The 461,373-nt window shown below is 47.2% G+C and carries 316 protein-coding genes, 12 tRNA genes, 3 rRNA genes and 5 pseudogenes (1 of these 336 cut by a window edge); 113 read left to right on the forward strand and 223 right to left on the reverse strand.

What is annotated here, in order from left to right:
- Positions 1-36: 36 nt before the first annotated feature.
- Positions 37-1,827, reverse strand: coding sequence for a signal peptide peptidase SppA (sppA, locus tag L6475_RS11520; RefSeq protein ID WP_237820188.1), 1,791 nt, complete (start codon positions 1,825-1,827; stop codon positions 37-39).
- A 155-nt stretch (positions 1,828-1,982) separates the two neighbouring features.
- Between sppA and L6475_RS11525 the strand changes: the two genes are divergently transcribed.
- Positions 1,983-3,332: a glycoside hydrolase family 28 protein gene (locus L6475_RS11525; RefSeq protein WP_237824147.1), complete on the forward strand. Its 1,350-nt coding sequence runs from the start codon at positions 1,983-1,985 to the stop codon at positions 3,330-3,332.
- A 19-nt stretch (positions 3,333-3,351) separates the two neighbouring features.
- The gene (locus tag L6475_RS11530; protein ID WP_237820190.1) at positions 3,352-6,420 is read left to right on the forward strand and encodes a DUF4982 domain-containing protein; all 3,069 of its coding nucleotides are present in this window, start codon (positions 3,352-3,354) and stop codon (positions 6,418-6,420) included.
- A 77-nt stretch (positions 6,421-6,497) separates the two neighbouring features.
- On the opposite strand, the gene L6475_RS11535 is transcribed toward L6475_RS11530, so the two are convergent.
- The 6 genes from L6475_RS11535 to L6475_RS11560 all read right to left on the reverse strand — a co-directional run bounded on the left by L6475_RS11535 (position 6,498) and on the right by L6475_RS11560 (position 11,481).
- A complete protein-coding gene (locus L6475_RS11535; RefSeq protein WP_237820192.1) occupies positions 6,498-8,648 on the reverse strand; it encodes a Tex family protein in 2,151 nt (716 codons plus the stop codon).
- Positions 8,649-8,675: 27 nt separating this feature from the next.
- Positions 8,676-9,161, reverse strand: a complete 486-nt coding sequence (locus tag L6475_RS11540; RefSeq protein WP_237820194.1) for an Lrp/AsnC family transcriptional regulator — start codon at positions 9,159-9,161, stop codon at positions 8,676-8,678.
- A 101-nt stretch (positions 9,162-9,262) separates the two neighbouring features.
- Positions 9,263-9,721 carry a biopolymer transporter ExbD gene (locus tag L6475_RS11545; RefSeq protein WP_237820196.1) on the reverse strand — a complete coding sequence of 153 codons (459 nt, stop codon included), beginning with the start codon at positions 9,719-9,721 and terminating at the stop codon, positions 9,263-9,265.
- 3 nt (positions 9,722-9,724) lie between these two features.
- Positions 9,725-10,288 carry a biopolymer transporter ExbD gene (locus L6475_RS11550; RefSeq protein ID WP_237820198.1) on the reverse strand — a complete coding sequence of 188 codons (564 nt, stop codon included), beginning with the start codon at positions 10,286-10,288 and terminating at the stop codon, positions 9,725-9,727.
- Positions 10,289-10,312: 24 nt separating this feature from the next.
- Positions 10,313-10,687, reverse strand: a complete 375-nt coding sequence (locus L6475_RS11555) for a hypothetical protein (protein WP_237820200.1) — start codon at positions 10,685-10,687, stop codon at positions 10,313-10,315.
- Positions 10,684-11,481, reverse strand: coding sequence for a MotA/TolQ/ExbB proton channel family protein (locus tag L6475_RS11560; RefSeq protein WP_237820201.1), 798 nt, complete (start codon positions 11,479-11,481; stop codon positions 10,684-10,686). Before L6475_RS11560 ends, L6475_RS11555 begins: the two co-directional genes overlap by 4 nt.
- A gap of 183 nt (positions 11,482-11,664) precedes the next feature.
- Between L6475_RS11560 and L6475_RS11565 the strand changes: the two genes are divergently transcribed.
- Positions 11,665-13,161, forward strand: coding sequence for a flotillin family protein (locus tag L6475_RS11565; protein WP_237820203.1), 1,497 nt, complete (start codon positions 11,665-11,667; stop codon positions 13,159-13,161).
- Between the two features lie 190 nt (positions 13,162-13,351).
- Here L6475_RS11565 and L6475_RS11570 read toward each other — a convergent pair whose 3' ends face one another.
- The 8 genes from L6475_RS11570 to axeA1 all read right to left on the reverse strand — a co-directional run bounded on the left by L6475_RS11570 (position 13,352) and on the right by axeA1 (position 21,130).
- On the reverse strand, positions 13,352-13,924 hold the full coding sequence (locus tag L6475_RS11570; protein ID WP_237820205.1) for a four helix bundle suffix domain-containing protein: 573 nt from the start codon (positions 13,922-13,924) through the stop codon (positions 13,352-13,354).
- A 513-nt stretch (positions 13,925-14,437) separates the two neighbouring features.
- On the reverse strand, positions 14,438-14,962 hold the full coding sequence (locus tag L6475_RS11575; protein WP_237820206.1) for an endonuclease Q family protein: 525 nt from the start codon (positions 14,960-14,962) through the stop codon (positions 14,438-14,440).
- Positions 14,963-15,025: 63 nt separating this feature from the next.
- Complete coding sequence (locus L6475_RS11580; protein WP_237820207.1) at positions 15,026-15,817, reverse strand: hypothetical protein; 792 nt, start codon at positions 15,815-15,817, stop codon at positions 15,026-15,028.
- Positions 15,818-15,868: 51 nt separating this feature from the next.
- Entirely contained in the window at positions 15,869-16,858 is a 990-nt protein-coding gene (locus L6475_RS11585; protein ID WP_237820208.1) for an Ig-like domain-containing protein, read from the reverse strand.
- A gap of 279 nt (positions 16,859-17,137) precedes the next feature.
- Positions 17,138-17,446, reverse strand: a complete 309-nt coding sequence (locus L6475_RS11590) for a helix-turn-helix transcriptional regulator (protein WP_237820209.1) — start codon at positions 17,444-17,446, stop codon at positions 17,138-17,140.
- On the reverse strand, positions 17,430-17,765 hold the full coding sequence (locus L6475_RS11595; protein ID WP_237820210.1) for a type II toxin-antitoxin system RelE/ParE family toxin: 336 nt from the start codon (positions 17,763-17,765) through the stop codon (positions 17,430-17,432). Before L6475_RS11595 ends, L6475_RS11590 begins: the two co-directional genes overlap by 17 nt.
- 785 nt (positions 17,766-18,550) lie before the next feature.
- Positions 18,551-19,621, reverse strand: a complete 1,071-nt coding sequence (locus L6475_RS11600; protein WP_237820211.1) for an AI-2E family transporter — start codon at positions 19,619-19,621, stop codon at positions 18,551-18,553.
- Positions 19,622-19,645: 24 nt separating this feature from the next.
- A complete protein-coding gene (axeA1, locus tag L6475_RS11605; RefSeq protein ID WP_237820212.1) occupies positions 19,646-21,130 on the reverse strand; it encodes an acetylxylan esterase AxeA1 in 1,485 nt (494 codons plus the stop codon).
- A 115-nt stretch (positions 21,131-21,245) separates the two neighbouring features.
- Between axeA1 and L6475_RS11610 the strand changes: the two genes are divergently transcribed.
- Entirely contained in the window at positions 21,246-22,649 is a 1,404-nt protein-coding gene (locus L6475_RS11610) for an MATE family efflux transporter (protein ID WP_237820213.1), read from the forward strand.
- Between the two features lie 617 nt (positions 22,650-23,266).
- Here L6475_RS11610 and rsmA read toward each other — a convergent pair.
- Both rsmA and L6475_RS11620 read right to left on the reverse strand, forming a co-directional pair.
- Positions 23,267-24,076 carry a 16S rRNA (adenine(1518)-N(6)/adenine(1519)-N(6))-dimethyltransferase RsmA gene (gene rsmA, locus L6475_RS11615; protein WP_237820214.1) on the reverse strand — a complete coding sequence of 270 codons (810 nt, stop codon included), beginning with the start codon at positions 24,074-24,076 and terminating at the stop codon, positions 23,267-23,269.
- A gap of 91 nt (positions 24,077-24,167) precedes the next feature.
- Positions 24,168-24,238: transfer RNA gene (locus L6475_RS11620), tRNA-Gln, on the reverse strand.
- A 210-nt stretch (positions 24,239-24,448) separates the two neighbouring features.
- Here L6475_RS11620 and rsfS point away from each other — a divergent pair.
- From rsfS to L6475_RS11635, 3 genes are read left to right on the forward strand one after another with little or no spacing between them, the layout of a single operon-like run.
- The gene (gene rsfS, locus L6475_RS11625; protein WP_237820215.1) at positions 24,449-24,808 is read left to right on the forward strand and encodes a ribosome silencing factor; all 360 of its coding nucleotides are present in this window, start codon (positions 24,449-24,451) and stop codon (positions 24,806-24,808) included.
- A 19-nt stretch (positions 24,809-24,827) separates the two neighbouring features.
- Positions 24,828-26,930 carry an ATP-dependent zinc metalloprotease FtsH gene (gene ftsH, locus L6475_RS11630; protein WP_237820218.1) on the forward strand — a complete coding sequence of 701 codons (2,103 nt, stop codon included), beginning with the start codon at positions 24,828-24,830 and terminating at the stop codon, positions 26,928-26,930.
- Positions 26,927-27,775 (forward strand): phosphatidate cytidylyltransferase, encoded by an 849-nt coding sequence (locus tag L6475_RS11635; protein ID WP_237820220.1) that lies wholly within the window; start codon positions 26,927-26,929, stop codon positions 27,773-27,775. Before ftsH ends, L6475_RS11635 begins: the two co-directional genes overlap by 4 nt.
- 164 nt (positions 27,776-27,939) lie before the next feature.
- Here L6475_RS11635 and L6475_RS11640 read toward each other — a convergent pair whose 3' ends face one another.
- The 9 genes from L6475_RS11640 to L6475_RS11680 form a co-directional block, all read right to left on the reverse strand.
- Entirely contained in the window at positions 27,940-28,857 is a 918-nt protein-coding gene (locus L6475_RS11640; RefSeq protein ID WP_237820222.1) for a hypothetical protein, read from the reverse strand.
- Between the two features lie 223 nt (positions 28,858-29,080).
- Complete coding sequence (lpxB, locus tag L6475_RS11645; RefSeq protein WP_237820224.1) at positions 29,081-30,235, reverse strand: lipid-A-disaccharide synthase; 1,155 nt, start codon at positions 30,233-30,235, stop codon at positions 29,081-29,083.
- A complete protein-coding gene (gene surE / locus L6475_RS11650) occupies positions 30,232-31,047 on the reverse strand; it encodes a 5'/3'-nucleotidase SurE (protein ID WP_237820226.1) in 816 nt (271 codons plus the stop codon). Before surE ends, lpxB begins: the two co-directional genes overlap by 4 nt.
- Before the next feature lie 111 nt (positions 31,048-31,158).
- Complete coding sequence (asnA, locus tag L6475_RS11655; protein WP_237820228.1) at positions 31,159-32,196, reverse strand: aspartate--ammonia ligase; 1,038 nt, start codon at positions 32,194-32,196, stop codon at positions 31,159-31,161.
- A 142-nt stretch (positions 32,197-32,338) separates the two neighbouring features.
- On the reverse strand, positions 32,339-33,181 hold the full coding sequence (locus L6475_RS11660; RefSeq protein ID WP_370641607.1) for a family 16 glycosylhydrolase: 843 nt from the start codon (positions 33,179-33,181) through the stop codon (positions 32,339-32,341).
- 2 nt (positions 33,182-33,183) lie between these two features.
- Positions 33,184-33,735 (reverse strand): DUF4625 domain-containing protein, encoded by a 552-nt coding sequence (locus L6475_RS11665; protein ID WP_237820230.1) that lies wholly within the window; start codon positions 33,733-33,735, stop codon positions 33,184-33,186.
- A gap of 34 nt (positions 33,736-33,769) precedes the next feature.
- Positions 33,770-35,977 carry a TonB-dependent receptor gene (locus tag L6475_RS11670; protein ID WP_237820232.1) on the reverse strand — a complete coding sequence of 736 codons (2,208 nt, stop codon included), beginning with the start codon at positions 35,975-35,977 and terminating at the stop codon, positions 33,770-33,772.
- 34 nt (positions 35,978-36,011) lie between these two features.
- Positions 36,012-36,365 carry a hypothetical protein gene (locus L6475_RS11675; RefSeq protein ID WP_237820234.1) on the reverse strand — a complete coding sequence of 118 codons (354 nt, stop codon included), beginning with the start codon at positions 36,363-36,365 and terminating at the stop codon, positions 36,012-36,014.
- A 128-nt stretch (positions 36,366-36,493) separates the two neighbouring features.
- A complete protein-coding gene (locus tag L6475_RS11680) occupies positions 36,494-38,980 on the reverse strand; it encodes a prolyl oligopeptidase family serine peptidase (protein WP_237820236.1) in 2,487 nt (828 codons plus the stop codon).
- A 429-nt stretch (positions 38,981-39,409) separates the two neighbouring features.
- Between L6475_RS11680 and nrdD the strand changes: the two genes are divergently transcribed.
- Together nrdD and nrdG are read left to right on the forward strand one after the other, a co-directional pair.
- On the forward strand, positions 39,410-41,509 hold the full coding sequence (gene nrdD, locus L6475_RS11685) for an anaerobic ribonucleoside-triphosphate reductase (RefSeq protein ID WP_237820238.1): 2,100 nt from the start codon (positions 39,410-39,412) through the stop codon (positions 41,507-41,509).
- Positions 41,510-41,655: 146 nt separating this feature from the next.
- Positions 41,656-42,135 carry an anaerobic ribonucleoside-triphosphate reductase activating protein gene (gene nrdG, locus L6475_RS11690; protein WP_237820241.1) on the forward strand — a complete coding sequence of 160 codons (480 nt, stop codon included), beginning with the start codon at positions 41,656-41,658 and terminating at the stop codon, positions 42,133-42,135.
- Between the two features lie 36 nt (positions 42,136-42,171).
- Here nrdG and L6475_RS11695 read toward each other — a convergent pair whose 3' ends face one another.
- Positions 42,172-43,425, reverse strand: coding sequence for an ATP-binding protein (locus L6475_RS11695; RefSeq protein ID WP_237820243.1), 1,254 nt, complete (start codon positions 43,423-43,425; stop codon positions 42,172-42,174).
- Positions 43,426-43,601: 176 nt separating this feature from the next.
- Here L6475_RS11695 and L6475_RS11700 point away from each other — a divergent pair, with 176 nt between their 5' ends.
- The 7 genes from L6475_RS11700 to L6475_RS11730 all read left to right on the forward strand — a co-directional run bounded on the left by L6475_RS11700 (position 43,602) and on the right by L6475_RS11730 (position 54,300).
- Positions 43,602-45,137 (forward strand): THUMP domain-containing protein, encoded by a 1,536-nt coding sequence (locus L6475_RS11700; RefSeq protein ID WP_237820245.1) that lies wholly within the window; start codon positions 43,602-43,604, stop codon positions 45,135-45,137.
- Entirely contained in the window at positions 45,124-47,325 is a 2,202-nt protein-coding gene (locus tag L6475_RS11705; RefSeq protein WP_370641608.1) for a DPP IV N-terminal domain-containing protein, read from the forward strand. The genes L6475_RS11700 and L6475_RS11705 overlap by 14 nt, the downstream gene beginning before the upstream one ends.
- A 78-nt stretch (positions 47,326-47,403) precedes the next feature.
- The gene (gene purD / locus L6475_RS11710) at positions 47,404-48,675 is read left to right on the forward strand and encodes a phosphoribosylamine--glycine ligase (RefSeq protein ID WP_237820249.1); all 1,272 of its coding nucleotides are present in this window, start codon (positions 47,404-47,406) and stop codon (positions 48,673-48,675) included.
- Between the two features lie 24 nt (positions 48,676-48,699).
- Positions 48,700-49,623 (forward strand): hypothetical protein, encoded by a 924-nt coding sequence (locus L6475_RS11715; RefSeq protein WP_237820251.1) that lies wholly within the window; start codon positions 48,700-48,702, stop codon positions 49,621-49,623.
- A gap of 3 nt (positions 49,624-49,626) precedes the next feature.
- Positions 49,627-50,079 (forward strand): YqaA family protein, encoded by a 453-nt coding sequence (locus L6475_RS11720; protein ID WP_237820253.1) that lies wholly within the window; start codon positions 49,627-49,629, stop codon positions 50,077-50,079.
- A 208-nt stretch (positions 50,080-50,287) separates the two neighbouring features.
- Positions 50,288-53,674, forward strand: a complete 3,387-nt coding sequence (locus L6475_RS11725; protein WP_237820255.1) for a DUF2723 domain-containing protein — start codon at positions 50,288-50,290, stop codon at positions 53,672-53,674.
- Positions 53,675-53,685: 11 nt separating this feature from the next.
- A complete protein-coding gene (locus tag L6475_RS11730) occupies positions 53,686-54,300 on the forward strand; it encodes a polysaccharide deacetylase family protein (protein ID WP_237820258.1) in 615 nt (204 codons plus the stop codon).
- A 128-nt stretch (positions 54,301-54,428) separates the two neighbouring features.
- Here the strand turns inward: L6475_RS11730 and L6475_RS11735 are convergent, their stop codons facing one another.
- The 15 genes from L6475_RS11735 to L6475_RS11805 form a co-directional block, all read right to left on the reverse strand.
- On the reverse strand, positions 54,429-55,742 hold the full coding sequence (locus L6475_RS11735) for a phenylacetate--CoA ligase family protein (RefSeq protein WP_237820260.1): 1,314 nt from the start codon (positions 55,740-55,742) through the stop codon (positions 54,429-54,431).
- A 46-nt stretch (positions 55,743-55,788) separates the two neighbouring features.
- Entirely contained in the window at positions 55,789-56,583 is a 795-nt protein-coding gene (gene nagB / locus L6475_RS11740; protein WP_237820262.1) for a glucosamine-6-phosphate deaminase, read from the reverse strand.
- A 33-nt stretch (positions 56,584-56,616) separates the two neighbouring features.
- Complete coding sequence (locus tag L6475_RS11745) at positions 56,617-58,197, reverse strand: M6 family metalloprotease domain-containing protein (protein WP_237820264.1); 1,581 nt, start codon at positions 58,195-58,197, stop codon at positions 56,617-56,619.
- Entirely contained in the window at positions 58,185-59,834 is a 1,650-nt protein-coding gene (locus L6475_RS11750; protein WP_237820266.1) for a fumarate hydratase, read from the reverse strand. Before L6475_RS11750 ends, L6475_RS11745 begins: the two co-directional genes overlap by 13 nt.
- 432 nt (positions 59,835-60,266) lie before the next feature.
- Positions 60,267-60,659, reverse strand: coding sequence for a hypothetical protein (locus L6475_RS11755; protein WP_237820269.1), 393 nt, complete (start codon positions 60,657-60,659; stop codon positions 60,267-60,269).
- Between the two features lie 26 nt (positions 60,660-60,685).
- On the reverse strand, positions 60,686-60,790 hold the full coding sequence (locus tag L6475_RS11760; RefSeq protein WP_237820271.1) for an HNH endonuclease: 105 nt from the start codon (positions 60,788-60,790) through the stop codon (positions 60,686-60,688).
- A 102-nt stretch (positions 60,791-60,892) separates the two neighbouring features.
- A complete protein-coding gene (locus L6475_RS11765; RefSeq protein ID WP_237820273.1) occupies positions 60,893-62,029 on the reverse strand; it encodes a DUF262 domain-containing protein in 1,137 nt (378 codons plus the stop codon).
- The gene (locus L6475_RS11770) at positions 62,026-63,102 is read right to left on the reverse strand and encodes an adenine-specific methyltransferase EcoRI family protein (protein WP_237820275.1); all 1,077 of its coding nucleotides are present in this window, start codon (positions 63,100-63,102) and stop codon (positions 62,026-62,028) included. Before L6475_RS11770 ends, L6475_RS11765 begins: the two co-directional genes overlap by 4 nt.
- A 952-nt stretch (positions 63,103-64,054) precedes the next feature.
- Complete coding sequence (locus tag L6475_RS11775) at positions 64,055-66,982, reverse strand: pitrilysin family protein (protein ID WP_237820277.1); 2,928 nt, start codon at positions 66,980-66,982, stop codon at positions 64,055-64,057.
- A gap of 29 nt (positions 66,983-67,011) precedes the next feature.
- A complete protein-coding gene (locus tag L6475_RS11780; RefSeq protein ID WP_237824151.1) occupies positions 67,012-68,865 on the reverse strand; it encodes a DUF4954 family protein in 1,854 nt (617 codons plus the stop codon).
- Positions 68,866-68,870: 5 nt separating this feature from the next.
- On the reverse strand, positions 68,871-70,319 hold the full coding sequence (locus L6475_RS11785) for a hypothetical protein (protein WP_237820279.1): 1,449 nt from the start codon (positions 70,317-70,319) through the stop codon (positions 68,871-68,873).
- Between the two features lie 22 nt (positions 70,320-70,341).
- A complete protein-coding gene (gene hflX / locus L6475_RS11790; RefSeq protein WP_237820281.1) occupies positions 70,342-71,649 on the reverse strand; it encodes a GTPase HflX in 1,308 nt (435 codons plus the stop codon).
- A gap of 76 nt (positions 71,650-71,725) precedes the next feature.
- Positions 71,726-74,668, reverse strand: a complete 2,943-nt coding sequence (locus tag L6475_RS11795; RefSeq protein WP_237820283.1) for a putative LPS assembly protein LptD — start codon at positions 74,666-74,668, stop codon at positions 71,726-71,728.
- Between the two features lie 115 nt (positions 74,669-74,783).
- Positions 74,784-75,281 (reverse strand): HD domain-containing protein, encoded by a 498-nt coding sequence (locus tag L6475_RS11800; RefSeq protein WP_237820285.1) that lies wholly within the window; start codon positions 75,279-75,281, stop codon positions 74,784-74,786.
- Positions 75,282-75,385: 104 nt separating this feature from the next.
- The gene (locus tag L6475_RS11805) at positions 75,386-77,164 is read right to left on the reverse strand and encodes an oxaloacetate decarboxylase (RefSeq protein WP_237820287.1); all 1,779 of its coding nucleotides are present in this window, start codon (positions 77,162-77,164) and stop codon (positions 75,386-75,388) included.
- A 155-nt stretch (positions 77,165-77,319) separates the two neighbouring features.
- On the opposite strand from L6475_RS11805, the gene L6475_RS11810 reads away from it, so the two are divergent.
- Positions 77,320-78,072 carry a lipocalin family protein gene (locus tag L6475_RS11810; RefSeq protein ID WP_237820289.1) on the forward strand — a complete coding sequence of 251 codons (753 nt, stop codon included), beginning with the start codon at positions 77,320-77,322 and terminating at the stop codon, positions 78,070-78,072.
- A gap of 172 nt (positions 78,073-78,244) precedes the next feature.
- On the opposite strand, the gene queF is transcribed toward L6475_RS11810, so the two are convergent.
- Positions 78,245-78,712: a preQ(1) synthase gene (queF, locus tag L6475_RS11815; protein ID WP_237820291.1), complete on the reverse strand. Its 468-nt coding sequence runs from the start codon at positions 78,710-78,712 to the stop codon at positions 78,245-78,247.
- Between the two features lie 201 nt (positions 78,713-78,913).
- Here queF and gdhA point away from each other — a divergent pair, with 201 nt between their 5' ends.
- A complete protein-coding gene (gdhA, locus tag L6475_RS11820; protein ID WP_237820293.1) occupies positions 78,914-80,254 on the forward strand; it encodes an NADP-specific glutamate dehydrogenase in 1,341 nt (446 codons plus the stop codon).
- Positions 80,255-80,267: 13 nt separating this feature from the next.
- Positions 80,268-80,840: a septal ring lytic transglycosylase RlpA family protein gene (locus L6475_RS11825; RefSeq protein ID WP_237820295.1), complete on the forward strand. Its 573-nt coding sequence runs from the start codon at positions 80,268-80,270 to the stop codon at positions 80,838-80,840.
- Between the two features lie 3 nt (positions 80,841-80,843).
- On the opposite strand, the gene L6475_RS11830 is transcribed toward L6475_RS11825, so the two are convergent.
- Complete coding sequence (locus tag L6475_RS11830) at positions 80,844-81,620, reverse strand: hypothetical protein (protein ID WP_237820297.1); 777 nt, start codon at positions 81,618-81,620, stop codon at positions 80,844-80,846.
- Between the two features lie 188 nt (positions 81,621-81,808).
- Here L6475_RS11830 and L6475_RS11835 point away from each other — a divergent pair, with 188 nt between their 5' ends.
- Complete coding sequence (locus tag L6475_RS11835; protein ID WP_237820299.1) at positions 81,809-84,871, forward strand: PEP/pyruvate-binding domain-containing protein; 3,063 nt, start codon at positions 81,809-81,811, stop codon at positions 84,869-84,871.
- Positions 84,872-84,991: 120 nt separating this feature from the next.
- Here L6475_RS11835 and L6475_RS11840 read toward each other — a convergent pair whose 3' ends face one another.
- Positions 84,992-86,773, reverse strand: coding sequence for a helix-turn-helix domain-containing protein (locus L6475_RS11840; RefSeq protein ID WP_237820301.1), 1,782 nt, complete (start codon positions 86,771-86,773; stop codon positions 84,992-84,994).
- 57 nt (positions 86,774-86,830) lie between these two features.
- Here L6475_RS11840 and L6475_RS11845 point away from each other — a divergent pair, with 57 nt between their 5' ends.
- Positions 86,831-90,061, forward strand: coding sequence for a choice-of-anchor J domain-containing protein (locus L6475_RS11845; RefSeq protein ID WP_237820303.1), 3,231 nt, complete (start codon positions 86,831-86,833; stop codon positions 90,059-90,061).
- Between the two features lie 30 nt (positions 90,062-90,091).
- Positions 90,092-91,864: a hypothetical protein gene (locus L6475_RS11850; RefSeq protein ID WP_237820305.1), complete on the forward strand. Its 1,773-nt coding sequence runs from the start codon at positions 90,092-90,094 to the stop codon at positions 91,862-91,864.
- Here L6475_RS11850 and L6475_RS11855 read toward each other — a convergent pair.
- The gene (locus L6475_RS11855) at positions 91,858-92,832 is read right to left on the reverse strand and encodes an alpha/beta hydrolase (protein ID WP_237820307.1); all 975 of its coding nucleotides are present in this window, start codon (positions 92,830-92,832) and stop codon (positions 91,858-91,860) included. The genes L6475_RS11850 and L6475_RS11855 overlap by 7 nt on opposite strands.
- A 176-nt stretch (positions 92,833-93,008) precedes the next feature.
- Between L6475_RS11855 and L6475_RS11860 the strand changes: the two genes are divergently transcribed.
- The 5 genes from L6475_RS11860 to L6475_RS11880 all read left to right on the forward strand — a co-directional run bounded on the left by L6475_RS11860 (position 93,009) and on the right by L6475_RS11880 (position 99,348).
- Entirely contained in the window at positions 93,009-93,863 is an 855-nt protein-coding gene (locus tag L6475_RS11860; protein WP_237820309.1) for an OmpA family protein, read from the forward strand.
- 124 nt (positions 93,864-93,987) lie between these two features.
- Positions 93,988-95,028, forward strand: coding sequence for a glycoside hydrolase family 43 protein (locus L6475_RS11865; protein ID WP_237820311.1), 1,041 nt, complete (start codon positions 93,988-93,990; stop codon positions 95,026-95,028).
- 2 nt (positions 95,029-95,030) lie between these two features.
- On the forward strand, positions 95,031-96,893 hold the full coding sequence (locus L6475_RS11870; protein WP_237820313.1) for a DUF6057 family protein: 1,863 nt from the start codon (positions 95,031-95,033) through the stop codon (positions 96,891-96,893).
- Between the two features lie 24 nt (positions 96,894-96,917).
- Complete coding sequence (locus L6475_RS11875; protein ID WP_237820315.1) at positions 96,918-98,426, forward strand: hypothetical protein; 1,509 nt, start codon at positions 96,918-96,920, stop codon at positions 98,424-98,426.
- Positions 98,427-98,451: 25 nt separating this feature from the next.
- Positions 98,452-99,348, forward strand: coding sequence for an ATPase (locus L6475_RS11880; protein WP_237820318.1), 897 nt, complete (start codon positions 98,452-98,454; stop codon positions 99,346-99,348).
- A gap of 200 nt (positions 99,349-99,548) precedes the next feature.
- On the opposite strand, the gene L6475_RS11885 is transcribed toward L6475_RS11880, so the two are convergent.
- The 3 genes from L6475_RS11885 to L6475_RS11895 form a co-directional block, all read right to left on the reverse strand.
- Positions 99,549-100,841 (reverse strand): transposase, encoded by a 1,293-nt coding sequence (locus L6475_RS11885; protein ID WP_237818676.1) that lies wholly within the window; start codon positions 100,839-100,841, stop codon positions 99,549-99,551.
- A gap of 441 nt (positions 100,842-101,282) precedes the next feature.
- Positions 101,283-102,998: a hypothetical protein gene (locus tag L6475_RS11890; protein WP_237820320.1), complete on the reverse strand. Its 1,716-nt coding sequence runs from the start codon at positions 102,996-102,998 to the stop codon at positions 101,283-101,285.
- A 23-nt stretch (positions 102,999-103,021) separates the two neighbouring features.
- The gene (locus tag L6475_RS11895) at positions 103,022-104,683 is read right to left on the reverse strand and encodes a nucleoside kinase (protein WP_237820322.1); all 1,662 of its coding nucleotides are present in this window, start codon (positions 104,681-104,683) and stop codon (positions 103,022-103,024) included.
- Between the two features lie 149 nt (positions 104,684-104,832).
- Between L6475_RS11895 and L6475_RS11900 the strand changes: the two genes are divergently transcribed.
- The gene (locus tag L6475_RS11900) at positions 104,833-106,581 is read left to right on the forward strand and encodes a Na/Pi cotransporter family protein (protein WP_237820324.1); all 1,749 of its coding nucleotides are present in this window, start codon (positions 104,833-104,835) and stop codon (positions 106,579-106,581) included.
- A gap of 185 nt (positions 106,582-106,766) precedes the next feature.
- On the opposite strand, the gene rpoC is transcribed toward L6475_RS11900, so the two are convergent.
- The 18 genes from rpoC to L6475_RS11990 form a co-directional block, all read right to left on the reverse strand.
- Positions 106,767-111,095 carry a DNA-directed RNA polymerase subunit beta' gene (gene rpoC / locus L6475_RS11905; RefSeq protein ID WP_237820326.1) on the reverse strand — a complete coding sequence of 1,443 codons (4,329 nt, stop codon included), beginning with the start codon at positions 111,093-111,095 and terminating at the stop codon, positions 106,767-106,769.
- Positions 111,096-111,131: 36 nt separating this feature from the next.
- Entirely contained in the window at positions 111,132-114,944 is a 3,813-nt protein-coding gene (gene rpoB, locus L6475_RS11910) for a DNA-directed RNA polymerase subunit beta (protein WP_237820328.1), read from the reverse strand.
- A 144-nt stretch (positions 114,945-115,088) separates the two neighbouring features.
- Positions 115,089-115,469 (reverse strand): 50S ribosomal protein L7/L12, encoded by a 381-nt coding sequence (gene rplL, locus L6475_RS11915; RefSeq protein WP_237820330.1) that lies wholly within the window; start codon positions 115,467-115,469, stop codon positions 115,089-115,091.
- Positions 115,470-115,519: 50 nt separating this feature from the next.
- Entirely contained in the window at positions 115,520-116,035 is a 516-nt protein-coding gene (gene rplJ / locus L6475_RS11920) for a 50S ribosomal protein L10 (protein WP_237820332.1), read from the reverse strand.
- Between the two features lie 20 nt (positions 116,036-116,055).
- Positions 116,056-116,748, reverse strand: coding sequence for a 50S ribosomal protein L1 (rplA, locus tag L6475_RS11925; RefSeq protein WP_237820334.1), 693 nt, complete (start codon positions 116,746-116,748; stop codon positions 116,056-116,058).
- Between the two features lie 24 nt (positions 116,749-116,772).
- Positions 116,773-117,213 carry a 50S ribosomal protein L11 gene (gene rplK / locus L6475_RS11930; protein ID WP_237820336.1) on the reverse strand — a complete coding sequence of 147 codons (441 nt, stop codon included), beginning with the start codon at positions 117,211-117,213 and terminating at the stop codon, positions 116,773-116,775.
- Positions 117,214-117,308: 95 nt separating this feature from the next.
- Complete coding sequence (gene nusG / locus L6475_RS11935) at positions 117,309-117,854, reverse strand: transcription termination/antitermination protein NusG (protein WP_237820338.1); 546 nt, start codon at positions 117,852-117,854, stop codon at positions 117,309-117,311.
- A gap of 22 nt (positions 117,855-117,876) precedes the next feature.
- Positions 117,877-118,071 carry a preprotein translocase subunit SecE gene (secE, locus tag L6475_RS11940; protein WP_237820340.1) on the reverse strand — a complete coding sequence of 65 codons (195 nt, stop codon included), beginning with the start codon at positions 118,069-118,071 and terminating at the stop codon, positions 117,877-117,879.
- Positions 118,072-118,088: 17 nt separating this feature from the next.
- Positions 118,089-118,161: transfer RNA gene (locus tag L6475_RS11945), tRNA-Trp, on the reverse strand.
- 89 nt (positions 118,162-118,250) lie between these two features.
- Positions 118,251-119,435 carry an elongation factor Tu gene (gene tuf, locus L6475_RS11950; RefSeq protein ID WP_237820342.1) on the reverse strand — a complete coding sequence of 395 codons (1,185 nt, stop codon included), beginning with the start codon at positions 119,433-119,435 and terminating at the stop codon, positions 118,251-118,253.
- A 61-nt stretch (positions 119,436-119,496) separates the two neighbouring features.
- Positions 119,497-119,568: transfer RNA gene (locus tag L6475_RS11955), tRNA-Thr, on the reverse strand.
- 10 nt (positions 119,569-119,578) lie between these two features.
- Positions 119,579-119,651: transfer RNA gene (locus L6475_RS11960), tRNA-Gly, on the reverse strand.
- Positions 119,652-119,673: 22 nt separating this feature from the next.
- Positions 119,674-119,756 (reverse strand) — tRNA-Tyr (locus tag L6475_RS11965).
- A 61-nt stretch (positions 119,757-119,817) separates the two neighbouring features.
- Positions 119,818-119,891: transfer RNA gene (locus tag L6475_RS11970), tRNA-Thr, on the reverse strand.
- 101 nt (positions 119,892-119,992) lie between these two features.
- Positions 119,993-120,295, reverse strand: coding sequence for a ribosome hibernation-promoting factor, HPF/YfiA family (gene hpf, locus L6475_RS11975; protein WP_237820344.1), 303 nt, complete (start codon positions 120,293-120,295; stop codon positions 119,993-119,995).
- Positions 120,296-120,320: 25 nt separating this feature from the next.
- On the reverse strand, positions 120,321-121,214 hold the full coding sequence (locus tag L6475_RS11980) for a tyrosine-type recombinase/integrase (protein ID WP_237820346.1): 894 nt from the start codon (positions 121,212-121,214) through the stop codon (positions 120,321-120,323).
- A gap of 72 nt (positions 121,215-121,286) precedes the next feature.
- Positions 121,287-121,478: a 30S ribosomal protein S21 gene (gene rpsU / locus L6475_RS11985; RefSeq protein WP_092067229.1), complete on the reverse strand. Its 192-nt coding sequence runs from the start codon at positions 121,476-121,478 to the stop codon at positions 121,287-121,289.
- Positions 121,479-121,649: 171 nt separating this feature from the next.
- Entirely contained in the window at positions 121,650-122,738 is a 1,089-nt protein-coding gene (locus L6475_RS11990) for a metallophosphoesterase (RefSeq protein WP_237820348.1), read from the reverse strand.
- Positions 122,739-122,909: 171 nt separating this feature from the next.
- Here L6475_RS11990 and L6475_RS11995 point away from each other — a divergent pair, with 171 nt between their 5' ends.
- Together L6475_RS11995 and L6475_RS12000 are read left to right on the forward strand one after the other, a co-directional pair.
- Positions 122,910-125,039: a GH92 family glycosyl hydrolase gene (locus L6475_RS11995; RefSeq protein WP_237820350.1), complete on the forward strand. Its 2,130-nt coding sequence runs from the start codon at positions 122,910-122,912 to the stop codon at positions 125,037-125,039.
- 629 nt (positions 125,040-125,668) lie between these two features.
- Positions 125,669-127,969, forward strand: coding sequence for an RICIN domain-containing protein (locus tag L6475_RS12000; protein ID WP_237820352.1), 2,301 nt, complete (start codon positions 125,669-125,671; stop codon positions 127,967-127,969).
- A 113-nt stretch (positions 127,970-128,082) separates the two neighbouring features.
- On the opposite strand, the gene L6475_RS12005 is transcribed toward L6475_RS12000, so the two are convergent.
- The 3 genes from L6475_RS12005 to L6475_RS12015 all read right to left on the reverse strand — a co-directional run bounded on the left by L6475_RS12005 (position 128,083) and on the right by L6475_RS12015 (position 135,418).
- Positions 128,083-129,747, reverse strand: coding sequence for a transporter (locus L6475_RS12005; protein ID WP_237820354.1), 1,665 nt, complete (start codon positions 129,745-129,747; stop codon positions 128,083-128,085).
- A 204-nt stretch (positions 129,748-129,951) separates the two neighbouring features.
- Positions 129,952-133,290, reverse strand: a complete 3,339-nt coding sequence (locus L6475_RS12010; RefSeq protein WP_237820356.1) for a BNR-4 repeat-containing protein — start codon at positions 133,288-133,290, stop codon at positions 129,952-129,954.
- A gap of 67 nt (positions 133,291-133,357) precedes the next feature.
- Positions 133,358-135,418 carry an HD family phosphohydrolase gene (locus tag L6475_RS12015; protein ID WP_237820358.1) on the reverse strand — a complete coding sequence of 687 codons (2,061 nt, stop codon included), beginning with the start codon at positions 135,416-135,418 and terminating at the stop codon, positions 133,358-133,360.
- A 111-nt stretch (positions 135,419-135,529) separates the two neighbouring features.
- Here L6475_RS12015 and gltX point away from each other — a divergent pair, with 111 nt between their 5' ends.
- Positions 135,530-137,047, forward strand: coding sequence for a glutamate--tRNA ligase (gene gltX / locus L6475_RS12020; RefSeq protein WP_237820360.1), 1,518 nt, complete (start codon positions 135,530-135,532; stop codon positions 137,045-137,047).
- 47 nt (positions 137,048-137,094) lie between these two features.
- On the forward strand, positions 137,095-138,360 hold the full coding sequence (locus L6475_RS12025) for a 3-deoxy-D-manno-octulosonic acid transferase (protein ID WP_237820362.1): 1,266 nt from the start codon (positions 137,095-137,097) through the stop codon (positions 138,358-138,360).
- Positions 138,361-138,370: 10 nt separating this feature from the next.
- Here L6475_RS12025 and L6475_RS12030 read toward each other — a convergent pair whose 3' ends face one another.
- The 4 genes from L6475_RS12030 to L6475_RS12045 all read right to left on the reverse strand — a co-directional run bounded on the left by L6475_RS12030 (position 138,371) and on the right by L6475_RS12045 (position 141,429).
- Positions 138,371-138,658 carry a hypothetical protein gene (locus tag L6475_RS12030; RefSeq protein WP_237820364.1) on the reverse strand — a complete coding sequence of 96 codons (288 nt, stop codon included), beginning with the start codon at positions 138,656-138,658 and terminating at the stop codon, positions 138,371-138,373.
- Between the two features lie 17 nt (positions 138,659-138,675).
- Complete coding sequence (locus tag L6475_RS12035; RefSeq protein WP_237820366.1) at positions 138,676-139,743, reverse strand: TIGR04133 family radical SAM/SPASM protein; 1,068 nt, start codon at positions 139,741-139,743, stop codon at positions 138,676-138,678.
- 67 nt (positions 139,744-139,810) lie between these two features.
- Entirely contained in the window at positions 139,811-140,347 is a 537-nt protein-coding gene (locus L6475_RS12040; protein WP_237820368.1) for a gamma carbonic anhydrase family protein, read from the reverse strand.
- A 95-nt stretch (positions 140,348-140,442) separates the two neighbouring features.
- On the reverse strand, positions 140,443-141,429 hold the full coding sequence (locus tag L6475_RS12045; protein WP_237820370.1) for a malate dehydrogenase: 987 nt from the start codon (positions 141,427-141,429) through the stop codon (positions 140,443-140,445).
- A 152-nt stretch (positions 141,430-141,581) separates the two neighbouring features.
- Here L6475_RS12045 and L6475_RS12050 point away from each other — a divergent pair, with 152 nt between their 5' ends.
- Both L6475_RS12050 and L6475_RS12055 read left to right on the forward strand, forming a co-directional pair.
- Positions 141,582-143,393: an aminopeptidase P family protein gene (locus tag L6475_RS12050; protein WP_237820372.1), complete on the forward strand. Its 1,812-nt coding sequence runs from the start codon at positions 141,582-141,584 to the stop codon at positions 143,391-143,393.
- Between the two features lie 99 nt (positions 143,394-143,492).
- Complete coding sequence (locus tag L6475_RS12055) at positions 143,493-144,620, forward strand: glycosyltransferase family 1 protein (protein ID WP_237820374.1); 1,128 nt, start codon at positions 143,493-143,495, stop codon at positions 144,618-144,620.
- A gap of 52 nt (positions 144,621-144,672) precedes the next feature.
- Here L6475_RS12055 and priA read toward each other — a convergent pair whose 3' ends face one another.
- The 8 genes from priA to L6475_RS12095 all read right to left on the reverse strand — a co-directional run bounded on the left by priA (position 144,673) and on the right by L6475_RS12095 (position 154,629).
- Entirely contained in the window at positions 144,673-146,967 is a 2,295-nt protein-coding gene (priA, locus tag L6475_RS12060) for a primosomal protein N' (protein ID WP_237820376.1), read from the reverse strand.
- 6 nt (positions 146,968-146,973) lie between these two features.
- Positions 146,974-147,615, reverse strand: a complete 642-nt coding sequence (locus tag L6475_RS12065; protein WP_237820378.1) for an outer membrane beta-barrel protein — start codon at positions 147,613-147,615, stop codon at positions 146,974-146,976.
- A 96-nt stretch (positions 147,616-147,711) separates the two neighbouring features.
- Entirely contained in the window at positions 147,712-148,341 is a 630-nt protein-coding gene (locus L6475_RS12070) for a porin family protein (RefSeq protein WP_237820380.1), read from the reverse strand.
- Positions 148,342-148,422: 81 nt separating this feature from the next.
- Positions 148,423-149,514 carry a gliding motility protein GldN gene (gene gldN, locus L6475_RS12075; RefSeq protein ID WP_237820382.1) on the reverse strand — a complete coding sequence of 364 codons (1,092 nt, stop codon included), beginning with the start codon at positions 149,512-149,514 and terminating at the stop codon, positions 148,423-148,425.
- Positions 149,515-149,527: 13 nt separating this feature from the next.
- Entirely contained in the window at positions 149,528-151,093 is a 1,566-nt protein-coding gene (gene gldM, locus L6475_RS12080; RefSeq protein ID WP_237820384.1) for a gliding motility protein GldM, read from the reverse strand.
- 113 nt (positions 151,094-151,206) lie between these two features.
- Positions 151,207-152,040, reverse strand: a complete 834-nt coding sequence (gldL, locus tag L6475_RS12085; protein WP_237820385.1) for a gliding motility protein GldL — start codon at positions 152,038-152,040, stop codon at positions 151,207-151,209.
- A gap of 78 nt (positions 152,041-152,118) precedes the next feature.
- A complete protein-coding gene (locus tag L6475_RS12090) occupies positions 152,119-153,606 on the reverse strand; it encodes an SUMF1/EgtB/PvdO family nonheme iron enzyme (protein WP_237820386.1) in 1,488 nt (495 codons plus the stop codon).
- Positions 153,607-153,690: 84 nt separating this feature from the next.
- Complete coding sequence (locus L6475_RS12095) at positions 153,691-154,629, reverse strand: type IX secretion system membrane protein PorP/SprF (RefSeq protein ID WP_237824153.1); 939 nt, start codon at positions 154,627-154,629, stop codon at positions 153,691-153,693.
- A gap of 205 nt (positions 154,630-154,834) precedes the next feature.
- On the opposite strand from L6475_RS12095, the gene L6475_RS12100 reads away from it, so the two are divergent.
- Positions 154,835-155,056, forward strand: coding sequence for a hypothetical protein (locus tag L6475_RS12100; protein ID WP_237820387.1), 222 nt, complete (start codon positions 154,835-154,837; stop codon positions 155,054-155,056).
- A 281-nt stretch (positions 155,057-155,337) separates the two neighbouring features.
- On the opposite strand, the gene L6475_RS12105 is transcribed toward L6475_RS12100, so the two are convergent.
- The 11 genes from L6475_RS12105 to L6475_RS12155 form a co-directional block, all read right to left on the reverse strand.
- The gene (locus L6475_RS12105; RefSeq protein ID WP_237820389.1) at positions 155,338-156,501 is read right to left on the reverse strand and encodes a glycosyltransferase family 4 protein; all 1,164 of its coding nucleotides are present in this window, start codon (positions 156,499-156,501) and stop codon (positions 155,338-155,340) included.
- Between the two features lie 252 nt (positions 156,502-156,753).
- The gene (locus L6475_RS12110) at positions 156,754-157,848 is read right to left on the reverse strand and encodes a glycosyltransferase (protein ID WP_237820391.1); all 1,095 of its coding nucleotides are present in this window, start codon (positions 157,846-157,848) and stop codon (positions 156,754-156,756) included.
- Between the two features lie 6 nt (positions 157,849-157,854).
- Positions 157,855-158,151 (reverse strand): glycoside hydrolase family 99-like domain-containing protein, encoded by a 297-nt coding sequence (locus L6475_RS12115; protein ID WP_370641682.1) that lies wholly within the window; start codon positions 158,149-158,151, stop codon positions 157,855-157,857.
- Positions 158,126-159,034: a glycosyltransferase family 2 protein gene (locus L6475_RS12120; RefSeq protein ID WP_237820393.1), complete on the reverse strand. Its 909-nt coding sequence runs from the start codon at positions 159,032-159,034 to the stop codon at positions 158,126-158,128. Before L6475_RS12120 ends, L6475_RS12115 begins: the two co-directional genes overlap by 26 nt.
- Positions 159,031-159,855, reverse strand: coding sequence for a family 16 glycosylhydrolase (locus L6475_RS12125; protein WP_237820395.1), 825 nt, complete (start codon positions 159,853-159,855; stop codon positions 159,031-159,033). Before L6475_RS12125 ends, L6475_RS12120 begins: the two co-directional genes overlap by 4 nt.
- On the reverse strand, positions 159,852-160,880 hold the full coding sequence (locus L6475_RS12130; protein ID WP_237820397.1) for a glycosyltransferase family 2 protein: 1,029 nt from the start codon (positions 160,878-160,880) through the stop codon (positions 159,852-159,854). The genes L6475_RS12125 and L6475_RS12130 overlap by 4 nt, the downstream gene beginning before the upstream one ends.
- Positions 160,865-161,758: an ATP-grasp fold amidoligase family protein gene (locus L6475_RS12135; RefSeq protein WP_237820399.1), complete on the reverse strand. Its 894-nt coding sequence runs from the start codon at positions 161,756-161,758 to the stop codon at positions 160,865-160,867. The genes L6475_RS12130 and L6475_RS12135 overlap by 16 nt, the downstream gene beginning before the upstream one ends.
- A gap of 10 nt (positions 161,759-161,768) precedes the next feature.
- On the reverse strand, positions 161,769-162,923 hold the full coding sequence (locus tag L6475_RS12140) for a sugar-transfer associated ATP-grasp domain-containing protein (protein WP_237820401.1): 1,155 nt from the start codon (positions 162,921-162,923) through the stop codon (positions 161,769-161,771).
- A gap of 31 nt (positions 162,924-162,954) precedes the next feature.
- Positions 162,955-164,469 (reverse strand): hypothetical protein, encoded by a 1,515-nt coding sequence (locus L6475_RS12145; protein ID WP_237820403.1) that lies wholly within the window; start codon positions 164,467-164,469, stop codon positions 162,955-162,957.
- Positions 164,459-165,640: an O-antigen ligase gene (locus tag L6475_RS12150; RefSeq protein WP_237820405.1), complete on the reverse strand. Its 1,182-nt coding sequence runs from the start codon at positions 165,638-165,640 to the stop codon at positions 164,459-164,461. The genes L6475_RS12145 and L6475_RS12150 overlap by 11 nt, the downstream gene beginning before the upstream one ends.
- A gap of 22 nt (positions 165,641-165,662) precedes the next feature.
- The gene (locus tag L6475_RS12155) at positions 165,663-166,724 is read right to left on the reverse strand and encodes a chain-length determining protein (RefSeq protein WP_237820407.1); all 1,062 of its coding nucleotides are present in this window, start codon (positions 166,722-166,724) and stop codon (positions 165,663-165,665) included.
- 341 nt (positions 166,725-167,065) lie between these two features.
- On the opposite strand from L6475_RS12155, the gene L6475_RS12160 reads away from it, so the two are divergent.
- Both L6475_RS12160 and L6475_RS12165 read left to right on the forward strand, forming a co-directional pair.
- Positions 167,066-167,749: a hypothetical protein gene (locus tag L6475_RS12160; RefSeq protein WP_237820409.1), complete on the forward strand. Its 684-nt coding sequence runs from the start codon at positions 167,066-167,068 to the stop codon at positions 167,747-167,749.
- 7 nt (positions 167,750-167,756) lie between these two features.
- On the forward strand, positions 167,757-168,041 hold the full coding sequence (locus L6475_RS12165; RefSeq protein ID WP_237824158.1) for a transcriptional regulator: 285 nt from the start codon (positions 167,757-167,759) through the stop codon (positions 168,039-168,041).
- Positions 168,042-168,217: 176 nt separating this feature from the next.
- Here L6475_RS12165 and L6475_RS12170 read toward each other — a convergent pair whose 3' ends face one another.
- The 4 genes from L6475_RS12170 to L6475_RS12185 are packed head-to-tail and all read right to left on the reverse strand — an operon-like array spanning position 168,218 to position 192,723.
- The gene (locus L6475_RS12170) at positions 168,218-168,667 is read right to left on the reverse strand and encodes a GatB/YqeY domain-containing protein (protein ID WP_237820411.1); all 450 of its coding nucleotides are present in this window, start codon (positions 168,665-168,667) and stop codon (positions 168,218-168,220) included.
- Between the two features lie 20 nt (positions 168,668-168,687).
- The gene (locus L6475_RS12175) at positions 168,688-168,954 is read right to left on the reverse strand and encodes a helix-turn-helix transcriptional regulator (protein WP_237820413.1); all 267 of its coding nucleotides are present in this window, start codon (positions 168,952-168,954) and stop codon (positions 168,688-168,690) included.
- Positions 168,955-169,001: 47 nt separating this feature from the next.
- Entirely contained in the window at positions 169,002-192,446 is a 23,445-nt protein-coding gene (locus L6475_RS12180; protein ID WP_237820415.1) for a chitobiase/beta-hexosaminidase C-terminal domain-containing protein, read from the reverse strand.
- Between the two features lie 43 nt (positions 192,447-192,489).
- Entirely contained in the window at positions 192,490-192,723 is a 234-nt protein-coding gene (locus L6475_RS12185) for a hypothetical protein (RefSeq protein ID WP_237820417.1), read from the reverse strand.
- Positions 192,724-193,006: 283 nt separating this feature from the next.
- On the opposite strand from L6475_RS12185, the gene L6475_RS12190 reads away from it, so the two are divergent.
- Positions 193,007-193,159, forward strand: a complete 153-nt coding sequence (locus tag L6475_RS12190) for a hypothetical protein (protein ID WP_237820419.1) — start codon at positions 193,007-193,009, stop codon at positions 193,157-193,159.
- 175 nt (positions 193,160-193,334) lie between these two features.
- Here the strand turns inward: L6475_RS12190 and L6475_RS12195 are convergent, their stop codons facing one another.
- From L6475_RS12195 to L6475_RS12260, 15 genes are all read right to left on the reverse strand, one after another.
- Positions 193,335-205,232 (reverse strand): hypothetical protein, encoded by an 11,898-nt coding sequence (locus tag L6475_RS12195; RefSeq protein WP_237820421.1) that lies wholly within the window; start codon positions 205,230-205,232, stop codon positions 193,335-193,337.
- A 63-nt stretch (positions 205,233-205,295) separates the two neighbouring features.
- Positions 205,296-206,351, reverse strand: coding sequence for a hypothetical protein (locus L6475_RS12200; protein ID WP_237820423.1), 1,056 nt, complete (start codon positions 206,349-206,351; stop codon positions 205,296-205,298).
- A 160-nt stretch (positions 206,352-206,511) separates the two neighbouring features.
- Positions 206,512-207,750 carry a fimbrillin family protein gene (locus L6475_RS12205; protein WP_237820425.1) on the reverse strand — a complete coding sequence of 413 codons (1,239 nt, stop codon included), beginning with the start codon at positions 207,748-207,750 and terminating at the stop codon, positions 206,512-206,514.
- Between the two features lie 236 nt (positions 207,751-207,986).
- Positions 207,987-210,188, reverse strand: a complete 2,202-nt coding sequence (locus tag L6475_RS12210) for a hypothetical protein (protein WP_237820427.1) — start codon at positions 210,186-210,188, stop codon at positions 207,987-207,989.
- Positions 210,189-210,385: 197 nt separating this feature from the next.
- Complete coding sequence (locus tag L6475_RS12215; RefSeq protein ID WP_237820429.1) at positions 210,386-211,540, reverse strand: hypothetical protein; 1,155 nt, start codon at positions 211,538-211,540, stop codon at positions 210,386-210,388.
- Positions 211,537-213,105, reverse strand: coding sequence for a DUF3575 domain-containing protein (locus tag L6475_RS12220; RefSeq protein WP_237820432.1), 1,569 nt, complete (start codon positions 213,103-213,105; stop codon positions 211,537-211,539). Before L6475_RS12220 ends, L6475_RS12215 begins: the two co-directional genes overlap by 4 nt.
- A gap of 249 nt (positions 213,106-213,354) precedes the next feature.
- The gene (locus tag L6475_RS14495) at positions 213,355-213,483 is read right to left on the reverse strand and encodes a hypothetical protein (RefSeq protein ID WP_255777542.1); all 129 of its coding nucleotides are present in this window, start codon (positions 213,481-213,483) and stop codon (positions 213,355-213,357) included.
- Between the two features lie 107 nt (positions 213,484-213,590).
- Positions 213,591-213,812: a DUF2795 domain-containing protein gene (locus L6475_RS12225; protein WP_094399307.1), complete on the reverse strand. Its 222-nt coding sequence runs from the start codon at positions 213,810-213,812 to the stop codon at positions 213,591-213,593.
- Positions 213,813-213,894: 82 nt separating this feature from the next.
- Complete coding sequence (locus tag L6475_RS12230; protein WP_237820434.1) at positions 213,895-214,458, reverse strand: cob(I)yrinic acid a,c-diamide adenosyltransferase; 564 nt, start codon at positions 214,456-214,458, stop codon at positions 213,895-213,897.
- 16 nt (positions 214,459-214,474) lie between these two features.
- Complete coding sequence (locus tag L6475_RS12235; RefSeq protein ID WP_237820436.1) at positions 214,475-215,026, reverse strand: hypothetical protein; 552 nt, start codon at positions 215,024-215,026, stop codon at positions 214,475-214,477.
- Positions 215,027-215,158: 132 nt separating this feature from the next.
- Positions 215,159-215,271: ribosomal RNA gene (rrf, locus tag L6475_RS12240) — 5S ribosomal RNA — on the reverse strand.
- A 58-nt stretch (positions 215,272-215,329) separates the two neighbouring features.
- Positions 215,330-218,230: ribosomal RNA gene (locus L6475_RS12245) — 23S ribosomal RNA — on the reverse strand.
- A gap of 231 nt (positions 218,231-218,461) precedes the next feature.
- Positions 218,462-218,535: transfer RNA gene (locus L6475_RS12250), tRNA-Ala, on the reverse strand.
- Between the two features lie 49 nt (positions 218,536-218,584).
- A tRNA-Ile gene (locus L6475_RS12255) sits at positions 218,585-218,658 on the reverse strand.
- Positions 218,659-218,777: 119 nt separating this feature from the next.
- Positions 218,778-220,307, reverse strand: a 16S ribosomal RNA gene (locus tag L6475_RS12260).
- Together the 16S, 23S and 5S rRNA genes with 2 tRNA genes alongside form the textbook arrangement of a ribosomal RNA operon.
- 1,151 nt (positions 220,308-221,458) lie before the next feature.
- On the opposite strand from L6475_RS12260, the gene L6475_RS12265 reads away from it, so the two are divergent.
- From L6475_RS12265 to proB, 14 genes and pseudogenes are all read left to right on the forward strand, one after another.
- Positions 221,459-224,341: a hypothetical protein gene (locus L6475_RS12265; protein ID WP_237820438.1), complete on the forward strand. Its 2,883-nt coding sequence runs from the start codon at positions 221,459-221,461 to the stop codon at positions 224,339-224,341.
- A gap of 266 nt (positions 224,342-224,607) precedes the next feature.
- Complete coding sequence (locus tag L6475_RS12270) at positions 224,608-227,763, forward strand: hypothetical protein (protein WP_237820440.1); 3,156 nt, start codon at positions 224,608-224,610, stop codon at positions 227,761-227,763.
- Positions 227,764-227,972: 209 nt separating this feature from the next.
- Positions 227,973-230,321, forward strand: coding sequence for a C10 family peptidase (locus L6475_RS12275; protein WP_237820442.1), 2,349 nt, complete (start codon positions 227,973-227,975; stop codon positions 230,319-230,321).
- A 209-nt stretch (positions 230,322-230,530) separates the two neighbouring features.
- Positions 230,531-235,396, forward strand: coding sequence for a C10 family peptidase (locus tag L6475_RS12280; protein WP_237820444.1), 4,866 nt, complete (start codon positions 230,531-230,533; stop codon positions 235,394-235,396).
- 199 nt (positions 235,397-235,595) lie between these two features.
- Positions 235,596-236,072 carry an arginine repressor gene (gene argR, locus L6475_RS12285; RefSeq protein WP_237820446.1) on the forward strand — a complete coding sequence of 159 codons (477 nt, stop codon included), beginning with the start codon at positions 235,596-235,598 and terminating at the stop codon, positions 236,070-236,072.
- A 30-nt stretch (positions 236,073-236,102) separates the two neighbouring features.
- Complete coding sequence (locus L6475_RS12290; RefSeq protein WP_237820448.1) at positions 236,103-236,732, forward strand: GNAT family N-acetyltransferase; 630 nt, start codon at positions 236,103-236,105, stop codon at positions 236,730-236,732.
- Between the two features lie 119 nt (positions 236,733-236,851).
- Positions 236,852-238,057: an argininosuccinate synthase gene (locus tag L6475_RS12295; RefSeq protein ID WP_237820450.1), complete on the forward strand. Its 1,206-nt coding sequence runs from the start codon at positions 236,852-236,854 to the stop codon at positions 238,055-238,057.
- A gap of 58 nt (positions 238,058-238,115) precedes the next feature.
- On the forward strand, positions 238,116-238,511 hold the full coding sequence (locus L6475_RS12300; RefSeq protein ID WP_237820452.1) for an endonuclease domain-containing protein: 396 nt from the start codon (positions 238,116-238,118) through the stop codon (positions 238,509-238,511).
- A complete protein-coding gene (gene argC, locus L6475_RS12305) occupies positions 238,498-239,574 on the forward strand; it encodes an N-acetyl-gamma-glutamyl-phosphate reductase (protein ID WP_237820454.1) in 1,077 nt (358 codons plus the stop codon). The genes L6475_RS12300 and argC overlap by 14 nt, the downstream gene beginning before the upstream one ends.
- A gap of 269 nt (positions 239,575-239,843) precedes the next feature.
- On the forward strand, positions 239,844-240,974 hold the full coding sequence (locus tag L6475_RS12310; protein WP_237820456.1) for an aspartate aminotransferase family protein: 1,131 nt from the start codon (positions 239,844-239,846) through the stop codon (positions 240,972-240,974).
- A 13-nt stretch (positions 240,975-240,987) separates the two neighbouring features.
- Entirely contained in the window at positions 240,988-241,764 is a 777-nt protein-coding gene (locus L6475_RS12315) for a pyrroline-5-carboxylate reductase (protein WP_237824159.1), read from the forward strand.
- 76 nt (positions 241,765-241,840) lie between these two features.
- Positions 241,841-242,398, forward strand: coding sequence for a helix-turn-helix domain-containing protein (locus L6475_RS12320; RefSeq protein ID WP_237820458.1), 558 nt, complete (start codon positions 241,841-241,843; stop codon positions 242,396-242,398).
- An 8-nt stretch (positions 242,399-242,406) separates the two neighbouring features.
- Positions 242,407-244,071, forward strand: coding sequence for an AMP-binding protein (locus tag L6475_RS12325; protein ID WP_237820459.1), 1,665 nt, complete (start codon positions 242,407-242,409; stop codon positions 244,069-244,071).
- A pseudogene (gene proB, locus L6475_RS12330) lies at positions 244,068-244,829 on the forward strand (glutamate 5-kinase); the annotation flags it as partial. The gene L6475_RS12325 and the pseudogene proB, both read left to right, overlap by 4 nt.
- Before the next feature lie 123 nt (positions 244,830-244,952).
- Here the strand turns inward: proB and L6475_RS12335 are convergent.
- Positions 244,953-245,852, reverse strand: coding sequence for an AEC family transporter (locus tag L6475_RS12335; protein WP_237820461.1), 900 nt, complete (start codon positions 245,850-245,852; stop codon positions 244,953-244,955).
- Between the two features lie 217 nt (positions 245,853-246,069).
- Here L6475_RS12335 and L6475_RS12340 point away from each other — a divergent pair.
- The 3 genes and pseudogenes from L6475_RS12340 to L6475_RS12350 form a co-directional block, all read left to right on the forward strand.
- A pseudogene (locus L6475_RS12340) lies at positions 246,070-247,317 on the forward strand (glutamate-5-semialdehyde dehydrogenase); the annotation flags it as partial.
- Between the two features lie 62 nt (positions 247,318-247,379).
- On the forward strand, positions 247,380-249,404 hold the full coding sequence (locus L6475_RS12345; protein WP_237820465.1) for a HAMP domain-containing sensor histidine kinase: 2,025 nt from the start codon (positions 247,380-247,382) through the stop codon (positions 249,402-249,404).
- Between the two features lie 8 nt (positions 249,405-249,412).
- Positions 249,413-250,378 carry an acetylornithine carbamoyltransferase gene (locus L6475_RS12350; protein WP_237820467.1) on the forward strand — a complete coding sequence of 322 codons (966 nt, stop codon included), beginning with the start codon at positions 249,413-249,415 and terminating at the stop codon, positions 250,376-250,378.
- Between the two features lie 141 nt (positions 250,379-250,519).
- Here L6475_RS12350 and rplQ read toward each other — a convergent pair whose 3' ends face one another.
- From rplQ to rplC, 29 genes are all read right to left on the reverse strand, one after another.
- On the reverse strand, positions 250,520-251,035 hold the full coding sequence (rplQ, locus tag L6475_RS12355) for a 50S ribosomal protein L17 (protein ID WP_237820469.1): 516 nt from the start codon (positions 251,033-251,035) through the stop codon (positions 250,520-250,522).
- Between the two features lie 73 nt (positions 251,036-251,108).
- A complete protein-coding gene (locus tag L6475_RS12360; RefSeq protein ID WP_237820471.1) occupies positions 251,109-252,101 on the reverse strand; it encodes a DNA-directed RNA polymerase subunit alpha in 993 nt (330 codons plus the stop codon).
- A 12-nt stretch (positions 252,102-252,113) separates the two neighbouring features.
- Positions 252,114-252,722, reverse strand: coding sequence for a 30S ribosomal protein S4 (gene rpsD / locus L6475_RS12365; RefSeq protein WP_237820473.1), 609 nt, complete (start codon positions 252,720-252,722; stop codon positions 252,114-252,116).
- Between the two features lie 73 nt (positions 252,723-252,795).
- Entirely contained in the window at positions 252,796-253,185 is a 390-nt protein-coding gene (gene rpsK / locus L6475_RS12370; protein WP_237820475.1) for a 30S ribosomal protein S11, read from the reverse strand.
- Positions 253,186-253,216: 31 nt separating this feature from the next.
- Complete coding sequence (rpsM, locus tag L6475_RS12375) at positions 253,217-253,597, reverse strand: 30S ribosomal protein S13 (protein ID WP_073207290.1); 381 nt, start codon at positions 253,595-253,597, stop codon at positions 253,217-253,219.
- A 114-nt stretch (positions 253,598-253,711) separates the two neighbouring features.
- Positions 253,712-253,828: a 50S ribosomal protein L36 gene (rpmJ, locus tag L6475_RS12380; protein ID WP_009160995.1), complete on the reverse strand. Its 117-nt coding sequence runs from the start codon at positions 253,826-253,828 to the stop codon at positions 253,712-253,714.
- A 14-nt stretch (positions 253,829-253,842) separates the two neighbouring features.
- Positions 253,843-254,061, reverse strand: coding sequence for a translation initiation factor IF-1 (gene infA, locus L6475_RS12385; RefSeq protein WP_091818946.1), 219 nt, complete (start codon positions 254,059-254,061; stop codon positions 253,843-253,845).
- A 9-nt stretch (positions 254,062-254,070) separates the two neighbouring features.
- The gene (gene map / locus L6475_RS12390; protein ID WP_237820477.1) at positions 254,071-254,871 is read right to left on the reverse strand and encodes a type I methionyl aminopeptidase; all 801 of its coding nucleotides are present in this window, start codon (positions 254,869-254,871) and stop codon (positions 254,071-254,073) included.
- Between the two features lie 3 nt (positions 254,872-254,874).
- Positions 254,875-256,218, reverse strand: a complete 1,344-nt coding sequence (gene secY / locus L6475_RS12395; RefSeq protein ID WP_237820479.1) for a preprotein translocase subunit SecY — start codon at positions 256,216-256,218, stop codon at positions 254,875-254,877.
- A 7-nt stretch (positions 256,219-256,225) separates the two neighbouring features.
- Positions 256,226-256,672 carry a 50S ribosomal protein L15 gene (gene rplO / locus L6475_RS12400; RefSeq protein WP_237820481.1) on the reverse strand — a complete coding sequence of 149 codons (447 nt, stop codon included), beginning with the start codon at positions 256,670-256,672 and terminating at the stop codon, positions 256,226-256,228.
- Positions 256,673-256,704: 32 nt separating this feature from the next.
- Positions 256,705-256,881, reverse strand: a complete 177-nt coding sequence (gene rpmD, locus L6475_RS12405; RefSeq protein WP_237820483.1) for a 50S ribosomal protein L30 — start codon at positions 256,879-256,881, stop codon at positions 256,705-256,707.
- A 16-nt stretch (positions 256,882-256,897) separates the two neighbouring features.
- On the reverse strand, positions 256,898-257,410 hold the full coding sequence (gene rpsE, locus L6475_RS12410; protein WP_237820485.1) for a 30S ribosomal protein S5: 513 nt from the start codon (positions 257,408-257,410) through the stop codon (positions 256,898-256,900).
- A gap of 6 nt (positions 257,411-257,416) precedes the next feature.
- A complete protein-coding gene (gene rplR / locus L6475_RS12415; RefSeq protein ID WP_237820487.1) occupies positions 257,417-257,761 on the reverse strand; it encodes a 50S ribosomal protein L18 in 345 nt (114 codons plus the stop codon).
- Positions 257,762-257,784: 23 nt separating this feature from the next.
- Entirely contained in the window at positions 257,785-258,354 is a 570-nt protein-coding gene (gene rplF, locus L6475_RS12420; RefSeq protein WP_237820489.1) for a 50S ribosomal protein L6, read from the reverse strand.
- 14 nt (positions 258,355-258,368) lie between these two features.
- On the reverse strand, positions 258,369-258,764 hold the full coding sequence (gene rpsH / locus L6475_RS12425; protein WP_237820490.1) for a 30S ribosomal protein S8: 396 nt from the start codon (positions 258,762-258,764) through the stop codon (positions 258,369-258,371).
- Positions 258,765-258,826: 62 nt separating this feature from the next.
- The gene (gene rpsN, locus L6475_RS12430) at positions 258,827-259,144 is read right to left on the reverse strand and encodes a 30S ribosomal protein S14 (protein WP_237820492.1); all 318 of its coding nucleotides are present in this window, start codon (positions 259,142-259,144) and stop codon (positions 258,827-258,829) included.
- A 6-nt stretch (positions 259,145-259,150) separates the two neighbouring features.
- Entirely contained in the window at positions 259,151-259,705 is a 555-nt protein-coding gene (gene rplE, locus L6475_RS12435; RefSeq protein ID WP_237820494.1) for a 50S ribosomal protein L5, read from the reverse strand.
- Positions 259,705-260,022, reverse strand: coding sequence for a 50S ribosomal protein L24 (gene rplX / locus L6475_RS12440; RefSeq protein ID WP_237820496.1), 318 nt, complete (start codon positions 260,020-260,022; stop codon positions 259,705-259,707). Before rplX ends, rplE begins: the two co-directional genes overlap by 1 nt.
- 21 nt (positions 260,023-260,043) lie before the next feature.
- Positions 260,044-260,409 (reverse strand): 50S ribosomal protein L14, encoded by a 366-nt coding sequence (gene rplN / locus L6475_RS12445; RefSeq protein ID WP_027448981.1) that lies wholly within the window; start codon positions 260,407-260,409, stop codon positions 260,044-260,046.
- Between the two features lie 2 nt (positions 260,410-260,411).
- On the reverse strand, positions 260,412-260,678 hold the full coding sequence (gene rpsQ, locus L6475_RS12450; protein ID WP_237820498.1) for a 30S ribosomal protein S17: 267 nt from the start codon (positions 260,676-260,678) through the stop codon (positions 260,412-260,414).
- A 2-nt stretch (positions 260,679-260,680) separates the two neighbouring features.
- A complete protein-coding gene (gene rpmC / locus L6475_RS12455; protein WP_237820500.1) occupies positions 260,681-260,875 on the reverse strand; it encodes a 50S ribosomal protein L29 in 195 nt (64 codons plus the stop codon).
- 7 nt (positions 260,876-260,882) lie between these two features.
- Complete coding sequence (rplP, locus tag L6475_RS12460) at positions 260,883-261,311, reverse strand: 50S ribosomal protein L16 (RefSeq protein WP_237820502.1); 429 nt, start codon at positions 261,309-261,311, stop codon at positions 260,883-260,885.
- Positions 261,312-261,335: 24 nt separating this feature from the next.
- Complete coding sequence (gene rpsC / locus L6475_RS12465; protein ID WP_237820504.1) at positions 261,336-262,058, reverse strand: 30S ribosomal protein S3; 723 nt, start codon at positions 262,056-262,058, stop codon at positions 261,336-261,338.
- A 4-nt stretch (positions 262,059-262,062) separates the two neighbouring features.
- Complete coding sequence (rplV, locus tag L6475_RS12470) at positions 262,063-262,470, reverse strand: 50S ribosomal protein L22 (RefSeq protein ID WP_237820506.1); 408 nt, start codon at positions 262,468-262,470, stop codon at positions 262,063-262,065.
- A gap of 39 nt (positions 262,471-262,509) precedes the next feature.
- Positions 262,510-262,776 (reverse strand): 30S ribosomal protein S19, encoded by a 267-nt coding sequence (gene rpsS / locus L6475_RS12475; protein ID WP_237820508.1) that lies wholly within the window; start codon positions 262,774-262,776, stop codon positions 262,510-262,512.
- Between the two features lie 22 nt (positions 262,777-262,798).
- Positions 262,799-263,626, reverse strand: a complete 828-nt coding sequence (gene rplB, locus L6475_RS12480) for a 50S ribosomal protein L2 (RefSeq protein ID WP_237820510.1) — start codon at positions 263,624-263,626, stop codon at positions 262,799-262,801.
- A 7-nt stretch (positions 263,627-263,633) separates the two neighbouring features.
- Complete coding sequence (rplW, locus tag L6475_RS12485) at positions 263,634-264,077, reverse strand: 50S ribosomal protein L23 (protein ID WP_237820512.1); 444 nt, start codon at positions 264,075-264,077, stop codon at positions 263,634-263,636.
- A gap of 15 nt (positions 264,078-264,092) precedes the next feature.
- Positions 264,093-264,722, reverse strand: coding sequence for a 50S ribosomal protein L4 (rplD, locus tag L6475_RS12490; protein WP_237820514.1), 630 nt, complete (start codon positions 264,720-264,722; stop codon positions 264,093-264,095).
- Positions 264,723-264,725: 3 nt separating this feature from the next.
- Entirely contained in the window at positions 264,726-265,340 is a 615-nt protein-coding gene (gene rplC, locus L6475_RS12495) for a 50S ribosomal protein L3 (protein ID WP_237820516.1), read from the reverse strand.
- 514 nt (positions 265,341-265,854) lie between these two features.
- Between rplC and L6475_RS12500 the strand changes: the two genes are divergently transcribed.
- Positions 265,855-267,366, forward strand: a complete 1,512-nt coding sequence (locus L6475_RS12500; RefSeq protein ID WP_237820518.1) for a cache domain-containing protein — start codon at positions 265,855-265,857, stop codon at positions 267,364-267,366.
- Positions 267,359-269,272 (forward strand): ATP-binding protein, encoded by a 1,914-nt coding sequence (locus L6475_RS12505; RefSeq protein WP_237820520.1) that lies wholly within the window; start codon positions 267,359-267,361, stop codon positions 269,270-269,272. The genes L6475_RS12500 and L6475_RS12505 overlap by 8 nt, the downstream gene beginning before the upstream one ends.
- A gap of 95 nt (positions 269,273-269,367) precedes the next feature.
- On the opposite strand, the gene L6475_RS12510 is transcribed toward L6475_RS12505, so the two are convergent.
- The 6 genes from L6475_RS12510 to L6475_RS12535 form a co-directional block, all read right to left on the reverse strand.
- Positions 269,368-269,544: a hypothetical protein gene (locus L6475_RS12510; RefSeq protein WP_237820523.1), complete on the reverse strand. Its 177-nt coding sequence runs from the start codon at positions 269,542-269,544 to the stop codon at positions 269,368-269,370.
- 24 nt (positions 269,545-269,568) lie between these two features.
- Positions 269,569-270,753 (reverse strand): hypothetical protein, encoded by a 1,185-nt coding sequence (locus L6475_RS12515; RefSeq protein ID WP_237820525.1) that lies wholly within the window; start codon positions 270,751-270,753, stop codon positions 269,569-269,571.
- Positions 270,754-270,769: 16 nt separating this feature from the next.
- Positions 270,770-271,360: a dockerin type I repeat-containing protein gene (locus L6475_RS12520; protein ID WP_237820526.1), complete on the reverse strand. Its 591-nt coding sequence runs from the start codon at positions 271,358-271,360 to the stop codon at positions 270,770-270,772.
- The gene (locus tag L6475_RS12525) at positions 271,357-277,464 is read right to left on the reverse strand and encodes a hypothetical protein (RefSeq protein WP_237820528.1); all 6,108 of its coding nucleotides are present in this window, start codon (positions 277,462-277,464) and stop codon (positions 271,357-271,359) included. Before L6475_RS12525 ends, L6475_RS12520 begins: the two co-directional genes overlap by 4 nt.
- Before the next feature lie 51 nt (positions 277,465-277,515).
- The gene (locus tag L6475_RS12530) at positions 277,516-278,517 is read right to left on the reverse strand and encodes a hypothetical protein (RefSeq protein WP_237820530.1); all 1,002 of its coding nucleotides are present in this window, start codon (positions 278,515-278,517) and stop codon (positions 277,516-277,518) included.
- 392 nt (positions 278,518-278,909) lie between these two features.
- Positions 278,910-279,770, reverse strand: a complete 861-nt coding sequence (locus tag L6475_RS12535; RefSeq protein ID WP_237820532.1) for a hypothetical protein — start codon at positions 279,768-279,770, stop codon at positions 278,910-278,912.
- Positions 279,771-280,129: 359 nt separating this feature from the next.
- On the opposite strand from L6475_RS12535, the gene L6475_RS12540 reads away from it, so the two are divergent.
- Entirely contained in the window at positions 280,130-280,519 is a 390-nt protein-coding gene (locus L6475_RS12540) for a DNA-binding domain-containing protein (protein ID WP_237820534.1), read from the forward strand.
- A 13-nt stretch (positions 280,520-280,532) separates the two neighbouring features.
- On the opposite strand, the gene L6475_RS12545 is transcribed toward L6475_RS12540, so the two are convergent.
- Together L6475_RS12545 and L6475_RS12550 are read right to left on the reverse strand one after the other, a co-directional pair.
- On the reverse strand, positions 280,533-282,161 hold the full coding sequence (locus tag L6475_RS12545) for an alpha-L-fucosidase (protein WP_237820535.1): 1,629 nt from the start codon (positions 282,159-282,161) through the stop codon (positions 280,533-280,535).
- A 76-nt stretch (positions 282,162-282,237) separates the two neighbouring features.
- The gene (locus L6475_RS12550) at positions 282,238-283,119 is read right to left on the reverse strand and encodes an AraC family transcriptional regulator (protein WP_237820537.1); all 882 of its coding nucleotides are present in this window, start codon (positions 283,117-283,119) and stop codon (positions 282,238-282,240) included.
- A 185-nt stretch (positions 283,120-283,304) separates the two neighbouring features.
- Here L6475_RS12550 and L6475_RS12555 point away from each other — a divergent pair, with 185 nt between their 5' ends.
- Positions 283,305-284,789: a cache domain-containing protein gene (locus L6475_RS12555; RefSeq protein ID WP_237820539.1), complete on the forward strand. Its 1,485-nt coding sequence runs from the start codon at positions 283,305-283,307 to the stop codon at positions 284,787-284,789.
- Positions 284,790-284,810: 21 nt separating this feature from the next.
- Entirely contained in the window at positions 284,811-286,721 is a 1,911-nt protein-coding gene (locus L6475_RS12560) for an ATP-binding protein (RefSeq protein ID WP_237820541.1), read from the forward strand.
- A gap of 32 nt (positions 286,722-286,753) precedes the next feature.
- Here the strand turns inward: L6475_RS12560 and L6475_RS12565 are convergent, their stop codons facing one another.
- Positions 286,754-287,656, reverse strand: a complete 903-nt coding sequence (locus L6475_RS12565) for an AraC family transcriptional regulator (protein ID WP_237820543.1) — start codon at positions 287,654-287,656, stop codon at positions 286,754-286,756.
- Positions 287,657-287,762: 106 nt separating this feature from the next.
- On the opposite strand from L6475_RS12565, the gene L6475_RS12570 reads away from it, so the two are divergent.
- From L6475_RS12570 to L6475_RS12585, 4 genes are all read left to right on the forward strand, one after another.
- Positions 287,763-289,112 (forward strand): sugar porter family MFS transporter, encoded by a 1,350-nt coding sequence (locus L6475_RS12570; protein WP_237820545.1) that lies wholly within the window; start codon positions 287,763-287,765, stop codon positions 289,110-289,112.
- Between the two features lie 9 nt (positions 289,113-289,121).
- Positions 289,122-292,331, forward strand: coding sequence for a DUF5107 domain-containing protein (locus L6475_RS12575; protein WP_237820547.1), 3,210 nt, complete (start codon positions 289,122-289,124; stop codon positions 292,329-292,331).
- Between the two features lie 57 nt (positions 292,332-292,388).
- On the forward strand, positions 292,389-295,403 hold the full coding sequence (locus tag L6475_RS12580) for a hypothetical protein (protein WP_237820549.1): 3,015 nt from the start codon (positions 292,389-292,391) through the stop codon (positions 295,401-295,403).
- A 113-nt stretch (positions 295,404-295,516) separates the two neighbouring features.
- Positions 295,517-296,374 (forward strand): esterase family protein, encoded by an 858-nt coding sequence (locus L6475_RS12585; RefSeq protein WP_237820551.1) that lies wholly within the window; start codon positions 295,517-295,519, stop codon positions 296,372-296,374.
- Between the two features lie 61 nt (positions 296,375-296,435).
- Here L6475_RS12585 and L6475_RS12590 read toward each other — a convergent pair whose 3' ends face one another.
- From L6475_RS12590 to rpsJ, 3 genes are all read right to left on the reverse strand, one after another.
- Positions 296,436-297,917 carry a SpoIIE family protein phosphatase gene (locus tag L6475_RS12590; protein WP_237820553.1) on the reverse strand — a complete coding sequence of 494 codons (1,482 nt, stop codon included), beginning with the start codon at positions 297,915-297,917 and terminating at the stop codon, positions 296,436-296,438.
- A 125-nt stretch (positions 297,918-298,042) separates the two neighbouring features.
- Positions 298,043-298,204, reverse strand: a complete 162-nt coding sequence (locus L6475_RS12595; protein WP_237820555.1) for a hypothetical protein — start codon at positions 298,202-298,204, stop codon at positions 298,043-298,045.
- Positions 298,205-298,497: 293 nt separating this feature from the next.
- The gene (gene rpsJ / locus L6475_RS12600) at positions 298,498-298,803 is read right to left on the reverse strand and encodes a 30S ribosomal protein S10 (protein ID WP_027448969.1); all 306 of its coding nucleotides are present in this window, start codon (positions 298,801-298,803) and stop codon (positions 298,498-298,500) included.
- Positions 298,804-299,114: 311 nt separating this feature from the next.
- Between rpsJ and L6475_RS12605 the strand changes: the two genes are divergently transcribed.
- Positions 299,115-299,705, forward strand: a complete 591-nt coding sequence (locus L6475_RS12605; RefSeq protein ID WP_237820556.1) for a hypothetical protein — start codon at positions 299,115-299,117, stop codon at positions 299,703-299,705.
- Positions 299,706-299,851: 146 nt separating this feature from the next.
- Here L6475_RS12605 and fusA read toward each other — a convergent pair whose 3' ends face one another.
- The 4 genes from fusA to L6475_RS12625 form a co-directional block, all read right to left on the reverse strand.
- Positions 299,852-301,978 carry an elongation factor G gene (gene fusA / locus L6475_RS12610; RefSeq protein ID WP_237820574.1) on the reverse strand — a complete coding sequence of 709 codons (2,127 nt, stop codon included), beginning with the start codon at positions 301,976-301,978 and terminating at the stop codon, positions 299,852-299,854.
- A gap of 29 nt (positions 301,979-302,007) precedes the next feature.
- Complete coding sequence (gene rpsG, locus L6475_RS12615; protein WP_237820576.1) at positions 302,008-302,484, reverse strand: 30S ribosomal protein S7; 477 nt, start codon at positions 302,482-302,484, stop codon at positions 302,008-302,010.
- 157 nt (positions 302,485-302,641) lie between these two features.
- Positions 302,642-303,022 carry a 30S ribosomal protein S12 gene (gene rpsL, locus L6475_RS12620; protein WP_013063973.1) on the reverse strand — a complete coding sequence of 127 codons (381 nt, stop codon included), beginning with the start codon at positions 303,020-303,022 and terminating at the stop codon, positions 302,642-302,644.
- Between the two features lie 239 nt (positions 303,023-303,261).
- Complete coding sequence (locus tag L6475_RS12625) at positions 303,262-303,588, reverse strand: DUF3467 domain-containing protein (RefSeq protein ID WP_237820578.1); 327 nt, start codon at positions 303,586-303,588, stop codon at positions 303,262-303,264.
- 347 nt (positions 303,589-303,935) lie between these two features.
- Here L6475_RS12625 and frr point away from each other — a divergent pair, with 347 nt between their 5' ends.
- The 4 genes from frr to L6475_RS12645 all read left to right on the forward strand — a co-directional run bounded on the left by frr (position 303,936) and on the right by L6475_RS12645 (position 308,137).
- A complete protein-coding gene (gene frr, locus L6475_RS12630) occupies positions 303,936-304,496 on the forward strand; it encodes a ribosome recycling factor (RefSeq protein WP_237820580.1) in 561 nt (186 codons plus the stop codon).
- Positions 304,497-304,504: 8 nt separating this feature from the next.
- Positions 304,505-305,461: a ribosome small subunit-dependent GTPase A gene (gene rsgA / locus L6475_RS12635; protein WP_237820583.1), complete on the forward strand. Its 957-nt coding sequence runs from the start codon at positions 304,505-304,507 to the stop codon at positions 305,459-305,461.
- 66 nt (positions 305,462-305,527) lie between these two features.
- On the forward strand, positions 305,528-307,048 hold the full coding sequence (locus L6475_RS12640; RefSeq protein ID WP_237820584.1) for an NAD(P)H-hydrate dehydratase: 1,521 nt from the start codon (positions 305,528-305,530) through the stop codon (positions 307,046-307,048).
- 9 nt (positions 307,049-307,057) lie between these two features.
- A complete protein-coding gene (locus L6475_RS12645; RefSeq protein WP_237820586.1) occupies positions 307,058-308,137 on the forward strand; it encodes a DUF4831 family protein in 1,080 nt (359 codons plus the stop codon).
- Positions 308,138-308,203: 66 nt separating this feature from the next.
- Here the strand turns inward: L6475_RS12645 and L6475_RS12650 are convergent, their stop codons facing one another.
- Positions 308,204-308,947: a porin family protein gene (locus L6475_RS12650; RefSeq protein ID WP_237820588.1), complete on the reverse strand. Its 744-nt coding sequence runs from the start codon at positions 308,945-308,947 to the stop codon at positions 308,204-308,206.
- Positions 308,948-309,110: 163 nt separating this feature from the next.
- Between L6475_RS12650 and L6475_RS12655 the strand changes: the two genes are divergently transcribed.
- The gene (locus L6475_RS12655) at positions 309,111-309,278 is read left to right on the forward strand and encodes a DUF362 domain-containing protein (protein ID WP_237820590.1); all 168 of its coding nucleotides are present in this window, start codon (positions 309,111-309,113) and stop codon (positions 309,276-309,278) included.
- Positions 309,279-309,407: 129 nt separating this feature from the next.
- Here the strand turns inward: L6475_RS12655 and recG are convergent, their stop codons facing one another.
- From recG to L6475_RS12765, 22 genes and pseudogenes are all read right to left on the reverse strand, one after another.
- On the reverse strand, positions 309,408-311,504 hold the full coding sequence (gene recG, locus L6475_RS12660) for an ATP-dependent DNA helicase RecG (protein WP_237820592.1): 2,097 nt from the start codon (positions 311,502-311,504) through the stop codon (positions 309,408-309,410).
- Between the two features lie 25 nt (positions 311,505-311,529).
- Positions 311,530-312,225 (reverse strand): 2-C-methyl-D-erythritol 4-phosphate cytidylyltransferase, encoded by a 696-nt coding sequence (locus L6475_RS12665; protein ID WP_237820594.1) that lies wholly within the window; start codon positions 312,223-312,225, stop codon positions 311,530-311,532.
- A 3-nt stretch (positions 312,226-312,228) separates the two neighbouring features.
- Positions 312,229-312,798 (reverse strand): DJ-1 family glyoxalase III, encoded by a 570-nt coding sequence (locus L6475_RS12670; RefSeq protein WP_237820596.1) that lies wholly within the window; start codon positions 312,796-312,798, stop codon positions 312,229-312,231.
- 101 nt (positions 312,799-312,899) lie between these two features.
- Positions 312,900-314,843 carry a RagB/SusD family nutrient uptake outer membrane protein gene (locus tag L6475_RS12675; RefSeq protein ID WP_237820598.1) on the reverse strand — a complete coding sequence of 648 codons (1,944 nt, stop codon included), beginning with the start codon at positions 314,841-314,843 and terminating at the stop codon, positions 312,900-312,902.
- Positions 314,844-314,866: 23 nt separating this feature from the next.
- On the reverse strand, positions 314,867-318,178 hold the full coding sequence (locus tag L6475_RS12680) for a SusC/RagA family TonB-linked outer membrane protein (protein ID WP_237820600.1): 3,312 nt from the start codon (positions 318,176-318,178) through the stop codon (positions 314,867-314,869).
- Positions 318,179-318,180: 2 nt separating this feature from the next.
- Positions 318,181-319,950: a fasciclin domain-containing protein gene (locus tag L6475_RS12685; protein ID WP_237820602.1), complete on the reverse strand. Its 1,770-nt coding sequence runs from the start codon at positions 319,948-319,950 to the stop codon at positions 318,181-318,183.
- A 37-nt stretch (positions 319,951-319,987) separates the two neighbouring features.
- The gene (locus L6475_RS12690) at positions 319,988-322,183 is read right to left on the reverse strand and encodes a fasciclin domain-containing protein (protein ID WP_237820604.1); all 2,196 of its coding nucleotides are present in this window, start codon (positions 322,181-322,183) and stop codon (positions 319,988-319,990) included.
- An 18-nt stretch (positions 322,184-322,201) separates the two neighbouring features.
- Positions 322,202-323,983, reverse strand: coding sequence for a RagB/SusD family nutrient uptake outer membrane protein (locus L6475_RS12695; protein WP_237820606.1), 1,782 nt, complete (start codon positions 323,981-323,983; stop codon positions 322,202-322,204).
- A gap of 14 nt (positions 323,984-323,997) precedes the next feature.
- A complete protein-coding gene (locus tag L6475_RS12700) occupies positions 323,998-327,507 on the reverse strand; it encodes a SusC/RagA family TonB-linked outer membrane protein (protein ID WP_237820609.1) in 3,510 nt (1,169 codons plus the stop codon).
- 54 nt (positions 327,508-327,561) lie between these two features.
- A complete protein-coding gene (locus L6475_RS12705; RefSeq protein ID WP_237820611.1) occupies positions 327,562-330,561 on the reverse strand; it encodes a hypothetical protein in 3,000 nt (999 codons plus the stop codon).
- An 801-nt stretch (positions 330,562-331,362) separates the two neighbouring features.
- A complete protein-coding gene (locus L6475_RS12710) occupies positions 331,363-334,155 on the reverse strand; it encodes a carbohydrate binding domain-containing protein (protein ID WP_237820613.1) in 2,793 nt (930 codons plus the stop codon).
- A gap of 169 nt (positions 334,156-334,324) precedes the next feature.
- Entirely contained in the window at positions 334,325-339,028 is a 4,704-nt protein-coding gene (locus tag L6475_RS12715; RefSeq protein ID WP_237820615.1) for an autotransporter-associated beta strand repeat-containing protein, read from the reverse strand.
- A gap of 133 nt (positions 339,029-339,161) precedes the next feature.
- A complete protein-coding gene (locus L6475_RS12720) occupies positions 339,162-341,975 on the reverse strand; it encodes a hypothetical protein (protein WP_237820617.1) in 2,814 nt (937 codons plus the stop codon).
- Between the two features lie 95 nt (positions 341,976-342,070).
- The gene (locus L6475_RS12725) at positions 342,071-343,831 is read right to left on the reverse strand and encodes a HAMP domain-containing sensor histidine kinase (protein ID WP_237820619.1); all 1,761 of its coding nucleotides are present in this window, start codon (positions 343,829-343,831) and stop codon (positions 342,071-342,073) included.
- A 113-nt stretch (positions 343,832-343,944) separates the two neighbouring features.
- Positions 343,945-345,351 carry a chromosomal replication initiator protein DnaA gene (gene dnaA, locus L6475_RS12730; protein WP_237820621.1) on the reverse strand — a complete coding sequence of 469 codons (1,407 nt, stop codon included), beginning with the start codon at positions 345,349-345,351 and terminating at the stop codon, positions 343,945-343,947.
- 287 nt (positions 345,352-345,638) lie between these two features.
- Positions 345,639-346,541 (reverse strand): MlaD family protein, encoded by a 903-nt coding sequence (locus tag L6475_RS12735; RefSeq protein ID WP_237820623.1) that lies wholly within the window; start codon positions 346,539-346,541, stop codon positions 345,639-345,641.
- A gap of 14 nt (positions 346,542-346,555) precedes the next feature.
- A complete protein-coding gene (locus tag L6475_RS12740) occupies positions 346,556-347,839 on the reverse strand; it encodes an N-acetylmuramoyl-L-alanine amidase (RefSeq protein ID WP_237820625.1) in 1,284 nt (427 codons plus the stop codon).
- A gap of 38 nt (positions 347,840-347,877) precedes the next feature.
- Positions 347,878-348,276, reverse strand: coding sequence for a dihydroneopterin aldolase (gene folB / locus L6475_RS12745; RefSeq protein ID WP_237820627.1), 399 nt, complete (start codon positions 348,274-348,276; stop codon positions 347,878-347,880).
- Between the two features lie 21 nt (positions 348,277-348,297).
- Positions 348,298-348,753: pseudogene (locus L6475_RS12750) on the reverse strand (ribonucleoside-diphosphate reductase, adenosylcobalamin-dependent); the annotation flags it as partial.
- Positions 348,754-349,089: 336 nt separating this feature from the next.
- Positions 349,090-350,769 (reverse strand): DUF4842 domain-containing protein, encoded by a 1,680-nt coding sequence (locus tag L6475_RS12755; RefSeq protein ID WP_237820629.1) that lies wholly within the window; start codon positions 350,767-350,769, stop codon positions 349,090-349,092.
- 24 nt (positions 350,770-350,793) lie between these two features.
- Complete coding sequence (locus tag L6475_RS12760; RefSeq protein WP_237820631.1) at positions 350,794-351,546, reverse strand: hypothetical protein; 753 nt, start codon at positions 351,544-351,546, stop codon at positions 350,794-350,796.
- A gap of 68 nt (positions 351,547-351,614) precedes the next feature.
- On the reverse strand, positions 351,615-362,696 hold the full coding sequence (locus L6475_RS12765; RefSeq protein WP_237820633.1) for a LamG-like jellyroll fold domain-containing protein: 11,082 nt from the start codon (positions 362,694-362,696) through the stop codon (positions 351,615-351,617).
- A 268-nt stretch (positions 362,697-362,964) separates the two neighbouring features.
- Here L6475_RS12765 and L6475_RS12770 point away from each other — a divergent pair, with 268 nt between their 5' ends.
- Genes L6475_RS12770 through L6475_RS12780 form a run of 3 tightly spaced genes read left to right on the forward strand, consistent with a single transcriptional unit; the run spans position 362,965 to position 366,691 of the window.
- On the forward strand, positions 362,965-363,390 hold the full coding sequence (locus tag L6475_RS12770) for a Fur family transcriptional regulator (RefSeq protein WP_237820635.1): 426 nt from the start codon (positions 362,965-362,967) through the stop codon (positions 363,388-363,390).
- A gap of 39 nt (positions 363,391-363,429) precedes the next feature.
- Entirely contained in the window at positions 363,430-364,152 is a 723-nt protein-coding gene (locus tag L6475_RS12775; RefSeq protein WP_237820637.1) for a nitroreductase family protein, read from the forward strand.
- Positions 364,153-364,204: 52 nt separating this feature from the next.
- Positions 364,205-366,691, forward strand: coding sequence for a glycoside hydrolase family 2 TIM barrel-domain containing protein (locus L6475_RS12780; RefSeq protein ID WP_237820639.1), 2,487 nt, complete (start codon positions 364,205-364,207; stop codon positions 366,689-366,691).
- A 111-nt stretch (positions 366,692-366,802) separates the two neighbouring features.
- Here the strand turns inward: L6475_RS12780 and L6475_RS12785 are convergent, their stop codons facing one another.
- Positions 366,803-368,032: a TonB family protein gene (locus L6475_RS12785; RefSeq protein ID WP_237820641.1), complete on the reverse strand. Its 1,230-nt coding sequence runs from the start codon at positions 368,030-368,032 to the stop codon at positions 366,803-366,805.
- 20 nt (positions 368,033-368,052) lie between these two features.
- Complete coding sequence (locus L6475_RS12790) at positions 368,053-368,412, reverse strand: BlaI/MecI/CopY family transcriptional regulator (RefSeq protein ID WP_237820643.1); 360 nt, start codon at positions 368,410-368,412, stop codon at positions 368,053-368,055.
- Between the two features lie 221 nt (positions 368,413-368,633).
- Between L6475_RS12790 and L6475_RS12795 the strand changes: the two genes are divergently transcribed.
- Positions 368,634-370,310: a formate--tetrahydrofolate ligase gene (locus tag L6475_RS12795; protein ID WP_237820645.1), complete on the forward strand. Its 1,677-nt coding sequence runs from the start codon at positions 368,634-368,636 to the stop codon at positions 370,308-370,310.
- A 125-nt stretch (positions 370,311-370,435) separates the two neighbouring features.
- Here L6475_RS12795 and L6475_RS12800 read toward each other — a convergent pair whose 3' ends face one another.
- The 3 genes from L6475_RS12800 to L6475_RS12810 are packed head-to-tail and all read right to left on the reverse strand — an operon-like array spanning position 370,436 to position 374,305.
- A complete protein-coding gene (locus tag L6475_RS12800; RefSeq protein WP_237820647.1) occupies positions 370,436-371,884 on the reverse strand; it encodes an MFS transporter in 1,449 nt (482 codons plus the stop codon).
- 20 nt (positions 371,885-371,904) lie between these two features.
- Complete coding sequence (gene kduI, locus L6475_RS12805; RefSeq protein WP_237820649.1) at positions 371,905-372,894, reverse strand: 5-dehydro-4-deoxy-D-glucuronate isomerase; 990 nt, start codon at positions 372,892-372,894, stop codon at positions 371,905-371,907.
- 49 nt (positions 372,895-372,943) lie between these two features.
- Positions 372,944-374,305, reverse strand: a complete 1,362-nt coding sequence (locus tag L6475_RS12810) for a PTS galactitol transporter subunit IIC (RefSeq protein ID WP_237820651.1) — start codon at positions 374,303-374,305, stop codon at positions 372,944-372,946.
- A gap of 184 nt (positions 374,306-374,489) precedes the next feature.
- Between L6475_RS12810 and L6475_RS12815 the strand changes: the two genes are divergently transcribed.
- Positions 374,490-374,563: transfer RNA gene (locus L6475_RS12815), tRNA-Val, on the forward strand.
- Between the two features lie 78 nt (positions 374,564-374,641).
- On the opposite strand, the gene L6475_RS12820 is transcribed toward L6475_RS12815, so the two are convergent.
- The 4 genes from L6475_RS12820 to L6475_RS12835 all read right to left on the reverse strand — a co-directional run bounded on the left by L6475_RS12820 (position 374,642) and on the right by L6475_RS12835 (position 379,452).
- Positions 374,642-374,723 (reverse strand) — tRNA-Leu (locus L6475_RS12820).
- 146 nt (positions 374,724-374,869) lie between these two features.
- On the reverse strand, positions 374,870-375,883 hold the full coding sequence (locus L6475_RS12825; protein WP_237820653.1) for a S41 family peptidase: 1,014 nt from the start codon (positions 375,881-375,883) through the stop codon (positions 374,870-374,872).
- The gene (locus L6475_RS12830; RefSeq protein ID WP_237820655.1) at positions 375,880-376,689 is read right to left on the reverse strand and encodes a DUF3316 domain-containing protein; all 810 of its coding nucleotides are present in this window, start codon (positions 376,687-376,689) and stop codon (positions 375,880-375,882) included. Before L6475_RS12830 ends, L6475_RS12825 begins: the two co-directional genes overlap by 4 nt.
- A 30-nt stretch (positions 376,690-376,719) precedes the next feature.
- Positions 376,720-379,452, reverse strand: a complete 2,733-nt coding sequence (locus tag L6475_RS12835) for a DNA gyrase/topoisomerase IV subunit A (RefSeq protein WP_237820657.1) — start codon at positions 379,450-379,452, stop codon at positions 376,720-376,722.
- Between the two features lie 651 nt (positions 379,453-380,103).
- On the opposite strand from L6475_RS12835, the gene L6475_RS12840 reads away from it, so the two are divergent.
- A complete protein-coding gene (locus L6475_RS12840; protein ID WP_237820660.1) occupies positions 380,104-381,180 on the forward strand; it encodes an IS110 family transposase in 1,077 nt (358 codons plus the stop codon).
- A gap of 846 nt (positions 381,181-382,026) precedes the next feature.
- Here the strand turns inward: L6475_RS12840 and L6475_RS12845 are convergent.
- Positions 382,027-382,224, reverse strand: a complete 198-nt coding sequence (locus L6475_RS12845; RefSeq protein WP_237820662.1) for a hypothetical protein — start codon at positions 382,222-382,224, stop codon at positions 382,027-382,029.
- Positions 382,225-382,692: 468 nt separating this feature from the next.
- On the opposite strand from L6475_RS12845, the gene L6475_RS12850 reads away from it, so the two are divergent.
- Complete coding sequence (locus L6475_RS12850; RefSeq protein ID WP_237820664.1) at positions 382,693-382,989, forward strand: nucleotidyltransferase family protein; 297 nt, start codon at positions 382,693-382,695, stop codon at positions 382,987-382,989.
- Entirely contained in the window at positions 382,973-383,473 is a 501-nt protein-coding gene (locus L6475_RS12855; RefSeq protein ID WP_237820666.1) for a DUF86 domain-containing protein, read from the forward strand. The genes L6475_RS12850 and L6475_RS12855 overlap by 17 nt, the downstream gene beginning before the upstream one ends.
- A gap of 215 nt (positions 383,474-383,688) precedes the next feature.
- Here the strand turns inward: L6475_RS12855 and L6475_RS12860 are convergent, their stop codons facing one another.
- The 6 genes from L6475_RS12860 to L6475_RS12885 all read right to left on the reverse strand — a co-directional run bounded on the left by L6475_RS12860 (position 383,689) and on the right by L6475_RS12885 (position 388,116).
- A complete protein-coding gene (locus tag L6475_RS12860) occupies positions 383,689-384,705 on the reverse strand; it encodes a virulence RhuM family protein (protein WP_237820668.1) in 1,017 nt (338 codons plus the stop codon).
- Positions 384,706-384,750: 45 nt separating this feature from the next.
- A complete protein-coding gene (locus L6475_RS12865) occupies positions 384,751-385,038 on the reverse strand; it encodes a DUF1016 N-terminal domain-containing protein (protein WP_237820670.1) in 288 nt (95 codons plus the stop codon).
- A gap of 90 nt (positions 385,039-385,128) precedes the next feature.
- Positions 385,129-385,533, reverse strand: a complete 405-nt coding sequence (locus L6475_RS12870) for a hypothetical protein (RefSeq protein WP_237820672.1) — start codon at positions 385,531-385,533, stop codon at positions 385,129-385,131.
- Positions 385,534-385,742: 209 nt separating this feature from the next.
- Positions 385,743-386,147, reverse strand: a complete 405-nt coding sequence (locus tag L6475_RS12875) for a hypothetical protein (RefSeq protein WP_237820674.1) — start codon at positions 386,145-386,147, stop codon at positions 385,743-385,745.
- A gap of 2 nt (positions 386,148-386,149) precedes the next feature.
- A complete protein-coding gene (locus L6475_RS12880) occupies positions 386,150-387,586 on the reverse strand; it encodes a hypothetical protein (protein WP_237820676.1) in 1,437 nt (478 codons plus the stop codon).
- Positions 387,587-387,588: 2 nt separating this feature from the next.
- Complete coding sequence (locus L6475_RS12885) at positions 387,589-388,116, reverse strand: hypothetical protein (protein WP_237820678.1); 528 nt, start codon at positions 388,114-388,116, stop codon at positions 387,589-387,591.
- Between the two features lie 867 nt (positions 388,117-388,983).
- On the opposite strand from L6475_RS12885, the pseudogene L6475_RS12890 reads away from it, so the two are divergent.
- The 8 genes and pseudogenes from L6475_RS12890 to L6475_RS12925 all read left to right on the forward strand — a co-directional run.
- Positions 388,984-389,157: pseudogene (locus L6475_RS12890) on the forward strand (KilA-N domain-containing protein); the annotation flags it as partial.
- Positions 389,158-389,231: 74 nt separating this feature from the next.
- Positions 389,232-391,115: a clostripain-related cysteine peptidase gene (locus L6475_RS12895; RefSeq protein WP_237820682.1), complete on the forward strand. Its 1,884-nt coding sequence runs from the start codon at positions 389,232-389,234 to the stop codon at positions 391,113-391,115.
- A gap of 569 nt (positions 391,116-391,684) precedes the next feature.
- The gene (locus tag L6475_RS12900) at positions 391,685-392,224 is read left to right on the forward strand and encodes a DUF1599 domain-containing protein (RefSeq protein ID WP_237820684.1); all 540 of its coding nucleotides are present in this window, start codon (positions 391,685-391,687) and stop codon (positions 392,222-392,224) included.
- Positions 392,225-392,231: 7 nt separating this feature from the next.
- A complete protein-coding gene (gene tpiA, locus L6475_RS12905) occupies positions 392,232-394,139 on the forward strand; it encodes a triose-phosphate isomerase (RefSeq protein WP_237824161.1) in 1,908 nt (635 codons plus the stop codon).
- 3 nt (positions 394,140-394,142) lie between these two features.
- Positions 394,143-394,769 carry an SPOR domain-containing protein gene (locus L6475_RS12910; RefSeq protein ID WP_237820686.1) on the forward strand — a complete coding sequence of 209 codons (627 nt, stop codon included), beginning with the start codon at positions 394,143-394,145 and terminating at the stop codon, positions 394,767-394,769.
- Between the two features lie 53 nt (positions 394,770-394,822).
- Positions 394,823-395,413: a GTP cyclohydrolase I FolE gene (folE, locus tag L6475_RS12915; protein ID WP_237824163.1), complete on the forward strand. Its 591-nt coding sequence runs from the start codon at positions 394,823-394,825 to the stop codon at positions 395,411-395,413.
- A 4-nt stretch (positions 395,414-395,417) separates the two neighbouring features.
- On the forward strand, positions 395,418-395,993 hold the full coding sequence (locus tag L6475_RS12920; RefSeq protein WP_237820688.1) for a hypothetical protein: 576 nt from the start codon (positions 395,418-395,420) through the stop codon (positions 395,991-395,993).
- 140 nt (positions 395,994-396,133) lie between these two features.
- Positions 396,134-396,209, forward strand: a tRNA-Pro gene (locus L6475_RS12925).
- A gap of 118 nt (positions 396,210-396,327) precedes the next feature.
- Here L6475_RS12925 and L6475_RS12930 read toward each other — a convergent pair.
- Positions 396,328-396,798, reverse strand: coding sequence for a hypothetical protein (locus L6475_RS12930; protein ID WP_237820690.1), 471 nt, complete (start codon positions 396,796-396,798; stop codon positions 396,328-396,330).
- A 540-nt stretch (positions 396,799-397,338) separates the two neighbouring features.
- Between L6475_RS12930 and L6475_RS12935 the strand changes: the two genes are divergently transcribed.
- Positions 397,339-398,979 carry a response regulator gene (locus tag L6475_RS12935; RefSeq protein WP_237820692.1) on the forward strand — a complete coding sequence of 547 codons (1,641 nt, stop codon included), beginning with the start codon at positions 397,339-397,341 and terminating at the stop codon, positions 398,977-398,979.
- 154 nt (positions 398,980-399,133) lie between these two features.
- Here the strand turns inward: L6475_RS12935 and mutY are convergent, their stop codons facing one another.
- The gene (gene mutY / locus L6475_RS12940) at positions 399,134-400,240 is read right to left on the reverse strand and encodes an A/G-specific adenine glycosylase (protein WP_237820694.1); all 1,107 of its coding nucleotides are present in this window, start codon (positions 400,238-400,240) and stop codon (positions 399,134-399,136) included.
- Positions 400,241-400,339: 99 nt separating this feature from the next.
- Here mutY and porU point away from each other — a divergent pair, with 99 nt between their 5' ends.
- From porU to L6475_RS12960, 4 genes are all read left to right on the forward strand, one after another.
- A complete protein-coding gene (porU, locus tag L6475_RS12945; RefSeq protein ID WP_237820696.1) occupies positions 400,340-403,879 on the forward strand; it encodes a type IX secretion system sortase PorU in 3,540 nt (1,179 codons plus the stop codon).
- 32 nt (positions 403,880-403,911) lie between these two features.
- The gene (porV, locus tag L6475_RS12950; protein ID WP_237820698.1) at positions 403,912-405,084 is read left to right on the forward strand and encodes a type IX secretion system outer membrane channel protein PorV; all 1,173 of its coding nucleotides are present in this window, start codon (positions 403,912-403,914) and stop codon (positions 405,082-405,084) included.
- Positions 405,081-405,560, forward strand: a complete 480-nt coding sequence (ispF, locus tag L6475_RS12955; RefSeq protein WP_237820700.1) for a 2-C-methyl-D-erythritol 2,4-cyclodiphosphate synthase — start codon at positions 405,081-405,083, stop codon at positions 405,558-405,560. Before porV ends, ispF begins: the two co-directional genes overlap by 4 nt.
- Positions 405,561-405,639: 79 nt before the next feature.
- Entirely contained in the window at positions 405,640-405,885 is a 246-nt protein-coding gene (locus L6475_RS12960) for a hypothetical protein (RefSeq protein ID WP_237820702.1), read from the forward strand.
- 33 nt (positions 405,886-405,918) lie between these two features.
- Here L6475_RS12960 and L6475_RS12965 read toward each other — a convergent pair whose 3' ends face one another.
- Together L6475_RS12965 and L6475_RS12970 are read right to left on the reverse strand one after the other, a co-directional pair.
- Entirely contained in the window at positions 405,919-406,233 is a 315-nt protein-coding gene (locus L6475_RS12965) for a type II toxin-antitoxin system RelB/DinJ family antitoxin (protein ID WP_237820704.1), read from the reverse strand.
- Between the two features lie 188 nt (positions 406,234-406,421).
- On the reverse strand, positions 406,422-407,084 hold the full coding sequence (locus L6475_RS12970; protein WP_237820706.1) for a hypothetical protein: 663 nt from the start codon (positions 407,082-407,084) through the stop codon (positions 406,422-406,424).
- A 310-nt stretch (positions 407,085-407,394) separates the two neighbouring features.
- Between L6475_RS12970 and L6475_RS12975 the strand changes: the two are divergent.
- The 4 genes and pseudogenes from L6475_RS12975 to L6475_RS12990 form a co-directional block, all read left to right on the forward strand.
- Positions 407,395-407,475 (forward strand): annotated as a pseudogene (locus L6475_RS12975) (2-C-methyl-D-erythritol 2,4-cyclodiphosphate synthase); the annotation flags it as partial.
- Positions 407,476-407,554: 79 nt separating this feature from the next.
- A complete protein-coding gene (locus tag L6475_RS12980) occupies positions 407,555-407,800 on the forward strand; it encodes a hypothetical protein (protein WP_237820708.1) in 246 nt (81 codons plus the stop codon).
- The gene (locus L6475_RS12985) at positions 407,782-408,081 is read left to right on the forward strand and encodes a hypothetical protein (protein WP_237820710.1); all 300 of its coding nucleotides are present in this window, start codon (positions 407,782-407,784) and stop codon (positions 408,079-408,081) included. Before L6475_RS12980 ends, L6475_RS12985 begins: the two co-directional genes overlap by 19 nt.
- A 69-nt stretch (positions 408,082-408,150) precedes the next feature.
- On the forward strand, positions 408,151-408,291 hold the full coding sequence (locus tag L6475_RS12990; RefSeq protein ID WP_237820712.1) for a hypothetical protein: 141 nt from the start codon (positions 408,151-408,153) through the stop codon (positions 408,289-408,291).
- A 305-nt stretch (positions 408,292-408,596) separates the two neighbouring features.
- Here the strand turns inward: L6475_RS12990 and L6475_RS12995 are convergent, their stop codons facing one another.
- The 4 genes from L6475_RS12995 to L6475_RS13010 form a co-directional block, all read right to left on the reverse strand.
- Entirely contained in the window at positions 408,597-408,998 is a 402-nt protein-coding gene (locus tag L6475_RS12995) for a DUF2442 domain-containing protein (RefSeq protein WP_237820714.1), read from the reverse strand.
- A 100-nt stretch (positions 408,999-409,098) separates the two neighbouring features.
- On the reverse strand, positions 409,099-409,251 hold the full coding sequence (locus tag L6475_RS13000; RefSeq protein WP_237820716.1) for a hypothetical protein: 153 nt from the start codon (positions 409,249-409,251) through the stop codon (positions 409,099-409,101).
- 10 nt (positions 409,252-409,261) lie between these two features.
- Positions 409,262-412,192 (reverse strand): DNA methyltransferase, encoded by a 2,931-nt coding sequence (locus tag L6475_RS13005; RefSeq protein ID WP_237820718.1) that lies wholly within the window; start codon positions 412,190-412,192, stop codon positions 409,262-409,264.
- 6 nt (positions 412,193-412,198) lie between these two features.
- Entirely contained in the window at positions 412,199-415,462 is a 3,264-nt protein-coding gene (locus L6475_RS13010) for a helicase-related protein (protein ID WP_237820720.1), read from the reverse strand.
- 1,218 nt (positions 415,463-416,680) lie between these two features.
- Between L6475_RS13010 and L6475_RS13015 the strand changes: the two genes are divergently transcribed.
- The 3 genes from L6475_RS13015 to argS all read left to right on the forward strand — a co-directional run bounded on the left by L6475_RS13015 (position 416,681) and on the right by argS (position 420,642).
- The gene (locus tag L6475_RS13015) at positions 416,681-417,934 is read left to right on the forward strand and encodes a glycosyltransferase (RefSeq protein ID WP_237820722.1); all 1,254 of its coding nucleotides are present in this window, start codon (positions 416,681-416,683) and stop codon (positions 417,932-417,934) included.
- Positions 417,927-418,706 (forward strand): glycosyltransferase family 2 protein, encoded by a 780-nt coding sequence (locus tag L6475_RS13020; protein ID WP_237820724.1) that lies wholly within the window; start codon positions 417,927-417,929, stop codon positions 418,704-418,706. Before L6475_RS13015 ends, L6475_RS13020 begins: the two co-directional genes overlap by 8 nt.
- A gap of 145 nt (positions 418,707-418,851) precedes the next feature.
- Complete coding sequence (gene argS, locus L6475_RS13025; protein WP_237820725.1) at positions 418,852-420,642, forward strand: arginine--tRNA ligase; 1,791 nt, start codon at positions 418,852-418,854, stop codon at positions 420,640-420,642.
- 108 nt (positions 420,643-420,750) lie between these two features.
- Here the strand turns inward: argS and L6475_RS13030 are convergent, their stop codons facing one another.
- Positions 420,751-424,200 (reverse strand): hypothetical protein, encoded by a 3,450-nt coding sequence (locus L6475_RS13030; RefSeq protein ID WP_237820727.1) that lies wholly within the window; start codon positions 424,198-424,200, stop codon positions 420,751-420,753.
- A 159-nt stretch (positions 424,201-424,359) separates the two neighbouring features.
- Between L6475_RS13030 and L6475_RS13035 the strand changes: the two genes are divergently transcribed.
- A complete protein-coding gene (locus tag L6475_RS13035; RefSeq protein WP_237820729.1) occupies positions 424,360-424,830 on the forward strand; it encodes an RNase H family protein in 471 nt (156 codons plus the stop codon).
- Between the two features lie 40 nt (positions 424,831-424,870).
- Here the strand turns inward: L6475_RS13035 and ribD are convergent, their stop codons facing one another.
- The 5 genes from ribD to L6475_RS13060 form a co-directional block, all read right to left on the reverse strand.
- The gene (gene ribD, locus L6475_RS13040) at positions 424,871-425,833 is read right to left on the reverse strand and encodes a bifunctional diaminohydroxyphosphoribosylaminopyrimidine deaminase/5-amino-6-(5-phosphoribosylamino)uracil reductase RibD (protein ID WP_237820731.1); all 963 of its coding nucleotides are present in this window, start codon (positions 425,831-425,833) and stop codon (positions 424,871-424,873) included.
- 15 nt (positions 425,834-425,848) lie between these two features.
- Complete coding sequence (locus L6475_RS13045) at positions 425,849-428,395, reverse strand: bifunctional UDP-N-acetylmuramoyl-tripeptide:D-alanyl-D-alanine ligase/alanine racemase (protein ID WP_237820733.1); 2,547 nt, start codon at positions 428,393-428,395, stop codon at positions 425,849-425,851.
- A 281-nt stretch (positions 428,396-428,676) separates the two neighbouring features.
- Complete coding sequence (locus tag L6475_RS13050) at positions 428,677-429,513, reverse strand: GSCFA domain-containing protein (protein ID WP_237820735.1); 837 nt, start codon at positions 429,511-429,513, stop codon at positions 428,677-428,679.
- A gap of 16 nt (positions 429,514-429,529) precedes the next feature.
- Positions 429,530-430,114: a phosphoribosylglycinamide formyltransferase gene (purN, locus tag L6475_RS13055; protein WP_237820737.1), complete on the reverse strand. Its 585-nt coding sequence runs from the start codon at positions 430,112-430,114 to the stop codon at positions 429,530-429,532.
- Between the two features lie 7 nt (positions 430,115-430,121).
- Complete coding sequence (locus L6475_RS13060) at positions 430,122-430,886, reverse strand: radical SAM protein (RefSeq protein WP_237820739.1); 765 nt, start codon at positions 430,884-430,886, stop codon at positions 430,122-430,124.
- Between the two features lie 185 nt (positions 430,887-431,071).
- Here L6475_RS13060 and L6475_RS13065 point away from each other — a divergent pair, with 185 nt between their 5' ends.
- From L6475_RS13065 to folK, 6 genes are read left to right on the forward strand one after another with little or no spacing between them, the layout of a single operon-like run.
- A complete protein-coding gene (locus L6475_RS13065) occupies positions 431,072-431,953 on the forward strand; it encodes an ABC transporter permease (protein WP_237820741.1) in 882 nt (293 codons plus the stop codon).
- A 20-nt stretch (positions 431,954-431,973) separates the two neighbouring features.
- Positions 431,974-432,213 carry a DUF3098 domain-containing protein gene (locus L6475_RS13070; RefSeq protein WP_237820743.1) on the forward strand — a complete coding sequence of 80 codons (240 nt, stop codon included), beginning with the start codon at positions 431,974-431,976 and terminating at the stop codon, positions 432,211-432,213.
- The gene (locus L6475_RS13075) at positions 432,213-433,076 is read left to right on the forward strand and encodes an undecaprenyl-diphosphate phosphatase (RefSeq protein WP_237820745.1); all 864 of its coding nucleotides are present in this window, start codon (positions 432,213-432,215) and stop codon (positions 433,074-433,076) included. Before L6475_RS13070 ends, L6475_RS13075 begins: the two co-directional genes overlap by 1 nt.
- Positions 433,077-433,790 (forward strand): tRNA pseudouridine(55) synthase TruB, encoded by a 714-nt coding sequence (gene truB, locus L6475_RS13080; protein WP_237820747.1) that lies wholly within the window; start codon positions 433,077-433,079, stop codon positions 433,788-433,790.
- A gap of 53 nt (positions 433,791-433,843) precedes the next feature.
- The gene (gene queA, locus L6475_RS13085; RefSeq protein ID WP_237820749.1) at positions 433,844-434,986 is read left to right on the forward strand and encodes a tRNA preQ1(34) S-adenosylmethionine ribosyltransferase-isomerase QueA; all 1,143 of its coding nucleotides are present in this window, start codon (positions 433,844-433,846) and stop codon (positions 434,984-434,986) included.
- A 30-nt stretch (positions 434,987-435,016) separates the two neighbouring features.
- On the forward strand, positions 435,017-435,478 hold the full coding sequence (gene folK, locus L6475_RS13090) for a 2-amino-4-hydroxy-6-hydroxymethyldihydropteridine diphosphokinase (RefSeq protein WP_237820751.1): 462 nt from the start codon (positions 435,017-435,019) through the stop codon (positions 435,476-435,478).
- Positions 435,479-435,571: 93 nt separating this feature from the next.
- On the opposite strand, the gene rpsO is transcribed toward folK, so the two are convergent.
- Entirely contained in the window at positions 435,572-435,841 is a 270-nt protein-coding gene (rpsO, locus tag L6475_RS13095; RefSeq protein ID WP_237820753.1) for a 30S ribosomal protein S15, read from the reverse strand.
- Between the two features lie 350 nt (positions 435,842-436,191).
- Here rpsO and L6475_RS13100 point away from each other — a divergent pair, with 350 nt between their 5' ends.
- From L6475_RS13100 to L6475_RS13125, 6 genes are all read left to right on the forward strand, one after another.
- Positions 436,192-438,222: a C10 family peptidase gene (locus L6475_RS13100; protein WP_237820756.1), complete on the forward strand. Its 2,031-nt coding sequence runs from the start codon at positions 436,192-436,194 to the stop codon at positions 438,220-438,222.
- A 231-nt stretch (positions 438,223-438,453) separates the two neighbouring features.
- On the forward strand, positions 438,454-441,678 hold the full coding sequence (locus L6475_RS13105; RefSeq protein WP_237820758.1) for a RagB/SusD family nutrient uptake outer membrane protein: 3,225 nt from the start codon (positions 438,454-438,456) through the stop codon (positions 441,676-441,678).
- A 461-nt stretch (positions 441,679-442,139) separates the two neighbouring features.
- Positions 442,140-442,571, forward strand: a complete 432-nt coding sequence (locus L6475_RS13110; protein ID WP_237820760.1) for a hypothetical protein — start codon at positions 442,140-442,142, stop codon at positions 442,569-442,571.
- 350 nt (positions 442,572-442,921) lie between these two features.
- Positions 442,922-444,724, forward strand: a complete 1,803-nt coding sequence (gene typA, locus L6475_RS13115; protein WP_237820763.1) for a translational GTPase TypA — start codon at positions 442,922-442,924, stop codon at positions 444,722-444,724.
- A gap of 153 nt (positions 444,725-444,877) precedes the next feature.
- Complete coding sequence (locus L6475_RS13120) at positions 444,878-446,818, forward strand: hypothetical protein (RefSeq protein ID WP_237820765.1); 1,941 nt, start codon at positions 444,878-444,880, stop codon at positions 446,816-446,818.
- Positions 446,819-446,842: 24 nt separating this feature from the next.
- On the forward strand, positions 446,843-447,004 hold the full coding sequence (locus tag L6475_RS13125) for a hypothetical protein (protein WP_237820766.1): 162 nt from the start codon (positions 446,843-446,845) through the stop codon (positions 447,002-447,004).
- An 82-nt stretch (positions 447,005-447,086) separates the two neighbouring features.
- On the opposite strand, the gene L6475_RS13130 is transcribed toward L6475_RS13125, so the two are convergent.
- From L6475_RS13130 to recO, 6 genes are all read right to left on the reverse strand, one after another.
- Positions 447,087-447,581 carry an S-ribosylhomocysteine lyase gene (locus L6475_RS13130; protein ID WP_237820767.1) on the reverse strand — a complete coding sequence of 165 codons (495 nt, stop codon included), beginning with the start codon at positions 447,579-447,581 and terminating at the stop codon, positions 447,087-447,089.
- 24 nt (positions 447,582-447,605) lie between these two features.
- Complete coding sequence (mtnN, locus tag L6475_RS13135) at positions 447,606-448,286, reverse strand: 5'-methylthioadenosine/S-adenosylhomocysteine nucleosidase (protein ID WP_237820768.1); 681 nt, start codon at positions 448,284-448,286, stop codon at positions 447,606-447,608.
- Between the two features lie 97 nt (positions 448,287-448,383).
- Complete coding sequence (rpsT, locus tag L6475_RS13140) at positions 448,384-448,638, reverse strand: 30S ribosomal protein S20 (RefSeq protein WP_237820770.1); 255 nt, start codon at positions 448,636-448,638, stop codon at positions 448,384-448,386.
- Positions 448,639-448,816: 178 nt separating this feature from the next.
- Positions 448,817-448,888: transfer RNA gene (locus L6475_RS13145), tRNA-Glu, on the reverse strand.
- Positions 448,889-449,020: 132 nt separating this feature from the next.
- Positions 449,021-451,558: a YfhO family protein gene (locus tag L6475_RS13150; RefSeq protein ID WP_237820772.1), complete on the reverse strand. Its 2,538-nt coding sequence runs from the start codon at positions 451,556-451,558 to the stop codon at positions 449,021-449,023.
- Positions 451,559-451,698: 140 nt separating this feature from the next.
- Positions 451,699-452,436 (reverse strand): DNA repair protein RecO, encoded by a 738-nt coding sequence (recO, locus tag L6475_RS13155; protein WP_237820774.1) that lies wholly within the window; start codon positions 452,434-452,436, stop codon positions 451,699-451,701.
- A gap of 138 nt (positions 452,437-452,574) precedes the next feature.
- On the opposite strand from recO, the gene L6475_RS13160 reads away from it, so the two are divergent.
- The gene (locus L6475_RS13160) at positions 452,575-453,900 is read left to right on the forward strand and encodes a glycoside hydrolase family 76 protein (RefSeq protein WP_237820776.1); all 1,326 of its coding nucleotides are present in this window, start codon (positions 452,575-452,577) and stop codon (positions 453,898-453,900) included.
- Between the two features lie 274 nt (positions 453,901-454,174).
- Here L6475_RS13160 and L6475_RS13165 read toward each other — a convergent pair whose 3' ends face one another.
- The 5 genes from L6475_RS13165 to L6475_RS13185 all read right to left on the reverse strand — a co-directional run bounded on the left by L6475_RS13165 (position 454,175) and on the right by L6475_RS13185 (position 460,735).
- On the reverse strand, positions 454,175-456,193 hold the full coding sequence (locus L6475_RS13165; protein ID WP_237820778.1) for a hypothetical protein: 2,019 nt from the start codon (positions 456,191-456,193) through the stop codon (positions 454,175-454,177).
- Positions 456,194-456,359: 166 nt separating this feature from the next.
- A complete protein-coding gene (locus L6475_RS13170) occupies positions 456,360-458,099 on the reverse strand; it encodes an acyl-CoA dehydrogenase family protein (RefSeq protein WP_237820780.1) in 1,740 nt (579 codons plus the stop codon).
- Between the two features lie 90 nt (positions 458,100-458,189).
- Entirely contained in the window at positions 458,190-458,567 is a 378-nt protein-coding gene (locus tag L6475_RS13175) for an endonuclease domain-containing protein (protein ID WP_237820782.1), read from the reverse strand.
- A gap of 56 nt (positions 458,568-458,623) precedes the next feature.
- Positions 458,624-459,646 (reverse strand): electron transfer flavoprotein subunit alpha/FixB family protein, encoded by a 1,023-nt coding sequence (locus L6475_RS13180; protein ID WP_237820784.1) that lies wholly within the window; start codon positions 459,644-459,646, stop codon positions 458,624-458,626.
- A gap of 216 nt (positions 459,647-459,862) precedes the next feature.
- Entirely contained in the window at positions 459,863-460,735 is an 873-nt protein-coding gene (locus L6475_RS13185) for an electron transfer flavoprotein subunit beta/FixA family protein (protein WP_091901233.1), read from the reverse strand.
- Between the two features lie 316 nt (positions 460,736-461,051).
- Here L6475_RS13185 and L6475_RS13190 point away from each other — a divergent pair, with 316 nt between their 5' ends.
- Positions 461,052-461,373 carry the 5' portion of a GDSL-type esterase/lipase family protein gene (locus tag L6475_RS13190; protein ID WP_237820786.1) on the forward strand. It continues 1,361 nt past the right edge of the window, so the window shows 322 of its 1,683 coding nt (coding positions 1-322); its start codon is at positions 461,052-461,054; the stop codon falls past the right edge of the window.

Here is a 461,373-nt window from a genome sequence, read left to right on the forward strand (position 1 = left end):
ATTATTCTCGCTATATCTTATCAAGAGTAACTATCTTTATTTCATGCTGACACTAAACGGGAAACGTGCCTGCAGACGATTACGGTGCTGGTCCATACGAGCATCAACGAACGGCTCATAAAGATCACCAAGAACGGTACGCAACTCGCTGTCAAGGTAACTACCTTTTTCTTTATCAGCATTCAGGATATTATCTATCCAGCTGCTTTTCTCAGGATATGCAGAAGTATAGTATTCATCAGCTTTGGCCAGTTCAGCGGCTTTCTTCACAGCATCGTCAAGAGATCCAAGCTGGTCAACAAGATGAATAGGCAATGCATCAGTAGCCAACCATACACGTCCCTGAGCTATTTCGTGAACCTGATCACGAGTCATAGAGCGTCCCTTAGCCACAATATCAAGGAATGTTTCATAGCCACGATCCACATAGCTCTGCATAAACTTTATCTCGGTCTCGTTTTCTTTAGAAAGCACTAGCTTGTGCTCGTAGTCACCATATCGGTTGGTGGTCACGCCATCAAAAGTGACGCCCAGTTTATCGCCCACAAGTCCGCTAAAATTGGGAATAAGGCCGAAAATGCCAATAGAGCCGGTAAGTGTTGTAGGCTCAGCTACGATATAGTCAGCGCCAGCACTAATCATATATCCGCCCGATGCGGCCAGGCCACCCATAGAAATCACGACAGGTTTCTTAGTCTTCAGTTGTTGGATAGCGTGCCATATCTGTTCAGAAGCGATTGCGCTGCCACCAGGGGAATTCACACGGATTACCACAGCCTTCACATCTTCGTCCTCAGCCAGTTCATTGATATCCTTTACCGTCTCACTACCCACGATGGCATGTCCAGAGGCAAAACCACTAAGGGGCTGGTCGATAATTTCGCCATAAGCATAGTAAATAGCTATCTCTTCACCCTTGTCTTTCTTCTGAGCTTTCACGTTCAACATATCCGAGAGGGTGAGCTGATTGATATCGTCATCGTCGTCAACGCCCAGCTTTTTCTTCACAACCTCTTTTATTTCGTCAGGATACATCAAACCATCTATCAGGCGTGCTTTTACATAGTCTGTAGCTGAAGCGAAGGCCATAATGCTATCACTGGCCAGTTGGTCCAACTGCTGGGCTGTGGTCTTACGGCTTGCAGCCATATCGGCCAGCATGTGCTGCCAAACGCCCTGAAGGAATGCAATGCGCTGCTCACGGTCGTTCTCGCTCATATCTTTACGGGTGACACTCTCAACGGCACTCTTATATTTTCCCACACGGGTACATTGATACTGCACGCCAATCTTTTCATAAAGTCCGGTCATATAGGCGCTCTTACCGCCAAGTCCTTTAAAGTCTATCATACCGGTCTTGTTCATGAAAATGCTGTCAGCCACCGAAGCCACATAATAACTGTTCTGCATATACTGGTCGGCATAGGCAATAATCCACTTGCCGCTCTTCTTGAAATCAGCAAGGGCATCACGAATCTGCTGGGCTGTAGCAGGAGCATCAAAACTCAGCACACCGCCTTGAATAAAGATTCCCTTAATATTTTCATTTTCCTTAGCCTTACGAATACTTGCAAGAATATCATCCAATCCCATTTCATCCATATCAGCCTGTCCCAATAGGGTCCCGAACGGGTTTGTCTCTTCAGAACGTTCCTGAACAATACCATCCAGTTTCAGCACAAAAACAGAGTTATCTTCTACTTTTGTTACGGCAGAATCACTTGCTATCACTCCTACCAATGAAATCAAGAACATGATACCTGTTACAACCGACAACAAAATAATACCACACATTGTGGCTAAGGTAAACTTTAGAAAATCTTTCATGACCAAATTATTATTTTATGGTTTATAGTTTGCAAAGATAAAGGAAATTTACGATAAAACAAATAATAAATACCGTTTTATTTGATTTTTAGACCATAAGGTCATTTTTTTTTGTAACTTTGCCAGCATAAAACTATTATAACTACAACAAAATGATGAAACAACGTTTACTTTTTGGCATCATGCTGATGATGCTTTGTACGATGGCTATGGGCAAGAAGAAAGTCACTAAGCAACAAGAACTCTGGCCCAATGGCGAGCCCATTTCCGAATGGTTCCTTGACACAGCGAAGGTTGACATTAACTCACTTGGCAAGAAGTATATTCTTACCGATTATGGAGTAAGACAGGGCACTTGCGAAATACAGACAAAGGCCATCCAAGCAGTCATTGACCGTGCAGCCGTTGACGGTGGTGGCGTGATTGTGGTGCCAAAAGGAACTTTCTTCAGTGGTTCATTGTTTTTCAAGCAGGGCACCCATCTTTATATTGAAGAGGGAGGTGTATTGAAAGGCTCTGAACGCGTGCACGATTTCGAGATTCGTGAAACGCGCATCGAAGGTCAGACCTGCCAATATTTCACAGCCTTGATAAATGCCGATGGCGTTGACGGATTTACCATTTCGGGCAAAGGAACCATCGACGGCAACGGAACCAACTACTGGGAGGAGTTTTGGATTCGTCGCAAGTGGAATCCGCAGTGCACGAACAAAGATGCACAGCGCCCTCGACTCACTTATATCTCCAATTCCAAGAACGTTACCATTCAGGATGTACGTCTAATCAACTCTCCTTTCTGGACCAACCATATCTATCGTTGTGATCATGTTCGCTATCTCGATCTCTACATTTATTCTTCTACGGTCGATATCAAAGGTCCTTCAACCGATGCCATCGATATTGATGTCTGCCACGATGTGGTGGTGCGCGGCTGTTACATGAACGTGAATGATGATGCCGTAGTACTGAAAGGCGGCAAGGGAACCTTTGCCGACAAGGCTCCTGAGAATGGTCCATGCTATAACATTTTGGTAGAGAACTGCCACTACGGAACCGTTCACGGATGTATGACACTCGGTTCTGAATCTATCCACGACTGGAACGTTATCATGCGCAACTGTCAGGCCGACAACACCAGCAATGTGCTGTGGCTGAAGATGCGCCCCGATACGCCTCAACATTATGAATATGTGCAAGTAGAGAACTTCACCGGCCATTGCCGCAACTTCCTTTTGGTTCGCCCCTGGACTCAGTTCTATCAGAAACAGGAGCGTGAGGACATGCCACTATCTCAATGCAACAACATTTCATTCAAGAATATCAAGATGGACTGTGGCAACTTCTTCGCTGTCGAAGGCTCAGACAAGTATGTCCTGAAGGATTTCTCGTTCGAGAATATCGACTGCAAGGACAATGCGAAGAAACCTGCTTTCAAGAATAATCCTATTGATGGGATGAAACTGAAGAATGTCGTAATCAATGGAGAGATGAAAACTGAGAATTGAGAATTGTGAGATGAGAAGTATGAAACGTATTTTTTTATTGACGATATCGATGCTGATGATGGCTGTGACGACACAGGCCATACAGCGACAGAAGTTGAATTTCAATGGTGGATGGCTGCTACAGGTAGGAGATATCACTGAGGCTGCACAGCCGGAGTTTGATGATGCGAAGTGGCAACCCGTCACCCTGCCCTATGCTTTCAATGGCAATGAGGCTTTCAAAAAGGACATTGTAGATCTTACCGACACTATCTGCTGGTATCGCAAGCACTTCACCCTTACTTCCGAAGAGGTGGCAGGCAAGGTGTTTGTTGAGTTCGAAGGCGCCCGTCAGGGAGCCGATGTATGGCTGAATGGCCAAAAGGTTGGTTTCTCAGACAATGGCGTGATGGCTTTTGCTTTCGATCTTACTCCTTATATAAAAGAAGGTAAGAATATACTGGCTGTGCGCTGCGACAACTCTTGGCAGTATCGTGACCGCACACTCAACAGCCGCTATCAGTGGAACGACAAGAACTTTAACGCCAACTATGGCGGTCTGCCCAAGAATGTCTATCTGCATCTGACGGGCAAGCTCTATCAGACGCTGCCGCTCTATTCGAATCTTGGTACAACGGGAACATATGTTTATGCCACCGACTTCGACATCCAGGACCATAAGGCAACTGTGCATATAGAGAGTCAGGTAAGAAACGAAGACAGCAAAGCCCGCACCTTCCATCTCTATGCTCGCGTAGTTCGTTCGAAACAGGAAATCACAGACATTATTCCCGGTAAGGCTGTCACACTCCAGCCAGGCGAGACTCGCACAGTCCACATTAAGTCCGAGCTGAATAACCTGAACTTCTGGTCGTGGGGCTATGGCTATCTCTATACTGTAAAAACCTATTTGGTTGAAGACAATTTACAACCACTGGATGCTCAGGCCGACGAGGTTACCACCCGCACCGGCTTCCGAAAGACGGAGTTCAAGGATGGCAAGTTCTACCTGAACGACCGCTGTATGATGGTGCACGGCTACGCCCAGCGCACCTCTAACGAATGGCCAGGCGTAGGCATCAGCGTCCCTGCCTGGCTGAGCGATTACTCTAACGACCTCGTTGTGAAAAGTGGTGGCAACCTGGTTCGCTGGATGCACGTGTGTCCTTGGAAGCAGGACATCGAGTCGTGCGACCGTGTGGGCCTCATTCAGGCTATGCCAGCCGGCGATGCCGAGAAGGACGTGGAAGGAGCACGCTGGCAGCAGCGTACCCAACTGATGCGCGATGCCATCATCTACAATCGCAACAACCCTTCAATCATCTTCTACGAGTGTGGCAACTTCCGCATTTCCAAAGAACACATGGAGGAAATGAAGAAGATTCGCGATCAGTACGACCCTTATGGCGGACGTGCCATCGGTTCTCGTGAGATGCTCGACCGTCCTGAAGCCGAATATGGCGGTGAGATGCTCTATATCAACAAGAGTGCCACCAAGCCCATGTGGGCCATGGAATACTATCGCGACGAGGGCTTGCGCAAATATTGGGATGAATACTCTTATCCTTACCACAAGGAGGGTGACGGTCCCCTCTATCGCGGAGCACCGGCCCTCGACTACAATCACAACATGGATGCCTTGGCTTGTGGAATGGTGGAACGCTGGCACGAATACTGGCTGGAGCGTCCCGGTACAGGAAAACGTGTAAGTAGTGGTGGCGTGAAGATTGTATTCTCCGATACCAACACCCACCATCGTGGTGAGTCAAACTATCGCACCAGTGGCGTAGTCGATGCCATGCGCATTCCGAAGGATGCCTTCTATGCCCATCAGGTGATGTGGGATGGATGGGTATCGCCCGAGAACGACCGCACTTATATCATTGGTCACTGGAACTATCAACCTGGAACAGTCAAGCCCGTCTATGTCGTGTCAACAGGCGACGAGGTGGAGCTCTTCGTCAACGACAAGTCGGTGGGCAAGGGCAAGCGCTCGTTCCAGTGGCTCTTCACTTTCGACAGCGTGCACTATGAGCCAGGCACACTCAAAGCCGTCAGCTACAAACGCGACAACAAAACGATAGTAGCCCGCTCGGGAGCTGAAGGAGTGGTTTCTTCTTCCTATGCCATCGAGACCACCGGCAAGCCCTATCAGCTGAAACTCACCGCCATCGAGAACCCTGAAGGTTTCAAGGCCGATGGTGCCGACATGGCTTTGATTCAGGTAGAAGTTCTCGACCGTCAAGGGCGTCGTTGTCCGTTAGACAACCGTATGATTCATTTCCAGATGTGGGGTGAAGGCCGATGGATTGGTGGTATTGCCACTCGCAACAACCATGAGTATCTGAAAGAGAATGAGAAGAAAGATCCTTCCCTCCTTGATTCAGCCAACAAGAAGAACCTGAGCGACAATTACGTGGGCGCCATGTCGCTCCCTGTAGAATGTGGCGTTAACCGCATTCTGGTGCGCAGTACCACAACCTCTGGTCCTATTGAACTCTCAGCCACTGCCGAAGGTATGCGTCCGGCCTATCTTACCTTGAATACCCGACAGGCTCCCCGTGCCGATGTACTGGCTTCACTTACGCTTAAGCCTGTACTCGACCGAGGCGAAACGCCTTCCACTCCATCTTACCAGGATGTGTTCACCACCGTTGGTATCAAGAGCATAAAGGCTGGCAGCAATATTGGGGAAGCCCAAAACAGCATCGACGACAACGAGCTAACGGAATGGAAGAGCGATGGCGACCCCAAGAATGCCTGGATCACTTACGTTCTTGACCGCAAGGCCGCCATCAGCGAAATCACATTAAAACTTACGGGATGGCGCCAAAAGTGCTATCCGCTTGAAGTCTATGCCGGCAAGAAGAAGGTTTGGGAGGGTATTACTCCCGCCACCTTAGGCTATGTTCACCTTTCTATCGACAAGCCTGTTGCGGCAAATGAGCTCACCATTCGGATGATAGCCCCCGTTCAGGACAGCAAGAAGTTCGGACAGGTAAAAGAACTGGCCGGTGGCGTGGCCAACGAGATGGACCGCATGAAGAGTGTCAAAGGCAAAACCGAACTTAGAATCGTTGAAGCTGATTTATTGGAAACTTGCAAGTAAACCATACAGCACGAATAGTAAAAAACGGGTCAAGAGCATAACACCTCTTGACCCGTTTTTGTTATTTCAGATTATATTTATTTCAGTCCTCTCATCGAGAGTGAGATACGATTACGGCGGCGGTCCACTTCCATCACTCTCACCTTCACATGCTGATGCAGTTTCACCACCTCGTTGGGATCTTTCACAAACTTGTCGGCCATTTGCGAAATATGCACCAGACCGTCCTGATGAACACCGATGTCAACGAAGGCGCCAAACGCAGTGATATTGGTTACGATGCCAGGCAGTTCCATTCCCTCCACAAGGTCATCTACTGTCTCAACACCTTTAGCAAACTCGAACTCCTCTATCTGTTCGCGTGGGTCGCGTCCAGGCTTTTCCAATTCGCCCATAATATCAGTCAGCGTAGGAAGTCCTACCTCACTACTCACATACTTATTGATGTCGATGTGTGTACGCACCTCCTTGTTCTTAATCAGTTCTGCCACATTGCAGTGCTGGTCTTTGGCCATTTGTTCCACCACCCCATAGCTCTCAGGGTGAACAGCGGTATTGTCCAACGGGTTCTTGGCATCAGGAATCCTCAAGAAACCAGCACACTGCAGAAAAGCCGAAGCACCCAGTCGAGGCACCTTTTTCAGTTGTGCCCTTGAGGTGAAAGCGCCGTTCTCCTTTCTGTAGTCAACGATGTTCTTCGCCAAGACAGGACCCAATCCGCTGACATACTGCAACAGATGGCTTGACGCTGTGTTCAGGTTTACGCCCACCGAGTTCACACAACTCTCCACCGTCTGGTCCAGCTGCTTCTTCAGTCTGGTCTGATCCACATCATGCTGATACTGTCCTACGCCGATACTCTTCGGGTCTATTTTTACTAATTCTGCCAGTGGGTCCATCAGTCGGCGACCGATAGAGACGGCTCCTCGAACGGTGACATCCTCATCGGGGAACTCATCGCGTGCCACCTTTGAGGCGCTATAAACGGAAGCACCATCCTCGCTCACTACAAAGACCTTTGGAACATCACTGCCTTCGTACCCCTGCAAAGCTTCCTCCACAAAACTTCTGGTTTCTCTCGAAGCCGTTCCGTTGCCGATGGCGATGGCCTCAATCTGATAGTCCTTCAACATCTGAAGCACATGCACCCTGGCCTGCATACCCCTGTTCACAGGCGGATGTGGGAAGATGGCCTCATGGTACAACAGATTGCCCTGCGCATCAAGACAAACCACCTTACAACCGGTGCGGAATCCGGGGTCAATACCCATCACGCGCTTTTGGCCTAACGGAGCGCCCAACAGCAACTGACGCAGGTTTTCAGCAAACACACGAATGCATTCCTCGTCGGCCTTTTCCTTGCTCAAACCAGCAAATTCTGTTTCTATCGAAGGTTCCAGCAAACGTTTGTAGCCGTCTTCTACAGCCTCGGCCACAAGTTTTCCACAAGGAGTATTCCCATACACATAGTGACGTTTCAACCGTTCTACGCATTCTTCACCATCTACCGTTATCGCTACCCTCAGCACGCCCTCGGCCTCACCACGGCGCATGGCCAGAAGCCGGTGCGACGAGCAACGCTTCAGAGGTTCCTGCCAGTCGAAATAGTCTCTGTATTTGGCAGCCTCATCAGTATCGGCCTTTGCCTTTATCACTTTCGAAACAATCATAGCTTCTCGTCGGAAAGCCGAACGCACCTGCTGGCGACTTCGTTCGTCTTCGCTTACGGTCTCGGCTATGATGTCCTGTGCACCTTTCAGGGCCTGTTCAGCATCTTTCACCTCACCCTTCACAAATTTCTGTGCGGCATGTTCCGGTTCCCGTTCCCGTTGCATCATCAGTATGGTGGCCAGTGGCTCCAGTCCTTGTTCGCGGGCCACCTGTGCCCTTGTGCGGCGTCTTGGTTTGAAGGGCAGATAGAGGTCTTCCAGTTCGGTAGCGTCCCAGCAGTCGTCAATGCGTTTCTTCAGTTCAGGCGTCATTTTCTCCTGCTCAGTAATGGTCTTCACCACCGTTTCCTTGCGTTTCTCTATCTCTTTCAGTTTGTCGTATTGCTCACTGACAGAGGCTATCTGCACTTCGTTCAGTCCGCCGGTGCGCTCTTTGCGGTAACGGGCTATAAACGGTATGGTGCAGCCCTCATCGAGCAGCACCAACGTATTTGTAACAGCATTGCCTTGCAAGCCTAAGTTCTTGGCAATGATGGAGGCAATGATTTTGTTCTCCATAAAAAAGGTCAAAAAGGAAAATGAGTATTACTGATTCGTTTCGTTCAGAACCAGTTCTCCGATAGGCAGCTGACGGTCAAAGGCCGAGTGGAACGAGATGATACTCTCTGAACGGGCCAGTCCCAGAGGCTGCAGCTTGTCGTGAATAATATTCAGCAGATGATGGTTGTTCTGAGCATAAATCTTTATGAACAAATCATAGTCGCCTGTAGTATAGTGGCACTCCACCACCTCAGGAATCTGCTTCAGTTGTTCTACCACCTCGTCGAACGATTCAGGATTTTTCAAGTTCAGGCCTATATAAGCACAAGTTTCATAGCCCACCTTCTCAGGATCTACAATAAACTGTGAGCCTTTCAGTACGCCCATATTCGTAAGTTTCTGAATACGCTGATGAATAGCGGCACCACTCACATTACATACTCTTGCCACTTCCAGGAATGGCATACGGGCATCTTCTCCAATAAATTTCAGTATCTGCTTGTCTAACTGATCAAGCTTTTGATTTGCCATATATACGTATATTTATTCTTTAAAATTTCGTGCAAAGTTAGTAACTATTTGGCACAAAAGCAACGATTTAACAATAAATAAGCCTTTTCAGTAACAATCCTTTACTTTTCCGTGGCCGAATAGTTAATTTTGAGTGCAAACGACTTTTGTAACATTTTTTTAACGTCTGCAATCATTCCCATCGGTACATCCTTGTCGGCCTTGATGCTCACCACCATTCGTGCCCGGTCGTCGTCGCCCATTCGCTGTCGTTCTTTTTCCACATAGGCCTTGATATCGTCGATGGTGGCCAGTTCGTTGTTCAACTGAATGAAGAACTCATCCTGATCGGTCTTGACCTGTTGTTTTCTTCCTATATAAATATAGGTAACGGCCGATTTATGCTCCAATTTTTTCACCTCTGTTCCCTGCGGCACCTGGTAGCGCACTTTCAAATCGACGTCGCGCATGTGGGTGACAAGCATGAAGAAAAAGAGTACTGTAAAAATCAGGTCGGGCAGCGAGGCTGTGTTCAGCCCCGGCACCTCATGTTCTCTTCTATGTATAAATCGACGATTCATTTCTCAAACCTCACTGATTCGCTGTGGATAGACCATCGCAATGGCAGCACACTGGTCGGGCGAGCATTGCGAATAGGGGCGGTGAAACTTCTGCTGTGCCAGTTCGTTACGCAATTGGTTGTATGCACGTGCTATGGCATCCTGCATCTGGAAATAGGCGTTGTAGGTTGCCTCTCTATCCACTTCCAACAACAGTACGTGGCGGTCGCTCACCTCACACCGGCCAAAATAGTTCAACTCGCGTGTGCTCTTCTCGGGCAGTTGCGGGTCGTTGTTCTTATTGGCCACAAACTCGGCAATGCGCTGGGTCAAAGCTTCAGGGGTAATGGCTTCTTCATTGCACAACAGACTATCCCCGGCCGTGAGTGTTATTTTCAGCACATTTCGTTCCTTCACCTTCAGTTCTTGTTCCACCTGTTCGTTCTGCGGAGGAGGCAACTGGCGCGCCAGTCCTTTGTCCGAATCCATTGACGAGGTCACCAAAAAGAAGATGAGCAGCATAAACGATATGTCTGCTGTTGAGGTGGTGTTCAACCCGGGAACTCTTCTTTTGGGACGTGAGAACATAGCGAACAGAAAAAACTTTTTGACTTATTTCATATACTTGCGAACCACACCGGTATAGCCCACTATCAGACAGATAATGGCCACCAGCATCAGCACAGCCGATGTATTAATCAGCATGTCACTCACTCTCAGCCATGTGGTGTTATCGTACAGATGTCCGTTGATGGTCATGGGCGACACATCGGCCAACAGAGCCGTTGCGCCAAGCGTCAGCACCAGCAGCGCAAAAACGCCCCAGGCTATGCCACGCACCGGTACGCCACCGCCCTCATGCTGTCCTTTGCGCATGCGGACAGAGCGCACGGCCGACCATCCCGTCAGCATCACAGCCATTGCTAACAGAATGTAGATACTGTCCAACAACAGTTCTACAAACACAGGCGACTCATAGAAACTCATACCTTATTAAGTTTATGTTTCATGATGATGTCGAGCAGCGTAATAGCCGACTCCTCCATCTGTGATGTCAGGTGTTCAATTTTTGAAAGTATATAGTTATAGAACACCTGCAGAATCAAGGCCACAATAATACCGAAGATGGTGGTGATTAAGGCCACTTTCATGCCTTCGGCCACAATGGTCGGACTGATATCGCCTGCCTCCTGAATCTGGTCGAAGGCCATCACCATACCTATCACTGTGCCAAGGAAGCCCAACGAGGGGGCAATGGCTATGAACAGTGTGATCCACGAACAGCCTTTCTCCAGTTTGGCCGACTGCACCGAACCGTAGCTCACGATGGAGCGTTCCACCACATCCATCTCCTCGTCCATGTGCATCAAGCCCTGATAACAGATACTGGCCACCGGTCCGCGTGTTTCCCGGCACAGGCTCTTCGCGCCTTCCACATCGTTGTTTTCCACCTTCTGCTCAATATCGGTCAGCAGTTTCTTGGCGTTAATCTCCGACAGCGTCAGATAGATGATGCGCTCTATGCAGAGGGCCAGGCCCAGAATCAGCGCAAAGGCCACCAGCGACATAAAGCCCACCGAGCCCTCAACAAACTTCGTTTTCAGTTGCATGTGGAAACCGTCGTTGCCTATCGACATATCCTGAAGCGCTGCCATATCCTCCTGGCCTATCAGCGTTTCTATCGACTCGTCAGCCACAGCCGTCGAATCTTCCTGTGCCCATGCCTGTTGGGTGAAGGCCACGCCAACCGCCATCAGCATTGCTATCATGAGTTTCTTCATCTTCAAGTACACCTTAATTATATTATCTTTTGGCGCACAAAGTTACAAAGAAGCCATCGAACCACCAAATTTTATAGTTAATATTGCTGAATTACTTGGCCGTTTAATAGTTTTTTCCGAATTTTGTAACAATAAAACATAACTTTGAGAATACATTATTAACCATTTAAAACAATAATTGCTATGGAATTAGATCCCCTTTATCTTTGGATTGGAGCAGGCATACTTTTGCTTGTCGTTTTCATTTTCATTTCCTATGTGAAGGCTCCCCCCTCATTTGCCTTCATCATCTCGGGTCTTAGCAAAGAGCCTCGTGTACTGATTGGCTCGGGTGGCTTCAAGATTCCTTTCTTCGAGCGTATGGACCGCGTCTATCTGGGACAGATCACTGTCGATATCAAGACCGAAGAGAGTGTGCCCACCAACGACTTCATCAACGTTGATGTAGATGCCGTGGCCAAAATTCGTGTCACTCCCAACAACGATGGCACCCGACTGGCTGCCAAGAACTTCCTGAACATGACACCTATCGAGATTGCTGCCCAGTTGCAGGACTCTCTCCAGGGTAACATGCGTGAGATTATCGGTACACTCGACCTCCGTTCACTGAACACCGACCGCGACGGATTCTCCGACCAGGTGATGCAGAAGGCCCAGCCCGATATGGCCAAACTGGGTATCGAGATTATCTCGTGCAACATCCAGAACGTGACCGACCGTGAGGGACTTATCAAAGACCTGGGTGCCGACAACACTGCCAAGATCAAGAAAGACGCTGCCATCAACCGTGCCGTTGCCGAGCGCGACGTGAAGATTGAGGTGTCTAAGGCCGACAAGGAGTCAAACGATGCCCGTGTTGATGCCGATACCGCTATCGCCATCAAGAACAACGAACTGGCCCTGAAGCGTGCAGCCCTCAAACAGCAGGCCGACACCGCTCAGGCCGATGCCGATGCTGCCTACGCTATCCAGCAACAGGAACAGCAGAAGACCATCAACATCAAGACCGTTGAGGCCGAGATTGAGAAGACCAAACGCGAACAGATCCTCTCTCGCGAACAGATTGAGATTAAGCAGAACCAACTGGCTGCCGAGATTGAGAAGAAGGCCGATGCCGATAAGTATAAGGTAGAGCGCGATGCTGCCGCCGACCTGGAGCAGCGTAAGCGCGTGGCCGAGGCTCAGAAGTACGAGGCCGAACAGCGTGCCCTTGCCCAGAACGCCGAGTCTGACGCCACCCGTTATCGCTTAGAGCAAGAGGCTGCCGGTATCAAGGCCAAGGGTGAGGCCGAGGCTTATGCTATTCAGAAGAAAGGTGAAGCCGAGGCTCTGGCCATGGACAAGAAGGCTGAGGCCTACAAGAAGTATAACAATGCTGCCGTGATGCAGATGATGATCGAGGTACTGCCACAGGTAGTAGAAAATGTGGCCAAACCCATCGCCAGCATCAAGGACGTTCATGTTTACAGCGGTGGTCAGGACACTGGCGCCGGTGTCGCCTCAATGAGCGGCGGTGTTCCCGTAGCCATCAAGCAGGCCTTCGATGTATTGAAGTCAGCTACAGGTGTTGATATGGCAGACATCATGCGTGCCGGCACCTTCGAGGCCAAGACCACACGCAACATCAACCTCAACGAGGATGCTGCCGATGCCGTCAACAACATGATTGGCAAGGAATAGTTTTCTTTAATAGGTTTAATGGGCAGAATGGGTCTAATGGGCAGAATAATCTGAATAGGTATAATGGGCTGAATGGGTCTAATGGGCAGGAGCCTAAAACGCCCATCAAACCCATTAAACCCATTAGCCCCATCATCGCCCATTACCCCCATCAAAACCCATCATCGCCCATTAAACCCATCAAAACCCATCATCGCCCATTAAACCCATTCTTCTTCTGCCACTCCTTTCGGGCGCGATACATTTCCTCTTTTATTCCGCCGTTCTCAATAAAGTCACGCTTTTGCCATTCAATGAGTCCACGAATAAGCACATCACACTGATGAATCAGCGTAATGGCAATATTCGCAATCGTCTCGTCGGAACGCTCCTTAATCTTCTCACGATAAATGGCAGAATCAAGATGAGTCTTACAGAAAGTGCGCGTTTTCACACACCTTGGATCATTAAAATCCCATTTCTCCAGACCTCGCGTACGCAAATAATCCTCATAGTCCAACAATAGCTCATGAAGCGATGCACGATTCACGTTCGTCAGTTTCATTTCCATCTCACGCGAAGTAATACCGTCAATATTACCCTCAGCCAGATTTTGCTTACCCGAGCGTGCTGCCTGAATCATCTGATCAATCGTACGATCACCAATAGACAGAAAAGTCTTAGCAAAATAATAAGTCACATCAAAGATACATTCCGCTTTCTGAAAAGCCTTCAACGTACGGTAGTTATTATCTTGCCTCAAAAACTCCTTATTTTCATCCATAGGTATTAAATAGTTGCTTAATTTAGTTGATTACTCACAGTCTATATCTTGTGGCATAATCATGCCATTGAGATATATCCCACCTTTTGCCATGCAAATTTACTAAAAGCCCCACTCATTACCATACGAACCCAACAATATTAAGAGAATTTATGAAAAGAAACGCCATTCCTCCCACGCCAAGCCCATTAAATCATCAAATTAAACCCATCAAACCCACCAAGCCCAACAAACCCATTAACCCCACCAAACCCATTAAACCCATCAAACCCAATAAACCCATTAAACCCACCAAACCCACCAAACCCATCAAACCCATCCCTCTCTCATTTGCAGTCTGAAAGTCACCCTAATCCATGTCTTGTTTTTGAAGGAATAGCCAGATTCGCCTATCCTACCATTAATTGTTAAACGTTTTACAATAACGTCCTTTTCCCAACATTCAGTTTAGACTCTCGCTCTGCTGCAAACATTACAGAGGCCTCTCTCCAAACATTATCTTTACAGCCACTTTCACTTCGTCTGTTTACTACCTATTTTATGGGTATTTTTCAATTTTCGACAATTGCGCCACTTCCAAACGTCCCTTTCCTTTTCTTTCAGACTTTCCATCATGCGTTTGAACCGTTCAATATGTTTTTCATGTTTGCACTCAGGACAACCGTTTCCTAAGATTTGCGACTGTGCACGCTGCCAAAACTCACCGTGGCGAGGACAGACTATCAGTATTTTGGAACGCATGTCCTGATAAACCGTCTTACTGTAGTCATACTTGTCGCCATGCACATTCCTTGCTCTTGCAATAAAAGCCTCCTGACCCATCTTCCTGTCAGTCTTCTTCTTGCTGCACTTGGGACAGCCGCATCCCGCAAGGTGGCTTGCAGGCTCCTGCATGAAAACGACACCGCATTGTCGGCACTTAATCCTTACTGGCGTGTGGGTGTTGGCGTACTCGACTTCCGAATAGTCGAATTTTTCCCCATGCACCCGCTGTGCTTCCTCGACAAACTGCGGTGTCGTTTTACGATAATAGACCATTCTTATGAAAATGTTGCTTCAACTGTTTCTTATGGACCCATAATTTTAAACTCATAAATTTGCCTAAACATTTTGCTGCAATTCCATATTAATAGTATCTTCAAAACAGTAATATGGTCTATAACTATCAAATACTTTTCTTAATTCCTTTTCCTTCCATTTAATATACATATCCACATCAAGCATTAATGGGCCTTCTTTCCTGTACCATTCGGCTAATTCTTGGTATATCCAACGCTTAAATATTCCTGGAAATAAATTCGGGGTGTCAAAATGAGCATCGAAAATAAACTCTTGATTAAAATATAACAAACCACAAGAAGAAGCTATTTTCCATAAATAAAAGTCTTCATTTTTTTTCAAAGCACTATAATAGTTGCTATAGAGTTTTATCCACGCATTTTGTAAATCAATTGCCTTTGCTTCTCCTTCAGGTCCTATTACGGCTCTAAAAGGGGCTCTTTCCTTGGGATCAATCTCAGTTATGACAGCCTCGCCATTACACATAGACAAGTTGAGAAGAAGACGATTTCTGGACTTCTCATTTATTACACGTATAGAATCGAAAAGTTCTACCCATTCTACATGTTCATTAGATGATAGCAGAAGGTATTCCCTGTCACCATGACATTCAATTTGTAGAATTGGTATTTCATTATATTTCTCAACATTCTCAGCTATAACTTGCAGAGCCATAAGAAAAGATTCTTTGTCAAATAATGACAAATATTTAGACACAAAACAATAATCGTGATAATCAACACCCTTTTGGCGAAGATAGTCATGAAGATTCTCACCAGTATGCAAATCACCCTCATGGAGAGATTCTATAATATAGACGGTTATTTCCTCCATTACACAAAGTATTCAAAAACTATCTAATAAGAATTTCGTTTATTCCTATCATCACTTCTCCTCTATTCGTACTGGTCTTGTTGGAATACCATAAAATCTTGCCCATGGCTCAATATTGTAATAGTTTTTACTTACAACCAATACGCATGCATACTTATAAGGATCATCACCTGGAGCGCTGTTGTTTACAAGTTCTTCATTTGCAATGTTACGGGACCAATAAACGCCGATTTCTCCTTGCCTTGTCGTATAGTTACTATACCTTTCTCCGTCAAAATCAAAGAAAATGCAATTACCATTGGGGCCAGTGACTTTATATCGTCCGTCAACAACTTGTTTATTCCAATAATAACTATAATACGAAAGATCTTCGTATGTCCATGTACAATTATCAATCAATTCTTGGAATTCTTCTTTTGTTGGAGTCCTCCATTTATGTGCTCCATTTATATAAGCTATATCATCTTCGTTTTTCAGTTCTTTAAGTTGGTCCTCAGAGCAATATTTAATAATACTATAATCTCCAATATTCTCACTACACCATTTATACCATCCCCAATAATATACATCTTTGTAGACAGTCTCAGCCCAAGCTAAATTATATCCAGCATTTACACTCCCCCATTTTGTTCTTGATGGTAATCCTAAATCTACTGCTTTATATATATCAGGATTTATAACATGTAATTTACATTTCTCTGTCCAAGGATAACTTTCCACTTTCACAGAAATTTCACAGTCACCTTCTGCCAAAGCTGTAACGATTCCTTCAGACGAAACAATCGCAATTGAAGGATCTTGTGATAACCAAATTGTTTTTTTGTTTGTGGCATTTGCAGGTGTTATCACACACGAAAGATGTATTGTATCACCTGTTGCAATAATCGCAGATTTTCTTGATAATGAAAACCTTGATATGGCAATATCCTCTTGACCATTATTGTGGTTGTCTCCCCCTGTTATGTCATCATCTGAGCCACAAGAAACGACAGCTATTATACTTAGGATGAATAGTGGAAATTGAAATAGCTTTAACTTCATAAGCTTATTTATTTTAAATTGTTATTCTATATTTGGGAAAAGAGAAACGTGGACAATCACTTCGTCTACGTTTTCCGGGTATCGGCAAATGACCCAAGCTACTTTGAACGAGTAATGTGCCCACGCGAACGTGAGCATCCTCTTTACTCTTGTAGCTTTCTTCAATTTTGCCGATTTCGGAAAACAAGATGGTAAGTGGACGCTATTCCTTTATGTCGTTTGTACTTTTATCTGTCCATTGGCGTACAATATTTCGTTAAACTTTAAATCAAATCATTCTCAGCCGATTGCCATAGGCTGCAATACCTCGAAACGCAAACCGAGCGCACTGAGGATTCTGAGGAACATACCTGCACCTGGCTCCACGCTGCCGTTCTCAATGCGAGAGATATATGACTTGTTGGTTCCCACACGCTGAGCCAGTTCCTGCTGGGTGACCTTCTCGCGCTTCCGTGCATCGCTGATAATCTGGCCGACACAATAGGCGTAAGCCTCCTTGCGGAATGCCTCGCGCTCTGGTGTTCCCACCTTTCCATAGCGTTCGTCCATCATGGCGTCAACGCTCATTATGTCATCTCTTTGCTGCATAATATTCCTTTTTTAATTGTATTGCCTTGTTTATCTCGTTCTGCGGTGTCTTTTGCGACTTCTTCTGAAATCCATTGAAAAGCATCACCACATTGCCATCGTCGAAAATGAAAAACACCCGGAAGATGTTGCCGCCATGTTCTGCCCTCAGCTCGAAAATCTCGTCGCGCAGGTATTTGACGAACTTGGCATTGACTCGTTCCTGTGTCTTCAGCATGTCAATAACGTAGAACACTTTCCGAGCTTCGGCTTCAGTCAGTGAACTGATGAAATCCCTGAAGTAGTTCTTGTACGCTGATATAGTTCTTTCGACTTTCATGGTTGCAAATTTATAAAAAAGTTTTCAAATCAGGCAACTTTCGTATAAGATATTTTCGATTTGCATTCGTTTTTATATGAAGCAGCCCACATGAACTATCGATTTGCTGAAAAAGACACCAATCGGCTGCGCTTTTTATCGATTTTTTTCTTGCTTATCGGGCTCAAAACTCGCGCCAAATTCACCAAACGGAAAGTTGGTCGGAAATACGCGAGTTTTGAAGGGTTTTAGTCATTTTTAGAACTGTCTGAATATCAACATATTGTACATCTTTCATTATTCTCCTATTGTAGTATTTCTATTATGCAGCAATGGTACTTCTACTATACTACAACCACCATTCTATTACATTGCAACTGCCATTCTATTACATTGCAACTACCATTCAGTTGTAATGCAACCACCATTCAGTTGCAGTATAGCGGACATTCAGTTGCAGTGAAAAATAAATGCTACTTCACCATAGCAGCAAAGACAGTTCCATACTATCAAGAAAAAATGCGCCAAAATAGGCATTTTTCTATGAAAAAGTAGGAAAAGAATGGAAAAAGTGGTGTTTTTTCGCTTCAAGCTATAGGATTAGAACATATAATGAGGGGGAAAAACAAGGTCTTCCCGTTCTAGATTGAGAATTTTATTTGTCTTGATTTTCGAAAAAACAAGGGGGAAAAACAAGAGTGAAAAAGATGGAAAAAGAGGAGAAAAGAGGGATAAAAAAAGCCTCCATTTCAGAGGCTCTCCCCCCCTCCCTGTGAGGGAAGGGAGTAGATAGACCGACTGTCTGGTTACTTCTTCACCACGTAACGCTGATAATAGCTGAGCAGGAGCGTGGTGAGCGGAAGGGCAATAATCATGCCCAGCATGCCCAACAGGGAACCCCAGACGGAGAGCGACAACAGGATGATGGCAGCGTTAAGTCCTGTGACACGCCCCATGATCTTGGGCGTGAGGAAGGCGTCCTGAATCACCTGGACAATGGCAAACACGGCAAGGGCCATCAGCATGAGTACCCAGAAGTTCTGCCCCGTCTCGGCACTCTTGGCCAAAGCAAAGATGACGGTAGGAACGATGCCCAACACCTGCAGATAGGGAACCATGTTCAGCAAACCGATGAACATGCCTAAGGGAATGGCCATCGGGAAATCGATGATGAGGAACCCGATGCTGAACAACACGCCCACGCAGAAGGCAATGAGGCCCTGACCGCGGAAATACTTGTTCATGCCATCCTCGACATCCTTGGCCAACTGTATGGCAAAACGACGATAGCGACGGGGCAGCAGATGGGCCCAGCCTCGGCAGATTTCCTCGTAGTCGAGAAGGATGAAGAAGGTGTAGAGGAGTATCATAGTGAGCGACAGCAGACTGGAGAAGACGTTGAATGTCTGGGCTATGACACTCCACACCTTGGGCATGGTCTCCTTCACACTCTCGATGAAACCTTCCTGTGTGACGATGGCCTGCAACTGCTCTACGCTGATATGATCGCGAACATAGTCTTGCACCTTTCCCGGAATGCTGTTCAGGGTGCTGTTGCCTTGGAAATAGGCCACCACCACGTCTTTGATGCGCTCACCCTCATCGATAATGGGAGGAACCACCAGCCAAAAGAATCCTATGAGGACAAGGGTGGTGGTGAGCAGAGCGCAAATGATTCCGAGAATACGGAACTTCAAGCGACAGGTGTACTGGAAGAACCTGACCAACGGAAACAGCAGATAGGCCAACAGCCATGCTGCGAAGAAGGGCAGCAGCACAGAGCTGAGCCTATTGAGCAACATGACCACTCCTACAATGATGAGGATGCCTACGGTGGTCCTGATGACAGTATCGAATGTGATGGGCTTGGATTCCATAATGTAAGCGCTCTTGATGATCCTTTATTTTACTATATTACGCAGTTCTTCGGCTATGATCTCAGCCATGCGGCGGGCTCCTTTGTCGGTAGGATGGATGCCATCGCGCTGCATCATTCCTTCCTGAGTGGCCTCGAACTTCTCGTGCAGGTCGATAACGCCGAGTCCGTTTTTCTCAGCCACACGGTGAATGGCTGGAATCACTTCTTCAGAAATGGTCTTATCGTTGATGCCCCAACGGTCTATTACAGCCTGAATAGGGGTGCAGAGATAGATCTTTGGACTGTCGGCACGCTTCATCTTCTTGGTGGGCTTGCCTTTCTTGTTCAGCACTGGCTGAAGGGGATTGAGGGCATCAATCATGGTCTGAAGGTCGGTCTCGAACTCTTCTTTATACTGCCAGTTCTGAGGTTTGGAATCGTTGGTTCCCAACTTGATGATGACAACATCGGGACGTTCGGCAGTGGCAGTAGCGGATGTCTGAAGGAAGCCCTGAGCATCTTTCCATGCCTGCTCGTTCATGTAGGGATGGTCACCTTTCTGCAGCATGGTACGGCCTCCCACGCCGAAGTTGCGGACATCATAGCCACTTCCCAAAATATGCTGCAGATGGGCAGGATAGCCAAAGAGGTCGGCCATATCAATGCCCGATCCGTCGGTGATGCTATTACCGATGCAAGCCACACGCACGGCATCGGAAGAGGGTGCCTTCAGATTGCTGAGCCACTGACGAAGGTCGGAGAGCATCTGGTCGTGATACTTGAACTTGGGATTGATGCCAAAGCCATGGCCACCGGTGGGATAGACATAGAGAGCACAGTTGTTGCCGGCACGGCGCATAGCCGAATAGTAGGCAATACTATTGGTAACGGGATTCACCAGACGGTCATCGCTGGTGGTGAGGATGATGGCAGGAGGGGTGAGATGGCGGCGAACGGCATTCTGATTGGAGAATTTCTTCACCAGGCTCTCGTCTTTCTGACCTTCTGGTCCTAAGAAGTTCCTACAAGAACCGGCATGGGTCTCACGCTCGTTCATGGAAATGACGGGATAGAACAGTATGGTGAAATTGGGACGTTCAGCCCATTCGGTATGATTGGAGATGGTAGAAGCCAGATGGCCGCCTGCCGAGAAGCCCATGATGCCCACATCGCGAGGATTAACGCCCCACGCCTCAGCAGAATCGCGCACCATGCGCATGGCCTGACGGGCATCGCTCATGGGAATTTCACGATTGCCATTCGGCATGCGATATTTCAGCACGAAATAGGCTATGCCCTGACTATTAAAATAGGTGGCCCAATCGTGACCTTCATTGGCCAGCGAAACAAAAGCATAGCCACCGCCCGGGCAATCGACAATGGCTCGTCCTAAAGGCAGTTCAGGAAGATAGGCCGTGAGGGTGGCCTCGCCATCGGAAGTAAGATTGACGGTAAACTTTCTGGCCGTCTGAGCCATTGCGCTCAAGGCTAACAGGGAAAGGAGTAAAAAAAGGTTTATTCGTTTCATAATTAGGATGATAATTGATTGTATGCGTGCAAATGTACGAAAAATAATGGAATTAGCACACTTTCACCCATAAAAATTGGTACTGTCGGCAAATCTTCCTAACTTTGCACCCAGAATGGCAAATAGCGAAAAGACAGACTTATTAGCTTACATACGCGAAGGACGGGAAATGACACAAGCCGAGAGGCTGCGCCTGATTGTAAGACTTAGTATTCCAAGTATTCTGGCTCAAATATCCAGCACCATCATGTTCTTCATCGATGCTTCGATGGTGGGACATCTGGGTGCCCAACAGTCGGCGGCAATAGGACTGGTGGAGAGTACGCTATGGCTGTTTGGCGGACTGGTAAGTGCTACCTCAATGGGATTCTCGGTTCAGGTGGCCCACTATATAGGTGCCAACGACTTCGACAATGCGCGCAATGTGTTGCGACAGTCGCTCATCTGCTGTGGCATCTGGAGTATGCTGCTGATGCTGACTGCCGTAGGTATCAGTCCGTTCCTACCCTACTGGCTGGGCGGTGGAGCCGATATTGCTCACGATGCCACGCTCTATTTCGCCGTGTTCGGGGTCTCTGTACCCTTCTTCCAACTGGAATCGCTGGCTGGTTCGATGCTGAAATGTTCGGGCAACATGAAGATTCCAAGCATGCTGAACATCATGATGTGCGTTCTTGACGTATGCTTCAACTTCATGTTCATCTTTATATTCGGACTAGGAGTACTGGGCGCTGCACTCGGATCGCTAATTGCCTTTCTGATAACGGCTTGCATGATGGTATGGTTCCTGCTATGGCGGTCGAATGGACTGGCCATTTTCCACAAGAACGAAAATGAAGAGAAGCCTCATCAGAAATGGAATATGTTTAGCCCGAAGAAGAAAACGGTTCAGACGGCCTTCAAGATTGGTGCACCCATGGGATTCCAACACTTGCTGATGGGCAGTGCCCAGATAGTGAGCACGATGATTGTTGCGCCACTGGGCAATATTGCCATTGCCGCCAATTCGTTTGCCATCACCGTAGAGAGCCTTTGCTACATGCCGGGCTATGGCATCGCCGAAGCTGCCACCACGCTGGTGGGACAAGGCATAGGAGCAGGACAACGACTGCTGACACGCTCGTTTGCCTATATGTCAGTGGGATTGGGCATCAGTGTCATGACCTTCATGGGCATACTCATGTATGTGTTTGCCCCCGAACTGATGGCTATCATGAGTCCTGTAGAAGCCATTATTGCCGAAGGTACACAGGCTCTGCGCATTGAGGCATGGGCAGAACCGATGTTTGCAGCCACTATCGTGTGCAACGGTATCTTCATCGGAGCTGGCGACACACTGGTGCCTGCCATCATGAGCCTATCGTCTATGTGGGGTGTTCGCCTTACGCTGGCTGCCTGGATGGCCCCTCGCTACGGGTTGCGCGGTGTGTGGACGGCAATGGCCATCGACCTTACTTTCCGCGGAATCATCTTCCTGATTCGTCTCTTCTCAGGAAAATGGGCCAATAAAAAATTATAGTCTGGGAATAGACGGCTTGGTTCTTTTTCAGACAAGTACAATCAATAGCAGTTTGGAAAATAAGACAAAAAAAATTGCAGCTTGGGAAAAACCACTCCATCAAGCTGCATTCACATACGATATTAATAACTAAAAACCTTATTTTCAACTTTTGTTGTTTACAACTAAACCAAACCAAGTAAGGGGTTTTCTATGCAACTATTTCCCCCTCCTTCTTGCAGTACGCGTCGTCACGACGCCCCTGCTTCATCATTGTTATCCTTATCCAATCTTCCTTTTACCTTATCAGTCCTAATACCTGTTGTCCTGATTTTACTAACAATCTTTACCTAACTAAACCTATTAACTAACGATAAAATTTAATTCAATTTCAGTTTAACAATCTTTGTTTTGTAATTTCTATTTTCTATGCTCTCCCTAACAATCTCTGTTACCTTTTTTGGAGCTAATACCTTCAGCAATCAATTTTACCTTAAACTTCTACTCTATTGAAGATTTTTGTCTTTTGACGATGCAAAGATACGGCGATTTTTGGAACGTTGTATCACATTCCATCCATTTTTCATAAAAAAAGCATTGATTATTGACTAAAATCAATCAATTGTGTGCGAACACAGTTAGATTGTGGTCGCACACAACTGCTCGTCAACAAGATTGGTGAGTTCAACAAACTGCTGAATACTTAGCTGTTCGGGACGAAGTGTAAGGAAGTCGGGATGGGTAGTAAACAACTTGGAATCAGCTGGCAACAACTGGCGTAAGGATACACGCAGCATCTTACGGCGCTGATTGAAAACGGTTTTCACTACTCTTTTGAACAACTGCTCGTCGCAACCAAGATGCTGAACATCGTTGCGCATCATGCGAATCACAGCACTCTGAACCTTGGGAGGCGGATTGAAGACGCCTGGCTCGACAGTAAACAGATACTCAACATTATACCACGCCTGAGTCAAGACGGAAAGAATGCCATACTGCTTATTGCCTGGCTGGGATGCCATGCGAAGAGCGACCTCACGCTGAATCATTCCAGTACAACAGGGAATAAGGTCACGATTGTCAAGCATCTTGAAAAATATCTGGGAAGAGATGTCGTATGGATAATTGCCCGTGAGCACAAACTGCCCACCATCAAACAAAGTTCGAAGATCCATACGGAGGAAATCGCCTTCAATAATAGGATTATTCTCCTGAACATCCTTAAACAAAGTGTTGTTGAGATAATCCACCGACTCACGGTCTATTTCAACCACACGCAACGGACGCGGTTTCTCTACTAAGTACTGCGTCATTACACCCATACCAGGTCCAACCTCCAAAACAGGAATATCAGGACAGGCATCAACAGTGTCAGCTATACGACGAGCTATCGACAGGTCGGTCAAGAAATGCTGACCGAGATTCTTCTTGGGTCTAACTTGCTTCATCTTAGTAAATACTACGTAAATGGGGATTTGTTTATAAACAGATATTTTATTGCTACAAAAAAAGCTTCCGTTCAGCGGAAGCTCTCTTCTGTTGGGGTACCCGGACTCGAACCAGGAAAGGCAGGACCAGAATCTGCAGTGTTACCATTACACCATACCCCAATGTTTAATACTCAAACGAACTCTTTTCGTTTTGCGGTTGCAAAGGTACGACTTTTTTGTAAACCTCCAAAACTTTTCGTCACTTTTTTATTAAAATGCACAAAAAAAACGCTCTTTCAACTGCAATTACGAGAAATCTGCGTATCTTTGCACCATATTTAAATAATATCTATTTTATATATAAACAAAAAAAAATTTAGATAAGACTGAATGGAACAAGCAAAGAACTTAGTTCAAACAATTATCAAGGGAATACAGGAGAAAAAAGGTTCAAACATCGTAGTAGCCGACCTGAACGGTATTGACGGCACGATATGTAGATACTTCGTTATTTGTCAGGGCAACTCGCCTACTCAAGTGGAAGCCATCACCGACTCGGTGACCGACATGGTGCGTATAGAGCTGAAGGAAAAGCCCGCCCATGTAGTAGGACTGGAAAACGCACAGTGGGTGGCAATGGACTATACAGACGTGCTGGTACACGTATTCTTGCCAGATGTACGCGAATATTACGACTTGGAACATCTCTGGGAAGATGCCCCCATCGAGTATATACCCGACTTGGATTAATTTTTCATCACAGAAAATAATGGAAAGGAACAATAAAAATAATAATTCTAACGGCAAGAGGCCGAAAATGAATATGCCCCGGTTCAACATGAGCTGGATTTACTTTCTAGTTATTGCCATGCTTCTCGGCCTCTGGTTCAACAATGACAACGACGGCATTCAGGCTCAGCCAAATTCCGAGGCATCGTACACCGACTTTCAAACTTACATGGATCGCGGCTATGCCAAACGGCTTGTAGTTGACAAGTCGCAGGGAACAGTGAAAATGTATGTGAAGCCCGAGAATATCCGCGATGTATTCAAGAAAGGGGCCGATCAGGTAGGTAACGATCCTTTTGTTACAGTTGAGATAGGATCGCTCGAGAAACTTGAGTCGTTTGTTGAACAGAAACGTTCGGAAGAAAAGTTTACCGGCAAACTAAGCTTTGAGGCTAATCATGGCAATAGTTTCATCAGTAACCTGTTCTGGAGCGTATTTCCCTTTGTCATCATCATCGTTGTATGGATGGTGGTGATGCGTTTCATGAGCGGAGGCTCTGGAATTGGAGGTGCTGGAGGTATCTTCAATGTAGGCAAGAGCCGCGCCAAAATGTACGAAAAGGGCGGCGAACTGGGCATTACCTTTAAGGATGTGGCCGGTCAGGCTGGTGCAAAGCAGGAGATTCAGGAGATTGTAGAATTCCTGAAAAACCCACAGAAATATACTGAACTGGGTGGAAAAATTCCTAAGGGTGCACTGCTTGTAGGTCCTCCGGGAACGGGTAAGACATTGCTGGCTAAAGCTGTAGCCGGTGAGGCAGGCGTGCCTTTCTTCTCTATGTCTGGTTCAGACTTCGTAGAAATGTTCGTTGGTGTGGGTGCTTCACGTGTTCGTGACCTCTTTGCTCAAGCCAAGGAGAAATCGCCCTGCATCATTTTCATTGACGAGATTGATGCCGTAGGACGTGCCCGTTCGAAGAATCCTGCTATGGGTGGCAACGACGAGCGTGAGAATACACTGAACGCTCTGCTCACAGAGATGGATGGCTTCGGCACTAACAGCGGTGTGATCATTCTCGCTGCTACAAACCGTGCCGACATGCTCGACTCAGCCCTGCTGCGTGCTGGTCGTTTCGATCGACAGATTCATGTTGACCTTCCCGATTTGAACGAGCGCAAAGAGGTTTTTGCTGTTCATCTGAAACCTATCAAGATAGATGAGAGCGTGGATATAGACTTCCTGGCTCGTCAGACTCCTGGATTCTCTGGTGCCGACATTGCCAATGTATGTAACGAAGCAGCCTTGATTGCAGCACGTCACAACAGTCCTACCGTAAAGAAGCAAGATTTCCTGGATGCAGTGGACCGTATCATTGGCGGATTGGAGAAGAAGACAAAGGTGATGACGGAAGCCGAGAAGAAGTCGATTGCTATTCACGAAGCTGGTCATGCCACTATTTCTTGGTTCACAGAGTTTGCAAACCCATTGGTGAAAGTGTCTATCGTACCCCGCGGACAGGCTCTAGGCGCTGCATGGTATCTGCCAGAAGAGCGCGTACTGCAAACAAAGGAGGCCATGCTCGACGAAATGTGCTCTCTTCTGGGCGGACGTGCGGCTGAGGAATTGTTCATCGGCCATATTTCTACTGGAGCTATGAACGACTTGGAGCGTACTACCAAACAGGCTTACGGCATGGTGGCTTATGCTGGTATGAGCGATCAGCTGCCCAACCTCTGCTATTATAACAACATGGAGTATCAGTTCCAGCGTCCTTACTCAGAGACCACCGCAAAACTGATTGACGAAGAGGTGCGCAAGATGATCAGCGAACAGTACGACCGTGCCAAGAAGATTCTGACTGAACATGCTGAAGGACACGCTCAATTGGCACAGTTGCTCATAGAGCGTGAGGTGATATTTGCCGAGGATGTTGAGAAGATTTTCGGAAAACGCCCTTGGATCAGTCGTGCTGAAGAACTGTTGGAAGCCCAGATGCGTGCTGATGCCGAGCGCATGTTGAAGGAACGCGATGAAAAGAATGCTGCTCTTCCCACTCCCGAAGGAGCCACTAAGGAAGAGGACAATGAAAATAAACCAGAATCTAACACAGCCTCTTCGGAGACAGAAAAGGAAACCGTATGAAAAACTTTATTGTCAGAACTATCACAGGCATCTTCTTCGTTGCCGCCATCGTTGTTGGTTTCTTAAATCCCAGAGCAATGGTAATGCTCTTTGCATTGGTTACAGGTATGACCATCTGGGAGTTTGCAGGACTGGTAAACGACCGTCCAAAGACTACCATCAACCGTTTCATCTGTACTGTTGCCGGAGTTTACCTGTTCCTAGCTATGGCTGGATATAACAGCGGTATTACTCCTTCAAGCGTGTTCATCCCTTATCTGGTGAGCATTATCTATCTGTTGGTGGCCGAACTCTACTTGAAGGCCGAAGATCCCATCAACAACTGGGCCTACACGATGATGTCGCAGGTGTATGTTGCCCTACCCTTCTCTCTGCTCAACGTTTTGGCTTTCCAAAGTAATGGAACAGCCATTCAATACACGTTTGTGGCTCCGCTTGCAGTATTCGTTTTTCTATGGGTTAACGATTCGGGCGCCTATCTTTGCGGTTCGCTGCTGGGACGCCACAAGTTGTTTCCACGCGTATCACCGGGAAAATCATGGGAAGGAAGTATTGGTGGAGGCATCCTTGTAATGGCATTTGCCGTAGGTGTGTGGTATCTCACCAATCAATATGGTATGAACGATTTAGGACTCAACGCTCTTGAATGGGCTGGCCTGGGACTCACTGTTGTTATCTTTGGCACATGGGGCGACCTGATAGAGAGCCTGTTTAAGCGCACTCTTGGCATCAAGGACAGCGGAAACATTCTGCCCGGACATGGTGGTATGCTGGATCGTTTCGACTCGTCACTGCTCGCCATTCCTGCAGCCGTTGTCTATCTCTACACACTCTCGCTCTTCTAAATTCAGCAGTAAAACTTCCTATATCTTTTTAGCATACGGAAATTGAACGCTAAAAAACAAATATGAGGATGCGTCTGATGACGCATCCTCATTTTATGTTTTCCGGTACTAGACGAATAAAGCTGTCTTATTATTTATCTATTCTTAGCGTTGTATAAGTATCTTTATTCTTCTACGCTCATAACACCAGAATTCCATAGCTCATAGCTGGCAAAGCTAACTTCTATACCTGCTATCAAAGCATCCTTAATGTTCTGAGGAAGTTCAGAAGCATTAACCAGGTTCAGAATCTGTTGTGCATAATCGTGAGCATTCAAAGCTGACAGTTCTACAAGATCCAGATTATCTATGAACTGCTTAATCAAAGCAAACTCAGCGCTCTTCTCAGGATAAGCACTCATAACCTGAGCCAGGAACTGTTCAGAAGAGTTTGACGACTGAGCAATAGAGAAAGTATTTGAAAGCACGGGAGTAACAGCATATTGCAGACGTGCAAGAACGTCAACATCACCAAAGTCCTCAATCTGAGTCTGTGTAGCACACTCAAAGAGATCGTCGGTTAAGAATTTCTGGGTACACAAAGCAGGGTTGGCAATCACATCAGGATGCTGTTTCTTGGCTTCTAGCATAATTGCATTGTGATAGAAACCTACGCTATCTGTAGAAGCGCTCACGTTGCTATTCTGGAAAACAGTATTCTCCAAAACTCCCGATGTAACTGGAGCTGCTCTCTTAATACCAGGGTAAGAAGGAATATAACCAACAACAATAGAGAATCCGGCAGCGCTGATACCAGCACTCAACGAACCTTCTTTTGCTCCTACTACAGCACCAATGGCACCAGAGGTCATCACGGAACTAAAATTAAATGTAGGATTAGAACGTGTCACCAAGCCTCCATTGGCTTCAAAATAGGCAACATTAAAATCATCAATGCTCGAATTCAGTTTAGCGAATTCTTCAGCATAAGGATTTTGTTCAGTTTGAACACTCAGTGCAATCTCCGATTCATCGGACTGTGTACATGACACTACTGTCAGTGCACAAATTGCCACCACAGGGGCAAAGAACTTTTTTTTCATGTTTTTTGTTTTTTAAGATTAATGTTGGTTTATGTAGGAATCACTTCCTGCTTCCTCCAAAAAATTGCAAAAAGACAGTAGGCTATACTGTTTTTAGTACATTTCTGCTTGCAAATGTAAAGAATAATCGATTACACTCCAAGAAAAATCGTACTTTTTTAACACTTTCAGCGGTAAAAAAGTACGATTATACATAAAAAGCGCAAGAATAAGCGGGAAATTATTACTTATTCTTCAATTTTTCAACGATTATGTAAGCAGCTTGGTCAGGAGCATTCAGTGTGCCCAGGGCCTTTGCCACCTCTTCATATCCTTGCAGCATATCTTGGCGATGCGGGCCATCCAGAATCATTGACAACTCCTGACGGATATTCTGTGGGGTGAAGCCATCGGCCACCAATTCGGTGACCACCTCGCGATTGGCTACAAGATTCACCAGCGAAACGTATTTCACCTTCAGTACCTTCTTACGCATATACCCAATAAACTTTGGCAACACAGTTCTATAGCACACCACTTGCGGAACCCGGAACAAGGCCGTTTCAAGCGTGGCAGTACCACTGGTCACCAAAGCCGCATGGGCATGAGAAAGCAACGCATAAGTCTGATTCTTGATTAAGTGAGAGGTGATACTCGATGAGTGATGCATATTGACGAATTGAGCATAGTAGTCATCGTCTATTCCAGGAGCACCAGCTATCACAAGCTGATAGTCCTTGAATTCAGCTGCTACCTGCAACATAGTAGGCAGATTGTCTTTTATCTCCTGACGCCGCGAACCTGCCAGAACTGCAATCACGGGTTTCCCTTTCTCCAGATTATTTCTCTCACAGAATTCCTCGAAAGACTCCTTATAACTGTTTCGGAATTCGCTCACCTCACTGGCAGTTGGATTCCCCACATAATGAATGGGATAATGATGCTTGCCTTCAAAGAAATCGACCTCAAATGGCAGGATAGAAAATAGTTCAGAGATATCACGTCGGATATTCTTAATACGGTATTCTTTCCATGCCCATATCTTAGGTGAAATATAGTAATAGACCGGTATTTGGGTCTTTGCTTTCAGGAACTTAGCTATATCAAGGTTGAACCCAGGATAGTCAACGAGTATCACCACATCGGGCTGCCAATCGTGTATATCCTGTTTACACATCTTCATATTACGAAGAATGGTAGGCAGATGCAGTAGCACTGGCACAAAGCCCATATACGCCAACTCACGATAGTGTTTCACCATCGTGCCACCTTCGGCAGCCATCAAGTCGCCACCAAAGAAACGAAATTCAGCATTGCTATCCGCTGTTTTCAGCGATTTCATCAAATGAGAGGCATGCAGATCGCCTGAGGCCTCGCCAGCTATAAGATAGTACTTCATGGGTTGAGAGTTGACTGCTCGGATTTGCCGCTTGGTTTGTCCAAGAATTGAGAATTGAGAATATCGAAAGCCTCATAGGCTGTTACATCGATCTTTGTTGGCGTGATGGCCACATAGCCATTAGCCAGTGCCCAGCGATCAGTGTCGGTAGCTTCTGGTTCGTCATTCTGATAATGGCCTACCATCCAGTAGTAGTCATACCCACGAGGATGATGACAGGTGGTAATCTCATTCAGCCACGAACCTTTTCCCATACGGCAAATCTTCATGCCTGCAAAATCAGCATCCTTCACCACGGGAAAGTTCACGTTCAGACAAACGCCATTAGGAAGTCCCTGTTCCAGGACCTTGGCGGTAATCATACGTACATAAGGCCGCAAAGGTTCAAAATTGGCATCCTCGGTATAATCGCATAACGAGAAGGCGACTGAGGGTATATTCTTCATACACCCTTCAAGCACTACGCCCATCGTACCACTATAGTGGGTATTCACCGAAGCATTGTCGCCATGATTGATACCACCAATCACCATATCTGGCTTACGGCCTTCCAAAAGCGTATGCAAAGCCTGTTTCACACAGTCGGTAGGTGTTCCGGTGCTTGACCATATCTGCAGTCCCGTTTCTTCCTTTTGCTTTTTCAGTCTGAGCGGTGTGGTAGCGGAAAATGCGCAAGAGAAACCAGAGCGGGCAGAATCAGGCGCACACACAAGAATATCTGCCATATCGCGGAGCATATCCACGAGACTATTGATGCCTTTGGCCTGAAAACCGTCATCGTTCGAGATGAGTATCAATGGGCGTTTGTTCATTTTGTATAAAAATTAAGAAATGCGAAAATACACATTTATTTTCGCATTTCTTAGTTGATAGAAAAATTATTAATGATTTTTAGAAATCACTTTTCATTTTAAGCCGTATTTTCAAATGAGTGGCATGCCCAATTCCCGGCATTGCTTACGCATATCTTCAGGCCAGATACTGGCTTGAATCTCACCGATATGAGCTTTCTGAAGGAGTACCATACACAGACGACTCTGTCCGATACCGCCACCGATAGACAGGGGCAAACGGTCGTTCAGCAATTGCTGGTGGAAATAGAGTTCCTGACGAGCTTCCTGTCCTTCCAGTTTCAACTGACGAAGTAGCGCCTCTTTGTCAACACGAATACCCATTGACGAAAGTTCGAACGAACGGCCCAGCACAGGATACCAAATAAGGATATCACCATTCAGGCCCTTACGACCGTCCTCAGCCACTGTTGACCAGTCGTCATAGTCAGGAGCACGACCATCGTGTTTCTCACCATTCGAAAGTTTTCCGCCTATACCTATAATAAATACGGCACCATATTTCTTACAGATAGCATCTTCGCGTTCCTTCGGTGTCTTGTCAGGATAGAGTTGCAACAGTTCCTCGGCATGAATAAAATGGATTTTCTCTGGCAGGAAAGGTTTTATCTGTGCATAGGTCTCGCACACCAGATATTCTGTGCGGCGGATGGCAGCATAGATACGCTCCACAATATTCTTCAGATAGGCCAACGTACGGTCTTCACGACGAATCACTGCTTCCCAGTCCCATTGGTCAACATAAAGTGAGTGCAGATTGTCCAATTCCTCGTCAGCACGAATAGCATTCATATCGGTATAGACGCCATAACCTGGTTCTATCTCATACTCGGCCAGCGACAGGCGTTTCCACTTTGCCAGCGAATGTACCACTTCAGCACGCGCATCACCCAAGTCCTTGATAGGAAAGGTTACGGCACGCTCCACACCATTCAGATCGTCGTTGATGCCCAGTCCTTGCAACACAAACAGCGGGGCTGTGACACGACGAAGGCGCAGTTCGGTAGAAAGGTTCTGCTGGAAAAATTCTTTAATCAGCTTGATACCCTGTTCCGTCTGCTTGGTGTCCAGCAGACGATGATAGTTGATTGGTTCAATCAGTTTACTCATTGCGAAAATACTTATTGTCTAAATTTTCCGTGCAAAGGTAGCAATAATTTACCAACACACAAGTTTTTCTTCTATTTATTTCACAAAATGACAGTATTTTTGTTGATTTGCTTTCATTTTGACATTCAGACAATCTCCTTTATCACTCTTTTTGATAAATTCGCACATAGTCTATCTCATAACGCATAGGGAAAGCCTCATCATCAATGGGCCCGCCGTTATCCCCTCCAAGAGCCAGATTGAGCAGGATATACTGCGGTTTGGTGAAAGGATTGGAGTACTGCCCTACCTCACCATTGACCGTTTCAGACAAAAGTACTTCGTTGAGCAGTTCATCGTCGAGATATAGACGGATAGACAGTGTGTCCCAGTCCATGCGCCACACGTGGAAATGCTTTTCCCAGTCAGAATCCCGATCGGCAAAATGGGTGAAGGGAATCTTCCTACTGTTCCACACTGCCGAATGGTGACGATCATTTCCCCACGCCACATTGGCCAGGATATGGGGCTGACCATCAATACGATAGAATTCCATCTGGTCAATCTCGCCACACGATGGCCACTCCATCCCGCTGCCCAGTGTCCAAATGGCCGGCCATGCTCCTTCAGCTGTAGGAATGCGGGCACACACCTCCATCCTCCCATAGAGGAACTGGCGCTTGCCTGCCGTTGTCACACAGGAGGATGTGTATTCAATATGCTCACGTTGCTGTCCCCAATGGCGACTGCCAGCCCGATAGGTAGGATTGGGACGATGCTCGCGACGAGCCTCTATGACAAGTTTCCCGTCTTCCTGCCAGGCATTCTCTCGCTGATACCACTGTGCCTCATGATTGCGCACAAACCCTTCCTCAAAGTTCCACGACAGCGAATCGGGTTGGCCGCAACCATCAAACTCATCGCTCCACACCAGTTTCCACTCGTGTGCCGACATATTTATGGCAGAAAGCAATATCCCCAAAAACAATAGAGTTGTCTTTATCATACTTATTCTTCAACAATGATAGCAATGGTTTTCAACTGCATCCAACCAGCACGGTCGGTTACTCGTATCATGAAATGATAGTCACCCTCGGCAATGTCTGTGGGGATGGGAATATCTACACGAGCCTCATAACGGCGCTGACCGGCAGGAATCTGGAAATCCTGATTGTACACCCAGTGCTTTTCTGTTTCATGATGATGCTCATCAACATCGTGTTCATGGTCCTCATCGTGTGAGCATTCTCCTCCTTCATGATCATGGTCATCACTCTCAGTACTATGACTATGATGGTCACTGTTGTCATGAATCTCGATATTGAAATTTCCCAATTCTACATCATCTTCAAACACGTAGAAGAAGTGAATCGTGTCACCACGCTGATACAACTGACAGTTGATTGGGTTCACCACACTGGCTTCACTACCAGTAGTTAGGATAGTGGGTTTAGTAGTATCCTTTGTATTATCATCGCTGTCATTGTCACAAGCCACAAGACTTAAAACGACTGCACTTACAAGAGCCATCATCAGGCTCAACAATATATTCTTTTTCATAATGATTGATGTATTCCCTTTATGAGGGGTTTTATTAAAATTCAATTCCTACCATCAGCGAGAAATTGCGGCCAGGCTCTGGCACGTCAATCAGCCGATAGTAGCTAGTATGATCGTAGTAGCGCGTGTTCAGCAGATTGTCGGCATGAAGGGCAATCTTGAGCACGGCATCAGGCGTAAGCGAAAAGCGTTTGCCTGCAGAGAGATTCAGCGTAAAGAATCCGCCGGTTGGACTCTCGGGAGGCACGATATTATCCTGTCGGCCTACGAGATGGAAGTTTAACCCGACGAATCCCTGAGCACGTAGCCTCTGATAGTCAACAACCCTACCGTCCTTTATTTTAACAGTACGGCCGTTCCTATAATTAATAAAAGGTACGCGTACAAACTTATATTTAATGTCGGCATCAACAGACCAAGGTGTAGAGAAAGGCAGCGAATAGCCTTTTTTCTCGCCCGACTGCTGTTCGGCATATAGGTATTCCCCTTTTATGCCTGCCTCCCAATGGCTATTCAACTCATAGTTCAACTCAGCCTCAAAACCGTATCGCAGCACTTCCGCCTGCGTATAATAATAGAGTTGCAAGCCCTCTACGAACTGCGATGTCGGGTTCAGATAGATATAGTTGGGGAAATAGTTCACGTAGGGCTCAAACTGCACACTCAGACCGTTGTGACTCCAACTGATACCAGCATCGACCTGATAACTCTCTTCCGGGTCAAGACCAGCATTGCCTTGCTCATAACGGAAGATATGGTAGTTTACACCATCGGCACCCAATTCCTTTGGAATAGGCACACGGAAACTCTTTCCTACATTCGTTTTCAACACCCATTCACCTAATTGCCAGTTGACACCGGCCGACCAGGTAAGACTGTTGAAGCGGCGATCCTGTTCCGAGGAGCGCTGCTTGTAGGCCATGCCAGGGTGTTCACTCCCTTCTCCCTTCTGAGAGGGGTTGAGGGTGAGACTTGGTGTCAGATACCAGTCGTTATACGAGTGTATCTGCGTGCGGGCATGGTCATATCGAACACCGGCATTGACTATGAGATTTTCTTTAATGGAATAACGGTCAAAGACAAAGGCGCCCATAGCCAGTTGCTCGAAGTCAGGAATAATAAATCCCCAACCGGAACGGCGGTTGTGCTGATATTCAGCACTCACTCCGGCCTGCAATTCATGGTCACTGCCTAAAGAATGGCGCATCATCAGTTGTCCGGAATAGGTATTCTTATTAAACCGACGCTCCAAAGTTCCGTCAGGCTTGGGCATATAGCCATGCGACACAGGCTCTGAGCATTCCTCACGCAGGTTGTTCTGATAGGCAAGGTTCAACTCTATAGAGCCATCAGCTTCCGACCACGACGTATGACTGAGCACTTTCAGGTGGTTCACCCACTGATAGGGCAGGTCGATATCCCGACGCGAGGAGTCGTAGTCTATGCCAGAAAGGCGCACTTCCAATCCATGTGCATTGGCAAAGAATCCACTCTTCGAGTAACTGTCCGAGATACGCAGATCGGTATGGAAGTTATAGCCGGCAAAGCCCACCATCACACTTCCGTCACGTTCTTTTCCGGCAGTATTGCGCAGTCGGCCGTCCTTCAACCTTATCCAATAGGAATAATACTGAATACTGTCGGTAGGGACCTTGTAGTCGGCATAGTCTATAAAAGTGGCATGAGCACGGTAGAAGAACTTTCCGTGTCGCCCGCCCACCTTGGCCGAGACACCCAACTGCTCGTTGTTGGAACGGCCAAAAAGTTGAACGGCGCCCTCAAACGGCTGTAGGGGCACATGATTGGTAAAGAGATTGAGCACCCCCCCGATGGCATCGCTGCCATGAAGGAGGGCCGCTGGTCCTTTCACCACTTCCACACGGTCCACTGCAAACTGGTCTATCTCCAGTCCGTGGTCGTCGCCCCACTGCTGTCCCTCGTGCTTCACACCGTCTTCAGCAACAGCCATACGGTTGAAGCCCAATCCGCGAATGGTTGGTTTCGACATGCCCGAACCGATGGTCATCGCTTTCACGCCTGGAATACCTTCCAAGGTCTGCATCAGTGAGCCTGAAAAATTATCTTCCAAATACTCATGCCCCACCTGAACACTGTTCTGTGAGGTTTTCATTTGCTGCCGTTGACGTGCTGTACCCCTTACCTCCACATCCTGTATGGTAACAGTAGTGTCAGCAGGTTCATGCATCGACAATATGGCAGCAAAGCATAATAGTGATATCATGTATTGCCTTTTTCGTTATTTCCTAAATCATCATTTAAAGAAAGAACGAAGGAGGCGCACGCAGACCGATGATGCCTCTTGAACGCAGTTGGATAGCGGCACAAAAGGCGGCACGATACAAAGGAGTTTTTGTGAGTATGAACACGACCGCAGCAACGGCTACAGCCAAATAGTTGAATGTAAGAAACTGACAGAGCAGACAAACATGCTGTCCGCTGTCACCCGACGTGAGATGACCACCATGAGCCTGATGGTTCACGCACATCTCACAATCGTCAACTATGTTCAAACTAGTAGGATGGACATGAAAAGACGCCAAGAGTACCATTGACAGATAGACTGCCAATAGAACCACAGCCGAAATATGTCGTCTTGCGTTTCTTTTCACGCTGCAAAGTTACGACTAAAAAAATATACTGAAACAAATTTTGGCCAAAATTTTAGAAATAATGGCCAAAATTGCGAGAATTTTGGCCAAAATTTATTTCAGTATCAAAGTAAAAGTATTCTTACGCTTTAGAGATTCTTCTTCGGATAGAGCGCATCCCACCATGAAGAATCATCTTTTAACCACTTCTGAAACCATGCCATCTGTGTAGCCAGCCATTTCTCACGTTTCTTATAGTCGGTGATGTGGTGGTTCTGCCCCTTCACTTCTACCAAAGCCACCTCACGTCCCAGGAGTTTCAAGGCTGTAAACATCTGCAGACTCTCTACGATGGGCACGTTGGTATCGTCGGTGCCATGCAACAGCAACAAGGGAGTATGAATCTTGTCGGCATTGAACAGAGGCGACTGTTCTACGTATAACTGGCGATGGCTCCAAGGATAGCTGTTGGCCATGCTCACCTCGCTATAGTTATATCCCCAGTAGCCCTCACCCCAATAGCTGGTATGATTGGCAATACCGGCATGAGAAACAGCAGCGGCAAAGATGTCGGTAACGGTTTGCAGATACTGTGTCATAAAGCCACCATAGGAAGCGCCCATACAACCGATTTTTTCTTTGTTGATGAAGGGATGAGTCTCACAGATTTTCTTCGTTCCCTCAATAATATCGCCAGCAGGGGTTCCGCCAGGCACTACCCCATTCACGGGAGCTCCACCGGCAGTATTCACATGGCGCGAGGCCCAATCCTGACCGAAGCCTGTAGCGCCACTGGGTTGAATGATGTATGCCACATAGCCCAGTGAGTTCCAATACTGTGGAGCATAAGGTGACTCAAAATAGCGACTGGTGGGCGAACAGCCACCGTAATAGTACACAATCATCGGATACTTCTTTGAAGCATCGAAATCTTTCGGCAGGTACAGACGGCCATAGACGGTGTCGCCTTTTGAATTGACGAAGTTCCAATCCTCACAGGTGCCCAGCTCAGCATCGCCCAACACTGTCTTTCCATCAAAGAAACGCACTTGCTTCATGGCTGTCTTTCCGGGCTTAGCATGGATATAGGCCACATAGGCAGAGGCAGGAGCCAAGGTCTCGTAGCTGAGATAGGCCAGTACACGGCTTTGAGCAGCTAAATCCATACGATAGACATTGTCGCCGTTGGTCTCAAGACGTACTATCTGACCATTGGCCGGATTGAGTTGATAGAGATGAACAAAGTCACGATTCTCGGCTGTGAAATAAATCATGCCATCCGTGCGCGACCAGTCAACATTGCTCACCGATGGATCGAAATCCTTGGTGAGAGGAGTGACCTTCTTTGAAGCAATATCATAGAGGAACAACTCGTTTTCGGTCATACTGGGTGTAATACTCTCTGGCAACTGACAACCTATACGGTTGAAAGCCTCGGGATTACCGGTAAAAAGCACTTGCTTAGCATCGGCAGAGAAAGTGGCACCACCCAGAAATTCGGCAGCTGCCAGCAGGGTATCGACCTTCCACGTGCCTACCTCCATCACCAGATAGTCGGTAACGGTAGTGGGGCGTTTCTCAAGGCGCGAGCGTGAGGTGCCGACAAGCAGTTTGGTGCCATCCTGCGAGATATCAAGCAGATACTGACCACGATGACCGAAGGTGATGCGCTGGCTAATGCCCGACTTCAAATCGTAGTAGGTCAAATAGCCGCGATTGCGCCATCCGGGCTGACGGTCGTCCATCTCCAACACCTGGAACACCTCTTCATCTTCTTTCGGTCCTTCATCCTCGGACGATATGATGAGAAACTCCTCAGTGGGACTGACGGTATAGCCGCCACGAGGCAGATCATAAGCCATACGAGTACGCTCACCGCTACGGGCATCAACTCTATAGAGCACTCGTTTGTCGGCTTCCCACACCTCTTCTATATATGCACACGCGCGAGGCAGCCAACGAACATTCTGTGACGGGCGTCCCAACAACTGTTGCGTTTTCACATCACGCAATTCATATTCCCAACGGTCTTTTCCCCCACGTTCAGTGGTCTGAAAAACGAGCAGCGCAACGGTACCATCAGCCGAAAGCGAGATATTACGTACACGACGCCCGTCGGTCAAATCGTGAACCATGTAGGGGTGTTTCTTGCTAAGGGTATAGTCAACAGCCTGCTGGGCATCCAACACAACTTTTACCGAATCGGTATCTTTAGGTTCTGCCAGGAATTTGATGGCCACGGTGTGATGATCGGGCGAAAGCTTCAGTTCGCCGCCAGCCTCAACACCATCAACGAACACCTTGTAATGCTTCGGACCCTTTACTTCCATCTTCATCGTCTGATAGCTGGAGTTGTTCAGAAAGAAACTCAACACGCCCACACTCTTCGTATCGGGAAGTGAGGGCAACAGGGGCGATTCCCAAACAGATGATTGAGTCGTCTCGTTCAGTCCAAGTGTATTCAATAAGGAACCTTCGTCAAACTTTTGTCCCTTTACATCAACACTATCAGAAACAAATGGAGTAGAGACTGCATAGGGACCTGTAAGATTAAAACGGTTGACCTCTGTCTTCTGCTGTGAAAATGCCGAAATAGGCAAGGACAGCAATGCAAAAAGAAAAATGTTCTTAGTCATATTAATAAGAATTTAAAGCGCAAAGTTAAGCAATTTATGATTAACAGAACATGTTTTACGTATAATTATAGCTATAATTTCTCAAATTTTAGCTATAATCTTCACAATTATAGCTATAATTTATTGTAAGGGTATTCCTGCAAAGACGGAAAACAACAGCTATAACAGTGCAAAACAATAAGTATTATTTCATAAAAATACAAGTTGTATTCTATCAAATTTTTCTGTTACACATTTTATACTTATTAACACAAAATTTTGAGTCATAAATATAACAAGAACGAATTATTTTTGTAACTTTGCAAACGAAAAAGTTACCCATTTTGGAAAACTTTTTCAAAACCAAAACCAAAAAAGTTTTCCAAAACAGACAACCTAAGACCTAAAAAATAGCTCTAAAAAAAAATAAGACAGTAGCAAACTATAACAATGGAAATTAAGAATTTCACCATCACTAAGCGCGATGGATCAAAAGATCGCTTCTCGCTTGACAAAATTATGAATGCCATCATCAAGGCATTCCAGAGTGTTGACGAACCCTCCGACTTGGGCACAATCTCGAAAATCCTGAGCCACTTGGATATCCACGAAGGTATCAAGGTTGAGGATATTCAGAACCAGGTAGAGGAGGCGCTGATGCGCGAAGGCTTCTTTAAAGTAGCCAAGTCGTTCATTCTTTATCGTCAGGAACATACAGAAGACCGTGAGACACTGGAAAAGATGATGTTCCTTTCAGAGTACATGGAATCAGTGAACGCTGCCACTGGCTCAAAATATGATGCCAACGCCAACGTTGAGCACAAAAACATTGCCACACTCATTGGTGAACTTCCAAAGTCAAACTTCATCCGTTTGAACCGCCGTTTGCTGACAGAACGTATCAAGAAAATGTATGGCAAGCAGTTGGCCGACGAATATATTGACAAACTGACCCACCACTTTATATATAAGAACGACGAGACATCACTGGCCAACTACTGTGCCTCTATCACCATGTACCCCTGGCTCATTGGCGGAACACTATCCATCGGCGGCAACTCTACCGCTCCCACCAACCTGAAGTCATACTGCGGCGGTTTCGTGAACATGGTGTTCATGGTCAGCTCGATGCTGAGCGGAGCTTGCGCCACACCGGAATTCCTGATGTACATGAACTACTTCATTGGCAAGGAATTCGGAACAGACTACTGGAAAGATGCCGACAAAGTGGTGGATCTCTCCAACAAGCACCGCACACTGGACAAGGTAATCACCGACTACTTTGAGCAGATTGTATATACCTTAAACCAGCCTACTGGCGCACGCAACTATCAGGCTGTGTTCTGGAACGTGGCCTACTACGACAAGTACTATTTCAAGAGCATCTTCGGCGAGTTCTACTTCCCCGACGGCACTCAGCCCGACTGGGAAAGCCTGTCCTGGCTGCAGAAGCGTTTCATGAAGTGGTTCAACAAGGAGCGTACAAAGACTATGCTCACCTTCCCTGTGGAGACCATGGCATTGCTTACCGACAAAGACGGCAACTGCCTTGACGAAGAGTGGGGCGACTTCACTGCCGAGATGTATGCAGAAGGACACTCTTTCTTCACCTATATGAGCGACAATGCCGACTCGCTGTCGAGCTGCTGTCGTCTACGCAATGAGATTACCGACAATGGTTTCTCATACACTTTGGGAGCCGGTGGCGTTAGTACAGGCTCAAAGAGTGTGCTGACCATCAACCTGAACCGTTGCATCCAGTATGCTGTGAACCACAAATTGGACTATCTGGAATATCTGGGTACCATCATCGACTTGTGCCACAAGGTTCAGATAGCCTACAACGAGAATCTGAAGGAGCTGCAGGAACATGGCATGCTGCCACTTTTCGACGCCGGCTATATCAACATCAATCGTCAGTACCTCACTATCGGTATCAACGGACTTGTGGAAGCTGCCGAGTTCATGGGACTGAAGATTACTCCCAACGACGAATATCAGAAATTCGTTCAGGGCATCCTGGGCCTCATTGAGAAATACAACAAGCAGTATCGCACCAAGGAGCTGATGTTCAACTGCGAGATGATTCCTGCCGAGAACGTAGGTGTGAAGCATGCCAAGTGGGACCGCGAAGACGGATATTTCGTTCCACGCGACTGTTACAACAGCTATTTCTATGTGGTAGAAGACGATTCACTCACCGTGATCGACAAGTTCAAACTGCACGGACGTCCATACATTGAACACCTCACTGGCGGCTCGGCCCTGCATATGAACCTAGAGGAGCATCTGTCGAAAGAACAGTACAAGCACCTGCTGAAGGTGGCTGCACAGGAAGGCTGCAACTATTTCACCTTCAATATTCCCAACACGGTGTGCAACGACTGCGGACATATCGACAAGCGCTATCTGAAGGAATGCCCCCACTGCCATTCAAAGAATGTGGACTACCTGACACGCATCATCGGCTATCTGAAGCGAGTAAGCAACTTCTCAAAGCCACGTCAGGAAGAAGCAGCGAGAAGATTCTATGCAACCATGGAAAAATGACTTTTTTAGTGTAGAGTTGAGAGTTGAGAGTGTAGAGTTTGCTACCGCTCCGCAGGACACTTTACAATAAAATCCAATAAAAAACCAGAGCGGTAGCAAACTCTACACTCTGCACTCTACACTCTACACTACAATTTGAAAGAACAATGCTCAAATACGTTAATACAGGAATCGTTTTTCAGGAGATACCCGATGAAGTGACACTGGCAATTAATATTTCCAATTGCCCGTGTCGCTGCCCGGGGTGTCACAGTCATTATCTTTGGGACGATATTGGCATGCCACTCAACACCGAGGCTATCGATGACTTTATTCAGCGCTACGGCAATGATATCACATGCCTGTCGTTTATGGGCGGCGATGCCGATCCAAAAGGCGTATGCTTGCTGGCTGAATACATACACGAGGAATATCCGAATTTCAAGGTTGCCTGGTATAGCGGACGCCTGCGTGTCCCAGCCGGTATCACCAAGAATGATTTCGACTACATCAAGATTGGACCATACATCCGGCACTTAGGACCTCTCAACAATCCTACCACCAATCAGCGGCTTTACCGACAGCAAGAAGATGGTACATTCGAGGACATTACCTACCGGTTCTGGCAAAAACAAATGGCGCAGTAATTGCGCCATTTGTTTTTTATCTAACCTATCATTCCATTATACTGGAATATCAAAGTAGAATGTAGATCCTTTACCCAATTCCGACTCTACGGTTACCGAAGCGCCCATACTATAAGCCAGTGTACGGCAGGTGCTCAGGCCGAGGCCTGCGCCAGGAATAAACTCATCGACCTTGAAGAAGCGTTCAAAAATATTCTCATGGTTTTCGGGAGCGATTCCAATGCCCGTATCTCGTACCCAGATGCGCAACAAACCATCAGCAGGTGCATCAAAGCCTACAACAATACTGCCTTGGGAAGTGAACTTCACTGAATTAGACAACAGATGACGCACCACATCAACCAAGCGACTACGGTCGGTTGTTATAGTCAGCGACGGCACTGCAAACTGAGTAGATAGAGTAATGCCACTAGGCACCTTTGGTATAAACAGATCTACCACCTCGTTCAATGCGACAGCCAGATCGAATGCTGAAAGTACCAGTTCCTCCTTACCCGACTCAACCTTAGAAATGCTAACCACATCATCAACAATGGTGAGCAGTTTCTGGGTATTCTCATTAATCAGGTCTATCAACATTTTACGCTCTTCAGCCTCTGTAATATCAGGCAATACACTTGTGAAGCCCACAATGGCATTCAACGGAGTACGTATCTCATGACTCATATTGGCAAGGAAGGCAGTCTTCAAACGGTCGCTTTCCTCTGCCCTGTAACGGGCTTCCATCAAGGCTTTCTCCATCGCTTTGCGGTCGTCAATACGCTTGGATGTACCTACCACAACGGTCGGTTTTCCATCAACGCCACGTTCGGCCACCGTTGCAAACGACTCTTCCCAATACACTTTGTCAGTGTTCGGAATCCTCACTCGATACTCTTCATGATATTCCTCCGTTTTTCCCTCGCAAAGGTCCTGAAGCGAACGGGCTACACGTGGACCGTCTTGCTCGTGCAACATACCCACATTCTTGTCCATAGCGCCATCGACTACCGAGGCTTCTGCAATCCAGTCATTGGCACGCACACGAAAATCATTGTCATAGGTGAGGTTCATTGTCGACACATCTAAGTGCCAGGTACCGATGCGCAGGGCTTTCAACACGAATTCGTTCAGCACATTATGGTCTTTCACCTTTTCAAACTGCTGAACATCTTTTGCCAGTTCACGACCAATTCTTCTCTGCCAAATCAAAAGAAAAATCAATGCCAAGAGCAGTATGACCAACAATGCCCATGTGAGGATATCTGAAAGCAACGAATGTTGCGCTGCGTACAAAAAAATTGCTAACATTGTTTTAGTTATAGTTTAGGCAAATAAAACTTGATTGAGTGCAAATATACAAAAAAAATATAAACACATAGCGACTGGAATCGTTTTTTTTCTTAAAAAGCGATGAATAATTAAGAATAATTTTGTATTTCGTTGCAATTAGCGTATCTTTGCACTCGATAATTCTTTTATTTTAGATGGAACACGAATTCGAGTTAATCGCCAAAACGTTCATGGGACTGGAACCTGTGCTGGCGAAAGAGCTGACCCAACTTGGGGCCAACAACGTAGTAATTGGTAGACGTATGGTATCGTTTACGGGAGACAAAGAACTGATGTATCGTGCTAATTTTTCGCTACATACAGCCATTAAAATCCTTAAGCCTATAGCCCACTTCAAAGCACAGAGTGCCGACGACGTTTACGAAGAAATCAAGAAAATAGACTGGAGCACTTATTTAGACAACGACCACACCTTTGCGGTCGATGCGGTGGTATTCTCTGAGGAGTTCCGCCATTCTAAATTCGTAAGCTATAAAGTTAAAGATGCTATCGTGGACCAGTTCCGCGAGAAGACAGGTAATCGCCCCAACATCTCAGTAGCCAACCCAGACTTACGCTTACATATCCACATTGCTGAAGCCGACTGTACACTCTGTCTCGACTCAAGCGGTGAGAGTCTGCACCGTCGCGGCTACCGTCAGGAGAGCGTTGAGGCTCCGCTGAACGAAGTATTGGCAGCAGGTATGATTCTCATGACCGGTTGGAAGGGCGACACCGATTTCATCGATCCCATGTGCGGATCGGGTACAATCCTCATTGAAGCAGCGCTCATTGCCAAAAACATGGCACCCGGTGTGTTCCGAAAGGAATATGCATTCGAGAAATGGCCCGACTTTGATGCCGACCTGTTCGACCGCATCTATAATGACGACTCTCAGGAGCGCGAATTCACACATCACATTTATGGTTACGATGTTGACATGAAGGCAGTAAACACTGCCCGCATGAACGTGAAGGCAGCTGGACTTACAGCCGACATCACGATAGAACAGCAGGACTTCAAGGACTTCACACAGCCTAAGGAGAAGAGCATTCTGGTGAGCAATCCACCTTATGGCGAACGTATTACCACACCTGACCTACTGGGCACTTACCGCATGATTGGTGAGCGCCTGAAGCACCAGTTCATGGGTGGCGACGCATGGATTCTCAGCTATCGTGAGGAATGCTTCGAACAGATTGGTCTGAAACCAAGCATCAAGATTCCTCTTTACAACGGTTCGCTGGAGTGTGAATTCCGCAAATATACAATGTTTGACGGCAAACTGAAGAACTTCCGCAGCGAAGGCGGTGTTGTCAAGACCGACGAAGAGAAGCGTCAGATGGCTGAAAAGCACCGTTTCAAGAAAGAACGTGAGTTCAAGAAGCGTCTAGACGAACAGGATGAGAATGAGGATGTAGATATTCGTTCATTCACTTTCCACAAGCATGACTTAAAAGGCGAACGCAGCGATCGCCGCTCTCGTATCGGTGGTAAACGAGAAGGCCGCTTCGAAGACAAACGAGAAGGCCGGGACGGAAAACGAGAAGGAAAACGAGAAGGTCGCTACGAAGGAAAACGTGAGGGTCGTTTCGAGAGCAAGAATCGTGGTGGCCACGAACGATTCGACCGTAGCGGAGGTAAGAAACCATACAAGAACAACAAACGTTTCAACCATGACGAAGACTAAAACATGCATTAGGGTCCTTGTGGCCCTATGCTTTTTTTGCACCTTTTCCACTTTATCAATGACTGCACAACAGAAACTCTTTACTCTTGAAGACCTGAACTTCGGAGGCCGTAACTATCATAACCTACGCCCGAAGAACATGTTCCTTACCTGGTGGGGAGATCAACTGATGTTTCAAGATGCAGAGGAAGGGGGTACCATCAACGAGAAAGGCGAAAAGAAAGTTCTTTTCAACATCCAAGACCTTGGTGAGGGATGGCATTCTGCCATGCAGGCACGCTACCCTTATGCCAACGAGCCTTTGGTACTGCTCACAAACAAACAGGAGCGTGTGCTCTTTAATTTCAAAACGAAAAAGATTGTTTGGCGACAGGACAACAAGACTGGAGAGTACGCACAAGAATGGAACAAGACTTCGAGAGCCCTTGCGTTCAAGCACAACAACCAACTCTTTGTACGCACTGCCGACAACAAAGAAATTCAGCTTACTACCGACGGCTCGCGTGAAATAGTCTATGGCGAATCTGTTCACCGCAACGAGTTCGGCATTGACGGCGGTCTTTTCTGGAGTAACGACGGACAGAAACTGGCCTTCTACCGTATGGATCAGACAATGGTTACAGACTATCCGCAGGTAGATATATTTCCTCGTGAAGCAGAACACCAGCCAGACAAATATCCCATGGCTGGAATGACATCTCATGAGGTTACTATAGGAATCTTCAATCTCCAAAACGGACGCACGGTCTATCTCAAGACACCGAGTCTCGCTAAACAGCAGAATAAAGACAAGAAAGATTCAGAAATAGACCTGAACGAGGTTAGCTATTACACCAATATCACCTTTTCGCCTGACGGAAAGACAGTCTATATGTTTGAACTGAACCGCGACCAGAACGACTGTCGCCTTGTAAGTTACGATGCTGAGACAGGTAACAGAACTGCTGAGTTGTATCGTGAAACGAGCGAAAAATACGTGGAGCCCCTCCACCCCATTCGATTTCTGCCATGGGACAGCACTAAATTCATCATGCAGAGTCAGAAGGATGGATATAACCACCTATACCTTTTTAATATAAAGGGAGAGCAGTTACAACAGCTTACCAGCGGAGCTTGGGTAGTACTCGATATGCTTGGTTTCAACGAAAAGGCAAATTCAGTCATTATTGCCTCTAACGAGAAACATCCCTTACAGCGCAATCTCTACTCCGTGAATCTGAAAACGCTGAAACGCACTCCACTCGACAATGGTGAAGGTGTTCATCGCGGATACCTATCGGCTACAGGCACTCAACTCTACGATAAGTTCAGCACCCCGACAACCACCCCTAACACCATCAACTTGATCAGCCTCAGCAGTAAAAAGCTGAAGACACGTACTCTATTGGAAGCTGAAGACCCCTGGAAAGATTATGTTACGCCCAAGTTTGAGTGCGGAAGCATCAAGGCTGCCGATGGCGCTACAGACCTGTACTACAGAATGGTAAAGCCAGCAGATTTCGATTCCAAGAAAAAATATCCCACCGTTGTCTATGTATATGGTGGCCCGCACGCTCACAATGTTGAAGCTTCATGGCATTGGCTAAGCCGTTCATGGGAAACCTATATGGCACAAAAAGGATACATTGTCTTTATACTCGACAACAGAGGTTCAGAAAACCGCGGACGTGACTTCGAACAGGCAACTTTCCGCCAGTTAGGTCAAGTAGAAATGCAAGACCAGATGAAAGGTGTTGAATTTCTGCGCACCCTCCCCTATGTTGACATGAACCGACTGGGCGTTCACGGATGGTCGTTCGGCGGATTCATGACTACCTCGCTCATGCTCAATTACCCCGATGTGTTCAAAGTGGGTGTAGCTGGCGGTCCTGTCATAGACTGGAAATGGTATGAGGTGATGTATGGCGAACGCTATATGGATACCCCCGCACAAAATCCGGAAGGCTATAAAAAGACAAGCCTCATCAACAAAGCAGACCAGTTAAAAGGCAAGCTGCAGATCATCACCGGTTACAACGACAATACTGTAGTTCCGCAACACTGTCTGTCGTTTCTGAAAGCTTGCATAGATGCTGGAACGCAGCCCGACTTCTTTGCCTATCCTGGTGAAGAGCACAACATGAGGGGACATGCCAGTGTGCACTTGCATGAGCGCATCACCCAGTATTTTGAAGATTATCTGAAATAATAACGTCATCACGAAATAAGTGAAGACTATCTAAAAGAACAACGACATAACGTCATCACGAAATAAGGTTATAACGACATGAGAATTCTTTTATTAGGCAGTGGCGGCCGCGAGCACGCCTTGGCATGGAAGATTGCCCAGAGTGAGAAATGTGAGAAACTCTTTATTGCCCCAGGCAATGCAGGCACTTGCACGGTAGGAACGAACGTATCTATGAAAGCCGATGACTTTGAGGCCATCAAACAGTTTGTGGTCAGTGAAGCCATTGACATGGTAGTTGTCGGTCCTGAAGATCCATTAGTAAAAGGCATCTATGATGACTTGAAAGCTGATGATCGCACTAAGAATGTTCCCGTGATTGGTCCGTCAAAGGCCGGTGCCGTACTGGAAGGTTCAAAAGACTTTGCCAAAGGTTTTATGCAGCGTCATCATATTCCCACTGCCCGTTATGAGACTTTCGATGGCGAACACTTACAAGAAGGTCTGGCCTTTTTGGAGACACTTGAGGCTCCCTATGTATTGAAGGCCGACGGACTATGCGCTGGTAAAGGCGTGCTCATCCTTCCCACTCTTGACGAAGCCAAGAAAGAACTGAAAGAGATGCTGGGTGGCATGTTTGGCAATGCCAGCAGTCGCGTGGTTATCGAAGAGTTCCTCAGTGGCATTGAATGCTCTGTCTTCGTACTGACCGATGGCAAGCACTACAAGATTCTGCCCGAAGCAAAAGACTACAAGCGCATTGGCGAAGGCGATACCGGTTTGAATACCGGCGGCATGGGCAGTGTTTCTCCTGTTCCATTCGCTACAGAAGAATGGATGCAGAAAGTCGATGACCGCATTATCCGTCCCACTGTTGAGGGATTGAAGGCTGAAGGCATTGACTATAAAGGTTTTATCTTCTTCGGACTGATCAACGTGAAAGGTGAGCCGATGGTGATTGAATACAATTGTCGTATGGGCGATCCTGAGACTGAAAGCGTGATGCTACGTCTGAAGAGCGATATCGTTGATCTATTTGAAGGTGTGGCTTCAGGCAATCTGGATCAGCACGCCATTGAGTTTGATGAACGTGCCGCTGTTTGTGTGATGCTGGTGAGCGGCGGTTATCCCGAAGCCTATAAGAAAGGCTATCCCATCACTGGCATCGACCAGGTTAAAGGATCTGTTGTATTTCATGCAGGAACAGCCCTGAACGATGGTCAGATAGTAACAGCTGGAGGTCGTGTCATCGCCGTTTCTTCCTATGGAGCAAACAAAGAAGAGGCTCTTCAGAAATCATTCGAAGAGGCAAAGAAAATTCAGTTCACAGACAGATATTTCCGTCGTGACATAGGCAAAGACCTTGCCTAAAGATTTACCCGCAATACTTTCTGCATGAGGAAACTCCTTCAGAACAAGATAGCCGAAAGTGGTGTTACACTCACCGTCGTCGCAACCTATACAGCAATAATTTGGTTGTTGGCCGGTGCCGTGAATAACGGCTGGTGGGTGCAGATGAGTTGCTTGGGATTCAGTACCTATCTCATGGTAGAGCTGAACAATAGTAACGCATTGCTTCGCATACGAAGTCGCATGATTTCCAGTGTGTTCCTGGCACTCACCTGCACCACCGGTTTTCTTTTCCCTTCATTAAACGGTTCCCTCATCAGTTTTCTGTTCATAGCAACTCTACTGCCTCTATTCAGTAGTTATCAGGATTCAAAATCACAAGGCCGTTACTACTTTGCGTTCCTTTGTATAGGCGTAGCAAGTCTGCTTTATGTACATCTCTTATATTTCGTACCGCTCCTATGGCTGTCAAGCATTTTCTATCTGCAGTCGTTAAATGTTCGGTCGTGGATTGCATCCTTATTAGGACTCATCACCCCCTACTGGTTTTTCCTGCCATGGATGCTGTATGCCGACAAATGGTCGTTGGCATACTCACACTTCTCGGCTCTTTTACAGTTCGAGTTTCCCATCCGTTATTCATCATTGCCCGTTGAAGTCTTTGGAACCATTCTGTTCATCATTATATTGATGATTATCAGCCAGTTGAACTTCTGGTTCAACAGTTACAAAGACCGCATCCGAATTCGTCAGTTATATGGCTTTTTTGCCACTATTGGATGGATTTCTGTATTCTTTATTTTCTTTCAACCTCAACACTACGAATATCTGCTGCGCATTCTCATTATTTGTGCAAGTCCGTTCGTGGCCCATTTCTTCACACTCACCAGCAGCAAGTTCACCAATATTCTTTTTTTCCTGACCATAGCTATCGTTCTTGCTCTTAGCATATTAAATCTCCCTGCATAACCTATGGAATGGATAATAGACCTTCTCACAAGCTACGGCTATATCGGCATGCTACTGGCAGCTTTTCTGGCAGGCAGTTTCTTTCCTTTCAGCAGTGAGGCTGTAATGGTGGGACTCATGGCTACAGGTCTTGATGCCTGGCAACTTATGATATACGGCACCATCGGCAACATTCTGGGTAGTTGTGTGAATTATGGCATAGGGCGAATGGGAAAATTGGAGTGGATAGAGAAATATCTTCATGTCAAGAAAAAGGATATGGACAAGGCCGAACGGTTCATGGCTGGCCGTGGTGCATGGATGGGATTTTTTGCTTTCCTTCCCGTCTTGGGTTCGGCCATCACGATTCTGTTGGGGCTGATGCGTGCCAACATGGTCATTTCATTGGTCAGCATCTCGCTCGGTAAACTGTTTCGCTACCTAATACTCATTTACGGAGCAGGACTGTTTATGTAGGATCTGCTGAATTTGTTTTTATCTGATTACGGGGCAGGACTGTTTATGTAAGCAGTAAAATGCCTAAAAGTCAGAATAATATCAGCACGAAAGGGGAATTTTCTGTTAATTAATGTAGAGTAGTGGCAGATTCTCAATTCCCAATTCTCCATTTTCAATTAAAAGGACTATCTTTGCAACGTTTTTAACGTTAAAAGATCCAATCTTAATGAAACAGTACCGTCTCGTAGATAACGTAGTCGGATGGCTGACTTTCTTTATTGCGGCCTTCGTTTACTGCTCTACTATCGAACCGACAGCCTCATTCTGGGACTGCCCTGAGTTTATTACAACCGGTTATCGTCTTGAAGTTGGCCATCCACCTGGCGCACCGTTCTTTATGCTGACGGCCAACCTTTTCTCACAGTTTGCAAGCGATGCTACCCAAGTGGCTTATTGGGTGAATATGATGAGTGCGCTACTCTCAGCCACCTGTATTCTGTTCCTCTTTTGGAGTATCACCCATTTGACACGCCGTTTGCTTATAGACAAGTGGGATGAACTAACCCCTGCAAAGCTTGTTACCATTGAAGCTTCGGGCTTGGTGGGAGCACTTATTTACACTTTCAGCGACACTTTCTGGTTCTCGGCCGTCGAAGGTGAGGTGTATGCCTATTCTTCAGCTTTTACCGCCGTGGTGTTCTGGCTTATTCTGAAATGGGAAGATCATGCAGACGAGCCACACAGCGACCGTTGGCTGGTATTGATTATGTACATGACCGGTCTTTCCATAGGTGTACACCTGCTGAACCTGTTGTGTCTGCCCGCCATCGTATTGGTTTACTATTACAAGAAATTCCCCGATGCCAATCTGAAAGGTTCTTGCATAGCCCTACTCATCTCGTTTGCCTTGGTAGCCCTGGTACTCTATGGTGTAGTACCTGGTATTATTACTGTGGGCGGATGGTTCGAGTTGTTCTTTGTCAACACACTTGGCATGCCTTTCAATACTGGCGAATATGTGTACATCCTATTGCTTGTAGCCACCGTATTGTGGGCTGTTTATGAAACTCAGAATGCCACTGATGCAAACTGGAAGCGTCAGAACATTGCATTCCTTTTGGCTGTAGGCATGTTGGGCATTCCCTTCTATGGTTACGGATGGTCAGCTTTCTTCATTGGTGTTATAACACTGACTGTGCTGTGGTTTGTACTCAACTACCAGACGAAGGGTAATGGCGAAACGAAGAAGAAGGTGGCCCTTGTCACTTCACGTTTCAAGAATACAGCCCTTCTGTGCATGCTCATGCTGATGATTGGCTATTCAACTTACGCCGTTATTGTGATTCGTTCCTCAGCCAATCCACCTATGGATCAGAACTCTCCAGAGGATATTTTCACCCTTGGCGACTATCTGGGCCGCGACCAGTACGGTCAGCGTCCGTTGCTATATGGTCAGGCTTATACTTCACAGGTAGCCCTTGACAAAGAAGGCGGTTACTGTAAGCCCCGTATGACCTCAGGAAAACCTGTATGGCAACGCAAGGAGAAAGCTTCTGAAGATGAGAAAGACTCCTACTTTGTAGTGCGTACCAAGGATGAGTACATCTATGCTCAGAACATGATATTCCCCCGCATCTGGAGCAGTAACCACGCTCAGTACTACGAAAGTTGGATGGGTGGTGAAATCAGTGGTACTCAAGTGCCCTACGACCGATGTGGTGAAAACATCATGGTGAAAGTTCCTTCACAGATAGACAACCTGAGCTTCTTTATCAGTTATCAGTGCAACTGGATGTACTGGCGCTATTTCCTTTGGAACTTTGCTGGTCGTCAGAACGACATCCAAGGTCATGGAGAGCCTGAGCACGGCAACTGGATCACAGGTATCTCATTCATCGACAATGCCCGCCTGGGCAATCAGGACTTACTGCCCGATGACTTAAAAGAGAACAAAGGACATAATGTGTTCTACTGTTTACCCTTGCTACTGGGTCTGCTGGGATTGTTATGGCAATCTACCCGTTGCGGCCAGAAAGGTGTCAAGCAGTTCTGGGTAGTGTTCTTCCTGTTCTTTATGACAGGTCTGGCCATTGTTGTTTACCTGAACCAGACTCCTGTTCAACCACGTGAACGCGACTATGCTTATGCCGGTTCGTTCTATGCTTTCGCTATTTGGTGCGGTATGGGCGTAGCAGCCATCATCAGCATGATCAACAAGCTGTTGAAGAAAGAGTCACTTGTCATTGCCACTCTGGCATCCGTTGTCACCGTACTTATTCCTGTTCAGATGGCTTCACAGACCTGGGACGACCACGACCGCTCAGGCCGTTACACCTGTCGCGACTTCGGACAGAACTACCTGAATTCACTTCAGGAGGAAGTAACCCTGCCAAACGGTCAGAAGCAGAAGAGCTATCCTATCATCTTCACCAATGGTGATAACGATACCTTCCCCTTGTGGTACAACCAAGATACTGAAGGTGTTCGCACAGACGCTCGTGTGTGCAACCTTAGCTATCTGCAAACCGACTGGTATATTGACCAGATGGTACGTCCTGCCTACGATTCGCCCTCACTTCCTATCACATGGAAGCGTCTGGAGTATTGTGCCGGCACCAACGAGTATGTACAGATAGACCCACGCCTGAAGAACGAGGTGCTGGCTTTCTATCGTGAGAATCCCATGCAGGCACGCCTGCAGTTTGGCGATGAGCCTTTCGAACTGAAGAACATCCTGAAGTACTGGGTACGCTCTACGGTAAGTGACTTCCATGTTATTCCTACCGACACCGTCTATGTGACCATCGACAAAGAGGCCGTACGCCGTAGCGGTATGCTGATGCAGGGAGACTCTATTCCCGACCGGATGGTTATCTCGTTGAAAGGCAAAGGAGCGCTGTACAAGGGTGATCTGATGATGCTCGAGATGATAGCCAATGCCAATTGGGAGCGCCCCATCTATGTAGCCACTACTGTTGGACAAGAAAACTACATGAACCTGGGTGAAAACTTCGTACAGGAAGGATTGGCCAACCGCATCACTCCGTTCACCACCAATGTTGGTGGGCGTGTGGTACCTGGCATGACCAATTTCGACACCGAGAAGACGTACGACAACGTGATGCACCGCTATAAGTTCGGCGGTGTTGACGCGCCAGGCATCTATCTTGATGAAACCGTGATGCGTATGTGCTATACCCACCGTCGTCTGATGGCCCAGTTAGCTCTCCACCTTGCTGAAGATGGTGAGAACGAAAAAGCAGCTGAAGTGCTGGCTCGTACAGAGGAAGCGTTCCCCAAAGAGAATGTTCCTCACGACTACACCAGTGGTTCATTTGATATGATTCGTGCCTACCTCGCTATCGAACAGGATGCTAAGGCCAAGGATCTGATAGAACAGTTGTGGAAAAAGTCAACACAGTACCTGAAATACTACTGCTCTTTGTCGCCAGCTCGCTTCACAGCGGCTCAGAACGACTGTGTATTCCACATGTACATTATGAACCACCTAACAGATTTTGCATCTATCATCGATGAGAAACTGGGCAATGAATATAACGCCCAGCTCAACGAGATTGCCCGTGCCTACACAGCACGCGGTGGCAGATACTAAGGAAGCGGAGAATGATTATAGAGCAGCCTGCCATATACTTACGCTGGATTTATCCGAAAGCGTATTGGAGAATGGACCGTCACGAACACTCAGTCTATCTGACGTTCGATGACGGCCCTATCCCAGAGTCTACTCCATTCATTCTTCAAGTATTACGAGAGTTTGGCATCAAGGCCACCTTTTTCATGGTTGGCGACAATGTGAGAAAGTATCCTGAACTTTACGAACAGATAGTTAGCGAAGGTCATCAGGTAGGCAACCACACCCACAATCATATCAGTGGATTCAGTCACTCTCTTCATGAGTACAGCTACAATGTTGAGAAGGCAAATGCCTATATCCACAGCCACCTGTTCCGCCCGCCTCACGGATGGATTCGTCCTGTACAGTATGCGTTGCTTACTCAAAAGAAATATAAGATGGTGATGTGGGATCTTGTGACCCGTGACTATTCTAAGTGGATGACCGCTGAAGATGTAGTGAACAATGTGAAGCGCTATGCCCGCAATGGTTCCATCATCACCTTCCACGACTCTCTGAAGTCTATCGAAAAACTTCGCACCGCTCTTCCTCAGAGTATTCAATGGCTCAAGGAGCAAGGCTACGAATTCAAGATTTTCAAGTAGAACCTCCCCCTGTGGTGTATTAATTGAACAAACAGAAACTCCCCCCTGTCAATAGTTGTTGGCAGGGGGGAGTTCTTGTTTCTTCTGACTTCGAGTAAAGCTGTTTCTGAAAAACAGCTCACAGTACTCTAAAACAGCTTGCGCAGGTCTTTCACGCGCACAGCCTTTTTCTCGTCACTGGCACCAAGTGAGCCTTTTTTCACCAGGCGCACCTTGGGAGTAATCAGGATTTCGTCCTTCAGTTGTCGGGTTATCTCCTTGGCCAAAGCCTGAAGCTGAGTATAGTCGTCGGTATCCAATCGGGCCAACTCTACATCAACGGTCATGATATCGCCCGACTCAACAGTCTCAAGCGTAATCAGATAGTCTGTTCCCAGTTCAGGGAAGCCCAACAGGATCTTCTCAATCTGAATGGGGAAGATATTGACACCTTTCAGGATAATCATATCATCGCTTCGTCCCTGCAAACGAGCAAGACGACGATGATGACGGCCACAGGCACATTCACCAGGAAGAATACGGGTCAGGTCGCGTGTCCGATAGCGCAGCAGAGGCATTCCCTCACGATTGATGGTAGTGAGCACCAGTTCGCCCAACTGTCCGTCGGGTACAGGTTCGAGCGTCACAGGGTCGATAATCTCAACAATGAAATAATCCTCCCAGATATGCAGACCGTTCTGCTCAGGACATTCGAAAGCCACACCAGGTCCCATCATCTCTGAAATGCCATAAGAGTTGTAAGCTTTCACTCCCAACTGTTCCTCGATGCGCTGGCGCTGTTCCTCACTGTGCGGTTCAGCCCCGATACAGAGTACGCGCAGTTTGGTGTCGCGACGCGGGTCAACCCCCTCTTCACGCATCACTTCATATACGCGTGATGCGTAGGAAGGGATAGCATGCAGCACCGTCGTACCAAAGTCACGAATGAACTTAATCTGTCGCTTGGTATTACCTGCAGCAGCAGGAACAGTAAGCATTCCTACCTTCTCAGCTCCATACTGAAATCCCAGTCCGGCTGTGAACATACCATAGCCGGCAGAATTCTGAAACACATCCTCAGGGCGCGAGCCCACCATCCACAGACAGCGAGCCACGGCCTTCGCCCATTCGTCAAGATCTTTCTGCGTGTGCAGCACCACTGTCGGATTGCCTGTTGTACCGCTAGACGAATGCAATCGCACACATTCCTTCAAAGGCACTGATGCCAGTCCGAAGGGATAATGCTCGCGCAAGTCATCCTTTGTGGTAAAGGGCAGTTTCTTTACATCATCGAGCGTACGGATATCATCGGGTGTGATACCCAATTCCTTGAACCGCTCGCGATAGAACTCAGAGTTCATGCAGTGGCGTACTGTTTTCTGTAGTCGTTCCAACTGGAGCGCTTCCAACTGGTCTCTCGACATGGTTTCGAGTTCTGGCTCGAAATAGGGTGAATAGGACATGTTATTTTAGGAGTTTAGGAGTTGGGGTATTTAGGAGTTTAGAAACTTACAGAAGGTTGTTGCGCTCGATATCCTTGAAGTAGCGATATGTGCCTACCTTCAGTTCCTCACAGGCAGCATCGTCGGCAACGATAATACCATGCTGGTGCAGCTGAAGGGCCGAGATAGTCCACATGTGGTTCACGCTTCCTTCTACAGCAGCCTGGAGAGCACGACACTTAGCGTGACCATTCACCAGGATCATCACTTCCTTGGCAGCCATCACAGTGCCTACGCCAACGGTAAGAGCCGTCTTGGGCACCTTATTGATATCGTTCTCAAAGAAGCGGCTATTGGCAATAATAGTATCGGTAGTCAGTGTTTTCTGACGAGTACGGCTGTTCAGACTTGATCCAGGCTCGTTGAAAGCGATATGTCCGTCGGGGCCGATACCTCCAAGGAACAGGTCGATGCCACCAGCTTCCTCAATCATCTGCTCATAGTGTGCACACTCGGCAGCAAGGTCGGGAGCATTACCATTCAGAATATGGATATTCTCTTTCGGACAGTCAATGTGATTGAACAGGTTGGTGAACATGAATGAATGGTAGCTTTCAGGATGATCCTCGGGCAGTCCTACATACTCGTCCATATTAAAGGTAAGCACGTTCTGGAACGATACACGTCCCTCCTGATAAGCCTTTACCAGGCCGCGATACATTCCGATGGGCGACGAGCCTGTGGGAAGTCCCAACACGAATGGTTTTTCCTTGGTTGGTTTAGCAGCGTTGATACGTTCTACTACATAATTTGCTGCCCACTGTGACATCAAATCATAATTAGGTTCAATAATAAGTCTCATAATAAAAGTGTTTGTTTTGGTGATTATAGTTGTTTATTTGAAAAATTTCTTTATTGTTCCATTAGGTTTTCTTATCAGATACAAACCTTGGCGAGTGACTGACGATACCTGACGCCCGTTGAGGTCGAAGTATGCATTGGGTGGCGTATCGACCGACATATCAACGATAACCTCTGTGGGTGTTGAACCGCCCATAAAGTCGAACGATATGAGCCCGTCCTCCGACATACGGATATTGGTAATCGGCTTCGACAGCAGCTTACTGCCCTGGCCATTCTTGTTTATCATTACTGCTGCAGGAACAGTGGTGTCTGTAAAGGCATCAACGGTTGCGGTAGAGTCAGTGGCATAGGGGAAAGCCGAACCGCTCAGATAACTTTTGTTCATCCACGAACCATTCTGATACCTTGGACAAATCTTCTCACTTACCAACTTATCCCATGCTGCATAATCACGATTGTCTGCAGGAACTATCGAATAGTTAAAGACGCCTGTCGTACCGTTCACCGTATTGTTGGACCACCTCGCAGGAATATAGTTCACATGGTACACCACAAGTCCTTTTCCAGGATTGCCCAAATCCCATCCCTTCCACTGGCGGTTTTCCAACAGGAGGTATTCGCTATCGGTATGTTTAACCTGATACACCTCGCCTCCGTCATCAACAGTTTTTAGTCCAGTTATGCTGCTGGGCTCTTTCAGTTCCACAGGATCGAGCCATCCCAACAGCATTTTCTCCAATGGCGAGTAGTTGGGCGGGCACCATCCATAGTTGGTATAGTTGCCACCATCCATCAAGTCCCACTCATCAACAGCCGAATAAGTCCAACTGGGCACCGGATAGATGTCTGGCAAGCCCAGACTATGCGAGAACTCGTGACAAATGGTACCGATTCCCATCAGGCGATTGTTAGGCCACAGTTCAGCACTGGATGTATAGTTTGATATTTTATAGTTATCTTGGGCCGAGATAGGCGAAATAGAGCCAGTGTTTGGCCACAGATAACCATAAGCTACTGGTGAATTAATATTGCCTGAGAATCCGGCGCTGACAATAACTACTTGGTTGATATTTCCGTCTTCATCCCAGTCATACGGCGAGAGATCCAATCCAGAATTCTCAGTCAAGAACATCTTTATGACAGCAGCGATAGCATCCTTCTGGTGATTCTTGCTTTTGGAATCCGGATTCTCGTAGGGCTGTGCTTTGTAGTCCACCTTATAAGGACCATAGATGTCAAACTGCAGATTGAACAGTCCGTTCGACTGATCACGGAAATAGTCGGCCACGCATCCGTAACCTTTTCGTCCGTTCTCGGTATAGCCATGCTCGTTGAAAATCCGGTTATACACGGCCTTCGGATCATTGCTTGTGAAATCCACATCATCTTTGGCATACGACATCAGCAGCACCAACTGCCTATACGTGCGATTGGCATCCCAATCCTTATAGGGTGTCAGGTGTCGCTTTGCCGAACGGTGAGTCGCTGTGGCAGCGTCACCCTCAACATTGGGCATACAGCCGCCACGGCGAATTTCAAACTCCTGAGCAGAAACTGCTAAAGAAGAAAACAGGATCAGGGAAGTGAGCAGAAGCCCATTTATTTTCCGCATGGTGTCCAGGGTTTAAGTTGCTTGAAGAAGTCATTACCCTTATCATCGACAAGAATAAATGCGGGGAAATCCTCCACATCAATTTTCCAAATAGCTTCCATACCCAACTCTGGATACTCTACACATTCAATACTCTTAATGCTCGACTGCGACAGTACGGCAGCCACGCCACCGATGGTGCCCAAATAGAAACCGCCATGTTTCTTACAAGCCTCTGTCACCACATCGCTGCGGTTGCCCTTGGCTATCATCACCAGCGAAGCGCCGTTATCCTGGAACTCATCCACATAGGGGTCCATACGGTTGGCCGTGGTGGGGCCCATCGAACCGCAAGGATAACCTTCGGGAGTCTTGGCAGGACCGGCATAGAGCACAGGATACTTCTTGAAGTATTCAGGCATGCCCTCACCGGCATCCAGACGAGCCTTCAGTTTGGCGTGGGCAATATCGCGAGCCACGATGATGGTACCCTTCAAGTTCACACGGGTAGAAACTGGATATTTCGACAGTTCCTTGCGCACAGCGTCGATACCCTCGTTCAGGTCAATCTCAATACCCTTTGCGCCCTCACCGGGTTTAGCATATTCTGCAGGAATCAGTTCACAGGGATTTGAGTCCATCTTCTCCAGCCAAATACCATCACGGTTGATCTTAGCCTTGATGTTACGGTCGGCCGAACAGCTGACACCCATACCGATAGGACAGCTGGCGCCATGACGGGGCAGACGAACCACACGGATATCATGAGCCAGGGCCTTACCGCCGAACTGAGCGCCCAAACCAATCTTGTGGGCCTCTTCCAGCAGTTTCTTCTCCAACTCAACGTCACGGAAGGCACGACCAGTCTCATCGCCAGTAGTGGGCAGAGAGTCATAGTATTTGATAGAAGCCAGTTTCACGGTGAGCAGGTTCTTCTCAGCCGAAGTACCGCCAATCACAAAAGCGATGTGATAAGGAGGACAAGCGGCTGTACCCAGACTCTTCATCTTCTCCACGAGGAAAGGCAGCAGTGTGCCCTCGTTCTGGATAGTAGCCTTTGTCATGGGGTAGAAATAGGTCTTATTGGCCGAGCCACCACCCTTTGCCACCATCACAAAGCGATATTCAGCGCCCTCGGTAGCCTCGATATCTATTTGTGCAGGAAGGTTACAACGAGTGTTCACCTCGTCATACATATTCAGCGGTGCATTCTGAGAATAGCGCAGATTGTCCTGTGTGAAGGTATTGTAAACGCCACGGCTCAGTGCCTCTTCATCCTCAAAACCTGTCCACACCTGCTGGCCCTTCTCGCCATGGATAATAGCCGTACCCGTGTCCTGACAGAAAGGCAGGATGCCCTTTGCAGCCACATCGGCATTGCGCAGGAACTGCAGTGCCACATACTTATCATTCTCCGAAGCTTCGGGGTCGCTCAGAATAGCGGCCACCTGCAGGTTGTGCTCACGGCGCAGCATAAATTCCACATCGTGGAAAGCCTGTTGAGCCAGCAGTGTGAGAGCCTCTTTCGACACTTTTACTATCTCCTTGCCTTCAAACTCGGCAGTAGTAACGCCCTCTTTCGTCAGCAGTCTATACTCTGTTTTGTCTTCACCCAACTGAAACATTGGGGCATACTTAAATTCAACTGGTGTTGCCATAATATCGTTTATATTTATTTGTTTAGTCGCTATTTGTCAATAAACATGGCTACAAAAGTACGTTTTTTCTTCGAAAACGCAAAGAATTTACCTCTATTATTTTGACAGCAAGTAGCATATCATATTTCTACGAATAGAGAAAGGCCATAGAAAGTTTGGCAGTTTGAAATATAATTTATTTTTCAAAAAAACGACCAAGAAGAACCATTATTTATATAGTTTTTCAACGAAATCCTTGTAAAAAATCTCAAAAAGGTGTATATTTGCACCACCAAAAATCTCAAAAAGGTGTAAACTATAGCAGGAGAGAAATCTCAAAAAGGTGTAAATATCATCATTATGAAGCGTAAAATAATGCTATAAACAAGCGATGCAGAACTGTCCACCAGTTCTGCATCGCTTTCTTTAGCTATCGATTGGACGACATTATATTTACTCGCCCCTTTTCTCGATATAATAATTAGGCTTTGAAGGTTTGGCTACACAATTAGTGATCAGGTCTATAGACCAACCAAGAAGTCCACCAATAAGAATATTACCGAAAGTCCAAGCATTCACTTTCTTCTCAAGTACGACATCTCTATAAGCAGTCTTCTCAGATTGTACCTGAATACGTTGTCCATCGATGTGATGGCGATTAACTTGCACGGTATATGGAAGCGTTACGTTTGGATAAGTCTGCATCTCAGTAATAATAGTTACAGGTTCTCTTGTGTCTCCGTCTATTGTTACTCTAGGACTACCGCCAGCCACTATTGAAGCACAAGAAGGCATTAATACCGAAATTGCGGAGGCTATTACAAATTGTTTTGCTATTTTTCTCATAATAAAAAAATTGAATAAGTATATTATTATCTATTTCCTTTCGCCCGGTTATGCGTTTTGCACAGCATCTGGCAGTTTTCTATCGTTGTCGGTCCGTTGTTGCTCCATGCCGTCACGTGGTCGGCATCCATATTTAAGAGAAACTAATTAGGAAAAAACTGGGAAAATTATTAGCAACGCAATCAGGTTTACCTGATTTTAGTCAATCATTACAGGGTTTTGCAAGTGAGCCTTTATTTAGCTCCTTTTCTTCTATTACACTCTCTGCACAACATCTGGCAGTTTTCAATAACTGTCCGTCCTTTCTCTCGCCACGGCGTAATGTGGTCACCCTCCATAAATTCATAATCAAACTCTCTGCCACAGGCTGCACATTTATGTCCCTGCTGTTCCCATACAGCTAGTTTTATATCTTCAGGGAATGCTCGCAAATCGAGATAACGTTCGTCACCAGTCAGTACATAAGGTATAATTCCTGATTGACGTTGAATTTCACTATCACGCAGAAGTTCAGAAATCTTTTTCCCCAATGCTGCAGTATCCAAGGTTTCAGAACCATATTTATCATATAGCCAAGCCCAATCCAACCCTTTCATTATTTTCTTAAATTTCTTCAAATCGAAATTCGTGGTAGCCCAGTTTAATACATTCTGAAAATAAGTCCACAAATTATTTGCATTAGGATCGTGCTGATGACTAGCCATATAGCCTACAACAGTTTGACGGTGACCATTTCTGGTTTCATGGTCAGCAATCCATTCCAAAGCTACTTTCAAGAAATCCTGACGAATAGGAGTCCCGTTAACGAGGTCTTTCCCTAAACGGGCCGCTCCACTATTGGTTTTTGAGAAGTGGCGCTTTGCATCACTTACAAAAGGACCTGCATAAATTGCATTGTTTATTTCTTGGTCATTCAGCGGTTTACCTGCTATATTAATGGTTTTAAACCATTCCAATTTCTCAGATGCTTCTCCTTCACACACGTAAATTGTCAACGGATAATCAAGAATTCGTTTCTGAATATCTACAGGCTGATTGAAAAAGTTCTTGAAATCGTACGAGAATTTTCCTTCAACATATTCACATAGCGAGAGGGTGCGCTGCTGACCATCCATTACTTCATATGGACATTCAGCATCCTCACTACGTTTCACCCAGTACATCACATTTAGTGGATAACCTTGTAATACGGTATGTATTACGGCCTGCTGTTCCTTTTCATTATAGATAAACTCACGCTGATAAGGAGGACGGATATCTAGCAGTCCATTATAACCGCGAACACCTTGTTCATCGTTGTTAACATAGCCTTTAGTTATTTCGCCAACAGTTACCGTAATCGGTTTAATAGTCATCTTGTCGTTATTCATAGCTTTCTAGGATGTTTGTTACGGATTAACACTCTACTATATTGGCGTTTGCCTTTAATGACTCCGCAACCGCCTCGATCTTCTGGATGAATTTTATAGCCAACTTCTTTAAGCACTGAGCTAGGAGCAGAAGCTCTTGTATTACCACTAGCTTGCCATATTATCTCAAACTGGTTGGGGTTATATTTATCAAGAAAAGTAATTGGAACGCCCATTATTCCATCATAATCACAAGGAATATCTTGAGTTCTACCTACATTAATAGCATTATAATTGTCATATTTAGGATATTCTTCGGGAGAGTATTTACAAACCAAATCTATCTCTTCGTTCCTCTTGGGAATTTCTAGATTAGTAAACCAATTAACTCCAGAAACTCGTATCATATTATCTCTATGGTCACCAGCAGTAGCAATGTCGTCATATGGCGAGTAAAAATGTGCTGCAGCTCCTTTGAAACCATACCCTAACCAAACTTCATTAGATTGTAATAGCGGAAATACTTCTCGATATGTAATTGCATTCTGATGACCGACTATTAGAAATTTCTTCTCATATTTCATCAACTGTCCTATATATTCACGGAACAGTGAAAAAGGCGGATTGGTCACAACAATATCTGCTTGTTTCAACAGTTCGATGCACTCTGAGTCTCTGAAATCACCGTTCGCTAATACAGAGCATACATTCTTGTCGTTCTTCAACAGGTATTGAACATCTGATAAGTCCACCGCACCATCGCCGTTAAGGTCTTTCACCTCTGTAATCTCAACTTTGTAAGCAATTTTCTTTGGCTCGTTGGAGAAATCTCCAAAGTCTATCATTAGCTCATTACCTTGAACAGGTGAACCATTATAACATGTACAAATCAACTTCTTCAAGCCCAACTGATTGAATCGTAAAGCAAAATACTTAAAGAAGTTACTCTCATAAGGATCATCGCAGTTGCACAGTACCACCTTGTCGCGGAAGTGTTGCCAATAGTGTTGCAACTCTCGCTCAATGTCTGTCAACTGCGTATAGAATTCATCTTTCTTTGCTGTTTTGGCAGCATTTAGGTTTTTATTAGCCATACGCTATGCATTTTTGCGTATTGCTTATCTTCGGAGAAGTGGGCTTTGAATAGAGCACAAAAGAAAGCATGAACGGTTTTCTCATCCAAGCTTCACAGGCTCTACCACAAGCCCACCAATCCAGATAAGTCACGCCCATGCTTAACGCATGAGCGCTTGCAACTTATTCTTTCGGATTGGTTTCTTTTTGAAAGTGGTAGATTCGTAAAGCTATCCGAACAAAGCAAACGCTTGTTATATTTCCTCAAAAATCATATCGTCACTCTGCGCTCAAAGAACAAGATTAATCCGACACCGTTTACGATGTTTCAACGATACTTGTTGCAAAAGTACAAAAATCTTTTGGAATGAAAAGAAGTTTAAGCTAAAAACTGCAAATAAGGTTTGTTCTGTTTATAGTTGACGAATAATCTAACAAGTATTGCAGGGCATTTACCAATTTATTATACTGCACTTGCTATTCCCTTATTTTAAATTTTGGCCATTATTTTTCAAATTTTGGCCAAAATTCAAAAAATAATGGCCAAAATTTAATTTAGCTTCTACGCATTAGCTCGCTAACTTTGCGTTATTACAATATCAATTTGACTCTGTGTGTTCACGAAGAAAACGTTCATAGGATAACAAGTATTAGACAGTGTTTGCCATTCTATGACACTACACTTGCTATTCCCTTAGTTCAAATTATAGCTATAATTACCAGAATTTTAGCTATAATTTTCGCAATTATAGCTATAATTTATTTCAGCTCCGCTTCTGCTAACTTCCAAAAAGAAAAGAACTGACTTATAATTCTTCGTCTTTTGGAGCACAAGAATAGAAAAGGTTATTACAATAAGCGATTTTTTACCAAAAAAGGTTACTGTAATAAGCGATTTTTTGCAAAAAAAGAATGGCCAAAGTCGGGGATGACTTTGGCCATTGCTTTATTTCGTTAGGGTATCGTAGGCTATTAATAGCCGAACACCTCTTGGGTAGTGACTCGTTTCACGGGGCCGTACTGCTGGAGGGCAGCCATGTCGAGTTCCTTTTCATCGCCAAGAATGATGTAGCGATAGGGCTTGCGAGCCATACGTTCCTGTTCGAAACGCACCACATCGTTCAGTGTGATACTGGGCAGGGCGTTGTAGATGCGCTCGTTGATATCGTAGTCGATACCGCGCAACTTGGCATAAAGCCAGGCATTGATGAGCCCGAACTTGGTGGTACGCTGTGAAGCAAGACGCTTGGTCAGCGCATCCTTGGCTATCTTGAAGGCGTTCTCACTCTCAGGAATGCTATCGAGGATAACATGGAACTGGCGAACGCAGTCCATCATCTTGTCGTTCTGGGTGATGATATGAGTGAAATAGTACTCAGGATCGCCCTTGTAGGAAGGCTCTACATAGGCAGCGTAGGCATTGTAGGCCAAGCCGCGTGCCTCACGGAGTTCCTGGAACACGATGGTGTTCATGCCACCGCCATAATACTCATTGAACAATGCTTTCACAGGAGCCTCATCGGCATTCCATGGCAGTTGTTCGTTGTGGTACATGCGCATATAGATGTTCTTGGCATCGAAGGGGGCAATAAGAATCTCGTTCTCGGGAGTAGCCTGCATGGTGTAGTGCTTGCCTTCGGGTACGGGCTTCAGTGTGCTCTTGAGAGTAGCCATGTGAGAGTCCAGCGCAGCGGTGAGGTCCAGCTGATTCATCGGACCATAGTACAAAACGGTGTGCTCATACTGTGAGAGGTTCTTCAGCAAATCGAGCAACTCCTGAGGATTCTCCTGTGCCAACTGCTGAGCGGTATAGGAGTTACGATAAGAGTTGTAAGGACCATAGAGGCCATACTGAACAAGATACTGGAAATTGGTGCGCTGGTCGGACTTGGCATCAACACGGCCCTTCTCGCGAATGGCGATATACTGACGGTAAGCATCTTCATCAACCTTGGCATTCTGCAGCAGATGTTCCAACAGGGCCACAGCCTGCGGCATGTTTTCACCCAGGCCATTGAGCACCACATCGATACTGCGGCTGCCCACACTGATATGGTAGTTGCAAGCCAACTTATAGAACTGCTGTTTCAACTGCTCGGCAGTCAACGAGTCGGTGCCAAGATAGTCAATATACTCGGCGGCGTAGTTGTAGCGCACATCGCTCTCTTCGCCAAAGTCGTAGTGGAAAGACAACTGGAAACGGCCATTCTCATTGTTCTGCACGTAGATGTAAGGAATCTGAATCTCGGGCAGTGGGTTCAGATTGCCAAAGGTAAGGTCTTTCTGGAAATCAACGAACTTCGGCTCAATGGGCTTCACCTCAGAATTCTGAATCTCTGTCACGAAATCAGACACAAGGTCACGATTGGTAGGTATAGGAGTGATCTGAGGCTTATCAATTTTCTTCTGGGTAGGATCAACGCCCTGACGCTTATAAACAGCCACGTAATTGTTCTGGAAATGACGGTTGGCAAAAGCAACAATCTGCTCTTTGGTCATTCCTTCCAGACGATCGAGCAACTTCACTTCCTGTTCCCAGGGGGTGCCATTGACAAATGACTGTACAAACATGTTGGCACGAGAGCGGTTGTTCTCAAGGGCATTATAATACTGCAGTTTCAGGTTGTTGATCACTGAAGGAAGGAGGTCGTCACTGAACTCACCCTTCTTCAGTTTCTCTATCTCAGCAAGCAGCAGTGCGCGCACCTCGTCTAGGGTCTGTCCCTCACGGGGTGTACCGGCCAGCAAGAACATAGAGTAGTCCATTGAAGCCATTGCCCCACCCCATGCTTCAAGCATCTTCATCTGCTGGTTGATGTCCAGGTCGATCAGGCCGGCAGTACCATTGCTCAGCATCGACTCAATAACCTGCAGGGTGTCGCTCTGCAATGACTTGGCCTCATCGAAACGCCAGCCAAGCCAGATGGTCTCGGCCTCAAGACCAATCACAGTGGTATCGATGGGGGCTGTGATGGGAGCCAGTTCGGGGAACGAAGGCTGCTCAACAGGAGCCACCTTGCCATCGGCGTCGGTGCTGGGTTGCCACTCACCGAAATACTTCTCGATGATGGCAATCGTCTCGTCGGGATCGAAATCGCCGGCCATGCAGATAGCCACATTGTTGGGCACATACCACTTCTTGAAATATTCCTTGATATTGGTGATGGAAGGATTCTTCAGGTGCTCCTGTGTACCGATGGTGGTCTGTGTGCCATAAGGATGGTTGGGATACAACTTGGCCGACATAGCAGTGAAGAGCTTGTCAATATCGCTGGTCAGGTGAATATTATACTCCTCATACACAGCTTCGAGCTCGGTGTGGAAACCACGAATCACCATATTCTGGAAACGGTCGCTCTGAATCTTGGCCCAATTCTCAATTTCGTTTGAGGGAATATCCTCCGTATAGCAGGTCACATCCTCACTGGTATAGGCATTGGTGCCTTCAGCGCCGATGGCCGACATGAGCTTGTCGTACTCGTTGGGAATGAAGTACTGGGCAGCCAACTGGCTCACGGAATCAATCTCGTGATAGGCCTGACGGCGTGCTTCGGGGTCGGTCAACTTGCGATACTTCTCGTAACGAGCCTCGATATCGTCAAGTAGTGGAGCCTCGGCTTCGGGATCGGTAACACCGAACTTAGCGGTGCCCTTGAACATCAGGTGCTCCAGATAGTGGGCCAGACCAGTGGTCTCGGCAGGATCGTTCTTCGAACCGGTACGCACAGCGATGAAAGTCTGAATACGGGGTTCTTCTTTGTTCACAGAGAGATAGACCTTCAGGCCGTTCTTCAGGGTGTAGATACGTGTTTGCGACATATCACCCTTCACTTCTTCATACTTCTTGCTACAACTGGCAAAAGTCAGCAGTGCACAAATCAGAATCAGAAAATTTTTCATTGAAAATAAATGTATTAAATGGTTGAATTTTAGTTCTCGTAGTCGATTTCATGGTCAAGCTTGGAGAGGAAATCCTCATAGACTTCTCTTTCCACATCGCCCATGGCATATTCCTTATCAGCATCCTTACGAATCTCGGCAATCCAGGCACGACGAGCACGCACATAGTCCTCACGGATACGCTCGCAGGCGGCTTCGTCAAGACTGTCCAGATGATAATAGTCAAGAATCAGCTGATAGCTCCATGTCCAACGATAGTCACTGTAGTTTTCGTTAATCTCAGAGAAGCGGTCAAGCACCTGAGAGATATTCTCAATAGTACCTTCCTTGATATCGTCGATGAGACGCTGTTCCTCGCTTTGGGGCAGAAGCATACCGCTGAGGTCAACCCAATCGCCCTTGCCCACTTCAGACTTAGGCATACCGAAGAAGCCTTCCTTCTGGGCACGTTTCAACACGGCTCCCATAAAGATACGCAGGGCTATATCGTAATACTTCAGGCCTTTCTTCAAAGAAGAGGCGTTGATCACATATTCATGGAAATTATAGGTAGTCACATCACCACCCGATGCAGCTCTGAGGTTTTCAAGAATCTGGATGCCTTCAAGAATCTCTCCTACAGTGAAGGGGCTCAACCAGTCGAAGTTAATGATAGACTTCTTGGACTGCTTGGAGCGCTTGTCGCGCTTTGGCCATTTCTTGATGTCACGATACAGGCCGACAGTAGTGATATTGCGTCCAGGTACCAGATACATCGTATCGCCGTAGGCAATGAGATAGCTGAACGGCAGGCAACGAGTATCGGGATGGTGCATCAGTTTTCCAAAGCACACGCTGAAAGCACCGATGGTAGCAGGCATCAGAACATAGGAACCGGAAGCCGTCTTCGTGCCTCGCTCCAAGGTACCATAGTGCAAGGGACCCATCTTATAGGCATGGTTAGAGAAGTTGGTGTTCGAACCTGCATTGTAAAACGAGAACTGTCCGCCAATCAAAAGGCTCGACTTATGGTGAGAGGCTGAGAATGGTCCGCAGAAAGCGGCACAAGCCTCACCATTGGCCATAAACGAATTGGCAAAGAAGAGTGACGCCTCGGCCGTGAAGCCATTGGTAATCTGGCAAGCCTCGCCAACAAAGCAATCCTGCATCTTCACAGAGTTGTTGATAGAGCAGCCGTCACAGATGATTGAATTTTCGCAGATGACACCGGTGCCGATATATACGCTGGCATCCTCGCTACTCAGAATAGTACACTCAGAGAGGCGGGCGGCTCCATTTATCTCACAGTCGCCCTTCACCACGGTGTTCGTTATCTCCTTGGTGTTGACAATCTTTACATTATTGCCAATAACACCACGCTCGGGAGTAGAGACACGCACTTCGTCGTCGATAAGCTGACGCAGACGGCGTGTGAGTTCCTTGTCGCTATTGTACTTCACCATAAAGGCGGCCAACTGCGAGTTCAGTTCACGGAAAAGAGTGATGTTTCCGTCGCCCATCTCGTTCAGCACAGAGATAGTAGAACCGGCACCATAGTTAGCCCCTTCGGTGGTCTCGATGGTAGAAATATTTGAGATATAGCAATTATCGCCAATGGTATAGTTGTTGATAAAGTTGCCCACTTTCTCAATCAGACAGTCATCGCCCACTGTTACGTTGCGCAATGTGGTATCATTAATACCTGAATGTTTGAAGAAACCGTTGCTCACCTCAATGCTCTTTTCAAAAGAGCCTAAACGTATGTCGCCATAAAGAATGACACGATGGAAGTTATAAGGACGGAATTTTTCATCCACTAATACTCGGTTCCAGTCTTCTGCCCAACATTCATTCTGTTCAAGAACGTGAATTTCTTCTTGGGTTAATTGTCTATAGTTCTTCATCATACTTAATTATTTAGTTTGTTCACTTTTATTGTAGTCTCACTTGATTGAGTACCGTCAATTACTACTTCACGGATACCGTCCTTAAACGTTCTGCCACATTGCAAGCAGCGCTTGTTGAGATGGAAGACATCAACCAGCCATGAATGGACTGTCTCTTCAACGTATCCCGGTTCAAAGTATTTGGTAATCTTAGTTACGTTTTCACCTACATGCTCCGTTGTCTCTCCAACAAATTTCTTACCATGCTTCACAGTCGATGTTGAAGCACGTCCCTGACGGCCTCCATAGGTTTCTCCAGCATCTATGTGACTGCCGTACATTCCGCAATATGGACACTTAAGATGTAATCTGCTGCGAACAAAAGCCCAAAAGAATACGGCATTCAGTGCCCACATTTTCAAAGCTTCCCAGAGGTAGCCTTCCTGATGGTGAGCAAATAAAACAAAGCACAGAGGAATCATCAGCACCCATGTGGCGTTGAGTATTCTGCGCATTCCTTTGCGACTGATGTTAGTGTAGTATATCGGAAAAACTAAGAGTGTACACAATGCAAAAGGCAGCAGATTATAACACCACTTGAAGTTCATGCTTCCATCCAAACGGGCTGCTGCAAAGAATGTAATAATAATGGCACAAAGATAGGTTAGGCAAATATTCATGAAATGGCGTTTCTTCCGCTGACGGAGCATCATGACATAAGGAACAAAAGCCAAAAGCGAGAGGACTACGAGTACGATGACCATCACAGGGAAATAGTTTTTGAAAGCATAGCCGCGGTGACTATCTATACGGATATTGTTCAAACTGTCCATTTCAGCCTGCTCCAGTCGTTGGAGACCTCGGTTCTCAATATATCCGTGCTCGTTCTTGCCATCATCGGCAGTATAGACCATCATCCACGGCTGGTCGTCGTTCATGGTATAGATACGCCGTCCTTTCTCCAGAGCACCAACCTTCTTACCAAGTTTGCGACCTTCCTTGGTGCTCATATCGTAACTATAGAATTCTATGGAATCAGCCACTATCGTGAAATAGACGGCACGCGGCATTGCTGCCCTGATAGAGTCTTCTATATGCTGAACCCTATCGCGTTCAGCCTGGCGTTTGGCTTTGCGCTCAAGTGTCTCTTCCGTCAACAGAGAGTCTTCAACATCTTCGTCAACTCTCTTCAGGATGTGAGTGCGTATCCATCCGTTCTGATTCTTATCACTTTTCCTGTAAACCGAGCCCCAATCGCCCAGTTCAACGTTCGTATAGACTATTTCACCCGCAGAAAGAGTAAACAAAACTTCAGAATCGTCAGTAAATGTCTTGTGTACTTCCAAGCCATCTTCAGGTACCGTGTAATATTTATTACAGGAGGTTAGAATAGATACCAACATGAAGAATAACAGCCGGGCTACTATTCCCGTTGGCAGATTGCTTTGATTAGTTTTCTGTTGATGTTCCATAATCTATATCGTTATTTCTGTATCATTCTTCCATTGAATACAAGAAATCGTTGTACGGGTACTTCTGAACATGAAGTTCGCGTACCTTCTTATATAATAACGCGCGAAGCGTATCAATATTGTCTCTTTCACGAGCTGAGATAAACAGGCAGTCTTCGTGCATCTTGGCCATCCAGGTTTTCTTCAGATCGTCCAGCGAGATATTCTCGCGTGTAGGCTCGGTGAGGTCATCTTCCTCCTGAGGAGTCCACGTATAGGCATCTACTTTATTGAACAACAGCAGACTTGGAGTCTCAGCGCATCCCAGTTCAGACAGTGTCTGTTCAACAACCCGGATCTGTTCCTCAAAATCAGGATGAGAGATATCAACTACATGCACTAACAAGTCGGCCTCACGAACCTCATCAAGGGTTGACTTGAACGACTCGACCAAATCAGAGGGCAGTTTACGGATGAAACCGACAGTATCGGCCAAGAGGAACGGCAGATTATCGATGGTCATCTTGCGTACCGTGGTATCAAGGGTGGCAAAGAGTTTGTTCTCGGCAAACACCTCGCTCTTGGTAAGCAGGTTCATCAGGGTTGACTTGCCCACGTTGGTATAACCGACGAGGGCCACACGAATCAGACGGCCACGATTCTTTCGCTGGGTGGTTTTCTGCTTGTCTATTTCAGCCAATCGCTGTTTCAACAGGGTAATACGCTGAAGGATGATACGGCGGTCCATCTCCAACTGGGTTTCACCAGGACCACGCAAGCCCACACTACCCTTTCCGCCACCAGAACCGGAGCCGCCACCCTGACGTTCAAGGTGAGTCCACAGACGCTGAAGTCGAGGCAACATATAACGATGCTGGGCCAGTTCCACCTGTGCCTTAGCTTCTGCTGTTTGGGCACGCATAGCAAAGATATCGAGAATGAGAGAGGTACGGTCAAGAATCTTCACACCGAGTTCTTTCTCGATGTTACGCATTTGCTTGGCCGACAGCTCATCATCGAAAATAACCATACCCACACGGTCGGGGGCATCGGTATGCTCTTCGTCAGTGAGGAATGCATCCTGCTCGTCCAACCATGCATCATAGGCATCGTCGCAATCTTTTATATACTGTTTGATTTCCTGAAGTTTTCCTGTACCCACATAGGTCACCTGACTGGGACCTGCAACTTTCTGGGTAAACCGCTTCAGCGTACGTGCGCCTGCAGTATCGGCCAAAAACTCCAGTTCGTCGAGATATTCGTTTGTCTTAGCCTCATCCTGCTCTTTTGTAATCAGTGCTACAAGTACAGCAGTCTCGGTCTTAGCTTCTGAGATAACAAATTCTTTCATTCAAGTCAAAATCAAGTTAGTATTTCCACCTTTCATCCTCACCGTTTTCACTCTCCACTGTTCCTTTTTTCCCTTTTTAGTACCACTGTACAGAGTTTGAATAGCTGCTACGCTTGTCGTACTTCAAGGCATCGGCCAAAGTGGAGGCATTGCAACGGAACGAGAAGTTATAACTGGTATAAGGTGACAACACCACTGAGCACGACATATTGAAGCAATGCAGGTCGCGGCCCAATGAAGCGGTGGTCATTGATATTTTTTTATTTTCAAAGTCATAACCTGACGAGAAGGATATATTCCAACCATCACTGAGTCGGATATTACCACTCATATTCAAGTTTTGAGTGAACTTGTAGGGATAGCGCATGGTGCGATAGTTGAACTTCGACTTATCGACATCCTCGCGCATCGTAACACCATATCCGAAACTCAGCGACCAGGGTAGTGAGAACTTCATATAACCATCCTCATCAGTTTCTGCCTTGCCGGCATTCTCCTTCCTAGCGCCATGACGACCCGCATCGAGGTCCTTGTCAATATTGGTCTCGGTGTCCATATCGTCCTCCTCGTCATAGTCCTTCTGGTCTTCGTCTTTTTTCTTGGGGCGCTCACCTTTGAGCCAACTGATCAGTTTCTGGACCTTATCACTGCTGATGGTATAGGACAGGTTTTGAGACATTCCCTGGAAGCGTCCCCACTTTCCTTGCTCCCAATAGGTGGTATGCTCACTCACACGTGGAGTTGCTCCCACTGAATCGGCCTCGTAAACATAACTGGCGAATACGGCGTTCATGTTGAAGGTATAGCTCTTTGTGAGTTTCAATCGCAAACGCATGCTCAAATCACTCCACGGACGTACATCAGCGGCCATATTATACGACATTGAAGCGCCTAATTCGTCAATCAGACTGATTTTCTTGAATCCGGTAGAGTCGTCGTCACTCTTTAGCTTCATCTCCACGTTATTGCCGATATCAAAGGCAATACTACCGGTTTTTCCCTTACCAGGCACTCCATATAGCTGACCCTGATAGGGAGAGTATTCAACTAGTGTCACATTGCCATTGGCATCTGTACGCTGATAGCTATCGTAATAGCCGTAGCGTGAAGCACTGAAGTCGGGGGCATAACTGAAACTGATCTGTGGAGAGAACACGTGACGGATGGCATCAATCTTATCGCCAAAAATTTTGCGCGAAGGGATATAGAAGCCATACAACTTTGTAGAGGCTGACAGCGAGAGGTTCCAGTTGTACACATTATAGAAGCCATAGGTAGTATCAGCCACTTCCTTCATCTCAGTGGCATCCCAACTACGATAAACCTTGTTGGTATAGGTTCGATCTGTGAAGTTGAACGAAGGATTGATATTGATGTAGTTCAACAGAACAAAATTTCCACTAATGGGGATGCTGTGCTGCATTCCGTTTTTCCAGTCCTTTATCAAGTCAGAATGCATAATCTTATCTTCCTTCGTATTGATAGAATTACTGAAATGACCGGTATAGCTCAACGACAGCTTCTCATACCAGCGTTCCTTACCTGCCATTTTCTTGCGCTTGAAAGGATAGAAGCGCGAGATGCTGATGTTCAGATCGGGGAATGTTACTGCTATCGAGGAGTCACGCATGTTCTGCGTAAGGTTCATCGTAGTAGAAAGCGACAAACCTATGCTTGAGAAGCCGGTACTATAGCTCACAGACGATGTACGTGTGGATTGGGTCATCGCCTGTGGATTATACATTGAAGTAAGGTTGTTGCGCTCGTAACTGCTGGTTGCGAAGTTCACCGATGCCGAGAGGTTTGAATAAGGATTGGCCTTCGCATCCTGTCGGTGACTCCATTGAATCTTGAAACTAGTCTGCTTGGCATAGTCTGGCATATTCTTCTCGCCCGTGATGGTATTCTGGTAACTACCATAGAACGAACCTGCATAGCGATAGCGTTTCTTATAGTTGGAAGAGCCTGAAAGGCCCCATGAACCTTTCGTATAGATTTCGCCAATAAGTTTCAAATCCATCTGATCGCTCAAAGCGAAATAATAGCCGCCATCGCGCAAATAGAAGCCACGTTCGGTCTCGTCTCCATAGGTTGGCATGATGAAACCACTGGAATAGCTCTTTGTAAAGGGAAAGAAACCATAAGGAATAGCAAACGGAACCGGAACATCACAAACTACCAGATAAGCCGGTCCAAACACTACATCCTTTCCTGGGCGCACCTTTGCACGGGAAAGAGCAAGGTAGAAATCGGGATGAGGGTCATCACAAGTGGTGTAACGACCATGACGAAGATACAGATTGCCCTCGCTGTCGCGTTTAGAAAGTTCACTAGTCAGGAATCCGTCTTCCTGCTCAGTATATACCTGCTGAATAAGTCCTTTCTTTGTTTTGAAATTGAAGGCCATCGTATCACTCTCATAGGTATCATTGCCCATTTTAAAGACGGGAAGGCCTTTCATTCCACTTAGCTCTGATGTATCGCGAGCACCAGTGGCATGCACCATCGAAGAGTCAAGGTTCAATGAAATATGCTCACTCTGAAGGTCCATGTTCTGATACTTCACATTCGATGATCCGTAAAGGAAAGCCATTCCGGTACCAGCTTCATAAATCAATGAGTCTTCAGCAGAAAAAGTTACGGGCGAGTCGATACCATTCTTTCGCTGTCGGTTCACACTATCAGCCTGCAACGAGTCTTCAATGGCTTTATTGTGTTTCCAAATAGCCAGTTCAAGCGAATCCATACCAATGGTATCGGGCCAAACGGTGGCCAGAGAGGCAAGCGAGTCAATGTTCAGACTGTCAATAAAACCAAGGTGAGGCTGAAGAATGGAAGTGTCGGATAACAGAAATTGAGCAGGAATAAGAGGACGAAGGAACGTATCTTGCAGACTCGTCCCTTGAGCTGTGCCTCGCATTCTGCTCGCCGAATTCTCGTATCTTGAATTCTCATAGCTCCCTGCCATCACAAATATGAAAGCAAAGAGCAGTAAAAGAATGACCGACTTTCGTTTCACGCTTGCAAAAGTACGATTTTTTAATGAAGAATAAAGAGCGAAATACGAAGTTTTTTGTATTCTCACCTTATTAATTAACAAAGATTCGTATTTCCAGAATCTATCAGGTTGTTTCCTACCCCTCAAATTGTTCTGCCCAATGCAGGAATTTTACTACGCCATCATGTCCGAATTTCTCTAAACTCTGCGCTACTTCAAGCACACTTCTGACGTGGTCAACATCCGATTTCGAATAGAACTTATCAGCATAGCAAACAAGTTGTTCTTCAAGTGTTTCGGGTTCAAAGCCTGGCAATCCTGTTCCTGTGTGGCGCTCACAAACCCTTGCATGACGCTCAAAGCCTTCTTTTCTTAGCAATTCAGCCCCAATCTGCCCATGGCGCAAGTAGGGTTCTTCCCCAAAACAGTGGATACTTGGAGCGTTGCACCAACGTATGCCGATATCGTGAAGCATGGCAGCCTCTTCAACGAACTGCGTCTCAACAGGAAGTTCAGGGTGTTTTTTACAGATAGCCAGACAGCGGTCGGCCACCTGACGGGAATGTTTCAGAAGAACACGACGGAGTTCATCATCCTCCGGATAATATTTGCAGATAAGCGACAAGTAGTCCATTAGATTTAAGAAAAGTGTTCCTAAAAGTTAAGGAAAGTATTCCTAAGAGTTAAGAAAGAAAATCCCTAAGGCCTGTTATCGAGACCTTAGGGATATATTACTGATTATTTTTCACGCTCAATCCAAGCCAGCACATCGCCCTTACGGACTTTTGCGCCCTGCTTAGCCTGTACGTCAACAAGCTTACCGCCGAGTGCAGCTGGTACAGGAACAATCTCGCCCCACTTCTCCTGCAGATAGCAGAATGTCTGACCTTCTTTATAAGTCTGACCAATGAATGGCTCAATGCATGGAGCGCACTCACCGTCGCCATTGAACTCATAGAAAATCTGACCTGCTGAAGGAGCCACCAAAGCGTCGGCCTTAGCATGTTTCAAGGCTGCAATCTCTTCTGCTGAGACCTTACCGCCGCCAAGTTTTGCATCTTTAGCTTTCTGCAGATCAGCGAGGAATTGTTTCTTTGCCTGACCGCTCTTGAAAGGACGGTACTGTTCGGGGTGCATAGCCAGTTCGAAGAGTTCTTCGTTGTCCTGTCCGTAGTCCCATCCGTTCTCGTCCATTTCCTTCTTGAATCCTTCAAGCGCATTTGGAATGAGTGTGTGAGGATCAGCATCGGTGAACTCACGCTTCTGAGATTTTGCAAGTTCGACCAATTCAGGATCGATAGTGCCAGGCACTTTACCGCTCTTACCGAGAATCATGCCCCAGATAGCATCGTCCATCATTACGTAGCGACCCTTGCCCTGCTCCATAGTGAGAAGGTTCATCAGAGCAATGTTCTTGGTATATTGAGAGAAAGGAGTTACCAATGGGGGATAACCAACCTTTGGCCATACATACTCTACCTCGTTGAAGAGTTTCACCAGCATATCGTCCATGGTGAGAGCAGTCTCACCCTTCTTCTCGCGCAGTTTGTTGATCATGGTCTGGATAGGACCAAGGTCGGCCATCATCGAGCCCATCATACCACCAGGCAGTCCGCAACCAAGCAACAGAGACGACATGTGCTTGTTGGCAGGATTAATGAAATAGCCCAACCATTCGTCGATAAACTCCTGTGTGAGGCTACGAGCCTGCATATAGGCATTCATATTGATATCTTCCACCTCAAAGCCCTCGTTCTTCAGCATCGACTGAACAGAGATGATATCGGGATGAACCTTACCCCAGCTCAGAGGCTCGATAGCAGTATCGATGATATCAGCGCCATTGTTACAAACTTCGAGGATTGAAGCCATTGACAATCCGGGGCCTGAGTGTCCGTGATACTGAATGAGAATATCGGGATGCTTGGTCTTGATAGCCTTGGTCAGTGCGCCCAGCATGGCAGGCTGTCCGATACCAGCCATATCCTTCAAGCAGATTTCTTCTGCACCGGCAGCAATCACCTCGTCAGCAATACGGCTGTAATATTCAACAGTATGCACAGGCGATGTTGTGATACAAAGTGTGGCCTGGGGAATCATACCGGCAGCCTTTGCCCACTTGATAGAGGGGATAATATTACGTGTATCGTTCAAACCACAGAAAATACGGGGAATGTCAACGCCTTGAGCTTTCTTCACTTTGTACATCAGTTCGCGAACGTCGTCGGGCACTGGATACATGCGCAAAGCGTTAAGGCCACGATCCAACATGTGGGTCTGAATACCAACTTCATTGAAAGGCTTACAGAAAGCGCGAACGGCTTCGTTTGGATTCTCGCCTGCCATCAGGTTCACTTGCTCAAACGCTCCACCATTGGTTTCTACACGGGCAAAACATCCCATGTCAATAATAACCGGCGCAATACGTGCCAACTGATCCTTACGTGGCTGGAACTTACCGCTCGACTGCCACATGTCACGATAGACAAGACTAAACTTAATCTTTTTCTTGCTCATAGTTAATTCAAAATACCTTCAAAATGTATTAAAAATGCGGGTGCAAAGGTACAACAATTTCCTGAATAGGCAATAAAATTGTGCTTTTTATGGCTTTTTTCTTCTTCATTGAATGCTTTTTGCTTACCTTTGTCGCCGAAAACAAATAAAGAGACATGAAAAGATTTTCATTTCCATTGATTTTGACCGCTCTGCTGATGATGGCTTGTGGCGGTCAGCAGGAAACTGCGCCAATAGACAACAATGGTGTTGACTCGCTGTCAGCTCCACTTGAAGGTGACTCTACCATTTACGGACTGGCCTGCGACGGATGCACTGACACCATTCTGGTGTTCCTACCTATTGACGACATTTCGGCCAACCCCGACACGTTCAACATTTTGAATGCTACGCGCCGCCGTCACATTTTCGGGCGCCTGAGTACTGGCGACAAAGTTGCCGTAGTGCGCAACGCAAAGGATTCAACCGTAGCCGACTATGTAATTGACATGGAAAATCTTCGCGAGACGTGGTGCTACCAGGTGATGCCAACCCTTCATGTCAGGGCCGACATGGAAGGACATTCTGAGAAGCAGATCGTGAAAAACCTTCCCGACTCAATCCAGCAACTACTCTCTATTCCCCGTGAATATAGCATTCATATAAAAGGCGATCATACTGTGCGTTCCATAGGAACCTTCAAATGGAATGAGGACGAAGACAATGTGATAGACTATCCTCGCATTAAGCGCTATGGTCAATGGCATTTATTCAACGGTCGTCTTCTTCTCACTGAGATGGCAATGGACTCGCTGGGACAGAATCATCCTGTAAGCACCGATACCGCTGAATTCATTTTAATGAATCGTGATACACTGATTCTGCAATTCAACGACGGATTACGTCATTATTATCCAAAGAAAGAGTAACAGGAAAATGCGAATTACACATCAACGGTAATTCTCTCATTTTGAATTTTGGCCATTATTTTTCAAATTTTGGCCAAAATTCAAAAAATAATGGCCAAAATTTATTTTAATAAAAATTGCATTGCATCCCTATCGTTAAAGGAAAGCAATGCAATTTTTCATTTCTTGCAACTTAAACAAGCTGATGCTGCATCAGTCGTTGTGAGGCCAGTTCTTCATACTTTGTACCAGGCTGACCATAGTTGGCATAAGGATAAATGCTGATACCGCCACGAGGCATGAAGAGTCCGATCACCTCAATATACTTGGGCTGCATCAGTTTCACCAAATCTTTCATGATGATGTTCACACAGTCCTCATGAAAATCGCCATGATTACGGAAAGAGAACAGATAAAGTTTCAAACTCTTACTCTCCACCATACGTTCACCTGGAATATACTGAATCTTTATCTCTGCAAAGTCAGGCTGTCCGGTAATGGGACAAAGACTGGTGAACTCAGGGCAGTTAAACTGAACCCAATAATCGTTTTCGGGATGACGGTTCTGAAATGTTTCCAGCACTTCAGGAGCATAAGTTGCAGCATAGTCGGTATCATTACCCAGCAAGTGCAACCCTTCTTGTTTTCTGTTTGTATCCATTATTCTTGTTTTGATAAAGGGGGTTTAGCAAGTACCCCTATGTGAATAAAAATAAAATTGAGCGTGCAAAGTTACATATTTTATTTGAATAGCACTACAAAACATTATTAAAAATCCTTCTATTCATTTGGCACATATTGTTTTTTTCTATATATTTGCATCGATTTAAAACAATTTGTAACCCCAATAAATACTAAGACTATGGAAGTGGAGAAAATTATGCAGAACCTGGAGCGGAAGCACCCAGGTGAATTGGAGTACCTCCAAGCTGTAAGAGAAGTGCTGGAATCAATAAAGGATGTGTACAACCAGCATCCTGAGTTTGAGAAAGCAAAAATAGTTGAACGCATTGTAGAACCGGAGCGCATCACTACCTTCCGAGTACCCTGGGTCGATGACAAGGGCGAGGTTCAGGTGAACATCGGTTATCGTGTGCAGTTCAACAGTGCCATTGGCCCATACAAAGGCGGACTGCGTTTCCACCCCTCGGTGAACCTTTCCATCCTGAAGTTCCTGGGCTTTGAGCAAACATTCAAAAACGCACTGACCACATTGCCTATGGGCGGTGGTAAAGGCGGTAGCGATTTTGCTCCACGTGGCAAGAGTGAGGCAGAGATCATGCGTTTCTGTCAAGCATTTATGATGGAACTATACAAGGTGATTGGTCCCGATATGGACGTACCTGCCGGTGATATCGGCGTTGGTGGCCGTGAGATTGGCTATCTGTTCGGAATGTACAAGAAACTGACCTCACAGTTCCACGGTGCCACCCTTACGGGTAAAGGCATTGAGTGGGGCGGCAGTATTCTTCGTCCGGAAGCCACTGGATTTGGTGCACTCTATTTCGTAAATCACATGATGCAGACCCATGGCCTCGACATCAAAGGAAAGACAATAGCCATCTCTGGATTCGGCAACGTGGCCTGGGGTGCTGCCAAGAAAGCTACCGAACTGGGAGCTAAGGTTATCACCATCAGTGGTCCCGACGGATATATCTATGATCCTGCCGGACTGGATGCCGAGAAGATTGACTACCTATTGGAATTGCGTTCAAGTGGTAACGACATCTGTTCGCCCTATGCCGAGGAGTTTGAGGGAGCACAGTTCTTCGAGGGAAAGAAGCCTTGGGAACAGAAAGCTGACATCTATCTGCCTTGCGCTACCCAGAACGAATTGAACGGCGACGATGCCGACCGTATTCTGGCTCAGAAGCCGCTTTGCGTGGCTGAGGTGTCAAACATGGGTTGTACCGCCGATGCCGTAAACAAGTTTGTGGCTGCTGGTCAGTTGTTTGCTCCTGGCAAGGCTGTCAATGCAGGAGGTGTGGCCACCAGCGGATTGGAAATGACCCAGAACTCTATGCGCATGTCGTGGACAGCAGCTGAGGTAGATCAGCGTTTGCACCACATTATGCAGGGTATCCACGAGCAGTGCGTCAAGTACGGCAAGGAGCCTTCTGGATACATCAACTATGTGAAAGGTGCCAATGTGGCTGGCTTCATGAAGGTTGCCAAAGCCATGATGGCTCAAGGTATAGTATAAAAATAAAAAAGAAGTGAAGAGTAAAGGATTTGTTACAACTATAGACCATCGACGCATAATCATCTTATGTGCCTTTCTATTCAATTCATTTACAAATTCTTCACTCTTCACTTTTCGTTCCTCACTTCTTCATGCTCAACTCAAAGATGGATTAGCCTCCTATTACTCCCGTCGCGCTACTGGAGGTAGAACCGCCAGTGGGGAGCGGCTTCACCACGACTCTATGACCTGTGCTCACCGCACCTTTCCACTCGGAACCCTATTGAGAGTAACGAATATAGACAATGGCAAATCGGTGATAGTACGTGTGAACGACCGCGGTCCCTATGTACGGAATCGTATTATTGACCTATCATGGAAAGCGGCTAAGGAAATTGGCATATTGGCTAAGGGAGTAGCCCATGTCACTGTGGAAGAGGCTTATAGCATTACCATTCCATTGCTGGCTCCAGCCATGCGTTTTGAGTTGCCGCGCGTAGAAGAAATGAATGTTGAATTGCCCGACACGCTACGTGCTATCTGGCAAGAAGACGAACTCATTGTTCATCCAAAGAAAAAGAATAAAAACAGAAAAAACAAAGGCTAAGCATCATTGCTCAGCCTTTTTTCTTGTGACAACTTTGAATCGTTTCATTTGTGACTCAATGACATTATCGCCTTGGGCCACGCCCACTTCAACAACTATCTCGCCGTCCTTCAGTTTCTTGTCGGCCACAATGGTTGCCGTATATCGCACACCACTGAAGGGAGCAATACACTCCACTCGCAAGTTAGGCGACACCTTTACGTGGGTATTGGCCGTAACATCCTCTACCAATGGATAAATATCATAGACCGTAGAATGAGTATTGTTCATAATCTCAAACTGAACAGTACACCTTTCTCCACGTGTCAGCACACCATCTTTGTCACTATCCAGAATAAGTGCATTGCGCACCTCCAATGGTGCTTTCCTTGACAGTTCAGCCACTGTATATGAAGGGACATCAGCAGGATAGGTTCCTGGAACACCTTCGCCATCGAAAGTGATGCGGTCATCGTATTGCCCATTATTGGCAGGCTGACGGTTCTGATAGCCAGTATCGTTGCCATACTCACGTGGCGGATACTGCTGTTCCATCCTTTCATTATACTTACGTTCCTGTGCTTTCTCAACGGCAGCGCCAACAGCCGCACCAGCAGCAATACCGCCCACAGTGCCTATCACCGTTCCCATGTCATAGCCACGACGACCGCCACTGATACTACCAATGGCCGAACCTATTACATGGCCGAACTGACCACCTACATAAGCGCCAGTGGCCGTATAGCTGCTGCATCCTGTAAACAATAGCACAGCACTCATCAATAACAAGAAAATTCTCATCGTAATCTCCTCCATTAATTATATACTTTCATTTGCAAAATTAATGATTCATGCGATAAATCCAAAGAATTTGTCCGTTTTTTCTTCATTTTTTCATAATCACCATTCAAGGGCCATCCATTTTTTTAATGGTAAAAGAACTCATTTTCAGTGAAAATGATTATTTTTGCACTAAATTTTATTGTTCCATGGCCAATATCCCACAAGAATTCAACAATTTTTTCCTGAAAGATGTGTCGTTCGTTAACCTTATGACACGACGCATTTTCAATGTTCTCATTGTGGCAAACCCCTACGACGCCTTCATGCTTGAAGACGATGGGCGAGTTGATGAAAAAGTGTTCGATGAATATACCGAACTGGGCATGCGCTACCCACCTACCTTCAAACAGGTTTCTACTACGGAAGAGGCCAACACCGTACTTCAGAATACAAATATTGACTTGGTAATCTGTATGCCTGGTACTGCCGACAACGATGCTTTTACTGTGGCGCGCGAAGTGAAGAGTCAGCACCCCAATATTCCTTGCGTGGTGCTTACCCCATTCTCGCATGGCATTACCAAGCGCATGCAAGACGAGGATATGTCAATCTTCGACTATGTGTTCTGCTGGCTGGGCAACACGAATCTGATTCTGTCTATCATCAAACTGATTGAGGATCAGATGAACCTGGAACACGATATTATTGAAGCGGGAGTTCAGATGATTCTTTTGGTTGAAGACAACATCCGCTTCTATTCGTCAATATTGCCCAATCTCTATAATTATATTCTGGCTCAGAGCAAGCGTTTCTCTACAGAGGCATTGAACCCGCACGCCGCTGCCCAGCGTAAACGCGGACGCCCCAAGGTTGTGCTGGCCACAAACTATGAAGAGGCGCTAACCATTTATGCAAAATATCACGACAATGTACTGGGCGTCATCAGCGATACGCGTTTCCCTTTGCATACGATGGCCGGCCGACTCTCGCATATCGAAGAAGGCGATGCCGAAGCAGGACTGAAACTCCTTCGTCAGATTCGTAAATGCGATGAGTACGTTCCGTTGATTCTGCAAAGTTCGGAGGTTAAGAACCAGCAGAAAGCTTATGATGAGGGTTACGATTTCCTGGACAAGAACTCCAAGAAGTTCAATGTTGACCTGCGACACTTGCTTGAAGAGCACATGGGCTTTGGCGATTTTATTTTCCGCGACCCTGAAACTCACGAAGAAGTAGCACGTGTATCGTCACTGAAAGAACTACAGGACAATATCTTCAAGATTCCGCACGACTCCCTCATGCACCACATCCGCCGTAACCACATGAGCCGCTGGTTGTGCGCCCGTGCCATCTTCCCTGTTTCGCAGTTCCTGAAACATGTCACATGGCACAAGCTGCAGGATGTTGATGCCCACCGTCAGATCATTTTCGATGCTATCGTACAATATCGCAGAATGAAGAATATCGGCGTGGTTGCCGTATTCGACCGGTTGAAGTTCGACCGCTACGCTCATTTTGCCCGTATCGGTGAAGGCTCTTTAGGCGGAAAAGGGCGTGGCCTGGCTTTCCTGGACAATATCATCAAAAGGCATCCGGAACTGAACCAATTCGAAAAGGCATCCGTACAAATACCGAAAACGGTTGTACTATGCACGGACTTCTTCGACGAATTCATGGACAAGAACAATCTGTGGACGATTGCCCTTAGCGATGCCCCCGACGAAGAAATTCTCCAGCATTTCCTACATGCTCAATTGCCTGACACGCTGATAGCCGACTTCTTCACCTTCTTCGATGCCATCAAGAGTCCTATAGCCATACGCTCCAGTTCGCTGCTCGAAGACAGTCACTACCAGCCTTTTGCCGGTATCTACTCCACCTATATGATTCCATATCTGGAGGATAAATACGAGATGCTGCGCATGCTGGCCTGTGCCATCAAGAGTGTTTATGCATCGGTTTACTACCGCGACTCAAAGGCTTACATGACAGCCACCCAGAATGTCATAGACCAAGAAAAAATGGCTGTTATCCTACAGGAAGTAGTGGGCCAGCAGTATGGTGACCTCTACTACCCCACTTTCTCGGGCGTGTTGCGTTCACTGAACTACTACCCAATTGGCGATGAAACGGCCGAAGAGGGTATTGCATCGCTGGCTTTAGGTTTAGGAAAATATATTGTAGATGGCGGACAGACACTTCGCGTGTCGCCCTACCATCCCCATCAGATTCTTCAAACCAGTGAAATGGAGACTGCCCTTCGCGACACACAGACACGTTTCTATGCACTCGACATGAGTCATGTGGGTGACGACTTTAAGGTTGATGATGGATTCAACATCAAAAAGATTCGTGTAAAGCAGGCCGACCAGGATGGTTCGCTGCGCTACATAGCCTCAACTTTCGATCCCATCGACCAAGTTATTCGTCCTGGGTTGTACGAAGGTGGTCGGAAAATCATCTCGTTCGACGGTGTACTTCAACAAGGCATATTCCCCTTGCCAGAACTATTGCAGTTATGTCAGAAATTAGGAGCTGATGAGATGCGCCGACCTGTTGAGATAGAGTTTGCCTGCAATCTGTACAACGGAGAAAACGGGAACGAGCATGGTGAGCTTGGCGCTTTCTATCTGCTTCAAATCCGTCCCATCGTTGATTCCAAACAAGTGCTCGACGAAGACCTTCAGAAGATTCCCGATGAAGACTGTCTGCTACGTTCCAACAACTCGTTGGGCCATGGCATTTCTGAAGATGTGGTGGATGTGGTCTATGTGAAGACTGACGAGAACTTCACCGCAGCCAACAATCCTCAGATAGCCAGTGAGATAGAACAGATAAACCGTCGTTTCCTGGATGGAGAGTTCATTATACCCAACAACGACAGCGAAAGCGACTGTAATGTTGTGAAGGGAGCCAACTATGTCCTTGTTGGTCCAGGCCGATGGGGCTCAAGTGACTATTGGTTGGGTATTCCTGTGAAATGGCCTCATATTTCGGCAGCACGCGTCATAGTGGAAGCAGGATTGAAAAACTATCATGTCGATCCTTCGCAAGGCACCCATTTCTTCCAGAACCTCACATCCTTCGGTGTGGGCTATTTCACCATCAACACCTACACAGGTGATGGTGTGTTCCAAAAGGAAATACTCGACAGTATGCCTGCCATCAGCGAAACAGAGCACGTGCGTCATGTACGATTCAGCAGTCCATTGAAAATCATGATGGACGGAAAAAAACAAACTGGCGTGGTTCTGCTGCCGGAGGAGTAGAATTGCTTCTCTTTTTCTGGTAACTTTGCAGCCAGGAAGGCTCCTCAGATGGAAAACACGATTAGAAATTGTGTCCCCCATCTGAGGTTAATATAAAAAGGACAATAGCCTTGACACAGTTCAACTTACACTACCTCCTACAGGAGGCTTTTCTAGGGCCAAATGCTGATATTGTGAAGGTGTGAGGCCTGTAATCTTTTTGAATGTACGGGTGAAGTGGCTGCGCGATTTATAGCCAAGTCCTTCGGCGATGGTCTCATTGGTCATCGCACCGTAATGTTCAAAGTCAGTAAGACGTTTGCAGGCCTCACGAATCCGATACTCATTAAGTACCGTATTGAAATTCTTGTGCATGGTGTCGTTGATGGCCTGCGACACATAACGTTCGTGAACTCCAATAGCCTGAGCCACGCGTTCAACCGTTAAGTCTTGCTGGGCTATAAAATTCACGTCATCAAGCAATCCATAGACTTTCTCCATTAACTGGTTCAACTCCTCATCATCATTGTCAGACAATAGCTTTTCCTGACTTTTTTCATTTTGTTCGGAAGTCTCTGATGAAGGCTCACTACCCATCTGGTCATCTTTCTGCAAACGACTGATAGTTTCTTTCAGAGAGTCTATCTCGTTCTGGCGAGCAGTAAGTTTGTGAGTGTAATTCGTTCGTAATTGTTTCTCGCTATCTGCTCTCTTCACCAGTTCATCATTCATACGATACAAATCCTTATTACTGGCTACAAGATCTTTGTTCTTCTTAATAGCATAGGCCAATGCCAGTAGTACGAACAAAAGGGATACTACGCTCACAATTGCTACAAGACTGCGCGTATGTTTCTGCTGATTGAGTGTTTCTACCTGTCGGGCATACTTATCTATTTCATGGAAGAACTCAGTGTTTTTTATTTTTTCCAATTCATCTGCTGTATTGATTGAGTCTTTTAAACTCATATACTGAAATTTCGCTTCACGCGAAGCTTCCAGTTTTCCCATTTGAAACAAATATTCTGTCTGCAGTTCATAAATCAGCATCAGCATGTACATTGCTCCAGAAGCACGTGTTTCTATCTCTGCCTTTTTCAGCCATCGGAGGGCCTCAGCATAGTTTTGCATACGCTGATATGCACTTGCAATATAAACAGAAGAATTATTGGCATCGTCAAATCCTTCTTTTTGTTTAAAATTCCGGAAAAGACTAATGGCCTCATCATAATGACCCTGACGCAAAGCCTGCATGCCATGTACAACAGCCATTGTGGACCTATAAAGACTATCCTTTTCCTGTCCTTCTGCCTCGGAGAAACGTTTCACCCAATTGTCGATGGAATCCAGTTTTTCCGTACGCCAGCAAAGAAAAAGAAGATTCTGAAGCGAGTTCTGCAATGAATTCCAGTCTTTTTGCTCTAGGCTAAAGTCAAAGGCTTTTTCCAAATACTCCTTCGCGTGCGCGTAATCATTATAGAATAAATAAATACCGGCAATATTGTTGTAACTCTGATAAACCGGCTGTTCAGCAATCTGCATGGCTTTTTTGTAATATGAGAAAGCCAGTGAATAATTGGAATGAATCTGACAAATAGCGCCTGCGTTGTTCAAAGCATAAGCGCAAATACGTTTTTCTTCGCTACTCATGCCTGTATTGTATCGTCCTGCAACAATCGTAAAACAGACCATGGCATCGTCCAGTTTGTTGTCAGTAAGAAGGGCGTGTCCCTTACGATACAATTTATCGGTAGGCAGGTTCGCATATTGCTTATACAACTGCTGAGCATTAATAGAATCCTGCGCACAGAATGCATTTGAGTGGCATATTAGTGTAAGAAAGACCACTAAAATGATTCTAATTCGTGTCCATTCACGAATAGGCACATATTTCAAGGCTATGATTGACTTCAATTTCATCATTTATACGTACTTTTGCTTGCAAAAATACAAAGATTTACCCACAAAAGCTATATTTTTATGAAGAAAACAGTACTTTTAACTTTCACTTTGTTATTTTCTACCACACTTACGGTATGTGGTCAAAGTGTAAGGGTGATGAAAGAAACACCCAAATTTACTGTTGAACAATTAGTTCAACAAGGTATCAACAAGAACGATGTTACCCATTTGGCAAATGCCAATACAGTGACAGGTCTGGGAAAAAACGTACCGAAGCGTACTTACCCAGTAGGCGATTCACGCAACAACACGAAGCCCCTGCAACGTGCAAAAGCTGAAGAACAACCCTTGGAACTGTTCACAGTAGCCCAGTCATACCATAAGGGATATAGTTTCAACTATAATGGTGGTGATGTGTTTACCTATAGCATAACGCTCACGCGCGAGGGTAATAAGGTAACGATAAACAATCTGTTCGACATGGAGGCTCAAAGTGCCGGCTCGTGGTCGGTAAGTAAAGACTTGCCAATAGAGGGTACATATGATGAAACGGAGAAGACCATCACCATTCCTGTAGGCACCGTTTGTGGTGACTATGGCGGTTATTACGATGCTATATTGAGTGGCGGAACTGTCAGCGAGAATGGTGTGCTCACTCCATCGGCTGAGGTAGTGTTTGACGTAGAGGGCGACTTTGAGCGAATCACTGCACGCGAAGCAGTGGCTGCTACTTATACCTATGGTACTATCCGCATCTATAAGTCATTCACTGCCGCAGTGGCAAAAGCCGACGTTGCAAATCTCATATCTTTCACTGAGGACATGGACTTTGGCGAGACCTTTGTAGGAAACGATGCCACACGCACTGTTCAGCTGATTAATACCGGTGGAATGGATGCAGACTTTTCTATCGTTCTTGACAGTGATGATGACAGTTATACTGTGACTCCACAGGCAGGTACGGTTCCTGCAAAATCAGTTCTTGAGCTGGTATTTACGCTCAACAACAATACAGCTGGAGAATACGAGGGTATTGCCACACTTACCTACGACAATGGAACATCAGAAGAAAATCTGGTATTCTCAATGAATGGTAAGGTGAAAGACTATCCCAACTATTCAGCTATTGTAAAGGAAGGTGACTTTACTTTCACTACTGGCATTGATTTCCCATTTGAAATCACTGACCTTGGCGATGGTACCACAGTTGCCCAAAGCGGTACCCACGGTGCATATGGTAATTCTTATTTAGAGGCTAAATTCACTGTGCCGGAAGGAAAACTGGGTACTCTATCCTGGAAAGGCAAGAGCAACAACTCAAGCTATTGGTATCAGTGTGCCGGTGGTTACTTCGTTGATGACTTGACAACAGCAGTTGCATCCTTTACCGGTACTGATGAAGACATTAGCAGTTCTATTGAGTTTGCACCTGGCGAACACTTCGTTCGTTTCCAGTACGACGGCTACTATTATACAGGCTTAGAGGAAAACAAACTCTACGTGTATGACCTCTCACTGACCACAACAGATATACAGAGTAATGCTGCCGAACTTCTGACTCCAGAAATAAAATTAGGCAATTTTGTGCTGAAGACTGGTGAATCGCATGGAACAGCCAACATCATCATCCGCAATAAGGGTGCCAACGAGCTTAAGGTGACTTCTGCCAATAGCGACAATAACGAGTTTACTCCCCAACCCACTGCCGATGGCGCTGCAACGCTAAAAGACTTGATTATCCCCGTTGAGTTTGCTACAACCACACCTGGTGAAAAAACAGCCAACATCACGCTTATTACCACTGCAGGAACCTTTAATGCCACAGTAAAAGCCAACGTGATGGCCATGCCCGACTTTGCATCGGTTGTTTCAGAAGGTGTAGAATATATGTCGTTCGATGTGAACGAGCAGTACCCATTCACTGTTGAAAACGGAAAAGCCTGGAACAAGAATGCCGGAGAGCCTAACGATGTTGCTAGTCAGTCATCATTTACCATCAGTTTTACCATTCCTGAAGGTAAGATTGGTTACTTCACATGGGATGGTGAAGCATGGGGTGATACAGAACAGAGTTATAACTACTGCGGTGTTGACATGAATGATGCTCCCCGCATGACTTCCGGGTCTGCCGCTTTCTACCAAAAGGGTAATGGTGCTTCTGCTGGTTCAGCCGATCTCGATGATGCATGGCAGGCTTTCACCCAATGTATTGCCGGTTTCCACTCTTTCCGCTTCTTCTATCAGAAGGCCGGCAATGGTATAATTCCCGAGGGTGACAAATATGTAGTAAGCAATATCCGTCTGGTTGTAGAAGACTTCGAAAAATTTAATGCAGAACTGAACGAGAAAGAGGTTACATTCAAGGAATCCTATGTCGGTCCACAACGATATACCACTGCTACTGTAAGTCTGAAAAATACCGGTTCAGAACCACTAGAGGTTACTGAAATCAGTGCTAACGAGCCATTCTATGGTATTGTTCCCCAAGAAAAAGCCAAATTCGGAAGCAGTATGAATGTCGAACTTTGGTTCTACCCAAGTGAGAAGGGTACTTTTGATAAGGATATTACGATCAAGACTAGCGCTGGCGATTTCACCGTAGCTTGTCATGGTGTGGCAAAAGACTATACAGATGAAGGTATTCTCTTCCTTGGCGATTTTGAGGACGATGCCTATGCATGGTCACTGTACGATGCTGACAAGGATGGTTCAAACTGGAACTTGGGTACGAACCTTTGGGGTACTTACTATCCTGACGGCCATTATACCCATGCGGGCGCTCAGTGTCTGGCATCGCCTTCAAACTATTACGCTCCTGACAACTGGACCTTCTCACCTGCTATCACTATTCCGGAAGACGGAGCCACGCTCAGCTATTTCGTAGCAGCCTTCAGTCCAACAACTTGGTTGGAGCACTACAGTTTCTATATCGCCGAGGACATTTCAGACTTAGAGGCTATTAAAAATAAAGGAGCCATTATCGAAGAGACGATGGAAGAAGCTCAGGGCGCTATGGATGGTTGGATTGAGCGAACAGTAGATCTTAAGGACTATGCAGGCAAGACTGTATATCTGTGCTTCCGCCATCACGACACCGAACAGCAGTACCTGATTCGTTTGGACGACGTAATTATTCGCAAGACAGAGGATTCTGGTATCGGTTCAAACTTCAAGAGCGCCCACAAGGCCCAAAGTACATACTTCAATGCTGCCGGACAGACTACTGCGAAGCCTCAAAAGGGTATTACTATCGTACGGAAACAGTATGAAGACGGTAGTGTGAAGACCTTCAAAGCTATAGAGCGTTAACAATCTTATCACTTAATAATTATTCGATTGATGAAACATTTTTCAATCATTCTTCTGACTTTGCTCACTCTTTGCGGAGTGGGCAAAGCTCAGATTAGCGGACTCAGCATTGGCTATTGTGCAGGCGAGTTAGGTTCCAACCCAACGGGATTCAATTCAACCACATCGGGCGACCAGATTAGTGCAGCCATATATGTTCCTGCCGATCAGATACAGGCCTACAAGGGAAATCATATTGATGAGATCCGTGTAGGACTGGCCAGTAAGCTGAATGTCAACAATATGACGGTATGGCTGCGCTCATCACTCACAGGTAGCGATTTGGCTTCAGCTACTATTGAAAGTAGCGACATTGTCAAAGGATGGAACACTTTAAAATTTGAGACCCCATATGACATTACCGACACAACGCCAGGCCTCTACATAGGTTACACATTCACTCAGAAAAACACTTCAAAGGCGATAGCCGTTGTCGGACTGCCACAAGCCAACGCTCTTTTTACCAAGTTGGGAACGACAGTCGAATGGGCCGACCGTTCTGCTGAAGGAACACTCGCCATCGAAGCACTTGTTTACGGTGACAATCTTCCCAAACACAACCTGTCGCTCATATCAATGAATACGCAGAAAGTATTTGTTGTTGACAAAGGCACCTTTTCTGCATCACTTCTGATACGCAACGTGGCTCAGCAGACCATCAGCGGTTTTGATGTGATATGCAAAGTCGATGGACTTAGCGAAAGGTATTCTGCTCATATTGAAGAGTCGATTGCTTATGGTGAGGTAAAGGAAGTCGAAGCAAACTTCATTTTGACAAGTATCACCTCAAACAATCCAGACACGCGCACAGTAACCATCACTATCGACAACCTGAATGAAGGTACAGACGAAGCCATGAGTGACAATTCTCTACAGACCACTATCCAGGTGGTGAACCACGATTTCACGCGTGTTCCCCTTGTTGAGGAATTCACTACCGAAAAATGTACCAATTGTCCACGTGTAGCGGCTTATCTGCATCATGCTGCTGAAGACGAGCGTTTTGCCGGCCGATTCAATAGTGTGGAACACCATTCTGGTTACTACACCGATGTTTACACCATTCAGGCCGACACCCAATGGGAGTGGTTCTATGATAATGTCTATGCGCCAGCCATTATGCTCGACCGTTCTCCTGAATATGGCGATGTTGCTCAGACTGCTGTTTATTGTCCCACGTCACAGAGCCAGTTTGACAACTACCTGCAACGCGAACTTCTTAAATCTGCCTTTGTCAGTCTAAAAATTGACGTAAAGCCAAATGATACTGACTACACCCTTGATATCACTGTCAGTGGAGAACGTTCAAAAACCGATCTCACCGTTAATCCCGCACGTATCACTGTGATGCTGACCGAGACCAATCTTGTGAGCACAAATCAGGCAGGCTATAGTGGTGAATACACCCATGTCAATGTGGGGCGTCGCGTCAATGCAATATGGGGTGAGGAATTAGAGTGGCAGGGCAACAACTACACCTACCACTGCACGTTGAGTTATAGCCCGGCATATGTAAAAAAGAATATGGGAATCCTTGCTTTTATCCACGACGGAGACCGCAGCGACAAACTGTCATGGGAAGTTTGTAACAGTGCTTCAGTACCTGCTTTTAACGGTAACAACGAATCTGGTATCCACATGGCAGGAAACAATTCCGAAAACAACCTGCAATATTACGACCTGCACGGAAATAAGCGTTTATCTCCACAATCAGGTCTCAATATTGTAAAGCAGGGAAATAAGGTAAGGAAGTTCTATTATTGACCGCCAAGGAGGGCGAAATAATCTATCACGGATTCCCACGTTTTGAACGTGTCGGAACCGAACTCCAAGAAGGTGGCCATCGAGTCACCTTCTTTCTTTTTGGCCAACAGATAGTCACCATAGAGCAAATCCCTGCGATGGGTATAGACCACATGATGCCAAGCTGGAACATTGATATGTTCGTCTATCCACGACTGAACGCTATAGTCGTCAGCCACAAAATACACCTGATAATGTTCTATCAGCTGGCGAACAGCCTTCATCATCGATGAAGCCGGTTGCATGCGGCCATCCATCAAAGTTTCTACACCTATATATAATATTGGACGCTGACGCTGCTCCTGACGGTCGTCAATCCATCGGATTACTGGCACTACGGCATTCATGAACGAACGGTCGTCCATTCGATGTTCGCCATGAAAAGAAATGCTTTGACTGTAATGCTCCTCAAACAGGCTTTTGGTATGAACCAACGGGTCTTCGTCACCAAAAAGACCGAACACTCGTTTCTGCTCTTCTTCATCTTCGGCACTGGCAAAGTTCTGTTCCGACACTTGACGGTATTCTTTCACCAAGGGCTTATCCACATAGAATTCCTGAACGCCATCCTCACGAGGTGAGAAAAACTGCTGTTTTCCCGTAAGTCCGTGCTCACTCATCGTATCTGCAATGCGGAACGCGGGATTGGTCAGGATGCGGTCATAACCGTAGAGCATCTCGGCGTACATACCTCCCATGGAGGTTCCAATGATGAGCGACGGCTGTTCCTTCTTGCAAGTATCGTGCAACAGGACCATCGCCTCCTCTGGATGGAGAGGAAGATCAGGAGCCACCACATGTGCATTAGGCAGTACCTCGCGCAGTCGGACCACGGTGCCAGACTGGCCACTACTGCCAAATCCATGAACATAAAGAATGGTTTTGCCCGACATCAGTTCGGGAAACTGTTTGATATACTGATTTTCCATAATTATGCGCAAAGTTAGGTATTTTCTGCCGAATGTGGCTGCTGCGAGGTTAAAATATCATAATTCCATGGAACTTTATGCGTTTTTGCACGTCATATCAGTAAATTTGCAGTGCCATACTGTGGCAGAAACGGCTGCAGTAAGCCTGAATTTGTAACTTAAAACGATTATTGATAATGAAAAAGAATTTCATGTTTGTAGCTATCGCAGCCGGACTGCTGTTGAGTAGCTGCGCAAGCAAAAAGGATTTAGTTAATTGTCAGACAGAGAACAAACAACTGACCACTTCACTTCAGTCTGCCCGTGAAGATCTGGCCGCACGTACCGCACGTGTGCAGAGTCTCGAAGAGCAGCTGGCTGCACAGAAAGCGGCTTTGGCTGAGCAGAAGAAGCAGATGGCAAAACTACAGAACTCGCTGGATAAGAGTTTGACAAATGCCTCACAGAACAATGTATCAATTGAGAAACTGGTTGACCAGATCAACGAGTCAAACCAATACATCCGCCATCTGGTAGAGGTTAAATCAAAGAGCGACTCCCTGAACCTGGTGCTTCAGAACAACTTGACCCGCTCGCTCTCGAAAGAAGAGCTTAAGGAGGTTGATGTTCAGGTACTTAAAGGTGTTGTCTATATTTCATTGGCCGACAACATGCTCTATAAGAGCGGTAGCTACGAAATCAACGACCGTGCCGCCCAGACACTGGAGAAGATTGCCAAGATTATCACCGACTATAAGGACTATGACGTACTGATTGAGGGTAACACCGATGATGTACCCATCTCAAAGCAGAATATCCGCAACAACTGGGACCTCTCATGTCTGCGTGCCTCGTCAGTGGTTCAGTGCCTTCAGACAAAATATGGTGTAGATCCTAAACGCCTCACTGCCGGTGGACGCGGCCAGTACAACCCACTGCAGTCGAACGACACTGAAGTAGGACGCCAGCGCAACCGTCGCACCCAGATTATCATCACGCCAAAACTGGATGAGTTCATGGAGCTGATTGGTGAAGCACCTGAAACAAAGTAATTCCAACTACAGGACAGTTTTCTTACCTGCTACAGGGAAAGAGAACTGTCCTTTCCTTTTTTATACCTGAAACACAGGCATAACGACCTTACCACTATTAAAGTTAATAATAACTACAACCCACATGAAGAAACTACTACTGTCTGTCATCATGGCAACATCGGCCCTTGCTGCTCAGGCTCAAAACATTCAGAAAGGCACCTACGGCTACTTGTATTGCCACATGAGCGATCGAGGCGAATATACAGCCTATGCACTGAGTCGCGATGGCTATCACTACGAAGATATTATTGGAGGCAATCCTATCATGGATCCCAAAGAGCATGCACGCATTGAGGGCGGACAGCGCGATGCGTTCATTACCCGTGCCTGGAACGGAAAGGGCTATGTGATGGTGACCACCGACATGTGTGTGGCCAAGAGCCGGAAATGGGACAATTACGGCATTGATTTATTGAAAAGTGACGACCTGATTCACTGGACCAGCGTAACTTTCGACTACCGCAAAGGAACCAACATTTTCTCGAATCCTGAAACAGAGAGTGTGTATAAAGACTGGTCAACCATTAATCGTGTATGGGCACCACAGATTTTCTGGGATCCTAATTATGTATGGGAAAATGGCGAAAAAGGGGGCTATATGATTTATTATTCCATGCTGAACCGTCCAGAGGAGGAATATGACCGTATGTATTACTCGTATGCCGACAAGTCGTTCACCCGACTGACACAGCCCAAGCTGCTCTTTGACTGGGGCTATGCCACCATCGATGCCGACATCAATCTTCTTCCCGACGGTCTCTATCACATGCTCATCAAGAAAGAAGGTGGAAAGCCTGGCATCTATACGGCCACATCGAAGAATCTGACCAGCGGATGGAGCGAGCCCGTTGAAAACGACTATGTGAGTTTTGAAGGCCGGAAGAAATGCGAGGGTTCGAGTGCTTTCCAACTGATAGGCGACAAGACTTGGCGTGTGGCCTACATACAGTACAGTGACAATCCTAAGCACTACCGCATTTGCGAGGCCGACGAGAATCTGCGCAATTTCAAGAATCCCGTTGACATCCAGGGCGTAACAGGTCCGCAGCACGGTTCGTTTATGCGACTCACCAAGAAAGAATACAAACGACTGAAAAAATGGTCTGACAAAAATAGACGCTGAAAATGAATAACAAAAAACCTTGCTTGCCAAGCATCTGCAGGGGATGGATACTCTGTCTGGCAGCCCTCATTGCAGCTTTTTGCTATATTATTAACTACGAAAGCAACTACCTGCTGCGTGTACAGGAACTGAACCTGTTTCTCTATACCCCACTCTTTTTCAAACAACAACTGGTAGTGCCGGGCGGACTGCTTACCTATCTGGGCACCTACTTTACACAGTATTTCTATTATCCCTGGCTGGGAACCTTATTCCTATGCCTATGGCTGGGCCTGATGATGTGGCTCATAGGCCGAGCCTTTCGTTTCTCAGCCCAATGGACAGTACTCCTGCTGATACCGGCTGCATTGGTACTTATTACCGACTTCAACCTCGGTTATTGGCTGTTCTACCTGAAACTGCGCGGACATTTCTTCATAGCAGTAATGGGCACATCGCTCATTGCCTCACTGGTATGGCTGTACCGTGTGGTTCCGGCACGCTTCACGTTCATGGTGCTGGCTGCCATCCTGGCCTATCCTGTTGCAGGCTTTTACGGACTGCTGGCCGTACTGCTTATGGGCATACTGGCTTGGCGCCTGCCAGGACTGTCACTCACACAGCGCATACTGAACAGCGCACTGGCCATTGTGCTACTGATAGCCGTTCCCAACATCTACTACCGTCAGGTGTATTACCAGACCAACAGCGACTTTATCTGGTGGCAGGCACTACCGGTATATCCGGATTCAGATGCGTTGTCCACCTACTACTATCCCTTCATTCTTCTGGCACTTTTCCTCGTCCTCTCTGCAGCCTTGTACAGAGTTCAGTGGCCCGAAAAATGGCTTAAAGCTCAGTGGCAGCGTCTTGCCACCCAACTGCTGATTGCTGTAGTAACGGTATTCTGTTGTTGGAACTTCTGGTATAAAGACCAGACCTTCCATGAGGAACTGCAGATGGAGCTGTATGTTGCCAATTCCAATTGGGAAGGGGTGCTGAAAGTGATGCGACAGCACGAAGGTGAGCCCACTCGCATGATGGTGATGTACAAGAACCTGGCTTTGTTCAAACTGGGACGGGCCGGCGATGAGATGTACAACTATGCCGATGGTTCAAAAAAACTGAACTGCGACTTCGAAGTGCGCATGGCCCAATTAGGCGGAAAGTATATCTACCTGAACTACGGACTGCCCAACTACTGCTACCGCTGGTGTCTGGAGGACGGAGTTGAATACGGGTGGAGAGCCGAACATCTGAAGTTTCTGGTACGCTGTGCCTTGTTGAACGATGAATGGAAAGTGGCCAAGAAATACATTGATATACTGAAACAAACACGTTTCCACCGCCAGTGGACTGAGCACTACGAACAGTTGGCCAACTCCATGGCCAGCGATATGACAGGAAAACCATGGGCAGTTGTACTGAAAGATGCCGAGTTAGGTCCTATCCGCCACATCATGTCGCCTGCCGACATCTTGGGCAGTGACCAGGCACTCATTGAGTTGTTCCTGCTCAACCTGCAAGCACACCGGATAACCCAAGACCCTGTCTGCGCTGAACTCATACTGCTCTCAGCACTGCAACTGAAGGATATTCCCACTTTCTGGCGGGCCTTCAACCAGTATGCCATACTGAAGAAAAACGGACGCATTCCCCGCCATTTCCAGGAAGCAGCGTTCCTCTATGGCAATTTGGAACACAACGTTGACATCAGTCACATGCCTTTCGACCCTGCCATCCCTGCCAGTTATCAGGCTTTCATGCAGGCTGCCCAGCAGTGTCAGGGCATGACCGAGGAGCAGATGAAGGTGGCCCTGCGCTCACGCTTCGGCAACACGTTCTATTACAATTATTTCCTCATGCGCAACATGAAAACGTATTGAGAAATCGACAAATCGAGAAATGAAATGAAAACAACGATCAACAAACTAATAGGCGGCATCATTCTGGGAGCACTTCTCTGTGCTTGTCAGGGAGCGCACGTACCCGAATCCTTCACCCAGTTAGACAGCCAACCCGCCATCTACCCCGACTACGTGGGTGTTACTGTTCCTCAGAACCTGGCACCCCTGCATTTTCAACTCACCACCGACTGTGAAGAGGTTGTGACGCGATTCACCGCCAAAGACGAGGAACTGGTGCTGGGCGGACAAAAAGTGTGTCCCGATCAGGATGAATGGCAAGCACTCGTCAGCAAAGCATTAGACGACAGTATCCTTGTCGAGATGTTTACACGAAGCGGAAAGCAATGGCAACGGTATGAACCTTTTGCCATCTACGTGTCGAAAGATTCTATCGACCCGTGGCTCACTTACCGCCTCATCTCGCCAAGCTATGTCACCTACGAGGAACTAACCATCAACCAGCGTTGCCTTGAGAACTATGACGAGCGTGTAATCTACGACAACATACTCTGCTCTACCGAAACGAATGGTCAGTGCATCAACTGCCACTACAGTCAGCTGGGCAATCCACAGCGCACCCTGTTTCATGCCCGACAGAACCTTGGAGGCACGATGCTCAACATCGACGGACAACTGAAAAAGGTGAACCTGAAGACGGACAGCACACTCTCAGCTGGTGTCTATCCGGCCTGGCATCCGAAGCAGAACATCATTGCCTTCTCAACGAACAATACGATGCAGAGTTTCCACACCCGCGACATCGACAAGATTGAAGTGCTGGATGCCCAGAGCGATCTGATTCTCTACGATCCGGAGACCAATCAGGTGGACATTATTGCCGACGACAAGAACGAGTTTGAGACCTTTCCTTGCTGGACACCCGACGGCCGCTGGCTCTACTACTGCTCGGCCCACTTTGAATGGCGCGACAGCACCCAGGAGGAAAGCACTGAGTGCATTCTGCGGTATAAGGACATCAAATACAATGTCTATCGAAAGGCATTCAATCCCGAAACCCGCACCTTCGGTCCGCGTGAGAATGTGTTCATAGCCGACTCGCTGAATCTCAGTGCCACCCTTCCACGCATATCGCCCGACGGGCGGTTCCTGCTGTTGGCAGTGGGGCAATGGGGAACTTTCCACATCTGGCACCGTGATGCCGACCTCTGGATGATGGATCTTCAAACCGGTCATTTAGGTCCCCTTAAAGGCATCAACAGCCCTTCGGTTGAATCGTTCCACAACTTTAGTTCAAACGGGCGCTGGATTGTGGTGAGCAGTCGCCGTGATGATGGCAACTTCACCCGTCCCTTCTTTGCCCATTTCGACAAGGACGGAAAGGTAACCAAGCCATTTGAACTGCCAACAGAAGATCCCAACTATCACCGCGAATTTATGAAGAGCTATAACGTGCCTGAGTTTATGCGCGGTCCCGTTGAAGTGAAACCACAGGAGTTTGCCGACATGCTGAAAAAAGAGGCCACCCAGGCAAACTTCGGTGGAAGGAAGTAATAATAACCCTTAAACACATAGTATTATGATATTAATAGCTGATAGCGGAGGTACCAAGACCGATTGGACCCTACTCCATTCGCCCTATCCCACCCGTTGGGACGTTATACAGACTTTTCAGACACAAGGCATCAACCCCATTCATCAAACGCCAGAGGTAATCCGGAACATCATCGGACAGGAGGTGCTCTCGCAGTTATCTACCTTCTCGCGGGCATCGTCCATGGATACCCAGTTGCTGGAAAAGCCTCTGTTATCGCAGCTCGATGTGTTTTTCTATGGCAGCGGTTGCACACCTGTCCAAGTGCCTTTCATGAAACAGATACTGGGGCAGTTCTTCCCAGCTGAGAGAGTACAGGTATATAGCGACCTCATGGCCGCCGCACGCGCGCTGTGCCAGCACGACGCCGGCATTGCCTGTATCTTAGGAACGGGTGCCAACAGTTGTCTGTACGATGGTCAAGACATTATTCAGAACACCCCTGCCCTGGGTTATATCCTTGGTGATGAAGGGGGTGGAGCCGTATTGGGACGTATGTTCATGAATGCCATCTTCAAGAACCCACAGTTTGCAACCATCCGCGACAGCTATCTGGCTGAAACAAAACTCACCCAGGCAGACATCATCAACAAGGTGTACCGCGAACCGATGGCCAACCGCTTCCTGGCCACCACCTCGCTGTTCATCTCCCAGCATATTGAGAATCCGCTGCTGCGCGACTTGGTGGTTCAGAACTTCCGCCAGTTCTTCCGCTGCAACATCATCCCCTACCATCGTCCCGACCTGCCCGTTCATTTCATCGGCAGTATGGCCTATTACTATCAGGAGCAACTGGCTGCAGCTGCCGAACTTGAAGGTTTCCAACTAGGACTCATTGTAAAGAGCCCCATGGAAGGTCTTATTACCTACCACAGCGTGTAAAACTGGAAGACACCCAAAGAAATCGCAAAATAAATTATAGCTATAATCACGACAATTATAGCTATAATTTTTCGAATTATAGCTATAATTTACTAAAGTTTCCCACTTGCCATTTTATAGGCTTTTTCAAATGATTGTATCTTGTAATTTACAGATAAACAATTCATTAACATTTTGCAAACGTAAGTTAATGCTCTATATCAATAGTCTGCTACAGCATCTAATGGTGACAAAGCAAGTAGGATTGCTTCAAGCTCATCAACAGTCTGTGTACCTTCCATCAAATTCTCCATGGTATCAGCCACATTGATGCAGAGTTTTACTGCCAACACGTTAAGCAGATTCTTGATGATCTCCAGTGTACGGCGCCATTGAGTGAGCTCAAACAATTCTCGTCTTGTCTCACGGAACAACTCTCCAAGTGCTTCATACTGGTTGAACCGCTGGCCCAATGTCAGCACCATGTGCGTCATAAGACAGAGCGTGCAGTCGGCAATTTGCTCGTCGAAATCTGTACCCTGGTATGAGCCAAGTCCAAGATATTGCCGGCACTCCTTTATCAGCACTTCTATATTCCAGCGTATTTGGTATATCTCAAAGGCTTCCACAAACTTCATGTGGGTGTCCGTCGTGACAATAGCGTCCCAATTCTTATTCCGTCCGACTCTGATGAAGAATATCTTCACACATGTATCCCCCATCATCACCCGTTGCTCGAAATACATGCACTTATACTTGCGGCACACAACAGCCTCACGCTCGTGCAAGGATATAAGCTCATGAACATTGTATCTGCGTGAGCCGACTGCATACTTGTCCTTTCCCATGGCAAGACGGCCTACGACATGTATCGCTCCACCTGCTATCTTCCTTATAGCGCAAACCAATGGAGGCTTCACAAACCACGTGTCCATCAGTGCATAAGCAGCACAAATGCCAAACTTATAAGCCCTCTCTATCATTTTGGCTACGTTGTCATTCTTCTTGGCATCCAGTTCCTTAAAACGCTCATAGTCAGGATTGCTTTCGCTACGCTCTTTGTGGAACTGCATGGAACGTTCTTTCTTTGAGAGGCTGAAGTCTTCTTTCTTTCCTGCTTCCCGATGCATAGATAAGTCTACTGTATATGTACTGCGTCCATCGAAGAACGCGAGCAGGAGCAGCTTGTAACCGAGTACACACTTGCCAAGGACATGGTCAAACACTCGACTAAGCCCCTCGAAGTGTAGCCCGGTTTTGGTCACAGTTGTGTCATCAACAATATAGCATTTTGGCGCTTCGGTCTCCTCTGCATTTTCTTTGCGTACTATGCTTTGAAAACGCCGTGCCATAGATAGCTGCAGAATCTGCCAGTTCATTTCCGAACGAGCCAACAGACGGTAGAAGCAATTTTTGCCGACCTCAAGAACACCATGGAACTTTGTTAGTGACAAGGAGCCTATTGTCTCACCAAGAATACGGAAAACCATCATGGCCAGAATCTGCTCTGCCATATCTCGCCCGCGCATTTTGTCCAAAGAGTGTTTGGAGAGGATTCTGCCTATGCCAAAACACCTCATGAAGTGCATTATTGCGTCACTAGTCTCACTTTTAACACTCAATATCTTGGTCAACTCACCGATTTTGTTTAATTTTGCAAACATATAAGGAATGTTTAATTGTTTATGTATCAATGATTTATTTGCACTACAAAGATACAAAAACTTTTGGACATTCCTTCTTTTTTCCTTGTGTTTTAAGGCCTTAAGTACGATTTATATGCAAGTGGGAAACTTTAGTAATTTATTTCTACCGATGAACTATTGAAGCAGAAGAGTTATTCTGTTACTTAGCAATAGTTCGCTTTTCAAAAAGCAATGCAATGAGGGGTAAAATAAATTTTGGCCAGAATTTCTGAAATTCTGGCCAAAATTCAAAAAATAATGGCCAAAATTCTAATTGGAAGAATTCAGCATATTGCTCACCATATAATAATTAATCAGCTCTTTGCCATATAAAGCAAAGATAACAGAATTGTATTCATCATAAAAACCGTTATTGACAATTGCTTGGAGAAGTTCATTTCTCTCAGTTAATCTATGCTCCTTATCATAGATCTTGGCCAAGACAAAGCGGGCAATATCGGCTGAAAGCAATGCCATTTGTTCAGCAGATTGACAATTGCCTACACGATGTTCGCCCAGGTTGGCGATAGCTTTCTTGAGTTCAGGCTCCAACTCTGAAAGACTAACCTCACGTCCATTATTGTAGTCAAAATAATAATCACGATCGGCCTTTATCAAAGCCAATGCCAGATAGACATTTAGCACATCGTCCAGGTGGTAATCGATCACATCTCTGCCATTCAGATACCTCTCTCTGAAAATTCTTGTAACTTCATCAACAACACTATCGTAATAATTCCGGATAAATCCATTTGCAACATTCTCAAAGAACTGACTTCCTATACCAGTAAGGAACCTACCATTGGGGTAAGCCGCTTGGGAAATACTAATTTTTGCAACAACATTATCCATAAAGTCATAGAGACAGACCGTGGTCGGCCATACGCTTCTAGATTCCGTAGGCTTAATGGTGACAATGAGCGTTTGATTGTCTTTCAGTTCTTTTTCTAATGAAACAGAACCAACATAAGTCAAACATCTTTCGCTTTCAGTCGAATTCGTTTCTTCTTTTCTCGGTGTCAGATAGAGCTGAACGTCACTGGTGAAGGTTATCTGATAGGTACCGCCTTCTGCAGGTGCCTCTATATGGTCTGTACTGAGATTAAGTGGTTTTGAAGGATCGTGGGCTTCATCGCCAACCACTCCATTACCATCCCAATCGCCATAGTTAATCAGATCTTTAACTGTGATGTCACGTCCCAGCTGCTTATAGCGCTCAACAAGATGTTTGCTAATATTGTCAAGTTTGTCAACCAAATTTTCAAGGTCTTTACTGAACTGGGCCTTGTTTGCTTCAATAAACTGGCCATCATCAGCGAAATCGGCACATAGCTTTGCCAGATACTCCGTAAACTCAGCCTCGCTGCGATTGCCCAAAAGAAGTGAGGAGAAGACAATGAGCGCAGCAGCCTCGTCGGTACCGGCTGCCACGGAGAATTGTGATGCATCCGTTGTGTTGAACTTCTGCAATCCGAAATCCCTGAACAACTCTTCTTGCGCCTGAGCATTCGCTTCCTTGAAACTTTTTCCTTCCTCAACGAGGTTCATGATGCGCTGATACTTCAGATGGGTGAGCAGATTGACGTTCACCGTAGCCTTATCCTGAAGGTCAACAACACTCTGCAGCGTAATCTGTCCATTGGAAAGTTTACCCTTATACTCATTATAGAAATAGCCATTCACACTGAGACGGGCGTAGGGCTGTTCGAACTTCTCGGGCGAGAAAGTGAACGAGCCGGCATCATCGGTAATCGTGGTAGAATAGGTACTGCCTATGGCCTTCAACTGATCGTTCATTGGCTGCATGTTGATAGTAGAGCCGCTTATGAAAGGACCTTTCTCTACCTGACCTTTCACAATAAGTTCGGAAGGCGTAAAATTGGAATCGCCTGAGCCACCATTTTCTTTGGTAATGTCGTTATCGTCATCACCACAACCACTAACAGCTAAAACTGCAAACAGAAATAAAAACTTACAGTTTTTCATTACTTATACTTATAATATGACTATTAATACTCGAACGATGAACCGCCAAGGAACTCACGCAACAGCGAGGTGGGCGGAATTTGTGCTTCTGGAATAGGTTTGATATAGCGGAGGAATTTGCGAAGACGATAGGCCTCGGCATACTCAGGGCAGTTCTCGGGCACTTGCTCTAACAGAGGTTCGGCCTGACTCTTGATAACGGCCAATTCAAAGAGCATGGCCGAATTGAACATCACATCGGCATTTTCCTGGAAAGGGAATATCCACTTATTCTCGCCCTTGCGAACAGAAGGCCAGCGACGGATAGTTTCGCGAGCATCAACACCACGATACTTATGGTCGCGGATGATGCGACGCAACAAACGGTTGTCGGTAGTGGGGATATAGTTGTGGTTGTCCAACAGAAGGGTGGTCAGGGCCGATGCATAGACGCGGAATTTCAACTCGTCGGGAATCTGAGCCGTGAGTTCCGGGTTCAAGGCATGAATACCTTCAACGACAAGGACTTCTTCAGGACTCAAACGAAGTTTTTTGCCGCTCCATTCACTTCTGCCCTCCTGGAAATTGTAGCGGGGAAGTTCGACCTCCTCCCCACGGAAGAGGGCGGCCAGCTGCTCGTTCAGCAACGGGATATTCAGTGCATAGATGCTCTCAAAGTCGTAGTCACCCGTTTCATCGCGCGGTGTCTGGTCGCGATCCAGAAAATAGTCGTCGAGCGAGATGGGCACCGGCTTGATGCCATTGGTGATAAGCTGAACGGAAAGGCGCTTACAAGTAGTGGTCTTACCACTTGACGAAGGACCGGCAATGAGTACCATACGGATGCCGCGGCGATGGGCTATCTCTTCGGCAATCTTCGATATTTTCTTTTCCTGTAGGGCTTCGCTCACCTGAATCAGCAGATTGGTCTTACCATCAGTAATGGCTTCATTCAAATCGCCAATGGTACGCATGCCCATGATATTCTGCCATGAATGGTGCTCCTTGAAAATACCGAACATCTTGTCCTGCATCACTATCTCGCCCAGTTCTTCTGGATTATCGCGTGAGGGAAGACGGAGCAGCAAACCGTCATAGTACTTCTCAAGACCGAAAAGATAAAGCTGGGAAGTGTTGGTGAGCAACGAGCCGTAATAATAGTCGTAATACTCATCAATGTCGTAGAAGGTGGTATAGAGTGATCCGGAGCTCTTCAGCAGTTTCACCTTCGAGAAAGTATGAAGGAAGGTAAACATGCGGATGGCCTCCTCGGTGGTGGTTTCATGACGGTGAATGGGAATGGCCTGGTCGATGATTTCCTGCATGCGCTTGCGAATTTTTCCGGCATCCTCAAGACTCACGGGATGACCGATATCGAGATCAACATAATAGCCATTGCTCACGGGAATATCAATGCTCACCTTGCATTTATCATACAAATCGTGAACAGCCTTGCAAAGCACAAAAAACAGGGTGCGGGTGTAGGCACGAATGCCGGAAGGTGAAGTGATATCAAGGAATTCTACCGACTTAGCCTTATAGATGCGGTAGTGCATTCCCTCTACCTTATTATTGACATGGGCACTGACAGGACCGTGAGGAAGGCTCAGACCGGTCATGGCGTAGAGTTCTTCAAGATTGCTGCCCAAAGGTAATTCGTATTCGGTATTGTTATTGATACATAGAATTTTTACTGTTTGTTCCATAAGCTTTTTTATAACGAGATAATTCGTTGAAATAGGTTTGTACAACAAGTTTCTGCAAAGATAATAAAAAAAGCGTAGTGAAAACTACATTATCGATTTTTTTTTGTATTTTTGTGCCGTTAATTAGCAAACAATATACTACTATACATATGTCTATTCTGATTATTTTCAAGCTTCTGGGTTCACTGGCACTTCTCATGTTTGGTATGAAGTCCATGAGTGAGGCCTTGCAGAAGATGGCGGGTCCGCAATTGCGACACGTCTTGGGAGCTATGACTACCAACCGCTTTACGGGTATGCTGACTGGTATGCTGGTGACAGCTTCGGTACAGTCTTCAACAGCAACGACAGTGATGACCGTTTCGTTCGTGAATGCAGGCTTGTTGACACTGGCACAGGCCATTTCGGTCATCATGGGTGCTAACATTGGTACTACGCTCACAGCTTGGATTATGTCGGCAGGTATGTCGTTCGACATCACATCGGCGGTCTATCCGGCTTTCTTCCTCGGCATCATCCTTATCTACCAAAAGCGCTATCGCTACATAGGCGACTTCCTGTTCGGTTTGTCGTTCCTGCTATTAGGCTTAGGCACGCTGCGTGCCACAGGAACAGAGATGCACTTAGGAGAGAATCAGGCATTGCTGGACTTCTTTGCATCGTTCGATCCCACATCGTTTGTCACCACTATTATATTCCTGCTGTTGGGCGGCATCCTGACGTTCTGCGTACAGTCATCGGCAGCCGTTATGGCCATTACGATGATTCTTTGTTCGAGCGGTGCGCTGCCTATCTATCAAGGTATTGCATTGGTGATGGGTGAGAATATTGGTACTACCGTTACTTCGAACCTGGCAGCCATGTCGGCCAACACGCAAGCACGCCGTGCCGCACTGGCCCACATGTTCTTCAACGTGTTTGGCGTGATTTGGATTCTGTTCATTTTCCGTCCTTTCATCGACATGGTATGCGGATGGGTAGGCTATGATGTAGATATGACCAAAGAGATAGCCGGCACAGGGGCTTTCCTGGCCAACTCGGCAAAACTGAGCTTTGTACTGGCTGCCTTCCACACTTCTTTCAATGTGGCCAACACGATGATTCTGATTTGGTTTATCCCACAGATTGAGAAATTCGTTTGCTGGGTTATCAAGTCCAAGCGTTTCGATGAGGAAGAAGATTTCCGTCTGCATTTCATCACTGCCGGTTTCATGAAGACTCCAGAGCTTTCGGTGCTTGAGGCACAGAAGGAGATTTCTTCATTCTCAGAGCGTATGCAGCGCATGTTCGGAATGGTAAAGGAATTGCTTGACCTGTCGTCAAGCCAGCAGAATAAGAACAAGAACAACGAGCAGACGTTCAACAAGCTGTTTACTCGCATTGAGAAATATGAGAGCATCTCAGACAATATGGAGCTGGAGATTGCCCGTTATCTGGAGAGTGTGAGTGACGCCCATCTGTCTGACGATACGAAAGCAAAGATTCGTGCCATGCTGCGTGAGGTGAGCGAGTTGGAATCTATTGGTGACTCATGCTACAACATGGCTCGCACCATCAACCGTAAGTTCTCTGCCAAGCAGGATCACTTCATCGAGAAACAGTATGAGCACCTGCACCAGATGATGGGACTGACAGACCAGGCTCTTACACAGATGAACCAGCTGATGGGCGGTCGCAAGGAAGCTTTCAACGTGAACCGCACGTTCAACATTGAAAACGAGATCAACAACTACCGTAACCAGCTGAAGGCTCAGAACATCATCGATGTAAACAACCACGAATACACCTATGCCGAGGGTACTATCTACATTGACCTGATCAACGAGTGTGAGAAACTTGGCGACTATGTAGTGAACGTTGTAGAAGCTCGTATGGGTACTCGCCAGCGCGAAGCATAAAACGGCGCAACAGGTTATTCTAAAGCCTTTCAAGAATGCGCTGACCAGCGCGTAGCATATCCATAAAAACTAATAAGCTCAACTATAAAAACTGACAAGCTCGTAGCACATCAATAAAAGCTAACAAAAAAAGCTGTCTGCAGAATTTGCAGACAGCTTTTTTATTGAGTTATTGAATCGTTTGATTACTCATCGAGTGTGGGCTCTTCAACGAAGTCGAGAACGTTCTTGCGGTTAGCTTGCATGCGCTCGTATTCTTCCTTAGAACCAACAATCAGTTTTTCGAACTCGCGAAGACCAGTACCGGCAGGAATCAGGTGACCGCAAATTACGTTCTCCTTCATACCTTCGAGGGTATCAACCTTGCCGCGGATAGCGGCCTCGTTGAGCACCTTGGTGGTCTCCTGGAACGATGCAGCCGACATGAACGACTTCGTCTGCAGAGCTGCACGGGTGATACCCTGCAGAATCTGGGTAGAAGTGGCGGGAACGGCATCACGTACCTGAACAAGACGAAGGTCGCGGCGCTTCAGTGAAGAGTTCTCATCGCGCAAACGGCGAGCAGTAACAATCTGACCAGCTTTCAGGGTCTCAGAATCACCGGCATCGGTAACCACCTTCTTACCCCAGATACGATCGTTCTCCTCAGAGAAGTCGAGCTTGTCAACAATCTCCTGCTCGAGGAATGATGTATCACCTGGATCATTGATCTGTACCTTACGCATCATCTGACGAACGATAATCTCAAAGTGCTTATCGTTAATCTTAATACCCTGCAAACGATACACATCCTGTACCTCGTTTACAATATACTCCTGTACAGCGGTGGGACCCTTGATGGCAAGAATGTCGCTCGGGGTGATAGCGCCGTCAGAAAGAGGAGTGCCAGCACGTACAGCATCGTGTTCCTGAACCAGAATCTGCTTAGACAGAGATACAAGGTACTTGCGCTGTTCGCCAGTCTTTGAAGTAACGATAATCTCACGGTTACCACGCTTTACCTTACCCATAGTTACCTCACCGTCGATTTCTGATACAACAGCAGGGTTAGATGGGTTACGAGCCTCAAACAGCTCAGTTACACGAGGCAGACCGGCGGTAATATCACCACCCTTGGCAGCAGCACGAGGAATCTTAACGAGGGTCTCACCGGTCTTCACGGTCTGACCATCCTCAACAACAACGTGACCACCCACAGGGAAGTTATAGGTACCAAGTACCTCGCCATTGGCATCAATGATATTACAGGTAGGTACCTTGGTCTTATCCTTAGACTCGGTAACAATCTTTTCAGTCAAGCCGGTCGTTTCGTCGGTCTCAGCACGGAAGGTGATGCCTTCGATAACATCATTGAACTTCAGTGTACCTGCATACTCGGTCACGATAACGGCATTGAAGGGGTCCCACTGGGCAACCTTCTCGCCCTTGCTGACCACGTCGCCAGTCTTATAATAGAGTGAAGAACCATAAGGAACGTTCACTGTAGAGAGAACAATCTTAGTATTGGGATCAACAAAACGAAGTTCACCCAGACGGCTCACTACCATCTCGCACATACGGCCATCCTCATCGAACGGAACGGTACGTACCTCTTCGAATTCCAGACGAGCAGACTCGTACTTAGAAACGATAGAAGCATTGGCAGCTGCGTTGGCAGCCACACCACCGGCGTGGAACGTACGAAGTGTAAGCTGAGTACCAGGCTCACCAATAGCCTGAGCAGCAATCACACCAACTGCCTCACCCTTCTGCACCATACGACGGGTTGCAAGGTTACGGCCATAGCACTTACGGCAAACACCCTTCTTCGACTCACAGGTGAGCACTGAGCGAATCTCAACGCTCTCGATTTCGGCCTTCTCAATCTCTTCTGCAAGTGCTTCAGTGATTTCCTCACCAGCAGGAACAATAACGTCGCCGGTCTTAGGATTAACAACATCGTGAACACTCACACGACCGAGGATACGCTCAGCCAGTGAAGAAATAACCTCATCACCACTCTTCAACGCAGTGCAGACAAGTCCGCGCAGTGTACCGCAGTCCTCTTCGTTGATAATCACATCGTGAGAAACGTCAACAAGACGACGAGTCAGATAACCAGCATCAGCAGTCTTCATAGCGGTATCAGCCAGACCCTTACGAGCACCGTGAGTAGAGATAAAGTACTCCAGCACGGACATACCCTCCTTAAAGTTAGAAAGAATTGGGTTCTCAATAATCTGGTGACCTTCGGCACCGGCCTTCTGAGGCTTAGCCATCAGACCACGGATACCAGACAACTGCTTAATCTGATCCTTACTACCACGAGCACCTGAGTCAAGCATCATGAATACAGCGTTGAAGCCCTGGTCGGCCTCGGTCATCTGCTTCATCAGGATGTTACCGATATCATTGTTCACGTGAGTCCAAGTATCGATAACCTGGTTGTAACGCTCGTTATCGGTAATGAAGCCCATGTTATAGTTATCAGTAATCTGCTGAACCTCTTCATTACCCTTGGCAATAAGGTCGGCCTTCTCCTTTGGAATGATGATATCATCAAGGTTAAATGACAGACCAGCGAGGTAAGCCATACGATAACCCAAGTTCTTAATACCATCAAGGAATTCACAAGCCTCGGCGAAACCAACGTTCTTGATAACATCAGCAATGATATCGCGCAGAGACTTCTTAGAAATAACTTTATTTACATAGCCTACTTCCTTAGGAACAATGCCATTGACAATTACACGTCCAACAGAGGTCTCTACCTGATGACGAATCTTCTTGCCTTCAACAACGTCGTCAACGATTACCTTCACCTGAGCGTGCAGATCGCACTTGCCTTCGTTGTGGGCAATGATAGCCTCTTCAGGACCATAGAATGAAAGACCTTCACCCTTAGCGCCTGGACGAATCTTTGTGATATAGTACAGACCGAGCACCATATCCTGAGAAGGAACGGTGATAGGAGCACCATTAGCAGGGTTCAGAATATTGTGGCTCTGGAGCATGAGCAACTGAGCCTCGAGGATAGCCTCGTTTGACAAGGGAAGGTGAACAGCCATCTGGTCACCGTCGAAGTCAGCGTTGAATGCGGTACAAGCCAATGGGTGCAACTGAATAGCCTTACCCTCAATCAGCTTAGGCTGGAAAGCCTGAATACCCAGACGGTGCAGTGTTGGTGCACGGTTGAGCAGTACAGGATGACCCTTCATCACATTCTCCAGGATATCCCAGATAACGGGCTCACGACGGTCAACGATCTTCTTAGCGCTCTTCACAGTCTTCACAATACCGCGCTCAATGAGCTTACGGATGATGAATGGCTTATAGAGCTCTGCAGCCATCAGTTTGGGCAGACCGCACTCACCCATCTTCAATTCAGGACCTACAACGATTACTGAACGAGCTGAATAGTCAACACGCTTACCGAGCAAGTTCTGACGGAAACGTCCCTGCTTACCTTTCAGTGAGTCAGAGAGTGACTTCAAAGGACGGTTAGAATCGCTCTTCACAGCTGAAGACTTACGGCTGTTGTCGAAGAGTGAGTCAACAGCTTCCTGCAACATACGCTTCTCGTTACGGAGAATCACTTCAGGAGCCTTAATTTCCATCAGACGCTTCAGTCGATTGTTACGAATGATAACGCGACGATAGAGGTCGTTCAGGTCAGAAGTTGCAAAGCGACCACCATCCAGTGGAACGAGAGGACGGAGTTCGGGAGGTGTCACAGGGATAATCTTCATGATCATCCACTCGGGACGGTTGATACCTTTCTCAACACTTGAACGGAAAGCCTCTACCACCTGTAAGCGCTTCAAAGCCTCATTCTTACGCTGCTGTGATGAATCAGTATTGGCACGATCGCGCAGTTCATAAGAGAGTGAATCGAGGTCAATCTGCTGCAGCAGTTCATACACAGCCTCTGCACCCATCTTAGCAACGAACTTGTTGGGATCGCTATCATCAAGCAAGTAGTTGTCTTCAGACAATTGGTTGTCTAAGATATCATTATATTCCTCTTCTGACAACAAGTCAAATTTCTGTGAACCAAGAACAGGATTGCCTTCAGCATCTTTACGACCCTCTAAGGCACCTGGCTGGATAACCACGTAGCGCTCATAATAGATGATGGCATCGAGTTTCTTGGTAGGAAGGCCAAGCAGATAACCGATCTTGTTGGGCAGACTACGGAAGTACCAGATATGAGCTACAGGCACCACCAATTCAATGTGACCACTACGCTCACGACGTACTTTCTTCTCAGTTACCTCAACACCGCAACGGTCGCACACAATACCTTTATAACGGATACGCTTGTACTTACCGCAGGCGCACTCATAATCCTTAGTAGGACCAAAGATACGCTCGCAGAACAAACCATCGCGCTCTGGCTTATAGGTGCGGTAGTTGATGGTCTCAGGCTTGGTCACCTCGCCAAATGAGTTTTCAAGGATTTCCTCAGGCGAAGCAAGTCCAATGGTAATTTTGGTAAAATTACTCTTTGTCTTTATATCTTTCTTGAAAGCCATAATTTTCTTTTTTCAATTATCAATTTTCAATTACCTTTAGTCGAGCTTCACGCTCAAGCCGAGACCACGCAATTCGTGGAGCAGCACGTTCAGCGACTCAGGAATACCAGGAGTTGGCATAGGATCACCCTTAACGATTGCTTCGTAAGCCTTAGAACGACCAACGGTATCGTCAGACTTAATGGTCAGAACCTCCTGCAGCACATGGCTTGCACCGAATGCCTCAAGAGCCCAAACCTCCATCTCACCAAAACGCTGACCACCGAACTGGGCTTTACCGCCAAGAGGCTGCTGAGTGATGAGTGAGTACGGACCGATAGAACGGGCGTGCATCTTGTCTTCAACCATGTGACCGAGTTTCAAGAAGTAGGTGATACCTACAGTAGCGGGCTGGTCGAAACGTTCACCGGTTTCACCATCATAGAGGTGAGTAGAACAGAGGTGAGGCAGACCGGCCTTGTCAGTCCATTCAGCAAGGTCCTCAAGTTTAGCACCATCAAAGATAGGAGTAGCAAACTTAACGCCGAGCTTCTTACCTGCTGCACCAAGGATAGCCTCAAAGATCTGTCCAAGGTTCATACGAGAAGGCACACCCAGTGGGTTCAGTACCAAGTCAACAGGACGACCATCCTCAAGGAATGGCATATCCTCCTGACGTACCACCTTTGAAACGATACCCTTGTTACCGTGACGACCAGCGAGTTTATCACCTACACCAATCTTACGTTTCTTAGCCACATAAACCTTGGCCATCTGCAGAATACCTGAAGGCAGTTCGTCACCAATAGTAATGGCAAACTTCTTACGCTTCATCTCGGCATCAAGCAGCTTGTACTTCTTCATATAGTTGATGATGAGCTGAGCGATGAGTTCGTTCTTGTGATCATCATTCGTCCACTTGTTGGTCTGGATATCACCATATTCCAGGTTCTTCAGAGCAGTAACAGTGAACTTAGAGCCCTTAGAGATAATCTCTGCACCAGTATAGTCCTTCACGCCCTGTGAAGTCTTACCCTTGGTCAGGGTCATCAGCTTATCAATCAGAATATCCTTCAAGTCCTCAACCTTTGCCTCATATTCCTCATCGATCTTAGCAAGGATCTGCTTATCCTGCATCTTGGTCTGACGTGTCTTGATAGCACGGGCGAAGAGCTTCTTGTCGATGATAACACCAGACAGAGAAGGATTTGCCTTCAATGAAGAATCCTTCACATCACCGGCCTTGTCACCGAAGATAGCACGAAGCAGTTTCTCTTCTGGTGAAGGATCGCTCTCACCCTTAGGTGAAATCTTACCAATCAGGATATCACCTGGCTCAACACGAGCACCAACACGGATGATACCATTCTCGTCCAGATCCTTGGTAGCTTCCTCACTTACGTTAGGAATATCAGCAGTGAACTCTTCTACGCCACGCTTGGTTTCACGTACATCAAGAGAATACTCGTCAACATGAACTGAAGTGAGCACGTCCTCACGAACGATACGCTCGTTCAATACGATAGCATCCTCATAGTTGTAACCCTTCCAAGGCATATAAGCCACCAACAGGTTACGGCCCAGTGCCAACTCACCATTTTCGGTAGCATAGCCCTCAGTCAGAATATCACCCTTCTTCACACGCTGTCCCTTATTACAGATAGGACGCAGGTCGATAGTCATATTCTGGTTGGTACGACGGAACTTAGCAATACGGTATTCCTTCAATGCAGGTTCAAAGCTTACGAACTCTTCATCCTCAGTACGATCGTAGAGAATACGAATGGTTGTAGCATCAACATATTCAATAACGCCATCGCCCTCGGCAGTAACCATAGTACGTGAGTCCTCACATACCTGCTTCTCAATACCAGTACCTACGATAGGAGCCTCATTATGAAGCAGAGGTACAGCCTGACGCATCATGTTAGATCCCATCAGAGCACGGTGAGCATCATCATGCTCCAAGAAAGGAATCAGCGAAGCAGCGATAGAAGCAATCTGCTGAGGTGACACATCCATCAGGTCAACATCTGTTGGAGGCACAACGGGGAAGTCGGCATCCTGACGACATTTTACTACAGGACGGATGAAGGTGCCATCATCATTCAGCGGAGCATTACCCTGACCAATGATATGTTCAGATTCTTCCTCTGCAGTCAGATAAACGATACCATCGTCATTCAGGTTGGCAATACCATTCTCCACCTTACGATAAGGAGTCTGTATAAAGCCGAGCTCATTAATCTTAGCATATACACACAGTGAAGAAATCAGACCAATGTTAGGACCTTCAGGGCTCTCAATTGGGCAGAGACGACCATAGTGTGTATAGTGTACGTCACGTACCTCAAAACCGGCACGCTCACGTGACAGACCGCCAGGACCTAGAGCAGAGAGACGACGCTTGTGCGTAACCTCAGCCAAGGGGTTGGTCTGATCCATGAACTGTGACAGAGGATTAGTACCGAAGAACGAATTGATCACGCTTGAGATAGTCTTAGCGTTAATCAGATCGGTTGGAGTGAACACCTCATTGTCACGAACGTTCATGCGCTCACGAATGGTGCGGTTCATACGAGCCAGACCAATCGAGAACTGATTGCTCAGCTGCTCACCTACAGTACGTACGCGACGGTTTGACAAGTGGTCGATATCGTCAACGGTAGCCTTAGAGTTAATCAGCTGAATGAGATACTTAATAATCTCAATAATATCTTCTTTAGTCAGAACGCGAACATCCATATCGGTGTTGAGTCCCAACTTCTTGTTAATTCTGTAACGGCCTACATCACCCAGATCATAGCGTTTGTCAGAGAAGAACAAGTTCTGGATAACCTCACGAGCACTGGCATCATCGGCAGGATCAGCATTACGCAACTGACGATAGATGTAGAGCACAGCCTCCTTCTCAGAGTTACTGGGGTCCTTAGCCAATGTATTGAAGATAATGCTATAGTCCTGAGCAACACTCTCATCCTTATGAACAAGAATTGTCTGAGCACCACTCTCAAGAATATCCATCATATTCTCTTCAGTGATTTCAGTCTCACGGTCCATAATAACCTCGTTACGCTCAATAGAAACTACTTCACCAGTATCCTCATCAACGAAATCCTCATTCCAACTCTTCAGTACGCGGGCAGCCAGACGACATCCGAGCACCTTCTTCAGAGCGGCCTTATTAACCTTCACTTCCTCTGCAAGATCGAAAATTTTCAGAATATCCTTATCAGTTTCGAAACCGATAGCACGCAACAGGGTAGTAACAGGCAACTTCTTCTTACGGTCGATGTAAGCATACATCACATTATTGATATCGGTAGCAAACTCAATCCATGAGCCCTTAAATGGAATAATACGGGCTGAATATAAGAGTGTACCATTAGCATGTACATTCTGACCAAAGAAAACACCGGGTGAACGATGCAACTGAGAAACGACAACGCGCTCAGCACCATTAATAACAAAAGTGCCATTAGCCGTCATATAAGGAATCGGTCCCAGGAACACGTCCTGAATCACTGTGGGGAAATCCACATGGTCAGGATCGGTGCAATACAGTTTCAGCTTAGCCTTCAAGGGCACGCTATAGGTAAGACCACGCTCCAGACATTCGTCAATCGTGTAGCGAGGCGGGTCAATATAGTAATCCAAGAACTCAAGAACAAAGCTGTTACGAGTATCGGTGATAGGGAAGTTCTCTGCGAACACCTTATACAAACCGTCGTTCTTGCGTTCTTCAGGCGGAGTGTCCAACTGCAGAAAGTCCTTAAAAGACTTTAATTGCACATCCAGGAAATCCGGTAACGGCATCGGATTCTTGACGCTGCCAAAATTTACTCTGTTGTCTATTACTTTTGAAGCCATAAAAAATATTGTAGTTATTGTTTCCTAGTGAAACCAGTGATACTAGTCATACTAGATATACTAGTTTTTGACTAGAAAAGACAAGAAAAGGTTAGGAACCCTCGACTGGAGAGTCCCTAACCAAAATTATTGTTGTTTTCTGAATTACTTCAGCTCAACCTCGGCACCAGCGGCCTCGATAGCCTTCTTAAGGTTCTCAGCCTCTTCCTTAGCCAGACCTTCCTTAACGGTAGCGGGAGCACCGTCAACGAGATCCTTAGCTTCCTTCAGACCAAGGCCACAAGCTTCCTTAACGGCCTTAACAACCTGCAGCTTGTTAGCGCCAGCAGCCTTCAGGATTACATCGAAAGATGTCTTCTCTTCAGCAGCGGGGGCAGCGCCACCAGCAGCGGGACCAGCAGCTACAGCAACGGCTGCAGCAGCAGGCTCAATTCCATACTCGTCCTTCAGGACTGTTGCCAACTCGTTAACTTCTTTTACAGTAAGGTTTACCAACTCTTCTGCAATAGCTTTAATATCTGCCATTTTATTTAAATTTTTAATTGTTTTTAATGTTAATGTGATAAAGTCTTCGCTTATTTGTTACGCTCAGCGATTGCGTCGAGGATACCATGAATCTTGCCACCGGCATTGAGTCCAGAAACAACGTTCTTGATCGGCGACTGCAGCAGAGCCACAACATCGGCGATAAGTTCGTTCTTGCTCTTGATAGCAACGAGTTCTTCGAGCTTATCAGCACCAACGAAGATACTTTCTTCAGCATAGGCGCCCTTAAGAGCGGGAATACCTTCTTTTTTATACTCCTTCAGGAGTTTAGCAGGTACGTTTGCTGTCTCAGCGAACATCACAGCAGTATTACCCTTCAAGCAGTCATACAGAGGTTCGAAATCAATCTCCGAAGCTTCGAAAGCTTTGTGGAGCAGGGTGTTTTTAACAACCACCAGTTTGATATCGTTCTTAAAGCACTTACGACGCAAGTCGCTAGTCTTCTCTGCATCCAGTCCAGTAAGGTCAACGAGGTAGAAATGGGGATACTTCTTCAGTTTCTCACCAAGTTCTACAATGATAGTATCTTTTAATTCCTTTTTCATTTGTCTAATCTTTTAACGAGTTATTCAACTGATTTAGGATCTATCTTGATACCCTTACTCATTGTGCTTGATATAAAGATACTCTTGATATATGTACCTTTTGCAGCAGCGGGCTTCAGCTTAATGATAGTAGAGATAAACTCTTTAGCATTCTCGAAGATCTGATCAGCAGTAAAAGAAATCTTACCGATTGAGGTATGAACAATACCAGTCTTATCGACCTTGAAATCGATCTTACCCTGCTTCACTTCCTTCACAGCCTTAGCCACATCCATTGTAACTGTACCGCTCTTTGGGTTAGGCATCAAGCCACGAGGACCGAGTACACGACCCAAGGGACCCAGCTTACCCATGCATGAGGGCATAGTAATGATAACATCAACATCGGTCCAACCGCCTTTGATCTTTTCGATATACTCATCGAGACCAACATAGTCAGCACCAGCTTCCTTAGCGGCAGCCTCCTGATCAGGAGTACAGAGAGCGAGCACACGTGTAACCTTACCAGTTCCGTTAGGCAGCGAAACAACGCCGCGAACCATCTGGTTGGCCTTACGAGGATCTACGCCCAAGCGAACATCAACATCAACTGAAGCTTCAAACTTAGTCGTAGTGATTTCTTTCACGAGACTAGCTGCTTCCTTCAATGTGTAGGCTTTCCCTGCTTCAACCTTATCAGCGACCAACTTTTGATTTTTTGTCAGTTTACTCATTGTCTTTTAAAATTGAAGTTATTGTTATTTACCAGGGAACTCCCCTTGTACAGTGATACCCATGCTACGAGCTGTACCAGCAATCACTTTCATTGCAGACTCAACAGTGAAGCAGTTCAAATCAGGAAGTTTATCCTCAGCGATAGCACGAACCTGATCCCAAGTTATAGTAGCTACCTTCTTACGGTTAGGCTCAGCAGAGCCGCTCTTTACCTTAGCTGCTTCCAACAGCTGAACAGCTGCAGGAGGAGTCTTAATAACGAAACTGAATGACTTGTCAGTGTAGTATGTGATAACGACAGGAAGAACCTTACCTGCCTTATCCTGGGTTCTGGCGTTGAACTCTTTGCAGAATCCCATGATATTAATACCCTTTGAACCCAGAGCAGGTCCTACGGGAGGCGAGGGATTCGCAGCGCCACCTTTAATCTGTAATTTGATTAATCCAGCAACTTCTTTAGCCATTTCTGTTTGTAAATTAAAAAATTGATTTCATATAAGCCAAGGCGTGGAAGCCACCTGTGACCGTATACTAGAACGACGTACGTAACAATTACGTCTTATTCTTTCTCTACTTGATTAAATCCTAATTCCAATGGAGTCTTACGACCGAAAATCTTAACCATCACCTTCAGCTTACGCTTTTCAGCATTCACCTCTTCAATGACACCACTGAATCCGCTGAAAGGTCCATCTGTAACCTTCACTGCCTCATCAACCTCATAAGGAACATTCACTTCCTCAGTTCTGATTGCAGTTTCCTCAGCAGTACCAAGGATACGATTAATATCGGCTTGTCTAACGGGACTTGGATTGTCCATACCTCCAAGGAATCCAAGAACATTAGGGATGAATCTCAATGTATGAGCCACTTCACCATCAAGTTGTGCTTCAACCAAAACATAGCCAGGCAAGAAGAGCTTCTCTTTCACCACACGCTTACCGTTACGTAATTGTGCATACTTCTCTGTAGGCAGCAGAATCTGGCCAACATGATCAGCCAGCATCTGATTGTTTCTCATCAAAGCCTCCAGATACTCTTTAACCTTAGCTTCTTTGCCACTTACGGCTTTAAGCACATACCATTTCTTTCCTGTCTCTGCCATTTCTATTTCTCAGCTTACAGTATTAAGCTCCAAAACTATATATGAACAGCATCAAGTGCTGGAAAATGGTATCTAGAATCCATACTACTACAGCAATAACAAGAGATGCAACAAGCACCACTGAAGCGCTCTGCATCAACTCTTTCTGCGTAGGCCATGTTACCTCGTGTGCCAGCTCGTTGTAGCACAACTTGCAATAGTTAACAAACTTATTCATCTCTAATTCTATTATTGCACGGGAAGGAGGACTCGAACCCACGACCCTCGGTTTTGGAGACCGATGCTCTACCAACTGAGCTATTCCCGTAAGTAAGCCCCCACCCATGAGCGGGGGCTTGATGTTTATGAGGTGCTAGTACTACTAGTTTAACTAGTTAGACTAGATTCCGTCTCAGATTAATCCTCGAATACCTCTGTGATCTGGCCTGAACCTACGGTACGACCACCCTCACGGATAGCGAAACGCAGACCCTTGTTCAGAGCAACAGCGTAGATCAGCTCAACAGTGATCTCAACGTTGTCACCAGGCATTACCATCTCAACGCCCTCGGGCAGGTGAATCTCACCGGTGCAGTCCATAGTGCGGAGGTAGAACTGAGGACGATACTTGTTTCCGAATGGAGTGTGACGACCACCCTCTTCCTTCTTCAGAACGTAGATAGAAGCCTTGAACTTCTTGAAAGGCTTGATCTGTCCGGGATGGCAGAGTACCATACCACGCTTGATCTCGTTCTTATCGATACCGCGGAGCAGCAGACCTACGTTATCACCAGCCTGACCCTCATCGAGGAGCTTGCGGAACATCTCAACACCAGTTACAACTGAGTTCTTATCCTCACCCAGACCGAGCAGCTCAACAGCGTCACCAACGTGGATAACACCAGTCTCGATACGGCCGGTAGCAACAGTACCACGACCAGTGATTGAGAATACGTCCTCAACAGGCATCAAGAAAGGTTTGTCGGTAGCACGAGGAGGCTCCTGAATCCAAGTATCACAAGTGTTCATCAGTTCCATAACCTTCTCTTCCCACTTAGCAACACCATTCAGAGCACCGAGTGCAGAACCACGGATGATAGGAGTATCCTCTTCGAACTCGTACTGCTCGAGGATCTCACGAACCTCCATCTCAACGAGCTCCAGCATTTCCTCATCATCAACCATATCGCACTTGTTCAGGAATACTACCAAACGAGGAACGTTTACCTGACGAGCGAGCAGAACGTGCTCACGAGTCTGAGGCATAGGACCATCAGTAGCAGCTACAACCAGGATAGCACCGTCCATCTGAGCAGCACCAGTTACCATGTTCTTTACATAGTCAGCGTGTCCTGGGCAGTCAACGTGAGCGTAGTGACGTTTTGCAGTCTCGTACTCTACGTGAGCGGTGTTAATAGTGATACCACGCTCCTTTTCCTCAGGAGCATTGTCGATCTGGTCGAACGACTTAACTTCAGAAAGACCCTGCTTAGCCAGAACGGTAGTAATAGCAGCGGTCAGAGTGGTCTTACCGTGGTCAACGTGACCGATAGTACCAATGTTTACGTGCGGTTTGGTACGCACAAAGGTTTCTTTTGCCATTGTTGTAAATTATTAAATTTATGAGTATACTTATGTTTTTGCTCCTCCTATCGTCTCAAAGAGCTGTAACTGAGAGTTGAACTCAGGACCTCTTCCTTACCAAGGAAGTGCTCTACCACTGAGCTATTACAGCATTGTTATAGAGCGGAAAACGGGGCTCAAACCCGCGACCCCCAGCTTGGAAGGCTAGTGCTCTATCAACTGAGCTATTTCCGCAAAAACAACTTCTCTGTGAGAGTGGGAGGTGATGGATTCGAACCACCGAAGTCGAAAGACAACAGATTTACAGTCTGCCCCATTTGGCCGCTCTGGAAACCTCCCTCTATGTTTTGCGTCCCAACTCTGTCGTGAACCTCACTCAATTGACGATCACCTTATCTTGAGCCTCTTGTCGGATTCGAACCAACGACCCCGAGATTACAAATCACGTGCTCTGGCCAACTGAGCTAAAGAGGCTTTCTTAAGCAGCCGCTCTCGTTTCAGATTTACGACCTGTTGGAAAACGGCTGCAAAGTTACGACTTATTTTCGAATTACCAAAACTTTTCCGAGTTTTTTTTAGTAATTTCTCGATTTTTCCTTAATTTTCTGCAGTTGCACCCTCAAAGCATCCACACAGAGGTCAACCCCCTCTTCAAATGTGTCACTAACCTTTTCTACATGAACAGGTGAGTTGCCTGGTATAATCACAGTCAGACTCGTCTCCTTATTCTCTGCTGTAGCGGGTTTAACAACTTTCAATTGCACCTCTACTTTCTGTATATCTTCGTAAGTTTTTTCTAATTTGGCGACTTTTTTCTCAATAAACGCCTCTAACTTTTCGGTAGCGTCGAAATGGATCGACTGAATCTTAATTTCCATAGTCTTTGCTGTTTTAATAGTTAAACTATAAAGGTTCTTCGCTCCCCCGCGGGTGAGCATCTTTGTAAACTCGTTTTAACTGCTCAAACGTTGTGTGAGTATAGATTTCTGTAGTTTGCAGACTCTCATGTCCCAACAACTGCCTAACATTTTCCAGTCCGGCATCGTGATTGAGCATTGCTGTGGCAAAAGTATGTCTTAATACGTGAGGCGAACGTTTCTTCATGAAGGTAACCTTCGAGAGTTGTGTTCTCACCTCGGAATAGACTTGACCACCAGTCATCCTGTTGCCACGCATATTCAGGAACAATGCAGTTGAATTTCGCTTCACTTGCTCATTTCGCACTTCCACATAATGTTTCAGTGCTTCGCAGAGTTCCTGTCCGAAAGGGATATATCGCTGCTTGTTGCGTTTTCCGGTAACCTTCAGCTGACAACTATCGAAATCGACATCCTTATCGTCAAGCCCTACCAGTTCGCTCCGTCTCAACCCAGCTTCGTATAATAATAATATAATTGTACGCGCACGTACATCTTTATAGCTATCACTCCACTCTTGCTGGTCGAGGAGTTTGTCCATGTCTTTTTCCTTCAAGAATTGCGGAAGCGGTTTTTGCTTCTTTGGCCCCACTATAGCATAAGCAGGATCGCGTTCCAGAAGTTTTCTTGACACAGCGAAACGGAAGAAAGAATGAAGGGCAGCCAGATCTGCATTTACAGACGTTGCTTTATTGCCCTTATCCATCAATGTTTCCATCCATCCTCTGATGAGATCTGCATCGATTGAAGCCCATGTCAGCGAACCATCCCTATTCTGGAAGTACGTCTGAAAGTCCCGAAGACTCCGTTCGTACCTTTCTACCGTTAGCGGACTTCTATTCCGCTCGTAGCGCAGATAATCCAGGAACCGTTCAATCATCTAGTGCTTCATCCTTTTCGGCAACGAATTTACGGAAATTTTATGAAACCACCAAATTTTCGTCAGAATTTTTTACTCTTCGGTAGCACGAAGTTTCTGTACGTAGACGGCGTGTTCCATCTTCAGGCGCTTCAGAACAGAGGGCTTGTCAAACTGCTGACGACGACGCAGCTCTTTAACGACACCAGTCTTTTCGAACTTTCTCTTGAACTTCTTGAGGGCCTTCTCAATGTTTTCGCCTTCTTTTACAGGTACAATAATCATGTTTTTTGATTTTAAAATATAAATTGTTAGACATTAAAATAGCACACGCCTGCGCAAGCGCACGCGAAATGCGGGTGCAAAATTACAACTTATTTACCAAATAACCAAGCTTTTAGCCGATTTTTGCACTAAAACGAACAAAAATCGACCTACAACGGTTGATAAGCTCTCTTATTTTTCTTTGTCCAATGTAACAACTACATACTCTGAGCGTGTTCCGATACGATATTTACCGCCCCAGATTCCGAGTCCTGAGCTGACATAATAGCGTGTATTTCCTTTTTGATATTCTCCGAAGGCACATTCATACACTGCATTCGTTATCCACGAAATGGGCCAAACCTGTCCGTAGTGGGTATGTCCGCTGAACTGGAAATCGATTCCCGCCTGTTCAGCCATTTCGAGATGATAGGGCTGATGATCGAGTAAGATGGTAAAGCGGCTCATATCTGCTTTCTGAACCAATTGACTCACCTCAGCACGGTGCTGGTTGGTGCGGTCGTCACGCCCTATGATGCACAAATCGCCCACAACGACAGCACTGTCGCGCAACAGGTTGATGCCAGCCTCTTTGATGAATCGCTGTGCGGCCGGTTCGCTGCTATAATATTCATGATTACCCAGACAGGCATATACAGGAGCCTCTATGCGCCTCAGTTCTTCAGCCATATTCTCTTCCATCAGCGGGCGAATACTCATGTCTATCACGTCGCCGGCTATCAGCACCAAGTCAGGGTGCTCTTCATTGATCATATCCACCCACCGTTTCAGTTCCTTTCTCGGATTATGGTATCCGAGATGCAAATCACTGGCCATCACCAGTTTCAGCGGCTTAGCCAACGGCTTCGAGGTAGTCAGTGCCAGAGGCACTCTCACTTTCTGATAATACTTGATATTGCCAAAGAGGAATACGAAGAACAGTCCGATGGCAATCGCTGAAGTGGCATAATAATTCTGATACATCCACTGTCGAGGCACCAGATGAACAAGTCTGCCTAAGTCGAGCACAATGAATATCAGGGCCAGATAGAGCAAGACGAACAGCGACGACGATCCGACATCATAGCTCCATCGTGCCATCCACATTGGCAGTCGGTCGATATATCGGCCGATATTCAAAAACAACATCAGAAACGAAGCCACGAGTGCCCCAATAATTATTGTACGCCAAAGTGCTGACAGTGGTACGATATTCCACACATGCCAACCTATATAGCAAATGCCCAACACGGGCAGTAACATAAAGATAATCATCCACATAGTTCTAAATTTTTGGGTGCAAAAGTAAGCATTAATTTTCAGAAAATACCAGAAAACATCAAAAAGCGCAGCATTTGGACAATTGTCAAATGACAGTTTAACAGAAATTTGTGCAGTTCGATTATTTATAGTACCTTTGTCCCAACAAAAAACCTAAACCCAGTAGTAATAATGAAAAAACTCTATTTTCTTGTCCTCACTATGCTGACCGTACTGTCAGCAGGGGCACAACAACTCACCTCTTTTGTCGATCCGCTGATAGGCTCTGGCGGCCACGGCCATGTATTTGTCGGAGCCAACGTTCCTTTTGGCATGGTCCAGCTTGGCCCTATCGAGAAATCACGCGGATGGGACTGGACCTCCGGCTATCACTATAGCGATTCCATCATTGTCGGTTTCTCCCACCTCCACCTCAACGGTACCGGCTGCGGTGATTTGGGCGACATCGCTTTTCTCCCTGTCAGCAATGCCCAACAGCGTGAGATTCGTTTCACACACGATCAAGAGGCTGTACGCCCAGGCTATTATCTCCTCGACACCCGCGATGTGGCTATTGAGCTTACTGCCACCAAGCGTGTTGGCATGCATCGCTATTCATTCCGTCAGAACCACGGCCAGTTGCGCATTGACCTGAACGAAGGTGTGGGCGATATACTCCTGGCGGCCGATCTGCGACAGGTGGACGACTGCACCATCGAGGGCTATCGCAAGTCGCGCGGCTGGGCTCCACGCCAGGAAGTGTATTTCTCTGCCACTTTCAACACGCCCGTACGTCTTTGGGAACCACAGCCTGGCGAAGGTCTCGTTGACCTGCTCGACACCAGCAATCCCGTACTCGTCAAAGTGGCTCTTTCTCCTGTGAGCAGCGAGAAAGCCCGACAGAACATGGAAGCCGAACTGCCCGGTTGGGACTTTGACAAAGTATGTGAGGATGCCGACAAAGCCTGGGAGCGTGAACTGGCACGAGTGAGAATCGAGACCAGCAATGCTCAGGATCGCAAGATCTTCTACACCTCTATGTATCATCTGATGGTTGCCCCCTCAGAATTCTGCGATGTTGACCTCCAATATCGCGGTAGCGACGGTCGTGTATATGATGGCGATTTCACCAACTACACCACCCTATCCCTTTGGGACACCTACCGTGCCTTCCATCCTCTCATGACGCTGATCTATCCTGAGCTTCAGGCCGATTATGCCGAAACCTTTATCAAGATTTTCGAACAGCAGGGCCGTCTGCCCATCTGGCACCTCTGGGGTTCCGAGACCGACTGCATGGTAGGCTCTTCGGCTGTTCCTGTATTGGCCGACCTTGTACTCAAAGGTTTTGTGCGCGATCCCGAACAGGCTTTCCGTGCCATGAAGGTATCACAGTTGCAGAATGTCCGTTCGCTGGGTTTGCTCAAGCAGTATGGCTATATCCCTTATGACAAAGAGCCTTCCAACGAAACTGTTGCCAAAGCCTTGGAGTACTGTCTCGATGAAGACGGTCTGGCACAAGTAGCCAAGCAACTGGGGCATGAGGAGGATTACACCTATTTCTTCAATCGCAGTCGTTCGTACGAGAAATATTTCGATCGTGAACTTCAGTTCATGCGTGCCTTGGGCAGTGACGGCAATTTCCGCTCAGAGTTTGACCCCATCAAAGTGATTCATCGTGCCGATGACTATACCGAAGGCAATGCCTGGCAATATACATGGCTTGTTCCTCACGATGTTCATGGCCTCATCTCCCTGTTTGGTGGCGAGCAGTCATTTCTGAAAAAGCTCGATGAGTTTTTTGTCACCGAGGGTGACATGGGTCCAGAGGCATCCCCCGACATCAGTGGTTTCATTGGCCAGTATGCCCACGGCAATGAACCCAGCCACCACATCATCTACCTTTACAACTATGCCGGTCAGCCTTGGAAGGCAGCACCCAAGCTGCGCTATGTCATGCGTCAGCTCTACCATGCTGCTCCCGACGGTCTCTGCGGCAATGAAGATGTTGGTCAGATGTCAGCCTGGTATATTCTGTCGTCTCTCGGTCTGTATCAGGTAGAACCCAGTGGTGGCCGTTTCATTCTTGGCACACCTCTCTTCCCCAAGGCCGAGGTCAGCGTAGGTCAGGGCAAGACCGTTCGCATCACCGCCCGCAACCTGAGCGACAAGAACATCTATGTTCAGGGAGTGCGTCTCAACGGTAAGAAGTACACAAAGACCTATATCGACTTTGCCACACTCAGCAAAGGTGCCACCATCGAGTTCCAGATGGGCGCCCGTCCGTCTAAGTGGGGAACGGCTGCTGATGACCGTCCATAGGAAAAAGGATGACTCTCCCCGTCCTGTGAGGGAGGGATGTGTATAGACCAAAAAGTATATATATACGCTCCGAGAGTGAATATTTATTACGTCAAAGCGCGTGAGAATCGCACGGAATTCACCAACTCCTACTTCGGACTTCTCTGCGCGAATTATGAGTGGGTTGCGAGTAATTCGCAACCCACTGTATTTTAAACACTTACAAATCTCACATCAAAAAAAGCGCCTTTTCACCGTAAAAAGCTCCCGAAAACAGGTTGCAATTGAACGGTAGTTATACCATAACTGAATAAAAACTATACTGCAACCACCATTCAGTTATGACACAATTGCCATTTAGTTTCGGTATAAAACTCAAAGGATTACGGTATAAGATTTACTCAGTTGCGATAAAATGGACGTTTTATTGAAACTTTGACCATTTTTCGTTGTCTCTCCGTTCTAGATTGCGATTTTTTGTTGCACAAATTTCCGAAGGCAGAAGTGAATAGATATGCAAGAAAAGATAGATTTTGAAAATAGATTTGGGGCTTTCAACTTTTATTCGTACATTTGCAGCATTATTACTTATCTAACTGCTCTAAGCAGAAAAACAATTCCCGAACACTAACTACAATTAATATTGCAATATGAAAAGACTTTTTACACTATCACTGGCTGGAATGCTGGCACTGAGTGCAATGGCTACAGCGCCGAAAGTGACCACCGACAAGCGGTTTGTACGCGGTGCCACCATGGCTTTCGGACGAATGACGGCATCGGGTTCTAACATCCGCGAACGTGGTTTCTGTTTTGCCGAAACGCCAGAACCGACTATCGACGATCAGAAGACTACCACTACCCTCTCCAACCAGGGTACCATCTACTGGCTGAAGGACCTGAAGCCCGCCACGAAATACTACATGCGCGCCTATGCCATCAATAAGGACAACGAGGTGGGCTACGGCGATGTGATTAAGTTCTATACCATACCCATGGGTAAGGTGACCTACAGTCTGTGGTTTCCAGGCGATACCGACGATGCCATCAAAAACCGTATCAAGAAGGCCATGGAGGATGCCTGCTACTATTTCAACAACATGACATCGGCCGTGCGCGACTATGACGTGGCCTACAGCCCCGGCACTCCAACGGCCGACTGCAACTATACCGACCGTCCGCACATGAACATCGGACCGAACTCATCCTACCAGCGCTGCGGTACCGTGATGCACGAAATGGAACACGGACTGGGATTGCAGAACTACAGTACACAATGGTCGAAAAACATACTGCGCAGTGGCGACGGCCGTGGCTACTGGCTGGGCGACCGTGTGACAGAAGCTCTTCAGTTCTGGGACAACACAAGCAATGCGCCCTTGCTGAACGGAGACAACATCCACATGTGGCCCTACGGTGTGAACGGCGCTCAGGAGGACAACGGCAGTAACGAGCTCTATCTGGCCAATGCCATGATCTGTCAGGCATTGGGCGAGGACGGACTGGAACATAGTTATCAGTGTTTTGCCGAGCCTTACTACGCTCTGCAGCAGGAAGACACCGTGAAGTTCTACATCAAGAACGAATCGACCGACCGCGGTTTCTACACTTCATTCCTCATGCCTACCAAGTCCGGCACGCTGAAATGGGTGGAGATGACTGCCGAACAGGCCGAGGCCAACGACAGTGTTGCATGGTACTTCACCTTCACGCCCGAGAATCAGTACTATCAGATAAAGAATGCTGCCACCGAGAAGTATATCACCTTTTCCAGCAGCACCATCAAGACTATAACACGCACCACTCTGACCAGCAACGACAACTGGCACCTGATGAAGGGACGCGTTGACGCCAGCGGACAGCGCGGCTATTGGATTATTCACCCCGAGAGCGGCAACTGGACACCGAAGTGCTTGCAGGCCAACAGCAACGGAGCCACGGCGTCCTCCAACTTCAACATTGCCAATTCGGCCGCCAACCAGCGCTGGCTCATCATGACACTCGAAGAGATGAAGGAAGTAGATAGCAAGTCTATTGGCAGCAAGAAGAAAGAGGCAACCACTCTGCTCGGTCATATCACAGCACTGAAGGAAGTGGCTCATCAGGAAACGACTGCTGGTGCCGATACTGATTTCGAGACTGCCCTCAGCACTTTCGAGGCCCGCATTAACGAGGCTACTTCGCCCGACCAGATTGTGACCATCATCAACGAAATGAACGAGGCAGTACGTATCTTCCTGCAGAGTGTGGTGGCTACCGACAAGGAGCATCCTTTCGAACTGACCTATATGCTGGCCAATCCTACTATCGATGAGAATACCGAAGGGTGGTCCACAACGGCCACGGTGAACTATGGCTGCGCCGAGTTCTTTGAAAAGACATTCGACTTCAACCAAACGCTGAAGCCCATGCCTACCGGCAACTATAAGTTCTGCGCACAGGGATTCCAACGCCCAGGCTCGTACACCGATGCCTACAACGACTTCATTGCCGGTACCAACAAGGTGAGCGCCAAGATATACATCGGCACTTCAAACACGCTGCTGACTCACATAGCCACCGAAGCACAGACCAAGAAGATTGGCGGAAACGAGGCTACCGTAGGCGGCAACAAGTATATCCCAAACAATATGCAGGCAGCCAGTCTTTACTTCAAGAAAGGACTCTACGAGAACACCATTGAAAACGAACTGAAAACGGCCGGCGGACAACTGCGCATGGGTATTAAGTCCACCTCGATGCCATCATCATACTGGGTGATCTTCGACAATTTCCGACTCTATTTCTTTGGTAAGGAAAGCGATGCTCAGGGCATTAACGCTCTGAACAGCAGGGAAGAGCGCTCGTTGAACCACGCTATCTATACCCTTGACGGACGCCGAATGCCTGACAACGCTCAACTGAAACCGGGACTGTACATCCAGAACGGAAAGAAATTCCTGATAAAATAAAATATTGAGCTAAAGGTCAAAAAAAAACAGCGCTCCCATCACAACTAACGTACTGTACGTTAAGAGTGATGGGAGCGCCTTTTAGATATAATTTTGTTTGTTACTGACGAGTTTTAGAGAGTGATCTCGCAACCCAGACCCAGCACACGATTGGTACGGGTGAAGGTGTTGTGACCAGCAGGGATACCGAGAACGATTTTATTAATCTCCATGTTCTGAGCGGGAGTATCCATGTCGTAGTCCTCATAGTTGGTCTGGAAATAGGCAGCCTTCAGAGATACCACATTGCTCAGCTTGTAGTTCAGACCGAAGCCAAAGCTATAGCTGTTTACAACAAACGACATATCGTTCATGTAGGCATCGGTGAGGTCGTAGCGAGTGAGCTGACCACCGGCTGAAACGGTGAGACGAGGAAGAACGTCCCATTCTACACCACCCAGATACTCATCGGTACCGCCGTCAAGCAGTTTCTGAGAGTTCTCATACCAGTGGGCCTGCTTGTCGAAGAAGTGGTGATAGCCCAGGTCGAGACGAACATTGTCAAGTACGCTCCACTCTGCACCAAGGGTAAGCAATGCAGGTGCATCCTCGGGAACGCTGGTACCATCTACATACTTAGCAGTGGCAGGAATCATGGCCGACTCAAGGTCAGAGTTGTTCTTCATGCGCATACGGGTCTTGAACTCGTACTTAGCAGCGAAGTTGAAATCGCCAAGCTTGTAGTCAACACCAATCACAGGAGCAATACCCCAACCGGTCTGGTCACTCTTCAGGTTCATACCGTTTTTGGCATAGGGTGACAGGACCTCGCCTGCGGCAGTGAGCTGATCAGGTGCTGCCAATAAACTATTCAGACCATCAGCCTTTTCTTGCAGTTCCACCACAGCTTTCTGGCTGCGAGCCTGTTCCTCAGTCATACCAGCAGCTTTATAACCGGCAACATACTGATCTATTCCATTCTGTACTTGGCCAAGAACTGCCTGAATGGTGGGTTTTGCATTCAAAAGATTGCCGACAGTTTGTTCGAAATAAGTAGTAAGCGTCGATGGGTTAGTACCGTTCATCACACGGATATTGTTCAGACGAGCCTCATATCGAGCAGAACCGTAGAGCAAACGAAGACCACCATAAACAGAAAGATTCTCATTAATCTTACGAGCAGCGCCCAACTGAACTCCGAAATAATACTGGCGCCCCCTCATGTAACCATCCACATCGTAACCTGTCACAGCAGGAACACGAGTATTGAATGTCGGCACAGCATCTGATACGCCTTGAAGTCCAGCATTCAGCTTTTGCGAAGTGCCGCCCAAATATTGTGCAATTGCACCTACGGCTGTCTCGAACGAACCTACGCCCTTGTCGAACTCACACTTACCGCCACCGCCGGGGATGGAGAAATTGAACTGGAAACTCCAGTTGCCAGTATTATAGGCTGCCTGCACTGAAGGAATCACAGGTGCATCAGCAACGCCTTCAAAAGTCTTCGTACTCTGACCGTTGTTCTTGGCTCCCAACTTGAACAAATCGTTGGTAGCAGTAACCGTACGGGTCTGGTGAGCATACTGCCAGTTGAGTCCCAGATGGAAACCTTCGGGCATGAAAGCCACACCTGCCGGGTTGCTATACACACCATCAAGACCAATAGCGGCATCACGAGCGGGATTGCGAAGAAAATCAATACTCTGATTAGTGTTGGTTAAGATACCACCGGCAAATGCTGTGGATGTGGTTGCGGCCAGTAACAAACTAGCAAAGCAAACTTTAAAATAATTCATATCCTTTAAAATAAATCTTAAAAAAATTCGGCTGCAAAGGTAAACGAATTGTTCAAAAAACCCCTGTTAAGGCACACAGAGTTAACAAATATTATACAAAAATTGCACAAATCCTGCACATTCGTGCATATTTGTGCAATTTTCGAGCGTTACTTTTTGCACAATCACAAACATAGTTGTGCAAAAATTGTTCAATTTTCCGACTTATTTCACAACTTTGTTTCCATTTCGAACAAAAATTCCTTTTGCGGGTTCGGAAGCAAGTTGTCGGCCTTGCAAATCGTAAAGTTTTTTAACTTGTTGTTTGTGGGCCGAGATGGTTTGGATGGCATCGGTCTGTTTTGGAGTGAGCAATACATTGTCGAAGCCAATGATTTTCTCGGATCCATTGGAGTTGTGCATGGCAGCAAGCAGGATAGTGGTAGATGCCTCGCCATCGCTTTCCAACTCGAGAGCAGCATGTTGCCATTCAGTCTTATTCTCAAGAGAAGGAGCTGTAACAGTAGCACCGCCTTCGGTTTGCGCACTGACAATAGCATCGCCGCCCAATCCGCTTTTCCACACATCGGCCGTCAAAGTATAGACGCCTTTAGGCAAACGGAGTTCCTGTTTCAGGGTAATGGTACTGGTGCCCCAGTTCTGACGTACCCAGTAGGTCTGCTTACTTTCTGCAGAAGGGACAGGAAGAGATGCAAAAAAATTACTGAAGAAGAGGTCGCCCGACTTCAGCGCAGTCAGGTCGTTCTCATTGCGCGAGCTATAATCGACGGTCCACCCATTGGGCACATAGATGGCACGGTCGCTAACAACGCCGCTATTGGCCATTTTGCTATAAGTGCCCTCAAAGTTGCCATTCTGCAGGGCAGTAGGCAGTTCTTTCTCTTCGTAGTCAATATTCTGCAGCAGGCAGATTTCTTTACGAGAGAAACAAACATCATAGACACGCAGAAAACTGATGGTGCCACAGAAGTCCTGATTGTCGCTGGCGTAGGTACCATCCCACCATTGGGTACGACCAATGTAGTTGCGGGTATCCTTGGCCACTTCATAGAGCATATAGGGTTCGTTCTGATTGTCGGTGCCGGCAGCATCCTCTACACCATTTATATATATACGCGTGGTATGGGTAGCTGCATCGAAGGTCACAGCCAACTTATAATCGGTATTGGCAGCCAGTTTGGTCTTGCCATTTACCATGGTGGTAGTACCGCCATTCAGCTTGATGCCGGCAGACAAGGCATCGGCACGCAGGAAGAGACTGTTGCCGGAACCTGATCCGAAATCGTAGATACGTGGCTGTTTGGTCATGGTCTTGATATTCACATTGACCAGAACGGTGAAAGAGCGCAGCCCGTCCAGCAGTTCCTCGGGAATCTGTCCGTACTGATTGGTTGAAAAGCCGGTAGCGGTATTCTTCGTCAAGTCGAGCGTTCCATTCTGCTCATAGCGCAGATTATCACCAATATAGTATTCTTTGACCTTTACAGTAAAGTCCTTGCTCTGCTCACCGATGGTTGCTGTCAGCACAACGGTGGTATCGGCAGCCTGACGGGTGAGCACACCGGTATGGGAGATGATAGAAGCATCGGAACTTTTCCAACTCACGTCAAGGCCGAGACTCACGGATGGCAGCACAACATCGGAGTGGACCTCTTCAGGCAGGCGAATAGCGTCAATGGCAGCAGTAGCGAGCTGTTCATCCATTAGCGTCTTCATATCCTTCACCATCGACTGCACGGTGACGGGAGAAGCCACGGCATAAAAGTCGCTCTGCGCAATGATGGAATGATTATACTCGCTGCCAACGGCTTCGGGAGTACCACCAGTGAGCGACTCAGTCTCAATGACTTGATCAACCAATCCATTACGATAGAGTGTCAACACATGACCGTCGTAAGTCATCGAGAGTACCCAGGTTGTCATCTTTGTGGGGTGATTATCGCCACTGGTGCCTGTAGAGTTGGTGGCCCAGTCGTCGCTGGTGAGCAGACGGTTCTGACTCTTGTAGCTCTTATCACCAATCGTTACCACCGGGTAACTGTCTGAGCCTAAGCTATAGGTCATATTGCCCAAAGTAAAGAGTTTGCCTTCATACTTTGAAGTGTTCATGGCAAAGCCAATGGTCAACGTTTTGTTTGCCCCAAAGGTGATAGTGGGAAGGCGATCCACGTTTTCAGGTTCCTTGGTCAGTTCCTCCTGCCAGCCATAATCACTGTGAATAGCTGTGGGATAGCCTTTCGGATAGTTTTTCTGCACCATCCAATAATAGTAATCGCCCTGCATCCAAGCCACACGCATGGGAGAGTTCTTTGAACCAGGAATGACGAATGGGCGGGCATTGTTCTTCGGTGAGTTCTGAGTGATTTGCTCAGAGCCTGCCACCTTGCCATCGTCATCAATGGTATATTTCCATATCTCATAGACACCATCCTTATTATATTGGCCGTCCTTGGTTGGGATGGAGAGATACATATCGTTGATATGGTCGGGATCAAGACTCATACCGCCACTGTAGCAGCGCTCGGTACTGTTCCAGTTCTGGTGGAAAGCATGTCCGGCATAGGTCACCCAAGTATTTTTCCACGCAGAACCGTTCCAGCGGGCATACCAATAGACATGCGAGGTCTTGGCATCGTCGATATGGGGATAGGCTATCACGGGATGCTCGTCACTGTCGAGAGCTATCTGCCACACCCAGTTACGGATGTTGGCCGATTTGTCAACGATGGTAGCAGGATAGTTGGAGGCATAGGTGCTGGTCTTGCTGACATTGAATACACCATTATTAATAATAGAGAGCTGGTTGCCGTTCAAGTCGCGCAGAATAGGGCCATTGCCATGATTGATGTCGATGACATTGAAATAGAGCCAGTCGGGCATTTCGTTGTCGGGATGACCTGTGGTATAGCTGACATAGATTTTATCCTTACCATTCGACTGATACTTGGCATAAGGACGGGCACCGGTAGATTGCACAATCTGCTTAGGGCCGAAGTCAAACTCACAGTCGCCTTTTTCGTCGGGCATGGTGAGACGGGCAATAGTGGGATGCCAGTTGATGCCGCGCCAGCAAAGGTAGATATGCTGTGGATCGTCGGAAAGGATGAACGGTGAGGGATAGGTGGTATTGTTGGCCGTGGCCAAACGCTTCTCTTCGCCCAAAGCGGTGATATCGCCTGGCTTTTCTGACACGCGGTACCAGATGCAAGCCTCATCGGTATGGCGGGTATAGAAAATCATGACTCGCTCATCGGGCAACACGATGAAGGTAGGATTGTTGTGATCATCGGGCTGGAAGTAAGAACGGATGAGCACATCGGTCTTGCGATGGTTCAGCCAGTCATACTGCGTTGCCTTCACATTGCCATGCACATCAATATAGCCAATATAAGTGGCATTGATAGTACCTGCCTCGTTTTCATAATGCAAAGCGCGGGGATCGGCAAACCAGCACCAGGCGCCTTCCTCGGCTACGACATTCTGACCATAGAGATTGGTAAAAAGCCCAATAAGGACAAAGAAAAGTGTCAGTAGTTTTTTCATCTTACAATTTAATTATGATAGTTAGTAATATTCAGTAGCAGCAATCAGAAAATGGCTCAAAAGCCACTTACTGATTGGACTTCAGTTCAGGATAACTGATACGAGTATGGTAAATGGTCTTCAGTTTCTCGATAAGCACTGTCTTTGAATACTGGATATCCCTGAAGGTGATGGGACACTCACGGAAATAGCCATCGCTCACCATACTGTCGATAATACGGTCAACCAGCGAACGGATGCTCTGCTCGGTATAGTCGGGCAATGAACGAGAGGCGGCCTCAACAGCATCGGCCATCATCAGAATGGCCTGTTCCTTGGTGAAAGGATTTGGTCCAGGATAGGTAAACAACAGTTCATCAACCTCTTCGTCGGGATGGGCATTCTTGTAGTTCACATAGAAGAACTTGGCTTTTCCCTGGCCATGATGTGTTGAGATGAATCCTTTTATCACATCGGGCAGGTTGTATTTCTCGGCCAGTTTCAATCCTTCGGTCACATGACTGATAATAATCTGAGCGCTCTCAATATCAGAAATCTGCTCGTGAGGATTAATACCACCCGACTGATTCTCGGTATAATAGATAGGATTCTGGATTTTTCCGATATCATGATAAAGGGCGCCGGTACGCACCAACTGGGCTTTGGCACCGATCTTTCGGGCTATCTCAGCACCCAGATTGCTCACCTGAATACTGTGCTGGAAGGTTCCTGGAGCCACCTCACTCATGCGGCGCAACAGTTCCTTGTTCATATCGCTCAGCTCAATCAGCGTGATGTTTGAGGTATAGCCGAACGTTTTCTCCATGATGTAAAGTAACGGGTAGGAACAGAACAGCACCAGACCACAGATAATCAGATAATTATAGTCGCTGAAAGAAAGATTCCGGAAACTGGGCACTGTGATAAGATCGAGTGCCAATACCATCAAGCAAGAGGCAACGGTAACAGCGCCGGCAGTCCAAAGCAACTGCGAACGACTGGACAAATCGCGAAGAGAAAGGATGGCTGTGAGTCCGGCGGTAATCTGAACAGCGATAAACTCCAGTGGATGCTGCAACACGCAGGCCGTGATGAGCACCAACGCAGTGTGGGCCATAAACGCCGTTCGTGAGTCCATGAACACACGGATGAAAATAGGCACCATCGCAAACGGAATGATGAACACATGCAGAATGTTATGCCCCACCATTAGTGATGCAGCTATTGAAAAGACGACAATGAGCGAATAGATCATGATCACAGAACGCATATTGTCGAAATAGTCGCTGCGGAAAATACTTAAGAAGATAGTAAAACCTGTAACGAGCAGCAAAACATACAGCAACTCGCCCAATACTGTAGTGGTGAAGCGCGATTCGCTCTGATTACGGCGATCACTCTCACGCTGGAACGACTCAATGAGAAGGAGCTTCTGTTCATCGACAATAGTACCGCGGTCAATAAGCTTCTGTCCACTAAGAGCCACTCCGCTGGCCATCGGAACAGAGGCAATCAGGTCTTGTTTGCTGGCCTCGCTGCGTTCTTTGTCATAAATCAGGTTGGGTACGATAAAATCGTTCAGGTTCAATTCAGTCAATACATCACGATGCGACTGCAACATGGCATCGCCCATTAACTTCTCGTAGGCTTGCTTGGGGGTTAAAGTAGAAGAGAGGCTGACGCTCTTTGCCGTGTTTCCAATCACCACGCGAATGGTACGCAGCGTGTCATCGCCATTGATGGCTGGTTCCTTTGTATCCACAATACCTTGGTCGTAAAACTGATGAAGGCGATTGGCAATAATGCTTTTATAATCCTTATAGCCACCAGACGTCAGTTTATTGTATTCCTGAACAAAATCGCGCACCTTTACATCGGCCATTTCCATATTTTTCACATAATACGGCTCATAGTCACGCAACACACTGTCGCACTGGGCTTTCAGTGTAGCTTCACTTTTATAAATCGGGAAATCAAAAGGAGCGGTAAGGTCGGCATAGCGCCAAGGTTTTCCTAATTCTATCTTAAAGTTCTGTTGCGTCTCTCGTGGCATGAACCACACAATGACAGAAGCCGTAACCAAAACAAGGACAACGCGAATCACCACATCATGCCAAGTCAAGTTGGCTTTCAGGTCTATATGTCTCATTTTAAATCGCTAATTCTTATTGAATGATATTAAAACAGGGCAAATTTATATATAATTTTGCAGAATGCCAAAAAAATTGCGTAACTTTGCATCCAAATTTGACATAACATCATGACTGAAAGAAAAGTTAGGGTGCGTTTTGCCCCAAGTCCCACGGGTCCGCTGCACATCGGCGGTGTGCGTACAGCCCTTTACAACTATCTGTTTGCCCGCCAGCACGGCGGAGACCTGGTATTCCGCATTGAAGATACCGATACAAACCGTTTTGTTCCCCAAGCCGAGGCTTATATCATTGAAGCATTCCAGTGGCTGGGTATTAAATTTGACGAAGGCGTTTCCTTTGGCGGCCAGTATGGCCCTTATCGCCAAAGCGAACGTCGCGATATCTATAAGAAATACGTTAAACAACTGCTTGACGCCGGCAAGGCCTATATTGCTTTTGACACGCCTGAAGAATTGGACGCCAAGCGTAAAGAAATAGAAAATTTCCAGTACGACAACAAGACTCGTATGCAGATGCGTAACTCGCTGACCATGCCTAAGGAGGAAGTTGAGAAACTGATTGCCGAAGGTACACAGTATGTAGTACGTATCAAGATTGAAGCTGGTGAAGAAGTATTGGTTGACGATATGATTCGTGGCGAAGTGCATGTGAAAAGCGACATTCTCGACGACAAAGTGCTCTATAAGAGTGCCGACGAGCTGCCCACCTATCACCTGGCCAACATTGTGGACGACCACTTGATGGAGATTACTCACGTGATTCGCGGTGAGGAATGGTTGCCTTCTGCCCCACTACACGTACTGCTCTATAAAGCTTTCGGATGGCAGGACACGATGCCTCGCTTTGCTCACCTTCCTCTTTTGCTCAAGCCTGACGGAAAGGGAAAACTGTCAAAGCGCGACGGTGACCGTCTGGGATTCCCTGTATTCCCACTCGACTGGAAAGACGAGCAGGGCAATGTTACATCGGCTGGATACCGCGAGCAGGGCTACTTCCCTGAGGCAGTAGTAAACTTCTTGGCATTGCTGGGATGGAACCCGGGTACTGAACAGGAAATGTTCACACTTGATGAACTGGTAAAGGCTTTCGATATCTCGAAATGCTCAAAGGCTGGTGCTAAGTTTGCCTACGAAAAGGGAATCTGGTTCAACCATGAGTATATTCTGAAAAAATCGGCTGAAGAGATTGCCCGTCTTTTTGAGCCCATCTGCCGTGAGCATGGCGTAAAGGATTCTTTCGAGCGCATTGAGAAGGTGGTAAGCATGATGAAAGACCGTGTAAACTTCGTCAAAGAGTTATGGGATCTGTGCTCATTCTTCTTTGAAGCCCCCACATCATACGATGAGAAGACAGTTAAGAAACGCTGGAAAGAAGATTCAGCCCAGACACTTACAGAACTGTGTACTGTGTTGGAAGGAATTGACGATTTCTCACTGGAAAATCAGGAGCAAATCGTTCATGCATGGATTGAGCAAAAGGAACTGAAACTCGGCAACGTCATGAACGCTTGGCGTCTTGCTCTCGTAGGCGAAGGAAAGGGTCCCGGTATGTTCGACATCTCTGCTTTCCTTGGAAAAGAAGAGACAATCCGTCGTACTAAGAAAGCGATTGAAGTGCTTGGGTAAGTATGAATAAGATTACAGTTGCCCTCGCTGGGCTGTAAGGAAGCTCTATGTACAATATTATCATCTACATCTATCTGTTGGGCGTGGCCATTGCAAGCCTTTTCAATGAGAAGGTGCGCAAGATGTGGCGCGGTGAGCGAGATGCTTTCCGAGTATTACGCGAGAAAGTGGATCCCAATGCTCACTATGCGTGGGTACATGCTGCTTCATTAGGTGAGTTCGAGCAAGGGCGTCCCATTATTGAACAGTTAAAGAAAGAGCGTCCCGAACTGAAGATTCTCCTTACTTTCTTCTCGCCATCAGGCTACGAGGTACGTAAGAATTACGAGGGTGCAGATATCATTTGCTATCTGCCGTTGGATACGATTACAAATGCTCGTCGCTTTTTGCGTATCATTCGTCCTGAGATAGCTTTTTTCATCAAGTATGAGTTCTGGTACAACTATCTCCACATTCTGAAACATCGCAATGTGCCAGTATATAGTGTGTCGAGTATCTTCCGCGAAAACCAGATTTTCTTCCGCTGGTATGGGCGGCAGTATGGAAAGGTGCTGAAATGTTTCACTTATTTCTTTGTGCAAAACGAGACGAGTAAACGACTGTTAGCCAGCATTGGACTGAACAATGCTACCATTACTGGCGACACTCGTTTTGACCGTGTTCTTCAGATTAAGGAAGCTGCGAAACAGTTACCCCTTGTTGAGGAGTTCGTTGGAAACAGCGAGAAAGTGTTTGTGGCAGGCTCATCATGGCAACCCGATGAGGAAATCTTCCTCAAATACTTCAATGAGCATAAGGACTGGAAACTCATCATTGCTCCCCACGTGATTGGCGAAGACCACTTGCAGCAGATTGAAAAGTTGCTTGAAGGCCGTAAGGTCATCCGCTATACTGAGGCCGAGAAAACTCTCAACGCTCAATTATTGGACAAGTCAAGCGACAAAGTCGAGCGCTCAACTCTCAACTCTTGTGACGTGCTCATCATCAACTGCTTCGGACTTCTTTCAAGCATTTACCATTACGGTCAGGTAGCCTATGTAGGCGGAGGCTTCGGTGTTGGCATTCACAACGTGCCAGAGGCTGCAGTTTGGAGTGTTCCCGTTATCATCGGTCCTAACAATAAAAAATTCCAAGAAGCACAAGACCTCTTGGAGATAGGGGGATGTTTCGAAATCAGAAACTATGAGGATTTCGAACAATTAATGAATCGTTTCCAGAACGATCCTAAATTCCTACAGGATGCAAGCGCAAAAGCAGGAAACTACGTAACTGAAAAGGCTGGTGCTACAGAGCAAATCCTGAAAGCTATATAATTTCAGGAAACTATTTAGTAGTTTCAGGCTCTTTGCTTGGATCAACGGCTATACGCTCAGGCTGACGGACACCATATAATACACGTACACGCTGGTCAGGGCGCTGATAAGGTTGGGGAGTCACCTTCAGGGTGTCTCCCCCTTTATTATTATAGGTAGCACCTGTCGCACCATCAATCTCCGTTTCTGGTTTCACATCTTTAGATGCATTTTTCGTTGTTTTGCACGATCCGAAGCCCAATAAGGCAATCAGTGATGAAAGCAACACATTTGTAACACGATAGAAATTCTTCTTCATATCTTGAATCGTTCTTTTTAATTATTCTCCAATTGTTTCAGATTACAAAACAGTAGTTTTCCATCATCATCTCGCAGATGAAGTCCGTTTCCTTCACAATAGCGCCATGACTTACAGTTGGCACACTCATCGCGCTTCATCCATTCATGGTTGCGATGGAGTTGGAAACGATGCTCCCAGACATCAATGAAGTCGTCTTCGTATATATTTCCCTGTTTGTAGTTGTGACGAATACTTGTACAAGCACTGATGCTGCCATCAACGAGCACCGATCCTACTGTCACGCCGGCCACGCAACGGAAAGCCCAGTCACGCACCTCGCCTTCATAATCACCTAAAAAACCCTCACATCCATAACTGGTATCGATAAGTCCTTGCTGACGAGTTGTCTTGATAAACTCCATAAGCCCACGAAACTGTTCTTTCGAGAGTCGAAGCCTTTCATCCTGTCCGCCACGTCCTACAGGAAAGATAGTAGCCAGTCGCCAATGCGTTACCCCCTTACTGATCAGATAGTCACGCAACTGAGGTAATTGATCGTAGTTTACCTGATGCACGCAAGTCATCACATCGTAGGCTATACGGTCGCCGTCTTTCACCACTCTATCAATAGCCTCATTGGCCATACGGAAACAGTCAGGATGGCGGCGCAGCCAGGTATGAGCATCCTCCAATCCATCAAGACTTATAGTAAGCGAACGTAGTCCTGCCTTGCAGAGTTTTTCGTATAGTTCAGCAGTAAGACAGAGTCCATTTGTTACCATTCCCCATGGAAAACCGCGATCACTAATGCCTTGGGCACATTCCACAATATCCTCACGTACCAATGGTTCGCCCCCACCAATGATGACCAATACTTCCTCTGGGCGAACTTTAGAAGTGATGGTATCCAGTACATGAAAGAAATCTTCGCGTGGCATGTCGGGAGTATCCGTTATCTGTCGGCAGTCACTACCACAATGCCTGCAATGAATGTTGCAGCGCACCGTGCTTTCCCAAAACAACTGTTGCAACGGGTGCAACCGACGCTCGTTATGGGCCAGTCTGCGTGCCAGTTCCAAGGCTATCCTACTGCGTAGTTTCATCTTTGTTCAATGGAATCTGCTGCAAAGATACAAGTTTTTTTTGAAACAGATAATATGAAAGGAAAAGTTACTGTTCTTTCAGAGACTCCTTAGGCGTTAACTGTTCTTTTAGATATTCTTTGGAGTAAGCTACATAGTGTTCGGCATTGTCGATCTGACCAGGACGGGTAGGCTTAATATATTTTGCCGGAACGCCACCCCATATTTCGTGAGGAGGAATCTTTGTGTTCTGCAGTACCAAGGCCCCGGCAGCGACGATAGCGTCTTCTCCGACCTCACAACCGTCGAGCAGTGTAGATCCCATACCAATCAAAGCATGATCATGGATGGTGCAAGCATGAACAGTAACATTATGGCCTATGGTGACATAATTGCCTATATGAGTAGGACCGGTTTCATGAGTAACATGGATACAGGAGCCATCTTGCACGTTTGAGCAGTTACCTATAGTGATAGGAGCCACATCACCACGTATCACGGCATTGAACCAAACTGAACACTCGTCGCCCAAGGTCACATCGCCTACAATAGTAGCATTCTCACTAAAATAACAATCTCGCCCCCACTTGGGAGAAAGTCCCTTATACGATTTGATTAGTGCCATAGCTTTAGGTTTAGAAACAAAAAAGTGAAGAGTGAGAAATCTGTGTCATGAAAACGACAGCAAATTCTTCACTCTTCACTATAGGTCTTTACTATTTACAGGTTGGCATTGTCCTTGCCCCATTCTGCAACAGCGGGAATGATACCGAGAGAGATAATCTCATCGCGCATCTTCTGCAGGTGCTCGTAAGAAGCCTCCAGTGCAGCCATTTCCTCAGCAGTACCCTCGGGCTTGGTGTAGTGAACACCGTCCTTGTCGATAACTGTAGGCATAGCCATCATCACATTCTTGAAACCGAAATCGTTGACATAGCAACCAGCAGGCCACTTGAAAGGCTCGCCACCCATTGCACCTTCAATCATCTTCACAGCCTGATAAGCAGGGCTCTGGAATGAAGAACGGCCACGGAGCTTGATGATGTTGCTACCACCCTGAGTGGTCATGTGCTTAATCTCAGCCCAGCGCTCGTCAGAGAGAGGAAGCTCAGAAAGGGGTTTGCCATCGATAAGAGCCTTGCTGGCGAATACAGCCATCTGCTCACCGTGACCACCATAAGTGTAAGCATTAGTCACCTTGTCCTGACGTACGCCGAACTCCTGAGCCAACTGCTGCTGCAGACGGGTTGAGTCAAGAGCGGCCAAAGAGGTCAGCTGGTTGGGTTTCAAACCTGAGTGAATCAGAGCAGTCAGAGCAGTAACATCAGCAGGGTTGAAGATAACAACCACGTGCTTTACGTCTGGGCAGTACTTTTTGATGTTCTCACCGAAGTCAGCTGCAATCTGGCAGTTACCCTTCAGCAGGTCCTCACGAGTCATACCCTCCTTACGGGGAGCACCGCCTGAAGAGATGATGTACTTAGCACCAGTGAAAGCTTCTTTGGGATCTACGGTGTATGAAATGTTTGCACCAGGGAAAGCGCAGTGGCACATCTCATCGTAAACGCCATGAACACCTGGCTCATAGATATCATACAAACAGATGTTAGGAGTAAGACCCAGCATCAGCACACTCTGTACCATGTTAGAACCGATCATACCACCGGCACCAACAATCACCAATTTCTCGTCAGTTAAAAATGCCATAACTTTATAATTCGTTTTATATGTTTATATAATTAAGTTGCCGCAAAGATAGAAAAAAAATACGAATTCTAACTATTTCATTTTTAATTAATTTGTTATTTATATTAAAAAGGCATACCTTTGCAAAGTAGATATGACAAAAGCGGATTCTTATGAATATACAACAACGATTAGCGGCTTTACGCGACTTAATGCAACGCGAACATTTAGGGGCTTTTATCTTCCCAAGTACGGATGCTCACCAAAGTGAATATGTGGCTGACCATTGGAAGGGGCGCGAGTGGATTAGCGGTTTTAATGGTTCGGCAGGCACAGCGGTGGTTACGCTGAACAGTGCTGCATTATGGACAGACTCACGCTATTTCCTGGCTGCGGAAGAGCAGTTAAAAGGTACTGAGTTTCAACTGATGAAACTGAAGATAGAAGGAACTCCTACTATCCATGAATGGATTGGGGAACAACTGCGGGAGTCTGAAAGGCCAGAAGTAGGCATTGACGGCATGGTGTGCTCAGCAGCCGAGGTTGAAGAACTCATCAAAGAGTTGCGCCATCATGGCGGCATTACACTCCGCACCAATCTCGACCCGCTGAAGATAATATGGAAAGACCGTCCTGCCATTCCTCAGAACAAGATAGAGGAACATCCCCTGGACTTTTCCGGTGAAAGTTGTGCATCAAAGATTCAGCGTATCCGTAGGGCTCTGCGACAGCAACATGCTGACGGTATGCTGATGTCTGCTCTTGACGATATAGCCTGGACGCTGAACCTACGTGGAACGGATGTGCACTGCACACCGGTGTTTGTCAGTTATCTGCTCATCTCCACAACAACGGTTACGCTCTATACCGATGAGGCAAAACTGACACCGCTCATAAGAGGGTATCTGACCAAGAACGACATTAAGATCGATGACTACAAGAACGTAAAGAAAGGTCTTCAGGACTATTTCGAGCAAACCATTCTGCTGGATCCCAATGAGACCAGTTATACGCTGATGAAGGCGGCAAAGCGTGACGTAGTGCGAGGATGTTCACCTGTTCCTGCCATGAAAATCATGAAAAACGAGACTGAGATAAAGGGATACCGTAATGCCATGCTTCGTGATGGCGTTGCGATGGTGAAGTTCCTTAAATGGCTGGAAGATGTCATTCAGTCTTGCCCTGCAGTACTTCCCACAGAAATGGAGATAGACAAAAAACTGACAGAACTGCGTGCAAGTCAACCTCTGAACCGCGGTTTGTCGTTTGACACGATTGCCGGCTATGGAGAACATGGAGCCATCGTTCACTATGAGGCAACCCCTGAAACCGACATTCCCTTACAGCCTAAAGGTCTTCTACTGCTCGATAGTGGCGGACAATACGAGGATGGAACTACCGATATCACGCGAACTATTGCCCTTGGTCCGCTCACTGATGAAGAGCAACACATTTACACCCTTGTACTGAAAGGGCATATTGCATTGGCACGAGCCATTTTCCCAAATGGTTCGTCGGGCACACAGCTCGATGTACTAGCCCGCCAGTTCATGTGGCGCGAAGGTCTGAACTACCTTCATGGAACAGGTCACGGCGTTGGATCGTACCTCAGCGTACACGAAGGGCCTCATCAATTTCGAATGGAGTGGAAGCCACAGCCCCTACTTGCCGGCATGACGATCACCAACGAACCGGGCATCTATCTCACTGGAAAGTTTGGCGTGCGCATAGAAAACACGATGCTCATTGTGCCGGCCGACGAAACGAACTTCTTTCCTCTTCCAGATGGTGAACGTCCTCGCTACTTGCAACTGGAACCGCTTACACTCTGTCCTATCGACAAGCGCCCCATTGTTCTCAGTATGCTGACAGATGAAGAGCGCCAATGGCTGAACGACTACCACAAAGTGGTTTACGAACGTCTCTCACCCCTACTCACTGACAAAGAACGGATGTGGTTAAAGGAAGCTACAACAGCTATTTAAGAGAAATACTTGTTACAATCAATTATTTTATCTATATTTGCAACCACTATGATGAACGTTCTGTTGACAACATAGGTAATAACTAATAATACGACAGCCATGAGAATAGGTATTGAAGCGCAGCGAATATTTCGTGAGAACAAACATGGTATGGACTACGTGGTACTGCAGGAAATATTGCAACTGCAAAAGATTGACCACGAGAACGAATACTTTGTATTTGTAAAGCCTGGTCCCGACCGATGTGTCGAAGAATCGGCCAATGTTCATGTCGTAGAGATTGGCACCCCCTCCTACCCGCTTTGGGAACAATGGAGTCTGCCAAGAGCTGTCCGCAAAACAGGTGTTGACCTGCTCCATTGCACCAGCAATACGGCTCCTCTGTACTGTGATGTTCCACTTATTCTCACGCTGCACGATATCATTTTTCTGGAGCCTCGCGACAAGAACAACAAGTCACTCTACCAGAACATGGGATGGTTATACCGCCGACTGGTTGTTCCACGTATCCTCCCCCACTGCAAGCGTATTATTACCGTATCAGACTTTGAACGGAACAACATCATCAGCAAACTGAATATACCTAATGAACGGATGGCCATGATCTACAATGGCTACAATTCATGGTTCAAGCCTATAGAAGGTGATGAAACTGTTTACAAAAAGTATATGAAAGACAAAGGATTCCTGTTTTTCTTAGGCAATACCGATCCAAAGAAAAACACAGAGCGTACTCTGATTGCCTTTGCCCGATACTTGGAGAAATCAGAAATCAAGAGGCCACTGTTGATGGCAGATATAGACCAGCACTATCTGGATGACATTATCACCCGCAACAATATTGACCATATCCGGGCCTACCTGCATCTGCCGGGCTATATCAAAAACAGTGACCTTCCTTATATTTATAATGGAGCTTTTGCATTCCTCTACACCTCACTCCGCGAAAGTTTTGGTATTCCTCTGCTTGAGGCAATGGCCTGCGGCACCCCTGTCGTGACCAGCAACACCTCATCGATGCCGGAAATAGGTGGAAAGGATGCCATCCTCATAAACCCGGAGAATCCTGATGAGATTGCAACTGCTCTGCTCCGTTTAGAGAACGACCCTGCATTCTACGAAAGTCAAAGGAAAATAGGATTGGAACGCAGTCAGTTATTCTCTTGGGAGAATACAGCCAAACAATTACTCTCGCTATACGAAGAAGTGGCGAAAGGACTCTTATAACCTTCTTTCGCTATACGAAAAGGGAAAGATACAACTCTTATAGCGAGAGTATTTACAACGGATCAACATCATAAAGTACCGTCAGCGAACTATACCGTTTGTCCTGCAGCAATTGTTGTTGGGCAAACGCTAAATACTGACGCACTTTTGGAAGGTCGATACCATTTTCCAACTTGAGTACCAACTTACGGATACTGAGTGTCTTAATACGAGCCACAGCTGGTTTGTCCGGTCCCAACACCCTGCCTCCAAACCATTGGCGTAAGCGTGATGCCAACTCCAAACTGGCTGTATGCACGGTGGCATCATTCTTATGTTTCAAATACACATATACCAGACGGTGATAAGGAGGATAATGGAACAACTGGCGTTCAGCAATGAGATCCTTATAAAAACCCTGGAAGTCATTCTGCGCCACCTGCTGAATAAGTTTCAAATCGGGTTGCTTCGTCTGAAGAATCACCAGTCCGCGCCGGCCTTTTCTGCCAGCACGCCCACTCACCTGAGCCATCATCATATACGCATGCTCGTAGGCACGGAAATCGGGCTGATTGAGCATTGAATCAGCATTGATGATACCCACTACCGACACCTTACTGAAATCGAGTCCTTTACTGATCATCTGAGTACCAATCAACAGGTTGGTACGCCCACTACCGAAATCGCTGATGATGCGTTCGTAGGCATTACGGGTGCGAGTGGTGTCAAGGTCCATACGCGAGATACGCGCTTCGGGAAGAATATCACGAATCTGATCTTCAATTTTCTCAGTACCATACCCTTTCCCCTGCAGTTCCTTACAGCCACAGGCGGGACATTCGGTTGGTATCTGATAAGTAAAGCCACAATAATGACAGGTCAGTTGGTTCAGCTTACGATGAAGAGTAAGCGACACATCACAATGCTCGCATCGCGGAACCCATCCACACTGCTTACACTCTACCATCGGTGCCCATCCGCGGCGATTCTGAAACAGGATAGCCTGTTCGCCACGTTCCAAGGCTTCACGCACCCGTGTCAGTAACAAAGGTGTGAAAGGACCATTCATCATCCGGCGACGCTGAAGGTCCTGGGTATTGACAACTTGTATCTCTGGCAATTCAATACCTTGATACCGCTGGAAAAGTTCTACTAGTCCATACTTACCTGTCTTAGCATTGTGATAGGTCTCCACACAGGGAGTGGCGGTACCAAGGAGTACTTTGGGAGTAGATGTCTGATTACCGGATTCCATCATGATAGCAGCACTACGGGCATGATAGCGCGGGGCGGGATCCTGCTGTTTGTAGCTGGTTTCATGCTCCTCATCTACAATCACAAGTCCTAATCGCTGAAAGGGAAGGAAAACGGCTGAGCGGGCGCCTAATATCACATCATAGGGATTGTCAGAAAGCTGTTTCTGCCATATTTCCACACGCTCGGCATCACTATATTTTGAATGATAGATACCCAATCGGTTTCCGAATACGCGCTGCAGACGCTCCATCATCTGAACAGTAAGGGCAATCTCGGGCATCAGGAACAGCACCTGCCTATGCTGTTCCAACTCATGTATGATGAGTTGGATATAGATTTCGGTTTTTCCGCTGGATGTCACTCCATGCAGCAAGGTGACTTTCTTCTGCTTGAACGACTCAAGAATCTGTTGGTAGGCCTCCTGCTGAGGAGCGCTCAGTTGCTTGATATTCTCGAAATGAGGCTCTCCTGCATTATTCAGTCTTCCCACCTCTACCTCATAAACTTCTAAAAGTCCACGTTTCACCAGCTGAGTGATGATAGGGAGTGTCGTAGCAGAAGCATTCAACAGCTCTTCGCGAGTCACTTCAGAAACGCTCAACGCCACTTTTGAAGCTGGAAGGGAGAAATCGGCCTCATCCCAGCCAGACAACTGCAGATAGGAAATAAAAGCCTCCTGCTGTTTGGACGCACGCGCCAGCATGTTCAAGGCTATATGCAGGGCTTGCTCATTTCTATAAGGTTCGGTTAGACGGATATAGGTTTCTGTACGGGGCTTATAACCATCTTCAGCTTTCAGTCCGGCAGGAAGAGCAGCCTTATACACTTCGCCAATGGGCGACATATAGTAGTCGGCTATCCATTGCCACAAACGGTATTGTGCAGGAAGCAGGACTGGCGTCTCATCCAACAACTGCTCTATATCCTTTACGGCATAGTCGGTTGGTTTGTCATCATGCAGACGGGCAATGATGCCTATATAGTGCTTACTGCGCCCGAAAGGAACCAACACACGCATACCAAAGGTCGCCTTCGCCTGCATTGCAAAAGGAATGGCATAGGTAAAGAGGCCCTCAAGCGGTAAGGGCAATATGATGTCGGCAAAGCCCATCAGCAACTAAAACAAATAAGTGACAGAAACTTGAACGGCGTTAGATTTTCCTGATCCCTTAACACTGCCATTGTAAATAAACTCTCCATTTTTCTTCAATGACAGATTATAGCCTATTCGGGCCTGCACGCGATCCATGGCCATCAGTCCGATACCGAAGTTAACACTCAGCGGACTGGCACAAGGAGTCCAATCGGCGCCAGCAACTTCTTCCTTGCTCTTGTCCAACAGTATATTGAACTGCGGACCTGCATAAACAAAGACATTGAGCATAGCAAGGACATCACGACCATAGCGTACGTTCACAGGAACAGTCAGTTGGGAAGTACTGATTCGCGACTTTGTTGAGCCATCGGAATTATTAATATCAGTAAATTCTGCAGTGCGATAATCATACAATACACTTGCATCCAAACCCCATCCTGTGACAGGCATCACATAAACTATACTGGGACCTATATGTACACCTCTACTGTTTTGGGCATGCTCCTTAACGGAACTACTTATATCATAGTTCATATGGGTGATATTAAAACCAGCCGTCAAACCTAAATTCAGGCGTGGACTCAGATCTCTATTCAATTGAGCCTGTGCAGAGGGCACAATAGTCAGTAAAGAAAGGAAAAGTAAATACAGGTATCTTTTCATATGCAGTAAAAATTCTATTACCGACTGCAAAGATAAATAAAAAAAAGCAGGTATCCGCAAAAAGATACCTGCTTTTTATTGTATAATTATTACTTCTTAGAAGAAATAAGTCACTGAAACCTGCCAGGCATTGGCTTTTCCATCGCCCACAACGCTCTTTACAGCACCTGTAGTTGAATCAATCACATTGGCTTCACCGGTCTTACCCAAAGCAATATTATAATTGAACTTAGCCTGGAGATGGCCCAGCACCGTGGCACCGATACCCACATTGGCACTCAGGTTAGAGCTCTTCAACGTCCAGTTGTGAATTTCGTTTGAAGCCTCATCTACCGCCAGTGTTTTGTCTTTGCTGCCGAGGTTGAAGCCAAACTGAGGACCCGCAAAGGCGAAAACTTCAGCCATACTGCCCAGACCTATGCCATAACGCAAGTTGATGGGAATCTGAATAGAGCTTGACTTGATTTTAGTATCTCCATTTTCAGACGAGCGCTGGTCATAGACAGCAGCAGCATCGAAGCCAATGCCCACCACAGGAAGTGTAAACTTCACTGTAGGACCTACAAAGAATCCTGCATTGTCCTTAGCATTGTCTTTCATTTCACTTTCGCTATAAGACATTTTTGTCATGTTCAGACCTGCAGTAATACCATAGCTGAACTGGGCCTGCGAAGGAAGAGCCACCATCATGAGGGCTACAACCATTGAAGTAAAGATTTTTTTCATATCAATCATGATTTATTAAAAACGCGACAAATATAGCCATTTTTCTTTAAACCGCCTATATTTATGACCAATTTTTTACGATTAGTGTCTTTGACGGCGCACGCTCACTGAACCACCCGATGAACTGCTACGGCTGGATTTTGTCGATGACTTGGCTGGCTTAACTTTCTCTGCTTTCTGCCGGCGTCCTTTCTGAGCTTTCTTAGTCTCCTTGGAGTCGGCAGTCTGGTTTTCCAGAGAATCACGCTTCTCCTTGTCACCGAAGATAGTGTTACGGAATTTCTCCAGCTCGGCCTCAATACGCTTCTGTTCGGCTGTCAACTTGGTAGAGTCGTTACCGGCTACCTGTGCCAGCGTCTGTCCCAGCATATTGTTGGTCTTGTAGATTTTTCCTTTATAACGGTTCAGTGTGAAATAGTCGTCAAGACTCATCGTGGCAGCATTGTTCACATTGCTGGTCATCACGGTCTGGCGACTCAGGAACGGTTCTACATCACTGTACTTCACCCAGAAAAGTGGATATTTAGAGGCCTCACCGCCAAAATCGTCCTCACGCAGCATCACTGGACAGAATGCCAGCACCTTAACATGGAACGAAGAGTTGGCCTGGTCGTAATAGGCACTTTCTTTCAAATAGTACATCTTTACTTCCGATGATGGAATATCACTATTGTCAACCTTCAGTTTTCCGCCCTCTTCCTCATAGAAAATATGGTAGTTGTCGAGTATGGTCTTCATATCCACCTTGGCGGTAGCATCCAGCACCTCAGTGCCATCCAGACGATACTCATAGACAGGGATATAGCCATTCAACGCCAGTTTGAACACATAGGTAAAAAGATTCAAATGTTTGCCTACAGGCTCTACAGGATAGTACAAGCCAGAGTTTTCCTCTATATTGAGGTCCACCTCACGGTAGATATCGCGACGCCACACCACATCCTCAGGCATATCAAGAGCCGTGGGATACATGATGCGCATGCGCTCAGTCATTCCTCCCTGCGATTTTGAGGAAGTTTGCTGGGCAGACTTCGTGTTCTGCTGGATGCGACTCTTCTTCGGCTGTGCCGAGCAATGAGAGACTTGAGAATTGAAAATCGAGAATTGCAAACCAATGGTCAGTACCACCAGTCTGAGCATCCAATATCCTTTCATGTTCACTATCTGTTTCATATTATTTTTCGATTTACTTCACAATGATTTCCATTGATGTGGGCAATGTACGCTCAATACCATCAGGACCTATGGCCTTCACACGGGAAATATAGAATCGACGGTTGCGTGTCAGCTTACGGAATGTATCCTTCTGACGGGCAGTAAACTTAGCACCTTCGCCCACCATTGGAACAGCATTACCCATATTATCGTAGAACACCGTCTCGAACGAGAGCACACGGAAGCCGATGTCGAGAATACCATCATCGATAGCAGCACCAATACCGTCAATAGCCATAAGAGCCTGCTTGGCAAGTACGCCTCCCTTAAATCGAACGGGATTACCCTTGTCGTCTTTCATATCTATATAAGGTGTAGGATCGGGCAACTTACGCACACGGAAACTGAATTGTCCCATCTGCTGAGGACGACCGGTATTGGTCGAGATCACCGTGATAGTAGCATCCTGTCCGATCTTTGACGGACGGGCAATATACTTGCCGGGCCCCACTGGCTGCAATGTACCATTGGTCATCGTGGCCGAAATCTTGTTCAAAGGCACACCAGGCACCGACACGCTGATGGGGTTTGAATAGCCTGCATAAAGCATGTTCATCAAATCGGCAGAGACCGTAGCACTGGGATCGACAACGGTATATTTCTGTTCAAAATCACGACGAATCTTATCGCCGTTACCATTCACGGTCTCAATATGACCTGCCAGGGTAAAATCACCGGTACGCCCGCAAACAATCTCGTAGAGGTTGTCTTTCAGGTCCATCTTCTGATTGCCTATATACACATCAGGAATCTGGGTGGTATCAACGGCAGCCATCACAATATGGGCCGAGAACTTATCGCCACGTACAATCGTCTGCGAATTAGGAATCACGAAGGCCTCCAAGGCATTCACACGGATATCCTTCACGTCGATATTCTGCACCAGAGTGTGGAGCACCTCACCCTCAGCATAGCGCACATCATTCTGCAACTTCGACAGAAGGGTAACAGCAGCAGCAGCCGGCATAGCCTCAAACATATACTCCTGCCAGTTCTTGCCCAGTGTGAGTTCACCCTTTGGCACTTCAGTAGTCAGGTTGCTCTCAATGATTTTCTGCTGGGCAGTGTCAGGCACCATCTTCACCATTCGCTCACGGAACGAGTTGATAGCCAGTCGGAGTTCCTCGCCACGACCACGGCCAGGAGCCAGCATCACCTGATTGGCGGCCTCAAGGTCTTCCTTACTCTGAATATTTGAAGGATCGCCATGCTTGCCGTCAGCTTCACGGGCAATGGCCAGTTTCAGTTCAGCAGCGAAATCATACAGGGAGTCACTCATATGGCGCACCATCTGAGCCTTGTCGTACCATTCCTTCACTTTCTGAGGATTGGCCTTCATCTGCTGTTCGAAGTCCTCATATATAGCCATGTTCTCCTTGGCTGAGTTCTCGGTGGTACGGTTCAGGCTTTTCTCTACGATATCAAAGCCGTTGAGCACCTCGTTCGAGACATTCAGCGCCAGCATAGCCATCAACACCACATACATGAGGTTGATCATCTTCTGGCGAGGAGAAACGGGTCTTTTCTTAATTGCCATTTTCTCTGCCCCCTAAGTTAGGGGGATGGGGGTCTGAACAAGCGTTTATCAGACTCTTTTTAGTTATTATTTTCTTTAAAGGGATCTGCGCTTGTTCAGACCCCAATCCCCCACTATCCTAAGGGGCTCTTCGGCATATTGGTTGTCATGGCCTCAATCATGCGGGCATAGATGCGATTCAGCTCGGCTATCTGATCAGCCATCTTACGGGTCTGATCGTTGATTTCGTCAATCGTGCCAATCTGCTGACTTGCGCCCTTCAGCTGCATCTCATAGACCTTACAGATACCGGTGAGTGTACGGTTCAGATTTTCCATCTCCTCGCTGTCGCGAGTCAGGCGTTCGCTCTGTTCAGATACCTTCTGAAGTGTCTCAGTCAGTCTCTTCAACTGTTCCACATAACTCTCGGTAGCCTCTTCCATGCCCTCGGCATCCACATCAGGAAGTTCAGGCTGAGCCACGCCACCGACAACACCGCCAACGATTCCGCCAACGATTCCGCCGCCAGTAGTGCCGCCACCAAAGCTGATTGTACCATTTTCCTGACCAGTGGGTTGCATGTCGCTTGCCACGCCACTGCCGGCCACTCCACCACCAATCACGATGGTGCCGCCTCCGGCCACTGCTCCGTGGGCGAAGTTGTTTTCGCCGTTGGCCACGGTGTCTGTTTCATCATCATCCACCACATGTGTAGGCAAGTCCTTACCATCCTCTGTCTTATCGAACGGACGGTCAAAACCGGCTATAAAGAACACGAGTACCTCAGTTCCCATACCAAGGAACAGCATGAAGTTAGCTCCTGCCAAGTGAGTCAGTTTGAACAGGGCACCCAGGATAACGATAGACGCACCCCAGCTATAGGCATAGTTCATGAATGTCTGTCCGGGAACACTGTCAAGCCACTTCTGTAAGTGGTATATCACATTGAATTTACTATACTGTGTCATCTGGATAATTTTCGATTAACGGATTTTAGATTTAATGAATGGTCGAGCCGCCGAAATTATGACGAGCCTCAGCCCAGTTTACTTTTTTTTTGCTGATGTCTTCGCCGGTTTCACCTTTTCGCTACTTGTATTGGCAAGCGAGCGCACACAGCGGAAACCAATATAGCTTCGAGGCTGGTTTTGATACTCGCTGCTACGCCATGCAGCACGGATATAGCTCTCGGGATCTTTCCACGAACCGCCACGAACACTCTTCTTCTTCAGGCGATAGGGGTCTTCAATAGCGGCATTATACGACAGCTGAGGGTTAATATCGTTCATGGCGTCGATACCGGCCTCTGTATAAATGGTCGAAGTCCATTCGGCCACATTGCCAGCCATATCATAAAGTCCGTTGGAGTTGGCTGAGTAGATACCCACCTTTGAGGTAATCAGATTACCATCCTTGGTATAGTTACCGTTATCCGGTTTGAAGTTTGCATAGAAGCAGCCTTTTCCGCTGGCCACATCCTCATTGGCCCATGGAAATTCATTTTGGTCACGACCACGGGCTGCATACTCCCATTCGGCCTCCGTCGGCAGGCGATAGCGCTGAACATAACGGGCCTGCGGACCTAATCCTTTCAGTAAGTATTCAGTACGCCATGCACAGAAAGCATTGGCCTGTTCCCATGTGACACCCACCACAGGATAGTCGTTATATGCGGGATTAGAGAAATAGTTACGCATATACACCTCATTATCGGCGTTGGGGAAATCGTTCACCCAACAAGTGGTGTCAGGATAGATATTTACGATATAGGTATTCAGGAAATCCCAAGGACCAGACAGTGGGCGATTGATGGTCTGACGAACAATACGGCCTTCATCATCTACATAGGCAGTATCCTTGGAAATCATCACCTGTTCTTCGGCATTCACCTGAATGTCCGTATTCAGGTTACGCTCGGCAGGATTCAGACGATTGCGACGCTTGGCGGCCTCAACATAGTCATAAACCTCATAGCGATAGTTCATCTGACTATAGTCGAGCATTTTCTCGCCCGTCACAGGATTGGTCACATACACACTCTGGAGTGCGCGCAACTCGTCTTCGTTGGGCTTACGAGGCAAGGCCTTTTTCCAGTTCAGATAAGGCTTAATCGGATCACCGTTCTTGTCTTCTTCAATCTTGTAGGTCTCATCGCCGCCATAATTCGGGTCGGCCAATCGCTCACGGATGATGGAGTCGCGTACATAGTTCACGAACTGGCGATACTCCGAGTTGGTAATCTCCGTATCGTCCATCCAGAAGCCATCTACCGAAATGTCGCGAACAGGAATCTGACGTCCCCAAAGAGAGTCAGTGGACTGAGTACCCATCTGCAGGTGTCCACGCTTCACCAGTACCATTCCGTAAGGAGCAGGTTCTGAAAAAGCTCGTCCACCGGCACCAGTCAGTTCACCACCAGTAGATGCCGACTTGGACCCGAAGCAACTGGTGAGCAGCAGTACAAGGAGAAGCCCACCCAAGCCCTTACAAAGGAAGGAATGTTTAGTCACATTTTCTAAATCTCTTATTGTCATAAATAAATATGTTTCTTATTTAAAGAAGTATATTTTTAGAATTATTTTGTCTCGTCAAATTCCCTCAAAGGGTATTATCTGGTTTTACAGTAGTCTCACACTTTGGTGACGGTTTCGTCCTTTCTTGAAAAGGTTCAAATCGGTCTGATACCCGATGAGCAGTTCGTGGCTGCCATTACCAAGACTAATGCCATTGGTGTAGGCCTCGTAGCTGTAACCAATACTGATGCCGTGGAAGTCACCTCCTATGAACACCGTAACCGAATTAGTAGGACTGTAGCCCACACCTGCGTACATCCGGCGTTTCTCATACTGGTAGGTCAAGCGTGTGGTTATATCGGCCCTATAGCCAACCCCATCAGAACGACCCATCACAGACGGTTGTATTGAAAGAAACGGATTTCTCAATCGAATATTGCCTCCAGCAGTAAAATAATACGTTGGCGACACCTCCAGTTCGTTGGTTTCGCCCAGTTCTACAGTAGGATTCAGGGCATGCTGAACCGATGCTCCTACATACCATGTTTTATGATTATAGTACAATCCGGCGCCGAGGTCAAAGGCCGATCCAGTCATCTCTGAGGTGGAGAAGGCATTATCGCTGGCTACTTCCAAGTCCAGTTTCGAACCGTCAAAATTCTCACCCAGCATCGAGCCTTGCACGCCGATGTTCAGCACACCGCCAAAGAGTTTCTGCTTGTAGGCATATTGCAGCGTCAGACTATTGTGGGAGAAAAGACCAATCTTGTCGTTCATAAACCGCAAGCCCACTCCATGATACGCCCCAAAGAGATAGAAAGGCATATCAGCCGAAGCATACATGGTTTTCGGATTGTTCTCAAAACCTGTCATCGTGGTGTTATAAGCCACATTGACATTGATTTTCTCCTGTTTGCCCACAGCTGCGGGATTAAACGAAGTCTCCATCGCCCAGTAATGACTGAACGACGGATCGTACTGCGCACTAACTTTTACGGCAGCTAACGACAGTATTAACAGCAGAAAGCCTTTTCTTAACACAATTTACAAAACGTATTACTTTTCATTTTATTGTGCCAGCCCAATATTGGATAACAGATTAAGGAAAAAAAAGACCAATTTTGCCTATTTTTTACATGCTTAATCGGGCTCAAAACTCGCGCCAAATTCACCAAACGGAAAGTGGGTCGGAAATACGCGAGTTTTGAAGAGTTTGAACTATTTTTAGAACTGTCTGAATATCAAACAGTTGTACAAATATCGATATTCTTCTGATACACTTCTGTTGCAGAACTTCTATGATGCTGCAATGGTACTTCAGCTATACCGCAACTACCATTCAGCTATAATGCAACCACCATTCAGTTGCAATACAACCACCGTTCAGTTGCAGTATAGCGGACATTCAGTTACAGTGAAAAATAAGTGCTACTTCACCATAGTAGTTAAGTCAATCCCATCCTATCAATAAAAAGTGCGCCAAAACATGCATTTTTCCAAGAAAAAGCAGGAAAAAAGTGGCAAAATCGGTATTTTTTCGCTTCATTCTATGGGGTAAGCCCCCACAATGAGGGGGCAAAACAAAGGCTTCCCGTTCTAGATTGAGATTTTTATTTGTCTTGATTTTCGAAAAAAGTAAGAGGAAAAACAAGAACAAAAAAGATGGAAAAAGAGGAGAAAAAGAAGCTTGAATGACTCTTAAACAAAGCGGCCACTCGGGCCATGCGTGTTCAGTGTGTTCCTGCAGGGTGTTCAGAGTCGCTCGTAGCCGTTGAGTTTCTCCGCCCAGGAGTAGTGGCGCAGCACCATGTCGTAGCCCTTGCGGCCCATGTCGCGTCTCAGCTCGGGGGCGCGCATGATCCTGAGACAGGCATCGGCAAGGGCCTGTTCGCCGTCGCGGATGAGGCAGTTGTCGCCGTCGCGCAGTTCGGGTATGGCATGGGAGATGAGCGAGGTCATCACTACGGGTACGCCGCAACCCATGCCGACGAGGACTTTGTTCTGGATGCCCGCTGCCACGCGGATGGGGGCTACAAGGAGGCATGAGTCTTTGATGAAGCCTTCGAGGTCGTCGACAAAACCCGTGATGATGATGTCGTCGGAGGCAAGAGTCTGGATGTTGCCGGGAGGGAGAGACCCCACGATGTAGAATTTTGCCGAGGGGCGTTCCTTTTTGATGAGCGGGAACACCTCGTTGGCGAAGTAGATGGCTGCATCCTGATTCTGCATGGAGCGCATGTTGCCCATGAAGCAGATTTTGTCGGTGTTATAGTGTTCGGGCAACGCCTCGAGGATGCCCACGCCGTTGCTGTGCAGGGTGAGGGAAGTGGCGTTCGGCTCTTTGGCCTTCAGATAATCGATGTCGGCCTGAGACACGAGTACCACCTTGGGGAAACGGCGCGTGACCTGGAGCTCGTACCTGGCGATGAGGCGCTGCTCCAGCATGTAAACGTATTTCAGCAGACCGACGCCTTCGGCTTTGGAGGAGAGCAGGTAGGTCTTCGACAGTGCATCGGTCATTTCGACAATGGTCTGCTTTTCCAAATGCAACTCACTGAGATAAGGCACCATACGCAGCAGGTGGGGAATGTAAAGGTCGGGCTTCTCCGTCTGAATTACTTTCCGGAAGAGTTTGCGGTAGGCGTTAGATGAGTAGTAACCGCACTGAATGGGTTTTCCAAAGAGAAAGTTGAAAGCCCCGACAAAAAGCGACACTATTCTGTTGCGCTTTACGAAATAGACCTTGTCATAAAGCACCTTTGCCTGAGCCACAGGAGGCTTAGCCCCGTCGGATAAGGACACGAGAATAAGTTTATGCCCCTGATGTTTAAGGTAGCGTGCTATCTCGTTGATGCGCAGTGCGTCGCCGCCAAACTGCGGATAAGGAAATCGCGGAGTAAGTATGCAGATATTCATAGGTCGTTATTGTCGCAGGGTTTTATGCTGCAAATATAGCCATTTTCCTAAAAAAAACTGCATTATTTACAAAAAAAAGCAAAAAAACATGTAAATATGCGACTATTTTAAGACATTCGCTACAAGTAGCACACTGTGGTGGTAAGAGAAGCACGGAGTAAGTATGCGATCTTCATATTATACTATTTAACAATATGCATATTTGTAATATGAAGAGTAATAATGCTTTTGTCATTGGACATTTTCGACTGGTTATTGAAAAACATCCTCAAATGCTTTCACAGATGCTTCTTCAGAATAGAACTGTTCGTATATGCGTCGGGAGTAATTGTTGAAAAGTGGGATAGGAAATTGAATATATTTGTTCAGACAGTTTATAAATTCTTTTTCATTGTTACATCTTCCACCTACTTTCTCTGCATCAAGACTATACCCTTCAAATGCCTCATCTGTTCCGAGTATATTTTTACCATACATAAGAGATTCGCAGGTTTTTACCTTCATTCCGCTTCCTGTGAAGATAGGAAGTACTATGAAGTCGGCTTCCAGGAAATACGGTTGCATGTCGGGCACATCACTGACAATCTCGATGTCATTGAACAGAGTATTGTTCTCTTTTAGCTTTGCCATTCCTTTCCCTACTATTTTTAGCCGGATGTTTACATGTGGCAGGACATTCTTTACAAACCACTCGATTCCCTGTACGTTTGGTGAGATATAACTTCCTATAAAAAGACATAAGGGCAGTGTTGAGGTAATGGACTCCTTGTCAGGAACAATCTGTTGGCATTTATCTGCGAATGCGATAGGCACAATGATGTCGGCATCTCGTCCGTACATTTTATGGAGCATATCACTATCGCGCTGGTTTAGCGTCAGCACCCTGTCAGCATACTTGCAACAATACTCGTCATTCTGTGCTGCACAATTTATGATAACTTTTCTAATTGGCATACGTTTTGACAGCGTGTGCTCATAGTACAGACTTTCCACATTGTGAAAATGTGCAATTACAGTACCTTTGTAGTGGTTTGCTTTAAGCTCTTTTGCTATGACGCCGAAGAGACTGGTGCTAAGAAATACATAGTCGTAGTCGTTTGCCCTCTTTACAATGTCTTTTACTTTCCATGGTGTCATACCATTGTAGTACCCGAATGGGAATACAAGTGCAGAGAGAATAATGTTCCAAATGCTTCGTTTCTTGTTTTCATCGTGCAGATATATAGTATCTACATTTTCCTTTCCGAGTATATGCTGTGCCATGGTGAGGTTGCGCTGGTTTGCAATACCACCTCCTTCCAGTATTCCGTTGTATTTTTTGAATATAACAAACAAAGCCCGTTTCATGATGTCTTATTTATTGTTTATTGCCTTGTAAACAGCATCAAGCCATCCGTGTCCGAATTCCTGATCGGGTTCTACATAATTACCCTCTCCCCATTCGTTCCATGATTTCAGGATGACTATCTGATGTTCTGGCTCTTTATCCTTTATTAAAGAGAATGCCTGCATAATGTGTTGCTTAAACTTGTCAGGCGTTGCCCCAGTGTATATACCTGGAGTTTGGACCGTTCTATGATAGACCAGTCTTTCTGGTGCATGCAGGATATGAGTATGTCTATGGTCATGATTTCGTTGAGTATTCTTTATACATTTTTTTAAGCTCGTTTCTGAACCCTTTTAATTTGGCGAAGTCTGCTTCGTCCTGTCTGCCCAGCATCTTGCGTAGGTATGCTCTTACAAGCAGAGTTGTATTAATCTGGAGGTATGTCCGAAGTGTTGCCAATGGGGAAAGTCCCTTCTTCCGGTGATGGTAGAGATCAACTTCGAGAAGTTTTTTTTCGTAGTCAACAGTTAGTTGGCGATGCTCCATGGGGTGTAGGTAGTGCAGATGTTTGTCGAAACGGAAGTGGTAACCGAAACGCTTTGCCAATCGGTAGTGTATATCGTCTTCTTCACCATACATGAATACTTCTTCGTCGAACAGACCTGCAGCCTCGAACATTGATTTCCGGACAAAGAAACAAGAACCAGAGAAATACATCCAGCGCGGCAGGTACAAGTCCATGCGAGTGCATAGTCCTGTAAGCAGGGTGCGCAGATAACCGTTCATCATCGTGGTGCACCAAAATGAGTTGTTGCTGGCACTGGTGGGGGTGTTCATCATTTTCATGCCGTACATGATGAGTTCCTTATCCGCCATGAATGCTCCCAATGGTTTACGGAAGAATGGTTCAAGAAGGCGCACGTCGGGATTCATGATGAGGATGACGGGAGCTGTGGCGCGTCGGATGCCCACATTGTTGCCCTGTCCGTAACCGCCATTTTGTGTGTTCTCGATAAGGATGATGTCCTCGCCCCATTGCTGCTTTAGGCGCGCAAACATCGGCTCGGTCTCGTGGCTGCAGTTGTCCACGATGATGAGCTCGATATCCTCCTTGGGGATGTCGGCATAAGTTTGAATGGAATCCACGCAGTCGTAGATATCCTTCTCGGAGTTGTATGTGACTATGATTATGCTAACTTGCTTCATGGCTTTTCTTTCAGTTTATAAACTCTAATCCAATCAATATCCATGTATGCAGGGAAAGTCTCAGGTTCCACACCGCTTGCCCATGACTTGGGAGGATATGTCTGCATGTCCATCATAATATGTGACTCGATGCCGTAAGGAAACTGATTTTTGTATTCCTCCTTTTTCGGATAACGGAAAGTCTCTTTCCCGTTGACAGCGAAGATGAGCATATCGGGCAGAATCTCCACACTATAGATGTTGTACTTGTTGACTTTGATAGTAGGGGTGTGCTGTTGTTTCGGCTCGTACCAATTTTTCTGGTCTGCCAAAGTGTAGGCATTATGTGCTGTCTGATAAACGAAATCGTTTCGGTCCACGTATTCCAAGAGGTCAATTTCCGTATATTTGGGGTTAGGATTCTCCCAGAGTTTTCTGTCCTCCGGCATCGTCCAGACGGCGGGCCAAGTGCCGATGGCTCCATGCAGACGCACACGCACTTCTATCTTACCATAGGTGAAGGTGCGTTTGCCTTCGGAGGTGACGCCTCCAGTAAGAAATGTGGCGGTGTCATTGGGTAAGATGCCCTTATTGTGTCTTGCATACAGACGTAGGCGCCCTTTGCCCACTTCGTACATCCTGTCGTCCGGAGTTAGGTTGCACAGGCTGCGTGCAGTGGGCATGCGCTTCATCTTGCTCCATATGCTATCGTTGATGGTTTTGCCGTTGAATTCATCATGCCAACTGAGTTCGTACCAGTCGTTACGGTCGGCAGTTTTCTGGGAGCAGGAACACAGAGTGCAGAAAAACAGACTTGTTAGTATTATTACGAATTCTTTCATAAAAGCTCTTTTTGTCGTTTTACCATTTCTTGCTCCATACGGCGATACCACAACAGATAATTGAGAATGGGCAAACGCCTGGCAGGAGTAAGCGGCATAATCTTGCATAGGAAGTGAGTGAGACGCATCTGCCATCTGAATAAATTGCCCCACAAAGGAGATAAAGATTGTATCAAGGACGCAAGATGCAGATTGTAATCCTTATGGAATCCGGTGCGGGAAACCTTGACATAGAGAAACATGGCGCCGCGATAAAGTGCGTGGTCGTAGCGGTGTCTATAGCGCTGCTGAATAAGAGAATAAAAGCGTTTTGTGGCATAAAGATTGCTCTCGAAATGGGCCGCAGAGAGAATCTGCTTGGAGACAGAGCCTGTGCTGGCTGTGCGGTAGCCGTAGTCAGGGGCAAGGGTGGAATAGGCATAGTGCATACCACTTAGGATACATTCCAAATTGAATTGGGCGTCCTGAAGCGACAACAGATGTGTGTCCCAACTGATGCCGTATTTCAGAAGTGAAGTGCGTCGGTAGATATTGTTCCAAACGATGAATGGCAAGGTGCGGGAGCAAAAAGCCTCAATGTCATCATTATATATTTGATAACCGTAGTTGAGTTTGTCGGGCTCTTGATGGAAAGCATTGTCGTAGTAAGTGCCGCTGCGGAATACCATGAAGTCCAGTTCGGGATGCTTGCTTAGTTCCTTCACACGCTGCTCCAGACAATATGGAGCCACATAGTCGTCGGAGTCGAAGAAAACAATGTATTCTCCTCGAGCCTGCTCAAAACCTATGTTACGACAGGTCTGGGCTCCCTTTGGCTCGCGTTCGCGCTGTATGATATTTATTCTCTTGTCTTGGGTGGCATATTGCTTAAGGGTTTCTTTTGTCTCTTCATCGGAACCATCATCCACAGCCAACAACTCCCAATCCTGATAGGAATTGTCCAGGATGGAGTTGAGCATGATCTTCAAATCATCCGCGTGATTGAAGACTGGCATGACGATGGAAAGGGTTACTTGATTTTGCATAAGTCACCTAGTATATTGAGAAATTTCTGAGTGTAGAAGTCGTTAAAGCCTGCAGCAGGAGTGAAGGTCATTTCTCCGAAATAGGGCTTTCCGTCCACCTCATAGAAATCCATTCTCACCACAGGAAAACCTTCTGAGAGAACGGAAGCTGCATGGAGCATCTTATCCAAAGAAACGGGGCGGGGAATGAGTCTTTCTGCGAGAACGTAGTGCTGCTCAGAACGGGAATATTCAGGATGGAAATTCCAATCCAGGTCATAGACAGCCACTTCGCACGATGATTTCGTCCTGTTGTAACAGGCCCATATATAGGCGGGCTTTCCGTCGAAGGTCCATATTTTGTAATCAACGAGTGATGTGGATTCAATCTGCTGCCTGGTGCAGTCCATCAACTGTTCGGCAATAATACAGGGCTTGATTTTGTCGTAGTGAGGTTCTCCCATCTGAGTGCCAAATTTTTGTTTGAGCAAACGAGAGAAATATTGCGTCCAATGCTTGATGTCAAGTTTGGATTTGTCAGTGCAGATTAAGGCGTCTCCACTGCCGTGATTGGTCTTCATGACAAACTGATTGGGCAGAGTCTCCCAGTCAATGTCTTCAGCATGCTCCCATCTGCCAATCAGAGGGATGAGCATGTCTTCAAGTCCTTTTTCCTTAATGTATTCGCGCACTGCATATTTGTCAGCAAGACGAGTCCATTGGCTAGTGTTTCCGTAGAACTTGAGCCATTGAATCTTTTCATTGATGTCGCGCGGATGCTGCCAGTTCAGGAAACGACCGGTAGAGCGACGGAAATGCACAGTCACGCATCCTTTGGGCCACAGATGACCAAGGATGTAGTAAATTATTTTCCAAATATAAAGTTTTACTGTTTTCATATCCATATTTTTAATCACCAAATGTATGATGAATGCGTTGAAGCAAAGAGAGGTGTTTCATTTTCTTAGTCCATTGAAGTATTTCTGCCGTGTTATCCCCAAAAGGAGCAGTTCCATGCGCCATTTGAAATACCCATATTCCTCCAGCTCTCATGTTTCCTTCGATCAATATAATGTCCCCATCTTCTCCTATAGCGAAATCCCAATTGACTACCCCGATTTGAGGTATAGCCCTGTGGAGTCGTTTTGCTTCTTCAAGGATTTGGGGTATAAAATCGATGCGATATCCATCAAATTTAATGCCGGAGTCTGGGTGCTCACTGTAACGTTTCCCATATTTGTTCATCGCAAAGGGCAGCATAGAACCCTCATCAGAAACGCCTACAAAAATCCCGCCTGCGCTTGCGTTGTCCACTTGCATGGTTCCAATACCGAGACGCACGATTGCAGGTACAGTTAAGATTTCTCCATGCCACCTATAGGTCATTACTCGGATGGTGTTGACGCTCTGAGGGTGCAAGGTTTTAAGGCATGGATGGCATTGGATACAGCGTTGGACAGAGTAGTCGTTGCCAAAAGATTGGATGAGATCACGAACCTCTTGTTCTGCCGAAGCGCCAGGAACTTTGTTTGTGAAATATTTACAACCAGAACCTCCACATGAATCAACGGAAGCCTTAATGAAGAATTCCTTTTCCTGTGCTAGAGACTTTATCATAACATCTTCTGTGCATTTGTTTAGTGAAGAGTCGATTATGAATCCTTTAGAGCAAGAAAAAATGACTTCAGGAGTATGTATCCCGAGACCTTTGGCTATGTGAGAGAATACATTTTTATCGTTGAAAACATCATTATATCGGACATAGGCGTTCATATAGCGCTCAAACTCCGGGATGTAGAGTTGTTCCGGAAAAAATGCTTTATTGAAACGGCCTGAGTATGCATAATAGGTTAGATGACACGTATAGTCTATTTTACTGCCCCAGTTGGTAAGGTAGAAATTATCTATCTCCCTTTTTTGTTCTTCGCTGAGACGTACATTGCCTATACCAGCCAATCTTTTGGGGTTGTGAACTTCAAGTTGTTGCAGGCGCAAATCCCACTTCTGTTCTTTACGCTCAATGAGTTCGTGATATATTTGGTTTAGATATTTAAGTAATGACATAAATGATTGCTTTAGGTTCAGTTATACAATATTATTTTCTCATAATCAGACATATGATTTTATTGCGTTCCTGAGATGTTGCAGAACAAAAAAAGATGACGCCGCCACCAATAAGTACATTGAGACATCCTGTGACCAGGAAGCGATAATCCATATTAAGCCAATGGCAACAGGCATAGCAAACTGCACACATTATTAAACATGAAGGCACAATTCTCAGAATTACCTCACTGATGAAGGAGTAGAACTTCAGCCCTCCATTAAACATTAAATATGGAACACGGATAATGCCAGACAAAATCTCACATGCAAAAAAAGAAAGTGTCGCTATTTCAACAGATTCGCCGTGAAGCAGAAGATAATATGCAACAGGTACACACAGCGCCTTGGTCGTGAACACGAGAAACGTGAAATTTCTTATCTTGCCAATAGCAGTGTTGGCCATATTCAGGCCGATTGTAACCTGGTCGCACAACACCGACAATAGCAAAATGCGACAGAAGACGTCTGCATAAGGAGGAATTGCATCAAGCCAAAATAATAATATCGGACGAATCTCGAATATGAGAGGAATAATGCAGAGCGCTGACATAAGGAAACAGTATTTGCATGCCTTTAGGGCGAGGCTTAGCATCTGTTGGCGATTGCCGCTTCCTTCTGCCATGACCACCTGAGGACGAATAGCATTAATGATTGCTTCGGATAAGAATTGAGTAGCACCGAAAACTTGAGTGGCTACTCCATAAGCTGCATTGATGACGGTGTCGAAAAACCTGTTTAAGACAACGGCTATACCCTGATTGCGGAAATAGACGCATAAAGTTCCGTAGAGTGTCCATGTCGCGAAACTGATAATCTTTTTTGTGATTTCTTTCTTGAAAAACTTGATGCTGGGCGCAAGGACACATTCTTGATAATGCAGTTTACTATAGATTGCCAGCATTAACAGGTTGAACAGCTGAATAGTAGCAATAATCAGCGCATAGAATGGAAGACGCCATTCTTCAACGAGAAACAGACAGAAGACTAAAGACAGTTTGAGAATACCATCCAAAACATCTACGATAGAAATATAGACTATGTTTTCGTGAGCAATCAGCAATGAGCGAAATGGGGCGGTAATAAAAGTAAAAAATACCGATATTAATACTAAAAAATAAACATATTTTGACTCAAGCAGCTTTTCTGGTTGTATATTGAGGAAACCATAATCGAAAATGAGAGAAACCAGTGAAATTGCCAATAACGATAGCAGCCCCCCGAACAGCCAGTGAAGCAGGTAGCTATTGGCGAATATCAATTTGACTTCAGTAGTGTTGCCCTGACCAAATGCAAAAGAAAGATGCCGTTGTGTGGTGGTAATCAACGCATTGACTAGGTAAGGCAGCAGCGCAACGATGCCAGCTACAAGCATGTATATACCGTAATCCGACACACCCAAGGCCTGCATGACAATACGTGTGGAATAGAGCGACAGAATAACGTTTATTATTGTTCGAACGTTCTGAGCTATAGTGTTGACGACAAGACGTGTGCTAGGATTCATCTTGGGGAGTTAATTGAGCGTTTAGTTGCGGATAATAATCGGCAAGGGTTAATATACAAAAAACAAGAGGTATAGGATATACTTCCATGAGCATCATCAAGCAGGAAATTGATATTGCGGCAAGCAGACAATCTCCGTGGAAGTTATGGACACTGGCAACATTAATTAATGAACGCATCAATAAAAATAAATAAATAGCAAAGGCAATAATACCACCATAGATAAGCGTGGCTAAAAGAATATTGTGCGGACCGATAGCAAAGGAGGTCATGTGGGCAAGATACCAGTCCTTATCAGGAAAGCCATAGCCCAACAGAGGGGATTCGGCAATGATGCGGAGTGCAGAATCCCACATGTGAGTACGATATGTGAATGTAATATCCTTGTCTAAAACATCTTCAACAAACCAAACGGCAAATTCGTTATGTTCAATACCTTTTCCTGAGAAACACACGAGAATCTGGAAAAGAGCAATAAAAAAAAACAATATCTTAACACTTGTTCTACGAAAGTATGCTGAAGGAATAAGACATAAAAGGAGAAACAATATAATGCAAGTAGCAGCAGTCATGGAGCCTACCATAACAGGAATAGAGACACAAGCTAAAATGGATGGAATAAGTAAAAAATAAAATGCTTTACTGATTTTCAAACAAAGAAAATTAACAACAAGGGCTATTAATATGCGTAAGCCCATCTGATTGTAGTTACCACCTAATATATAGGTAGTAATTTCTTTTTCTGCCTCAGGGACTAACCACATTTGTGGTTGGGTAATTAACTGGTGTAGCTGTGCAAATAGTCCAATATTAAAGCCAAAAGCTAATCCAAGTATTAAATACTTTATCTGACTATTGTAAAAGTAGAATGCTAATCGAATAAGTAGAATGTCAATTGAGACATATAACCAGTTTTTGGCATCTGTACCATGGATGAATGAAGAGATAGCAATTATGGTAACAAATAAAAAAAATATCAAATCATGTTTTGCTATAGTCTTCTCTCGGATTATTTTGTAGAACAAGAAAAAGCCTCCAATTAACATAAGTGCTAAAAGTGCATATGAGGCTATTTGTATATCAACAGCTGTAAAATCCATTGACGCATGCATGGAAAAAAACGCCATTAAAAGAAATGGTATTATTTTTTGAATATTTAGCTTAATCTGCATGCTTTCAGGTATGCTTAGAAAATTAGAAGATATCTTTTCTGGTTAACCACACAGATAATATTACACTGGACAGAACAAGCATCATTGCTACAAAAATCATGCGTTTGGGGCCTGCAGGCTTAACAGGTGCAGTGGCACTTTTCAGAGTAGTAAATGCAGGGGTTTTCTCCTGTAGCTTTACTTTACTGGTCTGCAACTGGGTTTCCATAGCAGTGAGGGTATTCTGCTTCAGCATCATATCGTTCTTCAGCTTATCACGATCGCTTTGATAGGTCTGAAGGACGGTGTTCATATGACTGTCACAATATCCGTTGTATTTTTCCGTTGCTTTGTCGTATTCTATTTCGGCACTATCGCGCATTTGCTGATAATGCACTAGATCTTCTTTTGCCTTGCTGGTACGGTAGCGGATGATAAAGTCCTGCAGGTGTGCCTTTACACTGTCGGCCATAAATGTGCAAACAAGTGGGTCTTGATCTGTAACACTGATGGTGATGACACTGTTCTTCTTGTCAACAGTACAACTAATTTTTTCCATAACGGAGTTCATCAGCATATAGTCACTGTAGCTCATCATGGCAGGGTTAATATCGGCAAAGTTATCAGAAGACGGTTCCTTAGGACTGATAAGACTGGAAACACTCGACTTTATCCAATTTAATGGGAATAGGAGCCAATTCTTTTTTTGATACTTCCTAATATAAGTGTAGTAGTCTGTCTGAAGGCTTTCTTCGTCTTTTCCTCCCATCGTCTTGATTTGTATGCCATAAAGCCCAAAAACAAATTCTGGACTCTCAAACAATTCGGGATAGAGTTCTGGATAGATGGCATCCCTACTGGTTAAACCGCCAAGGTTTACCCCAAACGAAGAGGCAATACTAGAAAGTCCGCCTCCAACATCCTCTCCGCTCATTTCTGGAGCAAGTTCTACCTCACAAGTATAATAGCGGGGCTGGGGGAAAATCCAGATGCAGGAGAGTACAAAAGTCCATGCCCATACTTTATAGAAAAGACAACGCTTAGTCCAAAGTGTGTGAGCCACTTTGGTAAGGTCGATAATACGTTCGTTTTGCTTTTGTTCCATCGAATTTGGGAAATATCTTTGTTACAAAAATACAGTTAATCAGTCTCAGGTATTTGTTCTTTAGTTCTGCAAAATTAGACAAAATTCTCGAAATAGCAAGTCTAATAGAAAAAAACTTCCATATAACATTAAAAATAAGGAGAACACTTTCTCCTACTAAATGTTAAAAAATCTACTTCCGAAGTAAAATATTTACAGAATAATTTGGTTTATATTATAAACTTATCTACATTTGCACCGTGAACCGGACACAATTGGCTTTTGATGTGCTTTCTGCAGGAGCACGGACAAGGCCAGAGAGTAGTAAACCAAAAGTAGAACATCTTTAAAATGAAACAACAATGGAAGAAAAAAATAATATGACTGCAGAGCGCAGTCTGGAGATTATTACAGAGCAAATAGAGCGTAGCCGACAAGTAGTGGCAAAGGACACGGGGCTTTCGCTCTATGTTGCGGGTCTTTGCACGATGGGAATGGCACTTCTTATCGGCATCCTTATCTATCTAACGTCCAATACGGCTTGGTATCTTATGTACGTATTGCTGCCTCTCATCATCTTTGCTGCTGACCGCTATGCAAAGAGAGGCAAGCCGAAAGTCCCAGCCAGTTTGGTTGGTTCAATGGTAGACAAGACGTGGCAAACATTCGGTATTTTTGTACTCGCATACTTCGTGTTTGGCATCCTATACAATATGCTGATGTCACACTTCGAACAGCCCGATGTCTATGAACGTCTGGAGATTTATCCCCTTCGCGTCGTACTCCTGCTTATGGGCATGACCATCACCATTAACGGTTATATCCTGAAGAGCCGCTGGATGGTGTGGTGTGGCATAGTGGGTGGCATCGGAGGCTTTATCTGGGAGTCGTTCTACGTCTCACTTACACTGACTTCATGGTTGTTGGAATACTACACCAGTGCTGACTACGTAGGCGTAGCCCACGGCATAATTCCTGCCCTCATCGTTGCGATTTTGGCCTTTATCGGATTGACATTGCCAGGCATAAAACTTAAAAACAAGTAAGCCTATGATGTTCCCAACATTAGACCCATTGCTGCACTCCGAGTTGCGACTGGCTGTGATGTCGCTGCTTATCAATGCCGAGGAGGCTGAGTTTCCCTATATTAAGGAACAAACGGAAGCTACGGCGGGCAATCTGAGTGTGCAGATAGACAAACTCTCGGCAGCGGGCTACATAGAGGTAGAGAAGACTTTCAAAGGCAAGAAGCCATGCACCCTCTGTCGTATCACCCCAGCTGGTCTGAAAGCTTTTGAGGAGTATGTTGAATCATTAAAGAGTTATTTGAAATTATGAAAATGCAATTATTGGCTTAATTTACAAATAGTAAACAAGCGAAGTAGCATTCAAGTTACTTCGCTTGTTTTCTTAATACTCATCCTCGTTGAAGTTTAAAGCACGTACTGAGTACCAGCGAGTTACGGCGCTCTGTGCCATTATTGTGCCACGAATTCTAGACATAAGATCAAAGATTATGCCAGGAGCTTCTTTACAATCTCAGAGATGACTCGGCCATCGGCCTTTCCTGCCAACTGCTTGCTGGCTGTGCCCATTACCTTGCCCATATCCTTCATGCTGGTGGCTCCTACTTCAGCGATAATCTTCTTCACCTCTGTCTCAATCTCCTCCTGAGAGAGTTGCTTCGGCAGATAGCTTTCCAAGACTTCCACCTGAGCCAACTCTGCATCGGCCAAGTCCTGACGACCTGCCTGTGTGTAGGTTGCAGCAGTTTCTTTACCTTGCTTGGCCAGCTTGGAGATAATCTTCAGCGCATCGGCATCAGCCAATGTGTCGTTGGCTCCTGGAGCCGTTTTTGCCTCCAGAAAAACTTTTTTGATGTTGCGAAGTGTCTCCAGACGCACTTTGTCGCGAGCCTTCATTGCGGACTTGATGTCCTCACTAATCTGATCGAATAAAGTCATAATATTGATGTTTTTAATCATTAACGGGTAATCTGTACTAAAGGTGAACCAAGTGCGGTCTCAATTTTGGCGATAGTACTGGTTGTGAAATTATGCCGGCCCGTCAACCAACGCGACACTTCCGACTCCCGCTTGCCTAAGCGACGAGCCAGTTCACGCTGGGAGATATTCTTCTCCTTGAGTATCTCGTCCATCCTCTCAGCGATGCCAAAGGAAAGTTCAAACTCTGCCTTTTGCTCTTCTGGTATGGCAGCCAGACTATCCCTAAATAACTTATTTTGTATCATAGGTTCGTCAGTTATTTCAGCTATTCGTCATGTTTCATATACTCACCTCACTCACCTATCTTCACTTCGGTGTCCTTCAGCACGGGTCCGGCATTACCGCCACCGTAGACGTTGCCCAGGATGTTGGCACCGTTCTTGACATTCACCTGTGTCCAGATAGACGTTCCAAAGTCGCTTCCCAGCCCGGCCTCGCCTCGTCCGCCACCGAAGACGTTGCCACCGTAGCCGGCAGCCACGCCCGTGGGTTCGCCGATGGTGGCTTTGACGACATTGCCGTCCACCTTTCCGCCGCCCACGTTCACCTGGTTCAGGCTCTGACCGCCCCATTCGGCAGCAGTGGCTGTCCTGCGTTCGGCGTAGTTGGGCTGATTAATCTTCGGAGCGCCCACCGAGCCTAACGAGCCACCGCCAAGAACGGCGCGATAGACGAGACCGCCCAGCACATCGACCGTGGTGAAGTGGGTCACCGATCCGGACGAGTTGCTGAATCCCATCTCCTTATACTCCACGCCATCGATGTTGTAGGTGTCGTCGTAGTCGCCGTCGCCGTTGAAATCGTACTTGAACTCGCTGATGCCCGATCCGCCGCCATAGACGCAGCCGCGATAGAGCCACTGCGGGTCGTTGATGCCCAACTGCTGCAGGAGCGTCTTGTTCGCCTCGGTGAAGGGCATGCCTATCACGCCACTGTTCACGGTGACGTGAGTCAAGCGGCGCACGTGTCCGTCCTGACCGCCGCCATAGACGGAGCCGAGGATGCGCGGTGCCTTACCGGTCTGTCCGGCATCGTCGTTGTCCTGTCCCAGAGTGCCGATGGTGACATCGGTCTCGTTGACGTAGCCTGAGAAGAAGGCCGGGCAGAACTCGTAGCGCGGATCCAGGTTTAAAGGCACATTTGGTGCCGCCTCACCAGCACTGCCGCCAAAGACGTTGCCGTATGGCAGACCGTTCTTCATGCTCCTGGTGGGATCCGTCTCATCGATGTAGCCCACGATGCCGCCGGTGACCGTCACATGCGTCTTGCCGCTATTGAGGAAGTGCCAGGCATTGTCGCCCTCGGTGGTGCTGGTCCAGAGTTTGCCATTGATGGCTTCGCCGTAACCGGTTTGGTTGTAGTCGTCGGTACCGCCGGCATAGTTGCCCTTGCCCACTGAGCCCATGTTACCGCCGCCATAGACGTTGCGTCCTACGTGGCCGTCGGTCATCGTGACATAGGTGTTACCCATCACGCGACCGGCAATGAGGCTGTATATCTGGGCATCGTATTCCTCGGCATCGTATATCCTTTTTATACGCTTCGTATAGGTACCGTTACCCTTGCCGGCACCATAGAGCGAGTGACCGATGAGACCCTTTTTCAGCGTTACATGGGTGTCGCCATACACATAGCCGTTCTCACCGCTGCCGTGCACGGAGCCGGTGACGCACCACTTGCCCAGATCAGTACTGTAGTTGGCAAACGTGGCGGTACACGTGTCGGGGAAGTTGACGTTTACCTCTGTCTCACGCACGTAGGCGAAGTGTGCCGTCTTGTAGCGGTCGCCGGCCTCACCGCGCGCACTACCATAGACGTCGCCGTCGCCCTTTATCTCTATGTTGCCGTCGGTAAGCTGTACACCGATGTGGCCGCCGTTGATGTTGACGGTGGCCTTGCCGGTGTTGTCGGCAAACGTGAACTCGTATGGCCAGCTAAGGGCGAAGCCGTTCTCCGCAGAGTCATGTTTGATGGGGTCCGTTCCAATGGTTCCCACCGATGCCATAGAGCCGGCACCATAGACACTGTGTGCTATCAGTCCGCCGTTGATGTTGACGGTGGTGTTGCCGCGCACGATGCCCGCCTCGGGGTTATACTTCACCTCGTTATTTTCCACGTAGGTGTCAGTACCGCAACCGCCGCCATAGACGTTGCCACGGAATGGATAGTTGGCACCGTAATAGGTCGTGGCCTTCTCCGGGTCGTTGGGGGCGCTGGGGTCAGGCACGACAATCGGATCACCGGGAGGCACGCCCACCGTACCGCTGTTGACGGTCACCACGGTGTTGCCGAACGTATGGCCGTTCTCGCCGCTGCCATAGACAGAACCCTTGACCGTCGGAGTAGCGTAGGTGCCGCCCTTCGTACCAATGGTTACCGTGGCGTTGTTGACCCACGCCATGTAGTTGTCGCGTGAGTGCGGGTTGGCGATGTCGCCGCGTGACGAACCGAACACCATGCCGTTCTCGTGGCCGTTGCTGCCTATGGTGCCGCCCGTGATGCTGACCGTAGCCTCACCAGTGCCGGCAGTATGCATCTTCTGTACGCCATAGACCTTTTCTGTATGGATGACAGGGTCTTCTTGCGACTCATATTCATAGTCGCCCACGCTGCCGAAGGAGCCGCCGCCATAGACGTTATGGTATATCCGTGTGGTCTTGCCCTCGGCCTGGCTGATGCTGACGTTGCTGTTGCCCAGCACCAGTCCGCAGCGCACGATGGTGCGGTTGCCGCTGCCGCCGCCATAGACGTTGCCCATAGTGGCTCCGCCAAAGCATCGCAGTTTACCAGAAACGGTGATGGGCTCTATGCCCACAGTACCGCCGCTGACATCAACGTAGGTACTCACCTGGGCAATGTCGGTATCAGTGATGGTTTCGCCCGTCTTGGCTATGCCGCTGTCGTCCTTGGTGAAGCCGCCCTTCGTGCCACCGATATTGTCGGATTTATAGCTGTAGAAGCCCAGTCCCACGTTGGCCACTTCGCCACCGCCGAAGATGCTGCCCTTCACCCATCCGTCCTCCATCCTGACAGAGGTGGCGCCGACAACACGTCCGGCAATGAACTTCGGGTTGGTGGCACCGACGGCATCATCAGGAGCAACGTCTGAGAGCTTCTCCTTGGCGTTGCCATAGCCGCCGCCATAGACGCTGCCGAAGGTATAGCGCGTTACGCCAGCCTCCTTCACCTCGGTGCCGATGGTGCCGCCCCGGATGACTATCTCGGTGCTCAGGCAGTCGGTTGCCGTCAGTGCAGTGTTGCTATGCTTGTGCTTGCCAGCCGTCCAGCCCAGCTCGCCGCCACCATAGACGTTGCTCTTGATGGTGCCGCCGGTGATGGTCAGGCGGGTGCTCTTCACCATGCCTAAGTCGTACCAGCGCGTGAGCGGCGTCGTGCCGTCGAGGGCATACATGCGGCCCATGGCACCGGCAAAGACGTTGCCGCCCTTGGTATGGGTCAGGCGGACAAAGCCAAGGTCTTTGTCATAGACATAGTCCGTGTTGGGCACGTTGTTATGCTCCTTCCACGTCGTCCAGTCGGCTGTCTCCCAGTTCTTGGGGTCTGCGTCGTCAAGGTCGCTGGGTATGTTGCCCGCCTGCGGAATGATGTACTCATTATTGTTACCTATGGTGCCGCCGCTGATGTTGATGGTGACATAACCGTGAGTGGAGCCGGAATGCACATCGTCATCTCCCGTCTCGTAGTCCTCGTCGCTGTTGTCAGGTATCAGCTTGCCATAGTTGGCATGGTTAGACGGCTCCAGATGAGTACCGATGGAACCCAGTCGGCCACCACCATAGATGGAGCCGAGCATGGTGCCGCCCATGATGTTCATATCGACATTGCCGCAAACCACTCCGGCAGTCAGCGCATCGCCTGCGAAGCCACGGCCACCGCCGAAGACGTTACCCTCGACGTAGCTGGTGCCCCAAGTGCCGATGGTTGGCCCGGAAGCAGCAACGTAGCCTGTCTGTCCCTCGGTTCCCACTGCCGCCGTACCGATGTTCATCGTCACGTTGCCTAAGACGTGACCATCCTCACCGCCGCCGAAGACGGAGCCGTAGATGGTGCCGCCGGTGACGTCAACATTGACGTTCTTGACGTTGGTCTGCATGTTGAAGAATACGCGCTGGTCGCCCTTGCCCGCACCGAAGAGGTAGCAGGAGACGGGGTGAGCAGCTATCTGCGCCAAGGTGCGTGGCACACCGAGCGTCGCCGTTCCGCCGAAAGTGACATGGGTGTCGCCCTTGACGTTGGTCATCTCGTTGCCGCCATAGATATTGGTCAGGATGTGACCGCCGGTGATGTTCACCGTAGTGTTGCCACCTACAGAGCCGGCCTTGAAGTGCCACTTGCCCGACGCATAAGGATAGTAGCCGGAGCCGCCGCCAAAGACATTGCCATAGAACGTATGGCCGTCATCTCCAACGGTATGCGTGTATGGATCGTATGGTGCAAATTTGTCTTCTCCGTCTTGCTCGCCATACGGCCAGTGATTACACTCCTGCAATACATTCTCCTCCGTAACAGGAGTCACTTTCGGGTCAATGAATTCTTCTTCTGCATATTTCGGCAGAGACAGAGAATGGTCGGTATCATATCCGGCACCAATCTGACAAGTTCCCTCTATGGTTACATGTGTATCGGTCTGCACATAGCCGTTCTCACTACCGCCATAGACAGAACCCTTGACGAAGGCATTGCCGCCGACGGTGACATGCGTCTCAGAGGCCAAGCCAAGCGTCTCGATATGATCAATATAGTCGTCTTCCGTGTCGATATACACCAGTGTGGCTCCCGATGCCTTCTGGGGTTTATGTTCATTATCTGCGTATGTATAATCTCCAGGAATGACACCCTTGCCGGCACCAAACACATGGCCGGCGTCATCAGGCTTACCTGTCGTGGTGTTGTTCATCACCATGTTGTCAGGGCCAATCTCAGCATTGTCTTTGATGGTGACCGTACATACGCCGCCACTGATTGGCGTCGTTGGTTTTCCGTTGACATCTATATCATACTGTCCCACGGTAGCTTTCTCGCCACCGCCATAGACAGAGCCCTTGATCTTTGCCAAGCCCTGAATGGTGACCGTACTGTTGCCACGTGTCAGACCAGAATAACCGTGGGTCTCCACGCCTTGTCCGGCACCGAAGACATTACCTACAATTTCAGGTTTGAACTTGCTATCGTTAGCCACCTCACCTTCTACGCCGACGGTCACCTCCGTGTCTTTCTTTACTCGGCCTATCTCACCACCGCCATAGACGGAGCCGCCCACCGAGCCGTTGGCAATGACGACAGAAGTGCTTCCCATGTCAGTGTCATCCACTCCCACCATGGCTTTCTCACACTCAAAGGTATCAGCCTTACCCTTACCGCCGCCGAACACATTGCCGGTGATAGTGGCAGCGTTACGGGCAGGAACAGGGGCTACGTCAACAGTACCTGATGACGTGATTTCGTCACCAACCTTCAAAATCCAGTCCCATTTACCAGTGGCGGTATTGTAGGTATAGACTTTACCGTCTGCATCGGTCGTCTCTCTTTGACCACTTGCGTTCAGCCATTTACCAGTACCAATCTCCACATGCGTATCGCCCTGAACATCAGCCAGCCTACCACCGCCATAGATAGAACCGATGGTGCCTAATTCAAGAATGGCTTTACCTTCTCCATCAATCTCCTTTACGGTATACGAATCTATCAAGCCTTCATGGTCAGTACCTACATGATCTCCAACACTAAAGTCGGCAGGCTTTTCATTTACATACTTCTTCGGCACATAACCATTCTTCATATTGACATTGATAGACGGGCTACCTATCACTTGGGCCTCATCGCCGCCACCATAGATAGTGCCAATCTTCGTTGCAGAGATGATATTGATCTGCGGATCACGGTTGACTCTGATTTCCGCTTTCTTTTCTGGAGACAAGGCCTCGTATTCTGCCTTGGTACGGATAGAGCCGTTGTCTTCATAACCATAGATAGAATAAGGAGCATCGACACCCTTACCGCCGGCATAAATCTCACCAATAACAATTGGCTTACAGCCTTCCTCATGCACATTGATCGTGATCGAACCGTATATCCTACCGCTGGTATCGTTACCACCGTATATCTTGCCGTAGCTGCCATTGGTGATGTCAATGACCACATCGCTATACACATTTGCGGCATTAGCACCACCATAGATAGCAGCCTGATAGGCATCTTGGCATCCCGATTCCAGCTTTGCGGTGCCGTCAGTATCGGCATGGTTTCCTGCAGGGTATGATCTATCAACAGTCATTGGACAAACTCCCGCACCTTCCTTAATGGTAACGACCTCTTCTCTGACGTTTCCTCTCTCGTTACTACCGCCAAAGGTCGAGTGGACATATCCGCCAGTAATCACTAGCGTAGCTGTGCCTTTTCCGTAAGAATAGTTGGCACGGCGATTCTCTTTAGTCTTGGCATTGTCGTTCTCAACACGGGGATAAGGATTACTTTGAGTTGTTCCTTTTTCCGGGTCTGTGGTGTCATGATGGAAGGTTGCATAGTAGCCCACATTGGCACCCGGGTTCTCATACCACTTGCCGTTCAACTCATAAGCATCGTCACCATTACCGCCACCGAATGCCTCATGGATTTCGTAAGCAGCATTAATTCTGACATTATTTGCAGGAGTGGAGGCAGCGTTGCCACCACCATAGACCTGCTTAATGCTTGTTACATCACAGCCATCGATGATGACCTCCGTATTCTCATTACGAATATCTGTTGGTTCGTAGCGAGCCAGGTCGCCGCCACCATATACTCCAAGTACATCGTATTTCTTGTCAGCAATGGCTTCTATATACTTGTTAAGAGCAGCCGTCTTGGCAGTAGCGTCAGCGCCACCATCAATTTGTCCCTCAAATGCTTCAATCTCATCTGTCGTCAAGACAGATAATGCGATTTTCTTAAGGTCGTCATCATCGGTATTGTCCTTATAGTTCGTTAAAGTATATCCACCCTCCATACTCTTGAACTTCGCATACTTACTACCGATGGTCAGTTGGTTCTTATGCTGCGTAGCATATACATGCACTAAGGCATGTCCCTTCGGCGTACCATTCTGGTCATTACAGCCGAAGACCTTGCTAACGATACAGCCCTTGACACCATTAGCGACACCCCTGTTCAGTTCCACGGTGGTGTTGCCGCCGATGTTTGCCTCCACGGCTCCTACATCGGCCTTGATACCCTTACCGCCGCCGTAGGCATTGTGCTTGATCTCGCCGCCGGTGAGGCTGACCTTGGTATCCTTCTTCACACTGCCTAACTCACCGCCGCCATAGACGTTGCCGTAAATGACGGGACTCTTGCTATAGTCGTAGATACCAGCCTCTGTCTTGTACGGCTTGATGTTCACCTCTGTCCAGATGGCAGTGGCAAACATCGGGTTCTCCACGGCAACCAATTCGGCTTCACCACGGCTGGCTCCGAAGACGTTGCCGCCATAGCCGACTTCACCGATGGTACCACCGCTGATAGTCACCGTATTCTGTGACTGTTTACCCGGGCCATGTCCTTCTGCGGTATCACCCTTCTTATAAGGTTCGTAGTTCTGACCATAGAACTTCGGCATACCCGTACCGGCCACGGAGCCACCGCCATAGACACTGCGGTGAATAGTACCACCCAGAATATTCACTTCACTGAAGCGAGCCACGCAGCCAGCCAAGTGGCTCATGCCTACTTCATAGTGTTTCTCGGCAGTGCCATCTCCATCGCTGTCGAATTCATAATATTGGTCAGCACCTGTGGTTCCATTACCATTGTAGTCATATTCAAACTTTCCGATACCGGAGCCAGAGCCATAGACATTGCCTCGGTGTTCCCATTGCAGGGTATTGGCAGGAATGCCATCGTTAGCATATTTACTACTAATATCACTGCTGCTGAGGCCAATCTCACCACCATAGATAGTCACCTTACTGTCACGACGCATGTGACCATCCTGACCACCGCCATAGACAGAAGCATAGATGCGTGGACCGACACCAATGTTATTCTTGTCACCAATGATAACCTCTGCCTCGTTAATGTTACCAACGTGGAAGGTAGGATTATATTCATGAACCGGCATATTGAAGATGTTAGGTGCCGGTTCACCCTTTGAGCCACCAATGACATTACCAGTTGGCAGACCGCCAAACTCGTCTTCCGCAGTTCCCACAGGAGTACCAACTGTACCGCCAGTGATGGTAACCGTTGCTTTACCGCTGTTGAGGAAGGCTTGGCTATTCTCGCTAATGCCATCCCACAGGTTACCCGTGATAGTCTCACCATAGCCGCTCATGTGTCCGAACTTCTCCGACGTGAAGTCAGAGTAGTCATCAGCACCGCCGGCATAGTTACCCTTACCCACGGAAGCCATGTAGCCACCGCCATAGACATTACGCATCACATGACCACCAGACATGGTGACGCTCGTATTGCCATACACCTTACCGGCAGTGATGCTATAGATGTCTGTCTCGTAAGTAGTTGCCCCGTTATTTTTCCAGTTCTTAAGCGTAGCCTTGTATTTATCAATACCCTTACCACCGCCATAGACGCTGTAACCAATCAGACCACCTGTGATATTGACTGCGGAATTCTCATAGACGTGACCATTCTCACCACCGCCATAGACGGCACCGGTGATGCAGTTGTCGTCTGACAAGGCTGTAGCCGTTGAGGCATATTTGATGCTGACCTCCGTCTCACGGACATTTGCCATGAAGGCTTCTGTATAGCGTTCCATCGGCTTACCCATACCGCCACCGAAGACGTAACCGCTTTCAGCATTTGAAGCATCACCAATCTTACCGCCAATGATAGTCACCGTAGCCTTACCGCCAATCTCTTTACCACCTACGGCAGGAAGATCACTCGGCGCAGCAGCATGATAGTGGAACTCGTATGGCCAACTCAGACCGAAGCCGTTTGTCAGACTCTCATGCTTTGTCATATTGGTGAATTTGCCGCTTGCGTCGCTCACGAAGTCGATGAGGCCCACCGAGGCCAGCTCACCGCCGCCATAGACATTCTTCTTGACAGTACCGCCTGAGATGTTGACAAACGTACTGCCTGACACACAGCCTGCCCACAGCATCGGGGTGAATGTGTAATAGGAGTTGTCATATCCCGCCACGGCGATGGTCTGCTTTTCAGTTTTTTCACTACCGCGACCGCTACCAAAGACACTGCCATTAATAGTGCCGCCAGAAACATTCACCGTGGCACGGTTACGAACGATACCATACTCACTACCGCCATAGACATTCCGCTTGATGGTGCCGCCGCTGATGGTGACATTGGTCAGTTTCGATGCTGCCAGTTTTGGCCACTGTGGATTCGTAGTGCCATCAAGCTTCGTGAGACGTCCCATGCTGCCACCGAAGACATTGCCGCCATACTCGGCACCGGCGACATCGTTACCAATGGTACCACCAGTAATGCTAACGGTGATATGTCCACAGGTCTCGCTATCTGTATCATCCTTGAGCAGACCGTATGCTGGGTTGGGAGAACCGTCCGCGAGAGTGGCATCCACCATATCGATACCCACTGATGCCAGACGACCACCGCCATAGACAGAACCAAGCATGGTGCCGCCATTGATAGTAAGTTCGATGTTGCCGTGAACAGAGCCAGCCGTCAGTGCTAAACCACTGAAGCCACGGCCGCCACCAAAGACGTTACCATCTACGTATGAGGTTCCCGTAGTACCAATCTTAAGTCCACTTTGGGCTATGAACGTCTCACCTTCGTCAGTCGTATCGCCATCGCCATTGAGGTCGATTTTCACTTCGCCGCCAATGTTCACCGTCGTATTGCCCAGTACGTGTCCGTCCTCAGCACCACCGAAGACAGAACCGAAGATGCGGGCTGTGCCCGACACTTTCACTTCTGTACTGCCTACGTTGGTCCAGGTGTTGAAGTGTGTACGCTGATCACCCTTGCCGCCACCGAAGAGGTAGCAGGTGACAGGATGATTCTTCATCTGTGAATCTGTGCGAGGTACACCCAGCGTACCACCCGTCATCTTCACCGTAGCCTTGCCCGTCACATCCGTCAACTCGTTGCCGCCATAGACGCAGTTCAGGATATGACCGCCAGTAATATCTATCACCGTATTACCATATACGGCACCAGCAGAACGGAGCCAGTCGTGCGTGCCGTCAGCCCTCTTATATGGGAAGTAGCCCGAACCGCCACCGAACACATTACCGTAGTAAGTGTGACCGTCAGTGCCTTCGAGACCGGCATCATCGCCTCCATACGGGTCATAAGGCCAATACGGAGATTTAAAATACCAGCTTGCACATTCAGTGAAGTTAGAAGCGTCCTCGCCAGTCCATTGTGCTGTCGTATAGCGGACAGGCTTCCCGTCCGTCACCTTTCCTTCACCGCAACCAATCTGGCAGTCCTCTTCAATGGTGACATGAGTATCGTTCGCCACACGACCGTTCTCACCGCCGCCATAGACAGAGGCCATGATGAAGGCTGTACCACCGACAGTTACATCCGTTTCCTTAACAAACGTACGGAAATCGGCATCCTTGTCCGTAGCAGGGTCTTCCACCTCACCACGACCGGCACCGAATACGAAACCTACATCGACAGGACCGTCAATACCTAACAAGTGACCTGTATTCTTCATACCGCCGTCTGCTAACGCAGTCTCTACAGGACCCACCTGACCACCAGTGACAACAACGGTACTCTTACCCGTGTTTGCTTTATAATTGACAATCTTGCCGATACATCCTGCGTGAGCCTCAGTGCCAGTATGATAAACGATAGCATCTGGCAGGACATTGCCTTCGCCATCCACCGCAGCTGTTCCTACAGAACCATGCAGACCACCGCCATAGACACCGTCGAATACATAGCCGCCAGCCATCGTGACGTTGGTATTCTTCAGCACATCAGCCTGACTACCGCCACCATAAACACTGCCGCCGACGGAAACATTCGTAACAGCAGTACCTATATTGACAGCCGTGCTACTATTAACATTGGCCTCGTTACCGCCGCCGAACACATTGCCAGTGATTCTGGCTCCGACGACGGGAACTACGTATAAACCATCAGTCTTTGGCAACTCTGTTCCTGGCTCAGTTCTAAGATGTATCGGTTCAGTAACATATCCTACTGTGGTTGCCGTACCAATATTGACCGTAGCATTGCCTCTTACCACACCTTGGTTACCACCGCCATACACATTTCCAATAGTGCCGACATCATCTGCAATGGCTTCTCCACTATATGTTTTTCCGGCAAAATAGCCCTTAGTCATGTTGATGTTCACCTCTGTATCGCCATTTACGTCAGCCTTGAAACTGCCACCATATATATTATCAATATGTGTAGCAGACTTGACGTTCACAGTGATTTTTCCAGGTGTCGTAATTTCCGTACCATTTTTAGTATTAGTACCGGGATAAGGAGCCTGATAGCCACCGCCAAGAAGGTTCTGAATAGTGATAGGCATACAGTTGTCCGTCTCTTCAATATTGACAGTAATATTACCACCGATACTACCTGTACGGTCGTTACCGCCATAGATATTCTTAAACTTACCTGCCGTGATGGTGAGCGTCACGTCATGTGCGACATTTGCATTATAGGAACCGCCATAGACGTATTCTATTTCTGCCTCAGAACCTCCGGAGCAACTTGATATGATGATATTGACATTGTCAACATCGGCCTCGTTACCGGCACCGTACATACGGATAATCTTTAATGCACAATCCGGGTTTGTCTGTGATTTGTCTATTTCTACAGAGCCACAATTACCCTTTGCATCACTGCCGCCGAAAACGGCACCGATTTTTCCACCGATAGGAGCGATATGAGCCGTGCCAATGACTATGGCACCATCATTATCATACCACGTGCCATCTTTCTTGACCAAATCACCACCATTACCACCACCAAAGGCATAACCGATATCGTAAGAGCCATTGACGGTGACATGGGACGAAGGTACTGAAGCAGAGTTACCGCCGCCATAAACTTTTTCTATACTGGTGACATCACACCCGTCAACATAGACACTGGTGCCCTTTCCATCGGCAGGGAGATAGTCCGACAGGTTACCGCCACCATAGACACCCTGTATCTCGTATCTGTTATTGCTGCTGTTAGGACTATGCTCAGAATTAGAAATAACATTTCCATTTTCGTCAGCCTGACGGGTAGAATATACCTCAACCCTGACATTACCTGTCGGCGTACCATTAATATTGTTACAGCCAAAGACACGACCTGTAAGCGGAATGAGGTATTCCTTGCCACCGAAAGTTACACGCTCTTCCTTGTGTGAGAAGCCGATACCCGTACCACCAGTAGAAGTCAGTTCATCAGGCTTGTTAACCGTCACCTTTACATCGCCGTAAACATTGGCAGCAGTTGTGGAATTACCAAGACCACCACCATAGACATTACCTACCGAACCGCCAGTCAGAATGACGGTAGTCTTGTTGACAGTGCCAGTTTCGTTACTATTCTTTCCAGTAGCCCATGAACCAACTACCACTTTCTTATAGTATGTTGTTTCTGTATCTGCTGTTCCTGAAGTTTGGAGGGTATAGACATCTCCTTCCTTTGTATAATAACCGGCAATCGGAGCACCGGTCAGACGTTGGTAATATGTAACATCCTTAACGGCTGTGCCTGTAGCGGCTACATAGGCAGAACCAGTATAAGTATAATATCCAACAACAGACTCGCCAACAGGTATAGTTATTGTATTATAATACGTCGCGTCATTAAGTCCTGTTGCCTCGACATATTTCGTTGCACTGCCCGGAGTATCCCAGTTATCGGTATTGGTATTTGCCAGTGCGCCGCCGCCATAGACATCGTTCTTGACGGTGCCGCCGCTGACGGTGACACTGACGTTACCCTTAACGATACCAGACTGACCGCCACCGAAGGCACTGTCCCAGATGGTACCGCCGCTGATGGTCAGCGCGGTGCTGCCGACGTATGCCTGATTGGCATCGGTCAATGCCGCATCACCACGGGCAGCAGCATAGACGAAGCCGCCATCGCCGCCATTGGCACCGATAGTACCGCCACTGATGGTGACATTCGTACTGCCATCTACAGAACCCATAGCACCGGCACCATAGACATTGTGAACAATATGGCCACCGTCAATCACGACCGTCGTCGTACCTTGAACGATACCTGACAGAGGATTGTACGTATCACCTCTTCCATCATTTGCCGTATGACCAGCGGGGACAGTTCCTGAATAATACTTGTCCGTACCGCAACCACCGCCATAGACGTTGCCACGATAAGGATATTTAGCACCTTTCTGATCTGCAGGGTCAGAAGGCATGGCTTCCGTAGTACCAATCGTACCGCTATGGATGGCTACAGAAGTATTTTTGTATGTATGACCGTTCTCACCGCCGCCATATACGGAGCCTTTAATCTGAGGTTCTGGAGCAGCCGTGCCATGTCCTTCACCGCTCGTACCGATGACGACATTGGTATTGTTGACCCATGCCAGACGGTCGTGTGTACCTTCAGGTGCAGCCACGTCACCACGCGATGCACCGAAAACCATTCCATTCTCGTGTCCATCAGTACCAATAGTACCGCCGGTAACAGTGATATTGGCAGTACCTGTGTTCTCAGCACAGGTTGTTTCTTTCGTACTCTCATTGTAGGTATAGGAGCCCACCGAACCGTAGGCACCGCCACCATATATATTATGTAGCACTGTACCACCGACGATATTGATATTCGTATTCTTCTGTACCATACCTGCCACGGCATTATCCGTTCTACCAAGTCCGCCACCATAGATATTACCATAAGTAGCGCCGCCATACACGGTTTCGCCATCCTTTGGCGTACCTATAGTACCACTGTTGAGAGTAACAACAGTATTGCCGGCAACTTGCGCCTCTTCACCGCCACCATAGACAGACTGCTTGATGGCTACGGCGTGTCCCTCAACATTGTCACCAATCGTCACTTGAGGATTACCTGTGACGGTTGCCGTCAGACCGAGACCGCCACCGAAGACATTCTCCAAGATGGTGCCGTTGACGACGGTGATGGTCGGATAGTTTTCACTACCGGCAGGTGCTGTATAAGCAGCCTGGTTACCGCCGCCATATACACTGTTGTCGATAGTACCGCCATTGACAGCAACAGCCACAGTGCTCTTCGGAGTACCCAGCACATTGTTACAGCCAAACACCTTGTCTACATTGCCGCCATAGACATTTACTGCCACAGGACCATAGACGTCGGCAGCCACATCTGTATGACCATCGCCTAAACTTGCCAAATCTCCCAGACCGCCGCCATACATACTGCCGGTGATGGTACCGCCATAGAGGTTCACCTGCGTGGTCTTTCCTTCTGTTGCCGTCTCTACACTACTTACGAGACTGGAATTAACCTTACCCTTGGCACTGCCGCCATAGACGTCGCCGGTGATATTGGCATAGCCAACGTAATTCGGAGACTCATTAGTACCCGCATTTTTACCGATATTGACTGTTACATCGCCCGTTACATGGGTTGACTCACCAAAGCCGCCACCGAAGATATTGCCAGCAATGTTGATGCCCTGATTCTGCTCTACAGTACCGATGTTAAGAGTCGCACTACCTTCTACGTCAGCAGAATAACCGCCACCATAGACACCTGCGTCAATCGATTCGGTGGCATTCCCGTCGGCATTATTGTCGGGCTTGAGATAACTGCCACTCACGATGTTGACACCTATTTTTTCTGCATCTTCACCTGTTGAATGTTCTTTGTTGACAGTTGCGGTACCGATATCTATCGTCGTGTTGCCTGTCACAGTGGCAGCATTGCCGCCACCGAACACCTGACCTATCTTGCCGATATATACTTTCTCTGGAGTTGTTTCATAAGTCTGTTTTTTTCCATCAACGATACCCTGCATAGTATTGATATAGACATGGGTATTGCCGATAACCGGAGCCTGATAGCCACCGCCGAACACCTTGCCGATAGAGGTACATGAATAAACATTCACCTCAACAGCGGCACGTCCTGCTGCTTCTTGGTCGAAGTTGAGCGTGCCTTCCGTATTGGCTGTCCATGTACCACTGTTCTCGGTACATCCATATATAGAATAAGGTGCTTTGAAGCCACCGCCGTAGAGTTCGCCGATAATCAGTGGTTTACAGCCATCCTCGTAGGCATTGACGGTGATGGAGCCGTTGATGCTGCCACCCTCGTTATTACCACCGAACACACGACCGTACTTACCGCTGGTCACCGTCAGCCGCACGTCACCATTGACAACAGCATTTTTTGCACCGCCATATACCGCATCGACAAACGACTCTGGCATACACTCAAGAATGATGTTGACATCACCATCCATCGGCGCCACCTGTCCGGCACCGTAGATTTCGCCGACCTCCAGGTCGCAGGCACCTTCCCCAGGCGTCTCTCTCTTCAATGTCGTTCCACCTCGCACGTTACCCAAGGTGTTACTACCACCATAGACTTCATTTATCTTGCCGCCTACCAACTTGGTAAAGGTTATGCCAGTGCCATAGTTAGTCGTACCATTATTATATATACCTATGTTGGCACCAGGATTGGTGAAGGTGTCGGTACTCTTACCGTTACCGCCACCAAACACTTGATTGATGATGTAGGAACCATTGATGGCTACTTCCGTGGCAGGCACAGCAGCGGCATTACCACCGCCATAGACGTATTCTATGCTGGTTGCGTCGCAACCGTCGATAATCACCTCGGCGAAGGCTTTCTCAATAAGGGTCTTGTTGCCATCCACATTGGGGTCTAAGGTTGCATTCGTCGGTACATAGTCAGCCTGATTACCACCGCCATAGACGGCAGCCACGTCGTAGGTATTTCTCTGTGTACGAGTTTTAGCCAAAGCCTCTGCCGATGATTTGTCACTATCTACCGTCCGCATTACATGCACTTTCACGTGTCCTTTAGGCGTACCGTTCAGGTTGTTGGCACCGAAAATCTGAGCAGTCAGAGGCATACGATTCTCACCTTCACCAGTGAAAGTCTGTACAAGCTTTGCACCGTCAAGCAGCACATTGACGTCACCGCCGACGAAAGACTCTACTGCTGTCACTGCCTCAATGCCATGTTCAGCATCTGCCGCAACGGCCTTTCGTCCCAAGCCGCCGCCAAAGACATTACCATTGATAGTGCCGGCATAAAGGTTGACATTCGTTGTCTTGTCAGCACCAAAGACGAGTGCATCGGCAGGTTTCGTAGCATTGGTATTACCCAAAGCCGAACCGCCATAGACGTTACCCCAGACGATGGCTGCGCCTGAATGGTCAGATTTTCCCACATTCACCGTCACATTGCCACTGACGAGTGTCGGTTCACCCTTACCACCGCCAAAGACCATGTCAGGCAATGGGTCAGGCACAGGCGTTGACCATGCATTACCAATAGTGCCGCCAGTGATTGTCACCGTGGCATCGCCGCCAATGACACCCTGAACATTACAGCCGCCATATACGCCTTGCAGCACTGTGCCGCCACTCATCGCCACATTGGAATTGGTAGAGACATCAGCCTCGTTACCACCACCGAATACGCGCTGGCTTACAATGCCATTGGTCATGTTCACCGTCGTCGTGCCACCGACGCGTGCCACATTACCGCCACCGAAGACGTTGTAGGCATTGTAGGCCGCTCCCTCTTTGCGCCCCGTCGCTTCTACATTGACTTCCGTGTCGCCCAAGGCAGCAGAGGCATCGCCGCCTCCGAACACACCGCCCGTCTGGGTGGTAGGATTACCATCCTCGTCGAAGACATAGCCCTCGACCAAGGTATTGCCTTCAATGTTCAATGTGGCCTTGCCGGTCACTGCTCCAAGGGTAGTCAGGTCTTCAGTGGTATAGAGAATCTGGTTGGTCTTGTCGATGCCGGCATCGATTTTGTCACGGTGCTGCCAAGTATAAGTGGTGGTGGCCGCCTTTATGCCCTCGCGATACGTACCCGTCGCAGTATAGTAGTAAGGCTCCGTATCAAATCCGATGGCATCGACCTCTACAGTCGGCAATGATGCCGAGAAGCCTGCACCGAAGGCATTGCCCTTCACCCTACAGTTGGTCAGCGTTGAGGTGACATTGCCATCTACCTTACCCAAGCTGCCGCCACCATAGAAGTTGCCTGTCACCGTACATCCCGTAAGCGTAGATGTGACATTGCGTGTGGTTGCCAACGAGAACTTGACAAAGTCAATCAGGATACGGGCCACGTTACTGGTATTGTCTGACCTTGGAATAAACTGATAGGTGAACTGCGTGGATACACCATCGTAGGTGGCATTGTAATTCTGCTTGTATTCGCTGCTTAACCAACTGTTCCAATTAATATTCTCTACACCAATTTTGTTTCCTGGCGCATAGCGGCTGTAAGAGTTGCCGCCGTAGCCGGCACCGAAGTAGGTGCCGAAGGTACAGTCAGTGGCCTTGGTAATGACGGTCTTGCCGGTATTCATATCACCAAACTTAGGACCGCCGCAGAACAACGTGACATGACTACCTGTGATGACCGTCGTGATATTACCCTCCACAGGCTTGGCTGCATTGAGGCCACCACCGTAGAACTCATCAATGTCAGCATTCTGTATCTGCCAGATGATGTTACCATTAGTGTGGTTTGTTGCGTTACCAATACCCTCCTGGGCAGCACCAACAACAGTACCGAACCTACCGCCATTGATATAGCATTCCACATTATCATTGTAACTGGTTACATCACCTCGGTAGAGTCCTGTCAGATAGAATTCGTCATAGTCGCCGCCAGTCACTGACACAGGCACATGCTTCGACTGTAATTGCTTGTCCTGGTGGGTACCCCGATGAAACTCCTTGAACCACACATTGCCACCCACATGAAAATAAGTGGTTTCGTTAGCTGCACCGTCATTCTGTCCACTCACCCACTGTTCTATCACACCACCTTGCAGGATCAGTGGCGCAGCACCGCGATTTTTGCGGTCATACTCAAGCTGTGTGACGCGGAAGAGCGACGTATTGGTAGATTCAAACCAACCGATAGGCTGCATGATACCAAAGTTGTAAGAACCTGTACCGCCAGTTGATTTCTGCGCCATACCCAGACCCGGGATGTTCAGGAAATCGACTCTTACTGGGTGGGTCTGACTACGATTATTAAATCGCAAGATATAGGAATAGTCGGGCTCGTTATCATTGTCAAAGTCTGCCGACATGATGGTATAAGAGCGGTCTGATTCGCCAGACGAGATACCGATGTTATGGGCGTTGCCCACTAATACGATGGCGCAGTCATAGACCGTTTTGTCTTTGTCCAAGGCATCCTTCGCATTGCCAACAGCGGTATATACCACCTGTTCTTCACCCGCTATAGAGTATTTGCTACCATTTTTATATTTCTCTCCACCACCAACGTATGGCACATCATATTTCGTATCCATTGATTGGTTATACACCACATCGGGATAGGCATCAGCCAGATAGGCAGCCTTGGCCCAATAGGGCTCAATAGTGATGGCTGTCACCCCTTCGGGCACATCCCAGTAGGCCCCTTGGTTGAAGATGCGGCCGCTCTTGCCATACAGGTCTTTGTTGGTACAGTTACGGTCGGCAAAGTTATAAGGCGCACTGGTGATATTGCCTTCTGCATCTGCCGTGGCATCATCGCCTGTGGTATAAGAACCCGCAGTACCGCCAGTGATAGACACAATCTTCCAGCCCGTCACCACACGGTTGCCGGTATAGTTCTTGGTACCCACATCATTATAATAGGGCAACTGCACCTTGCGGTAGTTGAAGTTAAAGCGCGCATAATCCTTGTCGGTGATATTTAGCGTAAGGCTGCCAGTAGTAATACTTGCACCTGCCGGACGATTGAATGCCGCTCCGTCACCCATCTGTATGTTCACCGTCAACGAACCTAACACCTTGCCTGTATTACGGTCGCCACTGGTCGGGGCATTTTCAGCATCGATATTCATGATGGAAGGATATTTGCCCGGGGCCTTCAGTACGGGATAAAGCTTGGGGGCACTGATGTTTCTGTCTGCTGTCTCCAACACCCACTTCATCATCTCGTCTTTATTGTTGTAACTACCCGTAGCATACCATGCCGCCAGCTCGAGGTGGCTGTTCAGCAAGAGGCGGTAGAACTCGAAGCGTTGCAGGAAGCGCGTCTCTGCCATCAGCGCACAGTTGTAGGTATTAATCTGATTGTTCTGCACGTATGGCTTCTCAGCCAGGAAATAGTTATAGTTACCCAAGCCTGTGGCATCCTTATTAGATATAATAAAGCCATTATAGATAGGAGCCTTGTTCGAGCCGCCAGTGATGTCGCCATAGAACATACAGTTCATCACCATCGTACGGATGTTTGCCTCATTGAACGTAGAAGACAGATAGTTGTTGTATCCCACAATGCCGCCCACGTAAGAGCCTCCCGTAATATCAGCATAGCTGTAGCAGTTGATGACACGCGAATAGCCGTCTAAGTGGCCCACGATGCTGCCGGCAATATCAGTTCCGCTGACAGTGCCGCCATTCACACCGCAGTTGTAGATGCGTGTGTTGCCCTTGGCTTGATTAACGATGGCTCCCACGGTGTCGCCGCTGACCGTGGCACTCTCAATAATCACGTTTTTGATCACGGCATCTTCTGCAAAGGCGATGAAGGGGGCTGACACACTAAAGCTCTGATTAATCTGACCTTCTATAGTGCCCTTGAAGGGGGCTGCCCTGGTTCCGATAGAGCCTGAAGCCGTAAAGTCGCTTGCCAGTATGTATTTACCACCCATAGCTTTTATCTCCGAAGAGCGATGGACGGTTTGGGGCACTAACTTCAAGGTGAATATCTGGTTTTCATTGACCGAGGCCGTTTGTTCAGCAGGTGCGGCGAGTGTCGTAAACGACTGCATGACCTTCGTATTGTCGAAGCGGGGCATCAGGCGCATATTGCCATGACCGTCATCCACTACCATAAAGGTGGCATTGGTAATCTGCATCTTCACCTGGTCGTGACCGATAATGCCTGTTTGTCTCATGGCAAGGTTCTCAGTAGTAATACTGCTCGAAGTACCTGTCCATGCACTGCCGACTTCAGCGCCCGTGGTGTTGGCTGTAAAATAACGAGCTGTATTAGACACGCTCTGTATCTGCACATTATAGGGATCGAAGCCGTTAGACCATGTGGAGACCCAGTCCTCCCGCGTACTGTCAAAATAATCTTTTTCTGTTTCTTCCTTGGTCTTCTCCTCGTATGCCCCTTCATAGTTATAGCCCATCTCTTCGTCTATATCAAAGTTGGGACGCAGATACCACTGCATATTTTCAGGCACATTCTCCAAATCGGGTTCCGTACTTGTTGAAGAGAGTGATGTGCCACTCAGCTGAGCAAAGTTGCCACCTTGTTTTATCAGGTACTGAGAAGGCGATGTGTTATCCTCAGTGTCTGCTCCTACATAGGCACTGGCATATTCATCTTCTACATCGTAGGTGACATACCAGTCGCGCTCCTTGCCACTGACAAGGGCCTGCGATTCGTAGTTAGGAAGGTTGGGCGGCGTCAGAGGGTTGGTGATGTCTGCGCGGCCCAGCTCGTCGGCAGTATATTCCGTGAGGTCTGTAGCACTGACGGTAGCATAGTCGGAGACGGTGAACTTATGATAGCCCAGAGCTTTGGAGCCGGTCTTCCAGAAATGGTAGCGAGCCACCATCGGACTGCTGTACTTATGGATGTTGGCGTAAATCTCCGCGCGCTTAGGATCTGTCGGACCACTGGGCAACGGCAGACGGACAATCTCCCAGCCGTGCTGGTCGAGCAGAATCAGCATCGGCTTGATTTCAGTAGGCACTAACCGGAACGAACCGTCACCCATCCCGATGGTCTGGAAGACGTGTTCCTCTTCCAGGAACTTCTTGCTCGTGGTCGGTGCGCCGCCTGTAGTAGCCTCATCATGGTTATGCACCCAAGGGGCAGAATTGGCCCATGCCTTGTACACATGCCAGCCTAAGTTCTCTTCCCCTATCTTTAAATTTTTTATCTCTGTCTTCTGATCATCTGTCAATTCTACTCTACGACCCACAGCGGTCACCTTGTTGGTGGTCAGTTTTCCCTGCACGGTGGGATTGTTCTTCCAGTACTGCTCAAGAGAATGAACAGTTTGACGGGTACCGTAGACTCCGTTTACAGCCCCACCCGTTATCTCATCGAAAGTAACCAGCTTCAGGCTGCTTGTCGATGTTCCCAGGAGCATGTATTCGCTTCCCTTTGGTAAATCCGTAATGGCTTCGTCATCCTCATCGCCACCATGTGCCAAGGGGTTATTATTGGTGACACCTGTTACAACTTCACTGTAGTCTGTTGGCTTATAAGTTATCAGGTAGGAGTGGAAGTTGCGTGTGTTGTCGTCATCAATCTTATAGCTCGTTTGGTTCTGGTATGATGATACACGCACATGGTAAGGATCAAGTTTAGCTTTTGTGGGATCAGCAGGAATAACAGGCTCCAGATACCAAAGCCAACGTGTACGGGTGCTGGCACCGCTGGCTAACTGTTCCTCCCAGCGTTCATTACCATATACATAAAGCGTAGCATCACCATTGCTATAAGGATAGACGGCTCTTCGCTTTTCTGTCATCACTCCGTCTTTACCGTCTTCCTGATAGAACTTGTAATCATCAGTGTTTGGAGTCTGGAACTCCAGCATATAGGTTGTGCCTCCCACCTTTTCCGGGTCTTTCAGGAGGTTGCGACCATCCAGGTCGATGGTGTTGTCTGCCTTCAGCGTATAGGTGACGTAGATCACATTGTTCGACGTAACCTGTGTAGCATTGGTGATTTCTGTCGGAGCAGGCGTAACAAATACAAAAGGCTCATCGGGAGTGCCTGCTGTCGCCTGTGTAAAGGCATCGGCATTCCAATAATGATAGTCCACCAAGGGGCTACGCCATTCTTCTGGTAAAATAAAGCCGTCTTCTTCATCATATTGAAGATTCCTTACGATAACATTTTTTGTCATGTCAATCAGCGTATAGGAACGCGGGAGCACCACGGTATTGACTGCAAGCGTGACGGTCTCACCGTTAGCCAGGTTCTTCAAAGTGATGGACTTATGTGATGCATCGGCACCATCGCTCTGCCCTGTCAGGACGAATGACACGGAAGCATCCGACCATGTCGGTGCAGAGCTGGAAGTGGTGAGATATATGGTGCTACTCTCAGCGTTTTTGATTTTCAGGTCGTAGGGGTCATCGCCAGAGAAATACCACAACTGATTGTTGTTGGTGACATAAGCCTCAGCATTGGTTGCACTGTTTGTCTCTGCTGTCACAGGACTGCCATTGGCATGACTGCCGTTGTCATAAAGGTACTGACCGCTGGTATTCTTGATGTTATACGGGCTGGAGCCGCTGAGCTTCACGAACTTTTTTCCCAGGTGCGTCTTCGTATAGGTAATGTAGATATTGTCACTCTCTGTCGGTGTTTCCTCAATCTTATTCTCATCGATGAGCTCACCTGCATCGAAAACGCCATCTATCCTGTAGAATTTTATCTCTTCATCCGAGATATAGGGGCTGCGGATGGCAGTAGGAATATTGTCGTAACCACTCGTCAATGGATAGCCTGCAGGGTGTTTTTCTGTACTTGTAACTGCTATGTTTTTCGCCACATTCACGATATGGTAGTTATATGTAATAACTGGCAAGGTGGCTACCTCAGATTTCTGGCTACCTATTGTGCGCACTGCAATGGCTTTGACAGAGGATACAGCAAGAACATCTGCTGATGGCAAAGCCGATGAATAGACTGCGCTGGATGCTGTAGGGTCTGTTCCATCCAAGGTATAGTGTATGACGGTTCCTGCCTCAGAACAAGAAATTTCTACCGTTCCATCGGCATTTACAGTATAGGTAGGAGTCGGGATAGGAACGTCTTCGAGATAGAACGGGGCGTTTACATCGCCTGCACTGTATAGACAAATGATTCCGCATGTGTTTGCATAACCAGTAGGACCACCTATCTTACCACTATTACCAACAAGATTTGTATAGTTTCCATTATTGACTGTCAGCCATTTATGTTTGTCATGATCTTTATGAGCAGACGAGGTACCGTCAGTTATCCCTTTCGGAGATATTTCTATATATGTACCAGATGGACTATTGAATTCAAAAAGTACTTTGTTACCCTCTGTCTCTGGATTGGCTATTGTCTCCAGGTGCACACGAATTCGGTCAGGGTTATCGGTTGTTCTAATCTGACCATTGGATACCAAATATTTGCCCGTACTCTTTTGAATAATATAATAATAATTTGAAGCAGGGGCTTTTTCAATAATCCATATAGCATCAGAAGCGTTACCAGAATGATAAGCGGCACTTCGACATTTATATGTGGTAAGGAACGGCTGACCGTTGTCTGTGTCAGTGAAGTCATTTGTAGCCTGGTAGTAGCACCATCCTTCCGTTGGGCAAAGGTAAAAGTTATTGCTTGGGTTAGACGAATCGTATGTGTAACTATTACCATTTCCCGAACTTTTACCACCACTGGCGATATAATATGTACCCGAATAGTCTGTCTGTCCCCACGTCCCCGTGGTACCCATTAACATCAGAAGCGCCATGACGATGGTGCCGAAAACATTATTTTTAGTCATTACAATCTGTTTGATCATAAGTCTTTTCATATCTATAGGTCTGTTATATCTTGAGTCTTGTTATTTTTTCTGTTCAGGATTCTTTCCACCAGCTGTCCTTCTTGCGGCAGAGGGCCTGCGCCACGCAGTTCATGGTCTTGCATTGTGCCACGGTGATGGCTTCTGCTTTGGGGCGGTAGTGATACTGCCAGGGGGTGAGGATGAGCAGACGGCCTGCGGCACAGAGGTCGAGGCGGTCGGCTGAGGGGTGGTAGCGGTCGGCAAAGCCGTTGTCGTGAATGGTGACCACGGGGAAGCCGTGACTCACGCATTCGGTGATGATCTCGCGCTCTTTGGGCGAGATGCGGGCCGATACAAGGATGGCACCCTTGGCCAGCGAGGGAGCCAGCGAGAGAACCGCTGGACACGCTGTGGGCAGCGGTTCCCCCGCTGCCTGCTGGGGTGCTGCTTGCTGGGGTGTTGCTGATTGCTTGCCCTGTCAGGTCCCAGTAGCGGCGGTTGCAGCCTTTCTTGAAGCCGGCTATCACCTGGCCTAAGGTCTGGCGTCTGCCGGTCGTGCTGAGGATAAGGTCCTGAGCGACCACGATGCAATGCAAGTGGTCGGGCATGACGACATAGTCCTGAACGAAGACCATGGGATAGTGGGCATGGATGCTGTGCAACAGCTCATGCTGCACCATCTGCCCTATGGGCGACAGGGCCGTGCGGGGAGCATCGGCACTGCCGTCAGGTGCAGAGAGTGAACCCACGACAGTTCCTAACACCAGGCCTAAGCCATCGGCCACATGCATGGTGATGTGGTAGATGCCGGGCCGCGTGTAGTCATGAGCCGCCGAGCGGCGGGTCATGCTGTGCTGGGTGGAGTTCTTTATCTGATTCATATCTTTTGACCTGCGGGTGAACCGCAGGGGACACTTTTTACTTGACGAACAGCTTCTTCCGGTTAGCCATATAGACGCCGGGGATCCTGACGGGGGTCTCGACCGTCTGTCCGGACTCGATGACGAAGTCGTTGAGGACGATGCCTGCCACATTGACGATGCGGATGGTGGCGGCCTCCTTCCTGTGCGACCTTGCCACGATGCTGCGGCCGCGGACGAAGATCTCGATAGAGCCGTCGAGCACGGTCTCCGGGCTCTCCTCGAACTCCTCACCGTTGTCGCCGTCGAAGACGATGCGCTCCGGTGCCATGCGCCTTGAGCCTGCACCTGTCACCGTGGCGGTGAAGTAAGGACGGAAGGCACTGAGCTTCTTTGACGCGGTCAGCTTCTCGTAAGCATTGCCTTCGGCATTCATCACGTAGTTGCCGCTCTCCAGCTCTTCGTTCATGTAGCTGGGCTTGAAGGTGACGGTGTAGCTCTTCGAACCGCTTTCGGTCTGTGTCACGCCGGCCATCTCGCCGTCGCTCACGCCAATGCCGATGCCCTTGCCGGAAGCCAGGGTGATGATCTGCTTGCCAAGCTTGGTGATGTGTGCAGCGGTGTTCTGAGCCTCGAACGAGCCGCTCAGGTCGAACTCGTAGTAGGTCTTGCCCGGCAGACCGAGGATGTAGGGCTTAGCGGCTGCGAGCATCGGGTAGGATGTATAGCTGCGCGGCTCCTTATAGTACTGACGGTACTGCAGATAGGTGTCGGCATTGGCATCCTGCTGGTTATGCACCGTTTCGTTCTTGTAATAGTAGTCCCAGAGGAAAGAGTTGGTGACCGTCTTATTAGCCGCACTGGGATCCGCACCGGGATAGAGGAAGGTGCCTTTGGCCACAGTTTTGTCCTTTTCTGTGACTTCTGTGACGGCGGTGAACTCGCGGAGCCAGTATTCGTGACCTTTCTTAGTGCCGTTCTGGCTGTTGTCGCTACCGCTGTAGAAGTGGGTGATCTCACCCTTCCGGTCGGTGGTCACCAGCTCGGCGGTGAACGGCACGCTGATGCCCTGCCATCCCTTCTTGCGGTCCACATACTCGCTGTTGGCAGGTGTGCGCTGATACCACATCAGGTGGTCACTGTCGAAGTGGTAGGCAATGGGCGCGTTGAAGTCCTCCATGTCAACGAGCAGATGGTCGTTGGTGGCGGTGAGCGTGTTCTGTACGAGGTGTCCCTGTACCGACGCTACAGGAGCTTGAGCGACGCAGCGGTAGTTGGTTCCATCGTAGTAGCTGTTGTAAACAGGCTCAGTGAAAGTGCTGTTCAGCACATCGTAGGTCTTCTTGTTGGCATAGCCACTGACAGCAGCCTCAGCAGGAGCATAAACGAGCAGGTTCCTGGTCTCGTCGCAGTTCTTAATGCCTGTCAGGCCGTCGTCGACAAGGAGCGGCGGATAGAAGGCTGCACCGCCGTCGGAGCCGAGGTTCCAGGCGAGGTCGTGGTGGCCATTGAAGTCGATGGCGGTCATGCCGGGATAGGCCTCCTTCGTGCCTTCGGTGTTCTTCTGTGCCAGATAGGCATCGGGGTTGAAGTATGCCACGCCCATGGTCATCGACCGGTAGTAGGCCGGTGCGCGATAGACGTGGTTGGACTCTTCGCCCTCCGCCAGGCGTCCGCCACTGCGGGCAATGGCCGAAGGCAGACTCTGGTGAGCCTGAGCAGCCCATCCGTAGGTGAGCTTCTGTCCGAAGAAGAGATAGTCATCGGGCCAGATGGGGAAGTACTTCACCTTGTTCTCGTCTTCTGCATCCATATAGGCGCGCTCGTCTTCCCACGTGGGTATCTCGCCTGCTGCGAAGACGAAGTCGCCGTCGGCAAAGCGATTCTCCACATACTTGAGGTTGTTATAGCCAGACGAACAGAGGTCTTCACGTTTGTCGTACTTACCCGTCTGCGGCTCAGCCTCGCCGGGCTTCCAGTACTTGTACTCAGTGGAAGAACCACCTGGCACGGTGTGGTCGTTGTAGCGCTTGTAGAGGTAGAAGTTGTTCAGGTTGAAAGCCACCTCGCCGTTGTAGAAGGCGCGGTCGGTCATGGCCGTGGCCAGTCCGTGTTTGCCGTCGTCGGTGGTGCTGTAGCTCTTGCCCGTCTGGTAGTAGCTGTTGACAAGCTGCTTGAAGTCTTTGTCGGCATTAGGCTTGCCGAAGACGGCTCTGACTCCTTCGGGGAAGCCGCTGGGCGCAGTAGTGTTGATCCAGGCGCTCTCCACATAGCCATTACCCTTATCAGCAACGCCGGCACTGGTGAACGAGCCAGTGACACCGAGGTTGTAGACCTCGCCGCAGAGGTTGTTGAACAGTGAGTTGTTGAGACCGCTGATGGTATGGCCGTCGCCATGGAGCGTACCCTCGAAGCACTGGTCGTCGGTGCCGATAGGTGTCCAAGAAGCAGGATGGTTGATATCGGTACGCAGGAAGAACTCAAGGTTCTTGCCGCCCTTTACACCCCTGACAATCTTAGAGCCTTCGACCGTCACCTCTTCGGTGCTGGTGTTCAGCAGGCTATGGTCTACCAGATTAGCATTGGCCGAACCTGTGGCTGCAGTGATCTTGCCATCGGTGACGGTGTAGCCGGCAGCGGGTGAACCGTCGAGCACACTCACACTCAGGTCATAGAGATCCTTCAGCAGGTCGAGGCCGTTCTCTGACGAGCCGCTGTAGTCGTTGATGTAGATCTTCGAGTCGCGCTTCAAGCGGGTGCGGTCGTAGTCGACGTGCAGATGGTACTGCTTGTCGTCCATCACGCGCTTCAGGTCGTGGTAGTTGGCCACACTGACAGGCACGTAGTTCGAGTAGGTCTTGCCGAGATAGGTCTTGGCATAATAGGCCAGGTAGAAGCCGTCCTGATACCAGTAGAGCGGATCGGCAGACGGTGTATAAGGCACGCCGTTGACGTGACTCTCGGCATTCGTCTTTGTTTCGAACAGCTCCCATCCACCGCCGGTAATCTCGTAGGCTCCGGGTGTGACAGTCGGTATGCGCATGGTGATGCCCGTTCCCGGAAGGACGATGGTAGGCGGATTGATGTCTTCGACCATAGGCACGCCGCTCTTGAAGTTGATGTGGATGTTCACCACATGGCGTTCAGTGACTGGTACGATATGCATACCATCTTTATCGCTCTCTTCGTAGTCATACTTATAGACGACGGTGATGATCTTCTCGGTAGAGAGGTCGTTGATGTCGGCATCGCGTGCCACATAGAGCGTGCTGGTCTCCATCGGAGATACACCGTGGATGGTGAAGTTCTTCTGATAGTTAGGCAAGTCATTATAGCCTTTCTCATCGCCATCGGAAATAGCATTGATAATAGTACCAACCTGTACCCAATCTTTTCCTTCTCTTGTTACTATTCCACCAGTAGTTCCAACAGCAGTAGGCTTTACGCCCGCACCATTTTCGCCAACCTGATACTCCTCACGACAATAGTAATAGGTCTTGTCGGTGTCAGCACTTGGGAAGGTGATCTCGGCGATATTCTTCTTATCGTCTTTCAAACCGGTATATGTGGCACTGCTGATGGTAGCACCCACGGCATATGGTGTGTCACCCAGCAAGAAGGACTCTTTGACAACGTAGCAGATAGTATCCTTATTAGATGCCTTAATCGCAATAGCAGCATAGTGACGCTGCTCGTTAGGCAGTTTCTCAAATTCTGTGCTGAACAGTTCATCGTTCTGCTGCAGCTCTTTGGTAGAGATAGTATTCACGCCACGTTTTACCGAAATATCCAAAGGCAGCGACAGGCTGGAAGCGCCATTATACGTTGCTGTATAGTCGATGGGCTTGGGAAGCGAGTAGATCATATCGGCCTTGTTGGCATCGGTCACTACATAGTCGTATGGCTTGCCGTCGTACTGATACTTCTTACCCTGTTCCTGTTGCGTACCATCCGGCTTCTTTCCGTATGCAGGATCGATGAGCAGATCAAGGGCATCGTAGTTGAAGTCGAACTTCTCACGATCGGCAGGCGACATGGCACTATAAGCCTCCAGAGCACGGTAGTTCTTGTCGGTCTCATAGTAGCTGCCACCATAGAGACCTGCCGTGGTACAGATGTAAGCAGGCGTAATCAATTCGTTGATATCCTTGGCAATAGCCTCTTCGGCAGGAGTAGCACCAGTCTTGTGGAACCTATTATAATATTTATTCTTCTGATCCTCTGTCATCAGGTCGTTGACATAGATATACTCTGTCGGTGACAGCTGGATGGTGGCGGTGCTGACGTAGGCAGGAACGGTGTAGCCGCTGATTTCTGAGGACACCGGTGAACCGGGATAGTAGTGCTGTGTTCCACCATCATATTCCTTGGTCACGATATGAGCCGCAACGAATGTGGCCTGGTCATCAAGGCTGCTGACAGCGGAATACTGCTGCTTCAGACCATATACGTCACCATCGTCAGTGTAGCTGCCGTTCCCGTTGGCATCGTAGCCGTTGTATTTGTAGTATTCGTTCTGTGAGATGATGGCCTGAACATCATACTGCTTCTGCCCGTAGAGGCTGTCGACCGTAGGATGATAGATAGGACCGTCTTCGTAGCCTGTGCCGCCTGTCTGGTTGGACTCAACAACACCCGTAGTTGTGTTCGTCACCTTCGTGTACCACTTATCCCATATCTTCGGGTTGGTCACGTTGTAGGTGAGCAGATAGCCAGTGTCGTGGCTCAGGTTGTTGCTGGAGTGGAATATTTCACTTGCAGGCACCATCTTTTCCTCAGCCACACTGTACAGTTCTCCGCCAGGCAGAGCCAGTTCTACCTGAGAGTTGGCAGCGATGATTTCCTCGCTCTCAGCACTGGTCTTGTAAGCCTTCGTGTTCACGTATGTATCCTTGACGAACAATGCCCTTGTGGCAGCCGAGAGCTTCTGCCAGTCCCAGTAGCTGATAGGCGTGTTCTTCTGGTAGGTCACGTCGCCGATGACCAGTTTCTGGCCGGCTGTCAGTGGTGTGCCTACCGATGAATAGTAGGCGTAGCGGTTGGGCTGCACATCCATCAGCGTCATGGTGCCGTTGGCGGCTGCACTGATGGTGATGGGAATCTCCACTGTCTCGCTGTAGGCATTGGGTGAACCGGTGTATGCCGAGATATACTGGTCATAGACATATACCGAACCGGCGATGTACCAGTAGTGGGCAGGCATCTTATTAGTACCATAATACCTGTTGCTCACGTTGTAACAGTCGTCGATGATGGTCTGCGAACTGTGGATGAAGTTGCCCGAGGTCTCCCATTGATGCTGGTGCTCAGCGTCATCGTGCGTATCATACGTATAGTCCTTTTTGCTGGCAGCATCACGATTCAGGAGTGTCAGCGTGGTGTGCTTAACATTTGATGAGCTTGGTATGCCGTGTATGTTCTTGGCATAGACGAAGCCGCCGCCCATGCCGGGCTGCACGTTGATGAGGTCGAGCTCGATGACACCCGTGACGGGACCCCAGTCTTTCGTCGTCAGCGTGTTGCCCGTGCTCTTCTCGGTGGTCAGTTCCAACGACACACCTGATGCCAATGCCAGGTGGTTATGGCACGTACCGTTGTTGCGCTTCTTGTTGCCGATGTTAGCAGACTTCCATTCGTAGAATGTTTCGCCTTTAGCCTCAAGGTCCGGAGTCTTGCTAATATCGGCATTCGTCGTTCTGACATCGTTGAACTTCACGTCGCTGGTCAGTGCGCCGAGGTAGTTCACCGTGCTGTAGATGCCGAAGTAGTTGCCGTGGGTGGCATTGTCGTCGGTATCGCCGGCAACAGACTCCTTCTTGTTCAGCGACACCTCGCGCACGCGGTTGATGGTGTAGTTGGTGTAGTCGGCCTTCTCCGGCACGCGGTCGGGCGCACCCTTCATCACCATGCGGCTGCCGAAGACACCGCAGAAGTCGGCACGCTGGATGGTGTTCATGATGCGTCCGGCATAGACAGTAACGACACCATTCTCCTGCCAGTAGATAGGGTTAGGCTTGCCGTCAAGCACTTTGTCTGTTCCTTCAAACAATACTAACAGTTCGTCCTGCGGCAGCTTGGAATCTACTTTATAGGTAGTACCCTCTTTGTCGGTACACTCCTTTAAGCACTTATACTTCAATTCATAGTAAGCTTTCTCACGCTCGGGCAGCACCTCGTAGGCATCGTAGGTCAACTGCTTTGTGATGTGATAGTAGTCGGTGCCGTAGTTGGTGATGTTCAGCTCGCGGTAGCCATCGACGAAGGTCAGGTTGCCGTCGCCATAGAGGCCTCCTGTATGTCCTGTACCGATGGTGATGAGGTCGCGGTTATAGACATCGTGGATAGAGGCGGTGGCATTGCCATATACCGTGGTGGCGTTGGCGAAGAGCGAGCTGCTTCCTGCTGCCAGGTTACCGCCGGCAAAGACGGCGTTGTGGATGATGATGCCGTCGGGGTCCAGGTTGTCCCAGTAGGCTGCATCGGCGGTTTTGTTCTTCAGTGTGTTGAGGTCAGAGGTCGGTACATAGTCGCCCGAGGCATACGAATGGCTGTTGATGGTGATAGGCACGTAGGCCTGGGCATGAGGCTCCACCACCACCTTGCAGTCCTCGGTAAGCAGCTGCTCGCCGTCTGCTTTCAGGTAGGCTGTTCCGTCCCACTGATAGTAGTAGCCATCCTTGTTGTTGTCGTAGCGCTCGCCGTCTTGTTTGCCGATGCGCAGGTTGCTGCCATCCATATAGGCACTATAGACCGATCCTTCATCGCAACCTCCGAAGACGTTACCATAGCCATGGGCCATGCCCTCATCGGTGCCTATCTCGCCGCCATGTATGTTGACGCGGGTCTGTCCGAAGACGAAGCCCTTACATTTCATGTCGAGTGTGGCCACGAGCGACGGGTCCATATACATGGTGCCGTCGCCGCCCCAGCTGTCCTTACCACGGCCGCCGCCGAAGACATTGCGCAGCACGTGGCCGTCGTACATCGTGACATTGGTCATACCGGCATGACGGATGTGGGCATCGCCGTTGGTTAAACAACCATCAGCAGTATATCTTATGGAGCCGCGGCCTATCGGGCCGATCTCGCCGCCGCCGAAGAGGCTGCCGCGCACGGTGCCGCCATACATCTTGATATTGGTCGTGTCGACATAGCTGTTGATGACGTAGCCGCCGCCGAAGACGTTGCCTGAGAGGTCCAGGTCGCCGGGCTTCTGGTCGTTAAGTTCCTCGACGTACTTCTTCGTCGTGCTGTCATAGCGATAGCCCACATAGCCATTGTTAAGGGTGACATTGGAGGTGCCGTACAACGAGCCGCCCTCGCCGCCGCCGTAGACATTGCGGGTGATGGCAGGTGCACCGCCCACGAAGGTGTTGGTGCCTTTCTTGCCGATGACCACATAGGACAGGGCAGGACGGTCGGTAGCATAGTCGGCAAGGATTCTACCGGCATGGTAGCCCACATTTCCCTCGTAGCCGCCGCCATAGACGTTGCGTGCCGTGCCGCCCTGGATATAGGCATTGGCGGTTGCCACGAACTTATGACCTGCGAAGTCGCTGACACCGAAGAGGTTGTCGATGGCTCCGGTACGACCGCCGGCATAGACATCCTTCTTCACCTCGCCGCCAAGCACGGCAATATAGGTGGTGCCATAGACGTCGCCGCTACCGCTGATGCTGGAACTGCCGAGACCGCCACCGTAGGCATAGCCCTCGACGACGGCACCTTCCTTGATGAGCACGTTGGTGTTGTGCTTCTTCTGCCCGTCCAGCTGTGCTGCCGTCTTGTTGTCCAGTTCGGGACGTGCGCTGACGTGGTCAAGGTTGGTGTCTGCATTCGATGCGTACTTGATCCAATCGCCATCGGGTGTATAATACTGCCCCAGCGACCAGGCGTTTTTCCATGCTGCCTGCCATTTGGCTAAGACGACTTCACTTGCTAAATCAGCAGTTTTCCAGTAAGGATCCTCATTCTTAATATCCTCTGACGGCCCACTGGTATAAGCGTTCTGGTATGCCTGCACGCTGGCAGAGTTAAGCACGTGTCCCAACTCGGCACCACCATATACATTATACACGCGGGCGCCCTTCTCTAAGTTCACCTCAGTATATTCTGCCCAAGAATTATAACCGCGACCGGCACCATAGACGGTACCTGTGTAGCCCTTCGCCTTGTTGCTATATACCGGCGAGGAGATGTTGACCTGCGTGAAGATTGAGCGTCGCTGGTTGTTGTTGCCACCATAGATGGCTCCGGATACCTGGGCATTCTCGCTGGTGTTCTTGTAGTTCACCTGCGTCTCATAGACATCGCACGGCGGAAGGATGCGTGTACCGTATGCACCGCCGAAGATGCTGTCAATCTGTATGCTCGACTGCGCCGGCACGTTGACCACCGTGCGGCGCGTCACGCCCTCGTTATAACTGCCGCCGTAGGCATTGTGGATGCGTCCGCGGAGCAGATCGACTATTGACGAAGCCTCGTCAAGTTTGAGCGTGCCGCTGGCAAGTTCGTCTTTTTTCTGTCCCATGCCGATGCCATTGTAACTTCCGGCACCGAAGACCTCCATATTGCTGAAGTTAGTCACGTCGTCAGGAATGTCTATGAGCACATAGCTGCGATTCTGAGCCTCGTCACCGGTTCTGTCGCCCGGATAGCCAGTACTGCCGCCGAAGGCAGCCTTGAGGGCGTTCTGCCCGTGATTCTTCGGACGGATGTTCACAAAGGCGCTGTGCTGCTTGGGCATGCCGATACCCTCACCATAGAGTTTGGTGTTGCTATAGTCGTAATAGCCGTAGCCGCCGCCGAAGATGGTATCGACGCGACCCGTGAGATACTCCACGTAGGTAGATGACTGGAGCACATCGGGAATCTGGCCGTCCTGGTAGCCGTGCAGCTGGGTCTTGTCGGTGGCATAGTTGCGCAGTCGGGCCTCGAAGTCGTAGCCGTCTTCATACTCACCGTGAATGGTGCCGCCGAAGTCATTGCCGCCATAGACGATGTCCCTGATCCAAGGGAAGCCGTCCTTATAGCCGCCGCTGCCGTTGGGCTGCCTGCCAATGTAGACCTCGGCATGTCCCAGGATGTCGGCATCGCTGGCACCGCCGAAGGCATCGTAGATGCGGCCATTGCCCAGGTTGACCAGCGTGTTGCCGCACACATCGCCCTCATTGCCGCCGCCGTAAACGTATATTGCCTCGGCAAGGTTCTCCACCGCGCCGTCGTTGGAAGTGGCTGTGGCACTGCCGCTGAGGTTCACCGTGGTGCTGTAGGCGGGGTTGAACTCATAGACATGATCTGTCACCTCGCCATGGCCGTCCAGCACATTGACCTTCTTGCCTACCACGCCCAGCTCGCCGCCTCCGAAGATCTGGAACACGTAGCCGTTGTTGTGGTTCACCGTGGTGCTGCCCCATATCTCGGTCTGCTTACCATAGCCGGCACCGAACAGCGTCAGGGCAACGGCCAGCACGTCGTCACTCTGATTCGTGATATTCACGCCCGATTTGAGACGACCGTCTTCGCGCGTTCCCGTTCCGAAGATCTCATCGCGCTTCAGCATGTCTTCGTTGATGTTGATCACCACGTTGCCGTTCACGTGGCCACTTTCATAGCAGCCGCCATAGACGTTGCCGCCCAGCAGACGGGCGTTAGCGTCTACAGCTTCGTTGGCAATGGGAACGAAGTCGTCCTCCTCCCACTTGTGGGTGTTCCAGATGAGCTTAGTGTTGTCGTCGTTCCATCTGAGCGGCACGACAGTCAGGTTGTCCATGTTGATTTCCAGACGGTCCTTGATCTTGCCGTCTGAGGCTCCTGTCTCGGTGAAGAACGTTGTCTCGGTAGAGCCGCGCTCGTCTTTTGCTCCAATGAGGCCGCCTTCGTAGGCAGCATTGAGCTTGGTGCCAGGCACGTCGGCCTTGTTGCAGCCGCCCACGAACTTGGTGAAGATGTTCAGGCCCTGGTCTATGGTGAAGGTCTCCTTGCCCTTGATGGCCATGCTGCCCACGTTTCCGCCGCAATAGAACGAACCGACATAGCTGGAGTACGGTTCGTAGGTGGCAGGGTCGCCGTTGGCCTCGCTGTCGAAGACGATGCTGGGCTGCAGGGTCATGGCCACGCCTTCCATATAGCCGGCAAACGCGTCGGGGGTGGTCAGCGACAGGTTGCTGAACTCTATGTCGGCATAGCGCTTGAGGTAGTCCTCGTTGATCATGCCCTCGCCATTGTTGCCCAGGAACACGTTGTCGGCAATGACGTGCGAGCCTATCTTCAGCTCAACCATCGGCTTCTTCTTCTTCGTGGCGAGAGAAGCACAGTTGCCGCCCACGAAGATGGAGCCGTGGACGATGGTTGGATGGTCTTTGTCAGTGCCTGCCAGACGGATGGACACCTGCTCGGCATTGGGACGGAAGGCATTGAGGGCTTCATAGGAGGTCTGAGTGCCTTGAATCCTGTCGCCATAGTAGAAGTCGCCATAGGTGTCGTCGTCTTCCATTAAGTCGGTGTAGGGATAGGCTCCGTTGCCGCCGCCGTACACATTGCCGTAGACCTGGGTATAGATGCCCACGGCATTGCCGCCATAGACGGTGCCCGTCACGTCGTTGCCGCCATAGACATTGATAATGTGTCCGCCGCGCACAAGCGTTCGTGCCGACAGCTCGTTGGGGAATTGGTAGCCGGGCAGGTTCACGCACGGGGTGTACTCGCCGTTGACCGTAGGCACCACGTCGGCCATACGACAGCCGCCGTAGAGGTTCTCGACTTCGAGGGTGGAATAGGTGGGAACCTCAAGGAGCAGGCCCTCGGGACTGGTCATGTTGCCGCTGTTACCGCCGCTATACAGGTTGCGCACCTTGCCGGCCAGCAGGTTCCACGTGGGCCGGATGGACATCTCGGCCTTGTTGTTGCCGCCGAAGAAGCGTCCCACCTGGTATTCGCCACTGCTGGGCTGGGAGAAGGTGGTGTTGATGCCCATCTCCTTGAAACGTGTCGTGCTGAGCAGGTCCTCATAGCCAGCAGGCATCTCATGGGTCTCAGAAGACTCATAGGCCGCATAGGTCGAGCTATTGGCCTCCACGCCGGTGGCATCAACCAGGATGTGGTTCACCACCTTGCTGGGGTTGTCGATGTGGATGATGGTCTTCTCCTTCACCGTGGCGTTGTTGCCGCCACCGTAGGCATAGACGATGGAGCCGCCGACGACCTCCAGATAGGTCTTGTCGAGCTCGGGCAGCTGGAAGCTCACGCCCTCGGTATTGGTCACCACCTGGGCTACGGGTGTGGTGTGGTCCTTGTCGGTCGTGTAGTAGATACTGTGCGTCACCTGGCCGGCTTTCGGTCCGGCTGTCTGCTTGTAGTCGTAGTCACCGTTGCCGCCGGCGAAGAGCTGGCCTATGTACACCTTCTTGGCATCGCTGTCAGGCACCCCGCCAGTGGCCTTGGTGCTCACGCGCACATAGCTGTTGAACGTGTTGTCGACAACATTCTTCTTGGGATTTTCGGCATCTTCCGCTGTGCGCTTGATGCCCGTCAGTTCGTCGGGTACCGTCTCGCCCACTGCGGCAGCCGTTCCGATGGTGCCGGCGATGTCGTTGCCGCCGAACACCTGGTTGATCAGGATATAGTCGGGAGTCGTGGAATTGTCTTTCGTGAAGTGTTCGCCATCGATGTGTACGTAGGTGTTGCCGCCGATGTTGGCCATGCGCGAGCCGCCGAACACCTTACCCTTCGGGTTGACGAGCGGGCGTGCGAACGCTGAGTCAACAGCGCCTATCTCGCCGGCCAGCACAGTGACTTTCGTGCTGCCTTTCACCTCACCCTGGTTACCGCCGCCATACACATTGCCGCCAATGCGAATCTGTGCAGCGGTAAAGGTAAAATGAAACATGACTAACGACAGCGTCAGCCAAAGCCTCAGAGGCTCCACTCTTCTTACTATAGTCTTCTCACTTCTCAATTTTCTTTCCTTCTTTTATTGCTCTTTTTCTTTTCCCCTCCTCGGAGGGGTCAGGGGGAGGGGTCACTCCACCGTCACCGTCGGGCTGTTCAAGTCGGGCTCCGACAGCATATATAGATATGTGGGTTTGATTGTCATCTTGATGGTATATCGACTGCCACGCCGGGTTGTCTCCTGCCCGGTGAGCAAGTCGCTGAGCTGCATGGTGTTCGTTACCATGCAGTCCTTGCGCAGCAGATTGCCCTGCTTGTCGTAGACATCGTAGACGCTGGTCAGCACGAACGTGGTGATGTTGAGCGGCATGAAGTGGGCTGAGTGCTCGGTGTAGTCGGTGGTCAGCTGCTCGCCTGCCGTCGACGACCAGAACGTGGGAGCCTCACTGATGGTCTCGCCCGCGGGGGTGTAGGCGATGCTCTGGATGGGGCTCTCCGAAGGGTTGCTGCCGTCGGTAGCCTTCAGGTCGATGTCGATGTTGGTCTTCGTGTTGCTGGTTGTCTCGCCGGCCTGCGTCTTCAGTCGGAGCGACTTCAGCTTGATGGTGCGCAGTGCGTTGTAGTCGCCGTGAATCCTCATCTTCACGCGCAGCGAGGCATAGAGGTGTTCGAAGAGCAGGAACACATAGTTTTCGGTCGTCGTGCTGCCCCCCACGTAGGCAAAGTCGCCGGCGCGCAGTCCTGCCGGGGTCTCTGCGTTGCTGCCGTGCTTGGCGCCGATGGTCACGCAGAGGTCGCTGGGCATGATGGCTGGCACGTTGTTAAGCGTTATTTTCGCCCCATCGCTGTAGCCGGCATTCGAGTCACTGCGGTCGGTGATTTCAAACCCCATGCCGCTGAGGTGAGGCACGTAGCCATAGAGATAGTAGGTCTGCAGGGCTTTGATGTCGCCGTCCTTGATATTGGTGCGCCACTTGCCGCTGCTCTTGAAGAAATGTCCCTTCAGCAGTTCCGCGTCGTTCTGGGTGAAGGCAATGCCGATGCTCTTGTCGCTCTCGCCATAGAGCTGATAGGGTGAGGCAGGCGTCCAGGAGCGCGTGACGAGCTGGTTCTCGTCGAAGTCTGCCACGTAGCCTTTCACCTCGACAGGCATGTCCTCACCCTCGGCACCGCCCAGCTCTTCCACAGCATCCTTGGAGCATCCCATAAGCCCCACAAGCCCTATGAACCCCATAAGTCCCATGAGCCTCATTCGGCTCACTGCTCTTCTTACTATAGTCATTCCTTTTTTCAATTTTTCTTTTTCTTTTTTTCTCCCCCTCCCTCGGAAGGGCTGGAGAGGGGTCTCACCAGTTATACACCGTCCAGTCTGCCTCCATCTCCGTCCAGGGTGTCACGGCCGACTCCACCCATCCTATCTCCACGCCGCCCTCGTCGGTGATCTTGAAGACGTAGGTGTAGCTGTAGCCTGGCAGCCACTGCATGTAGTTGGCTGGCACCACGGCTGTCTTCTCTTTTCCGTTGATGGTCACTGTCAGCGTGTAGCTGCCCTGCGAGAGGTTGGGCAGCACCGTGTACCAGCCTTTGGCAGTCCCGGTATAGACCTTGGTGTCATCCTCAGAGTCGTAGTCCTCGCTGAAGTCCGTCAGGTGGGGGTCAGGGTCCGTGTCCGTGTCCTTGGTCATCTCGAACCACTTCTCCGTTTTCGGCCCTTCAAGCGGATAGCTGACGGTGACGATGCCCTTCCGAACGATGCTGGAGCCGTCAGTCGGCTTGAAGCTCTTGTCCTTCAGCTCGATGCCCTCGCGCGGGAACACATACTTGAAGACGAAACGCACACGCGTGTAGGGCTTCAGGAACTCCAGCGTCACGGGCTTGCCGAACTGCTTGTCGGCGTAGGTCACCGGGTCGCCGGTCGAGAACCACAGGCGCGAGAAGAACGGCGTCTTGTCCATGGCATCGGTGCTGCAGGCATCGGCCAGCATGCTGACCTTATAGGCCCTGTAAGTCTCATAAGACCCATCAGCCCCATAAGCCTCATCAGCCTCATAACCCTCTATGGTTGCCGGAGCCGCCGCGTCAGTCCATCCCGTCACCGCGAAGAAGCGGTAGGCCTTGGCGCTCCAGTCCCAGAACTTGATGGTCTGGTTGGGTGTTTGTGCCACATACTCCCATCCGCTGCTGTTCGATGTGGTGGTGCCAGCCGAGTTGCTGGTCCAGTTCACCACGTAGCTGGGGAACACGCACTGTGTTTCGCCATAAGTGCCTGCTGAGTAGCTCATGTTCTTATAGCCCCATACAGTGAAGGATGTTTGTCCTGTGCTGCTCAGGCTGGCGGCACGTGTCACGTCAGTAGGCTCCGGCATGTTGCCAGCGAAGAGGATGGGCATCTCCTCCGGCTGCTCTGTTGCCGGCTGCTCTGTGAGCTCCTCGTCGGAGCCTTTGGAGCAAGAGGAGAGTGCAAAGAGGAGAGCCATGAGGAGCATAGCCCTCATAGTGCCTATAGGCCTTATAAGCCCCATGAGCCTCATAGGCCCCATTAGCCTCATTTGCCTCATTTGCCTCATCAGCCTCATCCTCCTCATTTTTCTTCTCTTTTCTCTGAGCACGAGACTCCGAGTCTCATTTTGTGCTCGTTTCGTTTTTTTTCTTTGTAGCTCATTCAGGAGTCGAACCTGAATGAGCTTTTTCGGGAGTCGCGCTCAAGCTCTGCTCGCTTGCGAAGCATCGCGGAGCAAGAACTCCACTTGGTTTGATTTAACTCATCGGGGTCGCGCTCGCTACCGGAGGAACGCAAGACCCCCGATGAGATGAGAGAGGATTAAGGATTAACAATCTTGATGACCTTAACAGCGTAATCACCATCGTTAGAGAAGTATTTGTCGAAGTAGAAGGTACCAGCAGCGGCGGTTGTTGTACCTGCTACAGGAGTCTTACCTCCAACAACAGTCTTAGCAAGCTTAACAACTCCTTTGGGAACAGTTGTCTTGTTGGCTACACTGATGTATGAATAGGTGTAAGTTGTTCCACCGTCAGTAGTTGTCTTAGAGAAGTAGATATAATCATGATCTACAGTCTCTTCAGCACCAGTTACTGTGATACCTGCCAAATCGACAGCGATTACTATAGGATAGTACTCTTTAGAGGTCCCATCAATAGGAGAATCTACAGTTACTGAAACAGGCTGGAACTCTGTCACAACAGTCTTAGCTCCTGCAGAGTAGTCATATACATAAGCATAAGTACCAGCAGCTATAGAAGAAGCAATCTCACCTGTAGTATTTGCTGCAACCGGGATAGGATTGTCATCAACACCATTCACGATAGAAGTAACAGTGTTTGTAATAGAACCTTTTGTCAGAGTAAGACCATTACGACCTTTAACATCAGCTGCATTGATAGCAGTTGTACGTTGCTGCAAAGCATCCACTACCTGAGCCTCAGTTGTGCCAGCAACAACTGCAAAGAGGATAGATCTGTCTGTACTATTAGCAGTTGTTCCATTAAGGTCGTTAGCCAACGTTCCATCAGCCTTCTTCACCTGAACATAAATATTCTTGGAACCACGTACATACTCATCCTTTGTGATATCGTGATTCTGCTGATAAGTAGTGATAGAAGGAGTAGCTACAGTAGTGATGGTATTCTGCTCGCCAGACACATCAGTGAAGTCAGCTACAACAGCATCGAAGGTGATGGGGAACAAACCCGCAGTAGCGTAGTCTGTAGTACCATTGGTGTTGTCTGAAATCTTAAAGATGTAGGTGTAAGCGTAGTTAGGCTGCCACTTAGTGTAAGTAGAAGGAATTACAGCATTTGCACCATGAACGGTGATAGTTTCATTAGAACCATCGGTAGAAATCAGAGTGTAATCTACACGGAGAGTCAGAGGATGGCTATCGTCAACAGGGAACGTCAACTGATAGAAATTAGCATTGGGGTCACCGACAAATGAAGCATTAGGAAGGTTACGGCCAAGGTATGCGGTTGCATCAGGCTCGTTTGCCTCTTTACCGACCATCTCAGATTCAGGAATAGTTCCGAATGTCTTCTTGAACTCATAATTAGCAGGAGCTGACTCGTCAGCAGTCACATTCACTGATGCCTTGTTGTAGTTGGCATTGGATGAATTGCTTGCACCTACATTGGGGAAGCTAACCTCAATCGTACCCTTCAAAGGAAGACCTTTATCAGCGGTGCTAATCAGTGTACCAGTTGTGGTAGGAGCAACATAACCAAGACCTGCAGGATCAGTAGGTGTAGCAGCATCTGCATAGAACTTCACGGTATTTGCCTGTACAGAGTAGCCAGGAACAGTCTCATACAGAGCGATGCGAAGCTTAGCACCCAGGTTCTTGAACTTCAGCTGTACATCCTTACCATATTTTGCCTTTGCAACAGGTGTAATATCTGTAACATAGAGGTTTTCAAGACAAGCAGCATTTGGAACGATGAAGGTGTAAGCAGTAGCACCACCTGCAAGACCAGTACCATACAGCGACTTTGTTACATTAATCTCGTTAGCACCAATAGTTCCAGTTGTCTTACCGGTTACAGCATCCTTTGTACCTGTTGAGAATGCGTGGAAGTCATACTGAGTTGTGTTGTAGTCCCAGTACTTAATAGTCTGAGCGTTAGGAGACAGCTTTGCATGGTGTGCGTCAGCAGGAAGACCAACATACTCCCAGTTTGCAGTGTTTGAAGCAGTAGTACCAGCAGTATTTGCTGTGAAGCTTACCGAGTAGTTGTCAAACACGAGAGTCTCTGAAGGATTGTCAGTACCTTCAGAACCCTTAGTACCAATTACATAGAAGTGACCACCGAGCTTCTTAGCAGCAGAAGCGCCATAAATGTCGCCATCTGCACGAGTAGCGTTCTGGAAGTCGAATCCGAACTGGATGCTTCCGTCACCAGTTTGCTCCAGAGTAGCGTTGGGACTGGTGTCGTCGATGTACTCTTCGTTTGCGCAGCTTGCGAACATTGCGGTCGCAAGTGCTGCGAGGAAATAAAACTTAGTTTTCATAATTGAAAAGTTTAAAAAGTTAATAATTAAATGAATTCAAAAAATTGTTGCTTTGTTTGATTTGTTTGATTTTTTTGTTTTTTTTGTTTTTTTTGTTGATTAGTTTTGTTTATATTGTTTTTGTATTTCGTATTCACTACTTGCATGAAGCAAGAGGCAAGAGAGTTTTTTTATTTATTTTTGTTCCATTCGTTTTATTACATGTCAAATTCATGTGTTCCTCCATCCTCGAAGTCCTTCACCACGGCATCGAAGCCGGAGCCGCCGGATCGGCTGGGGATTGGCACGGTGTCCATATCGAGCTCGACGGTGATGACGCCGCCTCGGTAGCGCTTGCGCACCTGGTCGGTGACGTTGAACACCAGTGTGGAGTCCATGCCGTTGTTGAACTGCATCGTGACGTCCATATAGTGTGGCTCCTTGTCGGTCACCTGTGAGACGTCGGTGATCTGGTTGTGCAGCTGGTTGCACATGCCGAAGGTGATCAGGCGTCCTCCGACGATATCGACCGATTCGCCCTTCATGTCGCATCCCTTCTTCATCAGCACGTTGTAATAGACGGTGATGGGGTCGCTGCCTGCACGGCCTGTGTTGATCACCACCGAGCGTGCCATGCCTGAGAGGTTGGCTGAGCCATCGACCGACGTCACGCGACCATTGTTGTTGTGCAGAATGACCTGCGTGAGGTAGATGTAGGTGAGCGGCAGCAGCAGCATGTTCAGCTGTTTGAAATAGACGTTGCGCTCAGCATCGAAGATGAAGCCCTCCAGGTCGGACGTGATGGCTTCGGCCTGGCTCTGGGCGCCGAACAGCAGCTCAGGCTCATAGAACGAGCGGGTGTAGCGCGGTGCCTGGTAGCGCGACTGCATCATGCTGGGTCCGGTGGAGGCGACGACGCTGTCGTAGTTCTCAGCCTCGTCGATGCGCAGGCTCTGCACACCGTCGATGGTGCTGATCTCGTTCCACACCAGGAGGTCCCAGTAGCCCCACTCGTAGCGCCCGGAGAAGGTCTTGCCATAGACCTTGTCTTTCCTGACGTTCAGGCGCGGACCGTAGGACACATCGCCTGTGTAGTAGCGGCGGAGGTTGAACTCGTTGGGCTCCACGTAGCCCATCTCACCGAAGACGGCGCGGTCGTTGTCGTCCCAACCATAGTACCACTCGGCACGCCAGTCGTATTTGACGTCGTAGGTCAGCTCCCAGTCGTACTTCCAGTACACGTCGAGCTGCAGGTCGATGAGAGGCAGGGTGAAGTCAACTTCAGCCGAGTCGTAGAGGTGGAGGGGTGGCTGACGCTCGCACGATGCCATGAGCACCGTGAGGGTGGCGAAGAGTAGCAGCAGCTTTCTCATTGGGCAGCCCTCCTTTCTGAATCATGGGCCTCATGGGGCTTATTGGGCTCATGGGCCCTATAGGCCTCCATTATCTCCCAGTTCCTGAAGCTCACTCCCTTCTTGGCCACCCTGCGGTAGAGCAGGTCGTAGCTGAGGGTGATGCCCACGCGGGTGGGGCCCAGCCAGCTGAAGCGGTACTGGCGCTTCTTGAAGAGTGCGGGCTTCTTCGTCCACTTATAATAATAGAGGTGGTCGCGGTAATTGGGGTTGACGGGGTTCTCGTACTGGAACGGATCGTAGCCAGTGATGAAGTAGCCCGCCTGGGCCTGGAACTCCAGCCGCCAGTGGCCGTCGCGGCTGAGCGGCAGCACATAGCCGGCACCGACGCCACCGCCAAGACCTTCGCCCATCCAGCCGTTGTCGGCATCGAACATGATGCCGTAGAGTGCTACATGGGCGTAGGCCTGCACATAGAAGCCGCGGAAGGCGGCACCCTGGCCGGGAACGTTGCGACGGATGTCGCCGGAACGGAAGTAGTAGCGCGACTCCAGCTGGTAGTTGCGCACCTGGAAATACTTGTGGCCTTCGTAGTCCTGCCACCAGGGGCAGTCGAACGAGGCGCCGAAGGTGAAGTGGCCGTGAAGTGGATAGTACTCAATGGCCACGTTGGGGATGGGGCACCAACGGTTGTAGCCTGGCATGTAGGCCAGGTCTAACAATACATTGGTCTTCACGGAGAGTAACTCGCGGCGATGGACAAGTGTAGGCACGGGGATGGGCCTCACACTGGGCAGCGAGGGCAACACATAGGGGAGCCCGCTGGCTTCGATGTATTGCAGGGGCATAGACGGCTCGGGCCGTTCCAGAATCATCACGAAGCGGGCAGAGCGCAGCTTCGGATAGTAGGTGCGGAGCAGGCGACGCCACAGCCGACCCTGATGGACCTGCATCAGCCTACGCTTCAGCGTGGGCAGGTCGTCTTTGGCCAGATAGACATCGCACAGGGCCTGAACCAGGCCGTAGTCACGGTCGCCGGCTTGGCGCATCATGATGCACAGCGTGCGATAGTCCTCCACATCGACGTCGCGCTGTGAGAGGGTGTCGGCTGAAGCGGTGCTGATGTGCTGCCTGACGAAGCGGTAAAGGGCGTTCATACGGTTGTTACCCAGTGTGCGGTTCCAGCGCAGCGGTCCTTCAGGCGAGGCGGCACCACGGAACATGAGCTTCTTCAGTCGGAGACTGTCGCTGTTAATGCGGGGGAAGATGGTGCCGGAGAGCAGGCGCAACAACGAGTCGTTCTTGGGCAGAACGAACTTGTTGACGGGGAAGATGACGCGTGCCGAGGTGTTGAAGAACTCTTCATCGGTGACGGGTGCCAGCTCGGAGTTGCGCGGCACAATGCGGATGAACGGGTAGCGATCGTAGAACGAAAGTGTGTCGGAGACGGAGCGGAGAGTAGTGTCAGCGGGGGCAGAAAGTGTGTTAAGAGAGTCGGGCTGACCAGACACGAAAGATGTTGCCAGAACCACGCTGTGTGTTCCCAGTAACATCAGAACTGTCAGTTTAAAAATACGCGTTTTCAAAATAAGAACGCCCCCCCTCTCGTTTTTTTTGTTTTATCCTAAATTGATAGGACCGAACAGTGTCTCCTCCTCTCCGTTAGAGTGAAACAACATGTTCAAAATATTTATACAAGTACGCAAAAATATATAATTTTTTAAAAAAAACATACATCTGCATAGAAAAGTGTCTTTATTTAACAAAATTTATGTTAAATACAAGAAAAAACGAGATAATTTAGTGTTGAAAATGATACAACAGGCCTATATTATCTAAGGAGAAGATAAACACTCGCCACCATCACTTTTTAACATTGCTTCAAACTTGAAGTCAAGTCCGTCAACTACTTCGCCAAGGGTATCTGACAGGAACTCTGGACAGAGTTGCGGCGCTTGTGCCATTATTGAGCCACTAAAAACGGCACTTTTGGGCATAAAAACGTGGTGTGCAAAAAATATCATTTTGCACACCACGTTGATTTTCAATTAGTTACAAGTCAATAAGATGCTTAATACTCATCCTCGTTGAACAGGAAATCTTCTTTGGTGGGATAGTCGGGCCAGATGTCTTCGATGCTTTCGTAAACGTCACCCTCATCCTCAATTTCCTGAAGGTTTTCAAGTACCTCAAGCGGTGCGCCTGAGCGGATAGCGTAATCTATGAGTTCCTCCTTGGTTGCGGGCCAGGGAGCGTCTTCCAATTTTGATGCAAGTTCCAGTGTCCAATACATAGCTGTTAAATTATTTAAGTCATGTTACTCATAAACAGGAACTACTCCTGTTATTTGGGGCACAAAAATAACAAATATTTTCTTATTTACAAGCATTTTCCCATAGATTTTCACCAATATGCTTGTTAAAGTTTATTTTTTTTGCCAAAACGAACAGATAATCACTCAACCGATTCATATATTGCAGAATTTCATCACCTATTTCGGCAGTTTCTGCAAGGGCTATAATGCACCGCTCAGCTCTTCGACACACGGTACGGCACACATGAGCCTGTGCTGCTTCCTGCGAACCTCCTGGAAGGATAAAGCCTTGCGATGAGTTGAGCGAATTGTTGATATCATCTATCTGTTGTTCCATATAAGCCACTTCTCCTTGCGGTAATCGCGCAGAAGACAACAGTTCTGTCTGTTTGGCATCGGTAGCAAGATGAGTTCCCACATTAAAGAGCGTGTTTTGTATTCGTTTCAGTAGTTTAGTTTGTTCATCTGAACCTAACATAGCAATCAGCAGACCAATATGTGAGCTGAGTTCATCAACAGTTCCATAGGCATCCAGTCGAAGAGAGGCTTTTGAAACGCGTACACCGCCCACCAGACTGGTAGTACCCTGGTCGCCCGTACGTGTATAGACTTTTGTTATTTTCATAATATATATAAATAGGTTAATAGTTTACTATATAATGCTGCTTAGTTCGTTTCCGGTCAAAAAGTAATATTCCACAGTAATAAAGGTCATAGGAGATGACGACTCGTGAGGATGCTAACAGCTGCTTCCATTTGTTAGGGAAGGCCTTAATATCCTCTACTAAAACCACCGAACGATCATCGCAACAATCCAACACAGCATCAATATCCTCGCCAAGCGAGACAACCGCCAAATCCAATATCTCACCATTTGAAGGCGTATGAACTTTCGCACACCCAGCTTTCAGATAACACATCACTCCTACCCCATCATAGACCGTTGATGGCTGCCGCCAATTGGCAATACGGAAATAAAGCAGTCCCAGATGCCTACGCTTCCAAGTATCATACATTCCTAAATGCTCATACGCATAGTAAGGCCAATGCTCATTTACCACCGTATTGACAAAACCGAAATCAGTAGGCGACTGGATGCCAAAGCCTTTGCAATGCGTAATACGACTCAGCCAAACGAAGACACACTGAGTTCGCTGGATGATATCTTGCAACAAGGAAAGTCTTTTAGGCATAGATGGCTTATGTAAAGTTATTTCAGCGACAAAGTTAACAAAAGTCGATGAAAGGAACAAATAAAGGAACAAATAAAATAACCAACAACAGAAAAGCCCTGTCTCATTTCTGAAACAGGGCTTTCTCAAAAAAGACGGCGGCCTCCTACTCTCCCGCATTGCATTGCAGTACCATCGGCGCAGGCGGGCTTAACTTCTCTGTTCGGAATGGGAAGAGGTGGGACCCCGCTGCAATAACCACCTTAATATAGGTTATGACATATCAACACAAAGACTGAAGATACAGTTGAAAGTAAGCGCCAATCGGAGAAACCATTCGGGCAATTAGTAGTGCTCGGCTTTGACGTCACCGTCTTTACACCTGCACCCTATCAACGTCGTAGTCTGCGACGACCCTATATGGAGCCCTAATCTTGTGGCCGGCTTCGCACTTAGATGCTTTCAGCGCTTATCCGAACCCGACGCGGATACCCGGCGGTGCACCTGGCGGTACAACCGGCAGACCGGAGGTCGGTCAATCACGGTCCTCTCGTACTAGTGACCGGTCCACTCAAGACTCCCACGCCCACGATAGATAGAGACCGAACTGTCTCACGACGTTCTGAACCCAGCTCGCGTGCCACTTTAATGGGCGAACAGCCCAACCCTTGGGACCTTCTCCAGCCCCAGGATGTGACGAGCCGACATCGAGGTGCCAAACCACCCCGTCGATATGAGCTCTTGGGGGGGATCAGCCTGTTATCCCCGGAGTACCTTTTATCCTTTGAGCGACGGACCTTCCATACGGATCCGCCGGATCACTATGCCCCAGTTTCCTGCCTGCTCGGCATGTCTGCCTCCCAGTCAAGCGCCCTTATGCCATTGCACTCTGTAAGGCCGGTTACCAATCGGCCCGAGGGCACCTTTGGAAGCCTCCGTTACGCTTTTGGAGGCGACCACCCCAGTCAAACTACCCACCAAGCAGTGTCCGGATTATTACCCGTTAGACCTCAGGCAGCAGAAGGGCCGTATTTCAAGGATGGCTCCACAACGCCTGGCGACGCCGCTTCATAGCCTCCGGCCTATCCTACACATCCGATGACCAAGGTCAGTGCTAAGCTGTAGTAAAGGTTCACGGGGTCTTTTCGTCCCATCGCGGGTAATCGGCATCTTCACCGATACTACAATTTCACTGAGATCGTGGCCGAGACAGCGTCCGGATCATTACACCATTCGTGCAGGTCGGAACTTACCCGACAAGGAATTTCGCTACCTTAGGACCGTTATAGTTACGGCCGCCGTTTACTGGGGCTTCAATTCAATGCTGCAACTTGCGTATGACATCTCCTCTTAACCTTCCAGCACCGGGCAGGTGTCAGGCTGTATACATCATCTTTCGAGTTTGCACAGCCCTGTGTTTTTGTTAAACAGTTGCCTGGACCTATTCTCTGCGCCTCCCCCGGAGGGGAGGACCCTTTATCCCGAAGTTACAGGGTCAGTTTGCCTAGTTCCTTAGCCACGACTCTCTCAACGCCTTAGTATGTTCTACCCGACTACGTGTGTCCGTTTCCGGTACGGGTTCCCTAACGGTTAAGCTTAGCGGATTTTCTCGGGAGTATGATTACCTGCACTATCGGCTCTCCCCGAAGGGAGTGCCGTACTATGGGGAATCAGCTCGGATGGTGGATTTGCCTGCCATCCTCACAGCCTAGACCCGTCAACGCACACATCCGTCGGTGCGCGGCAGTGTCACTGCTCCGTCTCCACAATCGCCCGTAAGGGAAGTCACGGAATATTAACCGTGTCTGCCATCGCCCTCGCCGTTCGGCTGAGACTTAGGACCCGACTAACCCCGGGCTGAATGACATCGCCCGGGAAACCTTAGTCTTATGGCGGGAGGGAATCTCACCCTCCTTATCGTTACTTATACCTACATTTGCTTTTCCTGAAACTCCACCAAGGGTCGTCCCATGGCTTCGGCGTCGCAGGAATGCTCCCCTACCGATACTTTTATTATTGCTATCCCGCGCCTTCGGTACCTGTCTTATACCCGATTATTATCCATGCACGGCCTCTCGACTAGTGAGCTGTTACGCACTCTTTGAATGAATGGCTGCTTCCAAGCCAACATCCTAGCTGTCATCGAGGCCACACTTCGTTAGACTAACTCAGACAGGATTCCGGGACCTTAGACGGCGGTCTGGATTCTTCTCCTCTCGGGGACGGACCTTAGCACCCGCCCCCTTACTGCCGGACTGCAGACCGTGAGCATTCGGAGTTCGTCAGGTCTCGATAGGCGGTGAAGCCCTCTTGACCTATCGGTCGCTCTACCTCTCACGGTGATCATCCGACGCGGCACCTAAATGCCTTTCGGGGAGTACGAGCTATCTCCGAGTTTGATTGGCCTTTCACTCCTACACACACCTCATCCGGAAGCTTTTCAACGCTTATCGGTGCGGACCTCCATCCCGTGTTACCGGGACTTCATCCTGGACATGTGTAGATCACTCGGTTTCGCGTCTACCCCCACCAACTCAACGCCCTCTTCAGGCTCGCTTTCACTGCGGTTCCGCTACAAAGAAGCTTAACCTCGCTGGTGATGGTAACTCGTAGGTTCATTATGCAAAAGGCACGCCGTCACTGCAAAATGCAGCTCCGACCGCTTGTAGGCGCCTGGTTTCAGGGACTATTTCACTCCCCTCATCGGGGTGCTTTTCACCTTTCCCTCACGGTACTCGTTCACTATCGGTCTCCCGGGAGTATTTAGCCTTACCGGATGGGCCCGGCAGATTCGCGCAGAATTACTCGTGTTCCGCGTTACTCAGGATACCACTAGGCTGAATCTGTGTTCGTATACAGGATTATCACCTTCTATGATCCATCTTTCCAGACGGTTCTACTCCACATCAACATGCCACGGCGTGGTCCTACAACCCCGACGGTGCATTGCTACACCGGCGGTTTAGGCTCTTCCCCGTTCGCTCGCCACTACTGGGGGAATCATTGTTATTTTCTCTTCCTCGAGGTACTAAGATGTTTCAGTTCCCTCGGTTAGCCTCCCTACATAAGCAGGGATAGTCACACTTCATATGACTGGGTTGTCCCATTCGGAAATCCTCGGATCAAAGGTCATTTGCACCTACCCGAGGCTTATCGCAGCTTATCACGTCCTTCATCGCCTCCGGGAGCCAAGGCATCCACCAGACGCCCTAACTCGATTTCGCCTACATTCCAACTCGTGCCGGTAACAGCGCTATCATATAGCGCAATACCTGGCAAAAGAAAGAATCGCTCATACTTTCAGCTGTATTGAGATTATTTCTAATCTTGTGACTTCTAAAAAGTCTTTACTTACAGTCTTGTGTCTCAATATGTCAAAGATCTCTTTCGGTTCCTCTCAGAGTATTCTGAGTATTCTGAGTATTCAGAGTTGTCTGAGTGATCTGAACCGAATAGTGGAGAATAACGGATTCGAACCGTTGACCCCCTGCTTGCAAAGCAGGTGCTCTAGCCAACTGAGCTAATCCCCCGTTAAGAGAATTGATAATTGAAAATTGATAATTGACAATTACCTCAGAGTAGTCCCAGGCAGACTTGAACTGCCGACCTCCACATTATCAGTGTGGCGCTCTAACCAACTGAGCTATAGGACTCTCATAAGTCGGTCAGAGGGGGTGCCTCTGCCCAGCCTCGTTTTTCTCTATTCTTTATTAAACAGTTGTGTAGTAAAGAAGCAATGGGTTGTCAAACCACTGTATAGTGTCCTCTCCAGAAAGGAGGTGTTCCAGCCGCACCTTCCGGTACGGCTACCTTGTTACGACTTAGCCCCAATTACCAGTTTCGCTCTAGGCCGATCCTCGCGGTCACGGACTTCAAGCGCCCCCGGCTTTCATGGCTTGACGGGCGGTGTGTACAAGGCCCGGGAACGTATTCACCGCGCCATGGCTGATGCGCGATTACTAGCGAATCCAGCTTCATGGGGTCGGGTTGCAGACCCCAATCCGAACTGAGGATGACTTTAAGGATTGGATCGTCCTTGCGGACGACCGGCTCTCTGTATCACCCATTGTAACACGTGTGTAGCCCCGGACGTAAGGGCCGTGCTGATTTGACGTCATCCCCACCTTCCTCACACCTTACGGTGGCAGTATCACCAGAGTGCCCAGCATCACCTGATGGCAACTAATGAAAAGGGTTGCGCTCGTTATGGCACTTAAGCCGACACCTCACGGCACGAGCTGACGACAACCATGCAGCACCTCCACAGGAGCCCCGAAGGGCCTCATCATCTCTGAATCGTTCTCCTGCAGTTCAAGCCCGGGTAAGGTTCCTCGCGTATCATCGAATTAAACCACATGTTCCTCCGCTTGTGCGGGCCCCCGTCAATTCCTTTGAGTTTCACCGTTGCCGGCGTACTCCCCAGGTGGGATGCTTAACGCTTTCGCTTGGCCGCTTACTGTATATCGCAAACAGCGGGCATCCATCGTTTACCGTGCGGACTACCAGGGTATCTAATCCTGTTCGATACCCGCACTTTCGAGCTTTAGCGTCAGTTAAGGACTCGGAGGCTGCCTTCGCAATCGGGGTTCTTCGTGATATCTAAGCATTTCACCGCTACACCACAAATTCCGCCTCCGTCGTACTCACTCAAGAAAACCAGTTCGCGACGCACTTCCACGGTTGAGCCGCGGCATTTCACGTCACGCTTAATCTCCGGCCTGCGCTCCCTTTAAACCCAATAAATCCGGATAACGCCCGGACCTTCCGTATTACCGCGGCTGCTGGCACGGAATTAGCCGGTCCTTATTCTTCAGGTACATACAAAAAGGCACACGTGCCTCACTTTATTCCCTGACAAAAGCAGTTTACAACCCATAGGGCCGTCATCCTGCACGCTACTTGGCTGGTTCAGACTTCCGTCCATTGACCAATATTCCTCACTGCTGCCTCCCGTAGGAGTTTGGACCGTGTCTCAGTTCCAATGTGGGGGACCTTCCTCTCAGAACCCCTACTGATCGTCGGCTTGGTGGGCCGTTACCCCGCCAACAACCTAATCAGACGCATCCCCATCCCTTAGCGGAAAACCTTTGGTTCAAATCAGATGCCTTCAATGAACAACATAGGGTATTAATCCGACTTTCGCCGGGCTATTCCCTACTAGGGGGAAGGTTGGATACGCGTTACTCACCCGTGCGCCGGTCGCCATCATCGGTTGCAAGCAACCAACATGCTGCCCCTCGACTTGCATGTGTTAAGCCTGTAGCTAGCGTTCATCCTGAGCCAGGATCAAACTCTTCATTGTAAAATCTGTATCTCTAGAACTAGTACCACTAGTGTAACTAGTAGAACTAGTATCTCTTACTCTGTCTCAGAACAACTATCCAGTAATTCATTCAAGAATTTAACGGTTTGACTTTTGTTACCCAAGTACTAATAAAAGTACTCGCTTCTTGTACTACTTCACTGTCTATGTAAATCTTTCAAAGAACTCTTTCTTAGTCGCTCGTGAGGAGGTGTTCCTCGTAAGCGGATGCAAAGGTACGGCTTTTTCTCAAACTACCAAAACTTTTCAATAAAAAATTTGAGAAAAAGTGCATTTTTTACCCCTGATTTGATATATGTCAATTCAAGGAAAAGGGCATACCTTTTATATATTATGCGCGCGTGAAAGAAAGAAGACTCTCCCCCAACCCCTCCCTGTGAGGGAGGGGAGTGAATAGAAAGACCATCTACAATTCTCAGATATTATTCTAACAAGCTCGGCTATAATTATAACAATTCTCGGATATATTTTACCAATAATTAGTTTTAGTGACAAAGAAACGAAGAATTGGGGCGGAACAGAACTCATGTTGGACCGCAAAAGAAAGCACGCTGAAATAAATTATAGCTAAAATTCAGAAAATTATAGCTATAATCGGGGAAATTATAGCTATAATTTGTTTTAGAGTATATCGCGCTGCTGGCAAAGAGAACAAAAACTGGGACGTAACAGAACGGCTATCGAGCTGCAACAGAAATAAGGCTGAAATAAATTTTGGCCATTATTCATTGAATTTTGGCCAAAATTTGAAAAATAATGGCCAAAATTTATTTTAACAGTTATAGCGTTGACCCGTGATAAATGATTTTTTGCCACGCAATATTAACAAAAAAGCAAAAACTTTTTAATTCTATTTGGATATTAAAAGAAGATTTTCTATTTTTGCAACTTGAATAGTAATATAGCAGAAACTACATAACTCATAATATTTACCACAAATTACTAACGAATTCCTTTTAAATAGAAGAGAAAACATCCTGTGCCCTATTCTGGCCTTACCACTAAGACTGGGAGGCAGCAATAAGAGGTCCGCAGACGGGCACTACCAATAACTAAAACTACAATTCAAAACTTCAACCATGCGCTAACGGACCGGAAGGCGCAAACATTATTACTAATAAAAACATAACATGAAAAGAAATTTACTTAAATCCGCACTATTAGCACTGATGGTGTTAGTAGGAGGAAATGCTTGGGCTCAAGCCACCACCTATTTCTCGCAGGATTACGAGGCTGACGGTGCTACTGCCGACTGGACAACCGGCACAGCTGGCCGTTTCACGCCAGTTATTCTGGAAGATGACGGAAACCACTACTTGTCTGTAGATCAAGGAACAAGACAAAACAACGGTTGCGTCCTTACAAGCACCAGTCTGCAGGACAAAGTAGCAGCTGGCACAGACTTCACCATGACATTCGACGTGAAGATTGGTTCGTCAAATAATCAGTCACCTGTAGAGTTTAACATCTATGATGCTGCTAACAGCGCAAAGATTCTCGGACTGGTGGCAACGGGTGTAAATGCAACCGAATACATCATCAATGGCAATAGCACCCAGAAGGCTGCCATCTCTGCCGGTAGCAAAGGTATTTCCGACCTAACTTGGATGGAAGTCAAGCTGAGCCGCAATGGATCGCTGACTTATCTCACCATCACCGACAAGGCTACGAGCAGCGTTGTGTTCGCGCGTGACATGATCACAACTCTGAGCGAGACCGGTGGCCTGGGAAAAATGCAGTTCATTACAAAACGCTACAATGCCAACTTCGCCATTGACAATGTCGTGGTACGCGAGATTCAGGATGGCGATGTTCCCGCAGCTACTCCTACCAACTACACCATCAAGTTTGTTGACCAAAGCAGCAACACCATCAAGAATGACGTTGTAATAGGCACAATTGTAGGCACAGAAGTGTCGGCTGCAGCCGATTATACTGCTGCAATCTATGTTAACGACAAAAAGTATATCTACGTTTCTGGTAACAATGCCATCACCACAGTTGAGAACGAAGCCAACAATGTCATTACCTTAGTATTCCGCGAGGCTGCCACATGGAACTACACCGTTAATGCAACCGGTGCTGAGTCGGCTGTCATCAAGGAACTTGCCTCGGGTAAAGCTTTCGAAGAAGACGCTGTCACAGTGCCTTATCCTCTTTATATCAATGTTAATGGCACACTGTGGACAAAGGAAGCTACCAATCAAGAGTATCGTGCATCAGTGATTCTAAACAACGAGAACACAGTTGCCAACTGGGCATACACTGCCACAGAAAAAAACAATGTTATTTACTGCTCTGAGGGTGAAGACATCAGCGGAATGACGATCAGCACAAACGGCAACCTCCCCATCCGTGGATCTAACGCAAAGGGTGGAGTATCTTCTGAAGATGTCGTCATCACCACTCTGTCCGCAGGCAAATATAAACTGCACGTAGGAACATTCACCAGTAAGAGCAGTGAACAGAATATATATATTGGCTATGGTGAGACTCAGATTGCATTCGCATCTAAGGGCAACCTGTCCGAGACAGCATCAAACGAGATTGTACTGACTGCCGAGACCGAAATCAAGTATTTCGGCACCACCAGCTCGGCCGATGCCCAGCTTGACTACCTCTGGATTGAGAAGACTGGCGACATTTTCGATCCTGAAACTGCTATCGTTAACCCCAGCTTCGAAGCCGACGGCGAGAAAGCTGCATCTAACGGTGCTTTAGAACTGACAGGCTGGACCTTTGATGGTGTAGGCACACAGTTCAATAACACCGAGCTTCGCCCTGCAGGATCTGAAAGCACCACATCACAGTTCGGTACCTCCGATCCAAGCGAGGGTAACTATTCACTCTTCATCCGCCAGGGATGGAATGGCAATGGCAACGTAATTACTTTGACATCTGATGCCATGGCAACTCTTCCCGCTGGTGCTTATATCCTCTCAGTGGACTACAAGCAGTACTATAGCTATGACAAAGACAATCAGGCAAATCAGAACACCAAACTTGGTCTTTCAGTTGTTGACGGCGAAAATACAGTCGCTTCAACTACCTCGCCTGCTGCCGATGGTGTAATAGGCGGTAATGTAAACACCTATTTCAACGACACTGACTGGAGCACGTTGGAACTGCCATTCACTCTTGATCAGGAACTTGTTGACGGCAATGTGGTCATCACTTTCAATATGTGTGGCGCCCGCCGTTCTGACTTCTTCGTTGACAACGTGAAACTGATTCAGGTTCCTGCCATCGACGGTGCTCTTGCCGAGCTTAAGAAGGCTATTGACGCTGCTCAGGCACTGGCCGATTCTTACGCTATTGGCGAAGTAATGTTTACCTATCCTGCAACAGAGATTACTCCTCTCACCAATGCTATATCTACTGCTCAGGGAGTCTATGATGCCGCAGAATCTGTAGATGCTGTGACCACTGCAACCCAGACTCTGAATGCATTTGTTGCTACATTTGCTCCTGCAATGAACAAGCCTGAGGCTGACAAGACTTACACCTTCCGACTCCGTCTTGATGTCGAGACTCCTCTCTACATGGCACTTGCTGAAAGCGGTATCACCATCGCCGAGCAGGCCACTGCTTTGAAATTTATTGAGACCGAGAACAATGGCGAATACTACCTGTCAAATGCAGACGGCACTCTCTTCGTAGGTCTGGCAGGAAACAATGCATGGACCATGTCAACAGCTGCCGACAAAAAGGCTGCTTGGACATTCACAGCTCTGCCCGATGGTGCTCATCGCATCAACAACCTCGTTACCAAAGGTCGTTTTGTAGGTACTAATGCCGCAGAGAAAGAAGCCGGTAAGCCTTGCTATGCTGACAAGCAGACCAGCAACGGAAACGTGGATTGGATTATCGAAGTTACCAAAATTCCTACTGGCATCAAGACCATGAAGGCAGGTCGTGAGTCTGAGGAAATCTACAACCTGAACGGACAGAAGGTGATGAAGGCTCAGAAGGGTCTGTACATCATCAATGGCAAGAAGGTGGTGGTCAAGTAAAACCCCTCCCCTAACCCCTCCCGAAGGAGGGAAATATAAAGCGGCACTCATTGCAGAAGCGATGAGTGCCGTTTTTTTGCAGTGAAGCACGAAATGTAAAAAAACAATAAATAACAGACGTCATATTATCACTTATCACATTTTTTTGTATCTTTGCCCTGAAGTGTGGGCCTACAGAAAGTCCCAACCGACTAATAACCTATTTTTCTCTCTCGCTACTTATTATATATATAATACATTTATTATTAACTTAAACTAATTATTTTATGAAGAAAACATTACGTTTTATGCTCGTCAGTCTGCTGACGATGCTGTGTGGAACAGTGATGGCAGAGCAGGTTACCATGAAGTACTCTGGTACTACAACAACAAACATGACCTGCGATGGCAACGAAGCTGCCACGTTTGGCCTTAATGCCAGCGAATGGTCTGTAACCGCAGATAAGGGTGCAGGCTCCAATGCTCCTGGCTTAAACAAAGCTGGCGATTTCCGTTTATATTGGCACGCTGCCGGTTCTAATACCATTACCGTGTCATCACTTACAGAAGCCACCATCAACAACATCTCAATGACATTCAATGGAACTTCTTACAGCAAAGTTACGGTGACTGTAAATGGAAATCCCGTAACAGCCGATGATGAAGGAGTTTACACCATCAACAGCACATCGTTCGTACTGGGCAATGGTAACACTTCGAATGTGCAAGTTCGCATCAAAGAAGTAGTTATCGACTACACACCTGCAGGCAGCCCGTCTGACACCCGCACAGAAACAACCATCAGTGCAGGTAACAACCAAGAGGGTATCGTGGGCACTACGATGAACCTGCCCGCTGCAGTAGTAAAGGCTGGCGAGACCGCTATCGATGGGGCCGTCGTCACCTGGACCAGCAGCGACGTAGAAGTAGCCAAAATTGATGGTACAACCCTGCAACTGCTTAAAGCAGGCACAGCAACCATTACAGCATCGTTTGAGGGTGATGAAAACTACAAGCCCTGCCAGGATAGCTTCACGCTGACTGTCAAGGAAGCTCCTGTCAACATTGCAAATATCGCTGCTGCTACAGCACTTGAGAATAACAAGGAGTTCATCTTCACCGGTGAGGCTCTCGTGGTGGCCAAGCCTACCGCTAAGTACGTGTACGTCAAGGATGCTACCGGCTCAAGCCTCATCTATGACACAACGGGCGAGAAGACCACAGCCGCTGAGGTGGGTAAGACTATTGCTGCTAACTGGACAGGAAAAGTGAGTATTTACAAAAATCTGTTCGAGCTCGTTCCCGACAATGCCCTCGTGATGAAGGATGGCGACGCCGCTGAGGTGACCTATCCGGAGGTGACTGCTGCTGACATCACGGCAGAGCACATTAACGAGGTGGTGACGCTGAAGGGCATCACCGGCTACACCGTTGACGGAAATAATCTGACTATCAACATCGGCGAGACCGAGATTGTCGGCTACAACCAATTCGGTCTGGAGATTGCCGCCGCCGAGGAAGGCAAGACCTACGAAATGGTAGGAGCTATCAGCTGCTATAACAGCAATATCCAGTTCCAACCTATTGAGATTAAGGAAGAGGCAGGAATTGAAGTACCAGAAATTGTGAATGCCGGATTCAACCCCGAGGCTGATCCCCTCGGCTGGGACAAAGTCACTTCAGCGCAGTACTATGATCTCGGCATGGGCCTCATCGGTACCTATCAGGTACGCGGTGAACACCCTGCAGCCACCGTTGACGAGACCCACCTCGCTACGGAGTTCGCTGCTGGTTTGGAGTGCCGCTGGCAGACCAACTATGCAGCTTTCACGCAGACTACTGCTGAGCTGCCCGCAGGCTCTTACAAACTGACCTTCGACGTGGAGAACACCAATGCCACCACCACAAAAGCCAACTATGAGAACCGCTTCTTTGTGAAGGTAGGCGAGACCACATACACCGACGAGAGCACGGAATGGATGGACGGCAAGAGTGCATGGACCACCCACACCATCGCCTTCACTCTCACCGAGGCCAGCCCCATCACCATCAGCCTGGGCTACGGAACCGGCTCTAACAACTTTGGAGTTGGCAACACGCCTGCCCTCTTCGTCAGCCACCTGACGCTGGAAGCTATCAATTCGATCGAAATAGCATTGATCGATCTCCAAGCTGCTATCGATGCTGCTCAGGCAAAGGCTGCTACCTACACTGTCGGTGAGGCGTTATTCACCTATGCTGAGAGCGAAATCAAGCCGCTGAACGATGCTATTGCAACAGCCCAGGCTGCCTACACTGCTGCCGAGTCTGCCGAAGCCGTGAAGAGCGCCACGGAGACCCTGAACGCATTTGTTGCTACATTTGCTCCTGCAATGAACAAGCCTGAGGTCAACAAGGAGTACACCATCATTAACAAAGCTACAAGCCTCATGCTGAGTGTAGCTAATGGAAAGGTTTCAATCGAGAACAAGGCTATCGTACTCTTCACAGAAGTAGAAGGCGGATGGGTGATCTCTAACAATGCTGAGACTCCTGAGTACATTCTCAAAACTTCTGAAGATAACTGGACATTGTCAACTACCACAACCAAGGAAGATGCATACGTTGTAAACTTCAACCTTGCAGATGGTGCTTACACCATTCAGGGTGCTAAGGGTCTGTTTGGTACCGACAACACCGCTGCCGGTTCTGCTATATATGCAAACAAGGCTGTAGCCAACAACGGTCTGTGGACCATCGAAGAGTGGGTAGAGAAGAGCGACCTTGATATTGCAAAAGATCAGGCTCTGGCCACAATCAATGCTCTGCCCGTAGGCAATAAGTTGTTCTACTACATTGAAAACGACATCAATACTTGTATAACTAATGTAAACAATGCAACAACGATAGATGAAGTAAACAGCGCTGTTGCTACTGCCAAGGCTTCACAGAACCTGCCTGTTGCAGACGAGGAGTACTGCATCCTGAATAAGGCTGCAAACAGCCTGATGCTCAATGTAGCCGACAACAGCGTGAATATTGCAAAATTCGCAACAATCCACATCATCGGTGTAGAAGGCGGATGGGTAATTTCGAATGCAGATAAATCGGCTTATATCTTCAAGACCACTGGCAACAACTGGACTCTGGAAAATACTAACGACATCGCTAACGCATACGTTGTGAACTTCAACATCGTTGATGGCGGATACACCATCCAAGGTGCTAAGGGTCTGTTCGGTACTGACAGTACAGATGAAGGCTCTGCAGTATATGCAGACAAGAATCTGCAAAAGAACGGTCTGTGGGATATCGTAACTAAGGCAGAAGGCAAGGTTACTGGTATCGAGACCATGAAGGCTGAGACTGCTCAGAAGGGTATCTTCAACCTGAACGGACAGAAGGTGATGAAGGCTCAGAAGGGTCTGTACATCATCAATGGAAAGAAGGTGGTGGTGAAGTAAAACCCCTCCCCTAACCCCTCCCGAGGGAGGGAAATATAAAGCGGCACTCATTGCATGGAAGAGCGGTGAGTGCCGCTTGCTGTTTAAAGGAATAAGGGCTATGATTATTCAAAATATAGAGTAATGTTTGTTCAAATCAATAATTTGTAGTACTTTTGCAGCCGGACAATGATTCAAAATTACCCAAAATTACCAACCTTATTATTTAAATGAAGAAATCATTATTCTTATTGATTAGCCTGCTGCTATGCCAGCTGACATGGGCTGACAATGTGACGAAAGAAGAGGCTATAGAAAAAGCCCAACTGTTTCTGAACGGAAGAGCACCACATAATAGTGCTTTCAGACTGCGCGCTCCCGGCGTTCAGCCTCAACTAAAACTGGCAAAGGCCGAGAAACATTTCTATGTGTTCAACGTAGACAATGAAGAAGGCTTTGTGGTGGTGAGCGGCAACGACCAGACACCTGCCATCTTAGGCTATTGCGATGAAGGTTCGTTCAACACTGAAGAGATGCCTGAGAACATGAAGGCATGGCTGCAGGGATATGCCGACCAGTTGGAATGGCTGGAGAAGCATCCAAACGCTGCTGTCAAAGCTCCACAACTGGACAACCACGAAGCCATTGCTCCAATGCTGACAACGACATGGAACCAAGGCGCACCATACAACAACCTCTGCCCATTAGATAATGGTGAGCGTTCGCTAACTGGTTGTGTGGCTACAGCTATGGCTCAGGTGATGGCCTATCATAAGTATCCTGCCAGAACCAAGAAGACGATTCCCGGCTACACCACTGAGACGAAGAAAATCAGTGTGAGTTCCATCGGTATGACGACCATCAACTGGAACAATATGCAGAACAACTATACCGGCAGCGAGACAAGCACCCAGAAAACGGCTGTGGCCAAACTGATGCAACTGTGCGGAACTTCCGTAAAGATGGATTACACTGCAAACAGTAGCGGTACCTTTTCAGAGGTTGTAGCCGATGCCTTCAAAAACTACTTTGACTATGATGCCGCAACCACTTTGTATTATCGTGATGACTTTCGCGCACGCGAGTGGGACAATATTATATATAATGAACTGGCCAACAATCGTCCGGTGTACTATGCCGGACAGTCAATAGGCGGAGGTCATGCATTCGTGATAGACGGTTACGACAAGGACGGACTGTACCACGTGAACTGGGGATGGGGCGGAAGCAGCAACAACTATTTCCTTCTTTCTATCCTCGATTCAGGCAACAACAGCGGTGCTGGTGCCAGTTCGAGTACCGATGGCTATAGCTTCAGCCAGAGTGCCTTAATCGGCGCCCAGCCCAACACTGGCCAGCCGTTTGAAGAGGAAGTAGTGATGAGCATCAGAGGCATCAAAGCAAAAACCACAACCGTGACAAAGAGCAATGGTACATTCTATCTGAAGGTTAATGCTGATGGAGTATATAATATCACCGGCAGTACCTATACGTTCAACGTAGGACTGGGCATATTCAATGAAAACGGAGAACTGAAATATGCTGAATACAATTTCGATTCAGAAGTGCAAAGCGGATGGGGATGGAACAGTCTGGAATTAGAAATTAATGTGCCCGCCCTACCCGACGGCACCTATGAGATTACTGCCATAAGCCGTGAAGACGGCGCACAGGAATGGAACCGCAACAAAGGCGGAAACTTAATATTCCTCACCGCTACCATAGCAGGCAACGAGATGACTGTATCCAATTCTGAAATAGACTTGGACGGAGCTATCGAAGTAAGCGGAAATATGGAAGTGGGTAGCAAGCTGAAATCAGTTACTACCTTCAAGAATAACGGTTCGTTTTTCCACGAAACGCTCTTCCTGAGAGTGAACGGCGAGAATGTGGGTGCACAAAACTTTGAAGTGAATGCCGGCAAGAGCGAGACAATGGAGATGAGTTTCACTCCAAAGAGCGAAGGCGAAAACGAACTGGAAGTGGGCTACTTCACCTGGAACTATAACCAGAATACTGGCTGGGAGGAAGTGTTCCACAAGACGGCCTCAACAACCATAACTGTGCTCCCGGCCAAGAGCTATACCTTGAAATTCAGCAACGGAAAAGTGACCAATGCCGTAAGCAACATAATCAATGACAATGTGGCCAAACTGCAGGTAACGGTTCGCAACAATGGCAGTAATGACTATAATGATGTGATCAGAACCTATATTCTGAAAGAAGGTGACAACAACTATTACTACTCTGAAGGATCAATAGAGACTGCGTTAGAACTGGAGACAGGCAAGTCGAAGACCATCACTATTGATGCTCCACTTACCTCCAACGGCAAGTATTGGTTTATCATCGTTTACAAAACCAATGGCAACTTTATTGAAATAGGCGATTCGCAAAAACGGTATGGCGACCTGTTTGGCTATACAGTAACGATTCCCGAAGAGGTTTCTGCTATCAGCGAAACGATGGCAGAGGTGAAGGCAAAAGACAAGGCAATATACAGCCTCAGCGGCCAAAGGGTAAAGAAAGCCCAAAAGGGCCTCTACATCATTGACGGCAAAAAGACTATAAGACTATAGGAACTATAGATACTATAGGAACTATAGATACTATAAAAAAAACAGCGGCACTCATCGCAAAAAACGATGGGTGCCGCCTTTATTTGTACACAATTCTCCAGAACAACTTTTTCCTCAAAAAAGTTGGTAATTAATTATAAATGAGCTATCTTTGCACAGATTAAAATTACATGTCAATCATTTTCTTATCTTTTAAACACTATTAATCTATGAACAGGAAGACTCTACTTTTTCTTTGCCTGCTTCTCAGCCAGCTGACATGGGCAGTCACCGTGACAAAAGAGGAAGCCCAACAGAAAGCGCTTCAGTTTCTCAGTAAGCATACTAATGCTACCGACAAAGGTGGGAGGTTGCATTTGCCTGCTATGAACAGGAAACTTAATCTAGCCAAGGATGCTAGTAGTTATTATGTTTTCAACGTAGGTGAGCGCGATGGATTCGTCGTTGTGAGCGGAGATGACCGTGCACCAGCCATTTTGGGCTATTGCGACGAAGGCTCGTTCAACACTGAGGATATGCCCGAGAACATGAAGGCATGGCTTCAGGGATATGCCGACCAGATTGCATGGCTGAAGCAGCACCCTAACCAAGCCGTGAGAGCTTCTGAACTCGACGAGCATGAAGCTGTAAAGCCACTGCTCAACTGCACATGGAATCAGGGCAGTCCCTATAATAGCCTGTGTCCGTATGACGGTAACGCCCGCTCGGTGACAGGCTGCGTGGCCACAGCCATGGCCCAGGTGCTATACTACCATAAATACCCAGCACAAACTATTGCCACCATCCCAGCCTATACCACATATACAAAAGGCATCAACGTGAGCAGTATCGGTATAACAACCCTGAACTGGACCAACATGCTGAGCAACTATACCGGTAATGAAACCAATGAGCAGAAAGATGCCGTAGCCACGCTGATGAAACTATGCGGAGCTTCGGTAGAGATGGACTATTCCAGTAATGAAAGCGGTGCCCAATCGTCCTTGGTGCCCATAGCCTTCAAGAATTATTTCGATTACGATGCTGCCACCTATTTGGCTGATCGAGGTAACTTCCGTGCACGTGAATGGAACAACCTTATTTATAACGAATTGGCAAACAATCGTCCGGTGTACTATAGCGGACAGTCAACAGGCGGAGGTCATGCCTTCGTGATAGACGGTTACGACAAGAACGGACTATTCCACGTGAACTGGGGTTGGGGCGGTAATAGCAACAACTACTTCCTGTTGTCAATTCTCGATCCAGGCAGCAATAGCGGCATCGGTGCCAGTTCGAGTACCGACGGCTATAGCTTCTATCAGGATGCCTTAATCGGCGCACAGCCAAACACAGGCGTTGCTCCAAAGACAGAGGTAAAGATGACAACCTACAGTCTCAATCTGGGCAACGAGTCGGCCTTTAAGCTGACTAACGGCGTGTACAACATTTATTTTACCGCCGAAATGTACAATTTAACAGGTGACACTTACGAATTCGAAATTGGTGTGGGGGTCTATGACTCTAACCATGAACTGGTTTTCGCCGAGAGTTGCAGGAATGTCGAACTGGACGACTCATGGGGATGGCGAGCTACCGAACTTAGTGCCGAAGCCGTCCCTGCATTGCCCAACGGCCATTACACCGTCTGTGTGGTGAGCCGCGAGAACGGCTCCAGCATCTGGCTGAAAAACGCAGGTTCTGACAAATATTACCTGACAGCTACCGTCAGCAACAACACCCTGACGCTACAGACTCCCACTATCAACCTGAGCGGCATCATGGAGGTGAGCGGCACCCTTGAGAAGGGCCGTCTTCTGACCACGAAGACAACTATTCAAAACAACGGAACGTTCTTCAACGAGCAACTCTACCTACAGGTGAACGGTGAGGACGTGGGCGGTCAGTACTTTGAGGTGGAAGAAGGTACAAGCGATGCTATTGAGATGTCATTCACCCCGAAACAGACTGGTTCCACGAAACTAGCCATAGGCTACAAGACCTATTATTATGTAGAGAACGAAGGTTGGCATGAGGAATTCAACGAGATTGCCTCAAAAACTGTAACCATTGCTGCTGCTAAGAACTACAATCTCAGTTTCAGTAACGGCCAGGTACTGAATGCCGATGCCAACGGCATCATCGGCGAGAACAGAGCCAAACTGCGTGTCAGCATCAAGAACAACAGCACGTATACCTACGACGACGACATCCGCACATATGCATGGAAGAAGAACGGAGACGGCAGTACCTTCAATTATGCCAAAGACATACTAACCCCCATCAGTATTGCAGCAGGCGCTACCAAAACCGTCGATATCGTTGTTGACGAGCTTGACAACGGCATTTATTGGTTCATCCTGGTTTATAAGAACAACGGCGAGTTCACCAGTTACAATAATGTCGATGAATGCTACAGGGATTTATATAACTATACCATTGCCGCTGCTGCCTCCAACTACACCGTTACCTTCATCAATGGAGCAAAATGGCAGAACGTATATGCCTATACATTTAATCCCGAGAAGAACGGCTCATGGCCCGGCGAACTCATTCAGAAGACTGGCACCCAGACCATAAATGGCGAAAACTATGAGGTATATACCTACACCTTAGCATCTGAGGAAGCGCCCGGTTATATCATCTTCAATAACGGCAATGGAGGTGATGGCAATCAAACCGAGGATCTCGTCTTCGAGAACGGCACTGTCTATAGCTACGATGTGGACGATACTCCCAATCCCGGACCAAGTATGACAGGCGATGGTACACTGAACAATCCATACACCGTGACCGATGCCATTACTGTAGCAGGCAAACTGGCTGCCAATGTAAAGAGTACCGAGAAATATTTCATTAAAGGTACGATTTCGAAAATCCGATACTCGTTTAGCGAACAATATGGCACTGCCGTCTTTTACATTTCGGACGATGGAAGCACGAGCAGTGACCAGTTCCAGATTTACAATGCCTATTATCTGGAAAACAAACCATGGATAGAAGGCAATGTCCAGATTCAGGTGGGCGACGAGGTCATCATGCACGGCTATGTGACCAACTACAACGGCACGACTCCTGAAACAGTTGCCAAGGAGGCCTACATCTATTCACTGAACGGCAAGACCAAAGAAGAACTAGAAGACGGAACCTACTATCTGCGCAACGTAAGCACTGGTAAGTTCTGGGGTGCTGCCAACAAGTGGGGAACACAGGCTTCGCTTGTAGATGAATACCAGTATGCCACACTGAGTAATCTTGGTAACGGCACTTATAAACTCCAGTCAATGGTGTCAAACGGCGGCAATACCATCTATTTCAACGGCGAATGGATGGACAGCGGTGACATCATGCCACTGACTATCACCAAAACCAATGACGGTCTGTACACTATTTCCAATGGTAACAACTACTTTGGCTATGACGGTACATCTACCCTGCTGGCCAAGAACCTCACTGCCGACGACAAGAAGGCCCTGTGGCGCATTATGACAGAGAATGAGATAATGGAAGAGCAGCAGGCCATCCTGGCCACTGCCACGGCAGACCACCCTGTCGATGCTACTTTCCTCATCAGGGATGCAGACTTCGGACGTAACCGTACTGACTGGAATCAGGCTTGGTCACTGAGTAATTGCAACAACTGGTACATCGGTGGTCCTGGTCTTGACATCACCAACTACTGTGCCGAATCATACCACTCGACATTCTACCTGGATCAGTATATCTATGATGCGCCCAACGGTGTCTATCGTCTGCAAGCTCAGGGCTTCTTCCGCCAGGACGGAAGCGATAACGAAGACCTGCCATATTTCTTCATTGAAGGCGACGAAAATAGAGAGACGGCACAGTTCCCTCTGCTCACGGGTACCGAAAATTCCATGGAAGATGCCGCCATGTCTTTCCAGAATGGTGAATACAACTGTACACCAATGTTTGTCGAGGCAGGCAACTGGGGCCTCACTGTAGGAGCCTACCTGAACAGCAACGTCATGCTGTGGTGCACCTGGGACAACTTCCGTCTGACCTACTACGGCTCAGAAGCCAACGTGAACGATGTGAAGAATGCTTCGCTCATTACGGAATACGAAGCGGCACTGGCAGCTGCCCGTGCTCTACTGACCGACAAAGAGTATATCATCGTCACGGGTACAGAGCGTAACGACCTCAGCAATACAATCAACACTTACAGCAATGTGGAGCACGCCACTGATGCACTCAACGAGGCTATCGATGAATTGACAAATGCAGTTACCACATTCAAACTGGCCAAACTCTCATACGAAAAACTGGCCTACCTGCAGCAATTCACTGGTACTTTCCCGTATGCCAGCACCCAGAAGACCGCTACCGTAGAAGCACACAAGGACTACAAGCCAACAAGTGCTGCCGATGCCGAAACAAAGTACGAAGAATGGATATTAGACTACAGGAGCTACGCAGAGTCGAGTGCCCTGCTTGAAAGTAAGGCCGAATCTACCAACCTGACCTATCTGATCCACAACCCAAATGCCGAGGAAGGGACGGATTACTGGACTCTGGAACGCATGGGATCGGTAGGTTACATTCAGATACTCAACAACGAGCCACTAACCGATGCCAATGGAAATTCTGACTATAGTTATTTCGACGGCGGTGCTTGGAACATTGAGGGATGGGATGTTACACTCTATCAATACATCACCCTGCAGCCCGGCAAGTACCTGCTGACTGTAACAAGCCGTGCTTCCGGTGGTCTGAGCAGCTTCACTCTGTTTGCCGACGAGAAAACAACAGAGATGGCTCATATCGGTTCTGTAGGAGGTCTGTTCAACAACGGATGGAACGACGCTTCAGTTGAATTCGAGATTGCAGAAGAATCAACCATAAAGATTGGTGTCAGGGGCGTAACAGAACACATACAGAACTGGATGTCGTTCACACGCTTCCGCCTGATGAGTTTCCCATCTTCCGCAACGACAGGCATCACTGAGACGAACAATGAAATGTCTGAAAAGGACTACTACGACCTTCAGGGCCGCAAGGTGAATACTTCCACAAAGGGACTGTACATCGTCCGCAAGGCTGATGGTTCCAACAAGAAAACACTTGTCAAGTAACACAACTAGCTGAAATAATAATTAGGCGGCACTCATCGCAAAAAAACGATGGGTGCCGCTGTTGATTTATTATGTTACAAAACAGGTTTTTATGCAAAATATGCAAAAATATTTGGCAGAAAACAGAATATTTACTAATTTTGCACTCCAAACCTGTATAAATATTCCAATTTTTACGAATAAAGAGTATTCGACGACAATGAAAATCAAGAACAACAGACTGGAAGCACTAAGGCTGATTATCTCAAGTCAACAACTGGGAAGCCAGGAAGAATTGCTGACAGCCCTTCAGAGAGAAGGATTCAAACTGACTCAGGCCACACTGAGCCGAGACCTGAAACAACTGAAAGTGGCCAAGGCTGCAACGATGGGTGGTAACTATGTGTACGTGCTGCCCAACGAAACAATGTACAAACGCGTGGCAACTCCCTCAACAGTGCGCGAGATGATGACGATGCCTGGTTTTGTGAGTATCACTTTCTCGGGCAATATGGCTGTGATCAAAACTCGCCCCGGATATGCCAGCTCCATCGCCTGGAACATTGACAACAGTTCGCTGGATCAGGTGTTGGGCACCATAGCTGGAGCCGACACCATTTTCGTTGTACTACAAGAAGGTGTGCCACAGGAAGAGATAATCGACGCACTGAGTACCGTTATTCCCAACATGAAATAAACGACGATCTGATTTTTTTAAAAGAAAAAGATGGATAAGGATAATATTGAAGTGATGGTGGCTGGTCCCGAGCATGAGACCTATGTGGACACCATCTTAAACACTATTGCCGAAGCTGCCAAAGTGCGCGGTACGGGTATAGCCAAACGCACCCACGAATATCTGGCCAAGAAAATGATGGAAGCAAAGGCTGTTATCGCTATCAGCAAGGCAGATGGAAGGTTTGCAGGTTTCAGTTATATAGAAACCTGGGGCAACAAACAGTATGTAACCACAAGCGGACTGATTGTCCACCCCGACTTCCGAGGACTGGGACTGGCCAAGCGAATTAAAGACTTAACATTTACACTGGCCCGAACCCGTTGGCCACACGCCAAGATATTCTCACTCACCAGCGGTGCTGCAGTGATGAAAATGAATACTGAACTGGGCTATAAACCTGTAACTTTTGCCGACTTAACCGACGACGAGTCTTTCTGGAAAGGATGTGAAGGATGTATAAACGTTGACGTGCTGCATCGCACCGGACGCAAATACTGTATCTGCACTGCCATGCTATTCGACCCAGAAGAGCATCTGCCCGCAAAACTCAGCGAGGAAACCATCTCGCGTATCAAACATTTGGAAGAAATTGAAGAACAAGAACGAAATAACAATTAATCTTTTAGGAAAGAAATTGGAATAATTAGCAGAAATTACAACCAGAAATAGAAATCTTATTAGTTGGAATAATTATTATAATTATAGTAATTTCTTTCCTAAAAAAAACAAAAAAGACTATGAGCAAGAAAAAAGTTGTAGTAGCTTTCAGCGGTGGTTTGGACACATCCTATAATGTGATGTATCTGACAAAGGAGTTAGGTTATGAAGTTTATGCAGCCTGCGCCAACACAGGCGGTTTTTCGGCCGAACAGTTAAAGAAGAACGAAGAGAACGCCTACAAACTGGGCGCAGTGAAATATGTGACTCTCGATGTTACTCAGGAATATTACGAGAAGTCTCTGAAATATATGATCTTTGGTAATGTGCTGCGCAACAACTGCTACCCCATATCAGTATCCAGCGAGCGCATCTTCCAGGCTATTGCCATTGCACGCTATGCCAAAGAGATTGGTGCCGATGCCATAGCACACGGTTCAACAGGTGCGGGCAACGACCAGATTCGTTTCGACATGACTTTTCTGGTGATGGCTCCCGGCGTGGAAATCATCACACTGACACGCGACCGCAACCTCACTCGTAAGGAAGAGGTGGACTACTTGAACGCCAACGGCTATTTCGCTGACTTCACCAAGCTGAAATATTCGTATAACGTAGGTATCTGGGGAACCTCTATCTGCGGCGGCGAACTGCTCGACCCCACACAGGGTCTGCCCGAAGAGGCTTATCTGAAGCATGTGACCAATTCTGAGAAGGAGTCGCTGCTGAAGATTGAGTTTGACAAAGGTGAGATTGTTGCCGTGAACGGTGAGAAGTTCAGCGATCATATCAAAGCCATCCAGAAGATTGAGGAGATTGGCGCCAGCTATGCCATTGGTCGTGACGCCAACGTGGGCGATACGATTATAGGCATTAAAGGCCGTGTAGGTTTTGAGGCTGCCGCTCCCAAGCTCATCATTGAGGCTCACCGTTTGCTGGAGAAGTCAACGCTCAGTAAGTGGCAGCAGTACTGGAAGGATCAGGTGGCCAACTGGTATGGCATGTTCCTCCACGAGAGTCAGTACCTGGAGCCTGTGATGCCCGATATCGAGGCAATGCTCACCTCAAGTCAGCGCAACGTGACCGGCACTGCCATTCTGAAGCTTCGTCCTTATGGATTTGAGACGGTGGGCATTGACTCCGCTAACGACCTGACAAAGTCGAAGCTCGGCGAGTATGGCGAGACCCAGACCGGCTGGACCGCCGACGAGGCAAAGGGCTTCATTAAGGTCAGCTCTACCCCACTGAGAGTGTACTACGGAATTCACAAAGACGAAAAAAGATAAAAAGCCTACCCCTAACCCCTCCCAAGGGGAAGGGGACTTTTTTGTCAGATGATTTCGTATGAAAGAGCGTAAGAGTTTCAAATACGAAATGGCAGATTCATTGCTTTACCCTCGTTTAAAAGAGTACGCATCCAAAAACAGAATGAATCCCACTGAAGCAGAGAGCATCTTATGGAATTATCTAAAAGGAAATTTTGGGGGATGCCATTTCAGAAGACAACATATAATAGGACCATATATTGCAGACTTCGCTTGTCTTTCACACAGACTCATTATTGAGTTGGATGGCGGGTATCATCAGTTGCCGGAACAGCAGATAAGTGATAATGAACGCTCTTTGTGGTTAGAAAACAAAGGCTTTTTTATTCTTAGGTTTACCAACGAAGAAGTCATTGGAGCTACAGAAATAGTCTTAAACAGAATAAAAAAATTTATCATAAATGAACAATTATAGCAATACTAATATAAATTCTCCCCTCCCCTCGGGAGGGGTTGGGGGTAGGCTCCGGGTAGGTATTTTAGGTGCTGCTGGCTATACCGGAGGCGAACTTATTCGTTTGTTGCTCAACCACCCCGAGGCAGATATTGTGTTTGCAAACTCTGAGAGTAATGCCGGCAATCTGGTGAGTGACGTGCATGAAGGACTGATGGGCGATACCGATCTTAGGTTCACCGACCAGATGCCCTTTGACAAGGTTGATGTGGTGTTCTTCTGCTTCGGTCACGGAAAGAGTGAGGCATTCCTCAAGGAGCACAGCATACCTGAGAACGTGAAGATTATTGATTTGGCACAGGACTTCCGTATCGCCGGCGACCACGACTATGTATATGGTCTGCCGGAGATTCATCGCGAACAAATTGCCAAAGCTCAACATCTGGCTAACCCTGGCTGCTTTGCCACCTGCATTCAATTAGGACTGCTGCCACTGGCAAAGACAGGACTGATTACACACGATGTGTCGGTGAATGCCGTTACCGGATCTACTGGTGCTGGACAAAAGCCAGGAGCAACCACTCACTTCTCATGGCGACAGGATAATTTCTCTACCTACAAACTATTCAGTCACCAGCATCTGCACGAGATTTGTCAAACGATGAACGAACTGAAGCCTGCCGATGCGCCTCATGTGGTGGACACACTGAATGAGGGATTCGATGCCAACGGCATAACCATCGACTTCATTCCCTATCGTGGCGATTTCGCCCGCGGCATCTTCTGTACAGAGGTAGTAACCTTGGACAAGCCCATGGATGCAGAAAAGGTGGTTGCACTGTACAAAGATTTCTACGGTGATGCTGCCTTTACGCACTATAGCGACAAGGCACCGGACCTGAAGCAAGTGGTGAACACCAACAAAGCACTAGTTCATGTTGATGTGTTCGGGCGTAAGATTGTGGTAACCAGCATCATCGACAATCTGTTGAAGGGCGCTGTTGGTCAGGCCGTTCAAAACATGAACATCATGTTCGGACTTGACGAAACCGCCGGACTGAAACTAAAAGCCTCAGCATTCTAAAAAAAAGCCGATTTCATCGAAAATAACGCCAAGAAAGTCGTGATTAAGCAACATCCATACAGACGCCAACCGTCTGATGCCTATCGGGAGTGCGCAACCTTACGCACTCCCGCTTTTTATTGCCTACTATTACATATTTATACACGAAGTAACAAGAAAAAAGAAAAAAACGTCAAGAAACGACATTTTTACGCAAAAAGGAAAAAGAAGATGACGATTTGTCAGTAATTTGCCGTATCTTTGCAACGGATTAAAAGCAATCGAACACAATGAAACTATTTGATGTATATCCGCTTTTCAATGTCAACATCGTCAAGGGCGAAGGTTGCAAAGTTTGGGATGACAAAGGACAGGAGTATCTGGATCTCTATGGCGGCCATGCTGTAATTTCAATTGGCCACTGTCATCCGCACTATGTTGAGAAAGTGGGCCAGCAGTTGCAGACGCTGGGATTCTATTCAAACTCAGTACAGAACAAGTTGCAGGTGGAACTGGCCGAGCGATTGGGCAAGGCGAGTGGTTATGAGGACTATCAGTTCTTCTTAGTGAATAGTGGTGCCGAAGCCAATGAGAATGCTTTGAAACTGGCTTCGTTCAAGAATCCATCATGTAACCGAATTCTTTCGTGCGAGAAAGCTTTCCACGGCCGCACATCACTGGCAGTGGAGGTGACGAACAATCCAAAAATTGTGGCACCCATCAACGACAACCACCATGTGCGTTTCCTGCCGTTGAACGATGTGGAGCCTTGGATTCGCGAACTGTCGCGTGGAGGTGTAGCTGCCGTTATCTTAGAGTGCATTCAGGGTGTTGGCGGCATTCAGATGGCCACTCCAGAGTTTGCACAGAAACTGGCATATGCCTGCAAACGCTATCACGCCACACTGATTTGTGATGAGATTCAGTGCGGATATGGACGTAGCGGAAAATTCTTCGCTCATCAGTGGCTGGGCATCAAACCGGATATTATCACCGTTGCCAAAGGTATCGGCAACGGATTCCCCATGAGCGGTGTACTCATTTCACCAGAATTTCAACCTGTTTACGGACAATTAGGTACAACCTTCGGTGGCAACCACCTGGCTTGTACGGCTGCACTGGCTGTGCTGGATGTGATTGAACAGGAGCACCTGATAGAGAATGCCGGCGAAGTGGGCAACTACCTGATGGAGAAAATCAAGGGATTGAACCACCCAAAAATAAAGGATGTGCGCGGACGCGGACTGATGATTGGCATTGAACTGGCTGAAGACCAGAAGCCTGTGCGCGAACGCCTGGTATATGAGCAGCACGTGTTCACCGGATGTTCGGGACAGAATCTGCTGAGACTATTGCCACCACTTACTTTTACAAAGGAACTTGCCGACGAATTCATTGACAGACTTCAGAAGGCTCTTTGACTATAGAAATATGATGAAAATAGCTGTTATTGGCGCAGGCGCCATGGGAGGTGCTACAGTAGAAGGATTTATTAAGAGTTCGGCCTTCAACAATGAGGATATTACCGTTAGTGATCCATCGCAATTGGTAATTGACAAGTTTGCAAAGCAGGGTATCAGTGTCACTACTGACAATAATATTGCCGCTGAAGGAGCTGATGTGGTGATTGTATGTGTAAAGCCTTGGCTCGTTGAAGAGGTGTTGAAAGGTATTAAAGACAGTTTGAACCCTGAGAAGCAATTGCTGGTGGTAATAGCTGCCAGTGTGAAGGCTGCCAGCATTCAGGAATGGCTGGGGCAACAATGTCCTCCACTATTCATCTGTATTCCCAATATTGCCATAGCACAGTTGGCCTCAATGACATTCCTCGTACCAGTAGGAACGGAACCGTCTCAAACGGCAACAGTGAAGGGAATATTTGACGAACTGGGCCAGACCATCATCACTGACGAGAAGCATCTGAGCGCCGGAACGGCACTGGCCTCATGCGGCATTGCCTATGCCATGCGCTATATTCGCGCAGCTTCGGAAGGCGGCGTAGAACTGGGATTCAAAGCCAACGACTCAAAGCAGATTGTGATGCAGACACTGCTGGGTGCAGTAAAGCTGTTGGAAGCCAGCGGCATGCATCCCGAAGAAGCAATAGACCTGGTGACTACACCTGGCGGACTGACCATTAAGGGACTGAACGAAATGGAACATGCCGGGTTCACATCGGCAGTTATTCGCGGATTGAAAGCAGGAATGTAGTAAGTGAAGAATGAAGAATGAAGAATGAAGAATGAAGAGTGAAGAATGAAGAATGAAAAATTAAGAATTGAAAGATATGGACGAACAACTAAAGCAAATAGGTGAGAGACTACGCGGACTGCGCGAAGTGCTCGACATTCCTGCAGAGGAAATTGCTGAGACTATCGGCATTGACGTTGAGAAATACTTAAAGATAGAAGCTGGCGAAAGCGATATTACAATATCAAAATTGATGACCATTGCCCACAAATATGGAGTGAGCGCTGAGGAACTGATGTTTGCCGAGGCTGCCCACATGAAGTCGTATTTCGTGGTGCGCAAAGGACAGGGCATGAGCGTTGAACGCACAAAGGCCTATAAGTACCAATCGCTGGTGAGCGGTTTTGTAAACCACAAAGCAGACGTGTTCATTGTTACCGTAGAGCCAAAACCAGGAGCACATACCATTTACAAGAATACTCACCCTGGACAGGAGTTCAACTTGGTATTGGAAGGAAAGATGGAACTATACCTTGCCGGCAAGACAATCATTCTGGAAGAGGGCGACAGCATCTATTTTGACTCTTCCAAACCCCACGGCATGCTGGCAGTAGGAGACAAAGCCGTAAAGTTCTTGGCATTTACAGTAGAATAAACTAGACTATGGTAGAAAGATTTTTAAAGCAGACACACTTTGAGTCTGTAGAGGATTATAACAAGAATCTGGAGTTCATCATCCCAGAACACTTTAATTTTGCATACGACGTGATGGACGAATGGGCCAAAGAAGCACCAGAGAAGTTGGCCCTGCTTTGGACAAACGACCAAGGAGAAGAGATACGTGCCACCTATGCACAACTGAAAGATCAGAGCGACCAGGCTGCCAGCTATCTGCAGTCGTTGGGCATTGGCAAGGGTGATCCTGTGATGCTGATTCTGAAACGCCGATATGAATGGTGGATTGTGATGCTGGCACTTTGCAAGATTGGTGCCATTGTGATTCCTGCCACTCACATGCTGACGAAGAAAGACATTATCTATCGCAACACACGTGCCAGTATCAAGGCCATCATCTGTGTGGACGATGCCTATGTATGCGAGCAGATTCGTCTGGCTATGCCCGAGAGTCCTTCTGTAAAAGAATATATCACCATCACCGACCACGGAAAGCCCATCCCTGAGGGCTTCCGCGACTATCAGTCAGAGGTGGTAAAGGCGCCTAAGTTCGACCGACCCGCCTTCGTAAACAACAACGAAGACACCATGATAATGTATTTCACCAGTGGTACCAGCGGTGAGCCCAAAATGGTGGCTCACGACTACCTCTATGCTATGGGGCACCTGACAACGGGAGTGTTCTGGCACAATTTGCACGAGGGCAGTCTGCACCTCACCGTGGCAGATACCGGTTGGGGTAAGGCTGTTTGGGGAAAGTTCTATGGTCAGTGGTTTGCAGGAGCAACGGTATTTGTGTTCGACCATGAGAAATTCAATGCCGACACGCTACTGCGTCAAATGGAGAAATATAAGGTGACAAGTTTCTGCGCTCCTCCTACCATATACCGTTTCATGATTCGTGAGGACTTATCGAAATACGATCTCTCTTCACTGGAATATTGCTGTACAGCCGGTGAGGCTCTGAACCCAGCTGTTTATGAGAAGTTCTACGAGAAGACAGGCATTCGCATGATGGAAGGGTTCGGGCAGACAGAGACTACGATGACACTGGGAACCTTCCCGTGGATGGAGCCCAAACCTGGCAGCATGGGCATACCCAACGGACAATACTGTATTGACCTGTTGCGGGCCGACGGTACATCGTGCGAAGATGGTGAAAAGGGTGAGATTGTCATCCGTGTAGGTGATAAGAAGCCTATCGGATTGTTCAAAGGCTATTATCGTGATGAAGAAAAGACTCGAGAAGCCTGGCACGATGGCATCTACCATACAGGCGATATGGCCTGGCGCGACGAAGATGGCTACTACTGGTTTGAAGGCCGTATTGATGATGTCATCAAATCGTCAGGCTACCGCATTGGTCCGTTTGAAGTAGAGAGCGCACTGATGACCCACCCTGCTGTAGTGGAGTGTGCTATCACCGGTGTACCCGACGACATCCGTGGTATGGTTGTCAAGGCTACTGTTGTACTCGGCAAAGAGTGGAAGGACAAAGCTGGCGATGATCTGGTAAAGGAACTACAGCAGCATGTAAAGAAGGTGACCGCTCCTTACAAATATCCGCGCATTGTGGAATTCGTAGATGAACTGCCGAAGACCATCAGCGGAAAGATAAGAAGAGTTGAAATCAGGGAAAAGGATAAGAAATGAAAAGAATCGTTGTCAAGATAGGCTCGAATGCCCTGACTCGTCCAGACGGACGTCTCGATGTAACACGTATGTCGGCATTGGTTGACCAAATAGCTTGGTTGCGCCAACACGACTACGAGGTTATTCTGGTGTCGTCGGGTGCTGTGGCTTGTGGTCGCCGTGAACTGAAAGCTACGCATGAGTTGGACTCCGTTGAACAACGCCAGCTATTCTCAGCCATGGGACAGGCCAAACTCATCGGGCTCTACTATGACCTCTTTCGTGAGTACCACATCCACGTGGGACAGGTACTGACCATGAAAGAGAACTTTGAACCCGGCGAGCAATACAAGAACCAGCAAGCCTGTATGCGGGTGATGCTGGAGAACGGCGTACTGCCTATCGTCAACGAAAACGATACTGTAAGTGTTACCGAACTGATGTTTACCGATAACGATGAGCTGTCGGGACTCATTGCTCAGATGATGCAGGCTGAAACACTTGTACTGCTCAGTAACATTGATGGCATTTACACTGGCAATCCTACCGATCCATCCTCACTATTAATAAAAGAGGTGGCACCTGGTACTGACCTTTCGCAATATATTCAAACTGAAAAGAGTTCAGCCGGCAGAGGTGGCATGCAGTCGAAATATGCCACAGCCACTAAAATTCAGCAGGCTGGCATTAAAGTGATTATTGCCAACGGAAAGCGTGAGAATATACTCATAGACCTGATAGAGAAAGAAACTGAGACCCCTCACACGGAATTTCTTCCATAAGAATGGCGAAATATTAAATAGGTCAATTTAAAGTGAACCCCGAAAGTCAGACGAAAGACTTTCGGGGTTTATTATTTGTGCCATCCGATTATCTGTTCAAAAAACTATATGATGCCCCAATCACTGCCAAAGCATAACCAAAAGAGGGATGGTAATCATAGAAAGGAGTGTGGTAAGAAAAGTAATCTCGCTCATCAGTGTAGTATCGCGCCCATAACGCAAACAAAGAATGGTACCATAGGTGGCCACCGGCATTGCTATGACCACTGTGTTAATACCAACTACGAAAGGATCGAACCCAAGGGCCATACACATAAAATAGACAATCAAAGGGAGTACACACAAACGAAGAATCGATGTGAGATGAACAACAGGAGTGCCCAAAAGAGCACGCAAGGGCAAGTTAGACATTGACGAACCAATGATAAGCAATGCTGCAGGAACTGTAATATTGCCAATCATCGTGAGAGGCTGACTAATAAAGGACGGTACATTTTCAATACCCAATGCCACAATAAGCATAGCAGCATAGGCAGAAAGCATCGGAGTTCCATAAAGAACCTTACGGTTGAATTTCTCCCGTCCTACGGCTTGGCCACCAGTAATCATCATGGTTCCGATGGTGAACACAGCAAAGGTATTCACGACATTGAGTACGGCAGCATAGAACACCGCCTGCTGACCGAATATGCTGGCAACAACAGGATAGCCCATAAAGCCAACATTGCCAAAAATCAAGGCAAAGCCAACGACTCCTCGATCTTCACTATTCTTGGTTAGAAAACGAGACAACAGATAAGCAAGCAATGTGAGCACAACATAGGTAAAAGCGCTGATGCCTAATAAAGGCAGGATTAAACTGCGATCAGGCAATTCACCACCCATAGCAGATGAAAGAATTAGCGACGGGCATGTAATATCGATAACCAATTTTGAAAGGCGCTTATCGAAAGTGCCTCCCATATATCCCAACTTTCCAGCTACGTAGCCAACAACTACTATAGCAAAAAGTGTTAGCATTACTACAGACATATCGAATGAAATTATATGATCTTGAAAATGAGAGTGCAAAATTACAAATAATGGTCAAAAATTCCATGAATTTCGCCATTAATATTAAAATAACGGCAAAAATTCTTTGTTAAAGTTCAAAAACAATAAGTGTTATTTGCACTTATTCTTTCTCTTTTTATAAAGAAAATAGTAACTTTGCACTCAGACCAAAACCAATAAGACAAAATCGATGCAACTAAAAGATACATTTGAACGTGTGAAACGTGCCAGTAAGCGTTTGACACTACTCAACGACAAGCAACGCAACGACATTCTTGAAGCCGTTGCCGATGCTATTTCAACCCAAAAAGAAAGAATACTTAAGGCCAATGCAGATGATTTAGAAAAAATGGAAAAGTCTAATCCATTATACGATCGCCTGCAACTGACCGAGAAACGCCTGGAAGATATAGCGGCAGACATGCGCAACGTGGCTACGCTCCCATCTCCTCTTGGGCACATCACCAAACAGAAGACACTTCCCAACGGACTGAGGCTGTGCAGGGTTAGTGTTCCCTTTGGCGTTATCGGAATGATATACGAAGCACGCCCCAATGTGACGTTTGATGTTTTCTCACTTTGCTTTAAAAGTGGAAATGCCTGCATTTTGAAAGGGGGAAAAGATGCCGATCATAGTAATCGAGAAGAAGTGGCCTTGATTCATGAGGTATTGGAAAAATACGGTATTGATAAGGACATAGTGGCTCTACTGCCTGCCACCCACGAGGCCACTGGCGAAATGCTGAATGCTGTAGGCTACGTGGACTTGTGCATCCCCCGAGGTGGTCGCAAATTGATTGATTTCGTAAGAGATACAGCACGTGTACCTGTCATTGAAACTGGAGCCGGTGTTGTGAACACATATTTCGACAAGGACGGAGACGAGAAAATAGGAAAAGACATCATTCTCAATGCCAAAACCCGCCGCGTATCAGTGTGCAATGCGCTTGACTGCCTAATCATACACAGCGAACGCATCAATTCGCTGCCTGCACTATGCAAGCAGCTGGCGCAAAAGAATGTCACAATCTATGCTGACGAGGAGGCCTACAACGCACTAAACGGGAATTATCCCTACTTGGAGCATGCCTCAGAAGCATCCTATGGTACTGAGTTCATGGACTATAAGATGGCTATTAAAACTGTTAACTCGTTAGAAGAAGCGTTGGAACATATCGACAAATATGGTTCAGGCCACAGCGAGGCTATCATCACTGAAAACGCTGAAACTGCGCATTGCTTCGAAATGCATGTAGATGCAGCCTGTGTATATTGGAATGCACCTACCTCATTTACCGACGGAGCACAATTCGGCCTTGGAGCCGAGATAGGCATCAGCACTCAGAAACTTGGTCCAAGAGGTCCTATGGCGCTTGAAGAGATAACGACCTATAAATGGCTCATCGAAGGTGAAGGACAGGTGAGACCATGATAACAAAAGAGCTATTCAGATTTTTTTATTCCCTTAACCACAAGACAATGATGCTTTATAGCATGAAAAAATATAGATTTCTCATCACGTTACTCCTGAGCATTACAACTCAGGCGTCACTCTGTAACCATACAACCGACTCACTAAAAAATATCATTAGCAACGCATCCGATGAGCAAAAAGGCAAAGCTATGGTAGAACTCTATCTTACATACTATAAAATAAATGAGATAGACAGTAGTTTAGCAGTTATCGATGATCTAATAGAGTTCCGGCAACAACAAGACAGTACCTTACTGGAAGCTAATGCCCGGTGGAGTCGCATTGCTCTATTGAACAATTCAGCCCGCTTTATAGAACTGGCTGAAGACGCTGAAAAGCAAATGATATGGTTCAAGGAACATAAGCTCTGGGACAGATATTATCAGATATGGCAACGAAAATGCTCGGCACTTCACGATCAGGGGAAGGTTCAAACATCACTGAGAGAGGCAAAAATAATGAAAGAAGATGCCGAACAAAGAGATGATGACATAGGGCGTGCAATGGCCTACAAGCAGATGGGCGTAGTGTACTTTGACCTACACCAATTTGATCAGGCTGGCGATGCATTTAAACGAAGCATACACTACTTGCTGAAAGAAGGTAATACAACAGGAATGATTAGCGGGTTGTACGACTTTCAGTGTAAAGTATTCGACAGACAACAAAAATATCAGGAGGAGAAAGACAGTACAGACAAATGGCTGAAACACTTAGACCTTTTGAGTAAAATAAATGGAGCGAATCTTGTAAACGGACCATACTGCAGTGCATGGGTAACACGAGCAACTGCATTCATGGGAATGGGACAGATAGACTCAATGATTTATTCATTGAACAAAGCTGAAGAATACTATAATTCCTATCCTACCAGCCTGTGCAAATACTATCTGTATATACTTCATGCACGCTTAAGCATGGAGCAAGGAGATCCCCAAAAGACGCTGGCATATACAGACAGTCTAGAGGGAATTATGGAAGGACCTACAGATGCTCGCCTCGTGCTCAGGGCAAAAGCCTTGATGGCATTAGGACGATTTGAAGAAGCTGTTCCTCTTTATCAACAGCTCTACGAAAGAAAAGATTCTATCTACTCTAAAGATATGCGCATGCAACTCGACGAGCTGAACACTCTTTTCCGCGTAGATGAGTTAAAAATGCAAAACGAACTGGACCACCAACGCTCTATCATTGGAGCTATCGCTCTTGCATTGTTTGCTATCATCTGGATAGTGTTTAATCATCATAGAGCAAACAAGAAACTAAGACGCGAACACTCACTGCTTATTGACAGCAATAACAAATTGGAGCAAAGCTACAAAGAGTTGACTGAAGCAAATGCGCGTGCAGAGGAATCATCAAGAATGAAAACGAATTTCATCCACCAGATATCACACGAGATACGCACTCCGTTGAATGTGTTATCAGGTTTTACGCAAATTATTACCACACCTGGCATTCAACTCGATGATTCCACGAAATCAGACATAAGTAAACGCATCACAGAAAATACTGAACGCATCACCGGTCTGGTAAAGAAAATGCTGGAACTGAGTGAAGCTAACAGTCAAGCCATCATTGCATGTGAAGATAATGTCACAGCTGTTCAGATAGCCATACAGGCCACTCAAGAAAGCGGAATAGAGATGGCTGGGCATCTAAACTTTAACTTACAGATAGATCCCGAATTGGAGAATTTTTCATTCCGTACCAATGTTAAACAAGCCACGAGGGCTCTCTCACTACTTCTTGATAATGCTCAGAAATTTACAAAAGAAGGCTCTGTACGACTCGTGGTAAGCAGAATACAGGACAAAGCCACTATACAATTCAGTGTAGAAGATACGGGAATCGGCATTCCTGAGAATGAGGCTGAGCATATCTTCGACGAATTTGTACAACTCGATGACTACTATGTCGGTACTGGAATCGGACTCACAATAGCTCGGAGCATAGTACGACGAATGGGAGGAGATATCAAATTAGACACAGATTATAAAGAAGGAGCACGCTTCTTAATGACAATTCCTACAACAAAACAATAAGAATCAATATGAATAGCTTTATCAACGTACAAGACCTCGGCCCGTTAGACAAGGCACTGGCCGAAGCATTTGAGATTAAGAACGACCGTTTCAAATATCAGCAGTTGGGCAAGAATAAAACGCTCATGATGATATTCTTCAACAACTCACTGCGTACGCGTCTTTCTACACAAAAAGCAGCAATGAACCTCGGAATGAATGTTATCGTCCTCGACGTGAATGCAGGTGCATGGAAACTAGAAACCGAACGAGGCGTAATTATGGATGGTGACAAAAGTGAACATTTGCTGGAAGCTATTCCTGTGATGGGATGTTATTGCGACCTTATCGGCGTACGCTCATTTGCTGGTCTCTCTGACCGCGAATACGACTACGCAGAGACTGTGTTACATCAATTCATAAAATACTCAGGACGCCCGGTTTTTGCTATGGAGACCGCAACAGTTCATCCATTACAAGCTTTTGCTGATCTGATAACAATCGAAGAGCATAAAACTGTAAAGAAGCCAAAAGTGGTACTAACATGGGCGCCTCATTGCCGTGCACTTCCTCAAGCTGTGCCAAATAGTTTTGCAGAATGGATGAACGCAGCTGAGGATGTCGATTTAGTGATTACTCATCCAAAGGGGTATGAACTCGACCCAAAATTCGTAGGCAATGCACGCATAGAGTATGATCAAAAGAAGGCTTTTGAGGGTGCAGACTTTATCTATGCCAAAAACTGGTCAAACCCAGGAGTTACTGTTCCTTCAGATTATGGAAAAATAACTTGTGAAGACCGCTCATGGACAGTGGACACAGAACACATGTCATGGACGAACAATGGTAAATTCATGCATTGCTTACCAGTACGACGTAACTTAATTGTTACTGATGACGTGATAGAATCCGAGAACTCACTAGTCATTCCAGAAGCTGCCAACCGAGAAATAAGTTGTTCGGTTGTGCTAAAGCGCATGCTTGAAGCTCTATAAACCCAATGATAGTACTTTAATTATAATCACCAGAAGAATTGATTATAAGGAAGAATCACATTGAATAAAGCGAAATAAAAAGGCACTCTTCTTGCGAAGAGTGCCTTTAAAGTATGAAGTAATAAAATAATTACTCTGAGATTATTCAGCCTTAGGAGCTTCCTCAGCTTCGGCAACAGGAGCCTCAGTTGCTACAGCTTCTGCAGCGGGTGCTTCCTGAGCAGGAGCCTCTGCCTTGGTAGACTTGCGTGAACGACGAGTTGCCTTCTTCTTGGTATCAGTGGTCTTAGCCATTTCTGGATCAAAGTCAACAAGTTCGATAAAACAAATCTGAGCAGCGTCACCCTGACGAGTACCAAGCTTGATAATACGTGTGTAGCCACCGGGACGGTCACCAACTTTCTGTGAAACTTCTCCAAAAAGTTCTTTGATAGCTTCCTTGTTCTGGAGGTAGCTGAATACTACACGACGTGAATTGGTGGTATCCTCCTTAGCCTTAGTAATCAGGGGCTCCACATACTTTTTCAAGGCCTTAGCCTTTGCTACAGTCGTAGTGATTCTTTTGTGCATAATCAACGAGATAGCCATGTTAGCCAACATGCTGCTACGATGAGATGCAGTACGACCGAGGTGGTTGAATTTTTTGTTATGTCTCATTTTACTTTTTTCTTTTTATTGGGCATGTCATACATGATAGCTAATAGCGAACTAGTAACTAGCAGCTAAACACTTACTCCTTGTCCAGTTTGTACTTTGAAATATCAGTTCCAAACGACAGATTCAGACTCTCGAGCAAATCATCAAGCTCAGTGAGCGATTTCTTACCAAAGTTACGGAACTTCAAGAGGTCAGTCTTATTATACTGTACGAGATCACCGAGGGTCTCAACATCGGCCGCTTTCAGACAGTTCAATGCACGAACAGAAAGGTTCATGTCAACGAGCTTTGTCTTAAGCAACTGACGCATGTGCAATACTTCCTCATCAAACTCCTGATTACCTTCAACATCGGTTGTTTCAAGTGTAATCTTCTCATCAGAGAAGAGCATGAAGTGATAGATGAGAATCTTAGCAGCCTCTTTTAGGGCGTCTTTTGGGTGAATGGAACCGTCCGTTGTAACTTCCAGTATGAGTTTATCATAGTCGGTTTTCTGCTCAACACGATAAGGCTCAACTGAGAACTTAACATTACGGATAGGTGTGTAGATTGAGTCGATTGCAATCACATTAACATCGGTACAGAACTCACGGTTCTCGTCAGAAGGAACGTATCCACGACCTTTATTAATAGTGAGATCAATCTGCATTGAAGCTTTTGAGTCGAGATGACAAATCACCAAATCGGGATTTAACACTTCAAATCCAGTCAGATACTTGCCGATGTCACCGGCCTTGAACTCGGTAGAATTCTCAACGGTGATGCTGACTTTCTCGTTCTCGAATTCTTCTACTACTTGCTTGAACCTTACTTGTTTCAGGTTCAAGATAATGTTGGTTACGTCCTCCTTCACACCAGGAACGGATGAGAACTCATGCTCAACACCAGCAATTCGGATGGTGTTGATGGCATAGCCCTCAAGCGATGAAAGGAGAATGCGGCGCAGGGCATTACCGATGGTTACACCAAAGCCCGGCTCCAACGGACGAAACTCGAACTTGCCGAACTTGTCGTTGGCTTCCAACATTACCACTTTATCGGGTTTTTGAAATGCTAATATCGCCATTAATTTAATGATTTAGTTCTTAGAGTACAACTCAACGATTAACTGCTCCTTAATATTCTCAGGGATGTCTGCGCGCTCAGGCAAGTGCAAGAACTTACCTGCCTTTTTCTGCTCGTCCCACTCAATCCAAGGATACTTGCTGTGATTAAAGCCAGCCAAAGCAGCTTCGATAACTTCGAGAGATTTTGCTTTCTCACGAACACCAACAATCTGACCAGGCTTAACAGCATATGAAGGAATATTCACTACCTTGCCATCAACAACAATATGACGGTGTCCTACGAGCTGACGAGCAGCTGCACGAGTAGGAGCAAGTCCAAGACGGAACACTACGTTATCAAGACGACCCTCCAGGAGCTGCAGCAACACCTCACCGGTGATACCATCAGCTTTTGCAGCCTTTTCAAACATAATGCGGAACTGGCGCTCAAGCACTCCATATGTGTACTTGGCTTTTTGCTTCTCTGCCAGCATGACTGCATACTCCGACTGCTTACGACGACGGTTCTGGCCATGCTGTCCAGGAGGGAAGTTTCTCCTAGACAAAACTTTGTCCGGTCCGTAGATGGCTTCACCAAAACGGCGGGCAATTTTAGATTTCGGTCCAATATACTTTGCCATAATTACTTATATATTTTTTATTGATTCTTTGTTTGATAGTTACTATAGTATATATAGTTACCATAGTATCTAATTATACGCGACGGCGCTTTGGAGGACGGCAACCATTGTGTGGCATTGGTGTAACGTCAACAATTTCAGTTACCTCGATACCAGCTCCATGCACGGCACGAATAGCTGACTCACGACCATTACCAGGCCCCTTAACATAAGCCTTTACCTTACGCAGGCCCAGATCAAAAGCTACTTTAGCACAATCCTCTGCAGCCATCTGAGCAGCATAAGGAGTATTCTTCTTTGAGCCACGGAAACCCATCTTACCAGCTGAAGACCAAGAGATCACCTGACCCTCATCATTAGCAAGAGATACGATAATATTATTAAAAGAACTATGAACATGAAGCTGGCCCATGGCGCTAACCTTCACGTTTCTTTTCTTTGAAGCGACTGTTTTCTTTGCCATAACTGTAAACTTTTAATTGTTAACCTTTACTTTACTTCGTGGCCTTCTTCTTATTAGCAACAGTCTTCTTCTTACCCTTACGTGTACGAGCATTATTTTTTGTGCTCTGTCCACGAACAGGCAGACCATTACGATGACGGACACCACGGTAGCAGCCAATATCCATAAGGCGCTTAATGTTCAACTGAATCTCACTACGAAGATCACCTTCTACTTTGAATTCAGCGCCGATAATCTCACGGATTTTAGCTGCCTGATCGTCGGTCCACTCGCTGACTTTCAGGTCGCGGCTCACGCCGGCCTTATCCAAGATCTTTGCTGAACTACTTCGACCTATACCATAAATATAGGTCAATGCGATTTCGCCACGCTTATTCTGGGGCAAATCTACTCCAACAATTCTTATTGCCATTTGATAATTTAAATGATAAAAATAATAAAATAAAAATCGATTTTCTGCTAAAAAGCACGCAAAGGTAAGGAAATAAATTGATATTTCCCTCCTTTGTTATGCTTATTTAACACTTTAACCCTGACGCATCTTATACTTAGGGTTTTTCTTGTTGATAACGAACAGGCGACCTTTACGACGAACGATCTTACAGTCGGGTGTACGCTTCTTCAATGATGCTCTTGTCTTCATATGGTTTGAAATATTTATTTATATCTGAATACGATTCTACCCTTTGTCAAGTCATAAGGGCTCATCTCAACCTTCACCTTGTCACCGGGCAGTATGCGTATATAGTGCATTCTCATTTTACCGGATATGTGCGCAATAATTTGCACACCATTTTCAAGTTCTACACGGAACATAGCATTCGAGAGACTCTCAATAATAGTTCCGTCCTGCTCGATAGCGGATTGTTTTGCCATACTTTGCTTTTAGTAAAGTTTACCTTCTAATGATTCTACTTCTTCAAATGATGATAAAATTTCAGCCTTACCTTGACGGATTGCCACTGTATGCTCAAAATGAGCAGCAGGTTTACCATCTCGTGTGCATATACTCCAACGATCAGGAAGCATATAAATTTCACGCTTTCCCATTGTGACCATTGGTTCTATTGCAATACACATACCAGCCTTAAATGTTACCCCATTGCCGCGTCGTCCATAATTCGGCACAGGAGGATCTTCATGCATTTCACGACCAATACCATGACCAGTGAGTTCACGAACGATACCATACCCTTTAGCCTCACAATGATCCTGCACAGCAGCGCTGACATCACCTACGTGCTTTCCGGCAATTGCATTATCAATGCCGCGGTATAGAGACTCTTTAGTAGTCCGAAGCAATTCTTTAACTTCTTCAGAAACTTCTCCTACACAGAATGTATAGCAAGAATCTCCATTATAACCATTCAAGAGAGTTCCACAGTCTATAGAGATGATATCTCCCTCTTTAAGCACGGTTTTGTCACTTGGTACCCCATGTACCACAACATCGTTTACCGATGTACAGATACTTGCGGGAAACGGTCCTCCATATGGATTGGGGAAACCTTTAAAAGTAGGTATTGCCCCATTGTCGCGAATAAATTCATCGGCAATTTTATCCAATTGGAGGGTCGTTACACCAGGTTTAATATGCTTTGCTAATTCGCCAAGCGTTCTACCAACAAGTTGGTTAGCTTGACGCATCAGCTCAATTTCATCTTCAGTCTTTAGAAATATCTTCATTTCTTAATAGGCAGCAACTCCACCACGACCGTGAATGCGACCCGACTCAAGCAAGCCATCATAATGGCGCATGAGCAGATGACTTTCAATCTGTTGCAGAGTATCAAGAACGACACCCACCAAGATCAGCAATGAAGTACCACCGAAGAACTGTGAGAAACCGTCCTGTACATCAAGCAAGCTTGCGAAAGCAGGCATAATAGCTATGAAGGCAATGAAGAGAGAACCAGGGAAAGTGATACGCGACATAATCGTATCGATAAAGTCTGCAGTATCTTTACCAGGCTTAACTCCAGGAATAAATCCATTATTGCGCTTCATATCCTCAGCCATCTGCGTAGGATTCAGCGTAATAGCCGTATAGAAATAGGTGAATGCAATAATCAGCAGAGCGAACACCAAGTTGTAGATCCAACTATGATGATCAAGCATAGCGCGCAACAGCCAGCTAGCATTCTCTGGATTTGTCAACTGTATAATCTGCAATGGGATGAACATAATTGCCTGTGCAAAAATGATAGGCATCACATTGGCTGCAAACAGTTTCAAGGGAATGTACTGACGTGCTCCACCAACCTGCTGGTTGCCAACAACACGCTTAGCATACTGTACAGGAATTTTTCGAACGCCCTGTACCAGGATAATAGCCGCACATACAACAGCCAAAAGGATCAGTAACTCGGCAAGGAACATCACCAGACCGCCACCACTAATCGCTGCAAAGCGAGAAGAAACCTCCTGAATGAAGGCCTGCGGCAGACGAGCAATAATACCGATCATAATGATCATTGAAATACCATTACCAATGCCTTTATCTGTAATGCGCTCACCCAACCAGAGGATGAACATACTTCCAGCCGCAAGGATGACCGTAGCGGGGAACATAAATACCGGCCAGCTGATACCTGTTGCCAGGGCAGCGCCAGCCTGCATCTTCAAGTTAATAAGATAGCTCGGTGCCTGAAACAGCAGGATAGCTACTGTCAGGTACCGAGTATACATACTAATCTTTTTGCGACCGCTCTCACCTTCACGCTGCATCTTCTGGAAATAAGGTACAGCAACGGCAAGAAGTTGCATAACGATAGAAGCCGAGATGTAAGGCATGATTCCAAGTGCGAAGATAGACGCATTGGAAAATGCTCCACCAGAGAACATATCCAGCAGCGACATAAGGCCGCCTGCAGTCTGCTTCTGCAGTGTATCAAGCAAACCAGGGTTGATACCAGGAAGTACGACAAATGATCCAAAACGATAGATAGCCACGAAAAGGATCGTGATACCAATACGAGTTCTCAGATCTTCGATCTTCCAAATGTTCTTCAGTGTCTCTATAAACTTCTTCATGTTATGGTTAGATTATTGTTGCGTTTCCACCTACTGCTTTAATAGCCTCTTCAGCCTTCTTTGAGAAAGCGTTGGCCTGAACTTCGAGCTTAGCCTTCAGTTCGCCATTGCCGAGGATCTTAACCAAGTCTTTACCATTGGTCAGACCAGCGGCAACCAACTCTTCTACCCCGATCTTGGTGAGGTTCTTAGCCTCAGCAAGTTTCTGAAGGGTTGAGAGGTTAACTGCGAAGTACTCCTTGTGGTTGATGTTCTTAAAGCCGAACTTAGGCAGACGGCGCTGCAGAGGCATCTGACCACCTTCAAAACCAATCTTTCTCTTATAGCCAGAGCGAGCCTTTGCACCCTTATGACCACGAGTAGAAGTACCGCCGAGACCTGAACCAGGACCGCGACCAATTCTACGACGTGAGTGTGTAGAACCCTCTGCAGGCTTCAAATTATTCAGTTTCATAATCGAATTCTGTTTTAAAAGTTGATGATTTTTTAGTCAATAACGGTTACCAGATGATGAACCTTACGGATCATACCGCGGATAGCGGGGGTATCTTCCTTCTCAACAACCTGAGAGATCTTGTGAAGTCCAAGTGCTTCGAGGGTACGCTTCTGGTCAACGGGATAACCGATTTTACTCTTAATCTGCTGAATCTTAATAGTTGCCATAGTTTATACCTCCTATTTAACCGTTAAATACTTTATTCATACTGATGCCACGGGTTCCAGCTACGGTGTAAGCATCACGCATCAGACTCAGTGCCTCGATGGTAGCCTTTACCAAGTTATGGGGGTTAGAAGAACCCTTAGACTTAGCCAGCACATCCTTAATACCAGCACTCTCCAGAACGGCACGCATAGCACCACCGGCCACAAGACCGGTACCGGCAGCAGCCGGCTTCAGGAATACCTGAGCTCCGCCGAAGCGAGCCTCCATCTCATGAGGAATAGTACCTTTGAGTACAGGAACCTTCACAAGATTCTTCTTAGCTGCCTCAACACCCTTTGCGATGGCTGCGGTAACTTCACCGGCCTTACCCAGTCCCCAGCCAATTACGCCGTTGCCGTCACCAACAACTACGATAGCTGCGAATGTAAAGGTGCGACCACCCTTCGTTACCTTAGTAACACGGTTGATGGCAACCAGTCTGTCTTTCAACTCTACGTCGCTATTTACTTTAACTTTGTTCATTGCCATAATCGTTTAGAAATTAAGTCCACCTTTACGTGCTGCATCAGCAAGAGACTTCACACGGCCGTGATAGAGATAACCGTTACGGTCAAAGACAACGGCAGAAACGCCAGCTTCCTTTGCCTTAGCAGCAATCAGTTCACCAACTTTCTCAGCCTGCTGAATCTTAGGCATAGCCTCGAGGCCAAGAGAAGATGCAGATGCAAGAGTTTTACCTTCCAAATCATTAATCACCTGAACGTAGATCTGCTTGTTAGAGCGGAACACGCTCATACGGGGACGCTCGGCTGTGCCGAAAACGCTTTTGCGAATTCTGTATTTAATCTTGATTCGTCTTTCTACTTTCTTTGTTGTCATGATAATTAATCTTTAATCGTTAATTATTTAGCTGAAGCTGACTTACCCGACTTACGACGGATAACTTCACCCTTGAACAAGATACCCTTTCCTTTATAAGGCTCAGGCATACGGAAAGAACGAATCTTTGCGCAGATAAGACCAAGCAGTTGCTTGTCGGCACTCTCCAGAATAATCTGTGGGTTCTGGTTACGCTCAGACTTTGTCTCAACCTTTACTTCCTTAGGAAGCTGGATGAAGATGGGGTGCGTATAACCCAGTGAGAATTCGATAAGGTTACCCTGATTAGAAACACGGTAGCCTACACCAACAAGTTCCATTTCCTTTTTATATCCCTCGCTCACACCAATAACCATATTGTTTACGAGTGCGCGATAGAGGCCATGGAAAGCCTGTTTCTGCTTAAGATTAACAGGGCTATTCTCATCGATTGAGAAGGTTACCTGACCATTCTCAATTTTTACGAGAATTGACTTGTCGACTTTCTGACAGAGTTCGCCCTTGGGACCCTTAACGGTAACTACTCCGTCCTTATCCTGTGTTACTGTAACGCCAGCAGGAATACTAATTGGCAATTTTCCTATTCTTGACATATTCTATCCTCCAATTAATAAACGTAGCAAAGAACCTCACCACCGATTTTCAAAGCGGCAGCCTCTTTGTCTGTCATTACACCTTTAGACGTAGATAAGATAGCGATACCCAGTCCGTTAATAACTCTCGGCATGTCTTTATAACCAGTGTACTTACGGAGACCTGGTGTTGACACTCTCTTGAGAGACTTGATTGCGTTCTCTCTAGTTGCGGGATCATACTTCAAGGCAACCTTGATAGTTCCCTGAGGGCCATCCTCGATGAACTTGTAGTTCAGGATGTAACCTTTCTCGAAGAGGATCTTTGTGATTTCCTTCTTCAAGTTAGAAGCTGGTACTTCTACAACACGGTGATGAGCCATGATTGCGTTTCTCAACCTCGTCAGAAAATCTGCTATTGGATCTGTCATAAAAATAAAATTTAATTAATCGGGACTCCCCCGACAATATTAAAAAAATGATTAGCTCTTTCTTACCAGCTGGCCTTCTTTACGCCAGGGATGAGACCGGCAGAAGCCATCTCACGGAACTGAATACGAGAGAGACCGAACTGACGGATATAACCCTTTGGACGTCCAGTGATCTTGCAACGGTTGTGCAGACGGATGGGGTTAGCGTTCTTGGGAATAGCCTGCAGTTTACGAGCAGCCTCGTAAGCTTCCATAGCTCCCTCTTCAGTATTCACATCAGCAGTAGCAATAACCTTTTTCAAGGCTGCACGCTTTTCAGCATAACGAGCTACCAGCTTGGCGCGCTTTACCTCGCGGGCCTTCATTGATTCTTTTGCCATATTCTCTTAGTCTTTTTTAGCGTTCTTGAACGGGAGACCGAAGGCCTTCAGCAGAGCATAACCCTCTTCATCGGTCTTAGCCGTTGTTACGAAGGTAATGTTCATACCCTGAATGCGGTCTACAGAATCGATATTGATTTCAGGGAAGATGATCTGTTCCTGCACACCGAGGGTGTAGTTACCGCGACCATCAAACTTGCTCTCAATACCCTTGAAGTCACGGATACGAGGCAAAGCGATGCGAACGAGTTTCTCAAGGAACTCATACATACGCTCACGGCGCAGAGTAACCATCACGCCGATAGGCATCTTTTTGCGCAGCTTGAAGTTTGCAATATCCTTCTTTGAATAAGTTGCAACAGCTTTCTGACCACAGATGGCAGTGATTTCGTTGATTGCAACCTCAATGATCTTCTTATCCTGAGTGGCATCGCCCAGACCCTGATTAACCACGATCTTCTTCAGGACGGGAATCTGCATTGCAGAAGTATAGTTGAACTGCTTCATCAATGCTGGAGCGATCTGCTCAGCATAGGTTTTCTTAAGTTGTGCTGTATTCATTACTTAATCTCCTCCCCAGACTTTTTGGCGATACGAATTACGTTTTTGCCTTCGTGTTTGATAGCAACGCGAGTAGCTTTACCGCTCTTCGGATCAATCAGACTCAAATTAGAAATATGGATGGGAGCTTCTACTTTTTCGAAGCCACCCTGAGGATTCTTGGCGCTGGGCTTAGAGCTCTTATTGACGAAGTTAACTCCTTCAACGATAGCTTTCTGCTTTTCTACCAAGACCTTCAGCACCTTACCAGTCTTGCCCTTGTCCTCACCGGCCAGAACAATAACGGTATCGTTTTTCTTGATATGTAACTTGCTCATTACTTCTATTACTTTAAAATGTTAAAGAACCTCAGGTGCCAAAGATACGACCTTCATGTTTACGGCACGAAGCTCACGAGCTACGGGACCGAAGATACGGCTTCCGCGAAGCTCACCAGCGTTGTTCAGCAGAACACAGGCATTATCGTCAAAACGGATGTACGAACCATCGGGGCGACGAATTTCCTTCTTTGTGCGAACAATCAGAGCCTTCGACACTGCACCCTTTTTAACGTCACTCGTAGGGATTGCGTTCTTGATGGCAACGACGATAACGTCACCAACGCTGGCATAACGGCGGCGAGTTCCACCCAGTACACGAATGCAGAGAGCTTCACGTGCACCACTGTTATCAGCTACTGTAAGTCTTGATTCTGTCTGTATCATATTTACTTAGCTTTTTCTACGATTTGTACTAATCTCCAGCGCTTTGTCTTAGACAGAGGGCGGGTTTCCATAACGAGTACGGTATCACCTACCTGGCACTCGTTCTTTTCATCATGAACATGGTACTTCTTCGTCTTCTGTACGAACTTACCATAAATAGGGTGCTTCTCTTTGAATTTAGCTGCAATAACAATGGTTTTATCCATTTTGTTGCTGATCACGACACCCTGTCTTGTCTTTCTTAAATTTCTTGTTTCCATCTGGACCATTGTTATTTGTTAAGTTCTCTCTGACGGAGTTCCGTCTTCATACGTGCGATGTCACGACGTGCAGCCTTAATCAGCGATGGATTCTCCAGCGGAGTGATGTTGTGGTTCAACTTCATTTGGTTGTACTTGGCAACCTCCGTTTCGATGCGCTCTGCCAATTCTTTGGTCTCGAGCTCTTTCAATTCCTTGATCTTCATACTCTAATTAAGCGTTTTTATCGTAGTCACGTCTTACAACAAACTTGGTCTTTACGGGCAGCTTCTGGGCACCGAGGCGGAGAGCCTCTTTAGCCACTTCGAAGGGAACGCCCTCAACTTCAAAGAGGATACGACCAGGTGTTACAGGTGCAACCCATCCTGCGGGATCACCCTTACCTTTACCCATACGTACGTCAGCGGGCTTACGAGTGATGGGTTTGTCGGGGAAGATTCGGATCCAAACCTGACCTTCACGGTTCATATAACGGTTGATAGCAACACGAGCTGCTTCAATCTGACGGCTGTCGATCCACTTTGCATCAAGAGTTTTGATGCCGAACGAACCGAATGCCAGTGTAGTACCTCTGTGGGCGTTGCCTTTATTGCCGCGTCCGTCTTGAGGTCTTCTATATCTAACTCTCTTAGGTTGTAACATGATAGCTTCTTACTTTAAACAGTTTTACTTCTTCTTATTACGGAACTTGCGGCCATCTCTGTTACCACCGTTGGTGCGGCCACCCTGCTTCTCCTGAGTGAAATTAGGAGCGAGGTCAACCTTTCCGTAGATTTCTCCACGGCAAATCCAAACCTTGATACCGAGCAGACCAACCTTTGTGAGAGCCTCAGCCTGGCAGAAGTCGATGTCAGCGCGGAAGGTGTGCAATGGCGTACGTCCTTCCTTAATCATCTCACTGCGGGCAATCTCGGCGCCATTCAGTCGTCCCGAAATCTGAACCTTAATACCTTCAGCACCAGCACGCATTGTGTTGGCAACAGCCTGCTTAATAGCGCGGCGATAAGCAATCTTGCCCTCAATCTGGCGAGCGATATTCGTGGCAACGATTGTAGCGTCAAGCTCTGGACGCTTTACTTCAAAGATATTAATCTGAATATCCTTATCGAAGAGTTTCTTCAACTCGTCTTTCAGATTATCTACATCCTGTCCACCTTTACCAATGACGATACCCGGACGAGCCGTGCAAATAGTAATGGTAACCAGTTTCAGTGTACGTTCGATGACAATCTTCGAAACGCTAGCCTTAGCCAGGCGCTCGTTGAGGTACTTACGGATTTTCTGATCCTCTACCAGGTTATCTCCGAAGTCTTTGCCTCCGAACCAATTTGAATCCCAACCTCTAACGATACCCAGACGGTTGCTAATTGGATTTACTTTCTGTCCCATTCTATTATTCTTTTACGTCGTTAGTTTTAGCGTCAACAAACAGGGTAACGTGGTTAGAACGCTTGCGGATACGATATCCGCGTCCCTGAGGTGCAGGTCTCATTCGCTTCAGTGTAACGCCCTCGTCAACGAAGACGCGAGTAACGAACAGTTCGCCGGCCTCAGCCTTGCGATCGTTCTTCTGTTCCCAGTTGGCAATAGCCGAACGGAGAAGCTTCTCCACATCGGCAGCAGCAGCCTTCTTCGAGAAACGGAGTACGCCAAGAGCGCGGTTAACCTCCATGCCGCGAATCATATCAACGACATAACGCATCTTGCGCGGAGAAGAAGGACAGCCTTTCAGCTTTGCAAAATACTGTGTCTTAAGAGCTGCTTTTCTTTCTTCAGCCTTAATATGTTTTCTTGCTCCCATTTTTAATATTCAATTTTTAATTTTCAATTTTCCCTGGGATTACTTCTTATTACCGGCGTGACCACCGAAGCGACGTGTGGGTGCGAACTCACCGAGCTTGTGACCAACCATGTTTTCAGTAATGTAAACAGGGATAAATTTGTTACCGTTATGAACTGCAACAGTGTGTCCCACGAAATCGGGGGAAATCATTGATGCTCTGGCCCAAGTCTTAACGACAGTCTTCTTGCCGCTCTCATTCATGGCGAGAACTTTCTTCTCGAGAGCAACGTTGATATAAGGACCTTTCTTTAATGAACGACTCATAATTTAACTCTTGTCTTTTTGATTACTTCTTGTTAGCTCTTTCAATGATGTACTTGTTTGAAAGCTTCTTAGGTGCGCGTGTCTTCAGACCCTTAGCGTACAGACCCTTACGTGAACGTGGGTGTCCACCAGACTGACGGCCTTCACCACCACCCATTGGGTGATCATGTGGGTTCATCACAACACCACGGTTGTGTGGACGAAGACCCAACCAGCGTGAACGTCCAGCCTTACCAGACTGTTCCAGAGCGTGGTCTGAGTTGCCTACTGCACCAACAGTAGCCTTACAAGCAGAGAGCACTTTGCGAGTCTCACCTGAGGGGAGTTTAATCACGCAGTAGTCTCCCTCACGAGAAGTCAACTGAGCAAAATTACCAGCCGAACGAACGAGCAATGCACCCTGACCTGGACGGAGCTCGATGTTGTGAATCACCGTACCTACAGGGATGTTGGCGAGGGGCAGGGCATTACCAATCTCAGGTGCAGCCTCAGCTCCAGACATCAGCTGTGCGCCAACTTGCAGTCCATTAGGAGCAATAATGTAACGTTTTTCACCATCTGCATAATAGAGAAGTGCGATACGAGCAGAGCGGTTAGGATCATACTCGATTGTCTTCACCACAGCAGGAACACCATCTTTCTCTCGTTTGAAGTCGATCAGACGATACTTCTTCTTGTGGCCGCCACCCATGTAGCGAACGGTCATCTTACCGGTGTTGTTTCGACCGCCGGTAGAACGCTTACCGTAAACGAGAGACTTCTCTGGCACGGATGCAGTAATATCCTCGAACGTGCCAATAACCTTGTGTCTTTGACCCGGAGTAACGGGTTTTAATTTACGTACTGCCATTTCTTATTTAATCGATATTGCTATAAAAATCAATTTCGTCGCCTTCCTTCAGCGTTACGATAGCTTTCTTGAAAGCGTTCTTCTGACCTTTCACGAGACCAGCCTTGGTATAGCGCTGACTGCGCTTTCCGGCATAACGCATCGTGTTTACGCTCAGAACTGTAACGTTGTAGAGTCCCTCGACTTCCTTCTGAATCTCAATCTTGTTAGCCTCAGGCTTAACAATGAATGCATACTGGGGACGAGCAGGCTTCTCATAGGTGTAGATAGACTTTTCCTTAGTCTCGTCAGCCTTACCGCTGCGCTTAACTACATAGGAAATCTTCTCCTCTACAGCATTCTTATTCTCAATAGTCTTCTTGCCACGAGCGCGAAGCTTTTTAGGGGCAGAAGTCTTTTCCGTGATCTTGGTTGCTTTCTCAGTAACCAGGGGCTTTATGATAAATGCCATATCTTATGTCTCCTTTTACTTGTTTAAGATTCCGTCGATAGCCTCCAACGACTTTTCAGTGATAACAAGCACATCAGCGTTCAAAACCTTGTAGGTATTGAGCGTTGCAGCTTCCATCACCTCAGCGCGCTGCAGGTTGCGAGCCGACAAATATACATTTTTATTAGCTTCTGGCAAAACGAAGAGAAGCTTCTTACCATCGACTTTCAGATTTTTAGCAATATTTACAATTTCTTTTGTCTTAGGAGCTTCGAAGTTGAAGTCTTCCAATACCAATATTGCGTTATCCTGAGCCTTGTAGGCCAGAGCCGACTTGCGAGCCAGCTGCTTCACTTTCTTGTTCAGCTTGAAGCTATAGTCACGAGGTGTAGGACCGAATACGCGACCACCACCACGCAGCAGAGATGAGTTGATATCACCGTGACGTGCACCGCCACCGCCTTTTTGGCGACCCAGCTTACGAGTAGAACCAGCATGTTCGCTACGTTCCTTAGACTTAGCATTACCCTGACGCTGATTAGCGAGATACTGCTTAACGTCGAGATAAATGACGTGGTCATTAGGCTCAACACCAAAGATAGCCTCATTCAGGGTTACCTTTCTTCCGGTCTCCTGACCGTTGATATTCAATACACTAACTTCCATTTTTTACTTCTCGATTAAAACAGTTGAACCATTGCAACCAGCGCAGCTACCTTTCACAAGGAGAAGGTTATGCTCCGGAATTACCTTTAACACACGAAGGTTCTGCGTTGTTACGCGATCGCCACCCATGTGGCCACCCATGCGCATTCCCTTGAAAACCTTAGCGGGATAAGAACAGGCGCCGATAGAACCTGGCTTACGCAGACGGTCGTCCTGACCGTGAGTAGCCTGACCTACGCCACCGAAACCATGACGCTTCACAACGCCCTGGAAGCCCTTACCTTTTGAAGTACCTACAACGTCAACGAACTCTGTGTCATTGAAGAGCTCAACGGTGATTGTATCACCCAGGTTGTAGTCCTCATCAAACTTGAACTCGGCCAAGTGAGCCTTTGGTGTTGTACCGGCTTTCTTGAACACGCCCATCATAGGCTTAGTTGTGTTCTTTTCTTTAGCCTCGCCAAAACCGAGCTGAACAGCTTTGTAGCCATCCTTCTCAACAGTCTTGACCTGTGTAACAACACAAGGACCAACTTCGATAACAGTGCACGGTACATTCTTACCGTCGGCACTGAAAACGGATGTCATTCCGATTTTTTTTCCAATCAATCCTGGCATTTCAGTTTTAATTTTTAAATAATAAAATGTATAAAATAAATTTTTCTTTTTAAGTGGCGCTCCAATCCGATGCTCATAAACACACTTAAAAAGGCGGCTCTCACTTCTTCGCATTTGAAGGTTAAGTTGCTCTTTTATAGCGTATTGTTAGCAGGAATGCCAGCGCAATACTTATTTTGCGGCTGCAAAGTTACGCATATTATTTTGTATAAACAATAACAATCAACACATATTTATGCTTATTTAACTTTTAGAAGGTTCTTTTTAATCTCACATAAAGCACTCTTTCCCTATTTACTCATCTATCATGTTTCCTTTCCACTTTCATCCTTATATATAATATATATATAATAAATGTAAGGAGGAAGTTGAGGGAGAATTAGTCTAATTGGCCAAAATCAAAGGCAAACCAAACTATTTTTTATTAAAAATGCATGATATTCAGAAATAATGATTATATTTGTCACCGATTTTTAGTGAATGGCAAACTAACCGATGAATCATTAAAAACCAAATGACACAAAAGGGTAGAACTATACGAATAACCCTATCGACTAAACTAAGCCTATTAGTTGTTCTTGCCACGACGACGCTTCTCGTGGTATCGCTCAGTGTGATGCTCTACTATTCACACAATGCCATTAAGATTGAAGCCCTTCACAAAGCCGACCAAAAATTAGAAGGTACCGTCCAGCATATCGACAATATATTATTAAGTATAGAGCAGGCATCGGGGAACATGTACTTTAATCTTCTTCCTCATCTCGACCAACCTGAAATGATGACTGACTTCTGCCTTGAGCTGATAAAGTCTAATTCATATATTGCCGGATGTGCCATTGCCTTCGAACCTTATTATTATAAAGACCGTGAATTTTTCATGACCTATATCTATCGCACGTATAACGATAGCTTAGAATTCTCCAACGTCCCCATTATTCAGTCCGACACTTTTGGTGACTGTCCTTATACCCAACAGGAATGGTACGCCACCCCCGTGAAGACGGGGAAAGCTATATGGATGAATCCATTGAAGGGAAAAAAGATTGACGATCCCTTTGTCACCTTCTCGCTGCCCATCCGAAGAACCGACGGTTACATTGTTGGCATCTTGGCTGTTGACCTGTCTCTCAGCCAGTTGTCGCATATCATCCTCGCTGCCAAGCCTTCACCCAACTCCTATGCAGTACTGTTGGACAGTGACGGTTCATTCATCCTTCACCCCGACGATTCAAAGCTTCTGCGTGAGAATGTTTTCACCGAGGCCAGTCTCAGTACCAACCATACAATAGAAAAGGCCGCCCAATCCATGGTTTCTGGTCAGACGGGCTACAAGCCGTTCCGTCAAGACGGCAAAGACTATTACATTTTCTACAAGCCTTTCAAGCGTACATTGGTACCAGGGCGTTCATGCGAGCGTCTTGCCTGGAGCACTGGTATTGTTTTTCCGAAAGACGATATTTACGGCAGTTACAACCAGTTGTTCTATGTCGTATTGGCAATCACCATCTTCGGACTCTTGCTGCTTCTTGTTATCTGCCGAACTTTTGCTCACTCCTTATTTCTTCCGTTACGAAAACTTTCCGTTTCGGCACAACGCATTTCAGAAGGGCACTATGACGATATTATTCCAGACAGCAATCATCACGATGAAATAGGTAAGTTGCAGGACAATTTCCAGAACATGCAACGTTCACTCTCCAAGCACGTCAGTGAACTGGAAGAACTCAGCAACACGCTGCACGAACGTGGCATCGGTCTGCGCAAAGCCTATGAGCGTGCTCAAAAAGCCGACCGTATGAAAACCGCCGTGCTCCATAACATGACCAATCAGATGATGGTGCCGGCCACAACGATAGCCAATGACGTAAGTACCCTATGTGATAATTATGAGAGCATATCACAAGAGGAGGCCGACCGGATTGTCACTGAAATCCAGGCCCAAGGCAAGAGTATCACTATCCTTCTGAAGAATCTGCTCAGCAGTTCGGACGAAAACAAGGGAAAGGAGGAAGAGTATGCGTAGAACCAGTCTTTCCCTCAAGCTCGGTCTGGGCATTCTCACACTGGTTATCATTGTGTTCACGACATCGCTCGGCACCTTGTTCTATCAGTCACGCCACATTCTTCGCCAAGAAGCTCAGGAGCGTGCCAGCAGTGTTCTCAACACTACGATGCAACGTTTCACCTGTCATTTAAATGCAGTAGAGACAGCGACCGAAGTCAACGCCTGGCTGATTACCAAATACCTTCAGCCGGACTCCTTATTGAATATTTCCCGCAACATTGTTCAAAGGAACCCACATGTTGACGGATGTTCCATCAGTGCCGAGCCGGAAGTCTTCCCACAATTTGGCGGACATTTCTCAGCCTACACCGTACGCGAGTCCGATACCATCACTACCGTCATAGAAGAAAAATACGATTACTTCAGCAAAGTATGGTATGCCACCCCGCGCGACAATGCGAAAGCCTGCTGGGTAGTGTATTATGATGAAGCCGACTCTCTTGAGCTGACCCTTGACGGCATGATTGCGTCTTACAGCAAGCCCCTCTACAACTCCGACGGGAAATTCGTGGCAGTAGTCAGCACCGACCTATCCCTCCGCCGATTGTCAGAGGTCATCAATGCCGAGCGTCCCTACCCTAATTCCTATTATATCATGACGGGAGCCGACGGTCACTTCATCATTCACCCCGATACCACCCAACTCTTCGTCAAGACCATTTTCGATGGTGCCAATCCATATCAGAATGCCGACATCATCTCTCTTGGCCATCAAATGACGTCGGGCCATCAGGGGAGCATAGAAGCGAAGATCAACGGCGTATCCTGTCTGGTTTCCTACCAACCGGTAGCCGGAACCAATTGGAGTCTGGCCATCATCTGTCCTTACGAAGACATTCTGCATGGCTACCACCGACTGGGCATCATCCTCATTCCGCTGGTCATTGTCAGCCTGATAATCATCCTCGTATTCTGCCGGAAGAGCGTAACCCACGCTATTCTGCCGCTGAACCAATTGGCACAGCAGTCATACCTCATTGCCAAAGGCAACTACGACGCGCGTCCTATCGGCCACACCCACCGCAGCGATGTCATTGGCCGACTGCAGAACAGTTTTGCCACCATGCAGGAATCGCTCTCGCGCCATGTCAACGCCATCCGCCAGGCTGCCGACGAGACAGCGCGACAGAACAAGGAATTGGCTCAGGCTACCCTTCTTGCTGAGGAATCAGACCGACAGAAGACCACTTTCATACAGGGTCTGACCCATCAGATACGCACCCCGCTCAACATCATCATGGGATTTGCCCAAGTGATGCGCGACACCTCCGTGCGCCTGCCTGAAGAAGAGATGAAAGGCGTCATCGACATGATGCGGCACAACGGCCATCTCCTTGGCCGTATGGTACTGATGCTCTACGAAAGCTCAGACACTGGTTCGTCCGAAGAGTTGAACAACAAGCAAAAAGAGATGGTGTCCTGCAACGAGATTGCACGCGATGATATAGACTTCATCTGCCGACATTTCTCCAATATCAGCATTGATTTCCACACCAATGTGCCTGACGATTTCTCCATCCTTACCATACGTCTCTATCTGATGCGCAGCATTAGTGAATTGCTATACAATTCTGCAAAATATTCAGACGGCAAGAATATTTCCCTTACTGTAGAACATAAGGGTGAGAGCGTATTCTTCATTATCCAGGACACAGGCCCCGGCATTCCGAAAAACGCTATCGACAAGATGTTCAAGCCTTTCACCAAAATCAACGAGCTGTCGGAAGGTCTTGGCCTTGGTATCCCGCTCACCTATCGCCATGTTGTCAATCTCGGTGGTACGCTTACCCTCGACACCGACTACGACAATGGTTGCCGGTTCATTATCGAGCTTCCCATAGGACAGTCTGGTGAGAATGAATAGTAAAAAGAAAGGAAACGAGATCAGCACTAATGCTGGTCCCGTTTCCTTATATTATATAATAAGGTGTAGCGATTCCAGAAGATCAACCAATTGTTTTATTCATCTTCCCATAAATTCTGTTGTCTGGCATCAGGATCTTTCTGTCCATCTTCATCCACGCCACCATAGCCAATACCCAAGTCGTCGGCATAGATGCCATTCGAACTACAAAGCATCACGTCATCCACATTTTCCGCCATAGTTGCCTGTGGCTGTATATATACCTTTTTCATAAGTCTATCGCTTCCTCCTTTCTGTTATTTCACCATGAGTTTCTTACCGTCTCTGATATAGAGTCCATTTTTGGCTTTGCCAATGCGGCGTCCCTGCAGGTCGTAAGTTCCAGTAGCAATCTGCTGCTGTACGTTCTGAATACCAGTGGGAAGGGCATCGTCTGTAAAATCAAAGCTGATACGGGCAGCAGCATCTTCCACGTTGGTCAATATGTCGAGCAAATCGAAATAGGCACGATAGGCCTTCATCTGTGTCTTTCCAGCGGAATACCAGAACTTGTTGTCGCTCAAGAAGAGTGTAAACTCGTTTAGAAGCGTCCCAGCATGATAGGTGCCATAGAACCCGCCATAGACCACACGCTTCTTGCCCGTCTTTCCGTTGTCCACTTCTACCAAAGCATCGTCTTCTGCGGGATCAACATCCACGTTTTCCACCGAAAACTCCGTGATGGGTTCCGACACCTTAATAACATAAGGGTGGTTGGCCTCAATCTCAGTAGCGTTTTCAAACGAAATGCTGATTGCCGTCACGTTTTCATCATTATCGTAAGTTGACTCTGTGTCACAGAAGTTGCCTAACTGTACGTCATTGCCGAAAGCTGTCTTAACCTGCTCCGCTGTCATTGCAAAGGGCAGGCAGATGGTGCTCCACTCACCGGCATTAATGGTGCGCTTCACTCGAACGTTCACCCCTTCGGCAGCTTCGGGAACTGCTGTTGAGTTCTCGTCGAGAACAATCGTATGGATACTGACCACATTTACTTTGAAAGTCACGTCCGGGGCAATATCCTTGTCAGTGAATCCATAACCAAACGTAATCTTTTTGAGAGTAACATCATAACTGCCAAGCGCCACATCATCTCCCACCTTAACGTCAACACTGAACAGTCCCTCAACATCAGTACCGGCAATCACCTCTGCCGAAGACACAGGAATGGTTGCCACTCCATCAATCACCTCACCTACAGTTGCAGAGGCATTCTTCCATTTGGATGAGATGCTATAGTCACCTGTTGTGGTAAAGCCGGAGGGAAACTCAGCATCAAACTGTAGCGATGTATAAGTGTCGGCCTTGCCACCGCTAAGATTGAGTACAAAAGTCACCGTTTCTCCTGGCAGTGCTTCTACATCTGCCACTGTCACTGTCTGAGCCGTTCCGTTAGCATAAGCTAAAAGGACGGCCAGCGCACAAATAATCAGTCTTTTCATTTTTTGTCGTTAATTATTACCATAATATTTTCTTTGCCACATACTGCTGAACGAGCGATGCGTCCTGGGCGTTAACGTCACCATCACCATTCACATCAGCCGCAGCAACATTAAAGCCTGCTGCATCTGCGCCAAACTTACGGGCTGCATACTGCTGGATGAGCGATGCGTCCTGTGCAGTAATCTCTCCGTCGCCGTTCACGTCACCCTTCAGACTGATACCTAAGTCCAGGACAACAGGCTCGCTGGGTGTTCCCTCCACGGCTTGCGAAGCGAACGTAATAGAAACGTTGGCCACGTATTCCTGTTCATCGGCCACGTTCCATGCCCTAAACGTAATCGTTTCACCAGTAGCTTCATTGCTGCGAATACGCAGTTGAAACACCTGTGTGCCGTCATTGGCCGTGAGCAATTTGCCAATGCCGCGACACTCGTCACCACAGAATGCGGCTACCTCATAACCACTCTGCTGCACCTTTGACAGCTGCACGTATGCCGTCATGTCATACTGGAAGGCATGTGGGTTCACCGACCAGTGCTGGGCAAGTGCGCCTGCTGCCACTCCGAGCAGCAGGCACACGATAGACAATAAGCGCCTTCTCATCATTTTCTGATCACTTTTTGGATTGACTTATTCTCTGAGTCACTCACCACATAGACGCCCTTCCCCAAAGGAGTAGAAGGCTGTAGGCGGCGTCCCATCAGATCATAGACAGCGGTAGTAGGTGAACTCATGTGTACTAGTTTCACGCCAGTAGGTTCACCTACTTGCAACTCGTAGGGCTGCACCATTGTGCCAAGCACTTCGGGACGGAAACTTTCCGTATTGCTTACATTTAGCAGCTCGCCAGTCTGAAGGTTCATCACGCAAAACGAGATTTGTTCACCTCCATTGCCATAGACGTTCATCATCATTGTGCCGCTGACCGTCTGACTGACACCCCGACACTCGTTCTCACAGAAAGCAGCAAGCACCCACTCTGCGGCATCCTCCTGTCGTGAACCGTTCCACAGCTGGGCTATCACACCCATTACATTAGGATATTTCCGCTTGTCAACAATCCATCCATCAGGGTATTGAACTTCGCATACTGAACGTCGCACAATGTTTCTCCTGCTACTTGATTGGGCTGTAGCATTGAGAAAGAGGTTCTTGTCGCTCTGCGAACGATACATATAGCCCAGTCCTGGCTCCATAGTGAGCAGTGTGCCTTGCCACTCGCCTTCGCTGTAAGTAGCCAGTCCGTCCTGTCCGATAAGCATATCACCTTCTTCAGCCTCAAGTTTACTCAGTGCCTCGGTGGGGGTCATCGTATTGGCCACAGGATAGCCCATCCAGTTCCATCCCTCATAAAGCGGAATGGAGCGGAAACCAGCATTGAACAGTCGGCCGCTGAATTGTACCTGGGCGGCATCATCCATCTGCAGTTTATACATCTGTGTAGGCTGCAATTCCTCGAGGTCGCCCATCCATCCGAACCGAGTATCCTTAAACAGTTCTTCTGTTTGACCCACTATACGCGTAGCCTTTGGCTTCAGCGCATCGAGAGTCAACGTCTCCTGCTGGTTGTGCGACATCCAATTCCAGCCTTGAGCCAGCGTGATCTTCGTATCCGTATCAACCTGTGAGCCGAACACCTCGAAGGTGAACTCACGCGCGGCCTCTTTCTGCTCCACATTGCCCGCCGAGTCGGTCACGACAACGTAGAAGCCGTATGAAACGCTTTCTTCAACTTCTATTGCAGCAACAGAATCGATAGGCATATTCGCAGCCGCGAGTTTCCATACTCCGTCAGCATTTTCTTGAACATAGAGATCATACTTCCAAGGCTTAGACATTTCGTCAGATGCCTCAATCATCACTTTGACTGTAGAATCAGAGGCCATTGCCACATCAGCTATAGAGCTTTCAGGTAGTGTAGCATCCACGATGTTTGTCCATACAGGTGTCATAATCACCCCTTCTTGATCAAATACAATAGCAGCACGATTACTTACAGACTCACCTTCCACCATGCCAGGCTTCAGTTTGATGTCAAAGGTCAACTCGCCTTGTCCGTTGCCATTCACATTGACAGGAAGTACGCCTTGCATAACATCCATCGTGGGTTCCATCGACATGGGATCCAGAGATTCAATTGTCCATGTGGCAATACCTTTCTGCTCGTCAAGCGATAGGCTAACTTGTGCAATTACATCGATTGCAGGGCGCAAATCCATCGTTTTCTTCGAGAAATTCTTTTCACCATTGAGTTTCATTTCCTTCTCGCCAATCTTCACACCTGTGGCAGCGAAAGTTGAAAGGTCGAATCTTGATGTGTCGAGCGTATCCTTCACCACAATTGTATGAGCCGAAGCATTTGCAATTTCTGGATCGTTCTCAAACTCGATAGTATAATACACATCAGTTGTCCCCTCTTTCATATACTTGCTGCCAGACTCCGCCATGTAGCCGAAGATGTCATTAGGATCACCAGGATTCCATTGATTGCAACCATGAGGGTCTGGATTGGGACAAGGATCGCCACCGAATGTATTTTGAAATGCGTTTAACCCAGACATGACTTTACCCAACAGTCCAGGGTAAGGAATGCAATGCCCTAACCAGTTATTGAAAATGTCATTGGGATTTGGCAGGTAATAATCTGGGAAATAATCATAAGGATTATCAAATAACCCACTTGCTGCAAGTTGCTCTCGTTGTGCTCTGTTGCTTCTATTATGCAAGGCATTGTGAATGCCCCCAAGTACCTGTCCAAGTCCTAATGCCGTAGCACAAGTGCATTCTTCTATCCAGCTTTTGATAACTCCTGCATATCCGCACGGGTCTGGCATACAGCTTGTTGCAACATTGCCGCCTATATTGCCACTAGCGCTACCGCCACCAGGCAAGATAATCATTGCCCCAGAGCCACTGCCAGAACCGCCACCAGAACCACTGCCAGAACCAGAGCCGGAACCGCCACCAGAACCAGCCCCAGAGCCAGCCCCAGAGCCAGCCCCAGAGCCAGAGCCACTGCCAGAACCACATCCTGAACCGCCGCCATTTCCTCCACTATAGCCTGTACCGTTTTGGGCTAATGTCTGAATAGCATTCATGGTCTCCGCAGCGTAGAAGCTCCATGGTGTGCCTGTCCATGCATAGACATTATAAGTGGCATGGTTGCCGGCTTTAAACCCTATAACATAGGTCTGTGTTTCTCCAGGTAGCAAGGTTGGTATCACAGTAGGAACCATTCGTGCTGCAATGCCTTTCTGCTTGAAGTTCTTAATGTCGTGTATAAACACCAAGCCACTGTCAACCAGCAGTTTATTGGCCTCAACATCAAAGTTCAAGAAACTGAATTCGTTAATCTTCTCCACATTGTCGAAAGCCATATAGAAAGGAATATGCGATAGCGTCAGATTACTTGGATTCGTCACCTTAATACTTACAGGATACGGACTTGCCACACTGCGAGGATCAGTTATCTCTATTTGAATGTCACTAAAGTCTGGTATGGCAAGAGTAACAGCTGATGCTACAGTGATCTCATTCGCATTGCCGTCTTCTTCGAATTGTAACACAAGATCGTAGTTTCCTTTCACCTCAGTTCCATTTAACACAAAGACAAGGGTCGCTTCCGATTTACTCATTGCTGCTACCGTATCAGGCAGTATGATTTGTGCTCCGTTTCTAAGATATGCTGACTTCAATTCCGTGAAACCATTGCCACTGATATTCATCATCTGCACACCAGGCAAAACGCCAAACTCATCTGGCGTGTAGCTCAGCAATGCATACTTATCTATATGTTGATAGTCTATACTCAGATTATGGCAATTCTGTGCAGTCACGTCGTGAAGAGCAAGATAGTATGTTCCGTCCTCAGATGCATGTGAGCCACCATACTTGACAGCTTCTGGACCCGACACAGCATAGAGTTCTTCACCCGAAGGCGAGAATAGCTGCACAGAACAAGGATAGTCGGTCTTGAAGGCCAGACTATCACCTCGCAAAGCCTCCACCTTATACCACTTCACTTCATTGTCAGCAGGCCGTGCTGACGTTTTGTGTTCACCGGGATTCAACAGTGTAACATCCGTCACCTCCTGCTTCACGCTCTCATCCACATATTGCTTCGATGCATCGGTGAACCGTCCAGCAGCATCATAGAAACGGATGTGGATGTCGTTCTTGGCATAGATGACAGGCTTGTCCTGCTCTATGCGGAACTGGAACAGCGACGAACGCAGTGGCTGGCTCTCCACGGGCAGCAGCGATATCAGCGAGAACGGGTCTTGTCTCTCTGGCAACTTCACCTTTGTCGCATTGCTATCGGCCTGGTCATTCAGCCAATACCAGTATTCCGTGATGCCATTGCCACCCAACGGGGTCTTCATGAAGAACTGTGTCTGAGCCTTGGTCGAAACTCCGAAACCGTTGCTGAGCATATAGGTAATGCGATGCAGCCCGTCATCGAGCGATGATACATCAAGGTCGAAATGGTAAGTACCATTGGCCACCTGGCCTGCCTCGGTATAGAACTCAGCTCCATCGATGGCATAGACGCACTTCATCTGGGCAAACTCAGCCGAGGTCGTCTCACGCATGAAAAACGACTGGTAGGCACTTGTGGCGGCACCACTGGGCGTAACCACTTGGATGAACAGGCGATGGAAGCCTTGTGAGAGAGAAGACACGTCGAACTTCCACTCTACAACACCACCATTGGCCGACACTTGCTCCTGTTTGTAGAGCTGGTCGTCAATCATGCAAAGACAGGTCAAATGATCTACGCCTACCACTTGAGGAGTCTTGATGAACGGACGGGTGATAGGAGTCGAAGCAACCCCTTTTCCGCCATCAGCTTGAATATGCAGCACATGATAGCCGTCCACCAGACTGCTGACATCGAGCAGAATGGTCTTGTCAAGATCAGTACCAGTGGTCAACGTGGAGAAGTCATTGTCGAACCAGCAACGCCAACTGCTCATAGTGGGCATATATAGTTTGTAGAACTGGCAAGTCACTATGCCCGACACATTGCCGTTGGTGCCCACCACCTGATAATGCAGCATGTGGAAGCCCTCTGGCAACTGGCTCACGTCGATATCGAATGCGCCCTGCATCTGTGGCGATGATTGCATCTGGTCAATGGCATCATCGAACCAGTAACGTCCATAATTGGCCGTAGAGTTGATTGTTTTGACGAAGAAACGGGTTACGGGTACACTGAGTTCTCCTTCCTCATCGCTCACCTGGAAGTGGAGTGTGTGCAAGGTTTCTTTTAGTTCACTGATGTCGGCATCAAAACTCCACTTGGGCGAATTGCTCAGACCGGTATGCTCTGTGCGCTCATCGTTGTCGAACCAGTAGCGATACTCGTATGGAAAGTATTGCTTGCGAGCAGTGGTGAGGGCTTCTATCCATCCCTCTATCTGAGCATTACTCTCATACGTATGGCCTGACATGGCCGATATGATTGCGGCAAGTGTTCCTATCAGTGTCTGATCGCTGCTGCCTGCTGCACCTACCCTCTCACCATATTTATTATAACAGGCTGCGAGTTGTCCAACAAGCGCAAGACCATCTTTAGCATAAGCCACAGCTGCATCTATCTGTTGTTCAACTGATTGTTGAGCACTTTCTGCAGAGTTGACATTGATAGTATTAAATGCTGCCAATGCCTCGTTCAGCTGTCGTCTTCCTTCGGTGGTCACGTTCTCTGTGGTGAGCAGACTATTTACTTCTGCCACCTTTTTGTTGAAACGCACGTCGAAAGTCATTTGCTGATGGTCGGCTTCAGTACCATAGTATAACAGAGTGAAATTATCCCAGATACACCACAACTGCGTATTTCCCTCCAAACGGGCGCCAAGGGTAAGAATACCGTCTGTCACATTGACAAATATCGGCTGCGTTGCGTAAAGTCCTTGACTGAAAGAAGCAGAAGCCAAAGCCATCGAGTTTTCTGCTCCCTGCCTTACAGGAAATGTCTGAGTCGCATCGTTCAGAAAGAATACAGGCAGATGACTCTCATCTGAACCGTCCTGAGCATAAAAGCCCTGTGCCGTCAGTCCATAGACGCCATTTGGAACATTTAGTGTCTGGCTCATGGTGAACGTGGCGTGCCACGACTCCACACAGTAGTTGGTCACATCGCCTTCATTATTCTTATTCGATGCCTCAAAAGTCCATGCATTGTAATGCCGGTTGTTGCGGCCAAAGTTCGGGTCGGCTATCAGAAACGTTGCATTCATGGGGGCGGCCTGAGTTGCCTGACTGAGTGCAACCGTAGCATCGTCCACAGAGACAATCTCCCACTGCACATTGGCTGCTGTGGGGTCAGTCTCGGTTTTGCCTAATACAGTACTGCTGCCGTCATAGCCGTAGTATATCTCGCCATTGCTAATGGTGTAGTAGCCATTGGCACGCTGCTCAATGGTGAGGGCTATGGGCGTGTCGTTGTCCATGAAGTTACCATTGAAGTAATAAGCCGCTTCGCCATTGTTCACCTGGCTCTCCAGATGGTACTTACCATCGTCGAGCTGTGTCCACGTCACGTATTCGGGATTGCTGACCAGCGAGGCTTGTGTGCCCCAACTGTTGGCTGCTCCCCAATACTTACCTGTAGCAACGTTGCGCACCAGATAGTTGCCACTATCGAGTGCAAAGCCGTAAGCGCACAGGCTGAGCGTAAAACATAGTAATAATATTCGTCGTCGCATAAGTACAACTATTTGATTGACAACTATGCACAATGAACTCTTAACTATGAGTTATTCCGCTCCGTTCACGGTGATATCTACACTCAGTTTGCCGTCGGCTGTAGATTTAGCAGCAACATTGCATTTCGTAATCTGTGGGTTGGTAGGCGTGCTGTCGAAAGGCATGTTGCCGCCGTAGACACCTACCTGTGTGCCGTCAATGCCCAAGAGAGTGGTCTTGGCATCATCGGTCAGTTCAAAGAGCTCGCTGTCGTTATAGGAACTTCCCGTCAAAGTCTTAAAAACGTCGGTATAGCTCTTAATGGCGTTGCTCTGATTGGGCATATTCTTAAAAATGTTATTATTGCCAATTCCTATACAATTGTAGGCAACACATGAAGATCGGATATTATCATAAGTAGCATTTGATCCTATCAACACACAATTTTTAAATGAAGAAGAAGATATAGCATCTAGATAACCTCCTTTTATCACGCAGTTCTGAAACTCGTAGTTACTATTATAACTATCATTAGAACAAGGCTTCCACACCATACAGTTCACGCAGCTGGCGGTAGAGTTATTAAAGAGAAACAACTCTTCCGCTACTCTGCAATGGATAAAGGTGGCATTTTTCAGAGTACCGTTGTTGGAGTAATAAATCTTTTTGAACCTGTCCTTTATAAAAGTCGCATTCTTTAGATTACCTTTGTAGTAGAGTATGTGATTATGGTAGATACCCTCAATGGTGAGACGTTCGGTGATGTCATCGGCAATATTGATAGTGAAATCACCTGTAATGACGGTCGGTTCTATCTGCAGTTTAGTATTGATTTCACTGCCTGCACCACGTAGGGTGATGGCTTTGGTAATATCTACAGATACGAACGAACCACTTGATAGCGTGATAATGTCACCATGTGCTGCTGCGTTGTGGGCATCGCGCAAGGCGGTGGCACCATAGAAAGTAGAAATCTCGCCATCGTGGCTAAGTGTTGCAAGCATACTGCTTTGTGCAAACGTGGCCGTAGCGGCTATCATAGCGGCTACGATTGAAAGGAATAACTTTTTCATAATCTACATTTTTATTTGGTTAGTAACTAGTTTTTAATTCTCTCTCGTAAAACCCTGCACTAAACTAATGGGCATAAGAAAAGCGCAGGCTTTCACCATACGCTCCTCAGGTTTGCGACAACCTACTAGTACTATGGAGAGCCTGCGCTGTAAAGCACAAGTCTCATTGTACTAGTTATTGCTCTTTTCACTTTTCCGAGGTCGCAATTCGAGGAGCGATTGAGCAAATAAAAATGTATGTGCATTAATATGCACGTGGCAAAGATAAAACAAAAAATCCGAACCGCCAAGCGATTCGGAGAAAAAAACGAGACCAGCATCAACACTGACCTCGTTTCCTATTATATATAATAATGTATAGGGGAATACTAAGAATAACTACCCTTTCGCAACTATTCTTCCAACATCCTGTCCAGTTCAGCCATCTTTTTAATGTCTGCCGGAGTCAGCGGATGATAGACAGAATAATTGTTTTCATCTTGAGGTATTTCTCCCAGATAAAGTTGGTTGTCCTTGATGGTCCACCAGCGAAGAGTTGTATTCTTATAGTCCTTTTCGTTGTGAATCTCCAGCACCTTTCCACTATATTTCTCAGTCTGAAAGTCACCGCAATGGCGCGAAGTGGTGGTACACGTACATTCTTCGCCATGCACTGTATAGAGCTTTGTGTTTATTTTTCCATCCTCGGTAAACTCCATTAACATATAAGTATAGAGTCCGTTGTTATCATGCGCACTAAACCACTTACCTACATAGTCGTCACTCCATATTGTGCGATCAATGTCCTTCAGCAGTTCCAGGTCGGCCGTTGTAGGACGGTGCAGAGCAAATACCTGAGCGCCTTCGCCGTTGGTGACAAGGAGAGAGTCTGCAGTCAGTTCATAGAAATTGGTCTCTACCCCACTATCATAATTCAGGCTGAGAATACCATCCACCTCATCAACGCTATATGACAGGTGACGGCGCATACGCTCACTATAATTGTCAATTTCTTGTGGGAAGATTTTGTATGAACGCATCGTCATCACGCCGTTCTCAGTGAACGAGATGAGCGAATATCTGATTTCACACTCATCCTCATTATGAATCTCTACCGCTGAAAACCAGTCACCATACAGTGTAGGCTCAACCACGGGGGCTTCAGTGGTGCCACCACTATTAGTTGTGTCGTCATCACCACAAGAGGTAAATGATGTCACTGTGAGGCCACATGTCAGGAGGGCGATTATAATCCATGAAAAATTCTTTTCCATTGTTTTTAGTCAGACTGAAATTATTAACAGTAGTTTGCCAATCACGTTTTTCTACAGAAATTACTTCTGCGGTATAGATGGTTTTTAAAATTCGTTTGCAAATATAAGTATTATTTTGTAAAGAACAAAATATTTAGCCTAAAATTTTAAAAAACAAAAACAAATCGTGAAAAGCTTGTCTATTAGACAGCAATTTAATAACTTTGCAGGTGTAAAGAAATAAGGGCTGTAAGCAATTATAGCTATAATTTGGAGAATTATAGCTAAAATTCAAAAAATTATAGCTATAATTTCAAATAGCTTGAGAGCAAGAAGAGTGCAAGAGCATTCATTTTATATAATTATTTTTATTTAAAACCATGATTAAATACACACTATTCAAACAAAACAGGAATTTTTTGCCCTCAGCAGGGCAGTATGTAGCACGTGCCGTACACACGCAAGTGGTGGATACGGAAGAGATTGCCGGTATGATTCAAGAGAACTGTACGCTAAAGCGTTCGGATGTTCTTGCGGTACTCAGTGAACTGGAAGACGTAATGGTGCGGCTTTTGCAGCGGGGCGACATTGTGAAACTGAACCATCTGGGCCGACTGAAACTTGAAATTGAGGGGAGTCCGGTGGCCAATGTCGAGGAATTCAATCCGAACAAGCACATCCGCGGCGTTCGCTTGCACCTTATTCCAGAAAGCAAAAACGGATGCCAACGTCTGTACGATGGCATCCGCTTCGAGGAGTGGCAACCATAAGTTGCCCTCCGTCTTACTGTCTTTTCTCTGCTTCAGCAAAGGTAATGACAAATACTGGAGCAATCTTGTTCACCGGTTGGGATGGCAATGACACCTGCAGTCCGTCGAGGGTTTGCTTGTAAGCCACATCGCCATAGCCAAGGAGTTTCACATTCTTCACCTTTCCACTATAATACTTGGAGGTGAAGCTCAACGCCTTGAAAGTGAAGGTCGCGGTCTGGGGCCAGCGCATCACCGATGCAAACAGCGAATCGTTGCGCTGAACATAGCGTACATCGAGAGCCGAATAGTTGTTCTTCTCGTTGAAACCTTGTGCAGTCATCGGGTTAGCTGCCTCAGCCAAAGGACCTTCACCAAAGGTTTTCCAAGGTCGCGTACCGTAGATACTTACTGAGTTCTGGTCCATCCATTCCTTTATTTCAGCAAGAATGGCACGCTCTTTATCATCGATGGTACCGTTGGCTTTCACGGGAATACTGAGCAGCAGATTGCCATTTTTCGACACCACATCGAGTAGCATGTCGATCACCTGCTGGGCACTCTTATACCTGTTCTTTGCGTAAACATCCTGATTATAGTGCCACTCGCCTATACAGGTACAGGTTTGCCAATACTGCTCTTGAATTTTGTCGGGTGTGCCACGCTCCACATCCCAAAGCATGGCCTTTTTATGCTCAGACTTCAGAATCTTTCCCATCGGTACCACAGGCGCCGAACCATCTGACTGCGCATTCTTGTTGTAGTAATGCTGAAGGATGTTCAGCCCCACCTGATCGTCACATCCGTAGAAAGGAAGCACCGTATCGTCGAAATAGAGCATCTGCGGATGATAGTCGTTGATACATTGAAGAACACGGTTCTGAAACTTTTTCTTATAGGCCTCTGAAGGCTGTGAAGCGCCATTGTTCCAGTCCCACTGGTTGTGAATGGTCCCGCTATGCTCCCAGCCCTTACTGGGAGTATGGCACTGGGCATAGAGTTCCTGCGGGTCGTACCCTTCCCACCATTGTCCTTTTCCATCCTCCTTGGTCAGGTTGCCATCGTATTTCTGCGCCCCTTCCAGCCATGTCCACGTATGACTGCCATGCATGGAGATGCCCAATGGCAGTCCATACTTAGCACAAGCAGCCGCCCATTCGCCCACGATATCGCGCTTAGGCCCCATATTCACCGAATTCCACTCCTGATAGGGTGAGTTCCAGAGGTCGAAATTGTCATGATGCTGCCCCAGGGTGAAGAAATAGCGGGCACCCACACTTTTGTAGAGTGCTACCAGTTCGTCGGGATTCCACTGCTCGGCCTTCCAGTCGCGAATCAGTTCCTTCAGTCCATAGTCTTTCGGATTGCCGTAGTGTTCCAAGTGATATTTGTACTGGCGAGTACCTTCATAGTACATCGAACGGCCATACCAGTCGCCTGCCTCGGCCTGACATTGTGGTCCCCAATGGGCCCAGATGCCGAACTTGGCATCCTTGAACCATTCCGGACATTCCCATGCTGACAGACTTTCCCAGTTGGCATCATACTTGCCTTGAGCTATTTCCACATTGGCTACTGGTTTCTGTGCCATTAAACACAAACACGGCATGGCCATCAGCGTGGTGACAGCCAATACTCTGCTTACTATGAATGAAGATTTCATGATTCGTATTCTTGTTATTGTCATAATATGATGCAAAAATATGTACAAAATCAGCGACAGAAACCGATTTTCTCGACTATTGATTGGACAATATCGACAACCCGTTCCCTTGACGGTACATTTGGGGCGATTGTCCGACGTATTTTCGGAAGATGCGGTTGAAATAGGAAGTGTCCTCATACCCCACCTCACTGGCCAGCAATTTCACCGACATGGAAGTGGTGACCAACAGCAGTTCGGCCTTTTCCATACGGCGTATGGCAATATAGGTGACGGGGGTCTGTCCGGTGAACTGCTTGAACATACGGATATAATGATCCTTCGACATGCAGGCTATCGAGGAAAGTGTTCCGATAGGCAGTGGCTCGTCAAGATGCTGACGAATATAGCGAATAGTTTTCTGGATGCGCGTATCACCCACCTCGGCACGCAACTTGGAGTGTGCCAGGAATCTAGACAGCAACACGTAAAGGATGCCACGCGACTCCAGTTTGTCGCTGAAAGAACGATTCTGGTTCATTCGGATGTTGTTCATCAGCATCAGATGATTATCGTACACATCGGGGTTTGACTGAGGGAGTTTCAGGAACGGATTCAGTTCGCACAACCGGACCATCATGAGCAAATCGTTGGTAACGGCATCTACCTCGAAAGGAATGTCCCAATTATCATACAGACTGTTTTTTCCATCTGCTTCATAAATGTGCACATAATAATGAGCAAAAGGACCGGTACACACATAACTATGCATAGTGAACGGAGGAATGAGATACATGTGATTGGGCGTCAGGCTATAAGTACCTGAAGGCAGAATCACCTGAGCTTCTCCTTCTGTGACGTAATAGAGACGAGCGAAAGGACTGCGCACATTTTTCCAGTTCCAATCGGCATTGTGACGGGCGAAGCCCACATTCAAAGTTAGCACACTTAGCTGAGCTAACGGCATGTTGTTTTCCATTATACTTACTTTTAGGTTTATAGCAATTACTTATAAAAGTTTATAGTTATTGTCACCACAAAAGTAAGAAATAGATTTTAAATGCCAAACAAATTCAGTCATTTCTAACAATTCTTAGCACAATATCGACAATTCCTCTTAGTTATTACAATAATATAAAAATAATTCATATCTTTGCATAGAAAATGTACAATTTAATAAGAAATAGCATACACAGGCCCCTTTCCTTCCGCATCAGCCTGTTAGTGGTCTCGTCCGTGGCAATACTCCTGCTCACGGCTTTGTTTCTTGTGCTCGGCTATTCTTACAAAGTTGTAAAGAAAGAGGCTGAACTGAATGCCAACGAAACACTTGACTACACCATTCAGCGTATTGACAACGTGCTACTGAGTGTAGAGCAATCGTCTGGAAACCTATATTGGGACATCGTGGTAGATTTGGATTATCCCCAAAAGTTGCATACCTATGCCCGGAAACTGGTAGAGACAAATCCATACGTCATAGGATGTGCCATCGCCATGAAGCCTTACTACTACAAGGACAATGTACGACTGTTCATGGCCTACTACTACAAGAAGACTAACAAAGACGGAGGAAAAGACATTGTACGGTCGGCCACCTTTGCCGATAGCGACTACGACACACAGGAGTGGTACCTGAAGCCCATGCAGACAGGCACGCCCTGCTGGATAGACCCCATCAAGACAGCCAGCAAGGAAAACGAAGCCATCACCACCTTCAGTCTCCCGCTATACGACAAGGACAGAAAAGTGGTTGGCGTGCTGGGAGTAGATGTATCGACAGTACTTCTTTCAAACATTATCCATGATGCAAAGCCCACTCCAAATTCCTATGCAGTGCTGACAGACAAAGACGGATTGTTCCTTATTTATCCTGACAGTTCATGGCTGTTCCATCAGGACCGATACGAAGAACGATTCATGAATGCGGACGCCACTGTCAAGGAAACAGCAATGGACATGAGGGCAGGCAAAACGGGCTATCGCCTTATTCACACCAGCAAAGGCGACTGCTATGTGTTCTACAAGCCTTTCACCCGATCGGAAGCTTTCTGGCGCGTTCGCCAGGACCTTAATTGGAGCGCTGCAGTCGTATTCCCCGAGGATGATATCGTGGGCGACATCAACCACCTGCGCAATGTGGTCATCCTCATCGCCATCATCGGACTGCTGCTATTGTTCATCCTATGCAGAATCATTCTGCGTCGCCTGTTGTCGCCACTACGCATACTGACCCGTTCGGCTACACGCATAGCAAGAGGACAATACAACGAGACAATCCCAGAAAATGCCCATAGCGACGAGGTTGGCACGTTGCAAAAGAACTTCCGCAGGATGCAGTTGTCACTATCGGAACAGATTAGCAAACTGAACAACGTGACGGCTACCCTACAAGAAAAAGGTAAAGGTTTGGAGGAGACCTACGAAAAGGCAAAGGAGGCAGAAAACATGAAGACTGCCGTATTGCACAATATGACCAATAAAATGTTGGAGCCGGTCAACACTATCAGTTCCGACGTAGAAGCGCTGCGCACCCGTTACCAGACGATGAGCGATGAGGAAGCGGCAAAGTATGACAAGAATATTCAGAAGCAGAGCAAGGTAATCACAAAACTGCTCGACGAACTGCTGAAGGCTTCGCAAGTATAAAAAAGAGATGGAAAGAACGGTATGAGAGCACTCATTAACCATATTCGCCAATCGCTATCACTGAAACTTAGTTTTAGTGTGATACTGATGACTGTCCCCATCTTTATCATTGTATTGGGCATACTGTTCGAGCAATCACGCAACACTATCAAACAAGAAGCTATCAAGCGGGCCAGCAGCGCACTGAACAAGACAACAATGCGTGCGGCCAGAGAATTGAGTATTGTTGAAGATGCCATCAACACCAACGCCTGGCTGGTAGTTAACAATTTCCAACCCGACTCACTGTTAACCTTCTCACGCCTGATTGTGCAGATGAATATCAACGTGAACGGGTGTTCCATCACTACCGAACCAGGTATATTCCCCCAATACGGTCGTCATTTCTCAGCCTATTCAGTGAGAAGCGGCGACAGCATTATTACTGTCAAAGAGGGAGATTATGAGTATTTCGAAAAAACATGGTACAAAGAGCCGGTGCAACAGGGTGTTGCCTGCTGGGTGGATCCTTTCGACGACTATAATGAGGGCACGCTGTCGTCCACAGAACTGATTGCTTCATACAGTAAGCCTCTGTTCAACAAAAAAGGGCGACTCTTGGGTGTATTGAGCGGCGACTACTCGCTGCCTAAACTGGCAAAAATAATAACAGCCAACAAGCCCTATCCGAATGCCTATTTCGTGATGCTGGGCAGGGAAGGCCATTACTTTATTCATCCTGATTCGACCCGACTAAAGAATCAGACAATCTTTAGTCTGACAAACGCAAATGAGCATCCCGACATCATCGCCCTGGGACATGAGATGATAACAGGAGCGCAAGGAGCTATGCCAGTAGTGGTGGATGGCAAAGCATGCATGGCATGCTATCGTCCCATACCAGGAACTTCATGGAGCCTCGCTCTGATATGCCCCAATAGCGATATATTCAGCGATTATAACCGTCTGAGCTATATCGTCATACCACTCATCTTCATCGGACTGATTGTTATTTTCCTGATCTGCTATCAGATTGTTGCTACATCAGTACGCCCCCTCAACCAACTTCTGGAGCAGTCGCAACAGATAGCCAAAGGCGATTTCAGCACACAAATAAAACCCAGTACACGCAGAGATGCCATAGGCCGACTGCAGAATAGTTTTGTGTTGATGCAGAAATCGATCAACAAGCACTTGGAGAGCATACAACAAGTGAATAATGAGGCCGAGAAACGCAATATGGAACTTCAGCAGGCCAAGAAAGCAGCTATTGAAGCTACCAAACAGAAAACGCTGTTCATTCAGAACATGACCCATCAGATTCGCACCCCGCTGAACATCATCATGGGCTTTGCGCAGGTACTACGCGACAATCTGAAACTAATCAGCGAAAAAGAGAAAGATAACATCATCGGAACGATGAACCACAATGCGAGGAAGTTGAACCGCATGGTGCTGATGCTATACGACAGTTCTGATACTGGACTGTCGGAAGAGTTGGCTTGCAACCTCGATGATGTGGTGGAGTTCAATGACATGGCACGGGAATGTATTGTACTCACAAAAGAACACTTCCCCGATATGCCCATTAAGTTCGCCACTACCCTCCCTGACGACTTTACCATACACAGCAACAAACTGTACCTGATGCGTAGTATTCGCGAACTGCTCTACAATACCGCCAAATTCTCGGACAAGGAGAATGTCAAATTAAGCATTTCGAAAACTGAGACAACCGTATGCTTCATTGTTGAAGATACAGGACCTGGTATTAACGAAGATGTTCAGGAACAGATTTTCGAACCGTTCACAAAATTGGACTCACTGTCGGAAGGTCTCGGTCTGGGATTGCCTTTGTCAAAGCATCACGCCCTCACCTTGGGAGGTGACCTCAAACTTGACAAAGACTATCGCAAGGGATGCCGGTTTATCTTCGAACTTCCCATCAGATAGTTTATCACCTTTCCTGCTGAAGAGACTACTTCCTACGAAACAGTATCCTTAAACCGGTTTCTGTACTCACTGGGAGGAATACCTGTGGTTTTGGTGAACAAACGGGTAAAATAATAACAGTCATTAATACCTACCTTAAAGCAAAGCTGATTAATCTTTATATCAGTGGTGCGCAGCATTTCACATGCCTTTTCCATTTTCAGGTTATTGAAATAGGCCAATGGACTCACCCCAGTCTTTTTTCGGAAGAGAATAGAGAAATGCGATGGCGAGTAGCCCACATAGTCAGCAATCTTATTCAAGGTAAGGCGATGCTCTATATTCTCCTCCATAAAATGAATGCTTGCGGCAACGATATCGAATTCTGCGCCGGGTGTCTCTTCAGGCTCGGCATCACGGTACTGCTGAAGATAACGGATGGAAGCCAGATAATAATGAAGCAATGAAGACACATAGCGCAGCGATTCACGACTGAACCCACGTTGGAGGGTCTGGAAAATCTGCTCGAAAATATTATTGCGGTCACTGATGCGCGAATGAATACCCGGACGCACATCCTGTGCCTGCAAGGCTCCCTGCGCATAAATCTCGGCATGACTGCCCATAAAATGAACCCAATAAATAGTCCATGGACACTGTTCGCTGGAGCCATAGGCATGAGGAACATTGGCAGGAAGAATAAAATACTGATTGGCCTCAACCTTATACTCACGCTCTCCTACCTGATACCAGCCGGCACCTTCCACACAATAGATAAGCACATACTGACTGATACCTTCAGTACGCTGACGATAATGATGTTCAGCATTCGGATAATAGCCGATGTCTGTCACATAGAGACTTGACACCAATGGATCGTTTTGCTCAGCCTCAATTACCATCTGGGGTAACACAATGGAACGTTCCCCACGAAATCCATCCTTTTGGTTCTTCATACTAACTTAAAAACGAAAGATTATCCATCTTATTGTATCATATTATTTATTTCTGATTCTAAAGTATTATAGTATCTTTGCAGCCGAAAACCTAATAGAATCGAGTATGCAACCTAATAATCGTTTTGTCTATTTCATTTGCATGGTTTCGGCCATGGGCGGATTGCTCTTTGGCTATGACTGGGTAGTCATAGGAGGTGCGAAACCTTTTTACGAACTTTTTTTCGGTATCAGCGAATCGCCCGTACTTCAAGGCGTGGCTATGTCAACAGCCTTGGTAGGATGTTTGGTAGGTGCTATGATTGCCGGAGCTGCTGCCGACCGCTATGGACGCAAGCCACTACTCACTGTTTCAGCCATTCTATTCACTGTTTCTGCTATAGGAACAGGCTATTTTGACGACTTCACCTTATTTAATATAGCACGCTTCATCGGAGGCGTAGGTATCGGTGTGGCTTCAGCGCTATCGCCAATGTACATAGCCGAGGTAAGTCCCGCCCATATTCGTGGAACGATGGTGAGCTTGAACCAAATGACCATCGTGATAGGCATTCTTGCAGCTCAGATTGTGAATATGCTATTGGCTCGTGACACCAGTGTTGCAGCATCACAGATGTGGAACATCACATTAGGCTGGCGATGGATGTTCTGGGCCGAAACCGTACCGGCAGCCCTGTTCCTGGCAATGAGTTTCTTCATCCCTGAAAGTCCGGTGTATCTCAAGATGAGAAATGAGAGATTAAGAATGAAAGATATGATCAGTTCTGCTGACGACTCTTCATTGGAAGAGACTCATCATACCTCTCAACTCTCACCTCGCAGTTCCCACCTCACCACCCTTCTCTCACCGACATACCGCAGTGTTCTTCTGCTTGGACTGGTGATTGCCGTGTTTCAACAGTGGTGCGGAACAAACGTCATATTCAACTATGCACAGGAGATATTCGTAGGGGCTGGTTTCGATGTTGACGGCATGTTCATCAACATCGTCATCACAGGTATAGCCAATGTTGTATTTACCTTCGTAGCCCTCTATACCATAGAGAAATGGGGACGCCGCACTTTGATGCTCATAGGAGCCGGCGGACTGGGAATCATTTATTTCATCTTGGGCAGCTGCTATTTCCTTGAGCTCAAAGGCGTACTGATGGTGGCATTAGTAGTCACCGCCATCTCTATCTACGCCATGACATTGGGTCCTGTGACCTGGACCTTATTGGCCGAGATATTCCCCAACCGTATTCGAGGAATAGCGATGGCTACCTGTACCTTTGCATTATGGGTAGGATGTTGTACACTGACATTCTCGTTCCCCTCTATGAACGCCGTATTGGGCAGCAGCGGCACATTCTGGGTTTATAGCACAATCTGCGCCTGCGCCTTCTTGTTCCTGTGGCATCGCTGTCCTGAGACGAAAGGAAAGAGTTTAGAAGAATTAGAAAAAGAATTAGCATAAGAGAAAACAATGGTTAAAGCTTGGAGAGAAATTGTGACCATTCCAACGTATGAGATTGGAAAGACAGAGAAAAACCCCATCTTCTTGGAAAAACGCGTTTATCAGGGTTCAAGCGGTGTGGTATATCCTTACCCCGTTATTGAGAGTATCAGCAACGAGAAGGTTGACAAAGAATGGAAAGCCGTATTCCTGGAGAATGAATATATTAAGGTAATGGTACTGCCCGAACTGGGCGGTCGAATCCAGATGGCTTACGACAAGATAAAACAACGCCACTTCGTTTACTATAATCACGTGATAAAGCCTGCACTCGTAGGCCTCACCGGACCGTGGATCAGTGGCGGTATTGAATTCAACTGGCCTCAGCATCACCGTCCGTCAACCTATCTGCCAGTGGACTGTGACATTGAAGAGAACGAGGACGGATCGGTAACGGTATGGGTGAACGAGATGGAGCGTATGTTCCATCAGAAAGGAATGGCAGGATTTACACTGCGCCCTGGATGTGCCTATCTGGAAATAAAAGGTCGTGTATATAACCGTACATCACTGCCTCAAACGTTTCTATGGTGGGCCAACCCTGCAGTGGAAGTGAACGACGAGTACCAATCTGTGTTCCCACCTGATGTAAATGCAGTGTTTGACCATGGTAAACGTGCCGTTTCCTCATTCCCTATTGCAACGGGCACTTACTACAAGATGGACTATTCAGCCGGTGTGGACATATCAAACTATAAGAACATCAAGGTGCCCACCAGTTATATGGCCGTGAATTCAAAATACGATTTTGAAGGCGGCTATGAGAACGACACGCATGGCGGTATGCTTCACGTAGCCAGTCACCATTTCTCACCGGGAAAGAAACAGTGGACATGGGGCAATGGCGACTTTGGACGCGCTTGGGACAGGAACCTCACAGACGAGGTAATCTCACCTCTCACCTCTCAACTAAAGCCCGGCTTCCGCCCTTATATCGAACTGATGGCCGGTGTTTATACAGAAAACCAGCCAGACTTTACATGGCTGATGCCATACGAGGAGAAACAGTTCACGCAGTATTTCATGCCCTATCGTGAACTGGGACTTGTGAAACAGGCTTCGAAAGACTTTATCGTTAATCTCACACCGACTGAGGAGGATGAGATTACTATCAAGGTACTGGCCACCTCAAAGCAAGAAGTCTGTATTATTCTTAGAAATGACAATGGCGAGATCTATTATAAGAAGGAACATACTCTTTCACCAGAGGGAGTCTTGACGGAAAATGTAAAGGTAAAAGAGGCCAAGCTCAACGAGTTGGACTTTGAAATCATCAAGACCTTTGCCTATGGTCAGCGCACCGTTCTGGAATGGCATGCAGAGCCCGACGAGATTCGTCCTATCCCTGATGCTGCAGAGGCCGCCTTACCACCAACAGACACAAAAACCGTTGATCAACTATACCTGACAGGGTTGCATCTGGAACAGTATCGCCATGCCACATGGTCGGCCCTCGACTACTACGAGGAAGCCTTACGCCGTGATCCAAAGGACGTTCGCTGTCTGAACCAGATTGGACTATGGTTCCTGCGCCGAGGTCGTTTTGCTAAGGCAGAAGAATACCTGCGCAAAGCAGTGAAAGTTTGGATGAAACGCAATCCAAATCCTTACGATGGCGAACCACTCTTCAATCTGGCGCTGACGCTAAAGTTCGAAGGCCGGCTGCATGAGGCATACGAACTGTTCTGGAAAGCAACTTGGAACAAAGCATGGGCAGACGCCGGATATTTCGAAGCAGCCTGCATCAGCACTGCCGAAGGACGATACGAGGATGCACTTGACGAAGTGGAGCGCTCGCTTATCAGTAATAGTCACAACCATAAAGCACGTGCGCTGAAAGCCACTATCCTTAGAATACTCGGAAAAGAGAAAGAGGCATTGTCATGGATTCAGGAATCACTGAAAATAGACCGTTTCAACTACGGATGCCGCTACGAGCAGTACCTGATAACAAAAGAGCAAGAGGTATTCAACGAACTGAAAAGCCTGCTACACCAGTCAGACCAGAACTATGACGAGTTGGCACTCGACTACACTCAAGCCGGTTTGAGCAAGGAGGCTGCTGATATATGGGCTATAGCAGAAAAAGAACAGGCTACCACTCCAATGACCTATTACTATACAGGACGTTACACCCAAGCGGAACAACAACCCTCCGACTACTGTTTCCCCAACCGACTGGAAGCTGTGATTGCCCTCGAAACTGCTAAGGAGAAGAATCCCAACGGAGCACGTGCCCCCTACTATCTGGGATGTCTGTTCTACGACAAGCGACAATACGACTTAGCCATCGAGAACTGGGAGCTTTCTGCAAAACTTGACCCAAGCTATCCTACTGTATGGCGCAATCTGGCCCTGGCCCGTTTCAACAAGCAGGGACGTGAAGCAGAGGCGGTAGAATACATGGAGCGTGCCTTCCAACTGAACCAGAAGGACAGCCGTATTCTCATGGAACTTGACCAACTCTACAAGCGTATTCAGAAACCATTCGCCGAACGACTGGCATTCCTACAGAAATATGCTGGGCTGGTGGCACAACGCGACGACTTGATACTTGAGGAGATTACGCTGCTGAATCAGTTAGGCAGATACGAGGAGGCCAAAGAGAAGCTCGATGCTCATCAGTTCCATCCATGGGAGGGTGGCGAAGGAAAGGTTCCTGCACAGTATCAATTATGCCGTGTGGAACTGGCCAAACAGGCTATGGCCAACCAGCAAACAGACAAAGCCATTCAATTGCTGAACGAATGCCTGATCTATCCTCATCATTTAGGAGAAGGCAAACTATATGGTGCTCAGGAACAGGATTTCTATTACTACCTGGGATGTGCCTACGACCAACAGGGCAACAAAGAAAAGGCCATCAGCTGTTGGGAAGAGGCCGCAAAGGGCAATCTGGAGCCTGCAGCTGCAATGTACTACAACGATGCCAAGCCCGAGAAGATATACTATCAGGGATTGGCTCTGAAGAAACTGGGACGCACAGATCAGGCCAACGGAAAGTTCTGGAAACTGGTGAACTACGGTAAACAGCACTTGTTTGAACACCAGACTATGGACTATTTTGCCGTTTCACTGCCCGACCTGCTAATCTGGGAAGACTCGCTTGACCGAAAGAACGAGATTCACTGCAAGTACATGCTCGAACTGGGTTATAAAGGACTGAAAGGTGAAGAATAAACTCGTCATTCAACAAACGGATTTTTTGGTTTTAACCCCCAAATAAATCGAAACATTATGAAAAGACTACTAACAGGACTCATCACTTGCCTGTTTTGCGAAGGGTCAATCAACATAAATGCCCAACAGTTGGCTTTCCCGGGTGCAGAAGGCTACGGTGCCTACGCATCGGGAGGCCGTGGAGGCGAGGTGGTGCATGTAACAAACTTGAACGCAGCAGGTGCTGGCTCACTGGCCGATGCAGTGAGCAAGCCCAACCGCTTCGTAGTATTTGATGTGGGCGGCGTGATAGACATTACTGGAAAGAGCATCACTATTTCCAGCAACATCACCATTGCCGGACAAACGGCTCCAGGAGAAGGCATCACAATCTATGGCGGACGTATGATTGCCTCAAAGGCAAAGAATGTCATCCTACGATATGTACGTATGCGTGGTGGTAAGAGCGTCAACAGCAGCAAATGTACACTGACGCTCGACGAATGTCAGAATCTGATGATGGACCACTGCTCAGTATCATGGGGACCATGGGACAACGTACACATCAAGGATGCCAACGACATCACTTGGCAGTACTGCATCAACTCGGAAGGTATTGAACCACAGCGATTCGGTTCTATCACCGACGGCACACGCAACTGGACCATCCACCACTGTCTTTGGGCTGACAACAAAAGTCGTAACCCAAAGATGAAATGCTACCTGCAGTATTATAATAATGTGGTATATAACTACGGCATGGGCATCATAGGCGGACACTCAGCAGCCGACAACTATCAGGATGTGATGAACAACTACTTCATTGCCGGTCCGGACGGTTCTGCAAAATACTTTGATGACTGGACGGCTACAGACCATCTGTACAGTGCAGGCAACTACTTTGACGGAAACCGCGACGGACAGCTGAACGGTACACTGATTACCGACCATCACAATGCCACGCCGATGTCGAAGCCGAACTTCAACACAACCCACCCAATGAATGTGGAAACAGCTGAGAGAGCCTACTATACCATTGTGGACCACGTAGGTGCTTCACGTGTTCGCGATTCACATGACAAGCGCATCTTAGAGCAACTCACCTCACTGGGAACAAAAGGCAGTTTCATTGCCAATGAGGACAATGTAGGCGGCATTGGCACAGTGGCCAATGGTCCAAAGCCTACTGACAGTGATAATGACGGTATGCCCGACGAATGGGAACTTGCCAACAATCTGAACCCTCAGCAGAACGATGCCAACGGATATAACTTGGGAGGTGGATATACGAATATTGAACACTATGTGAATAGTCTGGCCCAGAAAACAAGTTACCTGATGTATCCCGTCAATCCAGAAGCGACACTGCTCAATGCAACCACCGTAAAGCTGACCTGGCTGAACGGTGAGAGCGAGAATGCCACTGCCATTGTGGTAGAGCAATCAGAGGACAACAAGACTTTCACAGAAATTCAGCGCCTGCCTGGTAATGCCACCGAGACCACTGTGAGCGGACTGACTCCCGACAAGGTGTATTTCTTTAGGATGAAAACAATTGGGCAGTCAACCGACGGAAAAGAGATAGCATCACTCTACTCAGCTACAGTATCGGTGAACGATGAATTCATGCGCCCTGGTGGAGGAACACGTGCTGGCATAAACCCTTTTGAGCCTACAGAAGGGAAACTGTATCGTATCATCAATTATGCCACTATTCCCTACAACTCCTCCACCTCACTACAGGGTGCACCCAAATATCTCACCTTCAACGATAATGGTACACTGGGTTCTACCGAGGACTTTGTGTGGGATGATCCATCACTATTGTGGGTGATTACAAAAGTAGAAGGCGGAGTGACCATTCAGAACTATGGAAACAAGAAATACATCGCTGCACGAAACAGTTCAATAGACGGTTCTGACCGCATAGGCAGTTCAAACACACCTATCACACTAGCCATCAACTACACCAGCGACCAACAGCCTTCGCATTCAGGATTGTATAGCAATGTTTCAATGTACCGCATCAACAGCCCATCGAACAGCAACCAGCAGATTCGCGCCCGAGGTTTTGTTGACGACTGGATATATGGCAATGGCACCATTGAACGTGCCGATATGATATTCACCTTCGTAGAAATCGATGCGTCGCTGGTGAAGGTATTTCTGACCAAGTTCAATGCTACCCTTGAGAGTGCACTCGCTCTGGCAAATAGTGCACAGACGGATGTGACACTGGGCTACCCCACCGCTTCATTAAACGAACTTATGAATGCCATTAACGTAGCCCAGCAATTTGCTTCTGGCATCAACGAGCAGACTACACAAGAAGAGATCAACACGCAAGTGAGCAAGCTGAATACGGCAATAACGAAATTCAACGACTCTCGCATTTATACTTTTGAAGGATTCTCAACCGATGTAGCCTACCTCATCTACAGTTATGGTACCCATCCGAATGCGGATGCATCCAGTGCCGACGGTTCTATTGAGCGCCGATACCTATACACGATGAAAACGAAGGATGGAAAAAGAGACTCGCTTGTTTACCGCATCGGTCTTTCCGAGAACGACATCAACAACGGAAAGAAAGATGCCTTGGCCAGCAATCTTGCTGCCTTATGGGTGTTTGAACAGGCCAATGGCGGTTTGGTAAGAGCACGCAATCAGAAAACGGGCGGCTATTTACGAATAGCCAATACACTATCTACTACGCCTGCAACATTTCGTCCTTACTACGCCAAACACGACAATGGGAAGATGGCTTTCTTCCTCGATGCCAGTGCAAGCGGCATCAAATTGTTCAATGTCGGCACACCCGATGCTGACGGGAAGGGCGGTCCATTGGAATATTTCAGTCTGCATGCCGATCGTACCCGACTGCGCTGGGTGATTGATGAAACGAATATAGAAGCAGCTGATTTTAGGGCCATTGACGGTATCAACATGCCATGCTACTCTGATGGAGTGTCCACTCGCTTCTTCAACCTACAAGGTGTGGAACTAACGGCGCGCCCAGTTTCCGGTTTCTACATCGAGCATAGAGTAGCTGCTGACGGCACCGTTCATGTCAGAAAAATGGGAATAAAATAATCTATTATTCCAGAATAATTCGTAACTTTGCAGCGGAAGGGTTTTTCCTTCCGCTTTTTTATATAGTCAGAGCACAGAATTATTTTAGACCAAAAAACCTAAAAATTAAAAGAATGACAACAAGACTTATTTCAATGGCTATCATGCTCATGGTGTGTATTGCCACTCAGGCCGGACGCGTGCTGACCGACAGTGTGAAGAGTGAAGTGTTAGGAGAATGGGTAAAGTACAATGTGTATGTGCCCAATGGATTTGACAAGAATCCCAATCAGCACTATCCTGTTGTTTATCTGCTTCACGGTTTTACTGATGATTATACCGCCTGGCGCGATAAAGGTCAGATGCAGGTTGTAGCCGACGAGCTGATTGAAAGCGGCGAGGCAGTACCTATGGTAGTCATTATGCCCAACGCAGGCGGTCCAAAAACCTATGAAACATGGAATGGCTATTTCAACATGCCTGGTTGGCGATACGAGGACTTTTTCTTTCAGGAACTGATGCCACAGGCAGAACAGAAATACCATGCCGGCGGTGCTAAAGGTCAGCGCGCCGTGATGGGACTGTCGATGGGAGGTGGAGGCAGCACCGTCTATGGTCAGCGACACAGTGATCTCTTCTCATCGGTCTATGCCATGAGTGCATGGTTGGACAGTGATGGCGGAAGACAACGTGAGCCAGGCGTTGACGATAAGGTATATCTAGTGACAAAAGCCGTTCACGATCATTCCGCTCTTGACTTTGTGCGCAATGCCGATGAACTGACAGTTGAAAAACTGCGCTCAGTGAAATGGTTCTTCGATTGCGGCGATGATGATTTCCTGTTCGACCTCAATGTTGACCTTCACAAGCTGATGCGTCAGAAGTTCATAAAGAGCGAACTGCGTGTACGCAACGGACAGCACAACTGGGAATACTGGCACACCGCTATCCGCATAGCGTTGCCTTTTGCTTCAAGAAATTTCAGTAAGTAAAGAACGTTGAGCAGGTGCCAGATCCTTACATATAGCCAACAACCAGCATCGCAGAAGATTCTTACATATAGCCAATGGCCATCATCGTCAGATCATCATCGGCCTTGTTTCCAATACCAAGGAATTGATTGACAGCCTTTTCCACATTGCTGATGATTACAGAAGGATTCTGCCTATTCTCACTTGCTCTACGCATTTGCAAAGAGAGTCGTTTTTCACCGAACGACTCTTTTTTATTGTTCATCGCTTCAACAATGCCATCGGTGAAGAAGAAAAGCACGTCGCCCGACTTCAATTGCAACTGCTGCTCTACGAAATTCCATTCAATAATGCCCAATGGCACATTCGATGCCACATCAACACGTGTGGTCTGTTTCCCAGAGAGCAGATACGGTGCGCAATGACCTGCGTTGCAATAGCACAGCACACCTGTGGACAAATTCAATTTACCTGCAAAGAAGGTGGCATACATATAATTCTCATTGATACCAGTCAGGATATGATTCATCTTATACATCATCTTGGCTGGTTCCACTTCATCAAGAAGACAAGAACGATAGACTGTTCTTGTCACCGTCATGGCCAGCGCAGAACTAAGACCACGGATGGCGACATCACCAATACAGAAATACAAATAGTCACCTTTCAATGAATAATCATAAAAATCACCACACGACTGATGAGAAGGAATCAGCGTTGCAGCAAGATTCAAATGAGGGTGTGACGGAGCATATTGTGGCAACAAATTCGTCTGCAACTGTGAAGCCAGATTAAGCTCTTCACTCACCAGCTGATTCTCCTTGGCAGTCTCCTCATATTTACGTACATTCAGAATGGAACGGATAAAAATAAATATGATGAGAAGGATTCCCAACAACTGAATTCCCAAAATCAGTACACTACGCATGCTGACACGATGGTAAATAGAATTCGTAGCATACGACAACTCAGTCATAGGCAAATCGCCCGTTAGAACGGCCACTACCCTACTTGTACTGTCGCGAAGAGGTACAGAATAGGTACGCATAGCCACATATGTGCCATCGCCGTCGGTATAGGGTTCACACCAACCCGACTGTTTACTCTTCATAGGAAGAGCATACCATTCATACTTGGTATAGTCATATTCGAGTAAACTTTTCCTTATCAGCTCTCCTTCTCTATATACATAAGGTGAATAGAGTTTTGCTTTATCAGGATAATAATTTGGCACGAAAGCAATAGCAGAGCCCAGCAAATCAGTATTCTGACGGACTAAGGTCAAGAGAAGCTCTTCTATACGCTTTGGATTATCCAATTCCTGCTCGAAAGCAGTAGCAGCATTGGAAACTACTTTCTCAACTCCCTGCATCAGATGGTCAATCTTCTCATTCTTCACATTAACCTCCATCCGGTTACGATTCCTTATTTCATCATTGATACTCTGCCACGTAAACACGGCTTGAACAATGGTGGAGAACAGAAAAACAACAAGAGCCACAGAGAGTAACAGAATACTACTCCGCAGATTAATATTAAGATTATGTAGTTTTATAAAACTCATAGTTTTTATAAATATTGAAACAATTCATTAAGATAGTTGAGTGCAAAGATAATGTATTTTTTAGAAAACAACAAAGCGGTGCGCCGAAATATCGACAACACCGCTTCATATTATGAGGTGATTTACTATAATACGACCTTTTTCCCTGCAATAACATAGACACCCTTTGGTAGTCCTTCCAGCGTATTTACCTGATGCCGCACCTTACGGCCTTCAACGGTATATACATCGAAGGGATTGCCAGAAGTGAAGATTGCCTTAATGTCAGTAATGGAGTACAGCCCCACGCAAATACGTGGAAGCCGTCCTACTCACCTGTTTTAATCGTCTCGCTTTTGAAAATTTCCTAGGTTCTCATCTCGCAAGTTTAGAGCATAACGCTTCTTCTGCCGAAGCGGGTCCTACCCACTTCGCCTGCAAAGACAAATATTATTCTACGAACCACCAAATTTTAAGGAGGAAAATAGAAATCTGTTTGTCTCTGTATGTCCGTTCGGCATCAAGTAGAATGACAAAAAGAAGAATCCCGAAACCACACGATTGTGATTCCGGGATTTCTTTATTGTTGCTTTTTCAAAGACTACACCTTGATTTCAACCTCAACACCGCTGGGGAGTTCGAGTTTCATCAGAGCGTCAACAGTCTTAGCTGTAGAGCTATAGATGTCGATCAGACGCTTGTAGTCGCTCAACTGGAACTGCTCACGGCTCTTCTTGTTTACGAAGGTAGAGCGGTTCACTGTGAAGATACGCTTGTGTGTGGGAAGGGGTATAGGACCGCTGATGATTGCACCTGTGGCCTTTACAGCCTTCACAATTTTCTCTGCTGACTTATCTACGAGTTTGTGGTCGTAGCTCTTCAGCTTGATACGAATTTTTTGACTCATTGTTTATTTGTTTATTAATAAAAGGTTTGAATCTGCCGTTAAAGAGTCATTTGCTCAGCGACAGTTTTTCGGGGTGCAAAGGTACAGATTATTTACTACATACACAAAATAGCTTTATCCAAGCAAGAGTAATTTAAGATTATTTAATACTATCTTCTAACTCTTTGGCTTACATTGGAAATAACGAAATACAGGATTTATAACTATATTTAACAAAATAAACAACTAATACTATTGTTTCTTAAATCCGGAGCTATTATCTTTGCAAAAGAATACTTTAACGACTAACTACTCACTAAAAAACATGTATTATGAAAATCAATGAATGGATTGACGAAAATGTCAACTTCCGCAGGGAAGAGAATGAAGTGCGTGACAACAAAGGGTACGGCTACACTTTTGCAGGCGCAGGATTATGTGTCGGTGTGGTTACAGGTATCCTACTCATTATCGTCCAGTTTGTAACAAGCAGTCATAGTGCTCAGCAGACTTGGTCAAACATCATTTTCTTCGCTGCCATGGCAGCGCTGATTGCCTTTGGCTGCTACCTGTTGATGCCACTGTTAAAAGACTCTGAGATAAGTATAGGCAGCAAGATACTTACAGTATTCATTTCCCTTGCATCGGCTGTTGTTCCGATGATTATAGCCGTCTGGCTCGTCATGATTGTCTTCATGGTTGTTGTAGCCCTCGCGGTGCTGTGGCTGGCATTGAAAGTATGGGTATCGTCGAATTCTGGTGGCGGCAGTGCACCGTCACACCACGATCGTCCAAGCGGTCCCGACAAATACGAACTCGACGATGGAACAATTGTCACCGACCATGGATTTGGCAGTTATTCCGGTGATGACGGCCATGGTTACGACCGCAACATGGATGGCTCTTTCACCCGCAAAGATTAAACTCAGAAAGACAATGAAGAATAACACCATATTATAATGTTATACTAGAATAACTTTTGGGAACAGATCAAATTTTAGTTATCAATAAAGAATCCCGGAACCATTGCTGATTCCGGGATTCATTATAATAAGAAATAATATTTCTATTACACGAGGTCGGCACGACCCTTAACCTCTTCGAGCACAGTCTTAGCGATAGCGCTTGACAGAGGAGCGTGGTGAGAGTACTCCATTGAGCTGGTAGCACGACCAGAGGTGATAGTACGGAGAGCGGTTACATAACCGAACATCTCTGACAGGGGCACCTTAGCCTTTACTACACGAGCACCGCTGCGGCTCTCTTCCATGCCTTCTACCTGACCACGACGCTTGTTCAAGTCACCGATCACGTCACCCATGTTCTCCTCAGGTGTTACCACCTCAAGTTTCATAATAGGCTCCATCAGTACGGGCTTAGCCTTAGCGCAAGCCTCTTTGTAAGCCATCTGGGCAGCGATTTCGAATGACAACTGGTCAGAGTCAACGGGGTGGAAACCACCATCGACAACAACAACCTTTAGAGAATCCATTGGATAACCACCGAGGATACCGTTCTTCATAGCAGCCTCGAAGCCCTTCTGGATAGAGGGGATGAATTCCTTAGGAATGTTACCACCCTTCACCTCGTTGACGAACTGCAGACCACCATTGGTCTTAACATCGTAATCCTCATCAACAGGACCTACCTGAACGAGCATCTTAGCGTACTTACCGCGACCACCAGACTGCTTCTTATAGGTCTCGTCGATCTCAACAGTCTTGGTGATAGCCTCCTTATAGTTAACCTGAGGCTTACCCTGGTTACATTCTACCTTGAACTCACGCTTCAGACGGTCGATAATGATATCGAGGTGCAACTCACCCATACCAGAGATAATGGTCTGACCACTCTGCTCGTCGGTACGCACGGTGAATGTGGGGTCCTCTTCAGCCAGCTTAGCAAGACCGTTGTCCAGCTTAGCGATATCAGCCTGAGACTTAGGCTCAACAGCGATAGAGATCACGGTATCGGGGAAGGTCATTGACTCCAGTACGATGGGCTTCTCCTCGTCGCAGAGGGTATCACCAGTGCGGATATCCTTGAAACCTACACCTGCGCCGATATCACCAGCGTCGATTGAATCCATAGGAATTTCCTTGTTTGAGTTCATCTGGAACAGACGGCTGATACGCTCTTTCTTACCTGAACGGGGATTGTAAACGTAAGAACCGGCCTTCACGCTACCTGAGTAAACGCGGAAGAATACCAGACGACCCATGTAGGGATCGGTTGCAATCTTAAATGCGAGAGCTGAGGTAGCTTCGTCCTCGCTGGGCTTGCGGCTTTCCTCTTCCTCGGTGTTGGGGTTGGTACCAATCACAGCCTCGGTATCCAGAGGTGAGGGAAGGTATGAGCAAACAGCATCAAGCAGAGGCTGTACGCCCTTGTTCTTATAAGAAGAACCGCAGAGCATAGGAGTGCACTCCATAGCGATGGTACCCTTACGGATAGCAGCAACAATCTCTTCCTCAGTGATAGAGTTAGGATCGTCGAAGAACTTCTCCATCAGAGCCTCATCATATTCTGCAGCAGCTTCGAGCAACTTCATACGCCACTCGTCGCACTCGTCCTTCAGGTCAGCGGGAATCTCTTCTACGTCGTATTCAGCACCCATGGTCTCATCGTGCCACAGAATAGCCTTCATCTTAACGAGGTCAACCAGACCCTTGAAGTTCTCCTCAGCACCGATGGGCACCTGCAGTACCACCGGGTTAGCGCCCAGGATGTCCTTCATCTGCTGTACAGTCTCAAAGAAGTCAGCACCAGAACGGTCCATCTTGTTTACGTAGCCGATACGGGGCACATTATACTTGTCAGCCTGACGCCAAACGGTCTCAGACTGAGGCTGTACGCCGTCGGCAGCAGAATAAGTAGCTACAGCTCCATCAAGAACACGGAGTGAACGTTCTACCTCAGCGGTGAAGTCAACGTGTCCCGGAGTATCGATCAGATTGATCTTGTAGTTATTGTTATTCCACTTCCAGTTACAAGTAGTGGCAGCCGAAGTAATAGTAATACCGCGCTCCTGCTCCTGAGCCATCCAGTCCATGGTAGCGGCACCATCGTGCACCTCACCGATCTTGTGGGTCTTACCCGTATAGAAGAGGATACGCTCTGAAGTGGTGGTCTTACCGGCATCGATGTGAGCCATGATACCGATGTTGCGCGTCAAATGCAAATCTTGTTTTGCCATTGTTGTCTTTTTACCTTAAGTTATTACTATTAGAAACGGAAGTGAGCGAATGCACGGTTAGCCTCAGCCATGCGGTGCATATCTTCCTTACGCTTGAAGGCACCACCCTGGTTGTTGAATGCGTCCATAATCTCAGCAGCCAACTTGTCGGCCATTGACTTACCGCTGCGCTTACGAGCAAAGGCAATCATGTTCTTCATTGACACGCTTTCCTTACGGTCGGGACGAATTTCAGTAGGAACCTGGAATGTAGCGCCACCGATACGACGGCTCTTAACCTCCACCTGAGGAGTAATATTGTCAAGTGCCTTCTTCCAGATATCAAGGGGAGCCTGCTCGGCATCCTTCATCTTGGCCTTAACGATTTCCAGTGAATTGTAGAAAATCTCATATGACTTCGACTTCTTACCGTCGAACATCAGATGATTCACAAACTTTGAGACCTTCTGGTCATTGAACACGGGATCGGGAAGGATCACACGCTTCTTTGGTTTTGCTTTTCTCATTTTGTTTTTGAATGTTTTTTTTGGATTCTGCTTGGGGCTGTTCTTTGTCTGCGTCTTCAACGTCCACACTCGGACATTTACTCAACCTTCTTTATAGAATTCCCAGCAAAACTTTGTTTATTTTTTCTATCTAGGCTATTTAACCATCACCGGTTAATTACTTCTTAGCCTTTGGACGCTTAGCACCGTACTTAGAACGACGCTGTGTGCGGTTTGCAACACCGGCGGTATCAAGAGTACCACGCACGATGTGATAACGAACACCGGGAAGGTCCTTTACACGACCACCGCGAACCAGCACGATTGAGTGCTCCTGCAAGTTGTGTCCTTCTCCGGGAATGTAACTGTTGACTTCCTTCTGGTTAGTCAAACGAACACGGGCTACCTTACGCATAGCCGAATTAGGCTTCTTGGGAGTGGTCGTATAAACACGAACGCACACGCCGCGACGCTGAGGACAGTTGTCCAACGCGGGTGACTTCGACTTGTCTACGATCACCTTTCTGCCTTTGCGAACCAATTGTGAAATTGTAGGCATGATTTTAATTTTTTGTTTTTGTTTATTATTATATTATTGTGTAATATCCAAATTTACGTACCCTACCCAATGTAGGGATATTTCGGGCTGCAAAGGTACAAACTTTCTATTAAACCACCTAAAATATAAAAAGACAAAAGCCTCACATTTTGTAATAATTAACAAAATATAAGACTTTTGACTATTTTTAAGCACAAGTTTGATACAAAAATGATCTTAATCTTGCAACAAGAGCAAAACTAAGCCTCGCCTTTACCACCTATATTAAAAGGTGAGATGGTGCGGGGACCCTGCTGGGCTTCGGGCATCTTGATGGGTCCGAACTGCTGTTCATATCGCATGATATTCTCCTGCAGTGCACCGAGCAGGCGCTTTGCGTGTTCTGGAGCAAGAATCACACGACTGCGCACCTGAGCCTTCGGAAGGCCAGGCAACATACGTGCGAAATCTACTATAAATTCAGAACTTGAGTGTGTGATAATAGCAAAATTGGCATATTCGCCCTGAGCTTTGTCTGGCTGCAGTTCAATCTGCAGGCCCTGCTGTTTCTGATTGTTTTCGTTCATAATATAAATTGTTTTATTCAGTATTGTCGTTCTTCATGCAAAGGTAGCTTTTTTTCCTCAGCATTCAGCAGTTTTCGCCCGACAAACATAGTTGAATTAGTATCTTTTTACATTTTGACTGCCATTCAATAAGTATTGGTACACATTTCTCATTTCATTCCCAGACATTATCTGTTCTTTAAAAATAAATTTTGGCCATTATTTTTTGAATTCTGGCCAAAATTTTGAAAATAATGGCCAAAATTTATTTTAGCTATACAGACGAAAATATGCAAAAAAATGCATAAAGGTTTGTTGGTTTCATTAAATTGCACTACATTTGTAATCGGAATTAGAATTTAACCATTATGATAGACGTAAAAGACACCCTGCAGAAAGCAGAAGAAAGAATGGAGATGGCCGCCATGTTCCTTGAAGAGGAGCTGAACCGCGTACGTGCCGGACGTGCCAATGTGGCTATTCTCGACGGCGTTCGAGTAGAATCCTACGGCAGTCGCGTACCCCTAAATCAGGTGGCCAACGTATCAACTCCCGATGCCCGCACCATTGCCATCAAGCCTTGGGACCGCAAGCAGATTCGTGATATTGAGAAAGCCATCATGGACAGCGATGTAGGCATCACTCCTGAGAACAACGGCGAGGTGATTCGTCTCATTCTTCCCCAGCCCACCGAGGAGCGCCGTCGCGATTTGGTTAAGCAGTGCAACAAGATTGCCGAGAAAGCCAAAGTTGAGGTGCGCAACATCCGTGCAGACATTAAGGACAAGCTCAAGAAAGCCATCAAGGACGGACTGAGCGAGGACAACGAGAAGGATGCCGAAGACGAATTGCAGAAAGCTCACGACAAGTACATCAAGAAGCTGGATGCACTGATGGAAGCCAAGAACAAGGAAATCATGACTGTGTAAAGTAAAAGGTGAAAGGACTTGTTGTAAAAAATACTGGAAGCTGGTACACCGTTCGGATGGACGATGGCCAGCTTCTTGATTGTAAGATAAAAGGCAATTTCCGCCTAAAGGGTATTCGTTCTACCAATCCTGTTGCCGTGGGAGACAGGGTAACGGTGAATGTTGAAGAAAAGGAAGAAAGGAAAGAAGACCGATTCGGTTGGATTACAGACATTGAAGACCGTCGCAACTACATCATCCGCAAGAGTATCAACCTCTCCAAACAGAGTCATATCCTTGCTGCCAACGTTGATCAGGCTTTTCTCATCGTCACGGTCAGCCGGCCACAGACAAGCACCACCTTCATTGACCGCTTTCTTGCATCGGCCGAAGCCTATCGCATCCCCGTATGTCTCATCTTCAACAAGACAGACCTGCTTGACGAAGACATGCTCCGATACCAGGAAGCAATGGTCAACCTCTACGAGACCATCGGCTATGAGTGCAGGCAGATTTCAGCAGCCACAGGATTGGGCATAGAAGAGTTGCGCCCTTTGCTCAAAAACAAAATCACCTTGCTCAGCGGCAACAGCGGCGTAGGAAAATCGACCCTCATCAATCTATTGATTCCTAACGCCAACCAGCGCACCGCCGAGATCAGTGATGCCCACAACACCGGTATGCACACTACCACATTCAGCGAGATGATTGAACTGGAACCAGACTCCCAATCGTACATCATCGACACGCCGGGCATCAAGGGTTTTGGAACATTCGACATGGAGCCCGAAGAACTTTCAGGATATTTCAAGGACATCTTCCATTTTGCCAAAGACTGCCGTTTCTCCAATTGCACCCACACCCACGAGCCAGGTTGCGCCGTACGCAAAGCCCTTGAAGACAATTACATCGCCGAGAGCCGCTATCAATCCTATCTTTCCATGCTTGACGACAAAGAGGAAGGGAAGTACCGTGAGGGCTACTAATCGTTAATCTTTTTTTACACACATTATTTCAATTACTGACTTTTTTTCAGTATTTTTGTCGGCGTTATGAAAATCTTTACGAGCTCACAGATCAAAGAATTAGATAATTACACTATTGAGCATGAGCCTATCAAATCGATTGATTTAATGGAACGTGCCGCACGTGTTTTGACGCGAGCCATTACCGAACGATGGTCACCTACAGTACCCATAGTTGTTTTTGCCGGTCCTGGAAATAATGGCGGCGATGCACTGGCTGTAGCCCGTATGCTCATCGAAAAAGACTATCAGGTACAGACATTCCTTTTCAACATAACCGGACATCTTTCTGCCGATTGCGCCGAGAACAAGCGTCGGCTTTGCGACAAGAAAGGCCGCTCACTACTCACAGAAGTCACCCAAGAATTCGATCCGCCCCAATTAGAAAAAGGCACCCTTGTGGTTGACGGTCTCTTCGGCTCCGGACTGAACAAGCCTCTGGCTGGCGGTTTCGCATCGCTTGTAAAATACATCAACGCATCAAAAGCAGACATAGTAAGTATTGATGTTCCTTCAGGCTTGATGACTGAAGACAACACTTACAACGTAAGCAACAATATCATCTGTGCCACCCAGACCCTCACGCTCGGGCAGCAGAAGCTATCCTTTCTTTTTTCTGAAAATCAGAAGTACATCGGACAGCTCCGCATTCTGGACATCGGCCTCAGTCAGGAAGGCATCAACGCCATTGACTCCCAATACACACTGGTAGATGAGACTACCATTCGCGACCTGCTGATGCCGCGCGACGCTTTCGCCCACAAAGGGCAGATGGGGCATGCCCTGATTATTGCAGGCAGCTATGGCATGGCCGGAGCAGCCATATTAGCCACCCAAGCCTGTCTGCGTTCAGGAGTTGGCAAGGTTACGGTACACTGTCCGAAGCGCAATGTACCCATCATGCAAACCGCTGTCCCCGAGGCTATCATACATATCGATCGCGAGGAGACAACGTTCAGCGAAGGTGTCCAGACTGAAGATTTCCAGGCCGTAGGCATTGGACCGGGACTGGGAACGAGCGAGCAAACGGCTATCAGCCTCATCTCACAAATCCGTCGCACCCAGTGTCCGCTGGTGATTGATGCCGACGCATTAAACATACTGTCTATTCGCCGTGCTTGGATGCAGCAGTTGCCCAAGGGCGTCATTATGACCCCACACCCAAAAGAGCTGGATAGAATGGAAGGCAAGAGCATCGATTCCTTCGAACGACTCAGCAAGGCCCGCGAACTGGCCGAACGCATCCAAGGCTACATCGTACTCAAAGGACATTATACTGCCGTCTGCATGCCCGATGGCCACATTGCATTCAATAGTACCGGCAATGCAGGTATGGCAACAGCAGGTAGCGGCGATGTGCTCACAGGTATCATCACTGCTCTCTTGGCCCGTGGCTACGACAGGGCAAGAGCTTGTGTCATCGGTGTGTTCCTTCATGGACTTGCCGGCGACTTGGCTGCAAGCGAACTGGGCGAAGAGAGTCTCATAGCCAGCGATATTATCAGATATCTTCCCAAGGCTTTCATGAAAGTAAAAAATAACAAGTAAAAAAATAAAATGAAACATTTCATTCTCATCCTGTCTTTCATCAGCGCCATTTGTTCAACCTCAATGGCTCAGACGATGCTAAGCGACTACAAACCGGGCAATACGGCTGATGGGGCTGTGTATTTTCTCCCGAAGACCAACATCCGTGTCAGCATTCTTGTTGAGAAAGCCACTTACCAACCTGGTGAATTCAGCAAATATGCCATGCGCTTTCTACGCATGAACAACGTGGAACAGCAGCCTTCTACCCTCTACCGTGTATTAAGTATCAAGCAGACTCCCGTGGCTGTGGCCGACTCCACCAAAGGCTACTCAGTAAAGTTCAACATCAAGACTGTGGCAGCCAACGTTGTGCTCAGCGAAGACGGCCGACTGCTTGCCATCAATGCTCAGCCTCGTCAAACTGACGAGCCGGAGGCATTCACTGCTGCCCCTAAAGAACAGCGTGCCAATCCACGTACTTTCATGAACGAAGAGATTCTCGCAGCAGGCAGCACCGCCAAAATGGCCGAACTTACCGCTCGCGAAATCTACGACTTACGCGAGAACCGCAATCTGCTGATCAAAGGACAGGCCGATTTCATGCCTCATGACGGTGCCCAGATGCAACTGATGCTGAACCAGTTGGATATACAGGACAAAGCACTGACAAGTATGTTTACAGGTACTACCGACCGAGACACTACCGAGATTATCCTCAATGTGAATCCCGAAGGCGATATCCAACATCAGGTGCTGTTCCGTCTTTCTCAGAAACTCGGTATTGTAGATGCCGACGATTTAGCCGGCGAGCCATACTATATTGACGTAGAAAACCTGAAAACCGTGCCCGAAGCAGATGAGACTGCCAAGAGCAAGAAGAAAAAGAAACAGCCTGAGAGCGGTGTTTATGTAAACGTGCCCGACCGCATGCGCAGTACCATCTATAAAGGTACCAACCAGATATCTGTCGTTGAAATGCCTGCTCCCCAGTTTGGCAACGTAGAACTGCTCAGTGCCGAACTTTTCAACAAACGATATACCACCCACTTGTGGCTGAACCCACTGACAGGTGCTGTTGACAAGTTGGAGGCCGAACAGCCGAAATAAAAAGAACAGAAACGATTAGTCAACAACCGAGACCATCGATTGTAGAATTAGGATAAACAATAGTGCTCACTCGAAATAAAGAGTGAGCACTATCATTTTTGTATGAGCCGATGAAACGCTTTGCGAAAAAGCCCGCTTATTAATGTCAGTCAGTTCGCCCGTATGCTTCTTGTCAAGCGCATCGCCCAAACCATAACAGAACTTTATTTCGGGAATCAGTTTGAAGAAAGGCAAATAGAAATCGCATCCCATACCTACCTCGAGCATCAAGTCATAACGCTTCAGCTGTACATAGTCCTGATCTTTGCCCGCCAGATTGATCATCGGATTCAAACCAGCAATGATATAAGGACGATAGTTATTGAAACGCTCTGCCGAATACTTGATATCAACAGGAATAGACAAGTAAGTATTCTTCAAATCCTGTGTGGTCTCAACGGGCTTTCCCGACTCTGTCTTTTCCAGTAGATTACGGAACACCAGATGTTTCGAACCGAAATGCATAGCAGGAGTCACACGCAGCGAGAAATGCTGATGCAAACGAAGTTCGGCCAGCACACCCACGCTGAATCCCGGATTCCACATATCAGCATCGCAAAGAATATTTGCAGGCATTGTGGTACCGTCAGGAAGAGTGAGCGTCTGCGGGCCCACATCCTGAAACTCCACATCTTGCATATTCAATCCCAGCGAGAGTCCGAAATGCAAGGTACGCAGATCAATGTAAGGCCGATTCTGGACCTTACGCTCTTGGGCAGTGGTACACAAAGCCAGTGCTGAAAACAATATGAGGATAATACTTTTTCTCATTCCATTTATTATAACGGAAAAGCATCTCAGTTATTATACATCAATCTATTTCGACAATGTATAAATTAATAAAAAACATACCGAATTCTTGGTATTATTCGGAAAAACTCATTACCTTTGCATCATTAATAATAAGTATTAACCAAACAAATATTATTGAATTATGGCATACGTAATTGGTGATGACTGCATTGCATGTGGAACATGCGCAGGCGAGTGCCCCGTAGAGGCAATTTCTGAAGGTGAAAAGTACGTTATCGACGCTGACCTCTGCACAGAGTGCGGAACATGCGCTAGCGTTTGTCCTTCTGAAGCCATCAGCTTAGGCTAATCTTCAAAAGTTAGCTTCATAAACCAAATTAAACAATGGAGAGACGTTCGTGAACGTCTCTTTTTTTTTTTCTTATATTGCTTGAAATTGTTTAGCGGACAGCAAAATTCCTTTTGTCCAATAGAAAGTTTATGAAATGGCAGCCCAGTTGATATTGGTCTTCCTCAGTTCCTTTAATCGATTCCATAACACGCCAAACTGTGCCGACTGACAGGTCGGATCTTCGTCAATGATAGTCTGAGCTTCATCACGAGCCATCTGAACAATCTGACCGTCGCGTGCTATGTCGGCAATCTTCAAGTCGAAAGCCATACCACTCTGCTGTGTACCTTCCAAATCGCCAGGACCGCGCAACTTCAGATCGGCTTCAGCAATACGGAAGCCATCGTTCGTCTCGCACATGATATCAATGCGCTTACGGGTTTCCTCACTCAACTTGAAAGTGGTCACCAATATGCAGAACGACTGATCGGCACCACGTCCTACCCTACCTCGCAACTGGTGCAACTGGGAAAGGCCGAAGCGCTGGGCATCGAAAATCACCATCACCGAGGCATTAGGAACGTTGACACCCACTTCGATAACTGTGGTAGCTACTAAAATCTGTGTTTCGCCCGACACGAACTTTTGCATCTCCTCCTCCTTCTCCTTGGGCTTCATCTTTCCATGAACCTTACTAAGCCGATACTCAGGAAATGCCTGACAAAGCACCTCAAATCCCTGTTCCAGGTTTTTAAGGTCTATCTTCTCACTTTCCTCTATCAAGGGAAACACCATATAAACCTGTCGGCCCTGCTGTATCTGCTTGCGAATACCCTCATAGAGCGAGGTGATACGACTGTCGAATACATGGGTGGTCTGGATAGGTTTACGGCCTGGTGGCAGTTCGTCAATCACACTCACGTCAAGATCGCCATAGAGGGTCATGGCCAGGGTGCGTGGAATAGGTGTTGCCGTCATCACCAACACATGAGGAGGCTGTTCGCTCTTGCTCCACAGCTTTGCACGCTGCGCCACGCCAAAGCGATGCTGTTCGTCAACAACGGCCATTCCCAACCTGCGGAACTGTACGGTATCTTCAATCACGGCATGCGTACCCACAAGAATCTGCACCTCACCACTGAGTAAACCATCGAGTACCTCTTGTCGTTTCTTGCCTTTCACGATACCCGTTAGCAATTCCACACGTACAGGCATATCTTTCAAGAAATTCCTGATGGTCACCAGATGCTGTTCAGCCAGGATTTCTGTCGGTGCCATGATACAGGCCTGGAAGCCATTGTCAAGGGCTATCAGCATCGACATCAAAGCCACCAGCGTCTTACCAGAGCCCACATCGCCCTGCAACAGACGATTCATCTGACGTCCCGAACAAGTATCCGTTCGGATTTCACGAATCACCCGCTTCTGGGCATTGGTCAGTTCGAAGGGTAGATTCTCTTTATAGAATGTATTGAAGATATCACCTATACGATTGAACACATATCCGCGATACTTCCGCCGCTGGTCACTGGCATACCGCAGGATGTTCAACTGCACGAAGAACAGTTCCTCAAACTTCATTCGCAGTCGGGCGCGTTCCAAGTCATGTGCATTCTGAGGGTAGTGAATGGTGCGCAGCGCCTCATCACGCGACATCAGATGCCTTTTTGAAAGAATCTCTGGCGTTATCGTCTCTGCCAGAGGTGTTGTCAGTTTTTCAAGCAAGGTCTTCGTCAGCCGTTCAATGGAACGGGAGGTCAGGCCTGCCTTTTTCATTTTCTCCGTTGTGTTGTAATAAGGCTGCATGCCCATAGCCGAAGTGTCCACTTTCGAGGCGTCATCGATATCGGGATGCTGCACCTGAATACGATTATTGAACACGCTCGGACGTCCAAAGACCAAGTATTCCTTTCCTATTTTATAAGTCTGCTTAATGAATTTTCCGCCATTAAACCACACCAGGTCCATAATGGCAGTACCATCGGAGAAGTGGGCCACCACACGCTGCCGGCGAGGTCCCATTTCAAACGTCTCAAAACTCAAGATCTGCCCCACCACTTGTACAAAAGGCATATCGCCCGTCAGTTCACGAACGGTATATACTTTACTGCGATCTACATGCTTATAGGGGAAATACTCCAACAAATCGCCATAGGTCTCAATACCGAGTTCCTGGCTCAGCAACTTCTTGCGATTGGGCCCTACGCCCGGCAAGTACATAATATCTTGAGAAAGGAGGTCCAAGGAATAGAGAATTGAAAAATGGAAATTAAGAATTGAGGATTGATTCGGCCAGAAGGAGGTCGGCAGGAGTGGTAATCTTGATATTCTCCCGATTGCCATCTACAAGGGTGACGCCATAGCCATAAGCTTCTACCACCGATGCGTCGTCAGTAAATGCATCTTGATAGGGCTGTTTGTTGGCCTCTTTAAGCAATTGGATATCGAAGCACTGAGGTGTCTGAACCAAACGATACTCATCGCGAGGAACGGTCACAGAATGTGCAGGACTATTTACTGTGGAGGAAGATTCGGGAATGATATGGCGTAAAGTCTCTACTACGGGAACAACCGGAATAACAGCCTTCTGCAGCCGTGCCTGTTCAAAACAACGACGTATCACATCGACCGATACGAAGGGGCGTACGCCATCATGTACTCCCACTACTCCTTCTGCATCGTCAGGCACTAATGCCAGTCCGTTCTGAACAGAATGGAAACGGGTTTGTCCGCCATCAGCCAATTGATAAGTCATATCGAACTGATACTGCGCACAGAGGCTATGCCAATAATCCTGCTGAGCCTTCGGCAGAACCAGAATAATATTCAGTTCGGGAGAATACTCACGGAAACGGAGCATCGTCCGCATCAGTACCGGTAGTCCGCCAACAGGCAGGAACTGCTTGGGAATATCGCCTCCCATTCTCAGTCCCTTTCCGCCTGCTACAATAATGATATAGTCCATGTATTATTTCTCCATCAAATGAGCAAAACGCATGCCTACAGCTATTTGATGGGCAGTCTGTTCATCAACCAACTGTGCCAGCAAAGAATATGCAAACGGGAATGCAGCTGCAGGTCCTTCACCGGTAGTCACATTACCGTCAACAGTACAAAGTTCGCCGGTGTATTCTACCCCTTCAAACAACTTTTCGAAACCAGGATAGCAGGTGGCGTGTTTTCCTCGTAGGATGCCTAATTGTGCCAACACCACTGCAGGGGCAGCACAGATAGCAGCAATCTTTTTCTTCGCCTCGTTCTGCGCCAGCACAGCCTTGCGCACACCCTTATGCTCATAAAGATTAGAAGCACCGGGCATACCTCCAGGCAACATCAGCAGGTCGGCATCAGAGAAATCACAATCGTTGAACATAGCATCGGCAACAATTTTCACTTGATGAGCCGTTTCAACCACTTGTGAGCCTTCAACAATGCTCACCGTTACCACTTCTACGCCTCCGCGACGCAACACATCAACAGGAATCAATGCTTCGACATCCTCGAAACCATTGGCCAGAAAAACATATACTTTTGCCATAATCTGTTAATTGATAAAAGCTTTATGGTGCGAAGGTACAAATAAAAAGCGAGAATCACCGCTGATTCTCGCTTTTTTAATCAAAATGCAGGTTCTTTTTACTATTTAAAAGGCAGGTACATTGTTGCCTGACTCCAACCACGGCCCTCAAGTTTCTTACCCAGCCACTTAAAACCATATTCAGCGCCATAAGTACTTGGTGAGCCATCGTATTGTGCCCCGGAATGTCCATTCTTATGACGAGCCAAGCGCATCAGGTCGTAATAGCGGTTACCCTCGAAAGCCAATTCCAGTGCATACTCATCACAGAGTATGTCCTCAATGGCATTGATGGTATCCTGTTTGGTTGCACCTACAGCCGTTCCGAATGTTGCAGCTATCTCCTTCATCTTCTTACCGACAACACGGTCCAGCGTGTATGGCGACTTATTCATTTTATAGTTGCTTAACGACAAATCACTCACAGCCTTACCTGCGCCATGACAGTGAATGCCACAGGCATTTCTCACAGGAAACTTTTCAGCATTTTCTTCAGACAACAGCGGATAGGTTGTCTTCAACTTAGCCTTGCTCTCTGCAGTCATATAGGGAGCATAGTTTTCCGATGATTCGGTAAGCGGCTCACGCACCAAAACTTCACTAATACCATCCTTCAGAATACCGAAAGCCGCATCATACATACCCAGGCGGTTGAAAGCCTCGGCCAGATGGAGCAGTACGGTGCTCTTACGGTACAATATCACATTGGCAAAATCGTACTTCGTAATCCACTGCTGACGCACATCATTGACATCCATATAGGCCAGGATGTTGCGGATTCGCATATCAGAAGCTTTCACAGTGCGAATACTGTCATAGTCATTATCCGTTCCTACAGAATAATAGTGATATTCTACCGAATCGGCAAGCGTGAGGAGTGCTTTCGAAGGCTTCAACTGAATGTTCATCACCAATGGCAGATTATATCTCCACGTCTCAGGTGCCTCTCCGGCAATGTTCACACATCCACGACGTGTGTAACCTGTCTGCTCATCGGCAGTAGCGTAATAGTCTGCACCGAAATAGAGCGGCAGTTTCGTTGTCGGACCACTGATAGCATTAGGAGCCATCGGAATATAAGAAATAATATCTGACTGCGAATTTCTAAAGAAGATTTGCTCCCAAGCTATCGAACTGGATACTCTTGCTTTCTCCTGCTTCGTGTCAAACTCCTGTTCCATGAAAACACGCGAAGCTATGAAAGGACTTGCTGCCGATTCTGAAATTTTCGTCAGATAAGTTACGAAATGCTTAGCCGCCTTATCGTAGTCTCCGACCTCCAGATACATATCACCCAAAACCACATCAAGAGGCACGAAACACTTCTGAATAGAGATAGTCTTGGCTGTTGACTCCCAGTTGGGTGATGCTGTAGATACGCCTGTATATCCCGATGAAGGTGGAACGGCATCATCCGATCCCGAATACTGTTCCAAATCTGGAGCCAGTGCCGAGACGATGCTTGTCATATCGTACTCAGGATAGTTATTATCATCAATCTGCGAGATTTTCACCAAAGGCTCGGTAAAGAACTTCACCTTTCCGTAGTTACGGGCCAACTGCATGTAGGCCCATGCACGGAGTGCTTTCACAGCCACAAACTCACGCATTGACACATTCGTAGAACCAGTATATAGTTCGGTATTGCGATGAGCAATATAGTAATTGCAGTTGTTAATGACACGATAATACACATAGGCCGAGTCGTAGCGGTTGGTTGTTCCGGCAGTAAACGTAGCCAGTTGTGTCAGCATACTGTCTGAATACTGGGTAGTAGTCAGAAGGTCGCCTCGCATCTCACCTTGCAGCACATACTGATCGCCTAACTGCTGCATGGCCTCAAACAATCCGAAGGCATAGAAAAGCGAGTCGGTTTTAGAGTCTATCTCCGGATCAAAATTCTGACGCGTACTCTCCGTTTCCAGCATATCAGAACAGCCCGTTAGTGCTGTTGCAAAAACCATTATCTGGCAAGCATTCTTGAAAAGATTCTTAAAGCTTATCATAATTTTCAGTTTTCAATTATCCATTATAAGTTAATCTTCAAGCCCATGGTCACCGAGCGGCTATGAGCCAGATTTCCGGCATCAATACCTTGACTGAACACGCTATAGCCATTCGAGAACTCAGGGTCACTGCCTAAATATTTAGTAAAGGTGAGCAAGTTCTGTGCTTCTGCCCATACAGACAGGCCTTGCAGCCATGTCCATGAACCGGGAACAGGCACACGGTAGGTCAAGCTCAATGTCTTCAGGCGCAGATAGCTGCCATCTTCAATCCAACGGTCACTCATTCGGTTGTTGCCCATCGGGTCGCCATAAACGGCACGAGGCATATCCGTATTCTGTCCTTCATAGCGCCAGCGATTCACTTCAGCCACCTGCTGGTTGAAGAAAGTACTTCCTGAATTGAGTATCATGCGCTCGTAGTTGAACACATCATTACCCAACGAATAGTTAAATCCGACATGCAGCGTCAGGTTCTTCCAAGTAGTCGTTACAAAGATGTTACCATAGATATCCGGATTAGGATCGCCGATGACCACCTTATCCTGATCGTCAATCTTGCCATCACTGTTCTGGTCAACAAAATGCACATCGCCAGCACCGAAATTATGAACCACCTTGGCATCATCCTCCATATAGAGGTAGGTTCCGTTGCCGGCCTTTCTTGCCTCAGCATCAGAACTGAACACACCCTGTGTCTGGAATCCGTAGAACAGTGCCACTGGGTTGCCTACTGAGGTGAGGATATTGTTGTCGCCATAGACAGAAGTGGTATAATCGCCGTCGGGCAGACTGGTCACCTTATTCTTATAATGGCCCACCGATGCACCAACCTCTACGCTCCAGTCTTTCTCAACAACAGGTTTGACTGTCAAAGTGGCTTCAAAACCTTTGTTCTCCAGTTCTCCGCCATTACTCCAATAGTTGTTGATACCACCAATCGGGCTATTGAAATGCTTTAAGGTCAGCAGATTATCGGTCTTGTGCAGGAAGTAGTCGAAGTTCAGACCTACACGGTTATTCAAGAAATAACCTTGCAGACCGAAGTTCATCTTCTGTGTATTTTCCCACTGAATCTTGTCGTTACCAATATTCGTCAACTGCGTACCAATGGCACGGGCATTGAAGCGAACAGTAGTATAACTGGTGCGTGCAGCATAGTTTGAAATACCATCATTACCGCTAATGTCATAGCCGGCATTCAAGCGTAAATAGTTGATGGCATTGTTTTTCGGGAACCAGGCCTCATTGGTCATCACCCATCCCAACTGTATGCTGGGGAACAATGCCCATTTCACACCCATCAGACTCAGTCCGTCGGCATTCTCACCGAAACGGCTATTGGCCTCGCCCAATAAAGACAGGGTAACGAAATAGCGATTCATATAATTGTAGTCGGCATTGCCATACCACTGAATCTGTTTCCACTCATCGTTGGCACCTTGTACATCACGGAAACCAGTCCAGTCCAGACTGGGATTCTTATCATCCGTCTTACCAGTGGCCTGTACCGACACATCATTGGCATCATACGAGAACACATTGTAACGGGTACCTGCATAAGCATTTACCGTATGCTTTCCAAACTGGCCCGACCAGTCTAACTGCAGTTTTCCTACAAAGTTGTTCTCCTTGGCAAACAACGACTGTGCCTTTGCATATACACGTCCTAAGCCCGTAACATTAAATGAAGGAACACTGTTGTAGTTACGGAAGTAGCGCTGCGAATTACGATTCAAGGTATAATTGAACATACCCGTCAACTTGAATTGCTTGCCCAAGTCATACGTAGGCTCCACACGTACATTGAAAATTGTATTCTCTGCACGGTTCTTATTATTGCCTACTGCATAATTGAGGATAGCCGAAGGATTGGCCAATGCACTATTAAAACCGTACTCCTTGTCAAGCTGAGCATAGATATCATCATAGTCAGAGAGCAGAGAAGACATGTTACCAAAGTTGTCACGCTGATAAGGCGATACTATCGGTGCCTTTATCAATGCCAAGGCAGTAGGCGAAACAATCGTTCCTTTGGTAAAATCCTCCGGAAGCCCATTGTCCAGCACGTTATTGTTTGTCCTGGCAATAGAGATATCGAACTTTGTAGAAAGGGTCGGCAGAATGGAGATGTCGGTATTGAAACGCACATTCATTCGCTCGAAAGAGTTTTCTTTGGCAGCATATTTAGCATTCACATAGCCTACCGAGAGGTTGTACATGCCCACATCATCGCCACCCTGAACATTGATACCATAGTTCTGGGTCATTGCACTTTCATACACTTCGTCAGCCCAATCGGTATCATTGTCATAACGATGCTGAATATTCCACAAACGTTTCGAATCCGTATTCTGAAAACGGAAATCAATATTTTTCTTACTGATACCGTCAACGGTTCCTAAGAGTTCAGAAGCATAGAGCCTGTACTGACTGGCGTTCATCATCTTCGGCAATCGGGGAACGAAAGTAATGCCAGCCGATACATTGGCATCAATTCGTGTGGCCATTGAATGACCGCGCTTTGTTTCGATCAACACTACGCCATTGGCACCACGGGCACCGTAAAGAGCCGTTGCATTCTTCAAAACAGTAACCTTCTCTATATCATCCGGTGATACGCTTGCCAGTACATTATAGAACTGTCCGTCATGCAAGGAGTAACGGTCTCTCTGCATGTCAAACTCAATACCGTCGATGACCACCAGAGGCTGTGCATCGGCCGTGATACTGTTCAGTCCGCGTACAAACATTGAGGCACCGCCATCGAGAACTCCAGAATGAAGAATCGTACGAACGCTGCCGCCCAGCTTCTCGCCTATCTCAGAATCTATGGTTACTCCGCGTCCATCCATCTTAGCTTCATTCTTAGCCGTATATTGCGTATTGTTGCCATACATGGACAGATACTTATCCTTCAGCATTTTAATATCCAATACTTGAGTGGAGTCGCCAGCCACAATACCTACCTGCTGTGACAGGAATTCAGGTGCATGCACATAAAGGGCAGTTGAGAATGTAGGCACTTTGATTGCGAAACTACCATCTGCCTCTGTCATGGCAGTATAGTGCAGATAGCCTATGGCCTGCAACTGAATACCCGACAGCGGTGCGCCTGTTGCCAAATCAGTCACCTTACCCGTAATGGTCACCAGCGGATAGTTCTTTTGGTTCACCTTACGCACAGGCTGTTTGACAGCGACCTCCACATCTTCTTCATCTTCCTCGTTTTCACTCTGAGCAAAAGAAGGAAGGCTGAAGAATCCGAAAGCCAAAGTACAGAATGCGAGTCTCTGACTCACTTTCTGTGTGAAATTATATATGTTGCTTTTCATTATCATTGTTTTTTTGCTTCATATTCATCTTTCTCAACCGGTCGCAAAATAATGGCATAGATGCGCATCTCTGTTGAATACTGGTTGTACAAAGGCTCGAAAAGAGAATCACTATACATCAGCGGACAGGTAATATTGATACTTGGATAGAATTCCCTGCCCAATCCTTCGTAACAGAACGGGAAGGTGAACTGTCCCAGATAGATTGTATCAACCTTATTTACATCCGTACTTATGAATGAGGTGCTGATGTCAAGAACATTCGGATTCTCAGCAGATGAAGAACTGAAATGATAGTTTGTCAATCCGCCTGCACCACAATAGCTCAAGTCGAAATTCAGCGGTGTCGGCTTGGTGGTCTGCTCAGCACCCAGACTTGCAGGCAAAACCACACAGTAGAAATTATAGGTAGCCGACCTTACATTGGGCAACTTCATAAACAGATTCGGAACACAGAATTCGTCTGTAGGCGTATAAACAATTGCTGTAAAGTCGGTTGCTTCCGGACCGAACAGTTCCTGTGCTGTTGAATCGGCCACCGGCACTCTGATAGGACGCGAAAGGAAGCTCTTGCCCATGTGAGTGGTTGGCATATAGACGAGTTCAGGATTATAGAGTTCCCACGGTTTGAAAGCCAGACTGTCCACAATTCGTGCCCAACCATTACTCATCTGCACCGGTTCGCCTACCAGATAATCGTTCAGCATTTCCTGCGGATTTGAGAACAAACCGCCCCTTGTGCTCTGCAGGGTGTCACCCTCTTGAATCGGACGACTAACGATGCTCATGTTCATCGTGTCTCGGTTATTATAAATAAGGTGACTCACCAGATTCAGTCTTGCTATAGAGTCTGCCTGATAAACAGGATTGATTTCGTCAGATGTTTTCTTAAACACATTACGTTCGTTATCGCCCTGACGACTGGCAGAATAAGGCTGTTCCAGCTTATCAATATCCTGAATAGTGGTATTGCTAAGATACTTATAACAGTTTCTCACACTGTTATACATCTTCTCATAGGCATTATCTGTGGGCATCAGGAAGGTGTACGAACTGTCTTCATTCACCAAGTCGGCATTCAGACGGTTACGGGTCAACAACTCATTGCTGGTGATCAGCACTGAATCCACATAGGTCTGCATGCCATTCACCATCGGACCTTTTTCGCTCTCCTGAAGGTTCAGTTCCGTTTTCTCATACTTCTTGAAATACTCAACCAACATATCAACTCCCTTGGCAACAGAGAGATATTCGTACAGGTTCGGATAGAAAGGCACCTCACCGTTAATCAGATGAAGAGTACCATTGCTACAGGGCACATTGCTCTCGCTGAGTGATACTCCAGCATAACGATAATCGCCATTACCCTCAAACTGGTGATACTTGCCATTCAGCATTCGTATGCGCTCTTTCACCTCTCCTGTTGCAGTAAAGTTGAACTTTGCTATATGATTCTTTACGAACTGCTCACGAAGCATGGAATCGCTCATTGCCTCATAGCGCGAGGCATCAAACTTTCCGTCCAACGGTGCCCAAACGGTATAGGCATTCAACTGGTCCAGTGTTTCGTGATAGCCCGTACGCTTCATCAAAGCAATGAAGTTGCTCAAATCCTGGCGTTGACAGATGGTCTGCCACAAGGTCTGTCCGGCAGTCGGTGTAGCCGATGCCGTTGACGGCACCTCATTATAGTCATCAAAGTCGGTACACGATGTGGCAGTCAGCACTGCTGCTGCCATCATCAGGTAACCTATATAATTGTTTCTTTTCATAAGTATTTTCAATTATCAGTTTTCAATTATCAATTCATCAGAACCAGTCTTCCGACAAGGATGTACTATTCACGATATCCAATGGTACAAACTCAATATAGTCCAATTGCCATTTCAAGTCCGTCTCATCGGGAATCACATTCTTAATACGAAGCCAGAACTCCTCACTCTGTTTGATTTCCAAACTGCGGCTCAGAATCTTTCGTAGTGAGGCATTGCGCAAATCGCTACGCTGATTTCTTTCCGTTGCACACTTCGGATCCGTCACAGTCTCCAAATCCACATGGTCTTTGTAGCTGTACAGTCCACGCATGTAGCCGCGGTTGCGCAAATCGGCATCACTGGCTATTCCATAGTCACCCTCTTCATAGAACGGTGTTGAGCCAATACGCGGGTCGTTGATAGGTACACGCACGTCGAGCGGAATATCCAACGGTTCCATACTTGACACGCTGCTCGATTTTCCCTTATAGAACATCATCATACCGCCGTGACTCATTGGGGTATAGAATATGCGGAACTCATAAACGCCGGTTGGCACCGGTGGCATCTTCACAGCCAGATCATAGTTGCCCCAGCCCTGGAAAGTATCACCCTGCCAGGCATTGTACAGTCCTTTGATATTATAACGCAAACGGTTCTCCTCGGTGTAACTCTTCACATTGTCGAAATAGTTCAGTGGGAATGCCACACGTGCACCACTCTTTCCTCCATTCAGTTTCGAGGCATCATCGCTGCTCATAAAGCGTATGCCGTTGTTGATAAACTCCGGCAGGATTGTTGTAGTATCGAAACGCAGGCGCTCGTGAAGCACTCCGTTGGGAACGCCCCAGTCATACAACAAGATGCTGCGCAGACCGTGGATATATCCGTTGTAAGCCTGAATATTGGTATCAAAATTCAGATTAGCATCCGTAGAACGTGCCACGCGCACGCCCTGACGCTGTATGGGGTGAATACTCTCACTACCCATTCCGTCGGGACCGAGGGTACCCAACTGGTCGGTCAGTGTATTGTTGGCAATCCATCGGTTGATATAGAGTTGGTTGCCTTGTGGCGACCATATCTTCAACAGCGTATTGGGAAGCATGGTCTCGTAATAGTCAAACGGACGACAACCGTTCACATAGTTCCATGCGCTATTGTGCTTTGGACTCTGTTCAAACACGAGTTCGTTCTGTGGCATACCGGCATAAAGGATATGATAGGCCACGAACATGTTCAATGCGTTGTTCCTACTGGTATAGTCGTCGCTTGTACTTACTGTCTTCTCATAAGTCCTGGAGCGCACATTCCACAAGCCTTTCTCCATCAGATAGTCGTACCATCCTTTCGCCGGATCGCCGGCATCCTTATACTTGTCGTTGGCATACTGAATCAGTCCGTTCAGATCCTGTGAATAGCCTTCAGCTGCCAACAATGGCTTCAGCACTACGTCAGGTTCTGCAAAGATGGTGTACTTTATCAGGCACTCTGTAGGATGATAGAGCGGACCCTTATAGTTGCTTGCATTGTCATTGATATCCGTAATCGTGTAGGTCACGTCTTTCTTTGAACGCTTCAGCGAGTCTTTCAAGCCGGTCAGTTTCAAGGCTTCCATAAAAATACCATAGTCGCCATGCTGATCCAACTCATCGGTAATCACTCGGTTACTGCGTGGAATCACCTTATTGATTGTATGCACCACGCCATTCAGCACTACACTGTCCGGTTCAATAATAGCCGCTTCCTTTTCCAAGGCCACCAGTCCCTGATATTTCACACTTGTCTCAGTCTGAACATATCGTCCTAACATGGTTCGAACATTCACGCCCGAACCCATTTCTACGGCTGTGCTGATACCATTGGCCAGATGATAACGGGCAATATCATTGCAAAGGCTGTCGCTCAGTCCTTCCAGCGAATTGGCTGTCATACTGTTATGAGGCACCAACGCCAGGGTGTCGTTATACAAGCTGTCAATATAGGTACTGATAGCATCGTTCACCGGTGCAAAACAAGTATATTCACCATAAGAGGCCAGGTTGCGGTCCAGTCCTACACGTTTCAATATATAGTTGAACGATGTCAGTTCTGCCTTACGTGCTATATAGTCTGCTGCGGTTTCTCCGGTAATGGTGTACATATCCGACTCGTCGGGTTCTGGATTACATCCCGTCGTCATCGTTGTTCCTGCCACCATGGCCAGAGCCATCAGCAGGTGTTCGAAGGTCTTTTTCTGATACTTTTTCATATAATCGTCCTCCTTCCTTTATTTCGTTGATTGCTGACTTGAACTGCTTGCATAGACTGGGTTCTGTTTCAGTCCCGGGCATAGCAGGATATCCGAATTGGGGATTGGCAAATAGAGATAGGCCTCATTGCGCATCTTTGCCTGCAGACCGGCCTGCTGGTTGGCATCTCTACGAGTGGCCAGACTCAGCATCTCGGAATAGTTGGCAGGCAGACTCTCCATGCCTTGATCGGCCATCAGTGCATCATAGCGAACGCCATCGACATGACGATAGTTATAGCGCATCAGGTCGTACCATCTCTTTCCTTCAAAACAGAGTTCGCGCAAGCGTTCTTCCATCACCAACTGTTCCAATCCGCTCTTTCCCGAACGCTTCATCCCTGAAAGTGAACCCCATTTCAGACTGTCTTCCGACATGGTTCCGTTGGTCACGAGGAGTGAGCGTTGCTGGACGGCTTGAACCAGATTGAATGCCTCACGCAGCTTTTGCTCGTAGGCAGCCTTTGCCTCTGTTGAGAAGCCTGTAGTGTCATTGGCCGCCTGCTGAACCATAGCCTCAGCCTTCATCAGCATCACGTCCGACAAGCGGTAGATAATATAGTTCTGGGCAAATCCGCCGTAGGTACGTCCTACAGCCGTCTTGGCCTCAGGTGTAACACCAGTTGAACGCTGGTCGGATACCATCTTTCTAATATCAAACACCTCATCATCGTTAGCATGCGAGAAGATGGTAGTATTCATTCTCACGTCAGAGGCAGCAAACACCTTGTTGGAAGTTGTAGCCGAAGCAATGGTGCTGGCCGTTGAAGCAAAGATTCCCGATGCTTTCAGGAAGCCCATCTGTGAGTTGTTGTTCTGATACTTAAACAGATAACGGCACAAAGGCAGGTTTGAGCGCACCTGCAGTTCGAACACGCTTTCCTCGGCATTCTGGTCAACAAACAAATTGCCATAGGCACGGGGTCCGTCAGCCAAAGGATATTCCTTCTTTACGATAGTACCGCCTTCATCCTTGTGCTGTGCTTTCTTTGAATCGATCACCAGGTTACAGTAATCAATGGCTTTCTGATAGTCGGCATCGCTATGCATCACCGATGCACGCCACAGATAGATGTCTGCCAACAGTGCATGAATACCATCGCGCGTGAACCAACCCACACGGCGCCAGTCAGAATCACTATAGCTTGATGCAATAATAGAATTGGCAGCAGCCGTTTCAAGACTCTCAATACATTTCTGCAGAACTTCTGCAGGAGTCATCTGTTCGAAATAGCGACTCTTGCTGCTATCCATAAAAGGTTCGTCCACATAGGGCACATCACGGAAGTTGCGTACCAGATAGAAGTAGCACAGCGAGCGCAAGGCCAACATCTGCGAACAGTCTGTCTGGTAGTCACCCTCGGTATAGTTAGGGTCTTCTTCCAACACCTCGCCGGCCTTTGCCAGCACTATATTACAGCGGTTGATAACGCTATAGAATGCATCCCATGAAACAAAGGTATTCGTCACCTGCGGACTCACTGAAGCTATCTCTGCCAACTGGTTTGGAATATCGCCTTCAATATTGCTCACAATCATTTCGTCGGCACGGAAGTCACCCCAGATCAGCAGACGCTCCATCACGCCTTGAGTGGTCATACCCTCATAGGCTGAATTCACCATCAGCGCCACGTCATTCTTGGTCTTCCAGAAATCCTCACCCACCGTGATATCATCAGGCAGGATGATTGTATCAACGCACGATGACAATGCTGTTGCCGTACAGGCCACACACATTATTTTATATATCTTGCTCTTCATAATTATTATATTCATTAGAATCCAACGCTGAGTGTAAAGGTGAACTGCTTTGAACGTGGTGTCTTCGACTGGTCGCGCGTGGGGAAATAGCCCGTTGCCGACACCTCTGGGTCAATACCACTATATTTTGTCCACACATAGAGGTTATTCATTGAAGCATACGCCTGCAAATCGGTGAGGCCCAACTCTTTCACCATTTTCTTTGGGAAGTTGTACGACAACTGCAGGTTCTGGAAACGAACGAAGCCGCCATCCTCCACATAACGGTCGGAAGCCTGATAGTTGTAAGGAGAGTTTACACCGCTCACATAGACGGCACGTGGCATCGGTGTCACATCGCCATCCTTGCGCCAACGATAGTTTGTGGTGGCACTCTGGTTGAAGGTTCCCGACATTGACTCCAGGTTCATACGGGCCAGGTTGATAATCTTATTGCCGAAACGGTAGTTGAAACGGCCGGTCAGTTTCCAGTTGCCATAACGCAGTGTCAGATTGAAACCGCCATTGATTTTCGGTTGTGAACTGCCCAGATATACCACATCATATTGGTCAATGTTACCATCACCATTCACGTCTTCATAGATGGCATCACCACCCTGGAAGTTATATCCGCTACCATTATTAATAGCATTGTAGCCGTAAGCATATTTCATGTGCTGGGGCTCTCCACTACTGGTCATGATCACCTTTCCGTCTGAACCCACAGCTACAGGGAAGGTCTTTCCGCTGGCCAACTGATCGTTGATCCATGCCTCATACTGGGCATCGGTCAGTTTATGCTCGTTGCGGTAGTTCTGCAGATAGTCATATCCATACTGATAAACGCCTTTATAGCGATAGCCATAGATAGAGCCCAACGGGTTGTTCAACTGCACACGAATGGGATAGCCCTGCTGGTCGTCAGTGTATTTACTGGTGTAGTTACCACGCACGGTAGGACTCCATTCTGTTCCGTTGATAGACTCCAGCACACTGGCATCCATCTCTTTCAAAAGGTTGCTGTTCTGCGCCATATTGATACTGAAGTCGGCCGAGAACTTACCTGCCTTCACAAATTTCTTGGCAGTGAAATTCAACTCCCAACCATCATTGGTCATTCGGCCCACATTGGCATAGGCCACTGAGTTATAACCGGTAATAGAAGGAATACGCAAAGCCTGCAACAGGTCGGTGGTATTCTTATGATAGTAGTCGAAATCAATTTCAAAGCGGTCGTCCAGCAATCCTAAGTTGAAACCAAGGTTATAGCTGGTGGTCTTTTCCCAACGCAGGTCGGTCAGCTTCAGCGTACTCAGCACGGCTGTTGCCTCTGTATCATTACCATGACCATAAGAGCTGTAAGAAGTGCTATAAGTTTCATAGAACAGATAGTCTTTGTCCGGCGCACGACCTACAACGCCCCAAGAGGCACGCAGACCCAACATGCTCAGGAAACTCTTCGACCATTTCATGAAGGGCTCGTCACTGATATTCCAACGGGCAGATGCACCGGGGAAGTAAGCCCATTTATGATCAGGACCGAACTTTGAATCGCCATCAGCACGCAGCGAGAAGCCTAATGAATAGCGCCCGTCCAAATAGCTGACATGCCCATTGTACAGGATGTTTTGAGAGTTTGAACGGCTATTGGTGCTTGAAGGAGATGAATAGCTAGAGGTTCTGACTACCGGCATGTAGGCATCGACCGTTGATGAAGTGATGCCATTAGGCAGATGGCTCATGCCCACTTGCTGAGAGGTAGAGTTCTGTGTGCTCATCTCATAGCGCAACAACATGGTGCTCGACCAGTCCTGATTGCGGAAATAAGGAGTAAACACGAACTCGGCGCGTCCGCCTATCTTCATGCGGTTAAACTCATAGTTTGTACTTACGTTGTAGTTATTCGTAGTCCAGTCGGCTGTGCTTAACACGCCAGGATAGTAAGTAGGTTTGCTCTCGGCAAAGATATCAAAGTCAACACGCCCGTTAAAGGTCAGACGGCTCTTTTCGGCTTCTGTTCCCAGAATTTCATATTTCAAGGTGAAATCAGGAGTCAGTCGATAGGTTTGATCTTTCACCCAGGCCTGATGAGCAATGGCTACAGGATTGCCCAATCCCAAGATGTCGCGCATCATATAGGATGAGTAAGGACCTGCCTTAGGAGTATAATAGGTATTTGACATACCCGGAACGCCTTGCCAGGGATTCATCTGATAGAACTCATCGGTGTCGTTTCCCTGACCGTCCTGACGATAGACAGACATATTAGGAGCCATATTCTGGGCAATATCCAACAAGCCGCGATAGTTTGAGCCGTTGATTTTTCCCTCATAGTTCTTATCGTTGTCGGTATAGGTAAGGGCAAAGTTTGTCAGAAAGCGAATACGGTCGGACACGTTATAGTCCAGGGCCATACGCGTGGTGAACTGCTGGAACTGCTGTTCAATGATAGACCCGCTCTGCTGCTTATAACCGGCCGAGATGCGGAAGGTAGCTTTCTGTCCGCCACCCGACAGGTTCACGTTGAAGTCGTGCATGGCACCAAACTGTGTCACCTCCTTCACCCAATCGGTATTGTTGTTCCAGTTTTCATACTCTTCCCATGAACGGTCGTAGTTCAACTCAGAAATGGTGGTGGTACTGGTAGAGCTCTGTGTGGCACGATACAGTTCGTCCTTCATCAGCATGGTGTAGTCGTCACCGTTCAGCAGCTTGTAGCCTTCGGGCTGCCATGTACCCGTGAACTTATAGGAGAACTTCACCTTTGGTTTGCCACGCGAACCGCGCTTGGTGGTAATCTTGATGACGCCATTGGCACCACGCGAGCCCCATACGGCTGTAGCAGCAGCATCTTTCAGTACTTCGATACTGGCAATATCCTCCACATTGACCGACAACAGCGAAGAGTACTGCTCTTCATCGGCATTGGCATAGTCGAAATCCTCATCGGGGTTGTCGAAAATCTTATCATCGACTACAATCAAAGGATTGGCATTGGCCGAGAGGGTGGTCACACCACGAAGGCGCATCTGAGAACCGGCACCCAGGTTACCCGAATTAGACACGATGTCCAAACCGGCAATCTCACCCTGCAGCGCCTCATCGGCTGAGGTGAAGGCCAGACCTTCCACCGCCTCCATGTTCATGGTCTGCGAGGAAACGGTCATCTCCTTTTTTTGGATTTGCAGACCGCCCGAATTGGTGCGGCGTCCCTTTACCGTTACCTCTTTCAGGACGGTGTTTTCAGGTTCCAGCTTTATATTGAAAGTAGTATTGTTTCCGATAGAAACGATTTTGGTCTTATCGCCTACATACGAAAACTTCAGTTTGTTCTTGGTGCTCTTCACCTGCATAGAGAAGTTTCCGTTGAAGTCGGTCTGCGATGCCGACACGATACGGTTGTTCGCATCCACTTCGACCACATTACCCATCATGATGGGGCCCTCATTGTCGCTCAGCGTACCCGACACGCGTACACCTTGCGCCATTGCCCACGCAGCAATGGTACAAAGCAGGGCTGTAAAAAAATGTCTCTTTATATTCATAATCTGTTATAGGCTTTTAGCGTTCTTAATATGCTTCGTTACAAGTCGTTTGCATCATTTCTTTCTGGCTTTCGACTTGCTGTAGAACTTTCCATTCTGTTCGCCGCACAATGGTTCCGAAATCTGATGGATGGCACAGAACGATGAGGTAAGAATAGCGTTCGACTGTGTATTCTTACAAGCGACAATGGCCTTTGAAGTAGGATTATCCTTACCCAGCCAATAGTCACGGGTCATGTAGTTCACCATCTTAGAGGAACTTCCATCGGTAACAGTCTGCGAACGATTGGCAGCATCGCGTACGGTCAGCTGACCGCCACCGCCTGTCAGATAGACTTCTTTGGCTACGCCCATCTCGTCGTTGACGAGGGTCTTGTAACGACCGCCATCCACCTTATTGTCGGCATAGACCGAACTCATCACGAAATGGTAGCGGATGAAACTGCTGATGGCATCAATCATTCGACGTGCCTCATCCTTATCGGCTTTCTGAGCATCGCTGATTTCGACTTCTACTCCATTCCACTTATTATAGAGTGCCTTCACATCGTCCCAACTGGGCAATCCCATCTCGCTATAGGCTTTGTCCATAGCATCGTTATCGGGAGCAAAGAGGGTATAGTTATAGGTATTGAACATACGCACATTCTGATCCAGACATGCATCGGCCCAACTATGACCGCCCAGACGATAGTTGCTCACAAAAATCTGGTAGCTTTCAAAGGGAGAGGGACCAATGACTGAGTCTTTTTCATTCTTCGGCTCGTTCACGCTGATACCAGCCCACTGCATCACGGTACGATCCTTAAAGCCGTTGCACAATGCCATGAACTGGGAGAACTGACTGTGAGTGCTCAATACTGAGTAAACACTTTCCACAGGAGGCTGGATAATGTGGTCTATACGATAGGCATGACCGTTTTTCTCAGGATACACCTGTGTGATTTTTGAAGCAGGGAACAGGTCGCCCTTGGCTATCTGCAAACCGGATTCCACTTTAGAGCCCACCTGATTGCCGTCAATACGGATAGCTCCACCATGCTTGGTCTTGAAATAACGGTTGCCATTATTGCCAATAGGAACAAAACGCTCTTTACCGTCGGTACCGGTCTGCTTGTCGGCAGGCAGCACCACAGTATGATAGTTCAGGATATCAATGAGTTGGGTACGCACATTACCAATTTCCTCGGGTATGCCCGGTGTGGTAATGGTACCTGTCTCCAGGTCAAAATAGTGGCGCTCACACTTCAAGTAGGGAAGGTCGTTCTTGTTGCTGTTATCAAAGAAGAAATGCAACACTTCCGGACGATCGGCAGCCGAAGCAGAAGTTCCTGCCTTGTGCTTGAGGGATGTGGGATCCAGGTAATAGCAGTCGCTGGAGAAGGCATTGTCATCGGGAATGAAGAAAGCATAGTTGGACGACATTGACAACAGATAGTACTTAAAGTCCACCAACAGGCTCCACTTGTTGGGAGTTCCGCTGGCAGGAGTCTTATCCTGGACAGCCCAGTTCATTACGCGCATATCAGGATAAACGGATGCCGGAGCCAGCACTGCCTGATACTCATCGGGAGGCAGCAACTGTGACAACACATAGACAGCACCATTATTGGCAATGGTGATGTCGTACTTGCCATCGGCTTTCTTCACCAGCAGTTCTTTCTTCAGTCCCATAAACTCGCCGGCATCGTTAGGCACCGTCTCAAACTTGCTGGGAACGGTCGAAGCGAAAGATGACTTCAGCAGGTTGTTCAAGAAAGCTGTCAGCACCTGTGGATTCTTCGAATGCAGTGAGTCCAGATTCTCTTCCAGATGCTCAGGTGTGTTCTCGGCACCTTTATAGTTGCCGTAGATATCCATCAGATAGGCACCATCGCCCTTGTCGGTGGGCGAACGCTGAACGAAATAGTCGGCCACGGCCTGATCGGTAGGAGCAAAGAAGGCACCCATATCCATAATTGGATAGTCGATACCAGTATTCTCCTGCGAAGGCTTCTGATAGTAAGTATTCCAACCTGGGTCGTAATTCAGTAAGGTACTGATCTGGCGACCGTTGATACGGTTCAAGGGGCCAATCAAACCTGTCTCAGTATCGGCCGAACGTGAACTCAGGTAGCGTTTGGCATAAATGGTCTTATCGGGCAATGCCGGACTCTGCTTGCGGGCCCATGCATTGTAATAGTCTGTGGTGGTAGGCACCTCAACAGGCACAGCAAAATATTCCAGAATACGACTAATCAGTTTTGTATTATCTTTCTTGCTCAACACCTGAGGCATATTGCCTGGAGGCAACACTACATCGGCCATCTGATGGATGTAGCCATTCTGGCAGGTTACATCGGGAACAATCACCTGATTGTTAAAGAGGAAGGCCGTCTGTTTATCCTCGGGATAGGGTGTACCGGTGAGAATGGCAAAATCGCTCTCACTGCCGGCGGTGGTAATGCCGTTGTTCAGCATATAGTCGCGGGTGAGATGCACCACCATGGGTTTGGTAGCATCGGCCACCACATCTATTCCGGTATTATAATAAGGTGCCCAGTAAGGATTGTTCTTAGGCATGTCTTCTTTCCCGGCAAGGTGTATCAAGCTATCGGTCACGTTCACGTTGGTCTCGTGCTTCAGCGCGCCACCCAGTTGAGGTTCGGCTGTTCCGTTCGACACATTGGGCAACAGCTGCAACAGCAACGGATTGTCAAGCATCGAGGAATAGAGCAACAGCTTTTTCTGCCCCAACGTCAGGTCCTCATACTTCTCCGCCCCCCATGCCTTGGAAGCAAAGAATCGCTCGAAAGCCTCATCATTGGCCGGGAACACCGTCTTCGATCCGGTACGGCTCAGCGTCTCAGCCTCACCCAGATCATCTATCAAACGCAGATAGTTTTTGAAAGTGCCTTGAAGCCCCACTTCTGCACGCGGATTCTGCAATTCCGCATAGATACTGGAACCAAGCCAAGAAGGCTTACTCTCAGCATCCACCTCTTCGTACTTCTCAACACAGGAGGTAAAAAGCCCTGTCACTGCGAGAGAGACACAGAAAAAGATTTTCTTCATAAAGTGTTATGTATTAGCTAATAATGTTTTGGATAATTCGAAATATTTGTAGTTCGGTAGTTATTCAATTTGCAAAATAAGTAAAAATTAATGAAACAACAAAAAAATCTGTCTGCAAATATTGACCTTTGACTACGTTTTTTGTAAAGGTGGTATATTCATTTTAACAAAAGCTACCATCGGTTTTTATGGAACACCTACAGTCAGAAAAAGTATAGATATACAACTTTAAAGTGAATAATTATTACGTCAAAACGCGCGAGAATCGCACGGAATTCACCAACTCCTACTTCGGACTTCTCTGTGCGAAATATGAGCAATTGTAGTGTGAGTTGCGAATTATTCGCAACTAACTGAATATCAAGTATTTACAATTTTAAAGCTCAAAAAGGCATCTCTTTTTTCTTAAAAGTCCTCGAATATAAGCTGCAATAGAACGTTAGTTATACCATAACTGAATGCAAACTATACAGCAACTACCATTCAGTTATACTGCAACTACCATTAAGTTGCGGTATAAAACTTAAAGGATTGCGGTATAAGATGCAGAAAATTGCGGTATAACGGCCGTTCAAGAACCCCAAAAGGTGAATTTTGGTTGTCTCTCCGTTCTAGTTTGCGATTTTTATTTGTCTTGATTTTCGAAAAACAAACTGAAAGAATATGCAAAAACAGACTAAAAAAAAGCCTCTCCAGACATCTAGAGTAACGAACCAGAAACTTCCTGCATCTCGGGTGACAAACAAAAAAGAGGCATCCCGCAAAGGATGCCTCTCACAGTTTTTGAACAACTAAATGTGATTACTTAACCACATATTTCTTACCATTGATAATGTACAGGCCCTTAGAAGGAACACCGTTCACTTTCTGTCCGCTGATGGTATAGATTGCGTTGTTGGCCTTTACAGCAACTGTAGCAGTCTCAATGCCATCACCTGCAGGCAACCAACCTTCTTGAGGAATATCCTCTTCGAAGTCGGCAGTCTGATACTTCTGAACCTTCAGGTTGTCGAACCAGCAGCGACGATCCTTATTGTCGTAGGTAGAACCAATTACGATAGTAGCAATCTTGGTATCGTCCATCTCGCGCATTGGCAGCCAAGCACCGTCTGCAGAGCCATTAGTACCATTTACAACAGAGCCCTTGAACTGAGCATTCTTGTAGTCGAACTCAAGTGTGAACGAAGACTTGTTACCATCAACGCAGATAGCATCATTAGAAACAGTTTTTGAACCAAGACCGCTCACCTTAGCCAAGATATCCAGGCCAGTATTTTCAGCATTGTTGAAGTCGTTGTAGTCTATAGTACCATCGTAACGGTTCATACTGAAACCGGCAACTCTCTCACCAGCGGCATTGAGCAACTGAACATATACAAAACGTTTAACCAAATTACCTACCCAAAGGTCAAACTGTACACTGAACATATCGTTTTCATTGGGCTGCTGATCTTCGGCGAGTACCACCTTTGCGTCGCCCTTACCGATACGCAGAACATCAGTGAGCAGATCGTTATAACCAAGTGCATATACATTAGCTACATCATTATTGAAAGTCTGTGTAGCTTCATCAAAGGAAACAGCCTGATTGAAGTTAATTGAGCCGCCTTCACCAGCCACAGCATAAGTAACACCGCCCTCACCATCATCAACAGAAGTGATAGGATTAGAGAAGTCGATAGAAATCAATGGCTTGTTGGTAACAGAGTTCAGGAAGGTCTGGGTAGCAGCATCAAGAGCATCCTTGGCATTGGCAACGGTAGTAGAGTCGGCCACACGTGTAGCATCGGTAGTGTTAGCACGTGTCTGATTCAGAGTAGCCAAAGCAGTCAGGATAGCGGTCTTATAAGCATCGCGGTCGCCAGTGGCGTTCATGGCCATATTGCGGGTCTTCTTGGCAGCATCAATAGCATCAGCCAAAGTGGTGAGAGGAGCATTCAGAGCCTTTGAGTAGTTAACAGCATTCTGATAGCCACGAACTACCTGATACTTATAGCCCAGTTCAGGATCGGCGCCCTGCCATTCAGCCCATTCATTCAGCTGTTCGGTAGTAGCCTTACCAGCATCGTTGCCGTCTTCGGTCATCCAACCCTTGTTAGACTGATTCCAGAAATAAACGCCCCATTTGTCGCGAGCGGTCTGCAGAGAATCACGACCCCAAGGATAGTTGCCGTCAACCTGCAGATCCTTTACCTGCTTGTGAGCATTTACAGCGGCATTCCACTGAGCTGCGTATGCCTTCCATGCCTGGATATGAGAAACTTCATCCAGCAGGTCCTTTGTGAACGAGCGAACCTCTACATTCTTAACATAGAAAGCACCGCCTTTCTTTTCACCGGGGCCGGGCCAGATAACACCAGCACGGAAATCACCAATATTTTTGATGTCACCTATCATGCAGAAACGCTGGTATTCCTCACCAGAGATAGGATCGAGGGTGATGGTATCTTCACCAATATACATCTTACATACTGTCTCCAGGTTGAAGGTTTGTCCGTCGCATGGCCAAGAAGCCTTTGCAGTGTTGGCATTACGGATTTCTACCTTAAAGAAGTATTTACCTGCAGGGAAGTCCTTGTTGAAAACATTGTAAGAAGCCTCATTGTTCATACCTGTCTGAATAGCCGACATCAAATAGTCGGCACCTTCGGTATGGCCCCAGTTGCCACCCCACAACTCAAGGTTGTCGATATAACCGGCTGACCATTGACGTCCACGACCTACAACGGGGAACTCAGCTACGCCATCCAAGCCTTTCAACACACTGTTGGCACTGGCAGTAGTCACTTCCATATAGGCATTGATCATCACATCAAGAGCGTTCACCATGTTTTCAGAGGTAGCAACATCTTCCATAGTACCGGCCTCAATCATTCCCTCAATACGGGTGATGAGATTCTGGAGATTAGTACGAGCAGCGGCAGCTTCAGCAACATTGAACTCAGGCATCTCCATCAACTGCTTGGCATACGAGATACGAGCTTCAGCCAAACGTATGTCATACACCTTAGTAGCCTTCTTCATTGTAAAATTAGTAATCTGTGTACCTGCCACCAGACGCTCGAAGTGCAGAGCCAAGAACATGCTTTCCTCGTAAGTGAATGCGAAAGCCACTGTCTTCCAGTTTGTATCAAAGCTGAATGCAGTAGCCACACCATACACAGGAGCTTCGTCGGTAGAAGTCACACGATCGGTAGCACCATCGGTGTTCATAAAGATGTCCATGTAGTTGTTGGCATCGGCAGTAAGCGATGAAGCAGCAGCGCCTTCATTGTTGCGAACATCAAATGAAATGACATAGAGGCTGCCACCTTCCAAACCATCATTCCATACACGGGTCAGGGCATCGCCAGCGGTAGCGCCAGAGCTACTCAACACATGTTCTCCATTAGGTCCTTCTTCTTCAACAATAGAAAATGTTGTTTCACCACCAATGGTCCAACCTACATTACCTTCTGAGAAGTCTCCATTGGTAATTAAATTGTCGCCTGTCAGTTTGTAACGTCCGTCGGCAGTATAAACATACTGGGCCTGGGCAAACAAACCAAGCGAGCATACCATTGCAATTGCTGCAAAAAGTAGTCTTTTCTTCATAATCAAGATAATTAGTTATTAATAGTAATAATGTGTATTTGTATAAAAAATAGTCTGTAGTTATATAGTTCGCTGCAAAGATATAGGTTTTATTAATATGAAACAAAAAATTCAGGGATAATTTTTTGGCAATTATCCCTGAATTTTGACAACAAACTGTATATAATTGCTATTTTACGACCAATTTTTGAGTCTCCATACGATGTCCGTCATGCACTTTGATGATATAGGTGCCTGCCGTTTTGGCCAACTGGCGAGCTTGAAGGGCTGCCTCTGCTTTCGTGGTAGTGATAGTGCCCAGCAAAGTGCCTCCAAGAGTATAGACCTGACAATCTACCGGCGACTTGCTGGCAATACTGCCCACTCCAGCCTCGGGATTGTCGGTGATGCGGAGCACACCTGTGGTATTGTTCAAGCCACTGGTATCCCAATACAGTCCGTCGGGCAATGCCGGCAAATCGAACGTTGGGGCGTACTTGAAGGTAGAGTTCACAGTCCACAGCGTAAATTCATCATTCAACTGAGGTGTATAGCCGTTCATCAGCTTCACCTTGACGGTTCCATTCACATAGAGCATGGCGGCCTGAAGGGTTGAATTGGCATTCTTTGACAGGAGGAATGTGGCTGTAGAACCAGCACGCAGATTCAAGAGGGCCTGTGTCTTGATGGTACCTGGCACCTCGTCGCCAAACTCTGAAGCACTTGGCACCAACTGACCACCCGACATTACGTTCAGGGTGTTCAGGAGTCCTTGTCCGCTCGCACATCCGCCATTCTGTACCGTTAAGGCATTCGAACCAATCAAAAGAGTATTCAGCGCAGCATCGTTGAAGGCTACTGTGCCCTGCTCTACGGTCAGGGCGCCGTTGATATTGCCTGGAACCATGATTGACAGGATGCCGGTACCGCGTTTGACAACAGGCGAAGTGCTCTTGGCAATGGTACCGCCATAAGGATCCTGACGCGAGTAGGTAACACCAATCTCGGTATTCAGCATAAGATCCTGATTGTTTGTTCCAAGTATCCATTTACCGGAACCAACCAAGGTTCCATCGCCGAAGACACTACCCAGTTCGATGTCTTTTCCTTCATTGCTCACACGCACATCCTTGTGGGTGTAGAGTCTGGCATTGGGCAGGCCTTTGCTATTGCGGAAAGCCCAGATAGGATCGTACGATTTCTTGTTCTGACGGTTCTGCTTATAGGTGTGGATGGTGCCTTCGAACTCACTCCAGTCGCCATCGAAATAGCAACGTATGCCTCCAGTATATACATTGAAGGTTCCCGAACCGGTGAGCTTGCCTGTATAGGTGCCTCCAAAAGCGGCATAGAAAGTACCCTCACGGCCTTCGTTCACCACGAAATCGGAATTGTTGGTCAGATAGGGAGTAGCCTCGCGATTGGCGCCTTCCAGCACACCACCCTGGAATTCAACCACCGAGGGAGTCTGGTCTATAACGCTGCTATTATGGTTGGACCTTACCGTTCCGGCCTTTGCAATCAATCGGGCGAAGGTGTTGCCGGTCATCATTTCCATAGAACCGGAACCGGCTTTAGTAACGATAGCTCCCGTGCCCTTGATTCCCTTATTGAAGATGACACTCTTGCCAGAAGGCACATTGACGGTCACACTACCATTGACATTCAACTGCTGGTCGGTGATGATCACGCCATTGGTTTGGAGGGTGGCACCGTCGTTCAACTGAATAGCACTGGCACTGTTGCCCAACGAACCGAATCTTTGTCCAGTATTATTGGCCAGCATGCTGACAATTACAGTTCCGCCATTAATCGTAGTATTGCCTGTGTTGTTCCAGTTGTTGAAGGTGACGCGACCCTTACCATTCTTCACAATGGGAGCTCCGCCTACAATGCTATCGCCATTAATAGTATAGTTCTTGGTCTCATTGTTGAAAGTAACGGAACGTGGGGTCACTCTACCCTTAATAGTCACGCTGGTATTGGCAGCCTCATCGTTGAAAATAACGTCATCGCCATTGGCAGAATAGGCACTCTCGCCCTGACGAAGGAACACTTCGCTCACGGCCTGTTCCCATACATTATTTCCTTGGGTGCCATTCCAGGTCACGATATCCGATTCGCGCATCACCTCAATCTTCAACTTCAGATGGCCTTCCTCTATGCTCAAAGCAGATGTAACATTGTCGCCAAGCCCCTCAAGATTGAGAGCAGACACGTCACCTTCTACACTTCCTACTGTTCCTAAGTCATAGATACCATCTGCCAAGGTGCCTGCCGTCTTGAACTCGATCACAGGAGCCTTATAGCGCGGACCATACGACCAGTCGGTAGTCTTCACCACCAGTTTAGTGATGGCCAATTGGTCGATTCCTTCTGTTGAACCAGGGGTAGCACTCTCAGTAATATCCATCACCAAGCGGGCACCGAAATTCAGGTCAAGAGTGGAGACGGTCAAACTGCCGGTATGCTCTTTGCCGCCAACGAAGATGGTAGCATTGTATTCTGCCTTCAAACCGCCAAGGAATTTTCCGCCATTGGAAATCAGCGTAGTGTGACGGTTGAGCCATACGGGCGATGACTCCATGGTGCCATCAAACTGCAGGGTTCCGTTCCACACATCGGTATTGCCGGTATGTTTTTCAACGACATTGGGCAGCACCATGGTGCCTTCGCCCTGCTTTACCAAACGGGTTGCTCCACCGAAAGCGCCACCGGTAAAGGTGGTTGTGAAGCTTTCAACAGTCTGTTTTGGAAGTTTGGGGGTAGAGGATGTGGCCTGACGTGAGCCAGAACCTTTCACCCATGCAGGGGCATTGACAGTGAGCACCCAGGGAGCGGCCCCATCCTGCACAGTGATAGTATGGTCTTCATAACCGGAAACCAGCAGATGGTCATCAGTTGTAGTGATGGTACCGCCATTGGAAACCTCGGTACGTCCTTCAAGCACTACAGCAGGCGGTTCTTTGGTGATGCCCTCCAGTTCGCCAAGGAAGAAACTGGGATGAGGAGGCTGATTATAGCCAACCGACTGCCAGGTCATGGCATTACGATACTCATGGTCGGCCCAGAGGGTGGTAATAGCCCATGGACTCTCGTAACTGGTGGTATAGATACGAAGGCGATCGCCTGCACGCACCACAATCTCTTCACGCCAGTCGCCTATGATATCGCCTAAGAAACCAGGATTGTTTTTGGATGAATTGTTCAAATTGCCTTCACCCATCCAACAACGGCTGCCATCATAGCTCCTGCCACTATGCACTTCTTTCTGACCAGGAGCCTTATAGACACAGGGCGAACGCTCTACGCCTGGAGAATCCATGAACTCGTCGAGCAGGTCGCCATCCCAATAGACGCGCATATTCAAATAGTCATCGTTAGCCATATTGACACCGGTAATCACACGGTCGGCGGTCAGACTGATAGCATCCATGCCATAAGTGAGGCCAACGGCTCCGGGATAGGAGTTCAGGAAATTGCCTGCCATACAACGGCCCTGGTCGGCACCCGAACCTGTGCTGAAACGCAAGGTTGAGGTAGTTGCATCGATATAGGCAATACCTGGCACATAAGCACTCTCCAAACAAACGAATTGTTCCATTCCCCAACGATAGGGGTCAAGATCACCGCAATGCTGTGCATCGCCATGTCCGAAACCTGTAGTGGACAGTCCATAGCCGGTATCATCAATCATCATCGAACCGAACACGATTTCGTCACGCCCATCCAAATCGACATCGGCAATGGCAAAATTATGGAAACCATTACCAAACCAAGGTGAACTGCCATCATAGCAGTTCCAGCGCCAGCGCTGGGTCAGCTGATGGGTTGCAGGATCAACGTCAAGTGCACAGAACTTATGTCGGCTATAACAACCGCGCCCTAAGAAAATGCTGGGTTTACGACCATCCAGATAGGGGGCGCCGAAATAATGCTTTGTGGCACGATGGCCCGTATCGTTCTTACCCCACACAGTGGTGTAATCGCTCTCGCCCTGTTCATAGCGGGGCAACGGATAGGCCTGAGGTGTCCAGTTGTCGGAACCATCCCAACCATAAGGTTCGCCGGTCTCACCATTTATATATAATAGGTATTCATTGCCTTCACGGGTGTATTCATCGCGAGGAGCAAAATAGTTCATATTACCAATATTGATAGCCTTACCCGATTTGGTATGGATAATCATATTGTCGGCACCACGCATCAATGCCTCGGCCTTGCCGTCACCATCCCAGTCGTAGAGAATAAGGTCGAACTGCTCGTCAGGGCCAGCCATCAGGTTGGGTCCCATATCAATCCACCACAGACGGGTGCCGTCCATTTTATAACACTCATGAAGATTGAAATGGGTTGTGTTTGCAGTGGTGTTCAGACTTCCGGTATCGTTGCGGCGTTTTACCACAAATTCCATCTGACCGTCTCCATCTACATCAGCCACGGAACAATCGTTCAAGGTATAGCCGGACGACACGTTTCCGTCGCGCCCAACAACTTCCTTTACTGGAATGTCCCAATACTGATGGGGCCAAGGGGTAACTTCGACAGAAGCCTGGAGTGACACTTCCTGACCTTTAACCACAGGGACCACCTTATACTTGCTGGAAGCATTTCCGCTGTTGTCCTGATAATTGGTGACAGAAAGAGGTGCACTGTTCACCTTCGTACCATTACGATACAGATTGTACTTTGTATCATAATAGTCGGTGGCCAGTTTGCGCCAAGACACGAAATTGCCGGTACCGGTGGTACCATAGCGTGAATCCTGTCCGGTTTTATCGCCTTGTGGAATAGCAACTAAACCACGCGACAGTTTATCAGCAACTCGCTGAGCCTGTGCAGTAGAGAACATGAACAGGCCCACGAATGACATCATTAATAATCGTTTCATCATGATGATTTTTTAAGCAGTTAGTAATAATCAGTCGTTTAAAATAAGATACAGTATCGGCTGCAAAAATAGTAAAAAAAACTATTCATGCACTATATTATTTGATAAAATACTGAAATTTTTAAGCTAAAGCCGATTATTTAGCACGCAGTAGATGGCCATCGCGGGTGACGCCGGCTGCCGATATTTTGATTCGGGTCGGCTTGCTGTTGTTATAGAATACGGCGGTGAAACGGCCTTCCTCATCGGTCACGACATTGGGATTCCAATAGAGTGTCCGTCGATAGTCGGTAGGCTCTTGAGGCACACGTTGGCTATAGTCGGGCTGGTAAAACTCTTCAGGAGCATTAAAGCCATGCAGAATGATATGACGGTCGCGATAGGTAAGCTGCGTGGCGTCAGCAGGAATGGGGACTAACTCTACAATGGCATCGGCCGAATAGCGTTCCTCAACCATGGTAGAGTCTTCTAAACGGGGTTCGAAATCGGCAAAAACCCGAATATTCTGCAGACGTTTCAGTTTCAGTTTACGATAGAGTGACTGCGAAGTACGATTGGCACGGAACAGTCCAGCTCGCTCTGCATCGGTTCCTAATGCAAAGGGGGAGTAGTTGCGGTAATAAACGGCACCATCAATACGCCCATCTACATGAAAAGCATTGTAACGGTTCATGTTGCCATACAGATAACGGCACACCTGGACAGGGAACTGGCGCATATCCAACTTTCCGAACGAAAGACCCCGGTCGGTTATCTCGTTGTAAAGGTCATAGGCATCCATCACAAAGGCAGGTTTCTTCCAGTCAACCGCACGGCGACCACGACGCTTGCCTTTTACGCTGACACCATCCAACTGATGGACATCGTTCTCCATAGAGAGGTCGGAGAGGGTATCAACAAGTAAATCTTCAAAAACATCGGGCTGATGATTCTCATAATAGTCATAAGGATGGGTGAAGACTGGATGGAAAATGTCACGCTTCACATAGAAATCGGGAAAGGCATCTTCATCGAACACGGCAGCATCTTTACGCAAAAGCATGCTCTTACGAATAGAGTCATTCTTTTTATAGGCTTTCATGTTCAGATAACAGTTACCATAGAAGGGAGGTATCTGAAAAAGGAAGCGTCCCTTTTTGGTTTCCTGAACAGAACCGGCCACTTGATTATCGATAATCACCTCAGCTTCGATAAGTACTTCATGGCGCAGATTACCATGATTTACACCAACATTGGCATTGGCATCGCCAATAGTACCATATTCAATATCGTCGGAAGGCGTATCGGGTACTGGACTGGAATCCTCGGTAGAGATCGTTTCGCTCTCTTCTTCAGCATCGGTGAAAGGATCTACATAATCTTCAGGACTATCTATTTTGCGGGCATGAAACCCTACCCCATCCTGCCAACTGCCAATTTCATCAGGCTCAACAGGATTCAGAGCAAGCATCTTATAGACAGAGCCCTCCACTGTGAGGGAGCGTTCTGGTGCATAGCGTAAACGTAATGTACTGTCTGACAATTCTTTCCAATTATACTTACGCCACCCCTGTACCATCATCAGTTGGTCCAGATGAAGACGATGCTGAGCGTCGTCAGCCTCAAAATAATAGGAGGGTTTTGCGATAAAACCGCGCAATTCACTTGAAAGCAGCAAATCGGTCATGATATCGCCGTCATCGTAGGAGGGTTCGTCGGTGTTGGTGTCACGAACAGAAAGTGAGAAGACGGTTGCACCATTCACGCTTTCGCACGTCACAGGCAACTCAATCCGTTCATAAGGTGCATAGGTGTGAGTTGATTCGGCAGTAGTCGTCACTCGATTGCTTTCCAAATCATGATGATTTACAAAAAAAAGACGATCGGCAAGGATATGTCCCTCATCATCAAAAACAGTCAGATTATTGACGCCCGTAGGCAGCTCGTTCATCGGCAACTGCAGTTCAACGGTGCCTGACGCATCAAAGGCGATTCGCTGGAAATGCTTCAAAGCGCCACGACATAGTACTGACAATGCATAACTATGATGAGCAGACAACTGCTGACCACGTAGGATGACTCGCCCATTATCCAATCGGAGCGAAAGGCCTGCCTTTTCCACTTTAGGGAGCGAGAAGTGATATTGTTTTCCATGCCAGGTGAAAAGGGCCTTGAACTTATTGCCTTGAGGAGTGATGAGAAAGGTGCCCCGGCCCATATAGTCGGTCTTGAGAGTCTGTACCTGTTGGCCATCGGTTTCAATAGTGCCACTAATAGAAACGGCTGCGCCTAACTGGTCAACGGCGTCAAAAGCAACTTTATTCTCTACACCGTCTATCAGATGGCCTCCTTCGGGATAGAATGTCACAACAAGTTCTTCCTTTTTTGGCTTCGTCAAGCGTTGTTTGGGACGCTGATACATACGGCGGACATCATAGTCACCTGGTTGTTCGGGCTTACTGTAAATGGGTAACACGCGTGAATAGAGTCCATCCCACATGCGGAAATAGTCGGCAGCCATCTGCTTATTATAGAACAACCAGGTATCTGGCGTGCTATATCGGTGATGCCTGACATTGAAATTCAGATTCCAACGGGTATAGGCGCGCAGTTCATAATAGCCAGAATAGAGTGAGTCCTTCAGTGCAAACTGTCCACAGGTATATCCTTGCGCATTGACCACAATAGTCTGTCGCTCAACCAGTAGTCCGTCTGGCGACAACAATTCTACATATAGAAGCCGACTCAAATCTGTGGGCTGAAGATTATCGGCTCGCACTACATAAGCCTTGAACCACAAGGTGTCGCCCACAAAATAACAGGTGTTATCAGCGTGTAAATAGACTTTTTCCTGCACACGAGATTGACTGGTGTACTCTAATACTTGATGAATATCATCAATTCCATCGGCATAAGCGACAACCGATAGTATGCAAAAAAGAATTACGGAAAAGAATCTTTTGAAAATCATAGCATTAGAATACCGAATCTACAGGAACATCATAGCATTGCAATACCGAATCTACAGGTATATCATAGAATTGCAATACTGAATCTACAGGTATATCATAGCATTGCAATATGTGGAAGAGTTACCACGAAACGAGCTCCATTCTTATAACTGGTATCCAGTATCAGGTCACCATGCAGACGAAGGGTCATAGCACGTGCTAAAGAAAGTCCTAAGCCAAGACCAATCTTGAAACTGTCTAATTTTTCAAAACGAACGAACACACGCTCAGCATCTTCATCAGAGATACCACAACCGGTATCTTCTACCACGAACTGAATAGACTCGTTCTTTTTCTTAACAATCAAACGAATCTCACCCTCGTCAGTATATTTAATTGCATTGCTGAGAAGAGCATTCAGCACCTTAGTCAACAACATAAGATTGGTGAACAGCACAACATCGTCGGCCACCTCACTCTTCATCACAAGTTCTACTCCTTTGTTGGTATGATTATAGTGCTGCCTCACTAACTTGTGAGCCAAGTCTGTACATACCACTCTATCGGTCAGCTCGTATTGACGTGTGGAATCAAGAATTGACAAATCGAGCAATTCATCGACCAACGAAACAATCAACTGGGTATTTTCCTGCATCTGAGAAGCCAGATGGTGACGCTCTACAGCATTCAGATTATAGTCGGAATCGGTAAGTACTTGAGCAAAACCATTCACAATATTCAGCGGAGTACGAATTTCGTGACTGATATTGCTGATAAAGGCCGACTTCATACGGTCGCTTTCCAAAGCCATATCACGTGCTATACGCAATTCCTTCACCTGATGACGACGGGCAATGGCCAGCAAAGAAAGCAACAGAATAATTGCCAACAAACCCAGCATCACTGTAACAAGGGTGATGATGCGCTGATGCGATGTCTCACGCTTTGCTTCATAGAGATCCAGCTCGTTTTGAATACCTTGCATACTGTTGCTCAGGATAATAGCATCCAGAGAGTCTTTGGCTGCCATCTGCTCCTTTCGCATCTCGGCAACTTCTTTCCACTTGCCTACATACTCATAGACAAAAGCTTTCATCTCGGCTTGATCGGCACGTCCACCACGCTGGTCAATCATCGTCAATGCCTTGTCTATATTACCACGCAACAGATGGTTGTAAATCTCCAGCTCATATCCAAACACGGCAGTTACACCCTCAGCTTCGCTTTTTTTGTAATCACGATAACCTTCCTGGAAGGCTTTAATATCGCCCAGACGGAAAGCATAAACAGCACGCAAAGCTGCAATACTTGTCAGACGTTGCGGAGACGTGGTCATCGAAGCGGCTTTATCCAGCCACTCCATTGCCTTTTGGGGATTAGCGGGAAATTCTTCGTGAGCCAGGTTCATGCAAATAGTAGGAATACTTTCCAGATAGCCTTCTTGTTCAGCACGTTCCAAAGCTTCCTGATAACACTTACGCGACATTTCAAGATGACCGCAATAGCTATATACATGGCCTAACATATTGAAAGCCATGAATATCTCACGATCCAGCTTCTGTTCGCTCAATTCCCGGGAAAGTTTAAGAGAAAGGAAATAGGCCTCAAAAACATATTCTTGATTCAACATGAATACTACCTCATTGCATCGCTGGGTATAGTATTTATGCATATCACCATGAGCCAGCAAATAGTCCTCTAAACGATTTACGGCCTTAAAAAAGCGCAGGCTGTCACCTGATTCAAAAGCATTTCCCATATCAAGGTGCAACTCCAAGTATTCAGGATCATCATCCGGAACTACTTCAGCTTTTACCTCGAAAGACAGGCAAAGGGAAAGAAGCAAAAAGAAATATTTATAGGGCCTAAGATTCATTGTTCATTAGGATTAGTAGCCACAAATATACTACTAATTCAGAGAAACAGGCTTACAATAAATATTAAAAAAATATAAACTCAAAAATATTCGACAAAAAACACAGGCAAAAATTAGTTTTTCAACCGAAAAGATGTTTCTATGCTCGACAATTCATCATTAAAAGCCTTATCGACTTTCAATCGCTGCTCAACAGCAGAACAACTGTGAAGAACAGTAGAATGATCACGCCCACCTATCAACTGGCCAATTCGGGAAGTGGGCATTTTTGTAAATTTCTGAGCAAGATACATCGAAACCTGACGTGCCTGTACGTATTCACGCTTACGACTCTTGCTGAATACGTTCTGCTGAGAGACATTAAAATGCTGACAAACAGTATCAAGAATATCATCAATTGTCAAAGGATGGTCGTCAACCTTTACTGCACGCTTTATCACACGCTCGGCCAAACGCATATCAATATTGGAATTATATACGATACTGTAGGCCATCAAAGAATTCACAACTCCTTCCAAGTCGCGCACGCTACCATTGGCTGTCTCAGCAATGTACTGAATCACCTCGGTAGGAATCTTCAAGCCATCACGACGACATTTCGACTGAAGAATATCCACACGCAACTGTGTATTAGGTTTCTCAAGTTCAGCAATCAAGCCACATGAGAAACGTGTCAGCATACGGTCTTTCAACCAATTCAAATCAACAGGAGGACGATCACTTGCCAAAATGATCTGCTTACCCAAACGGAATAAATGGTCGAAGATATAGAAGAAAGTAGCCACTGTTTTCTCAGAAGTGGCCCACTCCTGCACATCGTCAACAATCAGTACATCGAGACTCTGATAGAAATTGATAAAGTCATTGATTGTATTCTGCAACTTAGCATCCACAAACTGAACCTGGAACAAATGAGCCGAAACGTATAGAACACGTTTTTTCGGATACATTTTCTTGGTCTGCACACCTATTGCATTGATAAGGTGTGTCTTACCACATCCTGAAGGTCCAAAAATAAAGAATGGATTGAAAGTTGACTTTCCGGGATGCTCAGCAATAGACAGACCTACTGTACGAGGAAGTTTATTTGAAGCACCTTCTATATAACTATCGAAAGTTTTTCGGGGATCCAACTGTGAGTTAATAGGCTGTGGCTGAGCAGCATCCAGCACTGTAGGCGCTTTATTTGCACGAGTAGTAGGCTGAACTTCAAAATCAGCAGGACGTTCACCTTCTACTTCTTGAACGATGTTGTGCTCCTTATCTGTCACCAAACGATAGGTTAAACGAACGTTAGCGCCAAAACTTACGCCCATAGCCCATCCCATCAGTTGTACAAAATGTTGTTCCAGATATTCATAAACGTAAGGACTGGGAACTTGCACCAACACAGTTTTCGTGCCCTCATCGAAATTCTCGAAGACGATGGGCTCGAACCATGTTTTGAAAATTTGCGCAGAAACATTCTTCTCAATTAATTTGAGGCAGTTGTTCCAAAGCGCCTTGTGATCTTGTTTCATCAGGCGATGGTGAAAGTTAAATAAATAATGACCTTACGTTAATACACTTTTTAGTTTAGTGTGATTTTGTGTTGCAAAGTTCTGTATTTTTTTTCAAACCTACAAATGATATTAAAAATGCCAGCGTGTTTACAATTTGTATAACATTCTAATTATGCGACATTTATGTTGTTTCACGAAGATTTTTTAAAAAAAACTGTTGCATATCAGCAACAGTCTATATTTCAACACATTACAAAAACTCCGTCAACACATTTCATTGATTAACTATTTAGACAAAATATAATTTAATTATTTTTTCTACCAAACAATGAAAAATGAACGTAACGCTTTGGATGCTCTTTCAGGTCAATAATCAGTTTATCCGCATTCTCCATTGTTGAGTTCAGATTATCATACAGTCCTGTATCATGCATCAGCAGTCCCAAGGTACCTTTCTTACTGTTCAGTGCTTCGGTCATCTGCTGCACATTGGTCAATGTCTGCTCCACTTTACTCATTGTAGCGGCTACATCGATATCATTCAATTTCTTGGTCAGTTCTTCTGTATTTTCCAATATACCATTCACATTGCCCAACATTTGCGGCATCTGTCGGTTCAGCGAGGCTGTAAGTTGTTGAAGATCCTGTGATGTGCTATTCAGATTAGCAGTCAGTCCATCGACATTGTGCAAGGTATTCGCCAATGCAGGATCAGCTAAAAGTTTGTTGATACTTGTAAGAATGCTGTCCAGTTTTGGAAGCATTTTCTCAACTTGTGGCAACATGTCGGCAGCTTTGCTCATTGCCCCCGACTGCTTTCCGCCTTCTATGGTATCACCCAAGGCAAGTTGTTCTAATGGATTGGGGCCAAGTATCAAATCCAGGCGAACATTACCCAACAAGTCGCTGCTTATCTCGGCCTTAGTTCCCTTAGGCAGCACCAGTTTCTGGTCAATGGCTATAACCGCCACAATATTCTTAGGGTCATCATAGTCATAATTGATACTTTCCACTACACCCACCTTATATCCGTAGGCATAGATGGCACTCGATGGTGTCATACCAGTCACATCTGTGAAATGCACATAATAGCGGTCGTTCGTTGAAAACAGATTCAGTCCTTTAAGATACTGAAGTCCGAAAAACAACAACACGATGGCTACTACTGCCACACTGGCTATCTTCACTTCGTTAGTCCAAAATTTCATTGTTTTCCCTTTCTCTATTTATGGGCACTTTTATTTAATTTAAACTCTTGGTAAGCCTTGGATGCATCTATTTTCTCGCCATTGCGAAAAGCGATGATAAAGGCTTGAGGAAACTTGTCCAGTACAGACTTACGCAACCGGTAAATCTCGTTATAGTCGGTAGAGGCCCCCAAGGTATATTTCCAAAGGCCGCCTTCCTTATAGCTATCAACATCTTTCAAGCCCTTCAACTGAGCATCATTTTTCTTCAGCGGACGACTGCTGACTAACAACTGCACCTTAAACACCGGTACATTCCCTATCACTTTCTCAGTTTCAACTGTCTGAGGTTTTACTTTCTCACTTTCAACTGTCTGAGGTTTTACTTTCTCAGCTTCAACAGGAGTTTCTTGTATGACCTCAACAGGTGCTTCTTGTGGAGCAGTTACAGGCGCACTTGGTTGTATTTTCTCCTGAGGATTAGTATCTACAGGGGCATTTGATACCTTTTCCTGCTCATCTACTTGCAGCGGAGGTACCGGTTTTCCAGTTTTTCTATTTTTAAATGTCACAAAGGCCTGATAGATACCACGCCCCATACGGTCAACATTCGATTTATTAGTCAGATAGGCAGCCTCAGCAGGAGTAGTTATATATCCTAACTCTACCAAACAGGCAGGCATTGATGTCTCACGCAACACCAGGAAAGCGTCCTGTCGTACCCCCTTGTTCGGTCGTCCAGCAGACTTACTGGTATATTGTTGTATCAATCGAGCCAATTCCACACTTTCAGCCATGTTCGTCTCGTTCATAATTTCGAAGATCATCATGCTCTCTGGCGAACGGGGGTCATAGCCCGAATAATGTTGACGGTAGTCTTTCTCTATCAAGATTACCTCATTCTCACGCTTGGCTGCACTCAGTTTCTCATCGCTACGGCGCATACCCATTGTATAGGTCTCCATCCCCGAAATGAGCTTTGGCTTTTTACCAGGCAGCGAATTGGTATGAATAGAGACGAACACATCGGCCTTATTTCTGTTGGCAATAGCGGCGCGTTCATGCAAGGGAATAAACACATCGGTCTTTCGAGTATAAATGACCCTCACATCAGGACAGTTCTGTTCCACATAACGTCCAAAAGCCAATGCCACGCTCAGATTGATATTTTTCTCCATTGCACGATTCGCACAAGCTCCGGCATCCTTTCCGCCGTGTCCTGCATCAATCACCAAGGTATATTTATGTTTTCCAGCTGCAAAGATAGCCGTAAAACAACATGTTATCATTAAGAATACAAACAGGCGTTTCGTGTTCATGCTGCAAAATTACGGTTTTTCAATGTGAAAACCGCATTTCATTCTTTAGTTTTATCATTTATTAAATATATGATATCACTGGTATCACAATGCAGTTCCACTCCTGCACCATTACAGTTAGCTCCCATAGGAGGATTTTCCTTGGTCACCGTCAAGTCCAAACTTTCTATTTGAGGAAAGCTGTCAAGTACCTTCCGGGCAATTCTTCCTGCTATATGTTCAAGGAGATTCGATGGCTGTGCCATTTCCTGCTTCACCATTTCACACAGTTCAGCATAACTCAGGGTGTCGTTTACATCATCGCTTGCCATCGCGCGCGTTATATTATAATGTACACGTAAAGAGACATTAAACCATCCTCCCACTTGTTTCTCCTGGGGTAACACCCCATGAAAGGCATACACCCGCAGACCGTTTATGAATATACTCGACTTCACTAATTACTCCTCACTTTCTTCTTCCGTTCCGTCGTTCACGTACTTCTTAAGAGCACGTTCCACACCGTTTTTCCAAGTATTGATGCTCTCAGACTGCAACTGCAGCGACGACACCAGTTTTATCACATGGTCTATCGGCATTCTGTAACGCAACACACCCGAGATGAGTTTTGCATAGTTCCAATATTCGGGATTGAATTTCTCCGACAATCCCTCCACCGTAATCTTATATCCGCGAGTATTTTCGAACTGGAAATCATAGCGCTTTGAACCATCAGCATTCACATGCTTGATAATTTTTCCTTTTGTCACCGACTTGGGAAGAATAATACCTTCATCGTCGTCCTGCAAACCAGTGAATATCTCATAAGGATACCCATCCAGCAATCCAACCAAAGCCACCCATTTTTCCTTATTGTTCTGGAAACGCACCACATCGCACTCCAGTTCCTGCGGACGCACCTCAGTCACTTGTGGATGAATCTCATTACCGTTTGTTCCGCCGATAGTATGTCCCAACACTTTTCGCACTTCCATAAGGAAATCGTTGGTTTCCACCGCCTCGGGTTTCAATCCCATTGCAGCAACAAGTTCATTCTCTGCCACAAGGATATCATTTTTCAACTGTTCGAAATCCATCTCTGCCTTATCTGTGCCGGCATTCTTTACATAGCTGGCCAGACTGATGGGGCTTTTGGCTGTATTCGTTTTCTGCGGTTTCATTTTTTGTTATTACATTATCCGAGTGCAAAGATACGAAAAGTCGAGAGCAAAACAAAGGAAAACAGCTTTTTCTTTTATTCAGTCAACACATCACTGCACAATCACCTTACCCTGTTCCGGCCGTTTATACCAGTTCAATGCTTTAGTACGGTCAGCCGACCATGAATTAAACTCAGGATACGCATCTTTGACGCAGGTTGTCTCTTTAGGCCAGTTCCATTTACCAGGAATCACGATACCATGAGGATCTTGTCCTTTTGCAGCTATCGGAATGGCATAGAAATCACTTTCATACACGCCACGCATATCCTTTTCGACCCTTGCTCCGAGCACAAACGAACATTTCTGGAAATCAAAGCCTTCAGGTTTCTTCAAAGTGATGCTGACAGGTTTTGCTGAGGCGAGGCCAGTATTTACCATTGTGCCAAGACTAACATTCAACACAGCATGCAATTCCTGTTCAAACACATGAATGTAGTCATTATAGTTCTTTGCATTCTTATTTTCAAAGCCCAACCACAGTTCGCGCTTTGCTCCAAGGGCAACCAGCGTGATGTTCAAACTGTCTTTTGCCTCATTCTCCGACACCTGAATCACGCAGTCGTTCATGTCATAATCGCCGAAGTCTTTATCCTCCCAGGCATAAGTCCACACCTGAGTTTTCGGCGGTATCGGATCAGAAATTTCTTTCAAGCGCTCTGCGCCATAAGGCATCCAGAACAAACGGTCGTTATAGTCCCAATCATTTCCATCCTCACAAGCCACGATTACATAGCCATTGAGCATAAACACCTTCACGCGGGCCATATCGGGATCATCCAACAGCTCTTCGTTTCTTGCCAAACTGAACTTAATAATATCACCTGGTGTAAAGATCATACTAATCTCATCCTCTGAATTGCGACAGTACAAATAGTGTCCGTCTATCAGATATTCATCAATGAAGGGATCCGGTTCCTTTTCTTTATCCCAACCAGTGGGATAGTTATCTTTAATCAGGAATGTCTCTCCACTCTCAGCGGGTTTCCCAATTGGGAACCATTGATAGCTCAGGTTATCATCCACGCTACCATTACCGCCTATATAGGCCAACGGCAGACTATAAAGTCCATAAGGATTGTTAGCCACCTGCACCTTATTGGTATAGTTGTGCTTGCCCATCACCTGACTATTGTTTTTCCCTTTCGGAAGCGCCTTTTCCACTGCTTTCAGAAAAACATAATAGTCTCTCATGGTGAACCGGGTGTACTGCGGTTCCAGGATATTCATTGCTGAAGCGCGATGCTGATTGACTTTACGTGCACTGAGCAAATTCTCGTCAACAAACGACACCGACTTATCAACCCCAGGCACAAACGGCCGTGCTATACATTTCCCATCATACGTCATACAGGCGGCATAAAGCATCCCCGCACCCTTTGGGGCACGAAACGAGAGTGTGGCCGAACCGCCTTTGTTCATCGCCTTGGCTGCCAGACAGTAATTCTCATCTACGTATGGATTAGTATCCAGCACGGCAATCTTAACAATATAGTCAAGGTCGGCATCTGCGGTAATCTTTACGCTATACTCTTCAGTAAGCACCCAATCATGGTCCTTATCAATGCTCACACCCAGCACCTTCTCAGCATACGACACGCGTTCCTGATCTGTCACCGGATACAGTTTCTTCTCATACTTATCACTATCGTGACTGCAACTGTTCATTCCTATCTGACCGCCCATCACCAAAACGGCAACGTACAACCATTTAGTTATTCTTTGATTCATATATCTCATACAACTATTTTAATTTTAAAAAGAAAGAACGATCTCCTTGCTATGTCCCACAGGCTGTGCAAAAGTATATATGGTCTTTTTCTCTGCGCTATAGTAACGCAACTGCAATTGTTCTTCTGTTGAAGTACGGAACACAGTAAACACCTTCCCTACATGTCCCACGCCACGACAAACATCTCCCATAAAAACGCCTACCTGGTCTTCCTCATTTGGCGTAAAGGGAGCATTGTCTGGCAAACGTACCATCATGTCTTCTTGTACAGGATAATTTGAGTCGCCCTTCACCAACGGTGGCACGAAATCCTCATCAAAGCCATAGGTACGCTCTGTGAACGACTCTGTCCTTTTGATGGAGAACACCTTATGCAATCCTGCACTATAGTAACTCAATCTGACGGTAACATCAAGGTCAGAGCTATTACCCCATATTTTCAGTACGAAATAAACGCTTCCATTTTCGAAAACGTTTCGCTCTGAAGGAAGTGAGCGACATTCATCATCAAGGAACACAGCCATTCTGTCTCCATCTGTCGAATAAGGCACCAACTCCTCCTGCAACTTTACCATTGTGAACATCGAGTTCTCGTATCTTGACGGATCAGGAGCCTTCCAATCGGGGACAGCATCATTTCCTGTGAAATTCACTTTCCAAACAGGTATGCTGTCAACCACCTGGGTGCTAATACCTGATGAGTCCTCATCGTCAGATGAACAGCCCCATGCCATTATAAGGGCTGTCATCAGCATCATTATCTTTATTGCTTTCATCTTTATCACCGTCTTTACTTTTTAAGTACAAACTATTATTCTGACTATCTTCTCTAAAAGAGCGTGAACTACTTGATCACTTTCTTCTTGCCGTTATAGATATAAACGCCGCTCTGTTTCGGAGCCTTCGGCAGTTTAACGCCCTCAAGCGTGTACCATCCGTTTTGCGGCAACTGATCGATTCCCAAGAAGTTCAACTTCGTTGGTGCGTCAGGTCTTCCTACAACGGCATTTGCCTCATAGTTCATCACCTCACCAGTCGTTGCAATAATCTCGCCATCGCGTTCAATAGCAAACGAGAGGAGAACTGGCAGATCACCCTCAACGTTTAGGAAGAACACCGGCTGAGTCTTAGAGGAAGACAATTCTGCGCTTCCCACCTGTTCTCCTTCAGCATAAGCCACCAGTTTGTCATTTTCCTGAATGCCTACGCCTATGGCCTCAGCCACGATATTCATGGTACATGCAAATCGTTGTGTACTCTTCTTGACAGTCTTCTTCAAGTGACTGTCAATAAAGGTTGTACCTGGCTCATAATATGGATAGCAGAACGACACCGGATTACTATTCTTACGCATCAGCATATAGCCTTCGCCCGGTTTCATGTATTCCAAAGTGCCAAGCCATTCGCCACCCTTTTCAGCACTTCCTACGAACATGGCAAACTCATGCTGACTCTTAATCACATCACCGTCCGTTGCATGATCGTAGTAGTCGGCAAGTGCCGTCGATACCGGCAGGTTCACCATTGGTGTATAGCCAATGCTGTTCCAGCCCTTCTTCACGTTGATTGTTCGGTCTTCGGGTTTCTTGAAGCAAGTTCCCCAAAGTTCGAGCAACTGATAATTATGCACTCTCACGCGATAAGAGTATGCCTGTGACACGTTGAACTCTTTGAAATTCTTACTCTGGTTGCCTGCCCATTTTCCTTTCTTATAAGTAAGGGTCAAGTCTTGCGAATCCTCGGTCACAATATCTCCATCCTCCCATGGGAACCTACTGAGCAGCGTTTCCAGGTTATCAAAAATCTTGTTATACACATTAAACGACAGCCAGTTCCATCCTTCATAGAGTTCTATCTGTTGCAGATACAGGTCATCTGCAAACATCTTAAGGGGTTCGGCAACAGTACCCTTGATAATCTGATTACCAAAGTTCACCACTTCCGAGGTTGACAACTGCATTGTCTTTCCTGTAGCATAGTGCCACAAGCGGAAGTACAGGTGCTTAGCCACTGTCGTACTGTCATAAACAGTCATATAGACCATACTACGTCCTGTTGTCGGATCATACTTCACATTGTTAACGCCCATGCAGCGGCCAGCTTCATCAAAGGCAGCCACAATATCATTCGGATCGGTAACCAACGTGTTTCCTACATATACCTGTCCTACGATATTCATTGAGTAGCGCTTCATGTTTGTATCTACTACCCAGTATGGGGTTTCACCCTCCATCGTCAGTTCCAGCAATAATGGCTCTGACAGTCCGTTCTCATCGGTCAGATAGATAATCTGGTCGTAGGTTCCTACATTCACATCCTTACTGATAGAGAGTTTGATGACATCACTCTCCATTGGTTCAATTATGTCGGCAGTCTTGTTCACACTTATCCAGCGTGGCAAGTTCTCGATGGTGTAGGTGTGTGTTGCGCCACCCGTATTGTAAATACCTATTTCAATCACATGCTCCTGACCAGCCGGCAGCGTCTGTGAAAAGCGCTTTGATTCCCATATCAACGGGTTACAGTTCACGAAGAAGCTCTCTGTAGCGGGCGAAGCCAGGAAGTTTCCGTTCTTGTCTGGAATATCGGCCACGGTCACGTAGATATTACGCTTATTCAATCGAGTATCCTTCTCGTCAATATTAATCAGCAACTGATTGTTGCGTCCCACAAAGCTGAAGTTCAGGTTATACAACTCCTCGTAGGCCTGTACCGGGGCACTCACTGTTTTGTCTATGTGAGTAAGAACTTCACTAATAGGTTCCACGAACACACTATCTCTTTGATCGGTTGGCTTACCGTCCGCGTCATACTTCACCTTCTTGTTCATCACATAGGGTTGCAAAGCCAGTTCACCGGTTTTCTGTCTTACCTGACTTTCAAAGTCCACATAGGTAATAAGACCTTTTTCTTCACCGCCGGGCGATTTTCGTGTATATCGTTTTATGAGGGTAAGAGGCAGTGCCTGCTCAAACAGAGTCAATCCATCAAAGTGTCCTGAAATGGCGTATTTCTCATGAATTGTCGGATCGCCAGCATCCTGCCACACCATATTACCCAGATAGAAGTTTCCATTCATGCCTCCCAGCGAATCGGTAGTGAACTGAACTTTTAAGTCATCATCCAAATAGATACTGGCCACTTTGCGCTGACGATTCACTGTCATAGCGTAGTGATGCCATGAACCGTCACAGTAGCCGCTGCCCAGTTCATACTCCATTCCATTACTACGATAACATAGTAACCGGTTTTCAAAACCTATGAAGAACTTGTTCACAGCACCTTCATCAGTACTCTGTCCAGAGCCGTTTGCCAGCAGTGCGCCATTCACATCGCCGGTCTTGAACCAGAACATCAGGGTATAGTCCTGTTCTTCATCACGTTCAAGGAGTTTAGACTGTATTTGCAGTCCTTTCTTCTTGCCTGCACTCCGGGCATCGTTCTTGTCAATCCTCAACGATATGCCACGAGGCAGAGCCCATGTAGCGCCAACGAGTTTCAAATCAGCTCCCTGTGCCAAATCGAAAGCATAGGTACCGCTACCCTCGTTCATGGGATAATAGTCGGTCAGTCCCATTTCATAGCCCGTAAGCAGTTTATTACCATAGCGGTTCAGCGTAGCCTTGTCGAGCGCCCGGTTCCACACGCGTCCTTGCAGCATACGTCCTTCGTAGTAGCGACGCTCGCCAGTAACATGATCAACAGCCGAACCGAATGTCAAAGTTCCAGAGGCATGATAGTACACACTATCCTTTACCAAATCCAATCCATCGCTGTAAAGGAACAACTTCGCCTGTTCACAGTCCAGCACCAGTGCTACGCGCTGGAAGTCAATGGTGTTCACAGGCGTTTTACTTTCTGCCACAAGGGTATCGTTATCAATAACTACCGCTTTAAGACACTTTTTGTCCGTTAGCCACAACTGCAGTTCTTTACCATCGCTGCCGTGCGAGAAGATAGGCATTTCCTTAGCCACCTCGTCAGGCTTAATCATCACCTCGATAGTAATATTCTTATCGGCAAAATTACGACGCGCCTGAGAAATGACATAGCCTTGACCGCCAAACTGAAGTGACGGAGCTTCCTGAATCGCTGTTTCGTTGGTTTCTCCTTTCACCTCAAAGTTGGTGGTAGCCTGCAGATAGTTGTATTCTATATCCTCTGAGAAATTAAAGATAATATTATCACCAGCACCCAGTACGCCAGACTTTGGATCAGGTGTGCCAAACAGTTGCGGGCGACGCGTATCTTTCACGCCAGTCAGCACCTTCGACTCACTAGTGAGGAATGAGTTTCCATTTCTGCAGAACAGCACAGCGCGCAGGTCATAGGCTTTTTCCATCACCTGACCGTCACCGAAGAAACGGGCTACGATATTTCCATTTTCAGGTATCATCTCTTTCGTACCGCTGGCTGCCTGGTAGATTGTTGAATCGGCATAGTAACCACACAGGTTAGTCCAGTAGTCGTCACCACGCGTACTCTCCTTGTACTGGAATTCTATATGGTCAAAGTTATGCTGGTTCTTATCAAATCCACCAATGATAACGGGCATATACCAACCTTTTCCTTTCTCGAAGGGCGCATCACAGTTCATAATCCACTGATCGCCAGGTGTGGTGATAGAAATGGCACCTGCAGTCTGAAGATAGTGCACGTCGAACGTCACCGTACTATAGCAGTCAATATCGTCTTGTGATATCAGACCGATTTCAAGTCCCTTATAGTCAAACTTCTCACCAGGATATACCTCAAGGGTCTTTTCAGTCACCTCGCCCGGGTGTATTTCAACGGTTCGCGAATTGCCTGTCAAAGGCATACCGTCAACCATCAGTTTGGCACCATCGGGATTCGATGTTTCCTGTTGGTACAAATCAAAATAATGATGTACAGCTTCAGGCTGCTCACTTTCATTGGTCAAATAGATTTTGAACCGGGCAGGTTCACCGAAGGGTACACCGCTGATGCTCTGCTTGTCCAGCTTGATGACAGGGTTCTCAATCTTCTTGGTTCGCTCATCCAGTGTAGTACCTGTTTCATAGAACAGCGTCTTACGCTCATCCTCCCACGGGCGACAAGTGGCACCGGCACGAGTGCGATACACGAAGCTGCGTGCGTAGGTAAAGTTCTTCACATCCACTTCTTTCTTCATGTGATCGTAGTCATAGTCCACCATGTCGTAGAAGTTATTATTGTAGAACACGTCGAGGGCATCATTAACTTTCACGTTATCGGTCTTCGTTTTCACACGATACACATCGAAATTCAGATGATTCTTCTTGTACATAGCGATAGAGAAGCTCTCAGTACGTGAGTACGACTTTGTCTCTGTATCCTTCGGAGTTACGCTGAAGCTCATGGCTGGCGATAAGCTGAAACGGAGGGTGAAGCCCACAGCATCTACCGTCACCTTCAAACCACCTTCGTCGCCATCGAGTTGTGTTTCACCCGTTGTCTTTCCTTTCGACCCTTTAAGGATGTTACCCAGAATCTTTGCCACTACAGGGCCTACGATAGCCACGATACCCATTGCAGTATCGCCTGCGGTACTGTCAAAATAGCCGGCAGTACCTGCTGTTATGGGACTCACGAACGAGTTCGACACAGAATATTCGCTTGTAAAGCTCTCACTATAGCTCAGCGAAGCTCCGCCATCCACATCAAAGTTCTTAACCAGATCAGTTGCCTCCAGTTTCTCTTTCTCGTTCTGGGCTATCATCTCTATCCATTTCAGCATGTTCTGCTGGTATCGGGCCACTTCATCCTCAGTATTATCTGGTGCGCCTTGGGGCACAATCATCTCATACTTTGAACCGAAGTCCTTGTCATCTTTCGGAACCAGCGACAGATAAACAGGCTTACCGGTAGCTTCTGCCTGAGCTTCTGCCTCTGCTCTCGAACCGGTGTACATCAATGAGAGGATATGCTCGGCCAGCGAAGGCAGCAACTGCTTCACGATATATTCTTGAGAATGCACGAAACTTGATTTAATCACCGGTCCGTAGGTCACAACCTCATCGCGCACCAGATGCAGTTTCTTTCCCTGATCGTCCACGCCCTCAGCAATCTCCACCGTGCGTCCTGACTTCAACTGTCCTTCAATCAGTTTATATACGCTATCCGGAATGGCACGAATGGCAGTAGCGGGTTTCACCACGATATTCTGGTCCACACCTATATAAAGGTCAGCCTTAGCACCCACCAGTTTTTTGTCGCTACTGGTTGAAATATCTTCCTTGGCCGTCATGGTGTAGTTAAAGGCTCGCTGTCCGCTACCCGACCACACCAGGTCTATGCTGGTACCAAAGGTGCTTGCTCCACCATTGTTCACACCGCCCACGGCACCGCCCCCCATCGGGGCTACTACAATACCGGTAAAGCTGTTCACGCCACTACCTATACCGATGTTAATGCCTACGCCGGCACTCCATTTCATATCCATTGTGTACGAATACTTCAGGGTCGAGCCTTTGCTCAGTGTAGCCTTTGAGGCACCTCCGGGCGGATCGCGCAGCACGTCAATCAACAGTGGCATAGAGTAGCTTATGATATCCTTGGCACCTTCCTTGGGCTTAATATTTAAAGTGTACGCGCGTAAGGGAGTTGCTTCATAGTACGTGCCATCCATCTCGAGTGTCATTGACACCGTATGCAAGGCATCTTTACCTGTCAGCAGATAGGGTGTCTGAGCAGCCCTCAGTACATAGTTGGCCTCGCCCACACTATCCAGTTCCAGTGTATCACGATGGGTAGTACTGATCATACCGTTCTGAATGGTCACTTTACCTCCAGACAGACGAATCACATCAACCGTATCGCTCTTTTCATTATTATTATAATAGTATTTCTCCGTTGCCGAAATCTTCACGCCATACGACTTGTCGATACTGAACACAGGATAGCCGAAGGCATAGACTGTTTCCAGCGAATCGCGCTTGCCCTTGGGCCAGTCTTTCTTTCTCACGCCATAGGCCAGCGACAGTTTCTGCTTGGTACCGTCAACGTTTTTGAACGAGTAGTAGCGGTCACCGAAATAAGAGAAAGGATCGAAACCCTGCTGCTTATAGTCTATGATAACGGGTGAATGGTAGATACGGCTGTACTTGGCATTATACACCTCAACGGCCTTTTTCACTTCTATACCCATGTGACTCTTCCACTTACCCTCCAGCGTGTCGCGATGTACAGTCAGCGAGTCGGTAAGGTCAATCACATCACCCACCTGTCCGTCTTGGAACAATGTAGGATAGCCTTTGGCCGTTATTTGCTGAATCTTCCATTTCACCGGCGGGAGCATCACTTCGTATTCGCCGGTATGCACGTCGGGAGTTACAATCATCCGGTTCAGTGTGGTATGCACCTTGGTATGGTAATCATACTTTGAGTCATGGGCCATTGTATGGTGGAACTCTTCGTCACGCTCTTTCTTGTTACGGTCCTGAATATCCCAAACCAGTCGTGAAGACTTGTCACCCTCGAGAGTAAAGACCATCTGCAAGTCATCACCCAGGTTGTTCCTCGACAGTGAGTTTCCTAAAGGTATCTCGCCTTGATCCTTACCGCCGGCAATACGTCCGATGAGTTTCACACGGGTATCGTCATAGAACATGATTCCTGCCTTGTCGGTATTGAAGCTATATGCCTTTTTCTCATCAGCATCGTCATCACTCTCATGATAGAATCCGCCACGGAAGAACTTGTGACCATCCATCACGGCCTGAATACTGTCGTGAGCACCAGGAAGGATACGGAATGCGAACTTACCCTCAAAGTCGGTAGTCACCTTTCCGGCAGCAGTGCGCACCTCATAGCCATCGACCATGAACGACACGCCCTGTACAGGAATACTCGTACCGTTGTATTGCACATAACCAGTCAACTTTACGCTCTGTGAAATCTCAAGCACCATATTCTTCACATGGTTGCCGCCAGGACTTGTTGTGAAGGTTACGCTCTTTGGCTCAAAGCCATTATGATTGACGGTGATTTTGTAAACGGTTTCCGAACTGTTCACGTAGGGAAGACCCGTCAGACGGAAGTATCCGCTCTCGTCGGTTTTCACCTCACATTCGGTCTTGTCGGCCAGTGTTGTGCTCACCACTTTACCGGGAATACCCGTTCCATCGGGGAACTGAAGATAACCTTCTACGGTAGCTGTCTGTACGCACATACCCGGTACACGTTCAGTATCTTCAAAGGATATGCCCTCACAACTATTCACACCGCGTACAAAATATTCGTACTGATGTACAGCCGAGGTTGTCTTGTCCTCATACTGCATCTCAGTCAGGTTTCCAACAAGGAGTACCACACTGTCCTTCGGTGTCTTCACATCGTGACGGTAAACCTCATAGTAATCCACAGGCTCATCATCCACATTGTTCCACGACAGTACTACCGATGACTGCTGTGTTATTGCCATCAGCGATTTCTTGTCAATATGTCCCAGACTCTCATAGTAGAAAGTGGGAACGCCTGTAACCTTGCTGAGGTCTATTTCGGTCTGCATCTTATCTACAGCCTTTGGAACAACACGGCCACTTGCATCCTTCGTCCAACCGTTGCCTAAGAGCGAAACAATTTCATCGGCCGACTTACCGGTCAAATCACCGAAAGACACGCTACTGGTAATGGGCAACACCTGATTGCCGGAAACTTGCCAGTTTGAAGAGCCTAACTTCGAAGCAAGTACCGATGGCGACATATTTCCAACCACATTACCATTCATGGAAGACCAGTCATGATAACTCCAGTTGTTCGTACAGTAAAGATTATTGCCAAAGGTTGATGTTCCGTCAAAGTTCATGTTAGTATTCCCAATGCCTGTATAAGTGCCATTCTCCAGACAGTTGCTTATTTTGTCGCGATAGTCTCCATAGCCTGCAAATGCAGCGCCATACGTTATCTTAGTACTCGTTGACACCAAGTGACCATCGAAAAGACAGTTATTGACATTATGGTAGTACAAGTATGAATATGCGAAGAATCCTGCCGATACCGATTCAGTGGAATTTATCGTAGCAGACACGCGACAGTTTTCGATATAATTATTACTCTGCGAATATCTGTCATAACCTACCAGACCTGACACATAGTTACGGCCGCTGACGGTTCCTGTTACGGTAAGATTCTTTATTGTATAGTTCTTGGCATAGCGGAAAGGAGCCAGATAATCATCGTCTAACGCGATACTAACGTTCAAAGTATGTCCGTTTCCATCGAATATGCCTCTGTAATAGCGGTTAGATGATCGCCCTACGTAATTAGTAACCGTAATGTCGGCAGTCAGTATGGCATTTACATCCTTAGCGCCCATGGCTGCATCTACTTTTTCCACAAAGGCATCCCAGTCGGCAGTAGAACTGATGACGAAATAATTTTCATGCTGATCGTCCAACTTATATTCGCGTGTGCAGTAGCAGTTGGTGATAACGATTTTTTCGGGAGTTGACGTACGCACCCAGGTCATACAGTCCTCCAGGCCTGTCTTGATGTCAAAAGGTGCAAACAAACAGTTCTCAAGCGTTATTTGCTCGTAGTTGTCGGCCCAGCCCACAAAACCGCCGTTGCGCTGAGAAGCGAGGCCTTCAATAATACCATCAAACACGCTGTTTCTGATGAGAAGCTGTTTCACGCCGATAGCAACACCTACAATGCCGCCTATACGTGAATCATCCGCCCACTTACTCTCGAGATGAACCGACGAGCGACAGTTCTCAATAGTAACTGTAGAACCACTGTTGATACAGCCAACAATACCGCCCTGTTGCCTGATAGTAGAGGTAATATGACCTGCTATGGTCAGATTGCGAATGGCAGCATCAGCAACCACGCTGAAAGGAGCTGCATTCAGCCTTGTCCAAACCATATTAAAGGTCAGTTTGTGTCCATTGCCTTCAAAGACGCCACGGTAGGGAGCATAGTCATCACCCACTCGGGTGTTTACGGTAATGTCGGCCAGCAGCATGGCATTCACATTTTTCCCGTTGGCCTCTTGTACCATCCTAACAAAAGCGGTCCAGTCATCTTCTGTGCGAATAGTCACGAAGGATGATTCTGGCGAGACGGGCGATGCGCCCGGCTCTATGGAGAATCCTATCTTATAATTGACACACGACCGTTTGAGCTGCAATACCTTTCTGCAGACTGCCATTTCATCGGCAGTAACCTCAAAGGTGGTGGTATCGACAGCTTCACCGGCTCGGTTGGTGCTGCTAACAAGTATCTTCATTTTAGCTCGGTCGTCCCAAACGGCCCCCTCTTCGTCGGCATACTTCCAGCTCACGTTAATGGTCTTGTCGGTTTCACTTTCCCATTTAGCGCTATAATCGGAAACACGCAACAGATGGAATAATGACAGCGGATAATCACTGCTCATCATGGCAATATTATTTGTGAGGCCCCACAACTGCTGGGCGGTACCACGCACCACGATATATTTTACCACTGGAATGCCAGTAGTCACGTCAAACAGTTCAGGCGTCAGTGCCGAGGTCAATAATGAGTCTTTGTAAACATAAGAAGCCTGATTCTTTTCAAATGGCACCGTACCAATGTTCTCCATATCCTCTATTCTGCCTGTCAACGAGCGCAACACTAAGAACTGGTCACTTTCAATAGCATCCTTATAGTCGGCATCGGCCACATCCCATTTCAGCAACACGGCACCTGCATCGGTCAGGTTCGTTGCATTGAAGCGCAACACCTCGGAAGTCAGATGGCGGGGATTGTGCATCACGGCATCGTCCTTCACCTCATAGCCCATAATTATCAGTCCGTCCTTCAACTTCACATTCAGTCTCAGGTTGCGGTGAGCCTCAGTGGCCGGTAACTTTATAAATCCGGCATAGGTGTTCTTACCAAATGAAATGGGAGCGATGGTCTTCTCAACACCACCCTCGCCGATATAGCTGCCACTAATCCACTCCACTGCCTGATCGCAGGAGAAAGGAATCTTCAACAGGCCTTCTTCTCCACTCTCAGAACCGGGCACCAAATCGTAGGTCTCAAAACCTACTTCCTGTGGGAATGTGCCAATGGGCACTGCCTTACCATTTACCAGCTGCCATGTGCTGGCACCTTCGGTGTTCATTTTCATCAGCACCGTGTTCTGGTCTGTAATCTTCCGGGATTCAGCCGCTACCTCACCCCAATCGTGAGCTGAGATACAGCGGTCCTGGCCCGATAATGGAGATAGGTGACCACGATAGTTCATACCGAAATGGCCCGGACCAACATTCTTACTGTCCTCGTATTGGCAGCGGTGTTCCCACGAGCCTGATCCATTGCCTATAAAAGTGGCTAAATTATTATTGGAATTACTGGATTTCAGCGTGCCATCGTAACGACAATGTTTCATATACACTTTGGCACTTGTTGCAGTGGCACAGAATCCGCCAACATAAGTATCGGATGGGGTCTCAAGATTAGCCGACACCCACACTTTTTCAAAACTCAGAAAGGAATTATCGAAACATTGACCTACTAAACCACCCACAAAAAGGGCTCCTGAAACACTTCCTGTGAGATGGAGGTTCTTGAAAGTGGCACTTCTTGTATATCTGAATGCGCCCTCATAATTACTGGAAGTTTTAATACTAACCTCCAGGGTATGACCGTTGCCATCGAAGATACCACGATACGGAGAATTCTCGTCACCGCAGCTAACGTTAGTACTGATGTCAGCACCCATAATAGCATTAACGTCCATCTTTCCATTGGCAGCAATCACCTTCTGCCGGAAAGTGTTCCAGTCACTGGAACTGCGCAATATATAGAAAACCTTTCCGTCAATAGAAATGGTTTCCAAGTCTGCCCAAGCTACCTGTGGCATCAACAACATCATAAGGCCTGCCATCATCACTACAACATGACGGAAGCGACCGAATAATTCCATTGATAATGGAAAAAAATGATTTGTTTTCATAGGCCTATTGTTATTTTTTTTGATTCGTTTGTATATAATATGGTGCAAAAATACAAAAAAAGATTAATTCTCAAAAGAAAATTTAAATTTTAACGCTTCAAAATGATAATTATTGGCTGTCAACAGCAGTCAAATCACACTATAACAATTATCACCCTGCAGAAAATTATAGCTATAATTCTGATAATTTTAGCTATAATTCCGAAAATTATAGCTATAATTTGAAAGTATTATCTATCTTTGCAAGTGGAAGAAAATAAGAACAACCATGCATTTAGAGTTATCTGACGAGCAAAGTTTAATTAATTCGGGCATTCGTGTTACTGCCAACCGTCTGCTGATATGGCGAAAGGCGCGACATGGCTTTCAGGGCCCTTTCTCACTGGCCGACATGGAGGCTGCGCTGCCCACCCTCGACCGCTCGACCCTGTTCCGCACACTCACCCTATTGAGTGAGGCCCATCTCCTGCACGATATTGACGATGGTACGGGCTCGCAGAAATACTGTGTGTGCCACGTCGATGACACGCGCCACTGCATGGGGCATGTTCATCTCACCTGCAGTATCTGTCATCAGACGGTTTGTCTCACCAACGTGCGCATCCCGCCGGTAGCACTGCCCGAAGGCTTCCAGCCCGAAGAGACCGAATATATAGTTAAAGGAATCTGCGCCAACTGCAGAAAAAGAAACTAAAAATTCTTCATTCTTCATTCTTCATTCTTCACTTAAACTATGCATCGTACTATTCGTAAATACAGCAGTCGCGAAGTGAGCGACGAACTCCTCAACCGTCTTCTGAACGAGGCGGCACGTACCCAGACCATGGGCAACCTACAACTGTATAGTGTGGTGGTCACCCGATCACAGGAAATGAAAGAGCGTCTTGCTCCCGCCCATTTCAATCAGCCCATGGTGAAAGGAGCACCTGTGGTACTTACTATCTGTGCCGACTTCAACCGCACCACCAAGTGGGCCAACTGCCGCAAGGCCGACCCTGGCTATGACAACCCACTGTCGTTTCTCAACGCGGCCACCGATGCCTTGCTCTATACGCAGACGCTCTGCAACCTGATGGAGGATGAAGGACTTGGCTATTGTTTTCTGGGCACCACCATCTACATGCCTCAGCAGATTATAGATATTCTCAAGTTACCACGGCTCACCATGCCTGTGGCCACGCTCACCGTGGGATGGCCCGACGAGAATCCACCACTCACCGACCGTTTGCCGCTGGAGAGTTTCGTGCATAACGAGACCTATCACGACTACTCACCGGCAGACATTGACACCTACTATACACCGAAGGAGCAACTGCCTGAGAACCAGCATTTCGTAGAAATCAACAACAAGGAGACGCTCGCCCAGGTGTTCACCGACCTCCGCTATACGCGAAAGGACAACGAGGCGCTCTCACAGTCGCTCCTCGAAACTCTGAAACGGCAGGGATTCATGTAAAAACAGAAAAAACAATAGACCCACAATTACTAACATAAAGCTACTTATCATTATGAGGAAATTATTCTCCATACTCCTTCTTGCTCTTTTCATGAAAGCGCAAGCCCAGGTTTCATTTGGACAAGCCACTCTGTTGAACAACGATTGGCGTTTTCTACGCATCGACACCACTCGCAACATCAACGAGTCGGCCGATATGGCCTCGCCCAACTACGATGACAGCCGTTGGCGACGACTCAACCTTCCTCACGACTGGGGAGTAGAACAGCCCATGTCGCCCGATAAAGGGTCTTGCCAGGGTTATTTGCCTGGCGGTATCGGCTGGTATCGCAAATCACTGACCATTCCAGCCTCCGAGAAAGAAAATGAATGCATTTTTCTCTATTTTGAAGGAGCATACAACCATTCAGAGGTTTATGTAAACGGACAGCTCGTGGGCCGTCGTCCTTCTGGATTCGCTTCTTTCCTATACAACATCACCCCCTATCTTCATCAAGACGGGAAGAATACCATCGCTGTGCGGATAGACCACTCTCAGGAGTTTGACTCTCGCTGGTACACGGGTTCGGGCATCAACCGCAACGTGTGGCTTGTTACCGCCCCAGAGGTTCACTTGGCTCAATGGGGATTGGCCTACCGACTGAAGAGTATCAACAAGAAAAAGGCAATCGTTGAGGTGGATATTGAGACCACCGACGACCGTAAGGACAAATCAGCCGAACTGAAACTCCAAGCCTTTGTAGAAATGAAAGATGCTGAAGGCAACATTGTGGCCTCGACCAAAACCACTATTGGTTCTCAGCAGAAGAAAACGGTGACCATCACCGTGAAGAATCCTCATCGCTGGAATCTTGACGACCCGTATCTCTATAGTTTAGAGTGCAGAGTGAAAAGTGGAGAGTTTGCTACCGCTCCGCAGAACACCTCACATAAAAAGGCCAATGAAACTACCACTGCGGTAGCAAACTCTAAACTCTACACTCTAAACTCTACACTAGACAAATCAATTGTCTCTGTGGGCTTGCGAACCCTCACGTTCTCTCCCGACAAAGGTTTCGCCCTCAACGGGCAGTGGATGAAGGTGAAAGGTGTATGCGTGCACGACGATGCCGGTGTGCTGGGCACTGCCGTTCCGAAAGAGGTGTGGCAACGCCGACTGCAAGAGCTGAAGGCGATGGGCGTGAACGCCATCCGACTGAGTCATAATCCTCACATGCCTGAGTTCTACGACCTGTGCGACGAGTTGGGACTGCTGGTCATGGACGAAGCTTCCGATGAATGGGAGTTTCCCAAACGTAAATGGATGAAGGGATGGAATCAGGGCAAACCGGAGTTCCAAGGCACATACACCTATTTCGAAGAATGGATAGACCGTGACGTGGCCGATATGGTGCGCCGCGACCGCAACCACCCTTCTGTATTCCTGTGGAGCATCGGCAATGAGGTGGACTATCCCAACGACCCCTACTCTCACCCCGTGCTGAATGGCGACAAGAGCATGACTCAACCTATCTACGGTGGCTACAAGCCCGATCAGCCTAATGCCGAACGTATCGGTCGCATCGCTCAGCGACTGGCCAAGATAGTGAAGGAGATAGACGCTTCACGTCCTACTACTGGTGCACTGGCCGGTGTGGTGATGTCGAACGAGACTGCCTATCCATCGGCCATCGACGTGGTGGGATACAACTATACGGAAAGTCGCTATCAGGAGGATCACGAGAAATATCCGAAACGCGTGATCTATGGCTCTGAGAACCGCCATGACTTGCCGGCATGGAAGGCAGTGAGAGACAATGAGCATATCTTCGGACAGTTCCTCTGGACAGGTATCGACTATCTGGGCGAGAGCGGTCCTTGGCCTGCACGTGGTTCATCGGCAGGACTTCTCGACCTTGCCGGACAGCGCAAGCCAATGGGCTGGTATCGTGCTGCCCTATGGAGCGAACAGCCCACATGCTATATAGGTACCGTTCCGGGAAAGTACGTACATCCCTATGCCACTGATTTCTGGAACTATGAGGAAGGACAGCCAATACGTGTACTGTGCTATACCAATGCTACCTCTGCCCGTCTTCTGCTGAACGGGAAGCCCGTAGGTGGTGAGCCTCAACGCGATATGGATACGGACATTTTATACTGGGACATTGACTACCAGCCAGGAACCCTACGTTGCGAAGCCGACAATGGTGCCAGTTACGAGATAGAAACGTTCGGACGTCCTTACGCCTTGAAGGTCACTACCGACTCCGTAACACATATCTTTGTAGAGGTGGTAGATGAACAGGGACGAGTGGTGAAAACTGCCGACAACATGGTAACACTCTCGCTTGAAGGTGCCCGACTGCTGGGCATGGAGAACGGAAACATGACAGAGCAGCCTGCCATTATGGGACGCTCAGATCGCCGCAACCGAGGCCTTTCACTTCGTGTACACCAAGGCAGACTGGTGGCCTACTTCCGTCCCAACGCTGAAGGGAAAGCACTCAACATCCACGCCACCTCGCCCTTCCTACTCCCATTCAACACCGCGAAATAAAGACACGTATTATTAACAAACAAATCACCTGATTCTTAAAGTTCCTTGTTTTTAGAACTAAAAGAATCAGGTGTTTATTTTGATTGAGAGAGAGTTTCTTAATTCAGTCGCTTAATTCAGCCTAAATGATATAGGTACAGTAAACTTCACACGCACGGGCTGTCCTTTCTGCATACCAGGTTTCCATTTAGGCATGGCCTTAACCACACGAACAGCCTCGGCATCAAGGTATTTATTTACAGCATGAACGACTTTGGGTCCGCTGACGGTACCGTCCTTCTCTACAATGAACTGAACCAACACACGACCTTGAACCTTTTTCTTCAGAGCCTTCACCGGGTATTTGACGTTCGAGGCTATAAACTTCATCAGTTCAGGGAACTCAGGCATCTGCTCCACAACGTCAAGGGGCTCGTCAGGCTCTACACTTTCTACGTTGACCACTGGTACCACAGGTGGTTTTTCATCGGTATAAACATAGTCGTTTACGGTTTCAGCATTCAGGGCTAAAGCAACGCCCACAATGGGCAGGAGTGCGAGCAATTTCAGCATGCTGGCACGGTTTGATTTCTTATTGAGCATCATATTTATGCGGTTTTTAAGGGTACTGTGACTAATTCCGTTAACTACTGAGTACCCACAGTGAGCAACGGCTTTTTGGATAAGCAGATACTGATACTGGCGCATATTGATGCCTTGAGAGAGTACCGCTGCATCGGCTTCATACTCGTGGATGGCACGCAAATCCTGGCGCAACATCCACATAGCAGGATTGAACCATTGCAGGGCTGTAAGAGAATCAACGAGGATGAGATCAATCGAATGACGATGACGGATATGTCCCCGTTCATGGGCAAGTATGGAGGCATCATGGGCCTCATAGTCACTTTGAGAGAGTACGATATAGTGCATCCAACTGAAAGGCGACACATCGCCTTTGGCCACACAGATCACGGTTCCGTCGGTCTGCGGATGCTGTTCACTGCGGCGTATCAGCAGCCACACCCGGAACAAGCCATACAGGGTATGACCTAAGGTGGCCATCATGCCGATAAAGAAGACCACGATTAAGATTGTATGCCAGAGCGATAATTGATCACCATCTGCCACCATCATTTTCAGTTGACCGAGGCTTATATCAGCTTTTGAACCTTCCACAACAATTGTTTGGTGGATAGTGATCACACACAGCGGCAACAGGAAAGAAGCGATGGCCGTCATCAGCAGTACCACGCGGTTTAGGCAATGGAACGTTTCGCGACTCAGCATCAGACGGTAGAACATGTAGAACACTGCCAACAGTGTTGCTACTTTCAAATCGTATGTCAGGAACTCTATCATACCCTTTAATTATGTTCTTCTTATTTATTGTTTTCTATTTTCTCAATCAGTTCACGCAATTCATCCACAGAAATTTTCTCTTCCTTGACAAAGCAGGAAACGGCGCTCAGGTAGGAATCGTCAAAATAGTTCTTGATAATACCCGTCAGACTGCTACGGCCGTACTCTTTTTCAGTCACGGTGGGGAAATACTGGTAGGACGTGCCAAACTGCTTATGATCGAGAAAGCCTTTCTTCTCAAGGATGCGCACCGTCGTCGATAGTGTATTAAAGTGCGGACGAGGCTCGTCGTAATATTCCAAGAGCTCCTTCACGAACATAGGACCATGCTGCCAGTAGAGGTCCATGATTTCCTTTTCTTTCGTGGTTAATCGTTTCATTTCTTTGTTTTTAGTTAATTGTTCACTAACGCTTTCCATGCGCCAGTATCTGTATCCGCTTGCAAATATAACTAAACATTTTAGTTTGATACAACTAATTCGTTTAGTTTTTAAAGAAAATTAATTAGTTTGTACGCTATTTCTTAGTTATTCACACAACATACAGGCTTCATGTGGAAAAATATTCGTACCTTTGCGCCGTCTTACCAAAATGCTAGACTATGAAGACAGATATTCAGATAGCACGTGAGTGTAGCTTGAAGCACATTAACGAAATTGCCACCCAAATTGGCATCCCCCACGAAGAAATTGAACCCTATGGCCGTTACATGGCGAAGGTGCCTCTTCGATTTATTGACGAAGAGAAAGTAAAAAAGAGCCGTTTAATCCTGGTAACGGCTATCAGTCCCACGAAAGCTGGTATCGGAAAGACAACCGTCAGCATTGGCTTAGCCATGGGACTGAACAAAATAGGCAAGAAAGCTATTGTAGCCTTACGCGAACCCTCTTTGGGCCCTTGTTTTGGTATCAAAGGCGGTGCTGCCGGTGGCGGATATGCACAGGTGTTGCCAATGGAGAAAATCAACCTTCATTTCACTGGAGATTTTCACGCTGTGACCTCAGCTCACAACACAATCAGTGCCTTGCTCGACAATTATCTATACCATCACAGGAAGGATGGTTTCTCCCTACGTGAAATATATTGGAAACGTGTTCTTGACGTCAACGATCGTGCCCTGCGCAATGTGGTGACAGGACTGCGTGGCGATGGTGTCGTTTCGGAAACAGGATTCGACATCACTCCTGCCTCTGAACTGATGGCCATTCTCTGTTTAGCCACCAGCGAAGAGGACTTGCAGCGCCGTATAGAAAACATCGTTCTTGGCATCACCGCAGAAGGGAAACCTTTCAGGGTGCGCGACCTTGGCGTAGCCGGGGCTATCACCGTACTGATGCGCGATGCTCTGATGCCCAACCTCGTTCAGACTACCGAGAACACGCCTGCCTTCATTCATGGCGGACCGTTTGCCAACATTGCCCACGGCTGCAGCAGTGTGCTGGCTACAAAGATGGCAATGAGCTACGGCGACTATGTGGTGACAGAAGCTGGTTTCGGTGCCGACCTTGGAGCTGAGAAATTCTTCGACATCAAATGCCGTAAGGCCGGACTACAGCCGCGACTGGTAGTCATTGTAGCCACCACGCAGAGTCTGAAGATGCATGGCGGCGTTGAGTTGGAACAGATCAAAGAGCCTAATATGGAGGGACTGCGTGAAGGACTGAAGAACCTGAACCGTCATATACACAACATGCAAGGCTTTGGACAACCTGTAGTGGTGACGCTGAACCGATATGATACCGACCACGATGAGGAGATCGAAGTGGTACGCCGTAACTGTGAGGACCTGGGCGTGGGCTTTGCCGTCAACGAGGCTTTCCTGCATGGCGGCGACGGAGCTGTAGAACTCGCTCAGAAGGTTGTCGATACCATCGAACGCATTCAGCCGTTACCCATTAACTTTGTCTATCCTGAGAACGACACTATCGAAAACAAGATAGAAAAGGTGTGCAAGCGCATCTATGGTGCTGCCGCCGTAGAATTTACGAAAACCGGCAAAAAGAAGTTGGAGTCAATCCGCACGCTCTTTGCCGACGATGAAAGCATTCGCCACTACCCTATCTGCATCGCCAAGACACAATATTCATTCTCGGCCGACTCCACACGCTATGGTTCGCCTGAGGGCTTTACCATCCGCATTCGTGATGTTATTCTGAACTGTGGCAGTGAGATTGTGGTGGCCATTGCCGGCGATATGCTGCGCATGCCAGGACTGCCTACCAGTCCACAGGCTGAGCGTATCACCATCGTCAATGGCGAGATAGAAGGTCTATCATAGAATCAGCAACATTTCTACCCTATCACAAAAGGATTAGCATTCCTTCTTACCTATCACAAAAGAAACAGCGGAAAATCAACGCTTTAAGATTTTCCGCTGTTTCTTTATGAATATAATATGCCCGGTTATTCAACAACCACGGGCTTATACTTCGGTACGAGGGCTTTCATTATGCACCAGCCAATGAGATAGGCAACGGCACAGAACGAGAACACAATCATATAAGCAGCAGGCTTAGCTTCAAAACCAAAGAAGGTGAAAGCAGAGCCTTGAGCGGCAGCCCAGTCAAAGAACTCGCCTGAGGTAAGGTTGATGGCATAAGAGCCCAAACCACCAGCCATCGAGCCAATACCGGTAATGGTACCAATCGTTGACTTTGGGAACATATCACCAATAGTAGAGAAGAGGTTGGCACTCCATGCCTGATGACCTGCACCCAGCAAACCGATAAGGATAGCCGGCCACCAAGGACTGTAAGCGCCCAAAGGCTGAGCCAACAAGCCCAACAGGGGGAAGAAGGCGAAGATAAGCATAGCACGCATACGTCCCAGATAAGGGTTCATTCCACGGGTCTCAACGAAATATTTCGGCAGGTAACCGCCACCAATTGAGAGTACGGTAACAATGGCATAGAGCGTAAAGATAAGTGCGATACCCATACCCGAATCACTGGTATAGCCATACTGGTCACTGAAATAGGCTGGTGCCCAGAACAGGAAGAACCACCACACACCATCAGTCATCAGTTTACCAATAATGAACGACCATGTCTGCTTGAATGTGAAACAACGCCAGAACGAGATAGCTTCCTCTGTCTTAGCCTCTTGCTTGTTCTGCACTTCTGCAATGTCATTATCTTGCTCAATATAGTTCAGCTCGGCCTGATTCACATGAGGACTTTGATGGGGCTTTTCATAAAGCCATATCCACAATCCCATCCAAACGAATCCTAACATACCGATAATGATAAAGGCCATTTCCCATCCCCATGCACGGGCCAGCAATGGAATAGTGGCAGGAGCAGCCAAAGCGCCTACCGATGCACCGCTGTTGAAGATAGAAGTAGAGAATGCACGGTCTTTCTTTGGAAAATACTCGGCCGTCACCTTGATAGCAGCAGGGAAGTTGCCCGCCTCACCTAATGCCAGAATCATACGGCAACCTAAGAACAGATACATTGAGATGGTGGCCAAGGCCACAGCAGCATCGCCTGTCAGTTGTCCAAGTTCTGCTATCGACTGGTAGCCTTCCATTTCCATGGCCACCCATCCGCAACCGGCATGCATACAGGCGCCCAGCGACCACACAAAGATGGCAATCAGATAGCCTTTCTTCGTGCCCATCCAGTCGATAAACTTACCTGCAAAGAGGTTAGCAATGGCATAGAAGATAGAGAAATAGGCAGTAATCTTACCATAGTTGGCATCAGTCCAGTGAAATTCCGGAGCAATGAAGTCTTTCCATGTCAGCGACAGCACCTGACGGTCCATGTAGTTGACCGTCGTAGCTAAAAAGAGTAATCCGCAGATAACCCAGCGAAAATTACTCATCTTTGTAGTTTGTACAGGTGTCATAATCAGGAGACGTGAGTCTTTTACTTGATATCGATTACAGGAATTTCATCCTTGTCGTTATAATACAGGTTCTCACCGGCCATACCCCAAATAAAGGTATAATAATAGGTACCAGCAGCAGCGTGGATGCTCCACTCAGGACTCATGATAGCCTGCTCGTTGTGCAGCCATACCACACGGCTTTCCTCGGGCTGTCCCATAATGTGGGCAATGGTCTGTTTCTCAGGAAGATTGAAATAATAGTAGGCCTCAATGCGACGTCCATGAGTGTGAGGAGGCATCGTGTTCCAGGCAGCACCAGGATTCAACTGAGTGAGTCCTAACTGCAACTGACAGGGGCCTTCTTCCAGTACATCGTTCACAATAAGTTTATAGACGGTGCGGTTATTACACTCCTCAGTGGTGCCTACAGGTCCCCATACTGCTGCCTTCAGCGAGCCTTTACGGCCGTCGAGGGTAATCCACTGGGTCTTATAGTGCTGATGGGCAGTGGCAGAGTTCAGATAGAACTTTGCAGGTTTTGCCGCATCCTTCGAACGGAACAGCACCTCCTTGTTTACATCGATAGAATTTCCTTTCTTATCCTTGCCAAGATGGCCACGACCTATATAAAGTGCCTCTTTGGGTGAAAGAGCATATTCCTTGCCGTCAACAATCACTACGCCATCGCCCTCGCCGCAGTTCACCACACCGAGCTCACGGTTGTAGAGGAAATACTTATCCTTGATGGTCTTGTCAACATCGAGGCCCAATTCCAGGAAGTTCTCCAATTTCAGGGTTTTGTTCACTGGCATGGCGCCACCGAAGATAAAACGGTCGTAGTGTGAGTAGGTCAGATGAATCTTATCGGCCTCCATCACTTTCTCCATTACGAAACGGTCACGAAGGGTCTTAGTGTCGTAGTGCTTCACATCCTCAGGATGGCAAGCAGTCTGAAACTTCACGTCCTGCTGAGCCTGGGCAGTGAATGCTGCTGCCAGCAGTGTCAAGGAAATAAATGCTTTTTTCATATCGATAGTTTATTAGTTATTTCTGAAAAATCAAAGTTGTTGGATCTGATTACATTTTATCTGCGGCAGTAATGCGCATACGGTTCCACACCAGCATGCCCAGTGTGATGACAGCCAGCACACCCATGCCTATCCATCTTAGGTACTTCACACAAGCAAAGATAACATAGCCTAAAAGTGAAGAAGCAAAATCGAGTGCACCGCCTTCAAAGCCTTCCGGAATCTTTGCAGCCGAAGCAGTGGGGTCGGTTTTATACACCTCATTGGCAGCAAGAGTAAAGGCAGAGGCCATATCGGTCACGAAATACAGACCGACGATGAGTGCCACAAGACCAATAATCAGACTCTTCACCACATTTCCTTTTGTATAGGGCAAAATCAGTGGGAACAGATAGAACATACCTGCCAGTGAGGCCAATGGCAGGAACTGGTTGCCTGGAAGGAACACGGCAATGGCCAGAATGACGGGAATCAGGATGACCGAGCACACCAGTGTCGTGGGATGTCCGATAACCAGCGCTGGCGACATACCGATATTTACCTGCATACCACCGAAACGTTTCTTGGCCACCTCCTGCGTTTTCTCTGCAATGGGTTTCAGTCCGTCAATGAAGAGTGAGGTGATACGGGGAATCAGTTCCATCACAGCACCCATCGTCACACCGAGGAACAGCACTTTCTTGATATCCAACTGAGCAGCCCAGCCTATCAGCGCACCAACGATAACACCCAGTACCAACGGTTCGCCCAGCACGCCAAACTTCTTCTTCAGACCTTCAGCATCAATATCGAGTTTTGAAAAACCGGGAATACGATCGAGCAGCCAGTTGATAGCAACAGCAAACAGAGTAAAGCTCTGACAGAATGGCTGAGGGATGGAAATACCCTGCAAGTCGTAGTGTTTTTGGAACTTCTCGGCAGTGAGGTCGGCCATCACCAAAGTGATGATATAGCATACGATAGCAGCAAAATAGCCCCATAGCAAACTCTGATCCATCACAAAATAGGCCACAGCACCAATGAAAGCAAAGTGCCAGTAGTTCCAAAGGTCTATATTAATGGTTCGGGTACATTTAGTTATAAGCATCAGCAGGTTCACGCCCAGACAAATAGGAATAATCAGTGCACCTACGGCAGTACCGTAAGCCACGGCAGCAGCAGCTGGCCATCCCATGTCGAACACCTTCAGTTGCAAGTCATAAAGTTCAGAAATTGTCTTTAGCGGACTGTCGAAATTATTGGTCAGCAATGCTGTTACAATGCCCAGGCCAACGAAACCCACGCCCACGTAGAGACCGCTTTTCAGGGATTTTCCGAATTTCATGCCTATGCACAGGCCGATAATTGTAAAAAGAATGGGCATCATGACTGACGCTCCAAGACTGATAATGTAACTAAAAACTTGTTCCATTTTGGTTCTAATAGTATAGTAATAAATGTTTTGGCTTTAGAGTAGTGTGGTGCAAAAGTACACATTTTCTTTTAATTGGCCTACAAAAACGAGTTGCCCTTTTGTTAATAAATCCTTATTATAAAAGGCATATTTTGCCGGTCATCATTTTTTTAGTACTTTTGCACGCGCTTTTCAAAGCCCTGTCGGCATAGCTCAGTTGGTTAGAGTATCACCTTGACATGGTGGGGGTCCTTGGTTCGAATCCAAGTGTCGACACAACATAAAACTGGGACAGTTCTGAATGAATTACTATTTCATTTCAAAACTGTCCCAATTCTTTTATTCGTCAACAAGTGCGCCTGACAGGACTCGAACCTGCACGTCGCGAGACACTAGATCCTAAGTCTAGCGCGTCTACCAATTCCGCCACAGGCGCATTTTAAAGAGCATTATCTGCTATTTGTTTTGACTTAGCGGCTGCAAAGGTACAACAAAATCTTAAAACTCTCATCATATTTTGACTGAATTTTCAAAATTTTGGCCTGAATCAGTGGAATTCCGACTAAATATAGCTTCTATACTCTATTCCACTAAAAGTTTGCGAGCAAACTCAATAATAGTATCCTCTCCTTTTCCAAAGTCATCATCCTTCAACTGAACATGATAGTCGGGGTCAATACCAAACTCGGTACACTGCCGGTTAGCATCGTAAGAAGGCACAGCCGAGAAGCGCACCACCCATCCATTGGGCAGCGTACTGGAGAAAGGCATTCCAGCCCCACCGCCAGTATGATCGCCAACAATCTTTACATTGGGCATCTGCTTCATGAACATAGTAAACTCATTGGCCGCACTATACACATGACGGTTGGTGAGCACACACACGCCTTTCTGCCAGCGAAGACCAGACGAAGGTTCCAGATACTTGGGTTCCATATCAGAGAAGTCGCTGTGTCCGGGTCCTGTCTTGTGCTGGATATAGCCCACCAGTACTTTCTCATTACAGAAACGTGCGGCCAGCCGTTCAGCCATGGTCACCTCTCCCCCACCGTTGTCACGGATATCGATGATGAGTCCGCGGCACAACAACAGGTATGAGAAAACATCGTCCAGATTGCCATCCCCCACAGGCGAGGCGAAACTCTCATAGCGCAGGTACCCGATATTATCGTCAAGAACGCGATAGCGCAGTCCGCCGGCTATACGATAGTCAGTGCCCATATATCGACGCAACAGGGTATCGCTGATATTGGCAGGATAGTCTTCATACCAGGACCAATAGCGTGAAAAATCGTGAGTGGCAGAGAGGTTCACATGCCCGTCGCGCAGTTCAGAGAGCATGTCGGCCAACACTTCGAACAACTGGTTAGTGGTCATATTGTTGTTCACGCGTACCTTATATTTATTATATACCTGTTGCCAGTCAAGCCCTATCTCTTGCTGCTTATAGTCCAAAAAACAGTAGTGTTCGTCGATGATATGCCACAAAGCCTCGAAATTGCCTTGTGGAGTATCGTCGTATTCCTCAACATCCACACATGCCGACAAGGTCAGCAAGGCAACAAGGATGCAGATATGGGAAAAGAACTGTTTCATGGGCGGAAATTGATAAGTTGGAAACGCTTCACCACGCCAATCATGATGCTATTGTTGTAGATATGCTGCTTCAGATTGTTGACCTTCGCCTGCTGATAGTCGCCTAAGAAGCCGACGGAAAGGGTGCATGAAGGCCAGACGGTGCATTGAAGTGTGAGCTGCTGGCGGAAGTTGGGCGCCGAAAGGAATGTGGTGGGTACGATGTTGTGGTCATAGTCACTGCGCACAAACATCTCATAGTAGGACTGCCCGTAGTTGGGACTAAACATCACACCGGCCAAGGGCAGATCCAGTTCGTAGCGAACGGCCCAGTTGCGTTTCAAGAAGGGGAACCGATAAGTGGCCACGCCCGAAGGCATGACGTTCAATGAAAATCGCCCTTGGGCAGGATTGTTGGAATTGTTGCGGGTGTTATAGATAAAGCCTAGTCCCAAATTGCCCAAGGCACCGGCCTGCAGACGCAGTTTTCCTCCCATGAGCAACCACTCATGATAGCGTCCGACAAGCAGATTGTAACTGCCTTCAAGTGCCGACTCGTTGCCGGCACGGTCTTTGGCTGAAGAAAGATGCAACTGATTTTGAATAATAGTGGACCAATGACTGTCCTCGCGCTGACGCTCACGAATGGAAAGGGCTGTAAGGCCCTGACCATAGAATTTTTCCTGAGTGAGATAGGTGTCAAGGATGTTCACGGAACCATAGCCTATCTGATAGCTCTGGGTGGTGATGAAAGGACTCTTTCGTGTATCTGCCTGCTGCGCTTTCAGTTGGAAAACTGAAAGCAACGCAAGCAAGATTAGTATCATTTTAAGCCGTTTCATCGATATGAGCACAGATTACTCCTCGTCAGGGAACAGCCTCAACTGACCGGTCATTTCGTCGATAACCTGCTGTTCGCTTTTCCCAGAGTCCGGATCAAGATCATCCACGTCATCAACGTCATCTACAGCAGCGCCATCGATTTCTTCATCTTCATTCTCCTCCGGGAAACGCACAGGTTCCAGTTCCTCAATACTTTCCACCTGCCAGGTAGAGAGGCGCTTACCTTTGGCCTTGAAGCCTTTCACGCCAATGAACTGTTCGGCATCGATATTTTCTGTTCCGCGGAACTCGTCGGCTCCTCCGTAGGTCACCTTCACCAGCGGATAGACCACATCGGTGAGCAACACCAGTTTCGAGGCGGCGTTCTCGCCCAGGAAGTTCTGTTTGCGCTTGGCAGCCTCCATCTGGAAGCGTTTCATATAAGGATAGCCCTGGTTGTCGGCATCGAAGAGGACGGCCGTCCATACCTTGTCGGCATCAAACTTCTCAATACGCAGGATATTCTCCTCGTAGTGGTTGTTCACATCGAAGTTGGTAAGGTAGAAATCGCCGTTCTGCAGTACCACGAGTATCTGGTCGTCGTCGAAGAACTCGCCGAGCAGTCGGCCGTGCTCATCATAGTTCAGACGGTTCACATCCGGATCGTACCACACCTTGCGGCCTCCGAGCGTAGAGTGGCCTTGCGATTTCAGCGTGATGCGATGCACGGGCTTTTTCGTCAGCAGGTTACCCTTTGAGCCACGTCCCTTGATGAGCACATCGGCAAACGAGCGTTCGAGGAAGATGCTCACACGCGAGTTTTTGGCCTGTACAGAGGCATCGAGGGTCACTTTGATTACTTCGGCCTCACCATTCGGATTGGAGGTGAAGTACATCACACGCGAACCTTCCGTGCCCTGGGTAAGGTCGTATTCGCGATCGCGGGTGATACCTGTGATATTGAAGCGCTTGATGTAGCACGGACCTTTCTTGCCATCGCGATACACCACATTATATATAGTACGCTTGTCGCTCTTCTTGAACACGCCAAGCCACATCACGTTCTTGCCCACAAACAGTTTCTCGGCCACACGCACCACCTTGTACTTACCGTCCCGATAGAACAGGATGATATCGTCAATATCGGAACAGTTGCACACGAACTCGTCCTTCTTCAGTCCTGTACCGATGAAGCCTTCGTTACGGTTGATGTAGAGTTTCTGATTGGCCTCGACCACCTTTGTAGCCTCGATGGTATCGAAATTGCGTATCTCGGTGAGTCGTGGATGGTCTTTTCCGTATTTGTCTTTGAGGAACTGGAACCATTCGGCCGTCACTTCCGTCAGATTGGCCAGGTCACGGTCTATCTGCTCTATCTCGGCCTTGATGCGGGCCATGAGTTCGTCGGCCTTTTCCTTGTTGAACTTCAGGATGCGCTGCATCTTGATTTCCAGCAGGCGGAGAATATCGTCCTTGGTCACCTCACGCACCAGCTGTGGGTAGAAAGGAGTCAGGCGGTCGTCAATATGTTCGCAAACCTTATCCACATTGGGGGCTTCCTCAAATTTCTTGTCCTTATAGATGCGTTCCTCAATGAAGATTTTCTCCAGCGACTGGAAGTGCAGTTGCTCGAGCAGTTCGTTCTTACGGATTTCCAGTTCCTGGCGAATCAAATCCTTGGTGCGTTCGACTGAATGACGCAACACATCGCTCACAGTGAGGAACTGCGGCTTGTTGTCGGCAATCACACAGCAGTTGGGCGAAATATTGATTTCGCAATCGGTAAACGCATAGAGGGCATCAAGGGTCTTGTCGCTGCTGACGCCGGGAGCCAAGTGAATCTGAATCTCTACCTGAGCCGAAGTAAGGTCGGTCACATTGCGAGCCTTGATCTTGCCTTTCTCAATAGCCTTGGTGATGCTTTCAATGAGGGTGTTCACCGTCTTGGAGAACGGCAACTCGCGAATGACGAGTGTCTTCTGGTCGAGTTTTTCAATCTTGGCACGCACCTTCAGCACACCGCCACGCTGACCATCGTTGTATTTTGACACATCGATAGAGCCACCAGTCTGGAAATCAGGATAGAGGTGGAACTCTTCGCCATGCAGATAGCTGATGGCGGCATCGCAGATCTCATTAAAATTATGGGGAAGGATTTTCGACGACAGGCCTACGGCAATACCTTCTGCACCTTGTGAGAGCAGCAAGGGGAACTTCACCGGAAGGGTGATAGGCTCCTTGTTGCGACCGTCGTAACTGAGTTGCCATTCAGTGGTTTTGGGATTGAACACCGTGTCCAAAGCAAACTTAGACAGGCGGGCCTCGATATATCGGGGAGCAGCAGCACGGTCGCCAGTAAGAATGTTACCCCAGTTACCCTGCGTATCCACCAGCAGGTCTTTCTGTCCCAACTGCACCAGGGCGTCACCGATAGAGGCATCGCCGTGAGGATGGAACTGCATGGTGTGACCCACAATGTTGGCCACTTTGTTGTATCGGCCATCATCCATTCGCTTCATAGAGTGAAGGATGCGTCGCTGAACGGGCTTCAGTCCGTCTTCAATATGAGGAACGGCACGTTCCAGAATTACATAAGAAGCATAGTCGAGGAACCAGTTCTGATACATACCGCTCAAGTGGTGAACAACAGCGGCGTCGAAACGGTTCACGGGTTTATAATCGGAATGGCCTTCTGGCTGGGCATCTTCAGATTCCTGACCGCCATCGGGTGTCTCCAAAATCTCGTCGTCTTTGATTTCGTCGTCCATTATGTTTCAGGGAATATATTTTGCGCAAAGTTAATAAAAAAATAGATAAATACGACTTCTATTACTTCTGATTTTGCATTATTTTAAGAAAACCGCCATTCAGACAGCATCGGAGCTGCGTAGCAATAAAGATTTTGAAAACAGATTCTCCGTCAGATTTTAAGCGTAGCGTCCAAAACTATTGGTCGTCGTTTTACTCCTTAAAATCGAACGAAAAATCAAAAAAGAAAATTTGGGTCACCTGCAGACCCCTGTGTACTATTAACCAAAACCTTCAAAACCCTTTTTGTCTGGTTGAGACTACGTCTCTGATGTCATGGATGTAGCCTTTTCCTTGTGTGCAAGCACCCAGATAAAAGACTACATCCATGCCATCAATCCTTACAGGATATCACCAGACAAAAAGTTACTATGTTTGCAGTCGGAAACACCAATAAGCCGATAGGGGATAGTCCTTAGGCAGTGAAATATTCCGCACCGTGAGGTGCAGAGAACCTCTTCGCTACGCTTCGAGGACCTCTACATCTCACGTTGCGTGAAAAGAGGCTTCGCGAGGAAAAAAGAGGCAGAAAATTTGGTACGATAATAATTGGATTGTATTTTTGTAAGTGCAAAAAACAAGATACTTTCACAATTAAATACCGTACCAGTATGCAAAGGAACAAAATATCTTTCAAAGGACAAAAGATTTTCGTAGGAATTGATGTCCATGCTAAAAATTGGGAGGTGGCAATAGCCCCCGAAGTAGGAATTGTAAAGAGGCATTCCCAGAAGCCTTCAGCAAAAGAGCTCTTTGACTTTTTGAAGAAGAATTACCCGGATGGTGATTATCAGGCTGTCTATGAGTCTGGCTTCAGTGGATACTCCACTTATTATGCATTGAAGGAAGTCGGTATTGGCTGTATGGTGATTCATGCAGCTGATGTTCCGACGACTCAGTATGAAGAGGTGATGAAGACAGACAGGGTGGATGCCGTAAAACTGGCGAGATCTCTGAAGGCAGGTCTGCTCAAGGGCAACTATGTTCCAGAGAAGCAGTACATTGACGATCGCTCTGTTGTCCGCATACGCAAGACAATACAGAAGCAGCTCAGCGGATACAAGTCGAGAGTCAAGCACCTGCTGCATTGTCATGGAGTAGAATTCCCTGAACGATTCTCCAGGAAGCAGACGCACTGGTCAAGGGCTTTTATCACCTGGCTGATGAACGATGTGCGGCTGATGTCAGATACACGAGCTTCGCTTGACCTGCTCATCAGGCAGGTAGAGGTCCTTAGAGGAACATTGCTGGAGGCTACTCGCCAATTGCGCAAGATGAGCCAGACAGAACGATACAAGCACAGGCATGACCTGCTCAGGACAATCCCCGGAATCGGCATCATAGTCACGATGTGCATCCTGACAGAGGTCTGTGACGTGAAACGTTTCCACAACGAGAAAGAGTTTGCCGCCTACCTTGGACTGATCCCTACAAGCCACAGCAGTGGTGAGAAGACCGTGCATGGCGAGAAGACTTTCAGGGGGAACAAGCAACTTGGCCCCATGATTATCGAGGCTGCATGGATTACCATCGGCAAGGATGCGGGACTTGGAACGCAATATTTCCAGTACAAACAGAGGATGGAGCCACAGGAGGCGATAGTGAGGATAGCACGTAAGCTTTCCAACATCATCTTTTCCGTCCTGAAGAATGAAAAGGAATATGTACCATACCAAACGGGTAATTGACATACAGATTATCAGACAACTTCACAAGACGACTCCTGCGTTTTTCTGAGGTGTAGCTTTGACTACATCCTCTTTTAAAAGATTGTTGCGTCTTACTATATATTCTGAAGAAGTAAATTGATTGGGCGGTCTTGCTTTGCCGTTTCATCTCATAGAAGTTTGTCTGGTAGGTCTGTTGTCGGTAGTCATTCTGTACCCAACGTAAGCGTTGGGGTGATAGTTACGGCTTCTTCAAAAGTCATCGTACTAATGCATTTCGCGCAAGCGATTGATAACAAACAGTTAATAAACAATAAATATTTTCCAATTATTTGGAATGCAACATAGAAGAAAAACAGAAAAAAAAGATTTTAAAAACAGATTTTTCGGCAGATTTTAAGCGGAGCGCCCCCTAAATTCTTGGTCGTCGTTTCACTCCTCAAAATCGAACGAAAAATCAAAAAAAAGAAAATCATTCAAAAATCTTTTCTCGCGGTGAGGTTCATATTCATGCACTTTTTCTTGCCTAAGCCAAAAGCTGGATGCACCTCAGCCATCTAAAAATGTCTCTCGGTTTTCTCTGTTTTTCTGAGCTGTACTGCTAAGCCGCAGGCTGTTCTGAGGTATCGTTCAAGGACTGCCAAGCTGGCTTGCGCAGTCCTTGAACGATATCTTAGAACGATTGCTCGCAGAGCAAAGCAGTACAGTTCAGGGTTTTGAAGGTTTTTGTATAATGCGAAGTAAGGCAAACACTGGAATTTGCTAGTGACCCGAAAATTTTTCAAAAAACATTTTTCGCCTTGAGGTCGGTTTTTCAGGAACACAGGTCAGAGGGTGTTCCTTTTTTCCACCATTACAGCTCCCTCATTATAACATTTCAACGCGCTCATAACTCTCACCGAAATCAGCAAGTGCAAGACTGGTCGGAAATTTGCGAGTTTTGGCGATGTTAGTTAACAGAAAATTTCCAGTATATTCGGAATTGCCGTATTTTTCGAGTAAAATAGCGAAGGAACCACCGTCAAATTGTGGCGAAAAAGGCACTTTTTTAGCTTTAACCACCATTCAATTGCTACTTAATTACCATTCAATTGCTACTTAGTTTCCATTCAGTTGCAACTTAGTTACCATTTAATTGCATTGCAATCTTTGTTTTATTGCATTAAAGCTTTCATTCAGGTGCGTTACAACATTCATAAAAATGGAACATATTCGATGAAATAGAACTAAAAAGTACCTCAAGCACCCCGTTTTTTATCAAAAAGGGGCTTGGAAGCCTGTTCAAAGTCTGTTTTGAGATATCAAGAGGGGTATTTTTTGTTCTAGTTTGCGATTTCCTTTTGTCAAAATAATCGAATATTTGTCTAAAGAACGTGTACAATTTTAACACTTGACAGAACACTGAAAAACAGCTTTGAAAGAGTCCAGTTTAACATTTCGCGCTCTTTGTTTTTTTGAACTTTTTTCGCAATAGTGAAAAGAAATTCGGAAAGTCTTTGTAACTTTGCCGATGAATAATAAAACGATGCGATTATGAGTACCAAGGTAATGCAGCAGACGATAGCCGACTACTTTAAGACGCAGCCAGTCTTGAAGGCATGGATCTTCGGATCTTTCGCCCGTGGAGAGGAGTCGCCGCTGAGCGATGTAGACATACTCGTGCAGTTTGATGAAGGAGGCGTTAGCCTGCTTAAACATGCAGCAATGATTTGTGAATTGGAGCAGATTCTCGGCCGTCCCGTTGACATTGTTCCTGAGAAGATGCTCCGTCCGAGAGTACGAGAAAATGTAGACCAAGACAAAAAGTTGATTTATGAGAGAACCCGTTAGAGACCGCGACCGTCTGGAACATATTGTTGAGGCAATAGACCGTATTCTCGGCAATACAGGCCTCAAGTCAAGGGATGAGCTTGAAGCCGACAACCTAAGATACTATGGCATAGTGAAGAGCATTGAGATTATTGGCGAGGCAGCCTATAAACTCACGCGCTCGTTCTGCCGCGAACATGCCGAAACGCCCTGGGAGTTCATCGCCAAGATGCGCCATGTCTTGGTGCATGACTATTATCAGATAGACCCCGACGCCGTATGGAAAGTCATCCAAGAGGACTTGCCTCTACTCCGCGAGCAAGTAAGCCGTTACCTCTCCGATACCGATTGGGAAAAATGGGAACATAACGCAATGGTCATTTCCGAGTCCGCAGCCCACAAAAGCCTCGTGCAGACCGCTGAGCGAATGAAGCTGCGAGGCTACGACACCGAGGAGATTTATAAGATTACAGGATTGGGGCGCGATGAAATAGAGGCGCTATAAAAGATAACAATTTCTTTTGCATTTCACTCGACTTTACTTTGGCTGCCGCCGAAGTTACTTTGTCTCGGAAATGAAAAGAAAACTATTCACATCTTTTTATTCTGAGCTTGCTCGCCACTCACTAAACAGATTGCGGCATTTTTTGTAGCACTTGCCAGATAAGTGCGTATTAGGCTACGTCCTTCTACCGTAATGATATGTTGCATACAGGAATCTTATTCACCTTCAAAAGGCAACTCACCCAAATACTTGTCAAAGTCACTCTGGAACAAACGATCCTGTACTATGCGGTACTTTTCAAATTCTGTTTCGGCATGCTCTTTGGCCTCTTCCGCTGTTACTGAACCTGCCGTTTGCAGTACTTCATTACCTCCAGCCGCCAAGATGGTATCAATCTGTTTGGCCCAGTCCTCCATTGTCATCGGGATGTGGCGCTTAGCCATACGTTCTGCCAATTCCAGTACACCATTCACCAACTGCCCCATGTCTGCCAGTTCCATCTCTTTTAGATAGTTCTTGGCTATCGATACATCCGTCTTGACAATCTTTCCGTCTGGTGCATTCTCCCAGGTCGTCAACCCCATGTGCTCCTGTTCAGCATCAGCACGCTCTACAATTAACTCTGCGGCAGTGCGTCCATGTACGGCATAGTGCATCTTGTTTTGCATCATTTTAAAGAAGAGTCTTGTCGTTGGCGCATCACGATTATAATCAATTGCCGTCGCATAGATGTCCGTCAGTTTCTGATAGAACCGTCGCTCAGACAGACGAATCTCACGTATCTCTGCTAACAGGTGTTCAAAATAGTCCTCATCTAAAAACGTACCATTCTCCATACGTTTCCTATCCAGCACATAACCACGAATAGCATATTCTCGCAGCACGCTCGTAGCCCATTGACGGAATTGAGTAGCCCGGATGCTATTGACACGATACCCCACGCTGATAATCGCATCAAGATTATAGAACTGCGTCATATAGTTCTTCCCATCAGAGGCAGTTGCCGAGATTTTCTCGGTAACTGAATCCTTCACCAGTTCTCCGCTTGCAAATATGTTCTTCAGGTGAAGTCCCACATTGTCCGTCGAACAGTCAAACAACATACCCATTGCCTTCTGGGTACACCACACAGTCTTGTCCTTATAGTAAACCTCTACCCCTTGTCCCTTTCCTTCTATCTGGAAGATGAGGAACTCAGCTGTACTGTTTCTTATTTCTCTACGTTTAGCCATATTTACATAACGTGTTATTCCTATTCTAATGTTTTTCAAACATAATCAGCAGAAATCCCCATGATTTAGAAAGGCATCTAATGTCTCTGAAGGTAATTCGTCCGTTGTCAATGGACGAATTTCAATATGTCCTTTGTCGCCTACAGGAATGATGCTGTTTTGTAAATCGTCCGCTGACAATGGACGATTCTCGAACATACTGCACCATGCCTCATAGAAGATACGCATACGTTTGATGCTGGTCTCAGAAAAACCTCTTAGCCCAGGCAGCTCCTGTTGCAGCAATTCTGAGATGGTACCAATAGCATTGCTGCCCCATCTTGCATGTTTCATATTCGTAATTTATCGAAATCTTCGAATCATATCATTATTGGTGCAAAGATAGAGAAAAACCACTAAATAACATAGTAATTCAACAAGAATTCAATAAACGAAAAACATTTTTTTCTGAGTATTTAAGTTCATAAATCGCTGTATGGCATCATTCATACAATATGTTGACTGATATTCACTATACATAGCCATAAAACGATTTGTTGCTTCATGGGCAACAACAAGATCATATGAACCTATACAATTCTTACAAAGATTTTCTGGTTTAGGATTTCCAAATAAGAAATTGGATAAATATAGACCATGACACACATTAAGTGATAGAAACAAATTGTTATTGGAAGTTTTATTTAGTTCTGATATTTTTGATATTAACTTTGGCCACGAAATATAGTTGTTAGCACAAATACCATAGCCATAGAAACATCCATGAGTGTCTATATGGAGAATAGGAATTTCATTATTTGTCTTCACTTTTGAAATAATAATATCCATAGTATTGTCCCAATCAGAAGCATTATTTAAAACGATTCTGCACATTTGTAACAAATTTTTATTCACAGAATTAAAAAGTATATTGGAATGAGTATACTCATGTGGTTGAAGAAAGCATATTTGATATATTATGTTATATTTGGGATAAATCATAATCTCTAAATCACAATTACAAATCAAATACCTCAAAAAATGAAGACATTAAGAATTTATTCTTTTTTCGTTGCTTCCTTAACAATATGAGATAGGAACTCTAACGTTTCTTTTAAATTCCTGATTTCTTGTTCAGAATAATTAACCTTAGAATATAAGGTATCAATAATTGCTTGCTGTTTTATTATTATTTCTTGCAATTGGCGATATTTTTCTTTATTACTATTCTGCCATTGGCGGATTTTTTTATATCCCCAGGGGATAAGAATTGAGGAAAAACCTAAAGGACAAAGCATTAATGCGACTGTAGAAGCTAAAGAAGATAATGCTGTAGCAGAAGTAATTGTTGCAATAGAAATACCCATTTTCCCCAAACTAGAAGAAATATCTTGCTGAGGGTTATCAATGGTCAGATCGACCGCTTTTAAGACATTTGTAAGTTCAAGATTTGTTTTTTTCACTTTTATTCAAAATAATAATCGATTTTTCTAATTTCTTCTTCTAATGTTTTATCCAATTCTTGTTGTATGAATTGTTCTTTTACTCGTGTAATGAATCTAACATCTGCGAACAATCTGTACAAAGTGACTAACAAGCCACCTAAATCTAACTTTTTCCATGCTGCTTCATTTCCCATATATGCACTTACACCAACATAACTCAAATTTAGGGTTGATGAGATTGCATCGGAATACAACAATATCTTCCTTGTTCGTACTTCATAATGATCCCTGCTTCCATCAATAGCAGGACGATAGAATAAGCCATGCATTAAACCAATTATCATATTTATTAGTATTGCAACTACAGCCTGACTTCCTACAATTTCGACGTCTCGCAACAAACACAAAGAATCATAATGTTCAGAATACAGTTTGCTTGCTAAATCAGGATTGAAAGTTTCAAGTAAAGGTACGGGTAATCCCCACTTTGTAAAAACATCTGATTTTAAATGTGCTGCTTGAGCAAAGAGAGCTGCTGGTAAACGGAATTTGTCTTCCAACAGACTATCATAAACTTCGTAAAACATCCTTCCCGCTGTTATCCTTTCACTCATTACAGCATTAGGGTATGTTACTCTATAAGTACCAAACTGAAACTTTTTTGATAGTGTAATAGTGCATGTCATGATATTGGCAGTACCAAAAATCCATCCTATAATTGGATCATGGCCCAACGTATTTTGTCTATGCATACCCTTGCCACCTTCATCAAATCCTACAGGACCACCATTTTGTGCATCATAAGGACATCGTCCTGTTGTTTTTGTACCATCTGCCTTTGGATATTGACCAAAGACAATATCTTTCCATGTCGGATATTTTTCGCTTTTAATATTATCACGATCAGAATGTTTCTTATTGTATTCGTCTTCAGCCTTCTTTTTGATTTTATCGCCTTTTTTATTATCCATTCTCTTGGACTCATCAATGGTTTGCCCCAAATCCCCAACTAATTGTTGGATTATAATCCAACGAGCAGTTTGAAGAGCTGTCGCAATTATAAGAAATGCCAAATCTGTTTTGCACAACTTTGTCTTTTGTGCAAAAAGATTGTTTATACGTTCTATATCAGCTTTGCAATATTGAATTTCTGAAGCAGAAAGAAAATCCTCAATTTCTAGCTGATATGGTATTTCTTTATTAGCATTTTCTACCAAACTTTCCCATGATGGTATATCTGTTCTTTTAATCTTGATAGAATTTCTTGTATCATTAGGAACGAATGGTGGCATTTTCACACCAAAGGTGTCTGCAATTTTTTGGGCCTCATCAATGAGTTTCTCAGTTTCTACTATATTCTTTTCAACTGAGGCAGATGTTGAATTTATTTTTTTACGTTGGTTTTCAAGAACTTTTAATATTTCTTTTTCACCCTTTGTATATTTGTACTCTCCCATTTTTAATTGTTTTTAAGATCTTCTTGCATCTCTTTAACCGCACGTTGCAGCAAAATAATAAGGCCTTCGAGATATTTTATACGTTCTTCTGAAAGAGAACTTCTATTAGCCAACTCTGCTTCTAAAGCGGCAATTTTTGCAACAGCCTCTTTTAAGAGTCTTTCTTTCTCTTGAGTTAGTTTCTTGTTTCTTATGCATCGAGCCCAATAAGCAGCCCCACCACCAACAATAGCTACAGGTGCCGCTAAAACAAAAACACCAGCCACCATACCACCACCAACTAATGAGCCTGCTGCAGCGAGACCAGATGTTATACCTGCAGCTGATAATCCTACAGTACCTGCTCCATAAAGTGCGGCAAAAGAAATAGCTCCACCGCCAACAGCTCCTAAAGCACCTGCTATTGCATCAGGAATAGAACTATTTACTATAGTTCTGCTCTTATCCTTTATCGCTTCATTAGACTCATTGATAACTCTCTCTACAGTCTTTAAAGAATCAATTGTTGAAAAGTTTTTCTTTTTTCCCATTATTGAAATATTTTAGTTGTTAGTTTCACATTTTAGCGACAAGAAGAGAAGGTCACGTCCTCTCTACATACTTGCCTAGTAAGGTTCTGGAAAACCCGGTGTCACAAATATAGTAAGGCAGTCCGTGCCCTTCATCTGGGTACAAGACTGGCTTGACTAAACTCGATTTGACTTCTATTGGGTTAAATTTTCCAGATTTAACTAGGTCAAAGCTTGTCAGCCTGTCGTGCAATATGTCAAATAGAGCGTTGCCGCTCTTCTTCTCTAAGATTGCAGGGGCTAAGATAGGGAATATTTCTGAAACGGCAAAGTATTTACTCACGTTTTTCATATCACGGACTGCATTTGTTTTAATTACAAACTTCCATTACCATCTTTCAGGCGGTAGATGATGTAATTGTTCATTCTGCCTACTGTATTCAGCGTACGACGATCTGCCGCAGAGAGATAAATGTGGTAATCGTTGTAAAGATGCTGGTTCAGCAGGTCGAAATCAATATCTGTAAAGGTAGGATTGCTGTCAAAGTCTGTATTGAGATATCAAGAGGGGTACTTTTTGTTCTAGTTTGCGATTTCCTTTTGTCAAAATAATCGAATATTTGTCTAAAGAACGTGTACAATTTTAACACTTGACAGAACACTGAAAATGACTCAAAAGAATAGCCTGCTGAAGGTTCTTTATTTTAAAAGGACAAACGCAGGAATTAATAGGTATGAAAAGAAATGCTTGCTTTTCTTTTGCATTTCACTCGACTTTTCAATACCAAATTTATTTGAGTATTTTCGAACGTGAGAACTCGAACTTGTTCGCTTGGCTCGTCCAAGAACTTCGAGACATCGTCTCAAAGGTAATCATTCTTTTCTCATAATGACGATGATTACATATCACTGACGGATATGGCTCGTAGTCAGTTGCAAGAACACATTATCTTCCGTTGGCTCAGTCTGAAAAGCACGATTGAGTACCTTGGAGAATGGGAAATGCTCTACAATCCCAATTTTAATTATACCGAATTCGGTACATTTAGAAAAAATGGCGGGCGAAGACGCTAAATTTCAAAAACTTTTTGTACCTTTGCTAGCGTTATTTAAACTCTAACTAATGATTAAAAATAATGAAACAGATAATGAAGAATTTAATGCAATGGGTGCTGGCCGCCGCCCTCATCTGCGGCACAAGCGTATTCACCTCGTGTTCGTCGGACGACGACGACAATTCTTCTCCTAAATCAGGAGCGAACAGCGAACTTGTTGGTCAATGGTATTCCGACGTGTCGGGGGATACTTACGCCGCCTGGACATTCGGTAAGGCATGGCAGCAGACGGAGTTCAATGCCGACGGCACAGGAACCACCACCATCTATTACCTTAACAACGATGACGCCGTGGGCCGTGAGCGCTATTCGTTCACCTATACCGCCACGGACGGACTGCTGACGATGGACATCGCGGAGAGGAACACCAAGACAACAGCCAGATATGCCATGAGCGACGGCAAGTTGCTGCTGATGGAGGGCGAAGACCAGACGGTCATGCAGAAGATGGATGACGCAAAGGCTAAGGACTTTGATGCGTGGAACAGGAAGGAAAACCTGGTCAATGTGCCACAGCCTGCCCGCTACACCGTCTTTGTCTATGGCAATGCGGGAGGCACCATGGATAAGATTATTGAGTATGGCTTCTGGGAGAAGATACAGCCGCTGCTCACGGACCACAACAACGTCCGTGTGGTCTGCTTCTACAAATATGGCAAGGAAAAGTCCGAGGATGGCAAAGACTTTACAGGTAAGTATGCCGACCCGGGTGACATCGTATGGTTCGATCTGAACGACACGACCAAACTGGAGAATATTCGTAACGGAGGACTTCGGGCGCTGGGGTATGAAAAGGAGGCCCAGGAACTGAAACTGTGCGACCCCACGACCGTCAGCGCGTTCATCCAGATCAGCAGTCTGGTGTGTCCTGCCGAGCAGTATGTGTTCAGCATCTGGGGACATGGCAGCGGACTAAGCCCCATGGCCGATGTCCCCGGCAAATACAAAGCCCCCGCCGCTGCACCTGCTACCCGAGGGGTCATTGGCGATGAGTGGAATGAACATGAAGAGCTGGATATGTATGAACTGAGTACCGCCATCCGTTCCGCAGGCTTGAACCGGCTGAACACCATCTTCTTCCACAACTGCCTGATGGGCAACATGGAGACGCTGACCGAGCTGCGCGGCCTGTCCGACTACATTGTGGCCTCGGCACACCTGCTTGTGAGCGAGGGCGAACTGCTCACGGAATACGTCCGCGGACTGCTGGAGAAGGGGAATACCGAGGATGCCATCGCACAGATGTTTGAGCGCGTGCATCCGAAATGGGAACAGTCCTATCACGGTTTTAATGACGAAGACGATGGGAGTAAGACAGAGTACTGGTACAACGGCGACTACAAACTCATCCGTACCGCCAAGCTCGATGCCATTATCAGTGCCGCCAAGCGCCTCGCAGACAGGCTCCTTGCACTCTACCCCACACAGAAGGATGCCATCGACAAGGCCACCAAGGAGGTGTATCGGTTCCATACCCTCATTCTAGATTACTTGTCCCCCAATCAGCGTTCCCTGTTAACCTACGTGAATCCCTTTGTCGATCTGGCAGACTATGCACATTGGTTGGCAAAAGAGACTGGCGACACAGAAATGGCTGCCATCTCTGCCGATCTGGACAAAGCCTTCAGCGAAGCCTTCGTCCACTATGCCGACGTCAACACGAACGAACAGCATCTGGACCACTACACACTGAGCATCTGCCTGACCAACAACAACTTTTACACGGCAGATGCCGCCGAATTGCCTCTTGTTGATTATTTTGTTCCCAATCATCTGTGCAATTTCGACCAAGGCTACGAGCAGACCACATTCCACAAACTGACGGGATGGGGCAACTGGCTACGCACCAACCAGCAACTGCTTTGGGGCAATCCCACAAGCGACGGCGGTGGTCCGCTCAAGTGAATGTAACATAAGTACTAAAACCAATAAGCTACCGTCGGTGAGTAGGGCCTAACGCCAACGATACTAGCGTGATTGTTTTTTCCGAATTTGGTAAAATCCCCCGAAAATTGTGTTAATGCAGTTTCGGGGGATTGTCGTACCTTTGCACTCGTAAACTCGTGCGAAATAAGAGAGAATTTTCAATTGTTCCATGCCTGAAGATTATGGTATACCTTTGCCCGCAAATTTCAAAAACTAAACAAGACATGGAAGTAATTTCAATTGAGCGCAGCACCTACGAGGTAATCGGCTTGCCGCTTCGCTCGTCGAAGAACTGCAGACGAGCTTCAACAACTTTGTTACAAAGATGAAGGAGATGGCTAAATGAGGTTACGATTTAGAGCCCCACCTCTTGCACCAATCCGCATCAAGTTGCTTTTTCCCTTCGTCCTTTGATTCCCCATTATTCCCCGTCTTGCCTTTTATTTACGCGCTTTCTGCGTTAATCTTCCAAAATCCGTTGTTCTTTACAACCTTTTTTCGTAACTTTGCACCCGTAAACGTCCAAAGGACGCTTACCAAACAGAATTATGGATAAGTTTGAGAAGACAAACGCTCAGTTCGAAGAAGCCGTGGCCGAATGCCGCTCGCTGTTCGAGAAGAAGCTGCATGACTATGGGGCTTCATGGCGCATTCTGCGTCCTTCTTCGCTCACCGACCAGTTATTCATCAAGGCAAAACGCATACGCCAGTTGGAAACAACGGGCCTCTCGCTCGTGGGCGAAGGCATAAGGCCTGAATTTATCGGACTGGTGAACTACGGCATTGTAGGACTGATACAATTGGAGAAAGGCTGTGCCGACACGGTGGATATTACACCGCAGGAGGCAATGAAACTATATGACGAGCACGCCCGCGAGGCATTGGAACTGATGAAGCGCAAGAACCACGACTACGACGAAGCGTGGCGCGACATGCGCGTGAGCAGTTATACCGACTTGATACTGACCAAAATTCAGCGCATCAAGGAGATGGAGGACCTGAAAGAAGGTACACTCGTCAGCGAAGGTATTGACGCCAATTATATGGACATCATCAACTATTCGGTGTTCGCACTGATCAAGCTGTAAGAGCGTGGTGAAGAAAATAGCCGTCAACATCTGCCGACTGCTGCTCGCCTCAGTGTTCATATTCTCCGGCTTTACCAAGGCCATCGACCCACTGGGCACGCAATATAAGATAGAAGACTATCTGCAGGCTATGCACTTGGGCGGACTGCTGCCTTCAATAGCCACGTTGGGCGCATCGGTACTGATGGCCGTTATAGAGTTCTGCCTGGGTATCTTCATGCTGTTTGCCATTCGCCGGCGGTTCACATCGCAGATGATGGTGCTCATGATGGCCCTGATGACTCCACTGACGCTGTGGCTGGCGCTGGCCAATCCTATCAGCGACTGCGGATGTTTTGGCGATGCAATAGTGCTGACCAATTGGCAGACGCTACTGAAGAATATAGTACTGCTGGGCGCCGCAATCGTGGTGATGTGCTGGCCGAAAGAGATGTTTCGCTTTGTGACAGAGGCCAATCAGTGGTTGGTAATCAACTACACACCACTGTTTGTCATAGGACTCTCAACGGTATGCCTGTACTACCTCCCACTGTTTGATTTCCGTCCCTACCACGTGGGAACCGACCTCAGACAGGGCTGGCAACAGATGATGGAAGGCGAAGAGTCGCCCTATGCCGACTTCTTCATAGAGCGGACCGACGACGGGAGCGATATCACCGAAGAGGTGCTGAACGACTCGGGCTATGTGTTCCTGTTGATAGCACCCTATCTGGAAGGAGCCGACGACTCGCGACTGGACTTGTTAAACGAGCTCTACGAATATGCCCAGGAGCACAACTATCCGTTCTACGGAATGACTGCCAGTGGCGAGCGAGCCATAAACAGATGGCGCGACATGACGGGAGCAGAATATGACTTCTGCCAGACAGACGGCACGGTGCTGAAGACCATCATACGCAGTAACCCCGGTCTGCTGCTGCTGAAAGACGGCGTCATCATCAGAAAATGGAGCCACAACGACCTGCCGGTAATAGAAGAGGAACAGACTGCCCTTCAACTGGAGGAGATGGAGATAGGACAGATGCCGGAAGACAGCCTACCAGGCAAGATGCTCCAGTTGCTAATGTGGTTTGTGCTGCCACTCACCATCCTCGTAGTGGCCGACCGCACATGGACACTGACTATTATTAACCCTTATAATAAAAAGAAAAAAATGAGAAAGAAAATTGTAGCAGGAAACTGGAAGATGAACATGAATCTCCAGGACGGTATTGCTCTTGCAAAGGAGCTGAACGAGACTCTGAAGGCTGACAAGCCCAACTGTGGTGTAGTAATCTGCACTCCATTCATCCACCTTGCTTCTATCGCACAGTTCCTCGACCAGGACATCATCGGTCTGGGTGCTGAGAACTGCGCTGACAAGGAGAAGGGCGCTTTCACCGGCGAGGTTAGCGCTGAGATGGTAAAGAGCACTGGTGCTCAGTACGTGATTCTGGGCCACTCAGAGCGTCGTGAGTACTACAAGGAGACTCCCGAGATCCTGAAAGAGAAGGTACTGCTGGCTCAGAAGAACGGTCTGAAGGTAATCTTCTGCATCGGTGAGAGCCTGGCAGAGCGCGAGGCCGGCAAGCAGAACGAGGTAGTAAAGGCCGAGCTCGAGGGTTCAGTATTCAACCTCTCTGAAGAGGACTTCCGCAAGATCGTGATCGCCTACGAGCCAATCTGGGCTATCGGTACTGGCAAGACCGCTACCGCTGAGCAGGCTGAAGAGATTCACGCTTATATCCGCAGCATCATCGCCGAGAAGTATGGTCAGGCTGTTGCCGACGACACAACTATCCTCTACGGTGGTTCTTGCAAGGCTTCAAACGCTCCTGAGTTGTTCGCCAAGCCCGACATCGACGGTGGCCTCATCGGTGGTGCTTCACTGAAGTGCGCTGATTTCAAGGGCATCATCGACGCTTGGAAGAAATAAAATATGACGAAACAATTCATCATAACAACGCTTATAGGTTTGTGCATCGGTATTACTGCTGGTGCACAGACCTTTACCCAGCGTCTGCAGAAAACGGCGAAGGGAGAGGCCACTGTGACAGTACATCACGACGAGGCTATCGACAAACTGGTAAACGGTCCGCAGATAGTCACTCAAGCTACATCACAGAAATCTTCTGAGAAGAAGGCAACAACCGTAGTCGCTACAACGCCTGCAACAACCAAGCAACAGGACACCAACCGCCCAAAAACTGTTGATGCCCAGAGCAGCGCCACTGCACAGCACAGTGCCGGCGACACGCATATTGCAGACACCACCTCGACCGCACAGAAAAGCGGTCACTCCTACAAAACCACCGGCTATCGCATACAGGTTTATGCCGGAGGTAACTCGCGCAAAGACCGCCAACAGGCAGAACAGATAGGCAATCAGCTGAGAATGCTGTTCCCCTTGGAAGCCGTCTATGTGCATTTCTACTCCCCACGCTGGATTTGTCGTATGGGCAATTACCGCACCTACGAAGAAGCCCACCAGTCACTACAGGAAGTGAAGAAACTTGGCTATTCGGCAGCTACCATCGTAAAAGGAAAGATAACGTTGCAATACTGACCGGAATCACAGTTCAGTGTTTATACTAATTCAGTAATTATTTCGAAGTGTACATTCCAGAGAAAGAACAATTCAGAGAAGGCCTTGACGAATTGGCCACCCACTACAAGCGGGTTTTAGAGCTGCTGGGCGAAGACCCCAGCCGTGAAGGTTTGAAAAAGACTCCTATGCGTGTGGCCAAAGCCATGCAGGTACTGACACGCGGCTACGAGATGGATGCTCACAAAGTGCTTACCGACGCACTGTTCAAAGAGGACTACTCGCAGATGGTCATCGTAAAGGACATTGATTTCTTCTCACTATGCGAACACCACATGCTGCCTTTTTATGGCAAGGTGCATGTGGCCTACATCCCTAACGGCTACATCACAGGACTGAGCAAAATAGCCCGTGTAGTAGATATCTTCAGTCATCGCCTGCAGGTGCAGGAACGCATGACCTTACAAATTAAAGAGTGTATTGAACAGACCCTCCATCCCCTTGGCGTGATGGTGGTGGTCGAAGCCAAGCATATGTGCATGCAGATGCGCGGTGTGGAAAAGCAAAACAGCATTACCACCACCAGCGACTTCAGCGGCGCATTCAATCAGGCCAAGACCCGCCAGGAGTTCATGAACCTCATCTCACTCAACAAAAACATTTAAACTTATGTATCAGTCTGACCGCGGAAACTACAGAAAGACAGATTCGCTTCTGAGCATTTTCCTGAACACATGCCTGGGAAAGACACTCGTCTGTGCCCTCATTCTTGGATTTATTGCACTGCTTGCCTTCATCACATGTCCTTCTGAGAACTACATGCGCTCTCAGATGAACGACAACATAGGCCAATGCTTAGGACAGGCAGACAGTGTCTATATGGACGGTATAGACAATGCCGTATCCAACCTGGGCTACATCTTTGGCAATTCTGAACTTCCGGAAGATGCCGAAATTCTGAAAGCCTTCAAAAAGCACAACCGCTTGGAATATCATAACCACGTTATCTACTCTACCCTGTACGTCATCAACAACTTCCACTACGAAGGAGCAAGATGTGCGGTTGGATTCTTTGGACTCGTGATTCCTATGATCAATTCCAACGACTTTGTATTGCGCACCACGCCTGTACGGAGGGAATACAACTACAAGCCTGTTCAAGACACAGGCGAAGAAGATTTCTTCAAAGAAATGGATGGAGACGAAGAGTTCTTCCAGGATTTCAACGAGGAAGAGTTTGAATAATAAGACCTGACTTTATACAGATTAGTAAGAGAAAGGCCAAAAGAATAAAAAAAGATAAAAACAAGAAAAAATATTTGGCACTTTCATAAAAATACACTACCTTTGCACCCGCAAATGCAGGAAACTGCAATTTAAAGGATCGGGATTTAGCGCAGTTGGTAGCGCACACGTCTGGGGGGCGCGAGGTCGCTGGTTCGAGTCCAGTAATCCCGACCAAAGAAAATCCAATCAACATCACGTTGATTGGATTTTTCTTTTATTCCAATTTGGATTTTTCTTTTATTTCCAATTTTGATGTATTCTTTTATCCTATATTATAATTGTAATAAGCCCATTACTTTATCTGATCAACAGAATAGCGAACTGATACTGTAGGAGAATAGGTGTTGAGGAGAATCAGCTCCAAACCGCCTTTGTCGCCCACCTGGAAATTGGCTTCCTTATGCAAATCGCCATCATGTTTCATGTTTGCCCATCCATAGAGCTCGGTGAACTCCTTATGTCGTGCATTATAAATGCCTAAGGTAGAATCGTTGTAAGAAGCCTCGTAGCTCTCCAGCACGTCGCTGATGGTATCATTGTGCATGGTAATATCTACGCGCGCGTTCTCTTGATTATTGAAAAGCACATAGACGGAGTTATCGGTCAGGTTAGAATCAAGTGCAAAGCCACGCTCCAGGAGCGAGTCACACATTGCTTTGGCAGACATACCCAAAGACAGACCACGGAAATCAAGATACTCACGCTCGCCCTTACAAGCACACAGGGCAATAACTGCCATGAAGGCAAAAATCATCTTTTTCATTCTTTCTTTATTTAAGGATTATTGTTCTATACATTATTCAATAAGAGGCACAAAAAAACGGCCACAGTAGTTAGTGGGTTCAAAAGTACAATTCTTTTTGCAGACAAGGAAAATTCATTAGCGATTATTAACGGTATCAGGTACTTTTATAAAAAAATTAAAAGAGCCACGCTTCACAGCGGAGCTCTTTTATCGTTTTAAAACTAAATTAATCAACCATAAACCTTAACCATTAAAATCTTTTTGCATGGCAAAGATACAACATTTTCCATGAATGCGTGTCGATTTTTTGATAAAAAGGGTTTAAAAATCGCTCAAATCACGATTTTTGAACATTTTTTCACTGATTTTAGAGCCAATTGAACGTTTTTTACCAAAAAATTTCCCTATTTGGTTAATTTTTATTATCTTCGCACCGACAAAACAAATCAAGAAATATACAAAGTAATGCTAAGCAACATTCCTTTTTCAACCCTTAACACCATATTTATAATAATAGCGGTACTCTTGGCAGCCCTTTTAGTATGGACTACAAGAGAATTGTATTTAAGAAGTGTGCGCCTACGCAACCGCGAACAGATGGAGCGCATTTTCACTAATATTGGCCACGAACTGCTTACTCCACTCACTGTTATTTCGGCTTCTGTAGAACAGATAAGACAACAGGAACCACGATTCAAGTCGGACTATGCACTGATGGAACTGAACATCGACCGCATGGTGCGACTGCTTCAGGAAATACTTGAAACCAGCAAATCGCAGGCAGGAGAACTGCGTTTGCTCGTTTCGCGAGGCGATGTTGTTCAGCACATCACACAAACAGCACTGTGCCTTCAGCCACTCATGAGCAAACGACATATTCACTTCTCCATTGAGTGTGAGCCAAAATCCATGATGGGATGGATAGATCCTGACAAACTGGATAAAATTATCTACAACCTCCTGTCGAATGCAGCAAAATACACACATGAGGAGGGGCATGTTAAACTAACCATTCATACAAGTGTCAATTTCGACTCTATTATAATAAAGGTGGAAGACGATGGAATCGGTATTTCTGCAAAAAAAATGAAAAGACTGTTCCATCCTTTCTTCGACGGTGACTACCGACAGATGCACGCTATGGGAACAGGTCTGGGACTTGCGCTCACTCACGATCTTGTTTACTTGCATAGAGGTACCATTAAATGTCAGAGCAAGGAAGGGAAAGGCACAACCTTCACAGTCAGGATTCCAATCAACAAGGAAGCGTATGCCATCTCGCAGAGAGACGAAGTAAACCAGCTGATTCCCAACGAACCCCTGTCATACATCAGCGATCTGGAGGAATTGATATCACGCCAGGATATTTTCGACCAGAAAGAAACACCAGAGGCTACGGACGAGGACAACTATCATCTGCTCATCGTTGAAGACAACAACGAGCTGCTGATGGTGATGAGCACACTTTTATCCAAGCGGTATAGAATATTTACTGCCCGCAACGGTAAAGAGGCCTTAGAGGTGATACAAAAGGAAGACCTGGACCTGATTATCTCGGATGTGATGATGCCCGAGATGAACGGTATTGAACTGACCCGTCACATCAAAGAGTCAGCCAACTTCCGTCATCTGCCCATTATCCTCATCACCGCCAAGACTACTGACGATGACGTGAAAGAAGCCATAAAGATTGGTGCCGACGCCTACATCACCAAACCCTTTAAGATAGGTGATTTGGAGTTGCGCATCAACAACATCATTGAGAACAGAAAACGAATAAAGAGTGAGTTCCAGTCACAAACCATCGAGGAGAGCCGGCAGAAAACGCCACAAACGGCTCCCAACCCCGATGAGGAATTCCTCCGCAAATCTATCGACTGTGTGTATGCTCACCTGAACGATGCCGACTTTGACCGTGATGCCTTTGCCAATGAGATGGGAGCAAGCGCTTCCACCCTTTACAACAAGCTGCGCTCTATCACCGGCATGAACGTAACCTCCTTCATTCGTGACATCCGCATGAAAGAAGCCAAGCGTATTGTCCAAGAAGAAGACGATCTTCGCGTCAGCGATCTTGCCTATAGGGTTGGCTTCAAGGACCCGAAGTATTTTGCCACTTGTTTCAAGAAAGAATTTGGTATTCAACCCAGTGAATATATCGAACAAATGAGCAAACAAGGCTATAAGGAAATTATTTAGCCTGTGAGAACAGAAAAAAAGGAGAAATAATTTGTGTAAACAAGAAAAATAATATACCTTTGCAATAGTTGAACCAACCTATTTATCCTTAAATTTATACTAAGAACACCCCTAAAGCGCGTTTCATTGTTGAAGCGCGCCTTTTTTATGTCTATCAAGGAAGTTTTTTCAGTAACAGTTCAATCATTCTTGGCAAGGCATAACGGTCCAGCTCATCCTCTCGCACCCAAATATATTCTTCGGGCAGCAAAGGCTTTTCTTCGGCCTGCAACAGATAGAAATCGCAAAGCAGAACACGATGAGTCAGCACATGACGGAAGCCTTTCACCACAGGCAGTGCATCTTTCAATAAATCAGAGAATTGAGAAGTTATTGCCGATGCCTGAGCACCCACTACCTCCACAGATGTTTGAGAAGGCTTTTCTTTCACAGATATATTAGAAGGCTCATCCTTCACAGATACTTGAGCGAGATCATCTTTCACCAGCAGAAATTCCCATAGTCCTTGCCAAATATCACCAGCTCCACGCCGACGAATAGCCGTTTCGCCATTACACCTTATATATACGTACGCGAGGCGGCGCTCTTTCACTTCCAGTTTTCGCAATTTCACAGGCAGCATTTCTACCCTCCCCTCTCGGAAAGCCACACACGATTCCTGCAACGGACATTGATCACAACGGGGCGACTGGGGCGTACATTGAATAGCTCCGAAATCCATGATGGCTTGATTGTAAGCGGCTGCCTTTGGAGCGGGAAGCAGTTGACGGGCCAAGGCTGTAAACTCTTTCTTTCCTTGTGTGGTATTAATAGGAGTATCAATGCCGAAATGCCTTGACAATACGCGATAGACATTACCATCTACCACAGCCTCTGGAAGATTGAAGGCCAGCGAAGCTATCGCTGCTGCAGTATAGTCGCCAACCCCTTTCAAAGAACGAATCTGTTCGTAAGAAGCGGGAAAGCCGCCCATTTCAACGATTTGCCGGGCTGCAGTATGAAGATTTCGGGCTCTGGAATAATAGCCAAGTCCCTGCCAAAGCCTCAACACCTCATCCTCACTGGCCGCAGCCAGTTGCTCAACAGTGGGCCAACGCTCCATGAAACGTTCCCAATAGGCCCATCCCTGCTGCACACGTGTCTGCTGGAGGATTATCTCACTCAGCCAAATAGCATAGGGATCACGGGTGGACCGCCAAGGCAGTTCGCGACCGTTCTGCTGATACCACTCCAATAGTGAAAGGGAGAAATTACTATACATTGACGGCAAAGGTACACAAAAATCCCCATGCACATTATGCATCTTTCGCTTTTTTAACCAAACACAATAATATATATATTATTCCGTTATTATATCGATATGAAACAGTACGCCTTGATCTTTATAGCCCTTCTATGTGCCCTCACAAATATTTCGGCACAAGAGTTCTTCAACCTGACAGCAAGCGATGTCAAGATTGACACACTATTGCCTGTGTTCAACCACCAGTTCGACCTGGGGACCAACTATGCCGACTCTACTTATGAAGTGGCTATAGAATATCCTGAATTCATCGACATGACGCCTACCGACGTGATGCGCTATCATCATATCAGCAACGAGAAACTGCCAGAACTGCCGGCCGTCAGCCAGTATCTAGCAGTGGACCGTAAGAAAGGTAAACTGTGCGTATCGTTCATTCCTCTTGTAGAGCGTGAAGGAAAACTTCAGAAACTGGTTAGTTTCAAACTTGCCCTCCACGGCAAGCCCGTCAGCAAGAATCTTGCACCACGCCGTGCCAGCACAGCCAACGGGCGGTATGCAGACCACTCTGTATTGGCAAGCGGCCGATGGGTAAGAATCAGTATTCCGGAAACAGGCGTTTATCAGCTTACCAACAGTCTGATTCAACAGGCTGGTTTCTCTGACCTTTCTAAAGTAAAGGTCTATGGCTATGGCGGCGGACTACAACCTGAAGTGCTCACACAAGACTATCTCACCACGACCGACGACCTACAGGAAGTTCCCACCTGTACCATCGATGGTCACCGACTGTTCTTTGCCGTAGGTCCAGTAAACTGGGGAACAGCAAAAGACATCCAACGACAGCGTAACAACTATTCGACAAAAGGATACTATTTCCTGACAGAGAACGACAATAATCCCCTGACTATTGACGAGGAACAGTTCCGCACTAATTTCACTGACCACCCCAACAACTATCACTCTATCATAGAGCCCGAAGAGTTTGCCTGGTATCATGGTGGACGCAACCTCTACGAGAAAGCAACCATCAGTACGAGTGGCAACAGCTATACCTTTACTTCTCATGAGGATGTAGCATCCATAAACGTCACAATGACCTACAACGGCTATTGCTCTGCCAATGTAGCCGTCAACGGCACTAACATCGGTTCTATTGTTGTCAATGCCACTACGGTAAGTCAGGGAGTGAGCTATTTCACGAAGTCCACCCACAGCTATGTGGCCAGCTACACCTGGAAATTCAATAGCACAAGCGTAAACAAAGGCGAAAACACCATAACGATCACCAAGACTGCGGGTACAAACACCAATATGCGTCTTGACAATATCACCGTTATCTACACTTCGCCTCGTTCTATGCCCGATATGGCTTCAATTCCCGAACCAACATTTGAGAACGAGATTACCAATCAGGACCGCCATGCCGACAAAGCTACCGATATGGTCATTCTGATTCCAGAAAGCAATAAACTAAAAGAACAGGCAGAACGGCTCAAGACTTTCCATGAACAGAACGATGGTCTTCGCGTAAGAATCATTCCCGTCAACGAACTTTACAACGAGTTCTCCAGCGGAACACCTGATGCCACCGCCTACCGCCGCTATCTTAAAATGCTCTACGACCGTGCGGACAGCGATGCCGACATGCCCCGATTCCTGCTGCTGATGGGCGATTGTGCCTGGGACAACCGAATGCTGATCAGTGACTGGAAATCTACCGTACCCGAAGATTTCCTGCTCTGCTATGAGAGTGAGAACTCCTTCAGTGAGGTTTACTGCTATGTAAGTGATGATTTCTTCTGTCTGCTCGATGACAACGAACGGATAGACAATTATATGGGCAAGCCCGATATGGCAGTAGGCCGTATTCCTGCCCGTTCGGCTGCTGAGGCAGAAATCGTTGTCAACAAGATCATCAGCTATGCCACCAACGAGTATGCCGGAGCTTGGCAGAACACCCTTTGCTTCATGGGTGATGACGGCGATAACAACCAACACATGGAATGTGCTGAAGAGGCTGCCGAACTGACAAGAAGTATGCATCCGTCATTCAACATCAAGAAAGTCTATTGGGATGCCTACAATCGTGTTGTATCCGCCACAGGCAATGGCTATCCCGATGTTACCCGACTACTGAAGCAGCAGATGCGCGACGGTGCATTGATCATGAACTATAGCGGTCATGGTGCAGCCTACTGCATGTCGCACGAGCAGGTACTCAAACTGAACGATTTCGCCGAGACCACATCTATGCGACTGCCTTTCTGGCTCACCGCCTCCTGCGATATCGCACCCTTCGACGGACAGGTAAGCAATATCGGTGAAACAGCCCTTATGAACCCGAAAGGCGGAGCTATTGCTTTCTACGGAACGTCGCGTACGGTATTCCTCGACAAAAACAGGATTATCAACCGCATTTTCATGAAGCACGTACTCACTATCGACAGCATAACAGGCAAGCGTGTCACCATCGGTGAGGCCAACCGTCTCACTAAAAACGAACTGATCAGTTCTAAATACGACACCACGATCAACAAGATAAACTACTCTCTTCTGGGCGATCCTGCACTGGCACTGGCCTTCCCCACCCTGAAAGCAGTGGTTGACAGCATCAACGGACAGCCGGTATCAGCCCCAGAGCAGAAACTCAGTTCCGGCTCACTGGTGACCATCAGCGGACACATTGACGGGCATGAAGACTTCAATGGCGTTGCCACCATCACCGTTAGTGATGTGGAAGAGAAAATCGTTTGTAAGAGAAACAATGGTGAAGAAATAGCCATGACCTACCTGGACCGTCCCAGCACCATCTACAACGGTAGCGACAGCGTGGCAAACGGACGTTTCAAGTTCACCTTTGCCGTACCCCGTGACATCAGCTATAGCGAAAACAGCGGGCGCATGCTGGTATATGCTGTCAACAACACCAAGAAACTTCTGGCCAACGGCCGACAGGAAGGCTTCATCATGAGTGGAACAGAAGAAAAAGCCAATGACGGCATTGGTCCAAATATCTACTGTTACCTGAACTCACGCTCGTTTGTCAATGGCGGTGAAGTAAACAGCACCCCCTATTTCTATGCCGAACTGAGCGACAACGACGGCATCAATGCTGCCGGTAGCGGAATCGGTCACGACCTGGAACTGATTATCGATGGTGACTTGTCGCGCACCTATATCCTGAACAACTATTTCAGATATGATTTCGGCGACTACAGCAGTGGTACCGTTGGCTATAGCCTGCCAGAGCTTGAAGATGGCAATCACAAACTGTTGTTCCGTGCCTGGGACGTATTGAACAACTCATCTACTGCCGAACTGTCGTTCAGTGTCAATTCAAAACTCAAGCCCGTATTGCTGAACATTGTCTGCACTCGCAATCCGGCCAACAGCACAACCCGTTTCCTTATCAGTCACGACCGCACAGGCAGTCAGATGGATGTCACACTTGAGATTTTCGACACCTCAGGACGCATTCTTTGGACAAAGACAGAATCGGGTGTATCTACCGACGACACCTATGCCATAGACTGGAATCTCACCGGTAGCCATGGTGGCAGACTACGCCCAGGTGTCTATCTTTATAGAGTGCGCATTAGTTCAAATGGCAGCCAAGAGGCCACACAAGCCCAAAAGCTGATCATCACAAAATAATAATTCTGCATCTTTGCACGTTAATAAAGATAATGAAAACAATATCCAAACTCTTTCTGACCATTGCTGTGGTTTTCTTTGCCCAGCTGGTCTATGCTGACGACTACAAGACCAGCACGTTCAATCCCGTTGAACACGCTGTCATCTCTCAGACCATTGCGCCTGACGCCCGTGCTGCGGGTATGGGCGATGTAGGTTGTGCCACCGACCCCGATGTCAACTCACAGGCATGGAACCTGGCAAAATATCCCTTCTGCATCAGTCGTGCAGGTATCGCACTCAACTACACCCCCTGGCTCCGCCAACTGGTAAACGATATCGACCTGGCCTATGTAGCCGGTTACTATCGCATTGGCGATCGTGGTGCGCTGTCAGGCTCACTGCGCTATTTCTCTTTAGGTGAAGTATATACCGACATCAATGGCGAAGATGCCTCAATGACAGTAAAGCCCTATGAGATGTCGCTCGATGCCGCCTATTCTATGATGCTCAGTGAGACCTTCTCGTTTGGTGTCGGTCTGCGTTGGATCTATTCCGACCTGCGCTATGACTACAGCGAAGACTCAAAACCGGCCTCTGCCTTTGCTGCCGACATTGCCTTCTATTATAACAACTATATAATGATGGGCAATCGCGAATGCCAGTTAGGTCTCGGTCTCACCACCACCAACATTGGTAGCAAGATTTCCTATTATGGCGATGAAGAAAGCCAGTTCATTCCTGCCAACCTTCGTTTAGGTGCATCGCTGATGGTTCCTGTAGATGAGTGGAACCGTTTCTCCATAGCTGCCGATGCCAACAAGCTGCTGGTTCCCACCGTTCCTGTTCAGGGAGTAGATGAGAACAACAGTGACTATCAGGACCGTGTTCGACGTGAATATTCCGATGTGAGCAGCATATCCGGTATTTTCAAGAGCTTTAGTGATGCTCCTGGCGGTTTCAAGGAAGAGATGGAAGAGATACAGTGGAGCGTAGGTGCCGAATATGTGTATCACGATCAGTTCTCACTCCGCGCCGGTTATCACCACGAGTCAGAATCAAAGGGCAACCGTAAGTACTTCACTGTAGGCGGCGGCTTCCGTATGAATGTATTCTCACTCGATGTAGGCTACGTCATCTCTACAGCACAGTCTAACCCTCTCGACCAAACACTTCGTTTCACCCTTGCCTTCGATATGGACGGCATTAAAGACCTGTTTAAATGAAAATAAGAGTAGGCTTTGGATTCGACGTCCATCAGTTAGTAGAAGGACGCGATCTCTGGATGGGCGGCATCAAGATTGACCACAAACTTGGACTTTTAGGCCATAGCGATGCCGATGTATTGATTCATGCCATCTGCGATGCACTGCTGGGTGCAGCCAACATGCGCGACATAGGCTATCATTTCCCCGACACCTCTGCCGAGACCGATGGCATGGACAGTAAGATTATCCTGAAGAAGACCATCGAGCTGATAGCTACGAAAGGCTACAAACTGGGAAACATCGATGCCACCATCTGTGCCGAGCGTCCAAAGATGAACCCTCATATCCCAGCCATGAAAGAGTGCATGGCCAAGATCATCGGCTGCGACATCGATGACATCTCCATCAAGGCTACCACCACCGAGAAACTTGGTTTCACCGGTCGCGAAGAAGGCATCTCTGCCTACGCCACCGTATTGGTCACAGCAGAATAAACCCGAGATCTTCATTCTATCTTGTTTTTTTGTTTATTCGGAAACTATTCTTAATTTTGCAGCAGATAATAATGCGACTATGACTGCGACACAAATGCTTGCCGAGATTCTTCGCAATATGAGCATCATTGCTGAAGATGAAAACCTGCTGAAACGAGCAGCCAAATACCTGCGTAAGTTGGCGACAGAGAAGAAGGATTCCTCTTTGATGACGAAAGAAGAATTCTTCGCAAAGATTGAGCGTGCCGAGAAGGATATTGCAGATGGTAAAGGCACCACCTTTACGAACAAAGATGATATGAACGCTTGGTTAAACTCACTCTGATGAAAATTACATTTGTATCTATAACTGCTTTAATCATAACGTTGCCTTTTCACGTGCAACAATTTCTTCACGCGCTAATCGTATTTCCTCGTTGATTTCGTCGAGTGTGAGTTCTGGTCTGTCACTGGCAGCAACCATTTTCTTGAATTCACGGAATTCTCTTAAAGCTTGGTCTTCTACTTCTGGGAGATTTGCACTTATCTTGAAAGGAATGCTTCGTGTCCTTACTACGGCATTCGCGAAGATGTTGATAGCAGCATTTACACTCATGCCCATACGTGCACATAGTGCGTCGAAGTTCTGTTTCAGCTGTGCGTCCATCCTTACGGTCATTGATACTTGTGCCATAATCTTTGTCGTTTTAATCGTTTCACGCTGCAAATATAAGCAACATATTTCATTCTGACATCATTTTGACGTAAAATATCGTCTTTTTGAAGAAAAAAAATAATTATTCTTGGCTACCCAACTCATCACCCATACGATACTTAATGTCGTCGGATACGACAGATGTCTGGTACTTGTCACATATTCCACTATTTCCATTCCATTTGGTTTCGGATTTCACGACAAACGTGACTAAAATGTTCTTGCTCTCTAACCCATTCAGGCAAGTCGCTATTCATCCATCCAATTACCTTCAAAATTTCAGCATGTATTTCCTCTACTCGATTCAAATTCCAACAAATGGACTCATTATGAAAGATTCGGTTACGGAAACGCCTGAACAGGTTAAGTGGTGCAGAAACGTTACGTCGTTTTCGCTCCTGCCGTGGCATATATGGGAAAGCACGACGAAGTGCTTGCCATAGAGTACGTTCGTATTCGCTATTCAGCAATGACACCCAGAAGCCCAAAGTAAGTTCAGCCACAATTTTTGAGGGTGTTATTTGTTCGTGTCGCGCAGAAATATGCTGTGCTGCTTCTGTTATATATTTGTTTAGGCTGCGTAATCCTGGCGTTGAAGGGAATATGGCATACCAGTCTTCTCGTCCTGTCATAGTCTCCAATTCACGACATAGTGCATTCCTCAACGTTACTTCCAATACTGACAAGCTTGTGTATAATGATTCTGACAACATCAAATTGCATTCATAATGCTTAATGGCACGAGCCTCGTCATTAGGATAGAGAGCAAAATATCGCTCCATTCGTTTCGTTGAGAAAACTTTTTCAAAGAAATTCTTGTTTATTTCCATAATTATTTGTAGCTTTGCAACGCAGTCCCGGTAGTTCCTCTCCCAGATATTAGATGCTGGTGATGAATCCGGGTTTTTTTATATCCATAATTGGTTGCTGCAAAAGTACGAATATCTTTTTACTTTACGCTCTTTTTCCTACATCTTTTATTATTTAGTTCATCACCCATACGATACTTGATGTCGTAGTTCTTCGACGAGCGAAGCGGCAGACCGAGCGAATGATGAAGTCGAGTTCCTTAGTATTTTGCAATAATATTAGATTATTCTGGTTTACCTTCCTCAACCTTCAATCCAAGATGGATGATATTCCACCACCGAGAAACTCGGTTTCACCGGTCGCGAAGAAGGCATCTCTGCCTACGCCACCGTATTGGTCACAGCAGAATAAGCCCGAGATCTTCATTCTATCTTGTTTTTTTGTTTATTCGGAAACTATTCTTAATTTTGCAGCAGATAATAATGCGACTATGACTGCGACACAAATGCTTGCCGAGATTCTTCGCAATATGAGCATTATTGCTGAAGATGAGAACCTGCTGAAACGAGCAGCCAAATACCTGCGCAAATTGGCGACAGAGAAGGAAGATTCCTCTTTGATGACGAAAGAAGAATTCTTCGCAAAGATTGAGCGTGCAGAGAAGGATATTGCAGATGGTAAAGGCACCACCTTTACGAACAAAGATGACATGAACGCTTGGTTAAACTCACTCTGATGAAATACGCCATTACCTATGCTCCTGAAGCAAAAGAGGGACTTGCCAGAGAGTGTAATCCATTCCATGGCTTCATTCAAACGCTCATCTTTTTTGTTTATTCGAAAACTATTCTTAATTTTGCAATTGAAATCAAATGGATTACCTTTATGAGTATTAAAAAGATTACACACGAAGAGGCTTTACGTCGATGGAATCATTCGTTGGAGATCAAACGCGAATGGGAACGTAGAGTAGCTGAGCGCTGGGCTAATGAAGACCAGCAGAAGAGTGTATCTTAGCAGCAACAAGCTTACCCTGTTTCCCAGTGATCTTCTTAGCAAAACAGTATTTGTTTCTACTTTCAAGTTATGATATTTCTCAACCAGTTCCACAAAGAAGCAACAGAGCGCAAGATGCGGAAAATAGCAGCATCGCAGCAATCGCCGATAAGCTCGAGCGAATTTGCGCAGTACATGAAGCGCAACTTGGAGATTGCTAATCAGATGTAAGCCAGTGTTTTTGAAGACAGACCATCATAAATGAATTAAAGCCGTAGGTACTCGACCAACGGCTTTATAAATCGACGGTTGCGGAGCTTGATGTTATCGCGCCTATATGCCGCTCGGCTTGGTTAGCCAAGACGCTTGCCGAAGCAAGAACTCTCATCCAAGTGCAAATTTAGGAACTTTTCCTGAAAGTTCCAAATCTTGGAGAAACTTTTTATTCTTCTACTTTTGTTATGCAATAGGGTGAAATAGGTACCAGTCCCTTGATGGCTCCGTCAGGCCTTAGAGCTGATAGACGATGCGGTCAATTATACCGCTATCAATTCCTGGCCTATTTCGCGTACTGTATCAAGAATCATCGTGACCCTTGCTTCACTAGCCTTCTTCTTACCACTGATATACTGCGCCATTAGACTCTGAGAAATTCCCAAACGGCGTGCAATAGCAGAGACATTCAACTCTGGGTGAGCCATAAAGACTTTGTAGAGTTGCGTCGTCTCCCGCTTATCAAAGAACCCTTCAAAACTCAAGTCTTCATCGATGTCCTCCCAATGCAGTCCGTACTCATCAGCTTCATAATTTGCACGTTGTTCTTTGGTTGCATATCTTAGACGAGGATAGTCATTAAACTTTTCGCATGCCTCACGTCCGTCAGCAGCCCTAATCCAAACCGCATCGTCAGTCAGCCAAATCTTCTCAATCTTCTCCATATTCCGCAAAGATAGGTAATTATTTTATTACCTCCAAATTTTGGAGCGACTTTTTTATTCATCCTTCTTCCATCAGCCCTCATTTATCTTCCATCAGACTTCAGATGCCACTCATCTGCCCCGCGCATCTTGTCCTGTCAAAATGATCAAGAGAACCGTACCCATGATTATACTGAAGGAAATCCTTGCTCAGCTTCACCCCCACTTCGCGAGAGTTTTCTATGATGCTGTATAGTTTTTCAAGTTTGGTCATAATATAGTAGTTATTCGTCAGAATTTCTGTATCTTATATCATAATTAATGATGTATTCAATTTCATTATCTGTCAAACCGTATTTCTTGCCTATAAACTTATCAATTTTATCAATACAGGATTTTGATTTTCGAGCATAAAAACATCTCAGTCCTGATTTCATGGTTTTACTATTCTTTTGTAAATCTTTTAAATATGAGTCATATAAATTACCTATTTCTTCCAAATCCCTATCTGTATAAGACTGATACGGGATTGGAAACATTGCCAATTCTGATGTCCTTAAATTATGCCAGTCAGAATGTATAAGCCAGAACCAATAGAATAGATTACTAGATAAGCTTGCGCCAACAAGGTTAGCGTATTTTTGGGGAACACTTATGTTTCCTTCAGCAGCAGAATGAGTAGGTTCTTTCATTATGACTTTATAATACCTGCCACCTGCTTTCCTGTAATAAATTGGAGTACTATTCTTGTAATATAGTCCACTCAATTCAGTCTTAACCAAATGAAGCTTTTCTAATATATTAAGTTCAATACTATCTCCAACTTTGGGTATTCTACCGTTACGAACATATTTCAACACATTAATAAATTTCAAATTTCCAAGCAAAACCCAAAGAGATTCATCGGAATACCTTTTATTAATAGGTGTTGACATTAATTGTCTACATGTAGTTCCTGTTTTTCTAAATCCAATGATTGAGACTTGTTGTTCGGCACTCTCAAAAATACGTTTGGGTCGATCACCATAGGAGCTTACACATATTTCCTTACAATTATCTATTAACAATTTGTGTAACCCAGACATCGCATCAGACGCAGTTATGCTTAATGGAACAATAAACATTGACACACCATGTATCTTTATTGACTGATATCCAAAATCAATAAAGATGCTGAACGTATCAGTAGAGCCTTTCTGCTTGCCAGCAATAGTCTTTGCAGAATTATAAATCTTTTTAAAAGCACTTTTTTCATATAAAGTAGTTTTGGCACCATAGGGGGGATTACCTATCGTTATATCAAAACCACCCTGTGAGAAAACATCGTAAAACCATGTATGCCATAGGAAGAACTGACTATTTCCATCTAAATTCAAGTCTATTGTGCTTAAATCTATATGTTGTTCTTTCATTTGCTTTTTTACATTATCAATAATGGCTCGTTTGAGCGATACTTTTGCATTATGGTTTGTGCAATCATAATATTGATGTATCATTTTTCGCAATTCTTGCCTATAAAAATCAAGCATATTATCAAATATTAGCAATGAATCTGTCTTATTCCATTTTGACGCAGTCATTGCAGATAGGTCAACACCCTTGTACTGCTCCAACAGCGAGTTACCCTGCATAATCTTGAAGTCGAGGTTGGGCAGAGCTTGTGGCGTTTCTTCGTCAACAATGAGAGAGAGCCAGAAGCGGAGGCGGGCGATGTCAACAGCACCACGCTCGATATCAACTCCATAAATGTTTTGCTGAATGATATGCTTCTTGATTTCTGCTGCTTTGCTTTGTGTAATTCCTTCAAGGGCTGTACGGCAAAGGAAGAGTTCTTTCAGCAAGCCCATTGGGAATGCTCCAGAGCCAATAGCAGGGTCGCATATCTTGACATTCTTCAGAGCCTCATCCACTTGCTGACGGAATTTGTCGTTAGTTCCAAGAGCTTTGACATCATGAGTGGTTACAAACTGACGAAGAGCCTCCTTCGTTGCCTCATCTTCTATGTTTGTCTGAAGATAGGCTATCAAAGACTCACGGCACATATAACTTACAATCTCCTTAGGCGTATAGAATGCACCTTTATCTTTGTTGTCTTCGAGCAGGTTCTCAAAGATTCTGCCAAGCATCTCTGGGTCAACGCCTACTTCAGCATCATCAGGATCGTTCTCATCAATGGTAAAGTTGTAACTACTGAAGAAGTCCAACATCTGCTTCATATACTTGCCTGGAAGAGGAAAGTTGGTTTCATCTTGGACATCGCGCTCGAAGAGGCCACCATTAAGATAGGGTGTACGATATTGTGGAAGTTGTTTTTCATCCTCGCTATTGAGATCGTTGAAAAGCGCCTCTAAAACGTTATCGATAAAGTGGTCTTTATCTGCTGTCTGAGCAAAGAGGTTCTGTATGAACTCCGCATCACCCGTACCCCATTCTGCACCAGCAGGCACACCCAGCCAGCCTTTCTTCTGAAGGAACTGGAGGAATACAAGTCGTCCCATCAGTTTCTTTACATAGTCACGAATCGCTTTCTCTTGATTGTCAAACTTGGCAAACTGCTGCATGATATACGCATTAGGCTTTCCTTCTTGACGTTCTTCCCACTTGTTGGCAACCTTCACCATCCGCTTACCAGTAATAAAGAAGATGATATCTTCGTACTGCTGCTTATAACCCTTGAAGAACATATCGCTGACAGCATCTACAGAGAAGGCTTTGGTCAAATCCTTCAACGTAAGACTACTGTCGCGCAGTTTCTCAAACTGCTGAATGGCGGTGCGGCTACGATGCCCCTCACCAAGCAAATAAGTGAAGCGTTTGGCATCGGTGGATTCTTTCTGGTAGCTGCCATCATCGGCAAACGTCCAGGCTTCACTAACGTAAGAGAATCGAAGCACACTCTCGTTCTTGCGATAGCAGAACATAAAGGCTCCAGCATTGCCATTGTTTCGCCAATCAGTCAGCAACATATCGCGGATACCTCTTCGATTGCGTTCAATATCTACGCTATCAGAAAGTTCGACTTCGTAGATGCTGATAGTCTGGTTGTCGCTCAATGTGATGGTACCCAGCCAAAGTGCCTGTTTGGCAAACTGACTACTGGTAAGAATCGTTGATGGCGTATTCCAGAATTTTATCTTATTGCCAAAAATGTCATGTAACAGCAATTGCCAGTTCTGACGATTGTATCTCGATTCGATGACTTCTTTATAGTTCATAGGACATTAGTCTTTAAAAGATTCTGATAGTATGATGACAGCAGCCGATTCCTCTTCTGCATGCTGACTCTCGCGATAATAGGTATTGTATTTGTTGGCCATGTCGAGCACTTGTTTTAGCGCATCCTCAAAGGTCAGTTTCGCTTTGCTACCACCTTGACGCTGCAAGTCCTTCTGAATACGTTGCAAGCGCTTGGCAATATAGGTGATGGTGCCTCTTTCAGTCAACTCTTTCAGTTGAATAATCTTCAGGCGAGTGTCGCCATCATCTATATGGGGCAGCATGCTGTTTAGCAGGCTGACAGCCGTCGTAACCTGAGCACCAAGATTGCTACGTTGGCTTTGATTCGATTCTTCCTCGTGCAGTTCCTGTTCCTTGGTTTTATTGAATTTCTTCAGGGCTTTGTCAACATGCTCATGATGTTGTGGGATACGAGGAACGGCTTTCTCTTCCGGTTTGGCCTTGAAATAGTTGAGTGCATCGAGCACAGACAACTCTCGTGTCTGCTGGTCGTTCACCAGATAGAACAGTTTGCGGAAGTTTGTTTTGAGGAATACCAATGAGTCACCTGACAAAGTTACCCCTTCTAACTCGCGAGGTTCACGGCCTGTACGACTGCGAAGCGACAACCTTTCAATGCGCTTATACTCTTTGCGATTCTGCTGATAGAGTGCTCGCAATTCTTCATAGAAAGGCAGTTCCAAGTTGCGATCTTCCTGTTCGCGCTTGATGCTTTCCTTGAAAAGCTTATCAAGGTCGCGATCAATAATCTCTTCTGTAGAATATATCTGATTGTCTTCACCAAACGTAGTGTGGAATGTCTGAATCTTACTCAACGCTATCTGATTGAGTTTGATTTCTTTATTACCCTGACGCGATGGGTAGAATACGTAGTTATAGATGATGCCTGCCGTAGAACCGATACGATTCACACGACCTATGCGCTGCATCAGTCGTGTAGCGTTCCAAGGCGTGTCATAGTTGATGATGATGTTTGAGCGATGTAGGTTGACACCTTCCGCCAACACATCTGTTGTCAGGATAATGTTATAGTCATTCTTCTTCTGTTTCCAGTTGGCATCAAAGTTCTCGCGGATGGTCTTGAACAGCTGGCTGCGGTTCTGTGAGGAAATCACCAATACGTCTGGGCGATTAATGCGGCGCTGCAGATATTCAACGGTATCAACGGATTCTGAGAACACCACAATCTTTCCTTCTGGGTTACGTTCCTTCTTGAATAGCTCATGCTTCAGCAAGTCTTCGAACTTGGCAAACTTCGAGTCGTCATCGTCATCGATATATTCCCACTCCAGCCACATATCGTCAAGCAACGCTTGGTCGTGTCTCAGTTGCTCGATATAATCCTCATCGAAGTCTTTTCTCTGGAAGGAGGCATTCTTGGGATTCACCTCTGCCTTCTCGTTCATCTTCTGCTCAATCTCCTCCTCGCTGTAGCCAGCCTCTATCAGCGCATTGATGTCCAAGTCGGGGGCAATGAATATCTTATCATTCTCCCACATGTCTATCATGTTTTCGTTGGCCTGACGGAAGGCTTTCAGCGATTTGCAGAAGGCATAGAAACTGCTTTCCAAACGCTTTACCAAGCCGTTTTTGCGGATGCCTGCCAAACTGCGGCTGATAACCTCCGCATTGTCGTAGAGTCCTGGGGCAGCATCGGGTTTCAGATAGGCGATGGCTTGATAACGGGCGTAGGTCAGTTCCTTGTCAAGAATGTGCATCGCCTTTTCAAAGAGGTTGGCCAAGTGGTCGTTCAATTCATATTCCTTCTTGATGGGCTTGTCAACTTTGGGGAATCCGTTCACATCTTTATTATATCGCGCGATGTTCTCGATGTCGGTTCTTGTACGGCGAACGGTCAGAGGCTTTATGACCCTATCGCGCACTTTCTCGGCCAGTTTCTTAAACTCTTTCAGGTCGAAGTTCTCCTGCTTGCGGAACTTACGGAACTCCACCACCAAAGGTGAGAAGAAGGCTGTGAGATTGGGCACGCCATCAATCGTGCAATGACGCGGATCTTGGAACATCAGTATCTGGTAGTAGATATCCGCTGGTGTATTATTCATTGGTGTTGCTGAAATCAGCATCACCTTTTTCTTATAGCCCGGAATATAGCCTGTTTCAAGGCGAGGCATCTTGCAGATTTCCTGCAACTGATTGAAAGCGCCTGTGGTATGATTGCGGAACTTATGGGCCTCGTCAACCAGAACCAAGTCGTATTCGTCAGCATTCCAGTAATCGTAGTTGTCTTCGTCAAGCACTTTTGCGAGACTGCCGTTGCTTACAAAACGGGTATATTTATCGATTCCGAAATCCTTAAACGTAGTCTTCCAGTTCTGTTCAACGGCTGGCGGATAAACTACGAGGATTTTGGTGTGCTCCAGGCCGTTCTCTATCAAGAACTTCTTGGCAATCATCGTCGCAATCACCGTCTTGCCAAGACCTACTACATCAGCCAGGAAGAAACCATCGTAACGCATCAGCTTCTGATAGCCTTCTATTACGGCATCTGCCTGATAGTCAAACTTGCTATAGCCTTCAGGCATATCGAAAGGATCATCTTGGTCAATGGCCAGCACGCGGTCGCTGAAGTATTCCATCAGCATTTTAATGTATAACTCGTAAGGGGTGACATCGCCTTTCAAATAGGTCTTGTCGAGTGTGGCTTGATAGTCCTCTGCATTGATGGGTACATTCTTGGCCTCTTCCCACAAAAGTTCAAACTCGTTCTTGGCAAATGCGACATCCTCATATTGAGTCAGTTTTACATTAAACTCATATTGCTTGTCATCACCAAGTCCAAGACCATTGCCGCTAAGATTGCTACTACCAGTAATCGCAGCACCAAAAGTGTGTTGATTGAAATTATCTGGATAGAGAATATAAAATTTAGCATGAATCTTCTTTGACGGATGTGCACGAAGTTCTAATTTGCCGTCTATCAAGTCCTGCACCATCTGAAGCATACCATCTTCAATTATCTTGGTGTAGTGAGACTTCTCAATATCTTCTTTAAGTAGTCTTAGACATTCTTCCTTTACTTCCTCCTCTGCTCCAAAAAAGAGTTCGCCTTTCTGATGAGCACGTGCAATGTACTTGTCAACATCAATACCAATCAGAATGCGCACTTTATTGATTCCGTCAAGAAAGGGACGCAAAGCAAAATAGCCCGACGCACGAAGGAAACCAACGACAGCATCAAGATTCTTCACTTGAGGGTTGTTCTGGAGTATGCCCTCAAACTCTTTCATCAACGTATTCCCACCACGGTTAGTAAAAAAGTGGGACGAGATAGGTATGTCTGACATATCTACGCTATAGCTTTAGGAGCGAAAGGACTATCTTTTCGGATGATAATGGGTTCTCAACGAAGAACCTCAGGACACAATAAAAGCGTGAACCGCCCCTATCGATGTCCTAAGGTCCTCGGATGACCCATTTCTAATGATAAGTCCAGCCCACGCTATCGCGCAGGCGCTGGTACTTATTCGAATTAGAAATGTCGTTTGAATTTCCGAGGTTCTAGGACATCACCGAATATAGCACTAACGCTAATATTATTTCCACAAAAATCATACTGCCTCCCTGCGCTCAGGGACTATTGGCACCATTCTTGCATCCCTCAAAGAAGCAAGCGAGCAAAGCTCGAACAACAGTGCCTTCAGCAATACTTGATTGCAAAGATACACATTATCCAGAAATTACCCAAGTCTTTTCAATTATTATTTCCACAAGGTACGCATGATCTCTTACTGTTGCCGACAAAAAGACAAAGGATTGGGACGGAACAGAGCGACTGTTGCATTAAGACAGAAATCACGCTGAAATAAATTATAGCTAAAATTAGAAGAATTATAGCTATAATCGCGAAAATTATAGCTATAATTTATTTCAACCGTTGCACTATTAAAGTGAAAGGTATATTACATTACACAGTAACCGACATCATTTTGAGAGTCAATAGAACTATGGCTGAAATTCAAAATAACAGTGGTAGCAAAAAAAAGTTCGCCGCAACTCTCACGAGCCACAGCGAAACAAGCCTATGTTTAACTAAAAATCCTTTTCAGTTTAAACAAATCTCCGGTTGTCTTTTTCGTCCAGTTTCGATTCCGCTGCAGTCGAATTTGACTTGCAAACGGGATCTACTCTTAGACTCAACCAAAAATTTGAAAGTTTAAATGGGAGCTTCACAGCGACCACCTGTTATCCTACAGTTGAAAACTTTCTTTTTTACCAATAACTAAAAACCTAAAACTATAAATATTACTACTAACCTAAAACAATCTATTAACCTTTTGACGATGCAAAGGTACGACGATTTTCAATATCAAGCAATAATTTTAATGGAATAAGTGCATAAAAAACCATTCTTCTTGACCTACATCAACCCATTGTGTGCGATAACAGTCAATTCTTCTGCATTTTTATATCATATTTTCAAATTAATATGTACCTTTGTGGCACGAATGAAAATACTGATAGTAAACACAAGTGAGAGAACAGGTGGAGCAGCCATTGCAGCAGGCCGTCTTTCAGAGGCTCTGATAGACAATGGCGTGAAAGCGAAGATGCTGGTTCTGCACAAAGAGAGCGATGCCCTGTATGTAGGTACGGCGGGCACTTCTTTGCGCAACAAGTGGAATTTTCTGTGGGAGCGCGCCATTATCTGGCTGAACAACAAGTTCAACCGTGATAATCTCTTCAAGATTTCAATTGCCAACACAGGCATCGACATCACGAAGACGCAGGAATTTCGCGAGGCCGACATTATTCACCTGCACTGGATCAACCAGGGTTTTCTTTCTCTTCACACCATCCATAAGATTCTGAACAGCGGTAAGCCTGTTGTATGGACCATGCACGACATGTGGCCCGCCACGGGCATCTGCCATCATGCCTACAACTGTGACAACTACCAGTCGGAATGCCACGACTGTCCTTTTCTTAAAAAGGCCGGCCCCAACGATTTATCTACCCGTACCTTCAAAAACAAGCAGCGCATGCTGGAAGGTGCCAAGAACCTGAACTTCGTGGCCGTAGGCGAATGGCTGGCCAATCGTGCCCGCAACAGCGCCCTGATTGGTCATTTCCCCATCAGAGTGATTCCCAACGCTCTTTCGCTCACCCGTTTTGTGCTTACCGACCGCAACGATGCCCGTACGGCCCTTGACATCCACGAGTCGTATGTGATTGTGTTCGGTGCGGCACGCATCGACGAGCCCATCAAAGGCTTCGACCTCCTGCTGTCGGCCCTAAATATACTCAAGAACCAAAAGAGCATCAACCCTGATGATATCCGACTGATTCTTTTTGGAAGCATCAAGAATCCGGAACTGCTGCAACAGATACCTATTAAATATACGCACGAAGGGTATATAGATGATGAAGACCGTTTGTCGCTCATCTACTCGGCAGCCAACGCAACGGTGTCTGCCTCGCACTACGAGACCTTCGGACAGACACTGATAGAGGCGCAGGCATGCGGCTCGCTTCCTGTGGCCTTCCGTGGCAGCGGTCCCGACGATATCATCAACCATAAGGAGAACGGCTATCTGGCTGACAACCTCTCTGCCGAAAGTCTGGCAGACGGTATTCGCTGGGCATTGAATGCCAACATTTCGCCTCGCGACCTCAGACGAAGTGTTACCCGCCGTTATTCTGAGAGCACCGTAGCCTATCGCTACATCGAACTCTACAATTCCATTTCAAATCATGGTTAAATTTACTGTCATCACGATTACATACAACGCTGAAGACTGTGTAGGCCGTACCCTCGAGAGTGTATTCAAGCAGACTTATGAAGACATAGAGCACCTGATCATTGACGGTGCATCGTCTGACAACACCCTACAGTTGGCCAAAGCCTACAAACAGCGCAACGACACAACGGGCACCGGCCACAAAATCATTATTCACTCCGAGCCCGACCATGGCATCTATGATGCGATGAACAAGGGGCTATCGCAAGCCTCGGGCGACTATGTCGTTTTTATGAATGCCGGCGATTTCTTTCCACAGGACGACACACTGGAAATGATTGTACACAAATGCCGACTCAAGGAGAACCCTTCAGCCGAGATGCCTGCCGTGCTCTACGGAAACACGAATATCGTTGACAATGAAGGCCGTTTCCTGCATCTGCGCCGACTGCAGCCGCCTGCCCACCTCACCTGGCGCTCGTTCCGCCACGGCATGCTGGTGTGCCATCAGGCTTTCTATGCCCGCACCGACCTGGCCAAGACCACCCCGTTTGACATGCGCTACAAGTATTCAGCCGATGTGGACTGGTGCATTCGGGTGATGCATGAGGGCGAGCGTGCCGGTCTTACATTATATAATATTAATGAGATAGTGGCATGCTATACCCAGGAAGGGGCCACCACGCGCCATCACCTGGAGTCACTTTTTGAGCGATTCGACGTGATGCGCCGCCACTACGGACTCGTCAGCACTATCCTCATGCATCTCTGGTTCGTTGTACGCAAGAAATAGTTTTTTTATTTTGCATTTCACTCGACTTTTCGTAACTTTGGCTATCGCCGAAGTTACTGTCACTCGGAAGAAAAAAGAAACCCGTTTCTTTTGTTCTTCTCTCGTTTTTTCGTAACTTTGCACCCCAGAATTCAAAATAGCTATTATGAATATTGAGACGTTGATTAGCAATGCTGCCAAAGAGGCCGTAAAGGAACTCTATGGCATGGATGCTACCGAGAAGATGTTACAGCTGCAGAAGACACGCAGCGAGTTTGAGGGTAACCTGACTTTGGTGGTCTTCCCATTTGTGAAGGCTGCTCGCAAAAGTCCCGAACAAACAGCACAAGAGATTGGCGAATACTTAGTGGCTCACTGTTCTGCCGTAGATAAGTTTAATGTAGTAAAAGGATTCCTGAACCTCAGTGTTGGCGAAGGTGCCTGGCTGCAATTGCTGGAAGCTATTGACAAAGACGACCGTTTCGGTATGAAACAGGCTACAGAAGAGTCGCCTCTTGTCATGATTGAATATTCTTCACCCAACACCAACAAGCCCCTTCACTTAGGTCATGTACGCAACAACCTGCTGGGTTGGTCGCTGGCACAGATCATGGAGGCCAACGGCAACAAGGTGGTGAAAACTAACATCGTCAACGACCGCGGTATTCATATCTGCAAATCTATGCTGGCATGGCTGAAATATGGCAATGGCGAAACTCCTGAAAGCTCTGGCAAGAAGGGCGACCACCTCATCGGTGACTACTATGTGGCTTTCGACAAGCACTACCGTGAGGAGGTGAAGGAACTCATGGCTCAGGGCATGGACGAGGAGAAAGCCAAGCAGGAGGCTCCACTCATCAAGGAGGCTCACGAGATGCTGGTGAAATGGGAGAACAACGACCCCGAGGTTCGCGCTCTGTGGGAAAAGATGAACAACTGGGTGTATGCCGGTTTCGACGAGACCTATAAGAAGATGGGTGTCAGCTTCGACAAGATCTACTATGAGTCTCAGACCTATCTCAAGGGTAAGGCAAAGGTTGAGGAAGGACTGGCCAAAGGTCTTTTTGAGCGTCATGAAGACAATAGTGTTTGGGCCGACCTGACCAACGAGGGATTGGACCAGAAACTGCTGCTCCGCAGTGACGGTACCTCAGTATATATGACTCAGGACATCGGTACTGCCGAGATGCGTTTCAAGGACTACCCCATCGACAAGATGATCTATGTAGTAGGCAACGAGCAGAACTACCATTTCCAGGTGCTCTCTATCCTGCTCGACCGTCTGGGCTTCAAGTGGGGTAAGGAGCTGGTACACTTCTCTTACGGTATGGTGGAACTGCCCAACGGTAAGATGAAGAGCCGTGAGGGAACCGTTGTAGATGCCGACGACCTGATGGACCTGATGGTAGAGGATGCCTACAAGACATCGATGGAGCTGGGCAAGTTTGACGATATGACTGAGGAGGAGCGCCGTGAGATTGCCCGCATCGTGGGTATGGGTGCCCTGAAATACTTCATCCTGAAGGTGGATGCCCGCAAGAACATGCTGTTCAACCCTGAGGAAAGTATCGACTTCAACGGCAACACCGGTCCCTTTATTCAATATACCTACGCAAGAATACGCTCAATTTTGAGAAAGGCTCAGGATAATCAGAATTCTCCGAATATTCTGAACATTCAGATTGCGCTGAGTAACAAGGAAATCGAGCTCATCCAGAAGATGTCGGAGTTCGGTGCTGCTGTCGAGCAGGCTGGTAAGGACTACTCTCCTTCTGGCATTGCCAACTACTGCTACGAACTGACCAAGGTGTTCAACCAGTTCTACCACGACTTCTCTATCCTGAACGAGCCTGACGAGCAGAAGAAGGCCGTGCGCCTGATGCTGGCCAAGAACGTGGCAAAGATTATCAAGAACGGTATGAGCCTTTTGGGCATTGAGGTTCCCGAAAGAATGTAATGAAAAGTTTTGGGTAATTAATTATACTTTAAAAGAAACTGTCCTGCAGGTTTATTCCGCAGGACAGTTTTTTTGTTACTCTATTTCACGTATTTCTTTTATGTTATCCTATTTCACAAATTTCTTTCCACCTTTTATATATAGTCCGCGTGCCGGTTCCTTGTTCAGCCGTACGCCCTCAATGCTATAGATAGTGTCAGCAGAAGCGGGAGTATTCAATATCTGCTCTACACCCAACACCTTGTTCAGCACAGCGTTGAAGAAAGCACCCATCACATACGACTCACGGCCAGGCTTGCTCTCACTTCCGAACTGAGCGTATGCATTACCGCCTTTTATCACCTTCTGACCATAGGTGCGATAGAAACCGGGACCACGGTCGCCATTGCGGAACTCATAGGTAACCTTACCTGTCTCTGTATCGGCCACCAGCGAATCGCAGTAGAATCCCTTCGCATAGGCCATGCCCACCGATGCATTGGCATTCAAGGCCGTAGGAACGAACTTGGGTGCATCTGTCGAAGCATTGAACACCACGGCACGTGCAGCCGGGATAATCTTTCCTGCAGCCAACAGGGTGGTCTTCAGGGTATCAGCGTCATTGGTCTCATCGCAGTTGCTTACCGACCATACTCTGACACCTTCGGGAATAATCACCGGATAGGTGGTATAGAAAGCGCCCCAGTATCTGTAAGCTGGCGTTTTTCCAGGATCCTGTTCAAAGGTCTCGGGGATGATCGTCTTTTCTGTACGGGGATCATAGCTCACATGAGGAGGCTGGTTGTACACACTATTCTGTGCAATGAGCTGAGCACGATAGGCATAGTCGTCCATCAGATGAGGGAAGATATAGCGTGTCTCGTAGTTGGTGGCGTTGATCACCAACTGATAATTGCCGCTGTCATCCTTCGACCAGTTCACGATTTCCTCACGCCAGTCGCCCAGCAAGTCGCCCAGCACACAGGGATTGTTCTTCGAACTGTTGTTCAGATTGCCGGCAGTGTACCATGATCCGTTCACCTGCTGACGGTCCAGCTGCATAGTCTCGGGATTGAACACTGCCAGATAGCTCTTGTCATAATAGTCATCAGCCAGGTTGCCGTTCCAGAAGATGCGGTTGTTGATACCTGCACCACTCGAACCAGTGCTCACCTCGGCCACCTGATTGCCACTGGCATCAAACATTTTCATGCCATCGGCACTATCCATGAAGTAAGCATCCTCAGCCTCGGGATTGAAGTGAGCCATCAGTCCGCGACCTGTATCACCACTGGCAGTACGGCGAACGAGTATCTTTCCTGTACGGGCGTCACGCAGGTCAACGCCATACTGTCCTTTCTCATGGGCCATAAAGAACTCCTGTCCGGGGCGTGAGGGAATGAAATCGCCCAGATGAGTTGCATCGCCATGACCGAGTCCGGTACGATACAGGGTGGTACCGTCGGCATTCACAGCACCCGAACCGTAGGTAATCTCCTGCTTGCCGTCACCGGTCACATCACCTACCACAAACGAGTGGGCACCTTCGCCATAGACAGAGCTGTTCATATTTTTCACCGTTCCATCGGCATAAGTCACCGTACCGGCATTGGCCGAAGTACCACTATGCAACCAGCGCAGGGTGAGGTTGGCACCGTCCCAGTCGTAGGCACCGATACGACAACCACTATAATATCCGCGCGCGAAGATGGCAGAAGGATTTTCATCCTCACCGCTCAACCAGGCAATGCCTGCCAGATAACGTTCAGAACGGTTCTGTTTTTCATCGCCCCAAAAAGAGGTCGATACATCGCCATAGGCGGTATGATACTTGATGGTCTGCAGTTCGGCACCGGTGGTTCCGTCAAACACGGTGATATACTCCGAGCCGTGATCCTGCTTGCCGCGTCCGCTCTTCAGGTTCTCGTTAGGATCGTCATTGCCCATGAGCACATAGTTACCCTCACCGTCAACGGCGCCAGGCGCTGTTTTCACTATAAACTCACCAAAGCCGTCGCCATCCAAGTCCCAAGCCACGAAAGGTGTGGTATGAGCCGAGTTGAACATGTTATGACCTGTGTGGAGCATCCACAAGCGGGTACCATCAAGTTTGTAGCAACTGTAGAAGGCAGGCGAGGTAGTACCGTTGCTGGCTGCATCTTTCTCGTTGGAGGGAGCCCATTTCAAGATAATCTCATATTCGCCGTCACCATCCATATCGCAGAAAGAGGCATCGTTGGGCGTATAGGTGGCGTTGGCCGATGTAGGATCGGTGGGAGCGCCGCCCTTCAGGGTGATATACTTGGTCTGATTGCTCCATGTAGGACCGCTCACCTCTGTCTCAATGATATTATTGGTATCGTCATAGACCTCCAGTCTGTAGTAGTTGCCTGCTGCTCCGCTGGTATCCAGGAAGTTGGTCTTTCCCATGATGAAATTGCCGCTGTTCACTTTCAAACTCTGTGTAGTGGCCGAACTGCCGCGATAGAGCTTGAACTTATAGTTGCGCGAGTCGCTCTTACGCGAACGCCAGGAAATGAGGTTGCCTGTTGACAGATGAAGGGCCATCAGTCCGCGCTTCAATGCCACCGGCTGACCTTTCGGTGGACGGTTGCTCACAGTAAAGCCGACACTAAAGCCGAACTCTGCCACTCCAGCAGAACGGGTCTGACCAGAATTCTTCTTATAGAAATTGACGTTAAGCGTATTGGTCGCATTCAGATATTCGGTAGAGACGGTATAGTTCTCTGCCAGCTCCGGCTGAAGTGTAGCCACGAAATCGGTAGGAACGGCATAGAGTCTCTGGGAGAAACGGGCATTCTCGCCATTCTTCAGGCCTTTCACCAGATTATAAAGGCTGACGGTAGATGCCTCGTCGGTACCCGTCTTAGCCGTGCAGGTGAGGTCGGAGATATAATGAGACGCATCGAAGATGGGCTCGTCAACCACGCCTTCAACAATAATATTTCGGAATGCCATAGACTTCGGATTAGCATCGTCTGTTCCATTCAGCTGATAGATAGAGAACACAAGCTGCATGCCGGCATCCGTTACCAGCACATCTCCAATCGTAAACTCATTATGTCCGTATCCGGTTGAGTTATTCGCAGTAATCTTATTACGCTGAATAATCACAGGACTCAATGCCTTTGTCTTTCCACTATACTTCAGGTTGGCATCAACGGCACCGCCATCAGTTCCCACACGTGAGCAGTCGAAACTCACACGGGTCAGTTTCAGCGTATGACCGCTTGCCGGTTTGATAGCAAACGTGATATCATGGCCGGCAGTGGCAGTCTCAACACGTGTAGCAGGAGTGAATCGTGAGAAAGGCACATCGAAGGTCACGGGTTCAAAGCCCGTATCGGCATTCGTTCCCGTCATCACATCGACAGCAGAAATCTTGCTGCCTTTCTCAAAACTGAAAGTCAGCAGATCGGACGAAAGACTGCCGTCGCTGGTCAGTTTTACAGCATTCAGATTTTCGGGATTACTCAGTTCCCATTTCACACTTACATTTTGCGACATGCCATACAGGGATGCCGACAACATCAGTAAAAATACCAATAGTTTCTTCATTGTGTTAGTAGTTTCTATTATTCCTGGCCACAAAATTAATATAAAAAGGTAAATGAAGCAATTATTAAGTCTGTTTTTACTAATAAGAATCAAAATGTGGGGTATTTTTTTGGCTTTTTACGCAGTTCGTCGTACCTTTGGTCCCAAATTAAAATAACAATGTCCAATCAACTACAGAATCCCCCCGATTATCGTCACGACACCATCCTTCCCTTGCCCATGGAAGTTACTGCTGATGCATGGGCCGTCGATGCAGCATGCTCCGGAAACCCTGGTCCTATGGAATATCAGGCCATCGACCTGCAGACGGGTGCATGCGTATTCCATTTCGGTCCCGTCCACGGCACCAACAACATTGGCGAGTTTCTGGCCATTGTCCATGCCCTGGCTCTTTGCTGGCAGCAGGGCCTCCATACAAAGACTATTTACAGCGATTCCTATAATGCCATTCTATGGGTGAAGAAACGCCAGTGCAAGACAAAATTGGAGCGTACGCCCAAGACCGAGCAACTCTATCAGATCATTGCCCGTGCTGAGCGTTGGCTTCAGACTCACGACTATAAGAACCCGCTATTGAAATGGGAAACAGGAAAATGGGGCGAAGTGCCCGCCGACTTTGGCAGGAAATAACTAAAGAGAATTATTCTTTGAAGAAACAGAAACAAGCTCCTCAATCGGGGAGCTTGCTTGTTATTGTATAGTTCACAATGATGTTGTTGTCATACTGTTGTTGCGAGATTACTACTGCATTGGCTGGCAGATGCGGGGCTCGCGTACCGCCGTTGACGGTGAGCGAGAAATTGGTTTCTACCCGGATTTCATCCCATAAGTTCTGCGCCAGGAACGACTCAAGGGTTTTTCTTCCGCCTTCCACAATCAGCGATTGAATGTTCTGATGGTAGAGGGTTTCAAGACTCAACGGATGCTGACGATCTACAACCAGGCGCTTGGGCGACGGACCCGACCAGTGGCGTACGGTGAGCTGAGGATGCTCGCGCTCGTTGGTCACGCGGCCCACAAGGATAGCGTCTTCCTCGGCACGCAACTTATGACCTAACATCTGAGTGAAAGCATTCGAAATGGCCAGCGGCTGCCCGTTATCGTCGATAAAGCCGTTGGCGGTCTGGGCCCATTTCAGAATGATATAGGGACGATGCAACCGATGGAAGGTGAAGAAACGACGGTTCAGTGCCTTGCACTCTTCTTCCAATACACCAACAGTCACTTCGGTGCCGGCATCACGGAGTTTTTTGATGCCACGTCCCTGCACTTCGGCAAACTCGTCGATACAGCCTACTACCACTCTGCGCACGCCTTTCCTGATGATGAGATCGGCACAGGGAGGTGTTTTTCCATAGTGAGAACAGGGTTCCAACGACACATAGATAGTGGCCTGCGACAACAGCGACTCATCTTCCGGGCGCACCGAAGCGAAGGCATTCACTTCAGCATGTCCCTGACCACAACGCACATGATAGCCCTCACCGATGATACGGTACTCGGTAGCGGATGATGACTGTTGAGCCATGGGAACAACAATCACTGCGCCCACCATAGGGTTGGGCTTGGCGTTCTGCCGCCCGTTACGGGCCAGTTGCAGGCATCGCCACATGTATTTCTCGTCAACAGTCATATTGCATGAAGATTATTAGTCCTGATAATAGATGCGCTTCACACGGTTGGAAACACCGGTCAGCACTTCATAGGGAATGGTTTCAAGAATGTCCGAGAGCACGGTGACAGGAAGTTCCTGACCGAATATTTCTACTGAATCACCCTCCTGACAGTCAATGCCCGTCACATCGATCATAGCCACATCCATGCAGATATTGCCTACATAGGGCGCTTTCTGACCATTCACCAGACAATAGCCATGACGATTGCCCAAGCGTCGGTTCAATCCGTCGGCATATCCGATAGGTATGGCTGCAATCACGCTGTCGCGATCAAGAATGGTTCTGCGGCTATAGCCTACAGAATCGCCTGCCTTTACATGGCGCATCTGCAAGATAGTGGTCTTCAGTGTGCTCACGGTTTTCAGTGTAGAGTGTAGAGTGGAGAGTGTAGAGTCTTCACTAGCATACGGCTCCACTCCATACAGTCCGATGCCCAGTCGGCACATGTCCATCTGGCGCTCGGGGAAATGCTCGATGCCGGCAGAGTTGTCCATGTGGCGCAGGATGCGATGACTGAAGGCCGACTGCAGTTTGCGACTTCCTTCATCGAAAAGGGCAAACTGAGTAGCTGAGAAATCATCGAACTCATCACTATCGCTACCCACAAAATGAGAGAACACCGAACGGGGAATAAGTGCTGTCTGATGCTGAAGGCGGTCAACCAGCTCGTCGATATCGGCTTTGGGATCAAAGCCCAGACGGTGCATACCGGTATCCAGTTTGATATGTACAGGCCATCCGGTGATACCTTCCTTGCGGGCTGCACGAATCAGGGCATCCATCAAACGGAAAGAATACACCTCTGGCTCAAGATCATAGTCGAAGAGAGTCTTGAATGATGTCATCTCAGGGTTCATCACCATGATATTGGCAGTAATGCCGGCTTTGCGCAGGGCCACGCCCTCATCGGCCACAGCCACAGCCAGATAATCTACACGGTTGTCCTGCAGGGTCTTGGCTATTTCGATGGCACCGGCTCCATAGGCATCAGCCTTGATCATGCACACCATTTTCGTGTCGGTTTTCAGGAACGAACGGAAATGGTTCAGGTTATCGACCACAGCCTGAAGGTTCACCTCAAGAATGGTTTCATGAACTTTCTGCTCCAACAGTTCGGTGATGCGCTCAAAACCGAACCGGCGTGCACCTTTCAGCAGCACCAGTTCGTTGGCAAGCTGACTGAACACTGTACTATTCACAAACTGTTCAACATCATGGAAGAAATGGCGCTCGGGAACATCAATCAGAGCTGCCTGCGAGGCTATCTCATCACCGATACCAATGAGTTTGGCCACCCCACGGTTTTTACACATGTTGGACACCTGCTGATAGAGCGAAGCCAACGACTCGCCACTCTGATAGATATCGCTGAGTATGAGGGTGATGGGCGATGGGTGCAACTTATTGGAAGCCTCGCCACGACGGTTCACAAAGTCGAGCGCGATGTCGAGCGAATTGATATCGTTGTTATAGGAATCGTTGATGAGGGTGAGACCGCGCTGGCCTTCCTTCACTTCCAGGCGCATGGCCACAGGTTCGAGCAGTGGCATGCGTTCTGCCAGATCCTCATGGGTAAGCCCAAGGTAGAGTGCTGTGGCCGCACAGGTGATACTGTTTTCTATGGAAGCCTCATCGATGAAGGGAATCACGTATGAAGAGCGTACACCTTTATATATATAGGTAATCTGTGAAGAGACGGAATCGGGCAGTGCCTGAACGCTCTCTACCTTGAACTCAACATTGTCGCTGATGCGCGACCAGCCGATGCGCTCGCCCTGATAACCGGAACGGCGCACGCAGCGGCTCACAATATCATCATCGCTGGGATAGACAATGGCGGCCGTGTCGTGAAACAACTGAAGTTTCTCCATGCACTTCTCTTCCATGGAGCGGAAATTCTCCTGATGGGCGGCGCCCAAGGAAGTGAGCACGCCCACGGTGGGTTGGATGATATCGCGCAGGGCAGCCATCTCACCGGGCTGACTGATACCTGCCTCAAACAGACCTACCTGAGACTGTTCGCCCAACAACCAGACTGAAAGGGGCACACCAATCTGAGAGTTATAGCTGCGAGGCGAACGAGTGACATTCAACGAAGAGCGCTCGCCAGATGCTGTTCCCACTGCTACGGCAGAAAGCAACTGGTACAGCCACTCCTTGACCATGGTCTTTCCGTTGGAACCGGTAATGCCTACGATGGGAATATCGAACTCGTCACGATGACGCTCGGCCAGTCGCTGAAGAGCAGCCAGAGGAGAAGGCACCTGCAGGAAGTTGGCTTCCGGATAAGATGCCAAATCAGGTACCTCTTTCACTACAAACGAGCGAACGCCACGCCGATAAAGTTCAGGGATATACTTATGTCCGTCGTTGCGCTGAGTGCGCAGGGCAAAGAAAAGTGTCTGTTCAGGGAAACGAAGTGAACGGCTGTCAGTGAGTAGCCATCCCACGGTGGTCTCAGTGCTTCCATAGCGGCGGGCACCAATCAGTGTCGCCACCTTTACGATGCTATAGGTCATTATTGTACGAAAAAAAATCTATAAAAAACTTTTTATGCGATTATTGTATTGCAAAAGTACATATTTTATATATAATGCCAAAGAAATGGAATCCATTTTTAGCAAAATTTGGACTGAGCCGCCACTTCCTTAATGAAGGAAGCAAAAAGGGTCATTTTAAATTTTGGCCATTATTTTCTAAATTTTGGCCAAAATTCAAAAAATAATGGCCAAAATTTATTTCAGTAGTTATTTTATTCCGTTGCAAAAGGAGAAGGGAGACAACCCAACAGAACAACAAATCAAGACCAACGGGCCAACAGTTCGGCCTCACGCCTTTTGGTTTCAGCCAGAAATTGCTGATACTCTTCACTCTCAGGATGGAAAGGACGATGAGCCAATGCTTCTTTCAAGGGTTTCCATTCCTTTAGGAACTCAACGGCTTTGGGTGAGAAATAATGGTCAACCAATTGTTGCCACAGGTATTCAACCGCCTGGTCTGTGGGGTGCAACATGTCCTCCTTATAAAAACGATAGTCGCGCAACTCGTCAAGCACCACCTCGTAGGCCGGGAAATAGGAAAGCGATGAATTGGGTACAAAGAGTTTCGAATCGTGCACCAGTCTGTCGATGGCAAGAAGGAGGGTGGCTTTCGACAACTGACTGATGTGGTAGCCATACTTGGCATAGCGGATGGGGCTGACTGTAAACACCACATGAATATCAGGACGGTGAGCACGCAGTAATTCCACCGACAATCGAAGAAAATTGACGGTTTCATCGATAGAAAGGTCTTCTTCGGAGAAGAGTCGTTGGGGTCGTTTCTCACAGTTATCCACTATTTCGCCAGTAGAGATCAATCGGTAGATACGGTTGGTACCCAAAGTGACAAACACCACTCTGGGAAAAGCTTTCTCGCCACCACTGGCAAGATGCTCTTCGCAGAATCGCTCAATGGTATGCAACACTGAGGCAGGATTGTACATCGTGCCGTAAGGGTTGATTACCACAGGAAAATGCTCATTAAGGAAGTGCTTACCGATATTGTCTGCAAAACAAGAACCGACAAAAAGCATCGATTCCATCGGTTCGATTTGGAAGGCTGGTTCTGGGATGTCAACTTTAGTTCGAAACTCCATAGAAGAAATATTATAGTTATTCGTTTAGTTCTTTCAACACCCGAGCCACTACTACCGGGAAATGCTTCATTTCCAGAGAATGAACTTTTTCGGCGATTTCATCGACAGAATCATCCGGGGAAAGCGATGTGTGGAACTGGGCAATAATGTCTCCACCATCACAAACATTCGACACGAAATGAATGGTGATGCCCGTTTCCTGTTCGCCTGCTGCCTTCACCGCTTCATGAACATGATGCCCCCACATGCCCTTACCGCCATATTTCGGAAGAAGTGAAGGATGGATATTGACAATGCGACGCGGAAAAGCCTCAACCAAAAAGGAAGGAACCAACGGAAGAAAGCCTGCCAGCACGATGAAATCGACAGAAAACTGCTGAAGAAGGGTCATCATGAACTGCTGATTGTTCAGATCTGCTTTCACGGCGACAGCAGTAGGAACACCCAGTCGGCGGGCCCGTTCCAGAGCAAAGGCATCAGCCTTATTGCTCACAACAAGAACTACCGTAGCCAATTCAGAACCTTCAAAATATCGAATCAGGTTCTCACAATTGGTACCGTTGCCCGACACAAAAACAGCTATGTTGACTTTCCTTTTCATTCTTCACTTAATACGACGCCTGGCAGGGAATGCCTTCGGCCATCACACGATCGCGGATAGCATCCAGTTCCTCGTGTGTAGCCTTTGACAAAGTCTTGTCGGGAGTTTCTCGGTCAATGGTATATACCATCACCTCTTGGGGACGAATAGCCTTTACCACCTCCAGCCAAGGCTCGACATATTCGTCGGACGTATTACTTACGCCTGGTCCGTGCAGGAAAATCGTCTGAATAATGATATGTCCGTTGAAGGCTTTCATGCATTCGATAATCCGGTCCAACTGATAAGTACCCGTCGGGCGGTCAACCTTCTGAATATAGTCGATACTGACAGTGTCCAGTTTCAGAATATTATTATCGACCCTCATCAGAGCATCGTGGACAGAAGGTTTATGAATGAACGTGGAGTTGCTGAGCACTGATACTTTCGCCTTCGGGCAATAGCGATTGCGTAGGACAATGGTATCTTCGATGATTTCAGGGAAATGAGGATGACTGGTAGGTTCGCCATTGCCGGCAAATGTCAACACATCAGGCAGTTGGCCTTCGGCAACCATCTGCTGCAAACGAGTTTCCAACTGTTCAGCCACCTCCTCACGAGTGGGCAGAGGCTGCTTTGGCCGATGGTCGGCATTAAATCCGCACTCACAGTAAATACAGTCGAAACTACACACTTTGCCATCGGGAGGCAACAAATTAATGCCTAACGACAAACCGAGGCGACGGCTATGAATAGGGCCAAAGATAGGCGATGGATAGATAACTGTACTCATAACGACGACAAAGTTAAGCAATTACTGAAGAGTAAGATGTGGAGAAAGCGGATATTTAGGAGTTTTTATGCAAAATAAAGTTAAAACAGACAAGCTAAGTACTAACAACTCCTAACCACGCACACCAAACTCACAACTCTTTAGTATCTTTGCATAGATTTTGGTGTAATACGTCCAATTAGCTAATGGGAAAAAGAAACAAACCGACCCGGCGCCCTCAAGGTATGCAGGCCGTTACTTTATGTATTAGTACCACAATGGTACTGATTTTATTAGGGCTTGTAGTACTTTCGGTTCTAACTACTCGCAATCTTACGAACTATGTCAGAGAACATCTGACCGTGACTGTGATGCTGGGCGACAGCGTGACAGCCAAGGAAGGTAAGGCTTTGGGCAAAAAGCTTCAAGAGGCCTACTACGTGAAAGATGTGACCTACATCAGCAAAGAGCAGGCCCTAAAAGAACAGACTGAGGCAATGGGCAGCGATCCATCGGAATTTCTGGGTGTAAACCCCTTTGTGGCTACACTGGAAATGCACTTAAAGGCCGATTACGCCAACGCCGACTCACTGCGAAAATTTTCCAAAATCATCAAGAAGAACAAGCAACAGGTAACTGACGTGACCTATCAGGAGAATCTGACGGAACAGGTGAACTACAACCTGAACCGTATCTCGTTCGTCCTGTTAGGCTTGGCTGTATTGCTGATTATCGTCAGCTATTCACTGATATCCAACTCTGTCAGACTCGACATCTACTCGCGTCGTTTCTCCATCCACACCATGAAACTGGTGGGTGCCTCGTGGTCGTTCATCCGCTGGCCGTTCCTGCGCCGTTCAATCAGCATTGGCTTAGTGGCTTCATTACTGGCCTGTGCGTCACTTTGCGGCATCGTTTACGGACTGTACCAATACCAGCCGGGCGCACAGGAAATCATCACATGGATAGAACTGACCATCATGGGACTGGCCGTATTTGCTTTCGGTTTCCTGATCATGCTGTTCTGCACATTTATCTCGGTGAACAAATTCCTGAGAATGACAGCTGGAGAACTGTATAAGATTTGAACAATAAAACAATCAAAAATATGAACAAGCAGAATCTTGCCTTTGGGCGAATGAACTTTATCCTGCTGGCAGCAGGAATGATTGTTGTCATCATCGGATTTATCCTGATGGGAGGCGACGGTTCTACCGACACGGCCTACAATCCCGACATTTTCAGTGTGCGCCGCACCAAGGTGGCCCCTATTGTGTGTCTAATCGGTTTTGTATCGATGATTTACGCCGTAGTTTACAAACCTAAAGATAAGGAGAATACGAAATAATGGACTGGATTGAAACCGTTATCATAGCCATCGTTGAAGGACTGACAGAATTTCTGCCCGTATCATCAACTGGCCATATGATTATTACCCAGAACCTGCTGGGTGTAGAGAGCACGCCTTTTGTTAAGGCTTTCACCATTATTATTCAGTTTGGCGCCATTCTATCGGTGGTATGCCTATACTGGAAACGCTTTTTCCGTTTGAACCACGAGCCGGCACCTGAAGGCAGCACACCTTTGCAAGCTTTCATGCACAAGTGGAATTTCTACTGGAAACTGTTTATAGCCTTCCTCCCAGCAGTGGTGTTCGGATTCCTGGGCAAGATGGGCGGACTCATCGACCGTTTCCTGGAGAGTGTTGAGGTGGTGGCCGTAATGCTGGTTGTAGGTGGTATCTTCATGCTGTTCTGTGACCGCCTATTTAATAAAGGTAGTGAGAAGACAGAACTGACCGAGCGCCGCGCATTCCATATCGGTTTGTTCCAGTGCATCGCCATGATTCCCGGCGTTTCGCGCTCCATGGCCACGATAGTAGGCGGTATGGCCCAAGGACTTACCCGCCGTGCAGCAGCCGAATTCTCGTTCTTCCTGGCAGTGCCCACCATGGCAGCTGCTACGGCATTGGACTTCCTTCAGCTGTTCTTCGGAGACGGAGCAGATGCCAGTTGGGCAACAAGCGACAACCTGCTGATGCTTGGGTTGGGCTGCGTGGTAGCCTTTATCGTGGCACTGTTGGCTATGAAATGGTTCGTCGCTTTCCTGACAAAATACGGCTTTAAGGCATTTGGTATCTACCGCATCATCGTTGGCAGCATCATTATCTATCTGCTGATGACAGGGCATTCACTCGCAATGGTTGACTAAATGAACTTTCAAGAAGGCGAATTCATCTATATCAACAAGCCCTATCGCATGTCGTCATTCGGTGCGCTGGCCTATGTCCGCACCCGACTGTCACGACTGCTGCATGTGAAGCGACTGAAAACTGGGCATGCGGGCACTCTTGACCCACTGGCCACAGGAGTACTGATACTCTGCACAGGCAAGGCTACAAAGAAAATAGAGAGTCTGCAACTGCAGGACAAGGAATATACGGCCACACTGCAACTGGGAGCCACCACACCCTCGTTCGACAAGGAACATACGGTGGATATGACCTATCCCACGCACCATATCACCCGTGAGCTGATTGAACAGACGCTCCACCAGTTTGAAGGAAACACCATGCAGGTGCCCCCACTCTATTCAGCAGTGATGGTGGATGGTCACCGCGCCTACAAACTGGCCCGTAAGGGCAGCGATGTAGAACTGCAGGCCAAGCCAATCCGCATTGACGAGATTGAACTGACCCATTTCGACCCGGATACCATGCAGATGAGCATCCGGGTGGCTTGCGGAAAAGGAACATACATCCGCTCGCTGGCACGCGACATTGGATTTGCCTTGGGCAGCGGCGCTTTCCTTACCGCACTCTGCCGTACCCGCTTGGGAAATGTGCGCATTGAGGACTGCGTAACACTCGATGAATTCCCCGCCTGGCTCGAACGTCAGGAGATAGAACTTCCAGAGAGGACCTGAGGCTGGCATAACACAGAAACTGAGTATTGTAATCACGTAACACCGAAATATTGATGAAACTATCACAATTCAAATTCAAACTTCCTGAAGAGCTCATCGCCCTTTATCCCCCTCATCGTGCTTTCGAGAATGAGGATGGAACAGTTGACCGCGTGTACAACCGCGACCAGTCACGACTGATGGTGCTACACCGTAAGAGTGAGAAAATTGAACTCTTCAAGAAAGATGCAGAAGGCAACGATACCGACCAGTATATGACCTTCCGCGACTTGGTGAACTACTTTGACGAAGGCGATACCTTCATCTTCAACGACACGAAGGTGTTCCCTGCCCGTCTCTATGGTACAAAAGAAAAGACCGATGCCAAGATTGAGGTATTCCTGCTGCGCGAACTGAACGAGGAACTCCGCCTGTGGGATGTGCTGGTAGAGCCTGCACGCAAAATCCGTATCGGCAACAAGTTGTTCTTCGACGGTGACGGCCCAATGGTGGCCGAAGTCATCGACAATACCACTTCACGTGGCCGTACTCTGCGTTTCCTCTACGACTGCGATCACGATGAGTTCAAGCGCGAGCTCTATGCACTGGGCCAGGCTCCCCTGCCCCGCTATATTGTAGAGCGCCGTGCAGCAGAGCCCGACGACATGGAGAATTTCCAGACCATCTTTGCCAAGAACGAAGGTGCTGTCACCGCACCCTCTACCGGTCTGCACTTCAGCAAGCAACTGATGAAGATGATGGAGATTCGCGGCTTTAACTTCGCCTATCTTACTGTTCACTGCGGTCTGGGTGCTTTCGACTCTATCGAGGTGGAAGACCTGACCAAGCACAAGATGAACTCTGAGCAGATGATCATCACCAACGAATGCTGCAATATTGTAAACGAGGCGAAGAATGCCGGTCATCGCATCTGTGCAGTGGGTGTGAGTGTGGCCCGTGCCACTGAGACTGCCGTTGGCACCGACGGAATGCTGAAGGAATATGACGGATGGACCAACAAGTTCCTCTTCCCGCCCTACGAGTTTGGAATGGCCAACACCATGATTGCCAATTTCTATCATCCTGAATCGACCATGATGATGGCTACTGCTGCCTTCGGCGGCTACGACCTGGTGATCGAGGCCTACAAACTGGCCCTGAAGAACGAATATAAGTTCGGATGCTATGGCGACAGTCTCCTGATTCTGGACGATTGATATTGAGAGGTGAGAATTGAGAGATGAGAGGTGAAGAATCTGAATTCTGATTTTCATACCGTTTACCTGGGACTCGGTTCCAACCTTGGCAACAGCCAGGAAACCATCCTCATGGCCTATAAAGAAATAGAAAAGCTGATTGGCACCATCGTGCGCCAATCAGCTTTCTATATATCTGAACCATGGGGATTTGAGTCAGCCCATCTGTTCACCAATACCGTTATCTGTGTCAGCACCCGACTCAAGCCTCACGAGGTGTTGAGGCAAACACAGACCATCGAACGCTCTTTAGGCAAAAACAGTTCTCACGCCACCGAGCGCACTGTCACCGCCAACCAGCAACCGCTCATCCACTACCATGACCGCCCAATAGACATAGACATTCTTCTCTACGACGATCTTCACATCGACACCCCCGATCTGAAAATCCCCCATCCGTTGATGCAGGAAAGGGACTTTGTAATGAAACCACTACGAGAAATTCTGCAATAAAGAAAGAACTTTGCGAGAGATCGCTCAGAGAAATTCTGCAATAAAAAAAGCCCTGCTCTTAACGAACAGGGCTTTATAGTTTCTCTACATCTTTTATTTACGCAGACCCAGAGCCTTGATGAGGGCACGGTAGCGATTAATGTCAGTGTTGTAGAGGTACTTCAGCAACTTACGACGACGACCTACCATCATGGTCAGTGAACGAGCGGTCACGTGATCCTTGTGGTTCTGTTTCAGGTGCTCAGTGAGGTGCTTAATACGATAGGTGAACAAAGCCACCTGGCTCTCTACTGAACCAGTGTCCTTAGCGTCTTTGCCATACTGGCCGAAAATCTCTGCTTTTTTTGCTTGATCGAGATACATAATTAAATAAATGTGATTAATTGATTTGTTGTGCTCATTTACATCTTTCCTACGCTCGCCCTGCTAATCACTGCGGAAGCTTTGCGTTGTCAGATGCTTCGGACTTTCCGAAAAGCGCGTGCAAAGGTACTACTTTTATGTAAAATAATGATAAAATGGAATGAAGATTTTCTGTTTACCTGTCTGTTTTAACATTATTTTTCATTAAGTAATGTTGCTACAATCATTGTGCAGACATTGATTTCTCAAAGGAAAAAGAGAAATTCCTTTTGTCGTTTCGGAAGATAGTAATACCTTTGCAATAACAATAATAGTACTTTCAACTAATGGAGATATAGGTGTAAGAATATATGAACAGATCTTTCCTCTTGCTGCTCATGCTGTATGTGACAAGTATCATATGGGCAGACGTTGAAATCAGCGAAAAGAACTTCCCTGACCCGAATTTCCGAAATTGGATACTGTCGCAGCCATTTGGCAAAGACGGTGTGCTGTCTGACAAGGAGATTGCTGACATTACGGAGATGAATGTGTCAAACAAAAACATTCATGACCTGAAGGGAATAGAATACTTTACGGCATTGGAAAGCCTTAACTTAGACAAGAACCAAGTCAAGTACATCGATGTCTCGAAAAATAAGGAATTGGTATATCTAAGGGTTGAACGGAACCAGTTAACCTCACTTGACGTTTCGAAAAATGAAGCGATGCGATTCTTGATGTGTGGCGGCAATTCTCTTACAGAACTTAACACGTCAGGATGTACTGCACTCGAACGGATACGCTGTTGGCACAATCAGTTCAATGGTGCGATCATGGATTCTCTGATAAGGAACCTGCCAATTGTCACTAAGGCAGAACTATGTATCAGAAGCAATACAAATGATCGGAATACGATGACTTCTTCACAGGTGACTGCGGCAAAAGCTAAAGGATGGTTGCCAAAACATCTCGTAGAGCGCACATGGGAAGAATATGCTGGCACCGAGCCTCTTCCTGTAGTGATTACTGATGAGCTAATCAGGGATTCGTTAGTAGTATTATCACAATTTGTCTTTTCAGAAGAAGTAAAACCTCTTATAAAGACTCAATGGGGACAGCATTACCCATTCAACCTGCTATGCCCTGAGACAGACAATAATAATGGTGAGAATACTTACAAACTGGCTGGCTGTGGCCCTGTGGCTATGGCTCAGGTGGTGAATTATCACCGCTATCCGTCAATGAGCCCTGATGGGAAGTATGAATATGACTGGAGCCAGATGTTCCACTCGCTGACTTCTAACGTGCAGAAAGAGGGAATAGTTGCTGTAGCAAAGCTCATCAGCGACTGCGGCGTATCATCCTTTACCGAATATGGAGACGAACGGAGCAGCACTTCACTTTCGTATATTATGGGTGCAATGAAGCGTCTTTTCGGATATAGCAACTATATGAGCATCTACAACCGCTCTGATTTTGAAACACCTAAGCGAGACAGCTTGTACCGACAGCTTATTTTCTCGGAACTGAAGGCAGGAAGGCCCGTTCTCTATCGAGGAACCAATGAAAAGGGAGAAGGACATCTGTTTATCATTGATGGATGCAAGAAAGGCAAGGTACATGTAAACATGGGATGGGGTGGCAATGATAACGGCTACTACGAATTAAGCGATTTGGGAGGCTATGGTCAGCAACATTGGATGCTGGTTGATGTGGCCGACAACAGTTATCAGGCAGAAACGAAAGAGGTTACCATTAGCGAGGCAGGCACCCTTGTAAAACTTCTCACACCAGAAGAGCGGCTTACTACTCGCCACATCAAACTGAAAGGAAAGATGAATGGTATAGACTTTTTCACTCTTCGGGAGATGTCGAAGAAAGGCCTGCTTCGTACTGTTGATATGGAACAGGTTGAGATGGAGGCATTACCTGATACCGCATTCTCTGATTGCTACTATCTGTCTCACTTCGTAGCACCACGAACATTGAAACGAATAGGAAATCGTTCCTTCTTTCGTTGCCGTAATCTCAATTATGCAGTATTTCATGATGGACTCCAGGAAGTGGGAAATGCGGCTTTTAGCGGATGCGAAAATCTTCTTGCCGTGAGACTGCCATCAACAACGACTAAGATAGGCTATAATGCCTACACATCGTGCAATACACTTCTTTCTGTCACAATCCCTGAAGGCTTATTGGACATTGGCAATTATGCCTTTTCCTATTGCAGTCACCTTTATTCCATCAACCTCCCCAAATCTCTCCGCAATATTGGCAAGGAAGTATTCAAAAACTGCAACCGTCTGACACATATCCGCCTTCATTCTGAGAATCCCTTTTACAAGGTTAATGAAGAAAATGAATTAATACCAATATCTACATCCACGCCTAAATTTTAGGTATTTCCCATAGTTCTGCCAGCAGCATGCCGTATCTCTTAAAGAGATAGGCCGTTTCTCTGGAAGCAATATGCCGTTTCGCTAATTAGGGGAGAAAGGTACTACTTTTTAATGAAAGTGGAAAGTGAGGAGATTTTTTAGATATAAATGTTTGTTAAAAGTTAGCTGCCGCTTGTGAATTTGCTCAATTTTTACGTATTTTGCATTTAAATAACTTAAAACATCATGCCTATGAAAAAATTATCCTTTGCTGTGCTATCGTTGTTCATATCCTTATTACCCATGAAAGGACAAACAGTAAACTTCAACGAAGAGAGCACTTATCAAACTTTATATCGTATGTTGGCTAGTCCATTCGATGATAACGGCTTGGGCGATATTGACAACTACGATACTGGTTCCACCGACTTTGTAAGAATGTTATGGAACCTCAACGAGTTGCCCACCGACGAGGCCATGTGCTGGTGGAACGATCCTGGCATTCCGGAGCTAAACTGGAACCAATGGACTCATCAGACAAGTTCACCGAAATGTATGTTCTGGCGTCTTTATATCGGTATCTTCAATGCAAACCTTTATTTAGAGAATGCTCCAGCCGAACTGAAACAGCGTCGTGCTGAGGTGCGTTTCCTGCGCGCCTTGTTCTATTTCCACGTCCTTGACTTGTTCGGCAATGCTCCACTGATGACCTCAACTAATATTAACCTTTTTGGCAGATATTACGAATATGCCAGGGCTGCAGGCATCGATACCAGCATCATGACTGAAGAAGAGTTCATAAGCAAATGTCAGGCATACGAGGATAACACCGTTGTACGACCCGAACAGGTTGGGTGCACGACTTTGTTTAACTTTATTGTCTCTGAACTGAAATCTTGCGAGACCGATCTCCCCGTGCCTGGTAGCGAAAGCTATGCCCGTCCGTCAAAAGCTGCTGCATGGCTGCTGCTGGCCCGTCTCTACCTGAATGCCTTTGTCTATACTGGCACGTCACAGTGGGAATTGGCTCGCGAATATGCCAAGAAAGTCATTGACAGCAATGCATACGCCCTGTGCAGCAACTACCGTTATCTCTTCATGGGCGACAATGCCACGAATGGTGCACAACACGAAACCTTGTTTGCCATCGATGCAACCCAACGCCCATATTCATGGGGCTGTACCACCTATCTGATAGCCTCAACAGTCAATTCGAAATATGACAACGGTATTACTGAACGTTGGGAAACTGGTGTTCACGCTCGTGGAGACATTGTGAATAAGTTCCAACTGAATGCAGACGACCGTGCCTTGTTCTATACGGAAGGGCGTTCACAGGTTGTTGAAACTTTCGACGACAGCCGTCAGGGATATGGGTTCGTGAAGTTCACCAATGTATTCTCCGATGGCACATCGCCTGGTACACAGTTTGCCGACACCGACTTCCCGTTGATGCGACTGGCCGAAGCCTACTTGACCATTGCCGAGGCGGATGCCCGTCTGAATAACGGAACATGTACGCCTGAGGGCATCAGCATGCTGAACAAGTTGCGTACCCGTGCCCATGCCAATGAGTTGCCTACAGTCACGCTTAATGACATTGCTGACGAGTGGGCTCGCGAGTTCATGTTCGAAGGTCGCCGTCGCAGCGACCTTATCCGCATGAACCTCTTCACGGGCGGCAACTATCTATGGGACTGGAAGGGTGGTCAGCGGTCAGGCATCGCCATCAGCGACCACCTGAGTCGTTTCCCTTTGCCTGAAGAAATAATGGTCTTAAAATCAGACTACCAACAGAACCCGGGCTACATGGATATCAATAAGGTTACCCTTGATGAGACGTTCGCTCTCAGCACGACAAGCGATACCGAACACCCCATTTCACTTCGCAATGTGGAAAGACTGGACTTTAGCTGGAACACGCCTGGCATCACTGGCGCAGACCCGTCTGAGTTGACTATCCGTTTGCAGATGTCGCCATCGGGCAATTTCGGTCAGACAACCAATTCAGATGAAATCATTCCTTACACTGGCTACACTTATTATCCATTCTTTAATGGCGAAATCAACACGGAGGAGTTGAATATGGCTCTGCTTAGTTGGAAGCGGGTCAAACGCTGGTCTGATTGTCCCCAAACCATTGATATATACTTTCGCTGCGTAGCTACTATCGGTCGTCGAGAAAGTGTGTCTAATGTCGTGAAGTTGACCGTCGTTCCCTATGCTAATAACATCAACTCCACAAACTTCTACCTTATAGGAGACGGCATTGGTGATGGAAAGCAGCTTCGCGAATCCGCAGGCATTGGCACTTCCATGATTCCTATGGACATCGATATTGAAAGTTATAGCCTTGAGAGCGGATGGTATAGTGCAGGAAAGTTCACCCAGACCGTCTACCTGAAAGAAGACAAGCCTTTCTGGATTTGCCGCATGAAGCAAGGCTACTACATGTACTCATCCGACGGCACCTTGAATGGCACAGAATACAATTCCTATACCGAAAACATCATGCCCGATGCCGGTCAAATGTTCACAGTCAAAGAATCGGGCACATACGAGGTTACGTTGGATTTCAACGTTCAATGGAAGAAGAACGACAATGGCGAATGGCAACACCCTCCTTACCTCACTCTGAAGAAAGTTGATGACATTGAAGGACAAGTGAACAGCGTAGCCCTTTCAGGTGTTGGCTCTGCCACCCTGAAGCAATGCCCAGGCAGTTTCGTATGGTATGGCAATGTCACAGTTCAGCAGACTGGACGCCTACACTTCTTAGTGGCAGGTGTGCCCTGGGGGGATAGCGGCAGTTCGTTTGGCTATGCCAAGCCCGGCAATGAAGAGATGATTGTTCCTGCTGGCAACTACGTTGTGACCTTTAACGCAGCCACTGGCTTCTACGACTTTTACAATACCAATGATACACGCTTCATCTGGGAGTCCTCTCCATTCAGTCTCATGTGGCAGCGCACATTGGAACAGACATTCGGTAATTTCTATTATATAGGCTGGTTGAACAATTGGAATATCGCCGACGACAGCTATCTGCTGGAGAACAAAGACGGTCTCATCTATCAAATCACCATTCCTAGTCCAGAAGTTAATGTTGAAGGTTGGTTCAAAATTGCCAGCGAGGAAGCCATCAGAACACGTGATTGGAACGAATACTTTATCACAGCTCCTTATGACGGATGTGAAGACTTGGAAGGCTACCTTACCTACGACAAAAATATGGGAGGAGCCTGGAAACTGCCTGCTCTTACCGATGGGGACACCCACTACCTCCTGCAGTTCAACATGGTATCGAAACGCTATAAGTTTACCCCTGTCAACCCGACTGGTATTAGCGAGGTCAGTGGCTCGAAAGCCGTTTTACCCACCATTTACAACCTGAACGGTATACGGGTGAAAAAGGGCATTCGTCAACTCTCCAAAGGACTATATATTATCGGTGGCAAGAAGATCGTAGTGCGCTAATACTTATTCTTTAATAATAGAGAGATTCATCGGAGTTGAGAAGATTTTTGCTTCTCAACTCTTTTATTGGTATGCTTTTTTATATAAAACACCATTTCTTTCATAGTTTTTTTTGAAATACGCTATCCTAAGCCAGAAAAGATATGGAAGAGTGTAGATAACTGCGGATCAGCGTGACCGTTCTCTATTTTGATATATATATTCTATCTATGTGCCAATTTTAGCACATTTGAAAAATTGAAAGAATGGATACTGACCACGTTACTTCCTGAAGAAAAAGTGGTGAAATAACTATGAAGAAATGCCAGATGCGATGCAAGACGCGTAACAGGGTGAAGGGAAATGGATGATAATACTAAAAATAGTGTGGAAAAATTTGTCTCTTTGACACAAAAGAATTACCTTTGCATTTACAAATCGAGAACTATACTTTAATTTAACAAACTAAAAACCAAAAAACAATGAAAAAGACTCTTTTAGGATTTGTAGTGGCAATTGTAGCCATGGGTGTAAGCAGTTGTGCAAGTTATAGTACTACCGCTCCTTTGCAAGGCATCAGCGAGAATGCTATCAGCACATATGCTGAAGCAGATATTGACTATGCCAGCGCCAAGCGTGTAACTGCAACTATTGAAACAGGTTCTGTATTTGGCATTCCTACCATTTCTAATGGCAACAAACAGCTGAGAAGTTCTAATCACTATGGTCGTTTGACCAAACGTCAGGCACAGGCTCTTTATAAGGCAAAGAAGGAAAGTGGCATGGATATTATTCTTGACCCAGAGTTTGAGTCGGAGAAGCATAGTTATTTCTTCGGTGCTATAAAAAATGGCAAGACCACAGTTTCTGGCTGGGGTGTAAAGGTGAAAGGCATCAAAGACTCTCGGCATTAAAATAGTTAAACACAAATCGAGTAAACTGGAGCTTGATCCACGGGGTTAAGATGACAGGTACTGATTACGATATTCCCTAATGGATTGTATATCCATAGGGAATTTTTTACTGCGGATCACAAGGCCTCTCGCAATACAGGATTGCCGACTCTGTTCTTGTGGCCTGAATCAAAGATCGCTTGTTCGAAATTCGAGGCAAAGCAAATTCTAATGCACTATGGGATAGTGTATAGTAGGATGAAATGACCACAAATAAGCATAGTCAGGCCAGAAAAAATGAATTTAACTTGAAAGGCAAGCATATTTCGAAAAAAAGTTGTACCTTTGCACGCAATTTACGTAAATAGAATATGCAGGATATTAGAAACATTGCGATTATTGCGCATGTGGACCACGGCAAAACAACGCTTGTGGACAAAATGATGCTGGCAGGCAATCTTTTCCGTGAGGGACAGGACCTCAGCAGTCAAGTACTTGATGCCAACGATCTGGAACGCGAACGTGGCATCACCATCCTTTCCAAAAACGTTTCAATTAACTGGAAAGGAACAAAAATCAACATCATCGATACTCCGGGACACTCTGACTTCGGTGGCGAGGTAGAGCGCGTGCTCAACATGGCCGACGGCTGCTTGCTGTTGGTAGATGCTTTCGAAGGCCCTATGCCTCAAACCCGCTTTGTGCTGCAAAAGGCATTGGAGATTGGACTGAAACCTATTGTGGTTGTGAACAAGGTTGACAAACCTAACTGCCGCCCCGAGGAGGTCTATGAGATGGTTTTCGACCTGATGTTCTCGCTCAATGCTACTGAAGACCAGTTAGACTTCCCCGTTGTTTATGGTTCGGCCAAGAACGGCTGGATGGGCGAAGACTACAACAAGCCAACCACAGATATTACCTATCTTCTTGATAAGATTGTCGAAGTGATTCCCGCTCCAAAGCAGTTGGAAGGCACTCCACAGATGCTGATCACCTCGCTCGACTACTCCAGCTATACAGGACGTATTGCTGTGGGACGTGTTCATCGCGGCACCTTGAAGGATGGCATGCAGGTAACGCTCTGCCATCGCGACGGTTCGATGGAGAAGACAAAGATCAAGGAGTTGCACACCTTCGACGGTATGGGTCATCAGCGCATAGACCAGGTGGAGTGCGGCGACATCTGTGCTGTCATTGGATTGGAAAAATTTGAGATTGGCGATACCATCTGCGATATTGAGAATCCGGAGCCACTGCCTCCCATTGCTATCGACGAGCCTACAATGTCGATGCTGTTCATGATCAACGACTCACCTTTCTTCGGTAAAGAAGGTAAGTTCGTTACCTCACGTCACATCAACGACCGTTTGGAAAAGGAACTGGAGAAGAACCTTGCCCTGCGCGTAAAACCTTTCGAGGATTCTACCGACAAATGGATTGTCTCGGGCCGCGGTGTGCTGCACCTCTCTGTGCTCATTGAGACCATGCGTCGCGAAGGCTACGAGTTGCAGGTGGGTCAGCCCCAGGTTATCTACAAGGAGATAGACGGTGTGAAGTGCGAGCCTATCGAAGAGCTCACCATCAATGTTCCCGAGGAGTTTGCCTCAAAGATGATTGATATGGTGACCCGTCGTAAGGGTGAGATGACCTCAATGGAGAGTCAGGGCGAGCGCACAAATATCGAGTTCAATATTCCCTCACGCGGTATCATCGGTCTGCGCACCAACGTGCTCACCGCTTCTCAGGGTGAGGCCATCATGGCTCACCGCTTCAAGGAGTATCAGCCACACAAGGGTGAGATTGAGCGCCGCGTGAACGGTTCAATGATTGCCCTGGAGACCGGCACTGCCTATGCCTATGCTATCGACAAGCTTCAGGACCGCGGTAAGTTCTTCATTGATCCAGGCGAAGACGTTTACTTGGGTGAGGTTGTGGGCGAGCATGTTCACGACAACGACCTGGTGATCAATGTTTGCAAGGCCAAGCAGCTCACCAACGTTCGTGCATCGGGTACCGACGACAAGGCTCGCATTATTCCGAAGACAGTGATGTCGCTCGAAGAATGCTTGGAGTACATCAAGGAAGACGAGCTGGTGGAGGTTACTCCAAAGTCAATGCGCATGCGTAAGATCATCCTTGACCACGACCAGCGCAAGAAGGCCAACAAGAATTAAGCCACATTTTTTCATTACTATATAGAAAAAAGACTCTCGACACCCTCGAGGGTCTTTTTTTTTGTTCATTCGACACAGAATATTATTAGCAAAACAAGAGAATCACCTAAAAACAAGCGCCTGTTAATAAGAAAAAAGGCAGCCTACGACAAGTTGAATGCACTCATCACCCTGGCCACCAATGAGATGACAAACTCAGCCGGTGCGAAGACCGACATCGAGACTGCCATCAACACTGCGACAACAAACAAAGAGAACTGTACAACAGCCGATGCACTCAACACTGACTACAACACGTTGGAAACTGCACGCCAGACTTATGTAACAGGTGCAGAGCCAACAAATGGACATCCCTTTGATTGGACATTCAAACTTTCTAATCCTAGTTTCGAAAGTGATGACACTGGTTGGATTGTCAACAAGAATATTTCCGGAAGTACAGAATGCAAAGTTAATACAGCAGAATCCGAATCTGCAGATGGAGAAAAATACTATAATGCATGGGCATCACAAATTAACTATATAGAAGTATATCAAAATGTTACTTTACCTATTGGAAATTACACTTTAAAGGGGTATCTTTATACCGGGTCAGGGAACAAAAAGGCGCAACATATTTATGCATATAATGGTACTGACAATCCATCCTCTAATTTGAACAGTGAAAAAAATTGGGAACAACTTACAGCAGACTTTGTTCAAACCAGTTCAAGTAGTGTAAAAATAGGTGTTTATTCACAGGGAAATAATGTGAATAATGACACAAAAGGATGGTTCCGTGCTGATAATTTCCAACTATTCTATAATGGTTTGAAACCTGTATTGAATGATTTGATTTCTTCTGCTACGACATTAACAACTACCAACGTGGGTACGGGCGTATTCCAGATTCCTTCTTCTGCAGCCTCAACACTTTCAAGTGCTATTGCTGATGCACAAGGCGTATATGATAACGCAGACGCAGATGGTGCAACCATTCAGACGGCAATTGACAATTTGAACGCTGCAATAGCGACATTTGGTGAAGCAGAATTGAATGCTCCTGATGAAGGTAAACGCTATGGAATCATCAACGTAACACCTTCCAGCAGTTTTGATTATTCAGGAAAGGCTTTAACTTTCTATGTAAATCCCTCGCAAACTGAAGGTGGCTACGGATATAAGTATATGCTTGACCCAAATATCAATTATGCACAGGGCTTTATCTTTACACCTGTTGATGGAGAAAAGAATGTTTATACTTTAAGTTTCATCGACGCTGATGGCAATACGAAGTATATATGCACACAATATGGCTATAACGAAAATGCCAGTGGTGATAAGTCAAGAATACGCACAACAGAAAATGAGACTTATGCATTAAAGATAAGAATCGATATCACTACTACAGAAAATGTCTGGAAGCTTTACAACACTGAGGCCCAGAAGAATATTGGAACAAACGGAAAGGACAACAATGACTTTTTCACAAATGCCGACCGCAGTGACATTCGCATTATTGAAGTCAATCAAACAAGTGTTCCTATTACGATTCTTTCTGATAATAAGTTTGCCACTCGCATATTCCCCTTCACCTCTGAACTGCCAAGCGGTGTGAAGGCTTACTCATGCGCAGCAACTGAAGGAGACGTACTCACACTCGAAGAAGTTACAGAGCCTGCCGCTAACACTCCATATATTCTCTATGCAGAAGATGGATATACAGGCGATGCTCTTACTGGCTATGGAACAGCCACTGCTGATAGCTATACCACTGGACTGCTCACCGGTGTTTATACAAGTACTCCTGCACCAGTAGGATCGTATGTACTGCAGAAAAACAATGATATATTGGCCTTCTACAAGGTTGGTGAAGGGCAACCCACTGTTGGAGCTTACCGTGCTTACCTCACCGTTCCTAATAATAATGCACGTGCACTATTCTTCAGTTTCGATGACGACAATCAGACCACTGCCGTCAAGACCATCGAGGCGCTGACAAGTGGCAAGTCCGAAATCTACAACACGTCAGGTGTACGTCAGAACGCTCTACAAAAGGGTATGAACATTCTGAAAATGGAAGACGGTTCTATTCGTAAAGTCATGATTAAGTAACTCTCAAAAAAAGGAAAAAACATTATGAAAAAGATATATCAAACTCCGCTGACAACACTCTTCAGACTGGAAACACAGAAAATGGTTGCCACATCAGTACCTCAACTATGCACAGTTAATACTGACGCCGACGAAGAAGGTGAAGTTCTTTCACGTCGTTCTGACATCTGGGAAGAAGAAGAATAGCATTTTCCCTTTTCTCAATACTTATCAGGGCGGCACACTCGCAAGGAATGTGCCGCCCTGTTTTTTTATAATTTAGTATTCTCTAAGCGTCAGCGAACACCTTACCGTCGTCAAGGGTGATTTGGAGTTTTGTATATTCGCAGTGGAAATCATGCTGCAGACGGTCCAAATAGCGAGCACTCTCCCATTTGCACATGGGCAGATCGTGCAACAGGTAGTTGCCGCAGGCCTCCGGACGCGTGGCGGGCACTTCGGTCTGAGTGAGAATCCACTGTAGGCATTCGATGGTGAGTCGGCGCATATCCTCGACAGTATATTCTCCAGTCATGATGACATACATACCCGTGAGACAGCCCATCGGACCTACATATACCACATTGTCCTTCGCCTCAGAGTTGCGGAACCATGTGGCCATCAGATGCTCCAGACTATGCATGGCGGCGGGAGCCACAGCAGGTTCTTTGTTGGGTTCGGTGATGCGCAGGTCGAAAGTGGTGAACCCTTTATCCACACGAGAAACGTAAATGCCTGGCTTCAAGCGTGTATGATCGATAGTGAAACTCTGTATTACTTCCATTATTGAAATCGTATAATAAAAAGACTATAGTTTTTCGACGAAGGTTTTTGTAATCTGGAATGAACGCTCAGCTACGTTGTCCCAGAAATTATGATACTGCGAGGCATCGGTATCTTTCAAGGGCAGGTCGCTGATGATGCGAAACGAGATGAACGGCACCTTATTGATATAACAAGTCTGAGCTATGGCACACGACTCCATATCTACAGCCTTTGCCTCCGGAAAATGACCGATAATATCACGCATCTTCTCCTTAGAATCCACAAACCAGTCGCCGGTCACGATGAGACCTGTATGAAGTGTAGAGTTCAGTTCCGCTCCGCAAGACTTATCTGGTGAGGATAGTATCTCTCTACACTCTAAGCTTTTCTGAAGAAGATAGGAATCGGCCTGATAACGGGCGGGCAGGCCCTGTACCTGGCCATAGATAGTATTTTCGTCAATAGCAGTACCGCAATACACATCATGATAGCACAACTCGCTGCTGACAATCACATCCTGGATATTGACATCATCACCATTTCCACCGGCACATCCACTACTGATGATGCAGTCGGGGTGGAACTCGTTAATCATTCGCTGAGCGCCTAAAGCAGCATTCACCTTGCCAATGCCACACTTCTGCACCAGCACATCACTATTCTTGAACACCTCCTGCAACTGACGCAGTTCCTTGTCCATTGCTACTATAATGCCTATTCTCATGTCTATTTTCCAGTTTTTAATGTTTGTTACAAAGAAAAAGCCGCACAATCCATGTTAAGGAATGTACGGCTATATTTTTATGGTTCTTTCCAGAAGCTTAGCCCAGCTTGTTGATGTGCAGGCAGAGGCTTGACTTCAGGTTAGCGGCCTTGTTCTTGTGGATGATATTCACCTTAGCCAGTTTGTCCAGCATCTTCTGAACCTTTGGATAGAGAGCAACAGCCTCGTCCTTATTGGTCATTGCGCGAAGCTTGCGAACTGCGTTACGCATAGTCTTTGCATAATACTTGTTGTGAAGTGCCTTCTTCTTGTCCTGGCGAATTCTCTTCACCGATGATTTGTGATTTGCCATTTTTTTTGAATTAATTTTTTTGATGTTAATATTAAAGCTTATGGGTCTTGCGCACGATGGCTGCCCTGGGCGGATTTTATAAACAGGCAATCCTATTTAAAAAAATCCTCCGCCACCCTTTCCCAGCTTTCACCAGTAGCGCATCACTACGCAGATGACGGATTTAACCTTATTTTTGTAGTCCCTAGGAGAGTCGAACTCCTCTTTAGAGAATGAAAATCTCTCGTCCTAACCGATAGACGAAGGGACCAAACCTTCTGCTATTTGACAATTTTAGTTCTCATCAAAAGCGGGTGCAAAGGTACGTTTTTTTATTTATTCAACCAAATTTTTCGACCAAAATATATCAAATTGGTAGTCAATTTAATGAATTTTAGAAAAATTAAGCCTCATCTGCCGTACTTTTCTCACCTTTCTTTATGCGTTTCACTTCCATGCCCACTACGAAAAGTATGAGCAACAAAAGGAAGGCCAACGAGGTATAGGCGATGGTCTCGGTGCGGTCAATTGTTTTGGGGAAGAACGACAACACTACTTCATGTTCGCCGGGCTCAACAGCCAGTGCGCGCAGCACATAGTCCACACGGCCCAGTTCTTTTTCTACGCCATCCACGGTAGCAGTCCATCCGGGATAGAAAATCTCAGAGAACACAACTACGCCTCCCTGTCCGGAGCGAACCTTATAAGTTATCTGATTGGGTTCGTACTTCTCGATAGTCACAATGCTCAGTGTGTCCTGTGGGCGACTTTCTCCCAGTACCTCACTGAACTTTTTGTCGGCCACAGCCACATGACGCAAAGGCAATTGCGAGAGGGCGTCAAGTTCCTTGTTGGCATTCTCAACATATTCAACCTTATCCACCAGCCATGCATTGCCGTAGGTATAAGGATTCTGTACGGGAACCGTCTGCCCCGACTGGAGGGGAAGTATCACATAGCGCATGTTCAGCATGTTCAGTACGGGGAACAGACTGTCTCCATTCACCTGCGTCATATCACCGGCAGCCTGCGACACTGCACGGAACAGCCCCGACATTTCCTGCGAGATATGGGCGTCGATCAATTCCTGATAACGGCGCAGCTTAGCAGCATGATAGCCACCGATACTCTTATGATAATAGCTGGTCTCGTTTTCATTAAACGTATTGCTGGCCAGGTTCAGCACACGATAGTCGAGGGTTTTGTCTTGCAGAATAAACTGGTCGGTCTGCGTCATGGGCTGTATTTTCTCACGCTCATACTTAGGCACGAACATGGCATCGTTCAGATAGCGCTTGTTCACCGTCCAAAGATCAATAAGACATACCACAATCAGTATCATCACCATCGGAAGCGTCTTCAGTTTGCGAGCTCTGTACAGCAGCATTACGCCTGCACCTATCAGGATGATGAAGAACGAGCGCCACGCATCGCTGGTGAGCATGGCCTTACGCATTTCAGTAAGATTCTGCATCAGTGGTCCCACGTGTTCCTGTGGCAACTGGCTCAATGCCTGCACCTCCTGCTGAGACACGAAGCTATCGAAGAACAGCGAGGGGAAAAGCGCCATCAGCAAACAAGAGCCTGCGGTGAGAGCGAGAGCAGTCAGAAAGCTTTTTCCCCCAAAAGGACTCACCGTCTTTTCCGAACTATTGCAGGAGTTCATCCATTCCTTCAGCGCCATCATTGCCAACAGAGGAATAGTAAACTCAGCTATTACCAGGATAGAGGCCACTGTACGGAACTTCGCGTACATGGGCATATAGTCGAGGAAGAAGTCGGTAAGTCCCATGAAGTTCTTACCCCACGACAACATCACCGAGAGAATGGTAACACACAGCAGCATCCACTTCATCGGGCCTTTCACAATCATCAGCCCAAGGATAAAGAGGAACATCACGAAGGCACCCACATAGACCGGACCGCTGGTACCCGGCTGTTCGCCCCAATACTGTCCCAGCTGCTGATAAATAGGAACATACTGCGGATTGGCTTTCTCCATCGCCGTCTTGTTCATAGACAGGGGCACCGAGGCGCCACCCTTGGCATTGGGTACCAAGAGGGTCCAGGTTTCTCCAATGCCATATGACCACTGGGTGATATAGTCACGATCCAAGCCACTTGAAGTCTGATTGGCAGCATTTGCCTTTACCAGTTCACTTTTACCGCGCATAGTCTCCTGACTGTACTCCCATGTATGATAGAGGTTCGAGATGTTCACCAAGATGCCAATCAGTCCGCCCAACAGGCATACTCCTGTGGCTTTCAGGAAATGCACATACTTTTTCTGTTGGATAGCCTCTATCAGATAGGCCACTAACATAAAGAAGATGATGAACAGATAGTAGTAAGTCATCTGTACATGGTTGGCGTGCACCTCAAAAGCAGCAAAGATGGCTGTAAGGAACAGTCCCCAAAGGTATCGTCCCTTAAAGGCCAGTACGATACCGGCAATCATCGGTGGCAAATAGGCCAGTGCCCATACTTTCCAAATATGACCGGCTGCTATAATAATCAGGAAATAGGTACTGAACGCCCAAAACACGGAGCCCAGTGCAGCAAGATGCTGACGGAAGTCAAAGGCACGAAGCAGAATATAGAATCCTAACAGATAGACAAACAGATACCATACGTTCTCCGGAAGGAAAAGATGATAGAAATTCTCCAGTTTGCTGAGTGTATTTGCCGACTCATAACTAGGTGCTATCTGATAGTTGGGCATACCCGAGAACAACGCATTGGTCCACCGTGATGTCTGTCCGGTACGGTGTTCATACTCCACTCGCTCTTGAGCGGCACCTATCATAGCCGAAGAGTCATGACGGAACAGAATTCGTCCCTCTATATCGGCAGGAAAGAAATAGGCAAAGGAGATAACAACGAAAAGCAGGATGGCCAGCACGTCGGGCAGGCATTTCTTGAAAACCTTAACCAGATTCATATCAGTCGTTTCTATATATAATACTCTATAATAATAATGTAAAGGAGCGGCAAAGATACGAAGATTTTTCGTAAATGTGTACAATTCACGCTCAAAATATCTGTTTTCAGCTCTTTTTCAGAGCATTGTAGCTATTTTTCTCAGGTATTCCACAAATCGCGGAGCACATCCAAGGAGCGAAGGTCTGGAAAGTCTGGCAGGTGCAGACGATAGAACTGTAGGGCCACCTCTATACAGCGGTAGCGTTGCTGACGGTTCATTTTGAACAGGTGCATCGTGGAATAGTCCATACGCATCATCAGGCGAAGCATACCGGCCTCTTCGGGCATAAGGAAATCACGATGAACAGGGGGAGCCCCACAAAACGATGCCGAACGCAAATCGAAATAGACCGTTGGTTGTCTATCCTCTCTATAATCCAGATTAGGATAGAAGCCAAGAAAACGCGAAAGGTGCATGAGAAACACCAGATGGAAATTGGCATAGTCGCTGTCACGCCCTTCAAGCCACTGAATACTCGTTGAAATATAATCAAACATCGGCTCGTCCTGTTGTTCACTGCGCAGGGCATGATAAAGGAATTCGGAGAGGAACAGACAGATAGAGAGTTTCGACGGCTCAGCAAAAAGCATAGAGAGCGGTACCAGCAGCGATGCATCATTCATTTTCTGCAACTGGGCCTGCGGCCGGTAGTCAAACTCTACAGTGAGCAGGGTGAGTGGCTGAAAATACTGTTTCTTCAGTTTGGCATGCGGCGATTTAGGTACAGACACGACAAACGACAGTCGCCCCAGACTTCGGCTGAAGAGGTCAACGATGAGTTTTTTCTCACCATATTTAATAGTACGCAGCACAATGGCCGGAGTGGTTACGAGCATGACCGTTTTCGATGATTCTAACGGCAAAATTACAACAATTTCTAAAGAAATGGCACTTTTTACCGTCGTTTATCATTTAATTATGAAAAATATCACTAACTTTGCGCCACTCAACGATAGTAAGTAATGCTTAAAACAATGAAAAAATTTTTACTCCCCCTAACATTCTCTGTAGCTGCCCTTTGGGGCATGGCCCTACAGTTGAAGGCAGCCGATGGATTGGCTGGTATGATCGACATGGACTATTCCGGAAAAGCCGACACCCTGACCACCTCATTCATCCGCCAGTTTCTCAATCAGTCAAAAGGTACGTTCTGGGCTGTTCCAAGCAATCAGAACAATCGTGAATCCGAAACTACCTACATCTACTGGCAGCAGGCTCATGCCATGGATGCGCTGATTTACTCCTATCAGCGCATTAAGGACGCGAAACCGCAGACGGCAGCCGTTTACAAGCGATACATGAATTCCTGGTACAATAACCATGCCAACAACTGGTATCACGACAACAACGACCCTACAGGTTTTCTGAACGAATATACTGACGATATGTGCTGGATCAGTCTGACGCTGATGCACATGAGCGAAGCATTGGAAGATGACAAATATGCCAATACCGCCCGCAAACTGTTTGACGACTATATTGAGCCACGCGGTTGGGAAGATGACGATCATTTCTGGGGACTGCCCTGGAAGTCGAACGATATGGGCCGCAATGCCTGCACCAATGCACCCGGTAGTCTGCTGGCCTCGAAACTCTACCTGAAATATGGCGAAGAGAAATACAAAGAGAGAGCCATCGACATGTACAAATACCTGGCCAACGAGATGAAGAACAAACTGAACAACGACGGTCGTGTGGAGGATCCCCCACTCACCTACACGCAAGGCACTTTTGCCGAAGCTTGCCGCGTGTTGTATCACATCACGAATGAAAGTGCTTACATACAGATGGCCCACAAAGTGGCTAATTACATGTGCACCAGTACTCGCTGCACCAATCAGGGACTGTTGCGCCATGAGGGAACCTCTATGGACCAGAGTATCTTCAAGGCAGTGGCCATTCCCTATCTGGTAAACCTGGCACTTGATCCCAGTGCAGGACTTTCCTATCGCCGCACTTTCATACGCTTCCTGCAGAAGAATGCCAAGGCTCTGTGGGAGCACCTGGACCTGACCACCTACCCTGCTATTTACTGTCCCTACTATTGGGGCGAGACCATCAACAAGTCGGAAGTACCGTCGATGGGTGCAATGACCAGCGGTGTGTCGCTAATGGAGAATGTAGCGCGCATGGCTATCCATCTGACCAAGGAAGCTGAAGAGGCCGGTATTCACCAAACATCTTTCGACAGGAAAAAGAACGAGCAGATTTACTCCCTCGACGGACGGCTCATCAATCAACAGTCGCCACTTCGCAAAGGACTTTATATCAAAGACAATAAAAAAGTGATGGTCAAGTAACCATCACTTTTTTATTATTATATCACTCAATTTCCTGAAGTTCACTACGAACACGAACTTCAGAAAATCAAATTACTTTATTCAAATTTCGCATGTTACGAAGATATTGGAAGATAGAGGTAGATAGCCGCTTTTCAGCAGCAGAAGATAGAGGACATTACTCCATCTGTGGTGATTCTGCAGAAAAACTATTGTCATTTATCTCCTTCTATCTCCTTCTGTCTCCTTCTGTCTCCCTTTATCTTCAAGGCAAGCGGAGCTTGCGAAAGTTAAGTTACTTTATTTTCTTCGTCAGGAAGTTCAACGTACGCTCAGGACTGTACATCTCCCACAGTGAGGCAACGGTCCATCCTGGAGCAAAGATGTCATTATAGAATCCTTTTCCGTTACGGCCATAGTCCCAGTTGGTGTGCTGCACAACCTCAGGATTGAAGCCAGGCACGCCGATACCGCAGAGACGCTCCTTGGTAGGCAACAACTGGTTCAACGACGAGTAGATCACGTTGTAGGCCTGTGTGAAGCGTGGTTCCTTCACTTCCTCTCCCAACCACTTCACAATGTGAGGCAGTTCGAATACGAACACGTCGATATGGTTGTTCTCTACCGACACATTACTCCAACCACGGCTCTTGAAATTCAGATCGCCCAGCATCTGGCCCTGTGCAAAGGGAACATCCCACAAATAGTACCATGACAGCGCAAAATAAGTAGCCTTCTGACAAAGGTCAATATAGTGCTGACGCTCCTGTTTCTTCGTAACCATAGCCATATAGTAGGTAGCAGTAACGGCGCTGATAGCAGCCTCTTTGTCCTCGCAGTTGGCATCAAGAGTTGACGAGAAATAGTCACTCTTTGAGATGATATTCTCTTCCAGATAGCTGATGGTGCGCTTGGCAGCAGCCAGATAGCGCTTGTCGCCAAAATACTTATAGCCCATAACGAGCGTAGAGGTGGCACTGGGGGTTGAACCGCCAGAAGCATCTACATCGGTGTGGTCATCACGATACTTTCGGGGGAAACTGCCATCGGCTTTCTGCAACAGCAGCATCTGATTGAGAAGGGTGCGCATCTTTGCCTCCCACTCTTTATGCCGACGGCCCTGTTTCTTCTCATACACCAGATAGTGCAGCACTGCATAGACGGCTTCTGACTGCTGGCGAATACTGTGGATGCAGTCCTGATCGGCAGGGATGCCATTACGAATGTGCATATCCTCCTTGAAATAGCCGCGGGCGGTAAAACCGTTCTCCAACCAGCTGCTGAAGATATCCTGACCCATCTTTACAAAGGTGGCATTGCCTTGCTGCTCACCATACTCCAAAGCATTGAAACCGTTCAGCAGCACACGACCGCAGAAGCCCAACTGCACGTGATCTACAGGAATACAGTCGTCGCAGCGCAAGCCGTGACCCGAGTGATATTTCAACGCATACTTATCTACATAGCCCTTAGCGAAATAATTAGACAACTGAGCCTTCATCTCATCGGCCGTATAGAGAGGCTTGATGGGCTGAGGATTCATCTGGTCCATGCAGAGGTTCCAGGTATTGGCAACAAACTGTCCGTAGTCCTGAGCCTTGCCTTCTGTAATCAGCCATGAAACAGTTTTCTTCTGTCCTTTCTCCAAGCAGGCAAAAGCCTGAATGGGGGCTGTAAGGGTGAGCTTGCGGATATAGCGCTTGGGAGTTTCCATGTAAGGATAACCGAAGGTGAGGGCGGCACGACCACTCTCGTTGTCGAAGCCGAGATAGCCCAGTGAGGTCTCGCCACTGACAATCACCTCACCCTCCTGATGGGTGGTGAGCGCTTCCTTCGGTGCATCGAGCAGACGCATCACACTGAGTGAACTGCCTGAACGACTGTCAAACACGCCTGTGAGGGGTGATGATAGTCGGTCTTCACGGAAGTTCCAGCTCTTGGAAGTGTGGAATGAGGGTGCCTGTCGGGGCGAACGAAGATTCTTGTGATACCAGAATCCAGGAAGATAGAAATCACAGTCGGCGGTAGCGAAAGCAGTATTCATCATACCACCGAAATTAAAATACACGCGTTCCTTAGCGGTGATGGTCACGGTGAGCAATGACTGTCCGTCGCCTTTCTGCTCGGTTTTCTTGACAATAGTCACAGGCAGTTCGCTGTTGGCACGAAGCTGTCCCTGTTGCTCACTTAGTTGATAACGAACAGCGGGATTGCCCGGTTTTTTCAAGCTGATGCAATACTGCTGTGCAGCCGTTGTGCCTAATCCTGCTATGAGGAAGGCCAGGGTCAGAGCATAGTTAAAAAATCTCTTCATTTTTCAAAGAAGTAATATAGTTAATAATTAGGTTACTCAGAAAAGAAAAGTATCTGACGTAAATACTCGCAGTATTCAATAAAGTTGCTGCCAGTTTCTACGTCAGATACTAATTATAATGATACTTGCTTAGCAAGCCTTTTTCACTTCAGCAGTCATCCTGCTCTTAGCATGCCTCTTCCTTAGAAGCTGCACGGAAGCTCTCAAGATCCTCAACACGGAAGTTCTTGATGTAGGCTGCCTTACCAAGTACATCCTCTTCAGCCATGCGGACATAGACGTTGGCGCTCTTCTTGAAGAGCTCAGGAGCCTTGCTGGCATCACGGATGATGAGCAGCGACATCACGAGCTCGGCAGTCATATCGTAGAGACGACGAGCCAAGAAGTCGTGTGCCTCCTGATTATCCAAAGCCTTCACGGCAGCGAGAGCCTCCTCATATACAGGGATCAGTCTCTCTACTCTCTCGAGAAGTTGAGAGTTGAGAGTTGAGAGCTGAGAGTTCTTGAGTTCTGCAGCCATCTCCTTGATGTTGTTCAGCATGGTACCGTTGGTGATGTAACGGATAGCAGCTACAACCTGCAACTGAGTGGTACCCTCGTAGATAGAGAAGATACGGGCGTCGCGGAACAGGCGCTGGCTCTTGTACTCCATGATGAAACCTGAACCGCCGTGGATGCTGATAGCATCGTAAGCGTTCTGGTTGGCATACTCAGAGTTCATACCCTTGGCCAGTGGGGTGAAGGCATCAGCCAAGCGCTGGTACTTCTTCAGCTCCTGCTTCTCCTCTGGTGTGAGTTTGCGGTCGCGCTCAATATCCTCCAAGCACTTGTAGATATCAACATAAGCGGCTGTCTCGTACAGCAGTGAACGACCAGCATCGAGCTTAGCTTTCATGCGAGAGAGCATGTCATAGACAGCGGGGAAGTTGATGATCTTATCACCGAACTGCTGACGCTCCTTGGCGTAAGCCAGACCCTCGTTGTATGCCTCCTGCTCTACACCTACACTCTGTGCAGCAATACCCAGACGGGCACCATTCATCAGGGCCATCACATACTTGATCAGACCCAGACGGGTGCTACCGCAGAGCTCTGCCTTAGCATTCTTATAAGTCAACTCACAGGTAGGTGAACCATGGATACCCAGCTTGTGCTCGATGTGACGAACGTCAACACCGCCCTGACGCTTGTCGTAGATGAACATTGACAGACCACGTCCGTCCTTGGTGCCTTCCTCAGAACGAGCCAGCACGAGATGGATGTCAGAGTCACCATTGGTGATGAAACGCTTCACACCGTTCAGGCGCCAGCAGTTTTCCTTCTCGTCGAAGGTGGCCTTCAGCATCACGCGCTGCAGGTCAGAACCAGCATCAGGCTCAGTTAGGTCCATTGACATGCCCTCACCAGCGCAAACGCGGGGGATATACTTCTGACGCTGCTCCTCGCTACCGAACTCATAGAGGGTGTCGATACAGCTCTGCAAGCTCCAGATATTCTGGAAACCGGCATCGGCAGAAGAAATCATCTCAGAGAGCATAGAGAACACGGTGTTAGGCAGGTTCAGACCGCCGTAACGACGAGGCATACTTACGCCCCACAGACCAGCCTTGCGGGTGGCGTCGATGTTCTCATAAGTCTTAGAGGCGTAGATCATACGGCCGTTCTCAAGATGTGGACCTTCCAGGTCAACGCTCTCAGAGTTAGGCTCGATGATGTTAGCAGCCACATCGCCGGTGATGTCGAGAATCTGCTTGTAGTTCTCGATGGCATCGCCCAGGTCAACGGGAGCGTAGTCATATTCTTTCGCATCAGCGAAACCTTTTTCCTTCAACTCGACGATACGAGCCATCAGGGGGTGGTTCAAGTAGAACCCGATCTCAGGATGATCGCTATAATAGTTTGCCATAATTAAAGCCTCACCCCCGACCCCTCTCCCAAAGAGAGGGGAGTAAAATGTTTTTTCCCTTGAAAGGGTGAAGGGTCGGGAGCTTCATTTTTATTCGTTAAACAATAATTCTTTAATTCTCATAATGACCGTTTTCAGGTCGTTGCCTATTTCTTCGTTTTTGAAACGGATAACAGTAAATCCTTTACTCTCCAAGAATTCTGTGCGGTTCAGGTCGTCCTGCAGCTGTCTCGGCTCGTTGTGGTAACCACCATCAACTTCAATCACTAACATCTTCTTGATGCATATGAAATCTGCAATGTAATCACCTATAGGGTGTTGCCTTCTGAAGTGATAGCCACAGTTAAGTTTCCTTAGTGCTTCCCACAATACTCGCTCGCTTTCAGTCATTTCCCTGCGATTCTTCTTTGCGAAATCTTTCAGCAGTTCATACCTATCAGGAGCCGCAGTTTCATAGTGGTAGCCCATCGCACAGATACTATTTACTCCCCTCTCTCTGGGAGAGGGGCTGGGGGTGAGGCTTCTTATTTACTGTTCTGCTTATAGTACTTAATCAGCTTTGGTACAACCTCCTCGACAGTGCCGTTGATGACATAGTCGGCGATGCGGTTGATAGGTGCATCGGGATCGCTGTTCACAGAGATAATGATACCAGAATCCTGCATACCGGCGATGTGCTGAATCTGTCCGGAGATACCGCAGGCGATATACACCTTGGGGTGAACGGTAACACCCGTCTGACCAATCTGACGGTCGTGATCCAGCCAGCCTGCATCTACAGCGGCACGGCTACCACCAACTTCACCATGAAGTACCTTGGCCAACTCGAAAAGCATGTCGAAGTTCTCCTTAGAGCCAACGCCATAACCACCGGCAACAACGATAGGAGCACCCTTCAGGTTGTGCTTGGCGGCCTCCACATGGTGGTCGAGCACCTTCACTACGAAAGCCTCGGGGCTAACATACTTAGAAACCTCGGGATATACAACCTCACCCTTGGCCTTACCCTCATAGATAGCCTTCTGCATCACGCCTGAGCGTACAGTAGCCATCTGTGGACGGTGGTCGGGGTTCACGATGGTAGCCACGATGTTACCACCAAAGGCAGGACGAATCTGATAGAGCAGATTCTCGTAGGTCTTACCGGCTTTCTTATCCTCGAAAGGACCAATCTCCAGCTCGGTGCAGTCGGCAGTCAGACCAGAGGTCAGTGATGACGATACACGTGGACCGAGGTCACGGCCAATCACAGTAGCACCCATCAGACAGATCTGAGGCTGCTCCTCCTTGAAGAGGTTCACCAGAATATCGGTATGGGGAGCTGAGGTGTAGGGGAACAGGTCCTTAGCATCGAAAACAAACAGCTTGTCAACGCCGTAAGGCAGAATCTGGTCCTCCACCTTACCCTTGATGCCTGTACCGGCAACAATGGCGTGGAGCTCAACCTTCAGTTCATTGGCGAGCTTACGACCCTTGGTCAGCAGCTCCTGAGATACTTCCTGTACCTGAGTACCTTCTATTTCGCAATATACAAATACGTTGTTCATAACTTTTGAATGAAGAATGAAGAATGAAGAATGAAGAATTTCTTGCCGTGCAAGCGTCCAAAGGCCGAGCGGCTACCGCTCTTCTGACGTTCTGTCCTTTTGTTGAACCTGCATTACCTGTTTGCCCGTTTTGTTGGGCGGCAGCCGCTCGGCATCCCGTAGGGTGACGCTTGCTACCAGCGGGACGCAAGAAATTCTTAATTCTTAATTCTTAATTTATCCAATGATTTTCTCGTCCAACAGTTCTTTGATCATTCCCTCGATGTCAGCATCAGAAGCCGTCAAAGTCTTCGACTCCTTAGCCTGGAACACGATGTTCTTAATGGCCTTCACCTTGGTGGGTGAGCCATTCAGACCACACTGGTTTACATCGCCATCAACATCAGCTACGCTCCACTGGTTCAGATTCAGCTCGGGGCGCTCCTCATACAGATAGTCGTATGGTGTGCCCTCGGCAGGACGTTCCATCGGACAAGTAGCGCGCTTGTACTTCATCACCAGTTTGGCGTTCTGGGGGCGGCAAGGAGCTGCACTACCATTTACGGTAATCACTACAGGCAGTGGAGCCTCAACAGTCTCTACGCCACCATCGATGACACGCTTGATAGTAGCCTTGCCATCCTTAACGCTGAGCACTTCCTCAGCATAAGTAACCTGGTTGAGGCCCAGCTTCTGAGCCACCTGAGGACCTACCTGAGCGGTATCGCCATCGATAGCCTGACGACCACCAATCACGATATCAACATCGCCAATCTTCTTAATGGCAGTAGCCAAAGCATAAGAGGTAGCCAGGGTGTCGGCACCAGCAAACAGACGGTCGGTCAGCAGCCAACCGGTATCGGCACCACGATAAAGTCCCTGACGGATGATTTCACCTGCACGTGGAGGGCCCATCGTGAGGATTCCTACGGTAGAACCAGGATTCTGCTCCTTCAGTCGGAGAGCCTGTTCTAATGCATTCAAGTCTTCTGGATTAAAGATAGCAGGTAAGGCAGCTCGGTTTACGGTACCTTCGGCAGTCATGGCATCCTTACCCACATTTCGGGTGTCTGGCACTTGTTTGGCCAGCACAACAATTTTTAAAGCCATATTATATTATATAATAATGTGTATAATAAGATTTTTCTTTAATTGCGGCTGCAAAGTTAAACCTTTTCTACCATTTAGCAAAGCAAAAACAATAAAAATTGCACAATATGACTCTAATCGTGCACAAACTTAATACTTTGTGCAGTCTTTTTGTAAGTCTGCAAATTAAAATTATAGCTATAATTCGGATAATTTTAGCTATAATTCGTGAAATTATAGCTATAATTTATTGTAAAATTTATTTGGCTGTAATGAAAACCTTTAGTATCTTTGCAGCAATTAAATAAAAACTTCATTCTACTTACTACATTTTTTAATGAAACACTTTTTTGCCACCGTTACTCTGTCGCTGTTGGCGCTATCGGCCAGCGGCCAGAATTTCGATAACCTCCCCGACCCTATTGAAGATGTAAACAAGGTAGTCGATAACACGCCCGACTCTATTGCCAAGGCCCTGATGTCGCGCCCTGCTCCAGGTTCTACCCGTAAGGGAAATCAGCCTGTGCTGTTTCTCATAGGTAACAGTACCATGCGCAACGGCACCAAAGGTGACGGCTCTAACGGACAATGGGGATGGGGCTACTATGCCAGCAAATATTTTGACGGAAAGAAGATTGCGGTGGAAAACCAGGCACTGG

The organism is Prevotella sp. E9-3, from assembly GCF_022024015.1.
Lineage (GTDB): Bacteria > Bacteroidota > Bacteroidia > Bacteroidales > Bacteroidaceae > Prevotella.

Bases quoted from the DNA above. Each gene is read 5' to 3' on its own strand.
- L6475_RS11715 (WP_237820251.1), top strand. From the start codon at position 48,700: ATGAGGAAACTCCTTCAGAACAAGATAGCCGAAAGTGGTGTTACACTC.
- L6475_RS12825 (WP_237820653.1), bottom strand. From the start codon at position 375,883: ATGAAACAGTTCTTTTCCCATATCTGCATCCTTGTTGCCTTGCTGACC.
- L6475_RS12530 (WP_237820530.1), bottom strand. From the start codon at position 278,517: ATGAAAAAGTTATTCCTTTCAATCGTAGCCGCTATGATAGCCGCTACG.
- argR (WP_237820446.1), top strand. From the start codon at position 235,596: ATGAAAATCAAGAACAACAGACTGGAAGCACTAAGGCTGATTATCTCA.
- L6475_RS12865 (WP_237820670.1), bottom strand. From the start codon at position 385,038: ATGAAACATGCAAGATGGGGCAGCAATGCTATTGGTACCATCTCAGAA.
- rplE (WP_237820494.1), bottom strand. From the start codon at position 259,705: ATGAATACAGCACAACTTAAGAAAACCTATGCTGAGCAGATCGCTCCA.
- rpsQ (WP_237820498.1), bottom strand. From the start codon at position 260,678: ATGGTCCAGATGGAAACAAGAAATTTAAGAAAGACAAGACAGGGTGTC.
- L6475_RS12710 (WP_237820613.1), bottom strand. From the start codon at position 334,155: ATGAAGAAAAGACTACTTTTTGCAGCAATTGCAATGGTATGCTCGCTT.
- L6475_RS12970 (WP_237820706.1), bottom strand. From the start codon at position 407,084: ATGGAAATAAACAAGAATTTCTTTGAAAAAGTTTTCTCAACGAAACGA.
- L6475_RS12860 (WP_237820668.1), bottom strand. From the start codon at position 384,705: ATGGCTAAACGTAGAGAAATAAGAAACAGTACAGCTGAGTTCCTCATC.
- L6475_RS12840 (WP_237820660.1), top strand. From the start codon at position 380,104: ATGCAAAGGAACAAAATATCTTTCAAAGGACAAAAGATTTTCGTAGGA.
- L6475_RS11805 (WP_237820287.1), bottom strand. From the start codon at position 77,164: ATGAGCAAGAAAAAGATTAAGTTTAGTCTTGTCTATCGTGACATGTGG.
- L6475_RS12070 (WP_237820380.1), bottom strand. From the start codon at position 148,341: ATGAAAAAAATCTTTACTTCAATGGTTGTAGCCCTCATGATGGTGGCT.
- rpsT (WP_237820770.1), bottom strand. From the start codon at position 448,638: ATGGCAAATCACAAATCATCGGTGAAGAGAATTCGCCAGGACAAGAAG.
- rplK (WP_237820336.1), bottom strand. From the start codon at position 117,213: ATGGCTAAAGAAGTTGCTGGATTAATCAAATTACAGATTAAAGGTGGC.
- L6475_RS12010 (WP_237820356.1), bottom strand. From the start codon at position 133,290: ATGAAAAAACTACTGACACTTTTCTTTGTCCTTATTGGGCTTTTTACC.
- L6475_RS11595 (WP_237820210.1), bottom strand. From the start codon at position 17,765: ATGAAAGTCGAAAGAACTATATCAGCGTACAAGAACTACTTCAGGGAT.
- L6475_RS11865 (WP_237820311.1), top strand. From the start codon at position 93,988: ATGAAGAAACTACTACTGTCTGTCATCATGGCAACATCGGCCCTTGCT.
- L6475_RS12625 (WP_237820578.1), bottom strand. From the start codon at position 303,588: ATGAACGAAAACAATCAGAAACAGCAGGGCCTGCAGATTGAACTGCAG.
- L6475_RS11575 (WP_237820206.1), bottom strand. From the start codon at position 14,962: ATGGTCTATTATCGTAAAACGACACCGCAGTTTGTCGAGGAAGCACAG.
- rplQ (WP_237820469.1), bottom strand. From the start codon at position 251,035: ATGAGACATAACAAAAAATTCAACCACCTCGGTCGTACTGCATCTCAT.
- L6475_RS12575 (WP_237820547.1), top strand. From the start codon at position 289,122: ATGGTTAAAGCTTGGAGAGAAATTGTGACCATTCCAACGTATGAGATT.
- L6475_RS12900 (WP_237820684.1), top strand. From the start codon at position 391,685: ATGGATAAGTTTGAGAAGACAAACGCTCAGTTCGAAGAAGCCGTGGCC.
- L6475_RS11640 (WP_237820222.1), bottom strand. From the start codon at position 28,857: ATGAAAAAAAAGTTCTTTGCCCCTGTGGTGGCAATTTGTGCACTGACA.
- rpsD (WP_237820473.1), bottom strand. From the start codon at position 252,722: ATGGCAAAGTATATTGGACCGAAATCTAAAATTGCCCGCCGTTTTGGT.
- rplN (WP_027448981.1), bottom strand. From the start codon at position 260,409: ATGATACAGACAGAATCAAGACTTACAGTAGCTGATAACAGTGGTGCA.
- queF (WP_237820291.1), bottom strand. From the start codon at position 78,712: ATGGATACAAACAGAAAACAAGAAGGGTTGCACTTGCTGGGTAATGAT.
- L6475_RS11770 (WP_237820275.1), bottom strand. From the start codon at position 63,102: ATGGCTAATAAAAACCTAAATGCTGCCAAAACAGCAAAGAAAGATGAA.
- L6475_RS11610 (WP_237820213.1), top strand. From the start codon at position 21,246: ATGGCAAATAGCGAAAAGACAGACTTATTAGCTTACATACGCGAAGGA.
- nrdG (WP_237820241.1), top strand. From the start codon at position 41,656: ATGCTCAAATACGTTAATACAGGAATCGTTTTTCAGGAGATACCCGAT.
- L6475_RS11875 (WP_237820315.1), top strand. From the start codon at position 96,918: ATGAAAACAACGATCAACAAACTAATAGGCGGCATCATTCTGGGAGCA.
- L6475_RS12680 (WP_237820600.1), bottom strand. From the start codon at position 318,178: ATGAAAAGCAACATATATAATTTCACACAGAAAGTGAGTCAGAGACTC.
- L6475_RS11540 (WP_237820194.1), bottom strand. From the start codon at position 9,161: ATGGCAAATCAAAAGCTTGATCAGTTAGACAAGCAGATACTGAAATTT.
- L6475_RS11735 (WP_237820260.1), bottom strand. From the start codon at position 55,742: ATGTCCTATTCACCCTATTTCGAGCCAGAACTCGAAACCATGTCGAGA.
- hpf (WP_237820344.1), bottom strand. From the start codon at position 120,295: ATGGAAATTAAGATTCAGTCGATCCATTTCGACGCTACCGAAAAGTTA.
- L6475_RS11530 (WP_237820190.1), top strand. From the start codon at position 3,352: ATGAAACGTATTTTTTTATTGACGATATCGATGCTGATGATGGCTGTG.
- L6475_RS12170 (WP_237820411.1), bottom strand. From the start codon at position 168,667: ATGACTTTATTCGATCAGATTAGTGAGGACATCAAGTCCGCAATGAAG.
- L6475_RS11855 (WP_237820307.1), bottom strand. From the start codon at position 92,832: ATGGAAAATCAGTATATCAAACAGTTTCCCGAACTGATGTCGGGCAAA.
- L6475_RS12555 (WP_237820539.1), top strand. From the start codon at position 283,305: ATGTACAATTTAATAAGAAATAGCATACACAGGCCCCTTTCCTTCCGC.
- L6475_RS12895 (WP_237820682.1), top strand. From the start codon at position 389,232: ATGAAACAGATAATGAAGAATTTAATGCAATGGGTGCTGGCCGCCGCC.
- L6475_RS12690 (WP_237820604.1), bottom strand. From the start codon at position 322,183: ATGAAAAAGTATCAGAAAAAGACCTTCGAACACCTGCTGATGGCTCTG.
- L6475_RS12590 (WP_237820553.1), bottom strand. From the start codon at position 297,917: ATGAGTTTTATAAAACTACATAATCTTAATATTAATCTGCGGAGTAGT.
- L6475_RS13070 (WP_237820743.1), top strand. From the start codon at position 431,974: ATGAACAAGCAGAATCTTGCCTTTGGGCGAATGAACTTTATCCTGCTG.
- L6475_RS11755 (WP_237820269.1), bottom strand. From the start codon at position 60,659: ATGAGAAAAATAGCAAAACAATTTGTAATAGCCTCCGCAATTTCGGTA.
- L6475_RS11555 (WP_237820200.1), bottom strand. From the start codon at position 10,687: ATGAGTTTCTATGAGTCGCCTGTGTTTGTAGAACTGTTGTTGGACAGT.
- L6475_RS12695 (WP_237820606.1), bottom strand. From the start codon at position 323,983: ATGAAGAGCAAGATATATAAAATAATGTGTGTGGCCTGTACGGCAACA.
- kduI (WP_237820649.1), bottom strand. From the start codon at position 372,894: ATGAAAAAAGCATTTATTTCCTTGACACTGCTGGCAGCAGCATTCACT.
- purD (WP_237820249.1), top strand. From the start codon at position 47,404: ATGAGAATTCTTTTATTAGGCAGTGGCGGCCGCGAGCACGCCTTGGCA.
- L6475_RS14495 (WP_255777542.1), bottom strand. From the start codon at position 213,483: ATGGCACAAGCGCCGCAACTCTGTCCAGAGTTCCTGTCAGATACCCTT.
- rpoC (WP_237820326.1), bottom strand. From the start codon at position 111,095: ATGGCTTTCAAGAAAGATATAAAGACAAAGAGTAATTTTACCAAAATT.
- L6475_RS11835 (WP_237820299.1), top strand. From the start codon at position 81,809: ATGGCCAATATCCCACAAGAATTCAACAATTTTTTCCTGAAAGATGTG.
- L6475_RS11900 (WP_237820324.1), top strand. From the start codon at position 104,833: ATGTCTATTCTGATTATTTTCAAGCTTCTGGGTTCACTGGCACTTCTC.
- L6475_RS13105 (WP_237820758.1), top strand. From the start codon at position 438,454: ATGAAAAAATTATCCTTTGCTGTGCTATCGTTGTTCATATCCTTATTA.
- L6475_RS12040 (WP_237820368.1), bottom strand. From the start codon at position 140,347: ATGGCACTAATCAAATCGTATAAGGGACTTTCTCCCAAGTGGGGGCGA.
- L6475_RS12130 (WP_237820397.1), bottom strand. From the start codon at position 160,880: ATGCAAAATCAAGTAACCCTTTCCATCGTCATGCCAGTCTTCAATCAC.
- axeA1 (WP_237820212.1), bottom strand. From the start codon at position 21,130: ATGAAACGAATAAACCTTTTTTTACTCCTTTCCCTGTTAGCCTTGAGC.
- rpsL (WP_013063973.1), bottom strand. From the start codon at position 303,022: ATGCCTACAATTTCACAATTGGTTCGCAAAGGCAGAAAGGTGATCGTA.
- L6475_RS12850 (WP_237820664.1), top strand. From the start codon at position 382,693: ATGAGTACCAAGGTAATGCAGCAGACGATAGCCGACTACTTTAAGACG.
- L6475_RS11700 (WP_237820245.1), top strand. From the start codon at position 43,602: ATGGAACACGAATTCGAGTTAATCGCCAAAACGTTCATGGGACTGGAA.
- L6475_RS12510 (WP_237820523.1), bottom strand. From the start codon at position 269,544: ATGAAAAAGGTATATATACAGCCACAGGCAACTATGGCGGAAAATGTG.
- rpsC (WP_237820504.1), bottom strand. From the start codon at position 262,058: ATGGGACAGAAAGTAAATCCAATTAGCAACCGTCTGGGTATCGTTAGA.
- mutY (WP_237820694.1), bottom strand. From the start codon at position 400,240: ATGTATAGTAATTTCTCCCTTTCACTATTGGAGTGGTATCAGCAGAAC.
- L6475_RS12675 (WP_237820598.1), bottom strand. From the start codon at position 314,843: ATGATAAGCTTTAAGAATCTTTTCAAGAATGCTTGCCAGATAATGGTT.
- L6475_RS12965 (WP_237820704.1), bottom strand. From the start codon at position 406,233: ATGGCACAAGTATCAATGACCGTAAGGATGGACGCACAGCTGAAACAG.
- L6475_RS12570 (WP_237820545.1), top strand. From the start codon at position 287,763: ATGCAACCTAATAATCGTTTTGTCTATTTCATTTGCATGGTTTCGGCC.
- L6475_RS13175 (WP_237820782.1), bottom strand. From the start codon at position 458,567: ATGGGCTACCACTATGAAACTGCGGCTCCTGATAGGTATGAACTGCTG.
- L6475_RS13035 (WP_237820729.1), top strand. From the start codon at position 424,360: ATGTCCAATCAACTACAGAATCCCCCCGATTATCGTCACGACACCATC.
- rplO (WP_237820481.1), bottom strand. From the start codon at position 256,672: ATGAAACTGAATAATTTGAAGCCTGCAGAGGGTTCTACACACTCACGT.
- L6475_RS13160 (WP_237820776.1), top strand. From the start codon at position 452,575: ATGAAAAAATTTTTACTCCCCCTAACATTCTCTGTAGCTGCCCTTTGG.
- argS (WP_237820725.1), top strand. From the start codon at position 418,852: ATGAATATTGAGACGTTGATTAGCAATGCTGCCAAAGAGGCCGTAAAG.
- L6475_RS11600 (WP_237820211.1), bottom strand. From the start codon at position 19,621: ATGGAATCCAAGCCCATCACATTCGATACTGTCATCAGGACCACCGTA.
- rpsS (WP_237820508.1), bottom strand. From the start codon at position 262,776: ATGAGTCGTTCATTAAAGAAAGGTCCTTATATCAACGTTGCTCTCGAG.
- gltX (WP_237820360.1), top strand. From the start codon at position 135,530: ATGACTGAAAGAAAAGTTAGGGTGCGTTTTGCCCCAAGTCCCACGGGT.
- L6475_RS11665 (WP_237820230.1), bottom strand. From the start codon at position 33,735: ATGAAAAAGAATATATTGTTGAGCCTGATGATGGCTCTTGTAAGTGCA.
- L6475_RS12605 (WP_237820556.1), top strand. From the start codon at position 299,115: ATGAAAATCAATGAATGGATTGACGAAAATGTCAACTTCCGCAGGGAA.
- L6475_RS12540 (WP_237820534.1), top strand. From the start codon at position 280,130: ATGATTAAATACACACTATTCAAACAAAACAGGAATTTTTTGCCCTCA.
- L6475_RS12155 (WP_237820407.1), bottom strand. From the start codon at position 166,724: ATGGAACAAAAGCAAAACGAACGTATTATCGACCTTACCAAAGTGGCT.
- L6475_RS12135 (WP_237820399.1), bottom strand. From the start codon at position 161,758: ATGAAAACAGTAAAACTTTATATTTGGAAAATAATTTACTACATCCTT.
- L6475_RS12980 (WP_237820708.1), top strand. From the start codon at position 407,555: ATGACTGCGACACAAATGCTTGCCGAGATTCTTCGCAATATGAGCATT.
- L6475_RS11995 (WP_237820350.1), top strand. From the start codon at position 122,910: ATGAAAAAACTCTATTTTCTTGTCCTCACTATGCTGACCGTACTGTCA.
- L6475_RS11590 (WP_237820209.1), bottom strand. From the start codon at position 17,446: ATGCAGCAAAGAGATGACATAATGAGCGTTGACGCCATGATGGACGAA.
- L6475_RS12645 (WP_237820586.1), top strand. From the start codon at position 307,058: ATGAAACATTTCATTCTCATCCTGTCTTTCATCAGCGCCATTTGTTCA.
- L6475_RS13065 (WP_237820741.1), top strand. From the start codon at position 431,072: ATGGGAAAAAGAAACAAACCGACCCGGCGCCCTCAAGGTATGCAGGCC.
- L6475_RS12880 (WP_237820676.1), bottom strand. From the start codon at position 387,586: ATGGGAGAGTACAAATATACAAAGGGTGAAAAAGAAATATTAAAAGTT.
- rpmJ (WP_009160995.1), bottom strand. From the start codon at position 253,828: ATGAAGACAAGAGCATCATTGAAGAAGCGTACACCCGACTGTAAGATC.
- purN (WP_237820737.1), bottom strand. From the start codon at position 430,114: ATGAAAAGGAAAGTCAACATAGCTGTTTTTGTGTCGGGCAACGGTACC.
- L6475_RS12705 (WP_237820611.1), bottom strand. From the start codon at position 330,561: ATGAAGAAAATCTTTTTCTGTGTCTCTCTCGCAGTGACAGGGCTTTTT.
- L6475_RS13110 (WP_237820760.1), top strand. From the start codon at position 442,140: ATGAAAAAGACTCTTTTAGGATTTGTAGTGGCAATTGTAGCCATGGGT.
- L6475_RS12545 (WP_237820535.1), bottom strand. From the start codon at position 282,161: ATGAAATCTTCATTCATAGTAAGCAGAGTATTGGCTGTCACCACGCTG.
- L6475_RS12785 (WP_237820641.1), bottom strand. From the start codon at position 368,032: ATGATAGAGTTCCTGACATACGATTTGAAAGTAGCAACACTGTTGGCA.
- L6475_RS12120 (WP_237820393.1), bottom strand. From the start codon at position 159,034: ATGAAGCAAGTTAGCATAATCATAGTCACATACAACTCCGAGAAGGAT.
- L6475_RS12855 (WP_237820666.1), top strand. From the start codon at position 382,973: ATGAGAGAACCCGTTAGAGACCGCGACCGTCTGGAACATATTGTTGAG.
- L6475_RS12105 (WP_237820389.1), bottom strand. From the start codon at position 156,501: ATGAATATCTGCATACTTACTCCGCGATTTCCTTATCCGCAGTTTGGC.
- L6475_RS12270 (WP_237820440.1), top strand. From the start codon at position 224,608: ATGAAGAAAACATTACGTTTTATGCTCGTCAGTCTGCTGACGATGCTG.
- L6475_RS12090 (WP_237820386.1), bottom strand. From the start codon at position 153,606: ATGACAATAAGAGATTTAGAAAATGTGACTAAACATTCCTTCCTTTGT.
- L6475_RS12345 (WP_237820465.1), top strand. From the start codon at position 247,380: ATGAAAAAATATAGATTTCTCATCACGTTACTCCTGAGCATTACAACT.
- L6475_RS12760 (WP_237820631.1), bottom strand. From the start codon at position 351,546: ATGAAAGCAATAAAGATAATGATGCTGATGACAGCCCTTATAATGGCA.
- surE (WP_237820226.1), bottom strand. From the start codon at position 31,047: ATGAACAAACGCCCATTGATACTCATCTCGAACGATGACGGTTTTCAG.
- L6475_RS12885 (WP_237820678.1), bottom strand. From the start codon at position 388,116: ATGGGAAAAAAGAAAAACTTTTCAACAATTGATTCTTTAAAGACTGTA.
- L6475_RS12265 (WP_237820438.1), top strand. From the start codon at position 221,459: ATGAAAAGAAATTTACTTAAATCCGCACTATTAGCACTGATGGTGTTA.
- L6475_RS12525 (WP_237820528.1), bottom strand. From the start codon at position 277,464: ATGCGACGACGAATATTATTACTATGTTTTACGCTCAGCCTGTGCGCT.
- rpsJ (WP_027448969.1), bottom strand. From the start codon at position 298,803: ATGAGTCAAAAAATTCGTATCAAGCTGAAGAGCTACGACCACAAACTC.
- L6475_RS11845 (WP_237820303.1), top strand. From the start codon at position 86,831: ATGAAGAAAACAGTACTTTTAACTTTCACTTTGTTATTTTCTACCACA.
- rpoB (WP_237820328.1), bottom strand. From the start codon at position 114,944: ATGGCTTCAAAAGTAATAGACAACAGAGTAAATTTTGGCAGCGTCAAG.
- gldN (WP_237820382.1), bottom strand. From the start codon at position 149,514: ATGAAACAGATAGTGAACATGAAAGGATATTGGATGCTCAGACTGGTG.
- rpmC (WP_237820500.1), bottom strand. From the start codon at position 260,875: ATGAAGATCAAGGAATTGAAAGAGCTCGAGACCAAAGAATTGGCAGAG.
- L6475_RS12725 (WP_237820619.1), bottom strand. From the start codon at position 343,831: ATGAATCTTAGGCCCTATAAATATTTCTTTTTGCTTCTTTCCCTTTGC.
- rpsO (WP_237820753.1), bottom strand. From the start codon at position 435,841: ATGTATCTCGATCAAGCAAAAAAAGCAGAGATTTTCGGCCAGTATGGC.
- L6475_RS12830 (WP_237820655.1), bottom strand. From the start codon at position 376,689: ATGATACTAATCTTGCTTGCGTTGCTTTCAGTTTTCCAACTGAAAGCG.
- L6475_RS11750 (WP_237820266.1), bottom strand. From the start codon at position 59,834: ATGGCAACACCAGTTGAATTTAAGTATGCCCCAATGTTTCAGTTGGGT.
- L6475_RS12835 (WP_237820657.1), bottom strand. From the start codon at position 379,452: ATGGACGACGAAATCAAAGACGACGAGATTTTGGAGACACCCGATGGC.
- L6475_RS13130 (WP_237820767.1), bottom strand. From the start codon at position 447,581: ATGGAAGTAATACAGAGTTTCACTATCGATCATACACGCTTGAAGCCA.
- ribD (WP_237820731.1), bottom strand. From the start codon at position 425,833: ATGACTGTTGACGAGAAATACATGTGGCGATGCCTGCAACTGGCCCGT.
- L6475_RS13165 (WP_237820778.1), bottom strand. From the start codon at position 456,193: ATGAAGAGATTTTTTAACTATGCTCTGACCCTGGCCTTCCTCATAGCA.
- L6475_RS12870 (WP_237820672.1), bottom strand. From the start codon at position 385,533: ATGGATATTATTATTTCAAAAGTGAAGACAAATAATGAAATTCCTATT.
- rplL (WP_237820330.1), bottom strand. From the start codon at position 115,469: ATGGCAGATATTAAAGCTATTGCAGAAGAGTTGGTAAACCTTACTGTA.
- porV (WP_237820698.1), top strand. From the start codon at position 403,912: ATGAAAACAATATCCAAACTCTTTCTGACCATTGCTGTGGTTTTCTTT.
- dnaA (WP_237820621.1), bottom strand. From the start codon at position 345,351: ATGAAACAAGATCACAAGGCGCTTTGGAACAACTGCCTCAAATTAATT.
- rplJ (WP_237820332.1), bottom strand. From the start codon at position 116,035: ATGAAAAAGGAATTAAAAGATACTATCATTGTAGAACTTGGTGAGAAA.
- rsfS (WP_237820215.1), top strand. From the start codon at position 24,449: ATGGAACAAGCAAAGAACTTAGTTCAAACAATTATCAAGGGAATACAG.
- nagB (WP_237820262.1), bottom strand. From the start codon at position 56,583: ATGAGACTTATTATTGAACCTAATTATGATTTGATGTCACAGTGGGCA.
- rsmA (WP_237820214.1), bottom strand. From the start codon at position 24,076: ATGAAGCAAGTTAGACCCAAGAAGAATCTCGGTCAGCATTTCTTGACC.
- L6475_RS12000 (WP_237820352.1), top strand. From the start codon at position 125,669: ATGAAAAGACTTTTTACACTATCACTGGCTGGAATGCTGGCACTGAGT.
- L6475_RS13185 (WP_091901233.1), bottom strand. From the start codon at position 460,735: ATGGCTTTAAAAATTGTTGTGCTGGCCAAACAAGTGCCAGACACCCGA.
- L6475_RS11860 (WP_237820309.1), top strand. From the start codon at position 93,009: ATGAAAAAGAATTTCATGTTTGTAGCTATCGCAGCCGGACTGCTGTTG.
- L6475_RS12030 (WP_237820364.1), bottom strand. From the start codon at position 138,658: ATGAAGAAGAATTTCTATCGTGTTACAAATGTGTTGCTTTCATCACTG.
- secE (WP_237820340.1), bottom strand. From the start codon at position 118,071: ATGAATAAGTTTGTTAACTATTGCAAGTTGTGCTACAACGAGCTGGCA.
- L6475_RS12045 (WP_237820370.1), bottom strand. From the start codon at position 141,429: ATGGCATTTTTAACTGACGAGAAATTGGTGATTGTTGGTGCCGGTGGT.
- L6475_RS12790 (WP_237820643.1), bottom strand. From the start codon at position 368,412: ATGAAACGATTAACCACGAAAGAAAAGGAAATCATGGACCTCTACTGG.
- rplF (WP_237820489.1), bottom strand. From the start codon at position 258,354: ATGTCAAGAATAGGAAAATTGCCAATTAGTATTCCTGCTGGCGTTACA.
- L6475_RS11885 (WP_237818676.1), bottom strand. From the start codon at position 100,841: ATGGCAGAGCAGATTCTGGCCATGATGGTTTTCCGTATTCTTGGTGAG.
- L6475_RS12280 (WP_237820444.1), top strand. From the start codon at position 230,531: ATGAACAGGAAGACTCTACTTTTTCTTTGCCTGCTTCTCAGCCAGCTG.
- L6475_RS12930 (WP_237820690.1), bottom strand. From the start codon at position 396,798: ATGAAAAAGATGATTTTTGCCTTCATGGCAGTTATTGCCCTGTGTGCT.
- L6475_RS12225 (WP_094399307.1), bottom strand. From the start codon at position 213,812: ATGTATTGGACACTGGAACTTGCATCAAAATTGGAAGACGCTCCCTGG.
- L6475_RS12165 (WP_237824158.1), top strand. From the start codon at position 167,757: ATGTTCCCAACATTAGACCCATTGCTGCACTCCGAGTTGCGACTGGCT.
- L6475_RS12055 (WP_237820374.1), top strand. From the start codon at position 143,493: ATGAGAATAGGTATTGAAGCGCAGCGAATATTTCGTGAGAACAAACAT.
- ispF (WP_237820700.1), top strand. From the start codon at position 405,081: ATGAAAATAAGAGTAGGCTTTGGATTCGACGTCCATCAGTTAGTAGAA.
- L6475_RS12150 (WP_237820405.1), bottom strand. From the start codon at position 165,640: ATGCAGATTAAGCTAAATATTCAAAAAATAATACCATTTCTTTTAATG.
- L6475_RS11560 (WP_237820201.1), bottom strand. From the start codon at position 11,481: ATGAAGAAACTCATGATAGCAATGCTGATGGCGGTTGGCGTGGCCTTC.
- map (WP_237820477.1), bottom strand. From the start codon at position 254,871: ATGAAGATATTTCTAAAGACTGAAGATGAAATTGAGCTGATGCGTCAA.
- L6475_RS12175 (WP_237820413.1), bottom strand. From the start codon at position 168,954: ATGATACAAAATAAGTTATTTAGGGATAGTCTGGCTGCCATACCAGAA.
- recO (WP_237820774.1), bottom strand. From the start codon at position 452,436: ATGCTCGTAACCACTCCGGCCATTGTGCTGCGTACTATTAAATATGGT.
- L6475_RS13050 (WP_237820735.1), bottom strand. From the start codon at position 429,513: ATGGAGTTTCGAACTAAAGTTGACATCCCAGAACCAGCCTTCCAAATC.
- L6475_RS11880 (WP_237820318.1), top strand. From the start codon at position 98,452: ATGATATTAATAGCTGATAGCGGAGGTACCAAGACCGATTGGACCCTA.
- rpsE (WP_237820485.1), bottom strand. From the start codon at position 257,410: ATGGCAATGAACAAAGTTAAAGTAAATAGCGACGTAGAGTTGAAAGAC.
- L6475_RS11585 (WP_237820208.1), bottom strand. From the start codon at position 16,858: ATGAAGTTAAAGCTATTTCAATTTCCACTATTCATCCTAAGTATAATA.
- L6475_RS11870 (WP_237820313.1), top strand. From the start codon at position 95,031: ATGAATAACAAAAAACCTTGCTTGCCAAGCATCTGCAGGGGATGGATA.
- L6475_RS11570 (WP_237820205.1), bottom strand. From the start codon at position 13,924: ATGGATGAAAATAAGGAGTTTTTGAGGCAAGATAATAACTACCGTACG.
- L6475_RS13150 (WP_237820772.1), bottom strand. From the start codon at position 451,558: ATGAATCTGGTTAAGGTTTTCAAGAAATGCCTGCCCGACGTGCTGGCC.
- L6475_RS12640 (WP_237820584.1), top strand. From the start codon at position 305,528: ATGAAAATCTTTACGAGCTCACAGATCAAAGAATTAGATAATTACACT.
- L6475_RS13000 (WP_237820716.1), bottom strand. From the start codon at position 409,251: ATGACCAAACTTGAAAAACTATACAGCATCATAGAAAACTCTCGCGAA.
- argC (WP_237820454.1), top strand. From the start codon at position 238,498: ATGAACAATTATAGCAATACTAATATAAATTCTCCCCTCCCCTCGGGA.
- L6475_RS11545 (WP_237820196.1), bottom strand. From the start codon at position 9,721: ATGAATCGTCGATTTATACATAGAAGAGAACATGAGGTGCCGGGGCTG.
- L6475_RS12110 (WP_237820391.1), bottom strand. From the start codon at position 157,848: ATGAAACGGGCTTTGTTTGTTATATTCAAAAAATACAACGGAATACTG.
- ftsH (WP_237820218.1), top strand. From the start codon at position 24,828: ATGGAAAGGAACAATAAAAATAATAATTCTAACGGCAAGAGGCCGAAA.
- L6475_RS11830 (WP_237820297.1), bottom strand. From the start codon at position 81,620: ATGAGAATTTTCTTGTTATTGATGAGTGCTGTGCTATTGTTTACAGGA.
- L6475_RS12275 (WP_237820442.1), top strand. From the start codon at position 227,973: ATGAAGAAATCATTATTCTTATTGATTAGCCTGCTGCTATGCCAGCTG.
- rpsN (WP_237820492.1), bottom strand. From the start codon at position 259,144: ATGGCAAAAGAATCAATGAAGGCCCGCGAGGTAAAGCGCGCCAAGCTG.
- L6475_RS12035 (WP_237820366.1), bottom strand. From the start codon at position 139,743: ATGAAACTACGCAGTAGGATAGCCTTGGAACTGGCACGCAGACTGGCC.
- L6475_RS11670 (WP_237820232.1), bottom strand. From the start codon at position 35,977: ATGATATCACTATTATGCTTTGCTGCCATATTGTCGATGCATGAACCT.
- L6475_RS12520 (WP_237820526.1), bottom strand. From the start codon at position 271,360: ATGATGAGAAGGCGCTTATTGTCTATCGTGTGCCTGCTGCTCGGAGTG.
- L6475_RS12960 (WP_237820702.1), top strand. From the start codon at position 405,640: ATGACTGCGACACAAATGCTTGCCGAGATTCTTCGCAATATGAGCATC.
- L6475_RS11895 (WP_237820322.1), bottom strand. From the start codon at position 104,683: ATGGAACAAACAGTAAAAATTCTATGTATCAATAACAATACCGAATAC.
- L6475_RS13015 (WP_237820722.1), top strand. From the start codon at position 416,681: ATGAAAATACTGATAGTAAACACAAGTGAGAGAACAGGTGGAGCAGCC.
- L6475_RS12315 (WP_237824159.1), top strand. From the start codon at position 240,988: ATGAAAATAGCTGTTATTGGCGCAGGCGCCATGGGAGGTGCTACAGTA.
- L6475_RS12995 (WP_237820714.1), bottom strand. From the start codon at position 408,998: ATGGAGAAGATTGAGAAGATTTGGCTGACTGACGATGCGGTTTGGATT.
- truB (WP_237820747.1), top strand. From the start codon at position 433,077: ATGAACTTTCAAGAAGGCGAATTCATCTATATCAACAAGCCCTATCGC.
- L6475_RS12845 (WP_237820662.1), bottom strand. From the start codon at position 382,224: ATGGTGGTTAAAGCTAAAAAAGTGCCTTTTTCGCCACAATTTGACGGT.
- L6475_RS13020 (WP_237820724.1), top strand. From the start codon at position 417,927: ATGGTTAAATTTACTGTCATCACGATTACATACAACGCTGAAGACTGT.
- rpsU (WP_092067229.1), bottom strand. From the start codon at position 121,478: ATGATTATTGTACCTGTAAAAGAAGGCGAAAACATTGAGAAGGCCCTC.
- infA (WP_091818946.1), bottom strand. From the start codon at position 254,061: ATGGCAAAACAATCCGCTATCGAGCAGGACGGAACTATTATTGAGAGT.
- L6475_RS11580 (WP_237820207.1), bottom strand. From the start codon at position 15,817: ATGGAGGAAATAACCGTCTATATTATAGAATCTCTCCATGAGGGTGAT.
- rplP (WP_237820502.1), bottom strand. From the start codon at position 261,311: ATGTTACAACCTAAGAGAGTTAGATATAGAAGACCTCAAGACGGACGC.
- L6475_RS12500 (WP_237820518.1), top strand. From the start codon at position 265,855: ATGACACAAAAGGGTAGAACTATACGAATAACCCTATCGACTAAACTA.
- L6475_RS12650 (WP_237820588.1), bottom strand. From the start codon at position 308,947: ATGAGAAAAAGTATTATCCTCATATTGTTTTCAGCACTGGCTTTGTGT.
- L6475_RS13005 (WP_237820718.1), bottom strand. From the start codon at position 412,192: ATGAACTATAAAGAAGTCATCGAATCGAGATACAATCGTCAGAACTGG.
- L6475_RS12585 (WP_237820551.1), top strand. From the start codon at position 295,517: ATGACAACAAGACTTATTTCAATGGCTATCATGCTCATGGTGTGTATT.
- L6475_RS12350 (WP_237820467.1), top strand. From the start codon at position 249,413: ATGAATAGCTTTATCAACGTACAAGACCTCGGCCCGTTAGACAAGGCA.
- L6475_RS12140 (WP_237820401.1), bottom strand. From the start codon at position 162,923: ATGTCATTACTTAAATATCTAAACCAAATATATCACGAACTCATTGAG.
- L6475_RS12300 (WP_237820452.1), top strand. From the start codon at position 238,116: ATGAAAGAGCGTAAGAGTTTCAAATACGAAATGGCAGATTCATTGCTT.
- frr (WP_237820580.1), top strand. From the start codon at position 303,936: ATGATAGACGTAAAAGACACCCTGCAGAAAGCAGAAGAAAGAATGGAG.
- L6475_RS11635 (WP_237820220.1), top strand. From the start codon at position 26,927: ATGAAAAACTTTATTGTCAGAACTATCACAGGCATCTTCTTCGTTGCC.
- rpmD (WP_237820483.1), bottom strand. From the start codon at position 256,881: ATGGCAACTATTAAGATTCAGCAGATTAAGAGTAAAATCGGTTATCCC.
- L6475_RS12065 (WP_237820378.1), bottom strand. From the start codon at position 147,615: ATGAAAAGATACCTGTATTTACTTTTCCTTTCTTTACTGACTATTGTG.
- mtnN (WP_237820768.1), bottom strand. From the start codon at position 448,286: ATGAGAATAGGCATTATAGTAGCAATGGACAAGGAACTGCGTCAGTTG.
- L6475_RS11695 (WP_237820243.1), bottom strand. From the start codon at position 43,425: ATGTTAGCAATTTTTTTGTACGCAGCGCAACATTCGTTGCTTTCAGAT.
- L6475_RS12735 (WP_237820623.1), bottom strand. From the start codon at position 346,541: ATGAAATTTTGGACTAACGAAGTGAAGATAGCCAGTGTGGCAGTAGTA.
- L6475_RS12740 (WP_237820625.1), bottom strand. From the start codon at position 347,839: ATGAACACGAAACGCCTGTTTGTATTCTTAATGATAACATGTTGTTTT.
- L6475_RS11525 (WP_237824147.1), top strand. From the start codon at position 1,983: ATGAAACAACGTTTACTTTTTGGCATCATGCTGATGATGCTTTGTACG.
- L6475_RS11980 (WP_237820346.1), bottom strand. From the start codon at position 121,214: ATGATTGAACGGTTCCTGGATTATCTGCGCTACGAGCGGAATAGAAGT.
- L6475_RS12295 (WP_237820450.1), top strand. From the start codon at position 236,852: ATGAGCAAGAAAAAAGTTGTAGTAGCTTTCAGCGGTGGTTTGGACACA.
- L6475_RS12325 (WP_237820459.1), top strand. From the start codon at position 242,407: ATGGTAGAAAGATTTTTAAAGCAGACACACTTTGAGTCTGTAGAGGAT.
- L6475_RS12910 (WP_237820686.1), top strand. From the start codon at position 394,143: ATGACGAAACAATTCATCATAACAACGCTTATAGGTTTGTGCATCGGT.
- L6475_RS12560 (WP_237820541.1), top strand. From the start codon at position 284,811: ATGAGAGCACTCATTAACCATATTCGCCAATCGCTATCACTGAAACTT.
- L6475_RS11725 (WP_237820255.1), top strand. From the start codon at position 50,288: ATGAAACAGTACCGTCTCGTAGATAACGTAGTCGGATGGCTGACTTTC.
- L6475_RS12580 (WP_237820549.1), top strand. From the start codon at position 292,389: ATGAAAAGACTACTAACAGGACTCATCACTTGCCTGTTTTGCGAAGGG.
- L6475_RS11760 (WP_237820271.1), bottom strand. From the start codon at position 60,790: ATGGATGCCGACCACGTGACGGCATGGAGCAACAACGGACCGACAACG.
- L6475_RS12015 (WP_237820358.1), bottom strand. From the start codon at position 135,418: ATGAGACATATAGACCTGAAAGCCAACTTGACTTGGCATGATGTGGTG.
- L6475_RS11660 (WP_370641607.1), bottom strand. From the start codon at position 33,181: ATGATAAAGACAACTCTATTGTTTTTGGGGATATTGCTTTCTGCCATA.
- L6475_RS11765 (WP_237820273.1), bottom strand. From the start codon at position 62,029: ATGAATAACGACAAGATGACTATTAAACCGATTACGGTAACTGTTGGC.
- L6475_RS12765 (WP_237820633.1), bottom strand. From the start codon at position 362,696: ATGAAAACAAATCATTTTTTTCCATTATCAATGGAATTATTCGGTCGC.
- rplR (WP_237820487.1), bottom strand. From the start codon at position 257,761: ATGACAACAAAGAAAGTAGAAAGACGAATCAAGATTAAATACAGAATT.
- rplD (WP_237820514.1), bottom strand. From the start codon at position 264,722: ATGGAAGTTAGTGTATTGAATATCAACGGTCAGGAGACCGGAAGAAAG.
- L6475_RS12160 (WP_237820409.1), top strand. From the start codon at position 167,066: ATGGAAGAAAAAAATAATATGACTGCAGAGCGCAGTCTGGAGATTATT.
- L6475_RS12670 (WP_237820596.1), bottom strand. From the start codon at position 312,798: ATGGCAAAAGTATATGTTTTTCTGGCCAATGGTTTCGAGGATGTCGAA.
- hflX (WP_237820281.1), bottom strand. From the start codon at position 71,649: ATGAAAGAATTTGTTATCTCAGAAGCTAAGACCGAGACTGCTGTACTT.
- rplV (WP_237820506.1), bottom strand. From the start codon at position 262,470: ATGGGAGCAAGAAAACATATTAAGGCTGAAGAAAGAAAAGCAGCTCTT.
- rplA (WP_237820334.1), bottom strand. From the start codon at position 116,748: ATGAGTAAACTGACAAAAAATCAAAAGTTGGTCGCTGATAAGGTTGAA.
- L6475_RS13045 (WP_237820733.1), bottom strand. From the start codon at position 428,395: ATGACCTATAGCATCGTAAAGGTGGCGACACTGATTGGTGCCCGCCGC.
- L6475_RS12205 (WP_237820425.1), bottom strand. From the start codon at position 207,750: ATGAGGAGGATGAGGCTGATGAGGCAAATGAGGCAAATGAGGCTAATG.
- L6475_RS11775 (WP_237820277.1), bottom strand. From the start codon at position 66,982: ATGAAAAATTTTCTGATTCTGATTTGTGCACTGCTGACTTTTGCCAGT.
- nusG (WP_237820338.1), bottom strand. From the start codon at position 117,854: ATGGCAGAGACAGGAAAGAAATGGTATGTGCTTAAAGCCGTAAGTGGC.
- L6475_RS12715 (WP_237820615.1), bottom strand. From the start codon at position 339,028: ATGATGAAACGATTATTAATGATGTCATTCGTGGGCCTGTTCATGTTC.
- L6475_RS12550 (WP_237820537.1), bottom strand. From the start codon at position 283,119: ATGGAAAACAACATGCCGTTAGCTCAGCTAAGTGTGCTAACTTTGAAT.
- L6475_RS12565 (WP_237820543.1), bottom strand. From the start codon at position 287,656: ATGAAGAACCAAAAGGATGGATTTCGTGGGGAACGTTCCATTGTGTTA.
- L6475_RS11705 (WP_370641608.1), top strand. From the start codon at position 45,124: ATGACGAAGACTAAAACATGCATTAGGGTCCTTGTGGCCCTATGCTTT.
- L6475_RS12005 (WP_237820354.1), bottom strand. From the start codon at position 129,747: ATGAATTATTTTAAAGTTTGCTTTGCTAGTTTGTTACTGGCCGCAACC.
- rpsM (WP_073207290.1), bottom strand. From the start codon at position 253,597: ATGGCAATAAGAATTGTTGGAGTAGATTTGCCCCAGAATAAGCGTGGC.
- porU (WP_237820696.1), top strand. From the start codon at position 400,340: ATGAAACAGTACGCCTTGATCTTTATAGCCCTTCTATGTGCCCTCACA.
- L6475_RS12990 (WP_237820712.1), top strand. From the start codon at position 408,151: ATGATATTTCTCAACCAGTTCCACAAAGAAGCAACAGAGCGCAAGATG.
- L6475_RS12665 (WP_237820594.1), bottom strand. From the start codon at position 312,225: ATGGACTATATCATTATTGTAGCAGGCGGAAAGGGACTGAGAATGGGA.
- L6475_RS11780 (WP_237824151.1), bottom strand. From the start codon at position 68,865: ATGAAGAACTATAGACAATTAACCCAAGAAGAAATTCACGTTCTTGAA.
- secY (WP_237820479.1), bottom strand. From the start codon at position 256,218: ATGAAGAAGTTTATAGAGACACTGAAGAACATTTGGAAGATCGAAGAT.
- L6475_RS13170 (WP_237820780.1), bottom strand. From the start codon at position 458,099: ATGGCAAACTATTATAGCGATCATCCTGAGATCGGGTTCTACTTGAAC.
- sppA (WP_237820188.1), bottom strand. From the start codon at position 1,827: ATGAAAGATTTTCTAAAGTTTACCTTAGCCACAATGTGTGGTATTATT.
- L6475_RS12505 (WP_237820520.1), top strand. From the start codon at position 267,359: ATGCGTAGAACCAGTCTTTCCCTCAAGCTCGGTCTGGGCATTCTCACA.
- L6475_RS12125 (WP_237820395.1), bottom strand. From the start codon at position 159,855: ATGAAAGAATTCGTAATAATACTAACAAGTCTGTTTTTCTGCACTCTG.
- L6475_RS13060 (WP_237820739.1), bottom strand. From the start codon at position 430,886: ATGAGTACAGTTATCTATCCATCGCCTATCTTTGGCCCTATTCATAGC.
- L6475_RS11730 (WP_237820258.1), top strand. From the start codon at position 53,686: ATGATTATAGAGCAGCCTGCCATATACTTACGCTGGATTTATCCGAAA.
- L6475_RS12230 (WP_237820434.1), bottom strand. From the start codon at position 214,458: ATGAAAATAACAAAAGTCTATACACGTACGGGCGACCAGGGTACTACC.
- L6475_RS13010 (WP_237820720.1), bottom strand. From the start codon at position 415,462: ATGAAAGAGTTTGAGGGCATACTCCAGAACAACCCTCAAGTGAAGAAT.
- rpsK (WP_237820475.1), bottom strand. From the start codon at position 253,185: ATGGCAAAGAAAACAGTCGCTTCAAAGAAAAGAAACGTGAAGGTTAGC.
- L6475_RS12145 (WP_237820403.1), bottom strand. From the start codon at position 164,469: ATGAATCCTAGCACACGTCTTGTCGTCAACACTATAGCTCAGAACGTT.
- L6475_RS12310 (WP_237820456.1), top strand. From the start codon at position 239,844: ATGAAACTATTTGATGTATATCCGCTTTTCAATGTCAACATCGTCAAG.
- L6475_RS12050 (WP_237820372.1), top strand. From the start codon at position 141,582: ATGAATATACAACAACGATTAGCGGCTTTACGCGACTTAATGCAACGC.
- rplB (WP_237820510.1), bottom strand. From the start codon at position 263,626: ATGGCAGTACGTAAATTAAAACCCGTTACTCCGGGTCAAAGACACAAG.
- fusA (WP_237820574.1), bottom strand. From the start codon at position 301,978: ATGGCAAAACAAGATTTGCATTTGACGCGCAACATCGGTATCATGGCT.
- L6475_RS12515 (WP_237820525.1), bottom strand. From the start codon at position 270,753: ATGAAAAGACTGATTATTTGTGCGCTGGCCGTCCTTTTAGCTTATGCT.
- rpsG (WP_237820576.1), bottom strand. From the start codon at position 302,484: ATGAGAAAAGCAAAACCAAAGAAGCGTGTGATCCTTCCCGATCCCGTG.
- L6475_RS11535 (WP_237820192.1), bottom strand. From the start codon at position 8,648: ATGGAGAACAAAATCATTGCCTCCATCATTGCCAAGAACTTAGGCTTG.
- L6475_RS12215 (WP_237820429.1), bottom strand. From the start codon at position 211,540: ATGAGAAAGCTGCTGCTACTCTTCGCCACCCTCACGGTGCTCATGGCA.
- tuf (WP_237820342.1), bottom strand. From the start codon at position 119,435: ATGGCAAAAGAAACCTTTGTGCGTACCAAACCGCACGTAAACATTGGT.
- queA (WP_237820749.1), top strand. From the start codon at position 433,844: ATGAAACTATCACAATTCAAATTCAAACTTCCTGAAGAGCTCATCGCC.
- L6475_RS12210 (WP_237820427.1), bottom strand. From the start codon at position 210,188: ATGAAAACTAAGTTTTATTTCCTCGCAGCACTTGCGACCGCAATGTTC.
- L6475_RS12720 (WP_237820617.1), bottom strand. From the start codon at position 341,975: ATGATTTTCAAAAGATTCTTTTCCGTAATTCTTTTTTGCATACTATCG.
- L6475_RS11565 (WP_237820203.1), top strand. From the start codon at position 11,665: ATGGAATTAGATCCCCTTTATCTTTGGATTGGAGCAGGCATACTTTTG.
- L6475_RS11810 (WP_237820289.1), top strand. From the start codon at position 77,320: ATGAAAAGATTTTCATTTCCATTGATTTTGACCGCTCTGCTGATGATG.
- L6475_RS11550 (WP_237820198.1), bottom strand. From the start codon at position 10,288: ATGTTCTCACGTCCCAAAAGAAGAGTTCCCGGGTTGAACACCACCTCA.
- asnA (WP_237820228.1), bottom strand. From the start codon at position 32,196: ATGAGTAAACTGATTGAACCAATCAACTATCATCGTCTGCTGGACACC.
- L6475_RS12920 (WP_237820688.1), top strand. From the start codon at position 395,418: ATGTATCAGTCTGACCGCGGAAACTACAGAAAGACAGATTCGCTTCTG.
- gdhA (WP_237820293.1), top strand. From the start codon at position 78,914: ATGGAAGTGGAGAAAATTATGCAGAACCTGGAGCGGAAGCACCCAGGT.
- L6475_RS12655 (WP_237820590.1), top strand. From the start codon at position 309,111: ATGGCATACGTAATTGGTGATGACTGCATTGCATGTGGAACATGCGCA.
- L6475_RS12775 (WP_237820637.1), top strand. From the start codon at position 363,430: ATGCATCGTACTATTCGTAAATACAGCAGTCGCGAAGTGAGCGACGAA.
- L6475_RS12700 (WP_237820609.1), bottom strand. From the start codon at position 327,507: ATGAATATAAAGAGACATTTTTTTACAGCCCTGCTTTGTACCATTGCT.
- rplW (WP_237820512.1), bottom strand. From the start codon at position 264,077: ATGGCATTTATCATAAAGCCCCTGGTTACTGAGAAAGCAACCAAGATC.
- L6475_RS12235 (WP_237820436.1), bottom strand. From the start codon at position 215,026: ATGCCTAAAAGACTTTCCTTGTTGCAAGATATCATCCAGCGAACTCAG.
- L6475_RS12755 (WP_237820629.1), bottom strand. From the start codon at position 350,769: ATGAATCAAAGAATAACTAAATGGTTGTACGTTGCCGTTTTGGTGATG.
- L6475_RS12290 (WP_237820448.1), top strand. From the start codon at position 236,103: ATGGATAAGGATAATATTGAAGTGATGGTGGCTGGTCCCGAGCATGAG.
- L6475_RS11840 (WP_237820301.1), bottom strand. From the start codon at position 86,773: ATGATGAAATTGAAGTCAATCATAGCCTTGAAATATGTGCCTATTCGT.
- L6475_RS11990 (WP_237820348.1), bottom strand. From the start codon at position 122,738: ATGTGGATGATTATCTTTATGTTACTGCCCGTGTTGGGCATTTGCTAT.
- L6475_RS11785 (WP_237820279.1), bottom strand. From the start codon at position 70,319: ATGGAACATCAACAGAAAACTAATCAAAGCAATCTGCCAACGGGAATA.
- gldM (WP_237820384.1), bottom strand. From the start codon at position 151,093: ATGGCAATTAAGAAAAGACCCGTTTCTCCTCGCCAGAAGATGATCAAC.
- L6475_RS12335 (WP_237820461.1), bottom strand. From the start codon at position 245,852: ATGCTAACACTTTTTGCTATAGTAGTTGTTGGCTACGTAGCTGGAAAG.
- priA (WP_237820376.1), bottom strand. From the start codon at position 146,967: ATGGGCTTTGCCGACATCATATTGCCCTTACCGCTTGAGGGCCTCTTT.
- L6475_RS12190 (WP_237820419.1), top strand. From the start codon at position 193,007: ATGCAAGTGGTCGGGCATGACGACATAGTCCTGAACGAAGACCATGGG.
- L6475_RS12685 (WP_237820602.1), bottom strand. From the start codon at position 319,950: ATGAAAAGAAACAATTATATAGGTTACCTGATGATGGCAGCAGCAGTG.
- L6475_RS13075 (WP_237820745.1), top strand. From the start codon at position 432,213: ATGGACTGGATTGAAACCGTTATCATAGCCATCGTTGAAGGACTGACA.
- lpxB (WP_237820224.1), bottom strand. From the start codon at position 30,235: ATGAAGTACTATCTTATAGCTGGCGAGGCCTCAGGCGATCTGCATGCC.
- L6475_RS11800 (WP_237820285.1), bottom strand. From the start codon at position 75,281: ATGGACTACTTGTCGCTTATCTGCAAATATTATCCGGAGGATGATGAA.
- L6475_RS12810 (WP_237820651.1), bottom strand. From the start codon at position 374,305: ATGGAACAAGTTTTTAGTTACATTATCAGTCTTGGAGCGTCAGTCATG.
- L6475_RS12535 (WP_237820532.1), bottom strand. From the start codon at position 279,770: ATGGAAAAGAATTTTTCATGGATTATAATCGCCCTCCTGACATGTGGC.
- L6475_RS12025 (WP_237820362.1), top strand. From the start codon at position 137,095: ATGTACAATATTATCATCTACATCTATCTGTTGGGCGTGGCCATTGCA.
- L6475_RS11720 (WP_237820253.1), top strand. From the start codon at position 49,627: ATGGAATGGATAATAGACCTTCTCACAAGCTACGGCTATATCGGCATG.
- L6475_RS12795 (WP_237820645.1), top strand. From the start codon at position 368,634: ATGAAGACAGATATTCAGATAGCACGTGAGTGTAGCTTGAAGCACATT.
- L6475_RS12180 (WP_237820415.1), bottom strand. From the start codon at position 192,446: ATGAAAAGACTTATGATCAAACAGATTGTAATGACTAAAAATAATGTT.
- L6475_RS11890 (WP_237820320.1), bottom strand. From the start codon at position 102,998: ATGAAAAACTGTAAGTTTTTATTTCTGTTTGCAGTTTTAGCTGTTAGT.
- L6475_RS12360 (WP_237820471.1), bottom strand. From the start codon at position 252,101: ATGGCGATATTAGCATTTCAAAAACCCGATAAAGTGGTAATGTTGGAA.
- L6475_RS12770 (WP_237820635.1), top strand. From the start codon at position 362,965: ATGCATTTAGAGTTATCTGACGAGCAAAGTTTAATTAATTCGGGCATT.
- L6475_RS12780 (WP_237820639.1), top strand. From the start codon at position 364,205: ATGAGGAAATTATTCTCCATACTCCTTCTTGCTCTTTTCATGAAAGCG.
- L6475_RS13100 (WP_237820756.1), top strand. From the start codon at position 436,192: ATGAACAGATCTTTCCTCTTGCTGCTCATGCTGTATGTGACAAGTATC.
- L6475_RS11680 (WP_237820236.1), bottom strand. From the start codon at position 38,980: ATGACTAAGAACATTTTTCTTTTTGCATTGCTGTCCTTGCCTATTTCG.
- gldL (WP_237820385.1), bottom strand. From the start codon at position 152,040: ATGACACAGTATAGTAAATTCAATGTGATATACCACTTACAGAAGTGG.
- L6475_RS12800 (WP_237820647.1), bottom strand. From the start codon at position 371,884: ATGACACCTGTACAAACTACAAAGATGAGTAATTTTCGCTGGGTTATC.
- L6475_RS11850 (WP_237820305.1), top strand. From the start codon at position 90,092: ATGAAACATTTTTCAATCATTCTTCTGACTTTGCTCACTCTTTGCGGA.
- rplC (WP_237820516.1), bottom strand. From the start codon at position 265,340: ATGCCAGGATTGATTGGAAAAAAAATCGGAATGACATCCGTTTTCAGT.
- L6475_RS13125 (WP_237820766.1), top strand. From the start codon at position 446,843: ATGAAAAAGATATATCAAACTCCGCTGACAACACTCTTCAGACTGGAA.
- rplX (WP_237820496.1), bottom strand. From the start codon at position 260,022: ATGAGCAAGTTACATATCAAGAAAAACGATACCGTTATTGTTCTGGCC.
- L6475_RS13030 (WP_237820727.1), bottom strand. From the start codon at position 424,200: ATGAAGAAACTATTGGTATTTTTACTGATGTTGTCGGCATCCCTGTAT.
- nrdD (WP_237820238.1), top strand. From the start codon at position 39,410: ATGGAAATTAAGAATTTCACCATCACTAAGCGCGATGGATCAAAAGAT.
- typA (WP_237820763.1), top strand. From the start codon at position 442,922: ATGCAGGATATTAGAAACATTGCGATTATTGCGCATGTGGACCACGGC.
- L6475_RS11745 (WP_237820264.1), bottom strand. From the start codon at position 58,197: ATGCGGAAAATAAATGGGCTTCTGCTCACTTCCCTGATCCTGTTTTCT.
- rpsH (WP_237820490.1), bottom strand. From the start codon at position 258,764: ATGACAGATCCAATAGCAGATTTTCTGACGAGGTTGAGAAACGCAATC.
- L6475_RS12320 (WP_237820458.1), top strand. From the start codon at position 241,841: ATGGACGAACAACTAAAGCAAATAGGTGAGAGACTACGCGGACTGCGC.
- L6475_RS13180 (WP_237820784.1), bottom strand. From the start codon at position 459,646: ATGAACAACGTATTTGTATATTGCGAAATAGAAGGTACTCAGGTACAG.